Source organism: Pseudarthrobacter sp. TAF60_1, from assembly GCF_052113505.1.
Classification (GTDB): Bacteria; Actinomycetota; Actinomycetes; order Actinomycetales; family Micrococcaceae; genus Arthrobacter.
Genome location: NZ_JBFRDI010000003.1, coordinates 1 through 461373, shown reverse-complemented (window position 1 = coordinate 461373; position 461373 = coordinate 1). Strand labels below are relative to the sequence as shown.

The following is a 461373-nucleotide window of genomic DNA, read 5'->3' as shown; positions in this document are numbered from 1 at the left end:
CGTACCGCCCAGGGCAACGGCTGCTATAACACCGGCGAGTACCAGTTTCTTCGCGATCATGGCTTCGCCCAGGCCACCGCGGTAGTAACGCCCCAGACTTTCATGGGGTCAGTCTGCCAAGGGAACCCACATTGGGGAACCACAGAATCCGCAGACTTTCGTTTTCGGCCTACCAGCGCCCGTTCCGTGGACGCGGCTGGCATACCGGGCATGTGTAGGACGACCGGTTCATGAACTGTTCGCGGCGGATGAGGGAGTTAATTCCGACGGCGGCGCACCGGTTGCAGGGCTGTCCCTCCCTGCCGTACGCATTCAGCGAGCGGTCGAAGTAGCCGGAAGCGCCGTTGACGTTCACGTACAGGGAGTCGAAGCTGGTCCCACCGGCGTCGAGGGCGTCCAGCATGACCTCGCGGGCGCTGGTGATGACGCGTTGCGCCTCGGAGCGCCGCAGCTTGTCCGTGGGCCGGGCGTAATGCAGGCCGGCCCGCCAGAGCGACTCGTCTGCGTAGATGTTGCCGATGCCCGAGACCAGTCCCTGATCCAAAAGGGCGCGTTTGAGGCCGGTCCTGCGTTTCCTAAGCCGGCTATAGAAGAGCTCGAAGGAAAATGCCGGATCCAGCGGATCCCGGGCGATGTGCGCTGCCTCTTCGGCAATAAGTGGAAGCGGCGATTCGGCGAGGCCGCCAGGGCCGCCGTCGTCCGTGGGGACCATGCCCGTCACGAACAGCCCGCCAAAAATGCGCTGGTCCACAAACCGCAGTTCATCCGGCATGCCGTCACTGGGGCTCAGGTGGAGGCGGACCTTCAGGTGCTTTTCGTCCGGTACTGAGGGATCCTGCATCAGTAGCTGGCCGCTCATGCCAAGGTGTGCCATGAGGGCGACGGCAGGGCCGGCCTGTTCCGGTGAGCTTGCGGCAGGAGGCGACGAGGGGGCCTCGCGCAGTGGCATCCACAGGAACTTCCCGCGCCGCACCACATCCACCACCGTGGCGCCCTGGAGGTTGCCGACAAAGTCCTCCGGACCCAGGGCGTGGCGACGGAGGGAACGGGGGTCCAGGACGTCAACTGACACGATGGTCCGGCCGCGGAGCCAGCTCACCAGCCCGCGGCGGACCACTTCAACTTCAGGCAGTTCGGGCAAGGCTGGCCCTAGACGCCGGGTGCGGGCTCGGCTGATCCACCGGCAGCGGCTTCCTTGGGTGCGGAAAGAGCACGCCAAGCGTCCGCGGCAGCTTCCTGCTCGGCTTCCTTCTTGGAATGGCCCGAGCCACTACCGTACGGCTTGCCGCCGATGTTCAGAACAGCTTTGAAGGTACGGGCATGGTCCGGGCCTGCGCCGTCGACTGCATAAAAGATGGTGCCGAGCTGGCGGCTGGCGGCAAGTTCCTGGATGCTGGTTTTCCAGTCGGTTCCCGCGCCGAGGGCGGCCGCGTCCTTCAGGAGCGGGCCGATCAGCCGCATGACAAGCTGGCGTGCCGTCTCGATGTCGTTGGACACGTACGTGGCACCGATGAGTGCTTCCATGGTGTCCGCCAGGATGGAGGCCTTGTTCTTGCCCTCGGTGAGCTTTTCGCCCTGCCCAAGGTAGATGTAGTCCCCGATGCCCAGGCTTCGGCCGATACCCGCCAGCGCCCGCGTGCTGACGACCGCGGAGCGGCGTTTGGCGAGGTCACCTTCGGGCAGCGTCGGGTTATCCCGGTACAAGGCGTCCGTCACGGAGAAACCCAGGATGGAGTCGCCAAGGAACTCGAGACGCTCGTTCGTGGGGATGCCGCCGTTTTCGTAGGCGTAGGAACGGTGTGTCAGAGCAAGACGAAGCGTCCCGGCGTCAATGGAGACACCGAGACGCTTCAGAAGCTCTTCAGTTGAAGATATCATCTCAGCCTTGGGGGCCGATTAGACGTCTGCGACCTTGCGGCCCTTGTACTCAAGGAACAGCGCAGTGCCAGCCGAGTCGGTAACGACCTTTGCCTGGTGCGGCAGGCTGTATGTAACCTGGCCGTTCTCGACAGTCTTCACCAGGTGGGGGGCAGTTGCCTTCCACTGGGAGCGGCGGGCGCGGGTATTCGAGCGAGACATTTTCCGCTTCGGGACAGCCACGGCTAACTCATTTCTCTCTAGACAAACACGTACAAATCAGTTTTGCCGGTCAGGCTTAGCCAAGTCAGCCAGGGCGGCCCAGCGAGGATCTACATCCTCGTGGTGATGCCCCGGCTCGTCTTCCAGGCGTACTCCGCATTCGGAGCAAAGGCCCTGGCAGTCTTCCCGGCACACCGGCTGGAACGGCAGCATGGTTACAACTGCGTCCCGCAACACCGGCTCAAGATCGATTAGATCGTGCTCGACTCGACGTTGCTCTCCTTCGTCTTCTTCATCTGAAAGCAGGACGCCCTCATAGAAGAAAAGTTCTTGCACATTGACCTCAAGGTCATAAGCAAGGGGATCCAGGCATCGACCACATTCGCCCGTAACTTCGGCGACCGCGGTTCCTGATACCAGAATTCCTTCGTGTACGGCCTCAAGCCTCAGGTCCAGCCCGATATCCGAGCCTTCCTGAACGCCAATGAGTGCCACGCCAAAATCACTTGGCGCGGGTACATGCTCCTTCAGCGTCCGCATGCTTCCCGGGCTGCGCCCGAGATCCTTGACGTCGAACACCAAGGGCGAACTAGCATCTCGTTTAATGAGAACTCCTGTTGAACATATGACCGACGTACCATCTTAGCCTGAAGAGCCGCGGGGACTCAAACCGGGCGTAGGAAATCCGCCGAAGTACCGGACAAGCCTACCCCCTTGGCAGTGGGTCTTAGGCCGACTCGCCTGAGAGCAGCCTTTTTTGCACTGAACGCGGTACATAGTCGGAAACGTTGCCGCCCAGGCTTGCCACTTCCTTGATGAGTGTGGAGGACAAATGCAGGTAGTGTGCCTCGGCCGGCAAGAACACCGTCTCAACGCCGCTGAGTTGGCGGTTCATGGTGGCCATCGGGAGTTCGTAATCGAAATCCGACGACGACCGGAGGCCTTTCACGATCGTGGACACACCCCGCTGCCGGCAATACTCGGCCAGAAGGCCCTCCCCTACCGGCTCCACCACAATGCCCTGCAGGGACGCCAGTGTTTCGCGGGCCATGTCGATGCGGTCCCCCAGGCTGAACCTGTACTTCTTGGCATAGTTGGTGGAAACAGCAACAATCACTTCATCGAACAGGCCGGCCGCACGGGCAATGACCTCGAGGTGACCGTTGTGGATGGGGTCATAGGATCCGGGGCAGACAGCGCGTCTCATGCACCGAACCTACCTCATGGGAACGCCGGGATACCATGACTGGATGCATCCACCACGGGAACTTTCCATGCCCGCAGCACCTGCTCCGTGGCAGCGGACAGCGGCCGGCGCGAACCTCCTGGGACCCGCCGGCCAGCTCGGCGTCACCATCTTCGAAGAGATGACCACACTGGCGGTACTGACCGGCGCCATCAACCTGGGACAGGGCTTTCCGGACGAGGACGGGCCGGCTGAGATCAAGGCCGCTGCCATGGCAGCCATCGAGGCGGGGGCCAACCAGTACGCGCCGGGCAAAGGGATACCGGAACTGCGCGAGGCCGTCGCCGCCCACCAGGGCCGGTTCTATGACCTGGCCCCGGACCCGCAGACGGAGGTCATTGTCACCACCGGAGCTACCGAGGCCATCGCGGCCGCCCTGCTGGCGTTCGTGGGGCCGGCCGATGAGGTGCTGACTTTCGAGCCGTTCTACGACTCGTACGGCGCCGTCATTGGACTGGCCGGTGCCACCCACACCACGGCCCCGCTGCTTGCCCCCGGCTTCCTCCCGGACATGGCAGCCCTCGAAACGGCGTTCACCGACCGTACCCGGGTGGTCTTGCTGAACAACCCGCACAATCCCACCGGTGCAGTGTTCCCCCGCCAGGTCCTTGAGCGCGTCGTCGAGCTTGCCCGGAAGCATGACTGCCTGATCATCACCGATGAGGTATACGAGCACCTTACGTTCGGCGCCAAACACATTCCCGTCGCAACGCTGCCCGGCGCCGCCGAAAGGACCATCACCATCTCCTCGGCAGGAAAGACCTTCTCCTTCACCGGCTGGAAGATCGGCTGGCTGACCGGACCGGAACACCTGGTGGCGGCCGTCCGCACCGTCAAGCAGTTCCTGACCTACAGCTCCGGCACACCGTTCCAGGCAGCCATTGCCACCGGGCTGGCGCTGCCGGACGAGTTCTACCGCGGGATTTCAGCCACGCTGCAGCAGAAGCGGGACATCCTGAGCGAGGGCCTCCGCGCCGCAGGCTTCGATGTCTTCATCCCGCAGGGCACCTACTTCGTCAACGTGGACACGGCACCCCTCGGAATTGCCGACTCGGTGGAGCTTGCACGCCGCCTGCCCGCCTTGGTGGGAGTTGCCGCAATCCCCGTGCCTGTCTTTTGCCATCCGCAAGGAGCGGAACGGACCCGCAGCCTGCTCAGGTTCGCGTTCTGCAAGAAGGTGGCAGTCCTTGAGGAAGCTGCCGCACGGCTGGCCACGCTCAGCGGAAAGCTGTGATGGCAGAGCCGGACGGCACCCGGGCCGCCACCCGTTTCCTGCGGACCACCGGGCAGCACGCCGTGATCGAGCCCGATGCGTTCACCGCGGGCGGATTCGTACTCAGCATCGGCGGTGCTGAGCAGTCCCACGTCGATCTGACCGACCCCGCCGACATCTTCTATGAGTACCTGCGCCGGATCGGCCACGTAGTGGATCTCGCAGCTCCGTGGGGGGAGCCCATCACCGCTCTCCACCTTGGCGCCGGGGCCCTAACGCTCGCGCGCTACATCCAGGCCACCCGTCCGGGTTCCCTGCAGTACGCAGTGGAGCTGGAGCGGGAACTGCTGGACTTCGTGCTGCAGCAGCTGCCGATGCCGGACGGGACCCAGCTGCACACCGTGATCGGCGATGCCCGGGAGTCGCTGGCCACGCTGCCCGCGGAGCTGCGCTTCGACGTGGTCATTCTCGACATGTTTTCCGGACCGGAGGCCCCGGAGCACATCGCCTGCACGGAGTTTTACCAGGAGGCCGCGGCCCGGCTGGCCCCGCGGGGTGTGTTGATCGTCAACGTCGGCGACGAGTCGGGCCTCACGCTGGTGCGGAGCCAGGTGGCCGCGATGCGGCGGGCTATGACTGACGTTGCGGCGTTCGCGGAGACCGGGATGTTCGCGGGCCGCTACCCCGGCAACATCATCCTCGCCGGCACGCAGTTCGCGTGGCCCGACGCCTGGACAGCGGCGCTGACCGCCCGCGGCCCGCACCCGGCAAAGGTGCTCGCCGGAGTTGAGCTGGACGTACTCTCGGACTAAACCGCGGCTTAGCCCAGCGCCGCCGCCCGCCGTTCCAGAAACTATGGTGCGGAATCTAAATAGTTGAGAAAATTATCATTGACAGTTTCAACTATATGGGTTGTTATCTATGTAGCTTCGGTGCTGACCTTCGAGAAGTTTGACTGGAAGAGTGCCCCGATCGTTGATAACTCGCCCCAAGGAAGTGGACTGTTATGAAGAAACTCACCTTTGCTGTTGTCGGCCTTACCGCGGCGTTGCTGCTCACCGGCTGCGGCGGCGGATCCCCATCGGGCTCGACCCCCTCCTCGGCCGCCGCCGGAGGCGATGGTGTCCGCAACATCAGCGTCGGAGTAATCTCGATTGCGCCGTCCGCCGCCGTCCAGCTGGGCATCGACGAAGGCATCTTTGCGAAGCACAAGCTGAAGGTCGAATTGCAGAGCGGGCAGGGCGGGGCAGCCATGCTGCCGGCCGTCTCTACCGGAACGATGAACTTTTCCGTCGGAAACCCGCTGTCCGTACTCTTGGCCAAGAACAAGGGTCTGGACATGAAGATCGTCTCCGGATACTCCAATTCGCTCGCCACCGGCAACGACATCAATGGCGTCGTTACCAAGGCCACCTCCGGCATTACCACGGCCAAGGACCTCGTAGGCAAGAAAGTCGCAGTCAACACCATCAATGCGCAGGGAGACCTGACCATCAAGGAAGTCGTGTCCGAACAGGGTGGCGATCCGGGCGGGGTCCAGTTCCTCGAACTGCCGTTCCAGGACATGGGGGCCCAGCTGGCCCAAGGGAACGTGGACGCCGTCTGGGTTCCCGAACCATTCCTCTACGGTCTGCTGGCGGATGGCAACAAGCTGGTGACCTACAACAACCAGGAGGCAGTGCCGGGCCTGCCCACCATGGTTACCTTCACAAGCGGCAGCTACGCCCAACAGAATCCGCAGGTGGTGGCTGACTTCCAAGCGGCCATGACGGAGACTCTCGCCCTGGCGCAGGGCAACCCCGACAAAGTCCGGGCACTGTTGCCCGCGTTTATGAAGATGCCGGAGTCAGTAGCCAAGAATCTGCGCCTGGAAGCATTCGACGGCAAGGTAGATGAAGTAACCCTGGGCAAACTTGGCGAGCTGATGGCCAAGTACGGCATTGTGCCGTCAGCACCTGATGTTTCGGGCACGATCCTGAAATAGCGGTTGCCGGATGACCGGAAGGGGACGACGGCGGACGCTCCACCGTTGTCCCCTTCTCCAACTCGGAAGGAGGTGCATCCTCCGGTGGGACGCTCTACTCCGTGGCTTCCGTACCGGGCCCGATGGCGTCCGGCACGGAGGGTTCCGCGAACCAGAGCTTGGTTTCGCCGTACTTCCTTTCGGCAAAGCGCTCCAGGCCGGCCGGCCAGCCTGGTTCCGGCGAGCGTGAAGAACGTTCCACCACCACCACCGCAGCCGGGGCGAGATGGGCCGCGAGTTTGGCCAGAACCGCGGACAGGGCAACCTCATCCAACGGATAGGGCGGATCCAGGAAGACAAGGTCCCAGCGGGCATCCTCCGCAGTGCGCTCCAGGAACGGCTCTACCTTGCCGCGGTGGACCGTGACAACCTTGCTGGCAAGCACGCCGTTGATGAGATCAGCGTTGCGCTGGCAGACGGAACTGGCCTTGGCATCGAATTCCACCAGGTCAACGGAACTGGCTCCCCTGCTGCCGCTCTCCACCCCCAACGACCCGGACCCCGCGTAAAGATCCAGGACACGGGCACCGGCAATAATCCCGAAGGCGGCAAGGCGGGAGAACAGCGCCTCCTTGACACGGTCCGTGGTGGGCCGGGTCATGGACCCCGGGACGCTGGCCAGCGGGGTCCCGCCAGCGGCACCCGCAATGATGCGGCTCATGCCCGCCTACTAACCGCGCTCAAGGAACGCCTCCTTCTCAGGATTCAGGTATTCGTTAATGGCCTCAGCCAGGCGCGGATGCCCCGCCAGCGTCGGATCCGCGCCCACCACATCTTGGGCGTCCTGCCTTGCCCGGGCAATGACGTCCTCATGCTCCAGCACGCGCAACAGTTTTAGGGTGGAACGGCCACCGGACTGCGACGCGCCCAGGATGTCACCCTCGCGCCGCAGTTTGAGGTCCTCCTGGGAGAGGACGAAACCGTCGGTTGTGAAGGCCACCGCGTCGAGCCGGCGCCGGCTCGGGTGCCCCGGTTCCAGGCTGGTGACCAGCAGGCAGGTTCCGGGGAGGCCACCGCGGCCTACCCGCCCGCGCAACTGGTGAAGCTGCGAGATGCCGAAGCGGTCGGCGTCGAGGATCACCATCAGCGTGGCGTTGTGGACGTCCACGCCAACTTCGATCACGGTGGTGGCGACCAGGAGCTTGGTCCGGTTGGCCGTGAAATCGGCCATCGCGGCATTCTTCACCGCCGTGTCCAGACGGCCGTGCATCGGTCCCAGCGGCACGCCGGACAGGGCCGGCTCCTGGAGCAGCTGCTCGACGACGGCGGTCACGGACGCGAGTTCGCGTTCACCAGCATCGCCCGCCAAGGCAGCCGCGGAAGGTTCCGCTTCGCCTGGACTGAAATCGCCGTCGTCGTCTGTTCCGATCCTGGGGCACACCACATAGACCTGGTGGCCGGCGTCGATCTCCTCGCGCGAACGCGACCAGATACGCCCGGCCCAGCCGGGGTTTTCGGCCAGGCCCACCACATGGGTTGAGATCGGCGCACGGCCGGCGGGGAGCCCGTCCAGGATGGAGGTCTCGAGGTCGCCGAACACCGTCATGGCCACCGTCCGGGGAATAGGCGTGGCAGTCATGACCAGCAGGTGCGGCGGCTTCCTGGCTTTTGACCGAAGGACATCGCGCTGCTCCACGCCGAACCGGTGCTGTTCGTCCACCACAATCAGGCCCAGGTCATAGAACGCGACGTTGTCGCTCAGCAACGCGTGCGTGCCGATCACAATTCCGGCCGTACCGGATGCGGCGTCGAGCATGGCCCGTTTGCGGGCGGCAGCGGGCATGGAGCCGGTGAGCAGCGTGACCTGCACTGCACCTTGGGCAAGGCTGCCCAGCAGCCCGTCCGCCGACAGCATGGGATCGCGGGAGAGGGAACCCAGGGTACGGCGGATGGATTCGAAATGCTGGGCTGCGAGGACCTCGGTGGGCGCGAGCAGTGCCGCCTGGCCGCCGGCATCCACTACCTGCAACATGGCCCGCAGCGCCACGATGGTCTTGCCCGAGCCGACCTCCCCCTGCAGGAGCCGGTTCATGGGGCTGTCCTGCGCAAGTTCGGCGGCAAGGGTTTTTCCAACGGCAGCCTGGCCGGCAGTGAGCGTGAATGGCAACTGGCGGTCGAATGCCGTCAGCAGCCCATCGGCTGCCGGGCGCCGGGCGGTGGCTTCCTCGGCTGCAAGCTGGGCACGGCGCCGCGCCAGTGCGGCCTGCAGGACCAGGGCTTCCTGGTACCGGAGGCGGTCCTGGGCGCGCTTCCAGTCGGCCTGCGTTTCGGGCCTGTGGATGAGCCGGTAGGCCTCCGCCACCGGCAGGAACTTTTCCCGGCGGACAACGTCGTCCGGCAGCGGATCCGGCAGCGCCTCCAGATCGATTGTTTGGAGGAGTGTGGTGATCACTTTCTGGATCGACCAACTGGTGAGCTTTGCCGTGGCGGGGTACACCGGGACCGGCATGGCGGCCAGCTTCTCGGGGTCCATGCCGGGCATGTCCGGGTCTTCATCCAGGAGGTTGAAGTCCGGATTGGTCAGGCCCAGGGACGGGCCGTACCGGGTCACTTTGCCGGAGAACATCACGCGGCGGCCGGGCAGGAGTTCGGCCTGTGCCCGGTAGCCGCTGAAGAAGGTGACCTTGAGGGTGCAGTGCCCGCTGCCGGGGCCGACGGAGGCGAGTCGCGGACGGCCGTGCGAAGCGGCATCGTCGGTGATGATGACATCGGTAATGGACCCGCGGCGCGAGTGCATCTTGCGGGTGCTGTTGGAGAGGACCCGCGCAATGAGGGTGACTTCCTCGTCCACCGGCAACTCGCCGATGGGCGTCAGCTCCCCCCGGTGCAGGTAGCGGCGGGGGAAGTAGTTCAGCAGGGCGCCGACGGTGCTGATCCCCAAATGTTTCTCAATGGCCGAGGCTGACCGTTTTCCGATCAGGCGTTCCAGGCGCTGTCCGAGTTCAGCGCTCATGTCCATAGGAGCTCGCAGGAGCCGGTTCGGGGTCACGCGGCAGGGCGAGTTCGCTGACGGTGAGCTCCGCAGGGTGCCCCAGGGAGCGGATCAGGGTCACGGCGGGCTTGGCGTCCGGGACGTGGACGTGGACACGCCAGCGGTAGTTGCCGTCCGGATCCGCGGCGTTGACCACCTGGCTCATGATGACGGAGTCGCCGATCTCGTCCAGCCGTTGACGCAGGGTGGCCGCGTTCAGCGGGGAGAGGCTGATGGTGCACATGACCTCAACGCCGTCGTCATCCGGCATGCTGGCATGGATGTGCGGGTCCTGGACGTCGTAGCCGTGCAGGCCGTCAAGGAGTTCCCCCTGCAAGCCCTCACCCAGGACAGCCGAGCGAAGGCAATCGAGGATGAGCAGCATGCCAACGCCCCCGGCATCGACTACGTGTGCAGCTTCGAGGGCGGCCAACTGGCTCTCCGTACTGACCACCGCCTGCAGCGCCCCTTTGACGGCGGCGTCCAGGGTCTTAGCCAGTGCCAGGTTGCTGTCGTCGCCGTTGAGGCCGGCATCCATTTCAGCGGCCGCCCGGGCTGCGGCCTCCATCACCGAGAGCATGGTGCCCGGTACGGGATCACTGAGCGCGGACCACGCGCGGATCTGGGCGCGGTTGAGTGCGGCAGCCAGCAGGGCTGAGGTTAACCGGGTGTGCCCGGCCAGAGGCTCTGCGGCGGCGCAAAGAAACACCGCGAACAGGGTGCCGGAGTTACCACGCGCCTGCTCCATCGCCGCCCGGCCGGCATGCGCCAGCACTGCTCCCACATCCGTCTGGCCCGAATCTGCCGGGGCGGCTGAGTCCTGGCTTGCGGGGTCGCTGTGCAGCGCACGGGCAGCCGCCCGGACGGTGAGATAGAGGTTGGTGCCGGTATCGCCGTCCGCAACGGGAAATATGTTGATGGCGTTGATACGGTCGCTGTGGTTGCCGATGGCCGTTTCTGCCTGGTCCAACCACCGCTTCATCGCTAGGGCGTTCGCGGCAACCTTAGTCTGCAAAGTGATCCCATCCCCTGGCGCCAGCGACGCGGCCCGCAATTGTGACGCCCGGGCCAATGTGGGTTCCCGGGGCTTGTACTGAGCCTATCGCAGTGAATCCGACCGGAAGCTGAATGCCGGCAGGGAATGTGGCGAGTAGTCCGTGGTCCTCTCCCCCGCCCAGCACCCATGGCACTGGATCGACGGCGAGGACGTCCGACGCCGGGCTGAGTCCGTCCGCAAGCCGCTTCAGTTCCAGCGGGTCCAGGTCCAGCACCACCCCGCTGGCGGCGGCGAGCCGCCCGCCGTCGCGCACCAGCCCGTCAGAGATATCCATCATGGCGGTGGCCCCGGACAACCGGGCCAGGGGGCCCGCCGCCAGGGGAGGCCTCGGGCGGCACTGGGTTTCGACGAGTGCGCGCTGGAGTTCGTTCAGGGCCTGCATGGGGGTTCCGGATTCCAAGAGCGCCAGCCCGGCGGCGGCCCGGCCCACCGTGCCGGCCAACGCCAGGACGTCGCCCGCGCGGGCCCCGGAGCGCAGCACGGGCGTCCCGCCTTCCAGTGTGCCCAGCACCGCCACGGTCACGGAGATTTCCGTGCCGCGGCCCAGGTCCCCTCCCGCCACGGAACAGCCTGTGGCCCCAAGTTCCCTGATTCCCGCCGTGAGCCCATCGGCCAGGTCCTCGACCCAGCTGACCGGTGTCTCCGGCGGCAGGGTGAGGCTGACCACCATGGACGTCGCCTTGCCGCCCATCGCATTGATGTCACTCAGGTTCTGGGCTGCAGCTTTCCAGCCGACATCCACGCCGGTGGTCCGGTAGCCATTGGGCCATAGCAGCCGAAAGTCCTGATCCTGGACCTGAGTGTCGATGGAAATCAGCGTCCGGCCGTCCGGTGCCGCCACCAGCGCGGCGTCGTCCCCCGGACCCAGCAGCGTGGCCGAGCCGTGGGCACCGCCGCCCATTTCAAGGCGCGGAAAGATCCGGGCCAGCAGTCCGGATTCGGACATGGCAGAGACTGCGGGGGTTTCTTCGGTCAGCGGTTTTTCAGGCACGCCACTACGCTACAGCCCGGCACCGACAATGCAGATCCTGCACCAACGGCTGGCGTGCGGCGTGACTTCGCGGCGGCATTAGGCTTGAAGAATGCACCATCCGCGTTTGCCCCTCCCTGTCCGTGTGTCCGCGAGCCTGCTGACCGCTGCCCTGGCCGCGGCTGTTCTGTCCGGCTGTTCCCCCGCTGTGGATGTGGCCCCTGCCGCTGACGCCGCCAACCCGGCGTGCGCCCCCATGATGGTGGCCCTGCCGGATGCCATCGGCGACGCGAAACTGCGCAAAACCAACAGCCAGGCAACTGCGGCATGGGGGGACCCCTCCCAGGTGATCCTACGCTGCGGCGTGAACGTTCCGGGCCCGACGACGGACCGCTGCGTAAGCGTCAACGGGGTCGATTGGGTCATCAAGGAAGCGGACGCCGCCTGGACACTGACGACCTTTGGCCGCAAACCGGCCACCGAGATCCTCCTCACGAAAGATCAGGAGACCATCAGTTCCGCCACCGTCCTCGCTGATCTTTCCGGGGCCGCCGCAAAGATCCCCGCCACCGGCAACTGCGTGGGCCAGGAAGACCTGCAGAACCTGCCGACCACCAAGTAGGTGGTTACCGCAGCCCCGTCTTCCGGTTCAATGCCAGGTAGATCAGTTCGTCAATAAGGTCCGCGTAGTCCAGGCCTGATGCTGCCCACATCTGCGGATACATGCTCTTGGGCGTAAAACCCGGCATGGTGTTGATCTCGTTGATGATCAGCTCGCCCTCAGGGGTGTAGAAGAAATCAACGCGGCTCAGTCCTTCCGCTCCGACGGCGTCGAACGCGACAGCCGCCAGCTCCCGTACCCGTGCGATGGCTTCTTCGGGGATGTCGGCCGGGCAGCTGAGTGAAGCGGCATTGTCCTCAACGTACTTGGCGTTGAAGTCGTAGAAATCGTGGCCGCCCCCTGCCACGGAGATCTCGCCCGGCATGGACGTGCGGGGCGCTGACGTCCCGCGCCCTTCCAGGACCGCACACTCAATTTCCCGGCCCACGATGCCGGCCTCAATGACCAGCTTGCGGTCGTGGCGGCGGGCTTCCTCGACGGCGGCATCAAGTTCCTCCAGCGAATCCACTTTGGAGATGCCCATGGAGGATCCGGCCCGTGCCGGCTTGACGAACACGGGGAAGCCCAGGCGGTCCACCTGCTTGCGGACAGCCTCGGCGTCGTTGAGCCACTGACGGTCCGTGACGGCAACATAAGGTCCCACCCGCAGGCCGGCAGCCTCGAAAACGACCTTCATGTAGTGCTTGTCCATGCCCACCGCGGACGCGAGTACGCCAGCTCCCACATACCGGGTGTCAGAGAGTTCCAGCAGCCCTTGGATGGTTCCGTCCTCCCCGAACGGACCGTGGAGCAGCGGGAACACCACATCTACGGTGCCGAGTTCGCGGGGAACCGCGTCCGGTGAGGCCACAATCAGCTGGTGCTCGCCGCCGATTTCTGCAAGGGTAACCGTCTCGGACGACGCCGGAACTTCCGGCAGCGACGCCGCGGACAGCGACCACTGGGCAGTATCCGCCGCGGCCAGGACCCATTGCCCGGACTTCGCGATGCCGATGGGGATGACATCGTACTTGTCTTTGTTGATGGCGCCCAGCACGCCGGCAGCTGTCACGCAGCTGACCGCATGTTCGCTGGACCGGCCGCCAAAAAGCACCACCACGCGTGGTTTGGCAAGGGGGGCCGAGTTCGGTGCGGCCAGGTTTTGGTCAGACATTTTTAGAAATCGCCTTCAGGTTTCAGGTCCCGGGACAGCAGCAGGGGTCCCAGTTGGTCAACGGAAAGTTTGCCGGCGAGGACGGCTACAACGGCAGCGGTAATGGGCATTTCGACACCCAGCTTCCCCGCGAGTTCATGCACCGCCGGGCCCGATTTTATGCCTTCGGCGGTCTGCGTCATCTTCAAAGCCAGCTCCTCAAGGGTGAGGCCCTCGCCCAGCAGCCGGCCGGCTGTATGGTTTCGCGACAACGATGAAGAGCAGGTTGCCACCAGGTCCCCCAGGCCGGCAAGTCCGGCCATGGTCCGGGCCTGCCCGCCAAGGGCCAGGGCGAGCCTTGACGTTTCAGCCAGGCCCCTCGTAATGACGGAAGCTTTGGTGTTGTCCCCCATCTGCTTGCCCTCGCAAATGCCGACAGCAAGCGCGATGACGTTCTTGACGATGCCACCAATCTCCACGCCCACCACGTCGCCGGTGGTGTATGGGCGGAAGTAGGGAGCAGTGCAGCTCCTGGCGATCCAGCCCGCAGTCGCCTCATCGGTACACGCCACCACGGAGGCCGTAGGTTCTTCGCGGGCGATCTCCATGGCCAGGTTCGGGCCGGACACCACGGCGATCCGGCGGTCGGGAATCCCGAGCTCGCTGCTGATGACCTCGCTCATGCGGGCATCCGTACCGAGTTCCAGGCCCTTCATCAGGGACACCACCACCGCGTCCGGGGCCACCAGAGCTTTCCATTCCCGCAGCTGGAGGCGCAGTGACTGCGCCGGCACCGCCAAAACCACCAGGTCCGCTCCGGACAACACCTCACCCACGTCCAGGGAAGCGGTGATGCTGGCGGGCAGCACCGTGTCCTTCAGATACTGCACGTTGCGGTGGGAGGAGTTGATCTGCTCCACCACTTCGCTGCGCCGGCCCCAGACCCGGATGCTTCGCTCTACGCCAGCCGCCGTGGCCGCGTCTGCAAGGATCTTGGCGAACGTGGTCCCCCATGAACCTGCGCCCAGGACGGCAACAGACCGGGCCGAGCCGGGACGGCTTCCGTCAGCGGTCACGTGGCGTCCGCTGCGCCGTCAGGCCGTTCCCGGTCAACGAAGCGGCCATGCGTGGCCTGGTTGTGCTTGGCAGGATCCCAGCGCTCGGCCGGAGGCACCTCGCCCCGGATGCCGGCCAGCAATTCCGTCACGGCGTCCATGATGGCATCGGTGGCGGCAGTAAGGGTTGCCTTGTCCAGGTTGCCGCCCATAAAAGGACTGAGGTCCACGGGCTTGCCCACCACTACCCGGGAGGTCTTGCGCGGGAAAAGGTGGAAGCGCTTTGCATAACGGGGGAAAACCTCGTGGGCGCCCCAATGGGCGATCGGCACCACTGGTATGCCGCCCTCGAGCGCCAGGCGGGCTGCGCCCGTGTGGCCCTTCATCGGCCAGAGGTCGGGATCGCGGGTCAGGGTCCCCTCGGGGTAGATGATGATGGCCCCGCCGTCGGCAACGATCTCCTGGGCGAGCTGCAGCGAGCGGTTCGCTCCCGTCGTCGAACGTTCCACCGGGATCTGGCGCGTGGCCCGCAAAATGGCGCCCAGCACCGGAACCTTGAAGAGCCCGGCTTTGGCCAGGAAGTGGGGCGCGCGCTTCTGGTTGTAAAGCAGGTGGCCCACGATGAGCGGATCAATCTCGGTGCAGTGGTTGGGCGCGGCGATGAAGCCGCCGGCGGGCAAGTTTTCCAGGCCCTCCCACTTCTTGTTCATCATCAGATTGAGCGCAGAACGCACAATTCCTGCGACCACAACGAATGTGGCCTGGCTCTTGGCCGTTTCCTTCACGTGTCCCCCGCTACTTCGACGAGGTGATGTCGAAATCGGCGCCGAGGCCGGCCAGCTTTTCCGTAAAGCGCTCGTAGCCGCGGTTAATGATGTCGATCCCGGTCACACGGGACGTGCCGGTGGCAGCAAGCGCCGCGATGAGGTGGCTGAAGCCGCCACGGAGGTCCGGGACGTCGATGTCGGTGCCCTTGAGCTGGGTAGGACCGGAAATGACGGCTGAGTGGAGGAAGTTCCGCTGCCCGAAGCGGCACGGCACGCTGCCCAGGCATTCACGGTGCACCTGGATGCTGGCGCCCATCCGGATGAGGGCGTCAGTGAAACCGAACCTGTTCTCGTAGACGGTCTCATGAACGATCGATACGCCCTCCGCCTGGGTGAGGGCCACCACCAGGGGCTGCTGCCAGTCAGTCATGAACCCGGGGTGAACGTCGGTTTCGAGGACCAGCGGATTGAGCTTGCCGCCCTTGTGGTAGAAGCGGATGCCGTCCTCTCCGATGTCCATGCCGCCGCCCACCTTGCGGTAGGTGTTCAGGAACGTCATCATGTCCCGCTGCGAGGCACCTTCGACGAAGATGTCGCCCTTGGTTACCAGGGCTGCGGACGCCCACGACGCCGATTCGTTGCGGTCCGAGAGGGCGCGGTGGTTGTAACCGCCCAGGTCTTTGACGCCTTCGATGCGGATGGTGCGGTCCGTCTGGACGCTGATGATGGCGCCCATCTTCTGGAGCACGGCGATGAGGTCGATGATTTCCGGCTCGGTGGCCGCCCCGGAAAGCTCAGTAATGCCTTCGGCGCGGGTCGCGCTGAGCAACACCTGCTCCGTGGCGCCCACCGAGGGGTAAGGCAGGGAGATCTTGGCTCCCTGCAGGCCCCGCGGCGCGGAGATGTGGATGCCGCCGGGCCGCTTCTCGACGACAGCGCCGAACTGGCGCAGGACGTTGAGGTGGTAGTCGATGGGCCGGTCGCCGATCTTACAGCCACCCAGGTCCGGGATGAAGGCCTCACCAATCGCGTGGATGAGGGGGCCGCAGAGCAGGATGGGGATCCGTGAATCCCCGGCATGGGCGTCAATCGCGGTGCTCGGAGCTGTCTTGGCTGTCTTGGGATCCAGGGTGAGGTCTCCGCTGACAGGATCCTTCACCACCGTGACGCCGTGCAGCTGCAACAGGGACGTGACAACCTCGACGTCCTTGATCTCCGGAACGTTCCGCAACACCGACGGTTCGTTGCCCAGCAATGCTGCCACCATCGCTTTGGGAACAAGATTTTTGGCCCCACGGACGCTGACGCGGCCTGTAAGCGGGACTCCGCCGCGGATTGTCAGAACACTACTCATATACCGGTTTCCTTACGATTACTCGCCCCCAAATACTTGCAAAGGCTCCAGCTAAGCATAGGAGGTTGCGTTACCGAACCGAAATACGGCATGCCGGGCCGGGTCGCTGCCGGCGCTGTTCTGCCAGCCAAAACAGAAGCAACGCGAGGTCACTTAATGCCCCATGCGGGGCGATAATCGGGTGCTAAGTGACCCCGCGTTGCCTAAGGAGGCTTAGGAAAGCCGGGCCGGCAGCGTGGTCGGCTTGAAGGCAGGACGGGTAGCCTCGTAGGCTGTGATGTCCTCTTCGTGCTGGAGCGTGAGGCCGATGTCATCCAGGCCCTCGAGGAGCCGCCAGCGGGTGTAGTCGTCGATCTCAAAAGGGGCCACGATGTTGCCGCAGCTCACGGTTTTCGAGACGAGATCAACGGTCACCTCGGTACCCGGGGCGTTCTCGAGCTCTTTCCAGATCAGCTCGATATCATCCTGGGCAAGTTCGGCGGCCAGCAGGCCCTGCTTACCGGAGTTGCCGCGGAAAATGTCCGCGAAACGGGAGGACAGAACGGTCTTGAAGCCGTAGTCTTTCAGGGCCCAGACGGCGTGCTCGCGGGAGGACCCGGTGCCGAAGTCCGGCCCTGCAACCAGGACGGAGCCGGCGTTGTACGGGGCCTGGTTGAGGATGAAGGAGGGATCTTTGCGCCAGGCGGAGAAGAGCGCGTCTTCAAAGCCGGTCCGGGTGATCCGCTTGAGGTACACGGCAGGGATAATCTGGTCCGTGTCAACGTTGCTTTGGCGCAGCGGGACGCCGATGCCGGTGTGGGTGGTGAACTTTTCCATGGCGGTCTCCTAGGCGGCGCTGGTGCGGGTGGCGGCGGATTCGGGGGCCGGATCAAGGTCCGCCGGCGAGCTCAGCGTTCCGCGGATGGCTGTGGCGGCTGCCACGACCGGGGATACGAGGTGCGTGCGGCCCCCCTTGCCCTGCCGGCCTTCGAAGTTGCGGTTCGAGGTTGAGGCGCAGCGCTCCCCTACCTCGAGCTGGTCCGGGTTCATGCCCAGGCACATGGAGCAGCCGGCGAAACGCCACTCGGCACCGAAGTCCTTGAATACTTTGTCCAGGCCTTCGGCTTCGGCTTCGAGGCGCACCCGGGCCGAACCCGGAACCACCAGCATGCGGATGTTCGGGTCCTTCTGGCGGCCGCGGATGACGTCCGCAGCGGCCCGAAGATCCTCCATTCGCGAGTTGGTGCAGGATCCCAGGAAGACCGTGTCAACCCGAATGTCCTTCATGGCCGTGCCGGCCGTCAGGCCCATGTACTGCAGGGCACGCTCGGCGGCGGCTTTGGCGTTTTCGTCGCCAAAGTCCTCCGGGGACGGCACAGTTGCTGACAGCGAAACGCCCTGGCCGGGGTTGGTACCCCAGGTGACGAACGGCTCCAGCGTGTCGGCGTCCAGGTCCACCTCGACGTCGAAGGTGGCGTCGTCGTCGGTCCGCAGCGTGTTCCAGTACTCGACGGCGGCATCCCAGTCCGCTCCCTGCGGTGCGTGGGGGCGGCCGAACATGTAGTCGTACGTGGTTTGGTCCGGGGCTACCAGGCCGGCGCGGGCGCCGGCCTCGATGGACATGTTGCAGATCGTCATCCGCGCTTCCATGGACAGCGCGCGGATGGCGGACCCGCGGTATTCCAGGACGTAGCCCTGCCCACCGCCGGTGCCGATCTTGGCAATGACCGCGAGGATGATGTCCTTGGCGGTGACGCCCGGACGGAGGTTGCCTTCAACGTTGATGGCCATGGTCTTGAACGGCTTCAGGGACAGCGTCTGGGTGGCCATCACGTGTTCCACCTCGGACGTGCCGATGCCCATGGCCAACGCACCGAAAGCGCCGTGCGTGGACGTGTGCGAGTCGCCGCAGACCACCGTCATGCCGGGCTGGGTCAGGCCGAGCTGGGGGCCGACAACGTGCACGATGCCCTGCTCGGCATCTCCGAGGGAGTGCAGCCGGACGCCGAACTCCGCGCAGTTGTTGCGCAGGGTCTGGATCTGGGTGCGGCTGGTGAGATCGGCAATCGGTTTGTCGATGTCCAGCGTGGGCGTGTTGTGGTCCTCGGTGGCGATGGTGAGGTCCGGGCGGCGCAGCTTGCGGCCGGCCAAACGGAGCCCTTCGAACGCCTGCGGGGACGTCACTTCATGGACAAGGTGGAGATCGATGAAGAGAAGGTCGGGCTGGGCGTTGGCTCCCTCGCCGTCGCCTTTGCGCACCACATGTGCGTCCCAGACTTTCTCGGCCAGTGTTTTCGCCACGGCCAGCTCCCTTCACTGCATGTTTGGCTGTTAAGCTCCACTGAACCAGCAGCGGTGTGCAATATGCCACTCAAAAGATTTGCATCTCAGATAATGAGACGGCAATATCATTACATGGACAATTCTAGCGGCGTCGGTGTCATTGATAAAGCGGCCCATGTGCTTGATGCCTTAGAGGCCGGGCCCACCACCCTGGCACAGCTGGTGGCCGCCACAGGACTGGCACGGCCTACCGTCCATCGGCTGGCCTTGGCCCTGATCCACCACCGGCTGGTCGCCCGGGACATCCAGGGCCGGTTTGTCCTGGGCAGCCGTCTCGTGGAGCTGGCCTCTGCAGCTGGCGAGGACCGGCTCATTGCCTCTGCCGGTCCCATCCTGATGCAGCTCCGCGACGCCACCGGCGAAAGCTCCCAGATCTTCCGCCGGCAAGGCGAATGGCGCGTCTGCGTCGCCTCCGCCGAACGCCCCATTGGGCTCCGCGACACCATCCCCGTAGGCACCCAGTTGTCCATGAAGGCCGGCTCCGCAGCCCAGGTGCTGCTGGCTTGGGAAGACCACGACCGGCTCCTTGAAGGCCTGCAGGCCGCCCGCTTCACGCCCACCGTTTTGGCAGGCGTACGACGCCGGGGCTGGGGCCAGAGCCTCGGCGAACGCGAGCCGGGGGTTGCGTCAGTCTCCGCCCCCGTCCGGGGACCGTCCGGCCGCGTGATTGCCGCCGTATCCATCTCGGGGCCGATCGAACGCCTGACCCGCCAGCCCGGACGGCTCCACGCCGAGGTGGTCTGCAACGCCGGCCGGCTCCTGACCGAAGCGCTGCGCAAAAACAACGACTGACACGCTCCACACGCATCTGCCGCCGCCGGCGTCGCCACCGGCATGTCATGACTAAGCTGTCCGCATGAACAGCTACGCAGTCTTTCTTCGCGGAATCAACGTTGGCGGAATCAACATCAAGATGGCGGAGCTGAAAGACGCGCTTGCGTCCACGGGCTTCAAGGGCGTCAAAACCCTCCTGGCCAGCGGCAATGTAGTACTCACCAGCCCGGACGAGCCGGCGGCTGTCAAGCAGAAGTTCGAAAACTGCCTGCGCGATACTTTCGGCTACGACGCCTGGGTGGTTGTGCTCACCGCACAACGGGTGGCCGAACTGGTGGACGCCTGCCCCTACCCGGAGGACGACAAGGCCACCCACACGTACATCACGCTCTCCTCGGACACTGCCAGGCTCGATGAACTGGACGCGGCCGGGGCGGCACTGGACGGCGCAGAACAGAAGCGGCTCGGCCCGGAGGCCCTGGCTTGGCTCGCTCCGGCCGGCGGCACGCTCGACAGCCCTTTCAGCAAGATCTCCGCCAAGGCAAAGTTCAAGGCAAGCACCACTACCCGGAACCTACGGACCCTCATCAAGGTCCGGGACGCCGCGTCCGCCCTGACGCAATAGGCCTTACGCTCCGCGTGCGGCCTTAAGTGCGGTGTTGAAGGAACTGAGCCTGCTCACCTCGATTTCCACCGGCTCCACCACCAGGTCCCCGGCAACCTCGCCGACCGCCGCCCGGAGCCGTTTCCTTGCCCTGCCCGCCCGCGCCCTCGCCGTTCCCGCGCCAACGGCTTTCCCGGTGAGAGCCAGGAAGATTCCCAGAACCACGCCGCCGGCAATCATCAGGGTGGGAAGCGGCCAGCCCTCCGTCCGAGGCACTTCCGGCACGGGCAGTTGCAGGTACGCGAGCCCGGCAAGTACTCCGAGCCAGCCCAAACCACCGACCACGATGGCCAACGCAAGCCATTGGACCACATTGAACACGCCCCACCACCAGGATTTCCGGAACGTCATCAGGTCTGCCCCGGCGATGGCCTGGTCCAAGGCGTCCGGCAGCGCATCCCGCCCTTCCCGGGCAGCACCGCGGATGGCGGCCCGCCACGGGCCCGGCGCCCCCTCACTGGATGCGTCCGCGAACTCGCGGACTGCCGCATCCGTCCGGGCGCGTTCAGGAGCACCGGCGGGAGGGAGGGAGGTGCGGTTAAGGTGGGAAGGGGCTGAACTTTTCAGGTTGAGCCGCCGCAGCGGATCGGATCTGAAGCGCAGCAGCCACCGGGTGGCGGGCCACCCGGTGCGGCGTGTCGATTCCATCCGGTAGGACGTGGCGACGGCGTCCACCACCAAAGGAACATTGGCTGCCGTGGCCAGCTCATCTGTGAGCCGCGAAGTTGACGCCTTTCTGACGCCCGCAGCTTCTCCGACGCCTGAGACCTCAGTGAGTTGCCGGGTGGCGCGGGAAACGTCCGCAGCGAGCCTTTGTGAGAGAGCCTGGCGCTGCGTGACCACCGCACGGATGGCGCTCCGGACCTTGTCCACACCCGTTCCCAGCAGGGCAGACGCGCCCAGGACCTGGACTTTGCCCAGTCCGTCGCGTGCAAGAATCCCTTTGAGCGACTCCAGTACAGGCTCGACGTCACGTTCGGGCAGCCGGTCAATCTGGTTGAGCACCACCAGGGTCACGGCGCCGTGGGCGGCCATGGGCGCAAGGAAGTCGTTGTGCACGGCAGCGTCGGCGTATTTTTGCGGATCCAGCACCCAAACCAGGACATCGACCAGGCCCACCATGCGCTCCACGATCTCGCGGTTGGCCGCCCGGGTGGAATCGAAGTCCGGGAGGTCCAGCAGGATCAGCCCGGTGCCCTCGTCCGCAAAGCCCGCAACGGGATCGGCATGGTGCCGGTTGCGCACCTCCAGCCAGTCCAGCAGGGGCTCGCTGCCGTCAGCTCCCCAGACACCCGCCAAAGGTTCCGACGTGGTGGGCCGGCGGGCTGCCGCCGTCGCGATTTCAGCGCCACTGACTGCATTGAAGAGTGACGATTTTCCGCTGCCGGTGGCCCCGAAGAAGCCCACCACCGTGTGCTCGGCGGACAGAGACCGCCGCGAGCTGGCACGGTCAAGAAGCTGTCGCACTTCGTCCAGGGAAGCATCGGGCAGGACCCCCTCGGCCAATTCCCGCGCGTCGTTGAGGGCCGCCAGTCTGCGGTCCAGCTGCGACGCCTCCCGCGCCGCACCATGGCGGCTCATGTACGCTCCGCGAGCCGGGCGAGGTCGGCGGAATGGGCCGCGAGGGTGCGGGAGGTATCCGCTTCACCTGCCGGGAGCCGCTCGAGGAACTTCTGCTGCTCCGCCTGCAGCAGCCGCTGGCAGCGAGCCTGGAGGTCGTCCCTGGCCGTCTGCGCAAGCCTGCGGACGGCATCCTCACCGAATACCGCCTCGAGCAGCCTCTGGCCAACGACGGCGGTGCCGCCTGCCACGCCGATCTCCAGCCCGGTGAGGCCGGCCGTCATGGAAAAAACCACGATCATCAGGGCGGCGCCCAACCCGTTGATCCCGAACGAGAGCCACCGGGCCTGGGTGCGCTTCCCCTGACCCTCCGTGCGGATCAGTTCCATCAGGCTGGCCTGCCACGCCCTGATCTCGGCAGCAGTCACGTCGGCGAACCCGGGGCTGGTTCCGGACAGGTCCTCCGTACCCAACAACGCGCGGCCGGCCGGGTCCGAGCGCCAGCGCCGGTCTGTGTCTTCGCCTGCGTTGGCGGCCTCATCCAGGATGACGGCCTGCAGCCCTGTCTCGATGGCCACCTCCACCCGGACGGCCGGCGTGGGCTCGCCCCGGAAGAACGCCCCCACCCGGTCCCGCAGCCGTCCAACATTCTGCTCCAAGGTCCGGAAGAACTCGCCTGTCCCAACAAAGTCCTGCCAGCGCGCCAGCACTTCGCCGCGAAGCAGCAAACCGTCTTTCGTGGCATCCACGATCCTGGCAACCGCATCCCGGTAAGCGGCCTCCGCGTCGGCCCGGAGGGACGCCGCGGCGCGTTCCTGACCGTGGACCGCCTGAGCCACAGCACTGACCCTGCCGGCCAGCGCCTTTACCGTCCCGTTCAGGGTACGGCGGGCGATCTCCGCACGTCCCGCTGCATCGGCCGCAAGCTCCCGCAGCCAAACCTGCAGCGGCTGCACCGAACTGGGCGGCAGCATCCCCAGGCCATCCAGGTCCGTCTCGGGCACGACGAACAGCGTGGCCGAACCGAGTCCTTCCTTCTGCAGCAACCCGCGGAGGTCGGCACTGACTTCGGCCTCGGCCGCAGCAGGCACCCGGTCCAGCACCACGGCAACCATGATGTCCCTTGAGGACGCGTCCAGCAGCAGCTTCCAAGGAACCGCGTCCGCATAGCGGTTGGCCGTGGTGACGAAAACCCAGAGGTCAGCGGCGGCAAGCAGCTGGCCCGCCAGCCTGCGGTTGTCATCTGAGATGGAATCGACGTCGGGGGCATCCAACAGCGCGATCCCCTGCGGAACTGCCTGGTCTGCCACCAGCACCAGGGAGGAAATGGCCTCGGCGTCGGGAGTTGCACCAGCTTGGCTGGCTGGGAGTGGTTCAGACGATACCGTGCCCCGGATCCGGCTGAGCGTGGGCAACACGCGTTGACCTTCGAACCAGCCGGCATCCGCTGGATGGTGCAACAGGATGGGTTGCCGCGTGGTGGGCCTGATGGCCCCCGAACGGGTGACGGGGTGCCCCACCAGGGCGTTCACCAGTGTTGACTTGCCGGCGCCCGTGGAACCTCCGACGACGGCGAGCAGCGGGGCGTCCAGGCTGCGGTAACGCGGGAGGATGTAGTCATCCAGTTGGGCCACAGCGTTCCGGACCTCTGCGCGGGCCAGCCCCACGTCCGCCAGCGCCAGCGGCAGCGACACGGCGGCAAGGTCTTCCCGCACCGCCTCGAGCAGTTCCACTGCGTCCCGCGCAGTCTGGTCCGCCGGGCGGTCAAGCTGGCCGCGTGGCGCGCGCGGCGGGAGCGGTGGAGGCTGCGGTGGCGAACCGTCGGAGGAGGTCACCACATCATCATGCCAGTTCAGGAACCGGTTCGGGCCTGTGCCGCGGAATGGGCCTGCGCCGGGCCGGCCGCTCCCGCCACCGTCGAACGTAAGAAAAAACGGCCCCGGGCTGATGCCCGGGACCGTCAATTTGTGACCCCAGCGGGATTCGAACCCGCGTTACCGCCGTGAGAGGGCAGCGTACTAGGCCGCTATACGATGGGGCCGCGTACTTCCAGGAAGCGTGCGCTTCCAACCGGTTTTTGGCCGGTGCGCTGAGTGATTATTTCATACACTCAGCAAGTGTTTCAAATCGGAAAAATCGCTTTGAAACTCCTGGTCATAAGCAACATTTTCAGTGCCTGAACCAGAGCTGGGATACCAGGACTCGAACCTAGAATGACGGTACCAGAAACCGTAGTGTTGCCAATTACACCATATCCCAATGATACTTTCGGGCCGGAGTTTTAGGCTTCAACCTGCTCTCCGTGCGCCTCAGCACGAGAAATTACTCTACCCGAGACTTTTCGATGGCACAAATCGGCACTCGCGGCTCGCGCCCCCGCGCGGGTGTTTGCTGGGGCATCCCCGTGCCGGGCGGACCATAGCCCGCACCCTTGCCATCGGCACCAACCTAAGTTTACTCTCGGTAAGTTACTGACTGGTAACTAAATGTCGAGAGGATTCACCCGTGCCACAGAGTCGTGCCACAGCTTCCACCCGGACCCCCACCCGTACCCGGGCACAAAAAATAGCCATCGCAGTCCTGGCCCTCATGCTGATTGCACTGCTTGGGTTCTACACGCTGGTTACCGGACGGATAACGGACGGATCCGCGAAACTGCGAGACGGTGCGGGACAGGCGGCAGCGGGCGCGGAGCAACTCAAGGACGGAGCCGGTCAACTCGCAAACGGTGCCGGGAAGGCTGGCGACGGCGCCGGCAAGCTGTCCTCGGGCGCCAACAAAGTGTTTCTCGGAGTCACCGAAAAACTTGCCCCGGGCGCCGAACGGCTGGAAGCCGGTGCCAGTCAGCTCACCGCCGGGGCTGTCAAGATTGAGACCGACGTCAACAACAAACTGGCGCCAGGCGTCTATAAGGTGGACGACGGCGCGCGCAAGCTCGCCTCCGGAGCTACCCAGCTTGCCGCTGCCCTCACAGCTACTGCCGCGGGAAATGCGGAGAACAACCTGGCTGACGGCGCCAGCGCCTTGGACGCCGGCGCCGCCCGGCTGGCGTCCGGGGCCGGCGATCTGGCCGCCGGAACGGGTCAGCTGAAGGGGTTCCCGGGTGCGAACAATTCCCCTGAGGCAGGTACCGGCACCGCAGCTTTGGCACAGGCCCTCGAGCTTCTTGAGGCCGCCGCGTCGGATCCGTTGCAGGGTTTGGTTCCGCTTGCGGCCGTCAAGGACAAGATCGCCAAGATATCGGCGGGCGCCCACAGGCTCGACGCCGGTGCCTCTGCTTTGCAGGCAGGTGCCGGAAAGCTCAGCGACGGCTCGATGCAGCTGCATGCGGGAACGGGTCGCCTCACTGCGGGATTCGCCACGCTCGGCGAGAAGCTCAACAGCCGTGATCCTGCCAATCCGGGTGTTGTGCTGGGAACCGAACTGCTTGCCGCGGGAACGTCACAGATCAGGATTGGCATGGACGGCGTCCCCGGCAACCCTGAGCGTCCGGGCCTGATCAATGCGGTGGCCAGGATTACGGAGGGCAGCTCCCGGTTGGCCGAGGGAACGTCCGCGCTGACCGCTGGCATCAAAGGGGATCCCGCCGACCCTGGCAACCCTGGACTCCTGAAGGGTTCAGAGGCCCTCGCCGCCGGCGCTTCCGAGCTTGCCACCGGCAATACCAAACTGGCGTCGGGGTCCGTGGACTTGGCTTCGGGGGCGGCAAAGCTTTCTGACGGCAACGCCCGCATCGCTGAGGGCACCGCCACCCTGTACACGAGCGCAGCAGCCGTTTCGCCCGCCAATGTAGCGGGGAAGTCCGATACGGCCGTGGCACTTGGACTGGTCGCTGTGCTGGTGTTCGGATCTATCGGCACCTACATGGCCCTATGGAACCGGCGAAGGGGGCAACCCGTGCGTGGGACCGGAAGTCAGGCCAGCAGCTGAGCAAGCGAGGTGACTTTGTGACCCTCAAACGCGGGCGCAGTCTCCCCTGCCCTGTTGAGCCACACTCCCACCAGCCCCGCCGCCGTCGAGCCTTCCGCGTCCAGCAGCCTGTTGTCGCCAACGTAGAGGGTCTCCTGCGGGGCGGTCCCCAGGAGACGGACGCCTTCGAGATAGATAGCGGGCTCAGGCTTGGCCACCCCTACGGTATCCGTGCCAACGAGGCGGCCCACGCGTTCCAGCCCCGCACTGTCGAGCTTGGCGCGTTGGTAGTCGTGCACGTTGTTGCTGACGGCGCCATAGGGGATGCCGGCAGCATCCAACACGTCAAGGAGGGGAAGGACGTCTTCAAAAGCACGGACATACGCCGGCTGCAGCTCGCTGTAAGCGCTTAGCCAGCGGTGCGACTCTTCGCCGTCGGCGAGTTCCACCCCGAAGTGGCCCAAAGCGGCCCGGCCCCGCAGCAGACGCTGGTCATTAAACGTCAGCTCCCCTGCCAGGTATCTGTCGTAGTAGTGAGTGGTTTCATGGGTGAAGATCCTGCCGAAACGCTCCCACCCGGGCTGGTCCAGGCCGGGCAGGAGGTGTTCGCTGACCTCGCGCAGGGCGGTGGTCATGGCGTATTCGAGGTCAACCAGGGTGTCGTCGATGTCGAAGAGAACACCGCGGATGGTCCCGAAACGTGTCTTCAGGACGCTGCCAACTGCCGTGCCTGTCATGATCGTCAGCCGCGGAAGGTACGGAGCCGGCTCAGGGACGAGTCCTTGCCGAGGATCACCATGGATTCAAACAGGGGCGGCGAGATGCGGCGCCCGGAGATGGCAGTGCGCACCGGGCCAAAGGCCAGCCGGGGTTTAATGCCGAGGTCCTCTACGAGCGCCTGCTTCAACGCCGTTTGGATGTTCTCCGGGGTCCAGTCCTGAACGGGTTCAAGGGCCGCCAGGGCGGCGTCGAGAACTTCAGTCAGGTTGGCCGGCAGGCCCTTGCGGGCATCATCGGCGATGTCGATTGCGTCGTCGGCCTCGAACAGGAACCCTAGCATCTCCGGTGCTTCGCCCAGGAGGGTTACGCGTTCCTGGATCAGGGGTGCGGCTTCCGTGAGGATTTCATCCTGGCGTGCGGTGAGCTCGTCCCCCACGAAGCCGGCGGTGCGCAGGTACGGGAGGAGCCTGGCACGGAAGTCTTCCGGGTTGAGCATGCGGATGTGGGTGCCGTTGATGGCCTCCGCCTTTTTGATATCGAAACGCGCCGGGTTTGCGAGCACATCCTGGACATCAAAGTTTTCGATCAGCTGGTCCACCGTGAAGATGTCCTCGTCGGCGGAAAGGCTCCAGCCCAGCAGCGAGAGGTAGTTCAGCAGCCCCTCCGGGATGAACCCGCGGTCCCGCAGCAGGAAGAGGTTGGACTGCGGATCACGCTTGGAGAGTTTCTTGTTGCCCTCCCCCATGACGTACGGGAGGTGGCCGAAAAGCGGCAGGTAGCTGGCGACGCCGATTTCCATGAGGTAGCGGATCAGCACTACCTGGCGGGGCGTGGAGGAAAGCAGGTCCTCACCGCGCAGGACGTGGGTGATACCCATCAGGGCATCATCAACCGGGTTTACCAGCGTGTACAGCGGCGAACCGTCAGCGCGGACAATGACGTAGTCCGGAATGCTTCCGGCCTTGAAGGTGATGTCGCCGCGGACCAGGTCGGTGAAGACAACGTCCTCGTCAGGCATCCGAACGCGGAGGACGGGCTTGCGGCCCTCTGCCTTGAACGCAGCCAACTGCTCTTCGGTGAGTTCGCGGTCGAAGTTGTCGTAGCCGAGCTTGGGATCGCGGCCGGCGGCACGGTGGCGCGCCTCGACTTCTTCGGGCGAGGAATAGCATTCGTAGGCGTACCCGGCCTCAAGGAGCTTCGCGACGACGTCCTTGTACATGTCCAGCCGCTGCGACTGCCGGTACGGCTCATGCGGGCCGCCCACCTCTACGCCCTCTTCCCACGTGATTCCCAGCCACTTCAGGGCTTCCAGCAGCTGCTGGTAGCTCTCTTCCGAGTCACGGGCCGCGTCCGTATCCTCGATCCGGAACACAAACGTGCCCTTGGTGTGCTTGGCGTGGGCCCAGTTGAACAGGGCCGTCCGGATAAGCCCTACGTGCGGTGTCCCGGTAGGTGAGGGGCAGAACCGGACGCGCACCGGGGTCTCGGCAGTGACGGACGGGATTGAGGCAGCAGTCGACGCAGAAGCAGTAGTCATAGTGGCTTCAACTTTACCGCTTGCCGGGCATTACCCGGTCCGGCCGAGGCATGATCGGTCAGCGGCGGACCACAGGGTTGGAGAGTCGTCCGATGCCTTCGATCTCGACCTCATACCGGTCGCCGGCCTGGACCAGTCCCACACCCGCGGGGGTGCCGGTCATGATGACGTCTCCCGGGAGCAGGGTGAAGGCCTGCGACACGATGGAAACCAGCTCCCGGACGCCGCGGATCATCTGGCTGGTGCTGCCGTCCTGGCGCAGTTCGCCGTTCAGCCGGCCCTGGATCTGCAGGTCCTCGGTGTCCAGCTCGGTTTCGATCCACGGTCCAAGCGGCGCTGAGGTGTCGAACCCCTTGGCACGCGCCCACTGCAGATCCGTCTTCTGGACGTCGCGTGCCGTGAGGTCATTGCCGCAGGTGTAGCCGAAGATCACGTCGTCCACGCGCTCCTCCGGTACGTCCTTGCAGATTCGGCCGATCACCACGCACAGCTCAGCTTCGAAGGAAACTTCCTCCGAGAACTCCGGCAGCACGATGGGATCGTTGGGTCCCACGACGGCGGTGTTGGGCTTCAGGAACAACAGGGGCTGGGCGGGGACTTCGTTGCCGAGTTCTGCGGCGTGCTCCACGAAGTTGCGTCCGACGCCGATGACCTTGCTGCGCGGAATGATGGGGGCCAGGAGCCGGACGTCCTCGAGCTTGTGCTTGACGTGGGTCCGCTCCACACCGTTGAAGAAGGGGTCGCCGTTGATGACAGTGATCTCCTCACTGCCGGACTCGCCTTCAACAACGCCATAGAGGGGATCAGAATCGACTACAAACCGGGCAATACGCATGGTGAATAGCCTACAGTCTTGACCGGTTGTCCTCTGTTCGGGTCAGCCTTCGGACCGTCCGCGGAGGTAATTCAACTGGGCAGCCACAGACATCTCGGCGGCCCGCCTGACGGAAGGGTCGACGTCGGCGTATACCGCGTCCGTCACGGCCGCTACGGTGGCGTCCCGGCCAAGGTCATCCAGCGCTTCGCGGATCTGTACGAGCCTTTCAAGGCGATGCCTGCGGTAGGCGTTGGTGATCGCCGCCAGGGATGGAAGCACGGGACCGTGGGCCGGCAGGACAGTGGCCCGGCCGAGGGCTTCGAGCAGGTCCAGGGACTCAAGATAATCGCCTAGCGTGCCATCCGGGTAGTCCAGCATGGTGGTCCCGCGGCCAAGGATGGTGTCGCCGGTCAGCACCGAGCCGTGCGCGCCGTCGTCGGGAAGATGGAAGCACACCGAATCCGACGTGTGCCCCGGCGTGGCCAGCACCCGGACGGACACCCCTGCCACCCTGATGGTTTCACCGTCCACCAGCGGTTCGCCGCCGTGGCAGTGCCGGGGATCGGCGGCCCGTACCGGGGCGCCGGTAAGTTCGTGCAGCCGCGCCGATCCCGCAGTATGGTCAGCGTGGCGGTGCGTCACCAGGATCAGGTCCACCCGGCCACGATCCGCCAGCCGGCGGAGGTGACCCTCGTCCGCCGGGCCCGGGTCCACCACCAGCGAAGCGTTTAAATCGGACGCCGAGATCACGTAGGAGTTGGTGCCGTCGAGGCTCATCGGTCCGGGGTTGGGTGCCAGGATGAACTGCGTCAGGGCTGAGCTGCGCTGCACGGTTGGGCTGGAAGCTGAAGTCACCGTTCCATCCTTTCATCGACTCTTTGCATCGACGGCTACTTTGTCGCCGTTCCGCTGCCGGAATAGAACAATGCACGGGCGGGGTTGACCACCAGTGAAGACCACATGATCTCCAGCAGGAAGCCGATACCAGACACCATGAGCGCCACATCCACCACCCTTGCAGATCTCCTTGCCGAGGCTGACGCTGCCGGCCATGACCATGCCGCAACGGAGAAGAACAGCGGACTCCAGCACATCCACAACCACGCAACGGGCAGCATCGTCTGGTTCCCCACGTGGAAGAAGTTCCGCGAAACCACCGATTGGCGCGAGGAAGTCGATGCTTTCGCCGAGGACCTCAAGTCAGGTTCACAGCTGGTGGAAAAGGTGGCGTCCCGTACCCTGGCCAATGAGCTGGAGTCACTCTTGAAGCGCGCCTCTGGAGCAAGTGATGCGAATATCTTTGTCCAGGAGAACCTGACCAGGCACCTGACCCGGACCTGGGCTCTCGCTGACGCCGTCGCCGAGATAACAGGGAAGGATCTGCCTACCGGCAGCACCACGCCGTCCATCTTTGCTGACTACCCCTACGACGTCTACGCCCAGGACGGCGGCGTTTTTGCGACAACGCTGTGGAACGACATCATCGATGCCCGCCGCAACGAGGCCTTGGCCGAGGAAGCCGCCCGCAAGGCCCTGAAGCCTGTCTCCCGCAAGGCGCTCAAGAACGCTGCCCGGAAGGCCGCCCGCCGCTAAGCGCCCGGCAGCTGATCCGCCCGGAAACAGCAACGCGGGGTCACTTAATGCCTTCCCAGAGGGAAAAATCGGGCGATTAGTGACCCCGCGTTGGAGTGATCAGGACGAGGATGTAGTGCCTACGCGAGCCGGGTGAGCCAGCCGTGCCGGTCCGGCACGGTTCCGGTCTGGATGCCGAGGAGCTGCTCACGGATGGCCATGGTGGTCTCCCCCGCCTTAGCGTCCTCTGAGCCGATGAATTCCGTGTTGTCCTTCAGGACTCCAATCGGGGTGATCACGGCTGCGGTACCGCAGGCAAAGACCTCCGTGATCTCGCCGGAGGCCACGCCGTCGCGCCACTCGGAAAGGGTGATCTTGCGTTCGCTGACTTCACGGCCCATGTCCTTGGCAACCTGCATCACCGAGGACCGGGTGACGCCCTCCAGGATGGTTCCGGTCAGGGCCGGAGTCGCCAGGGAGCCGTCCTTCATGACGAAGAACACATTCATGCCGCCGAGTTCTTCCACGGCGTCGTCATTGAAGTGGTCCAGGAACAGAACCTGCTTGCAGCCGTTGGCTTCGGCTTCCTGCTGTGCGATCAGGGACGCGGCGTAGTTGCCGCCGCACTTCGCTGCGCCGGTACCGCCGCGGCCGGCCCGTGCGTATTCGCGGGAAATCCAGATGGACACCGGCTTCAGCTCGCCGCCAAAATAGTTGCCTGCGGGTGAGGCGATCACACGGAAGGAGACCTCGCGCGCGGCACGAACGCCGAGGAACGCCTCGGTGGCAATCATGAACGGACGCAGGTACAGCGCTTCGCCGTCGCCGGCAGGAACCCAGTCCTTGTCAACAGCGACAAGTTCCCGAACGGCGCCCAAGAAATACTCAACGGGGAGTTCGGGGAGCGCCAGCCGGCGGGCTGACTTGTTCAGGCGTGCCGCGTTCGCCTCGGGCCGGAACGTCCAGACCGAACCGTCGGCATGGCGGTATGCCTTGAGGCCTTCGAAGATTTCCTGGCCGTAGTGGAGCACCGCTGCCGACGGGTCAAGGGAAATGGGCCCGTACGCCTCAATGCGGGGGTTGTGCCAGCCTCCGGCGCCCTGTTCATCGACCGAGTAATCCACCACGGCCGTGTGGTCCGTGAAGTAGTTGCCGAATCCCGGGTTTGCCAGGATGGCTGCACGCTCGTCAGCTGACTTCGGGGTTGCCGAGAGTTGCTGGTTAAATTCGACGCCATGGGCAGTCTGAGTCATGGTTCCTCCACGATCGGCCGCCCCTTAACGCGGTTCAGCACTGAACCGCTGAGGCAGCATTTGGTGATTCGAAACAAGCTTACGCCCGTTGGCAGCGCCCCCGGTGCGTGCCTAGAGCGCTGCGGCGATGGCGTCGCCCACGGCACTGGTGGTGCGCGCGCCGCCGTCGCGGTTTTCGACGTCGGCGACTACTGCCGCCTCAATCTTCCGTGCCGCCCCGGCGTACCCGAGGTGGTCCAGCAGGAGCGCCGCCGACAGGATGGCCGCGGTGGGATCGGCCTTCTGCTGGCCGGCGATGTCCGGCGCTGAACCATGGACAGGCTCGAACATGGACGGAGCAGTGCGGTCCATGTTGATGTTGCCGGAAGCGGCCAACCCGATGCCGCCGGTGATGGCCGCGGCCAGATCCGTCAGGATGTCGCCGAAGAGGTTGTCCGTGACAATCACGTCAAAGCGGGACGGATCGGTGACCATGAAGATGGTTGCCGCATCAACGTGCAGGTAGTCATGCGTGACCTCGGGGAATTCCTGTGCCACAGCTTCGACGGTGCGCTTCCACAGGTGGCCTGCGTAAACCAGGACGTTGTGCTTGTGTACCAGGGTGACATGCTTGCGTTCCCGGGCGCTGGCGCGGCGGAAGGCATCGCGGACTACGCGCTCCACACCATGTGATGTGTTCAGGGAAACTTCAGTGGCGACCTCGTGCGGCGTGCCGGCGCGCAAAGTGCCGCCGTTACCCACGTAGGGACCTTCGGTACCCTCCCGGACCACGATGAAATCGATGATGCCCGGGTTGGCCAGGGGGCTGCCCACAGTGCCGTAGAGACGTGAGGGCCGCAGGTTGACGTAGTGGTCCAGGCTGAACCGGAGCTTTAAGAGCATCTCTCGCTCGATGATCCCCGACGGAATCCTGGTATCGCCGGGAGCGGCGCCCACCGCACCGAAGAGGATGGCGTCCCGGGTGCGCAGGTCTGCCAGGACCTCATCCGGGAGGGTCTCGCCGCTGGCCAGCCAGTGCTCGGCACCGAGCTTGTAGTGGGTCTGCTGGAGGTCCACGCCTTCCGCGGCCACAGCCTTCTCGAGGACCTTTAGTGCCTCAGCGATGACCTCGGGGCCAATGCCGTCACCGGGAATAACTGCGAGATTGATGGATGCGCTCATGGGTCAAGAATATTAACTGAATCCGCATGCCGGACAATCAGTCTCACTTACTGAGATGGCCGGGACGATCTGGGTGCGTCAGCGGAGGGGAACGTTTGGGTCCGGCGAAGCAACCACCACCACGTTGGTGCCCCAGGGGTCCTCCGCGTAGCAGGAAATGAGGACCAGGCGGTTGGGGGACCCCTGCCAGATGGGACTGTCCTTCAGGCCGGACTTGCTGTAAGTAGAGACAGAATCCATGCGGTAGGCCAGCTCGCCGGTGGCGGTGGCCAGGGTCAACTTGTCACCCCAGCGGCCCTCGTGCTCAGCCGGTTGAAAGGTGCATCCCGGTCTACCCAGTCGTGGCCGGCCCTGCCGGGACGGGAGCCGGCGGTACGGATGGTACGGCCGTTGGGGCTTGCGCTGGTGACGGCACGGACAGGGCCGTGGGCGTTGGCTGGACAATATGTGATTCCGGCGAAGTTGCGGGTCCGGTTACCGGGGGAAGGAATGAAACAGCGAGATAGGCAAGGAGCCCGCAAAGGACTATAAACAGGATGCTCCTGGCATGGAAGATCCGCCGCGGAGTATCGGGACCCGGCTCCGACGGACGGGTGGTTGTTGGTGGATCTGCAGCGGGCGCCTGGGGGTGGCTGTCCATGGTTTCCCTCGCATGTTCGGCGGGAATGTGCCTGGTTGGCGGCAGGCGCCGTGCCGTTGTGGGCACGGCGCCTGCCGTGGTGTTACCCAATGCCCTAGCGGGCGTTAGTTACCGGGATTAGTGCTTGCGGTTCCCGGAGGGGTCGCCTTCCGCCAGCACCTTGCGGGCGGCCACTCCTGCAGCTGCGAGCATCATCACCATCAGGCCAGCCGCCCAGGGAGCAAGCACCGGGCCTGAGGGTGCCACCGCGGTCTGGACGTTGAAACCGGGGTTGTTGACCACCACTGCGGGAGGGGCGGCCGGCACAACTACCGCCCCGACCGGAGCGGCGGCCGGCGCAACCACCGCCCCGACGGGCGTCTCCACTGGCGTCTCGACGGGTGTCTCGACAGGTGTCTCCACGGGCGTCTCCGGCGTAACTACCGGCGGTACCTCCGCGGAGCAGGTGCAGGGCTCGCAACCGTTGTTGAAGATCTCTTGGCCTGCCTCGTCCCAGTTCTGAACACCGGGGATGATGTCTTCGCCGTGCCGGGCATGCGCCCCCACCGCATGAGCGTCGACCGTAATGGACTCATACGGATTGCTTTGCGAGCCGGTGGCATGGCAGAGAGTGATCTTGTGGCCGTCGTCACCGTTTCCATGGCCGTCGTCGCCGTTTCCGTGGCTGTCGTCACCGTTTCCGTGGCCTGCGGGCACCGTGCAGCCGGCATTCCAGATGCTCATCTTGTCCAGGTTCTGGCCGCCCGGAAGCACCTTCCCGTCGTTGGCCGGAATGATGTCCTGATGGCCCATGTGGGCGTCGAGCGAATGCAGATCGATTGTCACTGGAACGTAGGGATTGCTGTCAGAACCGGTTGCGTGGCAGATAGTGATTCTGTGGTCAGTTGTTGCGTTGTCGTTGGCTTCCGCGGGAGTGGCGGCCCCCATCAATGCAAGGCCGATGACGCCTAAGGCGGCAAGGATCCGTTTCATTTTTCCGTCTCCATAACATTGTCTGGTCCAAACTGATCAGACACGAGGAGAAACGGCGCCCCGATGCCAGGGCGAAAAAGGCAAACAGATTGCACCGGAGCGACGGTTCTCCCAGATGCGAATCATCAGTTTGCTAACCCGATAAGGCTATGCAGCGCACTTGGGCATGTCTCGAGTACTCGTTACGCAATTTCCGGCACCCTACATACTGCTTTTGCGCGAACCCTACTCAGATCGGGTACAAACAAGTAGTCCGTCAGGACCGACCTAGGCTTCGGCGGGTTCCTCATACTTGGGAAATACCGGCGAAGGCGCGGGCAGCGGTGTTCCGGCGACGATCGGCGTGGAAAGTGCGGCGAACTGGCGCGCTTCACCCTCAGCCTGGCCAAGGGTATTCAGCAGAGCGGCCATGGCATTCGGCATCACCGGCTGCGCCAGGATGGACACAATCCGCAGCACTTCCAGCGTGACGTACAGGACGGTGTTCATGCGCTCGACGTCGGTCTTCCGCAGTACCCAGGGGGCCTGATCGGCGAAGTAGGCGTTGGTGTCCCCCAAGACACCCCAAATGGCCTCCAAAGCGCGGCTGAACTCCTGTTTTTCGAAGGCAGCCCTCGCCGTTTCCAGAAGTCCGTTGGCCTGCCCAAGTATCGCCCTATCTTCAGCAGAGTAGGCTCCCGGCACCGGCACTTGGCCTTCGCAGTTCTTCGCCACCATGGAGAGTGAACGCTGCGCGAGGTTGCCGAAGTTGTTGGCCAGGTCCGAGTTCATCCGTCCCACAATGGCCTCGTGGTTGTAGCTGCCGTCGGCACCGAACGGGACTTCGCGGAGGAAGAAGAAGCGCACCTGGTCCAGGCCGTACTGTGCCACGAAGTCCGCCGGGGCCACCACGTTGCCCAACGATTTGGACATCTTCACACCATTGTTGTGGAGGAAGCCATGGATCATGACCCGCTTGGGCAGCTCAATGCCCGCGCTCATGAGGAAGGCGGGCCAGTAGATGGCGTGGAACCGGGAGATGTCCTTGCCGATGATGTGCACGTCCGCCGGCCAGAACTTGCGGAACGACTCCGACTCAACGTCCGGGTAGCCAACTCCCGTCAGGTAGTTGGTGAGAGCGTCCACCCAGACGTACATCACGTGCTTGTCGTTGCCCGGCACCGGTACGCCCCAGTCAAAGGTGGTGCGGCTGATGGACAGGTCTTCCAAGCCGCGCCGGACGAAGCTGATGACCTCGTTGAACCTGGACTGCGGTGCACCGAATTCCGGCTGGGCATCGTAAAGCGCCAGGAGGCGGTCCTGGTAGGCGGATAACCGGAAAAAGTAGCTCTCTTCAGCCGTCCACGTGACTTCGGTGTCCGTCTCCTTCGAGTAGCGCACGCCGTCGTCCTTCACCACGGTGTCGTCTTCCACGTAGAACGCTTCGTCCCGAACCGAATACCAGCCCTCGTACTTGGACAAGTAGATGTCGCCGTTGGCTTCCATCTTTTTCCAGATGGCCTGCGATGCAGCGTAGTGGTCAGCGTCCGTGGTCCGGATGAAACGGTCGTACGTGATGCCCAGGGCGGCGTGCGCAGCTTTGTAGACCGCGGCGTTGCGGTCCACCAGTTCCTTGGGCGAGATGCCCTCCTTCTCGGCCGCCTGCGCGATCTTCATACCGTGCTCGTCGGTGCCCGTCAGGAACATCACCTCATGCCCGTCCAGCCGCTTGAAGCGGGCCATGGCATCGGTGGCAATGTACTCGTAGGCATGCCCGATGTGGGGCACGCCATTCGGGTACGTGATGGCCGTGGTGATGTAGAACGGGGATTTCTCTGAAGCAGTCACGTGCGGACGTTACCTTCGGTGCGGAGGGGCAGGCTAGATGAGTTCAGTCAGCGTATCGCTCAGGCGGACCAGTTCGTGGTCGTGCGAGGCCACCAGCACCGCGATTCCGTCCGAGGTGGTGTCCTTGAGGATGCTGATGATGCGGTTGGCGGATGCCCTGTCGAGGCTGGCGGTGGGCTCATCCACCACCAGCACACGGGTGCCCAGGATTAGTGCACGGGCAATGGCCACACGCTGGCGTTCACCGCCGGAAAGCTGTGCGGGGCGGTGACGCATGCGCCGGCCCAGGCCCACCAGGTCAAGGAGGTCCTTGGCCATGTCGCGGCGCTGGTCCACCTCGCCGTCGGGCACTGCGGGAAGCAGGACGTTCTCGAGCGCGCTCATACCGTCAATCAGGGCGCCGCCCTGGTCCACATAGCCGATCAGGGCACGACGGCGGTCGGCGATTTCGTCGTCGCCCATGCTTTCGAGCGAATCGCCTTCCCAGAAGACGCGTCCCGACGTCGGCAGCGTCAGTCCGGCGCCGACAGTCAGGATACTGGTCTTGCCCGAGCCGCTTCGGCCGGCGACACAGTGCATCTCACCGGCGTGCAGGGTGAGATCGAAGCCCTCGACGACGCTGACGGCTTCTGCACCGCCCTTGCCGCCGCCATAGCGGATAGTGATATCGCTCAGTTCCAGCGGGGTCTCGTGGTCCGCGGACTTGACGATGGTGTTGGCACGGGTCTGCAGGGGCGCGTCAGCAGCGCCGGACCTCCGGCTCCGGTGAACATTCGTCGGGTTTGTCATTGGACCACTTTCGTTGCAATCGGTATCCAGCAAAGTACAGCCAGGAGTCCGGCGACGCCGGCCCACAGCGCGGCATACGGGGCGAGAAGGAGCCCGATGCCCAGCGCGCCGAGGACACCCAGTGGCAGCGCCACGGTTCCCACCAGCGCATTTTCGAAGAGGCGGACTTGGCGGAGCATGTCCGGATTCCAGCCCATCGCTTCGAGGATCCCCAGGTATTGGCGTTTGGCATTGAGTTCAAACCTGCCGGTCACCAGGGTCAAGATCAGACCGACAGCGACGCCGGCGAGGGCCAGAAGCATGCTCGGCAGGGCCACGCTGGCCGCAGCCAGGCCGCTGAGGGCACTCGCTCCGGCAGCGCGTGGAATGTCGATCAGCAAAGCAACCAGACCACCCACTGCGGCTCCGAACACGCCAACTGCCACCGCCAGGGACAAGGTGTTGAACTTATTGGTGCTCAGTTGGCGGTTGGCGAACGTGAGGGGTGAATCCACCGGGATCAGCCGCTCGTCGTGCTGCGGTTCCTGGTCCACCTCATCGCGGTGCCGTAGTTGCTGTGCCGCGAAGAAGGCTGCTGCCGCGTAGAGGGCCAGGACGGCGGCGGACACCACTGCCGTGGTCAGGCTCCAGCTCACCAGGCTCAGCACGATGCCGGCGACCGCCAGCAGTGCCGCGCCGACTCCGAATTCCTCGAGTACCCAGGTACGGATCCGCCGCTGGGTCCAGCCCATGGCGCGCAGGGTACCGGCTTCGCGTTTGCGTTTCCGGATGTAGCTGACGGTGGAGGCCCCGGTCAGCAGCGCAGCTCCGCAGAGGGTGAGGAACAGCAGGGTGACGTTGGTGCCGGTCAGTGAGCCGGTGACGGCGTCAGCCGCGTTCTGCCGGACCCAGGACTGCTGGACGGTGCCCAGGGCCGACTCCTTGCCGGCGTCGTCCTTGGAGTATCCGGGCACAAAGATGCTCGCATCCTCTCGGGCTGAGCCAGCCACCACGGTGGCGTCCAGGCCCATCTCCCGGATTTCGCCGGCGAGCTTTTCCACCTCGGGCTGGGCTTCTTTCCAGCTGCCCGGCGCCTTGGCCCGGACGCGGACGGCGTCGATCACGGCGGCATTTTCCTTGTAGCCGCGGGCTGCGGCGAGGCCGTAGTAGTCCGTGATGGCGCCGGCGGACTGGCTGGCCAGGCCGGTGGCGCTGAGCGAAGGCTTGAGGTCGGCGGCGGCTACAGCTTTGCCGCTGGCATCCTTGGTGAGGGTCAGGGGCGTGGGATCGTAGCCGCCCAAGGGCAGCCGGTTGACGTCGCCGGCGGCTTGCTCAACGGCAGCGGGGTCGAACGTCCCGTAAACCATGGCCAGCGGAGGTGCGAGCTTCTGGCCCGTGGCAAGGTTCTCGCGGTAGGACCGTTCGTCGACGGGTTCACGCTGGGTTTGGTCCACGGGGGCACCGCTGGCGCTCTTCTCCGGCAAGCGGTTCACGGTGACCCAGTCCCCCGGCGTGGCCGTTTTTCCGACTGCCCCGTTGGCAGCTTTATCACCGTCGGTGTACTTCGGTGCGGCAGCAAAATTGGTGCTCCACGTGGCCGGAGTGTAGAGGCCCTGGTTGAAGTTCCCCTGTGCGCCCAGTAGCGACGAATGGTCGGTGGAACCGGGCCAGGACAGGGCGAACGGGTCCTTGGAAACGAAGGGCAGGTAATCCTTGCCCAGTGAACGCGATGCCGTGCCCACGTCCTTGACTACCTTGCCGGCGGCGTCGATCTCCTCGATTTTGACGTTGTACTTCAGGTCAAGGGAGGTCCCGGAGCGCACGATCAGCGGGATGCCCTGAGAGTCAGCGGTGAGCTGGCCGGCGCGTTTGGCCTGCTGGTACTGCGTCATGAGCGGCGCCCAGTATTTGAGCTTGACGCCCAGGAAGTCAGGGCCTTCCTTCAACTGTTCCATGCTGATGCCGTTGGTGAAGAGGCTTTCGAAGTGCCGGCCGATTGCCCCGGCGTTGCGTGCGTCAGCCGGGGGGGCCTTCTCCAGGGGTGCCAGGAAGTCGCCGGCGGTGCCAAGAAGCGCCCGCTCGGCAACAGGGTCGACGGCGACGACGGACTCGGTCACTTCGGGTGACAGTGGCAGGGACACCGAGAGGTTAAAGAGGTTGTGTTCGGAACCGCCGGCAGGGGCCGGGAATTTGATGCCCGTCTCGCCCGCCGGAGGTGCGATTCGGACGCTGGTGCCGCCGACTGTCTTTTCCTCGACGAGCTTGGCCTTACCCAGCGAGCCTTCGGCCGAGGATTTGAAGAGCACGTGCTCGGAAACGCCGTCGGAGCTGACTGCGCTGGCCGTGAGCCGGTACTTCTTGGGTGTGTCGCTCAGAACAGATTCGGCCGCGGGCCATTTGGCGGGATCGGTAGCGCCGGCCGCCTGGTCCGTGGTGGCCGTACCGGCAAGCCCGGAGTTGTAGCCCAGGAAGTCCATGGCATCGAGCCGGGGAGCTTCCAGGTTCTGCGTGACACGCGAGACCAGGCTGATCGGCGCGGCAACCGAGGTCCCGGAGAGCTTCCGGATCTGCGCGAGCTGGTCAAAGCTGACGCCTCCCCCGCCGTTGGCGATCTCCGGCTGCATCAGCGCCGAGGACCCGGCCTTGGCTTGTACCAGGACGTCGTAGAGTCCCCGTGAGTTCTCATCCACCGTCCTCTTCAACGCGGCCTGCGACTGGCCTTGGACGAGGACCGACAAGCACATGGCTGCGATCAAGATGGCCGCGGTCAACAGCAGCACTTTGCTTCTGATGAACCTCTGGACGGCGTTCATTGGGCTCCCTGAAACCTGGATTGCGTGCGCACACCACGGTCCGCGGGCGGCGGACATCATGGATTTTCTGCTGGGTGTGCAAAAAGTATTGGCCGGTCTGCCGGCGCTGTCCTGAAACAGGACCTAGCCATTGTAAGCAGACCGGCCAATCATACGTGGCCGGCGTAAGCTCCGGTCACGCGTTGTTCACCTTAGTGATGCTCTTAGTCTTCGAGATCGACTTCGCGGACCATCTCGGCGCCGATGCCTGCCTTGATGGCATCAAGCACCTGCTGCGGGACGGACGAGTCGATGGTCAGCAGGGCGAGAACCTGGCCGCCCTCGGCCTGGCGGGCCACCTGCATGCCTGCGATGTTGATGTTGTTCATGCCCAGGATGTGGCCGATGGTTCCGATCACACCGGGGCGGTCGGCGTAGGACACCACCACGAGGTGCTCACTGATGGGGATCTCGACGTCGTAGCCGTTGATGCCTACCAGTTTCTGGACCTGCTTGGGTCCGGTCAGCGTACCGGCGACAGAAATCTGGCTGCCGTCGCTGAGGGCTCCGCGAAGGGTCAGGACGTTGCGGTAGGACTCCGTGTCCGGAGTGGTGATCAGCCGGACATTGATGCCCCGCTGCTCGGCGATGACGGGGGCGTTGACGTAGGACACCTGTTCGGTCACGATATCCGCGAAGATGCCCTTCAGAGCGGCAAGTTCCAGGACCTTGACGTCCAGGGACGAAATTTCGCCCGCCACCTCGACGTCGAACTGGGTCAGGGACGCGTGGGTCAGCGCGGTGAAGATCCGGCCCAGCTTTTCGATGAGGGGAATGCCGGGCCGCACGTCCGGGGCGATGACGCCGCCGGCCACGTTCACGGCGTCGGGCACCAGTTCACCGGCAAGAGCCAAACGCACGGACTTGGCGACCGAGACGCCGGCTTTCTCCTGGGCTTCGTCGGTGGAGGCACCCAGATGGGGTGTGACCACCACGTTGTCCATTTCGAAGAACGGCAGGTCGGTGCTGGGTTCCTTGACGAAGACGTCCACGCCGGCGCCGGCGATCTCGCCGTCCTTCAGGGCAGCGTGGAGTGCTTCCTCGTCCACCAGGCCGCCGCGGGCGACGTTGATGACGTAGGCGGTCTTCTTCATCTTCTTGAACGCCTCGGCACCAAGCATGCCCACCGTTTCGGGTGTCTTGGGCATGTGGATGGTAATAAAGTCCGACTGCGCCAGCAGCTCGTCCAAGGTGACCAGCTGCACGCCCAACTGGGCGGCGCGGGCGGACGTGATGTAGGGATCGTACGCGAGGATCTTGGTATCAAAGCCCTTCAGCCGGGCCGCCACTAGGGCGCCGATCCGGCCCAGGCCGATGATGCCGATCTTCTTCTCGTAAAGCTCAATGCCGGTGTATTTGGACCGCTTCCATTCGCCCTCTTTCAGAGCAGCGCTTGCCTGCGGGATGTGGCGGGCAAGGCTCAGGATGTGGCCCACAGTCAGTTCGGCCGCGGACACAATGTTGGACGTGGGGGCGTTGACCACCATCACACCGGCCTGGGTGGCGGCCTTGATGTCCACGTTGTCCAGGCCTACGCCTGCACGGGCGATGACTTTGAGGTTCTTGGCCGCAGCGATGGCTTCGGCATCCACCTGTGTGGCCGAACGGACCAGGATGGCGTCCACATCCACGATGGCTGAAAGCAGCTGGGAGCGGTCGGAGCCGTCAGTCTGGCGGATCTCGAAGTCCGGGCCCAGGGCCTCGACTGTGGCGGGCGAAAGTTCTTCGGCGAGCAGTACTACGGGTTTTGACACGGCTGATCCTCTGCGTTGCAGTCCTTGGGATGGAACAAGTCTAGGCGGACGGAAAGGCCGGGCTCACATTGTTAAGTGAACCCGGCCTCAAGATGGCGCCCTCCAGGGCGCCGGGACAGCAGCCTTAGCGGGCTGCCGAGCCCTCTACGTAGTCCGCGTCCTGCTGCTGCCAAGCGAACAGGGAGCGCAGCTCGCGGCCGACTTCCTCGATCGGGTGCTGCTCAGCCTTGGCGCGCAGGGCCTTGAACTCTACGCCGCCATTGTCCTGGTCGTCGATGAAGCGCTTGGCGAAGGCACCGCTCTGGATGTCGGCGAGGACAGCCTTCATGTTTTCCTTCACCTCGGGAGTGATGACGCGCGGGCCGGAGACGTAGTCGCCGTACTCGGCCGTGTCCGAAACGCTCCAGCGCTGCTTGGCGATGCCGCCTTCCCACATGAGGTCAACAATGAGCTTGAGCTCGTGAAGCACCTCGAAGTAGGCGATCTGCGGCTGGTAGCCGGCCTCAGTCAGGGTTTCGAAGCCGTACTGGACGAGCTGGGACACGCCGCCGCAGAGGACGGACTGCTCGCCGAAGAGGTCGGTTTCGGTCTCTTCGGTGAAGGTGGTCTTGATGACTCCTGCACGGGTGCCGCCGATGGCCTTGGCGTAGGACTTAGCCAGGTCCCAGGCGGAACCGGTGGCGTCCTGCTCCACGGCGATGATGTCCGGGATGCCACGGCCGGCTTCGAATTCGCGGCGGACGGTGTGGCCCGGAGCCTTGGGCGCGATCAGGATGACGTCAACGCCTTCGGGCGCCTTGATGTAGCCGAAGCGGATGTTGAAGCCGTGGGCAAACGCCAGTGCCTTGCCGGCGGTCAGCTTGTCCTTGATGGAGTCGTTGAAGATCGCCCGCTGGTGCTGGTCCGGAGCCAGGATCATGATGACGTCGGCCCATTCGGCGGCGTCGGCGACAGTCTTGACCGTGAAGCCGGCATCCTGCGCCTTGGCGATCGAGGAAGAGCCTTCCTTGAGGGCGATGACAACTTCAACGCCGGAGTCGCGCAGGTTCAGCGCGTGGGCGTGGCCCTGTGAGCCATAGCCAACGATTGCGACTTTGCGGCCCTGGATGATGGACAGGTCGGCGTCGTCGTCGTAAAACATTTCAGTCACTTGCGTAACTCCTTTTGAGTGGATTCTTGGCGTAAATAGTCTGTGATGCTGCGGTACTGCACGGGCGTTGCGCAGCAGGCGGAGCCGGGCTCCGCCTGCCTGTTATGCGCTGCGCAAGGCCCTGTCACTCATGGAGCGGGATCCCCGTCCAACGGCCAGGGTGCCGGACTGCACAATTTCGCGGATGCCGAAGGGTTCGAGCACTGAAAGCAGTGCCGTGAGCTTTTCGGGATGGCCTGTTGCTTCAATGACCACGGAGTCTGTGGAGACGTCAACCACTGAAGCGCGGAACAGGTCTGCAGCCTGGGTCACCTGCAGACGAGTTGCGGCATCCGCACGTACCTTGACCAGGATGTGGTCGCGCTGTACGGAAGATTCGGGGGTGAGTTCAACAATCTTGATCACGTTGACCAGTTTATTGAGCTGCTTGGTGACCTGTTCAATCAGGTCGCCATCGGCGTCGACGACGACGGTCATCCGGGACATGCCCGGAACTTCCGTCGGGCCAACGGCCAGGGAGTTGATGTTAAAGGCGCGGCGGGCGAACAGGCTCGCGACGCGCGTCAATACACCGGGCTTGTCTTCAACCAGAACGGACAATGTGTGGCGGGTCATGTTCAGTCCTCCTCTTCCCAATCCGGGGTCATGTTGCGGGCAACCTGAATCTGATCGTTGCTAACGCCGGCAGGCACCATCGGCCACACCATGGAGTCGGGGCTCACCACAAAGTCGATGACCACGGGGCGGTCATTGATTTCGAGGGCCTTCTGGATGGTTGCATCGATGTCCTCGTCCCGTTCACAGCGGAATGAGGCACAGCCGTACGCGTCCGCCAGCTTGACGAAGTCCGGGATCCGGACGGTCTCATGGCCGGTGTTGAGGTCGGTGTTCGAGTAGCGGCCCTCGTAGAACAGCGTCTGCCACTGGCGGACCATGCCCAGCGAGGAGTTGTTGATGATGGCAACCTTGATGGGGATCTTGTTGATGGCACAGGTGGCCAGTTCCTGGTTGGTCATCTGGAAGCAGCCGTCGCCGTCGATTGCCCAGACCACGCGGTCGGGGGCCCCCACCTTGGCTCCCATGGCGGCCGGAACGGCATACCCCATAGTGCCGGCGCCGCCTGAGTTCAGCCAGGCGTGAGGACGCTCGTACTTGATGAACTGAGCGGCCCACATCTGGTGCTGGCCCACACCGGCAACGTAGATGCCTTCCGGTCCGGTCAGCGCACCGATGCGTTCGATGACGCGCTGCGGGGCGGTGAGTCCGTCCTCCGGCTCGGTCCAGCCCAGCGGGTAGGTTTCCTTGAGGTTGTTCAGGAAGGCCCACCAGGTGGTGAGGTCAGGGGTGCCGGACGCTTCGAACTGTGAACGGATGGCCTCGGAGAGTTCGGGGATGATTTCCTTGACCGATCCGACGATCGGCACGTCGGCCGCGCGGTTCTTCGAGATCTCCGCGGGGTCGATGTCGGCGTGGATCACCTTGGCATGCGGGGCGAACGTCTTCAGCACGCCGGTGACCCGGTCATCGAACCGGGCTCCGAGGGTGATCAGGAGGTCCGACTGCTGCAGCGCCGTCACAGCCGAAACCGTGCCGTGCATGCCAGGCATGCCCACGTGCTGCGGGTGGGAGTCCGGGAAGACTCCACGGGCCATCAGCGTCGTGACAACAGGGGCTCCGGTCAGTTCGGCCAGCTCGCGGAGTTCGGCGGAGGCGTGGGCTTTCACCACACCGCCGCCCACGTACAGGACAGGCTTGCTAGCGGCAGCGATCAGCTTGGCGGCCTCGCGGACCTGCTTGTTATGTCCACGGGTCACCGGCCGGTAGCCGGGGAGATCGATCTTCGGCGGCCAGGAGAAGGTCATTTTGCCCTGCTGGGCGTCCTTCGCGACATCAACCAGCACCGGACCGGGACGGCCGGTGGAGGCCAGGTGGAACGCTTCGGCCATGACATGCGGGATGTCGTTGGGGTCGGTGACCAGGAAGGAGTGTTTTGTGATCGGCATCGTGATGCCAACAATGTCGGCTTCCTGGAATGCGTCGGTGCCGATCACACCGCTGGATACCTGGCCGGTAATGGCCACCACCGGCACGGAGTCCATGTGGGCATCCATGATGGCGGTGACGAGGTTGGTGGCACCGGGGCCGGAGGTAGCGATGCAGACGCCCACCCGCCCGGTAACCATGGCGTAGCCTTGCGCGGCGTGGCCGGCTCCCTGTTCGTGACGGACCAGGATGTGATTCATTCTGGAGGCCATCAAGGGGTCATAGGTAGGCAGGATCGCGCCACCGGGCAAACCAAAAATATCGTCGACGCCGAGTTCTTCGAGCGAGCGGACAATAGCTTCTGAGCCGGTCATCACCGTTGGGGGTACAACGTTGTTCGGCCCAAGGACAGGAGAGACAGCAGCAAGATCAGTGACGACGGCGGCATGGTCAGCCGTTCGGTCGGCACGTTCCGGAGCCTTGGGGGCTCCAGCGGACTTAGTAGCCATCAGCGAGGGGCTGATCGGCGATCCTTTGCTCATCGGACTCTTCCTTGTGGATCATTGGTGTTTCTTGGAACTGCGGAAAATAAAAAAACCCCTCAGCCTGGCGGCTCTTCGAGGGGTTGCGCGTGACGGTACGTTACCAGTCGGGCTATGCTGCCACGCGCTTGGTAAGGACGACGGATACACCCAAAGCGGTGCCGACGGTAACGGTTGCGATCATGCAGTCAGTTTTCCCTCTGAGTGAGATGCATGTCAACGGGGGTGGTACACATCTCACTATATGGACTTCATTGTCCACCAATTGGCCATGTCCCCCAACTAGGTAGCAGTAAGTGTCGTTTTGAGCGCTCATAACGACACTTACTGCTACCTAGTTGGGCTCACCCGGTGGCCAGGGGTGAGCACAACGGAATTGCTACCCGCAGTAGGCGCCCGTGGAGGCGCTGTGGACGAGCTTGGCGTACTTGGCGAGCACACCCTTGGTGTACCTGGCCGGCAGCGGCTCCCAGCCAACCTTGCGGGCCTCGAGTTCCGCATCGTCCACCAGGAGGTCGAAGGAACGGGCGGCGATGTCCACGCGGATCCGGTCACCGTCCTTGACGAAGGCGATGGGGCCGCCGTCGGCCGCTTCCGGCGCAACGTGTCCGATGCACAGGCCGGTGGTGCCGCCGGAGAAGCGGCCGTCGGTCAGGAGCAGGACGTCCTTGCCCAGTCCGGCGCCCTTGATGGCGCCGGTGATGGCAAGCATTTCGCGCATCCCCGGGCCGCCCTTGGGGCCTTCGTAGCGGATGACGACGACGTCACCGGCCTTGATCGTGCCGTGGTCCAGCGCATCCAGGGCGCCCTGTTCGCGTTCGAAGACGCGTGCTGTGCCTTCGAAGACGTCGGCGTCGAAGCCTGCGCTCTTGACGACGGCGCCTTCCGGAGCCATGGAGCCGTGCAGGATGGTGATGCCGCCGGTCTTATGGATGGGGTTGTCCAGGGCCCGCAGGATCTTGCCGTCCAGGTCCGGCGGGTTAATTGCTGCCAGGTTTTCGGCAACTGTTTTGCCGGTGACGGTGAGGCAGTCCCCGTGCAGCAGGCCGGCGTCGAGCAGTGCGCGCATGATGACCGGCACGCCGCCGATCTTGTCGACGTCGGTCATGACGTAACGGCCGAAGGGCTTCAGGTCGCCAAGGTGCGGGATCCTGTCACCGATGCGGTTGAAGTCGTCGAGGGTCAGTTCGACCTCGGCCTCGCGGGCGATGGCGAGCAGGTGGAGGACGGCGTTGGTGGAGCCGCCGAAGGCCATGGTGACGGCAATGGCGTTCTCGAACGCCTTCTTGGTCATGATGTCGCGGGCGGTGATGCCCTTGCGCAGCAGGTTAACTACCGCTTCGCCGGACTTGCGGGCGAATTCATCACGACGGCGGTCTGCCGAGGGCGGAGCAGCGGAACCCGGCAGGGACATGCCCAGTGCCTCGCCGATGCAAGCCATGGTGTTGGCCGTGTACATGCCGCCGCAGGCGCCTTCGCCCGGGCAGATGGCCTTTTCGATCCGGGTGAGGTCTTCCATGCTCATCTTGCCGGCGGCGCAGGCACCGACCGCCTCGAAGGCATCGATGAGGGTGACTTCCTTTTCGGAGCCGTCCTCGAGCTTGACCCAGCCGGGCATGATGGAGCCGGCGTAAAGAAAAACGCTGGCCAGGTCCAGGCGCGCCGCTGCCATCAGCATGCCCGGCAGGGACTTGTCGCAGCCAGCCAGCAGAACGGAGCCGTCGATGCGCTCTGCCTGCATCACGGTTTCTACGGAATCGGCAATGACTTCGCGGGAGACCAGGGAGAAGTGCATGCCCTCGTGGCCCATGGAAATGCCGTCGGATACCGAGATGGTGCCGAACTGCATGGGGAACCCGCCGCCGGCGTGGACACCTTCTTTGGCGCCCTGGGCAAGACGGTTCAGTGACAGGTTGCACGGCGTGATTTCGTTCCAGGAACTTGCGACGCCGATCTGGGGCTTCGCGAAGTCGTCATCGCCCATGCCCACGGCACGGAACATGCCACGCGCGGGCGCGGCGTGGATCCCGTCGGTGACGACCCGGCTGCGGGGCTTAATGTCGGGCTTGTTCTCGGTTGTTGCTGGGGCGTCGGCACTCATGGCTCAAAGTCTATGGCTCCGCTGCTGATAAGGAAGACCAGGAGACGCCACTTTTGGCCTATTTCAAGAATATTTCGCTCAAATGCTGGACGCCTGTCTCAAATAATGAGAGGGCGGCGGTCCTCGGCTGCCGTTCCAGCGCCTGCCCACTCTTTGGGGAGCCCCGGCGCCCCGGCGAACCGCCCGTCCTATCCCTGCAGCGACCTAGACAGTCCCGTTCGCACCGACGTACCGTCGGTGAAACGGCAACCATGCCCTCCGGACTGAAAGGCCCCGCTATGGACATTGTCTTCTGGATCATTGTGATTGTGCTGATTGTGGGCATTGTGTGGTGGCTGCTGAACCGAAGCAACTCCACGAATAAGGGCAGCGCGGCGCCTCACCGGGCGGAGGGCGGCCTGTCCGGCGGCAGCGCGGCAGCCTCAGCAGAAGCCGCCGGTACGGCGGGCCTTCCCGGTGCTGCAGGTTTCGGCGCCCCGGCGGAGCCCACTCCCCCTACTACGGCCGAAGAGGACCTGGAGCGGTCTGGCGCGGACGGGCACCACGAGTCCGCCGTCGCCGCGGAGTCGGTCGTCGCACCGGAGTCGGTTGTTGCGGAACCCATGGCAGCCCAGGAACCGGCGTCCGGCCCCGAGCCCACAGGGCCGAGTGAGACGGTCTCACGCGAAGGCGCTACCCCGGGATCTACGGACCGCCAAGCCGAGGGCGAATGGGAAACACAGTGGTCGGAAACCGGCGGGGCGGCCCATTCGGCCAGGCACGGGCTTGCCGACGGTGCGGACGCCGGCACTATAGGTGCCAGCACTGCCGCCGCATCGGGGGCGGCCACACCGCTGGCCGGATCGGAGCCAGCTCCGGAGTCCGCCCCGCAGACAACCGCGGGCGCCCACCACGTCCATCACACCGAGTACACCGACCCGCATGCCCCCACCCTCCCCGGGGCCGAGACAGCGGCCGCGGACGACCTGATGGGCGATCTTTCAGACGGCCACGTGGGTGACGGCCCGGCAACCGGAGGGCGGGAATCGGCGCGGCCTGATGACGCACCGGCGCCACTAGCGGCATCGCCTGCGGGCTACGAGCGCGCATCTGAACCGATGGGCCACCTCGCAGCGGAGCAGCCCTACGGTGCCGGCTCAGCCTCGCCGGGCCCTGACGGCAGCGGCCCCGCTGATTACGCGGTCAAAGGCGACGCCGGCACGATGGTCTACTACGAGGAAGGGCACCCCGACTATGAGCAGACCACGGCCGGAGTCTGGTTTGAGTCGGCGGCCCATGCCGAGGCGGCAGGGTTCCGGGCTCCGCGGCGAACCCGCCTCTGACTGCGCCGTAGTGCCCGCCCTGGCCGCCCGGGCTGCCGGACGCCCCGCCGGTACAGTGGCGCTCTGCCTGGCGTTGTTTCTGGCAGGATGCACGGGGAATGGAAGCGATGCCCCCACAGGGAGTATTGCGGGAACGGGCGCCGCCCCCGGCGGGCCGAGCGATGGGAACGGAACCGCCACTGTCCCGGCTGCTGCCCCACAAATCCTGAAACGCCTTGACCTGCAGCTCGACATTCCGTGGGCGGCCGTATTCCTGCCGAACGGCACTGCCATTATCTCCGAGCGTGAATCTGCGCTTCTCAAGGCCGTGAAGGATGGCCACGCCACCACGATGGGCCAGGTCCCCGGCGTCAGCCCAGCAGGCGAAGGTGGCCTGCTGGGCCTCGCCCTCTCCCCCGCCTTTGCCACGGACAGCTACCTCTACCTGTACTACACCTCCCCTCAGGACAACCGAATCGCCCGGGTCAAGTTGGCAGAAGCAACCGGCGGGTCATTGACCTTTGACAGCCCGGAGGTGATTTTCACCGGCATCCCCAAAGCATCGACCCATAACGGCGGCAGAATCCGCTTTGGTCCGGATGGATTCCTCTATGTGGGCACGGGCGACTCCCAGCGCCGTGAGCAGCCACAGGACCCCAACGCGCTCGGCGGCAAGATCCTGCGGATCACTCCTGATGGCAAGCCTGCCCCGGGCAACCCCTTCGGCAACGCCGTGTATAGCCTCGGACACAGGAACGTCCAAGGACTTGCTTGGGACAATGACGGGCGACTGTGGGCCAGCGAATTCGGCCCGGACGTGAACGACGAGCTGAACCTCATCCTGCCGGGCGGCAATTATGGGTGGCCGGCGGTGACCGGTGCGCCACACCGCAAGGAGTACGTGGATGCCAAAGTCGTATGGCCTTCGACGGCGGATTCCTCACCCAGCGGGCTGGAAATTGCAGGCTCCACGGCTTACCTCGGAGCCCTGCGCGGTCAGCGCCTCTGGACCCTTGCCCTGAGTGGCGGGGAGGCGAGCGCGCCTGTGTCCCATTTCACACGGGAATACGGCAGGATCCGGGACGTCATCCGGACCCCCGACGGCGGGTTTTGGCTGCTTACCAACAACCAAAACCCTGATTTTGTGCTGGTTCTGGGCCCGCCGGCCTGAAAGCCCCCAGCCTCACCCCGTCGATTTCACATGGACCGGAAGTTCGTGTAGAGTTTCATGTCGTTGCGGAGATCAACGGGGAAAGAAAAAGCCCCGAAGGTCAGCGCAAAAAGATGCACCTCTAGCTCAATTGGCAGAGCAATTGACTCTTAATCAATGGGTTCCGGGTTCAAGTCCCGGGGGGTGCACCACAGAAACCCCGTCTTCATTGGCCACAAGCCTGAAGGCGGGGTTTCGCTTTGCCCGAAATTCGCGCCAGGGCATATCTGCAGACAATTGCTTCTCCAGCAATGCGGCTGAAATGGAGCTCCTGTCAGGCGCCAAGCTGCATGCGGCGGTGCCGGAGCTCCCGGACTGCACCGTTCAGGGGCGATCCGGTGAAGGGCAGGGCCTCCAGGTTGATGGCCAGAGCAGCGGTCAACGCGATCTTATTTGCGGCTGTGGCCGCCCGTTCGGGGAGCCCGATGCTGGCGGCGAACTCTTGCCAGTGTTTCGCCTTGAGGTTCTTCACCTTGCCGGTGACGGTTAGTGCCATAGTGTCGTCACCATAGACAAGCGTGCACGGAATGTCATAGACGGGGGCCACCGCCCAGCCCCCGTGGCGGCCTTCCAGCACTGCGGCGTTCTTGGCATGCAGGTCACCGTTGCCGGTCAGCCAGGCAAAGACGAACTGCAGGTAGAGGTTTCTGATGGCGACGGGCTTGGCTTTGCACAGCCCGGCCAGCGCCAGCACTACTTCTTCAGAGCTGACGGCATATTTTGATGCCGGTGGAAGGTCCACGACCTGGGCAGCATCCTCAAGTGCCAGACGAACGGGTCCATCTTCAGTGGGGCGGTCGAACCGTTCAACCAGCAGTCCTGGCAGGCCGTTCCTGTCAGTGACGACGCTGTGCCGGGCGATGGGGATTCTCAGCGCCTTCGCCCCTGTGAGGTGCGCCGCTTCGTTGACAACAAGGTGGGCATGCCGCGGCGGATCCAGCTTGAGCAGGTAGCGGCGGTTTGCCAGGGCAAGTGGAGTAGTCAACATAGAGGCGCTGGCTTTGGCCTGGACCCCTGGCAGGCCATGGGGATCCACAGCGTCGGCGAGGGCAGCAAAGTCAAGGTCCTCCGGCCGCGAGGTGTCCGCCAGTGGCAGGGGCTCCTCTGGTGTCTCGCCGGCGGGCACGATCTGGACATCGCCGGGTACGTCGGCGCCGACGGCCAGGAGAAGGCTGAGCTCGTCGCCAAGGCTGGTCTTCACGGCATCTTTGAGCACAGTGAGCCGGTGCCCTTCGGGCAGAAGTCCTGAAAAGAAGGATGGCAGCGCCCCGCTGGGCGCCTCAACCGGCTCCACGGCGAGGGGCAACGTGGTACTGACGGGACGGCTGCGAGAGTCCAGGTACTTGGATGTGTAGGAGAAAGCGACGCTTCCCCGTTCAGTTCTGTGCAGGTGACCAGCCAGCAGGCCGGCCTTGTAAACGTCGGCGCTGCGCACAAACTTAAGGCGGCGCAGGTCCTCAGTCATCGGCAACCTTGAGATGGAGGCCCACTGCGTTAGCCGCCGCGGCAACCGTAACCAGTGACGGATTACCCGTTCCCGTTTCGATGGCGTGAACCGTACGGGACGACGTGCCAATCAGATCGGCCAATGTATTTTGGGTGATGCCGGCTTCCTTCCGGGCCCGGCGGATGCTGGCACCAATGGCGGCGACATCTTCCATTCCGGTCCTTTCGGAAATATGTTGCAGAAACGGCGTGTTTACTGACAACTATGCCGGAGGAAGCGGCCTATCCGCAAGATATTTCAGAAATGGCTCATCCAGAGCCCGGTTCGCCCGCTGACGGGAAGACCCTGCAAGATACTGCTGCCGTGCGCTGCGGCAACACCGCGCGCCGTCCCGTTGACGGGTGCCTGCACGAATGCGCAGGTTCAACGAGAATTTCCTACGCCAGCGCTTCTAGCCGAGCGGGGCGCCGTCCACCAGGGCGCGGGCGGCGGGAGATGAGAACTGACTGGCCAGCTCACGGACGACAGCCTGAAGCTCACGCCGCAGGAGCTCAGGATCAATGGTTGCCGCGGCCAGCACGGAACGCTCCATTTCAACAGCTGCGACCGCCGCTTCCCTCCCGCTGTCGGTGAGGGAAACCACCTGGCTGCGCCGGTCCGACGTACTGCGTACGCGTGCGATGTGGCCGTGGGCCTCCAGCCGCGTAAGCGTCTTGCCCATGGTCTGGGCCTGCACCCGGACAAACTGGGCGAGCTGCGCCTGGGTCATGGGACCTTGGGCTGCGAGCACTTCAATGGCTATCACGCCGGCATGCGTCAGTCCGATGGCGCCGAGCTTTTCGTTCCAGGAGTGTTCCACGAGCCGCGCCGCGGTGGATAATAAGCGCCCTGTGGGCCAGCGATCCATGTCAGGCATACCTGCAAGTATAGCTAAGCCTGGTTAGCATCTATTCCGGATGCTTACTAGGGTGTTATGTCCCGCTTGCAACAAGGAGATCAACATTGGCTGAAAGACTTTTGACAGGTGCCGTAGCACCTGACTTCACTTTGAAGGATGCGTCGGGTCAGGACGTGAGCCTGGCTTCGGGCCGGGGCGCAAACACTATCGTCTATTTCTACCCGGCGGCCTCAACCCCCGGTTGCACCAAAGAGGCATGCGACTTCCGTGACAATCTAGCCTCCTTCACCGCGGCCGGCTACCGCGTCCTGGGCGTCTCCCCCGATCCCGTCGAAAAGCTCGCCGCGTTTGCCGCAAAGGAAGATCTCAGTTTCCCGCTGCTTTCAGACGAGGATCATGCTGTGGCGGAGGCCTACGGGGCATGGGGCGAAAAGAAGAACTACGGACGGACATACGAGGGACTGATCCGTTCCACCGTGGTGATCGATCCCGACGGCAACGTGGCACTGGCCCAATACAATGTCCGGGCCACCGGGCACGTGGCGAAACTACGGCGCGACCTCAAATTGGAGGCATAGCGAAGACTTTCGCAATGCCGCCGCGGCGCCGGGGCTGACAGGATGGGCACCCGGCCGAGGCTACAATGGAAACTGGCATCCGCCGTCGTACGTTTTGCTCCAGTCCGCTGGGCGGAGCAGGACCTACGTCAGCTGCCAAGCGCGAGTGGTGAAATTGGCAGACACGCAGGATTTAGGTTCCTGTGCCTTCGGGCGTGGGGGTTCAAGTCCCCCCTTGCGCACCCATATGCAGAGTTCCCGGGCCTCACGGCCCGGGAACTCTGCATTTAACCCAATGACTCCAATTTGGGGAGCGATTAAAGAAGTCTTTTCGATCCACCCATCCATCCCGGAACTCCGCCCGAATACCCCATGAGACACCAGCCAAGGGCAGGTGCCCGATAGTCGGAAAAGGTCACGCGGCAGGCACCACGTCTGCGGCAGGCAAGAAATCGGCAGAAACCAAAAAACAAGGAGAACCGAAATGCAGTCACTCAAGCGCACATCCTTCACCGTCGCAGGCGTAGCAGCTGCCGCCCTGCTGAGCCTTACCGCTTGCGGCGGATCCACCACGACGGCGCCGAGCTCCTCCGCTCCGTCCGCTGCACCGACGACGTCCAGCATGGCCCCGTCACCGTCGAAGACCGCCAGCGCCGCCGCCATGGATCCGGCAGCAAACCTGGTAGGCGCAGGCTGCGCCGGTTACGCCGAGAAGGTCCCCACCGGCGCAGGTTCCGTGGCCGGCATGGCCCTCGACCCGGTGGCTGTCGCCGCCTCAAACAACCCCATCCTGACCACGCTCACGGCCGCTGTGTCCGGCAAGCTGAACCCCAAAGTGAACCTGGTGGACACGCTCAACGGCGGCGAATTCACGGTCTTCGCGCCGGTGGACGATGCCTTCGCAAAGATCGACGCGGCAACCATCGGGACACTTAAGACCGACGACGCCCTGCTGAGCAAGATCCTGACCTACCACGTTGTCCCCGGCCAGATCACGCCGGACAAGATCGCCGGCACCCACGCCACGGTCCAGGGCGGTTCTGTCACCGTGACCGGCAGCGGCAACGCTCTTAAGGTCGACGGCGCCAACGTCATCTGCGGCGGCGTCAAAACCAAGAACGCCACCGTTTACCTGATCGACTCGGTACTGATGCCCAAGTAATCCGTCCGGACTGCTGCCGGCACGGCGGCACAAGGGATTCGCGGAGGCCCGTTCCTATGAGGAACGGGCCTCCGCTCTGCGAGGGTAACGCGGCTACCGGGAACACCAAGCCCCGTCAATTAGACTGTGTCCCTGGCCCGCAGATGGCGGCGCCGGCCAGAACAGCCCAGAGGTGATAGACGAGTGCCCAGCAGTACATCGCGGCGAACAGTCATCAAGACAAGCGCCGTTCTCATGGCGTTAGGCCTGACGGCCTGTACCGGCACCCCCACGCCGTCGCCGTCGTCCACGTCGCCCACAACGCCCGCCACGCGATCGGAACCCACCCAAACGTTCACGTTCGGCACGGCGTCCCAGCCGCTGGGACTGGACCCGGCCCTCTCGAGCGATGTGGAAAGCTACCGGATCACCCGGCAGATCCTGGAAGGCCTGGTGGGGGTTGACCAGACCACCGGAAAGCCCACCCCGCTGCTGGCGACGGAATGGACCGACTCGAACGAAGGCCGCAGTTACACCTTTAAACTCCGCACGGACGTTTTATTCCAGGACGGAACGCCGTTCAATGCCGATGCCGTCTGCTACAACTTCAACCGCTGGTTCGCTTTCTCCCCGGAACTGCGGGCGAAGGCACCGGGAATCACATTCAAGAGTGTGTTCAAGGCGCACTCCGACGACGCTGCCCTCTCCATCTTCAAAAGCTGTACCGCAGAGGCCCCTGACACGGTCCGGATCGACCTCACCCAGCCCTTCACAGCGTTCCTCCAAGCGCTTACCCTGCCTGCCTTCGCCATCGCTTCCCCTGCAGCCTTGGCCGCCGGTACAGCGGACGTGCTCAACCAGACGCGACACAGCAACCCCCTCTCGACCTTTGCCACGAATCCTGTGGGAACTGGTCCGTACAGCCTGGCCGCCTGGGACGAAACCAGTGTCCGTTTGGTCAGCCACAAGGACTACTGGGGTGACCGCGGCCAGATCGCCACCATTAACTTCGTCACGTACGACCACCCCCAGACACGCCTGCAGGCCCTGCTGGACGGCAAGATCGACGGTTACGACGCCGTGACAGTGGGGAACTTCGATCAACTCGTCAAACGGGGCATGCAAATTGTCCAGCGCGACCCCTTCTCCGTCATGTACCTCGGCATGAACCAGGAAATCCCGATCCTGCAGAACCTTAAGATCCGCCAAGCCATTGAGATGGCGATCGACAAAGACACCCTGATCCGCAAGTTCTTCATCGACAACACGGCCAAGGCCACACAATTCGTCCCGCCCAAGATCAGCGGCTTCAACAACGAAGCCCCGGAGTTGGGCCACGACCCGGCCAAGGCAAAGGCCAACCTTGCAGAAGCCGGCTACGCCGGAGAAGAGCTCCGGTTCTACTACCCGCTGAACGCCACCCGGCCCTACCTTCCCACGCCGGAGAAAATCTATGCGGAGCTCAGCAGGCAACTAACCGCCGTCGGGTTCAACATCAAGCCGGTCCCGGTGGACTGGTCCGACGGCTACCTCCAAAAGGTCCAGTCGCCCGGGGACCACGCCCTGCACCTGCTCGGCTGGAACGGCGCCTATTCAGACGCCGAAAACTTCGTGGGGCCCCTTTTCGGGGAAAAGAACGGCGAGTTCGGGTACCACGATCCACAGGTCTTCTCCAAGATCAACCGGGCCCGGGGCCTGCCCGCCGGCAAGGAACGTGATGAGCAGTACCACACCATCAATGCCCAAATTGCCGCCACTGTCCCGGCTGTTCCGATCGCCTTCCCGATTTCGGCGCTTGCTCTCTCGGACCGCGTCAGTAGCTACCCGGCGTCCCCGGTACTAAGTGAAGTTTTCACGAAGGTGCAGCTAAAGCCTTGACGGCCGGGCCCAATTTCAGTATGAGGCCCGGGCAGGGATATTCTGTGACAGCCAGAGCCGCTGCTATCGGAGACTGATTGTGACCTTCATATCCAAGACCCAACATGCCGACGTCGTACTGATTGGCGGCGGCATCATGAGCGCCACCCTCGGGGCGTTCATCAAGCAGCTCGAGCCGAACTGGACCATTTCCCTGTTTGAACGCCTGGACCAGCCGGGTCTGGAAAGCTCCGACCCCTGGAACAATGCCGGAACAGGCCACGCCGCACTGTGCGAGCTCAACTACTCCCCCGCAGCCAAGGACGGCTCGGTGAATCCTGCCAAGGCACTGCTGATCAACGAGCAGTTCCAGCTGTCACGGCAGTTCTGGTCCCACTTGGTGCAGGAACAGCTAATCGGCTCGCCGAAGGGCTTTATCAACACCGTCCCGCACATGAGTTTCGTCATCGGCGAGAACAACACCGACTTCCTCAAGACCCGCTACGAAGCGCTCAAGTCCCACACCCTGTTCCGCAGCATGGAGTACTCCGAGGACCACGCACAGATCGCCAAGTGGGCGCCGCTCATTGTCAAGGGCCGCGACCCCAAGCAGCGCATCGCCGCCACCCGCGCAGCCGAGGGCACCGACGTCGACTTCGGGGCACTGACCCGTGAGCTGACCACCTACCTGGGCAAGAACGGCGTCGAGGTCAACTACGGCCACGAGGTCACCGGCATTAGCAAAGCGGCCGACGGCGGCTGGGACCTTTCGCTGAAGTACCCGGCTTCCGGCGAGCACGGGAAAATTCACGCCAAGTTTGTGTTCGTCGGCGCGGGCGGCGGCGCGCTGCACCTCCTGCAGGCCTCCGGAATCCCGGAGAGCAAGGGTTACGGCGGATTCCCTGTGTCCGGCCAGTTCTTCCGCTGCACCGATGAGACCCTCGCCGCCCAGCACAGCGCCAAAGTTTACGGCCAGGCTTCTGTGGGCGCCCCGCCCATGTCCGTGCCGCACCTGGACACGCGCTACGTCAACGGCAAACGCTCACTCCTGTTTGGCCCGTACGCCGGGTTCTCCACCAACTTCCTGAAGAACGGCTCGTACCTGGACCTGCCGCTGTCCATCCGCCCCAGCAACATCATTCCGATGCTTGCCGTGGCCAAGGACAACATGGACCTCACGGCCTACCTCGTCAAGGAGGTGGCCAAGCGCCATGGCGACAAGGTGGAGGCGCTTCGCGAGTACTACCCCGAGGCCAAGGACGGCGACTGGGAACTGATCACCGCCGGCCAGCGTGTACAGATCATCAAGAAAGATCCGAAGAAGGGTGGCGTGCTGCAGTTCGGCACTGAGGTCATCGCCGGCCGCGATGGCTCAATCGGTGCGCTCCTGGGCGCGTCGCCCGGAGCGTCCACTGCGGTGCCCATCATGATCGAGCTGCTGCAGAAGGCCTTCCCGAAGAGCTTCAAGGGCTGGCAGGGCAAGCTGAAGGACATGATGCCCGGCTATGGCGTGAAGCTTGACGAGAACCCGGACCTTGCTGCCGAGCTCGAAGCGGCCACCGCGAAGGCACTCCAGCTGGAAAGCGTTCCCGCTCACCACTGACGCATCGCCGGCCTGGCGGGCAGGTCCGGTCCCAGCAGTCCGTCAATCCCACAGGAGACCAAGCGATGTTCCGGCTGGCACAACTTTCCCTGGCAAACCGGGCGCTGATCGCGCTGATCACAGTCTTCGCATCTGTGTTCGGCGTGATCACCATGTCGTCGCTGAAGCAGGAACTCATACCCTCCATTGAGTTCCCGCAGATCACCGTGCTGACCCCTATGCCGGGGGCGTCTCCTGAAGTGGTGGATAAGCAGGTCAGCACGCCGCTGGAAACAGCCCTGAACGGGGTGGAGGGCCTGGAGTCAACCTCCTCGACGTCGCGCAACGGCTCGTCGCAGATCACCATGGTCTTCACCTACGGGACAAATCTCGACCGGGCCCGGAACCAGATCGACCGGGCCATCTCCAACGCCAAGCGGTCCCTGCCGGCGGACGTGCAGCCGCAAGCCTTCGCCGGCAGCATCAGTGACTTCCCCATCGTGTTCCTGGCGGTGTCCTCCGACAAGCCACTGAGTCAGCTGAACGCCGACCTCCAGCGGCTGTCAGTCCCCCGGCTTCAGAAGATCGACGGCGTCCGCGGCGCTGACGTTACGGGCGGCGCGACCCAGCACATCGAGGTACTCCCGCGTCCCGAGGCGATGGCCGCCAGCGGCGCCACCATCGAGTCCATCCGGAACGCGCTGGGGAACAACGGATCACTCATCCCGGCGGGCACCATCGAGGAGCAGGGCAAGACCCTGTCCCTGCAGATCGGCAGCCCGGTGGACTCCCTGGACACCATCAGGGCGCTACCACTTGGCGGCGCCAAAAACGGGGCAACGATCGGCACAGTCGCGGACGTCAGCCTCAAGGACAACGAACGCACTTCCATTACCCGCACCAACGGCGAGGAAACGCTGGCGGTCTCCGTCACCAAGAAGCCTGAAGGCGACACTGTGGGCATTTCCCACGCCGTGAACGACTCGCTGGCCGCCCTTGAAGCGGAACTCGGATCCAACGCCAAGTTCACCGCGGTCTTCGATCAGGCCCCGTTCATCGAGAAGTCCATCAAGGACCTCACTACGGAAGGGCTGCTCGGGCTGGGCTTCGCGGTGGCCGTCATCCTGGTGTTCCTGATGTCCACGCGCTCCACTCTGGTGACAGCGGTGTCCATTCCCCTTTCGCTTCTGGTGACTTTCATCGGGCTCTCGGCGACGGGCTATTCGCTGAACATTCTGACTTTGGGCGGTCTCACCATCGCGATAGGTCGTGTGGTGGACGACTCCATTGTGGTGATCGAGAACATCAAGCGCCACCTCAGCTACGGCGAGGAAAAGGTTGCCGCCATCCTCACCGCGATCCGCGAAGTGGCCGGCGCCATCACTGCCTCGACGCTGACCACCGTAGCCGTTTTCCTGCCGATCGCTTTCGTGGGCGAGCTCGCGGGCGAACTGTTCCGGCCCTTCGCACTGACGGTCACCATGGCGCTCCTGGCGTCCCTGCTGGTCTCGTTGACCATCGTTCCGGTCCTCGCTTACTGGTTCCTCAAGAGCCCGGCCGTTGCCGCTCCGGGCTCCGCCGCCGCCGGTGAAGCTGCTGCCGCTGCCCGGGCCAGGGCACACGAGTCCGAACAGAAGAGCCGGCTACAGCGCGCGTACCTGCCGATCTTGAACAAGACGCAGAAGCATCCGGTGTGGACACTCGTTGCCGCCCTGCTGGTCCTTGGCGGAACAGGTGCCATGACGCCGCTACTGGCCACCAACCTCCTCGGCGATTCCGGCCAGAACAGTATGACGGTCCGCCAGGTGTTGCCGGCGGGCACAAGCCTCGCCGACACCAGTTCCGCGGCGGTAAGGCTCGAAGAAGTACTCCGCGGCATTGACGGCGTCAAGAACGTCCAGGTCACCTCCGGCAACGCGCAGGCGGGCTTCGCCGCGCTCACCTCCTCCGGCTCCTCCAACTCCACGTTCACCGTGGTGACGGACGAGAAAGTGAACCAGGCAAAACTCCAGGAAACGGTGCGCACGAAATTGGCCGAGGTGGCCGATTCCGGGAAGGTTACCGTGGGCTCCCAGCAGGGCGGCTTTGGCACGTCCTCCACAGTGGATATCACCATCAAGGCGGCGACCTCCGCGGATCTCCGCACGGCCAGCGATGCCATGGTGGAAGCCATGACCGGTGTCCCGGAGGCCAGCGAGGTGACCACCAACCTGGCTGCCAGCCAGCCCGTGGTCCAGGTCAAGGTGGACCGGGCCAAAACGGTCGCCGCCGGCCTCAACGAGCAGCAGGTGGCCGGCGTCCTGGCCGCCACGATCAGCCCCATCCCGGCCGGCACGGTCCGGATCGACACCAATGACTTCCCCGTACAGATCGGCAAAGGCACCCGGTTCACCAGCATTGACGCGGTGCGCCGCATCCCCTTGCCGGCCGCGGGCGGACCTGTGACGCTGGGCAGCATTGCCACCGTAGAGCAGGTGGACGTGCCGGTTTCGATCACCGCCAGCAACGGCCAGCGGACCGCGAAAGTGTCAGTCACGCCGTCGGGCTCCAACCTCGGTGCGGTGAACGCCGAGGTGCAGAAGCGCCTCGCGGAGGTCACCCTGCCGGCCGGGGTGACCGCGGAACTCGGCGGCGCCACCACACAGCAGGCAGAGTCCTTCCGGCAGTTGGGCCTGGCGCTCCTCGCGGCCATCGCCATTGTGTACGTCATCATGGTGGCCACCTTCAAGTCCCTGGTCCAGCCGCTGATCCTGCTGGTCTCGGTTCCCTTTGCGGCCACGGGAGCCGTTGCGCTACTCCTGGCGACAGGGGTTCCCCTGGGCCTGCCATCGCTGATCGGCATGCTGATGCTCGTGGGAATCGTGGTCACCAATGCGATCGTGCTCATCGACCTCATAAACCAGTACCGGAAGCCGCAGAACGGCGTGCCTGGAATGACCGTCGCAGATGCCATCACGCACGGCGCGCGGCAGCGCCTCCGCCCCATCCTGATGACCGCTCTCGCCACTGTTTTCGCCCTGACGCCCATGGCGCTGGGACTGACCGGAGGCGGCGGTTTCATCTCCCAGCCGCTGGCAGTGGTGGTGATCGGTGGCCTGGTCTCCTCCACCGCATTGACCCTGGTCCTGGTGCCGGTCCTGTACCGGCTCGTTGAGGGGCGGCGGGAACGCAAGTCGCTGCTCCGCGCCATGCAGGAGCGCCCAGAGTTTGCAGCGGCGGACGACGTCGACGCAGAGTTCAGCGACTGGACCACCGGCATGACCCCCAAGGTCAGCGGCCGCCGCGCCGCCGCCGGGGACCCCGAATAACTGGGAATATTCCCTTCCCTGCGGCGTTATACCCTGCGATACATGCAAATGCATGAAAATCTGGTATATTGGCACCAACCCCAGAGAAGTCCAGGAACGGAAGGCTAACCATGCAGATCGGCGTATTCAGCGTCAGCGACATCACCACTGACCCCACTACCGGCCGGACGCCCACGGAGAACGAACGCATCAAGGCGTCCGTTGCGATCGCCAAAAAAGTCGAAGAAATTGGCATGGATGTCTATGCCATCGGCGAACACCACAACCGCCCGTTCTTCTCCTCGTCGCCCACCACAACGCTGGCCTACATCGCCGCCCAGACTGAGCGGATCACCCTTTCGACGGCCACCACGCTGATCACCACCAACGATCCCGTCAAGATCGCGGAAGACTTCGCCATGCTCCAGCACCTGGCCGACGGCCGCGTGGACCTGGTCCTGGGCCGCGGCAACACCGCCCCTGTCTACCCCTGGTTCGGCAAGAACATCCAGGACGGCGTTGAACTGGCCATCGAGAACTACAGCCTGCTGCGCCGCCTCTGGGATGAGGACACTGTCAACTGGTCCGGCAAGTTCCGCACCCCGCTGCAGAACTTCACCTCTACGCCGCGGCCGCTCGACGGCGTCGCCCCCTTTGTGTGGCACGGTTCCATCCGCACGCCGCAGATCGCCGAAGTGGCCGCCTACTACGGCGACGGCTTCTTCGCGAACAACATCTTCTGGCCCAAGGAGCACTACCAGCAGCTGATCGGCCTCTACCGCGAGCGCTACGAGCACTACGGCCACGGCAAGGCGGACCAGGCAATCGTGGGGCTCGGCGGCCAGTTCTTTATGCGCAAGAACTCCCAGGACGCCGTCAAGGAATTCCGCCCCTACTTCGACAACGCACCCGTCTACGGCCACGGCCCGTCGATGGAGGACTTCACATCGCAGACTCCCCTCACCGTGGGCAGCCCGCAGGAAGTGATCGAGAAGACCCTCACGTTCCGTGAGTACTTCGGCGACTACCAGCGCCAGCTGTTCCTCATCGACCATGCCGGCCTGCCCCTGAAGACTGTCCTCGAACAGCTGGACCTCTTCGGCGAGGAAGTCCTCCCGGTCCTGCGTAAAGAGTATGCGGCCAAGAAGCCGGCACACGTGCCGGATCCCCCTACCCACGCCAGCCGCGTAGCTGCCCTCATGGCATCCCAGGCAACCGAAAAAGCATCCTCGGAGGCGTGATGGCTACCGAAGGTAAGGAAGCTCCGAGCCGGCTGGCAGCGGAAACCTGGGAATCCCTGTTCCGGGCTCAGGTTGCGGTCATGCGCAGACTCCAGGCAGGCAAGGCCTTCAAGAATGTGGCCATCAACGAGTACGACGTCCTGTTTACGCTCTCCCGGTGTCCGTCCGGATGGCTGCGCCTCAATGAGCTCAATGACCACGTCCTCCTCAGCCAGTCGAGCCTCAGCCGGTTGGTGGAGCGGCTGGAAAAGCGCGGCCTCGTGGACCGGATGCCCGCCCCCGACGACGGCCGGGGCGTGCTGTTGAAGCTCACCGAGGAAGGGGCAGCACTGCAGAAGGAGATCGGCCGCGAGCACGTGCGGGACATCTCCAACCTGGTGGGGACGGCCCTGACGGCTGCAGAGCAGAAGGAGCTTCAGCGGCTGACCGAAAAGCTCCGTGATTCCGTCGGCGCCAAACCGGTGAAGTAACGGCGGGCTGAGAGCCCTGCCCTGGCCCGCCTGGCGGGCCAGGGCAGAACCAGTCAGCCCAGAACCACCATTCCGGCGGGATCCTCGACGGGCAGCTGGCCGTTGACCACAGCGGTGACGCGCAGCTCGTTCAAGGTCAGGCGCCCGCCCACGGTGGACAGGAACGCAGTGTCGGATGAGTCCCGGCCGCCCGTGATCCGCAGCATCGACTCCCGCGGGGCCAGCCCCGTGGGGTCGATGACATGCCACGCGCCATTGACATGGGCCTCCGCCACGGCGTGGAAGTCCATCGGGGCCAGGCCCGGCGCATAGACGGCCGCGAGCCGCGCCGGGATATCCTTCGAGCGCAACAGTGCGATGGCCAGGTGTGCGAAGTCCCGGCACACGCCGCGGCGGTGCAGGAGCGTTTCCACTGCGCCGTCGGTCCCCCGGGAAGAGCCGCTGACATACCGCAACTCGCCGTAGACCCAGTTCCTGACGGCCTGGAGCAGTTCAGCACCGTGCAGGCCGCCAAATTCGGCGTAAGCGGTGGGCAGGAGCCGGTCAGACTCTGCATAGCGGCTCGGCCGGACATATCGGATGAGGTCGGCCAGGGTGGACTCCTCGGGCTCCGCCCGTCCTACAACTGTTGCAGAGTACTCAACGGTCACCTCGGCCGGATCAGCAAACTCCATGTAGTGGAGGCGGCCGCCGTGACAATCGGCCAACTCGCGGAACGGGACCATCGCCCCGTCAGCCGTAACGGTGAGGGACTCGTCGAACGAGGTGTAGCCGGGGTTTTTGGCTACGGCTACGGCCAAGGCTGCCTTGGTATCCGCCACGGTCTTAAAAACCATGCGTGCGGCAACGGTGCGTTCCATGTATCTCCGGGGTGTGAGGTAGTGGCAGAACAGCCGCTCTGGCCCGGCGCTGATGGCACCGGAGGCGGGACTAGTTTTTGATCTCCAGAGACATTAGCATCCGCTGCACATTCGCGAAGTCGGGGCCCTCATTGACATACTTGGCGGCCTGGTCCAGGGTGTCAAAGGCCTTGGCAGGGGCCACCTTTTCATCCGGCGCAAAAGCTTTCAGGGCAATGACGTCGCCGAACGAGTAGTCGCCCTTGCCCGCGGGACCGCGGACCACGTTGCGCAGTTCGCAAGCTTGGCCGCCCGCCCCGCCCACAATGTTCGTGATGCCATACGAGCCGAAGTACCGGTAGCCCTGGATCACGCGGTACACGGCGTGCGGCGCGATAATGCCTTCGCCCGTCAGGCCGGGAAGCGCCAAGGGAACGCTGCTGATGACCACATAGGGTTTCTTCCCGCCGTCCGGGCAAGCAGGCTCTGACGGCGGCAGTCCCGTCCGCAAGGCAGCCATGAAAGTGCCGTCGGGCTTTTTCACCTCGATCTTCAACGCGCCGGGCAGCGCCCCGTCATCAGGGGTGACGGACTGGGCAATCCATTCGTCGGGCAGGTCAAAACTGACGGTCCGGCCGGCGTCGGTGAAGGTTTTCCAGGAAGTTGCTGTGGCGGCCGGGCCGGGAGTCGTACTGGCCGACCCGCTCGGCGCGGCAGCAGACTCCGGCGCCGGCGAAGTGCTGCCCGTTCCTGTCGCGCCCGGGGCGGCGGAGGACGTGCCCGGCTGCGCGGTCCACGCAGGGCCATTGCCGCCAGACGCACTGCATCCGGCCGCCAGAGTCCCGGCCATTAGGAGCGCCGCGGTCCGTAGTCCCCAGGATGTCGCCCTGCTTGTCATTCAACCAGCCTATCGGCAGATGGGGGGGACCCGGGGGCACGGGCCTCGTGTCGCCGTCGGCCATTCCCCGCAGCCAAGGGGCTAGGCTGGGGAGCATGAGGGATGAGCATTTCGGCACAGAAGAAGAATTGGGCCAGGCGGACATCTCTGCCCTCGACATCGCGGATTGGCGGCTTAGGACGTTCGCACTGTATGAGACAGTGCGGAGAATCGCCGCCGATGACCCCGCCGAGGCCCATTCCCTGTGGCGCCATGAACGCGACCGCATGTTCGGGACCCACCCGGCGTCAGCCCTCACGCCTGAGGCCAAGGCGCAGTTTTCCGGCCTGAAGACGGCGGACTACGATCCTGTGTACCGGTTCTATGTGCCGCTGACTCTTGAAGGGGCGGGGCGGGAGATGACCGCCGAGACCACCACTGACGGCGTGATCCGGTTCATCCGGCTCGGCACGTTCGACCTCCCCGAACTGGGCCAGCTTGGCGTGTGGAAGCTACACGGGTACGGGGGCGGCATTTTCGTTCCGTTCCGCGATGCCACCGCCGGTAAGCCCGGGGGCACCTACGGCGCCGGACGGTACCTTCTGGACACCATCAAGGGCGCCTTCCATGGAGTCCACGGCTCCGGCCCTGGCGCCGAGTTCGTCCTGGACTTCAACTTCGCCTACAACCCGTCCTGCGCGTATAACGATGCCTGGGCCTGCCCGCTGCCCGGTCCGTCCAACCGCCTTGCGGTGGAGATCCCGGTGGGCGAGCTGTACTAAGCTGGCCCCCAGTGACCGGACCACCGCGCACACGTTACGGGCCGCCGTCGAACCCTACCCGGAGGACGTAGGATGTCTTCATGACTTCCAGCGTTCCACGCCGCCTCGCCCGCGTCCGCCCACTGTCCCCCGCTGCTGCCGACGAGCATTTCTTCGTGGCCAACGACGCCCCCGATTTCCGTTCGGAGGCCGGACGGTCCTGGACAGTTGTCGAGTCCCCCTTCGCGGCTTCCCGGGCCAACGCCAACAGCCCTGCACGCGCCGGCTGGGAGACCGGCGCTGTCGTGATGGAGGGCTCGTTTACCTTCCTGGCGCCCTCGGTGCCGGCCAATGTCCTGGGCATGGCGCACAACACCGGCCAGCCCGGCCGGGACCTTCCACCGCAGGCCTTCCACAAGGCCGCCACCAGTGTCATCGGCCCCGGCGACGCCATTGAACTGAGTTCCACGGTTGGCTACGTTGACCCGGAAGCCGAGCTCACCGTGGTCATAGGCCGGGCAGTCCGCGGCCTGACGCTGGAAACCGCCCGGAGCGCCGTCCTGGGCTTCACCATCGGCAACGACGTCTCCGCGCGGGACCTGCAGAAGTCGGATGAACTGTGGATCAGCGCCAAGAGCCAGGATACCTTCACCCCCATTGGCCCTTGGATTGTCACCGGGCTCGACGACGCCGACCTCTCCATTGGCATCGTCCACAACGGCACAGAACTCAAGGCCGCCAGCAGCGCCCGCCTTGGCTGGAAGGTGGACGAAATCCTGGTCTACCTCAGCTCCTTCATGACCCTGCATGCAGGCGATCTGATACTCACCGGCTTCCCGGCCGAATGCGCGCGCATCCTCCCCGGTGACACCGTGGTGTGCCGGGTGGAGGGCATCGGCGAACTCATCAACCCCGTCAAAGCTGCGTCCTGGGAGGAATCAGCCGCCTGATATGTCAGGCTTGACCCATGGAATCCCCTGTTGCGCCGAGCGCCCAGCTGACGCAGCAGCCCGCCCGGCGCGCGCCGGCCACCAGACATTACCCCGGAATTTTCAGGTTCCCGGCGGTACGGCAGCTCATCCGATTCACCGGTGTGGGCGTCATCTGCACCGCCTCCTCGCTGGCACTGTACGCGCTGTTGCGGCAGTGGGTTGATCCCCAGCTCGCCAATGCAGCGGCGCTCATCGTGACGTCGGTGATGAACACCGCCTTGAACCGCCGGCTGACCTTCAAGATCACGTCCAACCGGAAGCGGGCACAGGATCATCTGAACGGGCTGATCCTCATCGCCATCGCGTTGCTCATCACCGGCGGCAGCCTGGGGATACTGCACGCGGTGCATCCGGCCTCCACCGTCAGCGACGAGCTCTGGACCACAACCCTGTCCGGCTTTGTTGCCACAGCCTTGCGGTTCACGTTGCTGCGGCACTGGATCTTTCGCCGCGCCCGCCACATCTGAGCCGTTAGCTGCGGCCGAGGGTCCGGACGCTTCCGACGGCGGCGCCCACGGCTTCGGCGGCCGCTTCCAGTTCCGCTGCGGTCACCGTTGGGCTGAAGCTGAACCGCACCGCCGTCTGCGCGACTTCGGCGTCGATTCCCAGCGCGGTCAGGACCGGCGAGGGCGCATCCGAACCCGCAGCGCACGCTGAGCCGCTTGAGCAGACCACACCCTGCCGTTCCAGCTCCAGCAGGACCGATTCGCCGCTGGTCCCGGGAAAACAGAATGATGCAACGGACGGCAGCCGATCGGTGGGGTGGCCGGTCAGGACAGCGCCGGGAACGGCGGCCAGGACATCCCGGATGAAGCCGTCCCGCAACGCCGTCACGTGGTGAGCCGTCTGGAGCTGATCATCCTGCGCCAAGGTCAGTGCGGTGGCCAGCCCCACTGCCCCGGCCACGTTCTCCGTACCGGAACGCTTGCCGCGCTCCTGGCCGCCGCCGTGGAGCAATGGTTCGATACGGGTCCGGCCGCGGACGTACAGCACACCGCAGCCCTTGGGCGCCCCCAGTTTGTGCCCGGAAATACTCAACGCATCCACACCCAGTTCCCTGACATCCAGTGGGAGCCAGCCCGCGGCCTGGACGGCATCGGCGTGGAACGGGATGCCCCGGGCGTGTGCCAGTTTCGCCAGTTCAACAACCGGCTGGACGGTGCCCACCTCATTGTTGGCGTACATGATGCTGACCAGTGCCGTCTCAGGCCGGAGCGCTGCTGCGAGCGCTTGGGGGGTCACCAGCCCGGTGCTGTCGACCGGAACCACGTCCACAGTGAAGCCATGGAACCGCGCCAGGTACCGAGCGGATTCTTCCACCGCAGGATGTTCGACGGCGCTGATCACCACGCGGTTAAGGGCCGGATCCGCAGCCTGCCGGGCCAAGGCGATGCCCTTGACGGCCAGGTTGTCCGCCTCGGTGCCGCCCGAGGTGAAGGTCACCTCACCGGGCCGGCAGCCGAGCACCTTGGCGACCGCTGCGCGGGCGTCCGCGAGCGCTGATGCCGCGGCCTCGCCCAACGTGTGGTGGCTTGAGGGGTTGCCGAACTCGCCGCTGAGGTAAGGCCACATGGCCTGCAGGACCTCGCGGCGGACGGGCGTGGTGGCGGCGGCGTCGAGGAAGATCACGGCCGTATCAGCCGGCCCTCAGTTCGACGTCCAGGCCGAGGTCCAGGGCGGCAACGCTGTGGGTGAGCCCGCCGATCGAGATGACGTCCACCCCGGCGGCGGCAATCTCCGCGACGGTTCCCAGGTTCACGTTGCCACTGGCTTCCACGATGGCCCGCCCATCGACCTGCTTCACACCGGCACGGAGTTCGTCGATGGTGAAGTTGTCCAGCATGATGGTGTCCACACCGGCGGCGAGCACGGGTTCGATCTGCTCGGCGCTGTCCACCTCCACTTCAAAGTGCGTGGTGTGCCCCAGCTGGGCTTTCGCCGCGGCCAACAGGGTGGTGAGCTTCGCGGGGTCACCGCCGGTCATGACAGCGAGGTGGTTGTCCTTCGCCAGCACGGCGTCGGACAGGCTGTAGCGGTGGTTCGCTCCCCCGCCGCAGCGCACGGCATACCGCTCGAGGACGCGCAGTCCGGGGGTGGTCTTGCGGGTGTCTGTGATGCGCGCCTTGGTGCCGCCCACAAGTTCCACGAATTCGGCTGTCTTGGTGGCGATGGCACTCATGCGCTGGACCAGGTTGAGCGCGACGCGTTCGGCGAGCAGCACCGAGCGGGCGCTGCCGGTGACGCGGGCAAGGTGCGTGCCGGCGTCGAACGCTTCTCCGTCGGCGAGCAGCAGCTCCACCTCGGTGTCCGGGTCAACCAGCTTCATGGCGTCGCGGAACACTGTCCCCCCGCTGAAGACACCGGGGACCCGGGCGTTGAGCACCGCGGTGGCGCGGGCTTCGGCCGGGATGAGCAACTGGGAGGTGATGTCGCCGCTGGGCGCGTCCTCGGCAAACGCCCGTTCCAGGATGTCCCGGACGGGTGCTGCGGGGAGGGTCAGGCTGGTCATTGGACGAGGCTCGCTTTCCGGCTCATGGTGTAACGCTGGTCAAAAGGTTCGACGGCGGCGTCTGAGGCCACGCTGTCACTGCGGTAATGCGCGCCGAGGGACTCGCGCCGCTCCCGCGCAGCGTGCACCAACAGCTGGGCAGCCAACAAAAGATTGGCATCCTCATGCACCCGGACATCCACCGACTCCGGCGCCTGCAAGGGAACAACATCAGCAGCCCAGCCCCCCAACAGACCAGCCGCCTCCCGCAACAACCCCCCATCCCGAATTACCCCGGCATTGGCCGTCATAAGCCGCCGAAGACCATCCCGAGAAAACACCCCGGGAGCAGCGAACGACGTATCAACCGACCCGGGTGCCGGGACAGTTTCAAACCGCCGAGAAATGGGCGGGCAGGCCAAGGTGTCAGGTTCGCCGGATGCTGCTTTCGACGGGACTGGTGAATAATTGCCGACGGGCGCTTCAGAAGCGCCCACCGTACCTATGGAGTCGCGGGATAGCGGTGCGGAAGCGAGCGTCAAGGGGAGGCCGCCCGCGGCCGAGACAGCGAGCGGAGCATCGGTGTCCTGCGACGGACCAGCCGACAGAAAAGCCTCAACCGCCCGGCGCCCAAAGACGAGTCCTTCAAGCAGAGAGTTGCTGGCAAGACGATTAGCACCCTGGACCCCGGTGCAGGCAACCTCCCCAGCAGCCAACAACCCGGGCACCGACGTCCGGCCGTGAAGGTCGGTGACAACGCCGCCCATCCAGTAGTGTGCCGCCGGTGCTACGGGCAAGGGTTCGAGGGTCCAGTCGATGCCGGCCTCGCGGGTGCGGGCGCTGAGAGTGGGGAAACGCTGTGCGAGGAAGCCGTTGCCGCGGCTGGCCTCGATCACCCGTGCGTCGAGGAACACATGACCATTGGGGTCGCCGAGCGAGGCAAGGTGCAGGGCTATGCTCCGGGAGACCACGTCCCGGGGGGCGAGTTCGGCGTCGGGGTGGTAGGCGGGCATGAAGCGTTCGCCGTGGGCGTCCACCAGGATGGCGCCTTCGCCGCGGACAGCTTCGGAGATCAGCAGGGGGTCCGCGTTGGCTTCGGACCCGTTGCCTTCGGTTTCCCGCGCGTCGGCAGGCCGGACCATGCAGGTGGGGTGGAACTGGAAGAACTCGAGGTCGGCCACGGCGGCTCCGGCCCGCCAGGCGAGGGCCAGTCCGTCTGCAGTGGCGACGGCGGGGTTGGTGGTCTGGGCGAAGAGCCGGCCCGCTCCCCCGGTGGCGAGGAGGACGGCGTCACCGTGGACGCCCAACTCCCGCCCGTTGTGGAGGAAATTGACGCCCGTCACGCGCCCCTCACCCTGCAGCAGGGACGTCGCCTGGGCGTGCCCAATGACCTGTATTCTCCCGGCGGCGCTGGCGTCAAGTACGGCGCTGATGAGCGCCTGGGCCACGCGGGCTCCCGTGGCGTCGCCGCCGGCGTGCAGGATCCGGGGCGCGGAATGGGCAGCTTCGAGACCCAAGGCGGGATCGCCGTCGTCGTCCATATCAAAGCGCACGCCGAAGCGCTGCAGCCCCGCAATATCCATGCGCGCCTCAGTGCAGAGCACGCGGACAGCTTCCTCGTTGCAGTGGCCCGCCCCGGCTTTGAGCGTGTCTGCGATATGGGCCGCCACCGTGTCCCCCGGCGCCGGCTCGTCCAAGACGGCCGAGATGCCACCCTGGGCGTAGAAGGTGTTGCTGTCCGCGAGCGCACCCTTCGTCATCAGCACCACCTCCGCATTGGCGTCGGCAGCAAGCAGTGCGGCGTACAGTCCCGCGATGCCGCTCCCGACGACGATCAGCCGCTGCGGACGCGGCCGGGGGGCTGGGCTCTCTGCTGTCATGACAGGCTCGTTTCGGGTTTCCGGTACTGCAGCGGGACTACAGCGGGCGGGCGGCGAGCATACGCTCGAGGGCAGTCTTGGCGTTGTCCTGGACGGCGTCGTCCACGGTGATGCGGTTGACGATGCGTCCCGCGACGAGTTCCTCCAGGACCCAGGCGAGGTAGCCGGGGTGGATCCGGTACATCGTGGAGCAGGGGCAGATCACGGGGTCCAGGCAGAAGATGGTGTGCTGCGGGTACTCGGCGGCAAGCCGGTTGACCATGTTGATCTCGGTGCCGATCGCGAACGTGGTGGGTTCTGTGGCGGCTGCAATGGCTTTCCTGATGAAGTCGGTGGAACCGGCGGAATCGGCCGCGTCAACAACCTCCATGGGGCACTCGGGGTGCACGATCACATTGACGCCGGGGAAATCGGCGCGGGCCTTCTCGATCTGGGCCACGTTGAAGCGCTTGTGGACGGAGCAGAAGCCGTGCCACAGAATGACGCGCGAATCGAGCAGCGCCTGTTCGTCGTTGCCGCCGAGTTCCTTGCGGGGGTTCCACATGGGCATCTGCTCCAGCGGCACGCCCATGGCCTTGGCGGTGTTGCGGCCCAGGTGCTGGTCGGGGAAGAACAGGACGCGCTGGCCCCGCTCGAAGGCCCACTCCAGGACCAGCTTGGCGTTGGAGGACGTGCAGACGATGCCGCCGTTGCGGCCGCAGAAAGCCTTCAGGGCTGCGGAGGAATTCATGTAGGTGACCGGGATGACCGGCACGCGGCCGGCGTCGTCCTTCTCCGTACCAAATATCTCCTCAAGCTGTTCCCAGCATTCCTCTACAGAGTCCGTGTCGGCCATGTCCGCCATGGAGCAGCCGGCGGCGAGGTTCGGCAGGATGACTGCCTGGTCGGGTGTGGAGAGGATGTCCGCGGTCTCGGCCATAAAGTGAACGCCGCAGAAGATGATGGCTTCGGCGTCGGGCCGGGTGAGTGCGGCATTGGCGAGTTGGAAGGAGTCGCCCACGAAGTCCGCATACTGGATGACCTCGTCGCGCTGGTAGAAGTGGCCCAGCACCACGGCACGGTCGCCCAGCTTTTCCTTGGCAGCGCGGATACGCACATCCAGCTCGGCATCACTGGCGAGCTTGTACTCCTCCGGCAACTGGCCTTGACGCGGGGTTGCGGCGGGGGCAACGTCCGCACTGGACGCACCCGGGCCGTAAGCCGGGGCACCCGCGAGCGCCTCGGCAAGGTCGTACTCCCACGGGCCCTTCGCCAGGGCCGGGCTACAGGTGGAAGGTGCCTTGCCCGCGGCGGCGAGCCCGGTGGCAGCGCGGACCGTGCTCTCAGCCTGTTCGCGTGTGATCAGCTGGATTGCTGCGTTGACGCTGCTCATGGTGTGCTCCTGTTATCGGGGTCGAGGCCGGGGCGGCCGGTGAAGCGGTAGAGGCGTGGGGGGCGGTGTTTGCCGCCTTGGAGGTATTCGCCGGTTTCTTCGATCTCCGGCGTGGATTTGAGCTGGCGGCGGAAGTTGGCCGGATCCAGGCGCGTGTCCAGGACGGCTTCGTAGACTTCGCGCACCTGGGCCAGCGTGAAGTACTCGCCCAGGAAGTGGTAGGCCACCGAACCGTAGGCCAGCTTGTTCCTGAGCCGCCAGAGCGCGTAGTCGACGATCGCGTTGTGGTCGAAGGCCAGGTCACCAACTTTGTCCGCCCGGAACCATTTCACGTTTTCTGATTCGTCGGCCAAGGCTGCCTCGGTGGGTTGGACGAGCGCCCAGTAGACAATGGACACCACGCGCTGCGATGGCGAACGGTGCAGGCCGCCGAACGCGTAGAGCTGCTCCACGTAACTCGGGGCCAGGCCGGTGGTCTCCTGCAGGTTCCGCGAGGCCGCGTCCTGCAACGATTCGTTGTGGGCCAGGGGGCCGCCGGGGAGGGCCCACAACCCTTTGTACGGCTCGCGGATTCTGCGGACCAGCGGAATCCACAACGTGGGACGGCCCGAAGATTCGCTGGGGCGCAAGGCAAAGATGACGGTGGAGATGGCAAGCAGCGGCGCTGCCGTGGCCCGTTCGGAAACGTTGGCTGAACTTGTGTACATGCTTGCTCACCTACTCCCTATGCCGGCCGCCGGGCTACCGCATCATCGCTTAGTTAAAGTCATTCTGACTAGAACTGATTCTACGACCACTCCCCTGCGAATCAAAATGTTTCGCGGACCAACGGCGGAGGGGGTAAATTCAAGTGGTCCCTTTTCAGGGGGCCTCCATCCCCAAGAAGGTTCACAGGCATGACATCGAAGTCCACAGCAGCCCGTCCGGAATCCCACCTCGGCCACAACATGAAACCCCGGCAGCTCACCATGATGGCCCTCGGCAGCGCAATTGGTGCCGGGCTGTTCCTTGGTTCCGGGGCCGGGGTCCACGCAGCGGGACCGGCCGTTCTGGTCTCCTACCTGGTCGCCGGGACGCTGATCATTCTGGTGATGTGGGCCTTGGGCGAGATGGCTGCGGCGAACCCCAACAGCGGGGCTTTCTCCGTGTACGCAGAAAGGGCTTTGGGTAAAACGGCCGGCGCCACCGTGGGCTGGCTGTGGTGGCTCCAGCTGGTGGTGGTCATCGCCGCCGAGGCGCTGGGCGCGGCCGGGCTGCTGTTTACCGTCTGGCCTGTCATCCCGGTGTGGGCACTGGCGCTGATCTTTATGGTGGCGTTCACCGCCATCAACCTGACCGGCGTCCGGAACTTTGGCGAATTCGAATTCTGGTTCGCCATCCTCAAAGTTGCTGCCATCGTCCTGTTCCTGGCCGTCGGGGCTGCGCTGCTACTGGGCATCCTCCCCGACGTCGCCTCGCCGGGACTGGCAAACATCACTTCCGATTTTGCCCCTGCCGGCCTGGGCGGCATCGCCACGGCGCTGTTCGTGGTGATCTTCGCCTTTGGCGGGACCGAAATCGTGGCCGTGGCCGCAGCGGAAACCGAAGATCCGGAGCACAGCGTGGGCAGGGCTGTCCGGACCGTCCTGTGGCGCATCCTCATTTTCTACATCGGCTCCGTCTTCGTGATCGCCGCAGTCCTGCCGGTGACTTCCGGGGGCCTGGCCTCCCCCTTCGCGGGCGTGCTCGACGCAGCCCGGATTCCGGGTGCCGGTACGGCCATCACCCTTGTTGCCGTCGTCGCGCTTCTCTCCGCCCTGAACGCGAACCTTTACGGCGCCTCCCGCATGGCGTACTCGCTGGCGGACCGCGGCGAGGCGCCGCGGTTCCTGGCGCGACTGAGCGGTACCGGCGTGCCTGTGATTGCGGTGGCCGTTTCCGTGGCGTTCGGCTTCTTCGCCACCGTCCTTGAACTGCTGTTCCCGGACCGGATCCTGCCGGCCCTCTTCCAGCTTGTCGGGTCCACGTGCCTGGTGGTGTGGGGCACCGCCCTGGTGTCGCAGCTGGTCCTCCGGCGCCGGGCGGACCGGGACGGGACCAGACTGCCCCTGCGGATGAAGGGTTTCCCAGGCCTGACGGTGTTCGGACTGGTGTTGCTTGCCTTGATCTTCGCCGTCGGCTTCAGCGCCGAAAGCAGCCGGGTCCAACTGCTGAGCACGTTTGTCCTGGTTGCCTGCATTGCCGGAGCCTGCCGGCTCGGTGCCCGGCTCGCCGCGCGCGAACGCCAGCCCAAGTAGGTAGCACTAAGTGTCGTTATGAGCCCCCATAACGACACTTAGTGCTACACAGATGCGGCGTGTGGAACGACTAAAACCGCTGGTGAACCGCCCAGGCCGCAGGCAGGTAAAGTGGTGCGAGGATGACGCACCGAAGCGCCGGGTCCGCCTGAGCGCCGTACTTGACGAGGACTGACACTATGAGCGGCAGGCACACCGGCGAAATGCACTCGCACACCGTGGAGGGCACCGACCCCCAGCTGTACGTCGAGGTGCACGATCCGGCCAGCGATGCGGGGCTCCGGCCAGTCCTGCTGATCCACGGCTTTTCCTCGTCCAGCAAGCTGAACTGGGAGGACACGGGCTGGCTGGCTTCCTTCCTGGAAGCAGGACGTCGCGTGATCACCGTGGACCTGCCCGGGCATGGCCGCAGCGGCGCCCCGGAGGATCTTGACTCCTATTCTCCCAGCAGGATCCGCGCGGATCTGCTGCAGATAGTGTTCGACGCCGGTGTGCGGCCCGTGCACGAAGGTGACCCCGCCAGCGGGGTTGACGTCGTGGGCTATTCGCTGGGCTCCCGGCTGGCCTGGGAATTCGGTGCCACGCAACCCGAACTTGTTCACCGGATGGTCCTGGGCGGACCGAACATCGCTGATCCGCTGGCCGCCTTCGATCTCATCGGCGCCCAGCGCTACCTCGCTGACGGCACGCCGATCGCCGACGAGTCCACGGCCGGGCTGCTGAAGATGGCCATGCTCCTGCCCAGCAACAACATTTTCGCGCTACTTTCATTGGTGGAAGCCATCAAGGCCGAGCCCTTCGATCCGGCCGAAGCCGTGCCGCATATGCCCATGCTCCTGGTAGCCGGCGACAAGGACGAACGAGCCGCCACCATGGCGCAGCTTGCCGAACTCGGCCTCCGGGCAGGGTCGATGACCGAACGGCTGGTGCTGCCCGGCCGGAACCACACCAACGCCATCACCAGCCGGGCCTTCAAACAGGGTGCCATTTCCTTCCTGGGTGTCTAACCGCCTGAGCCGCTCTCTTCTGACTCCCGCCCCGCAAACCAGGACGGGCGATTCCCGCTGTGGCCGCAGAAGGTAGGCTGGAAGCAGGGCCGGAACAGCCGAAGAGGGGCCAATGAACACGCGTTTTGAAGACCGCACCGATGCCGGTGAGCGACTGGCGGCGGTGCTAACGCAGTTCCGCGAACGCCCGGATGCCATCGTGCTGGGGCTGGCCCGTGGCGGCATCCCGGTGGCGGCTGCTGCTGCCAAAGCCCTGTATCTTCCCCTCGGGGCCGTACTGGTCAGGAAACTCGGCATTCCGGGCCACGATGAAACAGCGTACGGTGCCCTGGCATGGTCCGAGGGGCGCGTAGTGCGGCTGCTCAACCGTCCACTGATTGCCCGGGTCCTTGAGCACGGCGGCCGCCAGGAGTGGCTGGACGAGGTAGAGGCCCGCGAGCGGGCCGAACTCCTCCGCCGGGCGGAAACGTACCCGGGGATCAGGCACGAGCTCACCGGCAAAACAGTCCTCCTGGTCGACGACGGCCTCGCCACCGGAGCCACGATGCGTGCCGCAGTGGAGGCAGTCCGCTCGGCTGGCGCCGGAACCGTAGTGGCCGCCGCCCCCGTGGGATCGGTGGAGGCCTACACCGCTGTGTCCCAGGTCTGCGATGCCGTCCTGTGCCTGCACCTGCCCGGTAAGTTCCGCGCCGTGGGAAGCTTTTACCGGCATTTCGAACAACTGACCGACGAGGACGCCATCAGCTTCCTGCGCGCTTAGTCCTTCATTCCCTTCTGCCGGCGGTTCCGGAACAGGGCGGCAGCTGCCATACCGAGCACAAAAAGCGAAGCCGCGGCAACAACAGGAACAAAAAAGGCGGCCTCGTAGCCATGTGCCTGGGCAAGCTGGCCTGCGAGGAACGCTCCCAGCGCCGTGCCGGCCACAATCCCGCTGGCCAGCGCAGTCATGACCGTTCCAAGCCGGTCCGCAGGGCCAACAATTCCACCGATGGTAAAGACAGTGACCATGACGGGCCCCACCGGCAGGCCCAGGACCAGCAGCACGCCGACCATCCCGCCCAACGAGTCCGGCACCACCAGCAGCAGCGCGAGGCCCGCCATCAGTGCCGCGCTGACTATCCAGCGGGCCACTGGCGCGAAGCTCCTGGGCCAGTAGGCCACAGACAGGGCAGCAGCGGCGGAGCTCAAGCCCATCACGGCATACAGCAGCCCGGCGAGTTCGGAGGTGGCGAAGCTGGCGGAAAAGGAACTCAGCGCCGTCTGCGTTGAGCCGAAGAAAGTGCCCATGGCCACCATGGCCAGGACGGGCAGCGCCACGGCAGCAGGGATTCTGCCGGCCCCGGCTGCCGCGGCCCGTTTCAACGGCACGGCTTGGTGGGTGGGATGCACGGCGAAAGCGGGCACCAGCGTAATCGTCATGACAACGGCCAGGGCCAGCGGCAGCCACGGGGCCACCAGGCTGGCGAGGATCCCCACCAGTGCCGGGCCGAGGACGAAGGTCAGTTCATCGGCCGTACCCTCGTAGGACAACGCTGTATCCAGGTCGCGGCCTGCGTCCTGGCCCGTGTTGCGGGAGGTCAGGGCCATCCAGCGGACGCGGGCCAGCGGTCCCACCTGCGGACACGTGGCACCGGCGAGGAAGCCTGCCACGACAAGCGCGGCAGGGAAAGACCCGCTGGCCGGAATCCAGGCCGTACCGATCAGGGCCATGACGGCCAGGGCGTTTAGCGCTGCGGCCACCAGGAGCACGGGCCGCTGCCCGTGGCGGTCTGCCAGGGCACCGAAAACCGGCGCCCCGACGGCAGCTCCGATCCCTACGGCTCCGGCTGCCATACCGCCCGCAGCGTAGGAGCCGCTGGCCGAGGTGACCAGGGTCAGGGCGCCCACGGTGAGCATGGCGACAGGCAGCCGGGCAAACAGGCCGAGCGGGATGAAACTGCGGCCGGCCAGGTGCGGAAGCCTGGCGAAGCGGCCGGCAGGCGGTGGGGTCACGGTGGTGGGGCTAGCCGAGGCTGCGGTGGCAACCGGGACCGTCGGAGAAACCGAGGTGACGGGGGAAACGGCTGATTCCGCTGGTGCTGACACAGAAGAAAGAGGTGTTGGGTTCAAGATTCCGGGCTCGTTCAGTCGTGCGCATCGTCCCTCCTCCCGATGCGCGCAACCCGGTAACCGTCCGATTATATCCGGATTACACCAGCACCTCGGCGGCGTCGGAGATCCGAAGGGTGGAGCCGTTTCTTCCCTTCAGGACCTGGAGCTGCGTTCCGATTCGCTGCTTCATCTCCCCCACATGGCTGACAAGGCCCACCACGCGTCCGCCGTCGCGAAGGCTCTCCAACGCATCCATGACTTGTTCCAGCGACTGCTCGTCCAGGCTGCCGAAGCCTTCATCCACAAAGAGCGTGTCGATCTGGATGCCACCGGATTCCTGCTGAACAACATCCGCCAGACCCAGCGCCAGGGACAGTGACGCCATGAAGGATTCACCGCCGGAAAGTGTGGACGTATCCCGGCGGTGCCCGGTCCACTGGTCCACCACTTCCAGGCCCAGCCCGGATTTCGCCCCGCGTGCGGCCCTGGCATCGGAATGCTGCAGCAGGTAACGTCCGTCGCTCATGGCCACGAGGCGTTCTGATGCCGCCTGCGCCACCTGTTCCAGCCGGGCCGCGAGGACATAGCTGTTGAGGCTCATGCGGTAGGTGTTTTCGCCGCGACCGGCGGCGGTATCGGCCAGAGCGGTGAGCAGCTGGGCGTGTTCCCTCGGCTCCCGTGCGGATCCGGCGAGCTGCCGATACTCACTGCCGATAGCGGCCAGCGACTCGACGCAGCGTGCCGCCATTCCGGCGGCGAGGTCGGCGTCGCGTGCCTCCTGGCTGGCCCCCGCAGCCGCGGCCTGAAGCTCAGCAACCATCTCCTCGCTAATTTCTGGATCTGAGGCAGCTTCCTTCAGTGCCAGCACCAGCTCCTCCGAGGCGAACAGCTCGGCAATCCGTGCCTGTTCGTCCTGGCCGGCCCGGACCTCAGCCTGCAGGGCCGCTGCCTCTGCCCCCGCCAGCAATTGCGCCCGGGCTTCCTCTGCACTGCCAAAGCCGGCCTCCGGCAACGCCCGCTCGAGCTCCAGGCGCGCTTCCTCGGCGCGGGCGTTTGCCTTCTCCAGCTGGGCCCGGGCCTCCACAGCTTTCTCAAGCGTGGCCGCGGCATCCTGCAACGAGCGGAGCCTGCGGGTCAGGCTGCGGTGGCTGCCGCGCAGGCCGGACAGTGCCTTGTCCAGGGAGGCCAGGTTCTCTGCCACCTCTGCCGCCGCAGCGGTAGCCTGGGCGAGCTCGGCGGCGCCGCTGTGCCTGGCCGCCTCCGCCCTTGCAATCCGGACATCCACGGCATCCATCCGTTGCCGAAGCTCTGCCAGCTCCTTCACGGCGTTCTGGGACCGGTCAGCTGCGTGACGTGCTGCTGCCACCGCCTGAACCGCTTCATCCTCCGGGGTGTCGCCGCCCTGCCCGGCCAGGACGGCGACCAACTGGTTTGCGTCGCCCAGCGCGGTGCTGTCCGCTGCCAGCTTGGCTTCCGCGTCCTCGTTGGCGTGTTGCGCGGCCTCCTCGGCCTGGCTGAGCCCCAAGGCTGACCCTGCAGCTCCTGCCGGGGCCGGATGGTCTTCGCCGCCGCAGACCGGGCACGGCTCCCCCTCGGCCAGTTGGGCCGCGAGTTCGGCGGCAGCGTTGGCAAGCCTTTCCTCGCGCAGGTCGAGCCAGCGGGCCTTCGTCTCCAGCTGGAACTCCCGGGACGCCGAGTGGCGCTGTGCAGCCTGCGCCTGCGCCTTAACTGCCGCTGTGTGCCTCCGGACGATGTCCAGGAGTTCTTCCGCGGAAGCTGCTTCCTTCGCATGCAGCACCGCGGCAGAGGCCAGCATTTCCAACGGCTGCAGTCCGACTGTGAGGTCAGACAGCTCCACCCGCAGGTTTCCAAGGAGCTCGCCCAACTCCGCATCGGCTTGGCTGAGTTGCTGCTGCTGCGTCGCGAGGGACTTGCGTCTTTCGGCCAGTGTGTGGAGTCGCTCTTCGTCGGGCAGCCGCGCCTCAACCACTGCCAACAGGGAACGGATCCGGCTGAGCTCGCCAGCAACGTCGAGGCCGACGACGGCGTCCACAGTGCCGTCCGCATCCAGAGCAGAAAGGTCCAGTTGGTCCAGTTCGGGGTCCTCGCCCGCTGCCAGCCGCAGGAGCGTGATGGCGGCTTCGAGAGCCCCTGCAGCGTGCCGGACCTGGGTTTCACCCGACTGCACTGCCTGCAGCTGCCCGCTGAGTACCTCGGCACCGCGGTGCCGCTCGAGCATCGCCGCCTTTATTTCCAGGCCGGGCAGCTTCGCTTCAACGGCGGCCTTCCTGGCCTGGGCTGCGACGAGCCGGCGCTGGCGTTCGCGCCGAGCCGCTTCCTTGTCGAGCCGGGCTGACGCGATCTTGTTCCTTGACGCCGCAGCCTCCGCTGCTGCAGCTAACCCCGCCGCCCGCCGGGCCACGGCTGCTTGCAGCCAGCCGATCCGGGCGTCTGGTTCCTCCGGGGCGGGGCCGGCCCCCGCGGCCTGGGCCCCGGTAGTAAAATCTTCTCCAGCCGCCGTACCCTCAGCCAGTGCTGAGGCTTCGGTCTCCGCACGGGCCGCGAGCAGCTCAAGGTCGCCGTTCAGCTTGGCGACATCGTTGCGCGCAGCCTGGGCCTGGGCGGACAGTTCCTGCTCCAGTGCTTCGAACCGTTGTGTGCCGAAAAGCTTCTGGAGCAGTTCCAGGCGATCGCTCGCCTTGGACCTCAGGAAGGCGGCAAAGTCGCCCTGGGGAAGCATGACCACCCTGGTGAACTGCTCCCGGTCCATGCCCAGCAGTCCCGTAATTTCAGCGCCGGCTTCGTCGTTGCGCCCGGACCTGTCCGTCCATGCCCCGGCGATGCGTTCCCGCAACAGCGTTTTGGCCTGTTGCGTGGTGAAGCCGTTCTTGCCGCGGGTGCTCGGCTTATCCCACGCCGGAGACCTGGTGACCTCGAAATGGCGCCCCTGCGCGGAAAATTCGCAGGTGACCGAGGGCTCGAGCGCCGGATCGGCGTGATCGCTGCGGAGGCGTTTGCCGTCCTGGCGGGCGCCCGGAACGGATCCGTACAGTGCAAAGCAGACCGCATCCAGCACACTGGTCTTGCCCGCCCCGGTGGGTCCATTCAGGAGGAACAGGCCATGGGCGCTGAGTCTGTCAAAGTCGATCTCTTCAGTGCCGGCAAACGGTCCGAAAGCGGAGATGGTCAGGCGGTGGATCCTCACAGGGACGCCTCCCGGAGGCGCACGTTGTCCAGGGCGGCAGTCAGTGCCGACCGCTCGGCGTCGTCCGCGTCACGGCCCCGTACGTGATCCAGGAAGCCGCAGCAGACCGCGAGGTCGTCCCGGGCCTCGGCAAGCCGGGTGCTGTAGCTTGGGGATGCCTTGGCGGAGCCGCCCTGAGGATCAAAACCCAGGACCAGAGTGTCCGGAAAGCGCGCCCGCAGCCGCTCCATCGCCTGCTGGGGGCGCTGCGCATCGGTCAGCGTGATCTGGCAGTAGGCGTCCTCCGCCCACGCATGATCGCCGGACTCAAGCAGTTCGGAGATCCCGCCGCGCAGCACCGCCAGCTTCCGCGGGGCCTCCCACGAGAGTTCCGAGACGCCGGTGACGCCCTCGGGGCCGACATCGACAAGCCAGCTTCCCTTTACGTGCTTGGCCTCCGAGAACGAGTAGGCCAGGGGCGAGCCGGAATACCTGACCGTCGGGGACAGTGTCTGCCGGCCGTGCAGGTGGCCCAGGGCCGTGTAGCTGAAGTCGTCGAACAGGTCCAGCGGGACCGCTCCCACTCCCCCGATGCTGAGGTCCCGCTCGCTGTCCGAGCTGATACCGCCGCTGGCAAACGTGTGGCCGAGGACCACTGAGTGGACGGTTCCCGCTGCCCTGCGCCGGGCCAGGTCCGCCCGGATCCGCTCAGTGGCGGCGCGGGTCACCGCGAAGTGGCTCGCCGGCTCCGCGCCCAGTTGCTCGGCGACGAGCCGAGGCTCCAGCCACGGAATGCCGTAGATCGCCAGGACGGCCCCTGAAGCATCATCGCCCGGTTCCAGGGGCAGGATCAGCGGCTGGTCCAGGTCCGCCAGCCTGGTCCGCAGGTGCACGCCGCCACGCTCCAGCAGTCGGGAAGCGAATCCCAGCCGAATGGCGGAGTCGTGGTTGCCGCTGGTCAACACCACGGTGGCGCCAGCCGCGGTCAGCCGGACAAGGGCGTCATCCAGCAGGCCCACGACGTCAACCCCTGGCAGGGCGCGGTCGTAGACATCACCGGCGATCAGGACGACATCAATCCCCTGCGAAGAGACGGCAGTGACGAGCTGATCGACGAATGACCGCTGGGCGTCCAGCATTCCGACGCCGTGGAAAGACCGGCCCAAATGCCAGTCCGATGTGTGCAATAACCGCATATTCCTACGCTAACGGCTGCCACCGACAGTTTAGGCAACCGCCGCAGCAGACTGTCTCTGATGGCTCCGCCGACGGGTCCGCGCCAGTGCTCCTAGCTGCGCTTTCCGTCGAAGAATTCCTGGGCCTCATCGCGGCGTGCCGGCACTTCTGCTGCCGCCGTCCGAGTGGCCCTTGGAGTGACAGCATCCGGAGTAACGGCGTCGGAAGTTGCAGTGTCCTCCAAGCCCTCGGCGTCGTCACCTTCGTCAACGCCGGCACTGTCAGCCGTCGGCACGGCAGGCGCGTCCGCGGTCGCGAAACCACGGAAGACCAGGCCCGCGATGCCGGCGCCGACGAGCGGCGCCACCCAGAACGGCCACAGCTGCTCAAGGGACCAGCTGGAGCTGAACACGGCGGAGGCGGTGGCGCGGGCCGGGTTGAACGGGGCGTTGCCCACGGCCAGGCCGAGCTGCAGCAACACCGCAAAGGCCAGGCCCACGGCAACGGCGGCTGCCGGCTTGTTCAGGTTGTTGCGGGCCGTAGTGCCGAGGAAGACCGCAACCAGGATGGCGGCTCCGAGCACTTCGAGCAGGAGCACGGCGGCCAGGGGCGCCTGAATGATGGAGTGCTCACCAAAGCCGGCGGTCACCGTGTCGAACGCGGTCCTGCTGTCCGGGATGCCCGGCAGGGTCCGGAGAATGCCGAACAGCGCCAGCGCGCCCAGCAATGCCCCCACCAACTGGGCGGCGACGTAGGCTGCCGCGTCACCGGGGCGGATCCGCCCGGCGACGGCGTGACCCACGGTCACGGCCGGGTTGAAGTGACCGCCGGAGACGTACCCAAAGGCGAGCATGGCTGCGGTCACGGCCAGGCCGGCTGCGAGCGCGGAGGGCAGCGGGCTCGACTGGGGAATGGAGAACAGCGGCACGCCCAGGCCAGCCACCACAATGAAGAGGCTGCCGAACGCCTCTGCGGACAGCCTGGACACCAGCCCGGGCCGGACATCGGCACCGTTGCCGGCTGCCGGCCCGGAGGCTGAATCGTGGTGGACGGGAACAGGCGTGGTCATGGCGGGGTAGTCCTTATCGTTGGGCGTCGCTGCGCGGCAAAGTATCGCTGCCAGCGGGAAGTTTCCGTTGCGGCCTCTGCATTGTGCCAAGGAATGCTGGGCATTGGCTGAGTCTGAGCTTAGTTGATGGGCCGCGGGGCACCGGGCGCGCTCCGCTGACGCGTCACGGTAAATTGGCTGTTATGAGCATTGACCCCGGGGCCGGCGCGCCCTCGCTGAAGTCCCGAATCCACGGCTGCCTGCTGGGCGGTGCGCTGGGAGACTCGCTGGGCTACGCGGTGGAGTTTGACTCCATCGAGGCGATCCGCGGCCGCTTCGGCACGGCCGGACTGAAGGACTTCTCAATGTTCGAGGGCGGCAGTCACTTTTCGGATGACACGCAAATGACGCTGTATACGGTGGACGGCCTGGTGGAGGCGCTGGAATGGGCCAATGACGGGGTGGGCGCAGACGTGAATGCCTGCGTGTGGCTGGCGTACCTCCGCTGGCTGGACACCCAGGGCGTCCCGGTGCCGCCGTCCGCCCCGGTCCAGCCGAAACGCTGGATCGACGGCAACGACGTGCTGCGGCACCGCAGGGCCCCGGGGAACACCTGCCTCAGCGGGCTGGCCACCGGCGAAATGGGTACCGTCTACCGGCCGGTCAACCCGGAGTCGAAGGGCTGCGGAACCGTGATGCGCTCAGCGCCCTTTGGCCTGATTCCCCATATAGCGTCCGACGCCGTCTATAAGTTGAGCGCCGATGCCGCCTCCCTGACACATGGCCATCCGTCCGCCCGGCAAAGTGCCGGCGGCTTCAGCCTGCTCATCCACCTCCTGGTGTGCGGCGCCGGCCTGCAGGAAGCGGCGACGGCGGTCCTGGAGGAGGTGCGCGGCCTGAAGGAAGTAGCTGCCGAGCTCCCGGCACGGCTTGAAGCAGCGATCCGCTGTGCGGAAGGTGGGGCTCTCGCGCCGGAGGAAATCGTGCGGGAACTGGGCGAGGGCTGGGTCGCGGAGGAAGCATTCGCCGTCGGGCTTTACGCTGTCCTGGCCACTGCACCCGGGACGGACTCCGCGGCCGCGCCCGCGGACCATTTCCGCGCAGCCATCGCGCTGGCGGTCAACCACAGCGGCGATAGCGACTCCACGGGTTCCATCGCGGGCAACATCCTGGGCGCCTACTACGGCGAGGAGGCCCTGCCGGCGGACTGGCTCGAGGCACTGGAGGCACCTGAAGTCATCCGTGGCATGGCCGATCGGCTGGTGGGTGTTACGACCGCCTGAGCGACACGTTGTTGCACGCCTCGCAAATGTCCTCCGGGATCACGCCGCGGCGCTGCAGGACGCCGAAGATCACGCAGCCCAGGCAGAACCCGGCGAATGCTTCGAGCGAGGCTGCGGCGATCAGGACCGCCAGCGCAATCCACGCAGCCGGGGCAGCGCCGGCAGCAAACAGGATCAGTGCTGTGCTGGACACGACGGTGCCCATGCCCTGCGCAAAACGCTTTGGCGGCCCGGGCACCAGACGGGCGCGGCCCAGCCGCGGCGCGAGGACTTTGACTGACAGCAGGGCCAGCGGCGAAAAACGCGGCCCGAAGAGCACCCGTAGCCAGAACCCGGCAGCAATCAGGACGAGCCCCCAACCGGAACCTGTCACCAGGGTGACACCTGCAAGGAGCACCACGAGGCCCGCGGTGATCCGGGCCGCGTACTCATTGACCGGATTAGGGAAGGCAAACACGGCGGACCAGTTGATACCGCTCCGTTGACCGCTCGTCAGTTTGCTCATCCTGCAAGGCTAGGAGCCGGCGCGGCGGCTGGAAAGATTTGTTGCGCCTTATGAACTAGACCGCCGCAACACCTGCATAGCCGCCCACCATCTGCAGGAACTCACCTTCGGAAATGACTTCGATGGGCTGGCCACGGTCATGAAGCTCCAGGACACGGCGTGCCTTACCGGTTAGCCTTCCGGACCTGAGGTCGGAGGCCACGAACCCGTCGCCCACCACCAGCACCGTAGTGCGGGCGGTCACGCGGCTTTCCGGACGGGCACCGAGCTCGGCCGAGCGCACTTTGGCCTCTGGCCGCGCCATGGCCAGTTGGCCCGTGAAGACCACCGTCTGGCCGTACAGCGGGTGGGAGGGCTCGGCGTCGATATTGGGGAGCGGGTTGGCACCCTCTTCGGGCCAGCCTGACATAAAAGGGCGCACGGGCGCTCCGCTGCGGCCGCCCGCAGCAGCGGACAGTGCGGCGAGGCTGGCTTTGGAAAGGTCATCGCGTGCGGGGTCGAACGCGTCCTGACGGGGCAGCTCCAGGCCGAGCGAGAGGTAAAGCTCGGCGATGCTGTTGGCGTTGTTCCGGGCAGCGATGTCGATCAGAATGCCGGCGCACGCACGGGCATCCTCCGCGGCGTCGTGGTGGTTGACCAGCGGAACACCGGCTTCCTCCGCGGCGAACGGCAGTGAATTGGAAACCAGGGAGTAGCAGCGTCTGGACAGCATCACTGTGCAGACATACTCGTAGGCCGGGCCCGCCAAGCCTGAGACTTCCAGGCCGGAACGGATCACACCGAGGTCAAACGCGGCGTTGTGGGCCGCCAGTATGTCACCGCCAATAAAGGCACCAATTTCCGGAAACAGCTCACCGAAGCGGGGAAGGCCGGCAACGTCCTCGGAGCGGATGCCGTGGATCCGGACATTGTGGTACTCAAAGTGGTCGTGGTTGGCCGGTGGCCGCATCAGCCACGACGCTTCATCCACAACACGCCCGCCCCGGACCTTCGTCAGTCCCACTGCACACGGCGAACCCCGGAAGCCGTTAGCCGTTTCGAAGTCGATCGCCGTAAAGTCCAGTCCCACGGCCCATACTTTACCGCCGGACCAAGCCGTTCCCTTGTCACCAGGGCGGCCCTGTCGTGGATATCACCTGACCGACGCCAGTGCTCCAGAACTGGTCAAGTACCCTAAGTAAGTGAACTTTCATGCGATCAGCGACTTTGCCGTGCCCATGCTGGGCGGTGCGGGACCCATCCAGCCTCAGCTGGCTTCGTTCCTGCCCGACTGGCTGAACCCCGACGTCTTCCTTCGGGACTCCCCGCTCGGACCGTGGGTAGTGCTGGTGGTCTGCGCCATCGTGTTCGCCGAAACCGGCCTGCTGGTGGGCTTTTTCCTGCCCGGCGACTCGATGCTGTTCACCGCCGGCCTGCTGGTATCCACCGGCGCCATCAAGTTCAACCTGTGGGGCATGTGCGGGCTGATCATTGTGGCCGCCATCCTGGGCAACCAGGCCGGATACCTCATTGGGTCCAAGGCCGGCCCGGCCATCTTCAACAAGCCGGACTCCAGGCTCTTCAAGCGCGAGAACGTGGAGAGCGCCCACGCGTTCTTCGAAAAGCACGGCGGAAAGGCCCTGATCCTGGCCCGCTTCGTCCCCATCATCAGGACCTTCGTGCCTGTCATTGTGGGCGTAGCCCAGATGGACAAGCGTAAATTCTTCCTCTACAACGTCATCGGAGCGGTGCTGTGGGGCGGCGGCGTTACCCTCCTGGGTGCCTGGCTTGGCCAGTTCAGCTGGGTGGGCAACAACATCGACATCATCTTCATCGCGATCGTGCTCGTCTCCGTGGTCCCGATCGGTATCGAAGTCCTCCGGGGAATGTCGGCGAAGCGCCAGGCAGCCCACTTCGGCACGGATCCCGTGGACGAATTCATCGAGGAGCATGAGCCCCACGAGGAACGCAAGACCAACCTGGACTGAGGACACCAGGCACAAACTCCGGGAGATGATTAAGGGAGCCACACAGGCGTGTGGCTCCCTTAATCGTCTGAGGTACGGCGAAACCTATTGGCGGCCCAGTGCCTCGACGATCGCCGGCAGGAGTGCCCGGAAAGCCTTGCCCCGGTGGCTGATGGCGTTCTTCTCTTCCGGAAGGAGCTGGGCGCAGCTGCGGTCCTCGCCAACAGGCTGCAGGACGGGGTCGTAACCGAAGCCGCCGTTGCCCCGCGGCTCGCGCAGCAGGATGCCTTCAAGCTGGCCGTACTCCACGACCTCCTGGCCAGTGCCGCCCAAGGAAGGAACGGCGAGCGCCGCGGCGCAAACGAATGCCGCACCGCGGTGCGCGTCCGGCACGTCCGAGAGCTGGTCCAGCAGGAGCCTGAGGTTGGCGGCGTCGTCGCCGTGCCGCCCGGCCCACCGGGCGGAAAAGATCCCCGGTGCCCCGCCCAGGACGTCCACGGCCAGGCCGGAATCGTCGGCGATGGCCACCAGCCCGGTGGCCTCCGCCACGGTCCTGGCCTTCAGGAGCGAATTTTCGGCGAACGTCACGCCGGTTTCGACGACGTCCGGGGCACCTGCCGCCGCCGCGTCCACCACTTGGGTGTCGACGTCGAGCCCGGGAACCTGCCCGCGCAGGAGTTCGCGGAGTTCCCGGAGCTTGCCCTTGTTGTGGGTGGCGAGCACAAGCCGGGGCGCCGCCCCGTGCTGTTCCACACCGTCTGGAGAAGAGGCGCCGGGGGCAGCCAAGCTCACAGGGAGTCCGCGAGGGTTTCGCGCTGAATCGCCGCCAGCTGGGTGGTGCCGAGGAGGGCCAGGTCCAGCAGCTGGTTCAACTCGTCACGGTCGAAGGGTGCGCCCTCGGCCGTGCCCTGGACTTCGACGAACTTCCCGGATCCGGTGACCACTACGTTCATGTCGGTTTCGGCGCGGACGTCCTCCACGTAGGGCAGGTCCAGCATGGGCACGCCGTCGATAATGCCTACGGAAACGGCTGCGATGGTGTCCACGAGGGGCTGGGCGTTCCGGGCGATCAGCTTGTTCTCGCGTGCAAAGCGGATGGCGTCGGCCAGGGCCACGTAGGCCCCGGTGATGGCGGCTGTTCGGGTTCCGCCATCGGCCTGGAGCACGTCACAGTCCAGCACGATGGTGTTCTCGCCCAGGGCCTTGGTGTCGATGATGGAGCGCAGCGAACGGCCGATCAGCCGTGAGATCTCGTGGGTCCGGCCGCCGATTTTGCCCTTGACCGATTCCCGGTCCGAGCGGGTGTTGGTTGCCCTCGGAAGCATGGCGTACTCGGCCGTCACCCAGCCGCGGCCTTCCCCCTTGAGCCAACGCGGCACACCGGCGGTCAGCGAAGCCGTGCACAGCACCCGGGTGTTGCCGAACTCGATGAGGGCCGAACCCTCTGCCTGCTTGGACCATCCGCGGGTGATGCTGATGGGGCGGAGCTGGTCGGGGGCGCGGCCATCGGCACGCACTACGGGCACTGCAGTTGCTTCAGAAGTCATGCCTTTAGCTTATCGACTCGCCGGATAGCGATCCGCCGCGCAGCGAACTGGAGCGCCAAGGGAGTCAGATTGTGTAATGCACGCCGGCCACGGCCACTGCCACGTGCTGCCCAAACACTTCTTTTGCTTCAGCCATAACCTTGCTCGGCGAGGTCCACACCGGGATGTGTGTGAGCAGGAGCCTGCGTGCCCCCGCAGCGGCTGCCGCCTCGCCCGCACGCTTGCCGGTCAGGTGCACATCCTTGATGGCGTCGTCGCGGCCTTCCTCAAAAGCGGCCTCACAGAGGAACAGGTCCGCGTCCTTCGCGGCCTCCTCCAGGCCGGTACAGGCGTCGGTGTCCCCCGAATACGTCAGGACGCGGCTGACAGGGTTGCCTTCCTTGTCCGGTTCCGTGACGTCCACACGGAGGGCGTAGGCCTCCTCCACCGGATGGTTGACCCCGAACGGCGTCACGGTGAACGGGCCCACCGTGACGGGCTTGCGTTCAGTCCAGTTGGTGAAGTCGAATTCCTCGTGCATCCCCGGATCCAGGTCCAGTCCGTATGCCGTGGCCATCCTGTCCGCCGTGGCGGCGGGACCCCACACCGGGATCCGCCCGCGCCCCCAACCGCCTGGCTTCCAGCGGACAGCCACATGCAGGCCGCAGAGGTCCATGCAATGGTCCGGGTGCAGGTGGCTGAGGAAGATGGCGTCGATGTCCTCGAGATCGGTGTAGCGCTGGATGGCACCAAGGGCTCCGCTGCCCAGATCCAGCACGATCTTCCACGTCCGCTCACCGTCATGGGCGGTCAGGAGATAGCACGACGCCGGCGAGCCGGGGCCGGGGAACGAACCTGTGCAGCCCACGATGGTCAGCTTCACTGGGCCGGACCTCCGGCACGGTGGGCGCCCACAAAGTTGGAAATCCGCTGGCCTGTGCCGCCGGAGCGGGCAGTGGCACGCTGGGCGGCCTCGATCATTTCCGGTGTGATGCGGGCCAGGCTTCCCGTGGGGTACTGGGCGGCCACATGGTCCACGTGCTGGACGGAGAGGACTTCCGGGCCCAGGAATCTGCGGGCCAGCGTCTCGAACTGGGCGGCGTCTCCGGTGGCAATGAAGTGATGCTCGGGCGGCGCCGCAGTGGTGCGCTGAAGGTCGTGGGTCACCAGCGCCCGGTACACGTCCTTGGCTGTTTCCTCGGCGCTGGACACCAGGGTCACGCCGTCTCCCATCACAAAGGAGATGACACCGGTCAGCAGCGGGTAGTGCGTGCAGCCCAGGACCACGGTGTCCACGCCTGCGGCCTTCAGCGGGGCCAGGTACTCCTCCGCGAGGGCGAGCAGTTCCGGACCGGTGGTGATGCCGGCTTCGACGTAACTGACGAACCGGGGACAGGCCACTGAGGTGATGGCGAGGTCCGGGGCGGCCGCGAAAGTGTCCTCGTAGGCGCGGGACCCCACGGTGGCTGAGGTTCCGATGACGCCGATCCGGCCGCTGCGGGTCGCCGCTACGGCGCGGCGGACCGCCGGCTGGATCACTTCGATGACGGGGATGCCGTACTTCGCGGTGTAGCGTTCGCGGGCGTCCCGCAAAACAGCGGCCGACGCCGAGTTGCAGGCGATGGTGAGCAGCTTGACACCGGAGTCCACCAGTTCGTCCATCACACCCAGGGCGTTCGCCCGAACTTCGGCGATGGGCAGCGGCCCGTACGGCCCGTTGGCAGTGTCGCCCACATAGAGGATGGACTCATTGGGAAGCTGGTCGATGATGGACCGCGCCACGGTCAAACCGCCGACGCCCGAATCAAAGACGCCGATGGGGCGGGATCCCACCAGGCCGGCGCTGTTGCTGGCTGCGGACTCCCGTGCTGCTGCGGCGGCCGGGTCCATGCTCGAGGCTGTTGTCATGATTATTCGAGGATAGGTCTTCCCTGCGGCCGCAGCCATCACATTGTGGCGCCCCACTCATGTCGAATATGTCACAGTGGGGCCGCGGCGGATGGATCGGCGGACGGCAGGCCAGCAGGTCAGGCGCGTGAATCCAGGGACTGAAGCATGGCCTGCACCAGGGACTCCTGCAGCCAGGTGGTGAAGTTGTACACCAGCGCGAGGTAGCTTTCCACGTCCTCCGCCTGGGACCAGTCCTGCATCAGGTGGACGTGCTCGGCGTCTTCTTCGTCCCGGATGTCCAGGCGCTCTGCCAGAACCAGTCGGACATCGTTCAGCGCCATGGACCAGTGCCTCGCCCCGTCCGCGGTCAGGACGATGTCGTCCTTGTCCAAATCAAGTGCCGCAGCCCGCAGCGCGCCGATCTTGGTTTCGCGCAGCGAGCGCTCGGTGAGCTGCCGGAATTCCAGGGACGCGCCGTCGTCGTCCTTCATCACGTTGGGCAGCAGCCGCTTAACCGCGCGGTCGGTCGGTTCCTGAACATCCATGTCCAGCCCGATCAAGGCCGCGAGCGGATCCTGGCTGGTGTCGTCGGCCGGCTGGAGCATGGAGATGACATCGCCGATCAGGCTGCGCAGCAGTTCACGTTCGGCCGGCTCCAGGAACCCGGTGATGCCTTTGAGTCCGTACTTGAATGCCTTAGCCACGTTTCCCCTTGCCCTGCCCGGACCCGCCGGATTTCCCCGAGTTCCTGGATTTTCCATCGTGTCCGCCAGTGGCCTTTTCCACGGTGGCCCACAGCCCGAAGCCGTGCATGGCCACGGCATGGCGCTCCACCTGTTCCTTGCTGCCGTGGGCAACGATGGACCGGCCCTTCTTGTGGACCTCCATCATGAGCTTGTTGGCCTTGCTCTCGGAGTAGCCGAAGTAACTCTGGAAGACGTAGCTGACATAGCTCATCAGGTTGACGGGATCATTCCAGATCACCAGGTTCCAGGGGATGTCCGGCGCGGTCAGGGAGTCTGTGGACGACTCTGTACCGGTCCGGGTGCCCTCCCGTGTAGCGGGGCCGGGCGCAACGCTTAAGCTCATCTGTCCATTCTATGGGGAGGAGGGGCCCACCCCGCGAAGCGAAGCGAGACGTGGGAGCCGGTGGGTGGGCCCACGCTGGCGAGGGCCCCGCGGCGAAGCGAAGCGAGACGTGGGAGCCGGTGGGTGGGCCCACGCCGGCGAGGGCCCCGCGGCGAAGCGAAGCGAGACGTGGGAGCCGGTGGGGACTAGAGTGAATTTTGTGAGTACCTCTGCCGGCTGGGACCATCCCCGCACGTCCCTGTACACAGACCACTACGAGCTGACCATGCTGCAGGCATCGCTCCATTCGGGCGCCGCGCACCGCCGGTCGGTTTTCGAGGCCTTCGCGCGGCGGCTGCCGGACGGCCGGCGGTACGGGATTGTGGGGGGCACGGGCAGGCTTCTGGAGGGCATCGCCGACTTCCGTTTCGGCGAGGCTGAACTCGATTTCCTGGACCGCACGGGCGTGGTCAACCAGGACACCCTGGACTACCTGGCGAATTACCGGTTCAGCGGTGATATCTGGGGCTATCCGGAGGGCGAGGCGTACTTCCCTAACTCCCCCATCCTCATTGTGGAGTCCACGTTCGCCGAGGCCTGCATGCTCGAGACCTATGTGCTGTCCGTGCTGAACCATGACTCCGCCATTGCTTCAGCCGCATCGCGGATGATCACCGCGGCCGGCAACCGGCCCTGCATCGAGATGGGCTCCCGGCGCACGCATGAGGAGTCGGCAGCGGCCGCCGCCCGGGCCGCCGTGATCGCCGGGTTCCACAGCACGTCCAACCTCGAGGCAGGCATGCGCTACGGCATTAAGACCGTGGGTACCGCCGCCCATTCCTTTACGTTGCTCCATGACACCGAGCGGGACGCCTTTGAAGCGCAGCTCGCGTCACTCGGGGTGGGCACGTCCCTCCTGGTTGATACGTACGACGTCGAAGCGGCCGTGCGTGCCGCCGTCGAGCTTGCCGGCCCCAAACTGGGCGGCGTCCGGCTGGACTCCGGCGACCTGGTGGCGCAGGCCTCCTGGGTCCGCCAACTGCTCGACCAGCTGGGCAACGAACACACCCGGATCATGGTCACCTCTGACCTGGACGAATTCGCCATCGCTGCACTGCAGTCCGCGCCCGTGGATTCGTACGGGGTGGGCACATCGCTGGTGACAGGTTCCGGTGCGCCCACCGCCAGCATGGTCTACAAGCTGGTGAGCCGCACGGATGACGACGGCAACTTCGTCCCGGTGGCCAAGGCGGCCAAGAACAAGACCAGCATGGGCGGCCGGAAGTATGCACTCCGCAAGCTCAATGAGCGCGGCATCGCTACCCAGGAAATTGTGGGCATCGGCCACCGGCCCGACGATGACGGGAACGACCGGCCGCTGCTCCAGCAGTTCGTGAAGAACGGTGAACTGCTGCCCGGCTGGACGGGGCCCGAAGGTGTGGTCCGGGCTCGGCAACGGCACGCCGACACCATGGCCGAACTGCCACCGGTGGTCAACCGCCTGCAGCGCGGGGAGCCTGCCATCCCTACTCTTTATGAGGAGAACTGATGTCCCGCGCCCTGATCATCGTTGACGTGCAGAACGACTTCTGCGAGGGCGGCTCCCTCCCTGTGGCCGGCGGCGCTGACGTGGCCGGGGCAATCAGCGAATATGTGGATGCCCACCACACTGAGTTCGACCACATCGTGGCCACCCAGGACTGGCACATCGATCCCGGCGCGCACTTCTCCGAGACGCCCGACTTCAAGGACAGCTGGCCGCCGCACTGCGTTGCCGGCACCCGTGGCGCGGAGCTCCACCCTGATCTGGACACCGAGTACATCCAGGCCTATTTCCAGAAGGGCCAGTTTACGGCGGCCTATTCCGGCTTCGAGGGCCTGCTGGCTCCCGAGGACGCTGTGCCTACCGGTGACCGCCAGCCGGGCTCCCTGCCCGCCGATGCAGACACTTTCGCGCCCGCAGAGGATGCGATCGGCCTGGATGACTGGCTGCAGAGCCATGATGTGGAGGACGTGGTGGTGGTGGGGATTGCCACTGACTACTGCGTCATGGCAACGGCCCTGGACGCGGTCCAGGCCGGCTACTCGGTGACGGTATTGCGGTCGCTGACCGCGGGGATCGCCGAGGACCTTGACGACGCCGTCGCCGAGATGGAGCTCGGCGGGGTGGACGTCGCCTGAGTCCGGCTTAACTAAAAGGGTGGCCCGGCGCTGTTGCGCCGGGCCAACCGCATTTAAGTCCACTGCTACTCCAGAAAGCTGCTACTTCCGGCCGATGAACCAGTCCTGGAGCTTCCGCAACCTCGACTGCAGCTGCTCCTCGTTGGCCTGGGCCACAGGCGGGCCGCCGCAGACGGTCCGCAGCTTGGTGTGCACCACACCGTGCGGGGTCCCGGTCCGGGCCGACCAAGCAGCCACGTTTTTCGCCAGTTCGTTGCGCAGGTCCATCAGCATCCGGTGGTCCGGGATGGCCGGAGCAGCGGGCGCCGCTTCAGCCGCCGGTGCGCGCCGGTTTTTCCGGTTGAGCTGATCGTGCTGGCGCTGGCGCAGCAATGTACCCACCTGTTCGGCGTCCAGGAGCCCCGGGATCCCCAGGAAATCAAGCTCATCTTCGGAACCCACCTCGCCCCCGGTGCCGAACTCGCCGCCGTCGAACAGCACCCGGTCAAAGGAAGCCTGCGAATCGAGGGCCTCGAACTTGCCCTTGGTGAGGCTGTCCGATGCTTTGTCCTCCCGGTTGGCCTCGGCCATCAGGGAATCCTCGGGATTGAAGAGGCCGTCGCTGTCTTCTTTTTCGGGGCGGTCCAGCGCGTGGTCGCGTTCCATTTCCATGGAGTTCGCCAGCGCCATCAGCTGCGGCACCGACGGCAGGAAGACCGACGCCGTCTCGCCACGCTTCCGGGCGCGCACAAAGCGTCCCACTGCCTGGGCGAAGAACAGCGGCGTGGAGGTGGACGTCGCGTAGACGCCCACGGAGAGCCGGGGTACGTCCACGCCTTCGGACACCATGCGGACGGCAACCATCCACCGCTTCTCGCTGGCGGTGAATTCCTCGATCTTCTCCGAGGCCTTGGCGTCGTCGGAAAGGATCACTGTGGGTGACTCGCCGGTGATCCGCTTCAGCTGCCCGGCGTAGGCCCTGGCGTCCTCGTGGTCCGTGGCGATGACCAGCCCGCCGGCATCCGGAACCGAACGCCTCACCTCACTCAGGCGCTTGTCTGCTCCGGCCAGGACCGCGGGGATCCATTCACCTGTCGGATTCAAAGCCGTCCGCCAGGCATGGGCGGTGATGTCCTTGGTCACCGCCGCTTCGCCGAGGGAGGCGGCCATTTCTTCACCGGCGCTGGTGCGCCACCGCATCTGGCCCGAGTAGGCCATGAACATGACCGGGCGCACCACATGGTCACGCAGGGCGTTTCCGTAGCCGTAGGTGTAATCCGCCTTGGAGCGGCGGATGCCGTCGCGGTCCTCCGCGTACTCCACAAAGGGGATGGGCGAGGTGTCGGAGCGGAACGGGGTACCCGTCAGGGACAGCCGCCGCGCCGCCGGGTCAAAGGCTTCACGCAGGCCGTCGCCCCAGGAGAGTGCCTCGCCGCCGTGGTGGATCTCATCGAGGATCACCAGTGTGCGGGCCGCCTCGGTCTTGGCGCGGTGCAGCATCGGCTTGCTGGCCACCTGGGCGTAGGTCACTGCCACGCCAATGAAGCCGCGGCCGTGCTGGCCGTCGGAATTCTTGAAGTTCGGGTCGATGGCGATGCCCACTTTGGCGGCAGCATCGGCCCACTGGCGCTTCAGGTGGTCCGTGGGTGCCACAATGGTGACCCGGTTGACGGTCCCGGATTCAATCAGCATGGACGCCACGCGCAGTGCGAAGGTGGTCTTACCGGCGCCGGGCGTTGCTACGGCCAGGAAGTCCCGGGGTGAGGCTGCGAAATAGAGGTCAAGGGCCTGCTGCTGCCAGGCACGGAGTTTCGGGGCGGTTCCCCAGGCTGCACGTTCCGGATAGGCCGGAGGCAGGGCGGGGCCGCCAAAGAGCGTCTCCGTCACTACTTGTTGTTGCCTGAGTCCCCTCCGGGACCCTTGCCGCCGTCGTTGCCCGGGCGGAGGCCATCATAAACCTCTTTGCACATGGGGCAGACCGGGAACTTCTGCGGATCCCGGCCCGGCGTCCACACCTTGCCGCAGAGCGCAATGACGGGCTCGCCCGTCAACGCGGACTCCATGATCTTTTCCTTGCGGACGTAGTGCGAGAAGCGTTCCCGGTCACCGGGCTCCACTTCCTGGCGCAGTTCTTCGCGCTCAATGGTGGCCGTGGACGTTCCAGCCCCGGAAAGCTCGCGCATCGGGTCGTTTTCGAGAGGGTCCGTCATGCTAGTCATGGCATCCATCTTAGCGTCCCGGGACGGTGGACGTTCGACGCCGGAGGTGCCGTTTTGCCCGCACCGCACCAGCCGCCGTCGGCCGTTACCGCTTAATCCGCGGGTGGGCGCCCACGGGAGTGTGGCAAGTGTTACAACCCCTGCCAGGAGGGCTTGTGATCGTAAGTGTGCCGGTAGAAGTCGGCGAGTTTCAGCGACGACGCCGCGGCCTCATCCACGAGGATGGTGGCGTGCGGGTGGAACTGCAGAACCGAGGCCGGGCAAATCGCGGAGACCGGCCCTTCCACGAAGTCGCGGACCGCCCGCGACTTCTGCGCCCCGGTCGCCACAAGCACAACATGGCGTGCCTCAAGGATGGTGCCGAGCCCTTGGGTCACCACGTGGTGGGGAACGTCGGCAAGGCCGGCGAAGAACCTGGCGTTGTCGCGGCGGGTCTGCTCGATCAGGGTCTTGATGCGAGTCCGGGAAGCGAGCGAGGAACCTGGCTCGTTGAAGCCGATGTGGCCGTCGGTCCCCACACCCAGGATCTGCAGGTCCACGCCTCCCGCCGCCTTCATCCTGTCCTCGTAAGCCTGGCATTCCGCCGGGAGATCGGCCGCGGAGCCGTCCGGGGTGTGCACGTTCTCCGGGCGGATGTTCACCCGGCTGGTGAACTCGCGCATGATGACCTCCCGGTACGACTCATGATGCCCGGGCGCCAGGCCCACATATTCATCCAGGGCAAAGGCGTGCGCGGCGCTGAAGTCCAGCCCGCGCTCGTGCCGGGCAGCCAGTGCGTCGTAGACCGGAAGCGGTGAGGACCCGGTAGCCAGCCCTAGGACGGCGTAGGGCTTGCGTCGGAGCAGGGCCTCGACGGCGTCTGCCGCCAACTTCCCGATCTGTTTGCTGCCTGGGAGGATGACAACTTCCACTGGTGGCCGCCTTTCTGGGGTTCTGTTGTCTCGTGTCCAGCCGGATCAGCGGTTCACGGTCAGCTGGGCCAGGAGTTCGGGGCCGCGGGCATCGAGCCACTTTCCACCCAGCCGGATGCCTGCCGCAAACAGCGCCAGTCCCAGCACCGGGCCGACGGCCAGGTTTGCCCACCCGAAGACGGCGTTGCCGGTGACCGTCTGGGCGATCAAGAGCCCCACCTCGGGCAGGACCAGCAGGGCAAGGATACCCATCCCGGCAAACTGCACCGCCATGGTCTGGCCCACGTTGCCCGGGGGTTTCTTGAACGGGCTGTCGCCGGGCAGGGGAACGACCACGGTGTAGCGGGCCGACACCACCGATGACAGGCCCAACCCCGTGAACAGGATGCCCAGGCTCAGGCCTACCTGGCCGGGCAGCGCTTCCCAATCGCCGGTAAAGAAGTACTGGCCCACCGCGAGGATCAGCACCACTGGCAGCCCAAAGGCCAGGCATGCCAGCGCCCGGCCCAGCCGGTCGTCAACGCCCCGGACGCCCGTGGCCAGATGCAGGGCAAACGCTGTGTTGTCATAGGAGACGTCGGCGGAGATGGACCAAGCCAGCAGGAAAGCGGCCATCGGTGCCGCGATAGCCAGCACTCCGAAATCACCGGACTGGCTGCCTTGGAAGGCGAGCAGGATGGGCAGCAGTGGGACCACCACGAGGGAGCCGGAATAGCGGGGATCGCGCAGCCAGTAGGTCAGCGCCCGCGCCGTGATGGCTCCGGCGGGGGTGGCCGGCAGGAGGCCGAACAAACCCAGCTTTCCGCCCTTGCGGCTCCCGCTGCCGGCGTAGGGCGGGTTGACCAGGGCCCGTTCAAGGAGCAGTTTCCAGCACCAGGCCAGGACTGCGAGGGTTGCGACGGCGATCAGGAGTTTCAGTGCTGCCGCTCCTGGGCGCCCCGCGGCCACGTCGCCGCCGAGGGACCAGGTGGCACCCAGAGGGGTCCAGGACAGGGTGGCGGCCAGGTCCGGCAGGAAGCCGGTGGAGGCGGAGATGCCTCTCCCTACGCCGGCCAGGATCGGTCCCATCAGGACCAGCGGGATCATGAACGCAATGGCGCTGACGTCCTTGAAGCGGCGCGACGACGCCAGGCTGGCGGTGGCGGTGGTGACCACCTTGGACAGGACAATGCATGTCAGAACGCCGACGGCGGCGCCCGCCAGCGCGGCGACCGCAGGGAGGGGGCCACGGGCCCAGGTCCATACGGTGGCTAGCGCCGTGAGCGCGGTGGCTGCCCCGGGGATGCCGATCAGTCCGCCGAGCGCAAGCCCCGTGAGGAGCTGGCGCATGGGGATGGCGGCAGTGGTGAAGCGGGCAGGGTCCAGGGTCAGGTCCGCGGCGGACGCGACCACCGGGATGAGGCCCCAGCCCAGGAGGGCCGCCGCGCCGCCCAGCACCACCACAGTGTGTGCCAGTTCCGGCTCGGCACCGCGCAGCAGGATCAGGGCCACCACCAACGTACCCACCAGCCCCAGGGCGTAGAGTCCGCCCAGGGCCATGCCCACCAGCTGCCACGGGCTCCGGCGGAGGCCATTGCGAAGCAGGATCAGCTTCAGCCTCAGAAGGTGCGCAACCATTCCAGGCCTTCCGTGTGGCTGCGTCCGCCCACGAGCTGGACGAACCTTTCCTCCAGGGAAGCGCCTGCGCGGACTTCGTCCACGGTCCCGGCAGCCAGCAGCCTGCCGGCAGCCACCACAGCAACGTGGTCGCACATGCGCTGGACAAGGTCCATCACGTGGCTGGAGACGATCACCGTGCCACCCGAGGAGACGTAGCTGTCCAGGATGGAGCGGATGTTGGCCGCCGAGACGGGGTCAACGGCTTCGAAAGGCTCATCCAGCACCAGCAGCCGCGGGGCGTGGATCAGCGCCGAAGCCAGGGCAATTTTCTTGGTCATGCCGGCCGAGTAGTCCACCACCAGCTTCCCGGCGTCCGGCGCCAGGTCAAGGGCTGACAACAACTCCCCCACTCGGGAGGCCACCACGTCCCTGTCCATGCCACGCAACAACCCGGCATAGGTGACCAGTTGCTCGCCCGTGAGCCGGTCAAAAAGCCGTACCCCGTCGGGGAGGATGCCCATGAGCTTCTTGGCTTCCAGCGGCCTGGCCCAGACATCAACGCCATGGACTACGGCCGTGCCGAAGTCGGGCCGCAGCAGTCCCGTGGCCATCGACAGCGTGGTGGTCTTACCGGCGCCGTTGGGTCCCACAATGCCGAAGAATGAGCCGGCCGGGACGTCGAGGCTGATCCCGTCCACGGCAATCTTTTCACCGAACCGCTTGGCAAGCCCGCGGATGGACAGAGCTGGGACCGGGCCGGCGGGTGGCACCGGGGCGGGTAGCGGAGCAGTCATACCGCCAGCCTAGTCCCGCAGCTTCCCTGACGGGGTCCTCCTGAAGGAGTAGTAAAGGAGGCGTAGGACTGCTTGGTCGGCGAACCGGGCCGAATGTTGCACGCGCAGCATCCGATGGGCAGATGGTGGACGTGGCGGCCCTGGCAGCCAGTAGTTCCAGGATGCTGGCTTCCAACTGCGTGTCCATCGTGTCCCCGGGCATGCCGTCAGGGGACTTCGCCGCTTTGCGCTGTGGATGGGCCATTACGCAGGCGGCAGTCAGAACGAATGCCGGGGCACGGCACGCTCATACTGCGGGGCCCACTTGATGTCGTGGCCCAGCTCGAAGGCCGCCCGAAGCCACCAGTGCGGGTCGCGGAGGGCTGCCCTGGCGATAAACACCCCGTCCGCCTGGGCGGTGGCCACAGCATGTTCGGCTTGCCCGGCGGAGGTCAGGAGCCCCACGGCGCCGGTGGGAACCCCGGTTTCCCGGCGGATGCGGGCCGAGAACCCGGTCTGGTAGCCGGGACCCGGCTTAATCTGCTGGTGGGCAACTGCTCCGCCGCTGGAGACGTCAATGAGGTCCACACCGTGTTCCTCCGCCTGCTTGGCCAGGCGCACCGACGCCCCGATGTCGATCCCGTTTTCTGCCCAGTCGGTGGCGGAAATCCGCAACAGCAGCGGCATGCCGTCCGGGATGACCGCGCGGACGGCATCAACGACGGCGAGCGTCAGGCGGTTGCGTCCGGTTTCGTCCCCGCCCCAGGAGTCGGTCCGGGTATTGATCAGGGGGCTCTGGAACTGGTGCAGCAGGTAGCCGTGCGCGCCGTGGATCTCCAGGGTGTCGAACCCGGCGCCGACTGCCCGCACGGCAGCCGCTGCAAAGTCGTTGATAACCTCCTGGATCTGGTCCTCGGTCATCGCGGCGGGCTCGGCATATCCGTCAAACGCCGACGCCGACGGCCCCACAGTGGTCCAGCCGCCGTCGGATTCCGGCACGCTCCCCCGCTGCCCGGAGAACGGCCAGTAGGTGGACGCTTTGCGGCCCGCGTGCGCCAGTTGGACCCCCATTTTCGTGTCCGCAACACCGTGGCGGTGCACAAAGGAGTTGATCCGTGCCCAGGCCTCGGCCTGCTCGTCGTTGTAGAGCCCGGCGTCCCGGGGACTGATTCGGCCTGCCGGGTTCACGGCTGCAGCCTCGGTGAGGATCAACGCAGCGCCGCCTACGGCGAAGGCGCCCAGATGCATCAGGTGCCAGTCGTTCGGGACCCCCGGGGCGGCGTCGGGATCGCAGCTGTACTGGCACATGGGAGAGACCCAGCCACGGTGGGTCAACTCCAGCGACCGGAGCTTGAGCGGCTGGAAGAGCGCGGACACCTAGAACAGCACCCTGGCCAGGCCCTGCCGTGCCTTGGCCACCCGATCGTCATGCGTGCCCACCACGTCGAAGAGTTCCAGGAGGCGGACGCGGGCGGTCTCCCGCTCGGGACCGAAGTTCCGCCCGATGAAGCTGACCACACGGTTTAGGGCGTCCTCCACATGACCGCCGGCCACGTCCAGGTCCGCCACGCTGAGCTGGGCATCAAGGTTGTCGGGTTCCTCCGCCGCCCGGGTGCGCAGGGCCTCGGTATCCTGAGCGGAAAGCGGCTGCAGGCGTGCCATCAGCTCCACCTGCGCCAGGCCCGCCTTGGCTTCGGCATCCGCGGGCATTTCCAGCAGGGCCTGGCGGTAGGCCACTGCGGCTGCCGCGTAGTCGCCCGCTTCGATGGCGTCGAAGGCGGCTTGGTGCAATGGCGGAAGCGGCGCCGGTTCGGCAACTGCGGGTCCGCCGGCCCCGAGGCTTCCCGTCACGCCGTTCGCGGCGGCCACTTTGAGCAGTTCATCCAGCAGTGGCCGGATCTGGGCTTCGTCGGCACCCCCCTGGAAGAGCGGCACTGGCTGGCCCTTGATCACTGCCACGGCGGTGGGGACGGCCTGGACCTGGAAGGCCTGCGCCAGTTGCGGGAACGCATCGATGTCCGCGGTGCCGAGCACCAGCCGGCCCCCGTAGCTGTTGATAACCCGCTCAAGCGAGTCAACCATCGATGCTGATTCCGGCGAATAGGCGGCCCAGAGTGCGAAAACCACCGGCACCTGGGCAGAAAGCTCCACGAGCTCCTGGAAGTTTCCTTCGGTGACGTTGACCCGCAGCGGCGCGGCCCCCGTATCAGCAGTTCCGTTGGTGGCGGTTGCGTTGGCGGCAGGGGCAGCGCCGGCGCCCCCCGGGACTGCCGGATTGCCGGCAGCAGCGCCCGGCGCCGGGCGTTGCTTAAGGGATGAAAGGTCGACGGCGCCACGCAGGTTAAGCAGGCTGGCAGCGGCTGGAGGGACTGGGCGGGAAGCTGGCGAACTCATGCTTTCCACTCTAGCCACTCCGGCCGCTGCCAGGAGTAATGAAGACTGCTTACGGGGCTACTTAAAGCTTGCCCCCACCAGGCCGCGGGTGGCGGCAACCAGCCGAATGGGATCGGTTGATCCGGCCGCCGGCACGTAGACGGCCATCGATTCAGCAAAGTTCAGCACCATGCCGGTGGTGGTTTCCTTGCCGCCCGCGAGCGCTGCGGCGTCGTCACCGATGGTGAGTTTGTCGCCGGATGCCTTGGGCGTGCCATCAAATCCGAAGTTGATCCGGCCCATCACCAGTGCTCCACCGTCGGCAGTGCGGAACACAACAGTGCTTTCCGGCACCACTTTATGGGTGAAAGAGAAGTTTCCGTTGGCGCCCGAGGCGACAACCTCTGCCTGATAGGAAAGGGTATCGGCGATGTACGGGGAGGATGCGCCCTCCACGAGCTTGTCCTTGAAGCTGGACTCGGGGTTGGTCAGGCGGTCGGCCAGCCCGGCGAGGGCTTCTTCGCCGCTGTACAGCAGGCCCTCTTTGTCTTTGGCGGCCAGGGTGTCCGTGCCGTTCCGGTCAATGGCAGGGAAGGTGGTTCCCGGCTGCAGCGGGGTGGTCTCCGTCAGCTTGTAGTTCTCCCTGGCCGAGGGCTGCACCAGCGTCAGCAACTGCGGGACCACGTTGCCGTCACCCTGCGTAACAGCCAGGACGGAGCGGGGCCAGCTGCGGTCACTGGTAACCACCGTGGTGAGGAGCTTGGTGGAGCGCACAGGCATCCGGGCCTCGTATGTGCCCACCTGGGAACGGATCTTGTAGTTCTGGGTGCGGACCTCAAGTTCGGTCCCGCCCACGCGCTCTGCGAGCTTGGCCGCATCCTTTGCCCCGTCGCCGGCGTCCGTGGCGCTGGAGACCTGCTCGAGGATGCGCCGGAACTGGGCGTCCAGGAGGACGGGCGATGCCGGCTGGGCGGGAGCGGCGGCCGGTTCCGTGGTGGGGGCCGGGGCGGGCGTGGTGGCAGCATTGGCGGCGAGGCCGGTTCCGGCCACCACTGCCGCCGTCACGGCGGCGGTGACCATGCTGCCGGACACCATGCCCAGCCGTGGGCCGGACTTAGTCTCAGTCTTCGCCCGGGCTCGCTGTGCAAACAGGCTGCCCCGGCCGTTGCCCTCGCCGTCGCGTTTGCGTGCAGAGAGGATCGCCAGGGCAATTCCGGCGAGGATCAGGAGTCCGCCGATGACCATCAGCGGTATGGCCCACGGCGTGGACGTGTCGTTCGGGAACGTCATGGAGATCGACGACGGCGCGGGCTGGGTGCCGTCTGTTGCCAGCAGCAGCGACCACTCGCCGTCCGCCGGAGGCGTCCACGAGTACTCCAGTTGACCGTTCGCGCTTTCAGCGGAAACCCAAAGATCAGATCCGGCCGGATTCGGGGCCGTTGCGTCCCCGGCGGCATGCTCCACCACGAGGGCATCCTTTTTCTCCGAAACCCCGGTGACGGTGTTGTGGGCGGTCTGGCCTACCCAGGCAGCCACATCGTCAGGCCGGCCGACCGCGAGCAGGAAGTTGGCGTCGCTCTCGACGTTGATCTTTACTGTTCCGCCCTGCTGGGTGCGCAGTTTCTGGTCAATGACGGTCAGGGGTGCCGCGGCGGCGTCCGAGGGGGCCGAGGCCGTGAAGGTCTCGGAGGGAGCCCAGATGGTTTTCTGGCCGATACCGGCCAAAAGTGTCAGGAGGCCGAGCAGCACGAGTGCGACTGCAGTCTTGAAACGCAAAGGAAACACCTATCATCAGCGGGGGTTTGCTTTCAATAGTAACCGTTTTGTTACCAGGACCCCGGATATTGCCCTCCGGACACCCTTCGGCGGCCATCGTTTGAGGGCCCCACCGGGCGTCCCCGCAACGGTTAGCAAGGCTGCTGATAGTGTTTGCGATGATCATCACACCCGCCCGCGAAAGCGGCGCCACGCACGGAACAGGCCCCAAAATTCAGTGACTGATAAGACTGAAGAGTCCCCCACAGGACACGAAAATCACTCGGCCGCCGGCACTGCTCCGTCCCCGGGCAAATCCCGGAAACCGGCGGCGCGGACAGCCGCGGCCGTGGGTTCCCTTGTGCGGCGCCTGCGCCAGCCGCTGCCCGGAGCCCAGCCCCGGCTCCGTTTCGAGATGCCCCCCGACCTGCCGCCGGAGTACCACGTTGCGGAAGAAGAAGCCGCCGCGGCAGGCGACGCCGCACCGCAGTTCGGCAAGCCCGGGCCCCGCATTTCCCCCCAGCATCCGCTGTACATGGGCTTTATGGGCACGGTGGGCGTGGGCCTTGCGCTCCTGGTCTACTGGATCGGCTCCAACACCACACAGTTGCTTCTGTGGATCGTAGCGGCGCTGTTCATCGCTTTAGGCCTGGAACCCGTGGTGGGGTGGATGGAGAGCCGGAAGATTCCCCGCCCGGCCGGCATCTTGGTTTCTGTCGCGGTCCTGATCGGAGCGGTGGCCGGTTTCTTCGCAACTTTGATACCCACCATCGTGGAACAGGTCACGCAAATTGTTGCCCAGGCTCCCACGTGGGTCCGGGACTTCCTCGACTCAGACTTCTTCAAGAGCGTTGACGACCAGTTCGGGATCCGTGACCGCATCACCGTGGAGCTGGAGAAATTCGTCAATGATCCGGCAGCCATGGGCGGAATATTCGGCGGAGTGGTGGGCTTCGGCTCTACCCTGGCCAATGGGCTCTTTGGCGCCCTGATCGTCCTGGTGCTGAGCCTCTACTTCCTGGCCGCCCTTCCCTCGATGAAGAAGTGGGGCTACCGGCTCGCGCCCCGCTCACGCAGGCCCCGCGTGGCCGCCCTCTCTGAGGAAATCACCCGTTCGGTGGGCAACTACGTCATCGGGCAGGCCTGCGTGGCCCTGTTGAATGCCACGTTCGCCTTCATTGTTATGTCCATCGTGGGGGTTCCGTTCGCCCTCCTGTTGGCTTTTGTGGTGGTGCTGCTCGCGTTTATTCCGTTGGTGGGCGGCATGATCGCAGGCATCGTGGTGATCCTGATCTCGCTGACCGAAGGCTGGCAGACGGCCGCCATCTTTGGGATCTGCTACTTCGCCTACCTCCAGTTCGAGGCGTACTTCATCTCCCCGCGCATCATGCAGAAAGCTGTTGCGGTCCCGGGCGCCGTGGCCGTCATTTCCGTCATTGCCGGCGGCAGCCTGCTCGGCGTGCTGGGCGCCCTGATCGCCATCCCCACCGCGGCCGCCATCCTGCTGCTGGTCAAGGAGATTTACATCGCCCGCCAGGACAAGCACTAAGACCAGGCGCGGGGCGTATGGTCTCGGCAGCGAGTCTCAGGACGCCGAGGAGGCTACGGGGCCGTTCCACTCGGTCGGCAGGCCGTGGGGACCCGATCCCGCTTCGGTCACCTCGTCAACGATCTCGTTAAGCACTCGGGACGCGTACTTCTCCCCCACCCACAGGTGTTTCGCACCGTCCACGCCTACCACGCGGGCCTGCGGCACCAGGCTAAAGCGTTCGGTCGCAGCCGGGGGCTGGAGGTAATCATCGTGTTCGGGCACCAGGACCGTCAGCGGCTTCCCGGCATCCGCCCACAGGCGCAGGTGCTCGTCCGTGGCCCGGTGCAGCGGCGGTGACAGCAGCACGGCGCCCTCGATCTGGCTTGCCACCGGTTCCACGGCACCGTACATAAGCGCCAGTTCGGTCCCGAAGGACCAGCCCACCAGCCAGCGCTTGGGCAGTTGGCGTTCGACGGCGAAACGCACCGCCGCCTCCACGTCCAGGCGTTCGCCGATCCCCTCTTCAAACGAACCTGCGCTGGTGCCCCGCGGCGATTCCGTGCCGCGGGTGTTGAACCGTAGCACCGCCACTCCGGCCAACGCGGGAAGCCGGTAGGACGCTTTGCGGTAGACATGGGAATCCATGAACCCGCCGTGGGTCGGGAGGGGATGCAGCGTGATCAGCGTCGCGGTGATGGGCCCGGTTTCCGGCACAGCCAGCTCGCCGACCAGCTTGTGGCCGTCCTCGGTGTGCAGTTCAATGTTCTCCCGCTTCGCCGGCAGGACCGTGGACGCGCGGATGGGTGCGGGGCCCGAGGGCTGGGTGAATTCGTACGACGCCGGATCAAAAGTCATGCCTGCCAGCTTAGCGAGTCCGGACACCGCCTTTGCCCGCGGCGGCGCAGCAGGGCGCGGGGTCAGCGGTAGCGGTACGTGCGGGAAAGCCAGCAGTTGGTGTGCCAGTGCCGGCGCTCGGCGAGGCCAGCGGCGGCGCCGAACAGGTGATCGTCCTTCCACACCACCAGGTGGGCCACGCCGGGAACCACCGCGGTGGAACAGCCGGGGCAGATGTAGGTTTTTTCAGCGTTCCTTGCGGTCATGGTCCTGACCATCCACTCGCCGTCGGGGGCACTTTCCCGCCGGGCTATGCCTGCACGTGCCCGCTCCAGATCCAGCTCCGGGACCTCGCCGCTGCCCTTCCTGCCTGCCACTTTGCCGGCAAAGCCACCCTTTGCAGCCGCACCTTTTCCGGAGGCAGGGCGGCGGGGACGGTTGGAACGCGGCATGCCTCCATTCTGCCCTAGCCCCGGTAGTGTGTACGGCGTGCGACTTGTGATAGCCCGATGTTCAGTTGATTATGTTGGCCGGCTCAAAGCCCATCTCCCGCTTGCCACCCGGCTCCTGCTGGTCAAGGCCGACGGTTCCGTGCTGGTCCATTCAGACGGCGGTTCGTATAAGCCCTTGAACTGGATGAGCCCGCCGGCAACCCTGCGTGTCTCGTCGCCGGAGGACGTTGACCTGGAGCTTGGCGTCAGAGAGCAGTGGACGGTCCAGTCCGCCAAGACCGATGACCGCCTGATCATCAACATCCACGAACATCTCCATGAGTCCTCCCACGACCTTGGAGTGGATCCCGGCCTGATCAAGGACGGTGTGGAGGCGGACCTGCAGCGCCTGCTCGCGGACCAGATCGAGACCCTGGGCACCGGCTTTTCGCTGATCCGCCGAGAGTATTTCACTGCCATCGGGCCCGTGGACATCCTGGCCCGGGACGCCAGCGGGGCCACCGTGGCCATCGAGCTGAAACGGCGCGGCGACATCGACGGAGTCGAGCAGCTGACCCGGTATCTGGAACTGCTGAACCGGGACCCGCTGCTGGCGCCAGTCCGTGGAATCTTCGCCGCCCAGCAGATCAAACCCCAGGCAAAGGTGCTCGCCAACGACCGCGGCATTGACTGCATCACCCTGGATTACGACGCCATGCGCGGTGTGGACGACACCGAATCCCGTCTTTTCTGATCTTGTGGCCTCCCCTCGGGTCCTGAAGTCGCTCCTGACAAGGGGATTCATTCCGTTTTTGGTCAAAGTTTCCCGGCGGGGCCGTTGACCGGACGGCGACGGCATGGAATTCTTAGAGCAGTCTTTGTGTAGGTGTTTTTCATGCTCGCAAGACATGTTGCGAGCGCGAAGCTCCTGCACAGCCCGTCCCCTCCCGGATGGCAGTGAAGGATTCTTCTCGCGGAGTGACCAAGTCCAGCACGAGGTGTGCCGGACTTAGACAAGTTCCATAATGAGGAGAAATAAATGGCACAGGGAACCGTCAAGTGGTTCAACGCTGAAAAGGGCTTCGGCTTCATCACCCCGGATGACTCCGATGGCGATGTCTTCGTTCACTACTCTGAAATCCAGACCGGTGGCTTCAAGACCCTCGACGAGAACCAGCGCGTTCAGTTCGAAATCGGTCAGGGCGCCAAGGGCCCCCAGGCTACCGGCGTAACGCTGGTCTAGTACCACCGCCCGGAGGCCGCCCCGCTGCGGCTTCCAGCGAATAAATCCCCGGCATTCGTGCCGGGGATTTTTTCTTTGCCCGCCTGGTCCTGTTTAACCCACCAGTTCGCGGACCATACGGGCGCCCTGCCGCAGGGAAAGACCTGGCAGATACGCCCGGGTAAGTGCACGGCCGATGGCAGGCAACTGCAACGGATCCTGATAGTACAAATACAGCGTCCGGTACTCCGGCTGGAAACGTGACTTGAAGGCAGCCAGCGAGCGGAAGCCGTAGACGGGTTCCAAGGCGTGGCCCACCACATCGAGGATGCGCAACAGGTTTTCGGCCGGCTCTTGGTCCGGGGACGTGTCGCCTTCGGGCAGGCTCGCGAGCGGTGACCCGGAGAGGGAGATGACTTCCACGGTTTCCCGCAACTCCACCACTGCCGCAGCTATCAGGAACTCCATAACCCCGGGAAATCCTCCGGCGCCCCGTCGCATCACGTCCAGGGTGCGGCTGACCAGCTTTCCGTCGTCGTAAACGGGCAGCCAGCTGGTGACCCCGTGCACGTTCCCGTCCGCATCCACTGCCAGGCAGCAAAGGACTTCCTCGTCCATCAGTTCATCGATGCCGCCCAGGGTGAAGCCCATTTCGGGTATGGTTTTGGCTGCGGCCCATTCCTCCGACACCTCATTGAGCCGGGCGCGCAGCGTGGACGGAAGGCCGTTGTACGTCCCCCAAACCGCGGTGACGCCCATCTTGGCGGCCCGGTTCCGCGCTGTGCGCACGTTCTGCCACTCCTTGCCCTTGAAATCGAGTTCGCGGACGGACAGCCTGGTCTCCTGCGCCACCGGGACGCGCTGGAATCCGCGCTCCTGCAGCAGCGGCCACAACGTACCGTCGCATGAGTAGAACGCCGGAACCAGCGCCCGGCTGCCGCAGAACTCGATGAAGCCTTCGGCCGTCGGTGCCCGGCCTTCCGGCGCTCCGAACGGGCCTGCCAGGGTAAGTGCCACGCTTCCGTGCTGCTGGTACGCGACGGCGCCACGGCCATCCGGGCTGAACCAGTACCGGTTGGGCTCCCAGAGCGCCATCCATGACAGTGACTCGCCGCCCTGATGCAGCAAGCGACGCGCCGCGGTCCTGTCGTTGTGCCCGGAATCGCTGCCATGGTGGCGTCCCACCAGCACTGACCAGACACCGGCCAGCGCCACCAGCCAGAAAATCGGCCCGGAATAGGCAAAGATGAGCGCCTCGACAGTGTCCCGCTCGGCGAAAACCCTGCGGTATAGATTGGGCAGCGGCACGGGGAGATATTGCCTCGCCAGCTCCGCGAGCAAACCCAGGGGACCGCCGTCGCGCATCATACCCCCCGCCGCCAGCCAGGCCACGGTGTAGCCGCCAGCCAGGACAAGCCAGACGCCGCCAACCACGAAAGCCAATCTGTGCCGGGCGGAAGGGACGGTCTCCACCCGGAACTGCCAACGGTTAACCCAAAGCAGCACAGCCAGCACCAGGGGCACCATCACGAGGGGCAGGATATGGGCAAAGCCAGAACCCATGGCCGCTGTCTGCGGCCGGGAGGGATAGTGCGGAATAAGGGCAAACAAGGCGAGGTACACGGCTGCCAAGGCCGTGATCGCCAACTGGATGACCAGCGTAATCCGAAGTGCCATACTTCGCCCCCGGCGCATACCGTCGGCGCAGATCAGGAGAAGAATCACCGGAACCACCGTGAGGGCGAGCCCGAAAGGACCGGCAAAGCCCGTACGCCCAATTTCCAGGCATGAGGCCTCCACCGTCGAGCCGCAATTGGCTTCGAGCTGGCCGAGGGTTGGGACCGGATTCAGGAGCACGTCCCGCAGCAGCGCCAGCGGGCCGGTCGGAGTCCGGGTGATCGTTGTGAGGATGGGTCCCACAGCGAACACCGCCACCGTGAGCGCGAGCAGGTTCCTGGTCTCACGTCCGGTCGAGCGGGGCGCGTGCAGGGGTCCGTGCTCACTCTCAGCCCACCATCCCGCGGCAAGGCCCACCAAGGCACCCACGAGCCCAATAACTGTCTCGGCATGGCCCACGTACAGGACCAGCAGCAGGGCGACCGAGAGCACTGCCGTCCGGAGCCGGCGTCGCCAGAGCACCGGGAGTTTGCGGCTGGACGCCATGGAAACGGCCAGGACGGCAGCGTACGGACCGATGAGCGCACTGTCCGTCATCAGCCCCAGCCAGCCGTCGCCGGCGTACCGCGCCAACTGGGTGAGCAGCAGGAACACTGTGACAGCGGCAAACTGTCCACCCAGCAGCAGGGCCGCAGTCCGGAGCTTGCCCAGCTTCCTTTCCGCCAGGCCCAGCAGGAGAAGAATCATCAGGGAAGCCACCACGTACGCCAGCGGATTGGTGGCGAAGAACAGGGAGGTCACCAGTGACCACCAGTGGCCCGCCCGCAAGCCGGGGGCGCTGACCCCCGCGACCGGTAGAAGTTCCTCCGGCGGCCCGCCAAGGAAGCTGTCAGTCAGAAGGCCCGCGGCCAGGAAGATGCCCAAGATGCACAGCGTCAGGGGCACTGAACGAAGGTAGCCGGCGAACCGCTGGACGGCGGGGCGCCCCACACTGGACCAGAACAGGGCCGGAGCGCTCTTTTCCCGGACGGCGTTCAGTGCTCCCACCCCCAATGCCTCGCCAGCAACTCCAGCCCATGATCCATGCCGGGTGTCAGCATGTCCCAGGAATGACCGGTCCGTTGAACCACGTCTGACTCCACAGTAAACCCTGCGCCGCGCGCCGCCGCCGCAAGCGTTTCCAGATTCGCCACAAATTCGGGGTCCGTGGCCCCGGCCGCGAAGTAGGCCACTTTGTCGTCGTAGTGGCGCTGCTTCAGCAGCGTCAGCGGCACTTGGGCATCAAAGGCTGCGGTGTCGCCATGGAACGCCGCGTCAACAGTCTTCTGGCGTTCCTTGGCGAGTGCGGGTTCCCGTTCGCTGGCGAAGGCCAGGAATCCTGTGTACACATCGGGGTGGCGTGTGACCAACTGGACAGCACAGGTGGCCCCAAAACTGAACCCGCCCACAGCCCATTGCCGGGGATCAGTATCCACGTCCAGCGTTGCAGCGATCCAGCGGGGAACATCCACGGAGAGGTAGGTGTCTGCTTTGGCGAGGTCGCTGTCCATGCAGAGGTTGTTGGCTGTCTGGCTTCCATTGGGATCAACCACCACCACGACGGGCGCCACTCCCCCGTGCTTCGCCGCGAAACTCGCCATGCGCGGCAACAATGCACCGCCCGAGAGCCAGTCAGCGGGACCACCCGGCTGGCCCGGAACGAGCACAAGGACCGGGAGGCTGGGGCGGTTCGAGGCGAAGTACGCGGGCGGAAGGTACACGTAGGAGGTGCGGGTCTGCAGCCCGGAGGCGGTGCCGGGAATCGACACGGTGCGTATGACGCCATCGGCGGGCAGGTCGCCAGCGGCTGTCCACCCTGCCAGCGGTTGGGCGGGCTGTCCCGGGTGGCGCTGGAGTTCGTGTTCCAGTGGCGGGATGCGGGTCAATGCCGTTCCCGTGAGGTCTGCAACCGTACGGTTGAGGCCGAAATAGGCGTTGACCTGCACGGTGGCCAGCAGCACCACGGCCAGCAGGGCAATCATATCGAGGGCTCGGCGCCGCCACGAGGCCCGACAGAGCCTGAGGAGAACGAGCAACAGTGCGGCCACTCCGGCAAATACCCATGCAAGGACAAGGGTGGGCAGGTCGTCAGGGAATACCGACGTGAGGTAAACCAGGATCCAGTGGATCAGGATCACCAGGCCGACGGCGACGCCCAGCGCGACGGCGACGCTGACCAACCAGCGGCGAAGTTTATGGGGGTTTGGGCGCCAGGCCAGATACACCGCTGCGGCGGCACCAAGAACCCAGGCGGACCAGTAAACTGGCCCGTCAGTTAAACGGATGTCCGCGATCCAGTCCACGCGGCTATCGCCAGGTGCCCACGCCGATGACCGGCCCGGCTTCCAACCAGGAGGACAATCCGGTGTAGGCATCAAACTTCATGGCCAGCCGGAGATCCTGGCCCTCATACCGCAGTTCGACGATCACAACGTCGGGCTGGACCTTGACTGCTTCGGCCTCGGTGGGCTTGCGCCTGCCCAAAAGCTCCAGGGAGCTTCGCTTGAACTTGTGCTTGGGACGCAGGCTCAATGACGCCAGGCGGAACCATTCAAGGTCGTTGTCCTGATAACGACAAACCCCCATCTGCCAGCTGGTTCCAGCCGTGCAAATGGAGGCGTCCACGGTGCCGAGGGCGCGCCGCAAATTGAAGCGGCGCACCCCCACGAGGCACAGTGCAAATATCAGCAATCCGAAAGTGATTGCCAAAGCGATGAACGAAAGAGTCTGGGCGTCCATCAGGTTGGTGCTAGCGGATCCCAGCAGTAGCCGCGTCGCCCAGCTGGGCGTTGTCAGCAACAATCACCACGCGGTTGTTGTCGACGGAAAAGAATCCGCCGTCAACAACAACGGCAATACGGTCCCCGGAAACCGGCTCGATGGCCAGTTCACCTTCGGCCAGGATCGCCAGCAGGGGCGAGTGGCCGGGCAGGATTCCGATTTCACCATCGCTGGTGCGGGCCTTGACCATCTTGGCCGCTCCGGACCACACGAAGTGATCCGCTGCGACAATCTCAACCTCAAGCTCAGCCATATTACTTGGTCTGTTCCTGGATCTTGGCCCACTGGCGCTCGACATCGTCCAGGCCGCCAACGTTGAAGAAGGCCTGCTCGGCAATGTGGTCGAGGTCGCCGTCGCAGATGGCGGTGAAGCCTTCAACCGTGTCCTTGATGGAAACAGTGGAGCCTTCGACGCCGGTGAACTGCTTGGCGGTGTAGGTGTTCTGGGACAGGAACTGCTGAATGCGGCGTGCACGCGACACGACGATCTTGTCCTCTTCCGAGAGCTCGTCAACGCCGAGGATGGCGATGATGTCCTGGAGCTCCTTGTTCTTCTGCAGGATCTGCTTGACGCGCACGGCCGTGTTGTAGTGGTCGTGGCCGATGTACTGCGGATCCAGGATGCGGGACGTCGACGACAGCGGGTCAACGGCCGGGTACAGACCACGGGAGGCGATTTCACGGGAAAGTTCCGTGGTCGCGTCGAGGTGTGCGAAGGTCGTGGCCGGAGCCGGGTCGGTGTAGTCATCTGCGGGAACGTAGATGGCCTGCATCGAGGTGATGGAGTGGCCCTTGGTGGACGTGATGCGCTCCTGGAGGAGACCCATCTCATCAGCCAGGTTGGGCTGGTAGCCCACAGCCGAAGGCATGCGGCCGAGGAGCGTGGAGACCTCGGAACCTGCCTGGGTGAAGCGGAAGATGTTGTCGATGAACAGCAGCACGTCCTGGTTCTGCACATCGCGGAAGTACTCCGCCATGGTCAGGGCGGACAGTGCCACGCGCAGACGCGTTCCCGGCGGCTCATCCATCTGGCCGAACACAAGGGCGGTGTCCTTCAGGACGCCTGCCTCTTCCATTTCAACCCAGAGGTCGTTACCTTCACGGGTACGCTCGCCAACACCGGCGAATACCGAAGTACCACCGAAGTTACGGGCAACACGGGTGATCATTTCCTGGATCAGAACCGTCTTGCCCACGCCGGCGCCACCGAAGAGGCCGATCTTTCCACCCTTGATGTACGGGGTAAGAAGGTCGATGACCTTGATACCCGTTTCCATCATCTCGGTGGAACCCTCGAGCGTCGCGAAGGCGGGAGCCTTGCGGTGGATGGGCCAGCGCTCGGTGATCTCGAGTTCCGACTCAGCCACGTCAAGCGGCTGTCCGAGGACGTTGAAGATGTGTCCCTTGACGACGTCGCCGACGGGCACGGAGATGGGGGCACCGGTGTCCACCACTGAGGTACCGCGGACGAGGCCGTCGGTTGCCTGCAGGGAGATGGCGCGAATGACGTTGTCGCCGAGGTGCAGGGCAACCTCGAACGTGATGGTCTTGGTCTCACCGTTGAGAGTAATCTCGGTGGTAAGTGCGTTGTAAATCGAGGGGATTGCGTCAGCCGGGAATTCGACGTCGACAACCGGGCCAATAACACGTGCAATACGGCCGGTAGCACCGGACGTTGCGGCTACGTGTTCGGTAGCAGTGGCAGTCATCTCTCTCACTTCACTCAGTAGATGGCGTGGAATCTAAGTTTGTTTTTGGTGCAGGTACAGCTGGACCGGACCGTGCAGGCTAGGACGCGCTCAAGGCGTCGGCACCGGCAACGATTTCGGAAAGCTCCTGCGTAATTTCAGCCTGGCGGGCAGTGTTGCGCAGACGCGTGTACTTCTTGATGAGGTCCGTTGCGTTGTCGCCGGCGGACTTCATCGCCCGCTGACGGGCTGCGAGCTCGGAAGCTGCGGCCTGCAACATGGCGGCGAAAATGCGTGACTCAATGTAGCGCGGCAGCAGAGCATCAAGAACCTGCTCCGTTTCCGGCTCGAACTCGTAGAGCGGCAGGAGGTCCGATTCGGACGCGGCCTGCTCTTCAACAACCTCGAGCGGCAGCAGACGGATAACCGTCGGCTCCTGGGTCACCATGGACTTGAAGCGGGTGTACACGACATGGATCTCGTCCACGCCGCCCTCTTCGTAGGCAGTCGCGAAGTCTTCGAGCAGGACTGTACCGACTTCACGTGCAACTTCGAACACCGGAGCGTCCGTGTTGCCGGTCCATGCGCGCTCGAAGGGACGGTTCCGGAAATCAAAGTACGCCTGCGCCTTGCGGCCCATCACGTAGGTCTTAACTTCCTTGCCCTCTTCGTGCAGCAGCTCGAACAGGCCTTCCGCCTGCTTAAGCACCGTTGCCGAGTATGAACCCGCGAGGCCACGGTCCGAGGTAATAACCAGGACGGCGGCCCGGCGGATCTGCTCCGGCTCGGTGACCAGGGGGTGGTCGATTTCGCTCTGGCTTGCGACAGCAGAAACGGCGCGCGTGATCGCGTTTGCGTAAGGCAGTGAAGCCGCTACGCGTGCGCGGGCCTTGCCAATGCGCGAGGTAGCGATCAGTTCCATCGCCTTGAAGATCTTGCGCATCGACGTGGTCGAGCTGATCTTCTGGCGGTAGACCCGAATCTGGGCTCCCATACTTATCCTTTCCTAAGATCCCGGTGGCCGGGACTGCCGGAACCGTTAAAGGTCCCGGCAGTCCCCGCCAGCGAAACTAGCGCTTCTGCTTGACGATTTTTTCCTGGTCGACTTCGGCTTCCGAGATAGCGTCATGCTCCTCGTGGCCGGCACCTACCAGGTAGTTGTCACCCTCGCCGAAGAAGCCCTTTTTGAAGTCCACAATCGCGGTCTTCAGTGCTTCAGCGGTGTCATCGTCCATAACGTTGGTCTGCGCCAGCGTGGTCAGGATGGAGGACTTGTGCTTCAGGTGCTCCAGGAACTCGGTCTCGAAGCGGTTGATGTCCTCCACCGGAACCTCGTCCAAGTGGCCGTTGGTACCTGCCCAGATGGAAACAACCTGGTTCTCGACCGGGAACGGCGAGTACTGGCCCTGCTTGAGCAGTTCCATCAGGCGTGCGCCACGGGTCAGCTGCTGGCGCGATGCGGCGTCGAGGTCCGAAGCGAACATTGCGAAAGCCTGCATATCGCGGTACTGAGCCAGTTCCAGCTTCAAAGTACCGGAGACCTTCTTCATGGACTTCACCTGTGCAGAACCACCAACGCGGGACACAGAAACACCCACGTCGACGGCCGGACGCTGGTTGGCGTTGAAGAGGTCCGACTGCAGGAAGATCTGGCCATCGGTAATGGAGATCACGTTGGTCGGGATGTAAGCCGAGACGTCGTTGGCCTTGGTTTCGATGAGCGGCAGGCCGGTCATCGAGCCTGCACCGAGCTCGTCGGAGAGCTTGGCACAACGCTCAAGCAGACGGGAGTGCAAGTAGAAGACGTCGCCCGGGTAGGCTTCGCGTCCCGGCGGGCGGCGCAGCAGCAGCGAAACGGCGCGGTAGGCCTCAGCCTGCTTGGAGAGGTCATCGAACACGATGAGAACGTGCTTGCCGCCGTACATCCAGTGCTGGCCAATTGCCGAACCGGCATAGGGTGCCAGGTACTTGAAGCCTGCGGGGTCAGACGCGGGGGAAGCCACGATGGTGGTGTACTCCAGTGCGCCGTTGTCCTCAAGGGTCTGACGGACGGCCGCGATGGTGGACGCCTTCTGGCCGATTGCCACGTAGATGCAGCGAACCTGCTTGTTCACATCGCCCGAAGCCCAGTTGGCCTTCTGGTTGATGATGGTGTCAATGGCGATAGCCGACTTACCGGTCTGGCGGTCACCAATGATCAGCTGGCGCTGGCCGCGGCCGATCGGAATCATGGCGTCGATCGCCTTGAGACCGGTCTGCATCGGCTCGTGGACCGACTTCCGCTGGGTGACGCCGGGTGCCTGGAGCTCCAGCGCACGGGTGGTCTCGGCCTTGATCTCGCCGAGGTCATCGATGGGCTGGCCCAGCGGGTCAACCACGCGGCCGAGGAAGGCGTCGCCAACCGGCACGGACAGAACCTGTCCGGTGCGGTGAACTTCCTGGCCTTCTTCGATTCCGGTGAAGTCACCGAGGACGATGACGCCGATCTCGCGGACGTCGAGGTTCTGGGCGAGGCCCAGGGTGCCGTCTTCGAAGCGAAGCAGCTCGTTCGCCATGACCGAGGGAAGGCCCTCAACACGGGCGATGCCGTCACCTGCGGTTGTTACACGGCCGACCTCTACGCGCTCAGCGTTTCCGGGTTCGTAGGACGCCGCGAACTCGTTCAACGCATTACGGACGTCGTCGGCGTTGATGGTCAATTCGGCCATCTGCAGTCCCTGCTCTCCTGTTTTCGTGATCATCGTTGCTCACGATGACCGGGGTTTCGTTTCGTTAAGTTGTGCTTGTCCGGCTAACCGGCCAGTTGGCGGTGGAGTTGGCCCAGCCGGGTGACTACCGAAGCGTCAAGCACTTCGTCACCCACCTGGACGCGGATTCCGCCGATCAGTTCAGGATCAACTGTGAGATTGACCTTGAGCTCGCGACCATACAGGGAGTTGAGCCCTGCCTGGAGGCGGGCAAACTGCGTCTCCGTCAAGGGACGCGTCACGCTGACCGTCGCAATCCAGCGCTGCTGCCGTTTTGCTGCCAGCTCGGCGAACCGGGCTACCAGGTTTGTCGGCTTGATGCCGCGCGGCGCAGACACTGCCTGGCCAATGAGGACTTTTGCTTCCTCGCTTGCGCCGGGAACCAACTTCTCAGCCAAGCTGATCTTCGCTGCGGCACTGGCCTGCGGCTCCGACAGAGCACGTTGTACCTCGTGGTTGGAGGCAACGGCCTGGTTGAAGGAGAACAGATCGTTCTCCAGTTCTTCCAGCCCGGAGACACCGGAGGCAGAAACGGCCGACTTGTTTTCAGCAACGGCGATTACCACCGTTGCGCCAAGCGTCTCGAGTGCATCGCCGATGTCTCGGGCCGATGCCCAGCGTGAACTGGCCAGTCCGCCCGCGACCTCCGCAGCGTCGGCGGAAACTTTCCCACCAACGAGCCGCTTGACCAGCGCCGACTTCTCGTCACCGCTGCGGGACGGGTCAGTCAGCGCACGGCGCAAACCAGCCGAGCTGTCCACCGTTCCCAGGATTCCGAAGAGTTCCTTAGCCAACTGCAGCGAGGCCAGCGGAAGCTTGGCTTCCAGCTTGGTCAGGGCTGTGGTCAGCGATTCGCTCGATACACCTGACATTACTTAGCTGCACCTGCGTTCTGGGTCTCCAGATCTGCCAGGAAGCGGTCAACAACGCGGGCGGAGCGCTCGTCATCGTTGAGCGCTTCGCCAACAATGCGGCCTGCCAGCGTGGTGGCCAGCGTGCCCACCTCGGAACGCAAGGACACAACTGCAGCCTGACGCTCCGATTCGATCTGCACGTGGGCCTGAGCCGTGATGCGGGCCGATTCGGCGGCTGCCTTTTCCTTCAGGTCAGCAAGGATCTGGGCGCCTTCTGCACGGGCTTCCTCGCGGATGCGGTTGGCTTCGGCGCGGGCGTCCGTGAGCTGCTGCTTGTACTCCTCGAGGGCGGCCGATGCTTCTGCCTGGGCCTTTTCAGCCTTGGCAATGCCGCCTTCGATTGCCTCTGCGCGCTCTGCAAACGTCTTCTCGAACATCGGGACAATGAACTTGACCACGATGAACATGAGGACAGCAAAGCCGACGAGGACAACGCCCATTTCCCAGACGTTGGGTACCAGTGGGTTAGTCTCGCCCTCTGTGGCGGCTGAGATGATCACCTGGTTCATAATTCACCCGTCCTTTTCTACTCGGTTCTGGATGTTCGCTAGGTTCTGAAGGGTTTACTTGAGAACGAAAGCGAAGACCAGGCCGAGGATGGCGAGGGCTTCGGTCAGCGCGAGGCCGAGGAACGCGATCGGCTGCAGGACGCGCTGGGCTTCCGGCTGACGTGCCACACCGTTGATGTAAGCAGCGAACACGAGACCCACACCGATACCACCGCCGATAGCGGAGAGGCCGTAGCCGATGAGGTTGAGGGAGCCGTTGATGGAGCCTTCCATTTTTCTTCCTTTCAAGATGCCACCTTTGTGGCAGGTTGTTTGGGTTGCTTCATCCCCGTGAGGGGAAGTTTGTGGGTGCCTAGTGGCTGTCCGCGTGCAGGGCGCCTTCAATGTAGATGGCTGCCAGCAGGGTGAAGACGTAGGCCTGGAGCGCCATGATCAGCGCTTCGAGCATGTACATGGCCAGGGAGCCGGCAAGTACCAGGACGGATGCGCCCTTCAGCAGCACGCTCTCCTGCATGACGAGGTATTCGATTCCGGAGCCGGCGATCATCACAATGAGGTGACCGGACAGCATCGTCGCGAACAGACGGAGGCTGTGGGTGACAGGACGGACCAGGAAGTTGGAGATGATCTCGATCGGGATGATGATCGGCAGAATGTACAGCGGGACTCCGCTGGGAACGGTGGCCAGCTTGAAGTACCGCAGGCCGTTCTTCTTGATGCCGATGCCGATCCAGGTAACGAAGACAATGCCTGCGAGAACATAGGCGCCGCCAACGTGGGAGAAGCTGGGAAGCTGGATCACGGGAATAGCGCCGTAAATGTTGTTTACCAGGATGAAGAAGAAAAGGCTGAACAACAGCGGCACATACTTCATAAAGTCTTTGCCGCCGATAATGTCCTTGGCAATGCCATTACGGACAAAGCCATAAGCCATTTCTCCAGCGAACTGGAGCTTACCGGGAACAAGCTGCTGCTTCCGCGCAGCTAGCAGAAAGAATGTGGCGATAATGACGACAGACATGATTACCAGCAGCATCTGCTTGGAGAATCCTTCTGCCGCCCCCCACGGCAGGATTGCCGGCAGGTGCATTTGTTCGATACCAGGAGGAGCGAAGTCCCCTGAATCCTGGGCCGGGAGCGCAAGCGCGATCAACGCGATTCCTCTCTGCAGTGTCCATCATTGGGCGTTGGTCGAGGATCAGCGGGTTGACGCTCCGCAGTTCCCCGTGTGAAATTATTTGGCATTAGTGTTTCCGTCCGCGGACGGGCCGCTGTCTGCGCCGCTCTTACCGGACATGTTTCTGGGACTGGTAAGGCCATGCATGTGGGAAAGATAGAATCCTCCGACAGCTCCAAGCAGAGCGCCTGCGAGCACGATCCAGCGGGTTCCCCACAGATTATCCAGACCCCACCCTATCAAACTCCAGACGATGATTCCGCCAATTATGTAGCTGAAGACGGCCATGCCGGCGTTGTATCCGCCGTCGCTGTTTTCCGCGGATACCCCCGGGGTGGAAGCAGGGGTCCTGGAGCTTCCGGCGTCCTCTCCGGGCGTGCGCTTGGACTCAGTCATCGTCAGCTTCCTTTACCGGGTCGTTGTAGATCTGCAGGCGTGCCTTGCTGAAGCCGTATAGTTCGGCGGCCTGCCACAGAACAACAGTGGCGACGGCGCCAATCAGGAACCAGCGGCCGTGCAGCCAGGCAGGAGCCCCGATCAGGAACAGGACAACCGCAAACCCGACCACTTTGACAAAGTAGGTGGCCACGAACATTCCGATGGCACCTGAGGGATTATTGCGTCCCACGAAATGGCCGACCAGCAGGCTGATCGCAAAGAACGCCATCACCAGGAGGCCGCCCAACGTACTGGACACGACGCCGTCGGGCCCGTTAAGCAGGAGGGCAGGAAGGCCGGCCAGAATGATCGCCGCCCCACCGGCAGCTGAGCTCAGTGCCAGGAGGCGGAGCCACAGGGATTGGGTGGGACCAGAGACACCAGCGGATCCGTTGCCGGACGATGGTCCGGGGTCGGCGTTGGAGGTCATGAGATCCCAATCGTCGGCGCCCTGGGGCTGGGTGGAGGGGCAGCTTTGGCTGCCCCTAAATTCTACACGAGATAGAAATGAATCCGAACACGCTACACAGCGGGCTCGTCGCTCCCCCGCCGCAGATACGGCCACGCCGTCACCAGGCCCATGACCAGCGTCGCGAAAAGGTCAACGGCGAGCACTGGCTGCCACGGGAACACGGCGAACGCCAGGCCGCCGAAGGAGACCACCGCGGTCCACAGGTACATCAGGATGACGGCGGTACGGTGCGAGTAGCCAATGTCCAGAAGCTTGTGGTGGAGGTGGCCGCGGTCCGCGGACCAGGGCGAGCGTCCTTTCGCCGTCCGACGGATGACGGCCAGCCCCAGGTCAAGCAACGGCAGGAAGAGCACGGCGAACGGCAGCAGGATGGGGATGACCGTGGAGATACCGTTGGCCCGGTCGTACAGTCCCGAAGTGATCTGGCCGGTGGAGACGATACCGGCCGCGGCGAACAGCAGCCCGATGAGCATGGCACCCGAATCGCCCATGAAGATCTTGGACGGGAACCAGTTGTGCGGCAGGAAGCCGATGCAACTGCCCACAAGGACTGCCGTGAGCAGTGTGGCGAGGTCCGAGTAGTCCAACAGCACGGCGTTGCGGTGCACCCAGTACGCCGTGAAGAAGAACGCGGTTCCGCCGATGATGGCCGCGCCGGCTGCCAGGCCGTCCAGGCCGTCGATGAAGTTGAAGGCGTTCATGGTCGTTACTATCAGCCCGGCGGTCAGCACGATACTCAAATGCTCGCTGTGGACAAAAATCGGCTCCGGCACCCACGGCACAATGGTCATCCGGACTCCCCAGATGGCCACCACCAGGGCCGCAGCGCTTTGGCCAATGAGTTTCACCCACCAACGGATATCCAGGAGGTCATCGGCGACACCCACCAGAACGATCAGTGTCGCACCGGCGAGGACGCCCCAGGGGGAGAAATTGTTCCGGTAGATGTCTTTAACGAAGAAGGACTGGCTGGCAAATATGAGTGCAACGAGCACGCCAAGGAAGATGGCCACACCGCCCAGCCGGGACACCGGCGTCGAGTGCATGTCGCGGCTGCGGATGGGCATATGGAGTTCGAGCCGGTTGCCCACGACGCGTGCCGCCCAGGTGGCCCCATAGGACACCACCGCCGCGGTGAGGCCCATCAGCAGGTACATGATCATGCGGTGGCGGCCGTTTCGTGTGTGTACGACGCGGCCGGGAGTGTTAACGCAGCGCCGGGCCGGGGCGTTAACCGCCGGTCCTGGATCAATGGGCTCACTTGCCGGGGATCTGTCGATCGATAAATGAAACTTCTCCGTCGCCGGGCGCGCAGCAGGCAGTACTAAGTGCCTTACAGGGCTGTATTACAGTGGACTCTAGTCAAGATACTAGCGCCAACGGCTCCATGGCTTCGCGCCACACGGCGCATCGCGAGCGGGGAAATCCCCTGAAGGCCGCCCTGAAAGGAACCCCCATGCCCGTCCGGGTCGCAGTTGCCGCCGTGACTTTCAACCGTCATAAAGAGCTGGCTGTCTTGCTGGATGCCATCAACTCCCAGTCCGCGGCGGTGGACACCATCTGCCTCGTGGACGGCGGCTCGGACCCTGCCCGTGAAGTAGCTGCACGCCACTCAAATGTGGACTATGTCCGCTCGGAAGCCAACCTTGGCGGGGCCGGCGGCTTCGCCCTGGCTGCCCTTAAAGCAGTGGCCAGCGGTGCCACCTGGATCTGGATGATGGATGACGATGCGGAGCCGGCAGATCCCGAGTGCCTGGCCACGCTGCTGCGGGAGGCCGAGGCGCGCGATCTCGAAGCGGTGGTCCCGCTGGTGGTGGCCCCCGGTGATCCGGACCGGCTGTCCTTTTTTTTCCGGCTGGACGGGAAAGTCACGCACAGCCGGGCCGACGTGGAAAAGGTAGGTTTCCTGGCGAACGACGGACACTTCTTTAATGGCGCGCTCATCCGGTCGGATGTCTTTTTCAAGGTTGGTCTCCCGGACATGCGTCTCTTCATCCGTGGCGACGAGGTGGACTTCACGATCAGGCTGCGAAAGGCAGGCATCAGGTTCGGCACGGTGACCACCACTGCGATCACGCACCCCCACGCCGTCTCCGAGACACAGCACGTCTTTGGTGCACGCTGGCATGTGATCGTCCCGGATTCGGCCTTTAAACGCTATTACTACTACCGCAACCGCGGCTATTTGATCCGTCGATACTTCCGGGTCAAGTCATTTGTGGCCGACGTCGGTGGCTACGCAGGCTATTTCGCGCAGCGCCGTGACTTTCGAGGCTTCCTGTCCTGGGCCAAGTCCTTCACGAAAGGGCTTCGCGGCAAGGGCTTCGGGCCGCTGGAGGACCAGAAGTTCTAGGACTGGCCCCGTAGGCGTCGCCGGGTGAGCAGCCAGAGGAGTACCCATGGCTCGCCGAAAACGCGGTAAGCCACCCGGCGCGGATGCAGCAGCAGGCGCCACGCCCACTCCAGCCCGAGCCGTCCCAGCCAGCGTGGTGACAGTTTTTGCACACCCGCCAACTGTTCGATGGCGCCGCCCACCGTGCAGTAGATAGCCGGCGGGAGTGAGTCGAGCCGGCGCTGGAGCACTGATTCCTGAAGCGGCATGCCCAGCCCGAGCAAGACCAGCTGGGGCTGCCGCTCCGCGAGCCAACCAACTGCAGCTGTTTCGACGTCGTCGTTCCAGCCTTCGCCGGGAAACCCTGTCACGGTGGCAGCCGGGACAATGCCCTGAAGCCGCTTGACCGCTTTGGCGTTGGCTTCCGCCCCGGCGCCTACCACGGCGATCCTTTCGAGGCCGGTCACCCGGCCCAGCGATGGCAGCCAGTCGGTGGAACCCAGACGGTACTCCATGAGGGGCCTGACGGCGTCGCCGATCCGGCCCCAAAGCCACAACACCGGCGCGCCATCCAGGAGCACCACGTCGCTGTTCTCATAAAGGGAACGGAACCCGGCATCGGAATGGGTCAGCGTGACGCTGTGCAGGTTATGTCCGACGACGGTGCGCCGGTTCCCGTCGTCGACAAACCCTGAGAGCACCTCAAGGAGGCCGTCCACCGTCAGCGGGGTGGCATCGACGCCCAGGATCGGAATGTGCTGCCGCGCCAGGCTCATCCTGCGTCCCGGGTGCCATCGGCCTGCGGGGTGTCCTCGGCCGCCTTCTCGCTCGTCATCACTGACTCGTCAGTAGCGTCTTCGGCAGGCACTGCGTCCCCAGTCTCAGGTGCCTCAGACTCGGCGGCCGGGCTCTCCCCCAGACCCAAGACGGCCGGGACATGTTCGCGAAGCTGGTCGAGGGAGACGGCGCCGTTGCGCACCACCCGCAGGACGGGGCCCGTGGCTTCCACGATGGTGGAAGGTACTGCCTCCGTTCCTTCCATGGGCCGGAAACCACCTTCGAGGTAGACCTCAACGGAATCGGCGAGCTGGGCGCGCGCTTCAGCAGCGGTCTGCGCCGGCGCCTGGCCGGTCCTGTTGGCGGAGGAAACAGCCAACGGGCCGGTCAGGGTGAGGAGTTCCAGGGCAACTTCATCGGCGGGCATACGGAGCGCCACAGTTCCCTGCGTCTCACCAAGGTCCCAGTCCAGCGACGGCTGGGCGTGCAGGATCAGCGTCAGGCCACCCGGCCAGAACGCCTCAGCCAGCTTGCGGGCATCCGCTGAAATGTCTGTGGCCAGCCCGTCCAGGGCGTTGATCCGCGGAATGAGGACGGGCGGGGGCATGGTGCGGCTGCGCCCCTTGGAGACCAACAGCATGGTGACGGCCTGCGGCGAGAAAGCGTCGGCCGCAATCCCGTAGACCGTATCGGTGGGCATGACAACGCACTTCTTTTCGCTGATGGCACGCTGCGCATGCTCCAGCCCCAAGGCGCGCTGGTCCTCTGACGTGCAGTTGTAGGTTGTGGTCACTGGCCTATTCTTTCATCAGTCGTGGCGCGGGCCGGCAAGCACGGCGCTGGTGGCGCGTTCCTTGCCGTTAAGGTCCAGGTGCGTGGTGATCTCCGCCCAGGCACCGGTGCGCTCCATCATGCGGGCAATCCAGGCAGCCTGGACTTCGGCGTGTTCCATCACAAAGTAGCCGCCGGGAACAAGCAGCCGGGCGGCCGAGGCGGCCGCCGCCGTCGGAAGTTCCATTCCGTCCGCTCCCCCGCCGTACAGGGCTTCGGGAGGATCGTGCAGGGCTACTTCGGGTTCATGGGGGATGGCTTCCGCGGGGATGTACGGCGGGTTGGAAACCACGACGTCGAAGGTTCCGTTGAGTTCCGGCAGCGCGTCCCGCAGGTCCCCCAGGGTGAGAGTGACACCCAGCGGCGCCAGGTTCCTGGCTGCCCAGGCGTGGGCGAACGGGCTGTATTCCACGGCGTGGACTTCAGCGCCGGGTACCTCGTGGGCGATGGCACCGGCGATGGCCCCGGATCCCGTGCCCAGATCCACAATCCGCGGGTGCGCCATGCCCTTGACATGGTCGATGACCAGTTGGACCACCGACTCCGTTTCGGGACGCGGGATAAAGACTCCCGGCCCGACGGCGAGTTCCAGGTACCTGAAGTGGGCCACCCCGGTGATGTGCTGCAGGGGGATGCGCCGTGCCCGCTCGGCGACGAGTTCTGCGTAGCCCTCAGGCGCAGGCGAGTCCCCCAGCATCATGGCCCGGAGCCGGCCGAGCCCAACGCCGAGCAGATGATCCGCGAGCAGCTCGGCGTCGACGCGGGGGCTCGGGACCCCGGCGTCCCGGAGGATCGCCGCGGCCTCGCTGACGGCAGCCGCCAGCGACTTTTCCGAGCTGGTTGTCATATCTGTGCAGTTCCCAACAACCGGTTAGTCGCCGATGGCGTCCAGGCGTGCCTGTTCGTCCATCTCGATGGCGGACTGGATGACCGGTTCCAGGTCGCCGTTCATGACCTGGTCCAGGTTGTATGCCTTGTAGCCGGTGCGGTGGTCCGCGATGCGGTTTTCCGGGTAGTTGTAGGTGCGGATGCGCTCCGAACGGTCCATAGTGCGGATCTGGGACTTCCGCTGGGCCGAGTTTTCGGCGTCGATGATCTCCTGCTGGTGCGCCAGGATGCGGGCGCGGAGCACGCGCATGCCGGCCTCGCGGTTCTGCAGCTGGGATTTCTCGTTCTGCATGGCCACCACAATGCCGGTGGGAAGGTGCGTGATACGGACAGCGGAGTCCGTGGTGTTCACGGACTGGCCACCCGGACCCGACGAACGGTAGACGTCGATCTTGAGGTCGTTCTGGTTGATGTCCAGCTCCTCGGGCTCGTCAACCTCGGGCAGCACCAGGACGCCTGCCGCGGAGGTGTGAATCCGGCCCTGCGATTCAGTGACGGGCACACGCTGGACGCGGTGGACGCCTCCCTCGAACTTGAGCCGGGCGTAAACACCCTCTGCGGGGTCGTTCGAGTTCCCCTTGACCGCCATCTGGACATCTTTGTAACCGCCCAGGTCAGACTCGGTGGCGGAAATAAGTTCGGTCTTCCAGCCACGGGATTCGGCGTACCGGGTGTACATCCGCAGAAGGTCACCGGCGAACAGGGCAGCTTCGTCGCCGCCTTCACCGCCTTTGACCTCAAGGATCACGTTGCGGGCGTCGTCAGGGTCGCGAGGAATGAGCAGCCGGCGAAGTTTCGCAGAGGCGTTCTCCAAGGCAGCCTCAAGTTCAGGCACCTCGGCAGCAAACTCAGGGTCCTCCCCCGCCATCTCCTTGGCGGCAGCCAGGTCATCCTGGATTGCTTCCCACTTGTGATACGCCTCAACAATGCCGTTCAGCTGGGCAGACCGCCGCCCCAGCTTCCGGGCCAGCCGCTGGTCAGCATAAACAGCAGGATCCCCCAGCTGCGCCTGGATAGCATCATGCTCATCAAGCAGGCCCTGTACGGACTCAAACATTTTCAAAACCTCTTTCGACTCTTACAAGTCTACTAATGCCACAAGTTTGGCGAGACGCGAGAAGGCGACTTAACGACGAAGCCGCACGGATTTTCCGCCCCGGGAGTGGCATCGGGCCTGCCGGAGCTGGGAGGCAAACGATCGAAGATCGTAAGCCTCCCAGCGTAGGGGCGGGGGCGGAAAATCCGTGCGGCGTCAGCGCGCGGGACCGCCATTACTAGCGGTGAGCTCAGCTACTTGTCGTTATCCGACTTCGCACCCAGCGTTGTCTTTTGCACCTGCATCAGGAACTCAACGTTGCTCTGGGTCTCCCGGATCTTGTTGGTCAGCAGCTCAAGGCTCTGCTGCGTTTCGAGTCCGGAGAGGACGCGGCGCAGCTTCCACATGATCTTGACTTCCTCGGGGGAAAGCAGGTTCTCTTCGCGGCGGGTACCGGACGCGTTGACGTCCACGGCCGGGAAGATGCGCTTGTCTGCCAGCTGGCGGGACAGGCGGAGCTCCATGTTGCCGGTGCCCTTGAACTCTTCGAAGATGACCTCGTCCATCTTGGAACCGGTCTCCACGAGGGCCGTCGCCAGGATGGTGAGCGAGCCGCCGTTTTCGATGTTTCGCGCTGCACCGAAGAAGCGCTTCGGCGGGTACAGCGCCGCGGAGTCGACACCACCGGACAGGATACGGCCGGAGGCCGGCGCTGCCAGGTTGTAGGCGCGGCCCAGGCGGGTCATGGAGTCGAGGAGAACCACAACGTCCATGCCCATTTCCACGAGGCGCTTGGCGCGTTCGATGGAGAGCTCGGCAACGGTGGTGTGGTCATCTGCGGGCCGGTCGAAGGTGGAGGCAATGACCTCGCCCTTGACCGTGCGCTGCATGTCCGTGACTTCTTCAGGACGTTCGTCAACGAGCACCATCATGAGGTGGACCTCAGGATTGTTGGTGGTGATGGCGTTGGCGATGGACTGCAGGATCAGCGTCTTGCCTGCCTTCGGCGGGGAGACGATCAGGCCGCGCTGGCCCTTGCCGATCGGGGCAACCAGGTCAATGACGCGGGGGCCGATCTTCTTGGGGTCCGTCTCGAGACGCAGGCGCTCGGACGGGTACAGCGGAACCAGCTTGGCGAATTCGACGCGGTCCTTGAGTTCTTCCGGCGTCTTTCCGTTCACGGAGGTGACACGGACCAGGGCGTTGAACTTCTGGCGGGCGGACTGCTGGCTGCGGTCCTCGCCGTCACGCGGTGCACGGATGGCGCCCACCACGGCGTCACCCTTGCGCAGGTTGTACTTCTTGACCTGGGCGAGGGAAACGTAAACGTCGTTCGGGCCCGGCAGGTAGCCGGATGTACGGATGAACGCGTAGTTCTCCAAGACGTCCAGGATGCCGGCTACGGGCAGCAGGACATCGTCCTCGGTCACCTCGACGTCGTCGACGTCCGGACCCTGGGCGCGTCCACGACGGCGGTCGTTGCGGTCGCGGAAACGATCGTTACGGGCGTTGTCCCGGTTGTCCTGGCCGCCGGAGCGGTCGTTGCGGTCGCGCCGGTTACGGCGGTTCCGGCGGCTGCCGCCGTCAGAATCGTCGTTGTCGCGGGAATTGTCGCGGCTGTCATCGCGGCGGGTGCCTTCACGCTGGCCGGCCTCGCGGCTGCCTGCATTGTCGCGGCCGCCATCTGCGTTGTCGCGGACGTTGTTGTCGCGGGCATTGGTGTCACGGCCAGCGCGGGTGCGGCCGCTTTCGCGACGGTCAGTGCGCAGGCCGTCCCCTGATTCAGCGCCCTGGGTTTCAGTGCGCTGGGTTTCGGTGCGCTGGGTTTCAGCACGGTCGGTCTGGCGCTGATCGTCGGCGGGCTTCTCGGCCGGCGCTTCGGTGACGTCGCCTGCGTGCTGAGCGGTTGCCTGTGCGGCTGCTTCACCGCGACGGCGGTTGCGGGTCCGCGGCTGGCGCCGTTCACCGGCAGCCTCAGCTGCCTCGCCGGACTCGGCCGGCGCGGCCACCGGAGCTTCGGCCGGCGCGGCCACCGGAGCTTCAGCGGCTGCAGCAGCGGGAGCTGCAACGACGCCGTCGCTGACGGCGCGGCGGCTGCGACCACGGCCACGGGCGCGGGTTGCATCAGCGGCCGGCGCTTCGGCTTCGCCGGCAGCCACGGGGGCTGCTGCTACCGGGGCCGCGGCAGCAACGTGGTTTTCAGTGGCTTTGTCAGCAACCTTGGCCGGAGCCTTGGTGGCCGAAGTGCCAGCACGGTGGGCGGAAATGGCCGTAACCAGGTCTCCCTTGCGCATGCGGGATCCGCCGGAGATCCCCAACTGGCTGGCAAGTGCCTGCAGCTGAGCGAGCTTCAGGCCGGCTAGCCCGCTGCTCTTGGCGGGTGCAGCCGGTCCGGCAGCAGAAGTTAGTGTGTCCACAGCTGGAGACAGCTCAGTGGTTTCGGTCACGAAGGATCCTTCCCCCTCGACGGCGTCCAGACTGGGAGCTGGACGCGATGATTTGATCTGGGCTGCAGTTCAGATCTGCAGCCGGGATTTTTCGGCCTTGCCGGTTGGATTTCGGCCAGCAGGGCCGGATACTGATTCACCTCACGCACCGATTAATGGCGGGGCGCCGGGCTGACGGTCCAGGGGCAGACAGGTGGAGGCTGCAGATTCCTGCGACAGACCAAGCAGGTGACACCGGAAAATATTGCGCAGTAGGAGATCAGGTACAACTGAAATGCAGTTGCGGATCAGATAGGCGGAATTACCGCCGGTGTAAGTCCACCTTAGCACCTTCAACGTCCACTGCCAGCTTCAGAACACGCCAGCCGATGCCTGGCGTGTTGGCCGCAGTGAAGGATTCGATCAGGGCGAGTATTTCCGCGGCTTCAGCTTCGCCGTTGGCGAGGACAAGCACGGTGGGCCCGGCACCGGAAACAACTGCTGCATGGCCTGCACTGCGCAATGCCCTGATGAGGGCGGCGCTGGGCCGCATGGCTTCTGCCCGGTAGCTCTGGTGGAGGTAGTCTTCGGTGCCGGCGAGCAGAAATTCCGGCTTGTGTGTCAGCGCATGGATGAGAAGGGCAGCCCGGCCGGAGTTCATCGCCGCGGCGTGGTGGCCTACGGATGCAGGCAGCAGCGCCCGGGCCGCTTCGGTGGACAGTTCAAAGTCCGGAACTGCCACGATGGGGATGACCGAGCCCACCACCGTGGCGCAGGTACTCCTGTACTGGTCACTGTCCTGCCATGACAGCGCCAGGCCGCCGAAAATCGCGGGCGCGACGTTGTCCGGGTGGCCCTCCATCTCGCTGGTGAGTTGCAGGATCCAGTCCCGCCCACGCTGCCCCGCAGCCGGCACCATGGCGTTGGCGGCGGACACTGCGGCCACCACCGCAGAGGCCGACGAGCCCAGGCCACGCCCATGGGGATTGACGTTCGTCGCCGTAATCCGGAGCCCGCCGTGCCGGTAGCCCAGACGTGCGAAAGCGGCCTCCATGGCCCGGACCACGAGGTGGGTGGCATCGCGCGGCAGGCTTTCCGCCCCCTCTCCGCTGAGCTCGAAGAGCAGCTCATCGGTTTCGAGGCTTTCCACCGTCAGGGTGTCATGCAGTGCCAGGGCAAGGCCCAGGCTGTCATATCCCGGACCGAGGTTGGCGCTGGTGGCGGGAACCCTGACGGTGACCCGTTGTCCCGCCTCGATCAGGGGCAGGACAACGGTGGTTGGCGCGGTGGTTTTCAAGGCTACTTTTCTTCCAGTCCCAGTTCAGCCGCAACGGTGACAACGTCGTTGGGGACCTTGACGGGCTGCACTTCGCTGCCATCCTCGGTCCGCAGGGCCCACTGGGGGTCTTTCAGGCCGTGGCCCGTAACGGTAATGACGATCGTCTTGCCGGCAGGAACTTGCCCGGCGGCGTGCTTCTTGAGCAGGCCCGCCACTCCGGCCGCGGAGCCAGGCTCCACAAAAACGCCTTCGCGGGCGGACAGCCAGCGGTGGGCCTCCAGGATCTGCTCGTCAGTCACGGCGTCGATGAAGCCGCCGGACTCGTCGCGGGCCGCGATGGCGCCGTCCCATGAGGCCGGGTTGCCAATCCGGATGGCGGTGGCGATGGTGTCCGGTTCCGTAATGGGGTGACCGGCCACGAACGGGGCAGCACCGGCGGCCTGGAAGCCCCACATCTGCGGCGTTTTCGTGGACACGGGCGCAAGGGTGCCCGCCGTTGCGGACTCGAACGGTTCAGAGTACTCCTTGTACCCCTTCCAGTACGCCGTGATGTTGCCGGCGTTTCCGACGGGCAGGACGTGGATGTCCGGCGCGTCACCGAGAGCGTCAACAATCTCGAACGCGCCCGTCTTCTGGCCCTGGATCCGGGCAGGATTCACGGAGTTGACCAGGAATACCGGGTAGGACTCTCCCAGCTTCCGGGCGATATCCAGGCAGTTATCGAAGTTGCCGTCCACCTGCAGCAGGGTGGCGCCGTGCGCGATGGCCTGGCTCAGCTTTCCCATGGAAATCTTGCCTTCGGGCACCAGCACGGCGCACGTCAGCCCGGCAGCGGTGGCGTAGGCGGCGGCGGAGGCCGACGTGTTGCCGGTGGAGGCGCACACAACGGCCTTCGCACCGGATTCCACGGCAGCGGTCATGGCCATGGTCATGCCGCGGTCCTTGAACGAGCCGGTGGGGTTCATCCCCTCCACCTTCAGGTACACGGTGGAGCCGGTCAGTTCAGACAGCTTCTGCGCGTGGACCAGCGGGGTGCCGCCTTCACCCAGGGTGATGACCCGGGTGGATTCCGTCACGGGCAGACGGTCAGCGTATTCGCGGATAACGCCGCGCCATTGGTGAGCCACTTAGACTCCTTCTACCCGCAGAACGGATGTAACTGAATTGATGACGTCCAGGCCCTTGACGGCCTCGACGGTGGCCGCGAGGGCGGCCTCTGATGCTCGGTGTGTGACGATCCGCAGTTCGGCAGATTGCGTGTTGGATTCGGCGTCGGTATGGATGGTCTGCCGCATGGTTTCGATGGATACACCGTGTTCGGCGAAGAGCTGGGCGATGCGTGCCAGGACGCCGGGCTGGTCCGCGACGTCCAGGCCGATGTAGTAGCTGGTGGTGGCCGCGTCGATGGGAAGTGCCGGAATGTGCCCGGTGGTGGTTTCGGTGCGCTGGGGTCCGCCCAGCACCAGGCGGCGGGCCGCGGAGACAAGGTCGCCAAGCACGGCCGACGCCGTCGGGGTGCCGCCGGCGCCCTGGCCGTAAAACATCAGTTCACCGGCGTTTTCAGCCTCGATGAACACCGCGTTGAAGGCGCCCCGGACAGCCGCCAGCGGGTGCTCCCGCGGCAGCAGCGTGGGGTGCACGCGCACCGAAACGCCTTCGCCGCCGTCGGGATCAGTCAGCTTTTCTGCAATCGCCAGCAGCTTGATGACAAAACCGGCGTCCTTGGCCGCTGCAATGTCATCAGCTGTGACGGAGGTGATGCCTTCGCAGTGGACGTTTTCCAGCGCGAACCGGGTGTGGAAGGACAGCGTGGCAAGGATCGCAGCCTTCGCGGCGGCGTCGTGGCCTTCGATGTCGGCGGTGGGGTCCGCTTCCGCGTAGCCGAGGCGCTGGGCCTCAGCGAGGGCATCGGCGAACTGTGCGCCGGTGGAATCCATCTGATCCAGGATGAAGTTGGTGGTGCCGTTGACGATGCCCAGCACCCGGGTGATCCGGTCGCCGGAAAGGCTGTCCCTGATGGGCCGCAGGATGGGGATGGCTCCGGCCACGGCTGCCTCATAGGACAGCTGGACGCCGGCCTTGTCAGCCTCTTCGTAGAGCGTGGGTCCGTCCTGGGCGAGCAGTGCCTTGTTGCCAGTAACGACGCAGGCGCCGTTGCTCAGCGCGGAGAGGATCAGCGTGCGGGCCGGCTCAATGCCGCCCATGAGTTCTATTACTAGGTCGGCGTCCTTGACCAGGGTTTCGGCGTCGGTGGTGAACAGTTCCTGCGGAAGCTCCACGTCGCGCTTGGCGTTCACGTTTCGCACCGCGATGCCGCTGAGCTGCAGTCGCGCTCCCGTGCGGGCGGCCAGGGTGTCGGCGTCCTCAATGAGAATCCGCGCAACCTGGGCCCCAACGTTGCCACAGCCCAGCAGGGCCACCTTCAGGGTTCGCATTTCAGTCATTCAGACTCCCATGTCGCGGTTGAGCAGATCTTCTTCGGTTTCCCCGCGGACAATCAGCCGGGCAGATCCGTCGCGCACCGCGACAACGCCCGGCCTCGCCAGATAGTTGTAGTTGCTTGACAAGGCCCAGCAGTAGGCGCCGGTCCCCGGTACAGCAAGCAGATCACCGGCTGCCACGTCCTCGGGCAGATATACATCTCTAACAACTATGTCGCCGCTCTCGCAATGTTTGCCCACCACTCGGGACAGTTCCGGTGCCGCAGCTGAGGTGCGCGAAGCCAGAATGGCCGAATAATCCGCGTCGTAGAGCACCGGGCGGGCGTTATCGCTCATGCCGCCATCAACTGACACATAGCGGCGCGGATACGTAACGTTTTCCGCCCCGGTTCCGGCTGTTTCCGCTGCTCCGGCGGCGGCAGCGTCCACCCGCACCGTCTTGAGGGTGCCCACCTCGTACAGCGTGAAGGTGGTGCTGCCCACGATCGCGCGGCCCGGTTCGATGGAAATCCGGGGTGACGTGATGCCAAGGTCCGCGCAGGTGGAACGCACGACGGCGGCCATGGCCTGTGCGATCTCGGCAGCGGGGCGGGGGGTATCGACGGGGGTGTAGGCAATCCCGTAGCCGCCGCCCAGGTCCAGTTCGGGCATCACGATGGAGTATTTTTCCTGCATGGCGGCAAGGAAGCGGAGGAGCTTTTCGGCAGCCACGGCAAAGCCCTCAGGCTCAAAGATCTGGGAACCGATGTGGCAGTGCAGCCCCAGCAGGTCGATGCCGGGATAGCTCGATGCCGCTGCCACTGCCTCTTCCGCTGCTGACAGACCAGCCTGCTCGGTGGTGTCCTCCGCCATGGAGAGGCCGAACTTCTGGTCCTCGTGGGCGGTGGCGATGAACTCGTGGGTGTGGGCATGCACGCCGGGAGTGAGCCGCAGCATGACCTTGGCCTGCTCGCCGCGGCCTTCTGCGATCTTCGCGACGCGCTGGAGTTCGTCGAGGCTGTCCACCACGATCCGGCCCAGTTTCATGTCCAGGGCGCGGTGGATTTCGGCGTCGGACTTGTTGTTTCCGTGCAAGGCCACATCCGCGCCGGGGATGCCGGCCCGGGCAGCGACTGCCAGTTCCCCGCCGGAGGCCGTGTCCAGCCGCAGGCCTTCCTCCTCAACCCACCGCACCACGGAAGTGCAGAGGAACGACTTCCCTGCGTAATAGACGTCCACTCCCCCGCAGATGTCAGCGAACGCATTGTTGAACGCGTCACTGAAGGCGCGGGCGCGCGCCCGGAAATCATTCTCGCTCATGACAAATAGCGGTGTTCCGTACTGCCTTTGCAGCTCGCTGACCGGGATGCCGTCAATGGCGAGTTCGCCGTCGTCGTTCCGGTCAACGCCCTGGGCCCACAGCGGCTGGTGCAAGGCATTCAGATCGGCCGGAACGGCAAGCCAGTCAGGGGCCAGCGGGGATGCGGCGCGGTTACTGGTGTTGGGCACTGCCATCACATCCGTTCCGGAGCAGAAACGCCAAGGAGGTCCAGGCCGTTGGCCAGCACCTGGCTGGTGGCATCGTTGAGCCACAAGCGGGTGCGGTTGACGTCTGTGACGGCTTCGTCGCCCATGGGAGCGATGCGGCAGGCGTCATACCAACGGTGATAGGCGCCGGCGATGACCTCAAGGTGGCGGGCGATGCGGTGCGGTTCGCGCAGTTCGGCGGCTTTGGCCACGATGGAGGGGTAGCTGCCCAGGCAGGAGAGCAGTTCGTTTTCGGTGGCATGGTCCAAGAGCGAGGCCTCGAAGGCGCTGCGGTCCACACCGGCCGCCACGGCGTTGCGTGCTGCGCCGCGGGTACGCGCGTGGGCGTACTGCACGTAGAAGACAGGGTTCTCGTTGCTGTGCTTCTTGAGCAGGTCGGGGTCCAGCGTCAGCGGCGAATCCGCAGGGAAGCGGGCCAGCGAGTAGCGCACCGCGTCCTTGCCGAGCCAGTCGATGAGGTCCTTGAGCTCGATGATGTTGCCGGCACGCTTGGACAACTTGGCACCGTTGACAGAGACCAGCTGGCCGATGAGCACCTCGATGTTGACCTCCGGATCATCGCCCGCCGCCGCCGCGATGGCCTTGAGACGGTTGATGTAACCGTGGTGGTCCGCACCAAGAAGGTAGATCTTCTCGGTAAAGCCGCGGTCCTTCTTGGAGAGGTAGTAAGCGGCGTCGGCGGCAAAATAGGTGGGCTCGCCGTTGGCCCGGACCATCACGCGGTCCTTGTCATCCCCAAAGTCCGTGGTGCGCAGCCAGACCGCACCGCCGTCGTCGAACACGTGGCCCTGCTCGCGAAGGCGGGCAACGGCACTTCCGATCGCGCCGGCGTCGTGCAGTTCCTGCTCGGAGAAGAACACATCGAATTCGACACCGAAATCCGCGAGCGTGGCCTGGATGTCCTTCATCTGGGCCTGGTAGGCCGCAGCGCGGATCACGGGAATCGCAGCGACTTCAGTCAGCTCACGGATGTCCGGGTGTTCGCTGAGCACCTCATGACCGAGGTCCGCGATGTACTGGCCGGGGTATCCGCCGTCAGGCACGGGGAGGCCGTGGAGCCGGTTGTAGACCGACTGGGCGAAGGTGTTCATCTGCGTGCCGGCGTCATTGATGTAGTACTCCGCGGTGACGTCGGCGCCGGAAGCCCGCAGGACACGGGCGATGGCGTCGCCCAGGGCTGCCCAACGGGTGTGGCCGATGTGCAGGGGGCCGGTGGGGTTCGCCGAAACAAACTCCATGTTGACGGTGTGGCCGGCGAGCGCGGTGTTGGTGCCGTAGTCGGGGCCGGCTTCCACGATGGCCTTCGCCAGGGCCCCCGCGGCGGCAGCGTCCACCGTGATGTTCAGGAAGCCGGGACCGGCAATGTCCACGGCAGCGACGCCGTCGATGGTCTTAAGCCGGGCGCTCAGGATGGTGGCAAACTCGCGCGGATTGGTGCCGGCCTGCTTGGACAGCTGCAGGGCGATGTTGGTGGCCCAGTCACCGTGTTCCCGGTTCTTCGGTCGCTCCACCCGCACCTCAGCAGGAACAGCTGAGGCGGAAAGTCCGATTTCGCCGGCGGCGACGGCATCTTTCAGGCAGGCGGATATGGCGAGGGAGAGTTCTTCGGGAGTCACCCCTCTAGCCTACCGGGGCCCGCCACGTGGAGGAATTTGAGCCCGCACGGTGACCGGGGCGGCCTGCCCGGGAAGACTCATGGCCTATCGCGGCCGCGCGGCTGCTTCACAGGGTGAACCATTACGCTGATTCCGACGTTGAGTACACCGTAAGCACCCAGCCCACGAAACGAGCCCCGTTATGAGACCGTCAGTCCGCAAGAGTGTTTTCGCCGGAATCGCCGGCCTGTCCCTCGCCGGAACGGTCGCCGGCTGCGCGCCGACGCCAACACAGGGAGCAACACCTCCCTCAGCCGGCAACAGTTCCGCAGGCGCAACCACAGCGACTGGCACGTCGTCATCCCTGGCTGGCAGCGGTTCCGTCTACAAGGACGGCACGTACAGCGCCGACGGCACCTACGTGTCCCCGAACGGCACTGAAACCGTGGGCGTGGAACTGACGCTCGCGTCCGGGACGGTCACCGCCGTCAACATCACCCAGCACCCCTCCAACCCGAACACCCGAAAGTTCCAGGGCGAGTTTGCCGGCGGGATCGCCTCGCAGGTGGTGGGGAAGAGCATTGACGCGCTGAAGGTCTCCAAGGTTGCAGGCTCCTCCCTGACCAGCGGCGGGTTCAACCAGGCGGTAGAAAAGATCAAGTCGGAGGCCCAGTAGGCCGTGCCGCAGCCCGACTGGTCGGAGTTCCGCTTTGACGGGATCGGTACCCGTTGGGAAATCAGCACGCCCCGGCCGCTTTCGGCCGGCGTCCGCGCACGGCTTCTGGCCGTGGTGGAAGCGTACGACGGCGAGTGGTCGCGGTTCCGTCCGGATTCCACCGTCAGTGTCATGGGCCGTAAGCCGGGGCGGCATGAGTTTCCCGCGGAGGCCGCGGCGCTTGGCGGGCTATACCGTTCGCTGTACCGCCTCTCAGCAGGGGCAATGACTCCGCTGATCGGCGGCAGCCTTGCGCAATTGGGCTACGACGCCGACTACTCGCTGCGGCCCGCGGGGCCGCCCAGGGCCGCACCCCGTTGGGAAGACGTCCTGGACTGGGATGGCACGGTCCTCACCAACCATGTGCCCGTTGTGCTGGACATCGGCGCCGCCGGGAAGGGCCAACTGGTGGATCTCCTGGCCGCCGAATTGCGTTCGCACGGTCATGGCAGCTTCCTCATCGATGCCAGCGGTGACCTGTTGTATGCAGGTCCGGACGTTATCACCGTCGCGCTGGAGCACCCGTACGATCCAACCAAGGCCATCGGCACCGTTCCGGTCTCCGGCGGTGCACTGTGCGCCTCTGCCTCCAACCGCCGGGTGTGGGGTGACGGCTTGCATCATGTCCTTGACGGCACCACGGGCCGGCCCGTCACCACTGCCGTGGCCACGTGGACCATGGCGGCGGACACCATGCTGGCTGACGCGCTGGCCACGGCCTTGTTCTTCGTCCCGGGCGCCGCGCTGGAGCGCACTTTCGATTTTTCCTGGCTGACAGTATTTTCGGATGGAAGTGCCGCCTTTTCGGCCGGATTTGAAGGGACACTGTTCACATGAGCCCCGTTGATACCCCCACGGCTGTTTCCCCGGCCGGCCGGCTGGACACCTTGCTGGGGAAGTACACGATGTACCGGCTGATCCTGCTGGTACTCGCCGCTCTTGCCGTGTACAGCCTGCTTCTTGACGCCCTGGGGTGGCTGACCTTCGGCATCCCCGAGATGCTGGTGCACCTGGCTTTGTGCCTTGGCCTGACTTATGCCTCCAACCGGGCCCTTGCCGCGCTGTTCCGTGTGCGGCCGCATTCAGAGTCGTCGCTGATCACCGGCCTGCTGCTGTACTTCCTTTTCTGGCCGTCGCTTTCGCCCATGGACGTAGCGGGTGTGGCCTTGGCCTGCGTGCTTGCTTCTGCCTCCAAATACGCGCTGGCCTGGCGGGGCCGGCACTTCTTCAACCCCGCCGTCACCGGTGCATTCGTGACCGGGCTGACGGGGCTGAACGTCGCCACCTGGTGGGCGGCAACCCCGGCCATGCTATGGCTCCTGGTACCGGGCGTTCTGCTGGTGCTGTACCGCACCCGGAAGTTCCTGATGGCAGCTGTCTTCCTCGTGGTGGCAACGTCCATAGTGACCTCGGAACTGCTGCAGGCCGGGATAACTTTGGGCGGTGCGCTCTGGCAGGCCCTGGCGCAGCGGCCCCTGTTCTTTTTCGTCGGCTTTATGCTGACCGAGCCGCTGACACTGCCACCGCGCCGCTGGCATCAGCTTGCGCTGGCGGCCGTTGTTGGCGGGGTATTCGCAGTGCCTTACAACTTCGGGTTCCTCGCCAATTCCCCCGAACTGGCCCTGCTTATCGGCAACCTACTGGCGTTTGCAGTGGGTCAGCGGGGCGGCCTGAGGCTGACGTTCACGGGCTCCCGGGCTTTGACGCCAAGCACCACAGAGTTTGCCTTTCACCCCTCCCGCCCGGTCCGCTTTGTGCCCGGGCAGTACATGGAACTGGACCTGCCGCACGCGAAGCCGGACGGCAAAGGCCGACGCCGGGTGTTCAGCCTGACCAGCTCCCCGGGTTCGGACACGGTGACGTTTGGCGTGCGGACCTCTGAGCCGTTTTCGGCCGCCAAGAAAGCACTCCTTGCCCTGAAGCCCGGTGACCAGGTGGCGGGGACATCCGTAGGCGGCGATTTTGTGCTGCCCCGCGACCCCCGGACGCCGGTACTGCTTATCGCAGCAGGCATCGGCATCACGCCGTACCTCGCGCAGTTGGCGTCAGGCGCCGCCCGGGACCGGGATGTGGTTCTCCTGCTCTTGGCACGGAACGCCGAGGAGATCGCCTACGCCAGGGAACTGGAAGCGTCGGGCGCACGGATCGTTGCCCGCCTCGCCGATGGCTCCGCCCCGCCGTCGTTCATTAGCGACGCCGGGACAGCGATGCCGGAGAGAACTGTCTCCGGGTCCCGGCTGGACGGGCCATCGCTGCTGGCTCTTGTGCCGGATATTGCGGATCGGACCGTCTACGTTTCGGGGTCCCCCGCGAGCGTCGCTTCGCTGCGCCGTGCGGCCAGGAACGCAGGTGCGCGCCGGGTGCAGGTGGACTCGTTTTCCGGCTACTGAGGTTTCGGCACGCTGGTGGATTGCGGACTATTCGCCCGCAGAGGCGGCTCACGGCACCACGTTTTTCATTGCGGGCCACCTTCCTGCTAAGCTCTAGGACGTCCCGCCAGCATCGGCAGGATCCCTGAATTGCCCTCGTAGCTCAGGGGATAGAGCGTCTGCCTCCGGAGCAGAAGGTCGTAGGTTCGAATCCTATCGAGGGCACAGAGAAGAACCCCGTCACTTCAACGAAGTGGCGGGGTTTTGCTGTTTCGGCACTGACGTTGGCTTGGTGCCTGCCATAAGACATTCCGGCCATGACCGAGTGGCCTCCCCCGGATTGTCAGCGCCCCCTCGTAGTCTGAATTCACCGATCGAGGGGGTACATCATTCAGCCGACAGACCAGCCTACGCCAGCACACCATCCGCCAGCGCGGGATCATTCAGAGGGCTGCTGTTTCATCATCCCGCCCTACATTCTGCGGCGGCTGGCCCGTCAGGATGCGCCGCAGTTTTCCGCTGCCGCACGGGCAGCAAAAGAAGCACTGAGCCATGTGCGGTCGGTCCAATCCGCCCGGACGGCGCCAAGGCCCGCTGTTCCGCCCGGCGTACGTGATGCCAAGCCCGGGCCGCCAAGCCGGAGCATTTACGATGCCGCCGGCTCCGAGACCCTGCCTGGAAAGTTGGTGCGCAAGGAAGGCGATCCGACATCCGGAGATGTCGCCGCCGATGAGGCCTACGAGGGCCTGGGGAACACCCACCGCCTCTTCGCTGACATCTTCGGCCGTAACTCCATCGATGGCGCCGGTCTACCCCTTGATGCGAGCGTGCATTTCGGGAAGCTCTACGACAATGCCTTCTGGGACGGCAAGCAGATGGTCTTCGGCGACGGCGACGGCCAGGTCTTCGAACGGTTTACGCGATCGCTGAGCGTTATCGGCCACGAACTCACCCACGGAGTCACTCAGTTCTCGGCGGGGCTGGCCTACCGGAACCAGGCCGGTGCCATCAACGAGTCCATGTCCGACGTCTTCGGCGTGCTCGTTGAGCAGTACGTAAAGAAGCAGTCCGTCCCGGAGGCGATTTGGCTGATCGGCGAAGGCCTGTTCACCGCGCAGGTGCAAGGATCAGCCCTGCGCTCGATGAAGGCGCCAGGCACCGCCTACGACGACGACGTGCTGGGCAAGGATCCGCAGCCGGACTCGATGGACTCCTACGTGCGCACCAGCGCTGATAACGGCGGCGTACACATCAACTCCGGCATCCCCAACCGGGCCTTTTACCTCACAGCGGAAGCCCTGGGCGGCAACGCCTGGGAAGCTCCGGGCCAGATCTGGTACGAGACCCTCACCGGCGGTTCGCTGCCGGCCACCGCCACGTTCAGCGTTTTTGCGCGCACGACGGCGGCGGCTGCGGTGGAGCTGTTCGGGTCCGGTTCAACCGAGCATGACGCCGTCCGCACGGCGTGGGAAACTGTAAAGGTCAAGCTCTAAGCCAACGCTTGGCTGCCGGTCAGCCGGCAGCCAAGCTGCAGGAAAGCCCAGGAACCACGCGATGAAAATAAGTGTGGAGCGCACCGGCGGGGTCGCCGCGCTGACCCGTGTGTGGACCGTTACGGCCGACACCGAAGTCGCCAGGAACCAGTGGCAGCCGATCGTCGAGGCATGCCCCTGGGACGCGGTACCCAAGACCGTCCGCGCAGCATCACAGGCAGCGGAGGGCAGCCAGCCGGACAGGTTCATCTACGCAATCCGGGCAGGGGAACGGCGAGCGGCCCTCCCCGAGAAGAGTGTCACCGGACCGTGGCGGGTGCTGGTAGACAGCACACGGGCCGCGTCAGAAGAATCCGGCTAAACCGCAGCGTCCACTACTTGCCAGGCGCCCCGCAGGGCTGGAATCACACGCGGCCCCAGTAGACTGGCTGCAGCCATGACATTTCATATCTCCTACCCTGCTGAGCTGCCCGTCTCCGAGCGCCGCGAGGACCTGATGGCTGCCATTGCAGCGAACCAGGTGACCATCATCGCCGGCGAGACCGGCTCCGGGAAGACCACCCAGATCCCCAAGATGTGCCTCGAACTGGGCCTGGGCGATAACGGCCTGATCGGGCACACCCAGCCCCGCCGGCTTGCAGCGCGCACGGTAGCGGAGCGCATCGCCGAGGAACTGGGCGTGGAGATTGGCCAGGAAGTCGGCTTCCAGGTGCGCTTCACGGGCGAAGTCGGCCGGTCCACCAAGGTCAAGCTGATGACGGACGGCATCTTGCTCGCAGAAATCCAGCGCGACAAGCTGCTGCGAAAATACAACGCCATCATCATTGACGAGGCCCACGAGCGCAGCCTCAACATCGACTTCATCCTCGGCTACCTCAAGCGCATCCTGCCCCAGCGCCCCGACCTGAAGATCATCATCACCTCCGCCACCATCGATCCGGAGCGTTTCGCCAAGCACTTCGGCAGCGAGGCGGAGCCCTCCCCCATCATCGAAGTCTCCGGCCGCACGTTCCCGGTGGAAATCCGCTACCGGCCGCTGTCCCAGCCCGCCGGCGGGGCCCGCTCCGCAGGTGATGACGCAGACGATGAAGACAACACGTCCGACGACGAACTCGAAGAGGACCGCGATCCCCTCGACGCCGTCTGCGACGCCGTGGACGAACTCGCGGATGAAGCACCGGGCGACATCCTGATCTTCTTCTCCGGCGAGCGCGAAATCCGCGACGCCGCTGACGCACTCCAAGCGAGGATCCAGTCCAACCGCCGTTTGGCCGGGACGGAGGTCCTGCCGCTTTTCGCCCGGCTCAGCCTGCAGGAACAGCACAAGGTCTTCCACCCGGGCAGCAAGCGCCGTATTGTGCTGGCCACCAACGTGGCCGAGACGTCCCTGACCGTTCCGGGGATCAAATACGTCATCGACACCGGCACCGCGCGCATCTCGCGCTACTCGCACCGCACCAAGGTGCAGCGCCTGCCCATTGAACGTGTCTCCCAGGCGTCCGCGAACCAGCGCTCCGGCCGGTGCGGACGCGTGTCCGACGGCATCGCTATCCGGCTGTACTCGGAGGAGGACTTCGAATCCCGTCCGCTGTTCACGGATCCGGAGATCCTCCGCACCAACCTCGCCGCCGTCATCCTGCAGATGACAGCCATGGGGGTGGCGCGGGGTCCTAAAGACGTCGAAAACTTCCCCTTTGTGGAGCCGCCGGATTCGCGGGCAATCAACGACGGCGTCACGCTCCTACGCGAACTCGGCGCGTTGAGCCCCGTCAGGCCAGGGGACGCTCAAAGCGGCGGCCTGACCGCCGTCGGGCAGAAACTTGCCCAACTGCCTGTCGATCCCCGGCTGGGCCGGATGATTGTTGAAGCCGGCAAGCGCGGTTGCGTCCGGGAAGTGATGATCCTGGCAGCGGCACTCACCATCCAGGACCCCCGCGAACGCCCGACGGACAAGCAGCAGCTCGCAGCGGAGAAGCATGCCCGTTTCCGTGACGAGAACTCAGACTTCACCGGCTTCCTGAATCTGTGGAACTACATCCAGGAAAAGCAGCAGGAACTCTCTTCCACCCAGTTCCGCCGGCTCTGCCGCAACGAGTTCATCAACTACCTCCGTGTCCGGGAATGGCAGGACCTGTTCGCGCAGCTCCGGCAGCTTGCCCGGCCGCTGGGCATCAGCCTGGACAATAAACGCCTCGCCGATCCTGTGGGCAACCACGAGGGCGTCCACATCAGCCTGCTGTCCGGCCTGCTCAGCCACATCGGCATCCTTGACGACCGCAAGCGCGAATACGCCGGCGCACGCGGCAGCCGGTTCGCGATTTTCCCGGGGTCGGCACTGTTCAAAAAGTCCCCCACTTTCGTGATGGCTGCCGAACTCGTCGAAACAAGCCGGCTGTGGGCCAGGGTCGCCGCCAAGTTCGATCCTGTGTGGGCCGAACAAGTGGCGCCGGACCTCGTTAAGCGCAGCTACAGCGAACCCCACTGGTCCACCAAAATGGGCGCGGTGATGGCGTATGAAAAGGTCACGCTCTATGGTGTCCCCATCATTCCCCAGCGCCGGGTCAACTACAGCCGCGTGGATCCGGTGCTGGCCCGTGAGCTGTTCATCCGGCATGCCCTGGTGGAGGGCGACTGGAAAACGCACCACAAGTTCTTCCACCGCAACCGCGCCCTGCTCCTCGAAGTGGAGGAGCTCGAGGCCAGGATGCGCCGGCGCGACCTCCTGGTGGACGACGAAACGCTGTTTGAGTTCTACGACGCCCGGATCGGCCCCGACGTGGTGTCTGAGCGCCACTTCGACAAATGGTGGAAGGACGCCCGGCAGAAGAACCCGGACCTTTTGGACTATGACAAGTCCCTGCTGCTCAATGAAGAAGCCGACAACCTGGACGAGGCTGCCTACCCCGGGACGCTCCTGCACAAGGGCTTCGAGCTGCCGCTGACCTATGAGTTCCACCCTGTAGCGCCTGGCTCGCCACCCAACCCGTCCGACGGCGTCACGGCCGAAGTGCCGGTGCTTTTCCTCAACCAGCTGGACGACAAGGCGTTCCGCTGGCTGATCCCGGGCCAGCGTGTGGAACTGGTGACTGCCCTGATCAAATCCCTGCCCAAGCAGATCCGGAAGAACTTCGTCCCGGCACCGGACGTGGCCCGCCAGGCCGTGGCCGCGCTTGAGGCGGACTTTGACCCGGCCAACGACGAACTCGAAGCCTCGCTGGAGCTGGCCCTGCGCCGGATCCGCGGCCAGGTCATCCCGCCGGGCTCCTGGAACTGGGATGCCGTGCCTTCACACTTGCGGGTGAGCTTCAAAGTGGTCGACAGCAAGGGCAAGGTACTTGACGAGGGTAAGAACCTCGCTGCCCTGCAGGAGCGCCTGGCACCGGCAACACGCCGCGCCATCGCCGAGTCCCTGGGGGCAACTCCCGGTACCACGGCGCCGCGGTCCTCCGCAAAGTCCGGGACCGGCAGCTCGGGGAGGACAGAATCGCCGTCCGGTGGCCCTGCGGCAGGCGCCGCAACTGGCAACGGTGCGGGTTTCAGGGAGCAGAGCGGCCTGACCGAGTGGAGCTTCGGCACCGTACAGCGCCAGGTCAGCAACACGGTCAACGGCCACACTGTCACTGGCTATCCTGCGCTTGTGGATGAAGGAACGTCGGTTGCGCTGCGTGTGTTCCAGACGTCTTCGGAACAGCTGGCGGCCATGCGTGGCGGCGTCATCCGGCTGCTGGCACTGCGTGTTCCAGCGCCCGACCGCTACGTGCTGGAGCACCTCAACAACACCGAAAAGCTCACCTTCAGCCAGAACCCGCACGGTTCAGTCTCGGCACTGATCGCCGACTGCGCCCTGGCCGCCGTGGACAAGCTGACCCCGGCCGAGGTCCCCTGGGACAAAGAGTCCTTCGACGCCCTCTACGAACAGGTCCGCGCCGAACTGATCGACACGGTATTCAGTGTGACGGCGGTGGTGGAGCGCATCCTCGCCAGCACCCGGCGGATCGAAAAGCAGCTCAAAGGAACAACCAGCCTGGCCTTGATTAGCGCACTCAACGACATCAAAAGCCAGCTCGAGCAGCTGGTGTTCCCAGGCTTCGTGGCCCGCACCGGGTTCGCCCAGCTGAGCCAGCTTCCGCGCTACCTCGCGGCCATCGAGAAGCGCCTCGAGCGCCTGCCCGGCAACGTCCAGCGGGATGCCCTGAACATGGCTGCGGTCCAGCGGCTGGAGGACGACTACGACGACGCCGTGTCGGCACTGCTGCCGGGGCGGCGGGTGGGCGCCGAGTTGGCCCAGGTGCGCTGGATGATCGAGGAACTCCGTGTGAGCCTGTTCGCGGTCGAGCTTGGAACCGCCTATTCGGTCTCCGAAAAGCGGATCAGGGCCGTCCTGAACAAGGCACTGGCACCCGCCTAGCTTTCCGGAACAAACTCCGTGTAACCCGCCGCCCGGAGCCCTGCACGCAGCTTCTCCGCATTCGCGTCCAGCACGGCCGGGTCCGGGTTGTGGTCCACCGAGGCGAAGTCGAAGTCAGCCATGCTTCGGGACGGCCACACATGGACGTGCATGTGGTTGATCTCGTACCCGGCCACGATCAGGCCGGCCCGTTCTGCGGGAAAAATGTCCAGCTGGACGGCGCCGATCCGCCGGGCCACCTCCATCACCTTCGCGAGGGTTTCCGGTGAAGCATCGGTCCAGCGGTCCACCTCCTCGGTGGGAACCACCAAAGTGTGCCCGTCGGCCAGCGGACCCGTGGTCAGGAATGCCGCGACGTCCGCCTCGCGCCAGACGAATCGTCCCGGGATCTCACCGTTGATGATCTTGGTGAACAGGGTGCTCATGCGTCTGCCTCCTCGGCCGGGGCCTGCAGGGTGCTGGTGTCCAGCACAAAACGGTATTTGACGTCGCCCGCCACCATCCGGCGGTAGGCCTCATTCAGCTGGTCTGCGGACACCAGTTCGATGTCTGCCACCACGTTATGTTCGGCGCAGAAGTCCAGCATCTCCTGCGTCTCGGCAATTCCGCCGATCATCGAGCCCGCGTACGCCAGCCGCCGGCGCATCAGCGACCTCGGGTTGACCGGAGGCATGGCATCAGCGGGCAGCCCCAGCTGGAACAGCGCACCATCCACGCGCAGGGTGCGGAAGTACGGGTTCAGGTCGTGCGGCGCGGCCACGGTGTCAATGATGAGGTCGATGCTGCGGTCCGCGGCGGCCATGGCATCCTCATCCCGGGACAGGATGACCTCGTCAGCTCCGAGCTCCAGGGCTGCCGGCACCTTAGCCTCGGAGGTGGTGAAAACCCTGACCACGGCCCCCATGGCCTTGGCGAGCTTCACCGCCATGTGCCCGAGCCCGCCCAGGCCCACCACGCCCACCACGTCGCCTTCCCCCACGTCGAAATGCCGCAACGGGGAGAAGGTGGTGACTCCGGCACAGAGCAAAGGCGCGACGGCGGCCGGGTCAAGATTCGCAGGCACCCGGACCACGTAGCGTCGGTCCACCACCACGGAGGACGAGTAGCCGCCCTGGGTGATCACGTCGCCGTTGCGCGAATCCTTGCCACCGTAGGTGCCGGTCATGCCGTTTTCGCAGTACTGCTCCAGGCCGTCCAGGCAGCTGTCGCATTCGCGGCAGGAATCAACCATGCACCCCACGCCCACGCGCTCTCCCGGGGCGAAGTCTTCCACTGCAGAGCCCACACGGCTGACGGTCCCCACGATTTCGTGGCCGGGCACCAAGGGATAATTCTGGGCACCCCATTCACCGCGGGTGGCATGTACGTCTGAATGGCACAGCCCGCAGAATTCGATGGCGATCTCCACGTCGTCCGCTTTGGGGGCGCGTCGGGCCAGCGTCAGGGGCACCAGTCCGCTGTCCTCGGAGACGGCGCCGTACGCCGCTGCCATCCGGCCGAGACCGGATCCGGGAACAGGGGTATCGGCGGGCAACACCGGGCGGGCAAGGGGCGGTGGTACAGGGCGTCCTGGGGTCATACCTGCGACGCTACCCCCGGAGGCCCGGGCTTTGCCACTTGGGGCCTGCCAGGCGGCCCGTCTTCGTTCCGTGCGTCATGTTCCTGCGGGCATGCCAGGAGCAGTTCCGGTTGCCACGGGGAGATCGGGATTGTTGGACCACTCAGAGAAGGAACCCGGATACAGGGCGGCCCGGAATCCTGCGATTTCCAGGGCGGCCACCTCGTGGGCCGCTGTCACACCGGAGCCACAATATACAGCCACCGGGATGGCTTCCCGGATTCCCAGGTCCTCGAACCGTCGCCTCAGCTCCGATGCCGGCAGGAAACGCCCGGCCCCGTCCAGGTTCTCCGTCGTCGGGGCTGACAGGGCGCCTGGAATGTGCCCCGCGCGCGGATCTACGGGTTCGAACTCGCCGCGGTACCTCTCGCCGGCCCTGGCATCCAGCAGGATGCCGCTGCCGGCCCAGCCCGCGGCCGCAGCGAGGTCTATGGCCGGCATACCCACCCCGCTGAAGGAAACATCGCCCGGCACGGCGTCAACGGCTCCGGATTCCAGCGGGAGCCCGGCGCCCTGCCACCCGGCCAGGCCGCCGTCGAGCAGGTATACGTCCGGGAAGCCGGCACTGCGCAGCATCCACCACGCGCGGGCCGCTGCCGTGTTGCCGCTGTTGTCGTACGCCACCACAACGTCGCCGTCGTTGATTCCCCAGCGCCTGGCGCTGGCCTGAAATTCCGAGGCCGGCGGCAACGGGTGCCGTCCGCGCGCCGGAACTGCGGGCGCGGCAAGCTCCGTGGCAAGATCCACAAATACTGCGCCGGGGAGGTGCCCCTCAAGATAATGCTCCCGGCCATGCGGGTCCCCGAGGGCCCACCGGACGTCGAGCAACACCGTGTGCCGGCCAGTGGCCAGCAAGGCCTGCAGGCCCGGAACATCCATCAATACCTCTGCCGTGTCCGTCATCCGGTCCTAGACCTCAACCGATTCGCGCGGGGCCAGGTGCGTGAAGGTGGTGCCGTATTTGCCGCCAAGCCGGGCAACATGGCCTTCCACCATCTTCAGCCCCGTCTCATTCAGGAGGCCGTCGTGGATCTGGAAAGCCTGCTGGGCCCGGACGCTGATCACGAAATCCACCACTTCGGCCGCCTTGCTCCAGGGTGCGTGGATGGGGACCAGGAGCGTCTGAACTTGGAGTCCGTCCGGAACAATGAAGGAATCCCCGGGGTGGTAGACGTTCCCCTCCACCAGATACCCGATATTGGCCACCAAGGGGATCTGTGGGTGGATCAGGGCGTGCTGGCCGCCGAAGCTGCGGACGTTGAACCCGGCAGCGTCAAACGTGGAGCCGGCTTCCACGGCGTGGATCCGTTCAGCTGCCTGCGGCGCTTCCTCCCGCAGGGCGGCAGCGACGCCGGCCGGTGCGAACACGGCCAGGGCCGCCGCGGTTTCGAGCGCCCGGGTCATGGCCGGGACGTCCACGTGATCAGGGTGCTCGTGGGTGATGAGCACGGCATGCGCTCCGTCCAGGGCTTCGGCGGTCTCGGAGAATGTGCCCGGATCAAGGACCAGGACCTTTCCATCTTTTTCGAGCCGGATACAGGCATGGGTGAATTTTGTCAGCTTCATAGCGCCAGCCTAGGTTCCGGCTGCGGGAGTTCCAAGGGGCCCGGCCGCGGGGCGCCGGCTGGTAATCTTGATGCTTGCCACCGTCCCTTAGGGAAGCGAGTCTGTCCATGCCGTTCGGCACCAAAGCTGACGCGACGCCGTCGAACGCTCCTCTCGGCGTCAGTTCCGGCGCCGTTAGCGGGGCCGGAACCACCACCGGCAAGGAGCAGCGCGTCACCAAGCAGCGCGTGGCCGTCGGCACCGCCCTGGACGAGCTGGACGACTTCGTCAGCACCCAGGAGCTTTACCGCATCCTGCAAAACAAGGGCGTCTCGGTATCCTTGGCAACTGCCTACCGGATCCTGCAGTCCCTCGCCGACGACGGCCTGGTTGACGTGCTGCGCAACGGTGAAGGCGAAGCGGTCTACCGGCGCTGCGCCGTGACAGGGCACCATCACCACCTGCTCTGCCGCAACTGCGGCAAGGCTGTGGAGGTCGAGGCCCCGGCAGTGGAAACCTGGGCTGCCAGGACCGCGGCCGAACACGGCTATACCGAGGTGGCGCACACCGTGGAGATCTTCGGCCTCTGCCCGGACTGCACTGCCCTCCGGTCCGCCGGAAAGCTCTGACGGGCTGTCCCCCGCCGCGTCAGCGGGCGTCTACCAGCCGGCCGTTGATGCCCTTTTTGGCACGGATGCCGCCGACGATGCGGCAGACCACGTAGATCAGGAATGACAGGGTTGTGACGTAGGGGCTGATAGGGATTCGGCCGCCCAGAGCAAGCAGGATTCCGCCCACGGTGGCCGTGACGGCGAAGATGACGCTGAGGACCACCAGGGCCACAGGCGAAGACGTCACGCGCAGGGCGGCAGCCGCGGGCGTGATGAGCAATGCCAGCACCAGCAGCGCCCCCACCACCTGGATGGACAATGCCACGCTCACACCCAGCAGCACCATAAAAACGATCGCCAGGGTCCGGACGGGCACGCCGCGGGCCTCGGCCAGTTCCGGATCCAAACTGGCGAAGTTCAGCGGCCGCCAAATGAGCGCCAGCACCGCGATGACCAGCACGGCAGCGCCGGCGAGGACCTGCAGCTGGACCGTATCAACGGAGACGATCTGTCCGGTCAGGAGGCCGAATTTGTTGGCGGCGCGGCCCTGATAGAGGGATAGAAACAGGATGCCCAGGCCCAGGCCGAAGGGCATGATCACCCCGATGATCGAGTTTTTGTCCCGTGCCCTGACACCCATCAGGCCCAGGAGCAGCGCAGCCGCCACCGAACCGATCAGGGAGCCGAACACAATGTCAGCGCCGATCAGCAGCGCGAAGGCCGCACCGGCAAAGGAGAGTTCGGAGATGCCGTGGACGGCGAAGGCCAAATCCCGCTTCATCACGAAGGTGCCCATCAGGCCTCCGAGCAGGCCAAGGACGGCGCCTGCCCAGATGGAGTTCTGGACGAGTGCCAGGAGCTCGCCGTAGTTTTCGAAGCTGAAGATCGCTGCGATGATGCTGTCCGCATCCATCAGGCCACCTCCCCCGCCGTCGCGTGGACATCGTCGTGGTGGTGAGTGGTGGCGTCGGGCAGGCCGACGACGACGATGCGCCCGTTCGCGTGGATGACTTCCACGTGGCTGCCATAGAGTTCCGAGAGGACCTCCGTGGTCATGACTTCGTCCGGGGTTCCCACCATGAAGCGGCCGCCGGCGAGGTACAGCACCCTGTCTACGTAATCGATGACCGGGTTGATTTCATGGGTGACGAACACCACGGCGCTGTTCTGCTCGTGGCATTGCTTGTTGATCAGGGCACTGACGGCCTGCTGGTGGTGCAGATCCAGGGACAACAGGGGTTCGTCGCACAGGAGGACCTTGGGGTCGGTGGCCAATGCCTGGGCGACACGAAGGCGCTGCTGCTCGCCCCCTGAGAGCTGCCCCACCGGGACCTTGGCGTAGTCAGTTGCGCCTACCAGCTCGAGGAGTTCGTCAATCCTGCGGTTCACCCGGGACATGCCCAGCCGCAGGCCCCAGCGGTGGCCGTCCACCCCGAGGCCCACCAGGTCGCGGGCCCGCATGGGTGCGTCCGGAGCGAACGACTTCTGCTGCGGGATGTAGCCGATCAGGCTGCTCCCCCGTTCCACCGGCCGGTCCCCCAGGGTTGCGGTGCCGGCTTGCAGGTCCTGCAGGCCCAGCAGGACCCTCAGGAAGCTGGTTTTTCCGCTGCCGTTGGGGCCAAGGACGGCGAAGAACTCGCCGGGCCTGATGTCGAGGTCGAGATCCTCCCAGAGCGTGCGTTTGCCGAACTGCAGGGACGCCCCGCGGAGGCTCACCACCGGTTTCACCTATTTTTCTCCAAAACTTTGCTGACGTTGTCCACATTGTCCGTCATCCACTGCAGGTACGTCTTGCCCTCGGGCAGGGTTTCGCTGAAATCAACCACGGGGATGCCGGCCGCCTGGGCGGCTTTCTTCAGCGCCTCCGTCTGGGGGCCCGCTGTCTGGTCGTTGTAGGCGAGGAACCTTATGTCCGCGGATCCCGCCAGTTCCGTGGCGGCCTTCAACACTGCAGGCGGCACGTCGGAGCCTTCTTCGATGGCGGCCGTATAGTCCTCCGGTGTCCGGTTTTCCAGCCCGGCGGCCTCGAGGAGATACACCGGTACCGGTTCCGTCACGGCCACGGGGGCGCCTGCCGTCTTTGCCTTGAGTGCGGCGAGCCTGGCACTCAGTCCGTCCACGCTGGATTTGAAGGCTGCGGCGTTGGCTGTGAACTGGGCGGCTGATCCGGGTTCCAGTTCGCCCATTTTGGCCGCCACTGAATCGGCCAGCTTGGCCATGGCGTCCAGGCTGTACCAGACGTGCTCATTGAATGCACCGTGCTGATGGCCGTGCGCGTCGGTAGCGGGGGCTGATTCGGTGTGGCCCTGCTCAGGCGCCAACCCGGCCACGTCCACCGCGGTCAGGATGCTGCCGTGGCCAATGTTGCTGTCATCGGCCATCTTATGGAGGAATCCGTCGTACCCGCCGCCGTTCTCGATCACCAGTTCCGCTTTGGAGATCGCCAGCCGGTCCTGCGCTGTGGCTTCATAGGAATGCGGATCCTGGCTGGTCTTGGTGATGATGGCGGTGACACTGACCTTGTCGCCGCCGATCGCGCGGGCAATGTCCCCGTAGACATTCGTGGACGCCACAACGTTGATGGTGCCGGGTGAGTCATCAGCTCCCCGCGAAGCCGACGGCGTGCCGCCACCGGTGCCACACGCGGTCAGCAGAAGACTGAAGCCCGCGAGGGCGGCAAGGGACATTCGGATGGCGGCGGGGTGGCGCACGGAAACCTCAGATCAACAGGGAAGGACGTTTGCGACTCTCCACATTCTAACGCTAAATGGGAATGATTCCTATTTAGATAAGCCGGGCCCGGCCCCCGTGTCCCGGCCCGGCCGTCCAAGCCGGCCGTCCATGCCCGGCGGTCACGCGCCGTTGGGCTGGCCGAGCCTCCTGATGCCGGTGGCCTGGGTGGCGTCCCGGATCTCCCCCACTAACTGTTCGATAACGTCTTCCAGGAACAGGATTCCGTGGGTCTGCCCGTCTGCACCAATGACACGGGCAAGGTGCGAACCGGTGCGCTGCATGACCGACATGGCCGTTTCAACCTCATCACCCAAGGCCAGGTTGGCGAGCGAGCGGATCCTGCTCTCCGCTATGGGGCGCTGGTAGTCCTCGTCCGGAATGGAGAGCACATCTTTCACGTGGAGATAGCCGGACAGAATGCCGTCCTCGTCCACCATCGGGAACCGTGAGAACCCCGTCCGGCTGACAGCCTTTTCGAACTCCACCGGAGTAGTGGCCTCCTTCAGCATGACCAGCTTCCCCACCGGCACCATGATGTCCGCCGCCGTATATTCGGAAAACTCCAGGGCACCGGTGATGAGCCCGGCATCGTCATCCACCAACCCGTGACGGGTGGATTCCTGGACGATCGACTGGACCTCTTCGAGCGTGAAGGACGAGTTCACCTCATCCTTGGGCTCAATCCGCAGGAGCTTGAGGATGTGGTTGGCGGACCAGTTGAGCGCGAAAATGACCGGGTTCACCAGGCGGGCCACGAACATCAGCGGCGGCGCGAGCAGCAATGCAGCCTTGTCCGCCACCGATACCGAGATGTTCTTCGGCACCATCTCCCCAAAGGTCACGTGCAGGAAAGTGACCACCATGAGCGCAATGGCAAAGGCCAGGACATCGGCCGCCTCGACCGGCAGTCCCACGGCTTCGAGGGGCGCAGCCATCAGGTGATGGATGGCCGGTTCTGCTACCTGCAGGATCAGCAGTGAACAAACGGTGATGCCCAACTGCGCGCAGGCCAGCATCAGCGAGACACTTTCCATGGCCCGCAGGGTGGTCTGAGCCCTCTTGGAGCCGGCGTCCGCGAGCGGTTCGATCTGGCTGCGCCTCGCCGACATCACCGCGAACTCGGCGCCGACGAAGAACGCGTTGCCCAGCAGGAGGACCACCAGCCAGGCTATGCCTGCCCAGTCACTCATGGCGTGCTCCTGTCGTCTGTGTCCCCGGGCTCAGGAGCAACCGGGTGGAAGCAGATCCGTTCGATCCGCCGGCCGTCCATCCGCGTCACGCTCAGCGTGCCACCACCAACCGGGACGGTGTCGCCGACGGCGGCGATGCGGCCCAGTTGGCTCATGACATACCCGCCAACGGTCTCGTAGGCGGCCTCATCCGGGACGGCGAGTCCGGGAATCTGTTCGAAAAGTTCGTCGGGCCTCAGCAGTCCGGGGAAATACCAGTCCCCGGAGGCGCTCTGAAGCAATCCCGGCCGCACCTTGTCATGCTCGTCGGCCACCTCGCCCACGATTTCCTCCACCAGGTCTTCGAGAGTGGTGATGCCGGCGGTTCCGCCGTATTCATCGAGCACGACGGCGAGTTGCAGGTTACCTTCCCGCAGTTCGGCCAGGAGCGCATCGAGGTGGATGGTCTCCGGCACCCTGAGGACGTCGGTCATGATGGCGCCCGCCTCCAGGTTGGCGCGCCGGTCCCACGGCACGGCCACTGCCTTCTTGACGTGGACCAGGCCCCTGATGTCGTCGGCGGAGTCGCCGATGACGGGAAAACGGGAGTACCCGGTGCGCCGTGCGGCGTCCAGGATGTCCGAAACCGGCTGGTCGGCGTCGATGGTTTCCACCCGGATGCGGGGGGTCATCACATCGGCGGCGGTCCGCGCCGAGAAGTTCAGGGTCCGCGCCACGAAGTTGGCCGTCCCGGCGTCGAGCGTCCCCATCGCGGCGGAGCGCCGCACCAGGGAGGCAAGCTCTGCCGGGGTCCGGGCACCGGAAATCTCTTCCTTGGCTTCGAGGCCGAAGACGTTGAGGACCTTGTTGGAAAAGCCGTTCAGCACCACGATGGCGGGCTTGAAAATGGCCGTAAAGATCAGCTGCGGCCTCGCCAGCGCCTTGCCGAGCGGGAACGACAGCGCGATGGCCATGTTCTTCGGCACCAGTTCACCGAGGAGCATGGACAGCAGGGTGGCCAGCACCATGGCGATGACCAGCGAAACGGAAGCCGCAGCTACGTCGGGAATTCCGACGGCGGCCAGCGGGCCTTCGAGGAGTCGCCCCACGGATGGTTCCATCACGTAGCCGGTAAGGAGCGTGGTGAGGGTGATACCGAGCTGGCAGCTGGATAGCTGCGTCGAGAGGGACTTCAGGCATTTGAGGAGCGGCACGGCACCGGTGTCGCCGTTATCGATGGCCTTCTGGACGGTGGCCTGGTCCAAGGCAATGAGGGAAAATTCGACGGCGACAAAGAAGCCGGTGCCGGCAATCAGCAGGAGGCCTGCCGCGAGGAGTAACCACTCCATTCAGCATCCCGCCTGAAAGCCAGGGGAAGCGGACTGGATCCGGGGGAAACTGCCCGGCGGAGGATGGTCGGCTGAAGCGGACCCTGTTTCCCTGAGGGCTCCGCCCGAGTGGACCGACGGAGAGTGATGGGCGCGTGTTCGGGGTTTGCCGGCTCTGCGGGTGGACTGCGCGAGGCTGTGGTTCATGCTCCGCTGACAGCCCCCAGGCCGGCACCTAGATTTACTGTCCATAAGAATTTCAGTCTACAGGAGCGGACCGCGCCTTCCGCGTGGCCCGAACTTTCGCCACATTCCGCGATCTCCCTGTCATTCCATGATTTGAGTCACCGTTATTGGCAGTTAACACAGAATGCTCATTAGACTGGCAAAGGTCCGGGTTCAGGACGCGGAAACTGGTTCGATTGTTGTGCTGAGGCACGTGGCGGCCAGAGGGACATCAAACTCATGGAAGAGGCGTATTTCAAGTGCCAGAGCAGCCTAGCCACCGTCTACCAGAGGAATTTGGCGGAAACGAGTGGCTCGTTGACGAACTGTACGAGCAATACCAAAAGGACAAGAACACCGTGGACGCCAAGTGGTGGCCCCTGTTCGAATCCTTCGACTCGGGCAGCGACTCGTCTTCCAACGGGAGCTCGGCAGCCGCCGCAGCCAACCCCCCCACTCGTGAAATGCCTGCCGTAGCACCTGCTGCGGCTCCTGCTGCATCTGCACCGGCGCCGGCGGCACAGCCTGCAGCGCCGGCCGCGGCCCCCGCAGCCGCAAAGAAAGCCCCTGCTACGGTCGCCCGCGACGGCGCGAAGAAGGCCGAGCCCGGCAGCGTCCAGCCCATCCCTGCGCAGCTGCCCAAGAACGTCAAGGCACCCACGGCCCCCGAAGAGGACGTAGTCTCAGTCCTCCGCGGGCCGGCCAAGGCAATTGCCACCAACATGATCACCAGCCTTGAGGTGCCCACGGCCACCAGCGTGCGCGCCATTCCGGCCAAACTGCTGATCGATAACCGCGTGGTCATCAACTCCAACCTGGCCCGCGCACGGGGCGGGAAGGTTTCCTTCACCCACCTCATTGGCTACGCCGTGATCCGGGCCCTGGCGCAGTTCCCGTCCATGAACGTCTACTACGACGAAATCGACGGCAAGCCGGTCGCTGTTCAGCCGGCTCACGTCAACTTCGGCATCGCCATTGACATGCCCAAGCCGGACGGGACGCGCCTGCTCATGGTGCCGAACATCAAGAAGGCGGAGACCCTCAACTTCTCCGAGTTCTGGCACACCTACGAGGACCTCATCAAGCGGGCCCGCGCGGGCAAACTGACCGCCGACGACCACTCGGGAACCACTGTGTCCCTGACCAACCCCGGCGGCATCGGCACCGTCCATTCCGTGCCGCGCCTGTCCAAGGGCCAGGCTGCCATCATCGGTGTGGGCGCGCTGGACTACCCGGCCGAGTTCCAGGGCGCGAGCGAGAAGATCATCGCGCAGAACGCCATCAGCAAGGTCCTCACGCTAACCTCCACGTATGACCACCGTGTCATCCAGGGTGCCGGCAGCGGCGAGTTCCTCAAGCTGGTCCACCAGCTGCTCCTCGGTGCGCAGAACTTCTACGACGAAATCTTCGAGTCGCTGCGCATCCCCTACGAGCCCGTGCGCTGGAGCCCCGACCTCCAGGTAGACCCCGCTGACGAAATCAACAAGGTTGCACGGATCCAGCAGCTGATCCACGCCTTCCGCGTGCGCGGCCACCTGATGGCAGACACCGATCCCCTGGAATACCGCCAGCGCAAGCACCCGGACCTCGATGTCCTCACCTACGGACTGACCCTCTGGGACCTGGACCGCGAGTGGCCCACCGGCGGTTTCGGCGGCTCCCCTATGCTCAAGTTCCGCGACATCCTCGGCGTGCTCCGCGACGCCTACTGCCGCACCACGGGCATCGAATACATGCACATCCAGGAGCCGGAAGAGCGCAAATGGTTCCAGGACCAGCTTGAGCACCCGTACTCGAAGCCCAGCCGCGAAGAGCAGCTGCGCATCGTGTCCCGGCTCAACGCTGCAGAAGCATTCGAAACCTTCCTGCAGACCAAGTTCGTGGGCCAGAAGCGCTTCTCCCTGGAAGGCGGCGAATCCCTGATCCCGCTGCTGGACGCCGTCATTTCCGAAGCCGCCGACGACGGCCTGGACGAGGTTGCCATCGGCATGGCCCACCGCGGCCGCCTGAACGTGCTGACCAACATCGCCGGCAAGACCTACGCCCAGGTGTTCCGCGAATTCGAGGGCACCCAGGATCCCCGCTCCGTCCAGGGCTCCGGCGACGTGAAGTACCACCTCGGCACCGAAGGCACGTTCACCTCCGAGAACGGCAACGAAACCAAGGTCTACCTTGCCGCGAACCCGTCCCACCTCGAGGCAGTGGATTCCGTCCTCGAAGGCATCGTCCGCGCCAAGCAGGACCGCCTGGACCAGGGCGAGGCCTTCCCGGTCCTGCCCATCATGGTCCATGGCGATGCCGCGTTTGCCGGCCAGGGCGTGGTTGCCGAAACGCTCAACCTGTCCCAGCTGCGCGGCTACCGCACCGGCGGCACCATCCACGTGGTGGTCAACAACCAGGTGGGCTTCACCACCGCGCCGTCCTCGTCCCGCTCGTCCACATACTCCACGGACGTCGCCAAGATGATCCAGGCACCGGTATTCCACGTGAACGGTGACGATCCCGAGGCCGTGGTCCGCATCGCCCAACTCGCCTACGAGTTCCGCCAGCGCTTCCACAAGGACGTTGTGATCGACATGGTGTGCTACCGCCGCCGTGGCCACAACGAGGGCGACGACCCCTCGATGACCCAGCCCATGATGTACAACCTGATCGAAGCCAAGCGCTCCGTCCGCAAGCTGTACACGGAAGCCCTGATCGGCCGTGGCGACATCACCGAGGAAGAAGCAGAGCAGCTGCTCCGCGACTACCAGGAGCGGCTGGAACGGGTCTTCGCCGAAACGCACGCAGCCCAGACCTCGCCGATCCCGATCATCACCGCGGATTCGGCCGCCGTCTCGGACATCGAGCGACCCATCGCCCAGCAGGCAGACTTCGGCACGAACGCTCCGGCGTCCACCGCCATCTCTCCGGAGACCCTGGCCCGGATCGGCCACGCACACATCGAAATACCCGAGGGCTTCACCGTCCACGCCAAGCTCAAGCAGCTGCTCGAGAAGCGTGAGCAGATGTCCCGTGAAGGCGGCATCGACTGGGGCTTCGGCGAGATTGCCGCGTTTGGCTCGCTGATCATGGAAGGCGTGCCCGTCCGGCTCGCCGGCCAGGATTCGCGCCGCGGCACGTTCGTACAGCGCCACGCCGTGTTCCACGACCGCGCCAACGGCAATGAGTGGCTGCCCCTGGGCAACCTTTCAGACGACCAGGCCAAGCTGTGGATCTACGACTCCCTGCTCTCCGAATACGCCGCCATGGGCTTCGAGTACGGCTACTCGGTGGAACGCCCGGATGCCCTGGTGCTGTGGGAGGCGCAGTTCGGCGACTTCGTCAACGGCGCGCAGACCATCATCGATGAGTTCATCTCCTCGGCCGAGCAGAAGTGGGGCCAGCGCTCCTCCCTGGTCCTGATGCTGCCGCACGGCTACGAAGGCCAGGGCCCGGACCACTCTTCGGCCCGGATCGAACGCTTCCTGCAGATGTGCGCCGAAGAGAACATGATCGTCGCCAACCCCACCACGGCGGCATCGCACTTCCACCTGCTGCGCCGCCAGGCGTACAGCCGCCCGCGCAAACCGCTGATCATCTTCACCCCGAAGCAGCTGCTGCGCCTCAAGGCTGCCGCATCGTCCGTGGAGGACTTCACCACGGGGACGTTCCGCCCCGTGATCGGTGACCATGAGCAGCTGGCGGCAAACGCCGTCGAACGTGTCCTGCTGGTCTCCGGGCGCCTCTACTACGATCTCCTGTCCACGCGGCAGAAGACCGATGACAAGACCACCGCAATTGTCCGCGTGGAGCAGCTGTACCCGCTGCCGCACGAGGAAATCGCCGCGGAGCTTGCCAAGTACCCGAACGCCGAAGTTGTCTGGGCCCAGGACGAGCCCGCCAACCAGGGGCCCTGGCCGTTCATGGGCCTGCACCTGCCGGAGGCGCTGGACCGGCGCGTCCGCTTGGTCTCGCGTCCCGCTTCCGCTTCAACGGCAGCCGGCTCCATGAAGCGCCACGCCAAGGAGCAGGACACGCTCCTGAAGCAGGCATTCGCACGTAAGTAATATCAGTGGCTGCCCGGCCGGACGTCGAAATACCAGACTCCGGCCGGGCAGTTCTGTTTAATGGGATGGACCATAGCCACGCCGGCTGGTGTCAGTCGGCACGGACGTAAAGAGGGACTTGTGGAAGACAGGAAGCTGCGGCTCGCAGCTGTTGGAGATGAACTGCTGGCCGGACTGGGCGATCCCAGGGCGCTTGGCTGGCTGGGCCGTGTGCTGGCCCGCACTCCCCATGACGGCGTGGCCATGGAAAGCTACGCCCTCCCCTGTCCCCAGGAAGGTACGGAGGGGCTCGCCGCCCGATGGCTGGAAGAAGCGGGGCGGCGTTTCAGCGACGCCCATGAGAACCGGCTGGTGATCGGCCTTTCGGGGCGGGACATCGAGTTCGGCCTTTCCACCGCCCGCAGCCGCCTGAACCTGGCCAACATCCTGGATACCGCGTCGCAAAACCGGATCGAGGTCTTTGTGGTGGGGCCGCCGCCCACCCTGGACCCTGCCCAGAACCGCCGCCTCGCCGAGTTGAACACCGCCTTCGCTGACGTGACCACGCGGCGCAAGCACCTCTATGTGGACACGTTCTCCCCGCTGCTGAACCACGAGCAGTGGCGCCAGGACCTCGCCGCCAACAGCGGGACCCCCGGCCAGGCAGGCTATGGCCTGATGGCCTGGCTCGTCCTGCACCGCGGCTGGTTTCAGTGGCTCAAGATCGACGCCCCTGAGTAGCCCCTCCCCCCAACGCTCTCTCACTTAATGTGGGTTTTTCGCGAACCCTCTCGCACTCCTGCATGCGTCGTTCTCCAGAATTCGCGATATATCTTGACCTGGGGTTGGCCGCGATATATCTTGAGTTAATCAATCACGATATATCGCGGCGTGGGAGGATTCATGGTAGAGAACAGCTGGACCGTCACCGGCCCGCAAGTCATAGATGTCGACGACGTAAAGTCCCTGAAGCTGGGCATGGTCCGCGGAAGGTTCGACATCGTCACCCACGAGGACTCCGTGGTCCGCGTGGAGATCAACGACGTCCAGGGCGACCCTGTTGCCGTGTCTCTGACAGACGGCAGGCTTGAGGTCCGCCATCAGCTCCATGGACCGCAGGGCTGGTTCAAGAACCTGATGGGCACGGTAAACCACAACAGCAACAATTCCGCCGTCATCAGCATCGCGGTACCCGCCGGGGTCGAAGTGGAGGCCGGCACCGTCAGCGGCGATGGCCTCGTGTCCGGCATCAGCGGGCACACGCGCCTCAACACCGTGTCGGGTTCGGTGATGGCGGACGGCACGTCCGGTCAGTTGCACGTCAACACTGTCAGCGGCGAAGTCATTGCGCGGAACCACGACGGCGTCCTGACCGCCAAGAGCGTCTCCGGCGAGGTTACGGCCTCCGGCCGGTTCACCAACATCCGGGCCAACACCGTCAGCGGTGACATGAGCTTCGATCTGCTCAGCTTCACGAACGATTTCGGCGCAAACTCCGTTTCGGGCGACGTCACCATCCGGTTGCCGCACGACGTCGGCGTGGACATCGTAGCGAAATCCGCCAGCGGTGTGGTGGTAATCGACGATCGTCAGTACTCCCAGCCGAGCGGCAAGGTGGAGACCATCGCGGGTCCCGACCGCAAACTGATGATTGTCCGCACCAACTCGGTGTCCGGCAAGACGTCCATTCTCCACGGGCAGCCGGCCCGCAACGACGCTGCGCAAGATCCGGAAGCTGGGCACTAATGCCTCCGGTATTCGCCCACGGTGCGCTGCGGCTGTACCTGCTGGCGCTGCTGGAATCGGGTCCGAAGCACGGCTATGAACTGATCAAGGCGCTCAGTGAAAGGTTCGGCGGCACCTACTCCCCCAGCGCGGGAACCATCTACCCGCGCTTGGGCAAGCTCGAGGAGGAAGGGCTGGTTGCCACCGAAACAGCAGGCCGCCGCACCAACTACCGCATCACAGCGGCGGGGCTTGAGGAACTGAACAAGCGCCGGGACGAACTCGCCGGCGTCGAAAATGACATTTCAGCCTCGGTCCGGCGGCTGGCGGACAACCTGCGCGCGGACATCCGCGCCAATATGCGCGGACTGCGGGCCGACCTGGCCGCCACCGCCGAGGCAGCGCGCTCGACTGCCCGCGCCGCCGACTTCCGGAATGTCAGCAGCCGGCAGACATCCGAAGGGATCCGCGAACTCAAGGAAGCCGAGATGCTGCTCCAGGCGTTCCGGGACGATCTCCGTGTGGAACTTCGGCTGCAGGCCAGCCGGCAGCCGCTCAGCCCCGTCACCTTGGAAACGGTCAGGACGGTGCTTGATCAGGCGCGCATCTCCATCCGCAACTCGCTGCCTGGGTGAACGGCAGGGTGCCATTCTTACGGGACGCGTTCCGCGTTTCGCGCCCTGTCCCATGGTGTGGGAGACTTGAGGGCAGCTCTTTTGAGTACCAACATTTAAGGAGGCCAGCTATGAGCAAGCGTGCACGTAAACGTCGTGACCGTAAGCGTGGCGGCGCGAACCACGGGAAGCGCCCCAACACCTAAGCCAATGCTTGGAGTAACGGTTTAAGCGAAGGACCCCGGTAGCCACCTGGCTTCCGGGGTCCTTCGTCTTTGTGTGTCTGCAAACGCGCCTCAGGCAGCCCGCACCCACGGCAGCGGCCGCCTCTGTGAGGGTGTTAGGCGTCCACGGGGCGGATGGCGTGGATCCGGTCCAGGATGGCGTTCTTCAGGTTGTCCGGCGCGGCCTCAGTGCAGGAGCGCTTGACCATGTTGCGGATGACGCACTCCAGGTCGTACTGCTCCGTGCATTCAGGGCAGTCATCAAGATGCTGCTTGATTTCGGTGATGTCCTCGCGGGTCAAAGCTCCGTCGAGGTACTCATAGATGCGTTGCATCCGCGTGTCATCGCAGTCGCCCAATCCTTGGCAGTCGCTCATTTCCTGTTCTCCTGTTGTGTACTTGCGGCCGTGTCCTGTGATTCGACGGCGCCTTTGAATCCTCGATCGGCGGCATAGTCCGCCAGCATGTCCCGCAACATTTTCCGGCCGCGGTGGAGCCGGGACATCACAGTGCCGATTGGCGTGTTCATGATGTCCGAGATTTCCTTGTACGCGAAGCCCTCGACGTCGGCAAAGTACACCGCGAGCCGGAACTCCTCGGGGATGGACTGCAGTGCCCGCTTCACGTCGGAGTCCGGCAGATGGTCAAGAGCCTCTGCTTCCGCCGACCGCAGGCCGCGGGAGGTGTGCGACTCTGCCCTGGCCAGTTGCCAGTCCTCGATGGTGTCCGAGTTGGACTGCAACGGTTCGCGCTGCCGTTTGCGGTACAGGTTGATGTACGTATTGGTCAGGATCCGGTACAGCCACGCCTTGAGGTTGGTACCGGGCTTGTACTGGTGAAACGCGGAGAACGCCTTGGTGTAGGCCTCCTGGACGAGGTCCTCCGCGTCGGCAGGGTTCCTGGCCATGCGCATGGCGGCCGAGTAGAGCTGATCCACGTACTGCATGGCGTCACGCTCGAAGCGGATGCGGCGTTCTTCGGTTGACTCGGTGGCGATGTCCACAGCCTGCTCGTCCGAATCGGATTCATCCGCTTCGGACCCGTCCGTCTCAGGATCGCCCGGCTGAGGTGCTGCCGCTTCAGGGACAGTCCCCTTTTCAGGCAGCGGCGCTGCCGTCCCAGCCACAGGCGTTTCCGCCCCGGCGGGGGAAGCGGTCTGGGCGTCGCCGCTGATTTTGGCGCCGCTTTGCGGGGCCCCATACATGGCCTCGACGGCCGGATCCACGGTACTCATTGCGCCCAAGTCTACTGTGACGGCCTTGGCGCGCGGCGTGCCGTACTCCGGGGGATCAGATTCCAGAGCCTGCCGCATGAGGGGGCCGGATGTCTCCAGCCCGTCTTTCAGCAACCGCAAGGGCCACTCCATTCTCTTTCAAGCCAACATGAACCAGGCCAGCGCATCGGGCAACATTTCTGGCCTGCTAAACCTACGGCCGCCGGTGTACGACGGACCTTCAATCGATAACCCCGGTTGGCGGGCAAATATTCCTCAAAAGTGCAAGACTAGAACCGACTTCGCCGCATCCGACGCGGTTCGTCCAGCCAGGAGGAAATTCATGTCCTTTGTCCGCACCCTCGCCCGGCCCATGCTGGCCTCCAGTTTCGTTGTCGCCGGACTGGACAAGCTAAAGAACGCCGATGACACCGCGCAGCAGCTCTCCCCACTCCTACAGAAGGCCGCCGCGTCCCTGCCGTTCCAGGCTGACGAGAAGATGCTGGCACGGGTAATCGGCGGAACCCAGGTGGGGGCCGGCGTACTGTTCGGCCTGGGCAAGTTCAGCCGCCTCTCGGCCACCCTGCTGACGGTTATATCGCTGCTGAACACTTTCGTAGAGTGGCGGAGCGCTGACATCAGCACCAAAGCAGGCCGCGAAGCCCGCCGCAACCAGCTGCTGAAGAACGTTTCCCTCAGCGGTGGCGCCCTGCTGGCCTCGGTGGACACGGCGGGCAAACCTGGCCTCGCTTGGCGTGCCGAGCATATCGCCGCTGACGCCCGGAAGACTGCTGCAGTAGCCCGGAAGACCACCGGCAAGAAGCTTCACGAGGCGGACAAGGCCGTTCGCCGCGCCGTGCACGTGACGGGGGCATAAGGCCGCATGACAGGTTCCACCCCGCCAGCATCCCTCGATTCCGATAAGTTCGTCCCGAACTGGCCTGCCCCGTTTGCCAGCCGCCCCATCAACGCCACCGTGACGGTGCCGGGATCGAAATCGCTGACCAACAGGTTCCTGGTGCTGGCCGCGCTGGCTGACGGCCCGTCCCGTCTGCGCGCACCCCTGCATTCCCGTGACTCAGCACTGATGATCGAGGCCCTCCGCCAGTTGGGAGCCACAGTCACGGAGGTGCCGGGGGACGGCGCGTATGGGCCCGACCTTGCGGTCACGCCGCTCAGCCAGGAGGCGGCGGCGTCCCGCACGCATATCGATTGCGGCCTGGCCGGGACCGTGATGCGGTTTGTGCCGCCGCTGGCGGCGCTCCGCAAGGGCGCCAGCGTTTTCGACGGCGATCCGCACGCCCGGAAACGCCCCATGGGTGCCATTATTGAGGCGCTGCAGGGGCTCGGCGTGGCTCTGACAACGGACGACGGCGGGACCCCCTCCGCGCTGCCGTTCACCGTCGAAGGCACCGGGGAAGTCCGCGGCGGCCACCTGGTCATCGATGCCAGCGGGTCATCCCAATTCGTTTCGGCCCTCCTGCTGGTGGGTGCGAGGTTCACCGAGGGACTTCACCTGGAGCACGTGGGCAAACCCGTGCCCAGCTTGGATCACATCAACATGACCGTGGCCGTGCTTCGCGGTGCCGGAGTGTCCGTGGACGATTCCACGCCGAACCATTGGGTGGTGGCGCCGGGTCCCATCCGTGCCTTTGACCAGCGCATCGAACAGGATCTCTCCAATGCCGGCCCCTTCCTGGCTGCGGCCCTTGCCTCCGGCGGGACCGTGAGGATACCGGACTGGCCCGCCGAAACCACCCAGGTGGGAGACCAGTGGCGCAGCATCCTCGCGGCGATGGGCGCGGAGGTTAGCTTGGCTGACGGCGTCCTGACCGTTACCGGCGGAGCCGAGATCAGGGGCGCCAAGTTCGATGAAACCAGCGAGCTCGCCCCCACAGTGGCGGCTCTGTGTGCGCTGGCCAGTGGTCCGTCGCAGCTCACTGGTATTGCCCACCTCCGCGGCCACGAGACTGACCGGCTGGCAGCGCTGGTCACTGAAATCAACCGCCTCGGCGGGGATGCCGAGGAAACGAGCGATGGCCTGGTGATCCGCCCGGCCAAGCTGCATGCCGGCGTGGTGCACAGCTACGCAGACCATAGGATGGCCACCGCCGGGGCGATCCTGGGCCTGGCGGTGCCGGGCATTGAAGTGCAGGACATCGGGACCACTGCCAAGACCATGCCGGAGTTCCCACAGATGTGGGCGGACATGGTGGCGCAGGGCGCAGTCCCCGCTGATGGGACGGAAGGTTCCAACGGTGGCCCGCAGCACTGATTCCTGGGATGAATCCGACGTCCGGATCCGGCCCAGCAAGAAAGGCTCACGGCCCCGCACCAAGGACCGTCCCAGCCACGACGACGCCGTCACCGGGCGCATCATCACGGTGGACCGGGGCCGCTACACCGCCGTCGTCGGTGAAGACTCGGGCGACGAGCGGGTCATCATCGCCGCGCGCGCCCGTGAACTGCGCCGCTCCCCCGTGGTGGCCGGCGACTTCGTGTCCCTCGTAGGGGACGTCTCCGGCGAACCGGACACGCTCGCGCGCCTTGTGCGGATCCAGGAGCGCCGAACCCTGCTGCGGCGCAGCGCCGATGACACGGACCCTATCGAGCGGGCGGTAGTGGCAAATGCCGATCAGCTGGTAGTGGTCGTAGCGGCCGCGAACCCGGAACCGCGCACCGGATTTATCGACCGCGCCTTGGTGGCCGCGTACGACGCCGGCATCGAACCGCTGCTGCTCGTCACCAAAGCGGACGTCAAGGATCCGGCGGAACTGTTGTCCAACTATGAGCACCTGGATTTTCCGGTCATCATCAGCCGGACGGCCGACTCCGAAGCCTCAGGAATCGATGCGCGCTCCGACGACGGCCTGTCGGCACGGCTCGACATAGACGCAGTTGCACAGCTCCGCGCCTATCTCGACGGCAAAGTCACGGTGATGCTGGGCCATTCCGGCGTGGGCAAGTCCACCATGGTCAACGCACTCACCGGCGCCGAACGGGCAACGGGCGGCGTGAACGCGGTGACGGGACGCGGCCGCCACACGTCGTCGTCGGCCCTTGCCTTGAAACTGGCGGGCGCACCGGCTGGCAGCTGGATCATTGACACCCCGGGTATCCGTTCGTTCGGCCTGGCGCACGTGGACCCGGACCGGATCCTGAGGTCCTTCCCGGACCTGGAGCCGGGCACCGATGCCTGCGAGCGCGGCTGCAAACACAACGCTGCCGCCGTGAACTGTGGGCTGGATTCGTGGGTGGCCGAAGGACAGGCCGGTCCCACCGGCCCGGCCCGGTTGGCTTCCCTACGGCGCCTGCTGGGCTCGGACCCGCGGCTGGAAGGCCAGGACAGCAAGGAACTCGGGACAGTCGGCTAGCGTCCGGAAGCCGACGTCCCCAACCCCGCGGCGGTTAGACGGTAGTTTGGAACCATGATCCAACCCGCTTCGAGCTACAACGATGACCTGCGCCTGGCCCACGTGCTGGCCGATTCCGTGGATGACCAGACCATGAGCCGCTTCAAGGCGCTGGACCTGCACATCGAGACCAAACCTGACCTGACGCCTGTCACGGATGCGGACAAGTCTGCCGAAGAGGCCATCCGCGGCCAGCTGTCCCGCTCACGCCCCCGGGACGCGGTCCTCGGTGAGGAATTCGGCAGCTCCGGCCACGGCTCCCGGCGCTGGATCATCGACCCGATCGACGGCACCAAGAACTTTGTCCGCGGTGTCCCCGTCTGGGCCACCCTGATAGCTCTCGTGGACGAGGGCGAACCCGTTGTAGGCGTGGTCAGCGCTCCGGCGCTCGGCAAACGCTGGTGGGCCGCCAAGGGGGCCGGCGCGTACATGGGCAGGTCCCTCGCCGCAGCAACCCGGCTCCGGGTCTCGAACGTTTCCAACCTTGCTGATGCCTCCTTGTCCTATTCGAGCCTCAGCGGCTGGAAGGAACGCGGGAACCTGGATGAGTTCCTGGGGCTGACCGAGGATGTGTGGCGCACCCGGGCGTACGGCGACTTTTGGTCCTACTGCATGGTCGCCGAAGGCTCCGTTGACATCGCCTGCGAGCCGGAGCTGAACCTCTACGACATGGCTGCCCTGGTCCCCATCGTGGTGGAAGCGGGCGGCCGTTTCACGTCGCTGGAGGGCCAGGACGGGCCGTTTGGCGGCAACGCGCTGGCCACGAATTCCATCCTGCACTCCGAGGTACTCAAGCGGCTGAACCCGGACCTGGACGATCTGCTGTAGACCATCTCTGCCGAATATTCGACTGCGGGCATCCCCTCAAAGGGGTGCCCGCCGTCGTTTCTTCGGAGAAACCCCCATTCCTCATACAGCCGTAACAAACGCCTTAACATTCCGCCGGGCTTTTCCACGGCCGCGGAGATGTCCTACGCTCTTTAACAGGTCACGAGTGCCAGCGCTAAACCCCGGTTTGCTGGCCGGCAACCCTCCATTCGCGGTGGGGTGCCCCGGGTGACGACCAGGCCGGCCCTCAATGGACCCGGCAAGCGCGGATTCCCGGTGCCGGGAGTCCTTTTGAAGTGAGGTCTCCGTGACAACTGCCACCGTCTCCCCCGCCGTTCAGAACATCGCCGCCGCAGCATTGACCGGCGAACTTGCCGCCATTGCCGGACGTCCCCTGTCCGCCGTCACCGGCGCTGAAATCCAGGCCCCGCTGATCCAGGGCGGGCACATCCGCTACGCCAACCTGGACTACGGCGCCTCAGCCCCGGCCCTCTCCGTGGTGTCGGCCTACCTGAACGAAATCCTGCCGTTCTATGCCAGCGTTCACCGTGGTGCCGGCTACGCGTCACAGATCAGCACCTCCGTGTACGAAAACGCCCGGAACATCGTGCGGGACTTCGTGGGCGGCCGGCCGGATGACTCCGTCATCTTCACCCGCAACACCACCGACTCGCTGAACCTGCTGGCTGGTTGCCTGCCGCATACGTCGGACAGCCGGCCCGTTGGCGATGTCCTGTACCTGGACATCGAGCACCACGCCAACCTGCTGCCGTGGCAGGGTGTTCCGCACCGCAGCGTGGTGGCCGCGCCCACCATCGCAGGAACCATTGACGCCCTCCGCACCGAACTTCAGGAGGGCAACGTCAGTCTGCTCGCCGTCACCGGCGCCTCCAACGTGACCGGTGAGATACTCCCCATCCGCGCCCTCGCGGCGCTGGCCCACGAGTTCGGGGCCCGCATCGTGGTGGACGCCGCGCAGCTCGCACCGCACCGGCGCATCAACATCACCGCCGACGACGTCGACTACCTCGCCTTCTCCGGCCACAAGCTCTACGCACCATTCGGCGCCGGCGTCCTGGTGGGCCGCACGGACTGGCTAGACGCCGGCACCCCGCACTTGGCGGGCGGCGGCGCCGTCAAGGAGGCAAAGCTCGACGGCGTCACCTGGGCAACCGGACCGGCCCGCCACGAGGGGGGCTCCCCCAATGTCCTGGGTGCAGCCACGCTGGCCCGCGCCACCCAAGTCATCGCATCATTGGACCAGGACCGCTGGCACGCCCATGAGGCTGCCATCAGGTCCTATCTGGTGGACGGGCTGCAGAGGATCGACGGCGTCACGGTCCACCAGATCTTCTCGGACACCGATCCGGGCACCGGCACCATCGGCGTTGTGAACTTCTCGGTGGCCGGTTACGACGCCGGATTGGTTGCCGCCTATCTGTCGGCCGAACATGGCGTGGGACTGCGGGACGGCCGATTCTGCGCCCACCCGCTGCTGAAACGCCTCGGCCTTCCTTCCGGTTCCCTGCGCGCCAGCTTCGGCGTAGGTTCCCGGCTGGAGGACGCCGAACGGCTGCTCGCCGGCCTCGACCAGCTGCGCCGCACGGGCCTGGGCTGGGACTACGTGGTGGATTCGGGCCGCTGGGTTCCGGCCAACGACGCCCGCACCTACCCGCACTGGGCACCGAACACGCCCGGCACTGCCGGCGCGGCTCCCTGCCTCGACGACTAAGCTGGCTAGGCCTGGGCGGTGGCGCTATCTGTGGGCTTCACGATCCGCGCCGGGTTCCTGATGCCCAACGCCGAGACCGTGCCGCCGATAACCAAGAGGATGCCGGTGGCGATCAGCACCCGATGGAATCCGTCCAGGTCAAGCTGGTTCCCGGCGATGAGCCCGACGAAAGCGATGCCAATCAGACCCGATACACGGGCAACCGCGTTGTTTACTGCCGAGCCAATGCCGGACTGCTGCTCAGAGATCGAGCCCAATATGGCCGCGGTAAGCGGTGCAACTGTTGCCGAGAGCCCCGCCCCAAAGAGGACGATTCCCGGCAGCAGTTGATTCCAGTAATGGACGGGTACCTGTGACGACACCATCAGGAAGTAGCCCAGGCCGGCTCCGGCCGGGCCCAAAGCCATGAACCAGCGCGGGCCGTATCGGCCGGCGAGTGAACCGAACCATGCGGAAAGGAAAATGCTCAGCAGGCTGACCGGCAACAGGGCGAGCGCGGCGAGTGTCGCCGAGTATCCGGCCACCTGCTGCAGGAAGAGCACGATGATGAATCCGCCGATGGACAGCGCGGCATAGATGAACATTGTGGCCAAGTTGCCTGCCGCAAAGTTCCTGACGGCGAAGAGACTTAGAGGCATGAGGGGCTGTTTCGCCGTTGCCTGCCGCCAGATGAACGCCGCGAAGCAGACGACCCCCAGGATCAAAGGCAACAGGATACCCGGGCTTCCCCACCCTTGTGTGGCCTGCTCGATCAGGGCATAGACCGGTCCGGCCAGCCCGAGCACGCACAGCACGGCCCCGGGATAATCAATGCCCACCCCTGCCTCGCGGACGTCGGAGGAACGAAGCACAGCCAGAAGATACAAGGTCACCGCAATCGGCACAACATTGATGCCAAACACCCACCTCCACCCGACGGAATCCACCAAGACGCCGCCCACGAGCGGTCCGGCGATGAAGGCCACCGTGGTACCTGCGGTCCACTGGCCAATGGCCTTGGCCCGGGCCGGCCCGTCAAAGTGCGAGGTGATGAGCGCCAGCGAACTGGGCACGAGCAGAGCCCCGGCGATTCCTTGCAAGCCCCGGGAAATGATCAGAATTTCAGCTGTGGGCGCGAACGCGCACATCAGTGACGTCACCCCAAACCCGAGCAGTCCGGCGCGGAGAATGAGGATCCGTCCGAGTACGTCAGAAAGAGAACCGGCAAGCAGGATGAGTGACCCGAGCGTGATCAGGTAGGCGTCCACGACCCACTGCTGGGTTGTCAGGCCGCCGCCCAGATCACGGGAAATGGCGGGTAATGCCACGTTGATGACGCTGCTGTCCAAAAAGGACACCAAAGAGGCGAGAATCGAGATCCACAGGACGAGTCTCTGAGCACGTGTCGTCGGAGGAAAGCCCACTCCTCCAGTAAACACCGCCCGCGCAACTGCGAGCGGTTCACTGGCATCAGGTAAATTCGAAGGATACTCACCGAAGTCAATTGAAGGAGGCCACACGTGGCACGGGGTGGCCCCAGGCTTGACAACGGACGCCGTCTGGAACTCGGGCAGAGCTTCCAGGACGGCGGCGAACACTACCAACGCGTACGCCCAGGCTACCCCGCTGACTCAGCGGACTGGCTGGTCCCGGCCGGTGCCCGTGATGCCGTGGATGTGGGTGCCGGCACAGGCAAATTCGCCGCGCTGCTGCTCGAGCGCGGCCTTGCCGTCTCCGCTGTTGACCCCTCCGATGACATGCTCGAACAGCTCCGGGCGCACTATCCGGAGGTGACGGCAACCCAAGGGACTGCCGAGGCGACCGGCCTGGCGGACTCCTCGTTCGACGTCGTAAGCGTTGCCCAGGCATGGCACTGGTGCGATGCGCTGCCGGCCAGCACCGAACTCGCGCGGATCCTGCGGCCCGGCGGAACGCTGGGGCTGATCTGGAACCAGCTGGACACGTCGGTTCCGTGGGTGCACAGGTTGTCGCGCATCATGCACGCCGGGGACGTCTATATGCCCGGCTTCCGGCCGGTTGTGGGGCCCGAGTTCGAGGGCCTCGAAAGCCATGTGACCCGTTGGGAGGACAGCCTCAGCACCGCGGACATCATGGAGCTGACGAAGTCGCGCAGTTATTATCTGCGTGCCGGTGAGGCCACCCGAAACAAAGTCCTGGCCAACCTCGACTGGTACCTCCACGAGCACCTTGGCCACGGCACCGGGGAGGACATCAGGTTGCCGTATCTGACCCTGACCTGGCGGGCGTTCAAGGCGTAAGTGCCAAGGACCACCGGGTAGGCTTGACGTTGTGAAGACCAGCGCCCCCTCTTCCTCGATCGAGGACTACGTCAAGGTCATCTACGGCTTCACGGAGTGGCAGGACAAGCCCATCACGTCTTCGCAGCTGGCCCAGCGCCTCGGCGTGGCCAACTCCTCGGTCTCTGAGATGGTCCGCAAACTCAAGGACCAGGGCCTGGTGGACCACAAACCATACAGCGCCATCACCCTCACTCCCGCGGGCATCCGGCTGGCGCTGTCCATGGTCCGGCGCCACCGCCTCATTGAGACCTACCTTGTACAGGAGCTCGACTACAGCTGGGACGAAGTCCACGACGAAGCCGAACTGCTCGAGCACGCAGTGTCGGACACCTTCATTGAGCGGATGGCAGCGAAATTGGGCGACCCTCAACGCGACCCGCACGGCGACCCGATTCCGACGGCGGACGGTGCCGTCCTGATGCCGGAGGCGCACCTGCTCGGCGAACTCGATCCGGGTCACATCGGCCGAATCACTCGGATCAGCGACGAGAACCCGGACCTGCTCCGCTATCTCGCGGCGGAAAATATCGACCTCGACGCCGATGTGGAGGTCATGGGCCGCAAGCCGTTCGGCGGGGCGCTGGTGGTGCGGATCAGTAACGCCGGCAGGACGCGGGACTACGATCTCGCGGACGAAATCACGGCCGCACTCTGGGTGCACACCGACCGGCCGCACGCCGGCTGCGCCTTGGGTGAGAGCTGAGTGAAGCACGCCGGGATGCCTGAGTGGCGGGCCTGGCTGGCCGTGGCCGCTGGAGGGCTTGCCGGGACGGAGCTTCGCTACGGCCTGGGACTCGCCTTTCCGGATCATGGCGGCGCCATGCCGTGGAACACGCTGGGTATTAACGTTGCCGGGAGCTTTGTTCTGGCCGCCCTCACCACCGTGTGGATGGCGCGCCCGCACACCGCGTTCTGGCTCCGTGCGGCCCTGGGCCCGGGGCTCCTTGGATCCTTCACCACCTTCTCGGCAGTGGTCTTCGGGATTGACCGGCTGGTGCGGGCCGGGGAACATCCGGTGTGGCTGGTCTATCTGGGACTGTCGCTGGTGCTCGGCTTGGGCGCTGCTGCCGCCGGCTGGCGGACGGGGCGGCTCGTGGTTGACCGGGTGGCATCGTGACAGGGGCACTCCGGTGACCGGGGCACTACTCGTGGGGGTATTTGGTGTGGCGGGCGCGCTGCTGCGGTTCGCCGTCGACAGCTGGTTCGCCCACCACAGCCGAGTGCGCGCCATCGGCAACACCGGCACGCCGCGGCACTGGCCCTGGGCCACGCTGGTAGTGAACGTCACGGGGTGCCTCATTATTGGGCTGTCGATCGGCATCACCGGAAGGCTCGGCCTGGCACCCGAGTGGCAGACCGCCGTCGCCACGGGCTTTGCCGGCGGGCTGACCACGTTCAGTTCCTGGACAACAGCCACCGTCCGGCTCCTGAGTGAATCGCGGTTCGGCGCCGCAGCCCTCAACGTCGGCGCCAACCTGGCCGCAGGCTTTGCCGCGGCCGCAATCGGTGTAGCCCTCGCGTCGTAGGCGGGCGCCCTCCCCGGCACAGCGGTGGTTTTGGTGCGGTCCCGTATCGTTGACTCTGATGATTAGCAGACGCGACGCGGCAATTGCCCTTGATGTACCGATGGAAATGGCCCAGCGCCACGGCATTCCCAAACGCCTCTCCGAGGCGGAACTGGGCGAAATCCTGGATAACCCGCCGGCCTGGCTGGTCCAGTCGCGGGCGAACCGCACCGGCAAGCGCCCGGTGTGGGTCCATTTGGAATGCGCCGTCTGCGGTTACGAGGAAGCGGCGCGGCCCAAAAAGTGGTGGCCGGAGTTCACGTACGTGGTGTGCGAACACCACTCCCCCGCTGAGGTGCCACGCCCCCAGACGGGCTTCATCAGGAGCGAGTTCGACGGCGTCGGGACCCGCTTTGTGGGCATTGCGGACGTCCCCGCGCCAGCCTGATTCGGGGCATTACATTCGGAGCAAATCAGGCGTATTTTACGAAGTGGGACCGACCCGGTCCCGCGTTGTAAGGAGCACGCCATGCCGGACAAGACACCACACCAGCAGCTGAGCAAAAAGCCTGTTAAGACCATCAAGGAAAAACGCGCCGAGAAAAAGGCGAAGAACCCGGTCGAAGGCGCACAGGATCCGGTGGCGCACCTGAAGAAGCGCCGGTAGCAGTTATCCGTTTGCTGCCATTTCTTCCGGCACGGCCACAAGATCCAGTTCTTTGCCGTCCCTCAGCACCTTGACGGGCAGCGGCTGGCCGATCGCATCGGCGAACAGCAGCTTCTGCAGGCTTTCAGCGTTGCTGACGGGGCGGCTTCCGGCTGTCAGGATGAAGTCACCCGCCTGCAGGCCGGCCCGGTCTGCGGGCGATCCGGCCAGCACCTCCACTACCCGGAGTCCGTCCCGCTGTCCGGTCCTGATCACGGCGCTGGCGCTCAGCCTGCTGGGAGTGCTGACCACGCCGAGGTAGGCACGCCTGACGCGGCCGTCCTTCAGCAGGGCCGAAATGATCCGCCGCGTGGTGGCGTTGATGGGTACTGCCAGGCCCAGCCCGGCGCCGGCCACTGCAGTATTGATACCCACGATCCTTCCGTGAGAATCGGCGAGGGCCCCGCCTGAGCTTCCGGAGTTGAGGGCCGCGTCTGTCTGGATGACGTCCTCGATCACCCGCCGGTTGCTGCCCTGCCATACAGGGATGGCCCGTCCCAGGCCGCTGACCACGCCCGCGGTCACTGAACCGGCGAGTCCCAAGGGGTTGCCGACGGCGATGACCAGTTGGCCTACCCGCAGGGTCTCTGCATCGCCGAACTGCGCCGGGGCTACTTTCGGCGCCCGTCCGCGGACCACCGCAAGATCGGACAACGGGTCCGCGCCCACCAGTTCAAGGTCGGTCCGGCTGCCGTCAGCAAAGGCGGCATGGCCCTGGTGGGTGCCTGCGACCACATGCGAATTCGTCAGCAGGTAGCCGTCTTCAGTGAACAGCACTGCCGAGCCTGCGCCCACGCGGAACCGGCCGTTCCGCCGGTTGCTGGTCATCTCAATGGCCGCAACGTGCGGCGTGACTGTCTCAGCCACGCGCATCACTGTTGCCGAATATGCATCCAGCGCATCGTCGTCGTACTCTTCGTCACGGGGTTCACGGACCGGTTCCATGGCGCACCTCCTGGCTGCCTATGTCGATTCCGGCCGCGGGATTTTCGTGCTGCCGGATCTTATTTGGGACAACCACGCTTGGGGTTTCCGTAGTCCCGCGGCGGCTACGCCGTCGGTGAACAGCACGCACGACGCGGAGGGCCGGTCGGATGGCGCGCGGGCCGGATGGCGCGCAGCGCAGGGCTGCCACGAACTGCCGTTAACGCCAAAAGACCCGGACGCAAGGTCCGGGTCTTTGGCATGCCTTGCGACATTTCAAAATGTGGAGATGGGGGGAATTGAACCCCCGTCCGATGTCGTGTTGTCAGGGCTTCTCCGGGCGCAGTTTGCGTCGGATTTTCTCGGCCCCAGCCCGCCTGCAAACAGGTGGCTGATCCGGGCCCAGTCATCTAAGAGTCCCGTTTACCCCGATGACGGAGGCAAACAGCAGTGGCTATCTAAATGACGCCAGATTCCGGGGCAATAGCAACCTCGGGCTGACGGACTGTCTTACTGCTTAGGCAGCGAGAGCGAAGTCAGTGCGGTTTGATTTGGCACTTATTGTTTTGCAGACAGCGTTTACGAGATAATTCTGCATCCTCGGCCCGCTTCACCTGTCGCGACTAACATCGTCGAAACCGATCATCCCCGTATTTTGTTATCAAACCGGCCGGGCTGTGCTGGCACAAATCCCTTCCGGACTACCAATCATAACGCATGCTCGCGGGGAAATTATTCCAGCCCCGCGGAGCCTACCGGCGGTTGCGTTCCCGGACCTCGCGGAGTGCCTCGCGGTTGTCCTGCTGCTCGCGGAGGGTCTGGCGTTTGTCGTACTCACGCTTACCGCGGGCAATCGCGATTTCCACCTTGGCCCGGCCGTCCAGGAAGTACAGCTGCAGCGGAACCACGGTGAAGCCGGACTCTCGGATCTTCACGGAAATCTTGTTGAGCTCTTCTCGGTGCAGCAACAGCTTTCGACGGCGGCGTGCCGAGTGGTTGGTCCAGCTGCCCTGGTTGTACTCAGGGATGTGGATGCCTTCCATCCACAGCTCGTCGTTGTAGAAGGTGCAGAACCCGTCCACCATGGACGCATGGCCTTCGCGCAGGGACTTTACTTCGGTCCCCATCAGGGCGATGCCGGCCTCGTACGTGTCGAGCACGAGGTAGTCATGCCGGGCCTTGCGGTTGGTGGCCACTACTTTACGGCCACTTTCTTTCGGCACGGTGGAACTCCTCAGTTCTTGGATCCTGGTTGGCTCCGACCGTTCCGGCGCGGAGTCATACCAGTGTACGGCAGGCGCGGACGGCCGTTACAGCAGGCGCATCGGGTCCACGGCCGCCCCGTTGAGCCAGGTTTCAAAGTGCGCATGGCAGCCTGTCGAGTTGCCGGTGTTGCCCGAGTAGGCGATCAACTGCCCCTGGGATACCTGCTGGCCATTGGACACCACGATGCTGCTGTTGTGGTAATAAATGGTGGTCAGTGAGTTCCCTTGCACCACGCCGTGGGAGAGCTTCACGCGCCAGCCGCCGCCGTCGGCTGAGTTCCAGCCTGAGGAGAACACCTCGCCAGCCGCCGCTGCGTAGACCGGGGTGCCGCAGGCGGCGCCAAAGTCGATGCCGGTGTGCATGTAGCCGCCCTGGCCGTAGAAGTCGATAGTGCCCGGCGGCGTGGCCCGCCAACCGAAGCCGGAAGTGATGGGCACATCACCGGCGAAGGGGTGCCGGAGTCCAAAGGCCGACGGCGATCCGGTCACCGGGACGTAGGGCACCTGCGGCGGCGGGGCCTGGTTCCTCGCCGCCGCCTGGGCGGCGGCTGCGGCTGCGGCGGCTTCTGCTTGGCGGCGCTGTTCGGCTTCCCAAGCCTCACGGAGCCGACGGTCACGTTCGGCAATTTCGTTTGCCACAGAGTTCTGGCTCGCCTCGACCGCCGCTATCTGGTTTTTGATTGCAGGCCTTGCCGCCTGGAGTTCGGCGTCAAGGCGGCTGGTATCGGCGATCAGCTGATCAACCTGGGCCTTCTTGGCCGCGGCCTCGTCACGGGCCGCCTTCTCACGTTCCAAGGCGGCGTCGGCCTTGGCTTTGAGGTCCTTGATCTCCGATTCGACGGCTTCGAGCCTCGCCTGGGAGTTCACGTTGGTGGCGCTCTGCTGGGAGAGCTTGTCCATGGCAGCGTTCTGGCTGCGCATGGCCTGGTCTGCCAGGTCCATCGTGTCGGTCAGGCTGCCGCCATTGTTTGCTCCGAAGAACAGCGTCAGGTTCGAGGGCACTCCGCCGGATTTGTAGGCTTGGGTGGCGATCTGGCCGATCAGCTTTTTGGTGTCCGCGATTTTTTGTTTGTCGGACTCAAGCTGCTGGGTGATCTTGGCCTTGTTCTGCTGCGCAAGGTCGACCCGTGCGGTCAGGGCTTCGACCTCTTTGACGGCGCTGGCTACGCGTCCCTGGGCTTCAAGAAGTGCCTGCTGGGCTCCGGGCAGCTGTCCCTGATAGATCACCAGGTCTCCGGCTGCCTTTGCGATGCGGGAATCCACGAACTCCAAGGACTGCTGGACTCTTGAGGCCTCTGCCTCGAGTGCTGCTTTCTTGTCATCCAGTTCGTCGGCGTGTGCCACGGGTGCTGACGCGCCCAGGCTTGCCGCGAGGAGCAGTGCCATGACGCCGCTGATCAGGCCTGTGCGGCGACGCGCCGGTGCCAGGCTTTCCGCCCGGTGGCGGGGCGCAGTTCGGTGCAATACGTTCATCAGGATTCCTTGGTCGGTTTGCACAGCCTAAACCTTCAAGTATCTGCGCAAGGTCAAGAGAGACGAAATTCCTGCCAAAGATCCGCCAAGGATCAGCAAGGCTGGCGCAAGAATGAGGGTCTGCCCGGGCGAGATGAACGCCGTGTCCGGATACTGCTTCGACAGGTACTCGCCCAAGAAGAAGTGCGCTACGGCCCACAGTGTTCCTGAGGCCAGCGCGGCGCCAATGACGGCAGCAATCACGCCCTCGAGGATGAAGGGCAGCTGGATGACCATCTTGGATGCGCCCACCAGGCGCATGATCCCGGTTTCGCGGCGCCGACTGAAGGCGGAGAGGCGGATGGTGGTGGCGATCAGGAGGATGGCGCACACGATCATGACGCCGGCGATGCTGACGGCCACGAGCGACGCGGCATTCATGGCCGAGAACAGCCGCTCCAGCAGCTGGCGCTGGTCAATGACAGTTTCGACGCCCGGCTGCGAGGAGAACGTCTCACTGATGATCTGGTACTTTTCCGGATCCTTCATGTTGATCCGGAAGGAAGCGGGAAGCTGGTCCGGCGTCACCGAATCGACGATGGGAGAGTTGGAGAACTGGTCCTTGAAGTGCTTGTACGCCTCTTCTTTGGACTCGAACTGGAAGTCGTTGACGTACTGTGCCACGGCGGGTGATTTAAGCAGCGTCTGCAGGTTGTCCTGCTGTTCCGGGGTGACCGGCCCTGTGGAGCAACCGGCAGCCGTCGAACCGTCACTGCAGAGGAAGATGGCCACCTGGACTTTGTCGTACCAGTAGCCCTTCATCTGGTTGATCTGAAGCTGCAGCATGCCGGCGGCACCTACGAACGTTAGGGAGACAAAGGTGACCAGGATCACTGAGACCACCATGGAAACGTTGCGGCGCAGGCCGCTGCCGATCTCACCGAGGATGAACGCGAGCCTCATCGCTGTCCCTCCCGTGCGCCGGGCTGGCGGTCCCCCGGTGCGGGCGGTTCCTCGTCCCGGCCGCTGGCGTCCTTGAGTCGTCGGGACTGGCCGACGACCGGAATCATGGAGGTGTACAGCGCCTTGGCTTCGTCACGGATGACGACGCCGTTCTTGAGCTCCACCACACGCTTGCGCATCTCGTTGACGATGTCGTCGTCGTGGGTGGCCATGACCACCGTGGTGCCGTTCTGGTTGATCTTGTCCAGCACGCCCATGATGCCCATCGAGGTGGTGGGATCGAGGTTACCGGTAGGTTCGTCGGCGAGGAGGATGCCGGGACGATTTACTACTGCGCGGGCGATGGCCACACGCTGCTGTTCGCCGCCGGAAAGTTCGTGCGGAAGGCGGTTTTCCTTGCCTTCGAGGCCAACGGTCTTCAGGACTTCGGGCACCGTGTCACGAATGACGCTGCGGCTCTTGCCGATGACCTGCATGGCAAAGGCAACGTTGGCGAACACGTTCTTCTGCGGCAGAAGACGGAAGTCCTGGAAGACCACCCCGATTCCGCGGCGCAGCCTGGGCACGCGCCAACTGGAGATCTTGGCGACGTTCTGGCCGGCCACGTAGACGGCACCCGAGGAGGCCCGGTCTTCCTTGAGGACCAGCCGGAGGAACGTGGACTTTCCGGATCCGGAAGCGCCCACGAGGAAGGCGAATTCACCACGGTCTATCTCAAGGCTGACATCGTCCAGCGCAGGCCGGGCCGTCTGGTCGTACACCTTGGTGACATTATCGAATCGGATCATGGCCCTAATTACCCTGCAGGGCACCGCTGATGCAGCCCAGATCTGCAGCCGGCGCGCGGGCATTCGTTTGGGGAATTAGAGGCCCCGGCCCCTTGACTATACGCAGTCTTTTTGCCGGATTTCGGGGGTTTCAGGGGTGTGTCGCGGGATCCGGCCGGCCAGGGCCTACAGGCGGTGGCCCGCCGGGCGGTGTTACTTCTCTGCGTTGCGGTTGTCGGTCCGCCAGCGGATCCCGGCGTCGATGAAGTCGTCAATCTCGCCGTCGAACACTGCGGAAGTGTTGCCGACCTCGTGTTCGGTGCGGAGGTCCTTGACCATTTGGTAGGGGTTCAGGACGTAGGACCGCATTTGGTCGCCCCAGGAGGCCTTGACGTCGCCAGCGAAGGCCTTCTTCTCGGCGTCCTCCTGCTCCTTCTTCAGTAGAAGGAGGCGGGACTGCAGCACGCGCATGGCGGCGGCCCGGTTCTGGAGCTGCGACTTTTCGTTCTGCATGGACACCACTGTGCCGGTGGGGATGTGCGTGAGGCGCACGGCAGAGTCGGTGGTGTTAACGGACTGTCCGCCGGGGCCGGATGACCGGAACACGTCCACGCGGATCTCGTTGTCCGGAATATCGATGGAGTCCGTGGACTCGATGAGCGGGATGACTTCGACAGCGGCGAAGGACGTCTGGCGGCGGCCCTGGTTGTCGAAAGGGCTGATCCGCACCAGCCGGTGCGTTCCGGCTTCAACGCTGAGGGTGCCGAACGCATACGGCGCCTTGACTTCGAAGGTGGCGGACTTGAGGCCCGCCTCTTCGGCGTATGACGTGTCCATCACCGTAGTGGGGTACCCGTGGCGTTCGGCCCAGCGGAGGTACATGCGCATCAGCATTTCGGCGAAGTCTGCAGCATCTACGCCGCCGGCTCCGGCCCGGATGGACACCACGGCTTCACGTTCGTCGTATTCGCCGGAAAGCAGCGTGACCACTTCCAGTTCCTTAAGGGACTTCCGGATCGACTCCAGTTCGGCGGCTGCCTCCCCCATGGAGTCTGCGTCGTCCTCGTCCTGGCCGAGTTCAACCAGGACTTCCAGATCGTCAATCCGCGAGACCAGCTTGTTCAGCCGCTCCAACTCGGACTGGCGGTGCGAGAGCCGGGAGGTAATTTTTTGGGCCGCAGCAGGGTCATCCCACAGGTCTGGTTCGCCTGCCCGTTCGCTCAGTTCGGCGATGTCTTCCTTCAGAGCCTCGACGTCGCTGACGCGCTCGATGGAGTTGTACGTGGCGCGAAGGGCGCGGATTTCTGCGGAAAAATCAATATTGGCCATGGTCGTTTAAGCCTACGCTATGCGGCCGGGGGCCCGGGCTCCCGGTCTAGGCGGAGGTCCGCCGGTCAGCGCGTGAGCCGGGAACGGGCCGTGGATGCTGCCTCAATCCGGATCCCGTCCGGCACCAGGAAGTTCACCACAGGCGGGTGGACCACCGAGCTAAGCACCACGACGGCGGTGGAGCCTTCGGGGCTGCCGGTCCCCTGCGTCACGGCCAGGCCGTCGAACCGGGCCGACGCCGGGCTCCGGGCCAAGAAGTCCGAGGCCACATTGCGGACGCGCTCGGAACCGAGGACGGCCGAAGGGCTTCCGCCCTCCCCCGCAACTTCACCCAGAGTGTAGCTGTCAGCGGCAGCGAGGGAGGCGCCGTCGGCCAAGGACAGCAGCCTCTTGTGTTCGAGGTAGACGCTAGAGATGCCGATGACCACAGTCACCACCAGCAGGGCGAGCAAGACGTAGCCGACAATCATCACAATCATCTGGCCGCCCTCTGCTGACTGGTCGGGGCTCGTCACGGGGACACTCACGGGCGCCGTTGCGGCACCGGGATGCCGGCTCAAGCTGCACTCACCTGAACCTGCCGACCAGCTGAGTGGATGATGCCTCAACTTCGCTGGCCTGGAGCCTGAAGTCATCATTGAAGGGGACGAAAGGCAACGGCACGGTGAGATTCACTGTGACGGTAACGGCCGCTCCGGCGGCCTGGCAGTCGGCGGGATCGCAGCGTGTGGAGACTTGGGCGGCGTCGGGGTCATGGCCGAAGTCCGCGAGGGCAATGACAACTGCCTGTTCGGCGGCCGCCTGCGCGGACTCGGCGTCCGGTTGGGCTACAAAGACCTTTGCGGCCTGGTCTGCAGCTCCCACCACCGCAAAAGATCCGCCCTGGATCTGGCCCACGGTGATGATGAAATACACGAGTGGGACCATCAGGAGCAATGCCAGGAACGTGAACTCAACGACGGCGCTCCCCTCTTCCTGGCGTTCCGCGGAGACGGCTTCCCGGAACCTGCCGTTGAGTCGGGCCCAAATCTTGGGGTGGGCACGAGAAGTGTTACGGCTGGATGGCAGCATGGCCCTTCACCTCCAGAACGTCCCGTGGCCCGATGAGCCCGATCACGGGCATGGGCGCCTTGATGGTGATTTCGAGCGTCCGCATGCCCTGATACGTCACTTCGGCGGTGCTGATGTCCTGAGCGAATTCGCCGTTCAGCGCAATTCCGATCAGGTTGGCAGCCCGTTCCTGCGCATCCGCGGCGCTACGGTCCGCGAGGGTTCCGTAGCGTGCACCCGAGGCGGCCGCATCAATAAGGGTATTGCGGACGTGGAGGACCAATGCGAGTTGGATGATGGCCAGGAAGAACATGGTGAGCAGCCCGCCCACCAAGACAAAGTCCACCACCGCGGACCCTCGTTCCTCCCTGCGCCAGTCCTGCATGCCCTATTTTCCGACCTTGTCCATAGCTTGGTTGAACATCGTTTCTAGGGCGGGGCCTGCCAGGGCGAGCAGTGCCGCCACCAGGACCGCAGACATCAAAGTGATCATGACCCAGCCAGGCACGTCGCCGCGTTCGGGGTGGTCTTGGTCTTGGTGCGGGGACCCGGCTTGCTGCCGGCTCTTGCCGCTTGACGTCGAAGCGTTCGTCCATGCCCACAAGCTCGCGACCAAGGTAAGCAGCCGGACGATGCTCGAGATTCCCAGTTTTTTCATTTCGGTCCCATTCGGTGAGAGATGCGGATCTTTAGAATTAGTGGTTGTTGATCTGACAAGTGCGTGGCGGCCGTGGCTACAGTCCAAGGGTTATGGCAGCGATGCCGGGGAACACCGCGAACACCACAGTTAAAGGCAGGACCCCGAAAACCAACGGCACCATCATGGCTATTTCCTTTTTGCCCGCCGATTCCATCAGGTCCCGTTTGGCCGTGTCCCGGACATCCTGCGCTTGGGCCCTCAAAACATCTGCCAGAGGTGTTCCGCGCTCCACTGCGACAATGATGCCGTCCACAAATCTGACCAGTGGGCCAAGGTCTGTCCGGGCCGAAAACTCCTGCAGCGCTTCCACCAAAGGTTTCCCCGCCCTGGTCTCAGCAAGGATCTTGGAAAATTCCTTGGCGAGTTCGCCGTTGGCGCTGCGGCATACCCTGTCCAGCGCCCCGGTGGCGCTTTCGCCCGCGCCAACAGCCAGTGCCATCAGTTCTGCGAGGCTCGGAAACTCGGCCATCATCCGGGTCTCACGCTTACTGATCTGGACGCCCAGCCAGAAGTCTCGGAAGAGGAATCCGCCCAGTGCGCTACCCAGAACCGCCACCACTGCCAAGAACGGAGTGAAGCGGCCGGCCACTGCACTCAACACCACCAGGGCCAGCGAAGTAACAAATCCGGCGACAGCCCAGAGCAGCTGCTCAGCGCGGAAATCCATGGCTGATTTGTTGATGCCGGCCTGCGCCAGCCGGCGGGTCAGTGCCTTCGAGCTAAGGTTGAGCCTGCCGAGGGCGGTGAGGCCGTCGTGAAGGAGTGGACGCACAATCCGTTCCAAGGGCCCGAAGGGCGTGGCGTTCTCTCCGCTGGCTCGCAGCAACCGGGATTCCAGGTTCTGCGACTTCAGCTGCGGCTCAATGCGTTCGACAAAAGTGAGTGGGCGCATGAAGGGCATCCTGACGAACAACAGCCACAGGCCCACGCCGAGGATGATGCCGCAGACAAGGGCGGCCGCTGAGATGCCACTCATCTGAGCACCCTTTCGTCCTGGGGAAGAGCGCCGAGGCGCAGCATGATCGAATAGCAGATAAGTGAGACCACCAGACCTCCCAGCAGAACGCCGGCACCCATGGGAGTGTTGTAAGCGTTCACGGCCTCGGGACGGGTGGCCAGGAGGAGCATCACAATCCAGGGCGCGGCAACTGCCAGCCGGGCGGCATTAACCGTCCAGGACTGCCGGGCTTCCAGTTCGCTGCGCGTGCGGGCGTTCTCGCGGAGGAATTCGGCCAGCGTTCCCAAGAGCTTCCCCAGGTCCGAGCCGCCCACTTCACGGGTCAGCCGGAGAGCCTCGATGATCCGGTCCGCGACGGGGTCGGCCAGCCGGTCCTTGAGTTTGTTTAGGGAGGCATCGAATTGGCCACCCGCGCGGTAATCGGCACCGAAGTCCCGGAACACGTGTCGGAGTTCGTCCGGCCCTTTCTCCCCCAACTGGATCAGAGCCTCCGGCAGGGAAAGGCCGGCGCGAATAGCCGACCGAAGGTGATCGACTACGTCCGGCCAGAGCTGTCGCAACACAGCCGTCCTCCTGTTGGCCCGCCAGCGCACAATGCTGACAGGAAGCCAAGCACCGAACAGCCCGAAGCAAACGGACATGGGCCAGGAACCAAAGATGACAAAGAAGACGAGCACCACGAATAGGCCGAGCCCCAGGCAGGACGCAACAAGCCCGGCGGCCGTGACTTTCTCGATCCCGGCGGTGGCCAGCAGGTCCTGAATGCGGCTGACCCTGCGGCGACGGTTCACTGGCGTCGGCTTTTCCCAGAACGACCACCAGATGAGAAAGAAACCGGTTCCGGCGAGCACCCCGAGCAGCGGCGCCATCAGCGCGGCTCCAGCAGCGCCGCGACGTCGTACCCTGCCCGGGCAAACTTCTCGGCAGCCGGCATACTGTTGGCCCGCGGCTGCAGCTGGCCGTCGGCCATCGCGAAGACCATGGAGGATTCGATGATGCCGTTCTCCACGCGTCGGCCGAGCGAGAGGATCTCGGTAACCTGACGGCGACCGTTGGCCTGCCGGCTGCAGTGGACCACCAGGTCTATACAGGACGCCACTGTGGGCACGACGAAGGCAGACGAGATGTTTTCGCCGGCAAGCAAAGGCAGCGTGCAGATCTTGGTTACGGCGTCGTGTGCCGAATTCGCATGGACGGTACACATCCCGGGCAAGCCGCTATTTAGGGCAATCAGCATGTCCAGGCTCTCGGCTTCCCGAACTTCACCAACCACCAATCGGTCTGGGCGCATCCGGAGAGCCTCCTTAACAAGCCTCCGCAGGGGAATTTCGCCCTCGCCCTCGAGGTTGGGCTGCCGGCATTGCAGTCCCACGACGTCCCGGAGCGGAAACTGGAGTTCGAAAATTTCCTCAACGGTGATGACCCGTTCGCGGCTGCCAATGCTCGCGGCCAGGCAGTTGAGCATGGTGGTCTTGCCCGCTTGGGTGGCCCCGGAGACCAGGATGTTCAGTCCGCTGGAGACGGCCGCACCGAGGAATCGGGCGGATTGCGGCGTGAGAGTGCCCAGCTCGACCAGGTGTTCCAGCCTGCTGGCCTTCACGACAAACTTGCGGATGTTCACTGCCCAGTGGTGGCGGGTGACGTCCGGGATGACGACGTGGAGCCTGGAGCCATCAGGCAGGGCAGCATCAACGAAGGGTGATGACATGTCCAGGCGTCGGCCGGAACTCTTCAACATGCGCTCCACGAGGTCGCGCACTTGCTGGTCTGTGAGACTCAGGGATGTCAGCTCCGACTCGCCGTTCCTCGCGACATAAATTTCGTTGGGCGCGTTTATCCAGACTTCCTCGATGGAGGGGTCGTCCAACAGCGGCTGGAGGACGCCAAAGCCGGCCACGGCATCGAAAACAATCCTGCGTGCGGTTTCGAGCGGACCAATCGGGGGCAGGGGCCCCATGAGGGCACGCTCGTCATAATCGCTGACGGCCGCCTCCACGAGGCGGCGAACCTCGCCGGCCTGACGGAGCGGATCCAGACCCCTACGGCGGATCAGCTCGCGGACTTCGTCTTCCACGATCCGCACGGCATCCATAAGTTCCCCAATACAACTGCCGCCCCCGGTGGAGGCAGTTCACTTGGGTACAGCCTAAGGAGCGTACAGCATCCAGCCAAGTCAAAAGCGGAGCTTGTGGATAACGGTGGGGCATCGTTCATCCGAGAAATGCTGAGGTGTCGGCGCCCGATTGGTGTTCTGCACGTCTAGGGCGTGTCTCCTAAATCGGGGGCGGCCCAGCTGGAATGCTTGAACGGTGTCGAGAACATCTGTTTTGAGTGACGATCAGTGGTCCCGGGTCGAGCCGTTGCTGCCGAGTTCTGACGGGCGGCGTGGACGCCCGTTCCGGGGCCACCGCCAAGTCGTAGAAGGCATCATCTACCGGTACCGCTGCGGCATCGCTTGGCGCGACCTTCCCGCGGAGTTCGGCCCCTGGCAGACGGTTTGGAAGCGGCACCGCCGTTTCGCGTCCGACGGGACGTGGGACCGGATCCACGCGCGGCTTCTGGCAGAAGCAAACTCGGCAGGTCAGATCGACTGGACAGTTTCAGTGGACTCGACCATCAACCGAGCCCACCAGCACGGGACGAACCTTCCCCGCGCCACAGGGGGAACTCCCGAATTACAAGAAACTGTTTGCTGAGCCTTCGGACCACGCCATCGGCCGCTCCAGGGGCGGTCTGAGCACCAAGATCCACCATGCCTGTGACGGTAAAGGCCGACCACTGGCAATGATTCTCGGCCCCGGACAGGGCGGCGACTCTCCCATGTTCCCCGTCGTCATGGACGCAGTACGGGTTCCCCGACTCAGCGGAGGCCGCGCCAGGACCCGGCCGGATGCCGTGATGGGCGACAAGGCCTATTCGTCCAAAGCGAACCGGTCATTGCTGCGCGGACGGGGCATCAAAGCAGTCATCCCCGAACCCTCGGACCAGATCGGACACCGCAAACGCCGTGGCTCACGCGGCGGACGCCCCGTGAACTTCGACGCCGAGACTTACAAAGGCCGCAACACTGTCGAGAGATCCTTCAGCCTTTTCAAACAGTGGCGTGGCGTCGCCACCCGCTACGACAAACTCGCACTGACCTACCGAGCCGGTGTCGTCCTCTACGCCGTCGTCATCTGGCTACGCCAATAAGGAGACACGCCCTAGGTGCCTTTCCCGTTCGCACAGGTAGCGACCAGCGATAAGACAGGTACCGGTTACTCTAGCCGGGCGGTTCGGGGGAAGGTTACGGTGACGGCATTGCGCGAGCGCGGACGTCGGAGCCTGTCAACGCCTCAGGCGAGGGTATCTATCGGGCCAGCTAGTTCCGTCCGGCAACATCAGGTTCCACAAGAAGCGAGGGCGACATGGAAATCATAAATCGATTCAGGGTATTCGGTTCCGCTGTTCGGCATGTGCCAGACGGTGTGCGTTCTTCGCGCCCTCCTGGGGTGGCCAGAAATTCAAGAAGAGGCGGAAAACGACCACCTGGGATGTGGTCTGCGATTCCGCTCGCCTTTGTTCTGGCGCTCGGCGGAACGTCTTTGGTGGCTGCCCCGGCCGCCAATGCCGCAGGCGGTGGCATGATAAGTGTGACCTTTGACGATGGTTGGACCAGCCAGTACAACAACGCACTGCCCATCCTGAACAAGTACGGGGTTCCGGCCACGATGTACATCATCTCCGGATCAGTCAACGCCGTTCCGGATTACATGACTCAAGCCCAGATCCAGGCATTCGCCAGCCGCGGCGATCAAATCGCAGCCCACACCGTCACGCACGCGGACCTGACTACACTCACCGCTGCTCAGGTCAATACCGAGCTATCGCAGAGCAAGGCAACGCTGCAGGGGATGTTTGGTGCTTCAGCCGCCGTGGATTTCGCCTCTCCCTACGGGGCATACAACGCGACGACGACGGCGGCGGTGAAGAGTTTATACTCCAGCCAGCGCAATACCGACGGTGGGTATAACGCCGCGGCCGGCTTCGATCCCTATAACATCCTCGTGCAGAACGTCGATTCCACTACGACCCCCGCGATAGTGCAGGGCTGGATAACCGAGGCGAAGGCCAGCGGTACCTGGCTGGTACTGGTCTACCACGAGGTGGGAGCGAACATCGGCGCAGATATTTATCACACGGATACGGCCGTGCTCGACGCTCATATGGCGGCTGTGAAGAACAGCGGACTGCCCATGGTCACAATCCGGCAGGGCGTCGAAGCGATGACCTCGACGACTACAGGGCCCCCGGCTGCCGCCACTTCCGCCATCAACGCGCTGGCGGCAGCCACTCCCCGGCTCGGAGCACCCTCCGGAAACATCACTTGCGGGCTGGTCAGCGGCGGCTGCTACCGGTTGTACCAAGGGGGCGCCATCAACTGGTCCCCGGCGACCGGGGCACACTACTCCCTCGGTGCAATACGCCAGACGTGGGCAGCCACCAACTACGAGCGGGGCCGCCTAGGATACCCCACAACGGATGAAGTTGGAGGACTCGTCAACGGCGGCGTCTATCAGCTGTATCAGGGAGGCGCCATCAACTGGTCTCCGGCTTCTGGGGCACACTACTCCCTCGGTGCAATACGCCAGACGTGGGCCGCGACAAACTTCGAGCGGGGCCGCCTTGGCTATCCGACGACGGATGAAATTGGCGGCCTCATCAATGGCGGCGTTTACCAGCTGTATCAGGGGGGCGCCATCAACTGGTCTCCGGCTTCCGGGGCACACTACTCTCTCGGTGCAATCCGCCAAGCTTGGGCCACTACCGGCTACGAGAGGGGACGTCTTGGATATCCAGTCACCGACGAATTCGCCTCAGGCAACGGTGTAGCCCAGGATTACCAAGGCGGCCGCATCAGCTGGGCCGCTACCGGCGGCGCTGTCGTCTCCTACAGGTAGGCCGCAGCACCAAAACCCTCCCGAATTGCACCGAGAATGACTCTGAAACCCACCTAGATCGATGAAGGCTCCGTCCCTGACAGGACGGAGCCTTCATAGCTTTGCGCCCCTAATTCGGCTCTTCAAGGTTCCCGGGGAATGGTCTGCTGAGATGATTGCTCATGCTGCCATCCGGGCCGCACTTCTCAAGAGAATACGCGATTTGTAGTTGTCTGGGTTTCGATAGCCGCGTGCGGTGCCTTTGATGTGTTTTATCGCTGTGTTGTTGGCTTCTACTTTTCCGGTTGGCGCCGGTGACGATGAGGACTTCGATCTCTGCCCACCAGCGGCACACGTTCCGGTATAGCCTGTTTTTCGGGCACCGCGGCCCGTTCCACGAGGTCGGCCAGGGCAGACTTCGCCGCAGCGGCTGCCTCGAGGGAGCTGGCGTTCAGCAGCGTGCGGAGTTGTTCCTTGACCTGCCACGCGGCCTGGAGGCTGCCGGTTGGGTCATCGGCGCTGGTGAGCATGTCCTTGGCCAGCATCGTCATGTGGAACAGATCCACCGAGACCGCCGTGCGCGGCAACCACATCCGCAGTGCCTTCCGGAACGCTGCGGACGGGTCGATCGCGACGACCTGCACCCCGAGCCTCCGGTCCAGCGGCCTGGCGAACAGCCAGTCCCCGACGCCCTTGTGGTCGCGTTCGTCCACGATGCCCAGGACCTGACCGGTGTCCAGATCCACGTGGGTTGTCATCCATGGCTCGTACCGGGTCCAGGCCTTCGTGCCGGGGTGTTGGAAGAACCGCACGGACCGGTACCGGTGCTCATCGAGGCCCAGCATCCTGGGCACGAGGAGGTCGACGTCCGGCAGGCGCGGGGCGGCATCACCGATGACCTGCTGGACCAGCCACCACGAGATCCCGAACGCCATGGCCGTCTCGGATACGGCCCGCCCCGAGGTGATGACCGCGTCCAGAACCGTTTCCCGCAGGTCCCGCGTCGACCGTGCCCGACGCGGGACCTGCGGCGTAGCCTCGCAGAACGATTTTCGCTCACACAAGTACTCGTCACAGAACCAGCGCCGCTTGTCCCAACGGAGTTGCACACGGCCGGCGACCGGTATGTCACGCAGCCGCTGGCAGCGGCCCTCCTTCGCCCGGGAAGAGATGACTCCGCAACTCGGGCAGCCGGGCGGGAAGGTGGTCTCCGCCGTGATGTGGCGTGCCCCGTCCGGGACCAGCCCGGTGCTGGTGACAGGGTAATCAGGCAGGTTGAAGATCATGCTGGTTGCATCATGGCCAGCCCCAGTAGGCTCTAACAAGGCTCGTGGTTCCTGTTCAGGTTGAATGCGTAGTAACACTCAGCCCAGCAGGACCACGGGTCCTCTGCTAGCTACAACACGAACCTATTTCCCCGGGAACCTCGAAGATCCCCTAACTCAGGTGGTATCGGGTCACCGTCGTGGCGGGGCCCCGGAGGTTCTCTTCGGGGACGTAGCCCAGCTTTTGAAGTTCCTCGGCCATCACCGATTCGCTGGACTTTTCTACCAGAATCACAGTTGGGTACTGGCGAATCCTCGCTGCGGACGACGCGACGTCGAACCGTTGATCGAATATCCGCTGCCATTCTGCTGCGGTAATCCCTCGCGTTGGATCAGCCAACCCCTCAAAGCTTTCTGAATAAGCCTGCTTAGCTAAACTTTGGGCCGGTCCAATGATGAATGCATCGGACGGGCGGGATAGTTTCTTCACAGAATCCGCGATGAAGCGAAAATCGTCTTGGGGATCGCGGCCGTATTGCGTCCTCTGTCCAAGGTAAGACGGAGTGCTCATCAGAAGCGCCACCGAGGCCGCCAATACAACTCCGGCTTTGGCTGGCGGCCATGACCCGTGCCAGTTTCTTGCCGGAGCGGCAGCAAGCAGGGCAAGCGCCGGCAATAGAAATGTCAAATAGCGGGGCAGGTAATAGTTTCCCCCCGTAATAATCGACCCCCCAATGACAACTGCCGCTGGGATGACCAGCCACGGCACCGCCAGCCGGACAATGAAATGGCGCCTGCAGATGACCGCCCCGAGGACCGCCGCCGTCCACATCACAATGGCTAGGACAACCATGGAAAAATCCTCACCGGGAGTCGGCAGGGGCGTGACGTCACCGTCAATGGCGAAGTAACCATCGGAAAAGAACTGCATGAATGCCAACTCAAACGCAAACGACGGCCCCACAGGCGGTACCCAGGCAATCTGGAATTGCTGACGGATCGCGGCGCTTCCAAAATACACGGCCGGAACCAACCATGACGCGGACGCGGAAACCAGGCCGCGCCAAGCAAGGCGCAGCTTTGGGTCCAGGAGCACGGTCAGAGCGTGCGCGGCCAGCAGGAGAACCGTATAGAAGGAGACAGCCACGGTGAGGGCGCCTGCTAACGAATAGACGGCCCACTTAGCCCAAGTGGCATTCTCACGGATAGAAACCAAAACGTATGTCGAGACCACAGCACCCAGGACAGTTAGGGCGTAAGACCGCCCGTCAGTCGCTGCGTATTGAGTTCTGGGCAATATCACCAGCAGGGCTGCCGCGATCAGGCCGAACTGGACCCCGGAGATTTTCCTGCCAAGCTCGACCATAACGGATGCCGAGATTGCGATGGCAATCAGGCTGGGAAAGCGGACCGCCAGCTCCGAGAATCCAAAGATGCTTGTCCAGCCGAACATCAGGAAGTAGTAGGCACCGTGCACGGCATCTATGTTGCCCAGCATTGACGTGAGGTCGGGCAGGCTGCGCCTGACGGCACTAAGCGTGGCGGCCTCGTCGGTCCAGAAACTCGGCACCCAAACCCTGAATCCGGAATACACGAATGTCAGCAGCGCGGCGACATAGGCCGACCTAGACACCTTGATCATCTGCCCCTCCTATTCGTGCGGTTGGGGTTTCTCTCCCATGCATGAAGTCCAAACATAGGCGTCCTCAAAGGAGGCTGCGCTTGTCGAGCATTTCCTTTAGTGCGTTCTGGATGTAATAGCCGTAGGGCAAGGTGAAGTGAGTATGGTCCTTCTTGACCGGAATAGTACCGACAAACGCCGGGCAGGCATCATCGGGAGTGCAAAAAAGTGCCCGAGTATCAAGATAGGCGCTGCCACTCGCGCCTGCCGCGGCTATATCGGCTCTAGCAACGTCATACCAAAGTGGGGTCACGGTGCCCAGGCAGTCCCCCGGGCCACCCACAGGTGTGTAGCATTCCCGCACGTCCTTATCAAAGGGCGGTGGGCTGAGGATCAGCCGCTGCTTGGCAGCCGAAACTTTCCCAAGAATCGACTCCATACCCATACGCCAGTCTTCTGCTGTTGCATCCTTGCCGGTCGTCGACATGCGCTCTGGAACCATCGTGTTACCTACGATCAAGATGTCTGGTTTTGTGCTTTGCACAAAGTCCAACGCCTGCTGCTTGCGCTCGACACAACTCGCCTGTTCATCGGGTGACTTCACCATCGGATAGTCGTTGAAGGGGCAACCTGGCCTTCCGAAGATGCGGATGTTCCAACCGTTTTCCGCGTATAGCTTGGTCAGGGGAAATGCCCACCTCTGCGAGATCGAGTCGCCTACGAGAACTGCGTGTTTGCTGGCATCAGCGGGACCGAAGGTGCAGTCCTCAGCACTATGGTTGCCAGGTTCGCCGCACTGCAGCACTCGGTCCGGGTGAGGATCTTTTGACATCAGTTCCTCCAACGACGGCGTGAAGTGGGGCCACGATGTTGCCGGGACAGCTTCCTGGAGCTGTAGTTGTAGCCCCTCGCCGGCAGGTCCATCGACCGGTGCTGCCGGAAAATCTGCGCGACCTGAAGATACCGGCGCCACCACGGACGCGGGTGACTGCGTGGCTGCTTTAAGTCCGACTGCACCGGCCGAGACGAGGACAAAAATTGTCAGCCCAGTCAGGGCGCGCAAAGGGTAGGCTCTAGCCGCCCGCTGGCGACGCCTGCCATCGGATTTGATTGGTGACGCTTTGGGACGCGAAGACAGCCATGAACTCTTTCGGATGGGATCCTCAACGAGGCGGTATGAGTACACGGAAAGTCCCAGTGTCATGAATAGCACCATTGCGAAGTAGAAAAGGCTACCAGGCTTCAGCAACACTCCGAGGAAGACAATAACGGGGAAGTGCCAGAGATAAAGGCTAAAGGAGATATCTCCGAGGTATCTGCTCACAGGGTTGGTTAGTGCTGGAAGGAACTTCTGCGATCCGCCGCAACCGGCTCCGATTACCAACGCCGTCGAAACTACCGGCAAGAGCGCCCCGGGCGCAGGGAAGGCGCTGGTTGGTGTGATGACGAAGGTCGAAACGATGATTCCGACCAACCCGGCGTTTGCCAGGACAGGCCGCAGCCTGTCCGGAATCCGCTCGCACAGCGGCACTGCAAAGGCCAGCATTGCGCCCAGTCCCAGCTCCCACGCTCGCGAGAAGGAGGAATAATATGCAGCCCCAGGGTTCGACGATGTCTCGACGACCGCCCAGCCAAAGGATCCGAGGCTTAGAACCGCGATTAAGGTCCCGGCGATCTTGAGGGAGCCCGACTTGGTAACGCCCCGACGGCTCAGCCAAACCAAGGCCGCCAGCATGACCCAGGGCCAAACGAAGTAGAACTGCTCCTCGACCGCCAGAGACCAATAATGGCGCAGGGGTGAGATGGGCCCGTCAGCCTGGAAATAGTCACTCCCTTGGAGAAGGAACCGCCAGTTGGCCGAGAAGAGAGTCGCCCAAAGCGAATCCACGGCCGTGCCGCTGAACCGAGGTGCAGCGAAGAGGAATTTGGCGGTTACCAACGTGGCTGCAATAACCAGCAACGATGCAGGCAGGATGCGCCGGATGCGTCGTTTGTAGAAGCTGATGAATGATATGGTCCCGGTGCGCTTCCATTCGCGGACCAGGAGACCAGTGATCAGGAAGCCTGAGACAACGAAGAAGACATCGACGCCCACGAAGCCGCCCTTGGGCCACCCAAACAAGTGGTCGGCGATGACGGCCAGCACTGCAACTGCGCGCAGTCCTTGGATGTCGCGGCGAACCCCCGAACCGGCCGCACTGCGGCGGCTCCCCCCAAGAGCCCCTCCTGGCGCGCCAGAGGTTGTCTTCTGCTCTTCGGTTGAACTCTTTATCGATGTCAACGACAAGGCTCCTAGCCTCCTGGGAATGTAGTCAGTTGCCATTCTGGGACGTTCCGAATCGATCGTCGAACAGGCAGTTTCAGCGGGGAAGGGCGATACACGTTCATCACCAATGGCCCGGGCTTCCGTTTCGGTCGTATGCGCCGCCAGCCATCGCTTCCGCCCGTCAATCCTACCTCTCTGGACATTCAGTCTCACATCCGGTGCTAGTCCTTCGGGCTTCTGAGTCGTCTAAGGTAGACGACACCCGCAACAAGGCCCACCACACAGGTGACAGCGGCGCTGCCGATTCCCCAGCCGACGCTGTCAGGCAGCAGCAGCATCAGAAGAGTGACGCAAACTGCGCCCGCCATCCCCCAAAGCATGAGACGCAAGTCGACCAGGTGCCGTCCGTATCGGCGCACCACACACGCGTACACCACACCGAGAAGCAGGTACGCGACCACTTTGATGACGCCTACCACCAAGAGATTGCCGGTCCCGGCCGGGACGAAAGCTAATCCTAGTCCACCGAGGGCAATTACCGGCGTCACCACGGCCATTGACCGAGTTCTCCCGATGGCAAACAGCTGTGATGTGGCAACAAGGAAAACTACGTATCCGTAGCTCAGCAAAGGCAGGATCCTGGCTAGCTGCAGAAGCACCGGTTCTGGATCGTTGACCAGCACGTGGGTTGCAAACACTGCCACTCCGCTTCCACCCAGAGTCAGCATGAACCCAATAAACACTGCTTCGCGTTGCACCTTGCGAACCTGTCCGGTTGAGTCGACACCCCGGTGGGAGAAAATCGTTGTCTGCCATACGTTGGAAAGTGCCATAATCACCGCCAGCGGGCCCAGTGCCAGCGGCATCACCGCGTTGTAGCGGCCGACGAGTTCTTCGCCGCGCTGAAGGGCAATCAAGATCGACTCCCCTTGCAGCATCAACACAAGGGCGATGCTGTGCGGCAGTACTGGCAGCGACGTCCTGACGGCAGCTTTAACTGATTCACGATATTTCAGGGGTGCACCAGGCTTGCTTAGCATCACGCCCGCGGCCGACGCGATGACGACACACACAGCAAAGCCGCCCATGTAGACCGTCGCCGTTGGAGCGATTACCAGGATCGCGGCAAGCCCGGCGACATGGCCCAGAACCGTTGCCGCGATTGTGATCAGTACGAACGCAAGAGCCCGGTGCTCGGACCTCAGATATGCGAGAGCCATCTGCGTGATTCCGTGGAGCCCGATGATGCCAATGGAGATAAGGTACGCCGCACCATCCGTCAACATGCCGGTAGCAGATGCAACAAGGGCGAAAATTATCGCTGCCAGACTAGCCCCGACAATGCTGAGACCCACTCCGAAACCGTTCAGGGAGCGGGCCCTGTCTGGTCCCCGGTCCGGGTCGAAGTACATAGTGCTGAGGACCATGGGCAGCCCGGCCGAGAGTGCTATGAGGCCAATCGAGATAAAGGACAAGGAAAAACTTACCTGTCCCCATTGTTGGGGGTCCAGCAGTCGAATTGCGAACGGCTGGACTGCTACTGCCCCGATACCCTGCGCCACGGCGGCCAGAAGGTAAAGCACACGGTGGTGGGACGGTACCGCGACCGGGGTGATCTCACCGGTCTGATACTTTCCAGCGCTCATTATTTGGACATGTCAAAGGTTCGCCGGACATGCCACAAATAGAGCTTGGCGTACAGGGCTGGGAAAACCTTGATGAGCATTCCAGATAACCCAAGGTGAGGCGCCGCAACTGTCACATCCGCAAGATCCCTAAAAGAGAGGTCCTCGCGAACGTATTGAACAATCCTGTCGACACTGCCTTTAGGGCTTCCCGCAAATAGGCCGCCCGAAATGGTAAGCACCCCCAGAAATGTGCGCAGGGTATTCCAGGATCGACTCTTGACCTGGGAAGACAGAGTTGGGTTCAGGCCATTGCGGACAAAGTTCAACGGACCTTCGACAAATTCCATCGATGGCTCCTGACTCCAGGTGAGTGACTGGGCTTGAACGTGGTACACGTAGACAGGCGTTGGCACGATACGCACGTGCCGGCTGTATGAATAAGCGATTGAATTCACCACCAGGTCCTCATACCTGACCAAGTCATTAGGAAACGAAAAATGCTCAAAAAGCGACCGGCGGTAGATCTTGGCATGGAGGAAGTTCCAAAGCTTTCCCTGCAACGCACGGTCCACGGTCTCAAGTCCCGTCAGTAGACCCTGCACCGAATCCGGTCGTGGATATCGTCTGCCGGCCGGGGTCTGCGCAACGTGGGCCGCCACAACGATATCGACACCCTCTGCCATGTTTGCTTCCATGGTGGCAAGATAATTCGGCAACAGTTCGTCGTCACAGTCCAGGAATGCGACGAATTCGCCCACGGATTCTGCAATGCCTGCATTCCGGGCGGCGCTTGGGCCCCCGTTATGCGCCTGCCGAATAAGCCGCACTCGCGAGTTCCCCTCTTTCGCGATGAGGGAGGCTACGACCCCAGTGCTGTTATCCGTGGAGCAGTCGTCCACCACCAGAAGCTCCCAGTCGTTCCGGTCCTGCGCCAGCACGCTCTTGATTGCTCGCTCCACAGTTTGGCGGCCGTTGTACAGCGGCATCACAAAACTGGTTCTGATGCGCATCGAGAATCCTTACTTTCGCTCACGGAACCGATCCTCCGGAGGATCTGGGGGCCTGCCTCGGCGACCGCGGCAGCACGTCCACTCTACCGGGCCGAGCTCCCTCAAAAGGCCGTGGTGTTGCCAATATGGTCACTCCAGCAACGCTGGTCTCACCGGCAACAGGAGTGTTATCTTAGATCAACATGCGGGGGCTGTTCACCTGGTCGACGCAACCGCCACCGCCCTACCCCCGCCCCAACGGTCGGTCCGAGTTCGCGCGGACCCCCAAGGGAACCGGGGAGCCCTCCGGAGATGCCTTATGAATAAGTCCAAGCGCAATCAGTTGAGCCTGCCGCGGCGCGAAGCAATTTGCCGAAAGAGCACGCAGAAGCCCCTGGCCGCCTGGATCGCAATGGTTTGTGTCGCCGCAGGGCTGTTGGGTGCTTCTCCCGCGGTTGCGACGACGCCCTCCCCTTCGCCCACACCTACAGCGCCCTTGGCTCCGGCCGCTGCGCCCACCAGTTTGGCAACCTCTCCGGCGGCAGTGGCACCCCAGCCAGAGACACCCCCAGCGGAAGCGGCCTCTCCAGCCACCGCATCCGTGCCCACGGCTCCTGTGGCCGCGGACGATGTCAACCCCAATCCGGGTCGTTCGGGCGTCATGCCGCTTTCACCTGCGGATAGTGCCGCCCTGAAAGCCGAGATGGGTAAGGCGGGCGGATTTATGGGGGTTGGGAACCGGTCAAACACCTCTTCACCGCAGGAATCCCAAGTAGTTACGAAGGGCAATCTGCTTTCTACAGAAGCTCTCAGCTCTTGGGCGCCGGCTGGCATCCAGGGCCTTGACGTAAGTGGCTGGCAGAGCAACGTTGACTGGGGGTCACAGTTCAATCAAGGGGCTCGCTTTGCATACGTGAAGGCTACTGAGAGTACGACGTACAGGAACGACGGGTTCGCAAGCCAGTATGGCGGATCACGCAACGCGGGGATGATCCGCGGCGCGTACCACTTCGCCACACCGAGCACTTCCTCGGGCGCTGAACAGGCGCGCTATTTTGTCGCAGGCGGTGGCGGGTGGTCCGCTGACGGAATGACCCTACCGCCCCTCCTGGATATCGAATATAACCCTTACAACACGCTGGGGAATCTTTGCTACAACATGTCTGCAGGGCAGATGGTTAGCTGGATCCGGGACTTCTCCAATACCATGGTGGCACTCACCGGACGCAAGCCAGCAATCTACACGACGACGGACTGGTGGAAAACGTGTACAGCGAATAACAGCGGGTTCTCGGACCACCCTCTGCATTTGGCCAGCTATGCAACATCGCCGGGTTCACTGCCGAATGGCTGGGACACCTATAGCATCTGGCAATATTCATCAACCGGTCCTTACACTGGCGATTCCAACGTTTGGAATGGCAACTATGCACAGCTCAAGGCGTTTGCCTACGGGCGGTCATTGAATGCCGGCGAATTCGCCATCTCGTCTCGCCTTGATTCAATGCCCGTTGGCGCACCAGTCTCCGACGTCGTCTGCGGCATCCGTAACGCCGGCTGCTACCAAGGCTTCAAATCGGGCGAGATTCTCTGGTCCGCGGCAACCGGCGCCCAGACCTCTGCTGTCGGCGCAATCCGCGCGCTCTACCGCAACATGGGCGCAGAAAACAGCTACCTCGGCTACCCGACCAGTTCCGAACAATGCGGGCTTAAGGACGGTGGTTGTTATCAGATATTCCAAGACGGCGCTATCATGTGGGGGCCATCCACCGGTGCCCAGGTCTCGCGGTACGGGGCGATTCGGAACACCTACGCGGCGAACGACTTTGAGAACGGCGTCCTGGGGTATCCGACCGCGGGGGAGCAATGCGGGCTAAAGGACGCCGGCTGCTATCAGCCGTACCAGGGTGGACAAATCTACTGGAGCGCAAAGACTGGCGCTCAAGTGATGCGTTATGGCGCAATTCGGAGCGAATGGGCCACGAATAACTTCGAGACTGGCGTTCTTGGCTACCCCACTTCCGCAGAGACTTGTGGTCTAAAGGACAGCGGATGCGTCCAGTCCTTCCAAAACGGTCAGATCCACTGGACGGCCAGGACAGGCGCCGTCATGACCCGCACAGGAGCCATCCGAAGCCTTTGGATGTCGACGAAATCCGAGAATGGCCCGCTGGGCTACCCCACGGGCCGGGAGACCTGCGGGCTCAGAGACGCAGGCTGCTACCAGTCCTTTCAGGGAGGCCAGATTCACTGGACCGGAAGTACCGGCGCGCAACTCACCCGAGCCGGAGCCATCAGAACTGAGTGGGCTTCCAGCGGATATGAGTCGGGAGTCCTCGGTTATCCCATGGGACCGGAAACCTGCGGGCTAAAGGACGGCGGCTGCTTCCAATCCTTCCAAGGCGGTCAGGTCCACTGGTCACCGGCTTCAGGAGCCCATCTGACGCGAGCCGGAGCAATCGCCACATACTGGGGCCAGTCAGGGTGGGAGAACGGGCCGTTGGGTTACCCGACGGACATCGAAACCTGCAACACGGCCGGTGCCTGCTATCAGCAATTCCAGAATGGCATACTCGACTGGTCCCCCGTAAACGGCACTAAGGTCCGCTAGGATTCAAGATCCGGTCAGACAGGACGGACATACCAACAAAAAGTAGCGGCTCGGATGGTGTGACATCCGAGCCTCTACTTTTGTATTTTGTTGTCTCCGCCTACGGGCGCAGGGCGTGTCGAACGAGCTTGCCCAGTCCCGGCCACATTCTTTTGCTCACTACCTTTGGAGTGAGGGAAACGGCGTTGAGGCGGGACGTCAAGTGTAGCTTGGCGGCGCGTTCGGCTTTCCTCCAGCCCAGCCTGGCGAAATCCCGTGCACACTCATCGAAGAAGGCACGCTCCTCAGCAAACCGACGGCCATCGAGGGCCCGCACTGATGAGTCAGATTCGCGGTGACGCCGGTACTGGAAGCAGACGGTGTCGGTGACGAGCATCTTGCCGCCGTCCATGATGATGTCAATCGCCAAGGCGATGTCCTGCACTACGTTGTACTGCTCCCTGAAATCATGCTTGAGAATCGCCTCAGCGCGCCAGGCAACGGACGGGAAGTACAGCCAGTCCCCGGTGATAAGGCTTTCCGCTATGGGCTCGCCGGCGATGAGGGCCTCAGACGACCCACCAACGGCTAAACGGCGAAGGCCTGCCTTGACCTTGTCGCCGAGGGGCAAGTAGACGGCGCCGTTCTCGTCAATGACTTCAACGCCCGGCTGAAAAATCTTGACCTCGGGGTTCTGAAACGCCTTGCGGACGGTTCCGACATAGTTGGGAAGCATAATGTCGTCGGCGCCCATGACCACCACGACATCGTGCTGAACCAGACCAAGACATTTCTTGTAATTGCCGTTGGCACCCAGGTTGGTTTCGTTCCGGAAATAACGCACACGTCCGTCAGAGTCCACCAAGTGCTGGAAATAGGCCGGCAGGTCGGCGTCGGGGTAACCATCGTCAACGATCGTTAGGACGAAGTCAGTGTCCTCTTGGCCAAGTACGGAGTCGACGGCGGCTTTCATCATCGCCACGTCGCCGTAGTACGGCAGCATTACATCAATGGTCAATTTCTACTCTTCTCTGGAGTTGCGGGTCTGGTCGGCTACTTGGTCAGCGGTTAGGGGCCGGACGGGGTCCTTTGAGCCTTCTGAAAGCAGGGCGACGGAGGAACGAAGAATTGCCACTTCTTCAGCAAGGATGCGGGTCTCGTCCTCAAGGATGGTCAGCTCCCGGGAGACATGAAGACCGACGCCCACGAGCAGCACAATCGACAGGGCAAACAACAGGTTCGCAGGAACCCGGACACCGACCATCGACGCGGCAAAGTCCAGCATGCTGGGAAACAGGCCCAGCACGATGGTCAGGCCTCCGACCACAAGCCAAAGGACGGCATACTTCTCGCGCAGCTTTCCCACGCGAAGCATCAGGAGCACGGCCAGGACCATCCCGATGGAGGTAACCAGGGAAAAAGCAACACTCACGCGGGAACACTTCCTTCTCCGGCGATGTCGCCCGGCCGGGGCGTAACTAAGTCGACCTGCACCCGCGGCCGGCGGCGGGCCAGCGCGAAGCACAGGACCAGGCCCGATCGGGCCAGGTAGATCATCGCTTTGAAGGGACTGTGGCTGGGTGTGCCGGCCTGCCGCACCTTCATCTCGACGGGAATCTGGACCACCCGGCACCCGGACTTGAGGGCGACGACCAGCGAATCGATGGTATCGCCCAAATACTCGGCAGGAAAATGGTCAATGTATTGATGCAGGGCGCGCTCGTTGGCGGCCCGGAATCCTGAGGTCACATCAGTGAGCTCGGTCCCGGCAACCTTGGAGATCACCTTCGCGAGCACGGACATGGCCCATCGCCGCGGCCCTCTCGCGTCGTACGCACCGCGTCCGGCAAATCGAGCTCCGATCGAGATGTCAGCTTCAGCCAGTCCGGCCAACACCCGATCAATGTCGTGGGGGTCGTGCTGGCCATCCGAGTCGACCTGAATGGCAGAGGTGTAGCCGTGCCGGATCGCGTATTTGAAACCGGTACGCATCGCGCCGCCAACCCCGAGGTTGAAGGGCAGCCTCAGGACTGCGGCACCGGCCTGCTCCGCGATGGACGCGGTATCGTCGTGGGAACCGTCGTCGACGACAAGGATGTCATGCTCGGGAACGACGCGCCTTACTTCCCGGACGGTATCGCCGATAGCCTCGGCCTCGTTCCAGGCAGGCATGATGATGAGCGTGCCTGATCGCGTCTTGTTACTCATGATTTGTAACTATAGCAAGGGGCATAGGGCCGCCCACGCCGGGTCCGGACACCAGCTGAACACGCTTCAAAGACGCAGCCTGCATAATTGTAAGGTTGACAACCCAGGATGAGGAGCCTTGTTCGATGACTTGGTGGCAGACCGTTCCGACTTTTGCGTCGGCGGTATTGATCTACTTCTTGCCGGGGCTGGCGATACTTGCCGCGGCAGGCGTCCGGCGCCTTAACCTGGTTGCCCTTGCGGCCCCCGTGTCGGCTTCGGTGGCAGCTTGCGCCGCCGTCGTCGCACCATATTTGCATCTGCCCTACGTGCCTGGCGTGTACTTCGCGATCAGCGCAATCCTGGCCGCAGGCACCTTTACTGCCCGCTGGTGGTTCACCCGCAAAGCCACCGGCGCAGGCCAGCTCGCAAACAACGGCCGGCTTAATCCGAACGACCTTGGCCGCTGGACTGCCATTCTTGCCGTTCCCTTGGGCGTTGCGTTCGCTGCCCTGATGATCGGCCGACGCTTCGTGACCGGTTTCGGCAGCCCGGAACACTTCTCGCAGACATTCGACAATGTCTACCATCTGAACGCCGTGCACCACATAGCCGAGACCCAGAACGGGTCATCGATGACGCTCGGAAACCTCACCGACGCGTCAAGCTACTTCTACCCCGCGGGCATGCACGACCTTATGGCCCTGCTCCAGATGCTGACCGGCAGTTCCGTTCCGGTCGTCGTCAACGTAGGGACGATTGTCATCGGCGCCTTGGTCTGGCCGCTGGGTTGTATGTTCCTTGTTTCCCGCCTCGTGGGATACCGCGCGGTCGCACTCATGGCGGCAGGTGTCCTGGCGGCGGGTTTCAGCGCCTTCCCGTACCTACTCGTCGGCTTCGGTGTCCTGTACCCCAACAATGCCGCTATCGCTCTCCTGCCGGTGCTGCTGGGCCTCGCAGTGGAGATGCTCGGGATGTCCCGCTCCCCTGCTTCCTCGTTCCTACCGCCCGCGTTGGCGTTCTGCGCCGCTTTGCCGGGGATGGTACTGACGCATCCCAGTGCCCTGGTTGCGTTGCTGGGGTTTGTGTCGCCGGTGATCCTGGGCCGTCTGGTCCGGGAGTACCTGAAGTGGAGGGCCAGCGAATCCACTAAGCGGGCTGTCGTTACATGGGCGATCGCCAGCGTGGCATATCTGGCCGCAGCGGCCACCGCCTGGATGGTTCTTCGCCCCGGTCTGGGCGCCGCGCCGTGGACGCCCTTCCAGTCCAACGCGCGGGCCATTGGAGAAATCCTCGGAAGCGCCCCGATGGGAACCACCACGGCGTGGGTCATGGCCATCTTGACCGTCATCGGACTATATGTGACTGCACGCACCCTGCGCCGGACCTGGTGGATCCTTGGCATGTTCCTGGTGGGTGCGCTGTTGTACATGGTCGTCTCGAGCTGGCCTCCCGGCACGTTCCGGACGCTGCTGACCGGTGTCTGGTACAATGACAGCTTCCGCTTGGCTGCGCTGCTGCCCCTGGTGACACTGCCGGTTGCCGTCTTCGGCGCTGAGTGGCTCATGTGGCGGCTCAGGGCACTGGTGGAGTACCTGTCCACCCTCAAGCCCGAACAGGCCGCCGGGCTTCCGGCTCCCCTTGCCGCAATCGCCAAAGTCCGGCTTCCGGCAGCCACCAGTGTCGTATCCGTGTGGGTCATCCTCGGCCTGATGGGAGTGGCCGCCCAGGGCGGCACGCTGGCCCAGGTGCAGGATCGCCTGCACTCGGTGTTCTCCGTCACTCCGACGTCAGATCTCGTGAACGACGACGAACTGAAGGTTCTTAAGGAAGTCGACGCCAAGGTGCCCGCCGACGCCGTCGTTGTAGCCAATCCACTCGTGGGCGGTTCCATGGTGTACGCCCTCGCGAACCGGCGGGCGCTTGCACCCCACATTTTTGGGGAACGCACCCCAACCGAACAGCTGTTGCTGGACCATTGGGATGAGGCCGCCTACAACAAGGACGTTTGCACTGCCATTCGGAAGCTCAATGCATACTGGGCGCTGGACTTCGGAACCAAAACCGTAATACCCACCGAGGATCCCTTCCCCGGACTCGCCGACCTGTCCGCTGGCACCGCACCGAAGATCGAGGTGCTGGCGAGCTCGGGCGACGCCCGGCTGGTCCGAACCACCGCCTGCGACTGACTGGGGGGCCGCCGCGCCGGCGGCCCCCGCGTCGTGCGGGCGCGGCCGTGCCGGCCGAAACTAGCGGCTCTTCTTCGCCTCGTAGGCAGCCCTGGCCAGTTCGGGCAGGACGGTCCACGTCGCCCATTTGACGCCCAAAGGCGATGCCTCCACCAGTGCAAGCGCATCGTCCGATGTCTTGAGCAGGACCAGCGAATTCCGCTGGGCCCCGGGGAGTCCGTCCAGGACACCGTCCTTGAGGATCGCTTTTTTCTCGGAGGAGACGGCCACGACGTCGATGTCGGCCTCGAGTTCCCGCGCCCGGCGGGATTCCCAGAGAAGCGGGCCCGTTCCGGCCTCAACGCGCTTCCGCCGGCCTTCGGCCGCTATCGTGGCCAACACTGGTGCGGGTACAACCCCGAAGTCTTTGAGGATCCGCACCTGGTTGGATTCCTGGTCGTACACTTCAAAGTCCGCCCCGGGAGCCTGGCTGGCTCCCAGATAAACGAACGTGGCGCTTTCCAGGTCGGTATAGCTGGATTTCGCCTTGGCGATGTCCGCTTCCACGCTTTTGATCAACTCCCGTGCGCCCCCCGGCTTACCGATCGCCTGCCCGACGGTCGTCGTCGTCGTCCGCCAGTCCGTGCCGAACGGTTTGCCCGGGTAGGCCACCACGGGCGCGATTTCGGTGAGCTTGTCGTATTGTTCTTTGGTGATCCCCGAATTGACCGCCAGAATCAGGTCCGGCTTAAGCGTTTCCAAGTCTTTGTAGGGCGGTTCTTCGCCGTCCCGGTACTGGGCAGGCGTGACGGCGTTCAACGACGTCACCGCCTTGTTGAACCACAGGCTGGTGCCAAAGCCCCGCAACTCATACTGAGGGACGCCCGCCGGGACGACGCCGAGTGCGATGCACACATCGTGGCTGGCATAACCCAGCGTGGCGATTCGCTGGGGAACGGCCGTTATGGTGGTGGACCCCAGCGCATGCGGAATTGTTACAGGGAAAGGGCCGGTTTCGGGATCTGACGCCTCGCCAGCTTTACTGAAGCACCCGGACAGAAGCAACGGTGAAGCAGCAGCGGCTATAAGGAATGACCGGCGTCCTACACGTTTTCCGGAGCCGGACATGTTTTCCTGCATACTGACTTTCTCCCGTTCTGCCCCGGCACTTTCTGGCCTTTTTAGACAACTTGCTCATTCTAGTGGGATTCCTCAGTAGCCGGCTGGCAACTCAGAGTGCCCGTGAACGCTTCCTCAGCTCGGCAACGACGTTGTGGACTTCGCCGTCCATCACCACATGGCCGTTCTGAAGCAGGACGCCGCGCTCACAGACTGTGGACACCAGGTCCAGGTCGTGGCTGACCACAAAGAGCGTCTTGCCATTGGCCGCCAGTTCCTTGATCTTCGCAATGCACTTCCGCTGGAACGGCTCGTCCCCCACGGCCAGGATTTCATCGATGAGGAAGACTTCCGGGTCCGTGTGGACGGCGATTGAGAAGGCGAGGCGGAGGTACATTCCGGACGAGTAGAACTTCACTTCCGTGTCTATGAATTCGCCGATCTCGGAAAACTCCACAATGGCATCGAACTTTTCATCGATCTCGGCTTCCGTCATTCCCAGGATGGCGCCGTTGAGGTAGACATTGTCCCGTCCGCTCAGGTCATGGTGGAAGCCTGCGCCGACCTCAATCAGGCCCGCGACGCGCCCGCGTGTCAGCACCGTCCCACTGTCCGGCTGGAGCACCCCAGAGATGAGCTTGAGCAGAGTGGACTTTCCGGAGCCGTTCAGGCCGAGGAGCGCCACGGTTTCGCCGTGCTGCACGTCGAGGGAAACGTCCTTAAGGGCATCGAATTTCTTGGACAGATCCCCCTTACGCCCCCGAATCAGCCAGACCAGGGCCTCCTTCAGGGACCGGGTGTGGCGCATCACGAATTGCTTGCGTAGGCCGTTGCAACTAATGGCCCGGTTGTCGGCTTCCGTCATTCTAGAGCTCCTGGGCGAAGTGGATAGCAAGCTTTCGGAACACCAGCTGGCCGAGGAAAAGCACCAGGAGCGAAATGCCAAAGGCGACAGGCAGCCAAAAGGTGACCAGATCCGGCGGCAACGGCGCGAGCGGAATCTGGTCCGGTTTCAAGGTCGGATACCAGAACACCCAATGGAAGATCTCCACACCCACAGTCAGCGGATTGAGCTGGTAGATCCAGTACCAGGGACCCATGACCCGTTCGACCATGGTCCACAGGTAGAGCACCGGCGACGCCCAGGTAACGATCATCAGAATCATGTCAACGATGTTTTCAGAGTCGCGGAAGTACACGTTGGCGGCCCCGAACATCAGGCCAAGGCCTGTCGCCAGGATTGCCACCATCACAAAGGCCAGGATGACGACCAAGAACTGAACGACGGAGGGCGCCCAGCCCGCAATCAGGCAGGCTCCCACCAGGACAGCCGCCTGGGGCAGGAAGTGCGCGGCGGAGACCCACACCGTGGCTACGGGGAACAGCTCGCGGGGCAGGTATATCTTCCGGATCAGGTCCCTGTTGTCCACGATCGAACGTGTGGCATTACCCAGCGCCTCGGTAAAGAAGTTGACGAACACGATGCCGGAGAACAGGTAAATGGCGTAGTTCGGCGTCCCGTGCTGCAGGTTCAGGAAGATTCCGAGAGCCACGAAGTAGATTAGGAACTGCATCAGGGGTTTCACATATGACCACAGCAGGCCAAGCGCGGATCCGCGGTAGCGGATCTTAATTTCCTTTCGAACCAACAGCTTCAGTAGGAAACGGTTGGCGTAGACGTCCAGCAGTCCGCGGCCGTGCCCGGGTTTTATGAGCTCCTCGGACGAAACCATCTACCTTCGTTCCTTAACGCGGAAACCGACCGGACCGCCAAATGAGGCTTCCCAGGACTCCAGTGACGTGATTTCAGGAAGCGCCTGGCGGTACTCCGCCGAGAGGCTTTCCCATTGGCGGAAAAGCTGGGCCTGCAGCCGGGAAGCTTCCACCATCTTGCTCTTGAGCAGTTTCGGGTCGCGCCTATACCAAGAAACCCCTGTGCCTTCGGCATTCGATACCAGAACGCTGTCGTAGTTGGACAGCCTCCACCACTTGTTCTCCCGGTGTGCCAGATGTGCCTGGGGTTGCTCAAGGCTCTGTGGATCGTGCTTCCTGAAGACTTGGCGCAGCACGGTCTTGGCGGCCCACTTCGCAAGGTCTTTCTTTGCCGGCATTCCCTGGACAGCGCTGCCCCTGCCACCGCGGGTCAGGCCAACTGCGGGGAAATCGTCCACGTCCGACCGGATCTGCGCCTCGGAGTGGCGTGCCCTCAGCTCGTTGACCTCCGCAAGTTTGGTGCCGAGTTCCGAGTGCAGCTTGGATGGTCCGGCGAGGACGTCACGGAGGGCCAGGATGCGCGCCTCCTGGGCGAAGTACTGCATCGAAATCAGATGCTTAACGTTGTTCTGGAACGACTCCCGCAGGACCCGTCCGCCTTTCGGGAACGGGCTGTGGATCAGCGCGGCAATCAAACGGTTGCGCTCGTGGAAATACGACTGCCAGCCGAGGGAGTCGTCCTTGTCGATCCACGACACGTGCCACAGTGCAGCACCGGGAAGTGAAACGGTGGAATACCCCGCTTCTTTGGCGCGCAGGCAGTATTCCGCGTCATCCCACTTGATGAACACCGGAAGCGACAGGCCGATTTCACGGATGATCGACGTCGGGATCAGGCACATCCACCAACCGTTGAAGTCGACGTCCACGCGCCGGTGCATCCACGGGGTCTGGCGCAGGTTCCGTTGCCTGAAATCATGACGGTATTCGACGTCATTGTCCGGGCTGATCCAGCTAAGCCTGAACGGATCCACCACTTCACCGAACGTGTGCAACGTGGTGCGGCTGTAAAGATCGAACATGTGGCCGCCAACGATGGTCGGCTTCTTGCTGAAGCGAGCAAACGCGATCAGCCGTTCGATGCTGTCCGGCTCAACTACCACGTCGTCGTCGAGCAGCACCACATATTCGCTGCCGTTACTGACCGCCTCTGCCATTCCGCGGGAGAACCCGCCGGAGCCGCCGAGGTTGGCCTGATCCACAACCCGTAGCTTGGCTCCCAGCAGCCGGCTGACTTCCACGAAGCCCTCAGCGGCTGAGACTTTGTTGGTGCCCTGGTCAACGATCAGGACTTCCCTGACGCTGTTCAAAGCGTGCGGGTTGCTGCCCAAGATCCTGGCATTGTCAATGCAGAAGTCCGGCTTGTTCATGGTGGTGATCTGGATCGTCGCCAGTTGGCCGGCGGCAATTGCCGGCTGGTCCTTGGTGCCCCAGGAGGCTCCCAGCAGCTTGAGTTCGGACTTGCCGGCCACCATCTCGAACCAATACCAGCCGCCATCCCCGAACGTCTCGAGCGGCAGCTCAAGAGTCAGTTCGTCGGTGCCCTCAACATGGATGGATTCCAGGCGCTGCGGCACGCCGCGGGCATTTGACCGGAAAACCAGGACGCTTCCGGTGCCTTCGGTCCGCACGGTCAGCCGCACCGAACGGACCGTGGTCCACCGCCGCCAGTAGCTGGCCGGGAAGGCGTTGAAGTACGTTCCGAAGGAGACGTGCTTCCCGGGCCGGATCTTCATCGACGTGCGGGAAAGGAAGTCCTCGTGATGGGCCTCGACCGGGCTGGAACCGACAACGTGGAGCTTGTCTTCGGGCAGCTTGGGTGTCCGGTAGAGGCCGTCGTCCTCCACAAGGTGAAGCCCGACAGCCCTGCCAGCGTCGACGTAGAGCTCGATGGCATCCAACTCGCCGGGGGGCGGAAAAACGACCCTCTGCAGTTCGGAGTCCGCGTCTACGCTCATGCGTCAACGCCTCCGCTTTCAATTTTGGCGCCACCCTCGAAGTGCGGGCGGATTTTGTTGTCGAACATGGTCAGGGCTGAGCCAATGGCCATGTGCATGTCGAGGTACTTGTACGTGCCGAGCCGGCCCCCGAACAGGACATCCTTCTCGGCCGCAGCGAGGTCACGGTACTTGAGCAGCCGTTCTCGGTCTGCGGCAGTGTTGATCGGGTAGTAGGGCTCGTCCCCCTTCTCGGCGGCACGGGAGAATTCGCGCATGATGACGGTCTTTTCCGTCTGGTACTCGCGCTCGGGGTGGAAATGACGCGGTTCGATGATGCGCGTGTAGGAGACGTCTTCGTCGTTGTAATTGACCACGGACGTTCCCTGGAAGTCGCCGACGTCGAGAACTTCTTCTTCGAAGTCGATGGTGCGCCAGGAGAGATCGCCTTCGGCGAAGTCGAAGTAACGGTCAACGGGGCCGGTGTAGATCACCGGGATGTTGCCGACGACCTTATTTTTGCTGTATTCGTGCGACTCGTCGAAGAAGTCCGTGTTCAGCCGCACTTCGATGTTTGGGTGTTCGGCCATCTTTTCGATCCACGCCGTGTAGCCGTTGGTCGGCAGGCCCTCGTACTTGTCGTTGAAGTACCGGTTGTCGTAGTTGTAGCGTACCGGGAGCCGCGAGATGATGCCTGCGGGCAGGTCCTTGGGGTCGGTCTGCCACTGTTTGCCGGTGTAGTGCTTAATGAACGCCTCGTAGAGCGGGCGGCCAATCAGCTGGATGCCCTTGTCGTTGAGGTTCTGCGGATCCGTTCCGGCGAGCTCGCCCGCCTGCTCCTGAATCAGTTCCTGCGCCTGTCCCGGAGTCAGGTTCGCGCGGAAGAACTGGTTGATCGTGGCCAGGTTGATGGGCAGGGAGTAGACCTCACCCTTATGCACGCCATAGACCTTGTGGACGTAGTTCGTGAAGGTAGTGAAGCGGTTCACGTATTCCCACACACGCTCGTTCGAGGTGTGGAACAGGTGTGCGCCGTAGCGGTGCACTTCGATCCCCGTCTGCTCTTCCTTCTCGCTGTAGGCGTTTCCACCGATGTGGTGCCGGCGGTCGAGGACAACCACCTTCAAGCCGAGCTCGGTGGCGGCCTGTTCTGCGATTGTCAGGCCGAAAAAGCCAGACCCTACGATGACGAGGTCAGCGGTCACAAAATCTCCTGGTTCGAAAGCGGGCAGCGCAATGGTGCGCATTGTCTGCTGAACCAGCCTACCCGAGACCCCATCGTGACCTACTAATCCGCCAGCTTCCCCTTTTCCACATACGGCAACTCATCCCGCGACTCTTGCCGGTCTCCTGGCTAGCTTGGAAGCAAGCTGACTGTTAGGACTTTCACATCATGCCGCTTCACTGCACACTCGTTCGGAGCCCGTGCGCAGCCCTGCGGGAACCACCTGTAGAGCTGACCATCGAGGGTCCGGACGGTGCTGCGGGCGCCGACTTGCAGGAGGAGCTGGCAGCCAAGTTCGGAACTGGCACAGTGTCTATCGATGGGCAAGCTATGAGTTCGCTTACGCTCGGACAGCCTCCGCTTGTCGACGGCGCCGTCCTCGTCGACGCGGCGGGAATGACTGGCCGCCGGCCCAGGCAGCGCATGCCCGAACCGCCCGCTTCCTTGGCTTTGGCCGTGCATAGCGGCGGCGGGGCTGGCCGTGTGGTTCCCCTCCGGCGGGGCACCTACACCATAGGCCGCAGCAATGCCGAGATCGTCATCCCCGACGCCGATCTGTCGCGGGTCCACGCACGCCTTCTGGTAACCGAGACCGCCATCTTGATTGAGGACCTGGCTAGCGCCAACGGCACTGAAGTGGACGGCGAGCGGCAGAGGAACGCCGTCCTCACGACCAACTCCACCGTCCGTTGCGGCAGCTCAACCATGTCGCTGGTCTTCCTGGAGCAGCCCGACAACCGGCTGGACGAAGCAGGCACGGATGTCCACGAGCCGATAGTCATCAGCCGGCGCGAGGACCCGGCGAACCGCGCGGCGCTCCTGCTGACGGCCATTCTGCCGGTAATCATCGGCGTGGGCCTCGCCGTCATCACCGGGATGTGGATGTTCCTGGCCTTCACCGCTGTCTCCGCGATCTCCATCCTGGTGCCCGTGGTCGGCGGGCGACGGCAGCGCCGCGAACTGGCTGCGGCCATCAGCGCCGCCGTCGCGAAAGATCAGAACCGCCGACGCCGGGCCGCGCCGCCGCTGTCCGCCCTTACCATCGGCGGAGGCACCGGAAGAAACCGGACCGCCCTTGGCACAGGCTGCGGTATCTGGCTACGACTGGGGCAGGGCACCCAACCGGCCAACCTCAAATTCGAGCCGCCCGATCCGGGCCGGGCCACGCTGTCAGGTGGAATGCTTCCGGTCACCCTCGACCCCGCACGTCCTCTCACCAGCATCCGGGGATCGCGCGAGGAAGTGGATGGACTGGTGCGTTCCTTCCTCATGCAATTCGCCGGCTATCCGCTGGGTAGCGACATCCGCGTCATAGTCCACGGAAATGTGGAGCACCTGCCCCTCGCCGCCCGTTTTCTGAAGGGCGTGACCTTGGCTAGCCGACCCGCCGCCGTCCAGACCCTGCTGAAGCGCGGATTCAGGCCCTTTCACGGGGATGGCGTGTTGATCCTTGTGGGCGCCGAGAACACGCCTGAGATCATTGAAAAGGCTCTGGAGCATGAGTGGCAGGTTCTCCATTTCCCCAGCGACGGCGAAACCCCGTTCACTGCTGATGTGCAACTCGACAAACGCCGCTCCATGTTCAACACGGGAACCGAACGCATCTCATTCCTGCCCGATCTGGCCCCGGCAGACGTCTTCGAGCGGTTTTGCCGCCGTTTGGCCGGGACTGCCGATAAGCCCGGCGAGAGCAGCAAAGGCATTCCGTTGTCCTGTCGGCTGAATGACCTCCTCCCAGCGTCCACACCCGAAGTAACGAGGCGCTGGACCACACTGAGCAGCCGGTCCGGTTTGGCTGTTCCCGTGGGGTTGGGCGCGGAGGGCGCACAGACGCTGGATCTCCAGTCCGACGGTCCGCATCTGTTGGTTGCCGGGACCACGGGCTCGGGAAAGTCTGAACTACTCCGTAGCCTGACCGTTGGCTTGGCTCTCAGCTACCCGCCGGACCGCATCAACTTCCTCTTTGTGGACTTCAAAGGGGGCTCGGGTTTGGGGCCCCTGACGGGGCTTCCGCACTGCGTAGGAATGCTCACCGACCTCAGCAGCCATGAACTGGAACGGTATCTGCAGTCGCTTCGCGCCGAAATCAGATTCCGGGAAGAAGTTCTGGCAGCAGTGCAGGCGCCGGACCTAGCGTCCTACCGGGCGACTCCGGCGGCCCTCGCGTCCCCACTCCCCCACCTCGTGATTGTCATCGACGAATTCCGCATGCTCGTAGAGGACGCCCCCGAGTCACTTCGTGAACTCATGAGGATCGCCGCCATCGGCCGTTCGCTGGGCATCCACCTCGTCATGGCCACGCAGAGGCCCCAGGGCGCTCTGACAGCTGACATTCGCGCCAACGTGACCACCAGCATCTCGTTGCGTGTCCAGTCGGAGATGGAATCGATGGACATCATCAATTCGAAAGCCGCCGCGGCAATCAGCGTGGACAACCCGGGGCGGGCCTACCTGGCGCGCGGCAGCGAAGTTCCGATCGAATTCCAGGCCGGTTCACTGACTGCCGAAGCCAATACGTCCAAACCGAGTGGGCTCTCCGTGCACTTTGCGGCTGACTACATCGACGCTCCTCCGGCCGGATCTGAACCCGCGGCCTCAGGCGCTGAACCGACCCCGGCCCAGGCAGTCACACCGTTGATCGCTTCACTGTCCAGGTTGTGGGAGGCCATGAGTGGCGTTCCTGTCCGGATGCCGGTTGCACCCCCACTCCCCTGCATCCTGCGCCTACCATCCGCGCCTCCAGATGTGGACCGTAGCAGCCCGAAAAGCTGGTCCGTCAGGCTCGGACTGCTGGACCTGCCCTCCGAACAGAGGACGGCGCCGCTCGTCTGGGAGCCCGCAGGGCATGGACACCTGGGCCTGGTGGGCGGAGCGGAATCGGGTGTGGGCGAGGCCATGGGGTTGGCAGTCTCGGGCCTGGCGTCACACCCGTGCGAATCGCACCTGTACATCCTGGATCACAGCAGCTCATACGCGGGGTTGGCCTCACACGGCCGGGTGGGTGCCCGGGCGGGGCTGCATGAGCTTCGCCGGGCTGTCCGTATTCTTGAGCGCCTGATAGAGGAGCAATTGCGTCGGCTAGCCGATCCCGCAGCCGTTGCTACGCCCCTCGTGCTGGTGATCGCCGGCTGGGGTTCCTGGGCGTCGGCCTTTCGCTCCGGACCGCTTGCCTGGGCGGAGGATCTGGTCCACGACCTGATCCGTGATGGTGGCAGCGCCGGTATTACGGTGATCATCTCCGGCCAGCGGGACCTCGTCACCGCACGGTTCTTCGCCGCTATTCCCAACCGTGTCTATTTCCCCACCGGTTCAAGCGAGGAGAGCCGGATTGCCTGGCCCAAACTCCCTCCGACCCCACCCGTGGCCGGTCGGGGCGTGGCGATGGGCGCAGTAGCCGCAGGGAAAACAGCAGCCTGCCAGTTCTACACCGCCATCCTTGAAACAGATGGGTCGATCTCCTGCCAGACGCAGAGAACTACCGCGGCCAACCGGCCGTTCCGCGTTGAGCCGCTGCCAGTCATGATTGACGCGGCCCATATCCTCGATAAAGCTAAGACACCACGCCTAGATAGCACTCCCCGCCCTATGGCAGATGGGGTGACCACCGGGGAGGGACAAACGTCCGCCCTCTTCCGGATAGGCGTGGGCGGCGACGAACCCGAACCGGTCTCCCTCCGGGTGCCACCAGGGGCAGTTCTCGCCGTGTTGGGCGCCCCGGCGTCGGGGAAATCAGCGTTGCTCCGGCTGCTGCCAATTCTCAACCCCGATGCAGGACCTTGGCTCAGGCCGGAACCGGAGACCGATCCCTCGGCCTACTGGCCCGAGGTCCTCAACCGGGCATCGACCGGCGGTCTCACCAAGGGATCCGTGGCCTTGGTGGACGATGCGGACTTCCTGCCGTACGAGGTGAACCGCCAACTCGCCGAACTGAATTCCCTCGGCCTCACAGTGGTCATGACGGCGGGCTTCAGTCCCATCCTGTCCCAACGGGTTCCCCTCGCGCTCCACGCGAGGAATCTGGGCACAGGCGTGCTGATCGCTCCCCGGACATTCTTGGACGGCGATCTCTTCGGGGTGCGGTTTGAGGCCGAACCAAACCCTCCACCGGGGCGGAGCGTCGTCATCAGGAACGGCCGCGCCCTGTCGGTCCAGTTGGGCTGGGTGCCCCCGGACAGGGCTCCGAACGGACCGGCCCCTAACGGCGCCCCATAATGCCGGCCAAGGGAACGAAGCCTGCGACAGGTCGGCGCAAGTAAACGTCCGTCCAGCTTCAGAGTGCCGGGGGCAGCCCGCCGGTCCGGGAGGCGTAGCTGATAACACGTTTATCGAAAAGCAGCACGATGGCCGTCAAAGCCGGCAGGAGCATGGCCACGCCGGCCAGCACCACGCCTGCCGTCAGCGTTGGAAAGCCGATGGTCAGGACAAACAGCTGTGCCACCAGCGCAGCAGCCCTGGTCCATCGGCGCCCCCGAAAGAGGAAGTGTCCCACCGAATACAGCCAGGCAGAGAAGGCCAGAAGCAGGCCCAGGGTGAAAATGGCGCCCCAGAACGAACGCACCGGCGCGCCCGTCACGAGCTCGTAACCGTACCAGCCTGCGGCAACCAAGAGGGCTGTGGCCTCTGCCGCGACAATCAACGCGATCACCAGGATTCCGCGCGGACGGTCCACGGTTTCGGGAGCAGGTTCGGGCATCGGATCGGAGGGGTTTTGGGGGGCTCTTGACACACTGGCACCATACCGGACATAGTCGGACAGTGGTGGGGGTCGGCAACACGGATGTGATGTATCGCTCAGGAATCCGGGGATTTCAAGCTCTATTACCCCTTGTTTACACAGCGTTAACATGACAATCTTGATGAAGAAGACCGACGGGGCCCCGCAGGGCCCTTTTCCTTTGTAGCCTCTAGTGAATAATTTCACAAATGGCTTTTCCCAGAATTGGAGCAACTGATCAGCATGGATTGGCGTAATCGCGCGGCGTGCCTCGACAAGGACCCGGAACTGTTTTTCCCCGTTGGAAATACAGGGCCAGCCCTCCTCCAGATCGAGGAAGCAAAAAGCGTTTGCCGCCGCTGCCCCGTGGTTGACACCTGCCTTCAGTGGGCCCTCGAATCCGGCCAGGACGCAGGTGTCTGGGGCGGCATGAGCGAAGACGAGCGGCGCGCCCTCAAACGCCGCGCCGCCAGGGCCCGCCGCGCCTCCTAGCACAAACCCACCGGTGCAGGCACAACGGCATGGACACAGAACCGCACCAACTGCTTGCAGAGAGCGATGGCCGCGACCCCTTCCGGGTCGCGGCCATCGCCGTTAATTCACAGCCTTACCTGGCGGCCAGGCTCAGGCGGATCTGGACAGCCGTCCCGCCACCTTCACGCGGTTGCCACTGAATGGTGCCGCCCAGCTCACTTGTCACCAGCGTCCGGACGATCTGCAAACCAAGGCCCTCCACGTGCGGGGTATCCGGCAGCCCCACGCCGTCGTCGGCAATGGTCACGGTGAGCAATTCCTCACCGTCTTCCTCCTCGGAACGGTCCGCGATGAGCCAGACAGTTCCGGTACGTCCCTCCAGGCCATGCTCGACGGCGTTGGTCACCAGCTCGTTGATCACCAGTGCCAGCGGGGTGGCGAAATCGCTGGGCAGTTCGCCAAAGAGCCCGGAGCGCTCGGTCTTGACCTGCTGGGAGGGTGACGCGACTTCCGCCGACAGCCTGAACTGCCGGCCGATGAGTTCGTCGAAGTCCACGCTCTGCGCCAGGCCTTGGGACAGGGTTTCGTGGACCAAGGCGATGGTTGCCACGCGGCGCATCGCTTGTTCCAGACCCTGTTTCGCCTCGTCGCTGACCATCCGCCGGGACTGCATCCGCAGCAGGGCAGCCACTGTCTGCAGGTTGTTCTTCACCCGGTGGTGGATCTCGCGGATGGTGGCATCCTTGGTAACGAGCTCCATCTCCCGGCGCCGCAGTTCCGAAACATCCCGGCACAGCACGAGCGCGCCGAAGCGCTGCTGCTCGTCGCGGAGGGGAATGGCCCGCAGGGACAGGCTCACGCCACGGGATTCAATCTCACTGCGCCACGGCATCCGCCCGGTGACCACCAGCGGAAGCGTCTCGTCCACGAGGCGCCGATCTTTCAGCAGGCTCGCGGTCACTTCGGCCAGCGACCTTCCTTCCAGCGACTCGCCGTCGCCGAGCCGCCGGAAAGCCGATACCCCGTTGGGGCTGGCGTACTGCACAATGCCCTCGGCATCAAGCCTGATGAGCCCGTCCCCCACACGCGGCGCACCGCGGCGCGAGCCCGTGGGTGATGCGAAGTCCGGCCACAGCCCCAGTGTTCCCATGCGGAGAAGATCGTAGGCACACTGCCGGTACGTGAGTTCCAGGCGCGACGGCATCCGGGAACTGGACAGGTCCATGTGAGTGGTCACCACGGCGAGGGTCCGGCCGTTGCGGACCATCGGCACAGCCTCAACCCGCAAGGCCATGTCCGAGCTCCAGTTGGTCTCGCTGGACCTTTCAATGGCCCGGCTCTCCCATGCCTTGTCCACCAGCGGCTGGAGATCGGCCCGAATAGGTTCCCCCACGAAGTCACCGTGGAAGACCGTGTGCGTGGTTGAGGGCCGCACATGGGCCAGGGCAACATACCCGTGGTCCGGGTGCGGGAACCACAACGCCAGGTCCGCGAACGCCAGATCCGCAACCATCTGCCAGTCACCCACCAGGAGGTGCAGCCATTCGGCATCGCCCGGCCCGAAATCAGCATGTTCCCTGATGGGGTCCGTAAAGATTGCCACTGCACCTCCAGTTGCGACGCGAGGATCCCTAGCGTCGGACGATTGACCTCAAGAGCCTCAATGCTACCGACAGTGAGGCCATGTCGTCGGCCTCAAGCGCGTTGACCTCATCGAACATGCTCTTCGCCCTGCCCAACTGCTCGGCATTCTGGCCTTCCCAAGCCTTCAGCCGGTTCTCAGCAGAATCCTCTGACCCTGTCGACTCAAGCACCGCCGTCGTCATGTCCGTAACCGTGGAATACAGGTCATCGCGCAGCGCTGCCCGCGCCAACGCCTGCCAGCGGTCCTGGCGCGGGAGGCTGGTGATCCGCTCCAAAAGCGCGTCCGCGTGGAACCGGTTGAACACCGTGTAATAAACCGATGCGATCTCCTCCACCGGTTCATTGCGGGCGTGCACGATCTTGGCGATGTCCAGCAGGACGAAGCTCTCGAAGAGCTCAGCCCACCGCATCGCGAGGTCTTCGGGAAGTTCCCATCCGAGCCCCTTCTCCAGCCAACCGGCGACCCGCTCACGGTCATCGCCGCGCAGGTAGTCCAGCAGCCGGCCACGCATCGGATCCAGAAGCGGCTTGAACTCGGCGACCGTCTCCGCGATGGGACGCGAGCTGTCACCCTGGGCCAGCAGCCACCTGACCGCCCGGTCCAGGATGCGGCGGATATCCAGATGGACGGCGCTCCAGTGTTCGGTGGGGAAGGACGCGGGGAGGCTGTTCAGCTGGCCCACCATGACGTTCAGTTCGAAGACTTCACGAAGCGCCACGAAAGCCTTGGCCACAGCAACTTCCGTGGCCGAAGTTTCCTCCATGGTGCGGAACGCGAAGGTAATCCCGCCCATGTTGATCATGTCGTTGGCCACCACCGTGGCAATGATCTCGCGCCGCAGCGGGTGGGTGTCCAGTTCGGCGTCGAACCGTTCCCGCAACTGCGCCGGGAAGTACGCGCGCAGCGTGGCCCGGAACCACGGATCATCTGCCAGGTTGCTGTCACGGAGCGCCGAAGCCAGCTCAATTTTCGCGTAGGCCGCCAGTACCGAAAGTTCCGGGGACGTCAGCCCCTGGCCCTGGCTGAGCCGTTCCTGCAGGGTTTCCGTGCTCGGCAACGCCTCAAGGTCGCGCTTCAGGTCTGCGGACTTCTCCAGCCAGTCCATCAGGCGCTCATAACTCGGACTCCACTCGGCCACCCGCTGCCGGTCATTCAGGAGCAGGATGTTCTGGTCCACGTTGTCTTCAAGGACCAGGCGCCCCACCTCGTCGGTCATGGACGCGAGGAAGCCTGCGCGTTCCTCCGCCGACAACTTGCCCGCAGCCACCATCCGGTCCACGAAGATCTTGATGTTGACCTCATGGTCCGAGCAGTCCACCCCGGCAGAGTTGTCGATCGCGTCCGTGTTTAGGATGACGCCCTGCAGTGCCGCCTCGATGCGGCCGCGCTGCGTCATGCCCAGGTTGCCGCCTTCACCCACGACTTTGACCCGCAGGTCCTTGCCGTCGACGCGGATGGCGTCATTGGCTTTGTCCCCCACCGCTGCGTTGGTCTCGGTGCTTGCCTTCACGTAGGTCCCGATACCGCCGTTGTACAGCAGGTCGGCGGGGGCCAGCAGGATGGCGCGGAGGAGTTCCGGCGGGCTCATTTCGGTGATTCCCTCGGGCAGGCCGATGGCAGCCCGGACCTGCGGCGAGACCGGGACGGACTTCACCTGGCGGGGATAGACGCCGCCGCCTTCGCTGATGAGGGACTTGTTGTAGTCGTCCCAGGAGGAACGCGGCAAGTCGAAGAGCCGTTGCCGTTCCACAAACGAGGCTGCCGCGTCCGGCGCCGGGTCAAGGAAAATGTGCCGGTGGTCGAACGCCGCGAGCAGCCGGATGTGCCGGGACAGCAGCATGCCGTTGCCGAACACGTCACCGGACATGTCACCCACGCCCACCACCGTGAAATCCTGGGTCTGGGTGTCCACGTCCAGCTCGCTGAAGTGGCGCTTCACCGACTCCCAGGCCCCGCGGGCGGTGATGCCCATGGCCTTGTGGTCGTAGCCCACCGAGCCGCCGGACGCGAAGGCGTCACCGAGCCAGAAGCCATACTCTGCGGCCAGCCCGTTGGCAATGTCCGAGAACGTGGCCGTCCCCTTGTCCGCCGCCACCACAAGGTAGGAATCGTCGTCGTCGTGCCTGACAACGTCCGACGGCGGCACAACAGTTTCCGCCCCGCCCTCGGCGACGAGGTTGTCCGTGAGGTCCAGCAGGCCACGAATGAACGTCTTGTAGCTTTCCGTCCCCTCTGCCAGCCAGGCTGCCCGGTCCACCGTGGGGTCGGGGAGCCGCTTGGCAAAGAAGCCGCCCTTGGCTCCGGTGGGAACAATCACCGCGTTCTTGACGGTCTGCGCCTTGACCAAACCGAGGATCTCCGTCCGGAAGTCCTCGCGCCGGTCGGACCAGCGCAGACCACCGCGGGCCACCTTGCCGAAACGCAGGTGCACGCCTTCAACCTGCGGGGAATAGACCCAGATTTCAAACATTGGCCGCGGAAACGGCAGCCCCTCAATCATGGCGGGGTCAAGCTTAAAGCTCAGGTGCGGCTTGTTCTGGTAGTAGTTCGTGCGGAGTGTGGCCTCGATCAGGTTGGCGAAGGTGCGCAGGACGCGGTCGGCGTCGAGCGTTGCAACCTCCTCGATGGCGGCCGAAAGTTCCGCACGGACCTTTCCCTGGGCGGCGGACCGGCTGTCCCCAGCCAGAGCTGGATCAAAGCGGGCCGCAAACAGGGCCACCAGGGCCTTGGTGACGTCTGGATTGGCGAGCAGGGTGTCCGCCACAAAGCCCATCGAGTTCGTGTTCCCCATTTGCCGCATGTACCGCGTGTAAGCCCTCAACACGGTAATCTGGCGCCAGTGCATCCCCTCGCGCAGCACCAGCCTGTCAAGGCTGTCCGACTCAACCGCTCCGGTGATGGCGGCCCCGAACGAGTCCCCGAGCAGTTCGCCGGTGGCGAGCGGATCGACTCCGGCCGGGTATTTGAGTCCGAGGTCGTACAGGAAGAAGTCGCGACCGTCCGCCGTCTCGATCTCGAAAGGCCGCTCGTCGAGTACCTCCAGGCCCAGGTTGTGGAAGTAGGGCAAGATCTGGCTCAAGCTTTTGGGTTCCAGCATGTACAGCTTGACGCGGGCGTCCTCCTCGAGATCTGCCCCTGCCCCGGCGGGCAGGTAGACATGGACTCCGGGCCGTTCCTGCCGGGCGCCTGCAACGCGCTCCGCCGCAGCGCCGTATTTCTCAAACCGTGCGATGTCCTCCAGCGCGTCCTCTACCTCGTAGTCCACGCGGTAGCTGACCGGAAAAGCCTCGGACCAGATGCCGGCGAGCTCCTTTGCCTCCTGACCGGCGCCGCCGCTGCGCAGGACCTCCGTGATGCCCTCACTCCATGACCGCCCTGCCCGGACCAGGCGCTGTTCAAGCTCGGCAGCGTTGACGTTGCTGGCGTCCGCACCCCGGGGCAGGCGGATTCGGAAGAAGAGGCGGGCGAGGGCCGATTCGGTCATCCTCGCCTCGTAGTCGATCGACTCAGCGTGGAATGTGGCCCGCAGCTCGTCCTCGATCCGGTGCCGGACACTGGTGGTGTAGCGGTCGCGCGGAATGTAGACCAGCGCGGACATGAAGCGGCCGTAGATATCCGGACGGAGGAACAGCCTGGTCCGGCGCCGTTCCTGGAGCTTTTGGATGCCGGTGGCGGTCGCCGCCAGGTCAGCGGTTTCGATCTGGAACAGCTCGTCCCGCGGGTAGGTCTCCAAAATTCCCAAGAGGTCCTTGCCGGAGTGGGAATCCGGCGGGAAACCGGCGCTGGCCAGCACTGCGGCAATCTTTTCCCGCACCACCGGAGTATCCCGCACCGAGCCGGCATACGCGCTCGTGGAGAACAGGCCGATGAACCGGCGTTCGCCATTGACATTGCCCGCCGTATCGAAACTCTTGACGCCGATGTAATCCAGGTAGGCCGGGCGATGGACGGTGGACCGGGAGTTCGCCTTGGTGATCACCAGGGCACGCTTTTCCCGGGCTTTCCTCCGCCCGGCCTCGGTCAGGTGCTGCAGATGCGGGGCGCCGGCCTTTTCACGAAGCAGGCCCAGCCCGCTATCCTCCCGCAACTCCAGTACGTCCTCGCCGTCGACGTTAATGAGGTCGTACTCGCGGTATCCCAGGAAGGTGAAGTTGCCGTTGTCGAGCCAGCGCAGCAGATCCTGCGCCTGCCGCAGTTCGGCAATCTGCGCCGGATTCGCCACCTTGTCCAGGCTCGCAGCTATCTGCATGGCCTTGTTCCGCATTTTGGGCCAATCTTCGACGGCGGCACGTACGTCCGCCAGGACGCGGTCCAGGCCCTCCAGCAACGACGACTGGGCTTCGTCGGAAACGCGGTTGATCTCCACCGCGATCCAGGACTCCATGTGGGACGCGTTTTCGCCTTGGGCGATGAGGTGGGACATCAGGGGCATCGCGGCGGTGTCACCGCTGGAGGTCCCGATGTTGGAAGGCACCCGGTCCACCTTGACCAGGTCCCCCGTTTCCCTGTTCCGGGTGACAACAAAGAGCGGGTGCAGGACCAAGCGGATGGCCGCCTTCTGGCGGACCAGTTCGGCATTGACCGAGTCCACGAGGAAAGGCATGTCGTCCGTGACAATGTAAACGACGCTGCTGTCTTCCTCATTGACGATGGAAACGTTCGCCTGGCCAGGCCGCCGGTTGGCTGCGACGTTCCGGTGGCTGTCCGCGCGGCTGGCCAACACGTCCTGCGGGTAGCTTCGGGCATCCTCTTCAGCCAAATGCTGGTAATAGTCCCCCAGGAATCCCTCCTGGTCTCCAATTGCTACGGACTGATCCTCCACGCTGGACCCAGACGACATCAACAAACGCCTCCATCACAAAGATTGACGCTGCACCGTTGCAGCTCCTACGGCGAGCTTAACCCTTTACCCGGCGGAGCGCGGTGGTAGAAAATACAGAGGATTTGGCAGATCGCTGGACAGGTGCACAAACCAAATCGGCCATCGCGCGTCTTAGCTTGGACTCGGGGGCCGTTTCGAGCAATAACGACCCGGCAAGGAGTGCGGCATCTGCCGCGGCGTTGTCAGCCGGCAGGAACGCAGTGATTGCCGAAGCCGGCCCGTACCGCTCCCACGCATCCTTCAACTGACGCTCCGGCGATCTTCCCACAGCCGCAGCCCGCACTTTGTTCAGCACCACAACGGGCGACACGTGCGGCACCGCCAGTTCGAGCTCGGCCAACCCGCGAACCAGCCGGGGAACACCCACCGGATCGGCGGCCCCGACGGCGAACACAGTGTCCGCCAGTTCCAGGCTGCGCAGAGTGGCAGCGTTCCGGCGCGGGGCCATCGTGTCGAAGCTAAGCTCCTCATCGGCCTCGAGGCAGAACCCCGTGTCAACCACCACGACGTCGGCGATTTCCTTAGCGCGCTCCAGAACCAGCGACAGGGCTGCTGCCCGGAGCTCAGTCCACCTGTCCGCCCTGGTGATCCCGGTCAGGACGCGGAAGGTCCCGAGTTTGGTGGTGACCGGCGTGGCCACCTTCAGAAGTGCCGCGGCGCCCAGCAGCCCCTGGTCCGCCAGCCGGCAGGCCTGTGCGAGGCCGGCAGCTTCATCCAGCAGCCCCAGAACCGCGGCGATGCTTGCGCCGTAGCTGTCCGCATCCACCAGCAGCACGGACTTTCCTTCCGCTGCCAGCTCCCCCGCAATATTGGCTGCAACGAAGGTACGCCCGGGTGAGCCGGCCGGGCCCCAGACAGCGATGATCCGTCCCGCCCCGGAGGCCGGCGGCACCTCAGCCACGTCAGCGGGCAGCTGGCGCAACGCAGCACTGGTGTTGCCCAGAGCGCTTCCTGACGCGGGACCCTGTGGAGGCCCCGTCAGGAGGGAAACAGCCTCCGCGATCCTGCCGGCCAAAGCTGCGGAATCAACCCCGGTCAGCGCGGACGCCACGCCGATCCCCCGCAGTCTCGCTGCTTCCTCGGCGTCGTCCGTAAGAGCGATGATTGCCACGCCCACTGCCCCGAGCCGGTCAACCAGGGATGCGGTGAGGCCCTCGGAGCCGTCGGCCACCACGGCTGCCCGCGCAAGCCCGCTTTGGCAGGCCGCCAACAATTCAGTGAGCTCGCCGCAGCGTCGGACCACCGTGACGGGTCCGTGGAGCCCCTCCAGGCCGCCCACCACATCCTCCTGGGCCTGCCCAACGGTCACCACGGGGATGCTCATGACCTGCCACCGCCCGGGTTCCAGACGACGGAAATCTTGGCCTGGTTGGCCTGCGCTCCGAGCAGGGCAGGCATTTGGCTGTCAGCGACCAGCACCATCAATACCGTGTTACGGGACGAGCCCAGGGTGCTGGAGGCCGCAGTCACCTGTGCAATTTCCGCGCCGGGCAACAGCAACTTTGGCTCGGTGAAGCCGTTCCGGGCATCGGGCAGGGCCACCCAGACGTCTACGCGGGTACCCGCCACCGCCTGCGGAGGCAGCGGCTCATCAATGGTCACCGCCACGGGCTTGCGGTCCAGGGAATCCACCGTTGCGAGGCTTTCTTTGGGGACCAACTGGCTCTTGCCGATTCTTTGCACGGCAACCAGCCCCTCAGGGAGTCCCGCTTCCACGGTGACGTAGTGCTCTTCGGTGTCCCCGAGGCGGACCTTGGCACGGACTACGTTCTCCGTTGTCAGCTTTTCTCCCACAGCGATGGAGTCCCGCGCCGCGTAGACCTCGGTGGTCTGGTCCGCGCTCCCCACGAGCGAGATGACGCCCACTACGGATGCCAGCACCAGCAGCACTCCCACGAGCAGCCGCGGGTCCTTCCACGACGGAGGCTTCAGCCTGCCGGCACCGGTGTTTCCTGCATCGTGGCTCATGCCTTTTCCCCCTAGCTCCGAGCCAGGCGGCACCGCCCGGACACCTCATTGTTGCGGCACAGGCCCTGGAACAAAAGTCAAAATACCAAACAACGTCAAACTGTGGATAACCACACCAGATGACGCCTTAAGTGGCAAACTGGTTGCATGCCCAGATTCCTCACCCTCGCCGATGTCGCGGAGCAGCTCCAGATCAATTCACCGGCGGCCTATGCGCTGGTCCGAAGCGGTGAACTCAAAGCCATCCAGGTTGGTGGTAGGGGCCAGTGGCGCGTTGAGGAAAAAATGCTGGAGCAGTACATCGAGGAGCGTTACGCGGAGGCAAGCCGCATGATCCAGGAAGCCAAGGCCAAGCAAGGCTGAGCCTGGTGCGGGCGGCCACCTTGACGGGCCGTCTGTTACATGTCGCCGGTATGCCACGACCGGACGGCACCTAAGGAGTCAAAAGGAACGGTGGCGACCTGCCGGACCTGTGACGCGCGCCGGGCCTCCCCCGGACCGACCAACGCCAGGTCCACGAAATCGGCGCCGACCCGGTCGATCACGCCGGTCAGCCCACTGCCGTGGGGCGGCCCGTGCCGCGGGATGAGCGCAAGCCCGGCCCGGTCCCGCGCCAGGCTCCGCAGGGCATGCGCCAACCCGATCCGCCGCCGTACCTGTGAGGGCTCTCCCAGGGAAATGCGCCCCAGTCCGGCATAGTGCGCCACCGCACCGTAGGGAATCAGGACCTGATGGCGCGCTTCGTCCAGGACCAGGGCGTCTGCCCCTGCATGGCTAAGAACACCCTCGAAGGTCCGCCCGCCGAGGAGATGAACGGCCAACTGACTGCCTAGCCCACCACGCAGCCTATCGGCGAGGACAACGGATGCGGCTTCCACCCTGGCCCGTTCGGAGATCTCGGTTTCGACCGCCAGTGTCGCGCCCTCGGCAAACTGTGCCTCCATGTCACCAAACAGTGCATCCCATCGCATGGGCCCAAGCGTAAGGGGCGCCTTATCGACGGTCAATTCATTCCAGTCTCTAGACAAATCCACTCAAGACGAGTCAAACTTATTTCAAACACATCAAACGGCATCAAAACACATCAAAAGGAAGGACTGTCATGACGGTTCGCACAGCACGTGTTCTTCACGCAGACGCCGTGATGGCCGTTTCCATCCTTCTGCTGGGGTCCTTCTTATGCCTCACCGGACAGGGTCTGTTCGACCGGTGGCACGCGTCGGCAGCCCGGCGGCAAGCGCCCGGCGTAGATGACCTGTTGGGGGCAACAGCGGTGGCCGTAGGGCTTGTGATCGTCGCTTGGTGGATTTTCGCCGTGGTGATGGCCCTGGCAGTTGCAGTACTAGCCCGCAACGGCAGACGGAGTGCCGCTGACCGCATAGGCAGGTTTAGCCCCGCCTTTATGCGAAGGCTCGCCGTGGCAGCGTTGTCCGCCCAGCTACTCGCCGCTCCCATTGCCCAAGCGGCTGAACCGCCTGCCGGACCCGCCTGGGCGCCCACACAGGAAACGGCGGTCCAAGCACAATGGGCCCCCACCGGCGAGACACAGCCGGCACCGGAGACGCAGGACGTGCCGTGGGCTCTGCAATCCACCCCGGCGGCGACTCCGGAACCCCACCTTCCCTTACCAGAAGTCCGGCCTGACTGGCGCCACAGCCCACCGGTCACCGACCCCGGCCTGCTGACGGCCCAGCCTGTCCGCGCCACTCAGGGCACCCCGCCAGCCGGGCGCGAAGTCACGGTGCTGGCCGGGGACACCCTGTGGGACATTGCTTCGCATCAGTTGGGACCGACTGCCTCGGATGTCGAGGTCGCCTTGCACTGGCCCCGCTGGTACGAGGCCAATAAGGCCCAGATCGGAGAAAACCCGCATGTCCTGCTGCCGGGGCAGATCCTGAAAGCACCCTCCACCTCTTAAGAGACGTTCCGACATTCATCAGCACACAAACCAAGGGGAATCAAATGAACGCAGTTACGCCACTCCGATCCGCCGGGGCCAACGGGGCCCCGACGGCAGTAGTCCGTCAGGTTCCCCTAAGGGCCGCCAACGCACCGGGACACCAATTGCGGGCAGCGGACAACGATGCGGAGGTTCTCGCCATTGCACGCAGTACGGTGCAGGCGGCCATGGAAGTCCTGGCCGGGATACGGCCAATCCATCAGTTGGCCCGGCGCCTTGATCCGCGCTGTCTCGCGGTGCTGCAGCACCGTGCCACGCTGATCCGTCGGGAACTGGCTCGCTCGACGTCCCCCACCTTGGCCCGGCTGCACAAGAATTCCGTGGTCCGTTCAGTCCGCGCATGTCAGGTCGCCCCCGGGATCTACGCCCGGAGCTAATGCTCCGGGCACTTCTTGTCTACCATCACGCCGCGATTAGCGGCGCTTCTTCTTTGTCTGGCGCTTGGCGGCATCCTGCGTCGCCGCCTTGGCGGGGTTGCCGGACCGCGACGATGCGCGTCCTTCAACCCGGGTTTCCGTGGCGCCGTCCTCGCCGGGCGCCGTGTACTGCAGCTGCGCCGGCTTCTCCGGCGCCTCCAGGCCCGCAGCGTGGATTTGCGGTTCAACATGCTCGGTGTGGCCACCGGCGGCGTCGGCCACAACCACGTCCTGCGCCGGGGTGACTTCAACTTCCAGGTTGTAGAGGAAGCCGACGCTCTCTTCGCGAATGGCCTCCATCATTGCCTGGAACATGGTGAAGCCCTCCCGCTGGTATTCCACCAGTGGATCGCGCTGGGCCATGGCCCGCAGGCCGATGCCTTCCTTGAGATAGTCCATCTCGTAGAGGTGTTCCTGCCATTTACGCCCGATAACTGAGAGCACCACGCGGCGTTCAAGCTCGCGCATGCTCTCCGAACCGATAGCCTCTTCGCGCGCCTGGTAGACCAGCCGCGCATCGGAGAGCAGTTCCTCCTTGAGCATCTCAACGGTAAGCCTGGATTTACCGCCGGCTTCCTCGATGATCTCCTCCGAGGTGACGCTCACGGGGTACAGCGTCTTCAGGTTGGTCCACAGCTGTGTGAAGTCCCAGTCGTCACCATTGCCCTCCGCGGTTGCCGCGTCAATCAGTGCCATGATGGTGTCTTCGATAAAGAACTGCACCTTCTCGTGCAGGTCGTCGCCTTCCAGGATCCGGCGCCGGTCACCGTAGATGGCTTCGCGCTGGCGGTTCAGCACGTCATCGTACTTCAGCACGTTCTTGCGCTGCTCGGCGTTGCGACCTTCCACCTGGCCCTGTGCGGATGCGATGGCCCGCGAAACGAGCTTTGACTCCAATGCCACATCATCCGGGACGGAGCTGTTCATCAGCCGCTCCGCAGCACCGGAGTTGAAGAGCCGCATGAGGTCATCGGTCAGCGAGAGGTAGAAGCGTGACTCGCCGGGGTCGCCCTGGCGGCCGGAGCGGCCGCGGAGCTGGTTGTCTATGCGCCGGGATTCGTGGCGTTCGGTTCCGAGGACGTAGAGCCCGCCGGTGTTCAGGACTTCCTCATGCTCGTCCTTGACGGCCTGCTTGGCCGCTTCCAAAGCATCAGGCCATGCGGCCTCGTACTCTTCGGAATTCTCTTCCGGATCCAGCCCGCGCTTGGCCAGTTCGGCCACGGCCGTGAACTCGGCGTTGCCGCCCAGCATGATGTCAGTGCCGCGGCCTGCCATGTTGGTGGCCACTGTGACAGCCCCCTTGCGACCGGCCTGCGCCACGATGGCTGCTTCACGCGCGTGGTTCTTGGCGTTCAGGACCTCGTGCCGGATGCCTTCCTTGGCCAGGAGCCGGGAGAGATATTCGCTCTTTTCGACGCTGGTGGTGCCCACCAGGACCGGCTGGCCCTTTTCGTGACGTTCGGCGATGTCCTGCACCACGGCGTCGAACTTGACGGTCTCGTTCTTGTAGACGAGGTCCGACTGGTCGATGCGCTGCATGTCCCGGTTGGTGGGGATGGCCACAACACCCAGCTTGTAGGTGCTCATGAACTCGGCGGCCTCGGTCTCGGCCGTGCCGGTCATGCCGGAAAGTTTGGCATACATGCGGAAGTAGTTCTGCAGGGTCACCGTGGCCAGAGTCTGGTTTTCGGCCTTGATCTCCACGGCTTCCTTGGCCTCAATGGCCTGGTGCATGCCCTCGTTGTAACGGCGGCCGGCGAGAATACGTCCAGTGTGCTCGTCAACGATGAGCACTTCGCCGTCGAGGATGACGTAGTCCTTGTCGCGCTTGAAAAGTTCCTTGGCCTTGATGGCGTTGTTGAGGAAGCCAATCAGCGGCGTGTTCGCGGATTCGTAGAGGTTCTGGATGCCCAGATAGTCCTCCACCTTTTCGATGCCGCTCTCCAGGACACCGACCGTTCGCTTCTTCTCGTCAGTCTCGTAATCTTCGCCCAGCTTCAGGCGCTGCACTACCTTGGCGAATTCGCTGTACCAGCGGTTCGTGTCGCCCTGGGCAGGACCGGAAATGATCAGCGGTGTGCGGGCTTCGTCGATGAGGATGGAGTCAACCTCATCCACGATCGCGAAGTTGTGGCCCCGCTGGACCAGCTCTGATTTGTCCCACGCCATGTTGTCGCGCAGGTAGTCAAAGCCGAATTCGTTATTGGTGCCGTAAGTGATGTCTGCGGCGTACATCTGCCGGCGCACGGCGGGATCCTGGTTGGACAGAATGCAGCCGCTGCTCAGGCCGAGGAAGCGGTAGACCCTGCCCATCAGGTCCGACTGGTATTCGGCAAGGTAGTCGTTCACGGTGATCACGTGGACGCCGTTGCCGGTGAGCGCGTTGAGGTAAGCGGGAGCTGTGGCCACGAGGGTCTTGCCTTCGCCGGTCTTCATTTCGGCAATGTTTCCCAGGTGGAGGGCAGCGCCGCCCATCAGCTGGACGTCGAAGTGGCGCATACCCAAAGTGCGTGACGACGCCTCACGTACGGCAGCGAAGGCCTCCGGCAGCAGATCGTCCAAGTGCTCGCCGTCCTGGTGGCGGGCGCGGAGACGGTCGGTCTCCTCGCGCAGTTCTGCGTCGGTGAAGGTTTGGAACGATTCTTCGAGAGCATTGATGGAGTCGGCATAGTTCCGAAGTTGCCGCAGGGTTTTTTTGTCACCCGTACGGAGAAGTTTTTCGATAAGTGATGCCACGTGAAGATACTCCCAGTCTGATGCTGCCGAATTCTGGCGTTTTTAGTCTACGGGAGAGACGCCGGCCACGTGGCCGCTGTTCCCTGAGAGCGGATCGGCCCTGCCCGGTGGTGGAGGGCTGCCGCGAGCGGTGCGGCAAGGTCCCCCACGGGGCTGACCACAACGTCCCCCAAACTGAGCCAGTCGGCCATGAGTTCCAGCTCTTGGGAAAGTTCGACGGCGGTGTCCGGCGGCGCGTCCGGCTCGCCGTACGCGGATCTGACCAGGAGTTTCCCTGCTGACCGGTCCGCCTTCAGGTCTACTCGCGCCACGAGGCTGTCCCTGAGGAGGAACGGCAGGACGTAGTACCCGTACCGCCGCCGGTTTTCGGGTGTGTAAATCTCGATCCGGTAGTGAAAGCCAAACAACTCCTCAAGCCTGCGCCGCTCGAACACCAGGGAATCGAAGGGGCTCAGCAGCGCCCGTCCCGCAGCCCGCCGCGGCAGCCGGGCATCGGTTTGCAGGAAGACCTTCCGGTCCCATCCGGCAACCGTGACCGGCTCCAGCCTCCCGGCGCCGACGAGATAGTCCACGGCGGTGGCCGCGGCCTTGACCGGCGTGCGGAAGTAGTCAGCGAAACAGCGCACGGTACCGATCCCGTGGGCCCGGGCGGCGGCGTCGATGAGCCTGCGCATGGCGTCTACGGGGTCGCGCTGGTCCTCCGTCAACGCCAGCCGGTCCGGCAGTACCCGTGCGGTGAGGGCGTATCTGCGTTCGAACTGCTCACTTCTGGACGCCGCCGAGATCAGGCCGTCCTCGAAGAGGTGCTCCAAGACTCTTTTGACGGCGTTCCAGTTCCATCCCCAGTTCTCGGTGGACCGGTCCTCAACATGCCCGATCTTCGCCGTCAGCTCCGCTGCCGTCAGAGGCTTTCCGGCGGCCAGGACGTCAAGAATCTTTCCGGTCACGGCTTCGCGGAGTGCTGGCTCCATGGCTGCGGCACCCACCCAGGTGCGCTTCTGCCACAGGAGGAGGTCCCGGAAGAGTTCGGGCCGGATGAAGCTGGCCTCGTGCGCCCAGTACTCCATCATCCGCCGGGGGTGCGTTCCGGACATCCGTTGCAGGATGGTGCGGTCGTAGTTCCCCAGCCTGGAAAAGAAGGGAAGGAAGTGACTGCGGGACAGCACATTAACGGAATCGATCTGGACCAGCTGGAGCCGGGCAAAGGTTCGGCCCACCGTCCGTGATGTCACCGGGCCGGTGGGCCGTCCTTTATCGAGTCCCTGTGCTGCCAGTGCGATCCGCCGGGCCTGATCAAGGCTCAGCGTAGCTGGCACAACAGTCCTTTCAATGACGGGCGGGAATCGCCCTAGACTTTGGCAGCCTGATCGTCGGAACGGTAAGCAATGATTTTCTCTTCGACCACGGTATCCCCGGGTTCGCATTCGTGGTCAAGGGTGATGACCCCGTACGTCCAGCCGCGGCGGCGGTATACGACCGAAGGCGTGTTGGTGGCTTTGTCCACAAAAAGGTAGAAATCGTGGCCCACGAGCTCCATGTTGTCCACGGCGTCGTCGAGGCTAAGGGAGGCAGCGGGGAAAACTTTGCGCCGGATCAGCACCGGGGAGTCCCCTGCCGGAATGTCATTCTCGAGGTCATAAGGCGATGATTCAGCAGTCGCTGCCTGCGTTTCATTTCGATGGCTTGCCTCGACATAGAGCGGTTCACTGGTACTCGCGGGTTCAAGGGAAGCAGTTGCTTCGCGTACAGCTTTAGGGGTGTGGCGGCCGTGGTGGACCTTCTTGCGGTCCTTGGCGCGGCGGAGCCGCTCAAGCAGTTTGGTGTAGGCGAGATCAAATGCCGCGAACTTGTCTGCGGCGCTGGCTTCTGCGCGGATCACGGGTCCTCGGCCCAGAACGGTTACCTCAACGGTGAGTTGGTCGCCGGTCTGGCGTGCGTTCGTCTCTTTGGACACCTTCGCATCCACCCGCTGGACCTTGTCGCCCAGTGACTCGATCTTCGAGATCTTCTCACCGGCGTATTCGCGGAATCGGTCCGAGACCGTCAGATTTCGTCCGCTGATCATAAACTCCATGGTGCCCTCCAAATGACTTCGGTGACACGACGACGGCACTTCCCAGAGGCCGATCTGTTTGACAGTCGAGCCCCTTTCCGAGCCGCCATCGAAAGGTACAACTTGTTCTTGGTACCCACCAACGACGTTAGTTCATAGCCACTGCTTATTCATCCTTTATTCGTTTATTTTTTTCTAAGACGGGCGGCTTTCCGCTGCCGGCCGGGGGCCCGGCTCCGCTCCCAGCTGAATCGGGCGGGCGTGTCGCCGCGAGGACCACTGCACCGGCAACAACGGCTCCGCTGAGGTGAAGTGCGCGGGCCGCTTCGGCAAGCGTTGCCCCGGTGGTGAGGACGTCGTCGACGATGATGCAACGCTGGCCGGAGACCTGCCTGCGCTTGTTTTCAGGTACCTTCATGGAGCCCCTGACCCTGGCGGCCCTGGCTCCCCGTCCAAGGCCTTTTTGGCCACCGGGAAGCTGCTGAAAGGCTGCCCGGCGCCGGGACTTCCTGAGCGCATCCGCAACCCGCGGCCCGGCGCCCGTGCGGCCCCGGAGCCACGCGGACAGCAGCAAGTGGATAGGGCTAAAGCCCCGCTTGATGAACGCGCCGGTGCTGCTGGGTACTGGCACCAGGCAAACGTCGTGGAGCCCGCCCGCTGCTGCGGCAATGCCGTGGCCCAGCCCCTTGGCAAGGACTGCCTTGAGCTGGTGCTGGCCATGTCGCTTAAAGGACAGCAGCGCCTGGGCCAACTCCTCGCGATACACCCCGGAGGCAACGACGGGGAGGATGATGCCGCCGTCCACGTTCATCAGGGCAGGCGCCTGCTCCTCGGCCCTGAACGGGTGCCTGGTCAGGAGCCGCACCTGGCGTTCACACGGCACGCAGAGCGCCAGATCCTCAGCACCGCAGCACACGCAGTCCACCGGAACCCCAAGCGCCAGCAGCTCGGCTGCAGCGCCAGCAACGTGGTCCGCAGCCCGTAACCACATGCGGGGCTGCCCGCCGCGGTGTTTGGCGGCCGGCAGGGCAGGCAGAAGGTCCGGATCCGCGGCCTTTACCGGCCAGGCAGGAGTTCCCGGTAACCGCCGCGGGGGGCGTTTATTTCGCACACCTCCATGCTCACCCGGTGGCGGGGGCAAAGGTATTGGACAAGGGCCCTATGTGGACAACTGCTAGCCGGGGAAGGACGGGTCGATGGGACCCTTGAGCTGGGGCGACCAGCCGTTCCCCAGCCGCTGGAAGATTCCTTCGGCAGACTGGCCGTAAATTTCCTCGGGACCGTTGCCTGCGCTGAGCCATACCAGGCCAGGCCAGGGAGCCAACTGCTGGGGTTGCCCGGACGTGAGGGACAGCAGTTCCGGGGTGACGTTTGCGCCGGCGGACCCCTTTATCACCGCAACGGTTGTGTCGCTGACCCAGACTCCCTGCTCCGGGTTGCTTTCCGTCGCAATGGTGATGGGGGCGGTCAGTTCCCTGGGCGTCCCGTCAACATTGCGGATGATCCCGGTCACCTGGACCTTTGTTTGGCCGTTCTGTTCCGAGATCACCAGTGCACGGACGCCCTCCCGCGAGATCCTGAAGTCCTTGACGGTTCGGCCGGCCAGCCAGGCCGGGGTTATCGTCACAGTGGGAACGGGCGCACCCTCGGCCACACCCACCGGCCGGTAAGCCACCACTTCAGTACTGCCGGTCCCGCCGGGGCCGGCCACCCATACCCAGTCGTGCAGGCTGAATGAGGGGTGCGTGATGGTGCTTCGGGTGGTCAGGGCTCGTGCCGGCTGGCCCGGCAGCATGCTGTAAAGCGTCGTCCGGCTTTCGTTGAGGAAGGCGACCGTCTGGGACACGGGTGACTCCGCGGGGTAGCGGGGGCCGAGCGAGGAGACAGGCTGCATGTCCGGGAGCGGGGACACCCTGTTGTTCTCGTAACGCACCAGTTCGTTGCCGCTGATGGCAATCTCCCGTGCCGGCACGTTCTTGTCGCGCACAGGGGGCAGCACGGAGCCGTTGTCCTCCACCCGCACCAGGTCCTGGTTGGCACGCAGTTCAACATTGACGACGTCGGGCTGGCTACGGAACGTGAGCGCCAGCTGGGTCTGCATCCGGAGGCGGTCCTCCGTGGACGCCTCGCTGAGCTCCTTCGCGGAGAGGTCCACCTGGGCCGCTCCGGACACCACCGGGACGGACTCGCGGGCCAGCTTCATGCCAGACGGGAAGGCGCTCACCACGGCTCCCCGGAGATACGGCGCGGGGCCGGCAAGCAGCGCGCTGGTCATGGCCTTGACCGTCTTGTTCTTGATAAACCAGCGGACGTCCGGAACAGCGTAAGTAAAGCTGGGATCATAGAAGTAGATGGGGTACGCGCCGTAGATGACCTTGAACGTCTCCTCCGGGATCGCCGTCCCGTTGGGGATGGCCGAAATCCGCCACTCACCGTCCACCTGGGTGAGCGTGACCGGTATGTTCTCGATGGTTCCTTCCGGAGACTGCGTGGCAAGGCCGTCAACGTCCACGGTGTAGGCCACGTCCAGCTGGTAGTTGTAGACGTTTTCCACGTCAGTCGCCACCACGGTCGCTGTGCGGTAGACCAGGGCCCGTTGGTCAGGTTTCCACGATACCGACGCTGCCTGGGTGAGGAACTGACGGGCCACGGCGTAGTCGCCCTCGTACCCGGTACCGGCACGGTAGAAATAGTCGATGATGTTCTCCGGAGTTGCCCCGGCCTGGGGTCCGGCCGGCAGGAAGACCGGGGCATTCACATTGCCGGCGCTGCCTTCCTCGCTCTTCCCCACCGGTCCGGAGGTGGGGATACGGGCACACGCCGCAAGCAGGAACAGAACCAGCACAAGAATGAACGCCTTGCGCAGCCCATGCGTCGCAGGACGGCTGGCCGTTCGTCTCATAATTGGTCCTTCGTTGAGGTGGCCCCGGCCGCGGTACCGGCACCTGTAGCGCTGGTCGCCGTCCTGGCGACCGTGCTGGCGGCCCCCGCGATGCTGTTGTCCGTCCCGGAAGACGGTCCAGTTCCAGGCCCGGGACCGGGCCCGGGTCCGAGCACCAGGATGTCCCTGTCGTTCTGTCCGCCCGGGAGGACAATGTCACCCGGCTCAAGCTGGACGGGCGACCGGTCGATCTCCTCGCCCTGGCGCAAGGGGATAGTCAGCCGGAAATTGGACCCGATGCCCTTGTTGCCCCATGCCTGCAGCCAGCCGTTGTGGAGTTTGGTGTCCTCCATGGCGATGGACAGGCCAAGGCCGCTGCCGCCGGTGGTCCGGGCGCGGGCAGGGTCTGCGCGCCAGAATCGGTCAAACACGCGGGCAGCTTCGGCGGGCGTCATGCCGATCCCTTGGTCCCGGACAGCAACTCCCACTGCCGTCTGGTTGGCCGCGACCGTCACGGTGACCGGTTTGCCGTCGCCGTGCTCCACCGCGTTCAGGATGAGGTTCCGCAAAATCCTGTCGATCCGCCTGGCGTCCATTTCCGCGACGATGCCGGCGGCGGGTGCGCGCAGGATGATTTCCGAGCCGTACTCCGCCGCCACCGGGGCCGCCCCCTCAATGACGTGGGCGATGACCTGCACAATGTCCTCGGGCTCGGCGTCGAGCATGGCCACGCCGGCGTCGAAACGGGAAATCTCCAGGAGGTCCGCGAGTAGGGACTGGAACCGTTCCACCTGGTTGTACAGGAGTTCAGCCGAGCGCTTGTTGATGGGGTCGAAGTCGTGGCGGGCGTCGTAAAGCACCTCGGCCGCCATCCGTACCGTGGTCAGCGGGGTCCGGAGTTCGTGGGAGACATCGGACACAAACCGCTGCTGCATCTGGGACAACGTGGCCAGTTGGGTGATCTGTTCCTGGAGGCTGGCCGCCATGTGGTTGAACGATGCGCCGAGGCGGGCAACTTCGTCCTCACCTTTGACCACCATGCGCTCCTGCAAGTGCCCGGCCGCGAGCTTCTCGGACACCAGGGCCGCGTGGCTGACCGGGCTGACTACGTTGCGGGTGACATACCAGGCAATGGCACCGATCATCAGCACCAGCACCGCCCCGCCGGCCAGGAGGACGCTCTGGATTTCATCGAGTGTCTGCTGGGCGGTGTTGAGGTCATAAATCAGGTACAGCTCGTACACAGTCCCGTTGAACGTCACCAGGTTGCCGACGGCGATGCCCGGCCTGTCCTCGGTACCCACGGGAATTACGGTGGACGCCCAGTACTGGTCCTTGCCGGAATCCTGCACGGCCTTGCGCAGGTCCGGCGGAATGACGCTGACGGTCAGCTGGTCCGATGCCCGCGACTCCACCCAGCGGTTCCTTGGTTTGGTCTGCTCGGGCTTGGCTTCGAAGACGTAGCGCCGCTGGATGACGGAGCCACGGCCCTCCACGGCGTTCAGCGTGTCGTAAACCAGCGTGATGACGCTGGACTGGTCGGTGACCTGGGCGCCGTCGAACGTCTCCTGCACCTGCTTGACGTTGTAGCGGGTCTCGGATTCGGCCTGTGTCAGCCGCTCCTGGAACAGGTTGTTTGCGATCTGATTGGAGAGGTACGCACCCACCACGCCGAAGGACGTCACGGCCAGGAAGAGGGTAGTGAGGACCGTACGGAACTGAAGGGACCGGCGCCACCGCTTTTGCAGGGACCGCCCCACAAAGCGCATTGCCGGAAAGAAACGGCTCAGCCCGATGCGGACAAGGCGCGCCACCCGGAGCCCAACAATGATTCCACGGCGCCGCCAGATCCGGGCACGGAAAGGCAACGCCGCCAACTCGGCGGGCAGCGCGTCCCTGTGTTCGGGCCCTTTGGCCGTGGCCGGGTCCGGGGCGTCAGCGCCTTCTGGTCCCGAGGACTCAGGAACCCGCTTTGTAGCCGACACCACGAACCGTCAATACAACTTCCGGGGCTTCCGGGTCCCGCTCAATCTTGGACCGGAGCCGCTGTACGTGGACGTTGACCAGCCGGGTGTCTGCCGCGTGGCGGTAGCCCCAGACCTGTTCCAGCAGTAGCTCGCGCGTGAACACCTGCCACGGCTTCCGCGCCAGCGCCACCAGGAGGTCGAACTCCAGGGGTGTTAGGGAAATGCGCTCATCTGCGCGCTTCACCGTGTGGCCGGCCACGTCGATGGTGATGTCGGCGATCCGCAACGTTTCGGGCGCCTTCTGGTCGCCGGGGCGCAGGCGCGCCCGGACCCGGGCCACCAACTCGGCGGGCTTAAACGGTTTGGGCACATAGTCGTCAGCCCCGGACTCGAGCCCGCGGACGACGTCGGACGTGTCTGATTTGGCGGTGAGCATCACGATGGGCACGTCCGACTCAGCGCGGATCTGCCGGCAGACCTCGATGCCGTCCACGCCGGGAAGCATCAGGTCAAGCAGCACGAGGTCCGGCTTCGATGAACGGAAAACGTCAAGGGCCTGACCGCCATCGGCACAAAAAACGGGGTCAAAGCCGTCATTGCGCAGAACAATTCCAATCATTTCGGCCAGCGCTTCGTCATCATCAACTACCAGAATGCGTGCCTTCATAGTTATATATTCCCCTATTGAACTAGGTTTGTCCTGTTCAACGCCTTCCGGCATGGCGCCACGATCGGGCGTGCGCTGTGGCCGGGCCGGTAGATTGGGAATCAACCCCGGCGCAGCCGGCGGCACCCGTCCAGGAGGTCATTGATGAACGTTCCCATCTACCAGCAGGCCCTGGGCAAGGATTTCACCCGGCTGCAGCCGGAGTTGCAGGAGTACTTTTCCCTCAAGCCCGGCTCCGGCCGGTATGGCATCGGCGAAGGCGTTTTCGACGTCGCCGGCTGCCGGCAGGCGTGGTTGAGGCCGTTGCTGAAGCTAACGTCAGGCGAAGAGGCGTTCTTCCCGGAATTCGGTGCCAGCGTCCCGTTCCGGATCGAAAACCACGCGCACCTTGATCCTTTCGGGCGTCCCAGCCTCACCGCGCGGCGCGAGATTCGCTTCCCGGGCCGCACCAGGATTTTCCAGGACACCACCAGCCTGGTAGAATCCGACGGCGCCCCGCGGCTGGTGGACTACCTGGGCAGGTTCCGGCGCATGGTCACGGACCTGAAACTCAGCGTCACGGACGAGGGCAGGCTGCGCGGGGTGTCAGAGGACTCACGGCTGTTCCTTGGCCACCTGCGCTTGCCGCTGCCGGCAGCCTTGGATGCCAAGGCCTACGCCGAGCAGTGGTGGGAGGAGGACGCCGACGGCAACGGCCGGCACCGGATCCAGGTCAAGGTCCTCCAGCCCCAGATCGGGGAGGTACTGGTCTATGCCGGCCACATGCAGTACCGGCTGCGCCCGTACATTGGCGGCAGTTCGGCTCAGAACTTCCTGCCCCGCTACGCCCAGCCGGAGCGCTGGGAAGAGCGCATGTAATTCCCAAGCCCAACGCAACGCGGGGTCACTTTTCGCCCGATAATCGGCGATTATCAGGCGAAAAGTGACCCCGCGTTGCCTGAGTGCTAACCGTGCGCGCGCTGGTTCACCCCGTCAGCCACTTGGGTCAGCCTGCCCAGGACCCCAGTGGCGGCCACCGGCGTGAGCCCTGCGAGTCCCCCGGCAGGGGTGACCCGGACGCTGCCCAGGGACGACGCCGGCAGTCCCATCTGGTGCCACGGCCGCCAAACGGACTCGACAGCCTCGGCCACCTTCGGCAACGTGCCGCCGTTGGCGTCCACCGCACCGGCCCAGATCCGTTTGTCCGCCTCCACAGCGGCGGCCAGCTGCTCCCACTGCCGCGAGGTCAGGGGCCGCAACGGAACGGCCACGCCATCCGCACCGGCCGTCACGATCCGTTCAATCGGGGCCTCAACCGCGGGCACTGCGATAACGATTTCGACGGCGCCGGCGGCCCTGAGCGCCTCGATGACCAGCTGCCAGGACTCGGTGGCCTCCTGTCCGGCCACGGCACGAAGCGTGCGGTAACCGCTCGACGTCGGAATGGTGCCGGCGAGCACGGCGGCGATGTCGGGTTCGTCGAGCTGGACCACCAGCTTCGCTCCGGGCACAGCGCTGGAGACCCGGGACAGGTAGCTGCCTACGCCGGCTGCCAGTGACGCGGCAATGTCCCGGCGTGCGCCGAAGTCGATCAGGGCACGTTCGCCGTTGTGCAGGTGCAAGCCCGCGGCAAGGCTGAGCGGACCCAAGAGCTGGATTTTGAGCTCACCGGTGGGAGTATCCTCCCCGCCTGCCACGTCCGCGAGGACATTGATGTCCGTGGACAGCGCCGAAACGGCCCGGCGGAGATCCTTGCCGGGCCGGTCCACCAGCCGCCAGCCATACGGCTGCACATCCACAGCCAGTTCCACCAACAGTGACGCAGTGCGGCCCAGGGCATCCGAACCGACCCCGCGGCCCGGAAGCTCCGCCAGGAACGGCAGGTGCGGGCTGCCCAGTTCGCCGCGAATGATCCGCGCGGCCTCCACCGGGTCCTCCCCCGGCCAAGGCCCCAGCGCGGTGGCTGTTACTTCCACTCTGCAGCGGCCTGGTGGTCCTCGGCGATGGCCTCGTGATGACGGATGACCTCACCGATGATGAAATTCAGGAACTTTTCGGCAAACGCGGGGTCAAGGTGGGCGTCCTCAGCCAGCCGCCGCAGCCGGGCGATCTGGGCCCTTTCGCGGCCCGGATCCCCTGCGGGAAGCCGGTGCGCAGCCTTGAGGAAGCCCACCTTTTGTGTCGCTTTGAACCGCTCAGCCAGGAGGTAGACCAGCGTGGCATCGATGTTGTCGATGCTGGACCGGATGGACAGCAGTTCCGCCATCACCGAATTGTCCACCTGGCCGGCCAGCGAACTCGCTGCGGCGTCGTAGGTTTCGGCGTCGGGAACATCATGGTTTTGCTGCGTCATGCTCCAAGTCTATGTGGCCAGCAGCGCCCGGTGTGCCGCCCTTCGCCGTGCCTGCTCGTCCGGATCCGGGACGGGCAGGGACGCGATCAGCCGCTTGGTGTAATCGTGCTGGGGCGCCCCCATCACTTGGCTGCCGATCCCCTGTTCCACCAGTTTGCCCTTGTAGAGCACGCCCACCCATTGGGAGAGGATGTCCACCACCGCGAGGTCGTGGCTGATGAACAGGGCAGCAAAGCCGAACTCCGCCTGGATGTCCTTGAAGAGCTCAAGCACTTTCGCCTGCACCGAAACGTCCAGCGCCGACGTCGGCTCGTCAGCGATCAGCAGCCTGGGGTTCAGGATGAGCGCGCGCGCCAAAGACGCCCGCTGGCGCTGCCCGCCGGAGAGTTCGTGCGGGTACCGGTCAGCGTACGACGCCGGCAGCTGCACTGATTCGAGCAGCTCACCCACGCGCTTGCGCGCCTGAGCCGGGCTGGGACTGGTGTGGATGATCATGGGTTCCGCCACGCACTCGCCGATAGTCAGTTGCGGGTTGAATGACGCGGCCGGGTCCTGGAAGACGAAGCCAATGTCCTTCCGGAGGGGTTTGAACGTCCGTTCCTTGAAGTTCAGCATTTCGTAGCCGAGCACCTTGAGGCTGCCACCTGTGGTCCGGTTCAGCCCGGCGATGGCCCGCCCGATGGTGGTCTTTCCCGAGCCGGATTCGCCCACCAGCCCAAAGACCTCCCCCTCGGAGACGGTGAAGCTGACGCCATCCACCGCTTTGAACGCCGGCGTCCCCAGCCGCCCGGGGTACTCGATGGTCAGGTCGGTAGCCTCCACCAGCACTTTGCCGTCCTGGTGGGCGCGTTCCCTCAGGCCTTCCGACGCCGAATTCCGGCCCAGGTGCGGAACCGCGGCCAGCAGCTTCCTGGTGTAGTCCTGCTTCGGTTCCGCGAACAGTACCCGCGCAGGCGCCTCCTCCACGACGTCGCCCTGGTACATCACCACCACCCGGTCCGCGAGGTCCGCCACCACTCCCATGTTGTGGGTGATCAGCACGATCGACGTGCCGTACTTGTCCCGCAGGTCCCGCAAGAGCTCCAGGATCTCCGCCTGGACGGTGACGTCCAGGGCGGTGGTGGGCTCATCCGCCACGATGAGGCCCGGGTTGAGGGCGAGGGCTGCCGCGATCACGACACGCTGCTTTTGACCCCCGGAGAACTGATGCGGATAGTAGTTGACCCGATGTTCCGGGTCCGGGATTCCCACTTTTCGCAGCGCCTCGATGGCCCGGGCTTTAGCTTCTTTGGCTGTGACACGCTTGCCGCCAGTGGCGTGGGCACGGATGCCCTCGGCAATCTGCCAGCCGACGGTGAACACCGGGTTCAGCGCGGTGGACGGTTCCTGGAACACCATGGCGACGTCGCGGCCGCGGATCTGCCTCAGCTTCGATGCGCTCACGCTGATCACGTTGTTGCCGTTGATCAGGACCGCTCCACCGCTGGTTGCGGTTTCGGGCAGGAGTCCGAGGATGGTCTTCGCCGTCACCGTTTTCCCCGAACCGGACTCGCCCACGATGGCCAGGACTTCGCCGGGGCTGACGTCCAGGCTCACGTCCTTGACCGCGTAGACGTCTCCGCCGTCGGTGGCGAAGGTGACTTTGAGATGGTCGATTTCCAGGACATGTCCCTGAGGTTGCCTGGCGCTGGTGCCGATGATCTCCGGACCGCTCATGCGGACACCTCCGTCTGGTTCTTTATGTCTTTGCCTTTGGTCTTGGAACCGGCCCTTCTGCGTCCACGCAGGCGCGGATCGTTCAGGTCATTCATGCTCTCCCCCACCAGGGTCAGGCCGAGGACTGTGAGCACGATCGCTGCACCCGGGAACACACCCGTCCACCAAATACCTGACGACGCATCAGACATCGCCTTGTTCAGGTCGAAGCCCCATTCCGCAGCTGAACTCGGTTCGATGCCGAACCCCAGGAAGCCCAGCCCGGCCAGGGTGAGGATAGCCTCCGACGCGTTCAGCGTGAAGATCAGCGGAAGTGTGCGGGTGGCGTTGCCGAAGATGTGCCTGCCGATGATCCGTGCACTCGAGGCGCCCACCACCTGGGCGGATTCCACGAACGGTTCGGCTTTGAGCCGGATGGCCTCGGCCCTGATCACCCGGAAATACTGGGGAACAAAGACGGCGGTGATGGCAAACCCGCAGGCGAGGATTCCGCCCCAGAAGCCGGACTGTCCCTTGTTGATGGCAATTGAGACCACGATGGCCAGGAGGAGGGTGGGGAACGCGTAGATCGCGTCGGCGACCACAACCAGCACCCGGTCCAGCCAGCCGCCAAAGTAGCCGCTGACCAGGCCCAGGAAGACTCCGAGGAAGATGGCCATGATGACGGCAACCACGATCACCGTGGCCGCTGTCTGCGATCCCCAGATCACCCGGGACAAGACGTCGTAGCCCCCCACGGTGGTGCCCCAGGGATGCTTGCCGCCCGGTGCAGCCTGCGCAGGGAACGTCCCGCCGTCGTCGGAAATCTGCGCGAATCCGTACGGCGCGAGCAGCGGCGCGAAAATGGCGGCCACCAGGAACACAGCGCACAATACGACGCCGATGAGCAGCATGGTGCGCTGCAGCCCAACGCTGCGCCGGATGTGGGACGAGACGGGCAGCCTGTCCAGCAAGGACTTTTTGGGTGGCCTGAATGCTTCGGCGCTCATCAGTACCTCACCCGCGGATCGATCAGGGCGGCCACGATATCCACCACGAAGTTAGTAACTGCGACGATGACTGCCAGTAGCATCACGATGCCCTGGACGGCCACAAAGTCACGTGCGGTCAGGTACTGCGCCAACTGGTAACCGAGGCCTTTCCACTCGAAGGTGGTCTCCGTCAGGACTGCGCCGCCAAGCAACAGCGCGATCTGGAGGCCCATGACGGTGATGATGGGGATCAATGCTGGCTTATAGGCGTGCTTGGTCACCAGCCGGTATTCGCTGACTCCGCGGGACCGGCCGGCCTCGACATAGTCTTTGCCGAGGGTTCCGATCACGTTGGTGCGGACCAGGCGCAGGAAGACACCTGCCGTCAAAAGTCCCAGCGCGACGGCTGGCAGGACTGCGTGGTGGACGATGTCGCCGAAGGCTGCCAGGTCGTTGCTCCGCAGGGCGTCCAGCCAGTAGATGCCGGTGGGCGCCGACAACCGGCTCATGGCCAGTTCGGTTGTGGTGGAAGCGCGGCCGGCAACGGGGAACCAGCCGAGGCCGACGGAGAACGTGAGCTTCAGGAGCAGGCCTGCAAAGAAGACGGGCGTGGCGTAGCAGAGAATGGCGAAGAAGCGCAGCAGGGCATCGGGAACCTTGTCCCGCTTGTGTGCTGCGAACATGCCGAGCGGAATGCCCACCAGGAGCGCCACAACAATTGCGTTAATGGCCAGTTCAAGGGTGGCGGCACCGAATTTGGTGAGCATCTCAATCACGGGCCTGCCATCGGAAATAGTTCGGCCGAAGTTGCCCGTGGCGATGTTGCCGAGGTACTCGATGTACTGAATAAAGAGGTTTCGGTCGTAACCGGCCTGGTGGACCAGGATGTCAATTTGCTCTTGCGGTAGGCGTCCGCCCTGGGCTGCGGTGATGGGATCGCCGGTGATCCGCATGAGGAAGAACACCAGGGTGACGAGGATGAAAATTGTGGGGAAGATCAGCAGGAAGCGGACCAGGATGTACTTCCCAAGGCCACCTCCCGCGGATTTGGATTTGGGGGCCGCGACTGTTGGTGGCGGCGCATCAATCAAGGTGGTCATGCTGTCCCTGCTTGGTTTGAAACTGGAAATTGGGGTCCCAAAACGCAGGAGGCGAGGCCGGCGGGCCCCACCTCCTGACGCGGGTTATGTGGCGTTACGAGAGCCTGCTGTTATTTGGAAACCTGGCCGAGCCGGAACTTGAAGGAAGCATCGAGTGTGGAATCCACGCCCTTCACGTCCTTCCCTGAAACAGCTACCTGGGCGCCCTGCAGCAGGGGCAGCGTTGAGATGTCCTTGGCAAGGAGGTTCTGGATATCCTGAACCTGCTTTTCACGTGCGGACTTGTCACCGTTGACGAGCTGCTTAGCGATCAAGGCCTCAACCTCCGGGTTGGAGTAGTGGTTCTTCATGAAACCGCCGCCAACAAAGAACGGCGTGAGGTAGTTGTCGGGATCGCTGAAGTCCGGGAACCAGCCCAGCTGGAAGACAGGGTAGCCGTCAGCCTTGGAGGTCTTGTTGTAGGTGACCCACTCTGTTGATTGAAGGTCTACCTTGAACAGTCCGCTCTTTTCCAGCTGATCCTTAACCGCGGCGTACTCGTCGCCGGAGGACTTGCCGTAATGGTCCGGGTTGTACTGGAGCTTGATGGTCACCGGGCCGGTTATGCCGGCGTCGGTCATGACCTTCTTTGCCTTGTCCGGGCTGGGCTTGCCGGAGCCGTCTCCGTAGGCCTGCTTGAAGGATTCGTTAGCACCGAGGAAGCCGGAGGGCACGTTGGACCACATCGGCAGGTAGGTCCCCTTGTAGACCTGGTCCGAGATGGCCTGCCGGTCCACGAGGTTGGCCACGGCCTGGCGGACAGCCAGTGCCTTCTTCGGGTCGGCCTCCGGGGTCTTGGCGCCAAAGGGCATGATGTCGAAGTTGAACACGATGTACCGCATCTCGCCGCCGGGACCAATGTTGACCTTGACGTTCGAGTCCTTCTTGAGGTCGTCGATGTCGGTGGCGCTGAGGCTGCGGTTGGCCACATCGATCTGGCCGCCCTTGATCTCCAGCTTCATGTTGGTCTGGTCGGTGTAGTACTTAACGGTGGCACCATCGTTGGCGGGAGCGCCCAGGACACCCTTGTAGTCCGGCCAGGACTTCAGGCTCACCAAGGTGTTCTTGTTATAGGAGTCGATGGTGTACGGGCCGTAGAAGGCGTTGGCCTTGACGATGTCCTCGTCACTGAGGAGCTTGTCCGCCGGGAAGACTTCGTCGTCAACGATCGGGCCGGCCGGGCTCTGCAGGATCTGGGCAAACGTCTGGTCGTTCGCCTGCTTCAGGGTGAAGACCACAGTGGTGGCGTCCGGCGTGGCAATCGATTCGATGTTGGCCAGCAGCGACGCCGGGCCGTTGGGATCGTTGATTTTGAGCTGGCGGTCAAAGGAGAACTTGACGTCCTTGGAGTCCAGCACGTGCCCGTTGGCCCACTTCAGTCCGCTCTTGAGCTTGACCGTAAATTCCGTGGGTTTGGTAAAGGACGACGATTCCGCCAGATCCGGTACGGGCTCCGCGCCGCCGGGCTTGGAGTTCAACAGGAAGGAAAAAACCTGGTTCATCAGCATGAATGAACCGTTGTCGTACGAACCGGCCGGGTCCAGGGCGGTGACCTTGTCCGTGGTGCCGTACGTTATGACGCTGCTGGCACCGCCCGATGCCGTGCCGCCGCCGCCACCACCTGAGGGGCCCGTGCAGGCAGTCAAGGCGAAGGCGGAAATGCCCGCGAGCGCGATGGCGCTCCGCAAGGCTTTGGTGCTCTTGGTCATCTTTGAACTTTCTGTCCGATGAGTGCGCGTTTGCTCCCCGCCCAGAGGTGTTACCCGGGCGGGCAGCGCGCTGTCCTGATGCCTAGATTCAATCAGACGCCGGGCTCATCAACCGGCAATTTTGTGAGTTGAGACACAAAATTTACCTGAGCGGTGCGAACATTCTGCTCAGGAGCATTCGAGCGGCCTAAAGTTCGGCGCGCTGCAGGGACCGGGCGGCATCGATAGTGGCCTGGCCGAGCACACGGCTTCCCTGGTAGAGGACCACCGTCTGGCCGGGAGCCACCCCGCGCAGGGGGTCGGTCAGGGTCACCAGCAACTGCGGGGCATCCTCTCCAGGCACCATGCGCGCGGTTGCCGGCACGGGATCGCCGTGCGCGCGGACCTGGGCGTGGCACTCAAACTCGGCGCCCGTTTCGATTTCGGCGATCGGCAGCCCGGCCCAGGAGACCTTGATGCCGCGGATCTCGTCGATGGCCAGCAGAGCCTGCGGCCCCACCACCACCTTGTTTTCCTTCGGGCGGATTTCCAGCACAAACCTCGGCTTGCCATCCGCTGCCGGCGTGCCCAGCTTCAGGCCGCGGCGCTGGCCCACCGTGAAGGCATTTGCCCCTGGGTGCTCGCCCACCTTGGATCCGGTCTCGTCCACGATGTCGCCGGTGGTCATCTCGATCTTTTCGGCGAGCCAGCCAGCGGTATCGCCGTCGGGGATAAAGCAGATGTCGTGGCTGTCGGGCTTGTTCGCCACGGAGAGCCCCCGGCGCTCGGCCTCTGCCCGGACTTCAGCTTTGGAGGGTGTATCGGCCAGGGGGAACATGGAGTGCTTGAGCTGTTCGTGGGTCAGCACGCCCAGGACATAGCTTTGGTCCTTGGCCCAGTCCGCTGCGCGGTGGAGTTCCGGGTTCCCGTCGGAGTCGGTGATGACCTTGGCATAGTGCCCGGTGCAGACGGCGTCGAAACCCAGCGCAATGGCCTTTTCCAGCAGGGCGGCGAACTTGATCCGCTCGTTACAGCGCATGCAGGGGTTGGGCGTCCGGCCGGCAGCGTATTCGTCGATGAAGTCCTGGACAACGTCTTCCTTGAAGCGCTCCGAGAAGTCCCAGACGTAATAGGGAATGCCGAGCACATCGCAGGCCCGCCAGGCATCGCGCGAGTCTTCGATGGTGCAGCAGCCGCGGCTGCCCGTCCGCAGGGTGCCGGGCATCCTGGACAGCGCAAGGTGAACGCCGACGACGTCGTGGCCGGCTTCAACGGCACGTGCTGCGGCTACGGCGGAATCGACTCCGCCGCTCATGGCTGCTAAGACTCGCATGCTTGCTTTCTTTTGGGTTCAGGGGGCCGCAGGCACCAGTGGCGGGCGGCTCATTTAGGTGGCGGCCGCACAAATAACACAATGCCTGCCGCCCTATTCTATCGGCACGCCGAATCCTGCCCAAAAAGACCTTGACTGCCATGCCCCCCCGATTCTAAAGTCAGGGTTAACAGTTTTAGAATCGGGTCAAGCAAGGGGAAGCGGGCGGACATGGCTGTTCAGGACATCGTCATTGCGGGCGGCGGGCTGGCTGGCGCCACCGCCGCCAAAACCCTGCGGGCCGAGGGCTTCACTGGCCGGGTGACCGTTGTCGGCGCCGAACACCATGACCCCTACCTGCGGCCGCCGCTGTCCAAGGAGTACCTGCTGGGCAAGGCCGCAGAGGACACCGTCCCGGTGGTGCCGCACGGCTGGTACGCAGAGAACGACGTCGTCCTCCGCCTCGGAGTCCGGGTCACCGCTGTCCGGGCGAAGGAGAGGACGGTACAACTGGACGACGGATCCTCGCTGGCCTACGGCTCCCTGCTCCTGGCCACCGGGGCATCGCCCCGCAGCCTGCGGCTTCCGGGCAGTGACCTGGCCGGTGTGTCCACGTTCCGCACCCTGGATGACAGCAGGCAACTCCGCGGCCGCCTCGCCGCCGGCGGCAAGAATGTGGTGATGGTCGGTTCGGGCTGGATCGGGATGGAATTGGCGGCTGCCGCAGCAACGTATGGCAACCATGTCACCCTGCTGGGGCTGGAGGACATTCCGCTTGCGGGCGCGATCGGCCCGGACCTGGGACGGTTCTTCCGGGGTCTGCACGAGGCGAACGGCGTCAGCTTCCGGCTTCCCGCCTCGGCGCGGGAGATCATCGGCAGCGATGGAGCCGTCACAGGCGTCATCACGGACACCGGCGAACTGCTCCCTGCAGACATCGTGATCATCGCCGTGGGAGTGGTACCTGACACTGCGCTAGCCCAGGCCGCCGGTTTGGCGCTGGACAACGGCATCCTCACGGATGCTTCGCTGCAAACCAGTGAGCCCGGTATCTACGCGGCCGGCGACGTCGCCAACGCCTTGCATCCCTTCACCGGCCAACACCATCGCAGCGAGCATTGGTCCAATGCCCTGAACGGGGGCAAGGTGGCAGCCAGGGCGATGCTGGGCCAGGACGCCACGCACAGCACCATCCCGTATTTCTATACAGACCAGTTCGACGTCAGCATGGAGTACTCGGGCTTCCCCACCCTGGCCGCGGGCGCTGAACCGGTGATCAGGGGGGCACTGGAGGCCAAAGAGTTCATCGCCTTCTGGCAGCAGGATTCCCGGGTGGTGGCCGGCATGAGCGTCAACTGGCCGCGGAAAATGCAGCCGGGAGCCCAGAAAACCATCAAAGCCCTCATCTCGGCCCGGACACCGGTTACCGCGGAGCGCCTGGCCGACAACGCCGCCGGACTCGATCAGCTCCTGCCGGAACTGGCCTGACGCGCCACGGTTCCTGCCGTCTGAATGGACGATTCATGGCCGGCCATTCCCGCCTGCCGCGCCCGCTCATAGGCGCCGGGAAGGGCTGCCAGCAGGGCGTCCACATCTGCCTCCGTTGAGGAATGGCCGAGCGTAAAGCGCTGGGCGCCGCGGGCGGTTTCCTCATCCAGGCCCATGGCCAGCAGCACGTGGGAGGGCCGCGGCACGCCGGCGGTACAGGCCGAACCAGTAGATGATTCCACGCCGGCAAGGTCCAGCAGGAACAGCAGCGAATCTCCTTCGCAGCCCGGGAAAGTGAAGTGGGCGTTGCCGGGCAGGCGCTCCTCCCCCGGCGCTCCGCGCAGCACGGCCTCGGGCACGCGTTCGAGGACGCCGTCGATCAGCCGGTCGCGGAGGGTCCCGATACGGGCGCCTTCCGATTCAAGGTGCGCAGCGGCGGCTTCCGCAGCCGCAGCGAAGGCAGCGATGGAAGCCGTGTCCAAGGTCCCGGAACGAACATCGCGTTCCTGGCCGCCGCCATGCTGTACCGGGGTCAGCTTGACTGCACGCCCCAGGAGCAGGGCCCCCACACCCACCGGGCCGCCGATCTTATGCCCGGAAACAGACATGGCGTCCAGCCCTGAAGCCTTGAAGTCCACCGGCAGGGATCCGAACGCCTGGACAGCATCCGAATGGACCGGGACACCGGCCGCGTGCGCCAACTCCACAATCCGGTGCACGGGCTGGATGGTCCCCACCTCGTTGTTCGCCCACATCACCGTCACCAGCGCGATGGAGGCGGGGTCGCGCGACAGCTCGGCTGTCAGAAACTCCAGGTCCACCACCCCCTCGCTGTCCACGGGCAGCCAAGTGACCTGGGCACCTTCATGGCGTTCCAGCCATTCCACCGTGTCCAGCACCGCATGATGCTCGACGGCGGAGCACAGGATGCGCCGCCGGGAGGGGTCTTCGCCGGAGCGGGACCAGAACAGGCCCTTGACCGCCAGGTTGTCCGACTCAGTGCCGCCGGACGTAAAAATGACCTCCGAGGGATGGGCGCCGGCCGCCGCCGCGATGGCTTCCCTCGCGTCCTCCACGGACCGCCGGGCACGGCGGCCGGAGCCATGCAGGGACGACGGGTTGCCGGTGCGGGAGAGTTCCCGGGTCAGGGCTGCCAGCGCCTCCGCCGAAAGTGGTGTGGTGGCTGCATGATCGAGGTAGACGGGCACGGATCAATTCTAGCCGCGTCGTCGCTCGAGGATTCAGGGCGGCGTGATACTACCGGCGATCCGGGCGCAGCACTGGCCCTGGACACCGCTCGGCATAATGCGCTCCTCGGGCTCCCCGCACGCCGCGGCGGCGCCCCGAAGGAAGGAACCGTTCATCGCGCAGACGACGTCCGGGTGCCCGTCGGAAAGCCGGTGGAACGGGCAGTTAGCCAGCACCAGGCCACCCTCCCCATCGGGCTGGGGGTCGTAGCCCTCCCCCGCCATGAACTCCGCTAGGCCCTCGGCTCCGGCGGCGAGCTCCCGGCCCTTGCGGTACGACGTCGTTCGCAGCGAGTCGCCCACCGCCTCGCCGGTGGCCGTGGAGTCCTCGATGGCAGCGGCGAGGAGTTCCCCGGCCAGGTCGTAGTTCCGGTCTGGCACCGAGGCGCTCACTTCGCTCGCCGCTGGCCGATACATCTTGGCGGGACGCCCGGAGCCGGGCCCGGCCTTTCCTGCTGCCTTGTGGAATTCCACTGCCAGCAGGCCATCCTGGACCAGCTTGTCGAGATGGAAGGAGGCCGTACTCCGTGGCAACCCCAAGGTGTCTGCGGCGTCGTCCCGTCCGACGGCACCGTCCCAGGAGGCAACCAGCTGGAAAAGCTGGCGGCGTTTTTCATCGCCGAGCGAGGCGATGGCCGCCACGCGGCGGCCCCACGGAAGTCTGCGCACTAGGAGCCTTTCATTCTAAAAACAACATCCATTGCTTAAATCGTCCGTTCTTTCTAAAATTATGATACCTACTTTTAGAAGGAGCGCACCATGAAAACATCCACAGAGCACATCCCGACCGGCCGCCTGCAAACAATGGCACCGGACCGCCCGGCGTTCTTCCTCCTCCGGACGGTGTTCACAGTGGCACCTATCATCTTCGGGCTGGACAAGTTCACCAACATCCTCACCGACTGGACCACCTACTTGGCACCCGTTGCCACGTCAGTTGTCCCCGTCACGCCGCAGACGTTCATGTACATCGTCGGCGTGGTGGAGGTCATTGCCGGCATCATGGTGGCTGTCCGTCCCCGGTTCGGTGCGCTGCTGGTGGCCGTCTGGCTGCTCGGAATTATCGTCAACCTGCTCGTCCTGGGCGAATACTACGACGTGGCCCTGCGCGACTTTGGCCTGCTGGTCGGTGCCCTCGCCCTGAACCGGCTCTCGCCTGCCGGGTCGTGGCGCCGCCACCGCTAGTACGTATCGCCGCTGGTTCGACGCCACCACTAATTCGACGGCGGAACCACCACGAGGCGCGTTGCCACCTCGGCCCGGGCTACAGCGAGGGTGGCAGGGTCGGGGCAGGAAACCGAGACATACACCGACGACGCGGCCGCACCGAAGACCCTCGCCATGACGGCCGTCGATTTGGCGCCCGGCTGACCGGGCTCCTCCAGGACCAACACCTCAACCACCGGACCCGGCTTGCCAGGCTCGCCGCCCCACGGCAGCGTTGCCGTCTTCAGGTAAGCGGGCAGGATGGTGGGGTCAAGATAGGTGAACAGGCCGGCGGTCGACTCCCTGTCATCCGCCAGGACCAGGGGGGACTGGTTGGCCCGCACCTTGGCTGCGACCAGGCAACCGTCGGCCTTCGCGTACTGGCTCTCACCGGCCACGTTTTCCTTAACCGGCGTCCAGCCTGGCGCAATCTTGAGGCCGTCGGAGATGCCCACCGGAACGTCCTTGGCCAACGAGGCGCCGGCCGAGAAGGGCATGTCTCTGGCGGCCACCGCAGCGGAGTCATGGCCAGGCGTGATGGTGGGGGTGGCAAGCGTGCTGGCCGTCGGCTGGACCTTCGGGGCTTCGGGGTCCGGGACGCCAACACTGCATCCTGCGAGCGCTAGCGTGCACAGGAGCGCCCGTGCTACGAGTCCGGCTGCAGCCTGTGCCTTCACATCCACCCCAATATGCTCACCCCGACAGCCGACCAGCCGCCCTCCAAGAGTCTAGACGGCGGGCCGGGTTCCGTTTGATGCGCAGTCCCGGGAACCACTGCCACCCACCAAGACGTTGTGTGGACAGGCGGCTAAACTGGGCCAGCCGGGCTGCCTGCCGTGGACTGGCCGGACGAACATAAGGATGAGTGCTTGACCGAGAGCAGCAGCTCCCACTACGAGGTGCTACACGTGGCGGTGACAGCCACCGACAAGGAAATCAAGGTGGCCTACCGCCGGGCAGCGCGGACGGCGCATCCGGACCACGGCGGGGACGCCGCTGCGTTCCGCCAGGTGACGGCAGCCTACGAAACCCTGATGGACCCCAATCGGCGTAAGGCCTACGACCGCTCCTATGCCGCGGGAAGAGCTAACGCCAGCACAGCTGCGGCGTCTGAAGCACACTTTGATGCCCCGGCCGCGGGAAGCCATGCCTCGGCCACCGTGCACAGGCCCGGCACGCCCCGCAACACCGCCGGCGACCCCGCGTTATACCTCCCGCCCTACGATGCCGCGGAGTTCCAGGCAACCGGGACGGTTCCCCTGATTCCTTTCAGCCAGGCCAGTCAGCAGGTTCATGGGATGCCGCGCAAACGGGGCATTTTTGGCGCCGAAGCCAGAATCCAGCGTGAGATGCGGACCGTGCAGCTCATCACCCGGCAGGTGCTGCCGGGGATTCCGGCGGCCCGGCTGGTCAACGGGCTGCAGTCCCCCGCGGACAACAGCCACATAGACCACGCAGTGCTGTCCGGCTACAGGCTCGCTCTTATCGGTTCCATGCTCCTGCCCAAGGGAGCGTACGCCTGGGACGGACAGGCCCTCAGGCACGGCGGCCGCTCCATTGCCCCGCCGCAGCTGGCCCACGTGGTCCGCGCCATGCAGGATATTTTTCCTGAACTGAATGTCACCGGCTGGACGGTCATCCACAGCCCTGACGGCAACCTCCACGAACCCGTGATCGATCGCCACCGGCGCACTGCCGGCGCCGGCGAAACGGTCCAGGTGGTCAACGCGGCAGGACTGGTCCGCGGCCTCAAACACTTCCTCTCGGCAGGACCAGCACCGAACACTGTCAACGTTCCCATCCTGGCCAGGCTGCTGCGCGGCATGCACACTGGCTAGGATTGGACCGTGTTCCGAATCCTCTTCCACTCCCCCGAAATCCCAGGCAATACCGGCAATGCCATCAGGCTGGCGGCCATCACCGGCGCCGAACTGCACTTGGTGGAACCCCTGGGCTTTGACTTCTCTGATGCGAAGCTCAGGCGCGCCGGTCTCGACTACCACGATCTCGCCGTAGTCACCGTCCACAAAACAATCGAGGATGCCTGGCGGGAGCTGCAGCCGGACCGCGTCTATGCCTTCACCTCCGACGGCACGTCCAGCTACGCAGACATCACCTATCAGCCCGGCGACGTGCTGATGTTCGGTCAGGAATCCGTGGGCCTGCCCGAACACGTCAAGCGAGACCCGCACGTTACGGCCACCGTGCGGCTTCCCATGCTGCCCTCGCTCCGTTCGTTAAACCTCGCCAATGCCGCCTCCATCGCGGTGTACGAGGCATGGCGCCAGCAAGGTTTCGCCGGCGCCCAAATCTGACCGGCGCATTGGAGCCCATCGGGGCCCATCCGCCAGCCTGCCTGCACCGAATCACTCCTGACAGCAATTCCGGGACGATGAAGGAGCGACGGGTGAGACTGTTACAGGCCCGGCCGGCATTTGAGCCAACTGCCTCGTCCGCTGCTTGGCGCAGCCCCGGCGTCGGTTCCCCGGATCCACCGCCCGGAGACCTATGCTTGATAGTGATGGAAACTCCCAACGCCCCAAACTTCGAGTCACCGGCCGCAGTCACAGACTCTCCGGCGGATCTAAGCCAGCGCCTGGGCGGCCTGCTTGCCCGGGTTGCCGAGGGCGATCAGGCAGCGTTTGCCGAGTTCTACCAGTTGACCTCGCGCAGGGTTTTCGGCATGGCACGCCGTGTCCTCATCGATCCCGAACTCAGCGAGGACACTACCCAGGAGGTTTTCCTCCAAGTTTGGCAGAATGCCGGGAAATTCAACCCCGAAGCAGGCAGTCCACTGTCCTGGCTGATGACCATTTCCCATCGCCGGGCAGTGGACAAGGTTCGTTCCTCCCAGTCGGCTACTGACCGCGAGGCAAAATACGGCGCCAGCAGCCAGGAGGTGGACCACGATTCGGTATCGGCCGAAGTGGACAGCAAACTTGAAGCCGAGGCGGTGGTCCGGTGCCTGGAAACGCTGACCGATACACAGCAGGAATCCGTGCGGCTCGCCTACTACGGCGGCCTCACGTACCGGGAAGTCGCGGAGAAGCTCAATGCGGCTGTTCCCACCATCAAGTCCCGCATCCGCGACGGACTGATCCGCTTGAAGACATGTCTGGGGGTGAGTTGAGATGACAGAAATGAACAGTCAGGGTGGCGCCCGTCGTCCCGGGTCCTTCGGCCTGGAAATTGCTGCTGACCTGGATTCCGGGCGGGCCGTGGACCTGGCCGAGCTCTATGCCTTGGACGCTGTCACTGATAGCGAACGCGCAGCCATCGACCGTTACATCTCCGCCGCCCCGGCGGAGGAGCGCAATTCCTTCCTGGAGCGTGTCCGCCAGGCGCGGGAAACCCTGGCCATCACGTTTACCGCGCAGGAGGAACCCCCCGCGGATCTCTTCGACCGCATCGTGGCGCAGCTGCCCTCGCTCGCCCAGTTGCCCGTCGCAGGGTCTGTTACACCGGCGGCCGTTCCGCCGGCAGGTCATCCTCAGGCAGAAGTCACGGATGAGCTTTTTGAGGCCAGGGCAAGGCGGGAATCACGACGCCGGCCCGGCAGCGCCCGCAGATGGTTCGCCGCTGCGGCAGCCGCCGCGGTAATCGCCCTCGGTGGCGTCGCGGTAGGCAGCTACGTCGCCGACCAAAACGATCCACTGAACCAGGTGGTCCGCGCCCAGGATGTCCGCGAGGCTTCGGTGCCGGTGGCCGCAGGCGGAACGGCAACGGTCCTGATCTCGTCCTCGGAGGACGCCTTGGTGGTCAAGATGAAAGACGTGCCCGCACCGCCGGCCGGCAAGGTCTACCAAATGTGGCTGATCCCCAAGGACGGTTCCGCACCGGTGTCACAGGGCCTGATGGACAAGGAAGCACTGTCCAAGCCTGCCGTGGTGAAGGGCATCGCCTCGGCGGCATCCCTGGGCATCACCGTGGAACCGGTGGGCGGCTCAGCTGCCCCGACCTTCCCCACCGTGGCAGCCGCACCGCTGGGGGCCTGACAGCCCCGACCACGGGAGTTTTTGTCCAGATAATGCGGTCCAGACGACGTTCAGGGCGCATTATCTGGACAAAAACTCCTCAGAAGCCAGCGATGGTCCCCGGGCCGTTGACGGCCACCACGTGGAACGCTTCGGCGCTGCGGCCATCCGCGAGGCCGCCCCGCCGGGCGTTGGCGAGCAGTCCGCTCCGGACCACCAGTTCCATGGCGGCAACGTCGGGATGCTGGCTGACGTGCACATGGATGGCGTCCAGCTTGGTAGCCACGTGGTCCGTGACGTCCACGAAATGGTTCTCTCGCTCATCCGGCCCGGCGTACAGCCACAGCCACGGAAGTTTGTAGGCCGCCAGCCCGGCCTCGGCCAGTTCCGGGTAGGCGAAGGGGTTCTCTACGGCGGGATAGATGGCCCTGGTGACGGCCTCCCCCACGGCGAGGTGGTCCGGGTGGCTCTTCTGGAGGCGGTTCCAGTTCCGTTCCGGATGCATGGCAAGCACGACGTCGGGGCGGACTTCGCGGATCAGCTTCACCACACCTTTGATCACCTCGTGCGTCGGCTCCAGGTAGCCGTCGCGCTGGTGCAGGTAAAAAATATCGGTGACGCCCACAAGTTTGGCCGCCCGGGCTTGCTCGGCGGCCCTGAGCGAGATGATCTCGGCCCGGTGAGCCGGATCGAACCCGCCGGCGTCGCCGTCGGTCATAATGCAGTAGCTGACGTGGACTCCGGCCGCTGTCCAGGCGGCGATGGTGCCCGCGGCAGCGAAGTCGATGTCGTCCGGGTGGGCTGCGAAACAGAGCACCCGCTCGACCCGGTGTTTGGCCGGGTCGAACGGGCTCTGTGCCGGGGCAGCGGGTTCAGCCACCATCAGCCTTTGCGTTTCTTGATTTCTTCCGTGGCCTGGGGCAGGACGTCGAAGAGATCCCCGATGATGCCGAAGTCGGCGATCTCGAAAACGGGCGATTCAGCGTCCTTGTTGATGGCCACGATGACCTTGGCCGTCTGCATACCGGCCTTCTGCTGGATGGCCCCGGAGATGCCCGCGGAGATGTAGAGCTGCGGGGACACGGTTTTCCCGGTCTGGCCTACCTGGGCGTCATGGCTGATCCAGCCGGCGTCGGTGGCCGCGCGGGAGGCACCCACCGCTGCACCCAGCGCATCCGCAAGTTCCTCGACAGGGCCGAAGTCGCCGTCGAGGCCGCGTCCGCCGGCAACAACAATCCGCGCGTCGGTGAGGTCGGGACGGCCGCTGGCCACCTTCTGCTCGCGGGCGGTGATACGGGCAGCCGCTGCAGTGCCGTCTCCGGGCACCTCCACGATGGAAGACTCCGGGGCAGTGGGAGCCGAGGCCGGCTCCGGGGTAATGCTGTTGGCCTTCAACGTCAGCACGGAGATCGCGGTGGTGGCTTTGGCAGCCGTGTTGTAGGACCCGGCGAGGACAGACTTGTGCGCGGTGCCATCGGCGTCGACCGCTACGACGTCGGTGATCACGCCGGCGTTGAGCCTGATGCCAAGCCGCGCCGCGATTTCCTTGCCTTCGGGTGAGTTGTCAAGGAGTACTGTGCTGGCGCCCGCTGCTGAGGCGGCGGCCGCAAGGTAGGCCGCCTTGGGCGCCACGAGGTAGTCGTCCAGGTCTGCGGCGGAGGGCTGGAAGACCGCGGTGACGCCATACTCGGCGAATGCGGCCGCTACTGCCGGCTGCACGTCACCGTTGACGGCGACCGCGGTTTCACCCAGGGCACGGCCCACGGTCAGCAGTTCCAGGCTGCTCTTTTTCAGGGCGTCTCCGGGGTTGTCAATAAATACAAGTACGTTAGCCATGTCTGTGATCCCTCTTAGAGCAGCTTCTGGGCGGCCAGGAAGTCGACGAGCTTGATGCCGGCGTCGCCTTCGTCGGTGATGATGGTGCCTGCGGTGCGCGGCGGCCGTTCCGCGGCGGTGGTCACGTTGGTCCAGGATCCCGAGCGGCCCACCTGTGCCGGGTCCACGCCGATATCCGCCAGTGAGAGCGTGGTGATGCTCTTGCGTTTGGCGGCGATGATGCCCTTGAAGTTGGGGTAGCGAGGCTCGTTGATCTGGTCCGTCACGGAGACGACGGCGGGCAGCGGGGCCTCGACCGTCTCAGAGTAGGTGTCGGCGTCGCGGCGGGCGGTGAGCCGGCCGCCGTCGACCGTCAGCGAGGACGCGAAGGTGACCTGCGGAAGGCCGAGGCGTTCGGCCAGCTGGGCCGGCACCAGGGATGTTTCGCCATCGGTGGAGGCCATGCCGGTGAGGACAAGGTCCACCCCGCCGATGTGGCGGATGGCGGCCGCCAGCGCGAGCGAGGTGGCTGCGGCGTCCGAACCCGCCAGGGCGTCGTCCGTCAGGTGCACACCTTCGGTGGCACCTATCTGGAGCGATTTCTTGACGGCGTTGACCGCGCCGGCCGGGCCCATGCTCAGCGCGATGACCTGGTTCCCTGCTTTGGCGCCGCCGCGGGCCTCGGCCAGCTGGAGGGCAGCCTCCAGCGCATATTCATCCAGCTCCGAAAGGATGCTTTCGTCGCGGTCCGTGGTGTAGCCCTCCCCGTTGAGGTGGCGGTCGAATTGGGCGTCCGGTACATGCTTGACCAGGACGATGATCTTCAATGTCTCTTCCACTGTGTTTACAGCAGCCTTCCATGCTTGTGGACAGCCAGCCGGGTGGGGTCATGGCCTCGGAACGCCCGGGGTACGGGTAGATCCTAGCTAACCATATAGTCGTGTTCCGTTGCCGTCCCGTTAACGCCTGTGTCAGCGCCCGGTGGCGTTTGCTGGAGACGGACGACGGCGGCGATCACCGTGGTGACCGCCGCCGTCGTTTGCTCCTGGTTCAGCGCCTTTTGCTTCCGTTCCTACTGCTCCGCGGCCGTTCCCAGGGTCACGTCAAATGTCTGCTCCTGGCCGTTGCGCTGGACGGTGACCTTGACCGTGGATCCGCCAGCCTGTTCGCGGACTGCGGCCGTCAGCTGGTTAGGCTCGCTGACGGTCAGGTCGTTGAACTTGGTGATCACGTCCCCTACCTTGATGCCAGCCTTGGCGGCTGCTGAATTTGGTTCAACCGTAGCCACGTCCGCTCCAACCGAGAAGCTGGATGAACTGCCCGAGGACTTGTCCCGCACGCTGACGCCCAGCTGGCCATGGGATACCTTGCCGGTATCGATGATCTCCTGCGCCACCCGCTTTGCGTGGTTGATGGGGATGCTGAAGCCCACACCGATGTTTCCGCTCGAGGACGAGGACGTGGAATCGGAGCCGGCGGAGGCGATGGCCACGTTCACGCCGATGATTTCGCCCTTCGAGTTGACCAGCGCACCGCCGGAGTTGCCCGGGTTGATGGCGGCGTCAGTCTGGATGACGTTGATGGCTATTGATCCCTGGTTGGCCGTGCTCTTACCCTGGCCGCCACCCGGAGGCGCGAACTGGAAGCCCTGGTCGCCGCCTTGCGAGCTGTCCCCGTTCTTGGGCGCGGCAGAGGACGCCACGCTGATGGTCCGGTTCAAGGTGGAGACGATACCGTCCGTGACAGTGCCGGTGAGACCCAACGGGGAGCCGATCGCGATTGCGGTGTCACCGACATTCAGCTTGCCGGAATCCCCAAGGGTTGCCGGGGTGAGCCCGGAGGTGTCGTCCACCTTGATCACTGCAAGGTCAGACAGCGGATCCGTGCCCACCAGCGTGGCTTTGAGGACCTTTCCAGTGCTGGTCCGGACCTCCAGGGCCGCGTTGGCTGTCTGGCCGTCCAAGGTCACGACGTGGGTGTTGGTGAGGATGTGCCCTTTGTCGTCCAGGACGATGCCCGAGCCGGTCCCGCCAGCGTTGCCACTGGAGGCGCTGATGGTCACCACGCTGGGGGTGGCTTTCAGTGCGGCAGCCGTAATGGCGTTGACATCATCCTTGTTGTTGACGATGACCGTCCCGGGCTGGCTGCTGGTGCTGCCCACCGCTGAGGGTGAACTGTTAACCAGGGCACCCGAACCGACGGTGGCCACGCCGCCGCCAACGAGTCCGGCGGCGAGGATGCTCGCCACCAGGGTTCCGACGCCGAAGGAGGCCTTCCGACGGGGAGCGTCAGCGGGGTTGGGGTTGTATTGGCCCGGGTTGTACTGGCCCGTGTAGCCGCCTGGCAGCCCTGACTGTGCGCCATGCGGAGCCTGCTGGTTGTGCTGCTGGTGGTTCTGGGACTGCTGGCTGTATGCGGGCTGGCCGTAGAACGGCTCGCGGGGAGGATAAACCGGACGGGGCGCACCGGGCAGTTGCTGCGTGGCGTTGTCCTGCGCCCCGGAGCGGTCCAGCCGCTCAGTCGGATTGGAGTGACCGCCAGTGCCGCTGCGGGCCTCCGCAGGGGTCTGGGCCGGATTTCGGGTCCCGTCCGGCTGCCGGTCATCAGGCGCTGCACCCGGGATTGGGTTCTCAGTCATTGGACTTCCTTTCATCCTCGTCTGCATTAACTATGTACCGTCTGACTGGAACTGGGGCGAACGTTGGCTGGGAGGTTCCTGAAAGGCCGCCTTTGCGGGCGCTCAGCCCCTTTCGGGGTTTCGCTGGTGGCATATTCGCCGCGGTGGACGCCCCCAAAGGTGCACCATAGAATCAAAAGGAATTGCCACAGCGACCTGCGGCTTTACACTACGCGTGGGGGCGCTGCTGCTTTCTGAGACGTTGATTCGTCCTGAATCGGTGTCAGGCGTGCTGAAGGGTTGCACATGCGGTCAAAGTTCAAACGTATCCTCGCCGTGATCGGCCTGACAGGGCTGCTCGCGGTTCCCGCCGGCGCGGCGTGGGCCGAACCGCCGGTTACCCTTGACCCAGTGACCAAAATCGTGGATCCCAATGGCGTCCTCGGCTCCAAAGCAGCGGATGTTCAGGCTGCTATCAAGAAGCTTGGGACAGACCATGCCACCGTCCTGCACGTCGTGATCGTGAAAAAGTTCGAGAACCCTGCTGATCGCTTTGCATGGGCAGACGAGGTTGCCAAGAAAGCTTCGCTTGGACCCAATGCACTGGTCTTCGCTGTCGCCACAGACACACGACAGTACAACCTGGCCAAACCATCCAACAGCAAGATCACCGCGGCACAAATCGAGAACATCAAAAACAAGGCTATTGGCCCGCAGCTCGCCAACGACAACTACGCCCAAGCAGCCATTAATACCGCAGCGGCCCTCGGCGACGCTGCGGGCGGCGGCAGCGGCAACGTCCCTGGTGACGGCGCAGGTGCAGGTGTCCTGGTAGGAACTGGGGTCGTTGTTGCCGGGGGCGCCGGCGCGTACCTCTACTTCCGCAACAGGCGCAAGAAGGCAGCCCAGGCATCCAGCGCCAGTTACGGACCCCAGGGCGCCGAACTCGATCCCCTGGCTTCGCTCAGCATCGAGGAACTTCGGCTCAAGAGCGGCCCCCTGATCATCGAAGCCGACGACGCCATCAAGTCCAGCGAGCAGGAGCTCGGGTTCGCCCAGGCACAGTACGGCGACGCCGCGGTAGGCAACTTTACGAAAGCGCTGGCCGAAGCCAAAGCCCACATGTCCGAGTCCTTCAAGCTCCAGCAGCAGCTGGACGATCACATCCCGGACACTGAGGAACAGCAGCGCAGCTGGTACGGCGAGATCATCCGCCGTTCAGAAGCAGCCCTCGCGTCGCTCCAGGAGCAAAAGGCGGACTTCGATTCGCTGCGCGAACTGGAGAAGAACGCTCCCCAGGCACTGGCAGCCGTGAGCGCAGGCGCCCAGGAGGCCGACGCCAAGATCGCCACTGCGGAACAGTCACTGACAGCCTTGCGTGCCAAATATGCCGACAGCGCGCTGGTGCAGGTCGCGGACAACATCACGCAGGCAAAGGAACGCCTCGCCTTCGTACAGAATGCCACCGCCACCGCCCAGGAGAAGCTCACGGCCGGTGAAGGCAGCCTGGCCGCTGTGGCTGTGCGTGCCTCCGAAGAAAGCCTGCATCAGACCAACGTCCTGCTGGACGCCATTGCCAAGGTGTCGGCCAGCCTGGACGAGGCCCGGAACGGGTTGGAGGCGGCCGTCGTCGAAACCTCCCAGGACCTTGCCCAGGCTAAAGCCATGATCCAGTCCGGTGAACACCCTGAACTGGCCGGCCCGGTGGCGGGCGTTGAAGCGGCCCTGGGACAGGTGAAGACCGAAATCCAGGGTGGAAAGATCGATCCCATTGCTACCCTGCAGCGCGTTGAGACAGCACATCAGGCCCTCGACCAGTCCCTCACCGGCATCCGGAACCAGCAGGACCAGGCTCGCCGCGCCCAGGCCTCACTCCAGCAGACCATCATGTCGGCACAGGCCCAGATCAGCGCGACGTCCGATTACATCACCGCCCGGCGCGGTGGCGTAGGCACAGAAGCCCGTACCCGGCTTGCCGAATCGCAGCGCAACCTTGACTACGCACTCTCCATTTCACGCAACGACCCCGTCACCGCGCTCACGTACGCCCAGCAGGCGCACGCCCTCGCAGCGCAGGCAGCGCAACTGGCACAGTCCGACGTCGACAACTTCGGCGGATACGCCAACCAAGGCTTCGGCGGCGGTATGTTTGGCGGTCGCGGCGGAGGCGGCGGCGGGCTCGGCGGCGCCATCCTGGGCGGCATCCTCATCAACTCCATCCTCAACGGCGGTGGAGGAGGCGGCTGGGGCGGAGGCCACAGCGACGGGGGCGGCTGGGGAGATGGCGGCGGTTTCGGCGGCGGCGACATGGGCGGCTGGGGCGGCGACTCCGGTGGAGGCGGGGATTTCTAGTCCGAAGTTTCTAGTCCAACAAGGCTTGTCGTCGCCGGGGCATCCCCGGCGTCGAACTCTAGCGGTACAACAACTGTTCACTGATTCCAGTGGCCACCATTGAGCAGGACGAAAGGTAACACCATGGTTAAGCAGTCCATTTTCGGCCGCATCGCGCAGCTTGCAAAGGCAAACATCAACTCTTTGCTGGACAACGCTGAGGATCCGCAGAAGATGCTGGACCAGATGGTCCGGGACTACACGAACAACATCGCCGAGGCTGAGTCCGCTGTTGCCCAGACCATCGGAAACCTCCGGATGCTCGAGGACGACTACCGCGAGGACGTCAAGAATGCTCAGGACTGGGGCAACAAGGCCCTGGCGGCCTCGCGCAAGGCCGACGAATACCGGGCCGGCGGCGACACCGTCGATGCCGAGAAATTCGACAACCTCGCCAAGGTGGCCCTGCAGCGCCAGATGTCCGCCGAGAGTGAGGCCAAGGGAGCAGAGCCCAGCATCGCCTCGCAGCGCGAAGTGGTGGACAAGCTCAAGACCGGCCTCGACCAGATGAAGGGCAAGCTCAACGAGCTGACCAGCAAGCGCAACGAACTGGTTGCCCGCTCCAAGACGGCCGCAGCGCAGTCCCAGGTACACGATGCCATCAAGAGCATCGACTTCATGGATCCCACCAGCGAGGTTGGCCGTTTCGAAGAGAAGATCCGCCGCGAGGAGGCGAAGGTCCGCGGCCAGCAGGAACTTGCTGCGTCGAGCCTGGACGCCCAGTTCAACCAGCTTGAGGACCTCGGCGAGCAGACCGAGATCGAGGCCCGCTTGGCCGCACTGAAGTCGGGCGGTGCCAAGCCGGCCCTCGGCGCCTCGGGCTCGTCAGTCCCGTCAGGGTCCACCGTGGACGAAGCTGATTTTGACAAGTTGTAGCCAGTAGCGGCCCGCCGATGTGCCGGGTCCAGCAGGGGCCGGAGTTCACGCTGAACTCCGGCCCCTGCTGTGTCACCCGCCCTGCGGCACCCTCCGCGGCGGCCGGTGTAAGTGTGTAGCGTGGAGGCCATGGCCTCCCCCGTCGCATCCACCATCGTCTGGCTCCGTGATGACCTCCGGCTGGACGACAATCCCGCCCTTGCCCACGCCGTCGACATCGGCATGCCGCTCACCGTGGTCTACATTCTCGACGAGGAATCCCCGGGAGTCCGGCCGCTGGGTGCTGCAGTCAAATGGTGGCTGCACCACTCCCTGGCGGCCCTTGCGGCGGCCCTGAATGATGCCGGCTCGGCGCTGGTCCTTCGGCGGGGACCGGCCGGACCGGTGATCCGCGAGCTTGCAGAGGAAACCGGCGCCAAGCACCTGCTGTGGAATCGACGCTACGGCGGGCCTGAACGGGCCGTGGACGCAGAAATCAAAACCTGGGCGGCGGAGAACGGCATCGAGGCCGCAAGCTTCCAAGCCAACCTGCTCTACGAGCCATGGACCATCACTACCGGCAGCGGAGGCCCCTACAAGGTCTTCACGCCGTTTTGGCGGGCCTGCAGGGCGTCAGGCGAACCCCGCAAGCCTCTGGATGCGCCCGTACACCTCCCATCCCCCGGCAGCCTGACCAGCACCGGCACCGGCGCAGGGCGCGTGGGCAGTGACGACCTCGCAGACTGGTCCTTGCTGCCCGTGGCCCCCGACTGGAGCGGCGGCCTGGCGCGGACGTGGCAACCCGGGGAGGCCGGGGCTCACCGCCGCCTGGACGATTTCCTGGACGGACCGGTGGAGGAGTACGGCACCGGCCGGGATGTGCCCGGGGTGGAAGGCACCAGCCGGCTTTCTCCGCACCTGCGCTTCGGCGAAATCAGTCCGTTCCGGGTCTGGCACGAGATCCGCCTCCGCTTTCCCCGCGAGGCAACGCCCGACGTCGGGATCTTCCGGTCCGAGCTCGGCTGGCGGGAGTTCTGCTGGCAGCTGCTCTACGTCAACCCGCAGCTGGCGACGCGCAACTACCGCCCGGAGTTTGACCGCTTCGACTGGCAGGATCCCACCGCAGCGGAACTGGAGGCATGGCAACAGGGGCGGACCGGCTATCCGCTGGTGGATGCCGGGATGCGGCAGCTGTGGCAGACGGGCTGGATGCACAACCGGGTGCGGATGGCAGCGGCGTCGTTTCTGGTCAAGAACCTCCTTGCCGACTGGCGGCTGGGCGAGGCGTGGTTCTGGGATACCCTGGTGGACGCCGATGCCGCCAGCAATCCGGCGAACTGGCAGTGGGTGGCGGGCTCAGGCGCCGACGCGTCGCCCTATTTCCGGATCTTCAACCCGGTGACCCAGAGCAAGAAATTCGATGCGGAGGGAAGGTACCTTCGCGAGTTCGTCCCCGAGCTTGCCCCATTGGACGGCAAGGCCATCCACGAGCCGTGGAAAGCGCCCGGTCTCCAGGGCTACCCCGCTCCGGTGGTGGGGCTCCCCGAGTCCCGGGAGCGAGCGTTGGCCACCTATCAAAGGCTTAAGGACACTCAAGGCTGAGGCACATTCCGCCGAGCAGCGTCAGCGGCTGACTTTGCCCATCAGGGAGGCAATGGGCCGCAGGAAGAGGGGACGCGCCAGGAACCAGGCTGCGACCATTGCGGCGACCGACGCCAAGAATACCCAGAATCCGAACCAGCCGGCGTCGTCGCTGCCGCCGTACATGTGGTTCAGGTTACGCAACGCGCCGGTGGCCAGCACCAGGAAGACGTGCACCACGACGAAGGCCACGAAGTAGACCATCACCGGGAAGTGGATGGCGCGTGCCAGTTCCATGGGGTAGGCCTTGTTGAGGCCCGCTGCCTTCTTGGGCCAGGCAGGAGATGTCCGGATACCGGAAATGAACGCGAGTGGCGCGGCAATAAACACAGTGACGAAGTAGGTCAGCAGCTGCAGGGCGTTGTAGTTGACCCAGCCGTTCTCAGTGGGCCAGTTCAGCGAGGCGTACTGCAGTGCCGCCGAAAGTGCGTTGGGGATGACATCCCAACTGGTGGGCACAATCCGCATCCACTGGCCGGTAGCGAACAGGAGGATCACGAACACCAGGCCGTTAAGGATCCAGAGGGCGTCCAGAGTGAGGTGCAGCCACAGCTCCAGGGTGATCTTGGTGGGTGCGTTTTTGGTTTTGATCAGGCCTTTGTTGTTACGTGTCCAGTGTCCGCTGGGACGGGTGGTGGTCCGCACCTGCCAGCCGGTCCTGATGATCAGAAGCAGGAAGAAACCGTTGAGGAAGTGCTGCCAACCCAGCCAGGCCGGGAAGCCCACGGGCGCACCGTCGGGAAGTTCCGAGTGGCCCGGATAGTCGGTGAGGAACGAGGCCACCGCCGGCAGCTCTGTCATCCACTTGGCGAGCAACACCACCAGCACCAGCACCACAAGAACGGCCGGGATACCCCAGTAGAGCCTGGACCGCTTGCCCGCCGCAGAGGCGGGCTTCTTCGTGGGTGTGGACATCGAAAACATTCCTCTCGAGAATGACTGGCCAGTGCTCAAACGGCTCTGAACGAGAATACTAGGAACCACCAGCATTCGGGCAAAAAAAGACCCCGGCCGGCGTAACTCCCGGTCGGGGTCTTTCATATGGTTGCGGGGACAGGATTTGAACCTGTGACCTCTGGGTTATGAGCCCAGCGAGCTACCGAACTGCTCCACCCCGCGTCGCTTGATCAACAATACCCTAGTTCGGCGGAGGCAATTACCACTCCGCCGTTGGCCGGCTTAAACCAGAAAGTCCGGACCCTGTTTCCAGGATCCGGACCTTCCGCCAGTTGCGGGGACAGGATTTGAACCTGTGACCTCTGGGTTATGAGCCCAGCGAGCTACCGAACTGCTCCACCCCGCGTCGCAAGATCAACTCTACCGTCCGGTGAACGGGAGGCCAAATCCTGGTGGCGTGATGTGTATCTCGCTGGGCCGCCGTCAGTTAGCTGCTGAAGGCGAGGGGGTGGCTGATGGTGTGGCTTCCGGGGCCGGGGTGGCGCCCGGGGCCGGCGCCGGGATCTTCCCCTCGGCGTCAAGGGCCTTCTGCAGGGCGGCAGCCAGCTTCTTCTGTTCTTCCCCGTAGGCAGCGAAGTCACCGCCGGCCAAAGCCGTCTGGCCCGCCTTGATGGCGGCGTTCGCCGCCTCCAGGGCTGCCTTGAGGTCAGCCTGGGCGCCCGCACTGACAGGCGGAGTCTCCCCCGGCGTGGCAGGCGTCCGGCCGGTGTTGGCAGAGTCGCCGGCAGCTGCACCGGAATCACCGCCGAAGAGTTGCTTCAGCGCGCCGTCGAGCGTCGGGGCGAAGCCCACCTTGTCACCGAATGCGACCAACACGCGCTGCAGCGTCGGGTACGACGTCTCGCCGGTGGACTTCAGGTAAACTGGCTGGACGTAAAGAATGCCGCCGCCAACCGGCAGCGTCAGCAGGTTGCCGTTAAGCACCTCCGACGCGCCCTGACGCAAAAGGTTCAGGGCTTGGGACACGGTGGGGTCCGAGTTGAACTTGTTCTGGGCCTGGCCCGGTCCGGGAACCTGGATCTCCGGTGGAATCTGGAGCAGCCTGAGTTTGCCGTAGTTGTCAGACTTCACGCCTTTCTGGTTACCGGCGTCCGAGTCAGCGGCGAGGAACCCGTAGAGGACGTTTCGCGCGGTGCCGTTGACAATCTGCGGAATGTAGGAGGACGTCAGCTGGAATGCTGGCGCCTTCTGGTCAGGCATCTGCAGTGACATGTAGAAGGGCGGCTGCTTAACGTCGGTGGACACGGTGGGATCGTTGGGAACGCTCCAGACGTCCTTCGCCTGGTAGAAGCTGCCCGGCTCCGTCACGTGGTAGCGGCCCAGGAGTTCGCGCTGGACCTTGAAGAGGTCCTCCGGGTAACGGACGTGGCTCATCACATCCCCGGACATCTCCGAGTAGGGCTTCAGGGACGTGGGATAGACCTTCTGCCATGCCTTCAGGATGGGGTCCTGGTCATCCCAGGCGTACAAAGTCACCGCACCGTCGTACGCATCGACCGTGGCTTTGACGGAGTTCCTGATGTAGTTCACTGAGCTATTGGGCAGCGCCACCGTCCGCCCGGCGGAGGTCTGCGAGTCTGCAGTGGCCGCCGAGAGTTGCGCCTGCTGCGAGTACGGGTAGTACTGGCTGGTGGTGTAGCCGTCCACGATCCATTTGACCCTGCCGTCCACAACGGCCGGGTACGCGTTGCCGTCCACGGTTAAGTACGGCGCAACCTTCTCGACGCGCTCCCGCGGATTGCGGTCGTACAGGATCTGGGACTCCGGATTGACGCCATCGGACAGCAGCAGGTCCGAGGACTGGAACTTGATGGAGTAGAGGATCTTGTTGAAGAAGGTGCCCACGTTCGGGCCGCCGTTGCCTTCGAAGGTGTACTGGTTGTCTGCCTCGCCCTCTTTACCGGAGGGCCTGTCCTGCTCACGAGGGGTTGCGCCAGCGGGAGCACCAACAATGGAGTACTCCGGAGAATTCTCGCCGAAGTAGATCCTTGGCTGGTACGTTGAGTCGTTGCCGAGGACGCCGGTGGAAGGAATTCCGGACTGGAGAAACTCCGGCTTGCCGTCAACGGTGAACTTGTTTCCCTTGGCCGCGACCACGCCGTAACCGTGGGTATAGACAACGTGCTGGTTCAGCCAGCCCTGCTGGTTCGTGGCAACGTTGACCGGGTTCAGCTCGCGCACGGCGATGACGGTGTCCTGGATCTTGCCGTCAATCTCGTAGCGGTCAACATTTAGCGACTTGGGGAACTGGTAGTACGGCCGGTACTGTTCCAGCTGGGCAAACGCATCAGAGATCAGGTTGGGATCAAGGAGCCTGATGTTGGCTGTGGTCTGGGCGTCCGGGGCGAGCGCCCCGGTGTTGGCCGTGTTCGTCGCGTTATACCGGTCCACCTGGATCTGGTCCAGGCCGTATGCCGCCCGGGTGCTCTGGATGTTCCGCTCAATGTAGTCCTTCTCAAGCGTCTGCTCGGAAGGCCGCACCTGGAACTGCTGGATGACCCACGGGTACACGCCACCGGCGAGGATCGAGGTGATGACCAGCATGGCCGTACCGATGACCGGCAGCCGCCAGCGGCCGATGACGGCCGCGACGATGAAGAGGATGGCCACCAGGACGGCCGCGACCGCGAGGATCGCCTTGGTGGGGATAACGGCGTTAACGTCGGTGTACAGGGCGCCAGCCCAGCGGCCGCCGTTGCTCTGAAGCGCCGAATAGCGGTCCAGCCAGAAGCTGACGCCCAGCAGGATGAGGAATGTCGCGCCAGTTACGGCGAGGTGGATCTGCGCGGCCCGACTGGTGAACACGCCGCGTTCCATCAGGCGGATACTGCCATAGAGGTAGTGGGTGAGGATGCCGGCGATGCCGGCCACCACCACCACGCTGATGAGGAACCCGGTGATAAATCCCAGGAACGGCAGGGTCATCACGTAGAAACTGATGTCCAGTTTAAAAAGCGGGTCTTCCTTGCCGAACGGCTGTTGGTTGATGAACAGCAGAACTTTCTGCCACTGGCTAGCCGCCGCACTGCCGGCGAACAGGCCGAACAGGATGGGCAGGCCCACCATCACGACGCGGCGGACCGGTTCAAGCTGGGCCTGGTACCGGTTGAGGTTGTCACGCATTTCGGAGTCGGGCGCGTAGACGGGCCTGGCCCGGTAGGCGATCCGGATGGCAAAAAAGACGGCCGCGAACATCAGCGCGAAGCCAGCGAGGAAGATCAGGATCCGGGAGAGGTTCTCGGTGAGGAACACTTCGAAGTAACCGAGCTGCTGGTACCACAGGACATCAGTCCACACATTGGCGAAGAAGATGAAGCCCACAACTACCAGGGCAACGACTATCAGGGTGGGTGTCAGGGCCCCGCGTCGTGATGGGGGTCTTCCGGGCGGGATGGGGCTGGTGGGACGGGACAAACTCGGTACCTCATAGCTGATCGTCAGATTTACATTAGGAGCGTGCGTGCGGTTGACGTCCGGCACCGGTCAAGCGTGTGGCAACGTCCGTCATATCTGCCACGAGTGGCGGTAAAGCTTAGTTCCTGGGCTCAGTCTAGTTGCTGGTGCACGACGGCAAACCGGCCGTGTCCTGACCTGATCCGGCGAGTTCGACGGCGGATCGCGCCTGGTCGAGGTTCCCCACCTTAACCACCTGCATTCCGTCCGGCACGTTGCCCGCCACCTCATCACAGTTATCTGCGGGGGCGAGGAACAGCGTGGCTCCCCCGGCGCGCGCACCCAGCATCTTCTGCCGGATCCCGCCGATAGAGCCCACGGTGCCGTCGGGACTGATGGTTCCGGTACCGGCAATGTGCTTGCCCCCGGTCAGGTCTCCCGGCGTGACAGTGTCCACGATCCCCAGCGCGAACATCAGACCGGCGCTGGGGCCGCCCACCTTGTCCAGGGAAATCTTCACATCGAAGGGAAATGTAAACAGATACTTCAGCATGATTCCCAGGATGTAACGGCCGGCACCGTTGTCCTTTGGGGTGATGGTTTGGGTGACGGACTCCCCTGCCCGCTGCACCACGAGGGTGACAGGCGCGCCCTTGCCGGCAGCCAGTTCCTCCTGCACCACGGCGAGGGACGTGATGGGCTTCCCGTTGATGGTCTCGAAGATGTCACCGTTCTCGACTTTGCCGGCCGACGGCGATCCGGTCGAGAGCCCCGCGGCCTGCAGTTGCTGGCCAAAGGGAATCTCGAGCTCCCTCAGTGCCGACGCGACGGCGTTCTCCTGGGATGTGGTCATGGCCACGGAGCTCTGTTCTTCCGCCTGCTCCTTGGTGGTGCCTGTGGGGTAAATCAGTTCCTGCGGGTACACGGACTTGGACCTGTCCAGCCACGCGCCGAAGGCTCCCAGAATGCTGACGGGGCCATTGGGTCCGCCCTCGACGTAAACCGTGGTCAGGTCCAGGTTGCCTTTGGCCGGGTAGGTCTCGTGCCCCGTGACACCGATGACAGGGGTCTCTCCGGACCTGTCGAGCGTATTGAACGTGGGCCCGGCGCGTTCCACTACATACGGGACCGGAATGGTGGCAGCCGCTATCCCCAGCCCCGCGGCGAGTACTCCCGAGAGCATCATGACGGACACCCGCCTGTCCCCGGGCCGGGTGGTCCGGGGGGCAGGATGCCCGGCAGGGGCAACGCCGGCCGCAGGCCCTTCGGGAGGTCCGGCAGGCGCGTTTGCGCCGTCGTCGAACTCTGGAGTGTGGTCCTCGTGTGGGTGTTCGCCACGGGTTGTAGTCACTGCACCAACACTACGCGGTGGCGCTGTCAGCCGGCTCTTTGCCTAGAGCGAACGTCCGCCCTGTCCGGCAGACAGCCGCCGCCGCCCGGGGTACCGTGAAGTGAACGCTCAAACTGACGATCGGCGGGACCATGACCTCCAACCCACTCAATCCGTCCGACGGCGATGACACGCCCAAGGATCCGTTGACCGAGATGCTGCAGAACCTGATGGGCGGCAAGGGTATGGAAAACTTCGACCCCGCCGAACTGGCTAAGGCGGCCGGCCTGCCGGATGACCCCAACCTGCTGGCCCAGATGTTCTCCCAAGTCCAGGCCATGATGAGCGCCCCCTCGGAGGGGCCCGTGAACTGGCAGCTCGCCCACGAAAACGCCCGACGCGTCGCAGCCAGCAGCGCGGACCCGTCCGTCACGTCCCAGCAGAGCCGGGAAGTGGACGAAGCCCTGCGCCTTGCCGAACTCTGGCTCGATCCTGTGACCGACCTCCCCGCCACCGGCCTGATCGGCCGGGCCTGGTCCCGCGCCGAATGGGTGGAAGCCACCCTTGGAACATGGAAGCGGCTCACCGAACCCGTCGCCAACAGCATCGCCAATGCTCTCTCCAGCGCCATGACCGAACAGATGCCTGAAGAGATGAAGTCCATGATGGGCGGGGCATCGTCCATGCTGCAGAACATGGGTGGAGCAATCTTCGGCATGCAGCTGGGCCAGGCCATCGGTGCACTCTCCGCAGACGTCGTCAGCTCAACTGATATCGGAGTGCCCCTGGCCGACCTGGAAATGGCCCTGCTGCCGTCAAACGTCGCGTCCTTCGGCGAAGGGCTGAGCCTGCCGGAAAACGACATCCGCCTGTTCCTCGCCGTCCGCGAGGCGGCGCATGCACGCCTGTTCGTCCAGGTCCCGTGGCTTCGCGGGCACCTCCTGGGCGCCATTGAGGCATACGCCCGCGGCATCCACATCGACACCTCCCGCATCGAGGAGCTGGCCCGGGACCTTGATCCCGGTAATCCTGAAGGCATTCAGGAGGCGCTGTCCAAGGGCGTCTTTATGCCGCAGCGGACACCCGCCCAGGAGCAGGCACTGGAAAAGCTCGAGACAGCCTTGGCGCTCGTTGAAGGCTGGGTGGATGAGCTCACGGCTTCGGCCACGGAGAAGATGCTGCCCTCCGCGGCCGCCCTCCGTGAGACGGTCCGGCGGCGGCGCGCCACCGGCGGCCCCGCTGAACACGCTTTTGCCTCCCTCGTGGGGCTTGAGCTGCGTCCCCGCCGACTCCGTGAGGCAGCCACCCTGTGGGCCGTCCTCAAGGAAGAACGCGGCATTGCCGGACGCGACGCCATCTGGCAGCACCCGGACCTGCTGCCCACAGCCGAGGATCTTGACGACCCCCAGGGCTTCAGCGGCCGCCGCAAGCTGGCGGAGGCCAGCGACAGCGAAGTGGATGACGCCCTGCAGAAGCTCCTCAGCGGCGGCTTTGATGACGCCCCCCAGGACTCCGGTGATCCCGGCGCAGACTCCCCCGACGCAGGCACCGGCACGGCGGACTCCGGCACGGATAGCACCGGCGCTGCTGAATCCGGCAGGGAAGACTCAGGCGGGGACGAATCGGGCAGGGACGCCGACGACGGCGACACGGACCAGCCCAAGGGCTAGCGGGAGTGCCTAGTCGGCGTCGCCGTGGCTGTGCCCGGCGCCGCCGGCGGGCCTGAAGTTGTCGCCTGACCCGGAGCCTTCGCCTGCCCCGACGCCTGCGGCGCCAAGGCCCCGGGAGGTCGCGTAGGAGACGCCCTCCAGGAACGCCTTGGCGCGCATGGTGTCGGGATAGGCTTCCAACAGTTTCCAGAACGCTGCATTGTGCCCGGCCACGAGCAGGTGGGCGAGCTCGTGCAGCAGCACGTAGTCGATGACCCACTGCGGCATTGCGCGGAGCTTGTCGGAGAGCCGGATAGTGCCTTCGGACGGCGTCGCGGAGCCCCACCGTGAGTTCTGGTTACTGACCCAGCGGACCGACGTCGGGACTGCCCGGCCGCCGAAGTACTGGGCGGACAGGGCGGCGGCGTGGGACGCCAGCGCGGCATCCGTGGCAGGCTGCTTCCGTCCTTTGTCTGCACGCCGCTCCCCTTGCCGGTGAAGTTTGTCCAGCATCCGGTGGACCCATTCGGACTCCTGGGCGGCCGTGAAACGGGCCGGGATGGCCACCACCGCCGTCCCGTTTTCCCAGAAGGCGGCTACGGTCCGGGTGCGCCGGGCCGACCGCCGCACTTCCACCGGCGCTCCGTCGGCAGTTGTCAGACCTGCCGGCCTGCTGCGCTTCCCCGGGGTCACAGGACACTGCTTTCAGCGAGTACCCGCAGCACGTCTTCGCCATAACGCTCCAGCTTGGACGGACCAACTCCGGCCAGCGCGGCGAGTTCCTCCAGTGAGGACGGCTTCGCCTCGGCGATGGCCGTCAGCGTGGCGTCTGTAAAGACCACGAAGGCCGGGACCTCGGCGGTCAGCGCGATCTCCTTCCGCCACTGCCGGAGGGCGTCAAAGGTCTGTTCCTCGTAGCTGGGCGGACAGTCGTTGCAGCGCCCCACCTTGCGTTCGGCTCCGCTGGCCAGCATGCTCCCGCAAACCCTGCAGGTAGCGGGGGCTGCAGCCTTGCGGCGCGGGGCCGGCCCTTTGCCGCGGGCGCTGGAGCTGGCCACCGAGTTGGGCCGGAGCCCGTCAAGGAACCGTGAAGGCTTCCGGTTGGCCCTGCCGCCCGGCGTCCGCGCCGTGGACCATGACAAGGCGAGGTGTTCGCGGGCCCGGGTGATACCCACATACAGGAGGCGCCGCTCCTCATCGACGGCCTCGGGAGTGTCCGCGAACGAGATGGGCATCAGGCCTTCGCTGAGCCCCACAAGGAAGACGGCGTCCCACTCCAGGCCCTTCGCGGCGTGCAGCGAGGCAAGCGTTACGCCTTGGACCGTGGGGGCATGCTGCGCCAGGGACCGCTCCTGGAGTTCATTGACGAAGTCGGCCAGGCCGAACTGCGCTCCCCGGACCTGGACCAGTTCGTCCGCGAGCGCAACAAGCGCCGCCAGCGACTCCCAGCGTTCACGGAGGGCACCGCCGTTGTGGGGCGGGGCTTCGGTGTAGCCGAGGGACGCCACGATGTCGCGGACCAGCTGGCCCAGGGGTTCCGGCACGGCTGTTTCGGCCACAGCCCGGGTGGCTGCCCGCAGCTGAAGGATGGCATCGCGCACTTCCTTGCGGGCAAAGAATCGCTCGCCGCCCCGGAGCTGATAGCCGATTCCGGCCGCTGCGAGGGCCTGCTCGTAGGCTTCGGACTGCCCGTTCGTGCGGAAAAGGACGGCTATTTGGCTGGCGGGAGTGCCGGCGTCGAGCAGTTCCCGGATCTTGACGGCCGCTGTGGCGGCTTCGGCTTCGTCGTCCGAGCATTCGGTGAACTGCGGGACCGGACCGGCCGGCCGCTGGGCCACCAGCTGGAGCGGGGCTGCCCACGCCGAATCGGCGACGGGGCCGCCGCTGCGCCGCGCAGCCAGCAGGTCGTTGGCCAGCTTCACTACCTGCGGCGTGGAACGGTAATCACGGATCAGCTTCACCACGTTGGCCTGAGGGTATTGCGCCTTGAAACCCAACAGGTGCTTGGGGGACGCACCGGTGAAGGAGTAGATGGTCTGGCTGGCATCGCCCACCACGCACAACTCATCCCGGCCGCCGAGCCACAGTTCAAGGAGCCGCTGCTGTAGCGGGGAGACGTCCTGGTATTCATCCACCACGAAGTGCCGGTACTGCTCACGGACTGTGGCCGCAACCTTCTGGTCCTCCTGCAGGATGCCGACCGTGATCAGCAGGACGTCCTCGAAGTCGATGACGTTGCGGTCTGTCTTGACGTCCTCGTAGGACTGGAAGACCCGGGCGACGGCGGTCAGGTCAAACCCGCCGGGGGTTCCGCGGCCCTGGGCGTTCTCCAGGTAGTTGGCCGGGGTCAGCATGGAAACCTTGGCCCACTCGATCTCGGAGGCGAGGTCCCGGATGGACGCACGGTCCGTGCTGAGCCTGAGGCGGCGGGACGCCTCCGCGATCATCTGGGCTTTGTGGTCCAGCAGGTTCGGCAACGTGCCGCCCACCGCTTGCGGCCAGAAGAACTGCAGCTGCCTTAACGCGGCGGCGTGGAACGTGCGGGCCTGCACATTGCCCACGCCCAGGTCCCGCAGCCGGCTGCGCATTTCAGCCGCAGCCCGGGCCGTGAAGGTGACGGCGAGGAGCCGCTGCGGACTATAGACACCGGAGTGCACCCCATACGCAACCCGGTGCGTAATGGCCCGGGTCTTTCCGGTGCCGGCGCCAGCCAGGACGCACAACGGTCCGTTCAGGGTGCTGGCGACCTCCCGCTGCTCAGCATCGAGTCCCCCGAGGATGCGTTCCTCGAGGGACTGTGCACTGTCAAAATTCTCTGTGGTCACTTCTGCTGCTCTGTGGTTGGGACTGCATTAATGGGACTGCCGGTGTTGGGACTGCCGAGCGCTTGCCGGCGCCTCGCCAGGCATGCCACGAGGTCACGTGTCAGCGCGGTCCATGATCCGGCCGCCATACCAATGCTCAATCAGGGAGCGTGCGATGGACAAGCGGCTGGAGATGGTGATCTCGCCGGCGAGCACGGCGTCCTGCAATTCATCCCGGCTGAACCAGCGCGCCCTGGTGACCTCCACGCCGTCGGGCGTTGCCTCGGTGTCCTCCGTAATAGCGGAAAACCCAAGCATGAGGGAGGCCGGGAACGGCCATGACTGCGAGCCCAGGTACTGGCAGCGGGTGATCCTAACGCCCACTTCCTCATGGATTTCCCTGATCACTGCCTGCTCGAGGGATTCGCCGGGCTCAACGAACCCCGCAAGCGTGGAGTAGTTCTTCGCATCCAGCGGTCCCCCGCCGCCCAGCAGGAGCCGGCCGTCCGGTCCCGCCACCGTCACGATGATGGCAGGGTCTGTCCGGGGGTAGTGTTCAGAGTTGTCCTGGGGGCAGCGGCGTACCCAGCCGCCGGACTCCACCACCGTGGGGACACCGCAGCGGGGGCAGTGGGTATGCGTGGCGTGCCAGTTGGCAATGGCGCTGGCCTCAACAAACAACGCCGTATCGGTGGGGTTCAGGACGGCGGCGATGTCCCGGAATCCGGCCCACTCGGCGTCGGACGGGATTCCCGCTGCCCCCGGCGTCACCGTTTCGGGCAAAATGATCAGCACAATTTCCGTGCCCGCAGGCAGACCCGTGTCCGGCAGAGCCGCGCCCAGGTAAATGACCTGCTCGGGGACGGTATCGAGATCCTGGAGCTGCGCCATTACCGCGCGCGACGCCGGCATGAGCAGCCGGTTGGCCCGGATGAGGGCCTGCCGGCCGGCCAGGACCACTGCGAGGGTTCCGTCTCTGGCCAGCAGGTCTTCAACCATGCCCGGCCGGGCGCGTTTCACGGAGCCGCGGTCCACCGCGGCCGGACGAACCGGCAGTACCGTATCGAACAAATGGTTGGCCGGCAGTTGGACTGCCTGCGCCTGGTAGGCCGATGAAGCAGACTCCGCATAACTCATGTGTCCACCGTACTGACTCGGACCGACAATTTACATTTGGCGGGATGAATCGGAGGCACATGTGGCCAGGACCTCAAGCTTGGCAAAACTGCCGATATTTGCGCCGTATCTGGAGACTCGCCGCCGCACATCGTTGAGTTGGACGCCAGCCAATCTACCGTGGAACGGTGAGAAGTAAACCGATCGAACTGGCAGCCGTTGCAACCGCGGCAGTCCCCGGGCTGACCCCCACCGCCGTCAGCTCCGCCGCGGACGATCCCGCCGATTTCGACTCCGCCCTGCTCCTTGACTCCGAAGGCAAACGCTGGCGGGTCAGGTCGCCGCGGCACGCCGAGGCCAGCGCCAGGCTCGAAACCGAATTCCTGGTCCTGCGGGCTTTCGCCCCGGCTATCCGGGCGGAACTCCCCTTCCTGATGCCTACTGTTGCCGGCAGCGTCCGCCTCGGCAGCCTGAGCACTTTTGTTTACTCGCACCTCGGCGGCAGTACCCGCAGCGTGGAGGAACTGACGGCAGGCCCCGAAGCACTCGCCCGGGAAATCGGAACAGCACTGGCAGCAATTCACGATCTTCCGCACTCCCTGGTCAGCAACGCCGACCTTCCCAGCTACACCCCCAACGAGTTCCGTCAGCGGCGGCTCAACGAGCTCGATCAGGCCGCCACCACCGGCAAGATCCCCGCTTCGCTCCTGCGCCGCTGGGAACACGCTTTGGAAGACGTCTCGCTCTGGCGGTTCAACCCCAGCGTTGTCCACGGCGACCTGCACGAGGACAACCTGCTGGTGGAGGGCAGCCGCGTCACGGCAGTGACGGGGTGGACCGACCTGCGGATCGGCGATCCCGCCGATGACTTCGCCTGGCTGGTTGCGTCGAACGAGCAGGACTTCATCGAAGCAGTGCTGGCCAGCTACACGGGCAGCCGCCGGGACGCCCCGGACCAGCACCTGCTGCGGCGGGCCGCCCTCTCTGCTGAGTTCGCTCTGGCGCAATACCTTGTCAAAGGCATCGCGGCTGGTGACTCAGGCATGGTCCATGAGGCTGAAGGCATGCTGGAAACCCTGGCGGTTGACGTGGAAGAGCACGGCGGACAGGCGATCAGCGTCGAGCCGTTGCCCGGCCAGGCCCCTGCTGGAGCCGTCCCTGCCGGAGCCGTCCCCGCTGAGTCCGATGTACCAGCCGACGGCGTCAAGTCCCCTGCGGTGCAGGGGTTGACCGCCCCCGCCGTTACCGTCGCCCCGGTCCCCTCCGTCAGTGCCGTTCCGGTCCCCGCAGTTACCGTCGTCCCCGTTCCGGCGGTATCGGTCATCCCGGTTCCCGTGGGCGAAGCACCGGCAGGCGACGCATCCGCGGATGAGGCAGCTGACCACAACGCCGCAGACGTCGGGGCACCGGCCGGCGAGGCCAGAGCGGACGATACAACGGGGGCCCGGGCCCCCGAAGACACCTCCACTGCTGCAATCAGCATCGTTGACGTCAGGAAGCACTAGCTCCCAGGGCGGCCGCCACAATCTGCTCGAGTTCCTCAGCGGAACCCAGATCGTGCGGACGTACCACCTGATTGTCGGCCACATAGAAGAACGCGGCCCGGACTTCATCCACGGGGACCCCTTTCAGCCGTGCCCAGGCGAGCCGGTAGGCTGCGAGCTGGACGGACTTTGCCCGGAGCTGAGATGCGGAGGGCCGGCGGCCGGTCTTCCAGTCCACCAGGTCCCAGCGGCCGTCGGCATCCAGGAAAACGGCGTCAATGCGTCCGCGGACCACCACTTCCCCTACGCGGGTTTCGACCGGGACTTCAACAAACGCGGGCGACCGGTCACTCCACTCCGAGGCCTTGAACGTGGCCACCATGGCGTCCAAGTCATAAGCGGCGTCAACGTGATCATCGGAACCGGGTGCCTCGCCAAGATCCAGCATTCCGGCAGCGCCGAAGTACTCCTCCACCCAGGCGTGGAACGCGGTGCCTTTCCGCGCCGACATGCCCGGCTCGCGCGGAACCGGACGCCGGAGCCGGCCGACGACCCCTTCTGGGTCCTCGCCGAGGTCCACCAACGTGGACGCGGAGATGTGGCCAGGTAGGTGCACGTCCTGTCCGCCCGCCCGCCTGGACCGGCGTTCCAGCAGCAACGCAGCTTCGCGGGCCCACTCGGCAGCATTGCCCCGGAGCCTCCCGCCCTGCTCTCCGGCAGGCCCGGGATCGTCAAGAGCCACACCCTTGCCATAAAGCGCGCCTTGCGCACCGGTTGCATTCAGTGCGCTGGACGCATCAAGTGCAGCCCGGACACGTGCCGCGGCACTGTCCATGGCCAGCCGCCTGCCGGCAACCACGCGCCGTCGTTCGCCTGTACGGGGGTCCACCGGACCCTCGAGAGGGTCATACGGCCAGGTGGCCAGCTCAGTGTCGGTGGTTAGCGGGCTCTTCTCCGGCAGGGACGCTTCCGCCACCGATGACGGGTGCACCACCGCGCCGACAGTTGGCGGCTTCTCCCCTGCCCCGGTGGCGAGTTGCTCCAGCTCAGCCAGGAAAGGTGACATCTCAGCGCGGCCGGCCCGGGATCCGACCCAGGCTGCACTGGACACCCAAAGGACGTGCTTCGCCCTGGTGTAGGCCACGTACGCCAGCCGGCGCTCTTCGCCCTCACCGTGAACCTGGACTGCCGACTTGAAGTCCTTCTCGGCGTCCAGCCAGCCTTTTTGGTCGGGCTGGTCGGTGTCCCATTGCGGCAGATCCGACCGGTCACCCCGCAACGGCCAGGGCAATGCGGCCGCCCCACTGCTCCAGCGGGAGTCCTTATTGCTCGGAAAGGCGCCCGCATTCAGGCCCGGGACAAAAACAACGTCCCATTCCAGGCCCTTTGATGCGTGGACGGTCAACAGCTGCACCGCCTCGCGGTTAATATCCGGCGGCGGTGCTTCCAGCCCGTTCTCTTCAGCCGAGGCGGCTTCCAGCCAGGCAAGGAACGCAAGGATGTCCACCCGGTGGGAAGTCCGCAGGAATCCCGCGGCCGCGTCCTGGAACGCATCCAGGTTTCGGCGCGCCTGATGGATGCTGATACCCGGGCGAGCCGCTACTTCGATATCGAGCAGCATGGCGCGTTCCACCTCGCCGAGCAACGTTGTGAGGTCGTCGCCTAGGTATCCGCGCAGCTGCCTGAGCTCAGCCGAGAGCCTGCCGAGCCGCTCGCGTGCCTCCGCGGTCAGCGCCCGGCCATGGGCGGAGACCCAGCCTTCGCGGGGCAGCCAGTCCAGCGCCTCAACGAGGCTGGCGCCGTCCGTCAGGTCGCTTTCAATGACGGCCTCGTCCGATGCTTCCCCGGCGTCGGCGTCAAGAGGTGACGCCTCCGCCCGGTGCCCGCGGCGTCGTGCGAGCTGGCTGGACCAGTCACGAAATGCCATGAGGTCCGCCGGGCCGAGCCGCCACCGTGCCCCGGCGAGGAGGCGCATCAAAGAGTCAGAGCGTCCCGGATCCGCCAGTACCCGCAGGGTTGCCACGAGGTCGACAATTTCGGGGGTGTCAAGCAATCCGCCGAGTCCGACGATCTCGTAGGGGATCCCCCGCGACTCGAACTCCCGGCGGATGGTCTCCATTTGGGCCCGGCGCCGGCAGAGAACGGCCAGAGCTGGGGGAACCGGACTGCCATCGGCTTCGCGCTCGAAGTCCGTGACCCGGTACTTCTGGACGTCGCCGGCCAGAGCCGAGGCTTCCTCGACGTCAGTGCCGAAGCGGCCCAGTACCACCTGCCCTTCAACCGCAAACGGGCTCGGCTGCAGCGGAGGGACCGCCACTGCCTCCGGGGTGGTGCCGGCCGGAGCCTTGTGCCCCCCAGCCCGGCCCAGGGCCTCGGACATGATGTTCGCTGCTGCAAGAATGGCCCGGCCGTTGCGCCACGCGGTGGTGAGATAGGACGTTGGGGCAGGCTGGTACGCGGGGTGGCCGTCGTCGCCGTCGCTTTCCCCGTCGCGGTCCAAACGGACGGGGAACTCGCGGACAAAATGGAAAAGCTGCCCGGCGGAGGCGCCCCGGAAACCGTAAATGGACTGGTTGGGATCCCCGACGGCTGTGACGGCGTGCCCCTCCCCGAAAAGCCGGGAGAACAGCACCAGCTGGGCGTAGGAGGTGTCCTGGAACTCATCGAGGAGCACCACTTTGTAGCGCTGGCGTTCCAGCTCAGCAGCCAGCGGAACCTCCCTGGACACGCGGGCAGCGAGCGCCACGAGGTCGCCGAAGTCCAATGCCCCCCGTGCCCGCTTGGCCGCGGTGTAGCGGCCCACCATGTCGGCGACGCTTGCGCGGGTGCGCAACATGGCGGTGAGGTCAGCGGCGGCCTGCGGAGCGTTCTTCGCGGCCCCGGCGAGGTAAGGGAGCGCTTCGAATTCGCCCAGGCGGGCCATCAGCCAGGCTTCGACGTCGGCCGGTTCCTGCAGGTGCTCAGCGCACTCCCCTGCCAGTTGGATGACTGCCTTGACCAAGGTGGACTTGGCCGCCTTGAAGTGGCGGTAGTCGCCGTCGAACGCTTCCACCACTTCGCTGGCCAGCTGCCAGTCCTGGGCACCGCCGAGCAGGACGACATCCCTCTCCACCCCGAGCCGCAGCCCGTAGTCGGACACGATCCCGCTCGCGAACGAATGGTAAGTGGAGACCTTGGGTTCAAGAGCGTCGCTGCTGAGCAGGCCTTCCGGGAACACGGCATGCCCGGAATCCTGGGCCGCAATCCTCTGCAGTGCTGCCAGCTTGGCCCGGATCCTGGTGGCCAGCTCACCGGCCGCCTTCCGGGTGAACGTGACGCCCAGGACCTCCTCGGGCCGCACCCAGCCGTTGGCTACAAGCCAGACCACGCGGTCGGCCATGGTGGCGGTTTTGCCGGATCCTGCACCGGCGATCACCAGCCGTGGGGCCAGCGGCGACGAGATAATGGCGGACTGTTCAGGCGTGGGGGTGTTTTTTTCACCCAGAAGCGCGGACAGCCGTTCGGGGCTGAAGAGGGGCTCGGCAGGCCTGTGCCGGTTCATTCCGTGACCTGCTTTCCGCGGACACAGAGGGGACAGACCTCAGGGAGCCGGCAGCCGTGGCCGCCATGGCTGCCTTTAGCGGGATCGTGCCTCGCTTCGAAGGTGCTGCCTGCCATCAGCGCGGCCGCATCGTTGACCATGTCCAGTGCCCAGTTTTCCTGCGGATCCAGCGGTTCCTGCTGCTGGATTCCGGGGCTCTTGGTGGTGGTGCCCAACTGTGCCAGCACAGCACCCCCGGGCTCGGCCGCTCCCGAACCTGCGGCACCGGCCGTACCGGGGGCGTCCACGAAACCACCGGCAAGAACGGCGGCCTGGTAGGCCCCCAATTGCGGATGCCGAGACAACTCTGTCTTGCCGGGCTGCCGCTTTCCGGTCTTGAGGTCCACAACCACCAGCCTTCCCTCTTGGTCGATCTCCAGACGGTCAACCTGGCCGCGGAGGATGGCGGCCCGCGGCTCGCTTTCACGGGGCCCTGCGTCCAGGCCGGCTAAGTCCAAACCGCCGGCCTCCGGGCCGCCTGCTTCCGGGCCGCCCAGACTGTCCGACTGCAGCGGCGGCAGGTCGGGCAGGCGCACCTCGAAGTCCTGCTCGACTCCCAGGAGGCTCCTGCCCTCGCTCCGCATCACCAGGACGTACTGGGCGAGCTTGCGCACCATGGTTTCGGCCCGTTGGAAGTCGAGTTTGCCCTCCCAGTTGTCCTTCATGCCCAGCGTGGGCCACCGGCGCACAAGTTCTTGGACGTACTCGCCCCCCGAAGCGTCCGGCATGTCCTGCGCGATGGCGTGGACCAGGGTTCCCAGGCTGCGGGCGAAATCGGTGGCGGCTTCGCCTCCGGCGGCCTGGACAAACCAGTCGAGCGGGGACTTCTGCACGGACTCCACCTTCGAGGGCGAAACGTAGACGGTCCCGCCGGGCGGCACCACCGGCTCCGATGTGCTCAGGGGCAACAATCCCCACCAGCTGTCCGGGTGGGCCCCGGGCACAGGCGGTTCCGCTGTTGCCAGTGCGGCAAGAACCCTGGCCGCTTCGGCGGCTTCGGGCTCAAACTTGCCTTCCAGCTGGGCATACTGGCGCAACTCGGCGACGAGTGCCCGGAGCGTCATGGGCCGTTCCACTTGCGTGAATCCCCTGCCCTCCCTGCCCGGTTCGAGGGGCGCCACGTAGTCAAGGAAGGACGAGGGCTGGTCATCCTCCGACGAGACCGCCGTGCAGATCAGGAGCTGCTCGGCCCGCGAAACCGCAGTGGAAAAGCTGCGTAGTTCGTCGTAGCGGATTTCCCGCAGCCGGCTCAGGGGGTCGAGCTGCAAGGCGTAGCTGACCCCGTGCTCCACTGCGTCAGCGAAGAGGCTGCTGCCCAGCAGTTCGCCGCGAAGACGGGTGTTGGGCCATACGCCCTCCTGCAGCCCCGCCACGATGACCACGGGCCACTGGCGGCCTGCGGCACTGGCAGGTGTCATCAGCTCGACGGCGTCGTCCACCTGCGCCCGCGCGGCAAGCGTGTCCATGGGAAGTTCCTGGTTCAGGAGGTATTCGAGGAACTGCTCAGGGCCCGCGCCGGGCATCTGGTCCACATAGCGCTCTGCGGTATGGAAGAGGGCCATCATGGCGTCGAGGTCGCGGTCTGCCCGCGCACCGTGGGTGCCGCCGGACAGGGCGGATTCGGTCCAGGCGTTGGCCAGCCCGGTGGAGTGCCAGAGTGCCCAGAGAACTGTCTCGGCGTTGGCTCCTGGCTGGGATGCGGCTTTCTGCCCGGCCTGGATCATCCGGGCGGTCCGGCGCGCGGACCTGCCCTCCACGCCCAGGGTCAGCAGCGCTCCCGGTTCCAGGAGTGCCTCCACGAGCAGGGCGTCACTGGTCCGCCCGCCGCCGCCCTGCAACTCCTCGCGCCGGAGGGATTGCCGGAGCCGCCGCAGTTCAATCGACGTTGCGCCGCCGATCCGGGATGTCAGCAGCGCGACGGCCGCTTCGGGGGTTAGAAGTGAGGGGTCCAGGGCAATTGCATAAGCGTCCAGCAACGGGCGCACTGCCACTTCGTCGCGGACCGCAGACTCGGCCACCGGCACGCGGACCGGGATCCCCTGGCCTGAAAGGTAGCGCTGCAGCTCGCTGAGCTGGCCGCCGTTTCGGACAATCACCGCGATCTCGGCGAGGTCCCGGCCGTGGTTGACATGCTGGTCCAGGATGCGCTGGGCGACGTACCGCAACTCGTGCACCGGGGACGGGACGAGGTGCGCTTCCACTGTTCCCGTGAGCGTTGCGCGGGGGTCGACGACGGCGGTCCCGGGGTTCGCAGACTCTGGCTTGTGCTCGGGCTGCTCGAGCCGCCGCGCCAACTGCCCTCCGGCCCGTTGTGAGATCCGGGCGGCTACGCCGAGCCAGGCCTGGGCGATTGCGGGCGTGTGCCGGTGGGTGTGCCAGAGCGGCCGTTCGAGGACGCCCGACTCGGCTGCCAGCAGCCCCGGGAGGTCGGCGACGAGATCCGGCCGGGCCCCGCGGAAGCCCTGCACCACCGTGTCCGGGGAGAACGCGACGTAGCAGTCCTTGCCCGCCGCGATATCAGCCAAGAGTTCAAAAACGGCGGGGTTTGCCTCCTGCACGTCATCCACCAGCACCAGCTGCAGCCGTTCGCGCTCGGCCGCCAGGAAGCCGGGCTCGTCCTGGAAGATCTGGCGGGCAGTGGTGATGATGCCTGCGGGGTCGAAGGCCTCAGGCATCCGCAGGTCCAGGACGTCCCGGTATTCCGAGTACAGAGCTGCTGCGGCGATCCAGTCCGGCCTGCCGCACTGGCGCCCCAGCTCTTCAAGGTCTGTTGCTGTCCGGCCGGATTCGATGATGCGGTCAAAAAGGAGGCGCACTTCGTGCCGGAAGCCCCGGGTCTCCAAGGCCGCTTCCAGATCCGGTGGCCAGGGCAGGTCCAGGCCGGGCAGACGGTGGCCCTCCAGCAGCTCCCGGATGATCAGGTCCTGTTCGGGGCCGGACAGGAGGCGGGGTGCCCGTGGGAGCGGAAGGATCCCCTCAGCTTTCGCCCGGCGGATGAGGTCAAATGCATAGGAGGCCCAGGTCCGGGCGGGGGTGGTGCTCAGGCTCCTGTCCAGCCGCGCAGTAAACCGGTCCCGGAGCGAGTCAGCCGCCAGGCGTCCCGGTGCCAGGATGAGGATCCGTTCCGGATCCACGCCGTCCTGCAGGGCACGGCGGACGGCAGCTTCGATCAGGACGGTGGACTTCCCCGTTCCGGGTGCGCCGGGTACCAGCACGGGTCCCGAACCATGCGGCACCTCCACAGCTTCCCACTGGTCCAATGACAGCACCGGAACCTCTGCGTGGAGCTGCCGCGGCGGGAGCAGCCGGAGGCCCGTGCCGCCGGGTTGTCCTGTCGCGGAAGCAGGGCTGTCTGCGGCACCGGAGTAGTCGCCGGGCTCGAGATCGGGAATTGTTAGGGTCACACAGACATTCCATCATCAGCCACTGACAATCTGTGAAGCCGCAGCTCCAGGTGCTCGGCAACGGCATCTATCCGGTCGAAATCGTCCTCGCCCGGCGACCAGCGTGCCGCCATCAGGTCAACCCGCCAGCGGCCTTCGCCGGTGCGAAGATAGTCTTCGGGATGGCCCAGCAGGGGTGTCCCCTCCAGCAGGTAATGGCGTAGGGCTTCGGCTTCATGCCCGTGGGGACCATGCCCGCTGGACTTCAGGATCCGCCACCATGCCACGGGGCTGCCGTAGTGGCTCATCACGCGGCCAATCTGGCGGGGGCCGCCGGATCCCAGCAACTCGGCCACATCGCCGTACGCCAGTGCGGTCCCGGGCGGGACCAGCTCCACCACCGCCAGCACCGCCTCAACGTACTCGATCCGCATGAACCCAGACTAGCCGCAGTGGCGCTGCCGGATCCTGTCGGTGCCGGCCGGTAGCGTTGAAGCATGACCACCTGGAACACCCTCCCCCGCGCAGCCTTCGACCTCGAAACCACCGGCCGGAATTCGCGTGCCGCGCGCATTGTCACAGCTTCAGTCACGGTGGTCGACCACAAGGGCGACGTGATCAAGGAGCACGAGTGGCTGGCCGATCCGGGGGTTGAGATTCCCACGGAGGCGAGTGACGTCCATGGCGTGACCACCGAGCAGGCTCGCCGTGAAGGGCGGCCGGCCCACGAAGTCACCGGTGAGCTCGCAACCGTCCTGCAGGAACTGTTCGACGCCGGCATTCCGGTCATCGCGTTCAACGCCAGCTATGACTTCACGGTCCTGGCTGCGGAATCCGCCCGCTACGGTGTCCGGCAACTCACCCGGTTCCCCGTCCTGGACCCTTACATCATGAACAAGCAGGTGGACCGCTACCGCAAGGGCAAGCGGACCCTGACCGCGCTGTGCGAGGAGTATGGCATCAATCTGGACAATGCGCACACCTCGGCAGCGGACGCCTTGGCGACGCTCCGGATGCTGGACGCCATGACCATCAAATTCCCCAAGCTGAAGATGCCGGCAAGCCAGCTTCATGAACTGCAGAAGGACTGGGCCGTCAGCCAGGCGGCAGACTTTCAGAATTACCTGCGCAAGACCAAACCCACCGCCGTTATCGAAGGTGAATGGCCTGTCCTGCCGCCGGAAGATGGCGGCCGCGGCGACTTCTAGCTGAGAGCTAACTCACAAACGCCCAAGACTCGCCCATCTGCCTAGCTGGAGCTCCACGATTCGGCGTCACGCGATACGTCCGTTCACCTAAAGTTCATGAGCAAATCAAACCCGGCATAAATTCGGTCGTCCCTACTTTATCCCGGCCCTAATTCGTCTGAATGGATGGAAACCGGGAAATGAGATGATTATGTTCCGCGGTAATCCCGTCCCGGCCGGCCGGCATTCTGGGAGCAAGGCTCCAGACGCCACACGCGCAGCCTTTTCGGCCCGGTTGAACGAATGACTCAGATGAAAGTGACTACCTCATGAAGACTAAAGCCATGAAGTGGCTGACCACGGCTCCGGTAGCAGTGGCACTGGCTGTCTCGCTGGCCGCGTGCGGGTCCGGCTCGGCCCAGCCCAGCGGTACCCCCACGGACGCCCTGAAGGGCAGCGACCAGCAGACGCTGGACAAGTACACCACCGCCGTCGTCACCCCGGTCGACAAGATCGATAAGACCAAACTTGGCCTCATCACGGACGGCACCCTGCGTGTTGGTACCCTCTCTGACGCCCCGCCGAATATCTTCATTGACCCCTCCGGCAAATTCACGGGCTACGACAACGAGCTCCTGCGGGCCGTTGGCGACAAGCTGGGGCTCAAGGTCGAGTTCGCGTCCACCGACTTCTCCGCCCTGCTCTCGCAGGTCAAGAACAAGCAGTTCGACGTCGGATCCTCCTCGATCTCCACCACGGACAAGCGCCGCGAGACTGTCGGCTTCACCAATGGTTACGACTTCGGCTACATGGCCGTCGTAACCAAGAGCGACGCCAAGGTCAAGGGCTTTGCCGACCTCAAGGAAGGCGTCCGCATCGGCGTTGTCCAGGGCACCGTCCAGGACGACTATGTGACCAACACCCTCAAGCTCGAGCCGGTCCGTTTCCCGGATTACAACACGGTTTACGCCAACGTGAAGAGCGGCCAGGTGGACGCCTGGGTGGCTCCGTCCCAGCAGGCCACCGGCCAGGTCAAGGAGGGCGACAACACCAAGATCGCCGAAAAGGTCGTCAACACCCAGAACTTCACCGCCTGGGCAGTGAACAAGGACAACCAGCCGCTGATCGATGCCCTCAATTCCGGCCTCGACGCCGTGATCGCCGATGGCACATGGACCAAGCTCACGGCCCAGTGGTACACGGACCGCCCGACGGCTGCCGAGCAGACCCCGCAGGGCTGGAAGCCGGGCAGCAAGGCCGTCCAGGTTCCGGCGAAGTAGGCCGGCGCGTTCCGTGGATATCTTCAAACTGCTCTCTGATACCTTCCTGGATTGGAAGGCGATAGGCGAAGTCCTGCCCAAGATGTTTGCCGTCGGGCTGCCGAACACCCTAGTTTTGGCCGTCACGTCGGGGGTCATCGGCACGGTTCTTGGCATGCTGCTCGCCCTGATGGGGATCTCCCGGAACGCCGCCGCCCGCTGGATTGCGCGCATCTACACCGATGTCCTGCGCGGGCTGCCGCCCATCCTGACCATCCTGGTGATCGGGCTGGGCTTCGGACCGATTTTCCGGCAGATGACTGGTTCCAGCAGCCCTTATCCGATGGCCATCGTGGCGCTGTCCCTGATGTCGGCCGCTTACATCGGTGAGATCTTCCGCTCCGGGATCCAGAGTGTCGATAAGGGGCAGCTCGAGGCCACGCGCGCCCTGGGCTTCGGCTACGGGCCGGCCATGCGCCTGGTCGTCGTGCCCCAGGGGGTCCGGCGGGTCCTGCCGGCGCTGGTCAACCAGTTCATTGCCCTGATCAAGGAATCGTCCCTTGTCTTCATGCTCGGACTCCTGGCTTCGGAACGCGAAATCTTCCAGATCGGCAAGGATGCGGCGTCCAACAGCGGAAATCTTTCCCCCTACGTTGCGGCTGCGGTGTTCTATCTGGCGCTCACCGTTCCGTTGACGCATTTTGTGAACTGGATTGACCGCCGGCTGCGCTCCGGACGGCCGGAGAAGAAAGAACCTGACGAGGCAGCCGCCGTCGTAGGAAAGGGAGCCCAGGCATGAGCGAGTTCGTTTCCGGAACGCTGACAGCCCAGAACATCCACCTGGCTTTCGGGTCAAACCGCGTCCTGCGCGGCATCGATCTGCACGTCGAGAAGGGCACCACGGCTTCCGTGATCGGGCCTTCCGGCTCGGGCAAATCCACGCTTCTTCGCGTCATGAATCGGCTCATTGAGCCCGACGAGGGTGATATTTTGTTGGACGGCCGGTCGGTGCTCAAAGACAACCCGGATGAACTACGGCGGAGGATCGGCATGGTCTTCCAGCAGTTCAATCTGTTTCCGCACAAAACCGTGGTGGAGAACGTCTCCCTGGCGCTGCGGAAGCTGCGCGGGATGTCCAAGGACCAGGCGCGGGAAGAAGCGCTCGGCCAACTGGACCTCGTGGGCCTGAAGCACAAGGCGGATGTCCGTCCGGCGAACCTTTCAGGTGGCCAGATGCAGCGCGTCGCAATCGCCCGTGCACTGGCCATGAAGCCTGAAGTGATGTTCTTTGACGAGGCCACTTCCGCGCTGGACCCTGAGCTGGTCAAGGGCGTCCTGGCCCTCATGACCGACCTCGCGAAGGGCGGCATGACCATGGTGGTGGTGACCCACGAGATGGGCTTCTCCCGCAACGTCTCAGACACCGTGACGTTCATGGATGCAGGCGTGGTGGTCGAATCGGGTCCGCCCGAGCAGATCTTCACGGCGCCCGCGACAGACCGCCTGAAGGGTTTCCTCTCGGACGTGCTCTAGACGCACCAACAGAAAATCCCCGGCTCCCGGACATTTCCCCCTCGCATGCGGCGGGGTTTTGTCCGGGAGCCGGGGATTTCCGGCTTAACCGCAGAAACAGCGTCCGACGGCGGCGCTAGGCTTTAGCGGCCGCGGCAGCCTTCGCGGCGGCGGGCAGGGCATCGAAGATCCGGTTCATGGCGGCGTCGTCGTGGGCCGCCGAGAGGAACCAAGCTTCGAAGACAGACGGCGGCAGGTAGACGCCGGAGTCCAGCATGGAGTGGAAGAACGGCGCATAGCGGAAGGTTTCCTGCGCCTGGGCATCCGCGTAGTTGTGGACACCGTTGGCCGACGTGCCGAACGCCACCGAGAAGAGGTTCCCGGCGAACTGGATGGAGTGGTCCACGCCGGCGTCGTCCAGAGCCGAGGACACCGCCGAGGACAGCTCCAGCGAGCGGACGTCCACAAACGAGTACACATCCCGCGTGGCATGGGTCAGGGTGGCCACCCCGGCGGCCATGGCCACGGGGTTACCGGAGAGTGTCCCGGCCTGGTAGACCGGGCCCAGTGGCGCCAGGTAGTCCATCACCTCCGCGCGCCCGGCGAGGGCCGCCGCCGGCATGCCACCGCCGATGACCTTGCCGAAGGTGAGCAGGTCCGGGGTCCACGGGTCAGCCGCATCCGGCGCACCGCCGGTCAAGCCCCAGTAACCCGAGTAGCCGGTGCGGAAGCCGGTCAGGACCTCGTCCACGATCAGTAGGGCGCCGTGTTCGCGGGTGATGCGGGACAGCCCCAGGTTGAAGCCCTCCCGCGGGGTGACCACGCCCATGTTGGCGGGCGCGGCTTCCGTAATCACGGCGGCGATGTTGGGCCCGTGCGCGGCGAACGCGGCCGCGACGGCGGCGAGGTCGTTGTAGGGCAACACCAATGTTTCGGCGGCGGTGGCTTCGGTGACGCCCGCCGAGCCCGGGAGCGCCAGGGTGGCCACACCGGATCCGGCAGCTGCTAGCAGTCCGTCGAGGTGGCCGTGGTAGCAGCCGGCGAACTTGATGATGAGGTTGCGGCCCGTGAAACCGCGGGCCAGGCGGACGGCCGTCATGGTGGCCTCGGTCCCCGTGGACACCATGCGGACGCGCTCGGCAGCCGGCACACGCTCCTGCACGATGGCGGCCAGGTTGGCCTCGTCGGGGGTGGACGCGCCAAACGAGAGCCCCCTGTCCACGGCAGCGTGCACCGCCTCCAGCACGGCGGGGTGGGCATGGCCGAGGAGGGCCGGGCCCCAGGAGCAGACCAGGTCCACGTACTCGGTGCCGTCCGCGTCCGTGAGGTACGGCCCCTTGGCGGAAACCATGAATCTGGGCGTCCCGCCCACTGAGCCAAAGGCGCGGACGGGCGAGTTGACGCCACCGGGCATCAGGGTCTGGGCACGGGCGAACAGGTCATCAGAACGGGTCATGCCCCTATTCTCCCATCCCCCACGGTGGCCGGAGCCCACGCCATGCGCGGGCTCCGGCCACGGAAACGGGCGTCAGCTACCGGCGAGCATGTCCGCCACGAGGGGCGCCACCTCAGTGCCAAACAACTCGATGGAACGCAGCATGTTCCCGTGGGGCAGCGTGGAGCCGCTGAACTTCATTTCGAAGCGGTCAGCGCCCAGAGTCTGCTTGAGCCGGACAATCTTCTCGGCGACGGTTTTCGGGGAGCCGATAAAGAGGGCGCCGTCCTCGTCCGCAGCGGCCTCAAATTCACCACGGCCGGCCGGACCCCAACCGCGTTCGGCGCCGATCTTGTTCCTGCCCACCAGCCAGTGCGAGTAGTACTCCTCGAGTGCCTGTTCGTCGGTGTCGGCCACGTAGCCGGGAGAGTGAACGGACAAAGCCTGCGGATCGTGGCCCTTCTCGGCCAGGGTCCGCTTGTACAGGTCAACATAGGGCCGGAACCGCTCCGGTTCGCCGCCAATGATGGCCAGGACCATCGGGTAGCCGTAGGTGGCGGTGCGGACGACGGACTGGGGCGAGCCGCCCACTCCGATCCAGGTGGGAAGCAGGCGGCCTTCCACATGCGGATAGACCATCTGACCCCGAAGCGACGCCCGGGTCCGGCCATCCCAGTTCACCGGCTTCTGGGAGCGCACCCGGTCGTAGAGGTCCAGCTTTTCCTCGAACAGGACCTCGTAGTCGGCAAGATCGTGGCCGAACAGCGGGAAGGACTCCGTGAACGAGCCCCGGCCCAGGATGACTTCGGCCCGGCCGTTGGAGAGGGCGTCGAGGGTGGCGAAGCGCTGGAAGACCCGGATGGGGTCGTCCGAGCTCAGCACCGTTACGGCACTGCCGAGCCGGATGTTTTCCGTGGCGGTGGCAATGGCCGCCAGGACCACCTCCGGAGCGCTGACGGCGAAGTCCTTGCGGTGGTGCTCCCCCACGCCAAAGGAGTGGAGGCCGACGGCGTCAGCCACCTTGGCCTGCTCCACCACCTGGCGCAGCACCTGGGCATGGTGTTTGGGTGCCCCGTCGGCCGCCAGGTCAACGTCGCCGAATGTACTGACGCCAAGCAGGATGGTGTCCGAGGGGACGGGGGCGGTGGGGTTGACCGCGGTTGAAGGAGAGGTTCCGGAAAGCTCGCTGTTTTCATGCATACGCATACAAACGACCGGGCGTCGGGAAACATTCCCTCGGCATCAGCAATCCCGGCTTGTCAGGATTCCTTAAGCCAGCCGGCGAGCTCGGAGGCCCAGTAGGTCAGCACCGTATTGGCGCCCGCCCGCTTGATGCCAAGGACGGATTCCGTGATGGCACCGCGCCGGTCGATCCAGCCGTTCGCGGCGGCAGCCTCGATCATCGCGTACTCACCTGAGATTTGGTAGGCCGAGACGGGGACGGGGCTCATCGCGGCCACATCCGCGAGGATGTCCAAGTAGCTCATGGCCGGTTTCACCATGACCATGTCGGCGCCTTCTTCAAGGTCCAGCTCCACCTCAAGGATCGCTTCGCGGCGGTTGGCGGCATCCATCTGGTAGGTGCGGCGGTCCCCTTTGAGCTGGGAGTCCACGGCTTCACGGAAGGGGCCGTAGAAAGCGGACGCGTACTTGGCTGCGTAGGCCATGATGGCCGTGTTCTTGTGGCCGGATTCCTCGAGGGCCTGGCGGATGACGGCGATCTGGCCGTCCATCATGCCGGAGGGGCCGAGGACGTGTGCCCCGGCGTCAGCCTGGGCCACCGCCATCTGGCCGTAGATTTCCAGGGTGGCGTCGTTGTCCACGTAACCCTCTGCATCCAGGACGCCGCAGTGCCCGTGGTCGGTGAATTCATCCAGGCACAGATCACCCATGACCACCAGGTCATCGCCCACCTCGGCACGGACGTCGCGGATGGCCTGGTTGAGGACGCCGTCCGGGTCCAGGGAAGCGGTGCCGCGCGCATCGCGCACCTCGGGGACGCCAAACAGCATGATGCCGCCCACACCCAGCTCCACGGCCTCGGCCGCGGCGCGTTTGAGGGACTCGGTGGTGTGCTGCACCACGCCCGGCATGGACGTGATGGGTGCCGGCTCGCTGATGCCTTCGCGGATGAACGCGGGCAGTATCAGGTCCGCCGGGGCCAGGCGGTACTCGGCGGTGAGACGGCGCATGGCCGGCGTGGTGCGGAGGCGGCGCGGGCGGTGGTTCGGAAAGCTCATCAGATGGTCCCTTCGTTGGCGAAAACGGTCTCCAGGGCGGCCACAATGCCGTCCGGGGTAGGCACTTTGGCGGTGGCAGCCACCGGGATCCCCAGCGCGGCAGCTTCTGCCGCCGTCGGACGCCCAATGGCAATCAACCGGCACCGGCCCAGCGGCAGCAGAGTGCGGGCGATCCGCCGCGCGGCGCTGGGCGAGGCAGCGACGACGGCGTCGATAGTTCCGGCGTCGAGCTCCCCGCGCGCCTCCTGCGGGCTGAGCTCCCGCGGTGCCGCGTGGGCGGAACCGCCGACGGCGGTTGGAAGCTCCGCCGCCACGCGGAGTTCCGCCCGGGCCGGGAAATCCACGGTGTGGTAGGCCACGAGGGAGGTCACGTCGGCCCCCTTCGCGGCAAGGCCTTCGCGCAACCCGGGCGCAGCGATGTCTGCCTGCGGCAGCAGCACGCGTTCCGGGGCTGCGGTCCACAGGCCGACCAGCCCGTCGGCAGACTGGTTGTCCTCCGGGGCAAGCGCCACGGGAATGCCCAGGGCTTGCAGGACCTGCCGGGAGGACGGCCCGATCGTGGCTACGCGCGTTCCGGACGGGACGAGGGCGGCCGGTGTGGTGCCACGCTGGGCCGCTTTTTCTACGAGAACCCGCACTGTGGTGATGCTGCTGACCACCAGCCAGTCAAAGTCACCGGCAGCAAGGCCATCCAGGGCGGCGTCGAGGGCCGGCTGGTCAATGGCCCGTTCGAAATCGATGAGCGGCAGGACCAGGGGTTGGGCGCCCAGGCTGCTGAGCAGCGACGCCAACGGCCGCGCGCGGTCGGCGCTCCGGGTGATCAGGACGCGCTTGCCACGCACGGCGCCAGCCTGGTCATCAGCAAGGCCGCAGGCCAGGTCATCAGGACGCGGCAAGGTCCGCGATCTCCGCGGCGCCGGCCGCAAGCAGGAGCTCGGCCACTTCGATGCCGAGCAGGGTTGCGCCAACTTCGGTCAGCCCGTCTGTCGCCTTCTTTTCACGCACAATTTTCGTGCCGTCCACGGCGCACACCGCCGCTTCGAGGTACAGCATGCTGCCCTTACGGGAAGCGAAGGCACCCACAGGGGCGGCGCAGCCAGCTTCGAGGCGGGCCAGCACGGCCCGTTCGGCGGTCACGGCGAGGCGGGTGTCCTCATCATTGAGTGCGGCCAGTGCCTGGGCGAGGACACCCTGGGACCCTTCGGTGGAACCGGCCTTGCGCGGGGCGTCAGCTGTCCTGCATTCAATGGCCAGCGAACCCTGCCCGGGCGCAGGCAGCATAACGTCCGCCTCGAAGAATTCGCTGACGGTGTCCAGGCGGCCGATGCGCTCCAGGCCTGCGGCCGCCAGCACGACGGCGTCGAGGTCACCCGGTGCGGTGTCAGCGTTGCCGGGCAGGCCGGGCACGCGGCCCAGGCGCGTATCCACGTTGCCTCGGATGTCCTGCACGTCAAGGTCCGGGCGGGCGGCACGAAGCTGGGCGGCACGGCGCGGTGAGCCCGTGCCCACCTTGGCCCCCTGTGGCAGGTCGGCGAGCTTCAGTCCGTCGCGCGCACACAGCACGTCCCGGACATCCACGCGCTTGGGCGTCGCCGCGATAGTCAGGCCAAGTGCCGCGCCCGTGGGAAGGTCCTTGAGCGAGTGCACGGCAACATCGCAGGTTTCCTGCAGCAGCGCATCACGCAGGGCGGCGACAAACACGCCGGTGCCGCCCATCTGGGAGAGTGATCCGGTTTTGACGTCGCCTTCGGTGGTGATGTGGACAAGTTCCACCGGGAAGCCTCCGACGGCGGACAGCTGGTCAGCCGTCTGCTGGGTCTGGGTCAGAGCGAGTTTGCTGGCCCGTGTTCCGATCCGTACGGTCACAGTGCGCCTTCTCCCCGGGCAGCGCCTGTTCCGCCTGCCGGGTACTCGTCATGCCCGGTGCCAACGGTGGTGTCCGCTCCGGCGATGGTCGGCTTTTCGCCGCGGAAATTGGCGCAGCAGCCGGGCCGGCAGACGTCGTACCAAGGGCCCAGGGCCGTCATGGCAGGCCGCTCGCTGACGTTGTTGGCACGGGTCCGTTCCGAAATGAGTTCCACGAGGCCGTTCACGAACTTCCGGTGGGTGCCCGGCGTCGGAACGCGCGTGGCAGCGAGTCCCAGGTTGCGGCAGGTCTCCATGGCTTCGGTGTCCAGGTCCCACACAACTTCCATGTGATCGCTGACGAAGCCCAGCGGGACGATGACGATGCCCTTGATGCCCTGGCCCGCCAACTCCTCGATCGCATCGTTGATGTCCGGCTCCAGCCACGGCACGTGCGGGGCGCCGGAGCGGGACTGGTAGACCAAGGACCACGGCGCAGTCAGGCCGGACTCGGCTTTGACCCTGTCGATGACCGCTGCGGCCGTTGCCAGGTGCTGGGCCACGTAGGCCGAGCCTTCCTCAAACTCGCGCGGCTCAGCCTCGGACCGTCCGGCAGCTTCAGCATCGCGGGTAGGGATGGAGTGCGTCGCGAACAGGATGTGGATGGGCGCGTCCGGTGTACCGGCAGCGGCGAGCTGGGCACGAACATCCGCAAGCCCCGCTGTTGTTCCTTCAATGAACGGTTCCACGAAGCCGGGGTGGTCGAAGTACTGGCGTACCTTGTCCACCTCCAGCCGGCCATCCAACCCGGTCTCCGTCAGGGCCACGCCGATGTCCTCGCGGTACTGGCGGCAGCTGGAGTAACAGGAGTACGCACTGGTGGTGACCATGAGCAATTTGCGGTGGCCGGAGTCGTACGCGTCCTGCAGGGTCTGAGGAAGGTAGGGGTCCCAGTTGCGGTTGCCCCACAGCACCGGAAGGCTGATTCCGCGCGCCGTGAGCTCCGCTTCGAGGGCGGCCTTGAGTTCGCGGTTCTGCTGGTTGATGGGGCTGATGCCGCCGTTGGCCCGGTAGTGGTGGGATACCTCTTCAAGCCGCTCGTCCGGGATGCCGCGGCCGCGGGTGACGTTGCGCAGGAAAGGAAGGACGTCGTCCTGGCCTTCGGGTCCGCCGAAGGAGGCGAGGAGGACCGCGTCATATTCCTTGGGTGCCATCCGGCCGGCTTCGGTGACCGGGTTGATGGCGGTTACCGAGGCGCCCGCCTGGGGCTCAGGCCCGGTCACGCCAGAACCTCTGCGACCTCGGCCGAGGTGACGCGGCGGCCCGTGTAGAACGGAATTTCCTCGCGCACATGGTTGCGCGCCTCCGTGGAGCGCAGGTGGCGCATCAGGTCCACGAGGTCAACGAGCTCCGGAGCCTCGAGGCCCAGGATCCACTCCCAGTCACCAAGCGCGAAGGAGGAAACGGTGTTGGAGATGACCTGCGGGAAGTCCCTGCCCAGGAGGCCGTGGTCGCGGAGCATCTTGCCGCGTTCCGCCTCGGGGAGGATGTACCACTCGTAGGAGCGCACGAAGGGGTAGACGCACAGCCACTCGGCCGGTGCCACGCCACGGGAGTAGGCCGGGGTGTGGTTCTTCGCGAATTCGGCTTCGCGGTGCACGCCCATGGCCGACCAGACGATCTCCGTGCCGGCGAAGAGCTTGCTGCGGCGGATGTCTCGGATGGCCTTCTGGAGGTCTTCGGGTTTGGGGCCGTGGAGCCACACCATGACGTCGGCATCGGCGCGCATGGCCGAGACGTCGTAGCTGCCGCGGTGGGTCACGCCGGCATCGGCGAGCCGTGACAGCAGTGCGTCAAAGTCGGCGGCAGCGTCGGCGCTGCGCACGAGCTGCTCGGAGCGTTTGAAAACCGTCCAGAGGGTGAAGAACTGCTCGGCTGATTCTTCGGTTTTAGTGACAGATTCGGCAGAAGTGTGGCTCATGGTTACCAGTTTGCATCTTCCTTACCTCCAAGTCGAAACCGGCGAGTTCTACACGGCGTAGAAGTGCGCAATTTCACACTGACGAAGGATTAAAACTTGCGGATCCTGGCAAACAGGAGCCCGGCAGCTCCGGCCGAACCCACCAGGCCGACGCCGAGCCAGACCTTCGCGGTTTCCGCTGCGGGTCCGGCGGAAGTCATCTCGTGGCGGGCCGAGGGCGCCCCGGCACCAGTCGGGTGTCCGGCGGTTTCCGTCGAGCCGGTGCCGTGGGCGCCGGCTGTGGTTTGCGTCGCCGTGGGTGCCGCACCATTTGCGGCGTCGGACTGACGGGAGCCTTGTCCCTCCGGCCCCGGCTGCGCCGTGCCTGGTGCGGCAGGCTGGGCTGAGGTGCCCGGGCCGATCCCGCCAGCCGCTGAACCGTTTCGCGGATCCTCTGACGATGAGGACGGCGACGGCGGCGCAGCGGTGCCCTGGGCAGGAGCGCCTTGAGTGGGGACGTCCTGGGGAACCGCTGCCGGCGAGGTGGGAGAGTCCGGTGCGGGAGCCATGGGCGTGGGAGTCGGAGACTGGGTGGCCGGATCCGATGGCCGGGCCGGGCCAGCGGAGGCTGTGCCGGTCGGCGCTGGGCCGGTCGGCGCTGGGCCGGTCGGCGCGGTGCCGGTGGGGACCGGGCCGGGGGAAGCCGGGCTGGGGGAAGCCGGGGCTGGTTCGGCTGGTGCTGTGTGGGCATTGGAACGGCCCGGCGAGCCGGCCTGAAGGCCCTTAAGCACGCCGCCGATCACGGAATCAGCTTTGGGGCTCTTTGTTTGGGCTTGCTTGCCGGCATCATTCTTTCCGTCGGCGGCCTGGGAGGCAGGGACACCTGCAGAAAACACCAGTACCGCTCCGAGGGCGGCTGCCGCCGCGCCACGCCGAAGCCCCCCAGGGATACTGGTCCTGGAACGGGAAGGCTCGGACCTGTAAATAACCATAGTTATCGACCCTAGCCACAGGACCGGACGGATTGAAAACCGGAAATCCCGGCCCGTGAGGGGCCGCCTCCGGGCCGGGATTCCGCTGAACAGGGGCGATGATCAGCCGGCCAGAGCGCGGATCTCTTTCTGTGTGTCGAACACAACAGCAGCCAGTCCGTTGCCGGCAACCCAGCCGCCCACAACGCTGAGTCCGTCTTCCGCTGAGCAGATATTGCGGATCTCGGCGACGCGCGCTTTGTGGCCAACGGCTGCGAACGGCAGCGCGCCTTGCCACCTGACCACGTCCCAACCCACTACGTCCTTATCCTGCACAGGCACGTCCAGCAGGGTGGAAGCGTCCCGCAGTGCTGCGGCCAGGAGATCCGGGTCCGTGACGGGCGCGGAACCCGCCGCTGGAGAGCCTTCTCGTGCAGTGTCCTCGAGCCGCCCGTACGAGAGTCGAAGCACGTGGGTGCCAGGTCCGGCTGCGGCGGCTAGCCAGTCCCACTTCGCGGTGGCGTGGGTCAGTGCTTTCGCCTCGATGCCGGGCGTCTGCGGCGCAACCAGGACGCCGGTGCCGCGTGGCCTGCGGTCGAGTTCGGGCAGGTCCACCACCAGCGTGACGAGGCGGACGTCGGGCCCATGCCCGGGGCTCCTGCCCGCAAGGGCGGGGACAGCCTGCTGAAGCAGCCCGACGGCGGCCGGGCCCGGAAGCGCCACTACCAGCAGGCCGCCGTCGTACGCTGCCTCACCCGCGGTGACGCGCCAGCCATCCGTGGTCCGCTCCACTGAACTCGCGGCGGAGCCGCTCAGCAGGGTAACCCCTCGCCCCCGGAGATCGTTGAGGAGCGCCGTGACGAGGGTGTGCATGCCGTTTTCGAGACCGGCGACGGCGGAACCTGCCTTCGCCGCGGATGGTCCCCCCGCACTGCGGCGCTGGGCAGCCACGGCGGCCGCCAGCGAACCGTGCGCCTTGATCCCGGCGCGCAGTCCGGGCGCCACCATATCTACATCGAGAAGGCCCGGATCGGCGGAGTGCACGCCGCCCACTACGGGGGCAACGAGCCGCTGCAGCACACGGCGGCCCATCCGTGCCCGCACCAGGGCCGAGACACTGGCGACCTCCGCGGCGGCACCTATGCGCGCCGGCAGGTACTTGTCCAAAGACGCCCGCAGGGAGCCCACGAGTCCGAGCGAACGCCGGACCTCCGGATCCCACGGGTTGGCGGGAATGCCCAGGACACCGGTCTTGGGCAGTTCGCGGGGGCCGTCCGGAAGCTGCACCCAGGCGCCGCCGGGGCGAGGGGCAACGATCTTGCCGGCAAGCCCAAGCTCAGCGGCGAGGTCGGCCACCGCTGTGGAGCGGGTGGCGAAGGACTCCGCGCCGCTGTCCAGGGTGAGGCCGGCCACCACATGACTGCCTACGCAGCCGCCCCAGGTGGCCGTCGCCTCCAAGACCGTCACAGCGTGGCCTGCAGCAGCCAACTCCCGCGCTGCCAACAGACCGGAGATGCCGCCCCCCAGAACGATCGCTGTCCTGGCCGGCGTGATGGAGCTGCCCATGCCCTTACTCCGGGGAGATGGAGTGGATAAGTTCGACGACCCTTGTCAGGACCGTGGGGTCCGTCTCGGGCGGCACTCCGTGGCCCAGGTTGAGTACGTGTCCCGGGGCTGAGGAGCCCGCCGCAATGACCTCGCGCACGTGGGCCTCGAGGACGTCCCACGGGGCGGACAGCAAAGCCGGATCAATGTTTCCCTGCAGCGGCACGGTCCCGCCCAGGCGTCGGTTCGCCTCGTCGAGCGGCAGGCGGTAATCAACGCCCACCACGTCCACCCCGACGTCGCGCATGGCCACCAGGAGTTCGGAGGTACCGGTGCCGAAGTGGATCAGCGGCGCGCCGAGGTGGCGGACGTGGTCCAGGGCCCTGGCGGAGGCCGGTGCAACGTACTTGGTGTAGTCGGCCAGGCCCAGGGACCCTGCCCAGGAGTCGAACAGCTGGCCGGCGGACGCTCCGGCCTCGAGCTGCGCCCGGAGGAACAGTCCCGAAGCGTCGGCGGCCCAGTTAGCCAGCGCAGCCCAGGTCTCAGGGTCCGCGTGCATCATGGTTCGCGGGCCCAGGTGGTCACGGGAGGGCTTGCCCTCAACCATGTAGGCGGCGAGAGTGAACGGCGCACCGGCGAACCCGATCAGCGGGGTATTGCCCAGTTCCGCCACGGTCAGGCGGACTGCTTCGCGGATGGGCTCCAGAGCTTCCCAGGTTAGCTGCGGCAGGGCAGCGACGTCCGCCGCGGTGCGGACCGGCTTGTCCAGCACGGGGCCCACGCCGGGAACAATGTCCACGCCGATGCCTGCGAGCTTCAGCGGGATCACAATGTCGGAGAAGAAGATCGCAGCGTCCACGTCGTGACGACGCACGGGCTGCAGGGTGATCTCGGAGGCAAGCTCCGGCCGCAGGCACGAATCGAGCATTGCCACGCCTTCGCGAACCTTCAGGTACTCCGGAAGGGAGCGGCCGGCCTGGCGCATGAACCACACCGGGCGCCGTGACGGCTTGCCGCCACGGTAGGCGGTGATCAGCGGGGAATCGGCGGTGCGGCCGTCCATCAGCGGGTGGCTGGCGGCAAGTGCGCCGTCATGAGACGGGGCATGAGACACGGCGTTGGACGCGGCGGGGCTGGAAGTCATGACTCTGATTGTGCCCAAAAACGGACCTAAAAGATAACGCACAGCCTGTCATGTGCAGCGTGCTTCGACGCAGGGTGGCGCGAATCACGGGCTTCCCGTCCGGCAACTGCGCCCCGGGGTTGTTCTACGGCGCTACGAAAAAGCTATGATGGATCTGCTGTGGTTCTTTTCTCATTGGTGGCGACACACGCTGACATCGATCTTGAGACCGTTGCTCAATTGAGCAGCGGTGCTTCAGAGATCGCCACATCCGCACTCTCCGGATCGCCGGCAGTGACGGGTGCGGTGGTGCTTGCCACCTGCAACCGGTACGAGATCTATGGTGAGGCGCCCAACGCCGATGACGTGGAGGCTGCCAGGGCAGCCTTGGTGTCAGAGATCAGCGGCCTGAGCGGACTTAACGAACAGCTCGTCTCCCGCGCCTTCAGCACGCGCACCGGCCCGGAAGTCAGCCAGCACCTGTTCGCCGTCAGTTCCGGCCTCGATTCCGCTGTGGTGGGCGAGCGTGAAATTGCCGGGCAGGTCCGCCGGGCTCTTATTAACGCTCAGCACGAGGGCACTGCCAGTGCAGGCCTAGTCCGGCTGTTCCAGGCTGCATCCAAAACCGCGAAGGATGTTGGCGCGCAGACCGCACTGGGTTCGCGTGGCCTGTCGATCGTCTCGGTGGCCTTGGATCTCGCGACCGATTTGTCCGAGAACCCCGACTGGTCCGGCAAAAAGGTCGTGCTGTTCGGCACCGGCGCTTACGCCGGCGCCACCATGGCGTTGCTGCGCGAACGCGGCTGCACAGACATCTCGGTCTTCTCCTCATCGGGCCGCGCCGAAGCCTTCGTAGCTACCCGCGGCGGAACAGCGCTGGACGCTGAGACCCTCTCCCCCGCGGTGGCCGCGGCCGATGTGATGATCGGTTGCAGTGGATCGGACACCCGCGTTGAAGCCGGTGAACTGGCCCAGGTCCGCGCCGGGTCTCGCCAGCCGCTGGTCGCAATCGACCTGGCCCTGACCCATGACTTCGACCCGGAAGTGGGCCAACTCGACGGCGTCGAACTGCTCACATTGGAATCAGTCCGCTTGGCCGCTCCGCAGGAACAGGCCGAGTCCCTCAGCCAGGCCAGCGACATCGTGTCCGGCGCTGCCCGGGCTTTCGAACAGGAGCGCGAATCACGCTCGGTGGACTCCGCCATTGTTGCACTGCGCCGCCACACCATGAACGTCCTTGACGCCGAGATGGAGCGGGTCCGCGCCCGCCACGGCTGCACCGCCGCAGCCGAGGAAGTGGAGTTCGCGCTCCGCCGCATGGTCAAGCAACTCCTGCACGTACCTACGGTCCGCGCCCGCCAGCTGGCAGCGAACGGCCAGCAGGACGACTACGTTTCAGCACTCGAAACCCTCTATGGAATCACGGTGGAGCAGCCCGCCGCCGCGTCCCAGGCCGAATGCCCCGTCGACCACGCGGTCACCGACCAGCGCGGCACCGCAACCGCCTAACCCTCCCGCGACCCGCGACCGGCGACGCTCTCTCACTTAATGCGGCTTTTTTGATGGCGCTCTCTCACTTTCTTGAAAGTGAGAGAGCGTCATTGTTTTAGCCGCATTAAGTGAGAGAGGGTTGGGACGAGAGACCGCTTAGTAGACAGGCTTTTCCGGCTCGACATCGCGCACCCAGGCCAGGATCCCGCCGTCGAGATGGCTGACCCGCTGGTACCCGGCCTTTCGCGCAGCTTCCAGGACGTTCGCTGACCGGGTTCCCGCCTTGCAGTGGAACACGATGTCCTTGTCCTGAGGCAGTTCCGCCCACGCTTCGCCCGCAAGGATCCTGCCCTGCGGAATCAGGACCGAACCGTCGATACTGACGATGTCGTGTTCGCCGGTCTCCCTGACGTCCACCAGCGCAAAGTCCTTCAGGCCGGCCTTTCGCGAGGCCAGCATGGTGGCCAGCTGGGTCGCCGTGACCGTGTGCTCCGTGTCTGCGGACACCGCGGGGGTGATTCCGCAGAAGGCCTCGTAGTCGGTCAGCTCCGTGATGGGCGCGGCGGCGGGATCCTTGGACACCCGGATCTCGCGCCAGCTGCCGCCCAGCGCGTCGAAGAGTGCCACCCGGCCAAGCAATGAACGCCCGACGCCGGTGATCAGCTTGACTGCCTCGGTCACCATGAGTGATCCCACGGCAGCGCAGAGCATGCCAAAGACGCCGCCCTCACCGCAGGAGGGAACGGATCCGGCCGGCGGCGCCTCAGGATAAAGGTCGCGGTACGTGGGGCCATGCTTTTCCCAGAAGACGCTCACTTGGCCGTCGAAGCGGAAGATCGACCCCCAGACATACGGTTTGCCTAGAATCGCGGCGGCGTCGTTGACCAGGTAGCGGGTGGCGAAGTTGTCGGCGCCGTCCAGGATCAGGTCGTAGTCCGCGAAGAGTTCCAGTGCGTTGGATGCGTCGAGCCGGACATTGTGGAGCCGGACGTCCACCAGCGGGTTCAGCGCTGCGATGGCGTCCCGGGCGGATTCGATCTTCGGCCGGCCTACATCGGCCACGCCGTGGATCACTTGCCGCTGCAGGTTGCTCAGGTCAACGGCGTCGTCGTCGATGATTCCCAGGGTCCCCACCCCGGCGGCCGCCAGGTACAGCAGGGCGGGCGAGCCCAGGCCACCGGCGCCGATAACCAGCACTTTGGCGTTCTTTAGCCGCCGCTGCCCCACGGCACCGATTTCCGGGATGATGAGGTGCCGAGAGTACCGTTCCACCTCGGCCGGCGTCAGATCGGAGGCGGGCTCCACCAGCGGCTTAAGCGATACAGAGGAATCATTTACGGTCAAAGTCGAAGCCATACTTCAATGTATGCCCGAAGATACCGCCCGGTCATATTACCGCGCAGTATTGTGGAAGTATCGGCAAGGGAAAGTAGGGGAACTGTGGCGCATGAAGCACAGGCTGACCGGGCGTCTGGCGGGGAACCGCCGGCACCTCAACGCACTGCGGGGCAGCGGTCCGCGCGGCTTCCCCGGGATGAGCGCCGGGCGCAGCTCCTGGCGGCGGCCCAGGAGGTCTTTGTTGCCAACGGCTACCATGGCGCTGCCATGGATGAGATCGCCGAAACAGCCCACGTCAGTAAGCCCGTGCTGTATCAGCACTTTCCGTCCAAACGCGAGCTGTATCTTGCCTTGCTGGATACCCACCTGACCTCCCTGACTGACCTGATGCTGGGCGCCCTGAACTCCACCACGGACAACGACGAACGTGTGCAGGCAGTGATGCGGGCCTACTACCGCTTTATCGCCAGCGACGACCAGGCCCACCGCCTGGTTTTCGAATCGGACCTCATCAATGACCCCGACGTCAGCTCCCGGCTGGAAACTTTCAACAAAACCTTCGCGGACGCCGTCGCCCGCGTTATTGCAGAAGACACCAAACTTCCCCACCTCGAGGCGCAGCTGCTGGGACGCGGACTGGCCGGAATGGCGCAGGTCAGCGCGCGTTACTGGCTCGAAACGGACGGCAACCTGGACCTCGATGTGGCCAGCGACCTCATTTACCGTTTAGCTTGGCGCGGAATCTCGCGCTTCCCCAAAGAGTCCTAGACTACAAATAAGAGAACCGAAGAACTTTGATTGGCTGGGAGGCCCCCTTTTGGAAATTAAGATCGGCATTCAGAACATTGGCCGCGAAATCGTGCTGGAATCGGCAGAGGACGCTGACGCTATAGCTACGGTCGTGGAAGAAGCCATCACCAAGGGCACCGAGCTCCGCCTCAAGGATGACAAGGGACGTATCATCATCGTTCCGGGCAATGCGCTGGGCTACGTGGAGATCGGCGCCGAAGAAGCCCGCAAGGTTGGCTTCGGCCAGTTCTAAGACACGAGCTTTAGCACCCAAGCGGGCCACTGCCTGTCGGCGGTGGCCCGCTGCATTCCGAGGGAGATTCCATGCTTTCGCTGACCATCGTTGTCCTGGTCACCGCCGCTGCGGGCTTCATTGTCTGGGCCAATGACAGGCGCCATACCCGGTACGGCATGATACTGCCCGCCGGTGTAGCCGTCGCCGTGGGTGCGCTCAGCTGGATCATCTTCATGGCGGCGGGCTTCGGCTACATGCCGGGCCTCACCTGGATCCCCTGGATCCTGCCGATGGCCCTGGGCGCGGCGGCTGCCCTCGGGGCCGTCATCTACCTGGGAAGGAGCCGCGAACACCATGACCTCCAGCGGCTCACCAGGGCCCTGAAGCTGTAGCAACCAGGGCCGCCAGCCCGCTCAGGGGCCCGACGTCGCCTCAGGCCGGTGCCCTACCTCCGTGCACAGGCACAGCCGGTTCCCTTGCGCGTCGGTGACCACCACCCAGTCGGGTGCGTGGTCATGGTTCATTAGGGCCCCGGCGGCCGCTGTCTTCTCCAGGACGGGCCCCGATTCGGCCAGGCTCCAGTGGACATCAAGGTGGAGCCTGCTGCTATTGGGCGTCCCTGTTTCCTGGAACCAGATGCTCGGGCCCCGGCCGTAAGGATCCACCAGGTCGCCGCCCGCACCTTTCTTGTAGCCCAGCGCTACCCGCCACACCTCCGCGATTTCCGCCGGGTCCGCGGTGTCGATGCCCAGCTCCACCGTCCTGAACAGCCCCGGCTGGGCAGTTGCCCCCGCCTGGGCGGCCGCTTCGCTGGCGGCCACCGCGGCCGCGGTGTCCCGCTCGGTGACCTGGCCGCCTGCGTCGTGCGAGGTGTACCGGATGAACACCCTGTTGTACCGCCAGTCCAGATCGGGATGATGGTTCTGTTCTTCCGCGAGACGCCCGACGGCGGCTATCAGCTCAAGCGCGGCGGCCGCCGTCGGCGCTTTATAGACCGTGACGAGCCCGCCCAGGCGGTACCGCCAGTCGGGCAGCACTGCCAGGGCAGCGTCGAGCCGTTCGCGGGTGAGGACGTCTTGGTTGCCGGCCACAGCTGACTCCTGGGTCTTGTTCCGTGAGCGTGCCGACGGGCGGCCAGCGGTTGCCGGACTAGAGGAACTCGGCCCGGTTTTCCATCGCCGATGACGCCAGGGCGTGCTCGCGGCGCGGTATTCTGCCGGCCGCTTTCGCCAGCCTACCGGCGATCACGGCGTGTTTGAAGGCCTCCCCCATGAGCGCGGGATTTTGGGCCCGGGTCACGGCGGTGGCCAGTAGTACGGCGTCACAGCCCAGTTCCATGGCCAGCGCCGCGTCGGATGCCGTGCCGATGCCGGCGTCGAGGACAACGGGAACCGAGGCGCGCGAAACGATCAGTTCAATGTTGTGCGGATTAAGGATCCCCAGGCCCGTGCCGATCGGCGCCCCGAGCGGCATCACCGCGGTGGCGCCCAGGTTCTCCAGCCGCAGGGCCAGGACGGGGTCATCGTTGGTGTAGGCGAACACCTTGAAGCCTCGGTTCACGAGCTGTTCAGTGGCGTCAACGAGCTCGACGGCGTCCGGCAGCAGGGTCTGTTCGTCGGCGATGACCTCGAGCTTGACCCAATCCGTTTCCAGGGCTTCGCGGGCCAGTTCGGCCGTCATGACGGCGTCCCTTGCCGTGAAGCAGCCGGCCGTGTTGGGCAGGACCCGGATTCCGTGGTCCACCAGGAGCTGAAAGAGGGACCCGGACTCGGTGGGCGAATAGCGCCTCATGGCCACGGTGGTGAGCTCCGTTCCCGACGCCAGCAGGGCGGCCCCAAGCCCGTCCAGGCTGGGGGCGCCCCCGGTGCCCATGATGAGGCGGGAGCCGAGTTCGACGCCGTCGATGACGAGCCGGTCCGTGTCCGGCGACGTGGTGGCGGTGCTGATGTTGTTTGTGACTGTCATGGTGTCAGCCTCCCTGAACTGCGGTGACCAGTTCGACGTTGTCCCCGTCGGCGAGCGCGGTGACGAACCACTGGCTGCGGGGTACCACTTCTGAGTTGTGGGCAACGGCGACGCCGAGTTTCTGCCCGTCCGCGGCCTGGCCGTTGGCGGCGAGGGGGCGGCCCGTGATCTGGGTGACCAGGGTGGTGATGGACGCGTCCCGGGGGACGGCATGCGGCGCGCCGTTGAGGGTGATGTTCATGCTTTTTCCTTTGTGGGTTGAAGGGCGGCTTGTGGCTGGCTGGAAAACCTGTCCGGCGAGTGAACCTGCCAGCGCGGATCGTTCCGGCCATCCAGCAGGTCGCGGCAGATGGCTGCTGCTGCGGGAGCCAGCAGCACTCCGTGACGGTAGAAACCGGTGGCAATAATCAGCCCCGGAATGTGTCCTGAGCTGGGAGCAGGGACGCGGCCCAGCAGCGGCGCGTTGTCCGGCGTCGCAGGACGCGCCCGCGTGGTGCATTCGAGAAGCTCCAGCTCGGCGACGGCGGGCAGCAGGACCTGCCCGTCACGCAGCAACTGGTACACGCCGCCCGCAGAGACGGCACGGCCAGCTGTGACGGCACGGCGGGCTGCACCGGTGTCCTCCGCGCCGGGAAGTGCGTCCTCGCGCTGGGTTGCCCCGATCACCACCGTGCCGTCCTGCCGGGGGACAATGTAGACCGGCACGCCGTGGACCAGGCCCCGGACGGTGGACGTCACCAACGGGCGCAAGTGCTGGGGAACGCGGAGGCGCAGGATGTCGCCGTAAACGGGCCTCAGAGGCAGCTGCAGCCAATCCGGCAAGCCACCCAAGGCCGCCGCCTGAAGGCCGTTGGCCACGATGGTCTCCCCCGCCAGGACTGTGCCGCCACCGGCCAGCTTCACACCGCTGACGCGCTTTCCCTCCCAGAGAAGTGCCGTGGCGCGGTCATCAACGGCGAACCCGTTACGGGCGCCATCGACGGCGGTCCCTGCGCCCGGTTCGTGGCCGGCCAGGACTTCCCGCAGCGATGCAATCAGCCTGCGCGGGTCCACCTGGTGGTCCGCCAGAATGGCCAGGGCACAGGAAATGGCCGGACTGAGCAGCGGTTCCCTGCCCCTCGCTTCCCTGACCGTCAGCGGCTCCACCTGCAGTCCATTGGCCTCTTGGACGGCCCTGAGGTCCATCAGCGCGCGGCGGTCCGCGGCGTCGGCACCGACGGCGAGGGTCGGCGTCGTCAGGTAGCCAAAATCCCCTGCCCCTGCCCGGCCGAGGTTTGCCGCGAAGGCCGGCCAAAGGAACGAGGACTCGAGCATCAGCTCCAGGAGGCCTTCCTCCTGGTAGTGCAGTTCGCTGACAGGGGCGAGCATGCCGGCGGCCGCCCAGCTCGCCCCTGAACCCGGTTCGTCATCGATCAGCACCACGGAGCGGCCGGAGCGCCGCGCCTCCCAGGCGATGCAGTGGCCAATAACTCCGCCACCGATCACCGCCACGTCGGCGCGCAGGATGGGGGGACTGCTCTCGTCAAGGCCGGGTGGGCTGGCGGCCGGGCCGCCGGATGGGGGGACCATGTGTTTCCTTCCCTACGCCGGTACTAGCCGGATCAGGTCAAGCGGTCGGCTCTGACGCCCTCTCAGCCCGGCCGCTTTGTGACGGCTGCAACGGGCTCCCGCAGTACACGCCCAGTTTAGGGGAACTAGGGTGGTTTCCATGAACGTGTCTTCCACCCCCAGCTTCCTCCCCAACCCCACCGTCCAGGAGTCCGGCGCCGGCCTGCCCCCCAGCGCCAGGTTGTACCTGTGCACCGACGCACGCCGCGACCGCGGGGACTTTGCCGAGTTTGTGGACGCGGCGTTCGCCGGCGGCGTGGACATCATCCAACTCCGCGACAAGGACATCGAGGCCGCCGAGGAACTGGAACTGCTCGCCGTCCTCCAAGCGGCCGCTGCCCGGCACGGACGGCTCTGGGCGGTGAATGACCGTGCTGACATTGCCATGCTGTCCGGTGCGCCGGTCTTCCACATCGGCCAGAAAGACCTGCCCGTGGCCTCCGCACGCACGCTGCTGGGGGCAGGGCCCGTGGTGGGGCTTTCCACCCACACCACCGAACAGGTGGAAGGCGCCATCCGCTTGTCCTCCTCGGTGACTGCCGACGGCGGCCTGGACTACTTCTGCGTGGGCCCGGTATGGGCCACCCCAACCAAACCCGGCCGGACCGCCGTCGGCCTTGACCTGGTGCGTTATGCAGCGGACGCCGTTGCTGCCACCGGCACCCAGGCCGCTTTGCCTTGGTTCGCTATTGGCGGGATTGACTTGGACAACGTCGAGCAGGTGGTGGAAGCCGGTGCCAGCCGGATCGTTGTGGTCCGCGCAATTACGGAAGCCTCTGACCCCGCCGCCGCAGCCAGGGCCCTGCTGGCCGCCTTGGATGCCGGTGCCGCCTAACAATCAGGCGTCCGGCTCCTGAGAATCCCCCGCGCAGCGGAGCGGGACGTGCGCGATCAAGGGAAATCGGGCTAACCTGACTTTTGTGTCCCATCATCGGTTGGCCCCGAACGTCCACGAGAAGACCAACGCTCTCGAGGCAGCCCTGAGTGCCCTGCGGACCGAGCTGGAACTGCCCGGCCCTTACCCGGCCGAGGCGGTCCGCGACGCCGAGGAAGCCGTCGCCGCGCATCAGCTGCCGCCCGCTGACCTGACGGATGTTGAGTTCCTGACCATCGATCCGGCGTCGTCCACGGACCTTGACCAGGCGCTGTTCATCGAGCGTTCCGCCGCGGGCTACCGGGTGCTGTACGCCATCGCGGACGTGCCGTCCTTTGTCCGTCCCGGCGGGAGCCTGGACGCCGAGACCCGCCGCCGCGGCCAGACGTTCTATGCCCCGGACGGCCGGATTCCGCTGCATCCCGAGGTCATCAGCGAGGAGGCAGGCAGCCTGCTGGCCCACCAGCTGTGTGCCGCGTTTGTCTGGGAATTCGGGCTCGACGACGACGCCCACGTTGGCAGCGTGTCCGTCCAGCGGGCCACTATCCGCAGCCGGGCCAAGTTGGACTATAAGGGTGTCCAGGCCGAGATCGACGCCGGAACGGCCAACCCCGTGCTGCAGCTCCTGAAGGAAGTAGGGCTCAAGCGCGTTGAACTGGAGCGTCAGCGTGGCGGCGCCAGCCTGAACATGCCGGAGCAGGAAATCCTACAACTGCCCGACGGCGGCTACCGGATTGCCGCGGCGCCCCAGCTTCCGGTGGAGGACTGGAATGCCCAGATTTCGCTGATGACCGGAATGGCTGCAGCCGACATGATGCTGGCGGGGAAGGTTGGCGTCCTGCGTACCATGCCCGCCCCTGACGAGCGCTCGCTCCGGCATTTCCGGCTCCAGACGGTGGCCCTCGGCAAGCCGTGGGACGGGAAGACCAGCTACGGCGAGTACCTCCGCAGCCTCGATCCCACCGAGCCCAGGCAACTGGCCATCATGCATTCCGCAGGCATGCTTTTCCGCGGTGCGAGCTACACCGCTTTTGACGGCACTGTTCCTGAGGACGCCATCCAGTCGGCCATCGGCGCCGCCTATGCCCACACCACGGCGCCGCTCCGGCGGCTCATCGACAGGTTCGTCCTGGTGATCTGCGAAGCCCTGAGCAACGGCAGGCCGGTCCCCGACTGGGCGCGGGAAGCCCTGCCCACCCTCCCGGAAATCATGGCGGCATCCGACCAGCTGGCAAGCCGGATGGAACGCATGGCCCTGGACACCGTGGAAGCCGCCCTCCTGGTCAACCACATTGGCCAGGAGTTTGATGCCATTGTCATTTCCGGGTCGAAGCCGCAAAAAGACAATGGCAACGTTGCTAAGAACGGCAACAACGGCGGCAAGAGCGGGAACGGGAAGAACGGCAATGGCCCCTCGGGGATCGTCCAGATCGCCGAACCGGCCGTGACAGCCCGATGCGCCGGCGACCTCGAATCAGGCACCAAGGTCCGGGTGCGCCTGATCTCCTCCGATATCACCGCCCGTGCGGTCCACTTCGAGCTCCTGGCCTGAGCAGCCCGCCCTTGTTTCCACGGCCAAAAGCCGGGATTCGGGGTCCGTACGGCTAGACTGAAGAAGTAGAAATGGATGCCCGGTCGTTGATTTCCTTTATTTTGAATTCAACAAGCCCGCCCCTACGCGATCTTGAGACAGACCCGCTGGTCACCAGTGCCAGCATTTAGATAGCCCGCGATCGGCTTCCACTGGATTTGCTTGCGCGCCCGAGCGTGCTCCGGAGCGGCCACATCGGCCGGCCCGTTGAGCAGGCAGCGCCAATGCCCAAATGAATAAGGAAACTCACCTGTGAGTGAATTGCATACCCACCAGCTCCTGACGGACGACTCCGGCATCGAAACGATCGAACCCGAAGAGACCATCATCTCCGACGAGACGCCGCACGAAATCGCGGAGAAGTCATTCGCCGATTACAACGTGCGCGCCGACATCGTCGAGTCCCTGGCAGACGCCGGGATCACCCACCCGTTCCCCATCCAGTCCATGACCCTGCCGGTGGCGCTCGCGGGCCACGACATCATCGGCCAGGCCAAGACCGGCACGGGCAAGACCCTCGGCTTCGGCATCCCTGCGCTGCAGCGCGTGGTGGGTCCGGACGATGCCGGTTTCGACAAGCTCGCCGTTCCCGGCGCACCGCAGGCCCTGGTCATCGTGCCCACCCGCGAGCTGGCCGTCCAGGTGGCCAACGACCTCCAGACCGCCTCCGTTAAGCGCAATGCCCGTATCACCACCATTTACGGCGGCCGTGCCTACGAGCCCCAGGTGGAAGCCCTGCAGAAGGGCGTCGAGATCGTGGTGGGAACCCCCGGCCGCCTGATTGACCTGTACAAGCAGAAGCACCTGAGCCTCAAGAACGTCAAGATCGTCATCCTCGACGAAGCCGACGAAATGCTGGACCTTGGCTTCCTGCCGGACGTCGAGACTCTGATCGCAGGCACCCCCGCCGTCCGCCAGACGCTCCTGTTCTCCGCCACCATGCCCGGCCCGGTCATTGCCATGGCGCGCCGCTACATGACGCAGCCCACCCACATCCGCGCGGCCGATCCCGAAGACGAGGGCCTCACCAAGCGCGACATCCGCCAGCTCATCTACCGTGCCCACAGCATGGACAAGGTTGAAGTCGTTGCCCGCATCCTGCAGGCACGGGGCCGCGGCCGCACCATCATCTTCACCAAGACCAAACGCACTGCCGCGAAGGTGGCCGAGGAACTGGTGGACCGCGGTTTCGCCGCCGCCGCCATCCACGGCGACCTCGGCCAGGGCGCCCGCGAGCAGGCGTTGCGGGCCTTCCGCAACAACAAGGTGGACGTTTTGGTAGCCACCGACGTCGCCGCCCGAGGCATCGATGTGGACGACGTCACGCACGTGATCAACTACCAGTGCGTTGAGGACGAGAAGATCTACCTGCACCGCGTGGGCCGCACCGGCCGCGCCGGAAACAAGGGCACAGCCGTGACCTTCGTTGACTGGGATGACATGCCGCGCTGGGGCCTGATCAACAAGGCCCTGGGCCTGAGCGTTCCGGAGCCGGTGGAGACGTACTCCTCGTCACCGCACCTGTTCGAAGAGCTGGACATCCCGGCAGGAACCAAGGGCCGGCTCCCGCGCAACAAGCGCACCCTCGCCGGTGTTGACGCCGAGGTGCTGGAGGACCTGGGCGAAACCGGCAAGAAGAACTCCCGCGCCAGCGGACAAAACAGCGGACGCGACGGCGGGCGTGAGAGCGGACGCGACGCCGGCCGTTCAGGCGGGCGCGAAGGCAGCCGCCGTAGCGGCTCCGATGGTGGCCGCTCAGGTGAGGGCAGCCGTTCAGGCGAGCGCCGCCGTCGTACGTCTGATGCGGCGAGCGCCGGCTCCGGGCCTGCCGCCGAACCTGCCACTGCGGCTATGGCCGCCGGCGAAGTGGACCCCCGCGCCCGCCGCAGCCGGACGCGCACCCGCCGCCGCAACGGCGAAGTAGTGGCCGGTGCCGACAAAGCCACACAGCCCGGCAGCGCAGAGGCCTAACAGCCTCGATGACTGACACCGTCTGGGCGCCGGACGGCAGCAACCTGGTGGTTCACGCGGATAACGCGGAGTTCCTCCCGTCGCTGCCGGACGGCGCCTTCACACTCATTTACGTGGACCCGCCGTTCAACACGGGCAGGGCCCAGACCCGCCAGGAAACCCGGATGGTGCTCAACACTGACGGTGTGGGCGACCGCGTGGGCTTCAAAGGCCGCTCCTACGACACCATCAAGGGGGCCCTGCACCGGTACGATGACGCCTTCAGCGATTACTGGGCCTTTTTGGAACCCCGGCTCGTGGAGGCCTGGCGGCTGCTGGCCGATGACGGCACGCTCTACCTCCACCTGGATTACCGGGAGGTCCATTACGCCAAGGTGATGCTGGATGCCATCTTCGGACGCGAGTGCTTCCTGAACGAGATCATCTGGGCCTACGACTACGGTGCGCGCGCCAAATACCGCTGGCCGACGAAGCACGACAACATCCTCGTGTACGTCAAGAACCCGGCCAAGTACCACTTCAACAGCGCCGAGGTTGACCGGGAGCCTTACATGGCGCCCGGGCTGGTCACACCTGCCAAGCGGGAACTCGGGAAGCTCCCCACTGATGTGTGGTGGCATACCATCGTCTCCCCCACCGGCAAGGAGAAGACCGGCTACCCCACGCAGAAGCCCGAGGGCCTTATCCGGCGGGTGGTGGCTGCCTCCAGCCGGCCCGGCGACTGGTGCCTGGACTTCTTCGCCGGTTCGGGAACGCTGGGCGCCGTCGCGGCCAAGCTGGACCGGAAGTTTGTGTGCGTGGACCAGAACCAGCCCGCCATCGACGTCATGGCCAAGCGGTTGGGTGCGCACGCCGAGTTCACCTCGTTCCCACCCAACTAACCCGCATTTAACGTCGTCATTCGCGCGTTTGAGTGCGTTAAGTGCCAGCCAGTTGGGGCGGGTCCGGGACTAGGGGCGGACGACGGCGGTGCCCGTGCCGAGCTCCTCGATCCGGGCCAGCACCTCCGGCGTCGTGGTGTTCTCGCCCAGCAGGTTGGGTTTGCCCGTGCCGTGGTAATCCGAGGAACCCGTGATCAGCAGTCCGTGCCTTGCTGCAAGACTCCGCAGGAACTCACGGCCTTCCTCCGGGTTGTCACGGTGGTCGATCTCCAGGCCCACCAGGCCGGCGTCGATCATGTCCCGGTAGGTGCGCTCCCCCACGATCCGTCCACGCGAGGAAGCCACGGGGTGGGCGAACACGGGGACGCCACCTGCCGCACGGACAAGTTCGACGGCGGCTGCCGGGTCGGGTGCGTAGTGCTGGACAAAGTAGCGCGAACGGGAGGTGAGGATGGACGTGAAGGCTTCCGAACGGTCCGCAACCACTCCCGCCGCCACCAGGGCATCGGCGATGTGCGGCCGCCCCAACGTGGCCCCGGGGGCGACATGGTGGATGACGTCGTCCCAGCTCAGCGGGTAGTCCTCGGCGAGGAGGGACACCATTCGCTCGGCCCGGGTCAGGCGTGCGTCCTTGGACTTGGTGATTTCCTCAAGCAGTCCGGGATGGGCAGGATCGTGCAGGTAGCTCAGCAGATGCACGCTGATGCCCTGTTCCGTGCGGCAGGAAACTTCCATTCCCGGGACCAGTGCCACCCCGTGAGCCAACGCCGCCCGTGACGCTTCAGCCCAGCCGTCCGTGGAGTCATGGTCGGTCAGGGCCACGACGTCAAGGCCCGCCCGGGCTGCCGAGGCCATCACGTCAGCGGGGGCTTCCGTGCCATCGGAAACGTTGGAGTGGGCATGCAGGTCAATCTTCACCTGCCCAGCCTAGTTGACCGCGCCTGCCCGGGTATTGGCTCCTTTGTCGCGCATGCCGGGCCGCTGGTGAGACGATGGTGCCGTGAACGATGCCGAAAACACCCCAAACTCTGCTTCCCAGCCCCTCGATGAGCGCGTCAACAACCGCTCGCAGCGGCCCAGTTCCGATGCCTTCAAGTCTTTTATGGCCAGCAACTGGGCGCCGACCGGCCAGGAGTTGCCGGCCCGCGACACCGTTGCGGACTACGCCGCGGCCAGGCGCAAGGCCATTTCCGACCAGTTCAAAGGCGAACGTCTGGTCATCCCCGCGGGCCCGCTGAAAGTCCGGTCCAACGACTGCGATTACCGGTTCCGCCCCCACTCGGGCTTCGCCCACCTCACCGGCCTCGGCCTGGACCATGAGCCGGACGCCGTCCTCATCCTGGAGCCGGCCGGGGAAGGAAAGGGCGACGACGGCGGGCACCACCGTGCCACCCTTTACTTCCGTCCGCTGGCGGGAAGGGATACAGAACAGTTCTACGCAGACTCACGGTCGGGTGAATTCTGGATCGGTACCCGCCCAACGCTCGCCGAGTTCGAAGCCCGCCTGGGCCTGCCCACTGCGCACATTGATGGACTCGAAACTGCGATCACCAAGAACGTGGGCGCTCCTGAGATCGGGGGCACCTCCATCCGGCTGGTCCGCAAGGTCGATGAGAACATCGACGCGCTCGTGGATACGGCCCGCTACAACACTGCCAAGGATCCGGACAACCTGGACCTCGCCGTGCTTGATGCGTTGGATGAAAAACTCTCCGAAGCCCTGTCCGAACTCCGGCTCCTCAAGGATGACTGGGAAGTTGAGCAGATGAAGACGGCCGTGGCAGCCACGGTTGAGGGTTTTGTGGAAGTGGTCAAGTCACTTCCACGGGCGCTGACGCACGCCCGGGGCGAACGCGTGGTGGAAGGTGCCTTCTTTGCGCGGGCCCGCGAAGTGGGCAACGAACTGGGGTACGACACCATCGCCGCCGCAGGCAACAACGCCACTGTGTTGCACTGGAACCGCAACACGGGCAGGATCAACGCGGGCGACCTGCTTCTCCTGGATGCCGGCGTTGAAGCCGACTCGCTGTACACGGCCGACGTCACCCGGACCCTGCCTGCCAACGGGACGTTCAGCGATATCCAGCGCAAGGTCTATGAAGCCGTCCTAGACGCCGCCGACGCCGGGTTCGCCGCCGCCCAGCCAGGCACCAAATTCCGGGACATCCACACTGCCGCCACCACGGTACTGGCCGAACGGCTCGCCGAGTGGGGGCTGTTGCCGGTCAGTGTTGAGGAAGCCATCAGCGTTGAAGGCCAGCAGCACCGCCGCTGGATGCCGCACGGCACCAGCCACCATCTGGGTCTCGACGTCCATGACTGTGCCCAGGCCAAGCGCGAGCTTTACCTCGATGGCGTGCTCACTGCGGGCATGGTCTTCACTATCGAGCCGGGCCTGTACTTCAAGAACGAAGACCTGGCCATCCCTGCCGAGTACCGCGGCATCGGGGTGCGGATCGAGGACGACATCCTGATGACGCCCGACGGTCCGGTCAACCTCAGCGCCGAACTCCCCCGAAAGGCTGCCGACGTCGAATCCTGGATGGCAGGCATCTACGGCGAGGCCGGGCATGGCGCTCACGGAGGCACTGTCTGACGGGATGTGACAGCCCTTGCTGGGGCTGAACAAGGCAGCACTACCCATGGTGAAGCTCTGATAACAGTTCTTGGCAATCGCTTGCCAAACTTTGACTTCGGTGAATACGCTGGCCGCGGAGAAACAAAATCGTAGACTGTGATCTGAGTCTCGGATCTCTGCCGCAACGTATGTCTTCAAAGGAGAAGTCTCATGGGTATGTCCAAACCACGTCGCCTGGGTGCTGTTGCCGCCGCGACAATTTCGGTCCTGATGCTTGCCGCGTGCGGCGGCTCGGGCGGGTCAGGCGGCACCAGCACCGGCGGCACGGGCGGCAAGGTGGATGGCACCGGGAAGACGCTCAACGTCCTGATGAACGTGACTGCGCAGTACCCCCAGGAGCAGCAGGCGTGGTTCAAGGAAATGAGCACCAAGTTCAAGGCGGAAACCGGAGCCGACATCCAATGGGAGACGTTCGCTACCGCCAATGATGAGATGACCCGGATCCAGACCTCCGTGGTGTCCGGCCAGGGCCCCGACGTCTACGGGCTGGGCACCACGTTCACCCCCACGGCGTACTCCACGGGGGCATTCGTGAAGCTGGGTGACAACGAATGGAACCAGCTCGGCGGCAAGGACAAGTTCGTTCCCGCCGCCTTGGGTATTTCCGGCCCCGACAAGGACAACCAGATCGGCATTCCGTTCGTGAGCCGGCCGTTCGTCATGGCCTACAACACCGAACTGCTGGCCGCTGCCGGCATTGAGAAGCCGGCCACGACGTGGGACGAATTCACCGAGCAGGCTAAGAAGCTCACAAAAGGTGACCAGTACGGCGTCGCCGTGGCCTACAAGGACAACTTCGATCCCTGGAAGTACATCTGGGGAATGTCCATCCAGGCAGGCAACCCCCTTATTGATGGAGGCAAGGTCCGCCTTGACGACCCAATCACCAAAAAGGCCTACGAGACCTACTTCGGTTGGGTGACCAAGGACAAGGTGGTTGACCCTGCCTCGGTTGGCTGGGCCAACCCTCAGGCCCTGGCTGCGTTCGCGGCAGGCAAGGCAGCCTACTTCCCCATGACTTCGCCGCTGTCCATCCCCGCATTGGACGCCTCTTCGGTCAAGGGCAAGTACAAGTACGCGCTGATGCCTACAGTCCCGCCCGGCGCGACCTCCAACCCTTCCGGTGGCAAGCCCGCATCAAGCATCCTTTCCGGTGACAACCTCGTGGTTGCGGACTATTCCAAGCAGAAGGACCTCGCTTTCGCCTTCATCAAGATGATCACCGAAAAGGATGTCCAGCTCAACTACTTCAAGGTCTTCGGCCAGCTGCCTGCCAACGCCGAGGCTGCCAAGGAACTCTCCAGCAACCCAATGATCGCGCCCGCCCTCGATTCGGGTGCCAAATCCGTCGCAACGCCGTTCAGCGGGGCCTGGGGAGATGTCCAGTTGTCGCTGACGAACGTGGTGGTTCAGTCCATTCCGGATCTTTCCGCCGGTGCCGTCAGCGATGCCAACCTCGCCCAGCGGCTCAAGGACGAACAAGCCAAGTCGCAGACTGCCTTGGACCGGGCCAAGAAGTAAGACCGACCGGACGACCGCGGAAGGTTACGGAACATGGCTAGCAGCGTTACCGAGCCCCGGCCGTCGGACAGCAGTCCGCCGGCCGGGGCGGCCGCCGGACCCGGCGGGCCTAAGCCCAGTGATAAGCGCCGGAAGGGGCTGAGCGAAAAGAACCGGCCGCTGTGGCTGCTGATTCCTGGCGGCTTCCTGATGACGGTGGTCATCCTCATCCCGCTGGCCATGGGCATCTGGATGTCCGTGATCGACCTGGACCAGTACAGCCTGCGCCGGTGGGTCAGCGCCGAATTCATCGGCATCCACAACTACATCGAAGCGGCCACCAGCAGTGACCTGCTCCGCTCGATCTGGCTGTCCGTGTCCTTCGCGGTGATCTCGACCCTGGTGACCATCCCGCTGGGCGTGGCTGCCGCCGTCGTCACCCAGAACGCCTACCGTGGCCGCGCCTTGGTGCGTTCAGTCTTCCTGATCCCCTACGTCCTGCCATCATTCGTGGTGGCCAGCGTATGGCGGACCATGCTCCAGCCGGACGGCATCGTCAACGTGACGCTGACCAATATGGGCATGGGCGGCGGCCTTTGGCTGAATGGCCCCAACTCGTACTGGACGCTGGTGTGGGTTGAGATCTGGGCGGCGTGGCCGTTCATCTACCTGCTCGCCCTCTCCGGCCTGCAGGCCGTTGACCACGAAGTTCACGAGGCATCAGCCCTTGACGGTGCACTCTGGTGGACCAAGCTGCGGTACGTGATCTTTCCCTACTTAAAGGGCCCGGTCTCGCTCGCTTTCCTGCTTGCCACGTTGAACCACATCAACAACTTCACCCTTCCTTACGTACTCTTTGGCGCGCCGGCCCCATCGGACGTGAACGTATTGCCGATCCTCGTTTACGTCACCAGCTTCCAGAGCTTCCGGTTCGGCCTGAGCGCGGCGATGGCTGTCGTTTCACTGGTGCTGATCGCCATTCCGCTCTTCATCTACCTGCGCGCAGTCAGGCTTGACGTGCACGAGGGAGGAAAGAAATGACCATCGACGCAGCGAACCCGATCGAGCGGCAGGCGAAGCAGCCGATCCGGCGTGATGCCGCCCTCGAAGTCACGCGCCTGATGCCGAAGCCCCTGCTGATCATCATCACGGTCCTGCTGTGCGCCCTGGTGCTGATCCCCATCCTGTATATTTTCCTGGCCTCGTTGAACACGGACGTGGGTGTGGCCAGCGGCGAGTTCTGGCCGAGCAGCTTCTCCTTGGACAGCTATAACAAGATCTGGGATTCTGTGGGCCTGGCGAAGGCCATCGGGAACAGCCTGATCGTTTCCGGTGCCACGGCGGTGGTCTCGGCGTTGATGGCTATCGGGACAGCCTACGTGCTGGTCAGGTTCGAATTCCGGGGCCGCCTGACGGTATTGCGCGGCCTGCTGGGACTCCAATCCATCCCCGGAACCCTCATGCTCCTGCCCGTGTTTGTGCTGTTCTCCTCGGCGGGAACCTACCTGGGCGTGACGGTTATTGGAACCCTCTGGGGCCTTTTCATCGCCTACCTGACATTCGCCCTCCCGTTCTCCACATGGGTGATGGTCACGTACCTCCGGGGACTTCCGCGTGAGCTGGAGGAGGCGGCACGCATTGACGGTGCTTCCAACCTAGGAATTCTGTTCAGGATCATCATTCCGCTCAGCTGGCCAGGAATCATCGTTTCCGCGATCTTTGCCTTCCTGCTCGGCTGGAACGATGTCCTGTTCGCATCGGTCTTCACCCGTCCGGACACCCACACCGCGGCCGTAGCGCTGCAGGTCTTCGCGTCAGCGGTTGAAGGCGGAGCGATCCCCGTGTATTCGCAGATGATGGCGGCATCGCTGGTGTGCGCCGTCCCTGTGGTGGTGCTGTACTTCATGTTCCAGAAGTACCTTGTGGGCGGCCTGACAGCCGGCAGCGTCAAATAGGCGGCGTCAAATAGCCGGCAGGGGCGCCACCTAGCAATCACCCACCAAAAAAGAACTCCGTCCCGACCGGCGTTAGCCAGGTTTGGACGGAGTTCTTTATTGGCCCTGAGGCGGCACGGACCGTGAAGCTAACCCGGCGCCTGAGCTCACCGGCCTACGGTGTAGGTTCTCCTGAATCCTTCGAGAAGTCCTTCGAGGAGTCGTTCGTGGCCTGGGGCTCGCCGGACTCATGTTCGCCGGCAGCAGACGGCCGCGAGCCTGCAGCTGGCTGATCGCTGACACGGACCCCGTACTGGGGCCGGCCGTCCGGAAGATCTGGGTAACGTACTGCCGCAACGGGGGCCTGGGCCGGTTCCTGTGCTCCCTCTGGCTGCAGGCCCTGCCCTGGTTCTGCGGTGTGGCCGGTGCCCTGCTGGCCATAGGGGTCGTTCCACCCCGAGGGGCGGGCGGGTGCCTGCCCCGGCTGGTGTGCCTGCCCCGGCTGGCCGTGTTGTTGAGGGTGCTGCTGCCCCGGCTGACCGTACTGCGGGCTCTGGTAGCCCGGCCCGCTGTAGGAAGTGGCTGCCGCGTCCGACCGGGTCATGGGCAACTGCTGGAGGAGCCGGCGTGCCTCATGGGCGGCTTCCACGGCAACGATGACGTCATAGCTGGTGGCCACCACCTGGCTGGTGGACGTGAAGTCCCGCTTACCGCGCTGCATGGCGTACGTCACGATGCCGAACAGCATAAAAAAGGCAGCACCCATCAGGACGGACGCGAGAATGGAGAAGTACCCCGGCGAGGGTGCGAAGAAGGACAGCATCACGCCGACGAACAAACCGAACCACATGCCGCTGAGGGCGCCGGAGAGCGCCACGCGCGGATAGCTGAGGCGGCCGGTCACGCGCTCCACCATCTTGAGTTCGTTGCCCACGATGGAAACCATCTGGACCGGGAATTGCTGGTCCGCGAGGTAGTCCACCGCCTTCTGGGCGTCCAAGTAGGAGGTGTACGAGCCGACCGAGTCACCAGTCGGAACCATACGGGCGTCGTCCGGCCCGGTGGGACCGCCGGCCTTGGGAGCACCAAAAATGTTTGACATACACCCATTGTTGCCTATCCGCATGTGTGCCGCCTGTAGATTCCGCTAAAAGAGAGCAGACTCGGTAGCCTGTAAACGTGAGCACAAATCTTTCGCGCGTCTTTGTGGCCCGCCTACTGGGCCTTGACGTCTTCGACCCCTTGGGCGACCGTCTGGGGCGCCTGCGCGATGTTGTGGTGCTCTCCCGCGGCAGCCGGGGCGCCCCGCACGTGGTGGGCATCGTCGTCGAAGTTCCCGGCAAGAAACGCGTCTTTGTGCCGATGACCCGCATTACCTCGATCGATCAGACGCAGATCATCTCCACGGGACTGGTCAACCTTCGCCGCTTTGAGCAGCGCGGTGCCGAGACCCTGGTAGTCGCGGAAATGTTCGATCGCCGGGTCACCTTGCGGGACGGCAGTGGAGACGCCACCATCGAAGACATCGCTATCGACCAGCACCGCTCCCGCGACTGGTTTGTCAGCAAACTTTTCGTCCGCCGGGGCCACTCGCTTTCCCCGCTCAGCCGTTTGCGGCGCAACGAGACCATGATCATCGATTGGGCCGACGCCCTGCAGGGTGCCCGCACCGAGCCGCAGGCGGCCACCCAGTTCGTGGCCAACCACGAGGACCTCAAGCCTGCAGACTTTGCCGACGCATTGCAGGAGATGAGCGACAAACGCCGTTTCGAGGTTGCCAGCGAACTCCAGGACGAACGGCTCGCCGACGTCCTGCAGGAGCTCCCGGAGGATGACCAGGTGGAGATCCTTTCCGCCCTCGATCTCCAGCGTGCAGCCGATGTCCTGGAGGAAATGGATCCGGACGACGCCGCCGACCTCCTGGGCGAGTTGCCTCACGCGCAGGCCGAAGAACTGCTGCAGCTGATGGAACCTGAAGGGGCCGAGGACGTGCGCCGGCTGCTGGAATATGACGAGGACACAGCCGGCGGCCTGATGACTCCGGTTCCGGTGATCCTGCCGCCCGAGGCAACAGTCGCGGAAGCCTTGGCCCACGTCCGCCGTGAGGAGCTGTCCCCGGCACTGGCCTCATCCATCTTCGTCGCCCGGCCGCCCCTGGAAACCCCAACCGGCCGTTTCCTGGGGGTGGTCCACATCCAGCAACTGCTGAGGTTCCCGCCGTTCGAGCCACTGGGCAACCTTGTGGATAAGAACCTGGAGCCGCTGTCAGACCAAGCCCACATCAGTGAAGTTGCCAGGACCCTGGCAACCTACAACCTGAACTCCCTCCCCGTGGTCAATGATGACGGCCGGCTTGTGGGGGCGGTGACTGTTGATGACGTTTTGGATCATATGTTGCCCGACGATTGGCGAGCCAACGATGGCGAAGTCCCGATAAGAAAACTGGGAGGCCGCATTGGCTGACACCGGCACCCACAAGAATCCCGGCCAGCGCCCGACGGCCAAGCCGCCGATCACGGGCGGGCTGGACACACCCATGAGCGGCCGTCAGCGCATGCTGCCGAAGTTTTCCCCCAACCCTGACGCGTTTGGCCACGCCACCGAGGGCTTTGCCCGGTTTATGGGCACGCCCCAGTTCCTGGTTTACATGACCGTGTTCTGCGTTTTCTGGCTGGTCTGGAACACCTTTGCGCCGGAGCAGTGGCAGTTCGACTCTCAGGCGCTGGGCTACACGCTGCTCACACTCATGCTGTCCCTCCAGGCCTCGTATGCGGCCCCGTTGCTGCTGCTCGCCCAGAACCGGCAGGATGACCGGGACCGCGTCTCGCTCCAGCAGGACCGCCAGCGCGCCGAGCGCAACCTGTCCGACACCGAGTACCTGACCCGGGAGCTGGCTTCCCTGCGGATCGCGCTGCGCGAGGTGGCCACCCGAGACTACGTCCGAGCGGAACTACGGAGCCTTCTTGAGGACATCTTGGAGGCCCAGGAAGAACTGCGCACACACGATCCTGCCGGGGCCGGCAGCCACGAGTCGCCTCGGGAAAAAATCAAGGAAAAACTGAAGGAAAAGCGTGACAAACAGCGGGGCCCGCGCACGCAGCAGATGCCGAAGGTCAAACCCAGCCACGTCGCCACGAGGCCCGCTGACGGCGGGGCCACAGATCTAGGCGCCACCGCCCCGAAGCACACCCCTACCCCCGAAAGCTGAGCCCTGCCCGAATGAGCGCCACCCTGGAGCAGTCAGTCCACGCTGCGCTGGCCACCGTCATTGATCCTGAACTCCGCCGTCCCATTACGGAGCTGGGAATGGTGGATTCGCTGGATATCTCCAGCGATGGGACGGTCAGGCTGGCAGTCCTGCTCACTATCGCCGGTTGCCCCCTGCGGGGCACCATCACGGCGGACTCCGAGCGGGCGCTGTCCGCCGTTCCCGGGGTCACCGCCGTCGAGGTTGAACTGCGGGTGATGAACCGGGCCCAGCGGGACGCCCTTAAGGAGCAGTTACGCGGGGCAGGGCCCCAGCGCGGCATTCCGTTCAACGAGCCGGGGTCGCTGACGAAGGTGTTCGCTGTTGCCAGCGGAAAGGGCGGCGTGGGCAAGTCCTCCCTCACGGTCAACTTGGCCTGCGCCCTGGCTTCGCAAGGGCTCCGCGTTGGCATCGTGGACGCCGACGTCTATGGCTTCTCAGTTCCGGCCCTGATGGGCATCACGCAGGCGCCCACACGGGTGGACGACATGATCCTGCCGCCGGTGGCATACGGCGTCAAGGTCATCTCCATCGGCATGTTTGTCACCGGCAACCAGCCCGTCGCCTGGCGCGGCCCGATGCTCCACCGCGCCCTCGAGCAGTTCCTGACCGACGTCTACTTCGGTGACCTTGACGCCCTGTTCCTGGACCTTCCACCCGGCACCGGCGACATCGCGATTTCCGTGGCCCAACTGCTGCCGAAGGCAGAGATCCTGGTGGTGACCACCCCGCAGGCCGCGGCAGCGGACGTCGCAGAGCGCGCCGGTGCCATCGCCACCCAGACGGGGCAGAAAGTGGCTGGCGTCATCGAGAACATGTCCTACTTGGAAATGCCCGACGGCGGGCGGATGGAACTGTTCGGAAGCGGCGGCGGGGCGATCCTCGCCGAACGGCTCAGTGCGACGGTGGGCGCCGATGTTCCGCTACTGGGGCAGATCCCGCTGGACATCCTGTTGCGCGAGGGCGGCGACACTGGAGCGCCCATTGTGCTGAGCCGGCCGGAGACTCCGGCGGCCATGGCCCTGAACGGGATTGCTGGAAAACTCGCTGCCAAACCGCGGGGCCTGACGGGACTGAGGCTCGGGCTCCAGCCGCGCTGAAGCAACGCCGCCAAGAACCGGGGCTACGTAGCCTCGGAGTCGAACGGGGCGGGCGCGCCCGGCGGCAACGCCTGGACCACGCGTTCGGGCCGTGCCGGCGCTCCGGACCCACTGCCGGAAGCAGTGACTGCGGCCCCGGAGACGGCCGCCACAGCGGCGGGCGCTCCTGCGCTGACGGGCTTGGTGTCATCATCCAGGAGGGCTTCCTTGATGATGCGGCGCGGATCGTACTGCCGGGGATCGTATTTCTTCCAGTCGACATCGTCGATGTCGATCCCGACCTCTTCCTTGATCTGCTCGCGGGCGCCTGAGGCCATGCGGCGGACTTCTTTGACCAGGTTCGCCAACTTTTGGGTGTATTCGGGCAGCCGTTGGGGACCGATCACCAGGATGCCGATGATCAGGAGCACGAAGAACTCAGGGCCGTTGATTCCAAACACGTTAGGAAGATTACCCTCTCAGGAGTCGCTCTGACGATTCGTGCCCGCCTGTACGGGAACCTGCCAACTTCACTGCGACAGTATCTCCCCGATTTTGACAATTCCGCGTTCCAGCCGGGCGGCCGGTGATTCGTCACCGTCATCTGTGGAGCCGGTGCCCGACGCGGTGCTGGCGCCTGCGTCAATACCTTCCGCAGCAACGGAACTGAGCCGCTGGAGCACTGGAAGCGTGTTGTCGGCCCGGTCGGCAGGGAGGTCCGACTCCACGGTGAACGTACCTGCGGGCGTGGCATAACTGGCCGTCCAGGGAGCGAGGCTGCTGACCTCCGGTTGGCCGGTTCCTGCCGGCGCCTCGGCGGGGTGCTGTTCCACCACGGTTGCGTAGTGCTGCCCGTCGGAGAGGTGCAGCTCCACAGCCAGCCTGCCGTTAAGGGTGACGGCGTTGGCGCTCCGGATCTGAAATCCCAGCGACTCGAACCCCGGGCACACCCATCCCTCCGCGCGAAGCGCGGACAGTTGCGTGGCCGTGAGCGCCCTGCCGTCGGCGGGCAGTTGGGCCGCGTGCTGCATCAGGTTAGCGTTCATGGCCGCGCCCGACGCAGGAAGGGTGTCCCCGGCCATCGCGAAGGCACTGACGGCAAGAATTCCGGCTGCGGCAGCCGTGCCGCCAGCCGTGAGGGCAAGTGCCCGCACCCCAGGGTTCTGGTTCTGGACGGGCTCCGGCGTAGCCGCCAGCAACTGGGTCCTGGACAGCAGCCGGGCCGTCAGATCGTCGCTGGCTGGTGGCACGGGCGCTTCGCGGAGCCGCTCTATGTATTGGCGTTCGCGCTTGAGGGCAGCTGTGCACTCGTTGCAGCCCTGAAGGTGCTCGGCGCCGCGGTGATGCCTGCGGCCAAAGGGGTTCTGGAGCGTCATGGTGCCGATCAGAGGATGCTGGCGATGCGCGGCAGCGAAAGCTTTGGCTTCCGGCCCGGCTGCGGGCGGGGGTCACGGTGTGCCAGCTTCTCGCGCAACATGGTCCGGCCCCGGTGGATCCGCGAACGCACTGTCCCAAGCTTTACTCCCAGCGCGGCAGCCACTTCATCGTAGGAAAGGCCTTCCAGATCGCACAGGACGACGGCGGCGCGGAAGTCCGGCGGCAATTCCTCCAGGGCGGCCTGGACGTCGAGGTCAAGGTTGTTCAGCTCGAAGCTTTGCTCCGGACCGGGCTCGCGCCCCGGGATCCGGGACTCTGCGTCTTCACCCAGCGCGTCGAAGCGGATCCGGCTCTTCCGGCGTGCCTGATCCAGGAACAGGTTGGTGGTGATCCGGTGCAGCCAGCCATCGAGTGTTCCCGGCTTGAAGTTCTCCAGGGACCGGAAGACGCGCACGAACACTTCCTGGGTGAGGTCCTCGGCGTCGAACTTATTCCCCGTCAGCCGGTATGCGAGCCGGTACACCTTGGCAGAGTGGTTTGCCACCACCTCGTCCCAGGTCGGCCTGACCCAGGCCGCGGAAAGTTCTGTTGCAGGGACAGGTGCCACATCTGATGCTGACATCGTCCACTCCCATCGTGGATTGCTATCGCCCGGATACTGTTGACATCTCTGATTCGGCGCCGACCACCTCGCGGATGAGCGGATCTTCATCATTTCAAAGTTGACTGGGAATTTCCTGACCGGCGGGGCCCTTCAGCCCACGGCGCAACGGATTCCTTCCGCGGCTGACACCAACGGACACAGTAGGCTGTAGTAGACAATCCCCCTGCCGCCCAGAAAGCGAATCCCCCATGAGCGCCGACAAGTCCACGAGCTGGTCCTATGCTGAAGATCTGCCCGCCGAGGACGAGGTCATGGTACGTGCCAGGGAGCGTTCCTTCGAGTTAGGGGTGACCCCTATCGGGACTGGCGTCGGCGCGGTCCTCACGGTGTTGGCCGCCGGGTCCAAGGCCCAGACCGCCGTCGAAATCGGGACGGGGGCGGGCGTCTCGGGTGTCTGCATCCTTCGCGGCCTCGGTCCCCATGCCGTGCTCACCACCATCGACGTTGACGTGGAGCACCTAAAGGCTGCACGCGAGGCGTTTGCGGAGGCCGGGAGCCCGGCGAACCGCACCCGGACCATCTCCGGCCGGGCGGGCGACGTCCTGCCGCGCCTTACCGATGCCGCCTATGACCTGGTGTTCATCGACGCGGACAAGCCCGGCCTACCAGGCTACGTCGAACAGGCCGTCCGTCTCCTGAAGTCCGGCGGGCTGCTGATCATCAATGACGCCCTGGATAAGGACCGCGTCGCCAACCCTGCCGCCCGTGATGCCAACACAGTGGTTTTGCGTCAGGTGGGCAAGTCGATCCGCGACGACGACCGGCTCGCCTCCGCGATGCTGCCTACGGGCGACGGTCTGCTGGTAGCGGTCAAGAAATAGGACAGGGCCCGCAGCCTGTAGCTGCGGGCCCTCGCCCCACGGGATCAACCGGTCCCGAAATTATTCGGTAACGCCCACGAGGCATTCCTTAAGGTTGGCCGCCTCCGCAGCGTTAAGTTCCACCACAAGCCGTCCGCCGCCTTCGAGCGGTACGCGCATGATCAGGCTGCGGCCCTCCTTGGTGACTTCCATAGGGCCGTCGCCCGTGCGTGGTTTCATAGCCGCCATGAGGAATTTCCCCTCCATTTAGTCCCAGGACATAGCAGCCCGGGCGGGCTGTGTCCGCGTGGTCAAATCAAGCCGCTATGGCAGCCCATACTGATGCCGCCATTGCTGAACATTCTGAATCCTGTTGTCCCTGCTTACTCCCTATTATCCTGTAATTACCCGCACGTAGCTAATCGATGGACATTTACGGCCGCGTCGGATTCCCTGATCCGATTGCGTGGTGCCGCAGACCATCACGGCGGGTAATCGCCGCCGCCGGGAAGCTGCGCCCACGCCCACAGCCAGACAATCCAAACGATCTGGAGCAGCACAAACATGGTCAGGACGGTGCCGCGGTAGGCCTTGGACCGGGACAGCAATGCGGCCCCGAGCGCCAGCGGAAAGAGCGGAAGAAGCATGCGGAAAGTGCTGGTCTGGGGGTGCAGGAACAGCAGGAGGTACCCCATGTAGCATCCGCACCACAGACGAAGCTCCGTGCCGAGGCGCACCACCGGCTTGGTGAACAGCAGCAGCGCAAAAAGTACGGCAAAAACGAACGGCGCCAACACTCCCAGGACGGGGCCGAAAAGGTCCACGCCGGTATCAAACCAAGGTTTGAAGGGCACCAGGTCGTGGCCACGCCACACCGTTTCCGTCTTGGTATAGGCCGCGATGTCGCCGGTGGCAACCCAGGCCGCTGCCGGCCAGGAAAGCGCAGCAGCGCCGCACAAGGCGGTGAGCCCGGCAAGGGACGCCAGCTCGCGCACACTATGGGATCCCGCCTGTCCCGTCCGGTACCGTTCCACAGCCCTGGCGATCAGGAGAAGTCCCAACATGGCCGCAAACGGGACACCCACGGGGCGGGAAAGGCACAGCAGCACTACTGCCGGCATGGCCCAGAGATAGTGCCGCCGGACCACCAACAACAGCGTGGTTGCCAGAAGGAAAATGGTGAGGGGTTCCGCATAGGGAACCTGAAGGATGGCCGAGGCGGGAAAAGTTGCGAAGAACGCCGTTCCCCACAGTGCCGTACCGGGCGATGCCTTATGCCTGAACAGGCAGTACACGGCAAGGGCTGCGCCCAGCCCGGAGAGCATGGCCACTACCGTCAGCGCCGCGGCCGGACTGGCCCCCGTCAGGCCCGCCAGCGCCCGGCCCAGCGCAGGAAAGAGCGGATAAAAGGCCCATTCATTTTCCTGCACGTTGCCCGCGGCGTCCGTGGGCAGCGTGGAGGGGTACCCGTCAGTGATGATCCGGCTGTACCACCGCGCATCCCAGATGTTGATGAAATTCCAGTAGTCAGGCGCGGGGGGAAACCAGGGATTGGGCCCCTGGTGCCGGGCAGCGGCGATAAAGATGCAGGCGCTGACCACACGGGCTGCGACATAAAGGGCGGCTACCTGCAGCCACCACGGCCAACGCCGGATGGCAGCTGTGGCGCGGGCACCGAGGGCGGTGATGGACGTCGTCGGGCCCGTTCTGTCACCCGTGTCTGCGCTCAAGCGCCGGCCTCGGGCGCGGCCGCCCGTTCGGCGTCGAGCAGCCGGATCCTTAACTCAGCCAGTTCGGCGTCCTTGGCAGCCAGTTGGTCGCGCAGTTCGTCAAGAACCTGGTCCACCTGGTCCATTCGGTAGCCACGGAGGCCAAGGGAGAACCGGACATCATCGATGTCGGCCGGCACCGCATCCGCGGGCAGCAGCACCGGGGGCAGGTTGGCCGGGGGTTGCGCGAATCCGGCATAGAGCAGCCCTGCGCCCGGAGGGTCGGCTGCAGGGGCGGCGGGGCTATCACCCCGGCGCAGTTTGCGCCGCACACCGGCTACGATGCTGCTGGAGCCACCGGCACCCGCCCAAATGGTGGCACCGATCAGCAGAACGGCGAGGAAGACCAGGAAAAAACTCACACCACCCATCGTGCCAGATGTGGACGGTCCGGCTATTCGGGCCGTTGTTCCCCGTTGGTGGAGGGAGCCTGGACAGTGCCGTGCAGCACGCGCTCCACAGCTTCGGCGGGATCGTCCACTACCTGGATCAGGTCCAGGTCCTTTTCGGAGACCATCCCTTCGGCCACCAGAGTCCCGCGGATCCATTCGATCATCGGGCCCCAGAAGTCGACGCCGAGCAGCACGATGGGGAAGGACGTCACTTTGCGGGTCTGGACCAGGACCATAGCCTCAAAAAGTTCATCCAGGGTCCCCAGTCCACCCGGGAGAACGATGAAGCCTTGGGCGTATTTGACGAACATCGTCTTCCGCGCAAAGAAGTAGCGGAAGTTGATGCCGAGGTCCACCCACTGGTTCAGACCCTGCTCGAACGGCAGCTCGATGCCCAGGCCAACAGAGACGCCATTGCCTTCCACGGTGCCGCGGTTGGCCGCCTCCATGGAGCCCGGCCCCCCGCCGGTAATGACCGCCACGCCGGCGGCCGCCAAGTGCCGGCCCACCGCCATGCCCATTTCATAGAACGGGCTCCCCGGTTTGGTGCGCGCCGAACCGAACACACTGACCGCCGGCCCCAGATCAGCGAGCGCTCCGAACCCCTCGACGAATTCGCTTTGGATCCGCAGGACCCGCCACGGATCAGAATGAACGAACTGCCCGGCGCCCTTGGTATCAAGCAGATGCTGATCGGACATTTCCACAGCTGCCTGTTTGCGTCGTAGTTCGAGGGGACCCTTACGGCGCGGCTGCGTGGATTTTGCCGGATCTGCGTTGATGCTCATCCCCCTAGGCTAATGCCCCGGTGCCGCGCCGGTGGGAGGTATCTCTTGAATCACGATTCCGCGGGAACATGGCGTGATTCCCGTCATAGGCGGTCTTTGTTCGCTAGATTCTTCTTATGACTACTCATGTGCCCGGCGACGCGCTCGTCTCCCTGAATGGTGTGAATAAGCATTACGGTCAGCTGCACGTCCTAAAGGACATCAATCTTCAGGTCAAGAAGGGCGAAGTGGTTGTTGTCATCGGGCCCTCTGGCTCGGGCAAGTCCACGTTGTGCCGCGCCATCAACCGACTGGAAACGATTGAGGGCGGCACCATCAGCATTGATGGCAAGGTGCTGCCTGAGGAAGGCAAGGAGCTGGCTCAGTTGCGCGCCGACGTCGGCATGGTTTTCCAGTCCTTCAACCTCTTCGCGCACAAAACCATTCTTGAGAACGTGACCCTGGGCCCCATCAAGGTCAAAGGCATGGCCAAGGCGCAGGCGGATAAAGAAGCCATGGCTTTGTTGGAACGTGTGGGCGTGGGTCACCAGGCTCCTAAGCTCCCTGCCCAGCTCTCCGGCGGCCAGCAACAGCGTGTGGCCATTGCCCGTGCCCTGGCCATGAAGCCGAAGGTCATGCTCTTCGATGAGCCCACCTCGGCATTGGACCCCGAAATGATCAACGAGGTCCTCGATGTCATGATCCAGTTGGCGAAGGAAGGCATGACCATGGTGGTGGTCACGCACGAAATGGGCTTCGCCCGGAAGGCCGCTGACCGGGTGGTCTTTATGGCCGATGGCCAGATCGTCGAAGACGCCACGCCGGAGGAATTCTTTACCAACCCCAAGAGCGACCGCGCCAAGGACTTCCTGTCCAAGCTGCTCACCCACTGATTTTCCATTACCGAAAACACACTCCAGTTCGCACCCTGGCCGTGACCTACGGCCGATCAATGAAAGGAATGTCATGAAGGCATTTATGACCCGCCGGAAGTCGTTCTTCGTAGCGGCTACCGCTGCCCTCGCACTTTCGCTCAGCGCCTGTGGCGGAGGAGACTCCGGCGGCTCCAGCAACCCGAGCCCGGTTGAGAAGCCGACGTTCGCTGCTGGAACCACCATGGCGAAGCTGGCCTCGGCGGGGACCATCAAGATCGGCACCAAGTACGACCAGCCCCTCTTTGGCCAGGTTGGCCTGGACGGCAAGCCCGTCGGGTTCGACGTCGAAATGGGCAAGCTCATCGCTGCCAAGCTGGGTATCTCCGCGGACAAGATCGAATGGTCCGAGACGGTATCGGCAAACCGTGAGCCCTTCATTGAACAAGGCAAGGTGGACCTCGTTATCGCCACCTACACCATCAACGACAAGCGCAAGCAGGTTGTCAGCTTTGCGGGCCCGTATTACGAGGCTGGCCAGGCGCTGATGGTGAACAAGGACAACACCTCTATCACCAAGCCCGAAGACGTCAAGGGCAAGAAAGTCTGCTCCGTGACCGGATCCACTCCGGCCGCCACCATCGTGGACAAATACGGAGCGGAACTCGTACCGGCAGCGACCTACTCAGCGTGCCTCGAGCCGCTGCGCAACAAGCAGGTTGAGGCCATCACCACGGACAACGTGATCCTGGCCGGTTTTGTGGACAAGGAGCCGGACGCCTTCAAGTTGGCCTCGGACCAGACCTTCACCAAGGAGCCTTACGGCATCGGTCTGAAGAAGGACGACACCGAATTCCGCAACTGGATCAACGACCAGCTTGAATCATTCGACAAGGACGGGTCCTACAAGAAGGCCTGGGAGGCCACCGCCGGTTCGGTCATCAAGACCGCTCCCAAGCTTCCTGCCATCGTCCGCTACTAGGTAGCACCGCTACCAAGTAACCCCCGGGCAGTTTCCGGGGCGTCCGCACCCCAGCGGACTCCCCGGAAACTGCCAGCCTGCCTTTACGACCCCCTACGCCCAGAGCCGAAGGATCCTATGGACGTCATCATTCACAATCTCCCCCTCTACTGGGAAGGCCTTCTGCGCACCCTCTTCCTGTCCGTCGTCTCCGGGATCATCGCCCTCATCGTGGGTACCCTCCTCGCCGCAGCCAGGGTTTCGCCCATTGCTGCCCTTCGAGGCTTCAGTACGGTGTATGTGGAAGTTCTCCGGAACACACCGCTGACCATCGCCTTCTTCTTCGCGGCGATTGTGCTGCCCCGCCTTGGCGTTAAGTTTGAACAGTTTGAAGTGGCCGCCATCATCGCCCTCAGCGCCTACACCGCGGCATTCATCGCAGAAGCTGTCCGCTCAGGCGTTAACAGTGTCCCGATCGGCCAGGCGGAGGCCGCACGCAGCATCGGCATGAAGTTCGGCCAGGTGCTCTCGCTCATCATCCTGCCGCAGGCACTGCGGACCGTGATCCCGCCGCTGATCAACATCCTGATTGCCCTCGTCAAGAACTCCTCTGTAGCCGGTGCGTTCTTCGTGCTTGAACTGTTCGGCTACGGCCGCCAGCTGGCCAATTCCAACGGCGACCAGGTCATGGCCGTGCTGCTCGGCGTGGCGTTCTTCTATCTGCTCCTCACCGTTCCGCTGGGCATCCTGGCCAGCACGGTGGAACGAAAGGTGGCGATTGCCCGATGACTTCCGTCCTTTACGACGTCCCCGGCCCCAAAGCACGCCGGGTATCGCTGATCGGTTCCGTGATCGGAAGCGTGCTGATCCTTGGTCTGCTCGCATTCATCATCATGACGCTCGCCCAGCAGGGCATCTTTGAAGGGCGCCGCTGGGCCATCTTCACTCGGGCGGACGTCTGGACACTGCTCGGCAACGGCATCGGGGCCACCCTCAGTGCTGCCGCCATCGCCGCAGTCATAGCCTTTCCCCTCGGCCTGGGGCTGTGCCTGCTGCGGATCTCCCTGGTCGCCTGGATCCGGATCCCCACCCGCGTGGTCCTGGAGTTCCTCCGTGGCATGCCGGTTGTCCTCATGATGCTGTTCGTCCTGCTCGTATTTGGGACGAGTTCCTTCATCGCCGTGATCGCCGGGCTTGTCCTATACAACGCCGCAATCTTCGCCGAGATCATCCGCGCAGGCATCCAATCGCTGCCCAAGGGGCAGCGGGAAGCTGGCCTGACCATCGGCCTGACCAGCTTCCAGTCCCGGATGCTGATCGAGCTGCCCCAGGCTGTCCGCCGGATGATGCCGTCGCTGGTTGCCCAGCTGGTGGTGCTCCTGAAGGACACCTCGCTGGGCTACATCGTGGCCTACGGCGAACTGCTCCGGGCTGTACAAGTCATGGCGGACTTCCTTGGCAACGCGTTCCTGTTCCCCATCTTCTTCGTCGCCGCGGCCATCTACATCGCGATCAACATCACGGTTTCCCGGATCGCCGTCTGGATCGAGCGCCGCGGTTCAAACAAGGCCGCCGGTGGCGTGGCGAAGGCACCCACCGCCGTCATTGCACCGGAACTTAAGTAACCGATCACGCACATATGCAGAAGGGGTCCGCAGCCATCCGGCTGCGGACCCCTTCTCTATGCGCCGGAGCGGCTGCTAGTCCGCCAGCCAGCTCCGCAGCGCCCGCAGGCACTCACGGATGGCATCGGCGTCGACGTGCTCTTCATCCTTGTGGGCCAGCAGCGGATCGCCGGGGCCGAAGTTCACCGCCGGGATGCCCAGTTCGCTGAAGCGTGCGACGTCGGTCCAACCGTATTTCGGTTTGGGCTCGGCACCGACCGCCGCCACAAAGGACGCCGCAGCAGGGTGGTTCAGTCCCGGCCGGGCGCCGGCGGCAGCGTCGGTGCGCACCACCTCGAAGCCGGCCAGCAGTTCGCGGACTACAGCCTCAGCCTGGTCCGGGGATTTGTCCGGAGCGAAGCGGTAATTGATTTCCACCACGCACCGGTCCGGGATGACGTTACCAGCGGTGCCGCCGTTGATCTTCACGGCGTTGAGGCTTTCCCGGTAGTCGAGGCCGTCCACGTTGATGGTCTGCGGTGTGTATGCTGCCAGCCTGGCGAGGATCGGCGCGGCGGCATGGATGGCATTGCTGCCCATCCAGGCCCGGGCGGAATGGGCCGCCTCCCCCACCGTGGTGGCTTCGAAACGGCTCGTGCCGTTGCAGCCACCTTCCACGGTGCCGTGCGTCGGTTCCAGGAGAATGGCAAAGTCGCCGTCCAGGAGGTCGCCGTGGTTGCGGACCAAGCGGCCCAGGCCGCTCTTCACCGCCTCCACTTCCTCATGGTCATAAAACACAAAGGTGACGTCCCGCTGGGGCGACGCCCCGCCGTCGAACATTGTGGCCGCAAGCGCGAGCTGCACCGCAACCCCGCCTTTCATGTCGGTGGCTCCGCGCCCGTAGAGGACGCCCTTTCCCGGAATGCCGGATTCCCACGTCGACGGGACAGTGCCCCGGGCGCCTTCGGTGGTGGGCAACGGCACGGTGTCCAGGTGCCCGGCCAGGATGACGCGTTCCGGCAGCCCCAGTTCTGTGCGGGCAATAATAGAATCACCGTCGCGGACAACGCGGAGCTGGGGAATGGCACGGAGAGCAAGGTCCACGGCGTCAGCCAGCACCTTCTCGTTACCGGACACACTGTTGATGTCCATCAGGGCGGCGGTCAGCACCGCGACGTCCTGGCGGAGGTCCAAAGGAACGGGGGTCGGTTCAGGGGCGGTTTCGGCAGTCACGTTGCCAGTCTAGTTCGAACCGTATGCCCGGCCCTCGCTAGACTGGGGGCATGACTGAGACTGCTACTTCCGCCGTGCCCGAAGACCAGAACACGACCTCCGAAGACCGCTCCGCTTACGGCTTCGGCCTGGCCACCATCGCCACGTCCGCCGGACACGCCACTGTCCTGGACGTCTGGTTCCCGGCACCGGCCCTGGGCATCGCAGCCGACAGCCTGCGTGCCGTGGAGAATGCGGACGCAACCCTTCTCCAGCTCGCCCAGGACGGCACCGACGCGGACCGCGGCACCGCACAGAAGGTGGTCTTCGTCCAGATTAACCTTGATGAAGCCCCGGCCGACACCGCCGACGCCTACCTTCGCCTCCACCTCCTCTCCCACCGGCTGGCCCGGCCCAACACCATCAACCTGGATGGCATCTTCGGTAAGCTCCCCAACGTTGTCTGGACCAACTTCGGCCCCGCCGCCGTGGATGGCTTCGAACTGACCCGCGCCAAACTTCGCCGCCGCGGCGCCGTGACCGTCTACGGGATCGACAAGTTCCCGCGCATGGTGGACTACGTCGTGCCCTCCGGTGTCCGGATCGCCGACGCCGACCGCGTCCGCCTCGGCGCCCACCTCGCCGAAGGCACCACAGTGATGCACGAAGGCTTCGTGAACTTCAACGCCGGCACCCTGGGCGCGTCCATGGTCGAAGGCCGCATCTCCGCCGGTGTGGTCACCGGGGACGGCAGCGACGTGGGCGGCGGCGCCTCCATCATGGGCACCCTCTCAGGGGGTGGCAAGGAGCGGATCGCCGTCGGTGATCGCGTCCTGCTGGGCGCCAATTCCGGCGTCGGCATCAGCATTGGCGATGACTCCGTCGTGGAAGCAGGCCTCTACGTGACCGCCGGCACGCGCGTTCGCGTTCCCGGACCCAAGGACGAAGTGGGCGAAGACACCACCAAGATCGTGAAGGCGGCAGAGCTCTCCGGCGTCCCCAACCTGCTCTTCCGGCGCAACTCCACCACAGGCGCCGTCGAAGCCTTGCCGCGCAAGGGGCAGACTGTGGAACTGAACGACGCACTCCACGCCAACTGACGCGGTGCTAGCCAGGGGTAGTGGCTTCCGGCGTGCCACGGTGCTCCTGCTCGCCCTGGCGCTCTTGGCCGGCGGTATCTACACGGTGGTGGCATTCGTGCAGCGTTCCGAGAAACTGGTTACGGAACGCTGCACGGCCGACGTCGGCACTCAGTCAGCGGAACTCGCAACCGACCAGACGGCCAATGCCTCGCTAATTGCCGCAGTGGCCGTCCGGCGGGGACTGCCGGCACGGGCAGCCAGCATCGCATTGGCAACCGCCATGCAGGAATCCAAATTGCGCAACATTGAACACGGCGACCTCGCCGGCCCTGATTCCCGCGGACTGTTCCAGCAACGCCCGTCGCAGGGATGGGGCAGTCAGGAACAGATCATGGATCCGTACTATGCGGCCAACGCTTTTTACGACGCCCTGGTCAAAATACCTGGCTATGAGTCCCTCGATATTACCGACGCCGCCCAGCGCGTCCAGCGCTCGGCATTTCCAACCGCCTATGCCCAGCACGAGGTGATGGGCCGGTCCTTCGCGTCCGCATTAACCGGCCAGACTCCGGAGGCGCTTCAATGCACGCTGCGGGCACCCCTGGGAGCGGGCCAACCGGAAACGGTGGACTCGGAGCTGGCCCAGGCCTATGGAGCGCTGGCGACCGCTGTCGAAGGCGAGTCGCTGGTTGTTGAAGCCAGTAACGGCCAGGCTTGGTCCGTTGCGCAGTGGGCCGTGGCCAACGCCAAGGATCTGGCCGTGACCCAGGTGGATGTAGCCGGCCACAGCTGGCTCCGCAAGGACCAGTCAGGTTGGGAAGTATCGGACGCCCCGGATGGGCAGGTCAGGATCACCGTGGCGCCTGCGGCGTAGCGGATCTCCCGGACCGTTTCGAGGGGCTAGGCGGCCGGGATGAGGGAGTCGATGAGCCCTTCGATGCGGGTCTTGATCTCGTCGCGGATGGGGCGGACGGCGTCCACACCCTGCCCGGCCGGATCTTCCAGAACCCAGTCTTCGTAGCGCTTGCCGGGGAAGTACGGGCATTCATCACCGCAGCCCATGGTGATTACCACGTCGGACTCCTTTACGGCCGCCGTGGTAAGGACCTTCGGGATCTCGGCGGACATGTCGATGCCGAGCTCGGCCATGGCCTCGACGGCGGCCGGGTTGACCTTGTCGGCAGGCTGGGATCCGGCGGAGCGGACCTCGATGTTGCCCTTGGCCAGAGTGGTGAGAAAGGCTGCGGCCATCTGGGAGCGGCCTGCGTTGTGGACGCAGACGAACAGGACAGATGGCTTCTTGGCGGTCTCGGTGCTCACGTGGTTTTCTCCTGTAGGGGTTTAGGCGGCGTGCAGGCGGGGTGCGAGGTCATTGACGCGGCTGGCGATCTCGGCGTAGGCGGTTTCGAAGGCGAGTTCAGTGTTCAGCCGAAGCGGATCCGGGACGGACCAGTGTATTCCACCCAGGTTGGGGATTCCCTCGTGGGCGTTATCGCACACGCTCACCACAAAGTCATCGTCATGGGCCACTTCATCGAGCCGGCGAGGCCGGACGTCCGCAAGAGCGACGCCGTGGCGGCTCGCCACACTAATGGCACCTGAGGCGATGCCGTCCGCAGGATGGGTTCCCGCTGACGTTGCCGGAATGTCGCTCACCTGTTGCCAAAGCGCAGTGGCGAGTTGGGACCGGGCACTGTTGCGGGTGCAGACAAAGAGAACGCGGCGGGCTGAGTGTTCGCCGCCGGGGGCCAGCCCATCCAGCGCGCCCGCGGCGAGCCGGATGTAACTGCGGCGCTTGTCCGCCTCTGAACGGTGACGTACTGCGAGGCCCGAGCCTTCCAGCGTGCGCAGATGATGGGACAGCAGGTTTGAGGGCATCCCCAGCTCGGCCTGCAGTTCCGTCGGGGAAAGGTCTCCCAGGGTCAGCAGGTCCACGATGCGCAGCCGCGCGGGATCCGCCAGGGCCGCGTGCTTGGCGACGCGCGCACGGAAGACATCAGCTTGGTCAGTATCCATTGGTCCAATTTTGACTGAGCTAATTCTTTCCGTCAAGCTGTTGCCATGACTTCTCAAGAACCACCGCTGTGGCGCCGCGCCTCCGCCGAACTGATTGGCACCAGTCTGCTCGTGATGATCGTCGTCGGTTCCGGGATCGCCGCCCAGCAGCTCTCCCCCCATGACGTGGGCCTGCAGCTACTCCAGAACAGCACCGCCACTGTCTTGGGTTTGACGGTGCTCATTCTCGTGTTGGGGCCTGTCAGTGGCGCGCACTTCAATCCTGCGGTGTCCCTTGTGGACTGGGTCCTGGGCCGGCGCAGCGGAACCGGGCTGACCCTGCCGGAGCTCGGCACATACGTCATTGCCCAGACCGTTGGCGGGATGAGCGGCAGTGTCATGGCGAACGCCATGTTCGAAGTGGGCACGTCCATCTCAGTCAAGGAGCGGGCCACGCCCGGGCATCTCCTCGGCGAGGTGGTCGCCACCGCAGGGCTCGTCCTGCTGATCTTCGCCCTGGCTGCCACCAAGCGGGGCGCTCTCGCAGCTCCTGCCGTGGGCGCCTACATCGGCGCCGCATACTGGTTCACCTCCTCGACGTCGTTCGCCAACCCCGCGGTGACAGTTGGGCGCATCTTCACTGACACCTTCGCCGGCATCGCACCGGCCTCGGTTCCCGGCTTTGTGATTGCGCAACTGGTAGGGGCGGCCGCAGGGCTCGGGCTGCTGCTGGCGCTGTTCCCGTCCGCGGCCCGGGCCGCGGACGACGCGGTCCTGCCGCACACTTCCGTCTCGAGCAGCTCCTAGCCTGGCCGCAACGGCAACCGCCGTTTACTCGCGGATTCCTCAGGCGAGGATTTCCACGACCGGCTGCACGTAGCTGCGGAAAAGTTCCGGCTGTGACATGAGGTTGTGACTCATGATGATCTTGTCCGGCTCCAGGTACCAGGCGCGCTGTTCATTCAGCGGCAATTCGATGATGGTCAGCTCGAAGTCACGCGCCTCCCGGCCTACCTCCATCAGCCGGTCATCCACCATGTCGCCCAAAAGCTGGTCCGAACCGCTGGCTACCCGCTCCGCCTCCAATCGGGCGTATTCGCTGCGGCGTTCCCGTGCCCAGGTCAGGGCGGCACCGAAATGCGCCTGCAAGACTCGTTGGAGCGCCGGGGAGTTGCCGAAGGCCTCAAAGTCCGGCGGCGCGAGTTCCGGCGAAGTCTGTGGATGCGCCTTGAGCAGTTGCTCCCACCAGGCTTCCCACTCGGTTTTGAGCGCCTTCACACCGCCCACCTCGGCAGTGAGGTGTGAATGGTCGGCATGGCGGACCTTCGGTGCGGCGTGTGAGACTGCCGGATGGCCCGCGCCGTCCAGGCCTGCCGCGTCACGGACAAACAGCGCGATCATCAGGGGTCCGGACGTGTCCGTCGTGATCTGCCAGCCGGAACCGCCTGTTTGATGCATCCCAATTCCTCCTCTGGCCTGCCCTTACAGGGCTTCCGGCCGCTCCGCTTCCCCCGACTCCCAGTCTATTCCCGATGCAGGCGGACGGTAGTGTCAGCCGGCCAAGCTCCTCACGTGCCGGTCCAGCACGTCATGGCACATCTGCGCCGTCATCCATGCGGGCTGGAGGAGAGCGTGCATGCAGAGCCCGTCGAGCGTTGCGAGGAGCCTCTCCGCCTCGACCGTGAGCGAGTGGTGCCCGTCGCCGTCGTCGCTCACCAGGGCAGTAATCACTTGCCCGACGACGGCGGCCACCTCGCGGTGGCTGCGGTCGGCTTCGGCCGCGAGAAACGGCCGGATCCTGGCCGCATTCTTGAAGGCCATCCAGGCACAGGCATCCACGGCACGGTCTTCGTCCAAGGGCAGGAATTCACCCAGCAGGGTTAATACAGCCGCGCGCTGGGCGTCAGAGCCGGGTTCGCTGGCCAGCATCTTGGGCAGGGCTGTCCTGAGCCTTCCCAAAATCCGGTCCACCACGGCGGCGAAGGAAAACCTGAGCAGTTCGTCGCTACCGGCGAAGTAGTGCCGGACGGACCCGACCGCCAGTCCTGCTTCGTCGGCTACCTCACGCAGGGAAGCCCGTTCCAGGCCGTCCACGGCAACGATCCTGCAGACCGCTTCGACGATTTCCGCGCGCCGGGCTTCGGCATCAACAATTTTCGGCACCCCTATTATTTAGCACACCCGTGCTGGAATCCGTCCATCGGCGGATTTGGGATAGCGTTGGGGCATGAAAATACTGGTCACAGGTGGCACCGGGTATATCGGCTCGCACACCGTCTTGTCCCTTCAGGAAGCCGGTCACGACGTGGTGGTGATTGACAACCTGGTGAACTCCAGCGAGGAATCGCTGCGGCGTGTTGCTGAACTCAGCGGCAAGACCGCAGACTTCCATAACGTCGACCTCGTTGATGAGGGTGCGGTGGACCGCGTCTTCGCCGGGAACCGGATCGACGCCGTCATCCACTTCGCCGGCCTCAAGGCCGTGGGCGAGTCCGTCCGTGAACCGCTCAAGTACTACTACAACAACCTTGTGGGCACGCTGAACCTGATCCGGGTGATGGACCGCCACAACGTCCGTTCCATCGTCTTCAGCTCCTCCGCGACGGTCTATGGCGAGCACAACCCCATTCCCTACGTGGAAAAGATGGAGATCGGCGCCAACAACCCCTACGGCCGCACCAAGGAGCAGATCGAGGACATCCTGTCGGACCTCGGCGCCGCGGACAGCCGCTGGCACATCGCCCTGCTGCGCTACTTCAACCCGGTGGGCGCCCACCCGTCCGGCCGCATCGGCGAGGACCCCCAGGGCATCCCCAACAATCTGGTGCCGTTCATCGCCCAGGTTGCCGTCGGCCGCCGCGAGAAGCTGATGGTGTTCGGCGGCGATTACGACACCCCGGACGGCACCTGCCTCCGCGACTACATCCACGTCGTCGACCTCGCCGAAGGCCACGTCGCAGCCCTCAACCACGTCGCGGATCGCGAAGGTGTGTTCCGCTGGAACCTCGGCTCGGGCAAGGGCTCCTCGGTGCTGGAGGTCCTGCGGTCCTTCGAGAAGGCCGTGGGGAAGCCCATCCCCTATGAGATCACCGAGCGCCGGGCGGGTGACCTTCCCGCATTCTGGGCGGACGGTCACCTTCGCGAAGAAGGTGACCGGCCGCCGTCGTACTTGAACCGGTGGGGATTAGCGGACCGGGTAGTCACGCTCCGGCTCGCCGATGTACAGCTGGCGCGGGCGGCCGATCTTAGTGTTCGGGTCGGTGATCATTTCACGCCACTGGGCGATCCAGCCCGGCAGGCGTCCGATGGCGAACAGCACGGTGAACATCTTCTCCGGGAAGCCCATGGCCTTGTAGATCAGGCCGGTGTAGAAGTCCACGTTCGGGTAGAGCTTGCGCTGGATGAAGTAGTCGTCATTCAGCGCCTTCTCCTCCAGGCGGAGGGCGATCTCGAGAAGTTCGTCGTTGCCGCCGAGCTTGCTGAGGATCTCGTGGGCCGTGGCCTTGACGATCTTCGCGCGGGGATCGTAGTTCTTGTAGACGCGGTGTCCGAAGCCCATGAGGCGGACGCCGTCTTCCTTGTTCTTGACCTTCTCCATGTAGTCCTCGGGCTTGGTGCCGTCGGCCTGGATCTGGCGGAGCATTTTGAGCACAGCCTCGTTGGCGCCGCCGTGGGCGGGACCAAAGAGGGCGTTGATGCCTGCAGACACCGAAGCGAAGAGGTTGGCGTTGGAGGAGCCAACCAGGCGCACCGTGGAGGTGGAGCAGTTCTGTTCGTGGTCGGCGTGCAGGATCAGGAGGAGATCCAGGGCCTTGGCGATGACCGGGTCCACTTCGTACTGCTCGGCGGGAAGGCCGAAGCTCAGCCGCATGAAGTTTTCCACGAGGTTGTGGGAGTTGTCCGGGTAGAGCATCGGCTGGCCGATGGACTTCTTGTGCGCGTACGCGGCGATGACCGGCATCTTGGCCATCAGGCGGATGGTGGAGAGCTCCACTTGCTCGGCGTTGAACGGATCCAGGGAGTCCTGGTAGAAGGTGGACAGCGCCGACACGGCAGATGACAGCACGGGCATCGGGTGGGCGTCGCGGGGGAAGCCGCTGAAGAAACCCTTGAGCTCTTCGTGGAGCAGGGTGTGGCGGCGGATCTTCTGGTCAAATGCTTCCAGCTCCGTGGGGCTGGGCAGGTTGCCGTAGATCAGCAGGTAGGAAACCTCGAGGAAGCTGGAGTGCTGCGCCAGCTGCTCGATGGGGTATCCGCGGTAACGCAGGATGCCGGCATCGCCATCGATGTAGGTGATAGCGGAGGTGGTTGCTGCGGTGTTCATGAAGCCGGGGTCAAAGGTGACTGCGCCCGTCTGCTTGAGCAGCTTGGAAACGTCGTAGCCTTCGTTCCCTTCAACAACCTTGATGCGCGGGAGCTTGAGCTCGCCTCCTGCATGGTGCAGGGTTGCGCTGTTGGTCTCAGTCATGGAGTCCCCTTCATGAGGCGCTTGGGCCTCTGTCGAAAGCTTGATCCAACCGGTGAGCCGTGGCACTGTCCCTGTTCATCCAGGAAATCCAACACCCGGGCTGCCTTCTTGTAGAAAGCCACCATTGATAGTCACTTAAAAAATACCGCCCGATGGACTGGTGGCACTAATCGGCGGCCGTCGAAATCCCCCCAAAACGACTTCTTTGTGACGCGAGTCACATGATTGTTACCGACTCGCGGTCAACCTGGCCACCGCCGCGTCGATGCGCTCATCCGTTCCAGTGAGCGCCACCCGAACAAAACCGTTGCCGGCGTCGCCATAAAACACGCCCGGGCCCACCACAATGCCCAAGTCTGCGAGGCGCGCCACGGTTACCCAGGTGTCCTCCCCCGCGGCGGACCAAAGGTACAGCCCGGCGTCGGAATCCTTGATCTCCAGTCCAAAGCGCTGCAGTGCGGGCACCAGGCGTTCCCGCCGTCCGCGGTAGAGCTCCTTCTGGGCCAGCACGTGCGAGTCGTCCCCCAGTGCCACCCGCATCGCCTCCTGGACCGGGTAGGGCACGATCATGCCGGCATGCTTTCGGCTGTTGATGAGGTTGGCCATGATGGCCGGATCGCCTGCCACGAATGCCGCTCGGTAGCCTGCCACGTTGGACTGTTTGCTCAGCGAATACACGGCCAGGACTCCCTCGTGGGACCCTCCGGCAACACGGGGATCCAGGACGCTGGGAACCTTTTCGCCGCCCCGCTGGGCGTCCCAGGAGCCCCAGCCGAGCTCTGCGTAGCACTCATCCGAGGCCACCACGGCGCCCAGTTCGCGCGCCTGAGCCACCAAGGCCTTCAGCGACTCGACGTCCCGCACGCTTCCGGTGGGATTCCCCGGGGAGTTGACCCAGATGAGGCGCACCCTTGCGAGGGTGGCGGCATCGAGCTCGTCCAAATGGTCCGTGGCTACGGAAGTGACCCCTGCCAGCGTGGCACCGATGTCGTAAGTGGGGTAAGCCACCTTGGGGCGGACGACGACGTCGCCCGGCTTAAGTCCGAGCAGGAGCGGCAGCCACGCCACCAGTTCCTTGGACCCAACCGTGGGCATGACGTTTTTGGGGTCGAGTCCCGCAACGCCGCGGCGGCGGCCAAACCACGCCGCGATCGCTTCACGCAGCCCCGGTGTGCCGTGCACGGTGGGGTACCCGGGGGCGTCCGCGGCGGCTCTGAGGGCTTCCTGAATCAGGACCGGCGTGGGGTCCACAGGGGTGCCGATGGAGAGGTTGACGGCCCCGCCGGGATGCTCTGAAGCCTTCGCCAAGTACGGCGCCATGGCCTCCCACGGGTAATCGGGCAGGCTCAGGCCAAAAGTGTTCACCGCTGATGTCACCGGGGCGGCCCGGCTCAGTTGTCTTGGTTCTGCGGCGGCAGCGCGGCAATCATCGGGTGGTCCTTGCCCGTGTTGCCGATCTTCGCGGCACCGCCGGGCGAGCCCAGGTCATCGAAGAATTCGACGTTGGCCTTGTAGTAGTCGGCCCATTCCTCGGGAGTGTCATCCTCGTAGTAAATGGCCTCAACCGGGCACACAGGCTCGCAGGCACCACAGTCGACGCACTCATCGGGATGGATGTACAGCGAACGCTCACCTTCGTAGATGCAGTCGACCGGGCACTCCTCAATACATGCCTTGTCCTTGACATCTACACACGGCTGCGCGATTACGTACGTCACGTCCCTTGCCTCTCCACGTTGTTTCCGGCGACCGCCGGCACTTGTATCCGGCGCAATATCCGGACTGTTGACTTCTGAGCTTATTATCTCCCAGCCCGTTCCCGCGAACCTAGCGGGCCGACCTAGTATGAACTGGTGAGTCCCGTCCAGCCTACGCCCCAAAAATTCCTGGCCGCTGCCGCGCCCGGAACCAGGGTGGTGGTCCGGTACCGGATCGAGGGCGGTCTGACGGACGCGCTAGGCCTCTTGGTGGCCACGGCCGACGGCGAGTGCACCGTCCGGACGCGGCAGGCCGACGTCGTGATCGCCTTGGATCTGGTGGTTGCCGCCAAGGAAGTGCCCCCTGCTCAGTCGCGGCGCCGCGCCCGCCTCCGCGACTGAGCCCGCGGCCTCCTCCCACGCATAAAAAGAAACTGCCAGTACGACGGCGGTCTCCCGCCTGCCGTACCGGCAGCTTCAGTGGTGAGCTAATTCAGGCTTAGACCTTGGCGCGGGCGCGGTTTGCCTTCGCGCGCTCGCCGGCGTCCAGGATGACCTTTCGGATGCGGATGGATTCCGGGGTGACCTCGACGCACTCATCTTCGCGGGCGAATTCGAGGGACTCTTCGAGGGTCAGGTCGCGAGGCGGCGTCATGTTTTCGAAGGTGTCCGAGGAAGCTGCGCGCATGTTGGTGAGCTGCTTCTCGCGAGTGATGTTTACGTCCATGTCATCGGCGCGGGAGTTCTCGCCAACGATCATGCCCTCGTAAACCTCAGAGGTGGGCTGCACGAAGAAGGTCATGCGTTCCTGGAGCTTGATCATCGCGAACGGGGTGACAACGCCTGAGCGGTCAGCCACGATCGAACCGTTGGTGCGGTATTCGATGGGGCCGGCCCACGGCTCGTAGCCTTCGGCCAGCGAGGAAGCGATACCGGCACCGCGGGTGTCGGTCAAGAAGCGCGTGCGGAAACCGATCAGGCCACGGGCCGGAACGATGAATTCCATACGGCACCAGCCGGTACCGTGGTTGGCCATGTTGGTCATGCGGCCCTTGCGGGAGGCCATCAGCTGAGTCACGGCGCCCAAGTATTCTTCGGGAACGTCGATGGTCATGTGTTCCATCGGCTCGTGAACCTTGCCCTCAACGGTCTTGGTCACTACCTGCGGCTTACCAACGGTGAGCTCGAAGCCTTCACGGCGCATCTGCTCAACGAGGATGGACAGAGCCAATTCGCCACGGCCCTGAACTTCCCAAGCGTCGGGACGCTCGGTGGGCAGAACGTTCAGGGAAACGTTACCGATCAGTTCCTTGTCCAGACGGTCCTTCACCTGGCGTGCAGTGACCTTGTGGCCCTTGACCTTACCGGCGATCGGGGAGGTGTTGATACCGATGGTCATGGAGATTGCCGGCGGGTCAACCGTGATCAGTGGCAACGGCTGCGGGTTGTCGACGTCGGTGAGGGTCTCACCGATGGTGATCTCCTCGATGCCGGCGACGGCGACGATTTCGCCCGGCCCTGCAGACTCGGCCGGAACGCGGTCCAGCGCCTTGGTGGCCAGCAGTTCGGTGATCTTGACAGTCTTCATTTCGCCGTTGGCGCGGGCCCAGGCAACGGTCTGACCCTTGCGGAGGGTGCCGTTGTAAATACGGAGCAGCGCGAGACGGCCCAGGAACGGCGAAGCGTCCAGGTTGGTCACGTGTGCCTGGAGGACGCCGTTCGGGTTGTAGGTCGGGGCCGGGATGTGCTCAATGATGGTCTTGAACAGCGGCTCAAGGTCTTCGTTGTCCGGAGCTGAGCCGTCGGCGGGTTGGTCCAAAGAGGCGCGGCCAACCTTGGCTGCTGCGTAGACGACCGGGACGTTGAGGATCTTGTCCAGATCCAGGTCCGGAACTTCGTCGGCGAGGTCCGAGGCGAGGCCCAGGAGCAGGTCCATGGACTCGTGGACAACTTCCTCGATACGCGCGTCGGGGCGGTCAGTCTTGTTAACCAGCAGGATAACCGGCTTGTGCGCGGCGAGTGCCTTACGCAGCACGAAGCGGGTCTGCGGCAACGGGCCCTCGGAAGCGTCAACAAGCAGAACAACGCCGTCAACCATGGACAGGCCGCGCTCCACCTCGCCACCGAAGTCGGCGTGGCCCGGGGTGTCGATCACGTTGATGGTGATGGTTTCACCGTTGGAGGAAGGTCCGTTGTAGGCCACCGTGGTGTTCTTGGCCAGGATGGTGATGCCCTTTTCGCGCTCCAGGTCACCGGAGTCCATGACACGGTCTTCGAGGTGGTTGTGTTCGGCAAAAGAGTTGGTCTGCTTGAGCATGGCATCGACCAGTGTGGTCTTGCCGTGGTCAACGTGGGCCACGATCGCGACGTTACGCAGGTCACTGCGTGATGCAGTGGCTACCGCAGTGTTGGTGGTGGTTTCAGACATGCGTTATTGCTCGATTCAGTGTGAGTCAGCTGTTGTTTCGCCGCATTTCCAACCGGAGTCCACGACGGATTGGCCCATTAACACAGGGCGCCTTCCATTATTCTAAACGCTGCGGCCTAAGGCGCCTAAAAATCCACCGAGGCCCCACTACCGGCAGACTCGGCAAATCTTTGCCGGATGCAGCTATGGAGTGGGCAAAGTCACTGGATTTTCGTGACTTGATGCTTCATTATTGCTGTGATACTTCAAGCCCGGAGAACCACTGATGCAAAAAGCCTCGGCTCTGTCCCGCTTAGTCGCATCGGGAATCGCTGCCGGCGTCCTCCTCTGCAGCTGCGGGCTGCCACCTTCACCCCCTGCTTCGTCCGCCACGCAGCCGCCCGCGGCAACGGCCGGTGCGCCTGCTGCCGCTGGGCCGGGCGCCGCGGGCGGGACTGCCAGTGGCTACATAGCTCGCGGGGCTGATCCGGATGCCCTCCCGCCCGGTTCGGTTGTCCGTAATCGCGCCAGCGGCCGCGACGAAGTGGTGGTCCCGGACATGAGGCACACCGCCCTGCTCATTGGCGACTCACAATCCGAACCCGCCGACGGCTGGCCGCGGCTTGGCCTGGCCGCCGTTGGCTACAAGGTCCAATTCTGCGGCCTGGGCGGAACCGGCTTTGTGGCGGCAAATGGAAAGACAGGCAACTACATCGATGCCCTGGAACGGGGCGACTGGAAGCTTCCTTACGGAACCCCGGCCCTGATTGTGATCCAAGGGGGCGGCAACGATGCAGCCCAAGGCGCTACGGACGCGCAGATAGTGGCCAATGCGGACCGTCTGATCGGCGCCCTTAGGGACCGCTACCCTGACAGCCGGCTCGCCATGATCGGAACGTTGGCCCGCGGAACAAACTACGGGGGCGGACGCAGGGCACAGGTGGATGCACTCCTGGGAAGCCTGGCAGCCAAGCACGGCATACCGTTTGTAGGCGTGGGTGACTGGTTGACCAAGTACAACCTCACCAAGAATATGGCAGACGCCGTACACGTGAACGCCTCCGGCCGAAAGACACTGGGCTCCCTGCTCGGCGACAGCCTCCGGAAACTCGATCTCCAGTTATAGACGGAACAGGAGCCGGCGCCCTTCCGGGCACCGGCTCCTACTTTCCCTGACAGGCCCTACTATTTAGGCCACTTCCGGCGGAAGCATAAGCTTCGCCCCGGGAATGGCGTTGAGCAGTGCCTTGGTGTAGTCCTGCCGGGGCGATTCGAAAACGTCGTCCGTGGAGCCCGTTTCCACCAGCTTCCCCTTTTCCATCACACACACGTGGTCAGCTATTTGCCGGACCACCGCAAGGTCATGGGTAATAAAGAGGTAGGTCAGCCCCAGATTGGCCTGGAGATCGGCCAGGAGATTCAGGACCTGTGCCTGGACCAGCACGTCCAAAGCGGATACGGCCTCATCGCAAATGATCACTTCCGGGTCCAGTGCAAGGGCCCGGGCAATGGCAATACGCTGACGTTGGCCGCCCGAAAGTTCATTCGGGTACCGCTGCATGGTCGACTGAGGCAAAGCCACCTGGTCCAGGAGTTCGCGGACCTTCTTTTCGCGGCTTGCAGCGTCACCAATTTTGTGGACCCGCAACGGCTCCTCGATGGTCCGGAAGATGTTGTACATCGGGTCCAGCGAACCGTACGGGTCCTGGAAGATCGGCTGCACCCGGCGCCGGAACTTGAAGAGTTCCTTGGGCTTGAGCAGTGACGTGTCGACGCCGTCGAAAAGAATCCTGCCTTCGGTAGGCTTTTCGAGTTGCAGGACCATTCTGGCCACAGTGGACTTGCCCGAACCGGACTCCCCCACAATGGCGGTGGTGGTTCCCCGCTTGACGTCGAAGCTCACGCCGTCGACGGCTGCAAAGTCCGTCGATTTCCCCAAGCCGCTACGCAGTTTGTAGACCCTCCGCAGGTCCTGGATCTGCAGGATGTTATCCGCGGCAGTTGCCTCGGCCGCGGGGGCCAACAGGTCTGACGCTTCCACACCCTGTTCCTTGGCGACCTGAATACGCCGGCTTGCCAGCGAAGGGGCGGATTCGACCAGTCGCTTGGTATAGGGGTGCTGCGGGTTCCGGAGCAACTCCAGGGAAGGACCGGCTTCCACAACCTGGCCCCGGTACATCACCACCACCTTGTCTGCCCGCTCAGCGGCCAGACCCAGGTCGTGGGTGATGAGCAGGACGGCCGTGCCGAGCTCAGTGGTCATGGTTTCCAGGTGATCCAGGATCTGCCGCTGGACGGTGACGTCCAGGGCCGACGTCGGCTCATCCGCGATGAGCAGTCGCGGCTGGCAGGACAGCCCGATAGCGATCAGCGCACGTTGGCGCATACCGCCGGAAAACTCGTGCGGGTACTGGTTGGCGCGCCGGTGGGCGTCCGGGAGGCCCGCCTCGGACAGCACCTTGGCGATGTCGTCCGGGCCGCTGGGCTGCCCGTTGGCCCTTAGTGTCTCCTTGACCTGGTAGCCGATCTTCCAGACCGGGTTCAGGTTGGACATGGGATCCTGCGGGACCATGCCAATCGTGTTGCCGCGCAGTTCGATCATCCGCTTTTCGGAGGCATGGGCTATGTCCTCCCCGTCAAGGAGGATCTGCCCGCCCGACACCGCGCCGTTGGTGGGCAGGAGCCCGATGGCGGCAAGCGCGGTGGTGGATTTGCCGGAGCCTGATTCGCCCACAATGGCCACGGTCTCACCGGGCATCATGGTCAGGTGCGCATTACGTACTGCCTGGACGTCACCGCCGCCGGTCTTGAACGTAATGGCCAGGTCGCGGATTTCCAGCAAAGGCTTTAGGCCCGCGGGGCCGGCCTCGTCGATGTTGATTTCGGGAGTAGTCATCTCTTTGTCTCTCATCGCTGACGGCTCTTCGGATCAAGCGCGTCCCGGACAGCATCACCGAGCATGATGAAGCTCAGCACGGTGATGGACAGCGCCGCTGCCGGGTAGAGCATGATCTGTGGATGGGTGCGGATGGATGCCTGGGCACCCGCGATGTCATTGCCCCAGGACATGATGCCCTGCGGGAGGCCAATGCCCAGGAAGGACAGGGTGGCTTCGGCCACGATAAACACACCCAGTTCCAAGGTGGCCAGGACGATGATCGGTGCCAGCGCGTTCGGCAGGACGTGCCGGACAAGCGCGCCGAACCTCGAAACGCCCAACGAGCGGGCCGCGGTCACGAAGTCTGCGTTGCGGACCTCGATCACGGCTCCGCGGGTGATGCGCGCCATTTGAGGCCAGGCCAGCAGGGCAATCACGAAAACAACGGACCAGACGCTTCTGTTTTCCCGGAAGACCGGCAGCTGCGTGATGATCAGCGCGCCCAATATCAGGGGGAGAGCGAAAAAGATGTCACCGAGTCGGGCCAGGACTGAGTCAACCCACCCGCCGTAGTAGCCTGCGATGGCGCCGATGGTGACACCGATAACAAGCACGCACAGGACGGAAAGCACACCCACCGATAGGGAGGCCTGCGTGCCGTGGACAACGCGGGAGTAGATGTCACAGCCCTGGAACGTGAAGCCGAACGGGTGGCCCGCCGTGGGTCCCCCTTCCGAGTTGGCCAGTTCGCACCCATCGTTAGGTGCAACGGAGGAAAAGAGGCCGGGGAAGAGCGCCACGACCACCAGCAGCAGGATCAGGAGCGAGGAAATGATGAACAGCGGCCGGCGGCGGAGCTTACGCCATGCGTCCGACCATAGGCTCAGTGGTGCCTGGTCGGTTTTGACGGCGTCCGTTGCAAGCAGCGGAGTCTCGTCGATGGGCGCCACGAAGTGGCTGTTATTACTGGTCATAACGGATCCTCGGGTCTAGCCATGCATACAGGAGATCAACGAGCAGGTTGGCCACCACAAAGATCAACACCAGCACGCTGACAATGGAAACGATTGTCGGTCCCTCTGTGCGCAAAATGGCCTGATAGAGCTTGTTGCCTACGCCGGGAACGTTGAAGATACCTTCCGTCACGATGGCCCCGCCCATCAGGCCGCCGAGGTTGGCGCCGAGGTAAGTTACCACCGGTATCAAGGAGTTGCGCAAGATATGTGCAATCACAACCCGCGGCCGGGACAGGCCCTTTGCGGTGGCGGTCCGTACATAGTCGGCGTTCATGTTTTCGCTCACCGAGGCCCGGGTCAGGCGAAGCACATAGGCAAATGACACCAAGCCCAGGACCACGGCGGGTAGCAGCAGGCTGCCCCAGTCCGCGTTCGCACCGACCGTGGGTTTGGCCCAACCAAGTTGGACACCGAAAACCAATTGGAAAACGAAGCCGAGGACGAACGTGGGAACTGCAATGACCACGAGGGAGGCCACCAGGACGGTGGAGTCGAACCAGCCGCCTCGGCGAAGGCCGGCGAAAACGCCGAAGGCAACGCCGAAAACTGCCTGAATGAGCAGCGCCTCAGTGGCAAGCATCGCCGTCACCGGGAAGGCTCGGGCAAGGCTCGCTGCAATGGGCTGACCGGTGAAGTCATTGCCCAGATTGAAGGTGAAGAGGTTCTGCAGGAACAGTCCGTACTGGACCCAGAACGGCTGGTCGAGGTGGTACTGGCTGCGGAGGATATCGATAACCGCCTGCGGGGGCTGGCGGTCCCCGAAGAGTGCCGCGATGGGGTCGCCGGGGAGGGCAAAGACCATGTAGTAGACCAAAAGCGTGGTGCCGATGAAAACTGGGATCACTTGCAGAAGTCGTTTCAGGATGAAGCTGACCACAGGATCACCGGCTTTCCTGATGCGAAGAAAACGGGTTCATTTGTGCCTTCCTGCCATGCAGGCAAATGGGGGCCGGTCGCGAAGACCGGACCCCCATTCGCCTGTCGGCAAGTTAGATGCTGGACTACTTGGCCGTGATGTTGTAGTAGAGGATTTCGCCGTTCCAGCCGGTCTCCGCCTTCACAACGTGGTTGCTCCACACAATCGGCTTTGCGTAATCCCAGAGAGGCAGGCCGGGAAGGTCCTGGAAGAGGATCTCCTGTGCCTGGTTGAACTTGTCGTTCGCCTCCGTCGTGGACTTGGCAGCCAGGCCCTCCTTGAGCAGCTTGTCGAACTCAGGGTTCGAGTACTTCTCGTAGTTAGAGGATGCGCCCGTGGCCCAAACCGGTCCGAGGAAGTTGTACAGGGACGGGTAGTCGCCCTGCCAGCCGGCGCGGGTCAGGCCAGGGAGAGACTGTGACTTGCGCAAGTTGAGGACCTCAGCGAACTTGGCGAACGGCTGGATCTCAGCCTGGATGCCGAGGTTGTTCTTGAAGCCATTGGCAACGGCGTCGATCCATTCCTTGTGCCCACCGTCGGTGTTGGAGGCAATCTGGAGCGGCTTGGAGCCGTCGTACGGCTTGATCTTTTCAGCCTGGGCCCACAGGTCCTTTGCCTTGGCGGCATCGAACTTGAGGACTTCGCTGCCCTTGAGGTCAGCCTTGAAACCATCGATCACCGGTGGGGCGAAGGCCTTGGCCGGAGTACGCGTCCCGTTGAACACAACCTTGGTGATCTCTTCACGGTTGATGGCGTAGGAAAGGGCCTGGCGGCGCAGCTTTCCGGCTTCACCCTGGAAGTTCGGGTTGTAGGGCGGGATATTAAGCGTGCCGTTAGTGGCGACGGGCTTGGTGGCGCTTCGATCCGGGAAATCTGCAGCGTAAGTCTTGGTCGCGTTTGAAGGCAGGACGTCGGTGATGTCGAGGTTGTCAGCCTGCAGGTCCGTGTATGCGGGGCTCGGATCGGTGTAGAACTTGAAGGTCACACCGCCGTTCTTAGCTGAGCGGGGACCGCTGTAGTCGGGGTTCTTCACCAGAGAGATTGACTGGTCATGGACCCAGGCGCCGGTTTTTTCGAACTTGTACGGGCCGTTGCCGACCGGGTTCTCACCGTACGTCTTCGGGTCGGCCAGCGCTGCGGAGGGCAACGGGTAGAAGGCCGAGTAACCCAACCGCAGCGACCAGTCAGCTTCAGGCTGCGCCAGCTTGACCGTAAGTGTGGAATCGTCGGTGGCCTTCAGGCCAGACATTGTTTGGGCCTTGGGAGCCGGGGTGGTGGTGGTCTTGCCGTCCGCGGCTTTTTCAGTGGTCACCGCGGAAACATCGTCGTAACCGGCGATGGATTCGAAGAAGAAGCTGTTGTTCTGCAGGTTCTTGGAGTTGGCAGCGAAGTTCCAGGTGTCAACGAACGTCTTGGCAGTAATTGCTTCGCCGTTGGTGAACTTTTGGCCCTGTTTGACCTTGATGGTCCAGTTCTGGGCATCCGGTGACTCAATGGACTCGGCAAGGGCATTGACCGCTTTGCCGTCCGGATCGTAACTGCGGAGGCCTTCGAAAAGCAGGTTGATGACGCGGCCACCATTGGTTTCATTGGTGTTCGCCGGCAGCAAGGGGTTCTGCGGTTCGCTGTTGTATGCGGTGATGACCTTGTTGGGGTCACCGGCAGATTGGCTGGCACCGTCATTGCTGCCGCCTCCAGCGCCGCAGCCGGTCAGGGCTAGGGCGGCGATCGCCACCATGCCGAGTGCTTTGGAAGTGCGCGTGAAACGCATTCCGCCTCCTATGAGTTGTGGGAGATGTTCAGGGAATCTTTTGCTCCCCGGCAGGCCTGTCACGGATTTACCCTGTGACGCAGCCCATGTACGAGTAGCCTAACCGCACAAAGTCCAAATACTGGTACACCGTTGCCAAACCGTAATCAGTTAACCGCTGATAACCAGCCTGCCCCGGAAAGTTGCGCAAGTCACATGCTACTCGTTGGTAGGACTAGGGCGAAATCGGCCCCGGCGCTGGTGCGGAGGGCGTTCGGAAAGGCCCCTCCCGGCCTATTTCAGGCGCCACTCCCACACGTTCCACCACACGCCCAGGGGGCCGGAGCTGGGTTTAATGCCGGTCACTCGGCTGCTGTACGCAACTGTTCCGGTGGTTTGGTAGAGCGGCAGGCCGTAAGCGTCTTGCCATATCCGTTTGTCGACGTTGGCCAACAGTTCGTCCTGTTTTCCCAGGTCCGTGGTGCTGGCCAGTTCCTCCATGGTCTTATCGGCTTCGGCGTCGGAGAACCCGGTGAAGTTGCTGCCTCCGCCGGTCTTGAAGATTTGAGGGACGCGGCTGACACCTACCCCGGGACCTATCCAGCCCAGGATGGCAGCGTCGTAGGCGCCCCTGCTGAGCGCTGCTACCCAATCAGAACTGCCGAGGCCTGCATCTTCAACGGTGAAGCCTGCGGCCCGGGCGGACTCACGGATCAGGGAAAAGGCCCGTACGCGGTTGGGATTGTCTTTGTTATACAGGATCCGGATTGTCGGGGCAGCACCACGGAGTTGCGAGGCAGCGCCCTGGATATCCACCTTGGAATATTCAGCGGATCCGTTGTTCCTGACGGCATCGGCGTACTTGGGATGGGACGGAAGGAATACGTGCGAGTCCAGCGGTTTTGCGTCATCCACCAGGCCGCCCACCACGTCCTTGACAATCTCCTCCCGCGGAACCGTCTTGAGGAACGCCGCACGGACGTCCTTCTCGGCGAACGGGCCGGAGAACTTCAAATCCAGATGGTCGTAGCCCGTCTGGTTGTACCGCTCCACGGTGTTTCCCTGTGCAGCCAGCCCATCGAAAAGCCCCTCGGTACCGGCAGAGGGCTGCGGGGCAACGATGTCAGCCTGCCCCGTGCGGAGGGCCGCAGCAGCGGCGCCGGCAGCCCCGGTGAAACGCACGGTGATCTCATCCAGATAGGGCTCAGCACCCCAAACGTAATCCTTGTTCCGGACCAGCGTCAGAGAGGCGCCCGGATTCATGTCCCGGACAATGTACGGGCCGCTGGAGAGATACATCGCGGGGTCCGGCGGCAGCGTCTTGGTATCGAAACCAGTGTTCCAAAAATCGCTGACGCGCTTCAGCGGGGCATTAACCGCGGGGCGCTTGGCATCACCGCGCGGCGAGTCCCTGAGCAATTCGATGAGGTCGCCTTCGTCGTTCAGGCCGCTTTTCGCGGCGACAACATGGGCCGGAAGGCCGACGTCGAACGCCACCTCCCAGTCCGCGTACGGTGACAGGTATTCGAGGGTGATCGACCGGCCGTCGCTACCAATTTCCGGGAAAGCAGTGGCCGCCAGGCCGGTCCTGTCCGAAGCGGCGGAAAAGTAGGTGGTGCCGGTCCCGGACTTGGCGTCGGCGTCGTCGAAATAGCCCGAACCCGCCGCCCACGCCAAGAGGAGGTCCCCGGCGTCTATTGGGGCGCCGTCGGACCATTTCACACCCTCGTTGACGGTGTATTTCACCTTCAGCGGCCTGTCGGACACCTTTTCAATGCGCCCGAACTTCTCGTTGCGGACCACCTTTTCGGTGTTATCCACGTAGTAGAACCCGGAATGGGTGATGTTGCCGATCTTGGCGTTGATATCCGTGTTGCCCGTGGCGCTGAACGGGTTGAAGGAAGTAAAGGCATTCACCTCAGCCACAGTGACGCTGCCGCCGCGTTTGGTCTCGCCCACCACCACGGGCGCGGCTCCCCCGGAACCGGAACATCCTGAAATGACCAGCGCCGCAGCCACGGCCGCGGTTATGACCTGAATCAGACGCCTCAGCGGCATGCCGTCTCCTTTGCCAGTTCCGGAATCAGACGTTGAAGCGGAACGTACTTTTAGCCACACGCCGTTGAGTCACTTTGTTTTCATAGAATTCTAACGGTCCAGGAGTAGGCCCAGGAGCAAGGTCCGCCTGCCGCATATCATGAGGATCAGCCCTCTGCCGATCCTGAAGGAAGCACATGCCCCAGTCTTCACAACCGTTACGCAAGCTTGGATTCCTCACTATTGGCCTGTTCGATCCGGCGGATCCGGCCGTGGGTCACGAATCGACCCTGCAGGTCATCGAACTGGGCGAGCAGCTTGGATTCGACAGCGCCTGGCTGCGCCACCGCCACCTGCAGTTCGGCATCTCCTCTCCGATAGCGATCATGGCCGCTGCCAGCCAACGCACCTCCCGGATCGAACTTGGAACCGCCGTAACCCCGATGGGCTGGGAAAACCCCTTGCGACTGGCGGAGGATCTGGCCACCGTCGATCTGCTCGCCGGCGGGCGAATCAATCCGGGCCTGAGCGTGGGTGAACCAATGCACTTCGACACGGTGAAGCACGAGCTGTACCCGGACACCGCCGAACTGGAGGACTTCAGCTATGCACGGGTGGAGCGGCTTGCGCGTTTGATTGCGGGGGAACCGGTCCGGGAGTTTTCCGGCAAGCAGGGTGTCGTCGAGGAATTCTCCAACCGCGTCGAGCCGCACTCTACCGGGCTGCGTGAACGACTTTGGTATGGGGCGGCAAGCAAGAAATCGACCGAGTGGGCCGGGGCGAACGGATTCAACCTGCTCTCCAGCAGTGTGATTTTTCCGGAAACGCATGAGGAACCGGACTTTGCCGACATCCAGCAATCACAGATCCGCGCCTACCGTGAAGCTGCCGCAACATCAACCCAATCGCACGGACCAGCCCGGGTCTCGCAAGGCCTGGTAGTGATCCCGACCGATTCGGCTTCAGCGAAGCAGCGGGAAAAGTACCAGCGATACGTCGACGAACGCACGCCCCGGACCCGGATGCCGCAGGGGCCGCGACGGATGCTGTTCGCCGCCGATCTCATTGGCACCAGTGATCAGATTGCCGAACAGCTGTATGCCCACGCGGGGTTCCAGGAGGTCGACGAGGTGGCGTTCGCGCTCCCCTTCAGCTTCGACCATGAGGACTATGTCCAGATCCTCACCGACATCGCCACCAGATTGGGTCCGGCACTGGGATGGAGCCCGGCGCGGGCCGGGCAGTAGCTGGTCCTGAACGCGAAAATCGCGCCCCGGCTGTGCCGGGACGCGATTTTCGTGGGCGTGGCTAGACGTTGAAGCGGAACTCCACCACGTCGCCGTCGGCCATCACGTATTCTTTGCCTTCGATCCGGACCTTGCCTCGGGACTTAGCCTCGGCCATCGATCCAGCCTCAATCAGGTCATCGAACGAGACTACTTCGGCCTTGATGAAACCGCGCTGGAAGTCGGAGTGGATCACGCCGGCTGCCTGCGGGGCCGTATCGCCCTGGTGAATGGTCCACGCCCGGGTCTCTTTCGGACCGGCCGTCAGGTAGGTCTGCAGTCCGAGTGTGTGGAAACCGACGCGGGCCAGCTGGTCAAGGCCGGACTCATCCTGCCCGTTCATCTCCAGCATTTCGCGGGCTTCTTCCTCGTCCAGCTCCACGAGGTCGGACTCGAGCTTGGCGTCGAGGAAAATAGCGTCGGCAGGCGCCACCAGGGCACGGAGCTCTTCCTGCTTCTCCGGGCTGCCGAGGATGCCTTCGTCCGCATTGAAAACGTAGATGAAGGGCTTGGCGGTCAGGAGGCTGAGCTCTTTGAGGTGCTCCATCTCAAGCTTGTCGCTCTTGATCGAGGAGAAGATGGTGTCGCCGCGTTCCAGGACCGTCTGCGCCGCCTTGATGGCTGCGAGCTCGGCTGCATCCCGCTTCTTGATCTTGACTTCTTTTTCGATCCGCGGAATCGCGTTTTCGATGGTCTGAAGGTCTGCCAGGATCAGCTCAGTGTTGATGGTCTCCATGTCCGAGCGAGGATCCACCTTGCCATCAACGTGGATGACATCGGGGTCATCGAACACGCGGACAACCTGGGCGATGGCTTCGGCTTCGCGAATGTTGGCCAGGAACTTGTTGCCCAGGCCTTCGCCCTCGGACGCGCCCTTGACGATACCGGCGATGTCCACGAACGACACCGGCGCAGGCAACAGGCGCTGCGAGCCGAAGATCTCCGCAAGCTGCTTGAGCCGGGGATCCGGCAGGTTCACGACGCCCACGTTCGGTTCAATGGTGGCGAACGGATAGTTCGCCGCCAACACCTGGTTGCGGGTCAGTGCGTTGAAAAGAGTTGATTTGCCGACGTTGGGCAGTCCGACGATGCCAATAGTAAGAGCCACGAGCACTGATTCTACCGGTTGCGGCACATGCTGGCCCCAGCGGGTCCAACGGCGGCCGCGCACCGGTGCCGGCAGCGCCGGGAAAGACTGACGGAATATGTCGCTTCCGGAAAATGTCGGAGGGCCGTGCCACAGTGAGCCTATGGATGCTTTAGCCCTGATTCTCGCCCTGTTAATGCTGCTGCTCGGTGCCCTCGCCGGCGCCGCCGCCACCTATCTGCTCCTGCGTCGCCGCACCGTCGCCGTGGAGGAGGACTTCGACGCCGTTTCCGCGCGCCTTTCCGAGGTCAACGCGCAGTTCGCAGCGGCCGACGCCGAGCGGCGCCTTCTCAGCGCACAGAACCGGGAACTCGGAGAGTCGCGCAACCAGGACGGCAACGTCCTGCGCGCGCTGGCGCCGGTGGCGGAAAAGCTAACGGCCGTGCAGCAGCAGGTGGCACTGCTTGAGCGGGACCGCCTGGAACAGTACGGCCAGCTGGCGCAGCAGCTGCAGGAAGCCCGGCTATCCGATGCCCAGCTGATCCGTTCCACACATGCCCTCGAGTCCGCCCTCCGCTCCAACAGTGCCCGCGGCCAATGGGGCGAGGTGCAGTTGCGCCGGGTAGTGGAAGCATCGGGAATGTTGAAGCACGTCGATTTCCTGGAACAGGTTCACAGCGCTGGCGGCGACTCTACAATCAGGCCGGACCTGGTGGTCCAGCTTCCGGGCCAGAAGCAGCTCGTGGTAGATGCCAAGGTTCCGCTGTCCTCATATCTTGAAGCGCAGGAACTTGGCTCCGGGTCCGGTTTGGAACAATCCAACGCCATTGGTCAGGGCGCGAAGGCCCACGCATCCCAGCAAACGCTGCTCGCGGCGCATGCAAAAGCCCTGCGCGCGCACGTGGACGCGCTCAGCAATAAAAAATACTGGGACATCCCCGGCAACTCCCCCGAGCTGGTGATCTGCTTCCTGCCGGCGGAATCCATTCTGGCAGCGGCACTCATGGCGGACGCGACGCTCCTGGACCACGCCCTGTCACGGAACGTAGTCCTCGCCTCACCGAGCACGTTGTTGGCCGTGCTCAAATCCGTGGCCTTCACCTGGCGCCAGGATGTGCTGACGGACAATGCGCGCGAACTGTTCGACCTCGCCCGCCAGCTTTACGAACGCATGGGAACACTGGGCGAGAACGTGGGAAAGCTGGGTTCGTCCCTGAAATCGTCGGTGGACCGTTACAACTCCCTGATCGGCACCCTTGAGGCGCGGATCCTGCCCACCGCACGGAAGCTCAATGCGATGGACGAGTCAGGACTGCTGACCCCAGCAGCTCTGGAAGTCACTCCGCGGTCGCTGGCCGCCCCTGAACTTCAGCAGGATGACGCGGCAGCCTAAACCCGGGAGACCAACCGCGGCACGTCAGTTGCGGCACGTCAGTTGCGGGACCGGCGTCCGCCGAGGGCGCGGCTGACGTCGCCTGCTTCCTTCAGGGTTGCGCGGAGTTCCTTGGGCAGGGAGAACAGCAGATCTTCTTCAGCCGTGATAACTTCCTCCACCGAGCCGTACCCGTAATCCGCAAGCAGGCGCAGGACATCGGTGACCAGCACTTCGGGAACGGAAGCACCGGAAGTGACGCCCACTGTCGCGACGCCCTCAAACCAGGCCTCATCCACTTCGTTGGCGAAGTCCACACGGTAGGAAGCCTTGGCACCATACTCCAAAGCAACCTCAACCAGCCGGACCGAGTTCGACGAGTTCGCTGATCCCACCACGATCACCAGGTCAGCCTGCGGCGAGATCTTCTTGATGGCCACCTGACGGTTGGTGGTGGCGTAGCAGATATCATCGCTGGGCGGATCCTGCAGCGTAGGGAACCGCTCTTTGAGTAGCCGGACGGTCTCCATCGTTTCGTCGACACTCAGTGTGGTCTGGGAGAGCCAGATGACCTTTTCAGGATCCCGGACCGTGACATTGTCCACTTCATGCGGGCCGTTGATGATCTGGATATGTTCCGGGGCTTCGCCCGCAGTGCCCTCAACTTCCTCGTGACCATCGTGGCCGATCAGGAGGATATCGAAGTCGTCCTTGGCGAACCTGACGGCTTCCTTGTGGACTTTCGTCACCAGCGGGCAGGTGGCGTCGATAGTGCGCAGGCCGCGGTCCTCGGCGGATTGGACGACAGCCGGCGACACGCCATGGGCCGAGAAGATCACAAGGGCGCCTTCCGGCACCTCGTCCGTTTCATCCACAAAGATGGCACCCTGCGCCTCGAGCGAGCTCACCACGTGGACGTTGTGCACAATCTGCTTGCGGACATACACGGGCGGACCATAATGCTCCAAGGCCTTTTCCACCGCGATAACGGCCCGGTCCACACCCGCGCAATAGCCGCGGGGAGCTGCGAGCAGGACCTTCTTGGGCCCCGACACCGGCGCTGCGGCAAACACTTCCTCCGGCGAGCGCCGCCTTCGCGGGACAGTTGGCATCGAAAGGGAAACTGAGGAGGTCATGCCTCCATGCTACCGGGTGGGTCGTCGCCGCCCCGGCGAAGCGATCCTGATCACAAGGCCGGCAACGAGAAGCACACCGCCCGCAATGAGTGCTCCCGTGACCCACGATCCGAAGCTGCTGGCAGCCGCCGCCACAAACTCGTTCTTGAACATGTCAGCAACCCCGTTTCCGCTGGCCGTCCGCAGGACCGCGGCGCGCGCCATGGTGGAGCCCAGGGTCCATAGACCGGCCAGCACCAGGGCCCCGAAGCCCACGCAGAAGAGCACCGACCATTTCCGGCGGGCGGCAACCAAGGCCAGAACAAACGCGATTCCGGCCCCAACGGCCAGTGGATAGCCCAGCGGAGCATAGGCGGTCAAGCCCGCGATGATCTGGCGCTGGCCCGACTGTCCAACGTTGATCAACGTTTGCTCCGGCGCTTTCAGCGGCAGCCCGGTTGCGCGCGAGATCTCCCCCGTCGCCAGTGCCACGAGGGGTGCGACGTCCAGGGTGAGGGACGACGACGAATCCGCTTCGGGAGGCAGTGTGGCCGGATCCGCGAAGCTCAGCCGGTGACTTTTGCGCAGCGTTTCCTCCCAGGCCGCAGGGTAACCGGGCAGCCCTGTCAGGGATCCTGCCGCCGCTTCCAGCACAGGCTTGACGAGACGGGCCAGCGCGTCCGGTACGGCGCCGGTGTCGATGGTGCCCACGGTCGCGGCCGCGAGCCTTTGCTGGAATGCGGCGTCCTGGCCAAGCGGTGCAGCCAGCGCCACGAAGCCATCCTCCTGGACGATGTTGCGGTCAGCCCAGATCGCGGGAATTGCCACGGCGGACAGCAGGAGGCCCAGAACGGCAGCGACGGCTGAGACGAAGGTGCGCAAAACAGGTCCTCACTGGTTGGCGGCGGCAAAGCCATCATAGGGCTGGTTCCTGGACGGCGGATGTCAGTCCCGGGTGCTACAGCTTATGGATAAGGTTGAATGACAGCCGCCAACAACCTTATCCATACCTGCTTTCGCCGAACAAAGGACCGCCATGCCTCCAGCTACACCTTCCGGGGGCAGCGCGCATGTCTGAACAGGCTGCCCTCCCAGGCACCGGGGCTTCGACTCTTCCTGCCACGGCCGCTGAGACCACCCCGGATAATCCCTGGCCATTGCAACTGCTGTCCCAGAAACTCAAGGTCCATATCGACCGTGCGCCGGCGGCCTGGGTGGAGGGCCAGGTCATCGAAATGAACCGCCGCGGCGGCAACGCCTACCTGACGCTGCGGGACGTGGACGCCGAAGTCTCGCTGCCGGCGTCCGTCTGGACGAAAGTCCTTGACCGCCAGAACATGCCGCTGGAACGCGGTTCCCGCGTGGTGGCCCTGCTCAAACCGGAGTTCTGGCTGAAAACCGGGCGCCTGAACATGCAGGTACGGGACATCCGGCCGGTTGGCCTGGGCGACCTCCTGGCCCGCATCGAACGCCTGCGCCAGGCCCTCGCCGCAGAAGGACTCTTTGCCGATTCCCGGAAGAAGCCGCTTCCGATGCTCCCCCACAGGATCGGGCTGATCACCGGGCGCGACTCGGACGCCAAAAAGGACGTACTGCAAAATGCGGCACTACGCTGGCCCGCTGTTGAATTCGAAATCCGCGAAGTCGCCGTCCAGGGCAACACCGCGGTGTCCCAGATCGTCCGCGCCCTTCGGGAGCTGGACGGCCGTGAGGACGTGGACGTCATTGTTATCGCCCGCGGCGGCGGCGCACTGGAGGACCTGCTCCCGTTCAACAGCGAGGAACTGATCCGCGCCGTGGCGGCAGCGGCCACCCCGATTGTCAGTGCCATCGGCCACGAGGCCGACCGGCCCCTTCTTGATGACGTTGCTGACCTCCGCGCGTCAACACCCACCGATGCTGCCAAACGGATCGTGCCTGACGTTGCCGAAGAGCTGGCGAGCGTGCGCCAGGCGCGGGAATACCTGCGCCGGTGCATCGGCAGGCTGGTGGAACGCGAGACGGACCGGCTCGCCTCACTCCATTCCCGGCCGGTCCTTGCCAGCCCCGAGGGGATGGTCACCGTCCGCGCGGAAGAGCTCGAACGGCTCCTGCGGCGCTCATCGGCGGCCGTCAGCTCCACTGTGGTCCGGGCAGCTGACCAGCTGGTGCACCTGCAGGCCCAGGTGCGCTCACTGTCCCCACAAAAGACCCTCGACCGCGGCTACGCAGTGGTCGAACTCGCCGACGGCCGGCCCGCCCGGGCCACGGAAACCGCCGGCCACGCAGTAGTCCGCAACCCTTCCGAGGCGCCGGGCGGAACCGCGTTGTCCGTGCGGGTCGCCGAGGGCCAATTCGGCGCCACATCCACCGGCGAACTTTAACGGCGAACTTTAACAAGGAGAAGTACATGCCCGAGACAAAGCATGATCCCGAAATCGACGCCCTGAGCTATGAGGAAGCCCGCGAGCAACTGGTCCTGGTGGTGGGCAAGTTGGAGGCCGGCGGCGCGAGCCTCGAGGAATCCCTGGCCCTGTGGGAGCGGGGGGAAGCCCTGGCCAAGCGCTGCGAGGAGTGGCTGGAGGGCGCCCGCAAGCGGCTCGCCGCCGCCCGCGACCAGCCTCTCTAGGAGCGCTCCACCAACTGACGCTCAACCCCAACGTCGAACTCCGCTTTGGGCCAATCGAGCTTCATCTCAGTCAGCGCACCCAACACGAGCTGCTGCACGGCGATCCGGGCATACCATTTCTTGTTGGCCGGAACAACGTACCAAGGAGCATGGTCCTTGCTGGTCTCGTCGAACGCGGCCTGGTAGGCGTCCATGTAGTCCTGCCAGAACGCCCGCTCCTTCAGATCTCCGCTGCTGTATTTCCAGTGCTTGTCAGGGTTATCCAGCCTGGCCAGAAGCCGCGCCTTTTGCTCGTCCTTGCTGATGTTGAGCATCACCTTGATGATCTTGGTGCCTGCATCCGTCTGCCGCCGCTCAAACTCGTTGATGGCGCGGTACCTACGCTTGATTTCCTCAGGAGTCGCCCAGTTGTGGACCTTGTGGATGAGGACGTCCTCGTAGTGCGAACGGTCGAAAATGCCCACCATGCCCGCAGCGGGGACGGCCTTCTCAATGCGCCAGAGAAAGTCGTAGGACTTCTCCTCCTCCGTGGGCGCCTTGAACGCCTTGAACTGGACACCCTGCGGGTCCATGGTTGCCATGACGTGGTTGACGATCCCGCCTTTGCCGGCCGTGTCCATGGCCTGCAGCACCAGGAGGATCCGTTTCCTGCCGCCGAACCGGGACTCTGCGAACAGTGTTTCCTGCAAAGCTGAGAGCTTCCCGTCCAGATCAGCCAGAAGCGCTTCACCATCGGCTTTATTGCCGCTGTAGCCGGGAGTCGCCTCAGGATCAGCTTTGGCAAGGGAAAAGCCCTTCCCCACCTTAAGCGTGTCCGCAGGATGCTTCTCAAATTCGACAATTCCGGCCACGGCAGTCCCTCCCCGATCGTTCTGCGCGCCAAGAAGCGCGTCACCACAGGCTAGTTCCCTTTGTACCGGCTCAGGAAGTCCGCCATGCGGTTAATGGCCTCTTCGAGGTCCTTCACCAGCGGCAAGGTAACCATCCGGAAATGGTCCGGGCGGACCCAGTTGAAGGCGCGGCCGTGGGAGACCAGGATTTTTTGCTCGCGCAGCAGGTCCAGGACGAATTTCTCGTCGTCGCGGATGTGGTAGACCTCGGGATCGAGCTTCGGGAAGAGGTACATGGCACCCCTGGCCTGCTGTGTACTGACCCCCGGAATGGCGTTGAGCATGTCGTAGGCCTTGTTGCGCTGCTCGAGCAGGCGGCCTCCCGGCAGGATCAGGTCGTTAATGCTCTGGTAGCCGCCGAGCGCCGTCTGGATGGCGTGCTGGGCCGGAACGTTCGCGCACAGGCGCATGTTCGCCAGCAGGCTGATGCCCTCGAGGTAGTCTGCGGCATCCTTCTTGGGCCCGGAAATGGCCATCCAGCCGGCCCGGTAGCCGCACACCCGGTAGGCCTTGGAGAGTCCGCTGAAGGTGAGGCAGAGGACGTCGTCCCCCGTCAGGCCGGCCAGGTTGATGTGCACGGCGTCTTCGTACAGGATCTTCTCGTAGATCTCGTCAGCAAAGATCACCAGGCCGTGCTTTTCGGCCAGCGCCACGATCTTCTTCAGCGTCTCTTCCGGGTAGACGGCACCCGTGGGGTTGTTCGGGTTGATCACCACAATGCCCTTGGTCCGGGGCGTGATCTTGGCTTCCATGTCCTCGAGGTCGGGCTGCCAGCCGGATTCCTCATCGCAGAGGTAGTGCACGGGCTTGCCGCCGGCGAGGGCAACGGAGGCGGTCCATAGCGGGTAGTCGGGCGTGGGGATCAGGACCTCGTCGCCGGCGTCGAGCAGCGCCATCAGGGACATGGTGATCAGCTCGCTGACGCCGTTGCCCAGGTAGATGTCGTCCACGTGAATGTTCTGGATGCCGCGGGTCTGGTAGTACTGCGAGACGGCGGTGCGGGCCGAGAAGATGCCGCGTGAGTCGCTGTATCCCTGGGCATGCGGCAGGTGGCGGATCATGTCCACCAGGATGGCGTCCGGCGCTTCGAATCCAAATGGTGCAGGGTTTCCGATGTTCAGTTTGAGGATCCTATGACCCTCCGCCTCCATCTGCTGGGCGGCCTGAAGAATCGGTCCACGGATGTCATAAAGGACGTTGTGAAGCTTGGTGGACTGCTTGAATTCTGCCATTCATCAAATATGCCATAGGACGGATGTACTTCCGTTGAGACCTCGGACACACGAGGGGAGGCAGCGTACGACGGCGGCGGCCGGCCCGCGTGAATCCTCCCGTGGGTCCGGCAGCCGCCGTCGTGGTTTACCGCAAAAGGTGAGGTGCTACTTGACGATGCCCTTGTCCTTCAGCCAGGAGGCTGCTGCGTCTTTGGGGTTTTGCTTCTGGCTGCCGCTGACGGCGCGGTTGAGGTTGATCAGGTCATCCGTGGTGAGGATCCGCGAAACATTGTTAAGCGCCTCTTTGGCCTTGTCAGTCATTTTTGCCTTGTTGTAGAGGGGCAGGACCTGCTGGGCCTTGAAGTTGTTCTTGGGATCCGCCAGGACTACCAGGTCGTTATCCGCGATGGACGGCGTGGTGGTGTAGATGTCCGCCACCTGGACGTCGTCGGTCAGCAGCGCCTGCAGGGTCAGGTTGCCACCGCCGTCGCTGAATGGCTTCAGCGCCTTCATTTCGCAGCCGTAGTTTTGCTTCAGGCCGGGGAAGCCGTAGGGACGGGTCTCGAAGGTGGCGGGTGCCCCCATGGTCAGGTCCTTGCAGACCTTGGCAAGGTCCTCAATGGACTTCAGCTGGTACTTCTCGGCCGTGGCCTTTGTAACAACCATGGCGTCCTTGTCTTCAGCCTTTGCCGCGTCCAGGACCGCCAATCCGTCAGGGAGTTTGCCGGGGAGGGCTTTGTAGACATCGTCGGCTGAGACTTGCGGGGCAGCAGCGTCGAAGTAGGAGAGCAGGTTGCCGGTGTAGTCCGGCACGAGGTCCACCGAGCCGTCCTGGACAGCCTTGACGTATATTTCCCGGGAGCCGATGTTCGGCTTGGTGGTGGCGGTCACGCCGGCAGCGTTGAGCGCGCCTGCATAGATTTCCGCGATGACCTGGCTCTCGGGGAAGTCGGCGGAACCGACAGTCAAGGACCCGCCCCCGCCGCCGCTGGCGGCGCTGGTGCTGGGCGTGGCCAGCGGGTTGCTGCCACCGCAGGCCGTCAGAGCTACGGCAAGGCCGACTCCGGCGGCCAGGCCGGCCAGGCCCCGGCGGGTGACGGTTGTCCGGACGTTATCTTTCATAGGTACCTCCTTGAACAGCAGCTGGCGCAGGCGCGGCAGCTGGGAGATCAACGGTGGCCGTCCGGCCACCGCGGGGATCGGCTTTGAGGCCCGGCGAAAGAATGGTTCTTTGCACGGCGGCCAGGATCAGGTCAATGACAATTGCCAGCACTGCAATGAGCAGCGAGCCGGCAAGCATCCGGGGGAAGTCCTGCAGGACCAGCCCGTCAAAGAGGTAACGGCCCAGGCCGCCCAGCGGGAGGTACGCCACCACGGAGACCGTGGCGATGATCTGCAGGACGGCGGTACGGATGCCCCCGAACATCACCTGCAGCCCGTTGGGAACCTCAACCCGGAACAGGATCTGCAGTTCGGTCATGCCCATGGCCCGCGCCGCATCCACCACGGCTCTGTCCACGCTGGCGATCCCCGCGTAGGTCCCGGCAAGAAGCGGCGGGACCGTCAGGATGACCAGGGCCCAGACCGGGGGCATCAGGCTGCTTCCGGCAAGGAGGGCGAAGAGCACCAGCAGGCCCAAGGTGGGCAGGGCGCGCAGCGCACCGGCCACCGCAACTGCCACGACGCGCCCGCGGCCGGTGTGCCCGATGTATAGCCCGGTGGGAACCGCCAGGACGGCAGCAATCACGAGCACCAGTGCGCTGTACTGGAGGTGCTCGGTAAGCCGCACGGGGATGCCGGAACTGCCGGTCCAGTGCGCCGGGGCAGCGAGCCAGGCAAAAGTGTCAGTGAAGATGTTGCTCATGGTCCGGCCCCCGCATGGACGCTGGCGTCGGCCACGTACTGTGCGCTGACCGGAACCGACGGACCCGGCGTTGTGACGGCGCGGGTCCACGGAGTCAGCAGCCTCTCGAGCAGGACCAGCACCGCGTCCATCAGCAGTGCGAGCACCAGTATGGCCAGGATGCCCACCACCACTTCGGTGACGAAGTTCCGCTGCAGTCCGTCGGTGAACAGCATCCCGAGGTTGCCCACCCCCAGGAGGGCCGCGACGCTCACCAGCGAAATATTGCTGACAGAGACCACGCGCAGCCCGGCAAACATCACCGGGAGGGATAGCGGCAAATCGATCTGGACGAAGCGGAGCCAAGGTTTATAGCCCATGGCGGTAGCCGCCTGCCGGAGGTCCTCTTCGACGGAGTCAAATGCGTCAAGGGCCGCCCGGACCAGCAGCGCCACGGCGTAGAGGGTCAGCGCGACAATGACGTTGAGGGGGTCCAGTATCCGCGTTGCGAGGATGGAGGGAAGGATGATGAACAGTGCCAGTGACGGGATGGTGTACAGCAACGAACTGGCCGTCACCACGACGGACCTGAGCGCGGGACGGATCCGGGCCAGCTGGGCCAAGGGAATGGAAATAACCAGCCCCAGAACCATCGGGATCAGCGCCAGGACAAGGTGCTGCCCCGCCCTCTCGAGGACCATTCCGCTGTTCGCCAGGAACCACTCCATCAGAGTGCAGCCTGCCTTACCTGCCGGGCGGCCTCGATGACGGCCAGGACTTCCTGTGCCCTGATGGCTCCCAGGACCCGCCCCTCGCCGTCCACGGCCACGCCTTGCCCGGACGGAGAGGACAGCGCTGAGTCCAGCGCGCGCCGCAGGGATTCTCCTGGATGGAACAGGGAACCTCCCGGGATCAGGTCAGTATCGGTCCCCGGCCGCGCCCAGCCCAGGGGCCGCATGTCCTCATCCACCACAAGCTGCCAGTCGGTCACGGCCGCGGGGTCGCCGTCGAACTGTTCGCCGCGAACCACCAGCGTAGGCACCCGGTGGATGGCAACGGCGTCGGAAGTGGTAAAGCCGAGGTGGCGGAAGCCGCGGTCCCGCCCAACAAAGGAGGCAACAAAATCATTCGCCGGAGCCCGCAGGATCTCCTCGGGAGTGGAGTACTGGGCCAGCTTCCCGCCAACGGCGAACACGGCCACCTTGTCACCAAGAATGGTTGCTTCGTCAATATCGTGGGTCACAAAGACGATGGTCTTGGCGAGGTCCTGCTGCAGCCTCAGGAGCTCCTGCTGCAGTTCGTCCCGTACTACAGGGTCCACGGCGCTGAACGGCTCATCCATCAACAGGATGGGCGGATCGGCTGCGAGCGCCCGGGCCACGCCGACGCGCTGCTGCTGGCCGCCGGACAACTGGGACGGGTACCGCTTGCCGAGCGACGACGCCAGCCCGACGACGTCGAGCAGTTCCGTGGCGCGCTTACGGGCCTCCGTCTTGGAGACTCCGTTGAGCCGGGGCACGGTGGCGATGTTGTCCAGCACGGAGCGGTGCGGCATGAGGCCGGACGACTGCATCACGTAGCCCATGGACCTGCGCAATTCTGCGGCGGGAACCGTGGTGACGTCACGCCCGTCCACAGTGATGACGCCGGCTGTCGGCTCCACCATGCGGTTGATCATCCGCAGGGACGTTGTCTTTCCGCAGCCCGACGGTCCCACGAAGACGGTGATGGATCCCTTGTCGATGGACATGGTGAGGCTGTCCACGGCCGGACTACCGCCCTGATACTGCTTGGTGACGCTCTTGAACTCGATCATGGCTGGGTCCATTCCCGGACATACCCGTTCTGTTGGACGGCATCGGACGGTGGAGCGGTGGGCCGTAAGGTCGCTGATAATTACCGTAGCGCAATCAGTCCTTAGCGTAACCAGATCCGCGGGCAATCCGGGCAAGCGAATCCCTACTGTAACCATTCATTCGTCGCCCTGCCGCTTCCGGATGGGTCGGGGCGAACGGGTGGGGGTGCTGTCGCCGCAGCCAGCTCCCCTGACATGGAGCCCGTCCGGACTTACAGTGGGACTGTGACGAACCTGGAAGTGGCACCCGTAGAGGAACTCTGTCCGCCCGCCGGCCCAGGCGGTACGTCCGGTCCCTGCCTCCAGCTCTGGCCCGAGCGTGAGGTCCCCTTAGGTGGCGTGCGGGCCATGAATGTCCAGCGCACCCTCCCCCAGCGCGGCCTGCCCACCATCGGCGCCTGGTGCTTCCTTGACAGTTTCGGCCCGGACCGCACCGCCATGTCAGTGCTCCCGCACCCGCACACCGGACTGCAGACGGTCACGTGGCCGCTCGCCGGGAACATCCGGCACCGGGACAGCGTGGGCAGCGATGTGGTGGTCCGGCCCGGGGAGCTGAACATCATGACCGCGGGGCGGGGCGTATCCCACTCCGAGTTTGCGGTCCTGCCCGTTCCCGACGCCGGCGAACTGCTGCCGCTGCAGCGCGGACTTCAGCTCTGGGTTGCCCTTCCTGACGGCGACCGCCACCGTGAGCCGGCGTTCGAGCAGCACCGCGATCTGCCCTCCGCAACCGGGCCGGGTTTCACCGCCACTGTCATGGTGGGCGAGTTCGCCGGCGCGGTCTCACCAGCCACCATGTACTCTCCCATTGTCGGGGCGGACATCTCCTGCGAAGGCAAGGCTGTCCTGCCGCTGAACGCCGGTTTCGAGCATGCTGTCCTGGTGCTCGACGGCGGGCTGGCGCTCGATGGCCAGGAGGTCCCGCCGGGTCCGCTGGGCTACCTGGGCGCGGGCCGCTCGGTGCTGGACGTCGAGGCGCTCCCCGGCACACGGTTCCTGCTCATTGGCGGCGAACCGTTCCAGGAGGAACTGCTGATGTGGTGGAACTTCGTGGGCCGCACGCATGACGAGGTGGAACAAGCCCGCGAGGACTGGGAAGCCCAAGCGGGCCTGCCCGACGGAGAGGCCCGCGTGGCACGCTACGGACTGGTCGAGGGGCACGGCCCCGACGCCGGCGCCGAAGCCGGCCGCATCCCGGCTCCCCCGATGCCGGCCGTCAGGCTCGCCCCGCGGCGGCGCTCACTCGGTTCCTGAGGGTTCCCTCACCAGTTGCAGGACCCCGAACACGGGATCCTGGTCCAGCACGCGGACCTCGGTGATGCCGTCAGCGGCAAGATACTTCCGGAAGGCGTCCTGGAGCGGGACGACGTTCATGCCGAGTCCGCTCCCCAGGATGACAGGGCCCTGGATTCCCAGTTTCCGGAGTGCCTGCGCGGCCAGATCCGCAAGATCCTTGCCCGCCTGGTCCAGCAGCTCTTGACTGGCCTCGTGGCCTGCCGCTGCCGCATCCACTACCAGGCGTGCCTGCTGGGCCCAGAACCGGCGGCCGGTCTCCGGGGAGTGGAACAGCGCAATCAGCCTGTTCGGGTGGTCCACTCCGCAGGCTGCAAGCAGGGCCGCAGTGAGCTGGTCGGTTGGGAGCCCCTGGTTCATGCGGCGCAGGCTGTGCCGGACAGCCTCACGGCCCAGCCAGTAGCCGCTGCCTTCATCGCCCAGCAGGTAGCCCCACCCGCCGGCCCGGGCCTCCTCCCCTGCTGCGTTCCGGCCCCAGGCCGCGGAGCCGGTTCCCGCAATCACGGCCACGCCGGTGCTCGCGCCACCGGCGGCGAGCAGCAGCCTGGAATCGTGGACCACCGTGACTTTAGCGCCGGGAGCATGCGGCGCGATGAGCGCGGCGAGGGCGGCAGCGTCGTCGTCGGTATCGATCCCGCCGGCCCCCGCATAGACCTGGGCCACCGGGCCGCCTCCGATCCGGGCAAAAAGGTTCGCAAGGTTCAGCGCTGCCTGCTCGGGGGTGACGTTCTGCACGTTGGCGCTGCCGGCCGACTGGTCCGCCACGGCCGCGCCGTCCTCGAAGCGGACACCGCGGGTCTTTGTCCCGCCGATGTCCAGGCCGATAATGGCTCCTGCCGGGGTGCGCGGAGCAGTTCCGGGCCCGCCGCCGGTTTCGGGCTGGTTTCCGGACGGTTCGGCCTGGGGGCGCTCGGTGTCAGTCACGTCATCAGCCTACTGAAAGGCCGCCGTCGTGTCTCAGGCGGCGGTCCTCAGCTGCCCTGCGAGCGCGCGGCCACCAGACCCGCCAGCAGTTCCGGACCTTCCTGCAGGACCAGTTCGCGGAAGTATCTGACGGAATCCGGTTCCGCGTCCGGCCCGGGCTTCCGACGGCGCCAGCCGAGCCCGATCTCCCGGAACGCGAGCCCCGACTCCAGTGGCAGCTCAACCCAGCCCAGGGTGCCCGTCTCCGGGCTGACGTGACGCCCCGGCCCGTTGCCGCCGGGTGGCAGGATGCTGACCCCAAGGCCCGCAGACACGAGGCCGCGGGCGGTGTGCGTGTCCTGACTTTCGAAAGCGATCCGTGGGCGGAACCCTGCTTCCCGGAACAGCGCGTCGGTGAGCGAGCGCATGCCATACCCCGGCTCCAGCGCCACGAACGGGTCCCGGCGGATGTCCTGCAGCCCTACGCTTCCGCCGCCTGCCAGCGGGTGGCTGTGATGCACCACGAGACGCAGCGGCTCGCGGTACAGGGCAGCCGAGGCGATGCTGCTGCTTGCGGCAGGCACAGGGGCCGTCAACGCAAGATCCGCCTGTCCGGAAGCAAGTTCCGCGAGGCAGGCGTCCCGCGACCCCTGCCGCAGGATGAATCCCGCCTCCGGGTGCCGGCTGCGGAAGGCACTGATGAGCAGCGGCAGCGTGGCCTCACCGAACGTGTGCTGGAAGGACAGTGAGACCTTTCCCCGAACCACATCCGACTCGTGCCGGACCAGATCCAGCCCGGCCTGGAATTCAGTCAGGGCAGCGTCGATATAGGGCAGCAGGGTCCTGGCGGCCGCCGTGAGGCGCACTCCTCTTCCGTCGCGGATCAGCAGTTCAGTTCCGACGACGGCGCTGGCACGGGACAGTGCCCGGCTCACCGTTGACTGCGGTACTCCGAGCAGCTCCGCCGTTTCCGTGACGTGCTGGGTGCGGCCGAGCTCCGCAAGGATGGGGAGCAGCGGCAGGAGCTTTGCCAGTTGCTGATGATCGGTGAGCATGGTTCCTCCTTCGCTGCGCGGGCGTAAGTGTTCCATTTCTGCTATGTATCATAGCCAAAGCATGCATTGGAAGCATGAATCTGGGAAGCCTACCCTTGAACTCATGCCAGACACTGCCAGCGCCTCAAAATCGTCCGCACCGACAGGAACCTCCGCGCCCCAAGGGAATGAGTGGGCGGGCCACCCCAAAGGCTCTGCCGCCTACGGCAAGATCCTCGCGGGGCTGGCCTTCGCGGGTGTGGCGACCTTTGCGCAGCTCTACTCCACCCAGGCGGTGCTGCCGATCATGGCAACGGATCTACAGGTCACGGCGGCCGAGGCGGCGCTGACTATCTCGCTGGCAACGGTGGGCCTGGCCATCGCCGTTATTCCCTGGTCCTTCCTTGCGGACAGGATAGGCCGGGTCAACGCCATGGCCTGGGGCATTTCGGCAGCAACCGCTTTTGGACTCCTGGTGCCGCTGGCCCCCAACTTCGGAATGCTTCTCGCTTTCCGCCTACTCGAAGGCATGGCCCTGGGTGGAATCCCGGCGATCGCCATCGCCTACCTGAACGAAGAAGTGAACCGGGCCCATGCGGCAATGGCGGCCGGAAGCTATGTTGCCGGCACCACCCTGGGCGGGCTCGCCGGCCGGCTGGTGGCCGGCCCGGTGGGTGACGTGTGGGGCTGGCGGACGGCGGCCCTGGCGGTGTCCCTGCTGGCAACCGTGGCTGCTGTCCTCTTCCTGATCCTCATACCCAGGGCGAAGGGGTTCACCGCCACCAAGGCTGCCGGGCTCCGCGGCGCCTTTGCAACCCTCTCCGGCCATCTCCGGAACCCCCGGCTGGTGGCGCTCTACGTCCAGGCGTTCCTGATGATGGGAGGCTTTGTAGCGGTCTACAACTACCTGGGCTTTCGCCTGTCCGCGGAGCCTTTCGCGCTGCCTGCCACCCTGATCAGCTTCATCTTCCTGGCCTACCTCTCAGGTACCGTGACCTCCCGCTGGGCCGGGGGGCTGACGGCCCGCTTCGGCCGCCGGACCGTCCTGCTGGCCGGCCTCGTCCTGATGGCGGCGGGCCTCGCGCTGACGCTCACGCAGGTACTCGCCCTCATCCTGGCCGGCCTGGTGATCTTTACCGGAGGCTTCTTCGCGGCCCACAGCATTGGCTCCGGCTGGACCGGCATAGCTACAACCGGCCGCGCCCAGGCAGCGTCGCTCTACAACCTGGCCTACTATCTTGGCTCGAGCATCATCGGCTGGTCCGGCGGCCTGCTCTTCCAGTCCCTCGGCTGGACGGCACTTGCCCTCGTCATCGTGGTGCTGACGTTCATCACGGCGGTGGCAGTCGTCGTCGTGCATCCACCGCGGAGTGCCGCGGCACGTGGGCTGAGTTGAAGGGGAGCGGCGCCAAACAGGGCGCTGCAAAACTATACGCCACCAAACGGCGGCTACCTCTGGTGATTATTCGGGCAGGCGTGCCGTGACCGGAGATGATGGGGCGGAAACTGGCGTCTAGGATGAACTCAGACAGTTGAGGAGATCCCATGAGCAGCACCCCAAAAAACATTAGGCCGGCCAGCCACTTCGAACCGCTGGATGCCATCGATGAGCGGCTCCTCGCCGCCCTGGTGGACGATGCGAGGATCTCCAACAAGCAACTGGCCGAGCTGGTGGGCATCGCCCCCTCGACGGCGCTCATGCGGACCCGCGCGCTGTCCGAGCGGGGTATCGTCCAGGGCTTTGAGGCCAAACTCAGCCTGTCCGCGATCGGCCGGTCGGTCCAGGCCCTGGTGGCGGTCCGGCTCCGGGCCCACGACCGGGACCAGATCGACCGCTTTACGGCCCGGGTGCCCCACCTGCCCGCCGTCCTTTCAACGTTCCACACCTCAGGGTCCGTGGATTATCTGCTGCACATCGCCGTCGGAACCACCGAGGACCTGCGGGACTGGGTCCTGGACAACCTGGCCACCGACCCCGTGGTTGGCCACACCGAAACCACCCTGGTCTTCGAGCACATCCAGGGCAACCACGGTCCCCTGCCGGCGTAGTCGTCTTCGCGGCTAAGGTCGCTGCCCTTCTACAGCCGTCCGGAAAGTCAGGGCGGCGAGTGCCAGCGCGGCAGCACTGCACACCGCCACAAACGCCGTCACGGCGGCCTGCAACCCAAACGCAGCCGTGGCCCACCCCAGACCGATAACCGGCACGGCGCTGCCCAGGTACGTGATGACGTAGACGGTGCTGACCACTTGGGCGTGGTGGGAAACCTCCACTTTGGCGGCCACATCGTTAAAGACGGTCCGGAAAGCAACGCCCTGGCCAAGTCCGGCGCACACGCTGGCCGCCACCAGCAGCCCCAGGCTGTGCCAGGCCGCGGCCGATGCCACCAGCAGCACAGAGATCCCCAGGACCGCCAGGCCGGCCGGAACCACAAAGCGGCCGCGCACTGCCAGCAACTGGCTCAGGGCCGAGGCGCCAAGCGTTATCCCGGCCAACGCACCGATCAGCGGGCGGGAGTCGGTGCCTACGATCTGCGCGAAGTAGCCAGGGGCCAAGGAGAGGCAAAAGCCAAACACTGAGAAGCTGAGGAATCCGACGGCGGCCGCCAGCCAGAAGGCGCCCCTCGCCTCAGTGGACACGGACGGTCGGCGTGGAGCCAGGACCAGGATGGGCCGCGGTCCGGCCGGAGGCTTGATGGCCGGCCGGGCGTTCAGCAGGAACAAAGGCACGAGCATCCCGGCCAGCACCACTGAGTGAACGTAGTACGGGGCCGTGGTGGGTCCGGGCAGCATGGACAGCAGCCCGCCGATGACGGGGCCGGCAGCCACGCCGCCGGCCGTTGCCAGCAGGGTGAAGCGGGAGGCCCACTCCGGGCGGGATGGGAGCAGTTCCCGCAGGGCGGCGGCGCTGGCACCGGTGGCCAGGGCAACAGCCACACCCTGCAGCGCCCGGCCAGCCGAGAGTGCCAGCAGGTTCCCGGCCTGTGAGAAAACCCACCCGCCGGCCAGGCCTGCCAGAACGGCCAGAATGAGTGCAGCCCGCCGGCCGATATGGTCCGACCAGTGGCCGGCGAGCATCAGCGTGGTAACCAGGGCCAGGACGTAGCTGGCGAAGGCCGTGGTGACGCCGAGTGGCGAGAGGCCCAGATTCGCCTGCAGCAGCGGGTAGAGGGGCGTGGCCAGGTTCGCGCCGACCAGCAGCAGGGAGATGACGGCACCCGCCATCACCAGACGGGCGGTGGTGGAGGCATTCCAGCCCCGGTTCGCGGCTGTGGCCGGGCGCATTCGGAGTTCACTGAAGACTGTCATTGGCGTTGCCTTGGCATCTGCCGGGGCTGGTGGTCCTTGTGGGACGCGCCCCGGGGTGTGGGTGGATAGCTAAATCCTGCGGCACTCCTGCTTTATTTAGCTACTCCTCGTGGTTGAATTGAGCAAAATACTCAATTCCTTGGTCGAATAACTACCGAAAGTGACAGTTTGAACACTCTGGACCCCACCGATTTGAAGATACTCCTGGAGCTCATCCGCGATCCTCGTATCCAAATCGGGGAGCTCAGCGAATTGCTGGGGATTGCACGCAACACCGCTCAGTCCCGCGTCCGGCGCCTGCTCCGCGCGGGTGTGCTGCACGACGGCGGACGCGAGATTGACCTCGCGGCAGTGGGCTACGACGTCGTCGCTTTCGTCACGATCGAAGTGACCCACCGGGAACTGGACGGAGTGGTGGGCGCCCTTCGGCTCCTACCCCAGGTTTTGGAGGTCCATGAGATTTCCGGCCGGGGCGATGTGTGGTGCCGCGTGGTGGCCACAGACACGCACAATCTGCAGTCCGCCCTCCGCCAGATCCTCCGCATCAAGGGAGTCATCCGGACCGAAACGGTCCTGGCTCTCCACACCCATATCCCCTACCGCACCGAGCCTCTGATCAGCCGCCTCGCGCAGGCTGCATCGAGCAAAGGCTAGGATTTCCCGAATGGATGACCTGACGTGACCATTATCGATAACGCCGTCTACGTTGACGGCCTCCGCAGCGCAGAGCCCGAAAGCCTGGAGCAGACGTTCGAAACCCTTACCCTTCATGGCGGCATGGCCTGGATCGGGCTGTACCGGCCCACCGCCGAAGAAATGGATGCAGTGGCCAACGAGTTCGGGCTGCATGCTTTGGCGGTGGAGGACGCCATTTCCGCGCACCAGCGGCCCAAGCTGGAACGCTATGAGGACAACCTGTTCACGGTGCTCCGGCCGGCACGCTACCTGGACTCGACCGAGACCGTGGAGTTCGGCGAGCTGCACGTCTTCACCGGCCGGAACTTCGTGGTGACCGTCCGCCATGCCGAAATGGCCGGGGTTAGCCGGGTAAGGCGGCGCCTGGAGGGCCGTCCCGACCTGCTCCGGCACGGCCCGGAGTCGGTCCTGTATGCCTTGCTGGACATGGTGGTGGACGATTATGCGCCCGTAGTGGCCGGCCTGGAAAACGATATCGACGAGATCGAGGACCAGCTGTTCAGCGGGGACAACAGCGTGTCCCGCCGGATCTATGAGCTCGCCCGCGAAGTCATCCAGTTCCAGCGGGCCATCCATCCCCTGCCCGAGATGATGCAGCAGCTCAGGCGGGGCTTCGAAAAGTACGGCGTGAACACCGAACTGCAGCACAGCCTGCGTGACGTGGAGGACCACGTGGAACGGGTAATCTCCCGCGCGGATTCGTTCCGTGACCTGCTGCAGAACGCCCTCACCCTGGACGGAACCCTGACCGCCAACCGGCAGAACGAGGCCAGCGCGGAACAGAACGAACAGGTCAAGAAGATCTCCTCGTGGGCGGCGATCTTCTTCGCACCGTCGTTCGTCGCGGGGGTTTACGGGATGAACTTCGACAACATGCCCGAACTCCACTGGGCCGCGGGCTACCCCATGGCTATTGTGCTGATGGCGGCTACCGCGACCCTGATGTACACCATCTTCAAGAGGAAGGGCTGGCTCTAGCCCCTCCAGTTCTTAGCTGGCCTGCAGCTGAACTGCCCCGTGGCCCGAGTCAGCCGTGCTGAACACCAGCCGCCGGTTGGCGATCTTGTCCATGAAGAAACGGTCGTGGCTGACCACCACCACTGCCCCCGGAAAGTGCAGCAGCGCGCGTTCCATGACCTGTGTGCTGGACAGGTCAAGGTGGTTGGTGGGTTCGTCGAGGAGCAGTACCGAGGCGCCGGAGAGCAGGCACTGGGCCATGGCCACCCGGGCCCGCTGGCCACCCGAGAGGTTGCCGATTCTCTGCTTGAGGTCTGCTTCGGAAAACTGGAACATCGCCAGGAACCTGTTGACCGACTTCTTCGTCGCGGTCAGGGCGAGGCTGTCCGGCATCGCGTTCACCGCATGGGTGACGGTGTCGTCGTCGTCCAGTTCTTCAAGTACCTGGTTGTACGAAACCATCCCCGCACCCTTGGCCCAGGCCACGGTCCCGGCATCAGCCGGCTCTTCACCCGTGAGCGCCCGCAGCAGCGTGGTCTTGCCGCTGCCGTTGGCGCCGATGACCGCGATCCGGTGGCCGCGACCGATCTCGAAACTCCGATCGCTGAAGAGAGTCCTGCCGCCGTAGGCCTTGCCAAGCGACTCCACCCGGCACAAGACGTCCTTGACGTAGAGGCCGCCATAGATCTCCGTGATGATCTGGTCCACGGGCCGGGGCGCCCGGGACTTCTTGATCCTGGCCAGCTGGTTTGCCAGGCCCTTGCCTGCCGCTTTGGCAGCCTCCCGGCGGTCGGAGATGCCCTCGGCCTCGAAGGCCAGCAGCTCCGACTCGTGGACAAACTGGCTTTCCAGGCTTTTGAGCCGGAACTGTTTGGCCACCACGTACTCGGCGAAGTTCCCCGGGTACTCGTGGAGGTGGTAGTTCTCCACCTCGATGATCCGGGTGACAACGGAGTCCAGGAACTTCCGGTCATGCGAGACGATAATCGCGGCGCACTTGAACGTCCTGAACCAGCCTTCGAGCCATTCGACGCCGGCAACGTCCAGGTAGTTGGTGGGTTCATCCAACAGCAGGACGTCCGGCGCCTCGAGCAGGATCTTCGCCAGTGCTGCCCGGTTCCGCCAGCCGCCGGAGAGCTCGTCGATGGCGCACGTGCGGTGGTGTTCACTGAAGCCAAGTGTCGTGAGCACCTTGTCGATGCCGCGCTGGTAGTCCCAGCCGTCCAGCCGGTCCATGTCCTCAAACAGCTCGGACTGGCGGCGGATCAGCTCTTCCAATCGCGCGCTATCGGAGGAATCGGCGGCGATGGCCGCATCGATTCCGGCGAGCTCGGCCTCGATCTCCTTAACGTGGGCGAACAGGCCGTCCAGGACCTCGGAAATCGTGGACTCACCGTTCAGCTCGGAGAACTGGGAGAAGTAGGCCAGCTTGGTTCCCAGCTCCACAGCGACCGCTCCGGTGTCCGGGGCAATTTGGCCCTGGACCAGTTTGAGGATGGTTGACTTGCCGGATCCGTTCTTGCCGATCAGGCCCACCCGGTCTCCGGCCTCCAGCTTGAAGAAGGCCTCGCGGAGAACCTGGGTCTTTTCAAAACTGACGTTGACGTCGTTCAGCCGGATCAAACTCATTGTTGGTGTCCTATTCAGGTGCTGGCTGATGGGCAGGGAACGCCCGGCCGGTTCGGGATCGCGGCCAACTCAGTAGATATGCGGGGGGTGGCTCAAACCGATCAAGGCGGCCTGTCTGATCTTAGCTGTCTCCCCGTTCGCGGTTGCGAAAGCCCCAGTTGACAGCCGGTGCCGCAGCCGAAGTCCGGGTCATCACCACCTGCTGATGACCCGGGACCAGGCTTTGGATAAGATCAAGGTTCAACGCTCAGTCGACCGAGGCCCGGCGTTTGCCAGGCCGATAGAGCCTCAGGCGAGCAGAGAGGCCAGCCATGGACTCCACCCAGTCCGCTGAACATCAGCTCAACCCTTTTCCCCGGTACGAACAAATGCGGGAATCCGCCCCGGTCTTTTACGACGAACAATCGGGGAGTTGGCACGTCTTCCGGTACGACGACGTTCAGCGGGCACTGTCTGAATATGCGGTATTCTCGTCGCGCATGGGCCGTGACGACGGATCCGGAACCGGCCACCTGTTCGCCTCGAGCCTGATCGCCACCGATCCCCCAAGGCACCGGCAGCTGCGCTCCCTGGTCACCCAGACGTTCACGCCCAAAGCTGTGGACGCCCTGGCTCCCCGCATCGCCGGGCTCACGGACGAACTGCTGGATGGGATCGCAGCCACTGGTAGCGCAGACCTGATTAAGGAATTGGCGTACCCGTTGCCGGTCATCGTGATCTCCGAGCTCATGGGCATCCCCGCCCGGGACCGTGAACGCTTCAAACAGTGGTCCGATGTGATTGTCAGCCAAACGCGGGCCAGTTCGGCCAGTGCGGATCAGTCCGCCACGATCACGGAGATGACGGAGTACTTCCTGGCCCTGATCGACCAACGCCGGAGCCGGCCCGGCAACGACCTGATCAGTACCCTGCTGTCCGCCGAGATTGACGGCCAAAAACTCACGGTGCCTGAACTGCTCGGGTTTTGTGCTTTATTGCTCGTCGCCGGCAACGAGACCACCACCAATCTGATCGGCAACGCCGTTTGGTGCTTGGCTGAGTCGCCCGGCACCCTGGACCGTCTCCTGAGGGACCCCGCCCTGCTTCCCCAGACCATCGAAGAAGTGCTGCGCTTCCGGTCGCCGGTCCAGTCCATGTACAGAATGACGGTCGCGGACACGACTCTGGGAGGCGAACTGGTTCCCGCCGGCGCACCGATCGTGGCTTGGATCGGTTCCGCCAACCGCGACGAGCGGCACTTCCAGCGGCCAAAGGAGTTCGACGTCGACCGCGGCCAGAACCGGCATCTGGCGTTCGGCCACGGCATTCACTTTTGCCTCGGTGCGCCGCTGGCCCGGCTCGAGGCCAGGATCGCACTGGAGGCCCTGCTGTCCCGCTTGCCCGGGCTTTCCATGGTTCAGGGAGCTCACTTGGAACCGATGGAGAGCACCATCGTTTATGGGCTGAAGGCACTACCGGCAACTTGGCAGCCGGCCTGACCACAACGGACGGCAGGGTTTTGAAGGGCAATCGCGCTGTGGCGCAAGACCTTGAAATTTGTGGAGCTAAGGAGATTCGAACTCCTGACCTCTTCTCAGAGGACGGCGTATTTCATTGCTTACCAGGGGTTTGTGCTGTGTTGGCAATCCGCGGGATCTAGGCGTTTTTGGCGTGACGGACAACCTTTGACATGCCAGCGTTTTTCATCATTTCCGTGGGGTAAACGTGTGGCGGACCGTGACGCCGATCGTGTCAGCGGACGAGTTCGGTTCGATACCCCTCCCGTATCCGGTCAGCTTCGTCAGGGAACTACCAGGTGTCACGTAACTAACGGCCAGTGCCGGCTAGTACTACAATCGCGTTCATGGGGTATGTCTGAGCTGCCGGAGCAGAAATTAGAGTTTTGCACTCCAGGGTTTCTTTGAGAAATGGTTGTTTAGTCCCTACCAATTCAAAGTGACCCTAACGTCTCTCTCCTGCCGCCACGCCGGGTGCCGCCCCAAACCCCGAAACTCATGTGGACCTAACCACGCTTAGAGACGGAGGGCCGCAAAACGGAGACTCACCCCCCGATCCGGATGGGTGGACAGAGGTTAGTTGTTCCTTTCTCTTGCGGCGCTTCCTAACGATTCTTGGATTTTCTGTGCCGTTTCTTCAGCCCCGTAGCAACGGAATTTTATTGCATGAGACGGGGTCCTCACGACGATAATTTTGGTGAGGACCCCTGGAAGTATCTCCACAGAGACAACTTGGGAGAGGCTCACTTGCAGCCCAGCTAACCCTTTATGGGCCATTTTATTTACAAAATTTGGTTGAAATTTAAGCTCATGAGTCGTAAGAATGATCTTCCCTCCGACCCACAGACCGCCGTAATAAGCGGCGAATTCAGCCATTGTGGCATTGAATAGAGGGGCTGCAATTTCCTTCAATTCGGGCATTATCAGATCTGTCAATTCGGTAATGATTAGATCTGTATTTGGCTCAGCGTCCTCAATCAGGGCGTTGGCAACCTTTGTTGCAACGACACGACTTTCCATATCGCAAAGGTACTCCGTGACGACTCCTGTGGCCACACCCCCCACATCGCCGAACGGCGTGGACCTTTGCCCGTTAGGTGTGACTGTTGGTTCGGAATGGCGGTTTTTTCACAGCTCGGTTTGGCGGTTTTAACGTTCCATTCGAGGATCCTTTGCCGGGCGCCGAGGAGATCCCCACGGGCATGGGCTAGGCGATGGCTCCGTCGTTGAGCTGTAGGCGCCTGGAGCGGCGCGGGAGCCCGCGGGCCCAGAATGCGATCATGAGCCCGGCTGTCGCGGCCCCTCCAGCGTCAATCCAGGACGACGACCAAGATCCGTCCGGGGTTGGAATCGCAAAGGCAAGCACCACCACCGCGAACCCCAGCAGAACCTCCACCGCGGCCTGTAACGGTCGCGCGCGGTACTCGGGGTAGGCCAGCCGGACCAAGGGGATGATCGGCAGCAGGAATAGTCCAGGGGTGAAGACCACGAAGACCATGTTGAATGTGAAGATGAGCAGGCCCAGCATCAGCAGGCCCAAGAACTTCAGGACCTGCAGCACGCGGGGACGGTTCTCCGGTGTCCATCGGCTCAGCAGCAGCCCCCAGGCCGGCAGTCCAAGCAGCCAGCCGCCGACCCAAGGGCCCAGGTTCAGCAGCGCCAGGACCACGAGCAGGGCACCGGGCAGCAGGAACGCCGCGGCCTGTCGCAGCGACGGAAGCCTTCCGGTCGGGACGAAGATGCACGCCCCAATCAGGAGATATGCGACCACATACCAGGGCAGGAGCTGGATCACCGGCACTTGGGACAGTCCGAACACCAGCAGCGTCAGCGAGTCGATCATCACGCACACCGCAGCGAACGCCCACGGCCGGCGAGCAAGGTTTGGTACGGCATCCCCCAATGTCATGACCCGCACTTTACCGGCTCTCGGCGTTAATGAGCACGTCTGGTCACACGCCGGCCCGCCGGGATCCGGCATGGTCACCCGGATCGTGGACCACACCCGCGACGCCCACGGCGTGGTGCACGCCCGGCTGCTTGACCTGGTTCCGGGCCGGTCCGGGAAGGCCTACGCCGACGGGCTCAAAGACCGCGGTCCCGGCTTCACTGCGGGGATCAAGACCGCGGCGCTGGATCCCTTCCGCGGGTACGCGAACGCGATCCGCGATGAACTGCCCGAAGCCATCAGGGTCCTGGACGCTTTCCATGTCGTCAAACTCGGATCGGCCGCTATGGTCGATGAGGTCCCCCGCCGGGTCCAGCAGGCACCGTGGCCGCAAGGGCGATCCGCTCTTCGGGATCCGCCGGACCCTGCAGATCGGCGCCGAACACCTCAGCGACAAGCAGTCCGCCCGGCTCGACGCCAAACTCATAGCCGGAGACCCCGACCACGAAGTCACCCTAGCGTGGAAGTGCTATCAAAAGCTCCGCAACATCTATCACGCCCGGCCGGGGCGCGGCCGGGAACTCGTCAATGAGGTCATTGCATCATTCTCGTCCTGCCCGATCCCGGAAGTCGCCCGCCTCGGCCGGACACTGAAACAATGGAAGACCGCGATCCTGGCCTACTCTGATACGAACAGCGCCTCGATCGGCCCCACCGAGGCGATCAACGGCGTCATCGAAACCACGCGCAGAATAGCGCGAGACTTCCGAAACTTCACCAACTACCGACTCAGGTGCCTACTCGCGGCCGGCGGCCACCGACACTACCGGATCAAACACGCCAACCATGCATAAATGCGAAGGGCCCGTAATGTCGCACTTTCGGGATGAACCTGACAAGATGCCTGATTGCCCTGCTCATTCCTTAGACTTCGTCCTGTCCGCCAAGAGTTCGTCGTACTTTCGTTGCTCTATCCAGTCCTCCCGTAACCCCAATTCGGTGGCCGTCCGTGAAATCAAAATATGAGCCTGAGAGACTTCCTGTTCATTAGTGACGAGGCGCTCTAGTTCCACGAACCAGCCCAGTCCTCGTACTTCGTCGACACAAACTTCCACATCTGAGATCCGCCCGCTCGTTCGAGTCTTCACGACGTCTGTGACCAATGTTAGGCCGAGGTTCGAGAAGATTTCCTCAGCTGCGGCGGCGTTCCCGACGGTTGTCTCGATCTCAGTCATTTCTCCAGTTGGCATAAGTTTTCTCTTGAGAGTAACGGTGGAAATTCCCCCAGAGGTGCGTACTCGTAAAACCGGGCTACCGGGCACAAACTCGTCAAACGATGTCGAACCCAACAGAAAAACCGTGTCGCGCTGCGGTACAGACTCACGGAAAATTTCGCGATGCTTCATGACCAAGGAAGACGCAAATTTTCCCTCTACCCTGTATTTAACTTCTACTTCTATCATACTCAACCCAATGTTCACTGTATTCCTCGAACAAGAGCGACCGGCCGTCGCTCCCTGGCTGTCAATGGCCAACTGTCACCGTATTTTATCTTCGGAACATCAAATTCCGCCCAACTCTGTGGAATTTCCACCATGCCAAGGTGTTCTATGGCAATTCGCCCCAAAAAGCTTTGAAATCGCGACAAACTTCGCGTCTCAACACTCGGGAAGGACCACACCTCGTCGGCATAGCGCAAGAGCCCTAACCACAAGAACAAAACTAAATCCGTGGGACCATCGCCGAGCTCTATAGCTTTTGAAGGCACTAAGGGGACGTACCCCTTCAGATGTGCCCCTGCCCCGAGCCAGTCAGCGTATTTGCTGTCTAGCGGGTCATGGAGGCAGAAAGCAACCCGAGGCAGGGCTTGCGAACCCCCCAGTATTCGATCCACAAAAGAGACGACCTCAGGGTTATCTTTGGAGAGAACACGACGAACGAGGTCAACTGGAAAATTTAACTTCGCAAGGGCAGGAGTTACCGAGTCTGCTACCAAGTGATTCACATCGACCCAGTAGACCGCGCTTTCGTTGCCTTGTCGACGCCTGTTTTCCAGGTAGAAGAGCAACTCAACAGCAACCCCCTCGGCAAGCGAACCAACTGATTCGAGTGCAGGAAGCGCCGTTGAGAAAATCCACATTTCATCACACCGGGACAACGCCGCAATGTCCGCCAAGAGCACTCCGGATTTGCTTTGATAAGCCAAAACGGAGTCGCGGTAGCCCACTATGCTTTCGGGGTTTAGTGGTAACCGGCCTTGACTTATAGCATACTTTCGCATCAGTGGCACTAGGGCAAAATGGTCCCCATTGAAAGCTGTATATGCAGACGGGATAGACCAAGCCAATTCACCCTTCAAGGGCAACGGGGGTTGGTACACCTCATTGTTCGGGTTTCTTTCCACTAAGATTAGGTCAGCAAGAAAGTAACCCAACAAAGAATCCTTTAGCTCGCTGCGATTTTGCTTAGTATCTTCCATTGCTACCGCCAGTTGCTCTTTCTTTCATAACTCTTTCTTTTTGCGTATCGATTACTGCAAGCATTTTATTCTCGTCATGCCAGGTTTCAGGCATCAAGGAGATTCGCTTGACAACTTCTCGCAAATAGCCGACGGTAAATTCGTGCGTGTGAATGATGCTTTGGTTGGATAGAAGGAATAGTTTGACTTCCGGCGGAGTGTCGAAATCATCGGCAAAAGCGGATAACATTCCTTTTCGTTCATCCGTCTCCGGCGGCTTCACCTCGAAAATGAAGTCAATTCGACCTGGCCTTGTAGCAGCGGTGTCGAGTTTGTCCGGATAGTTGGTGGCGATGGCGAACACCACATTGCGGGCGTCTCGCAAGCGGTGGAGCCGCGGAAGCATTGCCGATGTGAGAAACCGGGACTCCCTTTCGCTGCCGAGCGCATCTCGACGAAGGACAACCTCTTCAATTTCATCAAACAGCACCACCACGTCATTCAACTCGAGAAGAAGATTGAAGATCCTTTCAGCTTCGGCTTCAAGCTGCGTTAAACCGTTTCGTAGAAAGGAACCAAGATCGAGAGTGAGAAGAGGCCACCCGAGTTTGTAGGCGATTGTAGCTGCAATGGTTGTTTTAGAGGTTCCAGGCGGACCGCCAAGCACAAACGACATGGACGCCCGGTTCCGGTCCCCGCCCTTCAGCGGCCCGATCACGTATCTTTCAATCTCTTCGCTGACACTCGACGGTAGCTCAAATATCTTCTTGCTCTCGTCTAGCGCCTTGACGCCCAGTTCGAGGGCCGCGGTCTCCGAGATTATCCGGGTGGCGGTCGCGTGATAGCCAATCAGGAAACCGAGCGAGGCGACCGTTACAAAGGATAGGACCTTTGTCTCATGTCCCTTCGCCCGTAGCCCCCAGCCTCTGTGCCCGGAGCTGCGTCGATGTACACCATTCAGGATTGGATCGAGAGCTTTTAACTCATCAGCATCCAAGTAGCTCGAAACTCCGTGAATCAAGAGCAAGGCCAGTTCTGCAGACGAAATATTGATGCTCAGTCCAGTGCGCGTCTGAAAAACCGCCGACTTTGGAGCGAAACTCCCGTCCAGTAGGAGAAAGTCTGAAGTAACGATCTTCAGGGCCTGATGGATTAGGGCCCGGCTCAGATCATCCGCGAGGTTCAACTGTCTTGTAAGAAGGCCCATGGTGGCAAGCGGGCAGACTAGGTCGACACCATCGAACAGGCTTTGCACGCCAGAATGATAGGCAGCCACGAGTCTGCATACCTCTGCTTGAGCAGCCGCAAGGGACAAACGAAGTGCCTTTGTCACGCGCGGTGGAGCATCTAGGCCGGTGCCTTGGAGAGCGGCATAGTATTCGCTCATAGCTCTGACTGTCAGGTGTGTGAGGTAAGGGTTGCCACTCGATTGAGTGTACGGGTCTCGGGCTTCATCCACCCGAGAGGGTATCAGGTCGTGAACGTAGCCCTGCCAGTCCTGGAGCCAACTGCTCAGTTGTTCTGCGACCGAGGATCCGATTCGCAGCCTCTCGGGAGTTACTCTCTCTGGCTGATTCTGGATGATCCTCGCAAGCGACCAAAGGTGTATGGACGAGTTGTAAGTGTTCGGCAGTTTCTCGGCATCTTTATTCGCATCCTGGGCGGACTGGTCTAGCGAGTACATCCTTTCGTAGTCTCCAAGTGCAGTCTCAATAAGTAATGGCCCTTCCGGGAGAAGATCGTCATAGGCCTCAGCCGCGAAACTCTTTGGATTGGGAGCCAAGAGGTTCGCCAGAGCAAAAGCCGACGAAGTGGCTTCATTCGTGAGGTCTCCGTCCTGCCGGCGTCGATCCTCCTGGGTACCGCGCCACGTCCTGTAGTCGCGTCGCCGATGTCTTATTACCCGTCTGGAGTCCTCCGAATTATCTGAGAAGGGCTCGAGAGCCTTAGCTTCGGCAATCAACGTGGCTGCTACGCGATCACGGCGCGCGCGCAGGTCCCAAAAAAGCCCATTGCTCACTTGAGCATCTTCCGGCATCCAACTCTCCTGCCTGTAAGCACTACATACTGAACTGCAAGCTATCGGCTATCTGCGGCAGTTGGAATAGGCACGGCCAGCAGGAGCGATTGTTCCGACGCCAGAAGTGGAGTTTGCAGCTACGCCGACTGCTTTCCCTACGGCTAAACGTCATCTCAGAATGCATGATCGGGCGGGATATACGGGGACGAAAAAGAACTCCGTCCGGACGACAGGACGCTGTGCCCCTTGAAGCTGCGGCAGTCCGGCGGACTACGACGGCGGGGCGCTCTGGCGCGCTCAGGATTACGTCGCCAGGAAGCGTCCAATCGAAGTCACGCGGGAGGAGTTGTCCGTCGTTGGAATTGAAGGGAAGGATCCTGAAGGTTCCCGCATCAGGATCCACTACCCCGTCCGTGATCCGCATCCCGGGCCACACACCCATCCAGCACAGCCCCGGATGCTGACGGGCCTGATCGACCTCATTGCGCGTGACCATGACAGAGTTCCCCCCATTACGTCAGTAGTACTTCCCCGGTCCCGGAGATAGTTCAACATGCTTGCTACACAAGTACTCACGGTCTACGCGCCTAGCATGGCTCGCTTCAACGCCGGATTCCTTCTAGTTCTCACATCAAGAGGATACCGTCGCACGTGCCGCGGGATCGATATCGCCCGCGTTAGCCGCAGTATCGCTCCGAACATGGATGCGCCTACTCCTTGTCGGGTCTCACATTGATCGCGACTCGCCAAACGATCCAGCTAGCTCATCTCCCTGTCCGGGCACCTGACGCAACTTCACCGGCGCCTCGTAGAACCCGCCGTACTTGCCCTAGAAACGCACTCCGACGCCCTGCGGACACCATAGGATTCTCCCGGATCAATAGGACTCCCCAGCGTCATGCCGTGCCGCAGCAACATACCCATGAAGGATCAGAAGCATCTTCGCTGTTTGTCATTCTGATCCCCATCATCGCTGGGCGGGTCCTCCGCGCAACCAGGGCGCGACGCGCCGGGAACGGGCCAAACTTTCGTTCGGCGCTCCTCCGTCGCTTATTTCCTCGCGAAATTTTGGCTCGCCCCCGGTTCCCCAAGTTGCACTCCGGCCCCTCATACCCAGCGGTGACTCCTCTATCAGAACGACGCACACATCTGACTGACACACTCTGTGCCGGCCGGCCGCTGAAGGAGAAGGAACATGGAACCGCTCACCATCAAAACCCCCGCCGACGTCCTCAGTTTCATCGGCCACACCCTGGGGTTTTGGCCCCACGAAAGCTTGGTCTGCATCACCCTCGCCGACAACCACGTCGGAGCAACCCTCCGCGTCGACCTCCCGAAGCCAAGCACCGAAAACAGCTACGCAAAGATGGTTGCCGGATACCTTGGCCACGACACCAGCGCCAAAGGTGTGCTATTCGCCGTCTACACCTCCGAGTCCACGAACGGCGACCACAAGCCACACGCAGCAACCATCGCCGCGCTCACGGGCGCCCTAGCCGAGCGAGGACTCACCATCAGAGAAGGACTCCTCGTCGGAGACCAGACGGTGTCCCAGTACGACGGCGACCCCCAGAAGGGCGTCCGGCTCCCCTTGAGTGCCACCCAATCCAGCCAAATCAACGCCGAACTCGTCTACCGCGGCAGCACCATCGAACCCACCAACCGCATCACGCTGCCGGCATCGACCAAAGAATCCCAGACCCTGCATGCCGTGGAGAACCGAGTCGCAGAAATCCAAGGTCTGCGCCACTGGGACGCCATGAAGCAGGCCAGGACGCTCTGGACAGAAATGCTCGAAGCCAAGACATACCCGGACGACGAGCAGACCATCCGCCTAATCGCGAACCTCCAGTTCCCCGGCATCCGCGACCAACTCATGGCCGACATCCCCGGAATTGACGAACCCATGGACCGGATCCTCCTGGCCCAAACACACGGCAAGCCGCAGTGGTCCCGCGTCGAATGGGCCGAGCAACTCCTCGTCCACGCCTACACGCACAGCGCCACAATTCACTCGGCTCCGTCCCTGACTGCCATCGCCTTCATCAACTGGTGGGAAGGCCGAGGCAGCAAGGCCCACCAGTTCCTTGAACTCGCCCTCGACGCCGACCCCAACTATCGCCTCGCCAGGCTCAGCGACCAAATGATCGGAACCGGAATGGTCGCCGGCTGGAGCATGGACAGAGGCACTGCCTACCGGGATCGGGGACTCGAAGCCTCATAAGCCCCGCAGTTATAGGGATACGGCCGACGACGGCGGGGCGTTCCGGAGCCAGTTCTCCACCGCCGTGTCCCAACCGTCCGGGTCGGCATTCCACTCCTGCGCGTGCTCTGCGGAAGGGAAAGTGAGCAGCGTTGCCAGCTCGGGGCGCCGGGTGACGAACTCGCGAGAAATGGCAAAGGGTGTCGAACGGTCCCCTTCGCTGTGGATAACAAGGATGGGAACACTGAGTTCGTCCGCCCGTGCCAAGAAGTCCAGGGCAGGAAAGTTCAAGGGAGCATCCAAGCCTGTGATCCAGCGCGTTCCGGAGGACCCAAGCATCTGCAGTCCAAGCCGTGCAACCCAACCAGGAAGCATACTGGACCGGGCATTGGCCACCAGGGTGCTGCGCCAATCGATAACGGGAGCGTTGAGAACGAGCCGGCAGATGAGGTCCCGAAACTCAGAAAATGCCGCCAACTGGAGAGCGATTGAGGCGCCGAGGGACCACCCGAAAAGAACTATCTGGCGGGCTCCCTGCCCCACGGCATACAACACAGCAGCTTCAACGTCGTACCATTCGGTCTGCCCCAAGTGATACCGGGCGTCCTTGGATGCAGGAGCATCCCGGTCGTTCCGGAGTGAAACAACCAAGGATGTATATCCGAGCCTGTCCGCAACCCGCACGCCGCGGAGAGCGCCGGCTTTCGATCCGCCCAAGCCATGGATGTGGATTGCCCAAGTGGACGAATGTCCGGACGCCTGCCCCGGTGCGAACTTCCAGGCGGGCGCCACGCCGTTCTCGACTGGAATCTGAACGTCCGAGTAGGGCAGCCCTAACTGCTCTGGCGTCGGATAGACGTATCCGCTCCATATGCCAGCCTTGGCGGCCTGCAGGTCCCCGGAGTCAACCCGTTCAACGCGGCGGGTTACCGTTCCGGCGCCAGCGTCCGTGGAGACGACCCCTCCAATGCAGGCATGCCCTGTGCCGTTGGCAAACCAGATGCTGTAGCGGCCGGGAGCCGTCGTCCGGACCGATGCAGGTAACTCCACCATGAGCGGTCCGTCAGCGTTCTGTAACACACGACGGATTTGCAGGTCTTCCCTCCTAAGAGTCTTGGGCACCACAACTTGCCGGGCAAAATAGGCCGCACCGACGAAGACGGCAGCGCCAGCGATGCCACAACCTATGGCCACGGCGGCAGCGGCCCTACGCATCGGCGTCGTCCTCGGGAGTCTTCAGGTGTTCGCCGATGGCTTTGCTTAGGCGCAGCAGCGTCTCCGGCGAGATCCCTTCCAGTTGTCGTGCAGCAAAGTTTCTCACGCGGTTTTCCCGCAGTGTCCGCAGCAGCTGAAGCTGCGCATCCACCAAGTCGGGCACGTCGCCGTCGTCGTCCAAAAGGTATCTGGGGTCAACGCCGAAGAATTCGGCGAGGTTCTGCAAAAGCTGCGGGTCCGTCGCCATGGAACTGTCGCCGGCACGCATGTAGGCCCAGCGGGAGCGAGATAACGGCGTTCCGCGGTCTGACATGTGCTTGCTTATCTGCGGATACGTCAGGGGCGATGATCCCTGGGCCTCAAAAAGATCCAGGAGGAGATTTAGCTTCCGCGCGAGTTTCGCCTGCGGCTGTTCGTCGATCCCACCGTCGCTGTCGGTCACGGAGTCGTGTCCCCTTTCCGTGACAGCTTCGGTCGTCGATGTCCGGATGCTGCTGCCAACCGGGCTCCGAGATGTTGCTCCGCTTCTCGGAGAACATCCAGATCATTTTGACTCAGCAATTGGGCAAGGTTCGGGTCCACGAACAGCGCGTCCTGAATCTCCACCAACATCCTATGCAGCCGGCGCTTTGGTGCACCATGGCGGTCGGTCTGAGGTTGAGCCAAATCGAGGCGGACCTCGGATCGCTCCGACGTGATTCTGTCCCAGACCCCAAACAGTCGCTCGACGAGGACAGCCGCGGCCCGGGTATCCGCTCTCCGCTGCAGCCGACGTGCGACGGGCGGCAAGGCCAGGCCCACGCAAAGGAGAACCATGGCGCCCACCAGCGCGGCGTCGTAGACGTAGGAGAGACGCGTCATGACCTCAAGCTCCCCTGTGAGATGGAGAACGTTCATCCCCAGCACGGCAAGGACCACCACCACGGCCAAAGCGCAGCCGAGGCCGATGAACACAAAAGCGACACGGAAGTATGGCCTCGCCATCTCGCCGCGGAACCTGAAACAGGTAAGGCCGGTGACGGCCACCACCACTCCGATGTAGAGGAACTGGACACTCGAGTAAACGGCCGCCGGCCCCTGGCTTCCATAATCCTTCATGAAGGAGGTGGAAGTCCGCGGAGCATCAACAAGGCCGAAGCTGACAACGAGGGTCCCAACCACAATCCCGAGCACCATGAGCCCTGCCCTGTTGTGAATGTCCACCGTCTCGCTGACATCGGCGGCGCGAAGGACCGCACGGGACAGGAAGTAGATACCGACAACCATGAAAATATTGGCTATGAGGTCCAGGAGATTGCGGCTACCGAGTAGGTGGTCTCCGGCGATATAGATCCGGTCAACATTGAGCGTGAGTGCAGTGGCGATGGTCAGGGCTGCCACCAGGATGCTCTTGTCTTTGCGCCGCTTCAGATCCGGCAGGAGGCAAAGAGCCAGACACCAGATCACGGCTGCGGCAATGTCCTGAATCATCCGAAGATCCGTTCAAACGACCGCGGCTCGAGGTTGCTGTCCCGTATGGCAGCAGCGAAGAGATCTGCCAGGGTTTCGGCAGCGGCCTCGATATGGTCCAGGAAGTCACTTCGGCCCAGGATCCGAGACACCTGCTCGCCGGACAGGTTGGGAAACAACGTCTCCGCATAGTTTGGGGACACCACCAGCTCATCGTGTCGGAGCACCATATGGCCCAGTTCGTGAAGGATGAACTGCTGCCGGTGTAGCGCAGACGGCGTCGGTGCGTGCAGGATGATCTCCGTGCTGTCCGTGGACAGCCACAACCCGCAGACCGATCCCCCGCTCAAGGACTCGGAAACGTCGATCTCAATCCGCCGGTGCCTGAGGTTCTCCACGATCGATATCAGCCGTTCCAACGAAAGGCGGCTGGGCAGATTGAGTGCTAGAAAACCTTCTGCAGCGGATCGCGCCGGCGAATATTTGGCGGAAGGTGTACCGTCCATCGGAACCCCATCAATCAGCCCGGCCCCTGGAAAGGCAGTAGTTGCTTACTGTCTTATTGAACGCTTGCGCTCTGGACATGTCCAGAGCGCAAGCGTTCAATTCCTAGAACTCGCCTCGAAGCCGACCTCGCCAACCGCATCGCCAGGCTTGGTGACTTGATCGGTGCCGGAATGGTGGCCGGTTGAAGCATGGGAGCACGGCAGACCGACCATTCCAGGGGTCTCATCCAGTCTGGCCCCGTGGAGGGGTGTTGTATACGGCTGCGTAGACCCACGCGCAAATGGGGATTGGCGGGCGCCCCAAGCCCGGGTCCGGGGAGTCACCGCCTAAGGTCTGAGAGATCTGCGCATAACACGCAATGGAAGCTGGCCACACACAACATGGTTTGGCAGAGGCGGCCAGTATCGTTAGGCACAGTAATCAGTCAACGACGACATCAACCGGTATCGCTCGGATCAGTGGGGGCGGTAGCTGTGGAATTGCAGCCTGAGAAAGAAATCTGGACCGTACATTCCCTCAGACGGTGTTCCATATCGACTTCTACCAGCGCAGCTACAAATGGAGCGAGATACCCGTCCAACGCCTACTGGATGGCTGTTCCCGGAGATCCCCGCTGGTGGCCGCGATCGCCCTGGGCGCGGTGGTGGCCCCGCCGGATGCTGTGGCGGCCACGGCGATTGCCCGGAAGGTGCGGATGCCGCGCCGGATCGTCACCATTCAGGAGGGTGAATCGCTGCTCAACGACGCCACGGCCCTGATCTGCCTCCGCGCCGCCATCGCCGGGTCAGTGCCCGTGGCGGGGATCGCCGGCGACTTCCTGATTGTCGCCGGCGGCGGAGTGGTGGTGCGCGTGGCCGCCGCCTATGTCCTGACCGCACTTCGCAAACGTATCCGTAACGTTGCGATCAACACCTCAACGTCCCTCGTTGCCCCCTTGGTGGCATATTGGCCGGCCGAAGCGATCCACGCATCCGGTGTCCTCGCCGTCGTCGTGACCGGACTGGTGATGGGCACCAAGGCGCCGTCCAGGCTCGACGGCGCCGCCCGGCTGAGCCAACGCAGCAACTGGAACACGGTGCAGTTCCTGCTGGAAAACTCGGTTTTCCTCCTGATCGGACTGCAGGTGCGGTCCATCATCGACGGCGTCCAGAACGACTCCCTCGGCGCCGGCCGGATCTGGGCCGGCTGCGCAATCATCCTGCTGGCAGTGCTGCTGCTCCGGCCGGTGTGGGTATTCCCGGCCACCTACCTGCCCCGCCTGAATCCGGCTGTGCAGCGGAACGATCCTGCGCCGCCGTGGCAGTTCGCGGCGATTGTCACCTGGGCCGGGATGCGGGGCGTGGTCACCCTGGCGGCGGTGTTGGTGCTGCCCGCGGACCTCGAACACCGTTCGGTGCTGATCCTGGCCGCCTTGGTGGTGGTGGGCGGCACCCTGACGCTGCAGGGTTTCACCCTTCCGCCGCTGGTCGGGATGTTCCGCATCCAGGAGCGCGGGTTGGCTGCCTGGGAACGGCTGGGCCGGCCGTCGGCGGAGACCGCGACGCCCAGCGAGCGCTACGCCCGGCTGCGGCTTGCCATGCTGGAGGCGGAACGGGCCAATGGGCTGGAGCTGCGGCGCGGGGGTGAGTACGCGCAGGAGGTCCTCAGCGATGTGCTGGAGCGCCTCGACATTGAGGAATCCATGCTGGGGCGCTCGACGAGGCGGACACGTCCGGCGAGGGCGGCGCCGAAGGGATCGCCAGGCCAAGCGGGGTGTGCGGCCACCTGGAGTCGGCCCGGTCCTGGGAGGTGCCCAGCGACGACTACCGCGCGGACTGCCGCCAGGAAGGTGGACGACGGTGCACCTGCGGATGTGCCTGCGGTGCGGGAAGGTGGGGTGTTGCGATTCGTCCCCCGGCACCCATGCCTCCAGGCATTCTGAGACGACCGGGCACCCGGTCATGCGTAGCATCGAGCCGGGGGAAGACTGGCGCTGGTGCTATCAGGACGACCTGCTGGGATGAAATCTCGAGGTTAATTATTGGCCTTATAGGAGATTGAAGATGGGCACCCTCACGCCCGAGCTCGTACAAGCCCGTTCTGGCTGCTGATGCGACACAAACCCAATCCAATGATCGTCCGCATTGGATGTCAGTGGACTGGGCACCAGCGGAGCTTTCCGTTGCCGTTCTTGAAGACGATGGCACCGCCGGCAACGTCCTTGACCCACATGGAAGGCCGCCAAAACAGCGGCTCGTCCCTAGACATGCACCAGGTCACGCAAGACATCCTGGCACTGATCTCCATCGGCGACTCTCCTCAAGGATTCACCGGTGAACTCACAATCGAGAACGTCATGTCTGCTGCCAGGGCCCAGGTTCGGCAGATACTCACCAGCCGCATGGACACCCTCAACGACCTTGCCGGGCAACTCGAATCAGAAGGCTAAGCGGCCCAGCCAGGTCCTTATTCGCGAAGCGGGCATGGATGGCTGCGGTCCCCAACGCGTGATCGATTTCGGGCTCCCCGGCGATCTTCGCCAGGGCGACCGGCCATCTTCACGTTCATCCGCGCCGTGCCCGGCGCGCCAGCCCCAAGCAGCCAGGTGCGGGCGCCGTCCCCGATCGCGAGGAACTGCGCCTCCGCGGTCGTCCTGGCTTTCGCTATGTAGTCACCCGGGATCCTGGGCCGGTGCTCCGGGAAGTACGCGTTTTGGTCAGTTCATCCACTCAGGATCCAGCCGCTCCTGACTGATTGCTTGCCCCTCGGCCTTCTCGATGTGTTGACGAAGGGGACAGGCCAACCCCAGCCCCACCGAAAGGACAAGTCATGAAAAGGAAACCGGAACCGGGTCAGAGTCAACGCGACCCTTTGACAAATACCGGGCTAGGCGCCTAAGTTCGCCGCTAGGTGCTGTTTGTGATATTGAGGGTCACTTAGTGGTCGGGTGCGTGCGGTCCTGGGTGTGAGTCAGCGAAACATTCGGCATCCCTTTCGCGACCAGGGGGCCAGTCATGTCAATGCTGCTGATCAAGGGCTCGTTGCAGATGAAGGTGTCCAGCCGGAGGTGGATTCTGTCAACTCCGGACAACCCTGGAGAGTGGAACCTGGTCGAAGGAGCGCAGCGGGTCGAGGGCGCAGCCAGTTGCGGCTACTGCTGTCGTCCGACCCATCCAAGGGGAGACCACGTAACGGACTTAGCGTCCAGAGCGGCGAGGGAAATGGAATTCCAGTCTGTTATCGCAGCCACAGTCGGTCTTGTCGCAGGCATAATTGGCGCTTTCGTCAAGGACTATTTCAGCCTACGGGTCAAGTCAGACGAATCGCTGCGTCAGCAACGACTCAAGTCGTACCAGGACCTGTGGTCACTGACCCGCGTAACACCAAACAATCCCAAAGACCCCTCCATCACCTACGCCATGCTCGGACACGCGGCTGAGCAGCTCCTGGACTGGTATTACACCAAAGGCGGCCTCGTGCTGAGCCGACGGTCCCAGGAGGCATACCAAAACTTTCAGAAGACGTTGGGCAAGATCGCATCTGAAGGCGCGACCAGTCACCTGCATTCCTCGGTCCTGAACTCCGATTTGAAGTTCAAGACTACTCATTATCAATCTGTCCATGCGGCAGCCAGCACCTTGCGGACAGCCCTGACCGACGATCTACAGTCTCGAAACCGCCATCCTTGGTCCCGGCCGTTCAACAAAGCCGAGGACTATTTCGCCCGCCGCTGGGTGCTTGGGAATACAAAACAAGTTCGGAATTCCCCAGAGACCGACGACCCAAGCAAAGGCTGCCGGTAACGCCGCAGTAACGCCGCAGTAATGCCGAATGGTGCATGCTTCAGTTTCAAACGCTCCAAAAATCTCTCGCTGGTTGAGCCCAAATCGCTTCGACTCATCTCGCGCATCCTCATAGCCTTGCATGCGAGCTCAGGGAGGGCTCATGTCCATCATCGTTATCCGGCTGCATCCGGAGAAGCCGACCAGCGGCACGAACTTCACCAACTACCTCGAGGGGTTGAAGATCAAGGTCGGGGACCGTTCGTTCGCCGACCCTGACGCCAAGGAGACCGCAGCCGTGCTCGGCACGGCGTTCTACGACGTCACGGACCCGAACTCCAACATCGTCCAGCACAACGACACTGCGCCTGGGGTCGGACTCGGTTCGGTCGCCACCGCGGCCATCGAGGTGCCGACCCCCGGGGCGGGTGAGTACCTCAGCCGGGACGTGGTACTTACCGTCACTCGGACGGTAGGGGGTCAGACCACTCCGGTGACGGTGAAAGACTTCAACTTCAACGTCCAACTCGACCCGGTACCGCTGCCCATCCAGGATCCCGTCGCGTACGCTGCACTCACACCCGTGGCTGCCTACGTGGCGCTGCCCGCTCCACTGATCGGGCTGCCCGCCGGCACCACGTTTCTTGAGGTGCCTACAGACGGAACCCCCCCGCCCTTCGACGCCGTGCTCAAAGCGATGCAGACCGTCGTTGCCAAGGATCCCGGTCCCGGCAGCCCGCCGGACCTGAGCGCACTGACCCCGGCCCAATCCCGCCACATCGCCCGGGAGATCGTCTACAACCGAATCTTGGAGCCACTGCCCGAACCTACCAAACCGCTGGAAGCGCTCTACCGTGACACGAGCTCGGACGAAACCGCACGCCGCCAATTCGAAGCGGATCTCGTAACCTACTACGCCGTCCATGGAACCCGCGCCGATGTGCTCGCCAAATTCGTCTACGGGGTGTCCGCGGCGCTGGCCTGTGAACAAAAATCCAAGGCAGCCACCCAGGTCGGTCTGACCATCCCGGTCTTCCCCGGCCTGACGCTGCCGTCCGGCAACGTGCCTACCGTGTCCGTGGTGGTGTCCCAATGATTCCCAAGTTCGATATCCCGCCTCAGTACTTCTACGCTCTGGCGGCCAGCCTGCCCCCGGACGTCTCGGCCGATGTGCGCTACCGGCTCGCCACACTGGCCGACGAAGCCACGATCCTCGACGTACTGCGAAAGGCAGTCGAAACCGGCATCCTCACTGAGAACTCCACAGTCACGCTCGAAATCGCCGCCCGGCGGCTGCACTCACTCGGGGCTGTGCAAGGGGTCAGACCGGTGTGCGCGCCAGGGGTCGGCCTGGCGTTGACGACCGGTTACGCAAAGTACAAGACCACGCCGGACCCGAACCCTGAGCCGGACAGGGACATCGCGCCATTCTGGAACTCCATGATGGGGAACGCGGCGCTCGCGAAGGCCCACCTCGAGTTGGTGTTGGGCGCGGCGCTGCAGGAGGGCGACCCGCGGCCGCTCATCGCGGCTGTCGTCGCACAAGGGTTTGCTCTCGACAGCGTCAAGAACCTCGACGTCGATCCCTGGCCGCTTCCGCCTCCGCATCCGCCGGAGATCACCTACGCGAATTGGCTTACTGTGTTCACCGCCCATCCGGACAAGCTGCCGGACAGCGTCGGGCCGGGCTCGCTGGAGGAGCGCGTCGGCGCGTTCGTGCGCATGCTGCAGGCTTTTTTCAGCGTCTCTACCGGCGCCCTCGGACCGGGAGCCGTCAGCCCCGGCGCGCCCGAGTCGTTGCCGCGTCCGGTCACCGATCTGATCCAAAGATTCTTCGACGCTTACCGCGCGGCCGGCCATGGGACCTGGGAATGGGGACAGGGCTACACCGACGCCGACCGGGACAGCGCAATCGCCACGCTGAACCTCGATCCGGATGCCGAGGCCTGGGTCGCCCAAGCGGTCGACTCGTTGAATAACATCTACTCGTTCACCGCGGTTACCGGCATCGACGACAGGCTGCACTTCACCCTGGCCGAGTCGTTGTACGCTCGGGGGTTCTCCACCCGCGACTCCATTAGCGCCTTGACGGAGTCCGAGTTCACGGACGCGCTGATCGGCACTCCTGCCCACGAGCATGCGCACGCCATTTTCCTTGCCGGTGGAGGCGACCCGAAGAAGACGGCGGGTGGCGGAGCCGTCGGCCCTTTCCAGCCGATCAATCCCGGTGACCTGGTCAACTGTGAACCCGACTGTGCGCTGTCGCCGACGGGAAATATCGCTTACCTGCAAGGTCTTCTGGGCGTCGAGTTGGACGGACGGTCACTCGGCTACCTCCTGACGGACCGCACCGGCCCGCTCGGTGACCTCGCCGCCACGGCTGCGAACTCCGAAATCGGGATACCTCTGATCGACCTGGTGAACGAGTCACTCGAATCCATGGTCGCGACAGGCGCGGACCACGGCGCGATTTACGACACCGATCCGGCCGAGGCGGGGACGCACCCGGATACGTGGTTCGGCGCGGTGCCCTCGCACTCCTCCCCCGCTGTACCGGTTGCCGAGCCAGCTGCGTACGACACCCTGGCAAACGACTTCTCCGCGCCGACCCTGCCCTACGACCAGCGCCTCGATGTCAATCGCCGTTACCTCGAGGCGATGGGCACGACCCGATTCGACGTGCTGCGCGGATTCCGGCGCGACATCACCGAATTCGTGCTGGACCGTGCCGGCGAGCCGTCGAGCTTTCCCAAGCACTTGTGGCGTTACCCGGTGCGGCTTGACGTGGCGCTGGAGTACCTGTGCATCTCGCCAGTGGAGTACCAGACGCTGTTCAGCGACACGCCCTCCGGCGGGTCGGTCCCAGTGCTGTACGGGTTCGACAGTGAGGCGGTGCGCTGGAAGACTACCGCCGCTTCGTTGCCCGAACTGCTGAACCGGTTGGGCCTGGAGTATTGCGAGCTGGTGGAGTTGATGGTCACCGGATACGTGCCCGGAAAGCTCTATCCGGTGCCGCAATCGGTGCGGGTCGCCTTGCCTGGTCGCCCCGCGGACACCGGCGTCACTGGTGGCCTCCGTCAGCCAGCAGACCGCGGGACAGAGGGCCGTGGCACGGGGGGCGGGGACGGGGGCAGCGGGACCGATGGCAGTTCGACCGAGCCGACGCCCATTCCGTTCCCGGCCTGCGAGCCCTGCTGCCCATCGGACTATCTGTTGATACTGGACGGCGCCGAGGGCGACACACCGTGGGTGAAGCTCGCCATCATCACGCGGCTGTGGCGCAAGCTTCGGTGCACGTTCGCACCGTCGTTCGCCGAACTTGCCGAGATCTGCACCGTGCTGGGTCTTTTCGACAGTGCAGGAAAGGTGAATCCCGACTTCACTCCGCAGCTGGTCGCCTTGCAGATGCTTCGCGAGCGTTTCCGATTGTCCACACTTGAGCTGAGCACACTGTTGGATCTGTGGCGCGAGCCGCACCTGCCACCGCCGGATGAGGTCGTCGATGAACTGATCGAGCACATCTCCTGGCGTGCGCACCACAAGCATCACTCCGGCGACCGCGGCGCCGAGTTCCAGAAACTGTTGCGCAGCAACCTGGATCCGATGTCGGTACTGGGCGGCTTCGACCCGACGGTGCAGACTCGCAACTGGTACGGTCGCCCCACGCACACGCTACGGTTCGCCGAGCAGCTGGCCAAGGTGTATGCGTCGGGCTTCGGAATTGGCGAGCTGCTCTACCTGTGCACGGCCGATTCGCACCTGGGTGGCGACGATCCCTATCCGCTCGCCTCCGACATTGAGGCCGAGGTTGACCCGTTGTTTGATCCGGACAACGAAGAGGAGCACTCGCTCTGGGCCCTTCGGCGTAAACTGCTCGACGTCATCGTCGATGAGGACACCGCGCAGTCCTACACGTGGGAGCGCATCGCCGATGTGGTGCGCAACGAGATCGGCTGGGACCCGGTCGGTGACCGGCTCACCTCGCTTGGTGCACACCTGTTCCCGAGCGTGGTGCAGGCAGCGGGCATAGTGGTGAGTCCCGCGCAACGCAGCTACACCGCGTCGCTTTCCGGGAGCACCGCGGCCATATGGAACTCCCCCGGCACTCCGTTCCGCTACGATGACGCGACGGACGAACTGTCGGCGACCGTGCCGCTTGACAAAAGCGTCGTCCTGACGAAATTGAGCCGCATCCGGCCGCTCCAAGGGCAGGAACCGCAAGCGGTGCGCAACCTGTTCGCGGCCCCGCGCTTGGAGCTCGCCCAGTTCGGCTTCCTGTTCTCGAACCTCGACATTGCGTGGAAGCACCTGATCGCCGAGCCGGAGGAGCAGGCGCGCTGGCACTGGTTCCGTGAGCGGTTCGCGGTGTTCCACGCGCGCTGCCGCGTCATCGCTCGGCATCTGGCCGAGCATGTGCTCTGGCTCGACGGCGGCGATCCGGACGACGCCCCGGACGGGACCATCACCCAGGGCGAGGCCACCGAGCAGGTAGCCAGCCGGCTGCTGAAGTCGTTGCTCGCGGACGAGAACTTCGCGAACCCGCTGTCGTGGGAGAACGACAACGGCCACCGGCCGGACGTCACCTGGGACGCAATCCCGGTCGGCAGTGCGTTCGCCACGCTGACCGGGCTGGTGGGCACCGGGCTGCTCGCCGAACACACTTCCGCCGGATCTCCGCTGTGGCGGGAGATGCAGGCGACCACTTCGCTGTTCGACGCGGCGCGGGACTCGTGGAACGCACCTGTGCCGACCTTGATCCCGTCGCTGGGCGCCGTCCTTCCGGCGGCGCAGCAGCGCTGGGCAGGGGTGCGGAACGGCATCGGCATCGGTGGTCGCGGTGCCCAGGTCCTCGGCGGCATCGAGGCGTTCCGCAGCTCGTGGTCCGGCCTGCTGCTGGTCGAGCAGGACGGCAGCTACTCGTTCTGGGGCCAAGGCGCCGAACGCATCGGCGAGGAAGGCGACGAGCTGGACGGCCAGCATTGGCAGGTGCGGCTGAACCGAGGCCAGAAGCACTGGATCCTGCTCAGCCACGCCTGGGCGGACGAGCCGGACTGTTTCTCCGCCTCGGGCCTTGCACTGCGGCGTGGTATGTACGACCTGAGCATCGAGCTGGTGCGGGATGCGCCCGGAGACGACGAACTCGAGGACGCCGAAGCGCTCAGATGCGGACTCATCGTGGAATACCAGGGCCCGGACACCGCGGATGAGCGGACCGTCATACCGACCGAGCGGCTGTACCAGGCATACAAGGATGCGCCGCTGGACGCGGGCATCAACAAGAAGGTGATCGACGGTGTCCCGGAGAAGCTGCTTCAGGCGCAGTACGTCAGCACCTTGCGCGACGTCCGGCGTACTTACCAGCGGGCCTTCAAATCGCTCTTGCTGGCCTACCGGTTCGGGCTGTCGGCGCAGACCTTCTCGGACTACGCACAGTCGGAGCTGGGCTACCTGCTCGAGCACGGTGACACGATGGCGGGCCTGGCGTTCTACGAAACGGCCGGCTGGCATGCGCATGCCGTCGACTTCGATCCCAATCTGCTTCCGCTTCGGGACAGCTACTTCCCACCCGCGGCGGACGATCGGGCCGCACCGTCCAAGAAGCGGCGGCAGGGCTGGTTCGACGTCTGGGAGCGGTTGTTCGATCACGTCGACCTGGGCCGGAATGCCGAGCCCGCCTCGGAAGATCCGGTGTGGTTGCTGTATGACGAGGCCGCCGAGAATCAGCCGGACAATCCAGCACAGCTGTTGCGCCACCTCGGCATCGACCTCTCGCATGCCGAGCTGGTCCTCACCTACGACCCCGGGACGACGATCGAAGCCCCTGCGCTCACCGACGAGCGGTGGTCAACGCGCGTGTGGCACGCCGACCAGGTGGTGCGTCGGATCGTGCACTGTTTCGCGATTGCGGACCTCTCCGAGGCGCGACCGGACCTGTGGGCCGCGGCCAACCTGCTAGGTTCGGGCGGCAACCTGAATCTGGTGTCGCTGGTCCGCTCAGGCTTCGTGGACAACGGCGCACCGCGCCGGTACAAGGATTTACGGCACCTCGACGATTGTCTGCGGGTGCATGCGCGGGACGCGCTGGTCACATACCTGACCCGGCTCGGCCGAGTGACGCTACCGGGCACGGGTGGCGGCGTGGTGACTTCCGCCGACCAGCTCAGCGATCTGCTGCTGATCGACGTCGAAACCGGAACAGAGGCGCGGACCACCCGCATCGATGCGGCCATCGCCGCGGCACAGTCCTTCGTCGCACGATCCCGGCTCGGTTTGGAGTTCTGGCGTCCGGACGCGGCGTTCATCCGTCAGTGGAACTGCCGCTATGCCAGCTGCGAGGTGTGGGGCAACTGGCGGCGAAGCGAGCTCTACCGGGAGAACCACGCCCGCCCGCGGGAATTGAAGCGAGCCCGGCGCACCGAAGCCTTCCGGTTTCTCGAGGAGGAACTACATCGCGCCACGTTGACCGCGCCCATCCCGGGCGGACTCGAGCACTGGAACGCGGTCACCGGGCCGCCACGGCATCCCGGCCTGCTCTTGCTCCAGCAGCGCGATGCCTCCGCGCTCACGCAACTGGCGCCCGCGCGCGAGGGCCTGGGCCTGATGGGCACGCCGGAACTCGCCGGTTCCCGCTCCTGGCTCGCACCGTTGCGTCAGATCACGACCGGCCGAGGCGACGACGGGCGGCAGCCCACCGGCGGGAACGATAATCCGCCGGCCCCGGGCGGGTTCGAACCGCGCGCAACAGGAGCGCTTCCACGTACCCCGGAAGGAAAGCTGCCGCTGTGGACAGAGGCGGCGATCCGGCTGGGTGCCCGCTTCCTCCGCGTGCCGGCCGCGGCCGTGCCACCAGCCGGTCAACCGTTCAGCCCGCGCGAAGACGGCGAGGAGTGCACGTGCTGCCCTGGTGGATACCACCACGGCGCCGTACTGGACGAGTACTACTTCTGGCTGGTCGATTCGGCGACGTTCGACGAGATCCAGCAGGTGGCCGACTGGCCCGGCTGGCACAACGCCACCACCGCGTCGCCGATGCTGGAGTGGCCGGCCAAGGGGTCGGTGCACCTGATGTGGGCACATGTACGCGACGGAGAGATCCGGCAGCCCCGCAAATCCTTTACCGGCGTGAAGATTCCGGAGGGGGCAAGCGCAGCAAGTACGACGCTCACACTGGTGGGACGTCAGCGTGACTCACTGCTGCTGCGAGTGGGCGGCGCCTCCCTGACTCCGGGTGCGGCTCCGCCTCCAGATCCCGGCTTCCGCTACGACATGGCCTCCGACCAAGCGATCGTCGTGCCACAGGTCACTCCGGACAAGGTGATCAAGCCCAAAGACAACCCCGGCATGGGGAAGATCTCTGCGTACCCGTACTTCCTGTACTTCGATCCGGGCGCGCCGCTCTTCCCCTCGGATCCCTTCGCCGAGGCGGTCACCGTTGCCTGCACCCTGCGCGCGCGTTGCGGCCACGAGGCAGCAACCGCTTGGTACACGACCTCGTACGACCCGATGCTGGGCGACAACCGGTGGTGTCCGCCTGGGAGGCGCACGACGCCCCACGACACCGGCGACATGGGCGACAGCACCGGGGACAACACCGAGGGAACCACTGGAACCGGTACCAACGCCGGCGTCGTCGTTCTGGCCGAACCGTCCGGAGAAGGTGACGAGGCAAGGCCGGCAACGGGTCGCGGTAGACGAACCGTTGCCGCAGCCGGTGGCCGGCGACGCGGCACCCGAACGGACACGCCGAGCGACACACCGCCGGAGTTGCCGGTTCTGGCCATGCGCTCGCAATACCAGTTGGACCGTTGCTGCGACGGCACGGGTGCTGACGACGCAACCGCCCGACAGCGCCATCTCACCCTTGAATACCTAGAGACGTTGCTGGAGTGGGCGCACTGCGCGGAACTGGAGCGCACGGCCGCCGGGCGTATCCGCGCGCGGCTCATCCTGGACGGCGCAGCCAAGGTGCTGGGGCCAACGCCCCCGACCACGCACGGCTGCGGCACCCCGCATACCCCCGGTGACGTACGGCATCCGGAGGGCAGCGGCCGCGACAAGCCTTCCCCCCGCAGCACCTCTACGGAGGGACGCGGTATCGTCGGAGCGACGGAAGGTGGCGAGAAGCCGGGCAGCGTTGCCACGTTCACCCCGTGCGGCGCGCCACTGAACCCGTGGCTGATGTCGCTGTTCGAGCGGGTGGCCGACCGCCGCGCGGTGCTGCAGGCCGAGGCGGGTGACACCGACAACTGCTGCTGCATGTGCGGCGATGAACATTGCGGCTGCGACGCGGGCGGTTCCTGCAACTGCGGCGGCTTGGGTTGTTGCTGTCCGGCGAGCCCGTACCGTTTCAACTACGTGCTGAGCCGAGCGGCTGACTTCGCCTCACAGGTAACCAGTTTCGGCTCCGAGTTCCAGAGTGCGCTGGAGAAGGGCGACGCCGAACTGCTGACCGCGGTGCGGACCAAGCACGAGCAACAGGTGCTCAACCTGAATCGCACGATCCGCAAGGAGCAGTGGCGCGATTCCGACTGGCAGGTGCAAGGCCTGCGCCTGGCCAAGCAGATCGCGCAGACCCGATACGAGTACTACAACTGGCTCATCACCCGCGGTCTGGTCGCCGGCGAGATCGACTACCGGGAACTGAGCAACGGATCCTTTGCGGCCACCGGGGCCTCGAGTGTGTCCGAGGCGATCGGTGTGGTGATGGGCGTCATCCCCGATGTTTTCGTCGGAACGACCGCATTCACCCAGCTGCCGCTCGGCACCAAACTGGCGAACGTGTTCGCCGGCATCTCGCGGATCTCCGGTCAGGTGGCGACGATCCTTTCCGGCACCGCAGGGCTGCGCACCACCGAGGCGACCTGGGACCGTCGGCTCACCGAATGGAACTTCCAACGCGACGTAGCGGGGCTAGAGATCGCGCAGGCCGAGCGGAACATCCTGGCTGCAGAGCGGCGGCGAGCGGCAGCGCTGGCGGAACTCAACAGCAGCCAGCGGCAGCTGGAGAACTCGCGAGAGATGGTAGAGCTGCTGCGGGACAAGACCACCTCGCACGCGCACTTCCTGTGGCTAAGCAAAGAGGTGGCTACGCTCTATCGTCAGATGTACGAGATCGCCGAATGTGCGGCCCGGCAGGCCGAACGGGCGTTCAACATCGAACGGGGCTTCACCGACCGTCGGTTCGTGCCGAGTCACACCTGGAACGACCTACACCACGGTCTGACCTCGGGCGAGCACCTGACACTGGCAGTACGCCGGATGGATGCGGCCTACACCAGCGAGAACGTGCGCGACTACGAGCTGACCAAGCACGTCTCGTTGCGCAAGTTCTTCGGGTCAGCCTTCCTGGACCTGAAAGTGAACGGCGAGTGCACCGTCGAACTGCCCGAGTGGCTGTTCGACCTGGACTACCCCGGTCACTACCTGCGCCGGCTCAAGAGCGTCTCTCTGACGATACCTGCGGTCGTCGGGCCGTACACCGGTGTGCACGCCCGATTGACGCTGCTGTCCAGCACCACACGCATCGAGCCACGCCTGCTCGGTCGTACCTCGTGCTGCTGCGGCGATGCGACTGCCGGACCGTGCGGCTGCGGCTGCGGATGTGGCGGTGGCTGCGGGGGAACCTGCGGCTGCAGCACCCACTGCGAAGGGGACTGCGCCAGCTGTGGAAACGAATGCTGCGAGGACTGCCGCAGTTCCGCGGGCTACGCCTTGGAATGCGGCGACTGCCGAGCAGTGCGCGACTTCGGCAACCGCCAGGCCATCGCTACATCCACCGGACAGAACGACTCCGGCCTGTTCGAGCTGTTGTTCCGCGACGAGCGCTACCTGCCCTTCGAGTACGCCGGGGCCGTCAGCACCTGGAAACTGGAGATTCCACTGGAGAACAACGATTTCGACCTGGACCAGCTGGCCGATGCGGTGATGCACATCAACTACACCGCGCGTGAGGGTGGTCCGGTGCTGCGCAAGGCGGCCTCGGCTTATGCCCGCGAGTGCCTGCCTGATGCGGGCGAGCGGCTCATCGACCTCTCCCGTGAGATGCCGGAGGAGTGGGCTCGCTTCACCGGCGAGGGCGGTTACCGCCGACTGGACCTGCGGCTCTCCCGGGATTACTTCGCGGGAGTGACGAGTGGCCGCGGCGCGACGGTGCGCAAGGTCGAGATCTTTATGGAGTCCGAGCACGCGGCGCCGAGTTCACACGTCGACGTCGAGTTCGAGGCGGAGAACTGGGCGCGCTGCGAACCGGACGTAGAGTACCTGTTTCACGTGGTCGCCGGTTCCGATTGGTGCGGCTTTTACCACGGTGAGGTGGACGCCGAGGTCGGTCCGATCACCAGCTTCGAGCCGAAGCTCGTGGGCAGCTTCGAATTCGAGGAGCCTGTACGGGACACCACGCGGGTGTTCCTGCTCGTGCACTACGAGCTCACCGACCGGGCGCCGTGTTTGACCTGCGGCGGCCTGACCAGTGGCTGCGGGTCTGACCATGGCGCCGATCAGCATGACCACCCCTGAGGCGGAACCGGGGGCGGGCGGCGCATCAGCACCCTCGCCGTCAGGTCCGCAACAACCAGCCGCTCCCGGTGGACCGTCGTCCGAAAAGGGGGGTGGGCCACCCCCGATGCTGCCGAGCGTCTCGTTGCCCACCGGAGGCGGGGCGATCCGCGGCATCGGGGAGAAATTCGGTGTCAACGCCGTCACCGGAACCGGATCTTTCACGGTTCCGCTGCCGCTGACCCCGGGGCGCGACGGCTTCGGACCGGCGATGCAGCTTTCGTACGACTCGGGCTCGGGCAATGGGGCGTTCGGATTCGGCTGGAGCCTGGAACTTCCCTCCATTACCCGCAAGACCGACAAGGGCATCCCCCGGTACGACGACGCGCACGAGTCCGACATCTTCCTGCTGTCCTCGGCCGAAGACCTAATCGCTGCCGGCCCTTCACGTCAGGTTGACGGATACGACGTCCGCCCGTACCGCCCGCGGATCGAGACGGTTTTCGCGCGCATCGAACGCTGGACCCGGATCGACGATTCCAGTGACGTGCACTGGCGGACCCTCTCACCCGAGAATGTGCTGACCTTATACGGCGCCGGTCCGGAGTCGAGGATCACCGATCCCGCCAACGAGCGGCACATCTTCAGCTGGCTGGTGTGCGAGACGCGGGACACCAAGGGCAATGTCGCGTGGTACGAGTACGCCGCCGAGGACGACGGACGCAGCGCAGCCCAGCGCTACCTCAAGCGGATCCGGTACGGCAACGCGGTGCCTCTGCTCGACTCCGACGGCGATCGGCCGCGTTTTGTCAGTACGACGACACTGCGTGACACGCTCTGGCACTTCCAGGTGGTGTTCGACTATGGCGACCATGACGACGAGGTCCCGCTGATCGAACCGGACCGGCAACGGGCCATCCGGGATGACCCGTTTTCGTCCTACCGATCCGGCTTCGAGGTGCGCACGTCCGGACTGTGTCATCGGGTGCTGATGTTCCACTCCTTTCCCGATGAGCCGTCCCTGGGCGTGGACGCACTGGTGGGCGCCGCGGAACTGACCTACTCGCCTCGCACCGACCCCACAGCAGTGAACCGGCCGGTGTACTCGAAGTTGGTCGCGGTCACGCAGGCAAAATTTCGCAAGGACGGCAAGGGGTACCGGCGCCGCACACTGCCGCCGGTGGAGATGAAGTACTCCGAGGCGATCGTGCAGCACACGGTGCGAACCATCGCGCTGGATCAGCTCGGATCACTGCCACAAGGCCTGGACGGCCGGACGTTCCGCTGGCTGGACCTCAACGGCGACGGGATTCCCGGCGCGTTCAGCGAGCAGGGCAACGGCTGGTACTACCTCCCGAACGTCAGCGGCGCAGCGGAGGGCGAGGTGCGGTTCGGTCCCCTTGAGACGGTGCCCGTGCGCCCGAACCGGACCCTGGCCAGCGGCGCCCAGCTGATGGACCTCGGCGGAGACGGCCGGCTGGACGTCGCCGTCCTCAACGGCCCCGACGCCGGACTGTACCAGCACGACGAGGACAACGGGTGGCACCCGTTCCGCGCGTTTCCCTTCCGGCTCAACCGCAATATGAACGACCCGAATCTGCGCCTGGTAGACCTCGACGGTGACGGACTGCCGGACGTACTCATCACCGAGGGCGACGAGCTCGTCTGGCATCGGGGCTTGGGCCGGGACGGCTTCGGTCCGGCCTACCGGATTCCGGTGCCCGGTGACGAACGACAGGGGCCACGGGTCGTCTTCGCCGACGGCACCGAGAGCGTGCAGCTCGCAGACATGACCGGCGACGGACTCTCCGACCTGGTGCGGATCCGCAACGGCGACATCGCGTACTGGCCGAACCTGGGCTACGGCCGGTTCGGGCGCCGCGTCACCATGCGCAACGTTCCGCGATTCGACGATGAGTGGCAGTTCTCCGCTGCCAAGCTTCGCCTCGGTGATCTCGACGGTTCCGGTACGACTGACGTCATCTACCTTCACGGGTCGGGTCCACGGCTGTACTTCAACCAGTCCGGGAACGCCCTGAGCAAGCCGAACCACCTGACCGGATTCCCGTTGACGGACAACGTGGTCGGCGTCGATGTGCTCGACCTGCTCGGTAACGGAACGGCGTGCCTGGTCTGGTCGTCACCGCTTCCCGGCGATCTGCGCCGGCAGGTCAAGTACATCGACCTGATGGGCACCAAGCCACACCTGCTGATCAGCATGTCGAATAATCTGGGCGCCGAGACGCGCGTGCACTACAAGCCGTCGACGTACTTCTACCTGGCAGACCGGGCCGCCGGGCGTCCGTGGATCACCCGTTCACCGTTCCCCGTGCATGTGGTCCAACGTTCCGAAGTGTTAGACCACATCAACCGACACCGGTTCGCCTCTCGCTATGCCTACCACCACCAGTACTTCGACGCGGTGGAACGTGAACCCCACGGATTCGGTCTGGTAGAGCAGTGGGACACCGAGGAGTTCGCCAACCTGGCCGAGCCCACCGGGTACCGCGGCACGAACGTCGACGCCGTCACGCACGTGCCTCCCGTCTACACGAAGTCGTGGTTCCACACCGGGGTGTACCTCGGACACGAACACGTCAGCGACTACTTCGCCGGGCTGCTGGGGCCACACGACCGCGGCGAGTACTACCGCGAACCCGCCTGGGCGGACGACGATAGTGAGGCGCGCCGCCGGCTACTTCCGGACACCGTGCTGCCCGAGGGGTTGACCCTCGACGAGGAACGCGAAGCCTGCCGCGCACTCAAGGGATCGTTGCTGCGCCAAGAGGTCTACGGCCTGGACGGCAGCGAGGCAGAGCAGCACCCCTACACGGTGCTTGAGCAGAACTTCACCATCCGGACCTTGCAGCGGCGTGGCCGCAACCGCTACGCCGCCTTTCTGGCTCACCCCCGCGAACGCATCACCTACACCTATGAGCGCAACCCGGACGACCCCCGGGTCGATCACTCGCTGACCCTGAAGGTCGACGGCGCGGGACACGTGCTGGACGAGGTGGCGGTCGCCTACGGGCGCCGAAACCCGGATGCGTCCCTGCCCTCGGACGAGGACCGCGTTGTGCAGGCCCGGACCCTGGTGACCGCCACGCACAACACCATGACGCACTTCATCGACTCGGTGGACCACTATCGGACGCCTTTGCCGGCCGATGTGCAGTCCTACGAGATCACCGGGGCGGTTCCGCAGGACGGGCTGCGCTTCGCATTCGAGGAGTGGACCGGCCCGCTGGACCCGATGTCGGCACCGCTCATCACTGTTCCGGTGAACGTGGACGAGCCGGGCCGGCGTCGCCGCCTGATCGACCACTCCCGCGTACTGTACCGCCCGGACGACCTAGGCGCATCGGTGGACGACGCGCAGGCGATCTTGCCCTTGGGGGTCCTCGAGCCCCGCGCGATGCTGGGACGCACCTTCCGGCTGTGCTTCAACGAGCGGCTGCTGTACCTAACGTTTCGCCAGGACGGGAAGGACCTGCTCGACGATCCGGATGCGGTGCTGCGTGAAGGTGGCTACTTGCCCGGGCCGGACCTGACGGCGACCGGCTCTTTTCCGGCGGACGATCCGCAGGGTCAATGGTGGCAGCCCACCGACCTCGCTTTCCTCTCCCCCGCGGACCAGGACGGCGCCCGAGCCGAATTCGCCTTTGCCCGCAAACACTTCTTTCTCCCCCGCCGCGCCCGAGACCCGTTCCAGAACGGCGTGACCAGCCGCGACCGTGAGGTCGTCTACGACTCCTACGACATGGTGGTGGTGGACACCATCGACCAGATGGGCAACCGGATCACGGTCGGCGAGCGCAACGCCGACGGCAGCCGGGTTCCCAATGGGCCAGGCGTGGACTACCGCGTCATGAAGGCTCTGTTCGTCACTGACCCTAACGGCAACCGGGCCCAGGCGGGGTTGGACACCTTGGGCATGCTGGTAGCCACGGCATCGATGGGCAAGCCTGGGGAATCCCTCGGGGACTCGTTGGAGGGATTCGACCCCGAGGCCCTTGACGCTCCTGGGCCGGTGGGCTCACCAGCGCAGACCGCACCCGGCCTGATCCGCAAGGCCAGCCGTCGGCTCTGCTACGACCTCTTCGCCTACCACAGCACCAAGCACAGCGCGAACCCGCAGCCACCGTCGGTGCGGACGATCGTGCGGGAGACCCACGAGTCAGATCTCGCACAAGGGCAGAAACCCGTACTGCAGAACACCTTCTCCTACTCCGACGGTTTCGGCCACGACGTACAGAGCAAGCTGGAGGCCGACCCTGACCCTGCGCATCCGGACCGCGCACGTTGGATCTCCACCGGCTGGAGGGTCCTGAACAACAAGGGCAACCCGGTCCGCACCTACGAACCCTTCTTCACCTTCGAGCACGCATTCGAGTTCGCCGCGGTACACGGCGTCAGCACCATCAAGTTCTATGACCCGGCACAGCGCGTCATAGCGACGCTAAGTCCCGACCACAGCTACGAGAAGGTGACATTCAGCGCCTGGCACAAGACCAGTTGGGACCGCAACGACACCGTGCTCGAGGATCCGCGTACCGACCAGGATGTGGGTGGGGTGATGGCGGGCTATTTCGCGACGGTGGATACCGGTTGGCAGACCTGGTATGGCCAGCGAATTGGTGGCGGCCTCGGCCCCCGTAATCGCGAGGCAGCCGCTAAGGCGGAGCCGCACGCCCGGACGCCGAGCACTACGCACATCGATCCGCTGCAACGAGCCTTCTTGGTCCAGGCGCACAACGGCTTTCGTCTGGATAATGACGCCAAGCGCGCGCCGATACTGCTGAACAGCCGTAGTCAGTATGACGTCGAGGGCAATCTCGTGGCGGTGCGGGACTCGATGGAGTCTCTTGCCCGGCGCGGCCGTGTCGTCGCCCGTAGTGTCTTCGACTTCACCGGCCGGGAAGTGCGTCGCGAGGGCATGGATTCGGGCACCCGCTGGATCTTGCACGACGTAGATGACAAGCCACTGCGGCAATGGGACAGCCGGGGGCACCGCACCCGGCCTGTCTACGACGCCCTCCGTCGAACGGTGCAGATCCTGGTGCGTGGTGCTGATCCCCAGCATCGCAACCGGGAGGTCGTGACCGAGCGGACCGTCTACGGTGAGACCGTACCCGACGCCGGTCGGCACAACACGCGCACGCGCGTCTACCTGCATCTGGATCAGTCTGGTTCATCGCTGTGCCCGGAGTACGATTTCAAGGGAAATCCGCTGCGGTCCACGCGGCGTATCGCCGCGGCGTACCGCACCGTGGTCGATTGGACCCTTCCGGGTGTGGCGGAGCCTGACCTAATCTCGGCCGCCGAATCCGCCTTGCTGCCTGATGAGTTCAAGACAGCTAGTGCGTTCGATGCCTTGAACCGGGCCCGGACCCTGTCGAATCCGGCTGTCGATGGCTTCGACACCAGCATTGTCCGCTACCGGTACAACCGCTCGAACCTGCTGGTGGGCTTGGACGTCCAGATCGAGGGGGACACTTCCGACGGGAAACCGCATTGGACGCCGCTGATCCGGCACACCGTGTTCGATGCCAAAGGCAATCGCCAACGCATGGAGCGCGGCAACGGCCTAATCACCAGCTTCGAATACGACCCGCTCACCTTCCGACTCACCCAGCTTGTAACCACACGACAACGAAGCGCGAAGTCTGGACAGCATTACTCGGGGCGGGACTTCCAGCATCTGAGCTATACCTACGACGCAACCGGTAACATCACCTCGATCGATGACGACGCCCACCAACCGGTCTTCTTCCGCAACCACCGGGTGGACGCCGGTGCGGACTACATCTACGACCCGCTGTACCGCTTGGTTTATGCAACCGGACGGGAGCATCTGAGCCACGCCGGTGCGGCCCCGAGACCCACGGGGCTGGAGCTTCCCCCGGCCGTGCATCCTCACGACAAAGGGGCGCTGGCGCGGTACACCGAGCGCTACGACTATGACGATGCGGGGAATCTGACCAGGCTTCGGCATCGTTGCCACGATGCAGCGCATTCCGGATGGAGCCGCACGTTCGACTACGAGCAACACGGACCTCGGATTCTTCCGCCAGAAGATGAAAACCCCGAGGTCTGCTGGGAGGTGGGAAACCGCCTGAGCAGCACATCACTGCACTCAGCGCATTCATCCGTCGAGCGCTACGCATACGACAGGCACGGCAACCTAACGCACCTCCCGCATTTGGAGGCGATAACGTGGAACCACCTCGACCAGCTGCACTACTCTCTACGGCAACGTTCCTCCAATGACCGGACCGAGCGCACGTACTACGTCTACGACACCTCCGGTGCCCGCACGCGCAAAGTCACCCAGTTGCCGGGGGGCGGCCTCAAAACGGACCGGATCTATGTCGGCAGCACCAAAATCGAACGCCAGCATTCCGGGGCACACAAGGGACTGGTCCGCAACACCCTGGACGTGACCGACAGCAAGCACTGCATCGCCCGCATCGAGAGCCGCAATGCCGTCGACGACGGTTCCTCGGCGCGCCAGATCCGGCACCAGTTCCCCAACCATCTCGGGTCGGTCACAGTTGAGGTCGACGGTGAAGGGAAGCTGCTCAGCTACGAGGACTACACGCCTTACGGCAGCACCGCCTACCAGGCGGTGCGCTCCGAATCCGAAGCCCGCAAACGAGACCGGTTCATCGGCAGAGAGCACGACAACGAAACCGGCCTGTACTACGTGGGGGCGCGGTACTACGCGCCGTGGCTGGCGCGATGGACATCCACGGATCCGGCAGGGCTCCGCGACGGCACCAACCTCTATGTCTATGCTGGCTGCGATCCGGTGAACCAGCTTGACCGCAACGGGGCATGGAAAGTCAAGTGGAAAGAAGTGGCGATCGGGTTCGCCGTCGCGGCGGTGACCGTTGCCGCGGTGGTCGTGGTCGTCGGCAGCGCCGGCACTGCCGCGGCCCCGCTGTTGGCGGCCGCGGCGACCTACGCCGGCGTCAGCGAAGGAGCCATAGTCACCACTCTTGTGGTCGGAGGCACCCTCGCGGGCACAGCCAATGTACTAAAGTCTTCTGCCGAACTAACGACAGGCAGGGACCTTAAGGGCGAACCGCTCTCGGACGAGGCGCTCTCGCGCAAACTGGGTGCGCTTCCCGTTGATGTGGCCGCGACCATTTTCGGCCTCAAGGGCATCACCTTCGGCGGAGGAGGGGGTACGGGAGCCTCGAATATCGCCAACATTTCCGAAGGAGGCGTGGGGGTATTGCGCAGCGCGCCCGCTTTCAGCTTCCCAAGCGTGGTCGCAAACACCAAAGCCATCGCGCCGGCACTCAGCGCCGCTGCCATACCCGTTGCGATGGCCATGATAGGCAGCGGCGGGGGAGGTGGCAGCAACGAAGCCCCGCCCGAGCAGAAATCTTCACAGAAGCCCCCACCCGAAGAGAACGCATCGCAGAGCTCTTCACCCAACTCCAACGCGACGACGACGGAGCCGCTCAGCTCCCAACTCCCGCCCAAGGTGAGCGTTGCCAATCCCGGCGGCAAGAACGGCCCCACTTTCGGAGCCTCCACCACGAAGGAATACCGCTCGACGTTCTTCAAGATCTTTCCCTGGCTGAAAGGAAAGGTCTGGGTACACCACGCTGTTCCGCAGCGTGTCGCCAAACTCTACCCCGGGCGTTTCACTGAGTCTGAGCTGCACTCTGTCGAAAACCTGCGCGGCATCCCCAACGAGATCAACCGCACCGTCCACCTGAAACAGATCAGCAAGATCTGGAATCAGTTCTTCAGGGCCAACCCGAACGCCACCCGTGAAGCACTGATCGCTGAGGCGAAGAGTGTCGACGAAATGTTCGGAGGCCAGTTCAACCCGCCCATCAGACCGCCCGTGTCGGTCAATCCAACTCCCACACCGGTGTCGTCTGGGCCGTGAGAGCCTTCTCGAAGCGTATGGATGGCGCGCGTGGGATAATGTCGCGACGGATTCCAGCGTCCGGCCGTTCCGTAACGACGAAAGGAAGTCCGATGCATTTTTACATCGTCCGCCCTGAAGTGGCGGGCGGCATCGGCGACAACACCGTGATGGACTACAGCGGCGACCGCGTCGGCGTCTCCCACTTGCATTACGAATTCGAGAGCTGGCTCGGAGACGAGCTCATCACCGGGCACCCCGCCTTCGCCGCCACCACCGTACTCGCGGACAAGTTCAAGCAGGCCGGACTCACCGGCTTTCACACGCGCGACATGGACGTGACCCGCACCGAGGACTTCGAGGAGTTCTATCCCGGCCGCGAGATTCCGCCCTTCACCGAACTGGTGATCGATGGCAAAGTCGGTCTCGACGACTTCGCAATCAACAACGACAGCGATCTCGTGCTCTCGCAAAAGGCCCTGGACATCTTGAACACTACGAACCCAGTAGACACCGAAATTCTGCCAATCGACGAACACGGACGTCCAACCGGTTCCGGATAGGCCGGTCTCGCGGCCTCCTCGGACTCGGACGACACCGGGTTGCCGACGGTGTCTGGCAACCCGTTAGGGCGCCCCAGTCGCTGCCGGGCGCGGCGCATCACGTCAAACCCGTTGCAGCCGCTGGTCAACACCACTGCCGCCTATAACGACGAGAACCGCTCCCTATATGGTGATGATGAGGAACGATCCGACGCGGAACGAGGCCGTTGGGGGGATCCTTCTCCTACGCGGCCGCGACAACGTCTCCAGCAATAACGAGCCGTAGGCGGCCAAGCGTCGTACCTATGCCGACAGCCTGTACTGAAATGAAACGTCGCGTACCGACACACATATAAGAGCAAAAGGACTTCGCCGACTTCATCAGGGAAGAGAGCCTCAATCTCCGGCCTCTGGAATCCTTCGGCCCGCAAGTTGCTGGGCGAGATCGTCCAGCGCATTTGGCCGGTTTCGGCTACCACTACCTCCGGGGCATCTCCCACGCAGACACCCGAACTCGCAATCGACGAAGCGGCGGAAGTTCTGGCGTAGGCAATTCACTTGGCCACGGCTGGCTCTGTAGCTCCCGGATAGGGCTACCTCAACCTTTAGCCCGCTTCATCCAGTTCCATCAAGCGGCTCTGCTATGCGCATCTGGGCGCCCACCCATAGCATCACACCTCTGGCATCCAAGGCAGTCGCCGTGAGCGCCGACTCACGTCCAGTCATGTCTTCAGTTGCGTCCAGGCTGATGAACGGTCGTGAGCGGGAAAACTTGCGAGGCATGTCGAGGTCGTTTCCTGCCGTCGCGTGCGTCGCAACGGTTCTGCTCGACGCGGTGCGCCAACAGGCAGCGTGATCGACGACGGCGGCGCCATGCTTCGCCGCGACGCCCAACACTTCGCGGCCAGGTCCCCCTAAAAAACACGGCTCCAGATTCTCCGAAGGCGACGCCTGCCCCGGCTCTCCTTGGCAACCAGGCACTGGATTCCGTTCACAACCAGCTCCGTACCCAAGCAACGGACATCGACCGCCTCGAGGCCCAGAACTCGGAGCAACGAGCTCTCGTCCGGAACCTCCGCGTCGAGCTCGACCGCCTCCAGACAATCCAAAGAACTGACGCCCATGACCTGATCCACCTCGCCGGCAAGCTCCTGGCTCTCACCCAAGCCGTGGGCGTCGAACTCGACGACACCACCAAATCAATCTTCCGCCGTCGCGGTTGGACGTCCGCCAGAATCCCGGAAGCCCCAAGCAAATGACGATGTCCATCGCCCGGCTGTCCGCCCAGTCGGGCCTGAAGTACTTGTTCAAGACCACCATGATGGACGATCTGACCGTAACCCCCGCTGACGCCACCACCTACTACTTGAAGGCCGGAACGCCGCAGGGCCGCTGGCTCGGCCAAGGCCTGCCAGGCATCAACCGCACCACCGAGCAAAAAGTCACCGAATCAGACGCCAAAGCAATATTCGACCAAGCCACCCACCCAGACACCGGCGCTCCCCTGGGCCGTCCGCACGGCCAACCCGCTGTCGTCGAAAGCAGCCGAGGACAAGCAAACACACGGCACGCCGTCGTCGGCTTCGATCTCACCTTCAGCGTCCCCAAATCGGTGTCAGTCCTCTGGGCCCTCAGCACAAGGAACATCCAAGACCAAATCCTCGAGACACACCACGAAGCAGTCAACGCCACCCTGGAGTGGCTAGAAGAGAATGTCATCCACACCCGGGCTGGGCGAAACGGCGTCGCCCATATCGGCGCCCATGGGGCAATGGCCGCAGCGTTCGACCATTGGGAGTCCCGCGCCGGCGATCCGCAGCTCCACACCCATATGGTCATCGCCAACCGCGTCCAGCGCATCACCGACGGCGCCTGGGTCACATTGGACTCGCGCACGCTCTATAAGGCTGCGGTCGCCGCCAGCGAACACTACAACGGCCTCCTCTTCGATGCCCTCCGCCGGAATCTCGGCACGGACACGGATATCCGTGAACCTGCCGCCAACACGCACAACCCCAGCCAGCAACTCACCGGCGTCGACGACATCCTGATCCGCGAATTCTCCAACCGCTCCCGCCTCATCGATCTGGAAACCGACCGCCTCGTCGCCGAATGGACGGCAAGCCACGGCACGCCCCCACCCGCCACGACAACCATCAAGCTCGGCCAGCAAGCAACCCTTTCCACCCGGACAGCGAAAACGGAAACATCCGTCCCGCTGCACCAGCTCTCCGCCCAATGGAAAGCACGCGCGGCCGCCAAAGGCTTCGAACCCCGCGACGTACTCGCCAACACCATCCGCCGCTCCCGCACAGCCCCCCTTCCGCACCGGTGACTTCACCGCCAACTGGTTCGACGCCGTCGGCTCGCTGACCCGCGAGCGCGTCGCCGCCAAACGCGCCACCTGGAACCGGTGGAACCTCCTCGCCGAAGCAGAGCGCGTCTGCGCCGACGTCCGTTGCCACACACCGCAGGACCGCAAAGTCATGATCGACGCGGTAGCCACCGCTGCCGAAAGCCAGTCCGTCCCCCTCAACGAGTACCGCTATACCGTCCCCGCTGGCGCCCAGCCCGACGTCGCCTTCGCGGATCGCAGCGTCTTCGACTTCCACGGGGCCCGCCTCTACACTGACGCGGCGACCCTCGCCAACGAGGACATCGTGATGGAGGCAAGGAACGACGACGGCGGTCCGGCCGTGAGCGCTACCGTCGCCATGGACTCCTTCGCCGCTTACAAACACGGTGGTCGCCTCGCGCTTCACGGTGACCAGCGTGCCGCGGCAGCCGAAGTCCTGCTGAGCGGCAACCGTCTTGACGCCATCGTCGGCCCTGCAGGAACCGGCAAGACAACCACGCTCGGCGCGGTCAAAGCCGCCTGGGAAACGGAGTTCGGCGTCGGCACCGTCGTCGGTCTTGCGCCGGCGGCGGTGAGCGCCGAGGTGCTGGGCCGGGAGCTGGCGATGTCCACGGAGAACGTGGCCAAGTGGTTGTACGAGTCGGTCGGCCTGGGCGCCGGCAACCGGGCCGCACGGTTCTTCGCCACCGGGCAGCAGCTCAGCGGGCAGTCCGCTGGCAGAAGTCCACACTCCACCCGCCTCGTCCAGGAAGCCACACGCCTGGCCGCCGAGCAGAACAGGTGGCGCTTCCATCCGAACCAGCTCGTCGTCGTCGACGAAGCATCCATGGTGTCCACGCTCCAGTTGTCTGCGTTGGTGCAGCAGGCCAGGGATTCCGGGGCCAAGGTCCTCTTGGTGGGAGATCCTGCGCAGCTGGACGCCCTCGACGCCGGTGGCATCCTCGGATGGCTGGACCGGGAGAACAAATCCGTGCGGTTGCGCACCATCTGGCGCTTCGAATCATCTAGCGCGCCATGGCCGGACCAGATTCTGAGGCCAGCGTTCTGGCTCCCTACTCTAAGCGAGCTTCCGGGCCAGGACAGCGATCGCACAGTCGTCCTTCGTTGCGACCCGGATCTTAGTATCCATGAGACGGCGGAGTTGTTTCTTGTGCTTAGGATTCTTAGCCTGACGAGTGGGGGCAGACGCGAGCAACTCCACGATTTTTGCACAGGCCGGGGCTAGCCCCTTAGTGCGAGAGTTGTACAGGCTGTTGGCCGTCCCGTCACTCATGAGGATGAAGCCCGTAATACCGTCCAGGCCCCCACGGATGATCCTCATCCCAACGGCCGACCGTTCCGAAGTGAGGAACGTTGTTTGGTTGGCGAATTCAGAATTATCGGGTCCTGAAGCTACCCGTGCAATTCCGTCCTTCACGTACCCGACGACGCCGTCACCCACATGAAGGACAAGGAACTGGTCACCGGCTGTCGCGACAGCCAGGAATGTGCTGGCCAAGTCGCGAATTCCGACCGCACGGCGTTCCGCGACATCATGCAGACGATCGAGTAGGTAATTCACGATCTCAAGCTTTAAAGCGACCCCATCATCGCTCGACACAAAATCTCCGAAACGCTCCGAGAGAAGTTTGCAGCCAGTATCCACGAGCGCTTGCGCACCAAACTCAGACTGCGGTGCCGAGCCGGCACCGTCGGAAAGACAAACCACTTGCACCCCACTGCGAGCAAGGTAGGCGGTTCGATCTTGACCGCGGCTGCCATCGAGAACGTGCCCTCGTCCCCGAACCTGATAGTGGAATTCTCGAAACAATTAGAGGTCCTCGATGCCTCGGATTGAGCCGAAGTCGATCGGCGGCTCGCACCCAGGCATCGACTGCGAGACTTTTGAAACGGACTTCGAGAGCCACTCGAAGAACTCCTTGAAGTCGATTCCCTTCAAGCGAAGAGGAGGCTTCTCCGGAGTGAATCGACCCAATACATCAAGATCTGCGTCGCTTCCGATCCCGATAGGGAAGACCGTGAGCTTCTTGCTGGCGACCATGCGCGTCACGCGCTGGATCGCCCGCTCCAACTCGCTCTTGTCACCGTTTGGCTGTCCGTCTGTCATAAGTACAAGCCAAGGCTGGAAGTATAGGACGCCGGTGTCGGAGTACAGTGACTTGCGCTTCTCCAGCGTATCGAGGGCGAGGTTCACGCCCTCGCCAAGATGGGTAAGACCGCTCGGCGCAATCGTGATGTCCCGCTCAAGGCCCTCGACACTCGCAAAATCCTGAACGAGGTTGGCTCCAGTGTTGAAAGCGACGACGCTAACCTCTGCGGAGTCGTGAGCATCCTCGTCCTCATCGATGGCGTCATAGAAGAGGCCGATGCCCCCAACAAGTTCGCGGATCTTGTCGCCAGCCATTGAGCCACTTGTGTCGATGCAGAGAGAGACCGGGACTCGGGGAGTTGGGTTCTCGACTAGGTCGGCGGCTCGGATATCAAATGCCATTTGTTCAAAGTTCCTTTCGGGATGAGTTTAGGGATTTCAGCCGTTCCACCACTTCGTCAAGCGCTCCCAGAAGGTCGGCTGCGGCCGAGCACTTGACTTCGATGCCGCCTGCTTGGTGGTCGTGGTGGCTGCGCGTGGAACATTTGGGTAGCGCTGCGATGGCGCAGGTTGGGCACTCGTAGTCCTCGGTGGGCACTGTTTCTTAATCGCCACGTGAGATTTCGCGACATCAAGTCCTTTGCCCTTAAACCACTCAATGTGGTCGAAGTCAATGAATGATTGACGACAATCTGTGCATAGCCTCAACGGATCGAGTTCCTTACCTCGCCTCTCGCACGCGGTGCAACGACCGTAGGAGAGATCCGACTTCAGAACTGACTTCTTGCAGCTCTTGCAGGTTCCCAGCTGACACTGGGAGCAGCGGCCACCGACGAGGTAGCGATGGGGCGTCTCCGTTCCGCATCTCTCACACGTACCGAAGTCACGCTTGCGATTGCAATCTCGGCACCTGCCGTCCTTGAGAGCGCCGGCCGGTCGTGGGGTGCCGCAATCAGAACACCTCGGCCGATTCTGCTGACTACAGTCAAAACACATTCCGGGGACGACGTGATCTTGAGTCGCCTCATTCCACTCCCCCACCAGGGCATTGCGGCGGTTGCACTGTGGACATTCGAGAATCGGAGTTTCAGGTTTGAACGCCTTGAACCTGAAGGGGTAGACATCGTTGGACATTGGGTCGAAGTTCTTGTCGCTTCCGAGCCACCAGCGGTATTTACGAAATGCTCGGAGCCACTCCTCGGCAGACGGTGGAGAGGTGTACCGCTGGCCTTCCCGATGGAAGGTATTCCAAAACATCTCCTTGAGGTCGCGTGGCATGTGGCTCCACATGTACTTCCAGTTGCCCTCGGGTTGGTCACGATTTGAGCGCTCTCCGACCTGAAACGCAAAATTGCCGTCTTTGATGAGGCGAGCGATGTCACCATCGGACCCCGTACGCGCATAGGGGAACTGGCCCGTGATCAGAACCATGAAGAGCATCGTTGCGACAGCGAAAAGTTCTTCTTCACTCGTCCGCAGTGATTCGGCATACGGGCGGCCAAGTGCAGATGCTGCAGTGAACATTGGAGTCCCGACCGGGCACGGGTATCCATCGACCTGCCAAGAATCTGCATCAATCATCCAGACGTTCTTGCTGGCATCAACGATGACGTTCTTGGGATTGATGTCGCCGACGATCACGTTGAGTGAGTGCAAGTACGACACCTTCTCCAGGAAAGAGATGCAGACATCGACGAGGTCGGCCTTGGTCCACCCGGGGAACGCCTTGAGGAACCGCCGCGGGTTCATAATCACGCGGAACTCATTGCCACGAGCCCTTGGCATCATGTACCCGACGAACTCGCCCGCATTGTTTGTGACAACTGCTTCGGGAAAGCAGATGCCTTGTGAGTACAGACTCCGGGACGCAAACCGTTCGACCTTCGCTTGGCGGTGGCGCGTCACATGGTCTCGGTCGAAGATCTTGACGACTCGATCCCCATGGACTGCATAGGCAGCGCCCTCTCCGCCCTCTCCCAGGAGTTCATCGAGGACCACCGACCCACTGCCCGAAGGGGAGCTGAAGTGGACCTTGTCTCCGACACTTGGAATGGTGGCAACCTCAAGTAATGAGTCGGCCCCCTTAAATGCCGGCTCTCTATCAAAAGGCTCGGCGCGGTAGCTAACCCCTGATTCCGCGCTTGGCAACCCGAGTACCGGTGATCCAGTCCGGCGATCCGCCGGCTCCGAGGTTCCGAAATGCCCCTTGAAGTCAGCGAGGAGTGGGCTGAGCTCGGCCACTTCTCGCGCATCTCCCTCGTCTTGCTTGCGACGAAGTTTCCGCACCCCACGCACGTACAGAATTTGGTCGCTCTCGATTCTGACGCGGCCATCGCTGGTCAGAGACCCAGCTACGAGCTTCTTGCTGCTCGTGTGCGACAGCAAGCGGACATGAAGAAGCGGCGTAATATCGTTGCACAGGAGGCACATGTCGTACTGGTTTGCATAGCGTGTGAAGATGGCCTTGAAGACAGAGTCGGCGTAGTGCTTCGAGTCGCGGCCTATGTCGGTACGTACCAGCCCGAGCGCCGCAGCGTCCCCGATGAACCCAAGCGAAACCCCAGCCCGGCGAATCGCCTCTGCTCGCGCCGGGTCAACCTTGCGGCTCTGCTTCGTCAGTTCCGCAACCACGTCGGTCGGGATCACGATCGGGTTGTCGTTCAGCCGAATCGTCTGACCACACCGTTGAAGCAGCGCCTTCAGACCACCTCGCCTTTCCGGTAGGTCGTCCATAAATACGCTTGTGTCAATTAAGAGACGTCCGCTAGGACCAACGAAATCAATCGGGTCCAGCAGTTCCTGAACCGCCGTCAACTTTGCTTCCCAAACGTCACGTTGTTCTGGAAAGCTTCCTTCGCATCGTGTGCAAACTCCTCGAGTGCCTTTGCGGTGCGGTGTTGGCTTTCTGTTCTAGCCTTCTCGTATCGCAGGATTGCTGGCGCAGGAATCCGGTGATGACTGGCGACCTTGACGCTGTCGATTTCTCCCGAGTCGATCAACTTCATGAGGGTTGAGCGTGAGATACCGAGCATCCTCGCGGCCTCAGTGGTAGTGAACTGCTCCTTGACTGGAACTACAACGGCACCAGCTCTACCTTCTGCTTCCAATAGTTCAAGGATCTTCTCAGCGCTGTTGCGAGGCAACGAGAACGCAACCTCGATAGGGTCGCCCGGCTCCATCAGAGCGGCTCGAACTGCCTCAATGGCGCTCTCAACATGACCGACCATCACACCTCGAAACTGTCACAAATCCACCTAACTGATGCATCTAAACGGTAACTGTTGCAAGTGTAACGCCAAGTCGACTTTGTCCACCACCCTTTCTGGCTAAGCGGCTACTGTGTCGGATCGTCCGTGAGGCACGCCGGCGGGCAAACCGGCCCTGACCGCACTTGTTGTACACACTAGCGACGGGATGGTTAGGAAGGGATACGCCGCGGTTGTCATCGAGGCGGGCGAACCTCCCGCAGAGGACGAGAACGCCCGGAACAACATGCTGCTGCAGCGCGCTTCGAGCGCGACCGCCATTTTTGGGCCGGTCCTGGTGCCGGTCGTCAGCCGGCGGCTGAATCGCACCGGGTGGGTGTTAAACCCTTGGTGTGAACAATGAAACCAACACCCTCCTGACCACACTCTACGTCTTCCTCACCGACCGGGTCCTGCCGGACCTGGGCTACACCCGGACCGGTCGTCCCGGCCGGAAGGTCCAACTCGATGACGCGGAACTCCTGTGCCTGGTCGTGGCCCAACAACTGCTGCACGGATCGTCCTCGGAATCCCGGTGGATCCGCTACGCCCGGGCGCATCTGCGCGGACACTTGCCGCAGATCCCGTGCCAGTCCGGCTACAACAAACGCGTCCGCGCGGCAGGTCCACTCATCGCCGCGGCGATTACCGCACTGGCCCGGGACACACCGTCCTGGCACGAAATTCTGCGGCTTCTGGACTCCACCCCGGTCCCGTGCGGGATGTCCCGGGAAACCGTCAAGCGATCCGAGCTGTCCGGTCACGCAGGCTACGGGTACTGCGCCTCCCATTCCCGGTTCTTCTGGGGCTTCCGGCTCTACCTGATCAGCACCCCCGAGGGCATGCCCGTGATCTGGGGACTGGCCAACCCGAAGCTCGGCGAACGCGAAGTCACCCAGGCGCTGCTCACCAACGACCACCGCCTCATCCGCGCCGGGCAGGTCATCCTCGGCGACAAGGGCTTCGCCGGCCGCGACTTCGAACGGTTCATCACCGAGGACCTCGGCGCGCACCTGATCCGCCCTGACCGCAAGGACGAGAAACCCCGTTTCGGCAAACTCGGCGGCATCCGGCAATGGATCGAATCCGTCTTCGACACCCTCAAAGGCCAACTCGGCCTCGAACACCACGGCGGACGCACCCTCGAAGGCGTCTACGCAAGAGTCGCCTCAAAGCTCCTCGCCCTCGCCGCTGGCATCTGGCAAACCAACACCCGCCGCAAACGCTCACTCACCGCCTACGACCACTAACACCCCAGAATCAATGGGAATTAATCATCTAGGGCCAATCTTCCCTCCAATACCCGCTTCTAGCCGCAAAAAGTCGGGTAATCGTCGACTTGGCTCGAAAACGGGAATGTGGAGCTAAGGAGATTCGAACTCCTGACCTCTTCGATGCGAACGAAGCGCTCTACCAACTGAGCTATAGCCCCGGAGTAGTCCGCCTCCCCGAGGAAGTGCGGTACCGGTGAACTTAGGCTACAAATTTTCCTCTCGCATTGCCAATTGAGGTCAGGCGCGGCGGCGCTGCAGGACGTCGTCGAGGTTGCTGAGGGCGCTTTGCGCCTTGGTGAGTGGCTTGGCTGACGGCACGGGCGGCACAGCGGAGGTTCCCTGTTTCAGGGACGGCTTGCCCGCAGCTTTGGGCGCTTCCGGCAAATCAAGCGGCTCGGGCGCCGGACGCTCAGCCTTGGCGGCCTCTACATACACGGGCTTGGGGACGTCCACGGGTTCCCACGTGGTTTCGACCGGCACAGACTTCGTTGCCTCGCTGGCGCTGGAGTCTCCAGCGGCGACAGCGACAGCCAGTGCGGCTTCCCTGAGTTCCATGGCCGTGAGCGGCTTCGGCGCAGGCGTGTGGGCCTCAGCGTCAAAGAGCCGGCTTTCCGGCCGGGTGGCAGGGCGGTGCTTCTCCGGAACGTCGGATACTGTTTCCTGGCGCCGCACCGGGGCGCTCATGGCAGAGCGGAAGGCAGCCTGCACTTTGGCTTTTCGGTCCCGCACAGCCAGGAAGCGCAACAGCACCACGGCGAAGACAGTGGTCGCCAAACCCGCAACCGGCAGCAACGCCGTTCCCAGCCCAAACAGCAGCAGGACGGTGGAAACAAAAGCGGTCAACAGTCCTGCCACCCCGGCGAGGGCAATGGCTGTCCGGCCGTATCGGATTCGGAACGCGCCCGTCGTCGCACTGCCGGAAGGCGCGGCTACGGTTTCGGGGCTCTTCCTGATATCCATGGCTTTCTCCTGCGGGGCGGCGATATTCATGACCACCCCGGCTCTCGGGTCCGATGATTCAATAGCTGGAACATCCGCGAAAAACTCGGCAGCGGCCTGGGCCTGGTGCCGTCGGTTCCGTAGGACGTAAGGGGCAACCCATACGATCCAGAGCACAACGGCAACCACAAGGATCACTGAGCTGCTTAGAGGGAAGTCCACAATCAAAACCGTATGAGTATTCCGTCAACGGCTCCCGCATTAGCCTCGGTGTGTCGCGGGCAACGTGGCAAATCAATGGATTTATGCCCCGGGAAGAGCCTTTGCAGGTCAGGCCCGGGATGCCAGCCACCGGTTGAGGAGTCCTTCGGGTACTTCTTCCGCCGTCAACGCGAACGTCCGGTGGTCAGCCCATTCCCCGTTGATGTGCAGGAAACGGGGCCGGTAACCCTCATCGCGGAAGCCGAGCTTTTCCACTACCCGCAGGCTGGGGCCATTTTCGGGGCGGATGTTGATCTCCATCCGGTGCAGCCCGAGGACCTGGAAACAATGGTCAGTGGCAAGGGCAACAGAGGTGGGCGCGATGCCATGCCCGGCCCGTGCCTGGTCAACCCAATATCCGAGGGTGGCCATCATGGCCGAACCCCACACAATGGAGGACACGGTCAGCTGGCCAACGATTGCCGGAGCGGCGGACCTTGGCGTGCGTTCGGTGATCAGGAATGGCAAGGCGGTGCCCTGTGCTGCCTGGATCTTCAAGGAGCGCACCATTTGCCGGTAGTCCGGGAGCAGGCCACCAGGCGCCGGATTGGAGGCCTCCCACGGCTCCAGCCACTCCCGGTTGCGTGACCGGACTTCGGTCCATTCCCGCTTGTCCCGGTACCTGATGGGGCGCAGGACCAGGTCACCGCACTCCAAGGTGGTGGGCCAGATTGGTCCTGGACGCACGGCAGTTATTTAGCGAGGCCGGCGGTGAATCCCGGCAGCCACTCCCGAAGGCCGGGGCCGAGGTCCTCGCTGTCAATGGCCAGCTGGACGCAGGCCTTGAGGTAGCTGAGCTTGTCACCGGTATCGTAACGGCGGCCGCGGAAGACGACCCCGTAAACGCCGTAGCCTTCGCCATCACCGGCAGCCAGTTCCTGCAGCGCGTCCGTCAGCTGGATTTCCCCGCCGCGGCCCGGGCCAGTGCGCTCAAGCACGTCGAAAACTGCAGGGTGGAGGACGTAGCGGCCAATGACGGCCAGGTTTGAGGGGGCCTCGTCCACGTCCGGCTTTTCGACGAGCTTGTTGATCCTGACGTAGCCTTCGCCCTCGATGGCCTGGACGTCGGCGCACCCGTAGGCGCTGATCTGGGAGGGCTCCACTTCAATGAGGGCCACCACGGATCCGCCGGTCTTGGCCTGCACTTCAATCATGGTGCTGAGCAGCTCGTCCCGGGCATCGATCAGGTCGTCGCCAAGGAGGACGGCAAACGGCTCGTAGCCGACGTGCTGCTTTGCACGCAGCACCGCATGGCCGAGGCCGTTGGGGTCACCCTGGCGGACGTAGTGGATATCGCCGAGGTTGCTAGCCTTCTGGATCGACTCGAGCTTGGCCGTATCGCCCTTGGCTTCAAGGGTGTCCTCCAGCGAAGGAACCCTGTCGAAGTGGTCCTCCAGGGCGCGCTTGTTGCGTCCCGTGATCATCAGGATGTCGTTCAGACCAACGTTGACAGCCTCTTCAACGACGTACTGGATGGCAGGCTTGTCCACCACCGGAAGCATTTCCTTGGGCATCGCCTTGGTGGCCGGCAGGAACCTGGTGCCGAGCCCGGCTGCGGGGATTACGGCCTTGCGTACAGTCTGCTGAGAGGTAGTCACTGGACTAATGTAACGGAGGGGCTGACCATTCAATAATTTCTGGTTGCCCGTGCCCTGCACACCGCAGGGGGCAGATCTGCAACCCAGCATCTGGAAGAGGTAGACGGTATGTCCGAGCGCAACAGGGCGGCCAAGGAAGGCATCCGGGCACGCCACCGGGCGCAGCGCATGGCCACTGTGCCCGGCCAGCGCGATGCCGCAGGTGCGGCCATCGCCGTCCACGGGGCAACGTGGGCCGAACAACTGACAGGCGCCACGCCATCGACGTTTTGCGCCTATTTAGGCGTGACGCCTGAGCCGCCCACACTGCCGCTGATCAGCGAACTCCACCGCCGCGGCCACACAGTCCTGCTCCCCGTGTGCGAGCCGGATCGCCAACTGAGCTGGACCCGCTGGACACCCGAGGCCGAGTTTGTCCGCAGCCGCTTTGCCCCCGTGCTGGAACCTGCCGGACCCCGCCTTGACCTCTCCGTCATGGCCTCCGTGTCCGGCCTCCTGATCCCCGCCACGGCCCTGGATCTCAGCGGGAACCGGATCGGCCAGGGCGGCGGCTATTACGACGTCCTGCTGGGCTCATTGGCCGGCAAAGGGCTGGACATCCCCTTGGCTGCCATCGTGTTCGACGCCGAAGTGCTGCCGGCGCGAACCATTCCGGCCGAAGCGTTTGACCGGAAAGTCCCTGCAGCCCTGACGCCTTCCGGGCTGATTCAGTTATCGGCTCCTTCCTGACCGGGCCCGGGCACACTAAAGAGCCGCTCGTCTGGGGTGATAGAATTGGCACTCAGGCCCTGAGACTGCTAAGAGGCAACCCAGGACCTCTCGTTTGCCCAAGAGGAGGATCATCAGTGCCCACTTATGCCTACGCCTGCAAGGATTGCGGCCACGCCTTCGACGTTTTCCAGTCGTTTACCGACAGCACCCTGACGTCCTGCCCGGAGTGCCAGGGAGCCTTGCGCAAGAAGTTCAACAGCGTTGGTGTGGTGTTCAAGGGCTCCGGTTTCTACCGGACCGACTCCCGCGATGCCAAGGGCAGCACTGTTTCTGCCGCACCCGCCGCGGCTCCTGCCCCGGCAGCTGCACCGGCGCCGGCCGCCGCAACTGCAGCCAGCTGAGCATATTCACCGTCTTCAATAACCGGACTTGTCAGCGCTGGGCTGATCGGCTCACCCTGAGTCCTGTGCCCCGGCGCTGTTGGGCGCCGCGTCCGACGCCGGTAGCACCGTTGTCCACATAGGCACCTTCGCTGCTGTGCCGCGCGGTCTCCGGAACATAGCGTGGGTGCCATGCCAGCCACCCTCTTTCGCCCCAGACGCGCAGCCGCCCCCGCCGTCCGCCCGGTCCGCCGCCAACTGGCGGCCAGAGGCACCCGTCGCCCCGGCCGCCGCAGAGTTGTGTCGTGGCTGAGCCGGAACCGTCGCCTCGTCATCGCACTCCTGCTCTGCGTTGCTGCCGGGATCACCGTCCATCAGCTCACTCCCCCGCCCGCGGACACCGCGACGACGCTGGCCGCCGCGCGTGACCTGCCCGCCGGCACGGCGTTGACCGCCACCGATCTGGCGCCCGTGAAGATTCCCCCGCAGCTCGTGAGTGACGGGTCCATCGCCGACCTAAGCCACGCCACGGGAAAGCAGCTGGCAGCACCGCTGCGGAAAGGGCAGCTGCTGACGGATTCCCAGCTGTTGGGTCCCGGCCTCCTGACCGGAACGCCGCCAGGCTCCGCGGCCGTGCCCGTGAGGATGGCGGATCCTTCCTCCATCCAGCTGGTGTCCCCCGGGCAACTGGTCAACGTGGTGCTGACGGGAGCCAACGGCTACGACCAGAACTCCCCGTCCGAAGTACTCGCTTCCTCCGTACCGGTCCTCTGGACATCGGGGCAGGGCGGGAAGTCGGGGCAGTGGCTCGGCACGGGCGAGACTGACGGGCTGATCGTCGTAGCAGCGGCCCCGGAACAGGCCGCCCGCCTGGCTGGCGCGTCCACGCAGGGCAAACTGTTCTTTGTTCTGGTGGGACCTCCCAGCGCTGCACGGTGACTCAGCACGGCAGGGTGACGCGGCGTGGTAGGTGATTCAGCGCCGCGCCGGGCGCGCAGCTTGGCTGTCAGCCCCAGTGCGGCGGCTTGTTCTCCTTGAGCCACGCGTCGTGCTCGTCGGGGCCGTCGCCCCAGTTCCGCGGATCATCCTCACCCGCCTTGTTCGGCAGGATTCCCGCAGTACCGGACTGCCCGGCTTCGGGTGCAGGCGCCTGGCTGTTACCCGCCGTGTCTGGTTGATCATCGCCTTCGGCATCGGCCGGCCCGGGGTTCTGTGGGTTCACAACAACCTCCCTCTCCAGGCGTTCGGCCTGGTATTCGTTCCTGTCGTCGCCAGCCGTTCCCAGGCGTTGGGAGACCAGATCCTCGTCAAAGAATCCACCCGAGGAGGTACCCCGCCCGGCTGGCAGGACATTTTCAAGCCCCAGGTAGCCTGCGATCCGGTCGGCGCAGGTGGACGGGTCGGTAAAGACCTCGATGGTCCACAGCGGCATATACCGCCAGCCCATCCGTTCGAGCAGCTGCGGGCGGAGGCGGCTCCGCTCGCGGACGCTCATGGTGCGGTACTGTTCCGTGCCGTCGGATTCGATCGCCACTGGCCACGGGATATCTGCGTCGTCCTGACCCATGGTGCTCAGCGGATCTGCTGCCGCCACCACGTCGATGACGCCGTCGTACTGGTGCCAGACGCGTGCGCCACGGGCGCGCAGCCGGTCGCCGAGATCGGCCACGAGGGGGTCGGCGCCGAGTGCCTGTTCGCTGGCGGCGGCCCGGGACGCAGGCGTGCCGAGGTCCGTCTTTCCAGCGATCTCTCGGTTCAGGAGCTCGTAGAGTTCCACGGCGCCGTACGAAAGCCGGGTGTGGTCGAGGTCTTCGGGCTGGAAGCAAGTCAGCACGTGGATCGACCGCCGGGCGCGCGTCATGGCCAGCGCGAATTTTTCGCGGCCACCCTCAGCGGAAAGCGGACCGAAGTTGTGCAGCGCCCGCCCGTGGGGGGTACGGCCGAAACCGGGAGAGAAGATGATGTGATCGCGGACCAGGCCCTGCGCCCGCTCAAGGTCAACAACTCGGAAGGACTCGGCCCCGCCGCCAAAGAAGCCGGCAAGCGTGGGGTGGTTGGGAAGTTGCAGCCTGATGGCCTCGCCAATCCGGGCCGCATGCCGGAGGCTGGCAGTCACCACGGCCAGGGACGTGCGGGAACGCAGCCTTGCGTGTTCGAAGACCAGCTGCACGACCCGGTTGACCTCGGCCACCACGGACTCAACGCCCTCATGGTCGGCGCTGGGCAGCCCGGTCCCGTCCGGCAGGTATTCAACCGTCAGCGCCCGGTCCAGGCCGGTGGCAGCCTGTCCCTCGGGGAGCCGGCGGAGGCCGTCATCATAGAAATTCTTGCTCAGCTGCAGGACGAGGTCCTCGTCCACCGCGCGGTAGACAAAATTCAGGCGCCACACTGGCAGCACGGCAGACAGTGCCGAGTAGGCACTTTCCACGCGCTGATGGGCGGCTTCGCCAGCTGCCAGGCGCTCCACACCCACCGTAAAGGTCCGGGGACTGGCGATCTTGGCGTCGCCGAAGGCAATCACCTGCTTGGCACGGGCAATGGACGGCAGGACGGCCTGCAGGGATGTCGCTTCAGCGTCCAGTATGACCACGGCATCAAAGCGCTGCTCCGCCGGCAGGAGCCCGGTCATCAGGTACGGGCTCACCGACCAGACCGGAACCAGCATCGGAACAAGGTCCGGCGCCTGGGCCGTCAGCGCAGCAAGCGTCACCCTGCCGTCCTTGAGGAGGCTGCGGAGCAGTTGGGCCTGGCGCGGGTGTTCCGCCAGTGCAGCCCGCCACCGCTCGGAAAGATCCCAGCGCAGGCGGGCGGCCCCGCTGGCAATGTGGGCGTTATCTGCAAGCCGGTATTCGGCCTCAAGCTGCCGGAGCGCGTCGCCGTCAGACATGGCCAGGTAATCGTCGCCGCTGATCATGGCTTCCAGGGCGGACTGCCACCAGGCGAGCTCAAGCTCGGCGGCCACGGACTCCGCCGGAACCTCCCGGTCGGCCAGGTCGGCAAGGAGTTCACCCAAGCCGTGTTCGCGCATGTTTTCCACAAGCAAGGTGCGTTCAGGGAGTGTCTTCAGCGTGTCGGTGTCAGCGACCAGCCGCTCAAGCCGTTCCATGAGTTCCTCATAGCGGGCAGTGGCCAGCGAGCCGCCGGCCGCCGTGTGCCGGAGGGCTTCCCCCAGTTCCATCAGCTCCCGGTCCAGCGACCGGTACAGCGCGTTCATTTCGGCGAGCCCGGAGGGGACAGCCGGGTGGCGCTGCGAGGTGGCGTAGCCGGACCAGAGTGCCCGCTGCTCCTGCACCAGCACAAGAGAACTGTGGAGGTCAGCGATGTGAACTCCTGGCCGGACATACTCCTTGGCGACGCGGCGCAGGCGGGACCGCTGCATGGACGCCATGTCGATGTTCCGCTCCCGGCGCCAGGCCGAGGTGGCGGTGGCGGAGATCAGGTCATGGACCGGCCGGTCGAAGATGTCGGGCGTGAACTTGTCCAAGCTTCCGCGGACCGCCACCAGCAGTTCGAGCTGCTCTCCCCATTCGGCAAACGAGGCGCCCAGCCGGATCTCTGCGTGCTCGGCCACACTGTGCATCCGGTCGCGGAGGATGGGAAGGTTCGTTGCCACGGAGCGGGCCAGTTCCTGGGCTTCCTCAGTCTCTTTGCGGGTGAGAAGTCTGGCACCGTGCCATGGGCTGGTGGTGGACGCCCGGCTGAAGCTGCCAAGCTCGGCTGCACGGCGCAGCCTGCCGGCGAGCTCGTTGCGGTCGCGGATGCTGTCCAGCACACTCCGCTTGAGCCGCACCGTGGTGGCCGGGGCCGGGTGAATGGACGTCAGCTCGGCGAGTGACTGCATGGCCTGGTACGGCGAGCAGCCCCAGCGTTGGCGCACGTTATGGAGGGAGGCCACGTGGTCCATCAGGGCGTGGCGGTGTTCGGTGAGGGTTTTGTGCAAATTTCCCAGCTGCGGTTCGAGCGACTTCTCGTTGCGCACGATGGCCCGCACCAGCTGGGCTTTGAGCTGCTGTGGCGTGGCGGTGCCGGCGAGCTGGAAGAGGATGGACTCCAGGCCCAGTGCCTCCAACTGGCCGGACACTTCGTTGAGGCTGGCTCGGCGGTCTCCGACCACCAGAACAGACCGTCCCGCGTCCACCAGCGCGCCGATGGTGTTGATGGCGGTTTGAGTCTGGCCCGTGCCGGGCGGGGTGCTGACCACCAGGGAGTCCCCGGCGCGCGCAGCGTCGATGACGTACTGCTGGTCCGGGTCAGCATCAAGCAGGAGGAGTTCATCGCTGGGGTGGCGCTCGTCCACGCTCGGAAAGCGCGAGGTGTCCGGCTGGTCAACATCAACCACTTCGCCGCCGCCTGCTTTGGCCAGTGCGGTGATGAGCGGGTTGCCGTCGTTGATCCAGGGGTCGTCAAGGTTGCCGGAGAGATCGGCAAAGGTGGACACCAGCAGGTTGTGCTGGGCTTCCGCGCCGTGGATGGGCCTGATCAGGGTGGCAAGGCGGTCCAGGACCGGCTGCGGATCAAAGCGCGCGGTGCTGTATGCCAGGCGGGTGACGGCGTTGACGTCGAAAACGATGCCGTGGATGTTCTTCAGGTGCCGGACCAGGGCCGGGTTGATGTGGGCCTGTTCGGTGAGCTGCAGTTCGTAATCGTCCTCACCGGGACGCACCGTGAGCGAAATCGCGGTGAGCATGACCGGGGCGGAAACCCGCTGGGGTTTGCCGCCGACGGCGGACGTCCACACCACGGTGCCGGCGGAGAAATACCCGGCGTCAATGCCGCGGTCGTTTGCGAGCTCAAAGATCTTTGAGCGGATATTGCGGGAGGCGCGCGCCGCCACTAAGTACTGCTGCTGGTCCCGGATGAGGGTGGACAGCCGGGTTCGGCGGCCCGCCATCAGCTGCGCCAGCCCTGATGGGTGGGCGTGGGTCAGGTCAATGGAGCCTTCGGGGGTCTTGGTAAAACGCAGCATGGTGTCTGCCCCGGTGACGGGTTTGAGCCCGGACAGCCATTTCCTAAGCTCCTCAGAACCCTCCGGGTGGCCTTGACCAACTGACACTACTGCCTTCTTTTCTGCGTTTGCACGTGACGCCCTGGACCATACCGGCATGCTTTCGAGCGTAGCCGCAAAAGCGGCCGGGATGAGAGACCGCAACACTGGGTCAGGCCAAATTAGGGGATTTGAACGGACTAGAGCAATGGCCGGCCTCCGTTGACGGAGACCGGCCACTCACACTGCTATTCCCACTCGATGGTTCCCGGCGGCTTGCTGGTAACGTCCAGCACCACCCGGTTGACACCCTCCACCTCGTTGGTGATCCGGTTGGAAATCCGGGCCAGGAGATCGTACGGGAGGCGGGACCAGTCGGCCGTCATCGCATCCTCGGAGGACACGGGACGAAGGACAATCGGGTGGCCGTAAGTGCGGCCGTCGCCCATAACGCCGACGCTGCGGACGTCGGCGAGCAGGACAACCGGCATCTGCCAAACTTCGTTATCCAGCCCGGCTGCGGTCAGTTCCGCGCGGGCAATGGCGTCCGCCTTCCGCAGCAGATCCAGGCGTTCCTTGGTGACCTCGCCAACGATGCGAATGCCGAGGCCCGGCCCGGGGAACGGCTGCCGGCCGACGATTTCCTGCGGCAGCCCCAGCTGGGCGCCAACGGCACGGACTTCGTCCTTGAACAGTGCACGGAGCGGTTCCACGAGCTCGAACTGGAGGTCCTCGGGAAGTCCGCCCACGTTGTGGTGGCTCTTGATGTTGGCTGCACCTTCGCCGCCGCCGGATTCGACGACGTCCGGGTACAGGGTGCCCTGGACCAGGAACTTGATCTTCTCGCCGTGAGCCGCAGCCTCCGCGATGATGGCCAGTTCAGCCTCTTCGAACGCGCGGATGAACTCGCGGCCGATGATCTTGCGCTTCGTTTCCGGATCGCTCACGCCGGCCAGGGCCGCCTGGAACCGCTCCTGCTCGTTGGCGACGTAGAGCTTGACGCCGGTAGCGGCCACGAAGTCGCGTTCCACCTGTTCGGCTTCGCCTTCGCGCAGCAGTCCGTGGTCCACGAAGACGCACGTGAGCTGGTCGCCCACTGCCCGCTGCACGAGTGCGGCTGCAACGGCGGAGTCAACGCCGCCGGAGAGGCCGCAGATTACCCGGGCATCGCCGACCTGCTGGCGGATCCGGTCCACCTGCTCCTCGAGGATGTTCCCTGTGGTCCAGTTGGGCTCGAGCTTCGCGCCCTTGAACAGGAAGTTTTCCAGCACCTGCTGGCCATAGGCTGAGTGCTTCACCTCCGGATGCCACTGCACGCCGTACAGGCACTTTTCCTCGTTGGCGAAGGCGGCAACTTCGGCGCCCGCCGTCGTCGCCAACACCTCGAAGCCTTCAGGGGCGGTGTGCACGGAGTCGCCGTGGCTCATCCAGGTGTTCTGGTGCTGCGGCATCCCCTCGAGCACCGAGCGGCCCTCGCCGAGGATGGTGGTCTGGGTGGAGCCGTACTCGCGCAGGCCCGTCTTGTCGACTTTTCCGCCCAGCGCGTTGGCCATGGCCTGGAAGCCGTAGCAGATGCCGAACACGGGAATCCCGGCCTCAAACAGGTCGGCGCCGACCGACGGTGCGCCATCCGCGTACACGCTGGACGGCCCACCCGACAAAATGATGGCAGCGGGGTTTTTGGCCAGGAGCTGCTCGGTGCTGTAGGTATGCGGAACCACTTCCGAATACACATTCGCTTCCCGGACGCGGCGGGCAATCAGCTGCGCGTACTGGGCACCGTAATCAACAACCAGCACCGGCTTCTGGTAAGTCTGGGATGCAGAGGGAGTAGTCACCGTACTAGCCTACTTTGCGCGGTACACCCGCCGCACGTTCGCGGCCGCGGGTGTGACGGAGGAAACGTCCGACGGCGGGCCCCTCCGCCGTCGCAACGCGTCAGTACCGCTGAGCCGCCTGCGGGTGCGAGGCGAGTTCCGCTTCAACCTCGGCGTGGAACTTCTTCTCCACGAAGAAGGACAGGAACGGCACCACGCCGCCCAGAGCCAGCAGGATGAGCTTCAGGAACGGCCAGCGCATCAGCGTCCACAGCCGGAAGTTGGAGATCAGGTACACCACGTACATCCAGCCGTGCACGATCAGCACAGCTACGGAAAGGTTGAATCCCCCCAACACGCCCTGCGGTTCGGCGTCGGCAAAGCCCAGGCCGAAGGGCTGGCCGGTGACGGCATTCGTTCCGCCCGCGAACAGATACTGGCCAAACACGTAACGCACTACCAGTTCAGCGCACAGCAGGAGCAGCATCCCACCGGTCAGGTAGGCCATCACCTTGTAGAATTTCAGCGCTGAACGGATCTGCGCCTCGGTACCGCCGAAGCGGCGCTTCTTGGTTTTTCCCTGGGCAGAGCCCGGCTGGACGGCCGGTTTCGGTTCGATCATGGCTTTACCTTTTGTTGGAGCTGTTCAGAAGTTGGCGAGCCGGGCGGGGTGTCATGCCCGGCGTCGTCGTCGAGGTCCTCTTCGAGGCCCCGGCGGTAGTCGTCCTTCACCAGCCGCCACCAGATAAACAGGGCGAACCCGGCGAAAACCACCCACTCCAGGGAGTAGAAGAGGTTGAGCCAGTTGACCTTTTGGGCGGGCGGCTGCGGACCGATGTTCAGAGGCTTCAGATCCCCGCTGATCGCCGCTGCGCTCATATCGGTGCCGTCCGCCACTTCGGCGGTTGCGGCGACAAATCCCGGGTAGCTGCTGACGTCCCAGTAGTTGATGAGTTCAGCGACCGAGACGGCGGAGGCCTGTCCTGCTTCCGGCGCGGTCTTCGGGAGCGGCGCTTCGGACGGGATCAGCCGTCCGGTCAGGTGGACAACTCCCGACGGCGGGGCACCGGCGTCCGCAGGATCGGCTACCCAGCCGCGGGCTACGGGAATCCATGTTTGGGGGGAGGCTGCGACGCCGCTGAGGACAGGGGCGCCCTCGACGGCAAAGGCGGAAACCACCCAGTAGCCAGTGTTACCGTCCTTCAGGCGTCCGGGAACGAGGACCTGTTTTGCGGGGTCATACGTGCCTTCTGCTGAAACCATCTGGTCGGACACCGACCCAGGGAAGAAGCTTCCTGGCTCAAGTGTCTCCGTGAGCGCCCGGGTCTCTTCAGTGGCCGGACTGACCGGAGCTTCGGGTTGCACGGATCGCCCGAACTGCCACTGGCTGAGCAGGACAAACACCCCGGAGACGACGATCGCAAAGACCAGGCCTGCGATCCATCGGGGCTTAAGGGCTGTTTTCCACACCCCTTAACGTTACTTCGTTCCGCTGTAGAACAACTAAACGAGCCGGTCCCCGCCCCTAGTGGTCGAAGAACACCAGGCTCGAGTTGATCAGCTCGGCGATCACCTCGGCGTCGTAGGCCCGGCGCAGGGATTCCCGGAAGGACTCCTTGGATAGTGAACGTGCCAAGGTGGCCAGCACTTCGAGGTGATCGGAGAACGAACTGGCCGGGGTGGCGATCAGCAGGATGACGGTGGCGGGACCGTCGGCGGCGCCGAAGTCCAAGGCGTGCCCGTACTTGGTGATTCCGACGGCGATGGACGTCCGCGAGACGAACTCACTGCGGGCGTGCGGCAGCCCGATTCCGCCCGGCAGGCCGGTGGCGAGCTGGTGTTCCCGGGCGTTGACCTGCTTAAGAAAGCCCGGCAGGTCCGTGACCCGGCCGGCCGCGAAGAGCCGTTCCGCGAGCTGCGCCGCAGCGTCCACCTTGTCCGTTGCCTCCAACTCCAAGATCACCAGTTCGGGGGTGGTCAGATCGGCATCGTACCGGTCAAGTGGTTCGGCCAAGGCGTGTTCCTTCGGTCAGGTCATAAGAGGGCTCAGGTCATTCAGCGCAACGGGACGATGTCCTCCACACCTAAACGGGCGGCGTCGGCTGATTCATCGTCCGGCTGCTGCTGGCTCAGCCGTTCAGCCTCAACCCGAGCGATATAGTGCTTTATTTCGCTTTCGCGCTGCACATCGCTCCAGCCAAGGACTTCGCCCATCAGTTTAGCGACCACCGGCACCGCGGACACGCCACGGTCCCACGCCTCAATGGAGATGCGGGTCCGCCGGGTCAGGACATCATGAACGTGCCGGGCGCCCTCGTGGGTTGCGGCGTAGACGGCTTCCGCCTGCAGGTAATCGTCGGCGCCGGGCAGCGGCTCTGCGAGTTCGGGCCGCTCCTTGATGATGGCGAGCACTTCAGGCGTCATGGATCCGTAGCGGTTGAGCAGGTGTTCCACCCTGGCCACGTGGACGCCGTATTCCTCGGCGGTCCTGCTCCGCCGGTTCCAGGCTGCCTTGAAACCGCTGGCACCGAGCAACGGGATGGTTTCGGTGCAGCTCGGCGGCACCCGCTCATCCATGGTGCGGGTGGCTTCGTCCACTGCGTCCTTGGCCATCACGCGGTACGTGGTCCATTTACCGCCGGCCACCACCACCAGGCCTGGTACGGGGTGCGCCACCACATGTTCACGGGACAGCTTGGCGGTGGAGTCGTTTTCACCGGCCAGCAGCGGACGCAGCCCGGCGTAGACCCCTTCGACGTCTTCCCGCGTCAGGGGCCGTTTGAGCACCTTGTTGACGTGCTCGAGGATGTAGTCGATGTCCTTGCTGGACGCTGCCGGATGGGCCTTGTCCAGATGCCAGTCGGTATCGGTGGTGCCGATGATCCAGTGCCGGCCCCAGGGGATCACGAACAGCACCGACTTTTCGGTGCGGAGGATCAGGCCAACGGTGGACTGGAACCGGTCACGGGGCACCACAAGGTGAATGCCCTTCGACGCCCGGACCTTCAGCTGGCCACGGTCGGTGACCATGGCCTGGGTTTCGTCAGTCCACACCCCGGTGGCGTTGATGACCTGCTTCGCCCGGATGCTGAACTGTGAGCCGTCCTCGTGGTTGACCACCTTGGCCCCCACCACGCGTTCGCCTTCACGGAGGAAATCCACCACGGCCATCTGGTTCACCGCATGGGCACCGTAGTGTGCCGCCGTCCGGATGAGGTTGGCGCAGTATTTGGCGTCGTCCACCTGGCCGTCGTAGTAGCGGATTGACCCCACAAAGGCATCCTTCTTGAGGCTGGGCGCGGCCCGCAGCGTGCCGCGCCTGCTGAGGTGCTTGTGGAACGGCACGCCCCGCCGGTGCCCGTTGGACACAGACATCAGGTCATACAAGGCGATGCCGGCCCCCACATAGGGACGCTCAAAGAAGGGCTTGGTCAGCGGATACAGGAATGGCACCGGCCGGGCCAGGTGCGGGGCTAGTTCCGAGAGGAGCAGTCCACGTTCCTGCAGCGCCTCCTTCACGAGTCCGAAATCCAGCATTTCGAGGTAGCGCAGGCCGCCGTGGATCAGCTTGGATGACCGTGACGACGTGCCGGCAGCCCAGTCGCTGGCCTCCACTATTCCCACGCTGAGTCCCCGGGTCACCGCGTCCAGGGCCGAACCGGTCCCGACGATCCCGCCGCCAACAATGAGGATGTCCAGTTCGTTGCCTGGCTCGGATGTGGCCCTTAGCCGGGCAATCGATGCTTCCCGGGCTGCGGGCCCCAGGACACCGCCTTCGTTTGGAACACTGTTCATGGAACGCCTCCCCTTGCCGCTGCTGCCGGTAGTAAACCCACACTACTTCGTTGCCGCGCAGTTGGGCAGGCGTCCGTGGACTCTTAGTTACCGGCGTACGGGGACACCACGACGTCGACGCGCTGGAATTCCTTCAGGTCCGAGTAACCTGTGGTGGCCATCGACCGGCGAAGCGCTCCAATCAGGTTCGACGTGCCGTTGGTGTGGTGTCCCGGTCCGAAGAGCACCTCTTCGAGGGGCCCCACAGTGCCCACGTTGGCCCGGTCCCCGCGGGGCAGTTCCAAGTGGTGGGCCTCCTGGCCCCAGTGCCAGCCCTTGCCCGGAGCCTCCTCGGCCCTCGCGAGCGCACTGCCGAGCATTACGGCGTCGGCGCCCATGGCGATTGCCTTGACGATGTCACCCGAGGTACCCATGCCGCCGTCGGCGATTACATGGACGTAGCGGCCGCCCGATTCGTCCATGTAGTCACGGCGGGCGGCCGCGACGTCGGAAATCGCGGAAGCCATGGGCGAATGGATGCCCAGCGCACGGCGGGTGGTGGCGGTGGCTCCCCCACCGAAGCCGACCAGGACGCCGGCAGCGCCGGTCCGCATCAGGTGCAGGGCGGGCGTGTAGCCGGCCGCGCCGCCCACAATCACCGGAACGTCGAGTTCGTAAATGAACTGCTTAAGGTTCAGCGGTTCGTCTTCTTTCGAGACGTGCTCGGCCGAGACGGTGGTCCCGCGGATGACAAAAATGTCGACGCCGGCGGCCACCACGGTTTTGTAGTGTTCCTGGGTGCGCTGCGGCGTCAGCGATCCGGCCACGGTCACTCCGGCAGCGCGGATCTCGGCGAGGCGGGACGTGATCAGTTCCGGCTGGATGGGCGCCCGGTAGAGCTCCTGCATGCGGCCGGTCACCGCCGGGCTGTTGACCTCATCTTCGAGGCCGGCGATCTCTTCCAGAATGGGCTGCGGGTCCTCGTAGCGGGTCCAGAGGCCCTCGAGGTCCAGGACACCCAGACCGCCCAGGCGGCCCAGGGCGATGACCGTCTCCGGGGACATGGCCGAATCCATCGGTGCCGCGATCACGGGCATCTCGAACTTGTAGGCATCAATCTGCCACGAGACAGACACGTCCTTGGGGTCGCGGGTACGACGGTTAGGGACGATCGCAATGTCATCCAGGGAGTAGGCACGACGCCCACGCTTGCCACGGCCGATCTCGATCTCGTAAGTCACTGCTCTAGGTTATCCCAGCCCCGGCGTTCTCCTCGGCCGGACTAAGATTTCGGGAATGGGCGAACGTTGGATCTTCGACGGGCATATAGCCGGCATCGGCACCGCGTCAGGGCTGCGGGCTGTGGTGGGTGTCTGGCAGCTGTCCCCGTTCGGGTCCTTTGCCGACGTCATGGTCCAGCAGGCGTCCGGGCACCGGCTGCTGCTCGCCCCCACCCAGGAAGTGGCCGCCTTTATCTCTGCCACGTACAGCTTCGATTCGGTGAAGGTCGTGGAGGTGAATGCGCGGTTCGAAGACCGGCTTCTGACGGTCGACGCCGGCCCGCTGCAGCTGCGTGCCAGCGTGGGCAGCAGGCCCCTCCTCGGCAAGGCGCTGCGCATAGTGCCGCGGGCACTCGCCGTGCACACGGCGTGGTTGCAGGCCATCAGTCCCCTGGCCGGGCTGCTCAGCCCAGGGTCCCGGACCTCGGGGACTGCCGGAAGCGGCAGACTGGAGTATTACGGGGTGAGCGACCTGCACCGCATCAGCTCCGCCGTCGTCAGTTGGAACGGTGCGCACGCCGGGGACTTGGCCCCCATCCGACCCGGCGTCACCTTCGGCTTCAGCAGCGTCCCCGCCCGGCCCAGCATGGCGCGGGTCCGCACCACAGTGGTGGAAGCCTAGGGTCCTGCGGCTGCTGGGCCCACATCAGCAGGGTTCCCTGGCCGAGCTTGCGAGGTTAGGGGGATGATGGGGACCGTCAGCTGGGACTCGAACATCCTGAAGTAGCGGCCACGCAGCGCAACCAGTTCCTTGTGGGTGCCCTGTTCCACGATTTGCCCGTCCTCGAGCATGTAGACGATGTCCGCCTTCTCAATGGTGGCAAGCCGGTGGCTGATGGCAATGATGGTGCTGCTGCGGTCAGAGAAAAGCCGGGTGAAGATCCGGTGCTCCGCCAGCGCGTCGATGGCTGAGGTGGGCTCGTCCATCACCATGAACGACGCATCGCGGTAGAAGTTCCTGGCCATCGCGAGCCGCTGCCACTGTCCGCCGGAGAGTCCGCTGCCCTTCCGGCCGCGTGGATCCTCCATCCAGTTGCTGACGTGGTTGTCCAGGCCGTTGGGCAGCTTGTTGATGAATTCGAGGGCCTCCGCGTCGCCCGCCGCCCGCCGGATGCGGTCATCATCCCGTGGCGAGTCGACGTCGCCGAAGCGAATGTTGTCCGCGGCCGTCGCAAACTCGTACTTCAGGAATTCCTGGCTCAGCACCGCCAGGTGGCGGTGCCAGGAGGTGACATCGACGGCGGCGAGGTCCACGTCGTCGAGCATTACCTGTCCGGAGTCCGGGGCGTAGAGCCCGGCCAGGATCCTGATCAGGGTGGACTTTCCTGCTCCGTTCTCCCCCACGATGGCGATGTGCTGCCCTTCCCGGATGGTCATACTGATGCCGCGGATCACCTCGAGGTCGCTGCCTGTGTAGGTAAAGCGGATGTCCCGCAGCTCCACAGTTTTGGGTGACTGCAGCAGCGGCGGGGCGTGGCGGGAGTGGATCGGCAGTGCCATGAACAGTTCATAGTCCGTGAGGTTCGCCAGGTCCTCATCAATGGAACTCAGGGACGACACCAGGTTGTTGGCCGTGGACAGGGCACGGCTGACGATCTGCTGGACATACAGGAACTGGCCCACCGGCTGTGCCCGGGCGATGATCTGCCCCACCACCCAGATCAGCGAGACCACCTCCGCGCCGTATTGCAGAGCATCGGCGGCAAGCTGCTTCGGGATGTAACGCTTCTGGAAGTCAAGGCGCCGGCGCTCGTCCGCGTCGCGCAGCCTGGACCGGAAGTCCATCAGGTAGCGCACGATCCCGTACAGCCGCATCTCCGCGATGTGCTGCGGACGGAGCAGGTTCGTTTCGATCATCCGGCGCTGGCGGCGCGAATCCACCTGCGTGTTCCAGTGCGCGATCTGCTCCCGCGAAAGCTTGAACTGAAGGTAGACGCTGGGCACGATTGCGATGAGCACAATCACGGCGATCCACCAGCTGACCAGGAGCAGGGCACCGATCGCCAGGATCACCGAGACAAGCTGGGTGAAGATCGCGGCGATCCGGTCCAGGACCCGGGCGTAGGAGTCGGAGAACCGTTTGGCGCGGTCGTACAGGTCCACGGTCTCTTTGTCGTCATAGCGCCAGAACTCCAGCGCCAGGAAGCGCTCATACATCTGGTCGCCCACGATAGCGCCCACTTTGAAGCTCATCAGCTGCTGGATGTACCGGTCCACGCTGCCGAAGGCGCCCCAGAACAGTCCCAGGGCCGCAGTGATGATCACGTACACAATGGCCTGCTGGCCCGCCGCGGCATTGCCCGCGTAAGCCGCCGCCAGGGCGGTGGTGGTCAGCGCGGCGAAGTAGGTGGTGACCAGCGGCAGGGTGGCCGAGATCAGCGACCCCACAACCTTCATCACGACGGCGGCGGGCGAGGCCCGGAAGCTGACGCGCAGAACCTGCGCAACGGCCCGGGCATAGGGCCTCACGGCAAGTTTCCGGCTGGGCGTCCGGGCGGGCCGCAGCTCAGACACGTGCGTTAGCGCGAACCGTAGTTCGGAGCCTCCACGGTCATCTGGATGTCGTGGGGGTGGGATTCCTTCAAACCCGCCGCGGTGATGCGGACGAACTTGCCGCGGGCCTTGAGCTCCGGGATGGTGGGTGCGCCGGTGTAGAACATGGTCTGGCGGAGGCCGCCCACCAGCTGGTAGGCCACCGAGGCGAGCGGGCCGCGATAAGCGACGCGCCCTTCGATGCCCTCGGGAATGAGCTTGTCGTCACCGGAGACGTCCGCCTGGAAGTAGCGGTCCTTGGAGTAGGACGTGTTCTTGCCGCGCGTCTGCATGGCGCCGAGGGAGCCCATGCCGCGGTAGAGCTTGAACTGCTTGCCGTTGACGAAGATCAGGTCACCCGGGGACTCATCGCAGCCGGCGAGGAGGGAGCCCAGCATAACGGTGTCGGCGCCGGCGACCAGCGCCTTGCCGATGTCGCCCGAGTACTGCAGGCCGCCGTCGGCGATGAGAGGCACACCGGCGGGGATCGCTGCCTTGGCGGACTCGTAGATGGCAGTGATCTGCGGGACACCCACGCCGGCCACCACGCGGGTGGTGCAGATGGAACCGGGGCCCACGCCAACCTTGATGCCGTCCGCACCGGCGTCGATCAGCGCCTGGGCGCCTTCCCGGGTGGCTGCCTGGCCGCCGATGATGTCCACGTGGGCTGCCACGGGATCAGACTTGAGGCGGCGGATCATGTCCAGGACGCCCTGCGAATGGCCGTTGGCCGTGTCAACGAACAGTGCGTCAACGCCGGCGTCGATCAGGGCCATGGCACGTTCCCAGCCGTCACCGAAGAAACCGATGGCGGCACCAACACGGAGCCGGCCCTCGTCATCCTTGGTGGCCAGCGGGTACTGCTCAGCCTTGGTGAAGTCCTTGGTGGTGATAAGCCCCTTGAGCCGGCCCTGCTCATCAACGAGCGGCAGCTTTTCGATCTTGTTGGTGGCCAGCTTGTGGGAGGCTTCCTCACGGCTGATGCCCACATGGCCGGTGATCAGGGGCATCTTGGTCATCACGTCGCTGACCAGCCGCAGCGGGAAGTCGGCTTCCGGAACAAAACGGGTGTCGCGGTTGGTGACGATGCCGAGCAGCCGCATGCCCTCGTCCACCACGGGGAGGCCGGACACGCGGTATTGCGAGCAGATCTCATCCAGTTCCGCCAGGGTGGCTTCCGGGCCGATGGTCAGCGGGTTGGTGATCATCCCGGACTCGCTGCGCTTGACGCGGTCAACCTGGTCGGCCTGGTCCTGGATGGAGAGGTTGCGGTGGATGACGCCCAAGCCGCCCTGGCGTGCCATGGCGATGGCCATCCGCGATTCGGTGACGGTGTCCATGGCGGCGGACAGCAGCGGCGTGTGAACAGAGATCCGCTTGGAAATCCGCGACGTCGTGTCAGCTTCGGACGGGATGACGTCCGTGTGGCCCGGGAGGAGCAGGACGTCGTCGTAGGTCAGGCCGATGAAGCCGAAGGGGTTGTGCTCGGGCTGGGTCATGAGTGCGCCTCTTACCTTGGTATTGGGTTCTCGGGTAGGGGTTGCAGCTGATGACCAGCCCGTCATTACGGGACTGGTCGGTGCAGGGGCCTAATAAGTTTGTGCCTCGCGCGCGGAAGCCATGCGCAAAGCTTTGAGTAAATATTAGAACCTCGCAGCCGATCCCCCTATTCCGGGAACGCATTGTGAGCAAGGGCACCCCCCGCCCGCTCGCCGAAGAGGGTCACGTCCAGCCGGTGGCCGCCAGCAACCGCTGTTCAAACATGGGGATCATGCTTTCGACGTACGTCCGGCTCAGGTGGTTGTCGTCCTTGTACACGTAGACGTTTCCCACCACGGCCGGGCAGATGCCCTCGGCGCAGATGAAATCGCTCAGGTCCATCAGGTGCAGGCCGGCGACTTTGCCGCGGTAGCTCTCCAGCGGCGAAGGATCCACCAAGGATTCGTTCAAGGGCGGGTTGCAGGCTGGGGCGTCCGGTGCGTAGCGCTGGACGCACTCCGGCATGTTGAAGGTGAACCGGGGGTTGTCCCGGATCCCGACGATTTCGATCCCGGCATCTGCGATCGGCTGGATTCCCTCAAGGTACGCGGGGACCTCGGTCTCGAACGGGGCCTCCTCATGGGTCAGCGTGGCTACCGTGAAGACGGCATCCGGCCTGTGTTCGAGCACGTACGCCGTGCTGGCGCGGTTGTAGGTGTTGCATTCGGCGTTCCGGGTCTCGGAGTAGGCCCCGAAGCGGCAGGCGGGCATCAGCAGCGTGACGAGTTCCCAGCCACGGGCTTCCGCGACGGGGGCCAGGGCTGCCAGGTACTGCTGGGCGTGCGAGTCCCCCAGCACCACGATCCGCTTGGTGATTTCGCCGGAGGGGACCTCCTGCCGGCAGCCTTCCAGCACCGGGTCCTGCGGTGCATTCCTGCCGAGACAGGGCGCCTGGATCCCTGCCCAGTCGCTGTCGAGGGCCGCGGGGGCCGGAATGATCCGCGCCGCCGGCGCGGGCGTTCCGCCGTTCCCCTGGGTGAGTTGGGCCGCCCCCGGCGTCAGTTCCCGGGGTTGCGCTGCGGTGGCAGCCTCCACCTCGGTGAGGCTCGTCTGCCACACCGCGACAGGGCCGGCCAGGACGGCGCAACAAGCGGCAACGACGACGGCGGTGCGCCAGCTGCGCACCTGCGGCCAGTGCCACTCGCGGAGCGGCTTTTCAACAAAGCGGGTGGTCAGGACCGCGAGGACCACCGAGGCGGCGATGATTGCCCCGCCCTGGCTGAGGTTGGGTGACTCGACGCCGGTTGCGGCCAGCGCCAGCACCAGGACGGGCCAGTGCCACAGGTAGAGGGCATAGGAGTTATCGCCCAGCGAGACCAGCGGCTTCCAGCTCAGGAAGCGGTCCACGCCGAAACGGCTGCCGCTTTGGCCGGCCACAATAATCGCTGCCGCGGCGAGGGTGGGCCACAAAGCCACGAACCCCGGGAAAGCCCGGTCCACAGTCAGTACCAGCCCGCAGGAGACCATGGCCGCCAGGCCTGCCCAGCCGAGCACCAGGCGGAGCACTCTGCCAGGGTTCAGCAGGGGCAGTCCCAGTGCGAGGAGGGAGCCCAGTGCAAATTCCCACAGCCGGGTCCTCGTGTCGAAGTAGGCGTAGGCCTGGTTTGTTGCCGTCTGGTCAATCGAGAACGCGAGCGATGCGGCGAGGATGACTGCGAAGCCGGCAGCCAGCACCGCGCGGTAACTGATGCTGTACCGCCGGCGGAGGAGCTTCCACACCACCGCGGAGCCGGCGAAGACGAGCGGCCACAGGATAAAGACCTGTCCTTGGATGGACAGGGACCAGAAGTGCTGCAGCGGACTCGCACTGGCGTGGTCCTGGGCGTAGTAGTCCACGGCGGTGTCCGCCAGCAGCCAGTTCTGCCTGTACAAGAGCGACGCCCAGGCCTGCTCGAGCACCATGGGCCAGCGGCTTTGCGGGAGGATGAGCCAAGTGCCGGCGAGCACTCCGAGGATCACCACGACGGCGGCTGGCAGCAAGCGCTTGAACAGGTGCAGCCAGTGCCGGACCAGGTTGAGGGAGGTCCCGGACTCCACCTTCCGGACGAACGAGAGAGTCAGGAGGAAGGCCGAGATGAGGAGGAAGATATCCACACCACCGGACACCCGGCCAAGCCACACGTGGTAGGTCACCACCATCAGGACTGCGAGCGCACGGAGCCCTTGGACTTCGGGGCGGAAGGTGGGTTTCCGGCGGGCGCTGGTGGCGCCTGAAGTACCGTCCGGGGCAGCCTCTGTTCTCGCAATCAACACAAGTGACCCCTCAAGACCGGCTGGCAAAAACATCAAGCCTACGGACACGCGACGTCCAAGGCCAATCAGGTCCTCCCAAGGCCGTGCGCGGCACGAACTAAGCTGGCCACTACCAGGGAAGGGAGCGGACGTGATTGTCCAGCTGCGGATTTGTGTGCCCGAAGAGCTGTCGGCGGTGGCGCTGCAGGCTTGCCAGGATCAGGTTGGAACGGCCGAGACGGCGTTCTTCCCGGGCGCGTCCGTAGCTCCGAAGGGCGATGTCATCGAGGTGCAGGCTGCCAGGGAGGCGGTGGAGGAACTGCTCGAGAAGCTCCACGTCCTCAAGGTGCAGGAGGTGGGCTCGATCGTAATTGCCATGCCGGAGCTGGTGTTGTCACGGCGTGCAGAGGAGGCGGAATCTTCGGCGCCCGGAGACGGCGCGGACGCGATGATCTGGGACGAAGTCAGCCACCAGACGGGCGAGGACTCCCGGCTCACATGGAGCTATCTCGCCTTCCTGGTACTGGCCACACAGCTCGCCGCGATCGGCATCGTGACGAATTCCACCATCGCGATCGTCGGGGCGATGGCCGTAGGGCCGGAGTTCGGACCGTTGGCTGCCTTGGCAGTGGCGCTGGCGAGACGGCAGTGGACGCTGGGGCGCCGGGCTGCCGTGGCGCTGGCCGTTGGTTTTCCTGTGGCCATGCTGCTGGCGGCCCTGACAGCGTGGCTGTCTGTCCCCTTGGGCCTCTTTCCCGCCGATGCACTGGATACCGGGTCCGCCGTCGAATTCATCTACCACCCGGGGCCCTACTCCCTCATTGTCGCGGTCCTGGCCGGAGCCGCCGGTATGCTTTCGGTCATTAGCCGCCGTTCGGCGGCCCTGATTGGCGTCTTTATCTCTGTTACCACAGTGCCAGCGGCGGGATTCGTTGCGGTGGCGCTGGTCCTTGGCGAGTACCAGAAGGCGGCCGGCTCGGCCCTGCAGCTGCTGGTCAACCTCGTGGGTATCGTGGCGGCGGCCCTGGCCGTCCTCCTCTTTTACCGTGTGGTCTCCAGGCGCCTGCCCGAAGCAGCGGCCCGGCAGCTCAGCCGGCAGCTGCGGCGGACCCGCGGTTGACCGTTTACTAACGCAGCAAACCGCGCAGCGTCTGGATGGTGTCGGCCTCCGCCGCCGTCTTGTCGTCGCGGTAACGCTTTACCCGGGCGAACCGCAGGGCGATTCCGCCCGGATAGCGCGAGGATTGCTGCACTCCGTCGATTGCGATCTCGACGACGGTGACTGGGTCAACCCAGACGGTGCCCGCTGTGCGCCGCACTTCGAGCTCCTGGAACCGCTGAGTCTGCCAGCGCAGCAGGTCGTCGGTGAGTCCCTTGAACGTTTTCCCCACCATCACGTAACCACCGCTCGGGCCGAACTCGCCGGTCGGGTCCAAGGCTCCAAGGTGCACATTCGACAGCAACCCCGTGCGCCGGCCTGAGCCCCACTCGCAGGCGAGGACCACCAGGTCGTAGGTCAGCACCGGCTTCACCTTGATCCAGTTCGACCCGCGCCGACCGGCCGCGTACGCCGATCCCACCGCTTTCACCACCACACCTTCATGCCCCGCCGCGAGCGCATCGCGGGACACTCTCTCGGCGATGGCCGCATCCGCTGTGATCTCCCCCGGAATCCGGTGCTCAGGGGCGATGCGCTCAAGCACCCCGATGCGCGTGGACAGCGGCTCGTCGAGCAGGTCCTGCCCGTCGATGTGCAGCACGTCGAAGAACCAGGGATGGAGCACCGCGGCCCGCGCCGCGTCCGCCCCGAAACGCGACATGGTCTCCTGGAACGGCCGCGGGCCGCCGTCCTCATCTAGGGTGAGTGTCTCGCCGTCGAGAATCACATCGCGGACCGGCAGCCCGCGCACCACCTCCACCACCTCGGGCAGCCGGTGGGTCACGTCGGCCAGGGTGCGCGTGAAGATGCGGACATCCTCGCCGCGGCGATGCACCTGGATGCGGGCGCCGTCGAGCTTGTACTCCACGGATGCTTCCCCCGTGACCTGCAACGCCGCGCTGGGGCTGGCCGCCGTCGTGGCGAGCATGGGCTGCACGGGCCGGCCGATGACAAGGCCGACGGCGTCAAGCTGGGCTGCCGTGCCCGTGATCGCCAGGAGTGCCGTCCCGCCGAGGTCCCCGGAAAGCATGGCGGCGCGGCGGACTGAGTCCACCGGCCTGTCGGCGGCGCGGGCCACGGCGTCTGTCAGCACCCCCTCCAGGGCACCGGTCCGCAGTTCCCCGAGCAGCACGCCGGCAATGAAGGCCTGCTCGCGTTCGGTGGCCGCCGCCGTGAGCGTCCGGAGTGTCGCGGCACGCTCCGCGGCCGACCCCGATCCGCCGGTGGCGAGCAGCCGATCCAGTGCGGCGTCAAGAGCGGACACGGTGAGGCTCGGTTCGGCGGCCGGTTCACCCATGGCCGCTGACATGCCGCGCCAACCGACCCCAACCCGGCCCTGGCGCGGCCGGGCGGTCAGCAGCCCGACTACGGTGGCGATGTCGCCGGGCTCGAGGCGGCGCAGCAGGCCGGCTAGGGCCTCGACCTTCACGAGCCGCGAGCGCGTGGACGTGACGGCCTGAGTTGTTTGCACAAGCTCATCGAGCAGCATGGCAACAGTCTGCCACGGCAACTGGCTCTGGACAGGTCCGGAACACCGTTCCAGACTTGGTGCATGGGTATCATCGTCGCGAACCTGTTCATCACCCTCGACGGCGTCTACCAGGCGCCCGGCGGACGTGAAGAAGACCCTGAAGGCGGCTTCGCCTACGGCGGCTGGCAGGCCCCGGTGTCCGATGACGAGGCCGGCGCTGCCATCGGGGAGGAGATCGGCCGGATCGACGCCCTGCTCCTCGGCCGGAAAACCTACGACATCTTCGCGGCCTACTGGCCCCACCAGACCGATGAGATCGGCAACACGCTCAACCGCGTACCCAAGTTCGTCGTCTCGGACACCCTGACGGCTCCGGGCTGGGAGGGCACAACGGTCCTGCCGGATGCCGAGGCCGCAGGACGGCTGCGCGAGGAGCATGGCGAGGTGCACATGTTCGGCAGCGGCGTCCTCATCCGTTCACTGCTCGAGGCCGATCTCCTGGACCGCCTCCACCTCTGGCTGTATCCGCTCACCCTCGGCCAGGGCAAGCGTCTCTTCGACGCCTGGCCCATCGCAACTACCTTCCGCCTTGCGGAACCGGCCCGCTCCTTCCCGAAGGGTGCGGTGTCGCTGGTCTACGAGCGCGCGGGCGGCGTCGAGACACGAGACATGGCGGCCAGCTAGATCCCGGCCGTCCCAGGGCACAAAAAACCGGCCCAGCCGAAGCTGGACCGGTTTTTAGGTGTAACTGTCAGTGGCTGTGGCCTGCGTGCTCGTCTTCTTCAGCGGGCTTCTCCACCACGAGGGTCTCGGTGGTGAGAACCAGCGCGGCGATGGAAGCGGCGTTGCGGAGGGCTGCGCGGGTGACCTTGACGGGGTCGATGACGCCGGCGGCGATCAGGTCTTCGTACTCGCCCGACTTGGCGTTGAAGCCGTTGTTGGTTTCGAGTTCGGCAACCTTGGCGGTGACAACGTAGCCGTCGAAGCCGGCGTTCTGGGCGATCCAGCGCAGCGGCTGGACCAGCGCGCGGCGGACGATGCCCACAGCTGCGGCGGCGTCGCCGTCGAGGGCCTTGACTGCGGGGTCCTCGTCGAGGGCCTTCAGCGCGTGGATGAGGGCGGAGCCGCCACCGGCCACGATGCCTTCTTCGAGGGCGGCGCGGGTGGAGGACACTGCATCTTCGATGCGGTGCTTCTTTTCCTTCAGCTCAACCTCGGTGGCTGCGCCAACCCTGATCACGCCGATGCCGCCGGCCAGCTTGGCCAGGCGCTCCTGGAGCTTTTCCCGGTCCCAGTCGGAGTCGGTGCGGGTCAGCTCGGCGCGCAGCTGGGAAACCCGGGCTGCGACGTCTTCTGCGGAACCGGCGCCGTCCACGATGGTGGTGTTGTCCTTGGTGACCGTGATGCGGCGGGCGGTACCCAGCACCTCAAGGCCGACCGTGTCCAGGCTGAGGCCCAGTTCCGGCGAGACAACCTGCGCACCGGTGAGGGTGGCGATGTCCTGCAGCATGGCCTTGCGGCGGTCGCCGAAGCCCGGAGCCTTGACGGCAACCACGTTCAGGGTGCCGCGGATGCGGTTGACGATCAGCGTGGACAGGGCCTCGCCTTCGACGTCTTCAGCAATGATGAAGAGCGGCTTGGAGCTCTGCAGCGCCTTTTCCAGCAGCGGCAGGAAGTCCTGGACAGAGGAGATCTTGCCCTGGTTGATCAGGATGAGGGCGTCCTCGAGGACGGCTTCCTGACGCTCGGAATCGGTCACGAAGTACGGGGACAGGTAGCCCTTGTCGAACTGCATGCCTTCGGTGAGGACCAGCTCGGTCTGCGTGGTGGAGGATTCCTCGATGGTGATCACACCATCCTTGCCGACCTTGCCGAAGGCCTCCGCGAGGAGCTCGCCGATTTCGTCGCTCTGGGCGGAGATGGCGGCCACGTTGGCAACCTGGGTGCCCTCAACGGGGCGTGCGTTCTCCAGCAGGCGGGCTGCAACGGCTTCAACGGAAACCTCGATGCCGCGCTTGATCTGGCCCGGAGCGGCGCCGGCTGCAACGTTGCGCAGGCCTTCCTTGACCAGGGCCTGGGCCAGAACGGTGGCCGTGGTGGTGCCGTCGCCGGCCACATCGTTGGTCTTGGTGGCTACTTCCTTGGCCAGCTGGGCGCCGAGGTTTTCGTACGGGTCATCAAGCTCAACTTCGCGGGCGATGGTGACGCCGTCGTTGGTGATGGTGGGTGCCCCCCACTTTTTGTCGAGGACAACGTTGCGGCCGCGGGGGCCGAGCGTCACCTTGACAGTGTTGGCGAGCTTATCGATGCCGGCTTCAAGCGACCGGCGGGCAGCGTCATTAAACGCAAGCTGCTTTGCCATGGTTTTGTCCTTTCAAGACAGAACCCCGCGCAGCTGACCAGCGGAATGCATGGTCAGCGGCACGGGGATCCAAAACTTACTTTACGACGATCGCCAGAACGTCGCGGGCGGACAGCACGAGGTACTCGGTGCCGCCGGTCTTGACTTCGGTTCCACCGTACTTGGAGTAGATCACAACGTCGCCAACGGCTACGTCGACCGGAACGCGGTTGCCGTCTTCGAAGCGGCCGGGGCCTACTGCAACAACTTCACCCTCCTGCGGCTTCTCCTGTGCGGAGTCCGGGATGACCAGGCCGGAAGCCGTGGTCTGCTCGGCTTCGAGCGGGCGGACAACAATACGATCCTCAAGAGGCTTAATAGAGACCGACACTCGGACCTCTCCTTCTACGTCAGCAAAATTCATGGACAGTTGAGATGCTTCGCCGTGGCTGGCAAACCGTCGTCGCGGTGCCGGCAGCAGCCTGGCGGGCAGCTCTTCATGTATTAGCACCCTCCTAGGGAGAGTGCTAATGACGACTCTATGTATTCGTTAGCACTCGGTCAAGGCGAGTGCCAGAATTACGTTCCTGGTGGACAAATTTAGTCCCCTGAAACCCGGTGACAAGGCCACACCACCCGATGCACGCGGCGGGGCGCCCTATTTGATGCCTGCTCAGGTTCGGATAATGGCCTGATGGACAGTAACGAATCCCCCAGCGCATCCAACGGCATTCCCTCACCGCAGCCGCCACCATCCTTTTCGTCCAGAATGGCCCCGCTGTGGACAGACGGCCTTGGCAAGGCAGCGGTCCGGTCAGTCCAGGTGCTCGCCGTCGGCGCCGTCGCCTGGGTGGCGGTCGTGGCCGCCACCCGGGTCCCGCTGGTCACCACTCCTGTTTTGATAGCCCTCATCCTGGCGTCGGCAATGGCTCCCGTGGTCCGGTGGCTGGCAGGCCATGGCTGGCCGCGCGCCCTGGCCGTGCTCTCCTCGTTCCTGGTGATCCTCGCCGCCGCAGCCGGAGTCATCGGCGGGATCGTGACGCTGGTCCGGCAGCAGTCCAACGCTCTTGCGGTTCGTGCCGAAGCCGGCATCGCTGAACTCCAGAAGTCCATCACCACCGGACCGCTGCCCTTCTCCAGGGAACAGATCAGTGCGGCCCAGGGCGAATTCCAGAAGTTTCTCTCCGGCGGGAGCCTGGGAGCCGACGCCCTCACTGGCCTGAGGACGGCCGGGGAGATAGCCGCCGGCACTGTCCTCACGGCCGTGATCCTGTTCTTCTTCCTCAAGGACGGAGAGCGGATCCGGAACTTCCTCATTGGGTTCCTCCCGGCCCGCCGCCGCGGGAATGCGCACCTTGCCGCCGAGCGCAGCATCCTGGTGTTGGGCGGTTACGTGCGTGGAACATTGATCATTGCCGCCATCGACGCCCTGATTGTGCTGGCGGGCCTGCTGATCCTGAGGATTCCGCTGGCGGTGCCCCTGGCAGCGGTGGTCTTCCTGGGCGGCTTTGTGCCCATCATCGGGGCGACCGCCGCCGGCAGCCTGGCGGTCCTGGTGGCGTTGGTGGAAAACGGCCCCGTGCCTGCTCTGCTGGTTCTGATCATCCTGGTGGTCGCCAACCAGTTCGAACATCACATACTGCAGCCGTTCTTCATGGGCAGAGTCCTGCGAATCCACGGTCTGGTGATCATTCTGGCCCTGGCGGCAGGGGCAACCCTGGCCGGCGTCATCGGCGCCTTGCTCGCGGTCCCGCTCACCGCCGTCGGCTGGACCATCTACCGGACGCTGGCCGGGAACCGGACCACAAGCTAGCGCACGGCTAGAACTCGTTGGTGCCGCGAAGGCGGCGGGGACGGCCGTCTGGGTCAACGATGAGACGGCTGATCGGGAGCGCCCAGCGACGTTGGCGGGGCGATACTGGTTCTACAGTGTGCTGGCGCACCTGTCCGGCCGGTCGGGGCGGACGGCGGCCGGTTTCGTGCCACTGGTCAAGGGCATCGGCGGCGGCGTCCCAAAGCCTGAGGCCGGCCGACGGGTCCTGGAGTTCCGGGTCGTCCTGGTCCCGGCCCAGGTGTTCAGCCCAGAGTTGGAGCCGGAGCGCCTGGGCCAGGGGCCGGGAGGCCTGGTGGTCGGCTCTAATGCCGGGAAGCTCGCCGTTACCCGCCGTCGTGTCGAGTGTTGTGTCGAGTGTTGTGTCGAGTACGGCGCACGTGAGTTCGCTGTCTGTGGTCCAGGATCGGCGGTTGAAGTTGTCCGATCCGCAGGTGAACCAGACGTCATCGATGATGCAGATCTTGGCATGGACGTAAATCGGCGTGCCGGCACTGTTCTCCAGGTCGAACACCCCGACCCTGTCCGGCGCAACCCGGCGCAGCATCCCGATGGCATTCAGTTGCCCGACGCGCCTCGGCGGCCCTCCGAGAAGCCCGTCGGCATCCGGGACCTTAGGCACAACTATGATCACGTTCAGGCCGGGATTCCGTTCCAGGGCATCCGCGATTCCGGCAGCGACCTCCGTCGACCACAGGTACTGGTCCTCGATGTAAATCAGCGAACGGGCGCGGGCGAAGGCTTTGGCGCAGGCGCGCGCAATGCTCCGCTCTCCGTGCGGTGCGAAGGGGAACGGAGGGCGCTTCACCCCGTAGGTCCGCAGCAGCTGCACGGCATGCGGGCCCGCCGGCGGTGGGGGCGGCGCAGCGGGCGGGAGCGGCTCCGGATGCCGTGGCATCCGGGCGAGGCGTTGCAGCAGCATCCGGTAGGGAGTGCGCCGGTCGAGGGGATGGGGATCGTTCCAACGTTCAGCGAACACGTCCAGCACATCAGCCACCACGGGCCCGCGCAGTTCGAGGGTGGCATCGTGCCACGGGGGCCGTTTCCCGTATCGGGAATCCATGTCTACCGCTTGGGGATCTCCCGTGTGGCGGGCGTCGTCCCTGCGGCTGTGGGAAAGGTCGAGGCCGCCCACGAATGCGACGTCCCGCGACGGATTGTCACGGTGGCGGATGACGAAGAGCTTTTGGTGATGGGACCCGAACATGCGTACCCGCTGATCCAGCAGCACCTCTCCGCCGGCCTCGTTGATTTCACGGCCGTGGAGCTCGTTTGATCGGCCGCACGAGATTGCCCTCCGACCAGGACGGCGATGCTGCTCCGCCCGCCTGCACGCCCGCGGCAGGGTTCCCCCGCTCTTCTCGGCTCAGGAACCAGGTACCGGAATCACTGTCCATAAACGCTCCTTCGGGCCACGCAATGCGCCAGTGCGCGGTCTCCAAAGTAGCCTATGCGCCGCCCACCAATCTGTGCCGCGGCCCCGTGGGTGACCGGTCCGGGCCTTAGCGGCCGGCGAGGTCGTCGAAGTCCACGTCCTCGTCGCCGTCGTCACCTTCATCAGCGGCGCCGCGATTGAGGTACAACACAACCGCCCCGCCCGCTGCGGCCAGCAGCGAAATCACCAGCAGGATAATGCCGCCCACCCGGGCCCCGGTGTACAGGTCCCGGATCTGCCGGGCTTCGTCGGTGGCGTCCTGGATGTCGTTGCCGCCCACGGAATAGACGGTGGCGTTGAAGGTGTCCAGGAAGAAGATGATCACCAGCAGGGCGATGCAGACAACGGCGATTGCGGCTCCGGCGATCAGGGCGGGGCGGGCAATCTTCACCAGGTCCGTGCGGTTGTTTCGGGGCGGTCCGGACGGCTGGGGGCCTGCACTGTCTTCCATATCTTCAACCCTAGCCGGAACCGTGGCTTGGCCACCTCCACTAGGCTTGAACCCATGTCTCAAGCACCGCAGGAACAGATCGCCCCACTGCTGACGAGCGAGGGGTGGGAGCTGCTGGCATCCCTGGGGCCGTACCGGGAGGACGAGGCATTCGAGCTCAACTCGAGGCTCCGTAAGGCCGGGCACTCCCCCGAACTCGTCTCAGCCGTCCTCACCCAGTCCAGGCTGCGCACCAAGGCTGAACTGAAGTTCGGGGAGTTCGCCCGGAGCATGCTGTTCACCCAGGCAGGCCTTGAACAGGCCACCCGACTCAACGTCGCCGCCCGGCATGCGGAGCGCTTCGCACAGGCGGGCATCCGCCACGTGGCGGACCTCGGCTGCGGACTGGCAGCCGACTCCCTGGCCCTGGCATCGATGGACATCACGGTCACGGCAGTGGAGCTGGACGAAACCACCGCGGCCTGCGCCACCGTCAACCTCATCCCGTTCCCCAACGCCACGGTGGTGCATTCCGACGCCACGGCTGTTTCCTTGGAAGGGGTCGACGGCGTGTGGCTGGATCCCGCCCGCCGGGTCACCTCCACCTCGGGCACCACACGGATCTGGGATCCTGAGGCGTTCTCGCCGCCGCTGTCCTTTGTGGAATCGCTCGCGGCCACCGGACGGGCGGTGGGCGTCAAAATGGGACCGGGCATGCCGCACGAATCAGTGCCGGCCGGCTGCGAGGCGCAGTGGGTCTCCGTGGGCGGCGACGTCACCGAGGTGACCCTCTGGTTCAACTCCGTTAGCCGCCCCGGCGTCCGCCGTGCCGCCCTGCTTCTCGGGCCGCAGGGTGCCGCCGAGATCACCAGTGCCCAGGATTTCGACGGCGGTCCCGCCGCCCCGGTAGGCCCGGCAGAGGGCTACCTGTACGAACCCGACGGTGCGGTGATCCGCGCAGGCTTGGTGGCCGACGTCGCGCTTCAACTGGGCGGGCACCTGCTGGACGAACACATCGCCTACATCTGCGCGCCGGACCTGCTGGACACGCCCTTCGCCCGCGCCTACAAGGTCCTGGAGGTGATGCCGTACAACGTCAAGGCGCTCAAGGCCTGGGTCAAGGACCACGGAATCACGGTGCTGGACATCAAAAAGCGCGGCATGTCAGTTACTCCGGAAGAGCTGCGGAAGCAGCTGCTCCCAGCCGGCAAGGCCGGATACAAAAACAAGAAGGCCGGAACCAAGACGGCCACCCTGGTCCTGACCCGCATTGGGGAGGACCGGGTGGCCATCTCGGTGGAACCCGTCTAGACCGTTCCTGCCGGGTGAGCCCTGCCGGCGCGTCCTACTGGGCGCGCATGAAGTCCTCAGCAGCCCGGACCTGCTCGTCGGTGGGACGCACCCCGGTGTAAAGCACAAACTGCTCGAGCGCCTGGATGGTGGCCACCTCGGCACCTGTGATGACCTGTTTCCCGGCAGCCCGCGCAGCCTTGATCAGGGGCGTTTCGGCAGGCAGCGCCACCACGTCGAACACCACTTTGGCCGCCCCAATGGCATCCTCGGGGAAGGACAGTGAGTCGGCGTCGGGGCCTCCGGCCATACCGCCTTCCATACCAATAGGCGTGACGTTGATGATCATGTCGACCGTGCCGCCGTCGAGCGCTTTCCGCCACCGGAAGCCGTACTGTTCCGCGAGCGCGCGGCCGGTTTTCTCGTTCCGGGCGATGACGGTGACGTCGGTGAAGCCGGCGTCGCGCAGTGCGGCGACCGTGGCTTTGGCCATCCCGCCGGCGCCCTGGACCAGCACGGAGTAGTCCGTGGGCACGGCGTTGCCCTGGAGGAGCTGTTCGATGGCCGTGTAGTCGGTGTTGTAGGCCTTGAGGTGACCGTTGCTGTTGACGATGGTGTTGACCGAATCGATGGCTTTGGCGGAAGGGTCCAGCTCATCCACGAGGGCCATCACGTCCTCCTTGTACGGCATGGACACCGCACAGCCGCGGATCCCCAGGCCCCGGACGCCGGCAATCGCCTGGGCCAGGTCCGTCGGGGCAAACGCCTTGTAGATCCAGTTCAGGTCCAGCTGCTCGTAAAGGTGGTTGTGGAACCGGGTCCCGTTGTTACTGGGCCGGGCCGACAGCGAGATGCAGAGGGTCATGTCTTTATTCAGAATGGGCACCTCACCATTAAACCTGTCTCCCCCAACTAGGTAGCAGTAGATGTCGTTTTGAGGGCTCATAACGACATGTGCTGCTACCTAGTTGGGGTTAGGAGCAGCCGGTGCCGGCCGGGAAGCTTCCGACGGCGGCGGGCAGCTTTCCGGGGGCGGCCGCCTTCCCGGTGAGCACGGCAACCAGCGCATCGAAGGCGCCCGGGGTCCGGCCGTAGAGGGCAATCTTCACGGGCGCGCTGGAGCCCGCCAGCGGCCAGGGCGCATCGAGCGTCACGGCAATGTCGCCTTCTGCAGGACGTCCCGCGTAGCCGACGAGCGTGACCAGGGGACCCTGGCCGATGCTGAGCCCGGCCTTGGCAGCGGCGGCGGCGAACCGTGCCCTGTCCTGGTCCGAACCCCCGGCAATCCGGACACCTGACGGGGCGATCGGCCCGGAACACTGCCCGGACAGGACGGTGATGGCTGCGGCGGACGCCCGCGCTGACGTGTCGCCGCTGCCGCCGGGGACGGTTCCCTGCGGGGCACCCGGGGATGAGGCGGTCCGGCCGCGCCAGGTCATCATGGTGGCCACCCGCGTTGCAGCCTCGTCCAGCCGGGCCGCCGGCACCGCTCCGGCGGCCACGGCAGCCACAATGGCGGCATGCGCCTGCCCCACGTCGGCGGGCATCAGCAGCAGGTCCGCGCCGGCGGCGAGCGCAGCCGGGGCAGCGGAACCGCCGGGGTATCTCTTGTTCACGGCGCCCATGTTCAGGGCGTCGGTCACTGCTACACCCTTGAAGCCCATGCCGCGCAGGGTCGCGTAGGTCGGTGCTGATAACGACGCCGGCACGCCGGGTTCGAGCGCGGGCACGGCGATGTGGCCCGTCATGATGATCGGGACACCGGCGGCGACGGCGGCCCGGAACGGCTTCCAGTCGCGGGCCTCGAGCTCGGCGATGCCGGCGGGCTGCACCGGAAGGTCCTGGTGCGAGTCCACGGTGACGGAGCCGTGGCCCGGGAAATGTTTGATGACGGGCAGGACGCCAGCTTCCTGCATCCCTTGGGAGGACGCCACGGCCAGCTGCCCGGCCTGGTCCGGGTTCCCTGACATGGACCGTGCGCCGATGGTGGGATCCGCCGGGCCGATGGTGACGTCGGAGTCCGGCGCGAAGTCGAGGTTGAACCCCAGGGGCGCGAGCTCGGAGGCCATGGCCCGGCCGGCGTCCCTGGCCAGGGCCACGTTGCCCGCGGCACCGTAGCTCTGGGGTGTGGGCCATTCCGTCAGCGGTGCGCCCAGCCTGGTCACGGTCCCGCCTTCCTGGTCCACCCCGATCAGCCCGGGCCACGGCCTGCCGTCGGCGCGGGTGGCCTGCGAGAGGCGTTTGTTCACCGCCGTCATGGCTGAAGGGTTGGCCTGGCCGTTGGCATCCGGCGGGATGTTGTCGCCCATGATGATGGAACCGGCGAGGTGAAGGCGTTCAATGGTGGCCGCCTGCGCTGCAGGATCGGTCCCCTTGTACACGGGCATCAGCACCTGTCCCGCCTTCTCCTCCACAGACATTGCCGACACGGCAGCGGCGGCTACATCGTGATCCCGCTGTTCCGGGCCCCACCCCAGCGGCCTCAGCCCGGGATCGGGTGAGGGCGACGCCGAAGGAGGTGCCGCCGTCGGCCGTTCTGATTCTGATGGTGACGGCGAGGCGGATGCGGGCTCGGAGGCCGGCGCGGAACCAGTAACCCCCGGCGCCGGGGCCGGGATAGCGGTGCAGGCGGTCAGCACGGCTGCGAGGGCAGCAGCGGCAAGAGGGAGGGTAATTTTGTGAATACTGTCACGGGTCCGGTCGAACAAAGCCATTAGGACGATGCTACCCCTGCACTAGACTTGAACGCGGCGCACAGCCCCGGACAGCCGAACAGTGAGGAACGCATTTGAAGATTGATTTCGCTTCATCGAAGCAATCAACTCTCGGTGTGGAATGGGAGCTGGCCCTGGTCAACGGCCAGACCGGCGAACTGGCGTCCGTGGCCAATGAGGTGCTGCGCGGTGTTATGGCCAAGCACCCTGAACTCAACGAAGATGACGAGCATCCCCACATCAAGCAGGAACTTCTGCTGAACACGGTGGAACTTGTCACGGGAATCTGCACCACCGTGGCGGAAGCCAAGGCGGACCTGGGCAGCTCCCTGGCAGCCGTCCGCGAAATCACCGATCCCATGGGCGTGGAGGTCTTCTGCGCCGGCAGCCACCCGTTCAGCCCGCCGCAGCTGCAGCCGGTGACGGACAAGGCACGCTACGCCAAACTGATCGACCGCACCCAGTGGTGGGGCCGGCAGATGGTCATTTACGGAGTGCACGTCCATGTGGGCCTGGACCGGCGTGAGAAGGTCCTGCCGGTTCTCGACGGGCTGGTCAACTACTTCCCGCATTTCCAGGCGCTTTCGGCCTCGAGCCCGTTCTGGGGCGGCGAAGACACCGGCTACGCCTCACAGCGGGCCCTCATGTTCCAGCAGTTGCCCACCGCCGGCCTGCCGTTCCAGTTTTCCCGGTGGGAGGACTTCGAATCCTATGCGCAGGACATGTTCACCACCGGGGTGATCGATTCCCTCTCCGAAATCCGCTGGGACATCCGGCCCGTCCCGCATTTCGGCACCATCGAGATGCGCATCTGCGACGGCCTGGCCACGCTGGAGGAAGTGGGCGCCATCGCCGCCCTCACCCAGTGCCTTGTGGACGAATTCTCCACCACGCTGGACAATGGCGGCACCATCCCCACCATGCCGCCGTGGCATGTGCAGGAGAACAAGTGGCGGGCCGCCCGCTACGGCATGGACGCGATCATCATCCTCGATGCCGCCGGCAACGAGCAGCTGGTCACCGACCACCTGATGGAAACCCTGAACCGGCTGGAGCCGGTCGCCGCCAAGCTCGGTTGCAGTGACGAGCTGGCCGACGTCGACAAGATCATCCGCCGGGGCGCCGGGTATCAGCGCCAGCGCCGCGTCGCTGCCGAGCACGGCGGGGACCTGCGGGCCGTGGTGCTTGACCTCGTGAAGCAGATGCGGAACGGCCCGACGGGCTGATCCGGGTCAGGCGGGGAGGGACACTGCGGTCACGGGCATTGAGGAGTCGGGGGCGAAGCGAATGCCGCTCGGTCCGATCCCTGCCATCACCAGCTGCGCGCCCAGGGCCGCCACCATGGCCCCGTTATCGGTGCACAGGTCCAGCGGCGGCACGTGGAGTTTGATTCCGGCCGAGGCACAGCGCTGGCCGGTGAGCTCCCGCAGCCTCGAGTTGGCCGCCACTCCCCCGCCCAGCAGGACATCCTTGATGCCGTGCTCGCGGCAGGCCAGCACGGCCTTGGACGTGATCACATCCACTACTGCCTCCTGGAAGGCCGCGGCGATGTCGGCCACCGGGACCTCCTCGCCGCGGGCTTCGAGCTGTTCCACGCAGCGCGCGACGGCGGTCTTGAGTCCGCTGAAGGACCAGTCGTAACGGTGCGGGCCGGGTTCCTCGGCGGTGCCCATGTACTTGGGCTGGCTGAGCCCGCGCGGGAACCGGATGGCTTTGGGGTTGCCGGTGCGGGCCAGCTTGTCGATGGCCGGGCCGCCCGGGTAGCCGAGGCCGAGGATGCGGGCCACTTTGTCGTAGGCTTCGCCGGCGGCGTCGTCGATGGTTGACCCCAGAAGCTGGACATCATCGGTGATGCTGTTGATCTTCAGGATCTCGGTGTGGCCGCCCGAAACCAGCAGGGCACCGAGGTTCCCGGGAAGGCGGGGGGCACCCGCGGCGACGTTCGGCGACGAAGCCGGCGCCCCGCCGTCGGCCTTCACGCTTTCATTGGGGCTGCCATCGAGGAGCCCGACACCAACGTGCGCCACCAGGTGGTTGATCGCATACAGCGGCTTGCCGGTGGCCACTGCCAGCGCCTTCGCCGCGCACACTCCCACCATCAGTGCTCCGGCGAGCCCGGGTCCGGAGGTGACCGCGATGGCGTCCACCTCCTCCAGTTTCACGTCGGCATCGGCCAGCGCCTGGCGCAAAGTGGGGACAAAGGCGTCGAGGTGCGCGCGGGAGGCGATCTCCGGGATCACCCCGCCAAAGCGCACGTGTTCGTCCATCGAGGAGGACACGGTGTTGGTGAGCAGCGTGGTGCCGCGGACGATGCCCACGCCGGTTTCGTCGCAGGAGGATTCGATGCCCAGCACCAGGGGCTGCGAGCGGTTCATGCCTGTCCTGCTTCTGTTGTTGTCGGGTTGGCTTCTGTCTGGTTGGCTTCTGCCGGGTCGGCCTCTGCCGGGCGGTGGGGCGGGATCCCGCCGTCCGGCACCAGCTGCAGCCGCATGATGAGGGCGTCGACGCCGTCGCGGTAGTACTTGCGGCGCACGTGGATCTGCTCGAAACCGAACCGCACGTAGAGTTGCTGCGCCCGCGGGTTGTCCTCGCGGACCTCCAGCAGGACGTCCGCGGCCCGGCGGCGCCGTGCCTCGTCGATCAGCCGGGTCAGGAGGGCCGATCCGATCCCGCGCCCTTCAAATTCGGGCACGACGGCGATGGTCTGGACATCCGCGATCGGCTCGATGCACATCAGGCCGGCGTAGCCCACAATGTCCCCGCCGCTTTCGGCCACCACGTAGCGGCGCGTTTCCGGCTGGGACAGTTCCGCCAGGAACATCTCCAGCGGCCAGGCGTCCGCGGGGAACAGCCGCTGTTCCAGGGCGTTGACGGCGGGTACGTCCTCGAGGGCCATATCGCGGAAGGCCACTCCGTCAGCGCCGGCAGGGTCGGCGCCGGGACGGTCCGCACCGGCGGGTGTGCTCACAGCGCCCGCTTCCGCGGCCCGGGGACCTGGGCGTCGGATTCCCGCAGGTACAGCGGCGTGGAGTCGAGCAGGTGAGCGCCGGAAGCCAGCCGGGCCAGGGCGAACTGGCCCAGATACAACGCGTCCGGCTGTTCCTTGCTGAAGCCGGGGTCAGCGCGGAGCACGTCGCTGTAGAGTCCGGCGCCGGCCCCGTAGGCCGGGAGGTCCGGGAGGTCTGCGGCGAAGCTGACTTGGGGGCCGTCCTCCAACCGCGGCAACTGACCTTCCGAGAGGCTGTACCGGGCCCAATAGACCTCTTTGCGCCGGGCATCGGTGACCACGAGGAACTCGGCCGCGGCATCGGTGGACTCGGCCACTTCCAGTGCGACGGCGTCGAGGCTCATCACCCCGTGCAGCGGCTTGTCCCAAACGAAAGCAAGCGTGCGGGCTGTGGCGATCCCGGAACGCAGGCCGGTGAACGGGCCCGGCCCCACCCCTACAACGATCGCGTCAATGTCCTGCCCGGTGACGCCGGCGGAAGCAAGCAGGGCCTCGATCCCGGGGGCCAGGACTTCGGCGTGACTGCGGGTGTCCTCCGTGGCGAAGCTCGCCACTTCGCCTTCGATGGCGTCGTCGGAGACCAGGGCGGCGCTGGCCACGGCGGAGGTGTCGATCGCAAGAATGAGCATCAGGGTGTCCCTTCGAAGGCGCCGCCGAGGACAGGCCTGGTGCTCCAGCGCGGACCAAAGCCTCGCATCATGATGGTGCGGGGCTCGTCGTCGTCCTCGGTGTCAAAGTCCAGGATGTCTGTGTGGCCGGGGATGGGTTCCGAGGCGCCCACGGCATCCAGCCCGATGGCGCGGTGCAGGTCCACTTCCAGACGGCTTTCGCTCAGATGCTCCACCCGGCCGCGGCCCCACTCCACTACCGTCACGGAAGAGTCCAGCGTGTTTTCGAGGTCAATGTCGTCAATTTCCGACGCCGATCCCAGCCGGTACGCGTCCACGTGCACCAAATCCGGGCCGCCGGGCCGCGGGCCGTCAGGCAAGTTGGGATGGATACGCACCAGAACAAAAGTGGGCGAGATGATGCCCGCGCGCACGCCCAGGCCCTCGCCGAGCCCCTGCGTGAACGTGGTCTTCCCGGCACCCAGCTCGCCGGTCAGCACCAGCAGGTCCCCCGCCTGCAGCACCTGACCCAAAGCCGCGCCGAGCGCGTGGGTCTGGTCCGCCGTCGTGACCCTGAGCTTCTGTTCCCAGCTGGGCAAGTCGGCCTGGGCGGGCTGGCTCACGGGGTCACCTTTTCGGCGGCTCCCGGAGCGGGAGAATGCCCGACGGCGGGGCTTTCGTTAATGAACCGGCGCGGCACCCGGGGGCTGATCCGGGTGACGATCTCGTAGTTGTTGGTCCCGGCGGCGGCCGCCCAGTCGTCTGCCGTGGGCCCGTCGTCGTCTCCGTTGCCGAACAGCACTGCCTCGGCGCCGAAGAGGTCTGCGCCGGCGGGGCCGATGTTGCCGACGTCGATGACCATCTGGTCCATGGCGATCCGGCCCACCACGGGATAGGTCCGGCCGGCCACCCGGACCGGGCCGCCGGTGGCCACGCGCGGCACGCCGTCCGCGTAGCCGAGCGGGATCAGCGCGAGGCTGCTGGGTCCATTAGTGCGGTAGCGCAGGCCGTAGGAGACGCCCTGCCCCTCGGGGACGTCCTTGCACTGGGAGACGAGGGTACGCAGCGTCATGGCGGGCCGGAGTCCCAGCTCGGCGGAGGTCTGGCCTTCAAAGGGGGAGAGTCCGTAGATGCCGAGGCCCACGCGCACCAGGTCGAAGTGCGTGTCGGGGCGGGACAGCGTGGCCGGGGTGTTGGCCAGGTGCCGGACCTCGGGGTCAACGCCGGCGTCCTCCGCCACGGCGAGCACGTCGCGGAAGACGGCCAGCTGCTCGTCGGTTTCGGGCCGTTCGGGCTCATCGGCCACGGAGAGGTGCGAGAAGATGCCCACCACGCGCAGGAGGCCCTGGTCCTGGTATTCCATGGCCTCACCCACCAGCTGGTCCCAGGATTCGAGGGTGGCGCCGTTGCGGCCAAGGCCCGTGTCCACTTTCAGGTGAATCCGTGCGGGGCGTTCCTGGTCCCGCGCGGCGGCCACAATGCGCTCCAGTTCCCAGCCGGAGCAGCCAATGTCGACGCCGGCAGCCACCGCCGCGGCGAAGTTGCTTTCGGTGGTGTGCAGCCAGGCCAGCAGCGGCGCGTCGATGCCCGCCGCACGCAATGCCAGCGCCTCGGAGATGTGCGCAACGCCCAGCCAGGAGGCGCCGGCTTCCAGGGCGGCCCGGGCCACCGGGACCGCGCCGTGCCCGTAGGCGTCGGCCTTCACCACGGCCATGACCTTCGCGGGTGAGGCCGCGCCGGCGAGCCGGCGGACGTTGTGGCGGATGGCATCCAGATCGATCACGGCGGACCGCTCGTACAGGGGATCCGTTCCTGGGGACGCGCTGAAGTTACCGGTTGCTGCGGGGTAAGTCACCCTAGTGATTCTAGTGCGAGCGGCCCAGCCGCAAATCACAGCCGGATAATCCCAGGGCCGCAGCACCGCAAAAGCACCGCCCCTCCGCGCCGCCGCCGGGGCACACGGGGTGGCGCACCGCCGTCGGACGTTACGCGTCCGAGAGGTGCGCGATGGTGGCAGCGGCCCGTCGCTGGGCAGCCTGCGGAACGTCGCTGACAATGTCGGCGAGGAAGCCGAAGCGGCGAAGCCACTGGCTGCTCTGGCGTTCCGGCCGGGCGTTGGCGCGCTTCCACCAGTCGGCGATGTCGCCCCAGCCCGGCGCGGCCAACGAACCGCCTACCTCCTGGACGGCGAGGGAGGCGCAGAGGTTGGCGAAGCGGAGCCGGTTTCCCAGCGGCCAGCCGGCGAGGCTGCCCACAATGAAGGCGGCATCGAAGCAGTCGCCGGCGCCGGTGGGATCGAAGGCCGTGACCGGCAGCGACGGCACCCACTCCTCCTCCCCAGTCTCCGAGTCCACAGCCATGGCCCCTTGCGCACCGAGTGTCACCACGGCCACCGGCACCCGATCGGCCAAGGCGTACAGGGCAGACCACGGGTTGTCCTTGCCGGTGAAGGCCATCGCCTCGCGCTGGTTGGGCAGGAACGCGTGGAAGTACTGCAGGTTCTCGAGCCGGACCGGCGCCCACTCCCCGCTGGGATCCCAGCCCACGTCCCCGAACAGTTTGACCCCCGCCTGGTGCGCGGCCTTGGCCCACGGTTCAATCTCAACGTCCAGTTCGGCAATGCCGGCGAGCGCCTGCGGCGGCGTCCCGATCAGTTCTGACGAGGTCACGGGCGCCGCGTGGCCGTGCGTCACCAGGGACCGGTCCTTGTCCACACTGAGCGAAACGGTGACCGGCGAGTGCCAACCCGGCACCCGGCGCGACAAGCTGAGGTCCACGTGCTCCTGCCCCGCCAGGATCTTCCAGTTGTAGTCGCCGTAACCATCGTCTCCGAAGGCGGCTGCGAGTCCGGTTTTCAGGCCCAGCCTCGCAGCAGCAATGGCCTGGTTCGCCACACCGCCGGGGCAGCTGCCCATTCCTTCGCTCCAGATTTCGGTGCCGGGCTCGGGGGCGTGCGGCAGGCCGGTGAAGATGATGTCCTGGAAAACGGTGCCTGCCAGGATGAGGTCGAAGCCGCCGTCGGACTGTGTGCGGACTGACGAAAGCGGATCGAAACGGCGGTCCGGGATGGCGTCCATGTCCCGCAGACTACGCCCTGCCGCCGCACTGCGGTAGGGGTGTGCCCGCCGGCGGCCTACACTGCTGACTATGCGGCTCATGATTGCCGGCGGCGGCGGATTCCGCGTGCCCCTTGTCTACCGGGCGCTGGCTTCGGGCCCCTTCGCCGGGCTGGTCAGCGAACTGGTGCTGTTCGACGTCGACCCCGGCCGGCTGAGTGCCATCGCCGCGGTCCTGCGGGCCATGCCAACGTCCGACGGCGGCAGTCGCAGCAGTGCGCGGCCGCCCGCCGTCCGCACCACCACGTCCCTGCCGGACGCGCTCCGCGGGGCGGACCTGGTGTTTGCGGCCATCCGCCCCGGAGGCACGGCGGGCAGGATCGCCGACGAACGCGTGGCCCAGGACCTCGGCCTGCTGGGCCAGGAAACCACCGGCGCGGGCGGGATCTCCTACGCCCTGCGGACCATCCCGGAAATGCTGCACCTGGCACGGCAGATGCGGGAGCTCAGCCCGCACGCCTGGCTGATCAACTTCACCAACCCGGCCGGCATGGTCACGGAAGCGCTCGTGCCTGTCCTCGGCCGCAAGGTCATCGGGATCTGCGATTCCGCAGGTGGGCTGGTGCATCGGGCGGCCCATGCTGCCGGGCTTTCGTTGGCGGACGGGAGGCTCGACGGTGTGGGCTACTACGGGCTGAACCACCTGGGCTGGCTGTACCGGCTGGAGTCCGGCGGCCGGGATCTGCTGCCGGGGCTGCTCGCCGACCCGGCTGCCCTCGCGTCCTTTGAGGAAGGCCGGCTCTTCCCCCAGCCGTTCCTCGCGGAGCTCGGCGCCTTGCCCAATGAATACCTTTATTACTACTACCAGCGGGACGGTGCGGCCGCGGCCATGCGGGCCATGGCCGTCACCCGCGGCGAGTCCATCCATCAGCAGCAGTCGGACCTTTACCCGCGGCTCGCTTCCTCCGGAGCGGACGCCTACCGGTTGTGGGACGCCGCCCGCCGCTCCCGTGAGGAAGGCTATCTGGCCGAGGCCCGGACCCACGGTGAGCAGCGCGACGAGGCCGACCTCGCCGGCGGCGGTTACGAACGGGTGGCCCTGGCCGTGATGCGCGCGCTGGCCGGCGGCCCCGGCGCCTCATCCGGGGAGCGCGCTACCCAACTGATCCTTAACACCCCCAACACCCTTCCCACTCCTCCTGCCCAGGCGACCACCCCTGCATCAGCCCCTCCGACCCGGGCCATCCCGGGACTGCCGGCGGACGCCGTCGTCGAAGTCCCCTGCACGGTCACGCCCGACGGCGCGGTGCCGCTTCCCCAGTCGGAGCCTGGCCCGCAGCAACTGGCCCTGCTGCGCCGGGTCAAGGAGGTGGAGCAGCTCACTGTCCGTGCAGCGACTCTCGGCGACCGGGCTGCCGCCGTCGACGCCTTCAGCCGGCATCCGCTGGTGGATTCAGCCCAGCTCGGGGCGGCGCTACTGGCCGGCTACGAGCGCGCCTTCCCCGCACTGGGTGCACTTTGGCGGCAGGAGTAGTGTTTTACCGAGTGGACAAAAGCCGGGCCGGGAGCCGCGCCGGGATGGGGAAGGAGGGGCCATGACACCGATCCGCAGGGTCGCGCTACTTTCCCTCCACACCTCCCCCATGGAGCAGCCGGGCTCCGGCGACGCCGGCGGAATGAACGTTTACATCCGCGAACTGGCGTCGGCGCTGGCCGAAGCCGGCGTCGAAGTGGAGATCTTCACACGCTCCACCTCAGCCAATCAGCCCGCCGTCGAACACCCGGACCCCGGCGTGTGCGTCCACAACGTGTTTGCCGGGCCGCCGCGAAAAATCCCCAAGGAGGAACTGCCGGCCCTGCTGCACAGCATGGTGGCCGAGATCGAGCAGATCCGCCTGCGCCAGCCGCACGGCCGTTACGACGTGATCCATTCGCACTACTGGGTGTCCGGGATCGCCGGCCTGGAACTTGCCGAGCTCTGGGGCGTGCCGCTGGTCCACACGATGCACACCATGGCCAAGGTCAAGAATCTCCTGCTGCAGTCGGGCGAACAGCCCGAGCCGCGGCGGCGCGAAGAGGGCGAACACCGGATCGTCGACGGCGCAACACGCCTGATTGCCAACACCAGCGCTGAAGCCACGGAGCTGGTCTCGCACTATGGGGCCGATTCCGACCGGATCGATGTGGCGCCGCCGGGCGTGGACCTCAGCACTTTCACGCCTGCCTTCCGGGCGCGGTCCCGGGCGGAGCGTGGCATCCCGCCGGAGACCTTCCATCTGGTCTTCGCCGGCCGCATCCAGCGGCTCAAGGGTCCGCAGGTTTTGCTGAAGGCTGCGGCCCTGCTGCGGAAGCGGCGGCCTGGAATCGACCTCCGGGTCACCATCCTCGGGGCCCTGAGCGGCAACAAGGACTTCAACCTGCGGCAGCTGATCGCCGAGTCCGGAATGGACGACGTCGTGACGCACCTACCGCCTGTCGGTGCGGCCGAACTGGCGTCCTGGTTCCGGTCTGCCGACGTTGTGGTGATGCCTTCCTACAGTGAGTCGTTCGGGCTGGTGGCCATCGAAGCGCAGGCGTGCGGGACCCCCGTGGTGGGGACCCGGGTGGGCGGCCTGTCGCGGGCCATCCACCATGGCCGGACCGGGCTGCTGGTGGACGGGCACCATGCCAAGGACTGGGCTGACGCGCTCGAAGCCATGTATGACGATCCGGACACCCGGGCCGACATGGGGCGGGCGGCCTCCATCGGGGCGGAAAACCTGGGGTGGAACCGCACTGCCGCCATCACGCTGGAGACCTACCACGCCGCCGTCGACGAGAAGTCGGCGGGCCGGCCTGTCCAGGCCGCGCCCACAATGGCGGCCGCGGCCGTCGCGGCGCCCTAAGGAGGGCTTGAAATGACTGGCCTGCATCCCCTGAGCGACCTCGAGATCGCGAGGCAGGCCATCATCCGGCCGATCGAGGACATTGCCGCCGAGGCCGGCATCAACGCTGAGGCGTTGGAACTGTATGGCCGGTACAAAGCCAAGGTCAATCCATCCCTCCTGACGGCACCGGCGCCGTCCGGGCGGGTTGTGCTCGTGTCCGCCATGTCGCCCACTCCGGCCGGGGAGGGGAAGTCGACCACCACGGTGGGGCTTGCCGATTCGCTGGCACGGGCGGGGCACAAAGTGATGATCGCGCTGCGGGAGCCCTCGCTCGGCCCGGTGCTGGGGATGAAGGGCGGGGCTACCGGTGGCGGCTACTCCCAGGTACTGCCGATGGACGAGATCAACCTGCACTTCACAGGTGATTTCCACGCCGTGACCTCGGCCAACAACGCCTTGATGGCCCTCGTGGACAACCATATCTTCCAGGGAAACGAGCTGAACATCGACCCCCGGCGGATGACCTTCAAGCGCGTCCTGGACATGAACGACCGTTCCCTCCGCGAAGTGATCATTGGGCTCGGCGGGCCGACGCAGGGTGTGCCGCGCCAGGACGGGTTCGATATTACGGTGGCTTCCGAGATCATGGCCGTTTTCTGCCTGGCGACGGACCTGGCCGACCTCCGCGAGCGCCTGGGCCGGATCACGTTCGGCTACACCTACTCCCGGGTTCCGGTCACGGTGGCGGACCTCGGCGTCCAGGGGGCGCTGACCCTGCTCCTCAAGGAAGCCATCAAGCCGAACCTGGTGCAGACCATCGCCGGCACTCCCGCGCTGGTTCACGGCGGCCCGTTCGCCAACATCGCGCACGGCTGCAATTCGCTGATCGCCACCCAGACGGCCCGGCGGCTCGCGGAGATCGTGGTCACGGAAGCCGGCTTCGGCGCAGACCTGGGCGCGGAGAAGTTCATGGACATCAAAGCGCGGATTGCTGACGTGGCGCCCTCCGCCGTCGTGGTGGTGGCAACGGTCCGCGCGCTCAAGATGCACGGCGGCGTGCCCAAGGACCGGCTCACGGTACCCGGCCTCGAGGCGCTGGAGGCCGGCGTCGCCAATCTCCGGCGGCACATCCACAACGTGGAGAAGTTCGGGGTGACGCCGGTGGTGGCCATTAACCGGTTCTCCTCTGATACGGATGAGGAACTGAACTGGCTCCTGGAGTGGTGTGCCGCGGAAGGTGTGCAGGCCGCCGTCGCCGATGTGTGGGGTCGTGGCGGGGGCGGCGACGGCGGTGACGAGCTCGCCGCGAAGGTGGCGGCGGTGGTTGCTGCGCCGAACAAATTCCGGCACCTGTATCCGCTGGAGCTGCCTGTGGAGGAGAAGATCAGGACCATCGCCCAGGAGATCTACGGTGCCGACGGCGTGGACTTCTCCGTGCCGGCCCTGAAGCGGCTGGCGGACATCGAGAAGAACGGCTGGTCCGGGCTGCCCGTCTGCATGGCCAAGACCCAGTACTCCTTCACCGACGACGCCTCCCGGCTCGGCGCGCCGAAAGGTTTTACCATCCACGTCCGCGACCTCATCCCGAAAACCGGCGCCGGCTTCATCGTGGCGTTGACGGGAGCGGTCATGACCATGCCAGGCCTGCCCGCCGACCCCGCCGCCATGCGCATGGACGTGGACGACGCCGGCAACCCCGTAGGCCTCACCTAACCCCGGGCCGCCCCCACCCCCACCCCGCCCCGCCCCCACTGCCCACCGGACGCTCTCTCACTTAATGTGCGTTTTTCACGGACGCTCTCTCGTTTAATGTGCGTTTTTCACGGACGCTCTCTCACTTAATGTGGGTTTTCGGTCAACGCTCTCTCACTTAACGACGCATCGAGTACTCGTACGCGCCGGCCGCTTCTACCGCGGCAACAGCGGCTAAGGTCGGGCTCCCTCGTGAAAATGGCCGACGACGGCGTCCCCCGCCTTGTTCTCCTCGCAACAGTAAAGCGGGCGGTACTGAACCTTGAAACCATGCCGCGGCGATCGGCGGGGAGGCCGCAGGGGCGAGTGACGCCGTCGTGCGTCTCCGCGGTTTCACGGTTAACGCCGCGACGCTCCCCCACCGGTTGGTGAGAGAGCGTCGCGTCAAAACCCACATTAAGTGAGAGAGGATCGCCCGAAAACCCACATTAAGCTTGTATGCCCCTTGCGGGGCGCCCGTTCCGGGCTGAAAATGTGCCTGTGGTCGCCTGTCGACGCCGTAGTCACTATGTTTCTTCTTAGTCCGTCATTAAGCCGGGTGCCGGGGATCACGCCGTGGGCCCTTCACTGTTT

The 461373-nt window shown here is 64.7% G+C and carries 396 protein-coding genes, 8 tRNA genes, 1 other RNA gene, 3 pseudogenes and 2 riboswitches (1 of these 410 only partly in view); of the genes and pseudogenes, 145 read left to right on the top strand and 263 right to left on the bottom strand.

Going from position 1 to position 461373, the window contains the following annotated elements; translation table 11 throughout:
• The 6 genes from AB4Y73_RS05690 to coaD all read right to left on the bottom strand — a co-directional run.
• Window positions 1-60, bottom strand: the 5' portion of a protein-coding gene (locus AB4Y73_RS05690) for a hypothetical protein (RefSeq protein WP_441869669.1). Its footprint begins 543 nt before the window's first position; the window shows 60 of its 603 coding nt (coding positions 1-60); the start codon lies at window positions 58-60; the stop codon falls past the left edge of the window.
• A 109-nt stretch (window positions 61-169) separates the two neighbouring features.
• Entirely contained in the window at window positions 170-1141 is a 972-nt protein-coding gene (gene mutM / locus AB4Y73_RS05685) for a bifunctional DNA-formamidopyrimidine glycosylase/DNA-(apurinic or apyrimidinic site) lyase (protein WP_441869666.1), read from the bottom strand.
• A gap of 8 nt (window positions 1142-1149) precedes the next feature.
• Window positions 1150-1875, bottom strand: a complete 726-nt coding sequence (rnc, locus tag AB4Y73_RS05680; protein WP_441869823.1) for a ribonuclease III — start codon at window positions 1873-1875, stop codon at window positions 1150-1152.
• Between the two features lie 21 nt (window positions 1876-1896).
• The gene (gene rpmF, locus AB4Y73_RS05675) at window positions 1897-2100 is read right to left on the bottom strand and encodes a 50S ribosomal protein L32 (protein ID WP_009356569.1); all 204 of its coding nucleotides are present in this window, start codon (window positions 2098-2100) and stop codon (window positions 1897-1899) included.
• A gap of 36 nt (window positions 2101-2136) precedes the next feature.
• Window positions 2137-2661: a YceD family protein gene (locus AB4Y73_RS05670; protein ID WP_441869663.1), complete on the bottom strand. Its 525-nt coding sequence runs from the start codon at window positions 2659-2661 to the stop codon at window positions 2137-2139.
• Window positions 2662-2806: 145 nt separating this feature from the next.
• Window positions 2807-3286 (bottom strand): pantetheine-phosphate adenylyltransferase, encoded by a 480-nt coding sequence (gene coaD / locus AB4Y73_RS05665; RefSeq protein WP_441869660.1) that lies wholly within the window; start codon window positions 3284-3286, stop codon window positions 2807-2809.
• 43 nt (window positions 3287-3329) lie between these two features.
• Here coaD and AB4Y73_RS05660 point away from each other — a divergent pair, with 43 nt between their 5' ends.
• From AB4Y73_RS05660 to AB4Y73_RS05650, 3 genes are all read left to right on the top strand, one after another.
• Complete coding sequence (locus AB4Y73_RS05660) at window positions 3330-4559, top strand: aminotransferase class I/II-fold pyridoxal phosphate-dependent enzyme (protein WP_441869658.1); 1230 nt, start codon at window positions 3330-3332, stop codon at window positions 4557-4559.
• Window positions 4559-5350 carry a spermidine synthase gene (locus AB4Y73_RS05655; protein WP_441869655.1) on the top strand — a complete coding sequence of 264 codons (792 nt, stop codon included), beginning with the start codon at window positions 4559-4561 and terminating at the stop codon, window positions 5348-5350. Before AB4Y73_RS05660 ends, AB4Y73_RS05655 begins: the two co-directional genes overlap by 1 nt.
• A 194-nt stretch (window positions 5351-5544) precedes the next feature.
• On the top strand, window positions 5545-6522 hold the full coding sequence (locus AB4Y73_RS05650; RefSeq protein WP_441869652.1) for an ABC transporter substrate-binding protein: 978 nt from the start codon (window positions 5545-5547) through the stop codon (window positions 6520-6522).
• A 94-nt stretch (window positions 6523-6616) separates the two neighbouring features.
• Here AB4Y73_RS05650 and rsmD read toward each other — a convergent pair whose 3' ends face one another.
• The 4 genes from rsmD to thiL are packed head-to-tail and all read right to left on the bottom strand — an operon-like array spanning window position 6617 to window position 11535.
• Window positions 6617-7222 (bottom strand): 16S rRNA (guanine(966)-N(2))-methyltransferase RsmD, encoded by a 606-nt coding sequence (gene rsmD, locus AB4Y73_RS05645; RefSeq protein ID WP_441869649.1) that lies wholly within the window; start codon window positions 7220-7222, stop codon window positions 6617-6619.
• Between the two features lie 9 nt (window positions 7223-7231).
• A complete protein-coding gene (locus tag AB4Y73_RS05640; RefSeq protein WP_441869646.1) occupies window positions 7232-9514 on the bottom strand; it encodes an ATP-dependent DNA helicase RecG in 2283 nt (760 codons plus the stop codon).
• Window positions 9504-10514 (bottom strand): DAK2 domain-containing protein, encoded by a 1011-nt coding sequence (locus AB4Y73_RS05635; protein ID WP_441869643.1) that lies wholly within the window; start codon window positions 10512-10514, stop codon window positions 9504-9506. The genes AB4Y73_RS05640 and AB4Y73_RS05635 overlap by 11 nt, the downstream gene beginning before the upstream one ends.
• A gap of 22 nt (window positions 10515-10536) precedes the next feature.
• Window positions 10537-11535, bottom strand: coding sequence for a thiamine-phosphate kinase (gene thiL / locus AB4Y73_RS05630; RefSeq protein ID WP_441869820.1), 999 nt, complete (start codon window positions 11533-11535; stop codon window positions 10537-10539).
• A 136-nt stretch (window positions 11536-11671) separates the two neighbouring features.
• Here thiL and AB4Y73_RS05625 point away from each other — a divergent pair, with 136 nt between their 5' ends.
• The gene (locus tag AB4Y73_RS05625; protein WP_441869640.1) at window positions 11672-12181 is read left to right on the top strand and encodes a DUF3515 family protein; all 510 of its coding nucleotides are present in this window, start codon (window positions 11672-11674) and stop codon (window positions 12179-12181) included.
• A 4-nt stretch (window positions 12182-12185) separates the two neighbouring features.
• On the opposite strand, the gene AB4Y73_RS05620 is transcribed toward AB4Y73_RS05625, so the two are convergent.
• The 6 genes from AB4Y73_RS05620 to leuC all read right to left on the bottom strand — a co-directional run bounded on the left by AB4Y73_RS05620 (window position 12186) and on the right by leuC (window position 18769).
• Window positions 12186-13334: a D-alanine--D-alanine ligase family protein gene (locus AB4Y73_RS05620; protein WP_441869637.1), complete on the bottom strand. Its 1149-nt coding sequence runs from the start codon at window positions 13332-13334 to the stop codon at window positions 12186-12188.
• Between the two features lie 2 nt (window positions 13335-13336).
• Window positions 13337-14389 carry an NAD(P)H-dependent glycerol-3-phosphate dehydrogenase gene (locus AB4Y73_RS05615; protein ID WP_441869634.1) on the bottom strand — a complete coding sequence of 351 codons (1053 nt, stop codon included), beginning with the start codon at window positions 14387-14389 and terminating at the stop codon, window positions 13337-13339.
• Complete coding sequence (locus tag AB4Y73_RS05610; protein WP_441869631.1) at window positions 14386-15153, bottom strand: lysophospholipid acyltransferase family protein; 768 nt, start codon at window positions 15151-15153, stop codon at window positions 14386-14388. Before AB4Y73_RS05610 ends, AB4Y73_RS05615 begins: the two co-directional genes overlap by 4 nt.
• A 10-nt stretch (window positions 15154-15163) precedes the next feature.
• Window positions 15164-16489: a UDP-N-acetylglucosamine 1-carboxyvinyltransferase gene (gene murA / locus AB4Y73_RS05605; protein ID WP_441869628.1), complete on the bottom strand. Its 1326-nt coding sequence runs from the start codon at window positions 16487-16489 to the stop codon at window positions 15164-15166.
• Window positions 16490-16702: 213 nt separating this feature from the next.
• Window positions 16703-17305, bottom strand: a complete 603-nt coding sequence (leuD, locus tag AB4Y73_RS05600) for a 3-isopropylmalate dehydratase small subunit (protein ID WP_441869625.1) — start codon at window positions 17303-17305, stop codon at window positions 16703-16705.
• Between the two features lie 9 nt (window positions 17306-17314).
• Window positions 17315-18769, bottom strand: a complete 1455-nt coding sequence (gene leuC / locus AB4Y73_RS05595) for a 3-isopropylmalate dehydratase large subunit (protein ID WP_441869622.1) — start codon at window positions 18767-18769, stop codon at window positions 17315-17317.
• Window positions 18770-18883: 114 nt separating this feature from the next.
• On the opposite strand from leuC, the gene AB4Y73_RS05590 reads away from it, so the two are divergent.
• Both AB4Y73_RS05590 and AB4Y73_RS05585 read left to right on the top strand, forming a co-directional pair.
• Window positions 18884-19603, top strand: coding sequence for an IclR family transcriptional regulator (locus AB4Y73_RS05590; RefSeq protein ID WP_441869620.1), 720 nt, complete (start codon window positions 18884-18886; stop codon window positions 19601-19603).
• Window positions 19604-19667: 64 nt separating this feature from the next.
• Window positions 19668-20210, top strand: a complete 543-nt coding sequence (locus AB4Y73_RS05585) for a DUF1697 domain-containing protein (RefSeq protein WP_441869617.1) — start codon at window positions 19668-19670, stop codon at window positions 20208-20210.
• Between the two features lie 3 nt (window positions 20211-20213).
• Here AB4Y73_RS05585 and AB4Y73_RS05580 read toward each other — a convergent pair whose 3' ends face one another.
• The 4 genes from AB4Y73_RS05580 to AB4Y73_RS05565 all read right to left on the bottom strand — a co-directional run bounded on the left by AB4Y73_RS05580 (window position 20214) and on the right by AB4Y73_RS05565 (window position 24068).
• Window positions 20214-21830, bottom strand: coding sequence for a GTPase (locus AB4Y73_RS05580; RefSeq protein WP_441869615.1), 1617 nt, complete (start codon window positions 21828-21830; stop codon window positions 20214-20216).
• A complete protein-coding gene (locus AB4Y73_RS05575; protein ID WP_441869817.1) occupies window positions 21827-23542 on the bottom strand; it encodes a dynamin family protein in 1716 nt (571 codons plus the stop codon). The genes AB4Y73_RS05580 and AB4Y73_RS05575 overlap by 4 nt, the downstream gene beginning before the upstream one ends.
• Window positions 23543-23777: 235 nt before the next feature.
• Window positions 23778-23850 (bottom strand) — tRNA-Glu (locus AB4Y73_RS05570).
• A 146-nt stretch (window positions 23851-23996) separates the two neighbouring features.
• Window positions 23997-24068 (bottom strand) — tRNA-Gln (locus AB4Y73_RS05565).
• Between the two features lie 246 nt (window positions 24069-24314).
• Between AB4Y73_RS05565 and AB4Y73_RS05560 the strand changes: the two genes are divergently transcribed.
• Complete coding sequence (locus AB4Y73_RS05560) at window positions 24315-25739, top strand: hypothetical protein (protein ID WP_441869612.1); 1425 nt, start codon at window positions 24315-24317, stop codon at window positions 25737-25739.
• Here AB4Y73_RS05560 and AB4Y73_RS05555 read toward each other — a convergent pair.
• From AB4Y73_RS05555 to AB4Y73_RS05540, 4 genes are read right to left on the bottom strand one after another with little or no spacing between them, the layout of a single operon-like run.
• Window positions 25724-26455 (bottom strand): HAD family hydrolase, encoded by a 732-nt coding sequence (locus AB4Y73_RS05555; protein WP_441869609.1) that lies wholly within the window; start codon window positions 26453-26455, stop codon window positions 25724-25726. The two genes, AB4Y73_RS05560 and AB4Y73_RS05555, sit on opposite strands and share 16 nt — an antisense overlap.
• Window positions 26456-26460: 5 nt before the next feature.
• Window positions 26461-27975 carry a glutamate--tRNA ligase gene (gltX, locus tag AB4Y73_RS05550; RefSeq protein ID WP_441869606.1) on the bottom strand — a complete coding sequence of 505 codons (1515 nt, stop codon included), beginning with the start codon at window positions 27973-27975 and terminating at the stop codon, window positions 26461-26463.
• 58 nt (window positions 27976-28033) lie between these two features.
• Window positions 28034-28810, bottom strand: coding sequence for a fumarylacetoacetate hydrolase family protein (locus AB4Y73_RS05545; protein ID WP_441869603.1), 777 nt, complete (start codon window positions 28808-28810; stop codon window positions 28034-28036).
• Between the two features lie 42 nt (window positions 28811-28852).
• Complete coding sequence (locus AB4Y73_RS05540) at window positions 28853-29647, bottom strand: MBL fold metallo-hydrolase (RefSeq protein ID WP_441869600.1); 795 nt, start codon at window positions 29645-29647, stop codon at window positions 28853-28855.
• Window positions 29648-29785: 138 nt separating this feature from the next.
• Between AB4Y73_RS05540 and AB4Y73_RS05535 the strand changes: the two genes are divergently transcribed.
• On the top strand, window positions 29786-30385 hold the full coding sequence (locus tag AB4Y73_RS05535; RefSeq protein ID WP_441869597.1) for a hypothetical protein: 600 nt from the start codon (window positions 29786-29788) through the stop codon (window positions 30383-30385).
• A gap of 119 nt (window positions 30386-30504) precedes the next feature.
• Here the strand turns inward: AB4Y73_RS05535 and AB4Y73_RS05530 are convergent, their stop codons facing one another.
• From AB4Y73_RS05530 to AB4Y73_RS05500, 7 genes are all read right to left on the bottom strand, one after another.
• Entirely contained in the window at window positions 30505-31617 is a 1113-nt protein-coding gene (locus AB4Y73_RS05530) for a branched-chain amino acid aminotransferase (protein ID WP_441869594.1), read from the bottom strand.
• A 111-nt stretch (window positions 31618-31728) separates the two neighbouring features.
• A complete protein-coding gene (locus AB4Y73_RS05525) occupies window positions 31729-32778 on the bottom strand; it encodes a 3-isopropylmalate dehydrogenase (protein WP_441869591.1) in 1050 nt (349 codons plus the stop codon).
• 78 nt (window positions 32779-32856) lie between these two features.
• Window positions 32857-33057 (bottom strand): hypothetical protein, encoded by a 201-nt coding sequence (locus AB4Y73_RS05520; protein WP_441869588.1) that lies wholly within the window; start codon window positions 33055-33057, stop codon window positions 32857-32859.
• A 478-nt stretch (window positions 33058-33535) separates the two neighbouring features.
• On the bottom strand, window positions 33536-34390 hold the full coding sequence (locus AB4Y73_RS05515) for a hypothetical protein (protein ID WP_441869585.1): 855 nt from the start codon (window positions 34388-34390) through the stop codon (window positions 33536-33538).
• A 267-nt stretch (window positions 34391-34657) separates the two neighbouring features.
• Entirely contained in the window at window positions 34658-36217 is a 1560-nt protein-coding gene (gene metG / locus AB4Y73_RS05510; protein WP_441869582.1) for a methionine--tRNA ligase, read from the bottom strand.
• A 33-nt stretch (window positions 36218-36250) separates the two neighbouring features.
• Window positions 36251-37006, bottom strand: a complete 756-nt coding sequence (locus tag AB4Y73_RS05505) for an ABC transporter ATP-binding protein (RefSeq protein WP_441869579.1) — start codon at window positions 37004-37006, stop codon at window positions 36251-36253.
• On the bottom strand, window positions 37003-39798 hold the full coding sequence (locus AB4Y73_RS05500) for an ABC transporter permease (protein WP_441869576.1): 2796 nt from the start codon (window positions 39796-39798) through the stop codon (window positions 37003-37005). Before AB4Y73_RS05500 ends, AB4Y73_RS05505 begins: the two co-directional genes overlap by 4 nt.
• Here AB4Y73_RS05500 and AB4Y73_RS05495 point away from each other — a divergent pair.
• Window positions 39728-39913, top strand: a complete 186-nt coding sequence (locus AB4Y73_RS05495) for a hypothetical protein (RefSeq protein ID WP_441869833.1) — start codon at window positions 39728-39730, stop codon at window positions 39911-39913. The two genes, AB4Y73_RS05500 and AB4Y73_RS05495, sit on opposite strands and share 71 nt — an antisense overlap.
• 88 nt (window positions 39914-40001) lie before the next feature.
• Here AB4Y73_RS05495 and serA read toward each other — a convergent pair whose 3' ends face one another.
• From serA to ilvD, 5 genes are all read right to left on the bottom strand, one after another.
• A complete protein-coding gene (serA, locus tag AB4Y73_RS05490; protein ID WP_441869573.1) occupies window positions 40002-41591 on the bottom strand; it encodes a phosphoglycerate dehydrogenase in 1590 nt (529 codons plus the stop codon).
• Window positions 41592-41715: 124 nt separating this feature from the next.
• Complete coding sequence (ilvC, locus tag AB4Y73_RS05485; protein ID WP_441869570.1) at window positions 41716-42741, bottom strand: ketol-acid reductoisomerase; 1026 nt, start codon at window positions 42739-42741, stop codon at window positions 41716-41718.
• A 102-nt stretch (window positions 42742-42843) separates the two neighbouring features.
• Entirely contained in the window at window positions 42844-43356 is a 513-nt protein-coding gene (ilvN, locus tag AB4Y73_RS05480) for an acetolactate synthase small subunit (protein WP_160671864.1), read from the bottom strand.
• A gap of 2 nt (window positions 43357-43358) precedes the next feature.
• Window positions 43359-45266, bottom strand: a complete 1908-nt coding sequence (locus tag AB4Y73_RS05475) for an acetolactate synthase large subunit (RefSeq protein ID WP_441869566.1) — start codon at window positions 45264-45266, stop codon at window positions 43359-43361.
• A 379-nt stretch (window positions 45267-45645) separates the two neighbouring features.
• Complete coding sequence (gene ilvD / locus AB4Y73_RS05470; RefSeq protein WP_441869563.1) at window positions 45646-47367, bottom strand: dihydroxy-acid dehydratase; 1722 nt, start codon at window positions 47365-47367, stop codon at window positions 45646-45648.
• A 278-nt stretch (window positions 47368-47645) separates the two neighbouring features.
• On the opposite strand from ilvD, the gene AB4Y73_RS05465 reads away from it, so the two are divergent.
• From AB4Y73_RS05465 to AB4Y73_RS05455, 3 genes are all read left to right on the top strand, one after another.
• Complete coding sequence (locus AB4Y73_RS05465) at window positions 47646-48689, top strand: sunset domain-containing protein (protein ID WP_441869560.1); 1044 nt, start codon at window positions 47646-47648, stop codon at window positions 48687-48689.
• Window positions 48643-49839: a PQQ-dependent sugar dehydrogenase gene (locus tag AB4Y73_RS05460; RefSeq protein ID WP_441869557.1), complete on the top strand. Its 1197-nt coding sequence runs from the start codon at window positions 48643-48645 to the stop codon at window positions 49837-49839. Before AB4Y73_RS05465 ends, AB4Y73_RS05460 begins: the two co-directional genes overlap by 47 nt.
• A 115-nt stretch (window positions 49840-49954) precedes the next feature.
• A tRNA-Lys gene (locus tag AB4Y73_RS05455) sits at window positions 49955-50030 on the top strand.
• A gap of 122 nt (window positions 50031-50152) precedes the next feature.
• Here AB4Y73_RS05455 and AB4Y73_RS05450 read toward each other — a convergent pair.
• The 3 genes from AB4Y73_RS05450 to AB4Y73_RS05440 form a co-directional block, all read right to left on the bottom strand.
• A complete protein-coding gene (locus AB4Y73_RS05450; protein ID WP_441869554.1) occupies window positions 50153-51343 on the bottom strand; it encodes a type II toxin-antitoxin system HipA family toxin in 1191 nt (396 codons plus the stop codon).
• The gene (locus AB4Y73_RS05445) at window positions 51336-51539 is read right to left on the bottom strand and encodes a helix-turn-helix transcriptional regulator (protein ID WP_441869551.1); all 204 of its coding nucleotides are present in this window, start codon (window positions 51537-51539) and stop codon (window positions 51336-51338) included. Before AB4Y73_RS05445 ends, AB4Y73_RS05450 begins: the two co-directional genes overlap by 8 nt.
• A gap of 237 nt (window positions 51540-51776) precedes the next feature.
• Complete coding sequence (locus AB4Y73_RS05440; RefSeq protein ID WP_441869814.1) at window positions 51777-52232, bottom strand: MarR family winged helix-turn-helix transcriptional regulator; 456 nt, start codon at window positions 52230-52232, stop codon at window positions 51777-51779.
• Between the two features lie 95 nt (window positions 52233-52327).
• Between AB4Y73_RS05440 and bcp the strand changes: the two genes are divergently transcribed.
• The 8 genes from bcp to AB4Y73_RS05400 all read left to right on the top strand — a co-directional run bounded on the left by bcp (window position 52328) and on the right by AB4Y73_RS05400 (window position 62358).
• The gene (bcp, locus tag AB4Y73_RS05435) at window positions 52328-52801 is read left to right on the top strand and encodes a thioredoxin-dependent thiol peroxidase (RefSeq protein ID WP_441869548.1); all 474 of its coding nucleotides are present in this window, start codon (window positions 52328-52330) and stop codon (window positions 52799-52801) included.
• 139 nt (window positions 52802-52940) lie between these two features.
• Window positions 52941-53022, top strand: a tRNA-Leu gene (locus AB4Y73_RS05430).
• Between the two features lie 242 nt (window positions 53023-53264).
• Entirely contained in the window at window positions 53265-53942 is a 678-nt protein-coding gene (locus AB4Y73_RS05425) for a fasciclin domain-containing protein (RefSeq protein WP_441869545.1), read from the top strand.
• 234 nt (window positions 53943-54176) lie between these two features.
• Window positions 54177-55799: an ABC transporter substrate-binding protein gene (locus AB4Y73_RS05420; RefSeq protein ID WP_441869810.1), complete on the top strand. Its 1623-nt coding sequence runs from the start codon at window positions 54177-54179 to the stop codon at window positions 55797-55799.
• A gap of 79 nt (window positions 55800-55878) precedes the next feature.
• Complete coding sequence (locus AB4Y73_RS05415) at window positions 55879-57381, top strand: malate:quinone oxidoreductase (RefSeq protein WP_441869542.1); 1503 nt, start codon at window positions 55879-55881, stop codon at window positions 57379-57381.
• Between the two features lie 65 nt (window positions 57382-57446).
• Window positions 57447-60668, top strand: coding sequence for an efflux RND transporter permease subunit (locus tag AB4Y73_RS05410; RefSeq protein ID WP_441869539.1), 3222 nt, complete (start codon window positions 57447-57449; stop codon window positions 60666-60668).
• 110 nt (window positions 60669-60778) lie between these two features.
• On the top strand, window positions 60779-61888 hold the full coding sequence (locus AB4Y73_RS05405) for an LLM class flavin-dependent oxidoreductase (RefSeq protein WP_441869536.1): 1110 nt from the start codon (window positions 60779-60781) through the stop codon (window positions 61886-61888).
• Entirely contained in the window at window positions 61888-62358 is a 471-nt protein-coding gene (locus AB4Y73_RS05400; protein WP_441869533.1) for a MarR family winged helix-turn-helix transcriptional regulator, read from the top strand. Before AB4Y73_RS05405 ends, AB4Y73_RS05400 begins: the two co-directional genes overlap by 1 nt.
• Window positions 62359-62411: 53 nt before the next feature.
• Here the strand turns inward: AB4Y73_RS05400 and AB4Y73_RS05395 are convergent, their stop codons facing one another.
• Together AB4Y73_RS05395 and AB4Y73_RS05390 are read right to left on the bottom strand one after the other, a co-directional pair.
• On the bottom strand, window positions 62412-63218 hold the full coding sequence (locus AB4Y73_RS05395; RefSeq protein WP_441869530.1) for a transglutaminase-like domain-containing protein: 807 nt from the start codon (window positions 63216-63218) through the stop codon (window positions 62412-62414).
• A gap of 70 nt (window positions 63219-63288) precedes the next feature.
• Window positions 63289-64095, bottom strand: a complete 807-nt coding sequence (locus AB4Y73_RS05390; RefSeq protein WP_441869527.1) for a hypothetical protein — start codon at window positions 64093-64095, stop codon at window positions 63289-63291.
• Between the two features lie 95 nt (window positions 64096-64190).
• On the opposite strand from AB4Y73_RS05390, the gene AB4Y73_RS05385 reads away from it, so the two are divergent.
• From AB4Y73_RS05385 to AB4Y73_RS05375, 3 genes are all read left to right on the top strand, one after another.
• Window positions 64191-64856: a DUF1684 domain-containing protein gene (locus tag AB4Y73_RS05385; RefSeq protein ID WP_441869524.1), complete on the top strand. Its 666-nt coding sequence runs from the start codon at window positions 64191-64193 to the stop codon at window positions 64854-64856.
• Between the two features lie 80 nt (window positions 64857-64936).
• Window positions 64937-65785 carry a fumarylacetoacetate hydrolase family protein gene (locus AB4Y73_RS05380; RefSeq protein ID WP_441869522.1) on the top strand — a complete coding sequence of 283 codons (849 nt, stop codon included), beginning with the start codon at window positions 64937-64939 and terminating at the stop codon, window positions 65783-65785.
• Window positions 65786-65802: 17 nt separating this feature from the next.
• On the top strand, window positions 65803-66294 hold the full coding sequence (locus AB4Y73_RS05375) for a GtrA family protein (RefSeq protein WP_441869519.1): 492 nt from the start codon (window positions 65803-65805) through the stop codon (window positions 66292-66294).
• 4 nt (window positions 66295-66298) lie between these two features.
• Here the strand turns inward: AB4Y73_RS05375 and AB4Y73_RS05370 are convergent, their stop codons facing one another.
• Genes AB4Y73_RS05370 through AB4Y73_RS05350 form a run of 5 tightly spaced genes read right to left on the bottom strand, consistent with a single transcriptional unit; the run spans window position 66299 to window position 72274 of the window.
• Window positions 66299-67456, bottom strand: coding sequence for a cysteine desulfurase family protein (locus AB4Y73_RS05370; RefSeq protein WP_441869516.1), 1158 nt, complete (start codon window positions 67454-67456; stop codon window positions 66299-66301).
• A 7-nt stretch (window positions 67457-67463) separates the two neighbouring features.
• Window positions 67464-68336 (bottom strand): carboxylating nicotinate-nucleotide diphosphorylase, encoded by an 873-nt coding sequence (nadC, locus tag AB4Y73_RS05365; RefSeq protein ID WP_441869513.1) that lies wholly within the window; start codon window positions 68334-68336, stop codon window positions 67464-67466.
• Window positions 68333-70195 carry an L-aspartate oxidase gene (nadB, locus tag AB4Y73_RS05360; RefSeq protein WP_441869510.1) on the bottom strand — a complete coding sequence of 621 codons (1863 nt, stop codon included), beginning with the start codon at window positions 70193-70195 and terminating at the stop codon, window positions 68333-68335. The genes nadC and nadB overlap by 4 nt, the downstream gene beginning before the upstream one ends.
• A 37-nt stretch (window positions 70196-70232) precedes the next feature.
• Entirely contained in the window at window positions 70233-71567 is a 1335-nt protein-coding gene (gene nadA, locus AB4Y73_RS05355) for a quinolinate synthase NadA (RefSeq protein WP_441869507.1), read from the bottom strand.
• Complete coding sequence (locus AB4Y73_RS05350; protein WP_441869504.1) at window positions 71564-72274, bottom strand: NUDIX hydrolase; 711 nt, start codon at window positions 72272-72274, stop codon at window positions 71564-71566. Before AB4Y73_RS05350 ends, nadA begins: the two co-directional genes overlap by 4 nt.
• Before the next feature lie 189 nt (window positions 72275-72463).
• On the opposite strand from AB4Y73_RS05350, the gene AB4Y73_RS05345 reads away from it, so the two are divergent.
• From AB4Y73_RS05345 to AB4Y73_RS05335, 3 genes are all read left to right on the top strand, one after another.
• Complete coding sequence (locus AB4Y73_RS05345) at window positions 72464-73843, top strand: amino acid permease (RefSeq protein WP_441869501.1); 1380 nt, start codon at window positions 72464-72466, stop codon at window positions 73841-73843.
• A 179-nt stretch (window positions 73844-74022) separates the two neighbouring features.
• A complete protein-coding gene (locus AB4Y73_RS05340; RefSeq protein WP_441869498.1) occupies window positions 74023-74850 on the top strand; it encodes an alpha/beta fold hydrolase in 828 nt (275 codons plus the stop codon).
• A gap of 112 nt (window positions 74851-74962) precedes the next feature.
• Window positions 74963-75610: a phosphoribosyltransferase gene (locus AB4Y73_RS05335; protein WP_441869495.1), complete on the top strand. Its 648-nt coding sequence runs from the start codon at window positions 74963-74965 to the stop codon at window positions 75608-75610.
• Here the strand turns inward: AB4Y73_RS05335 and AB4Y73_RS05330 are convergent.
• From AB4Y73_RS05330 to AB4Y73_RS05315, 4 genes are all read right to left on the bottom strand, one after another.
• Window positions 75607-76842, bottom strand: a complete 1236-nt coding sequence (locus AB4Y73_RS05330) for an MFS transporter (RefSeq protein ID WP_441869492.1) — start codon at window positions 76840-76842, stop codon at window positions 75607-75609. The two genes, AB4Y73_RS05335 and AB4Y73_RS05330, sit on opposite strands and share 4 nt — an antisense overlap.
• A gap of 196 nt (window positions 76843-77038) precedes the next feature.
• The gene (locus AB4Y73_RS05325; protein WP_441869489.1) at window positions 77039-80146 is read right to left on the bottom strand and encodes an AAA family ATPase; all 3108 of its coding nucleotides are present in this window, start codon (window positions 80144-80146) and stop codon (window positions 77039-77041) included.
• Window positions 80143-81321, bottom strand: coding sequence for an exonuclease SbcCD subunit D (locus AB4Y73_RS05320; RefSeq protein ID WP_441869486.1), 1179 nt, complete (start codon window positions 81319-81321; stop codon window positions 80143-80145). The genes AB4Y73_RS05325 and AB4Y73_RS05320 overlap by 4 nt, the downstream gene beginning before the upstream one ends.
• 92 nt (window positions 81322-81413) lie before the next feature.
• Complete coding sequence (locus AB4Y73_RS05315; RefSeq protein WP_441869483.1) at window positions 81414-82370, bottom strand: MIP/aquaporin family protein; 957 nt, start codon at window positions 82368-82370, stop codon at window positions 81414-81416.
• 182 nt (window positions 82371-82552) lie between these two features.
• Between AB4Y73_RS05315 and AB4Y73_RS05310 the strand changes: the two genes are divergently transcribed.
• On the top strand, window positions 82553-83632 hold the full coding sequence (locus AB4Y73_RS05310) for an ADP-ribosylglycohydrolase family protein (RefSeq protein ID WP_441869481.1): 1080 nt from the start codon (window positions 82553-82555) through the stop codon (window positions 83630-83632).
• On the opposite strand, the gene AB4Y73_RS05305 is transcribed toward AB4Y73_RS05310, so the two are convergent.
• Window positions 83619-84137 (bottom strand): DUF4395 domain-containing protein, encoded by a 519-nt coding sequence (locus tag AB4Y73_RS05305; RefSeq protein ID WP_441869478.1) that lies wholly within the window; start codon window positions 84135-84137, stop codon window positions 83619-83621. The genes AB4Y73_RS05310 and AB4Y73_RS05305 overlap by 14 nt on opposite strands.
• 55 nt (window positions 84138-84192) lie before the next feature.
• The gene (locus tag AB4Y73_RS05300) at window positions 84193-85206 is read right to left on the bottom strand and encodes an exonuclease domain-containing protein (protein ID WP_441869475.1); all 1014 of its coding nucleotides are present in this window, start codon (window positions 85204-85206) and stop codon (window positions 84193-84195) included.
• Between the two features lie 127 nt (window positions 85207-85333).
• Between AB4Y73_RS05300 and AB4Y73_RS05295 the strand changes: the two genes are divergently transcribed.
• A complete protein-coding gene (locus tag AB4Y73_RS05295) occupies window positions 85334-86104 on the top strand; it encodes a DedA family protein (RefSeq protein ID WP_441869807.1) in 771 nt (256 codons plus the stop codon).
• Window positions 86105-86188: 84 nt separating this feature from the next.
• On the opposite strand, the gene rdgB is transcribed toward AB4Y73_RS05295, so the two are convergent.
• The 6 genes from rdgB to clpS form a co-directional block, all read right to left on the bottom strand.
• Complete coding sequence (gene rdgB / locus AB4Y73_RS05290) at window positions 86189-86875, bottom strand: RdgB/HAM1 family non-canonical purine NTP pyrophosphatase (protein ID WP_441869472.1); 687 nt, start codon at window positions 86873-86875, stop codon at window positions 86189-86191.
• A complete protein-coding gene (gene rph / locus AB4Y73_RS05285) occupies window positions 86872-87630 on the bottom strand; it encodes a ribonuclease PH (protein ID WP_441869469.1) in 759 nt (252 codons plus the stop codon). Before rph ends, rdgB begins: the two co-directional genes overlap by 4 nt.
• A gap of 64 nt (window positions 87631-87694) precedes the next feature.
• Entirely contained in the window at window positions 87695-88492 is a 798-nt protein-coding gene (locus AB4Y73_RS05280; protein WP_441869467.1) for an MBL fold metallo-hydrolase, read from the bottom strand.
• Window positions 88489-89556, bottom strand: coding sequence for a glutamate racemase (gene murI, locus AB4Y73_RS05275; RefSeq protein WP_441869804.1), 1068 nt, complete (start codon window positions 89554-89556; stop codon window positions 88489-88491). The genes AB4Y73_RS05280 and murI overlap by 4 nt, the downstream gene beginning before the upstream one ends.
• Window positions 89557-89636: 80 nt before the next feature.
• Window positions 89637-90203, bottom strand: a complete 567-nt coding sequence (locus tag AB4Y73_RS05270) for a DUF2017 domain-containing protein (protein ID WP_441869464.1) — start codon at window positions 90201-90203, stop codon at window positions 89637-89639.
• Window positions 90196-90588 (bottom strand): ATP-dependent Clp protease adapter ClpS, encoded by a 393-nt coding sequence (clpS, locus tag AB4Y73_RS05265; RefSeq protein WP_441869461.1) that lies wholly within the window; start codon window positions 90586-90588, stop codon window positions 90196-90198. Before clpS ends, AB4Y73_RS05270 begins: the two co-directional genes overlap by 8 nt.
• Window positions 90589-90787: 199 nt before the next feature.
• On the opposite strand from clpS, the gene AB4Y73_RS05260 reads away from it, so the two are divergent.
• Window positions 90788-92116 carry a nicotinate phosphoribosyltransferase gene (locus tag AB4Y73_RS05260; RefSeq protein WP_441869459.1) on the top strand — a complete coding sequence of 443 codons (1329 nt, stop codon included), beginning with the start codon at window positions 90788-90790 and terminating at the stop codon, window positions 92114-92116.
• Window positions 92116-92748, top strand: coding sequence for an isochorismatase family protein (locus AB4Y73_RS05255; RefSeq protein WP_441869457.1), 633 nt, complete (start codon window positions 92116-92118; stop codon window positions 92746-92748). Before AB4Y73_RS05260 ends, AB4Y73_RS05255 begins: the two co-directional genes overlap by 1 nt.
• Window positions 92749-92829: 81 nt before the next feature.
• On the opposite strand, the gene AB4Y73_RS05250 is transcribed toward AB4Y73_RS05255, so the two are convergent.
• The 9 genes from AB4Y73_RS05250 to AB4Y73_RS05210 form a co-directional block, all read right to left on the bottom strand.
• Window positions 92830-94614, bottom strand: a complete 1785-nt coding sequence (locus AB4Y73_RS05250; protein WP_441869454.1) for a DEAD/DEAH box helicase — start codon at window positions 94612-94614, stop codon at window positions 92830-92832.
• Window positions 94614-94955: a DUF3039 domain-containing protein gene (locus AB4Y73_RS05245; protein ID WP_441869451.1), complete on the bottom strand. Its 342-nt coding sequence runs from the start codon at window positions 94953-94955 to the stop codon at window positions 94614-94616. Before AB4Y73_RS05245 ends, AB4Y73_RS05250 begins: the two co-directional genes overlap by 1 nt.
• Window positions 94956-95077: 122 nt before the next feature.
• Entirely contained in the window at window positions 95078-95857 is a 780-nt protein-coding gene (gene nagB / locus AB4Y73_RS05240; protein ID WP_441869448.1) for a glucosamine-6-phosphate deaminase, read from the bottom strand.
• Window positions 95858-95902: 45 nt separating this feature from the next.
• On the bottom strand, window positions 95903-97474 hold the full coding sequence (locus AB4Y73_RS05235; protein WP_441869445.1) for a transporter: 1572 nt from the start codon (window positions 97472-97474) through the stop codon (window positions 95903-95905).
• Window positions 97456-98250 carry an ABC transporter ATP-binding protein gene (locus AB4Y73_RS05230; protein WP_441869442.1) on the bottom strand — a complete coding sequence of 265 codons (795 nt, stop codon included), beginning with the start codon at window positions 98248-98250 and terminating at the stop codon, window positions 97456-97458. The genes AB4Y73_RS05235 and AB4Y73_RS05230 overlap by 19 nt, the downstream gene beginning before the upstream one ends.
• Entirely contained in the window at window positions 98165-98437 is a 273-nt protein-coding gene (locus AB4Y73_RS05225) for a DUF3253 domain-containing protein (protein WP_441869801.1), read from the bottom strand. The genes AB4Y73_RS05230 and AB4Y73_RS05225 overlap by 86 nt, the downstream gene beginning before the upstream one ends.
• A gap of 71 nt (window positions 98438-98508) precedes the next feature.
• Window positions 98509-99606, bottom strand: a complete 1098-nt coding sequence (locus AB4Y73_RS05220; RefSeq protein WP_441869439.1) for an NADH:flavin oxidoreductase/NADH oxidase — start codon at window positions 99604-99606, stop codon at window positions 98509-98511.
• Window positions 99607-100623, bottom strand: coding sequence for a co-chaperone YbbN (locus AB4Y73_RS05215; protein WP_441869436.1), 1017 nt, complete (start codon window positions 100621-100623; stop codon window positions 99607-99609).
• A gap of 57 nt (window positions 100624-100680) precedes the next feature.
• Window positions 100681-102378 (bottom strand): hypothetical protein, encoded by a 1698-nt coding sequence (locus AB4Y73_RS05210; protein ID WP_441869433.1) that lies wholly within the window; start codon window positions 102376-102378, stop codon window positions 100681-100683.
• A 217-nt stretch (window positions 102379-102595) separates the two neighbouring features.
• Between AB4Y73_RS05210 and AB4Y73_RS05205 the strand changes: the two genes are divergently transcribed.
• On the top strand, window positions 102596-103906 hold the full coding sequence (locus tag AB4Y73_RS05205; protein ID WP_441869430.1) for an AI-2E family transporter: 1311 nt from the start codon (window positions 102596-102598) through the stop codon (window positions 103904-103906).
• 36 nt (window positions 103907-103942) lie between these two features.
• Here AB4Y73_RS05205 and AB4Y73_RS05200 read toward each other — a convergent pair whose 3' ends face one another.
• Together AB4Y73_RS05200 and AB4Y73_RS05195 are read right to left on the bottom strand one after the other, a co-directional pair.
• Window positions 103943-104743 carry an alpha/beta hydrolase gene (locus AB4Y73_RS05200; RefSeq protein WP_441869428.1) on the bottom strand — a complete coding sequence of 267 codons (801 nt, stop codon included), beginning with the start codon at window positions 104741-104743 and terminating at the stop codon, window positions 103943-103945.
• A gap of 62 nt (window positions 104744-104805) precedes the next feature.
• Entirely contained in the window at window positions 104806-105174 is a 369-nt protein-coding gene (locus AB4Y73_RS05195; RefSeq protein ID WP_441869425.1) for an ATP/GTP-binding protein, read from the bottom strand.
• A gap of 37 nt (window positions 105175-105211) precedes the next feature.
• Here AB4Y73_RS05195 and nucS point away from each other — a divergent pair, with 37 nt between their 5' ends.
• Both nucS and AB4Y73_RS05185 read left to right on the top strand, forming a co-directional pair.
• Window positions 105212-105907, top strand: a complete 696-nt coding sequence (gene nucS / locus AB4Y73_RS05190; RefSeq protein WP_441869423.1) for an endonuclease NucS — start codon at window positions 105212-105214, stop codon at window positions 105905-105907.
• A gap of 285 nt (window positions 105908-106192) precedes the next feature.
• Complete coding sequence (locus tag AB4Y73_RS05185) at window positions 106193-106396, top strand: cold-shock protein (RefSeq protein ID WP_011692441.1); 204 nt, start codon at window positions 106193-106195, stop codon at window positions 106394-106396.
• Window positions 106397-106489: 93 nt separating this feature from the next.
• Here AB4Y73_RS05185 and AB4Y73_RS05180 read toward each other — a convergent pair whose 3' ends face one another.
• The 14 genes from AB4Y73_RS05180 to AB4Y73_RS05115 all read right to left on the bottom strand — a co-directional run bounded on the left by AB4Y73_RS05180 (window position 106490) and on the right by AB4Y73_RS05115 (window position 119920).
• Entirely contained in the window at window positions 106490-109030 is a 2541-nt protein-coding gene (locus tag AB4Y73_RS05180; RefSeq protein ID WP_441869799.1) for a bifunctional lysylphosphatidylglycerol flippase/synthetase MprF, read from the bottom strand.
• Window positions 109027-110334 carry an alpha/beta hydrolase gene (locus AB4Y73_RS05175; RefSeq protein WP_441869420.1) on the bottom strand — a complete coding sequence of 436 codons (1308 nt, stop codon included), beginning with the start codon at window positions 110332-110334 and terminating at the stop codon, window positions 109027-109029. Before AB4Y73_RS05175 ends, AB4Y73_RS05180 begins: the two co-directional genes overlap by 4 nt.
• A 4-nt stretch (window positions 110335-110338) precedes the next feature.
• Window positions 110339-110770, bottom strand: coding sequence for a DUF2550 domain-containing protein (locus AB4Y73_RS05170; RefSeq protein WP_441869417.1), 432 nt, complete (start codon window positions 110768-110770; stop codon window positions 110339-110341).
• Between the two features lie 10 nt (window positions 110771-110780).
• Window positions 110781-111065, bottom strand: coding sequence for a F0F1 ATP synthase subunit epsilon (locus tag AB4Y73_RS05165; RefSeq protein WP_190989724.1), 285 nt, complete (start codon window positions 111063-111065; stop codon window positions 110781-110783).
• A gap of 1 nt (window position 111066) precedes the next feature.
• The gene (atpD, locus tag AB4Y73_RS05160; protein WP_441869414.1) at window positions 111067-112521 is read right to left on the bottom strand and encodes a F0F1 ATP synthase subunit beta; all 1455 of its coding nucleotides are present in this window, start codon (window positions 112519-112521) and stop codon (window positions 111067-111069) included.
• Window positions 112522-112600: 79 nt separating this feature from the next.
• Window positions 112601-113494, bottom strand: coding sequence for a F0F1 ATP synthase subunit gamma (locus tag AB4Y73_RS05155; protein WP_441869411.1), 894 nt, complete (start codon window positions 113492-113494; stop codon window positions 112601-112603).
• A gap of 76 nt (window positions 113495-113570) precedes the next feature.
• Complete coding sequence (atpA, locus tag AB4Y73_RS05150) at window positions 113571-115208, bottom strand: F0F1 ATP synthase subunit alpha (protein WP_441869797.1); 1638 nt, start codon at window positions 115206-115208, stop codon at window positions 113571-113573.
• A gap of 83 nt (window positions 115209-115291) precedes the next feature.
• Window positions 115292-116119: a F0F1 ATP synthase subunit delta gene (locus tag AB4Y73_RS05145; RefSeq protein WP_441869408.1), complete on the bottom strand. Its 828-nt coding sequence runs from the start codon at window positions 116117-116119 to the stop codon at window positions 115292-115294.
• Entirely contained in the window at window positions 116119-116670 is a 552-nt protein-coding gene (locus AB4Y73_RS05140; RefSeq protein WP_441869405.1) for a F0F1 ATP synthase subunit B, read from the bottom strand. The genes AB4Y73_RS05145 and AB4Y73_RS05140 overlap by 1 nt, the downstream gene beginning before the upstream one ends.
• A 54-nt stretch (window positions 116671-116724) precedes the next feature.
• A complete protein-coding gene (gene atpE / locus AB4Y73_RS05135; RefSeq protein ID WP_003804776.1) occupies window positions 116725-116943 on the bottom strand; it encodes an ATP synthase F0 subunit C in 219 nt (72 codons plus the stop codon).
• Window positions 116944-117022: 79 nt separating this feature from the next.
• Window positions 117023-117823 carry a F0F1 ATP synthase subunit A gene (gene atpB, locus AB4Y73_RS05130; RefSeq protein ID WP_441869402.1) on the bottom strand — a complete coding sequence of 267 codons (801 nt, stop codon included), beginning with the start codon at window positions 117821-117823 and terminating at the stop codon, window positions 117023-117025.
• 81 nt (window positions 117824-117904) lie between these two features.
• Window positions 117905-118243 (bottom strand): AtpZ/AtpI family protein, encoded by a 339-nt coding sequence (locus tag AB4Y73_RS05125; RefSeq protein ID WP_441869399.1) that lies wholly within the window; start codon window positions 118241-118243, stop codon window positions 117905-117907.
• Entirely contained in the window at window positions 118236-118715 is a 480-nt protein-coding gene (locus AB4Y73_RS05120; RefSeq protein ID WP_441869396.1) for a hypothetical protein, read from the bottom strand. Before AB4Y73_RS05120 ends, AB4Y73_RS05125 begins: the two co-directional genes overlap by 8 nt.
• A 92-nt stretch (window positions 118716-118807) precedes the next feature.
• On the bottom strand, window positions 118808-119920 hold the full coding sequence (locus tag AB4Y73_RS05115) for an MraY family glycosyltransferase (protein ID WP_441869393.1): 1113 nt from the start codon (window positions 119918-119920) through the stop codon (window positions 118808-118810).
• Between the two features lie 293 nt (window positions 119921-120213).
• Here AB4Y73_RS05115 and AB4Y73_RS05110 point away from each other — a divergent pair, with 293 nt between their 5' ends.
• A complete protein-coding gene (locus AB4Y73_RS05110) occupies window positions 120214-121110 on the top strand; it encodes a glycosyltransferase (protein ID WP_441869390.1) in 897 nt (298 codons plus the stop codon).
• Here the strand turns inward: AB4Y73_RS05110 and AB4Y73_RS05105 are convergent.
• The 10 genes from AB4Y73_RS05105 to argS all read right to left on the bottom strand — a co-directional run bounded on the left by AB4Y73_RS05105 (window position 121107) and on the right by argS (window position 133910).
• Entirely contained in the window at window positions 121107-121865 is a 759-nt protein-coding gene (locus AB4Y73_RS05105) for a WecB/TagA/CpsF family glycosyltransferase (protein ID WP_441869387.1), read from the bottom strand. The two genes, AB4Y73_RS05110 and AB4Y73_RS05105, sit on opposite strands and share 4 nt — an antisense overlap.
• Window positions 121862-122659 (bottom strand): L-threonylcarbamoyladenylate synthase, encoded by a 798-nt coding sequence (locus tag AB4Y73_RS05100; RefSeq protein WP_441869384.1) that lies wholly within the window; start codon window positions 122657-122659, stop codon window positions 121862-121864. The genes AB4Y73_RS05105 and AB4Y73_RS05100 overlap by 4 nt, the downstream gene beginning before the upstream one ends.
• A 15-nt stretch (window positions 122660-122674) precedes the next feature.
• A complete protein-coding gene (gene prmC / locus AB4Y73_RS05095) occupies window positions 122675-123544 on the bottom strand; it encodes a peptide chain release factor N(5)-glutamine methyltransferase (RefSeq protein WP_441869381.1) in 870 nt (289 codons plus the stop codon).
• 24 nt (window positions 123545-123568) lie between these two features.
• On the bottom strand, window positions 123569-124642 hold the full coding sequence (gene prfA / locus AB4Y73_RS05090; protein ID WP_441869378.1) for a peptide chain release factor 1: 1074 nt from the start codon (window positions 124640-124642) through the stop codon (window positions 123569-123571).
• 233 nt (window positions 124643-124875) lie between these two features.
• Window positions 124876-127068 (bottom strand): transcription termination factor Rho, encoded by a 2193-nt coding sequence (rho, locus tag AB4Y73_RS05085; RefSeq protein ID WP_441869375.1) that lies wholly within the window; start codon window positions 127066-127068, stop codon window positions 124876-124878.
• A 301-nt stretch (window positions 127069-127369) separates the two neighbouring features.
• Entirely contained in the window at window positions 127370-128344 is a 975-nt protein-coding gene (thrB, locus tag AB4Y73_RS05080; RefSeq protein WP_441869372.1) for a homoserine kinase, read from the bottom strand.
• A 2-nt stretch (window positions 128345-128346) separates the two neighbouring features.
• Complete coding sequence (thrC, locus tag AB4Y73_RS05075; RefSeq protein ID WP_441869369.1) at window positions 128347-129453, bottom strand: threonine synthase; 1107 nt, start codon at window positions 129451-129453, stop codon at window positions 128347-128349.
• A complete protein-coding gene (locus AB4Y73_RS05070; RefSeq protein ID WP_441869367.1) occupies window positions 129454-130770 on the bottom strand; it encodes a homoserine dehydrogenase in 1317 nt (438 codons plus the stop codon).
• Window positions 130771-132255, bottom strand: a complete 1485-nt coding sequence (gene lysA, locus AB4Y73_RS05065) for a diaminopimelate decarboxylase (protein ID WP_441869364.1) — start codon at window positions 132253-132255, stop codon at window positions 130771-130773. It lies immediately after the preceding gene.
• A 5-nt stretch (window positions 132256-132260) separates the two neighbouring features.
• Entirely contained in the window at window positions 132261-133910 is a 1650-nt protein-coding gene (gene argS, locus AB4Y73_RS05060) for an arginine--tRNA ligase (RefSeq protein ID WP_441869361.1), read from the bottom strand.
• 181 nt (window positions 133911-134091) lie between these two features.
• Between argS and AB4Y73_RS05055 the strand changes: the two genes are divergently transcribed.
• From AB4Y73_RS05055 to hrpA, 7 genes are all read left to right on the top strand, one after another.
• Window positions 134092-134565 carry an FMN-binding protein gene (locus tag AB4Y73_RS05055; RefSeq protein ID WP_441869358.1) on the top strand — a complete coding sequence of 158 codons (474 nt, stop codon included), beginning with the start codon at window positions 134092-134094 and terminating at the stop codon, window positions 134563-134565.
• A gap of 3 nt (window positions 134566-134568) precedes the next feature.
• Window positions 134569-135441 carry an FAD:protein FMN transferase gene (locus AB4Y73_RS05050; RefSeq protein WP_441869355.1) on the top strand — a complete coding sequence of 291 codons (873 nt, stop codon included), beginning with the start codon at window positions 134569-134571 and terminating at the stop codon, window positions 135439-135441.
• Window positions 135438-136994: an FAD-dependent oxidoreductase gene (locus AB4Y73_RS05045; protein WP_441869352.1), complete on the top strand. Its 1557-nt coding sequence runs from the start codon at window positions 135438-135440 to the stop codon at window positions 136992-136994. The genes AB4Y73_RS05050 and AB4Y73_RS05045 overlap by 4 nt, the downstream gene beginning before the upstream one ends.
• Window positions 136995-137125: 131 nt before the next feature.
• Window positions 137126-137198 (top strand) — tRNA-Arg (locus AB4Y73_RS05040).
• A 236-nt stretch (window positions 137199-137434) separates the two neighbouring features.
• The gene (locus AB4Y73_RS05035; RefSeq protein ID WP_441869794.1) at window positions 137435-138466 is read left to right on the top strand and encodes a M4 family metallopeptidase; all 1032 of its coding nucleotides are present in this window, start codon (window positions 137435-137437) and stop codon (window positions 138464-138466) included.
• Between the two features lie 61 nt (window positions 138467-138527).
• A complete protein-coding gene (locus AB4Y73_RS05030) occupies window positions 138528-138827 on the top strand; it encodes a protealysin inhibitor emfourin (protein ID WP_441869349.1) in 300 nt (99 codons plus the stop codon).
• A 75-nt stretch (window positions 138828-138902) separates the two neighbouring features.
• Window positions 138903-142874 (top strand): ATP-dependent RNA helicase HrpA, encoded by a 3972-nt coding sequence (hrpA, locus tag AB4Y73_RS05025; RefSeq protein WP_441869346.1) that lies wholly within the window; start codon window positions 138903-138905, stop codon window positions 142872-142874.
• Here hrpA and AB4Y73_RS05020 read toward each other — a convergent pair.
• The 4 genes from AB4Y73_RS05020 to AB4Y73_RS05005 form a co-directional block, all read right to left on the bottom strand.
• Entirely contained in the window at window positions 142871-143299 is a 429-nt protein-coding gene (locus tag AB4Y73_RS05020) for an HIT family protein (RefSeq protein ID WP_441869343.1), read from the bottom strand. The two genes, hrpA and AB4Y73_RS05020, sit on opposite strands and share 4 nt — an antisense overlap.
• Window positions 143296-144453, bottom strand: coding sequence for an NAD(P)-dependent alcohol dehydrogenase (locus tag AB4Y73_RS05015; protein WP_441869340.1), 1158 nt, complete (start codon window positions 144451-144453; stop codon window positions 143296-143298). The genes AB4Y73_RS05020 and AB4Y73_RS05015 overlap by 4 nt, the downstream gene beginning before the upstream one ends.
• 75 nt (window positions 144454-144528) lie before the next feature.
• On the bottom strand, window positions 144529-145395 hold the full coding sequence (locus AB4Y73_RS05010; RefSeq protein WP_441869337.1) for a sulfurtransferase: 867 nt from the start codon (window positions 145393-145395) through the stop codon (window positions 144529-144531).
• A gap of 6 nt (window positions 145396-145401) precedes the next feature.
• Window positions 145402-146058: an MBL fold metallo-hydrolase gene (locus tag AB4Y73_RS05005; protein WP_441869334.1), complete on the bottom strand. Its 657-nt coding sequence runs from the start codon at window positions 146056-146058 to the stop codon at window positions 145402-145404.
• Window positions 146059-146165: 107 nt separating this feature from the next.
• Here AB4Y73_RS05005 and AB4Y73_RS05000 point away from each other — a divergent pair, with 107 nt between their 5' ends.
• Window positions 146166-146666 carry a Fur family transcriptional regulator gene (locus AB4Y73_RS05000; RefSeq protein WP_441869792.1) on the top strand — a complete coding sequence of 167 codons (501 nt, stop codon included), beginning with the start codon at window positions 146166-146168 and terminating at the stop codon, window positions 146664-146666.
• Between the two features lie 19 nt (window positions 146667-146685).
• Here AB4Y73_RS05000 and AB4Y73_RS04995 read toward each other — a convergent pair whose 3' ends face one another.
• The 5 genes from AB4Y73_RS04995 to AB4Y73_RS04975 form a co-directional block, all read right to left on the bottom strand.
• On the bottom strand, window positions 146686-147561 hold the full coding sequence (locus AB4Y73_RS04995; RefSeq protein WP_441869331.1) for a metal ABC transporter permease: 876 nt from the start codon (window positions 147559-147561) through the stop codon (window positions 146686-146688).
• Complete coding sequence (locus AB4Y73_RS04990) at window positions 147561-148376, bottom strand: metal ABC transporter ATP-binding protein (RefSeq protein ID WP_441869328.1); 816 nt, start codon at window positions 148374-148376, stop codon at window positions 147561-147563. Before AB4Y73_RS04990 ends, AB4Y73_RS04995 begins: the two co-directional genes overlap by 1 nt.
• Entirely contained in the window at window positions 148373-149359 is a 987-nt protein-coding gene (locus AB4Y73_RS04985; protein ID WP_441869325.1) for a metal ABC transporter solute-binding protein, Zn/Mn family, read from the bottom strand. The genes AB4Y73_RS04990 and AB4Y73_RS04985 overlap by 4 nt, the downstream gene beginning before the upstream one ends.
• Before the next feature lie 141 nt (window positions 149360-149500).
• Window positions 149501-150571 carry a hemolysin family protein gene (locus AB4Y73_RS04980; protein WP_441869322.1) on the bottom strand — a complete coding sequence of 357 codons (1071 nt, stop codon included), beginning with the start codon at window positions 150569-150571 and terminating at the stop codon, window positions 149501-149503.
• Window positions 150568-151899, bottom strand: coding sequence for a hemolysin family protein (locus AB4Y73_RS04975; RefSeq protein ID WP_441869319.1), 1332 nt, complete (start codon window positions 151897-151899; stop codon window positions 150568-150570). Before AB4Y73_RS04975 ends, AB4Y73_RS04980 begins: the two co-directional genes overlap by 4 nt.
• Window positions 151900-152363: 464 nt before the next feature.
• On the opposite strand from AB4Y73_RS04975, the gene AB4Y73_RS04970 reads away from it, so the two are divergent.
• From AB4Y73_RS04970 to AB4Y73_RS04950, 5 genes are all read left to right on the top strand, one after another.
• Window positions 152364-156152, top strand: coding sequence for a multifunctional oxoglutarate decarboxylase/oxoglutarate dehydrogenase thiamine pyrophosphate-binding subunit/dihydrolipoyllysine-residue succinyltransferase subunit (locus AB4Y73_RS04970; RefSeq protein WP_441869316.1), 3789 nt, complete (start codon window positions 152364-152366; stop codon window positions 156150-156152).
• Window positions 156153-156272: 120 nt separating this feature from the next.
• Window positions 156273-156872, top strand: a complete 600-nt coding sequence (locus AB4Y73_RS04965) for a GDSL-type esterase/lipase family protein (protein WP_441869313.1) — start codon at window positions 156273-156275, stop codon at window positions 156870-156872.
• 162 nt (window positions 156873-157034) lie between these two features.
• A complete protein-coding gene (locus tag AB4Y73_RS04960; RefSeq protein WP_441869310.1) occupies window positions 157035-157877 on the top strand; it encodes a DUF4097 family beta strand repeat-containing protein in 843 nt (280 codons plus the stop codon).
• Entirely contained in the window at window positions 157877-158491 is a 615-nt protein-coding gene (locus AB4Y73_RS04955; RefSeq protein WP_441869307.1) for a PadR family transcriptional regulator, read from the top strand. Before AB4Y73_RS04960 ends, AB4Y73_RS04955 begins: the two co-directional genes overlap by 1 nt.
• Window positions 158492-158601: 110 nt before the next feature.
• The gene (locus AB4Y73_RS04950) at window positions 158602-158676 is read left to right on the top strand and encodes a 50S ribosomal protein bL37 (RefSeq protein ID WP_369299106.1); all 75 of its coding nucleotides are present in this window, start codon (window positions 158602-158604) and stop codon (window positions 158674-158676) included.
• Window positions 158677-158810: 134 nt separating this feature from the next.
• On the opposite strand, the gene rsrA is transcribed toward AB4Y73_RS04950, so the two are convergent.
• Complete coding sequence (rsrA, locus tag AB4Y73_RS04945; RefSeq protein ID WP_441869304.1) at window positions 158811-159071, bottom strand: mycothiol system anti-sigma-R factor; 261 nt, start codon at window positions 159069-159071, stop codon at window positions 158811-158813.
• Window positions 159068-159928, bottom strand: a complete 861-nt coding sequence (locus AB4Y73_RS04940) for a sigma-70 family RNA polymerase sigma factor (RefSeq protein WP_441869301.1) — start codon at window positions 159926-159928, stop codon at window positions 159068-159070. Before AB4Y73_RS04940 ends, rsrA begins: the two co-directional genes overlap by 4 nt.
• Window positions 159929-160250: 322 nt before the next feature.
• Here AB4Y73_RS04940 and AB4Y73_RS04935 point away from each other — a divergent pair, with 322 nt between their 5' ends.
• From AB4Y73_RS04935 to AB4Y73_RS04915, 5 genes are all read left to right on the top strand, one after another.
• Window positions 160251-160784, top strand: coding sequence for a DoxX family protein (locus AB4Y73_RS04935; protein ID WP_441869298.1), 534 nt, complete (start codon window positions 160251-160253; stop codon window positions 160782-160784).
• Window positions 160785-160790: 6 nt separating this feature from the next.
• Window positions 160791-162182, top strand: coding sequence for a 3-phosphoshikimate 1-carboxyvinyltransferase (gene aroA / locus AB4Y73_RS04930; RefSeq protein ID WP_441869295.1), 1392 nt, complete (start codon window positions 160791-160793; stop codon window positions 162180-162182).
• A complete protein-coding gene (gene rsgA / locus AB4Y73_RS04925) occupies window positions 162166-163281 on the top strand; it encodes a ribosome small subunit-dependent GTPase A (RefSeq protein WP_441869292.1) in 1116 nt (371 codons plus the stop codon). The genes aroA and rsgA overlap by 17 nt, the downstream gene beginning before the upstream one ends.
• A 54-nt stretch (window positions 163282-163335) precedes the next feature.
• Window positions 163336-164148, top strand: coding sequence for a histidinol-phosphatase (hisN, locus tag AB4Y73_RS04920; RefSeq protein WP_441869289.1), 813 nt, complete (start codon window positions 163336-163338; stop codon window positions 164146-164148).
• A 158-nt stretch (window positions 164149-164306) separates the two neighbouring features.
• Window positions 164307-164420, top strand: a riboswitch (SAM riboswitch).
• A gap of 35 nt (window positions 164421-164455) precedes the next feature.
• On the top strand, window positions 164456-165880 hold the full coding sequence (locus tag AB4Y73_RS04915; RefSeq protein WP_441869286.1) for an aminotransferase class V-fold PLP-dependent enzyme: 1425 nt from the start codon (window positions 164456-164458) through the stop codon (window positions 165878-165880).
• A gap of 5 nt (window positions 165881-165885) precedes the next feature.
• Here AB4Y73_RS04915 and AB4Y73_RS04910 read toward each other — a convergent pair whose 3' ends face one another.
• On the bottom strand, window positions 165886-167283 hold the full coding sequence (locus AB4Y73_RS04910; protein ID WP_441869283.1) for an MFS transporter: 1398 nt from the start codon (window positions 167281-167283) through the stop codon (window positions 165886-165888).
• A gap of 96 nt (window positions 167284-167379) precedes the next feature.
• Here AB4Y73_RS04910 and AB4Y73_RS04905 point away from each other — a divergent pair, with 96 nt between their 5' ends.
• The 6 genes from AB4Y73_RS04905 (at window position 167380) to AB4Y73_RS04880 (ending at window position 170352) form a co-directional block, all read left to right on the top strand.
• The gene (locus AB4Y73_RS04905) at window positions 167380-168138 is read left to right on the top strand and encodes a class I SAM-dependent methyltransferase (RefSeq protein ID WP_441869280.1); all 759 of its coding nucleotides are present in this window, start codon (window positions 167380-167382) and stop codon (window positions 168136-168138) included.
• Between the two features lie 31 nt (window positions 168139-168169).
• Window positions 168170-168883, top strand: coding sequence for a metal-dependent transcriptional regulator (locus AB4Y73_RS04900; protein WP_441869277.1), 714 nt, complete (start codon window positions 168170-168172; stop codon window positions 168881-168883).
• 15 nt (window positions 168884-168898) lie between these two features.
• Window positions 168899-169297, top strand: a complete 399-nt coding sequence (locus tag AB4Y73_RS04895; RefSeq protein ID WP_441869274.1) for a fluoride efflux transporter FluC — start codon at window positions 168899-168901, stop codon at window positions 169295-169297.
• A 13-nt stretch (window positions 169298-169310) separates the two neighbouring features.
• Window positions 169311-169706: a fluoride efflux transporter FluC gene (locus AB4Y73_RS04890; protein WP_441869271.1), complete on the top strand. Its 396-nt coding sequence runs from the start codon at window positions 169311-169313 to the stop codon at window positions 169704-169706.
• Window positions 169707-169764: 58 nt separating this feature from the next.
• Window positions 169765-170133, top strand: coding sequence for a hypothetical protein (locus AB4Y73_RS04885; protein WP_441869268.1), 369 nt, complete (start codon window positions 169765-169767; stop codon window positions 170131-170133).
• 81 nt (window positions 170134-170214) lie between these two features.
• Window positions 170215-170352, top strand: a complete 138-nt coding sequence (locus AB4Y73_RS04880) for a hypothetical protein (protein WP_441869265.1) — start codon at window positions 170215-170217, stop codon at window positions 170350-170352.
• Window positions 170353-170355: 3 nt separating this feature from the next.
• On the opposite strand, the gene AB4Y73_RS04875 is transcribed toward AB4Y73_RS04880, so the two are convergent.
• The 14 genes from AB4Y73_RS04875 to AB4Y73_RS04810 form a co-directional block, all read right to left on the bottom strand.
• Window positions 170356-171336 (bottom strand): S1C family serine protease, encoded by a 981-nt coding sequence (locus AB4Y73_RS04875; RefSeq protein ID WP_441869262.1) that lies wholly within the window; start codon window positions 171334-171336, stop codon window positions 170356-170358.
• 260 nt (window positions 171337-171596) lie between these two features.
• Window positions 171597-171965, bottom strand: a transfer-messenger RNA (tmRNA) gene (ssrA, locus tag AB4Y73_RS04870).
• A 102-nt stretch (window positions 171966-172067) separates the two neighbouring features.
• The gene (gene smpB, locus AB4Y73_RS04865) at window positions 172068-172538 is read right to left on the bottom strand and encodes an SsrA-binding protein SmpB (RefSeq protein ID WP_160672161.1); all 471 of its coding nucleotides are present in this window, start codon (window positions 172536-172538) and stop codon (window positions 172068-172070) included.
• An 87-nt stretch (window positions 172539-172625) separates the two neighbouring features.
• Complete coding sequence (locus tag AB4Y73_RS04860; RefSeq protein WP_441869259.1) at window positions 172626-174053, bottom strand: peptidoglycan DD-metalloendopeptidase family protein; 1428 nt, start codon at window positions 174051-174053, stop codon at window positions 172626-172628.
• 27 nt (window positions 174054-174080) lie between these two features.
• Complete coding sequence (gene ftsX / locus AB4Y73_RS04855) at window positions 174081-174995, bottom strand: permease-like cell division protein FtsX (RefSeq protein ID WP_441869256.1); 915 nt, start codon at window positions 174993-174995, stop codon at window positions 174081-174083.
• Window positions 174992-175783: a cell division ATP-binding protein FtsE gene (gene ftsE, locus AB4Y73_RS04850; protein WP_441869253.1), complete on the bottom strand. Its 792-nt coding sequence runs from the start codon at window positions 175781-175783 to the stop codon at window positions 174992-174994. Before ftsE ends, ftsX begins: the two co-directional genes overlap by 4 nt.
• A 192-nt stretch (window positions 175784-175975) precedes the next feature.
• Window positions 175976-177091 carry a peptide chain release factor 2 gene (gene prfB / locus AB4Y73_RS04845; protein WP_441869250.1) on the bottom strand — a complete coding sequence of 372 codons (1116 nt, stop codon included), beginning with the start codon at window positions 177089-177091 and terminating at the stop codon, window positions 175976-175978.
• 65 nt (window positions 177092-177156) lie between these two features.
• Entirely contained in the window at window positions 177157-177570 is a 414-nt protein-coding gene (locus tag AB4Y73_RS04840; protein WP_441869790.1) for a pilus assembly protein TadG-related protein, read from the bottom strand.
• An 88-nt stretch (window positions 177571-177658) separates the two neighbouring features.
• On the bottom strand, window positions 177659-178162 hold the full coding sequence (locus AB4Y73_RS04835) for a hypothetical protein (RefSeq protein ID WP_441869247.1): 504 nt from the start codon (window positions 178160-178162) through the stop codon (window positions 177659-177661).
• Window positions 178143-178526, bottom strand: a complete 384-nt coding sequence (locus AB4Y73_RS04830) for a TadE/TadG family type IV pilus assembly protein (protein ID WP_441869244.1) — start codon at window positions 178524-178526, stop codon at window positions 178143-178145. The genes AB4Y73_RS04835 and AB4Y73_RS04830 overlap by 20 nt, the downstream gene beginning before the upstream one ends.
• Window positions 178527-178529: 3 nt before the next feature.
• Window positions 178530-178799 (bottom strand): hypothetical protein, encoded by a 270-nt coding sequence (locus AB4Y73_RS04825; RefSeq protein WP_441869242.1) that lies wholly within the window; start codon window positions 178797-178799, stop codon window positions 178530-178532.
• 76 nt (window positions 178800-178875) lie between these two features.
• Window positions 178876-179817, bottom strand: coding sequence for a type II secretion system F family protein (locus AB4Y73_RS04820; RefSeq protein ID WP_441869239.1), 942 nt, complete (start codon window positions 179815-179817; stop codon window positions 178876-178878).
• Window positions 179814-180668: a type II secretion system F family protein gene (locus AB4Y73_RS04815; protein ID WP_441869236.1), complete on the bottom strand. Its 855-nt coding sequence runs from the start codon at window positions 180666-180668 to the stop codon at window positions 179814-179816. The genes AB4Y73_RS04820 and AB4Y73_RS04815 overlap by 4 nt, the downstream gene beginning before the upstream one ends.
• Complete coding sequence (locus tag AB4Y73_RS04810) at window positions 180668-181891, bottom strand: CpaF family protein (protein ID WP_441869233.1); 1224 nt, start codon at window positions 181889-181891, stop codon at window positions 180668-180670. The genes AB4Y73_RS04815 and AB4Y73_RS04810 overlap by 1 nt, the downstream gene beginning before the upstream one ends.
• Before the next feature lie 217 nt (window positions 181892-182108).
• Between AB4Y73_RS04810 and AB4Y73_RS04805 the strand changes: the two genes are divergently transcribed.
• Together AB4Y73_RS04805 and AB4Y73_RS04800 are read left to right on the top strand one after the other, a co-directional pair.
• Window positions 182109-182991, top strand: a protein-coding gene (locus AB4Y73_RS04805) for an IS5 family transposase (RefSeq protein ID WP_441869230.1) whose coding sequence is annotated in 2 segments (ribosomal slippage) — window positions 182109-182468 and window positions 182470-182991 — 882 coding nt in all. Because the reading frame shifts where the segments join, the coding sequence is not laid out codon by codon here.
• A gap of 341 nt (window positions 182992-183332) precedes the next feature.
• Complete coding sequence (locus tag AB4Y73_RS04800) at window positions 183333-184739, top strand: polysaccharide deacetylase family protein (protein WP_441869227.1); 1407 nt, start codon at window positions 183333-183335, stop codon at window positions 184737-184739.
• Window positions 184740-184898: 159 nt separating this feature from the next.
• On the opposite strand, the gene AB4Y73_RS04795 is transcribed toward AB4Y73_RS04800, so the two are convergent.
• The 7 genes from AB4Y73_RS04795 to AB4Y73_RS04765 form a co-directional block, all read right to left on the bottom strand.
• Window positions 184899-184985 (bottom strand): hypothetical protein, encoded by an 87-nt coding sequence (locus AB4Y73_RS04795; protein ID WP_441869787.1) that lies wholly within the window; start codon window positions 184983-184985, stop codon window positions 184899-184901.
• A 26-nt stretch (window positions 184986-185011) separates the two neighbouring features.
• Entirely contained in the window at window positions 185012-186004 is a 993-nt protein-coding gene (locus AB4Y73_RS04790) for a transposase (protein WP_441869225.1), read from the bottom strand.
• Between the two features lie 151 nt (window positions 186005-186155).
• The gene (locus AB4Y73_RS04785) at window positions 186156-187625 is read right to left on the bottom strand and encodes a glycosyltransferase family 39 protein (RefSeq protein ID WP_441869222.1); all 1470 of its coding nucleotides are present in this window, start codon (window positions 187623-187625) and stop codon (window positions 186156-186158) included.
• Window positions 187626-187689: 64 nt separating this feature from the next.
• Window positions 187690-189927, bottom strand: coding sequence for an acyltransferase family protein (locus AB4Y73_RS04780; protein WP_441869219.1), 2238 nt, complete (start codon window positions 189925-189927; stop codon window positions 187690-187692).
• A 164-nt stretch (window positions 189928-190091) separates the two neighbouring features.
• Window positions 190092-191516, bottom strand: a complete 1425-nt coding sequence (locus AB4Y73_RS04775; RefSeq protein WP_441869216.1) for a lipopolysaccharide biosynthesis protein — start codon at window positions 191514-191516, stop codon at window positions 190092-190094.
• Window positions 191516-192508 (bottom strand): glycosyltransferase family 2 protein, encoded by a 993-nt coding sequence (locus AB4Y73_RS04770; protein WP_441869213.1) that lies wholly within the window; start codon window positions 192506-192508, stop codon window positions 191516-191518. The genes AB4Y73_RS04775 and AB4Y73_RS04770 overlap by 1 nt, the downstream gene beginning before the upstream one ends.
• Window positions 192509-192826: 318 nt before the next feature.
• Complete coding sequence (locus AB4Y73_RS04765; protein ID WP_441869210.1) at window positions 192827-193150, bottom strand: hypothetical protein; 324 nt, start codon at window positions 193148-193150, stop codon at window positions 192827-192829.
• Between AB4Y73_RS04765 and AB4Y73_RS04760 the strand changes: the two genes are divergently transcribed.
• Window positions 193149-195098 (top strand): GH25 family lysozyme, encoded by a 1950-nt coding sequence (locus AB4Y73_RS04760; protein WP_441869207.1) that lies wholly within the window; start codon window positions 193149-193151, stop codon window positions 195096-195098. The genes AB4Y73_RS04765 and AB4Y73_RS04760 overlap by 2 nt on opposite strands.
• Before the next feature lie 100 nt (window positions 195099-195198).
• Here AB4Y73_RS04760 and AB4Y73_RS04755 read toward each other — a convergent pair whose 3' ends face one another.
• The 3 genes from AB4Y73_RS04755 to AB4Y73_RS04745 are packed head-to-tail and all read right to left on the bottom strand — an operon-like array spanning window position 195199 to window position 197285.
• Window positions 195199-196095 (bottom strand): glycosyltransferase family 2 protein, encoded by an 897-nt coding sequence (locus tag AB4Y73_RS04755; RefSeq protein WP_441869204.1) that lies wholly within the window; start codon window positions 196093-196095, stop codon window positions 195199-195201.
• A 3-nt stretch (window positions 196096-196098) separates the two neighbouring features.
• Window positions 196099-196509: a DUF2304 domain-containing protein gene (locus AB4Y73_RS04750; RefSeq protein WP_441869201.1), complete on the bottom strand. Its 411-nt coding sequence runs from the start codon at window positions 196507-196509 to the stop codon at window positions 196099-196101.
• Window positions 196506-197285, bottom strand: a complete 780-nt coding sequence (locus tag AB4Y73_RS04745) for a glycosyltransferase family 2 protein (protein ID WP_441869198.1) — start codon at window positions 197283-197285, stop codon at window positions 196506-196508. The genes AB4Y73_RS04750 and AB4Y73_RS04745 overlap by 4 nt, the downstream gene beginning before the upstream one ends.
• A 125-nt stretch (window positions 197286-197410) precedes the next feature.
• On the opposite strand from AB4Y73_RS04745, the gene AB4Y73_RS04740 reads away from it, so the two are divergent.
• A complete protein-coding gene (locus AB4Y73_RS04740) occupies window positions 197411-199453 on the top strand; it encodes a DUF6541 family protein (protein WP_441869195.1) in 2043 nt (680 codons plus the stop codon).
• A gap of 60 nt (window positions 199454-199513) precedes the next feature.
• Here AB4Y73_RS04740 and AB4Y73_RS04735 read toward each other — a convergent pair whose 3' ends face one another.
• The 5 genes from AB4Y73_RS04735 to glf all read right to left on the bottom strand — a co-directional run bounded on the left by AB4Y73_RS04735 (window position 199514) and on the right by glf (window position 205466).
• Window positions 199514-200560, bottom strand: a complete 1047-nt coding sequence (locus tag AB4Y73_RS04735) for an ABC transporter substrate-binding protein (RefSeq protein WP_441869784.1) — start codon at window positions 200558-200560, stop codon at window positions 199514-199516.
• Between the two features lie 103 nt (window positions 200561-200663).
• The gene (locus AB4Y73_RS04730) at window positions 200664-201416 is read right to left on the bottom strand and encodes an ABC transporter ATP-binding protein (RefSeq protein WP_441869192.1); all 753 of its coding nucleotides are present in this window, start codon (window positions 201414-201416) and stop codon (window positions 200664-200666) included.
• 1 nt (window position 201417) lies between these two features.
• Window positions 201418-202284, bottom strand: a complete 867-nt coding sequence (locus tag AB4Y73_RS04725) for an ABC transporter permease (RefSeq protein ID WP_441869189.1) — start codon at window positions 202282-202284, stop codon at window positions 201418-201420.
• A complete protein-coding gene (locus AB4Y73_RS04720; protein ID WP_441869186.1) occupies window positions 202285-204282 on the bottom strand; it encodes a glycosyltransferase in 1998 nt (665 codons plus the stop codon).
• Window positions 204279-205466 (bottom strand): UDP-galactopyranose mutase, encoded by a 1188-nt coding sequence (gene glf / locus AB4Y73_RS04715; RefSeq protein ID WP_441869183.1) that lies wholly within the window; start codon window positions 205464-205466, stop codon window positions 204279-204281. Before glf ends, AB4Y73_RS04720 begins: the two co-directional genes overlap by 4 nt.
• Window positions 205467-205816: 350 nt before the next feature.
• Here glf and AB4Y73_RS04710 point away from each other — a divergent pair, with 350 nt between their 5' ends.
• Complete coding sequence (locus AB4Y73_RS04710; RefSeq protein ID WP_441869180.1) at window positions 205817-209698, top strand: FtsK/SpoIIIE domain-containing protein; 3882 nt, start codon at window positions 205817-205819, stop codon at window positions 209696-209698.
• Window positions 209699-209756: 58 nt separating this feature from the next.
• On the opposite strand, the gene AB4Y73_RS04705 is transcribed toward AB4Y73_RS04710, so the two are convergent.
• Window positions 209757-210179, bottom strand: a complete 423-nt coding sequence (locus AB4Y73_RS04705; RefSeq protein WP_441869781.1) for a hypothetical protein — start codon at window positions 210177-210179, stop codon at window positions 209757-209759.
• Window positions 210180-210443: 264 nt separating this feature from the next.
• On the opposite strand from AB4Y73_RS04705, the gene AB4Y73_RS04700 reads away from it, so the two are divergent.
• Entirely contained in the window at window positions 210444-210692 is a 249-nt protein-coding gene (locus AB4Y73_RS04700) for a WhiB family transcriptional regulator (RefSeq protein ID WP_003804966.1), read from the top strand.
• 115 nt (window positions 210693-210807) lie between these two features.
• On the opposite strand, the gene AB4Y73_RS04695 is transcribed toward AB4Y73_RS04700, so the two are convergent.
• The 4 genes from AB4Y73_RS04695 to AB4Y73_RS04680 are packed head-to-tail and all read right to left on the bottom strand — an operon-like array spanning window position 210808 to window position 219169.
• Window positions 210808-212277: a sensor histidine kinase gene (locus tag AB4Y73_RS04695; RefSeq protein WP_441869177.1), complete on the bottom strand. Its 1470-nt coding sequence runs from the start codon at window positions 212275-212277 to the stop codon at window positions 210808-210810.
• Between the two features lie 28 nt (window positions 212278-212305).
• Entirely contained in the window at window positions 212306-217159 is a 4854-nt protein-coding gene (locus AB4Y73_RS04690; RefSeq protein ID WP_441869174.1) for an NAD-glutamate dehydrogenase, read from the bottom strand.
• Window positions 217160-217217: 58 nt separating this feature from the next.
• Entirely contained in the window at window positions 217218-218525 is a 1308-nt protein-coding gene (locus AB4Y73_RS04685; protein WP_441869171.1) for an AAA family ATPase, read from the bottom strand.
• A complete protein-coding gene (locus tag AB4Y73_RS04680) occupies window positions 218522-219169 on the bottom strand; it encodes a hypothetical protein (RefSeq protein WP_441869168.1) in 648 nt (215 codons plus the stop codon). The genes AB4Y73_RS04685 and AB4Y73_RS04680 overlap by 4 nt, the downstream gene beginning before the upstream one ends.
• Window positions 219170-219316: 147 nt before the next feature.
• Here AB4Y73_RS04680 and AB4Y73_RS04675 point away from each other — a divergent pair, with 147 nt between their 5' ends.
• On the top strand, window positions 219317-219532 hold the full coding sequence (locus tag AB4Y73_RS04675; RefSeq protein WP_104062208.1) for a helix-turn-helix domain-containing protein: 216 nt from the start codon (window positions 219317-219319) through the stop codon (window positions 219530-219532).
• 35 nt (window positions 219533-219567) lie between these two features.
• On the opposite strand, the gene AB4Y73_RS04670 is transcribed toward AB4Y73_RS04675, so the two are convergent.
• Window positions 219568-220140, bottom strand: a complete 573-nt coding sequence (locus AB4Y73_RS04670; RefSeq protein ID WP_441869163.1) for a hypothetical protein — start codon at window positions 220138-220140, stop codon at window positions 219568-219570.
• A 131-nt stretch (window positions 220141-220271) separates the two neighbouring features.
• Here AB4Y73_RS04670 and AB4Y73_RS04665 point away from each other — a divergent pair, with 131 nt between their 5' ends.
• Together AB4Y73_RS04665 and AB4Y73_RS04660 are read left to right on the top strand one after the other, a co-directional pair.
• Window positions 220272-221087: a LysM peptidoglycan-binding domain-containing protein gene (locus AB4Y73_RS04665; protein WP_441869160.1), complete on the top strand. Its 816-nt coding sequence runs from the start codon at window positions 220272-220274 to the stop codon at window positions 221085-221087.
• Between the two features lie 44 nt (window positions 221088-221131).
• Window positions 221132-221506: an Rv3235 family protein gene (locus AB4Y73_RS04660; protein ID WP_441869157.1), complete on the top strand. Its 375-nt coding sequence runs from the start codon at window positions 221132-221134 to the stop codon at window positions 221504-221506.
• Between the two features lie 36 nt (window positions 221507-221542).
• Here the strand turns inward: AB4Y73_RS04660 and secA are convergent, their stop codons facing one another.
• From secA to mtrA, 7 genes are all read right to left on the bottom strand, one after another.
• A complete protein-coding gene (gene secA / locus AB4Y73_RS04655) occupies window positions 221543-224281 on the bottom strand; it encodes a preprotein translocase subunit SecA (protein WP_441869154.1) in 2739 nt (912 codons plus the stop codon).
• Window positions 224282-224328: 47 nt separating this feature from the next.
• Complete coding sequence (locus AB4Y73_RS04650) at window positions 224329-225597, bottom strand: winged helix-turn-helix domain-containing protein (protein ID WP_441869151.1); 1269 nt, start codon at window positions 225595-225597, stop codon at window positions 224329-224331.
• A gap of 32 nt (window positions 225598-225629) precedes the next feature.
• Window positions 225630-226355 carry a ribosome hibernation-promoting factor, HPF/YfiA family gene (hpf, locus tag AB4Y73_RS04645; RefSeq protein WP_441869148.1) on the bottom strand — a complete coding sequence of 242 codons (726 nt, stop codon included), beginning with the start codon at window positions 226353-226355 and terminating at the stop codon, window positions 225630-225632.
• Between the two features lie 145 nt (window positions 226356-226500).
• Window positions 226501-227445 carry a ComF family protein gene (locus AB4Y73_RS04640; protein ID WP_441869146.1) on the bottom strand — a complete coding sequence of 315 codons (945 nt, stop codon included), beginning with the start codon at window positions 227443-227445 and terminating at the stop codon, window positions 226501-226503.
• A 63-nt stretch (window positions 227446-227508) separates the two neighbouring features.
• On the bottom strand, window positions 227509-229236 hold the full coding sequence (locus AB4Y73_RS04635; RefSeq protein WP_441869143.1) for an LpqB family beta-propeller domain-containing protein: 1728 nt from the start codon (window positions 229234-229236) through the stop codon (window positions 227509-227511).
• Window positions 229233-231203: an MtrAB system histidine kinase MtrB gene (mtrB, locus tag AB4Y73_RS04630; protein ID WP_441869140.1), complete on the bottom strand. Its 1971-nt coding sequence runs from the start codon at window positions 231201-231203 to the stop codon at window positions 229233-229235. Before mtrB ends, AB4Y73_RS04635 begins: the two co-directional genes overlap by 4 nt.
• Window positions 231175-231849, bottom strand: a complete 675-nt coding sequence (gene mtrA / locus AB4Y73_RS04625; protein ID WP_164198828.1) for an MtrAB system response regulator MtrA — start codon at window positions 231847-231849, stop codon at window positions 231175-231177. The genes mtrB and mtrA overlap by 29 nt, the downstream gene beginning before the upstream one ends.
• 144 nt (window positions 231850-231993) lie before the next feature.
• Here mtrA and AB4Y73_RS04620 point away from each other — a divergent pair, with 144 nt between their 5' ends.
• Window positions 231994-232707, top strand: coding sequence for a DUF4166 domain-containing protein (locus tag AB4Y73_RS04620; RefSeq protein WP_441869136.1), 714 nt, complete (start codon window positions 231994-231996; stop codon window positions 232705-232707).
• Between the two features lie 86 nt (window positions 232708-232793).
• On the opposite strand, the gene AB4Y73_RS04615 is transcribed toward AB4Y73_RS04620, so the two are convergent.
• The 7 genes from AB4Y73_RS04615 to mnmA all read right to left on the bottom strand — a co-directional run bounded on the left by AB4Y73_RS04615 (window position 232794) and on the right by mnmA (window position 241028).
• Complete coding sequence (locus tag AB4Y73_RS04615) at window positions 232794-233804, bottom strand: hypothetical protein (RefSeq protein ID WP_441869134.1); 1011 nt, start codon at window positions 233802-233804, stop codon at window positions 232794-232796.
• Window positions 233795-234181: a chorismate mutase gene (locus AB4Y73_RS04610; RefSeq protein ID WP_441869131.1), complete on the bottom strand. Its 387-nt coding sequence runs from the start codon at window positions 234179-234181 to the stop codon at window positions 233795-233797. Before AB4Y73_RS04610 ends, AB4Y73_RS04615 begins: the two co-directional genes overlap by 10 nt.
• Window positions 234182-234190: 9 nt before the next feature.
• Entirely contained in the window at window positions 234191-235897 is a 1707-nt protein-coding gene (locus AB4Y73_RS04605; protein WP_441869128.1) for an ABC transporter ATP-binding protein, read from the bottom strand.
• The gene (locus AB4Y73_RS04600) at window positions 235894-236886 is read right to left on the bottom strand and encodes an ABC transporter permease (protein WP_441869125.1); all 993 of its coding nucleotides are present in this window, start codon (window positions 236884-236886) and stop codon (window positions 235894-235896) included. Before AB4Y73_RS04600 ends, AB4Y73_RS04605 begins: the two co-directional genes overlap by 4 nt.
• Complete coding sequence (locus tag AB4Y73_RS04595; protein WP_441869122.1) at window positions 236886-237968, bottom strand: ABC transporter permease; 1083 nt, start codon at window positions 237966-237968, stop codon at window positions 236886-236888. The genes AB4Y73_RS04600 and AB4Y73_RS04595 overlap by 1 nt, the downstream gene beginning before the upstream one ends.
• A 110-nt stretch (window positions 237969-238078) precedes the next feature.
• Window positions 238079-239716, bottom strand: coding sequence for an ABC transporter substrate-binding protein (locus AB4Y73_RS04590; protein ID WP_441869119.1), 1638 nt, complete (start codon window positions 239714-239716; stop codon window positions 238079-238081).
• Between the two features lie 187 nt (window positions 239717-239903).
• On the bottom strand, window positions 239904-241028 hold the full coding sequence (mnmA, locus tag AB4Y73_RS04585) for a tRNA 2-thiouridine(34) synthase MnmA (RefSeq protein ID WP_441869116.1): 1125 nt from the start codon (window positions 241026-241028) through the stop codon (window positions 239904-239906).
• Between the two features lie 210 nt (window positions 241029-241238).
• Between mnmA and AB4Y73_RS04580 the strand changes: the two genes are divergently transcribed.
• On the top strand, window positions 241239-242495 hold the full coding sequence (locus tag AB4Y73_RS04580; protein WP_441869113.1) for an NAD(P)/FAD-dependent oxidoreductase: 1257 nt from the start codon (window positions 241239-241241) through the stop codon (window positions 242493-242495).
• Here the strand turns inward: AB4Y73_RS04580 and AB4Y73_RS04575 are convergent.
• Window positions 242471-243703 carry a cysteine desulfurase family protein gene (locus tag AB4Y73_RS04575; protein WP_441869110.1) on the bottom strand — a complete coding sequence of 411 codons (1233 nt, stop codon included), beginning with the start codon at window positions 243701-243703 and terminating at the stop codon, window positions 242471-242473. The genes AB4Y73_RS04580 and AB4Y73_RS04575 overlap by 25 nt on opposite strands.
• 33 nt (window positions 243704-243736) lie before the next feature.
• On the bottom strand, window positions 243737-244411 hold the full coding sequence (locus AB4Y73_RS04570) for a helix-turn-helix transcriptional regulator (RefSeq protein ID WP_441869107.1): 675 nt from the start codon (window positions 244409-244411) through the stop codon (window positions 243737-243739).
• A gap of 90 nt (window positions 244412-244501) precedes the next feature.
• Here AB4Y73_RS04570 and AB4Y73_RS04565 point away from each other — a divergent pair, with 90 nt between their 5' ends.
• On the top strand, window positions 244502-244927 hold the full coding sequence (locus tag AB4Y73_RS04565) for a hypothetical protein (protein WP_441869104.1): 426 nt from the start codon (window positions 244502-244504) through the stop codon (window positions 244925-244927).
• A 29-nt stretch (window positions 244928-244956) separates the two neighbouring features.
• On the opposite strand, the gene AB4Y73_RS04560 is transcribed toward AB4Y73_RS04565, so the two are convergent.
• A complete protein-coding gene (locus tag AB4Y73_RS04560; RefSeq protein WP_441869101.1) occupies window positions 244957-245631 on the bottom strand; it encodes a hypothetical protein in 675 nt (224 codons plus the stop codon).
• A gap of 186 nt (window positions 245632-245817) precedes the next feature.
• Here AB4Y73_RS04560 and AB4Y73_RS04555 point away from each other — a divergent pair, with 186 nt between their 5' ends.
• The 4 genes from AB4Y73_RS04555 to AB4Y73_RS04540 all read left to right on the top strand — a co-directional run bounded on the left by AB4Y73_RS04555 (window position 245818) and on the right by AB4Y73_RS04540 (window position 248943).
• Window positions 245818-246786 carry a J domain-containing protein gene (locus AB4Y73_RS04555; RefSeq protein WP_441869098.1) on the top strand — a complete coding sequence of 323 codons (969 nt, stop codon included), beginning with the start codon at window positions 245818-245820 and terminating at the stop codon, window positions 246784-246786.
• A 9-nt stretch (window positions 246787-246795) separates the two neighbouring features.
• Window positions 246796-247263, top strand: a complete 468-nt coding sequence (locus tag AB4Y73_RS04550; RefSeq protein ID WP_441869095.1) for a tRNA (cytidine(34)-2'-O)-methyltransferase — start codon at window positions 246796-246798, stop codon at window positions 247261-247263.
• Between the two features lie 206 nt (window positions 247264-247469).
• On the top strand, window positions 247470-248078 hold the full coding sequence (gene sigK, locus AB4Y73_RS04545) for an ECF RNA polymerase sigma factor SigK (RefSeq protein ID WP_441869092.1): 609 nt from the start codon (window positions 247470-247472) through the stop codon (window positions 248076-248078).
• 1 nt (window position 248079) lies between these two features.
• Window positions 248080-248943 carry an anti-sigma factor gene (locus AB4Y73_RS04540; protein WP_441869089.1) on the top strand — a complete coding sequence of 288 codons (864 nt, stop codon included), beginning with the start codon at window positions 248080-248082 and terminating at the stop codon, window positions 248941-248943.
• A 79-nt stretch (window positions 248944-249022) separates the two neighbouring features.
• Here the strand turns inward: AB4Y73_RS04540 and AB4Y73_RS04535 are convergent, their stop codons facing one another.
• The 4 genes from AB4Y73_RS04535 to AB4Y73_RS04520 form a co-directional block, all read right to left on the bottom strand.
• A complete protein-coding gene (locus AB4Y73_RS04535) occupies window positions 249023-249805 on the bottom strand; it encodes a PIG-L deacetylase family protein (RefSeq protein ID WP_441869086.1) in 783 nt (260 codons plus the stop codon).
• The gene (locus AB4Y73_RS04530) at window positions 249805-250758 is read right to left on the bottom strand and encodes an electron transfer flavoprotein subunit alpha/FixB family protein (protein WP_441869083.1); all 954 of its coding nucleotides are present in this window, start codon (window positions 250756-250758) and stop codon (window positions 249805-249807) included. The genes AB4Y73_RS04535 and AB4Y73_RS04530 overlap by 1 nt, the downstream gene beginning before the upstream one ends.
• 14 nt (window positions 250759-250772) lie before the next feature.
• Window positions 250773-251564, bottom strand: a complete 792-nt coding sequence (locus AB4Y73_RS04525) for an electron transfer flavoprotein subunit beta/FixA family protein (RefSeq protein ID WP_441869778.1) — start codon at window positions 251562-251564, stop codon at window positions 250773-250775.
• A 245-nt stretch (window positions 251565-251809) separates the two neighbouring features.
• Window positions 251810-253375: a S1C family serine protease gene (locus AB4Y73_RS04520; RefSeq protein ID WP_441869081.1), complete on the bottom strand. Its 1566-nt coding sequence runs from the start codon at window positions 253373-253375 to the stop codon at window positions 251810-251812.
• 285 nt (window positions 253376-253660) lie between these two features.
• Between AB4Y73_RS04520 and AB4Y73_RS04515 the strand changes: the two genes are divergently transcribed.
• From AB4Y73_RS04515 to AB4Y73_RS04505, 3 genes are all read left to right on the top strand, one after another.
• Window positions 253661-255706, top strand: coding sequence for a TPM domain-containing protein (locus AB4Y73_RS04515; protein ID WP_441869078.1), 2046 nt, complete (start codon window positions 253661-253663; stop codon window positions 255704-255706).
• A 123-nt stretch (window positions 255707-255829) separates the two neighbouring features.
• Entirely contained in the window at window positions 255830-256621 is a 792-nt protein-coding gene (locus AB4Y73_RS04510) for a PspA/IM30 family protein (protein WP_441869075.1), read from the top strand.
• A 129-nt stretch (window positions 256622-256750) separates the two neighbouring features.
• Window positions 256751-258202, top strand: coding sequence for a cryptochrome/photolyase family protein (locus tag AB4Y73_RS04505; protein ID WP_441869072.1), 1452 nt, complete (start codon window positions 256751-256753; stop codon window positions 258200-258202).
• Window positions 258203-258223: 21 nt separating this feature from the next.
• Here AB4Y73_RS04505 and AB4Y73_RS04500 read toward each other — a convergent pair whose 3' ends face one another.
• The 5 genes from AB4Y73_RS04500 to AB4Y73_RS04480 form a co-directional block, all read right to left on the bottom strand.
• Window positions 258224-259156 (bottom strand): cytochrome b/b6 domain-containing protein, encoded by a 933-nt coding sequence (locus AB4Y73_RS04500; RefSeq protein WP_441869069.1) that lies wholly within the window; start codon window positions 259154-259156, stop codon window positions 258224-258226.
• A gap of 127 nt (window positions 259157-259283) precedes the next feature.
• Window positions 259284-259360, bottom strand: a tRNA-Met gene (locus AB4Y73_RS04495).
• Between the two features lie 110 nt (window positions 259361-259470).
• Window positions 259471-259544: transfer RNA gene (locus tag AB4Y73_RS04490), tRNA-Met, on the bottom strand.
• A gap of 77 nt (window positions 259545-259621) precedes the next feature.
• Window positions 259622-262612 (bottom strand): UPF0182 family membrane protein, encoded by a 2991-nt coding sequence (locus AB4Y73_RS04485; protein ID WP_441869066.1) that lies wholly within the window; start codon window positions 262610-262612, stop codon window positions 259622-259624.
• A 136-nt stretch (window positions 262613-262748) separates the two neighbouring features.
• Window positions 262749-263942: a YlbL family protein gene (locus AB4Y73_RS04480; protein ID WP_441869063.1), complete on the bottom strand. Its 1194-nt coding sequence runs from the start codon at window positions 263940-263942 to the stop codon at window positions 262749-262751.
• A 131-nt stretch (window positions 263943-264073) separates the two neighbouring features.
• On the opposite strand from AB4Y73_RS04480, the gene AB4Y73_RS04475 reads away from it, so the two are divergent.
• The gene (locus AB4Y73_RS04475) at window positions 264074-265591 is read left to right on the top strand and encodes a zinc-dependent metalloprotease (protein WP_441869060.1); all 1518 of its coding nucleotides are present in this window, start codon (window positions 264074-264076) and stop codon (window positions 265589-265591) included.
• A gap of 9 nt (window positions 265592-265600) precedes the next feature.
• On the opposite strand, the gene AB4Y73_RS04470 is transcribed toward AB4Y73_RS04475, so the two are convergent.
• The 3 genes from AB4Y73_RS04470 to nudC all read right to left on the bottom strand — a co-directional run bounded on the left by AB4Y73_RS04470 (window position 265601) and on the right by nudC (window position 269511).
• The gene (locus AB4Y73_RS04470; protein WP_441869057.1) at window positions 265601-266263 is read right to left on the bottom strand and encodes a M48 metallopeptidase family protein; all 663 of its coding nucleotides are present in this window, start codon (window positions 266261-266263) and stop codon (window positions 265601-265603) included.
• A complete protein-coding gene (locus AB4Y73_RS04465; protein ID WP_441869054.1) occupies window positions 266260-268395 on the bottom strand; it encodes an ATP-dependent DNA helicase UvrD2 in 2136 nt (711 codons plus the stop codon). Before AB4Y73_RS04465 ends, AB4Y73_RS04470 begins: the two co-directional genes overlap by 4 nt.
• Window positions 268396-268488: 93 nt before the next feature.
• The gene (gene nudC / locus AB4Y73_RS04460) at window positions 268489-269511 is read right to left on the bottom strand and encodes an NAD(+) diphosphatase (RefSeq protein WP_441869051.1); all 1023 of its coding nucleotides are present in this window, start codon (window positions 269509-269511) and stop codon (window positions 268489-268491) included.
• Window positions 269512-269678: 167 nt separating this feature from the next.
• On the opposite strand from nudC, the gene AB4Y73_RS04455 reads away from it, so the two are divergent.
• Window positions 269679-270995, top strand: a complete 1317-nt coding sequence (locus tag AB4Y73_RS04455) for a macrolide 2'-phosphotransferase (RefSeq protein WP_441869048.1) — start codon at window positions 269679-269681, stop codon at window positions 270993-270995.
• On the opposite strand, the gene AB4Y73_RS04450 is transcribed toward AB4Y73_RS04455, so the two are convergent.
• The 3 genes from AB4Y73_RS04450 to AB4Y73_RS04440 form a co-directional block, all read right to left on the bottom strand.
• Window positions 270982-274515: an ATP-dependent helicase gene (locus tag AB4Y73_RS04450; protein WP_441869045.1), complete on the bottom strand. Its 3534-nt coding sequence runs from the start codon at window positions 274513-274515 to the stop codon at window positions 270982-270984. The genes AB4Y73_RS04455 and AB4Y73_RS04450 overlap by 14 nt on opposite strands.
• Window positions 274512-277859, bottom strand: a complete 3348-nt coding sequence (locus tag AB4Y73_RS04445; protein WP_441869775.1) for an ATP-dependent helicase — start codon at window positions 277857-277859, stop codon at window positions 274512-274514. The genes AB4Y73_RS04450 and AB4Y73_RS04445 overlap by 4 nt, the downstream gene beginning before the upstream one ends.
• Window positions 277860-277954: 95 nt before the next feature.
• Entirely contained in the window at window positions 277955-278371 is a 417-nt protein-coding gene (locus tag AB4Y73_RS04440) for an MGMT family protein (RefSeq protein ID WP_441869042.1), read from the bottom strand.
• A 63-nt stretch (window positions 278372-278434) separates the two neighbouring features.
• Here AB4Y73_RS04440 and AB4Y73_RS04435 point away from each other — a divergent pair, with 63 nt between their 5' ends.
• From AB4Y73_RS04435 to AB4Y73_RS04420, 4 genes are all read left to right on the top strand, one after another.
• Entirely contained in the window at window positions 278435-279145 is a 711-nt protein-coding gene (locus tag AB4Y73_RS04435) for a 3'-5' exonuclease (RefSeq protein ID WP_441869039.1), read from the top strand.
• A 308-nt stretch (window positions 279146-279453) separates the two neighbouring features.
• Window positions 279454-280404: an ABC transporter substrate-binding protein gene (locus AB4Y73_RS04430; protein WP_441869036.1), complete on the top strand. Its 951-nt coding sequence runs from the start codon at window positions 279454-279456 to the stop codon at window positions 280402-280404.
• Window positions 280405-280417: 13 nt separating this feature from the next.
• Entirely contained in the window at window positions 280418-281182 is a 765-nt protein-coding gene (locus AB4Y73_RS04425) for an amino acid ABC transporter permease (RefSeq protein ID WP_441869034.1), read from the top strand.
• Window positions 281179-281916 carry an amino acid ABC transporter ATP-binding protein gene (locus AB4Y73_RS04420; RefSeq protein WP_441869031.1) on the top strand — a complete coding sequence of 246 codons (738 nt, stop codon included), beginning with the start codon at window positions 281179-281181 and terminating at the stop codon, window positions 281914-281916. Before AB4Y73_RS04425 ends, AB4Y73_RS04420 begins: the two co-directional genes overlap by 4 nt.
• Window positions 281917-282031: 115 nt before the next feature.
• Here AB4Y73_RS04420 and hemL read toward each other — a convergent pair whose 3' ends face one another.
• From hemL to hemE, 10 genes are all read right to left on the bottom strand, one after another.
• Window positions 282032-283351: a glutamate-1-semialdehyde 2,1-aminomutase gene (hemL, locus tag AB4Y73_RS04415; RefSeq protein ID WP_441869029.1), complete on the bottom strand. Its 1320-nt coding sequence runs from the start codon at window positions 283349-283351 to the stop codon at window positions 282032-282034.
• A gap of 72 nt (window positions 283352-283423) precedes the next feature.
• Window positions 283424-284530 (bottom strand): LLM class flavin-dependent oxidoreductase, encoded by a 1107-nt coding sequence (locus AB4Y73_RS04410; protein ID WP_441869026.1) that lies wholly within the window; start codon window positions 284528-284530, stop codon window positions 283424-283426.
• Window positions 284531-284589: 59 nt separating this feature from the next.
• Window positions 284590-285570 carry a porphobilinogen synthase gene (gene hemB, locus AB4Y73_RS04405; protein ID WP_441869023.1) on the bottom strand — a complete coding sequence of 327 codons (981 nt, stop codon included), beginning with the start codon at window positions 285568-285570 and terminating at the stop codon, window positions 284590-284592.
• Window positions 285570-286466 (bottom strand): uroporphyrinogen-III synthase, encoded by an 897-nt coding sequence (locus AB4Y73_RS04400; RefSeq protein WP_441869020.1) that lies wholly within the window; start codon window positions 286464-286466, stop codon window positions 285570-285572. The genes hemB and AB4Y73_RS04400 overlap by 1 nt, the downstream gene beginning before the upstream one ends.
• Complete coding sequence (hemC, locus tag AB4Y73_RS04395; RefSeq protein ID WP_441869017.1) at window positions 286453-287436, bottom strand: hydroxymethylbilane synthase; 984 nt, start codon at window positions 287434-287436, stop codon at window positions 286453-286455. The genes AB4Y73_RS04400 and hemC overlap by 14 nt, the downstream gene beginning before the upstream one ends.
• Window positions 287433-288629 carry a ferrochelatase gene (locus tag AB4Y73_RS04390; RefSeq protein ID WP_441869772.1) on the bottom strand — a complete coding sequence of 399 codons (1197 nt, stop codon included), beginning with the start codon at window positions 288627-288629 and terminating at the stop codon, window positions 287433-287435. The genes hemC and AB4Y73_RS04390 overlap by 4 nt, the downstream gene beginning before the upstream one ends.
• Window positions 288630-288694: 65 nt before the next feature.
• The gene (gene hemQ / locus AB4Y73_RS04385; protein WP_441869014.1) at window positions 288695-289396 is read right to left on the bottom strand and encodes a hydrogen peroxide-dependent heme synthase; all 702 of its coding nucleotides are present in this window, start codon (window positions 289394-289396) and stop codon (window positions 288695-288697) included.
• A gap of 89 nt (window positions 289397-289485) precedes the next feature.
• On the bottom strand, window positions 289486-290271 hold the full coding sequence (locus AB4Y73_RS04380; RefSeq protein ID WP_441869011.1) for a hypothetical protein: 786 nt from the start codon (window positions 290269-290271) through the stop codon (window positions 289486-289488).
• Window positions 290272-290469: 198 nt separating this feature from the next.
• Complete coding sequence (gene hemG / locus AB4Y73_RS04375; RefSeq protein WP_441869008.1) at window positions 290470-291912, bottom strand: protoporphyrinogen oxidase; 1443 nt, start codon at window positions 291910-291912, stop codon at window positions 290470-290472.
• Between the two features lie 4 nt (window positions 291913-291916).
• A complete protein-coding gene (gene hemE, locus AB4Y73_RS04370; RefSeq protein WP_441869005.1) occupies window positions 291917-293035 on the bottom strand; it encodes a uroporphyrinogen decarboxylase in 1119 nt (372 codons plus the stop codon).
• 159 nt (window positions 293036-293194) lie between these two features.
• Here hemE and AB4Y73_RS04365 point away from each other — a divergent pair, with 159 nt between their 5' ends.
• Complete coding sequence (locus tag AB4Y73_RS04365) at window positions 293195-294523, top strand: glutamyl-tRNA reductase (protein WP_441869002.1); 1329 nt, start codon at window positions 293195-293197, stop codon at window positions 294521-294523.
• Between the two features lie 138 nt (window positions 294524-294661).
• Here AB4Y73_RS04365 and moeB read toward each other — a convergent pair whose 3' ends face one another.
• Window positions 294662-295861: a molybdopterin-synthase adenylyltransferase MoeB gene (gene moeB / locus AB4Y73_RS04360; protein WP_441868999.1), complete on the bottom strand. Its 1200-nt coding sequence runs from the start codon at window positions 295859-295861 to the stop codon at window positions 294662-294664.
• Between the two features lie 84 nt (window positions 295862-295945).
• On the opposite strand from moeB, the gene AB4Y73_RS04355 reads away from it, so the two are divergent.
• From AB4Y73_RS04355 to AB4Y73_RS04345, 3 genes are all read left to right on the top strand, one after another.
• On the top strand, window positions 295946-296611 hold the full coding sequence (locus tag AB4Y73_RS04355; protein WP_441868996.1) for a TetR/AcrR family transcriptional regulator: 666 nt from the start codon (window positions 295946-295948) through the stop codon (window positions 296609-296611).
• Between the two features lie 49 nt (window positions 296612-296660).
• Window positions 296661-296885, top strand: a complete 225-nt coding sequence (locus AB4Y73_RS04350; RefSeq protein ID WP_441868993.1) for a DUF3107 domain-containing protein — start codon at window positions 296661-296663, stop codon at window positions 296883-296885.
• 71 nt (window positions 296886-296956) lie between these two features.
• Window positions 296957-297259, top strand: coding sequence for a hypothetical protein (locus AB4Y73_RS04345; RefSeq protein WP_441868990.1), 303 nt, complete (start codon window positions 296957-296959; stop codon window positions 297257-297259).
• Window positions 297260-297280: 21 nt separating this feature from the next.
• Here the strand turns inward: AB4Y73_RS04345 and AB4Y73_RS04340 are convergent, their stop codons facing one another.
• The 4 genes from AB4Y73_RS04340 to thiO form a co-directional block, all read right to left on the bottom strand.
• Window positions 297281-297958 (bottom strand): 4a-hydroxytetrahydrobiopterin dehydratase, encoded by a 678-nt coding sequence (locus AB4Y73_RS04340; RefSeq protein ID WP_441868987.1) that lies wholly within the window; start codon window positions 297956-297958, stop codon window positions 297281-297283.
• A 58-nt stretch (window positions 297959-298016) separates the two neighbouring features.
• On the bottom strand, window positions 298017-298832 hold the full coding sequence (locus AB4Y73_RS04335; protein WP_441868985.1) for a thiazole synthase: 816 nt from the start codon (window positions 298830-298832) through the stop codon (window positions 298017-298019).
• Between the two features lie 4 nt (window positions 298833-298836).
• Entirely contained in the window at window positions 298837-299073 is a 237-nt protein-coding gene (gene thiS / locus AB4Y73_RS04330) for a sulfur carrier protein ThiS (protein ID WP_441868982.1), read from the bottom strand.
• On the bottom strand, window positions 299070-300401 hold the full coding sequence (gene thiO / locus AB4Y73_RS04325) for a glycine oxidase ThiO (RefSeq protein WP_441868980.1): 1332 nt from the start codon (window positions 300399-300401) through the stop codon (window positions 299070-299072). Before thiO ends, thiS begins: the two co-directional genes overlap by 4 nt.
• Window positions 300394-300513, bottom strand: a riboswitch (TPP riboswitch). It overlaps the preceding gene by 8 nt.
• A 27-nt stretch (window positions 300514-300540) precedes the next feature.
• Here thiO and thiE point away from each other — a divergent pair.
• From thiE to AB4Y73_RS04305, 4 genes are all read left to right on the top strand, one after another.
• Window positions 300541-301275: a thiamine phosphate synthase gene (gene thiE, locus AB4Y73_RS04320; protein WP_441868977.1), complete on the top strand. Its 735-nt coding sequence runs from the start codon at window positions 300541-300543 to the stop codon at window positions 301273-301275.
• An 85-nt stretch (window positions 301276-301360) separates the two neighbouring features.
• The gene (locus AB4Y73_RS04315; RefSeq protein WP_441868974.1) at window positions 301361-302866 is read left to right on the top strand and encodes an RNB domain-containing ribonuclease; all 1506 of its coding nucleotides are present in this window, start codon (window positions 301361-301363) and stop codon (window positions 302864-302866) included.
• 291 nt (window positions 302867-303157) lie between these two features.
• Window positions 303158-304876, top strand: a complete 1719-nt coding sequence (locus tag AB4Y73_RS04310; RefSeq protein ID WP_441868971.1) for a DEAD/DEAH box helicase — start codon at window positions 303158-303160, stop codon at window positions 304874-304876.
• Window positions 304877-304884: 8 nt separating this feature from the next.
• Entirely contained in the window at window positions 304885-305757 is an 873-nt protein-coding gene (locus tag AB4Y73_RS04305; RefSeq protein WP_441868968.1) for a DNA-methyltransferase, read from the top strand.
• Between the two features lie 69 nt (window positions 305758-305826).
• Here AB4Y73_RS04305 and AB4Y73_RS04300 read toward each other — a convergent pair whose 3' ends face one another.
• Window positions 305827-306675 carry a PHP domain-containing protein gene (locus AB4Y73_RS04300; protein ID WP_441868965.1) on the bottom strand — a complete coding sequence of 283 codons (849 nt, stop codon included), beginning with the start codon at window positions 306673-306675 and terminating at the stop codon, window positions 305827-305829.
• 82 nt (window positions 306676-306757) lie between these two features.
• On the opposite strand from AB4Y73_RS04300, the gene AB4Y73_RS04295 reads away from it, so the two are divergent.
• The 4 genes from AB4Y73_RS04295 (at window position 306758) to AB4Y73_RS04280 (ending at window position 311850) form a co-directional block, all read left to right on the top strand.
• On the top strand, window positions 306758-308353 hold the full coding sequence (locus AB4Y73_RS04295; RefSeq protein WP_441868962.1) for an aminopeptidase P family protein: 1596 nt from the start codon (window positions 306758-306760) through the stop codon (window positions 308351-308353).
• A gap of 192 nt (window positions 308354-308545) precedes the next feature.
• Window positions 308546-309916 carry an ABC transporter substrate-binding protein gene (locus AB4Y73_RS04290; RefSeq protein WP_441868959.1) on the top strand — a complete coding sequence of 457 codons (1371 nt, stop codon included), beginning with the start codon at window positions 308546-308548 and terminating at the stop codon, window positions 309914-309916.
• A 33-nt stretch (window positions 309917-309949) separates the two neighbouring features.
• A complete protein-coding gene (locus AB4Y73_RS04285) occupies window positions 309950-310936 on the top strand; it encodes a carbohydrate ABC transporter permease (RefSeq protein ID WP_441868956.1) in 987 nt (328 codons plus the stop codon).
• Window positions 310937-311016: 80 nt separating this feature from the next.
• Entirely contained in the window at window positions 311017-311850 is an 834-nt protein-coding gene (locus tag AB4Y73_RS04280) for a carbohydrate ABC transporter permease (RefSeq protein WP_441869769.1), read from the top strand.
• Between the two features lie 154 nt (window positions 311851-312004).
• Here the strand turns inward: AB4Y73_RS04280 and AB4Y73_RS04275 are convergent, their stop codons facing one another.
• Window positions 312005-312931: a general stress protein gene (locus AB4Y73_RS04275; RefSeq protein ID WP_441868953.1), complete on the bottom strand. Its 927-nt coding sequence runs from the start codon at window positions 312929-312931 to the stop codon at window positions 312005-312007.
• Window positions 312932-313008: 77 nt separating this feature from the next.
• Between AB4Y73_RS04275 and AB4Y73_RS04270 the strand changes: the two genes are divergently transcribed.
• From AB4Y73_RS04270 to AB4Y73_RS04260, 3 genes are read left to right on the top strand one after another with little or no spacing between them, the layout of a single operon-like run.
• The gene (locus AB4Y73_RS04270) at window positions 313009-314292 is read left to right on the top strand and encodes a magnesium transporter MgtE N-terminal domain-containing protein (RefSeq protein WP_441868950.1); all 1284 of its coding nucleotides are present in this window, start codon (window positions 313009-313011) and stop codon (window positions 314290-314292) included.
• Window positions 314285-315037, top strand: coding sequence for a DUF1003 domain-containing protein (locus AB4Y73_RS04265; RefSeq protein ID WP_441868947.1), 753 nt, complete (start codon window positions 314285-314287; stop codon window positions 315035-315037). Before AB4Y73_RS04270 ends, AB4Y73_RS04265 begins: the two co-directional genes overlap by 8 nt.
• Window positions 315038-315048: 11 nt before the next feature.
• On the top strand, window positions 315049-316176 hold the full coding sequence (locus AB4Y73_RS04260; protein ID WP_441868944.1) for an Mrp/NBP35 family ATP-binding protein: 1128 nt from the start codon (window positions 315049-315051) through the stop codon (window positions 316174-316176).
• A gap of 23 nt (window positions 316177-316199) precedes the next feature.
• Here the strand turns inward: AB4Y73_RS04260 and AB4Y73_RS04255 are convergent, their stop codons facing one another.
• The 3 genes from AB4Y73_RS04255 to sigE all read right to left on the bottom strand — a co-directional run bounded on the left by AB4Y73_RS04255 (window position 316200) and on the right by sigE (window position 318154).
• On the bottom strand, window positions 316200-316616 hold the full coding sequence (locus tag AB4Y73_RS04255; RefSeq protein WP_441868941.1) for a Sec-independent protein translocase TatB: 417 nt from the start codon (window positions 316614-316616) through the stop codon (window positions 316200-316202).
• Between the two features lie 69 nt (window positions 316617-316685).
• On the bottom strand, window positions 316686-317531 hold the full coding sequence (locus tag AB4Y73_RS04250; RefSeq protein WP_441868938.1) for an anti-sigma factor: 846 nt from the start codon (window positions 317529-317531) through the stop codon (window positions 316686-316688).
• Window positions 317532-317539: 8 nt separating this feature from the next.
• Complete coding sequence (gene sigE, locus AB4Y73_RS04245) at window positions 317540-318154, bottom strand: RNA polymerase sigma factor SigE (protein ID WP_441868935.1); 615 nt, start codon at window positions 318152-318154, stop codon at window positions 317540-317542.
• Between the two features lie 230 nt (window positions 318155-318384).
• On the opposite strand from sigE, the gene AB4Y73_RS04240 reads away from it, so the two are divergent.
• A complete protein-coding gene (locus AB4Y73_RS04240) occupies window positions 318385-319017 on the top strand; it encodes an O-methyltransferase (protein WP_441868932.1) in 633 nt (210 codons plus the stop codon).
• 60 nt (window positions 319018-319077) lie between these two features.
• Here AB4Y73_RS04240 and AB4Y73_RS04235 read toward each other — a convergent pair whose 3' ends face one another.
• From AB4Y73_RS04235 to AB4Y73_RS04220, 4 genes are all read right to left on the bottom strand, one after another.
• Window positions 319078-319245: a DUF3117 domain-containing protein gene (locus tag AB4Y73_RS04235; protein WP_009357720.1), complete on the bottom strand. Its 168-nt coding sequence runs from the start codon at window positions 319243-319245 to the stop codon at window positions 319078-319080.
• 233 nt (window positions 319246-319478) lie between these two features.
• Window positions 319479-320684 carry a hypothetical protein gene (locus AB4Y73_RS04230; protein WP_441869766.1) on the bottom strand — a complete coding sequence of 402 codons (1206 nt, stop codon included), beginning with the start codon at window positions 320682-320684 and terminating at the stop codon, window positions 319479-319481.
• A gap of 38 nt (window positions 320685-320722) precedes the next feature.
• Window positions 320723-321136 (bottom strand): DivIVA domain-containing protein, encoded by a 414-nt coding sequence (locus tag AB4Y73_RS04225; protein WP_441868929.1) that lies wholly within the window; start codon window positions 321134-321136, stop codon window positions 320723-320725.
• Window positions 321137-321159: 23 nt separating this feature from the next.
• Complete coding sequence (locus tag AB4Y73_RS04220) at window positions 321160-321945, bottom strand: TIGR00730 family Rossman fold protein (protein WP_441868926.1); 786 nt, start codon at window positions 321943-321945, stop codon at window positions 321160-321162.
• A 116-nt stretch (window positions 321946-322061) separates the two neighbouring features.
• On the opposite strand from AB4Y73_RS04220, the gene AB4Y73_RS04215 reads away from it, so the two are divergent.
• The 4 genes from AB4Y73_RS04215 (at window position 322062) to AB4Y73_RS04200 (ending at window position 325382) form a co-directional block, all read left to right on the top strand.
• Window positions 322062-322817, top strand: a complete 756-nt coding sequence (locus AB4Y73_RS04215) for an amino acid ABC transporter ATP-binding protein (RefSeq protein WP_441868923.1) — start codon at window positions 322062-322064, stop codon at window positions 322815-322817.
• Window positions 322818-322890: 73 nt separating this feature from the next.
• The gene (locus AB4Y73_RS04210; protein WP_441868920.1) at window positions 322891-323778 is read left to right on the top strand and encodes a glutamate ABC transporter substrate-binding protein; all 888 of its coding nucleotides are present in this window, start codon (window positions 322891-322893) and stop codon (window positions 323776-323778) included.
• 117 nt (window positions 323779-323895) lie between these two features.
• Window positions 323896-324546, top strand: a complete 651-nt coding sequence (locus AB4Y73_RS04205) for an amino acid ABC transporter permease (protein WP_441868917.1) — start codon at window positions 323896-323898, stop codon at window positions 324544-324546.
• A complete protein-coding gene (locus AB4Y73_RS04200) occupies window positions 324543-325382 on the top strand; it encodes an amino acid ABC transporter permease (protein ID WP_441868914.1) in 840 nt (279 codons plus the stop codon). The genes AB4Y73_RS04205 and AB4Y73_RS04200 overlap by 4 nt, the downstream gene beginning before the upstream one ends.
• Before the next feature lie 75 nt (window positions 325383-325457).
• Here the strand turns inward: AB4Y73_RS04200 and dapE are convergent, their stop codons facing one another.
• Window positions 325458-326594, bottom strand: a complete 1137-nt coding sequence (gene dapE, locus AB4Y73_RS04195) for a succinyl-diaminopimelate desuccinylase (RefSeq protein WP_441868911.1) — start codon at window positions 326592-326594, stop codon at window positions 325458-325460.
• Window positions 326595-326644: 50 nt separating this feature from the next.
• Between dapE and dapD the strand changes: the two genes are divergently transcribed.
• Both dapD and AB4Y73_RS04185 read left to right on the top strand, forming a co-directional pair.
• Complete coding sequence (dapD, locus tag AB4Y73_RS04190; protein ID WP_441868908.1) at window positions 326645-327673, top strand: 2,3,4,5-tetrahydropyridine-2,6-dicarboxylate N-succinyltransferase; 1029 nt, start codon at window positions 326645-326647, stop codon at window positions 327671-327673.
• 4 nt (window positions 327674-327677) lie between these two features.
• Window positions 327678-328529, top strand: coding sequence for a hypothetical protein (locus AB4Y73_RS04185; RefSeq protein ID WP_441868905.1), 852 nt, complete (start codon window positions 327678-327680; stop codon window positions 328527-328529).
• A gap of 26 nt (window positions 328530-328555) precedes the next feature.
• Here AB4Y73_RS04185 and AB4Y73_RS04180 read toward each other — a convergent pair whose 3' ends face one another.
• Together AB4Y73_RS04180 and AB4Y73_RS04175 are read right to left on the bottom strand one after the other, a co-directional pair.
• Complete coding sequence (locus AB4Y73_RS04180; protein ID WP_441868902.1) at window positions 328556-328975, bottom strand: arsenate reductase ArsC; 420 nt, start codon at window positions 328973-328975, stop codon at window positions 328556-328558.
• 21 nt (window positions 328976-328996) lie between these two features.
• Window positions 328997-329671 carry an arsenate reductase/protein-tyrosine-phosphatase family protein gene (locus tag AB4Y73_RS04175; protein ID WP_441868899.1) on the bottom strand — a complete coding sequence of 225 codons (675 nt, stop codon included), beginning with the start codon at window positions 329669-329671 and terminating at the stop codon, window positions 328997-328999.
• Between the two features lie 45 nt (window positions 329672-329716).
• Here AB4Y73_RS04175 and AB4Y73_RS04170 point away from each other — a divergent pair, with 45 nt between their 5' ends.
• Window positions 329717-330457 (top strand): aquaporin, encoded by a 741-nt coding sequence (locus AB4Y73_RS04170; protein WP_441868896.1) that lies wholly within the window; start codon window positions 329717-329719, stop codon window positions 330455-330457.
• A 39-nt stretch (window positions 330458-330496) separates the two neighbouring features.
• On the opposite strand, the gene AB4Y73_RS04165 is transcribed toward AB4Y73_RS04170, so the two are convergent.
• Complete coding sequence (locus AB4Y73_RS04165; RefSeq protein WP_441868893.1) at window positions 330497-331108, bottom strand: hypothetical protein; 612 nt, start codon at window positions 331106-331108, stop codon at window positions 330497-330499.
• 93 nt (window positions 331109-331201) lie between these two features.
• Window positions 331202-331813, bottom strand: a complete 612-nt coding sequence (locus tag AB4Y73_RS04160) for a TetR/AcrR family transcriptional regulator (RefSeq protein WP_441868890.1) — start codon at window positions 331811-331813, stop codon at window positions 331202-331204.
• 64 nt (window positions 331814-331877) lie between these two features.
• Here AB4Y73_RS04160 and galE point away from each other — a divergent pair.
• Window positions 331878-332780, top strand: a pseudogene (gene galE / locus AB4Y73_RS04155) (UDP-glucose 4-epimerase GalE); the annotation flags it as partial.
• A gap of 54 nt (window positions 332781-332834) precedes the next feature.
• On the opposite strand, the gene AB4Y73_RS04150 reads toward galE, so the two are convergent.
• The 3 genes from AB4Y73_RS04150 to fdxA all read right to left on the bottom strand — a co-directional run bounded on the left by AB4Y73_RS04150 (window position 332835) and on the right by fdxA (window position 335836).
• On the bottom strand, window positions 332835-334118 hold the full coding sequence (locus tag AB4Y73_RS04150; RefSeq protein ID WP_441868887.1) for a citrate synthase: 1284 nt from the start codon (window positions 334116-334118) through the stop codon (window positions 332835-332837).
• A gap of 228 nt (window positions 334119-334346) precedes the next feature.
• A complete protein-coding gene (gene dapC / locus AB4Y73_RS04145) occupies window positions 334347-335495 on the bottom strand; it encodes a succinyldiaminopimelate transaminase (RefSeq protein WP_441868884.1) in 1149 nt (382 codons plus the stop codon).
• Between the two features lie 14 nt (window positions 335496-335509).
• Window positions 335510-335836, bottom strand: a complete 327-nt coding sequence (gene fdxA, locus AB4Y73_RS04140; RefSeq protein ID WP_441868881.1) for a ferredoxin — start codon at window positions 335834-335836, stop codon at window positions 335510-335512.
• A 135-nt stretch (window positions 335837-335971) separates the two neighbouring features.
• Here fdxA and AB4Y73_RS04135 point away from each other — a divergent pair, with 135 nt between their 5' ends.
• Complete coding sequence (locus tag AB4Y73_RS04135) at window positions 335972-336217, top strand: putative acetyltransferase (protein WP_441868878.1); 246 nt, start codon at window positions 335972-335974, stop codon at window positions 336215-336217.
• Between the two features lie 97 nt (window positions 336218-336314).
• Here AB4Y73_RS04135 and typA read toward each other — a convergent pair whose 3' ends face one another.
• Window positions 336315-338243 carry a translational GTPase TypA gene (typA, locus tag AB4Y73_RS04130; RefSeq protein WP_441868875.1) on the bottom strand — a complete coding sequence of 643 codons (1929 nt, stop codon included), beginning with the start codon at window positions 338241-338243 and terminating at the stop codon, window positions 336315-336317.
• A 538-nt stretch (window positions 338244-338781) separates the two neighbouring features.
• Here typA and AB4Y73_RS04125 point away from each other — a divergent pair.
• Complete coding sequence (locus AB4Y73_RS04125) at window positions 338782-339348, top strand: SGNH/GDSL hydrolase family protein (RefSeq protein ID WP_441868872.1); 567 nt, start codon at window positions 338782-338784, stop codon at window positions 339346-339348.
• 63 nt (window positions 339349-339411) lie between these two features.
• Here AB4Y73_RS04125 and AB4Y73_RS04120 read toward each other — a convergent pair whose 3' ends face one another.
• From AB4Y73_RS04120 to AB4Y73_RS04100, 5 genes are all read right to left on the bottom strand, one after another.
• Window positions 339412-341118, bottom strand: a complete 1707-nt coding sequence (locus AB4Y73_RS04120) for a dipeptide ABC transporter ATP-binding protein (RefSeq protein WP_441868869.1) — start codon at window positions 341116-341118, stop codon at window positions 339412-339414.
• Window positions 341119-341129: 11 nt separating this feature from the next.
• Window positions 341130-342074 carry an ABC transporter permease gene (locus AB4Y73_RS04115; protein WP_441868866.1) on the bottom strand — a complete coding sequence of 315 codons (945 nt, stop codon included), beginning with the start codon at window positions 342072-342074 and terminating at the stop codon, window positions 341130-341132.
• Window positions 342064-342993 (bottom strand): ABC transporter permease, encoded by a 930-nt coding sequence (locus AB4Y73_RS04110; protein ID WP_441868863.1) that lies wholly within the window; start codon window positions 342991-342993, stop codon window positions 342064-342066. The genes AB4Y73_RS04115 and AB4Y73_RS04110 overlap by 11 nt, the downstream gene beginning before the upstream one ends.
• 124 nt (window positions 342994-343117) lie before the next feature.
• Window positions 343118-344803: a peptide ABC transporter substrate-binding protein gene (locus AB4Y73_RS04105; RefSeq protein WP_441868860.1), complete on the bottom strand. Its 1686-nt coding sequence runs from the start codon at window positions 344801-344803 to the stop codon at window positions 343118-343120.
• A 273-nt stretch (window positions 344804-345076) separates the two neighbouring features.
• The gene (locus AB4Y73_RS04100; RefSeq protein ID WP_441868857.1) at window positions 345077-346840 is read right to left on the bottom strand and encodes an ABC transporter family substrate-binding protein; all 1764 of its coding nucleotides are present in this window, start codon (window positions 346838-346840) and stop codon (window positions 345077-345079) included.
• A 176-nt stretch (window positions 346841-347016) separates the two neighbouring features.
• Here AB4Y73_RS04100 and AB4Y73_RS04095 point away from each other — a divergent pair, with 176 nt between their 5' ends.
• Window positions 347017-348066 (top strand): LLM class flavin-dependent oxidoreductase, encoded by a 1050-nt coding sequence (locus AB4Y73_RS04095; RefSeq protein ID WP_441868854.1) that lies wholly within the window; start codon window positions 347017-347019, stop codon window positions 348064-348066.
• Window positions 348067-348127: 61 nt separating this feature from the next.
• Here AB4Y73_RS04095 and ychF read toward each other — a convergent pair whose 3' ends face one another.
• Window positions 348128-349213, bottom strand: coding sequence for a redox-regulated ATPase YchF (ychF, locus tag AB4Y73_RS04090; RefSeq protein ID WP_441868851.1), 1086 nt, complete (start codon window positions 349211-349213; stop codon window positions 348128-348130).
• 142 nt (window positions 349214-349355) lie between these two features.
• On the opposite strand from ychF, the gene AB4Y73_RS04085 reads away from it, so the two are divergent.
• Window positions 349356-350585, top strand: a complete 1230-nt coding sequence (locus AB4Y73_RS04085) for a DNA recombination protein RmuC (protein ID WP_441868848.1) — start codon at window positions 349356-349358, stop codon at window positions 350583-350585.
• A 38-nt stretch (window positions 350586-350623) separates the two neighbouring features.
• On the opposite strand, the gene AB4Y73_RS04080 is transcribed toward AB4Y73_RS04085, so the two are convergent.
• Together AB4Y73_RS04080 and AB4Y73_RS04075 are read right to left on the bottom strand one after the other, a co-directional pair.
• Window positions 350624-351700, bottom strand: a complete 1077-nt coding sequence (locus AB4Y73_RS04080) for a 4-hydroxy-3-methylbut-2-enyl diphosphate reductase (protein ID WP_441868845.1) — start codon at window positions 351698-351700, stop codon at window positions 350624-350626.
• A 9-nt stretch (window positions 351701-351709) separates the two neighbouring features.
• Complete coding sequence (locus AB4Y73_RS04075) at window positions 351710-352561, bottom strand: hypothetical protein (RefSeq protein ID WP_441868842.1); 852 nt, start codon at window positions 352559-352561, stop codon at window positions 351710-351712.
• A gap of 188 nt (window positions 352562-352749) precedes the next feature.
• Between AB4Y73_RS04075 and xseA the strand changes: the two genes are divergently transcribed.
• Together xseA and AB4Y73_RS04065 are read left to right on the top strand one after the other, a co-directional pair.
• The gene (gene xseA / locus AB4Y73_RS04070; protein ID WP_441868839.1) at window positions 352750-354042 is read left to right on the top strand and encodes an exodeoxyribonuclease VII large subunit; all 1293 of its coding nucleotides are present in this window, start codon (window positions 352750-352752) and stop codon (window positions 354040-354042) included.
• Between the two features lie 26 nt (window positions 354043-354068).
• The gene (locus AB4Y73_RS04065; RefSeq protein WP_441868836.1) at window positions 354069-354287 is read left to right on the top strand and encodes an exodeoxyribonuclease VII small subunit; all 219 of its coding nucleotides are present in this window, start codon (window positions 354069-354071) and stop codon (window positions 354285-354287) included.
• On the opposite strand, the gene AB4Y73_RS04060 is transcribed toward AB4Y73_RS04065, so the two are convergent.
• The 6 genes from AB4Y73_RS04060 to AB4Y73_RS04035 form a co-directional block, all read right to left on the bottom strand.
• Window positions 354284-355138 carry a polyphosphate kinase 2 family protein gene (locus tag AB4Y73_RS04060; protein WP_441868833.1) on the bottom strand — a complete coding sequence of 285 codons (855 nt, stop codon included), beginning with the start codon at window positions 355136-355138 and terminating at the stop codon, window positions 354284-354286. The genes AB4Y73_RS04065 and AB4Y73_RS04060 overlap by 4 nt on opposite strands.
• Before the next feature lie 50 nt (window positions 355139-355188).
• Window positions 355189-356409 (bottom strand): pyridoxal phosphate-dependent aminotransferase, encoded by a 1221-nt coding sequence (locus AB4Y73_RS04055; RefSeq protein ID WP_441868830.1) that lies wholly within the window; start codon window positions 356407-356409, stop codon window positions 355189-355191.
• A 147-nt stretch (window positions 356410-356556) separates the two neighbouring features.
• A complete protein-coding gene (locus AB4Y73_RS04050; protein WP_441868827.1) occupies window positions 356557-357513 on the bottom strand; it encodes an ABC transporter substrate-binding protein in 957 nt (318 codons plus the stop codon).
• Window positions 357503-358255: an ABC transporter permease gene (locus AB4Y73_RS04045; RefSeq protein WP_441868824.1), complete on the bottom strand. Its 753-nt coding sequence runs from the start codon at window positions 358253-358255 to the stop codon at window positions 357503-357505. The genes AB4Y73_RS04050 and AB4Y73_RS04045 overlap by 11 nt, the downstream gene beginning before the upstream one ends.
• Window positions 358252-358962 (bottom strand): ABC transporter permease, encoded by a 711-nt coding sequence (locus AB4Y73_RS04040; protein ID WP_441868821.1) that lies wholly within the window; start codon window positions 358960-358962, stop codon window positions 358252-358254. The genes AB4Y73_RS04045 and AB4Y73_RS04040 overlap by 4 nt, the downstream gene beginning before the upstream one ends.
• Complete coding sequence (locus AB4Y73_RS04035) at window positions 358962-360062, bottom strand: ABC transporter ATP-binding protein (RefSeq protein ID WP_441868818.1); 1101 nt, start codon at window positions 360060-360062, stop codon at window positions 358962-358964. Before AB4Y73_RS04035 ends, AB4Y73_RS04040 begins: the two co-directional genes overlap by 1 nt.
• A gap of 252 nt (window positions 360063-360314) precedes the next feature.
• Here AB4Y73_RS04035 and AB4Y73_RS04030 point away from each other — a divergent pair, with 252 nt between their 5' ends.
• Window positions 360315-361343, top strand: a complete 1029-nt coding sequence (locus AB4Y73_RS04030; protein WP_441868815.1) for a pirin family protein — start codon at window positions 360315-360317, stop codon at window positions 361341-361343.
• On the opposite strand, the gene AB4Y73_RS04025 is transcribed toward AB4Y73_RS04030, so the two are convergent.
• Entirely contained in the window at window positions 361329-362306 is a 978-nt protein-coding gene (locus AB4Y73_RS04025; RefSeq protein ID WP_441868812.1) for an N-acetylglucosamine kinase, read from the bottom strand. The two genes, AB4Y73_RS04030 and AB4Y73_RS04025, sit on opposite strands and share 15 nt — an antisense overlap.
• Before the next feature lie 47 nt (window positions 362307-362353).
• Window positions 362354-363340, bottom strand: coding sequence for a LysR substrate-binding domain-containing protein (locus AB4Y73_RS04020; RefSeq protein WP_441868809.1), 987 nt, complete (start codon window positions 363338-363340; stop codon window positions 362354-362356).
• Between the two features lie 103 nt (window positions 363341-363443).
• Between AB4Y73_RS04020 and AB4Y73_RS04015 the strand changes: the two genes are divergently transcribed.
• Window positions 363444-364715 (top strand): MFS transporter, encoded by a 1272-nt coding sequence (locus tag AB4Y73_RS04015; protein WP_441868806.1) that lies wholly within the window; start codon window positions 363444-363446, stop codon window positions 364713-364715.
• Window positions 364716-364864: 149 nt separating this feature from the next.
• The gene (locus tag AB4Y73_RS04010; protein WP_441868803.1) at window positions 364865-365368 is read left to right on the top strand and encodes an Lrp/AsnC family transcriptional regulator; all 504 of its coding nucleotides are present in this window, start codon (window positions 364865-364867) and stop codon (window positions 365366-365368) included.
• Window positions 365369-365380: 12 nt separating this feature from the next.
• On the opposite strand, the gene AB4Y73_RS04005 is transcribed toward AB4Y73_RS04010, so the two are convergent.
• Window positions 365381-366625, bottom strand: coding sequence for an MFS transporter (locus AB4Y73_RS04005; RefSeq protein ID WP_441868800.1), 1245 nt, complete (start codon window positions 366623-366625; stop codon window positions 365381-365383).
• A 168-nt stretch (window positions 366626-366793) separates the two neighbouring features.
• Here AB4Y73_RS04005 and AB4Y73_RS04000 point away from each other — a divergent pair, with 168 nt between their 5' ends.
• Together AB4Y73_RS04000 and corA are read left to right on the top strand one after the other, a co-directional pair.
• Window positions 366794-367279, top strand: a complete 486-nt coding sequence (locus AB4Y73_RS04000; protein WP_441868797.1) for an Lrp/AsnC family transcriptional regulator — start codon at window positions 366794-366796, stop codon at window positions 367277-367279.
• 24 nt (window positions 367280-367303) lie between these two features.
• Window positions 367304-368299 carry a magnesium/cobalt transporter CorA gene (gene corA / locus AB4Y73_RS03995; protein WP_441868794.1) on the top strand — a complete coding sequence of 332 codons (996 nt, stop codon included), beginning with the start codon at window positions 367304-367306 and terminating at the stop codon, window positions 368297-368299.
• A gap of 12 nt (window positions 368300-368311) precedes the next feature.
• Here corA and AB4Y73_RS03990 read toward each other — a convergent pair whose 3' ends face one another.
• Window positions 368312-369907, bottom strand: a complete 1596-nt coding sequence (locus tag AB4Y73_RS03990; protein ID WP_441868791.1) for an ABC-F family ATP-binding cassette domain-containing protein — start codon at window positions 369905-369907, stop codon at window positions 368312-368314.
• A 311-nt stretch (window positions 369908-370218) separates the two neighbouring features.
• On the opposite strand from AB4Y73_RS03990, the gene AB4Y73_RS03985 reads away from it, so the two are divergent.
• Window positions 370219-371385: a cytochrome P450 gene (locus tag AB4Y73_RS03985; RefSeq protein ID WP_441868788.1), complete on the top strand. Its 1167-nt coding sequence runs from the start codon at window positions 370219-370221 to the stop codon at window positions 371383-371385.
• A 594-nt stretch (window positions 371386-371979) separates the two neighbouring features.
• Here AB4Y73_RS03985 and AB4Y73_RS03980 read toward each other — a convergent pair.
• Both AB4Y73_RS03980 and AB4Y73_RS03975 read right to left on the bottom strand, forming a co-directional pair.
• A complete protein-coding gene (locus AB4Y73_RS03980; protein ID WP_441868785.1) occupies window positions 371980-372423 on the bottom strand; it encodes a hypothetical protein in 444 nt (147 codons plus the stop codon).
• A gap of 187 nt (window positions 372424-372610) precedes the next feature.
• A complete protein-coding gene (locus tag AB4Y73_RS03975) occupies window positions 372611-373312 on the bottom strand; it encodes a hypothetical protein (protein ID WP_441868782.1) in 702 nt (233 codons plus the stop codon).
• Between AB4Y73_RS03975 and AB4Y73_RS03970 the strand changes: the two are divergent.
• Window positions 373311-374145, top strand: a pseudogene (locus AB4Y73_RS03970) (ISL3 family transposase). The gene AB4Y73_RS03975 and the pseudogene AB4Y73_RS03970 sit on opposite strands and share 2 nt — an antisense overlap.
• A gap of 63 nt (window positions 374146-374208) precedes the next feature.
• On the opposite strand, the gene cyaB reads toward AB4Y73_RS03970, so the two are convergent.
• Genes cyaB through AB4Y73_RS03955 form a run of 3 tightly spaced genes read right to left on the bottom strand, consistent with a single transcriptional unit; the run spans window position 374209 to window position 377787 of the window.
• Complete coding sequence (gene cyaB, locus AB4Y73_RS03965) at window positions 374209-374772, bottom strand: class IV adenylate cyclase (protein WP_441868779.1); 564 nt, start codon at window positions 374770-374772, stop codon at window positions 374209-374211.
• Complete coding sequence (locus AB4Y73_RS03960) at window positions 374769-375770, bottom strand: hypothetical protein (RefSeq protein ID WP_441868776.1); 1002 nt, start codon at window positions 375768-375770, stop codon at window positions 374769-374771. The genes cyaB and AB4Y73_RS03960 overlap by 4 nt, the downstream gene beginning before the upstream one ends.
• Entirely contained in the window at window positions 375757-377787 is a 2031-nt protein-coding gene (locus AB4Y73_RS03955) for an AAA family ATPase (protein ID WP_441868773.1), read from the bottom strand. Before AB4Y73_RS03955 ends, AB4Y73_RS03960 begins: the two co-directional genes overlap by 14 nt.
• A gap of 1177 nt (window positions 377788-378964) precedes the next feature.
• Between AB4Y73_RS03955 and AB4Y73_RS03950 the strand changes: the two genes are divergently transcribed.
• Entirely contained in the window at window positions 378965-379993 is a 1029-nt protein-coding gene (locus tag AB4Y73_RS03950) for a DUF4192 domain-containing protein (RefSeq protein WP_441868770.1), read from the top strand.
• A 9-nt stretch (window positions 379994-380002) separates the two neighbouring features.
• Here AB4Y73_RS03950 and AB4Y73_RS03945 read toward each other — a convergent pair whose 3' ends face one another.
• From AB4Y73_RS03945 to AB4Y73_RS03930, 4 genes are all read right to left on the bottom strand, one after another.
• Window positions 380003-381025: an alpha/beta hydrolase gene (locus AB4Y73_RS03945; protein WP_441868767.1), complete on the bottom strand. Its 1023-nt coding sequence runs from the start codon at window positions 381023-381025 to the stop codon at window positions 380003-380005.
• Window positions 381026-381179: 154 nt separating this feature from the next.
• Window positions 381180-381629, bottom strand: coding sequence for a hypothetical protein (locus AB4Y73_RS03940; RefSeq protein ID WP_441868764.1), 450 nt, complete (start codon window positions 381627-381629; stop codon window positions 381180-381182).
• Entirely contained in the window at window positions 381626-382657 is a 1032-nt protein-coding gene (locus AB4Y73_RS03935; RefSeq protein ID WP_441868762.1) for a hypothetical protein, read from the bottom strand. Before AB4Y73_RS03935 ends, AB4Y73_RS03940 begins: the two co-directional genes overlap by 4 nt.
• A complete protein-coding gene (locus AB4Y73_RS03930; protein WP_441868759.1) occupies window positions 382654-383142 on the bottom strand; it encodes a hypothetical protein in 489 nt (162 codons plus the stop codon). The genes AB4Y73_RS03935 and AB4Y73_RS03930 overlap by 4 nt, the downstream gene beginning before the upstream one ends.
• A gap of 524 nt (window positions 383143-383666) precedes the next feature.
• On the opposite strand from AB4Y73_RS03930, the gene AB4Y73_RS03925 reads away from it, so the two are divergent.
• The 10 genes from AB4Y73_RS03925 to AB4Y73_RS03880 all read left to right on the top strand — a co-directional run bounded on the left by AB4Y73_RS03925 (window position 383667) and on the right by AB4Y73_RS03880 (window position 409409).
• Complete coding sequence (locus tag AB4Y73_RS03925; protein WP_441868756.1) at window positions 383667-385064, top strand: cation:proton antiporter; 1398 nt, start codon at window positions 383667-383669, stop codon at window positions 385062-385064.
• Complete coding sequence (locus tag AB4Y73_RS03920; RefSeq protein ID WP_441868753.1) at window positions 384994-385146, top strand: UBP-type zinc finger domain-containing protein; 153 nt, start codon at window positions 384994-384996, stop codon at window positions 385144-385146. The genes AB4Y73_RS03925 and AB4Y73_RS03920 overlap by 71 nt, the downstream gene beginning before the upstream one ends.
• 242 nt (window positions 385147-385388) lie before the next feature.
• Entirely contained in the window at window positions 385389-385571 is a 183-nt protein-coding gene (locus AB4Y73_RS03915; protein ID WP_441868750.1) for a hypothetical protein, read from the top strand.
• A gap of 565 nt (window positions 385572-386136) precedes the next feature.
• The gene (locus tag AB4Y73_RS03910) at window positions 386137-386925 is read left to right on the top strand and encodes a hypothetical protein (RefSeq protein ID WP_441868747.1); all 789 of its coding nucleotides are present in this window, start codon (window positions 386137-386139) and stop codon (window positions 386923-386925) included.
• 142 nt (window positions 386926-387067) lie between these two features.
• Window positions 387068-388000, top strand: coding sequence for a hypothetical protein (locus AB4Y73_RS03905; protein WP_441868744.1), 933 nt, complete (start codon window positions 387068-387070; stop codon window positions 387998-388000).
• Window positions 387997-397419, top strand: coding sequence for a neuraminidase-like domain-containing protein (locus AB4Y73_RS03900; protein ID WP_441868741.1), 9423 nt, complete (start codon window positions 387997-387999; stop codon window positions 397417-397419). Before AB4Y73_RS03905 ends, AB4Y73_RS03900 begins: the two co-directional genes overlap by 4 nt.
• A gap of 106 nt (window positions 397420-397525) precedes the next feature.
• Entirely contained in the window at window positions 397526-405307 is a 7782-nt protein-coding gene (locus tag AB4Y73_RS03895) for a SpvB/TcaC N-terminal domain-containing protein (protein ID WP_441868738.1), read from the top strand.
• A gap of 92 nt (window positions 405308-405399) precedes the next feature.
• Window positions 405400-405849 (top strand): hypothetical protein, encoded by a 450-nt coding sequence (locus tag AB4Y73_RS03890; protein ID WP_441868735.1) that lies wholly within the window; start codon window positions 405400-405402, stop codon window positions 405847-405849.
• A gap of 1234 nt (window positions 405850-407083) precedes the next feature.
• Complete coding sequence (mobF, locus tag AB4Y73_RS03885) at window positions 407084-408163, top strand: MobF family relaxase (RefSeq protein ID WP_441868732.1); 1080 nt, start codon at window positions 407084-407086, stop codon at window positions 408161-408163.
• Window positions 408164-408314: 151 nt separating this feature from the next.
• Window positions 408315-409409, top strand: a complete 1095-nt coding sequence (locus AB4Y73_RS03880; protein ID WP_441868729.1) for an AAA family ATPase — start codon at window positions 408315-408317, stop codon at window positions 409407-409409.
• Between the two features lie 12 nt (window positions 409410-409421).
• Here AB4Y73_RS03880 and AB4Y73_RS03875 read toward each other — a convergent pair.
• From AB4Y73_RS03875 to AB4Y73_RS03860, 4 genes and pseudogenes are all read right to left on the bottom strand, one after another.
• Window positions 409422-409994: pseudogene (locus tag AB4Y73_RS03875) on the bottom strand (PP2C family serine/threonine-protein phosphatase); the annotation flags it as partial.
• Complete coding sequence (locus AB4Y73_RS03870) at window positions 409995-410675, bottom strand: vWA domain-containing protein (RefSeq protein ID WP_441868726.1); 681 nt, start codon at window positions 410673-410675, stop codon at window positions 409995-409997.
• Window positions 410676-410711: 36 nt separating this feature from the next.
• Window positions 410712-413087: a hypothetical protein gene (locus tag AB4Y73_RS03865; protein ID WP_441868723.1), complete on the bottom strand. Its 2376-nt coding sequence runs from the start codon at window positions 413085-413087 to the stop codon at window positions 410712-410714.
• Window positions 413084-413500 (bottom strand): helix-turn-helix domain-containing protein, encoded by a 417-nt coding sequence (locus AB4Y73_RS03860; protein ID WP_166183089.1) that lies wholly within the window; start codon window positions 413498-413500, stop codon window positions 413084-413086. The genes AB4Y73_RS03865 and AB4Y73_RS03860 overlap by 4 nt, the downstream gene beginning before the upstream one ends.
• Before the next feature lie 371 nt (window positions 413501-413871).
• Here AB4Y73_RS03860 and AB4Y73_RS03855 point away from each other — a divergent pair, with 371 nt between their 5' ends.
• Window positions 413872-414768 (top strand): IS982 family transposase, encoded by an 897-nt coding sequence (locus AB4Y73_RS03855; protein ID WP_441868718.1) that lies wholly within the window; start codon window positions 413872-413874, stop codon window positions 414766-414768.
• Between the two features lie 109 nt (window positions 414769-414877).
• Here AB4Y73_RS03855 and AB4Y73_RS03850 read toward each other — a convergent pair.
• The 4 genes from AB4Y73_RS03850 to galU all read right to left on the bottom strand — a co-directional run bounded on the left by AB4Y73_RS03850 (window position 414878) and on the right by galU (window position 417590).
• Window positions 414878-414950, bottom strand: a tRNA-Ala gene (locus tag AB4Y73_RS03850).
• Window positions 414951-415029: 79 nt separating this feature from the next.
• Complete coding sequence (locus AB4Y73_RS03845; RefSeq protein WP_441868715.1) at window positions 415030-415953, bottom strand: hypothetical protein; 924 nt, start codon at window positions 415951-415953, stop codon at window positions 415030-415032.
• A gap of 108 nt (window positions 415954-416061) precedes the next feature.
• Window positions 416062-416679 carry a GNAT family N-acetyltransferase gene (locus tag AB4Y73_RS03840; RefSeq protein WP_441868712.1) on the bottom strand — a complete coding sequence of 206 codons (618 nt, stop codon included), beginning with the start codon at window positions 416677-416679 and terminating at the stop codon, window positions 416062-416064.
• 5 nt (window positions 416680-416684) lie between these two features.
• Window positions 416685-417590 (bottom strand): UTP--glucose-1-phosphate uridylyltransferase GalU, encoded by a 906-nt coding sequence (gene galU, locus AB4Y73_RS03835; RefSeq protein WP_441868709.1) that lies wholly within the window; start codon window positions 417588-417590, stop codon window positions 416685-416687.
• Between the two features lie 108 nt (window positions 417591-417698).
• On the opposite strand from galU, the gene AB4Y73_RS03830 reads away from it, so the two are divergent.
• The 3 genes from AB4Y73_RS03830 (at window position 417699) to cpaB (ending at window position 419620) form a co-directional block, all read left to right on the top strand.
• The gene (locus AB4Y73_RS03830) at window positions 417699-418319 is read left to right on the top strand and encodes a 5-formyltetrahydrofolate cyclo-ligase (RefSeq protein WP_441868706.1); all 621 of its coding nucleotides are present in this window, start codon (window positions 417699-417701) and stop codon (window positions 418317-418319) included.
• A gap of 116 nt (window positions 418320-418435) precedes the next feature.
• Window positions 418436-418702, top strand: a complete 267-nt coding sequence (locus tag AB4Y73_RS03825) for an FmdB family zinc ribbon protein (RefSeq protein WP_441868703.1) — start codon at window positions 418436-418438, stop codon at window positions 418700-418702.
• A gap of 171 nt (window positions 418703-418873) precedes the next feature.
• Complete coding sequence (cpaB, locus tag AB4Y73_RS03820) at window positions 418874-419620, top strand: Flp pilus assembly protein CpaB (RefSeq protein WP_441868700.1); 747 nt, start codon at window positions 418874-418876, stop codon at window positions 419618-419620.
• 67 nt (window positions 419621-419687) lie between these two features.
• Here the strand turns inward: cpaB and AB4Y73_RS03815 are convergent, their stop codons facing one another.
• From AB4Y73_RS03815 to AB4Y73_RS03785, 7 genes are all read right to left on the bottom strand, one after another.
• Window positions 419688-423785 carry an AAA family ATPase gene (locus AB4Y73_RS03815; RefSeq protein ID WP_441868697.1) on the bottom strand — a complete coding sequence of 1366 codons (4098 nt, stop codon included), beginning with the start codon at window positions 423783-423785 and terminating at the stop codon, window positions 419688-419690.
• A 128-nt stretch (window positions 423786-423913) separates the two neighbouring features.
• Entirely contained in the window at window positions 423914-425503 is a 1590-nt protein-coding gene (gene guaA / locus AB4Y73_RS03810; protein WP_441868694.1) for a glutamine-hydrolyzing GMP synthase, read from the bottom strand.
• Between the two features lie 100 nt (window positions 425504-425603).
• Complete coding sequence (locus AB4Y73_RS03805; RefSeq protein WP_441868691.1) at window positions 425604-426104, bottom strand: DUF3817 domain-containing protein; 501 nt, start codon at window positions 426102-426104, stop codon at window positions 425604-425606.
• On the bottom strand, window positions 426101-426952 hold the full coding sequence (locus AB4Y73_RS03800; protein WP_441868688.1) for an SURF1 family protein: 852 nt from the start codon (window positions 426950-426952) through the stop codon (window positions 426101-426103). Before AB4Y73_RS03800 ends, AB4Y73_RS03805 begins: the two co-directional genes overlap by 4 nt.
• A gap of 55 nt (window positions 426953-427007) precedes the next feature.
• Window positions 427008-427496, bottom strand: coding sequence for a PTS sugar transporter subunit IIA (locus tag AB4Y73_RS03795; protein ID WP_441868685.1), 489 nt, complete (start codon window positions 427494-427496; stop codon window positions 427008-427010).
• Window positions 427497-427537: 41 nt separating this feature from the next.
• Window positions 427538-429277: a glycerol-3-phosphate dehydrogenase/oxidase gene (locus AB4Y73_RS03790; protein ID WP_441868682.1), complete on the bottom strand. Its 1740-nt coding sequence runs from the start codon at window positions 429275-429277 to the stop codon at window positions 427538-427540.
• An 83-nt stretch (window positions 429278-429360) separates the two neighbouring features.
• Window positions 429361-430497, bottom strand: a complete 1137-nt coding sequence (locus AB4Y73_RS03785) for a GuaB3 family IMP dehydrogenase-related protein (RefSeq protein ID WP_441868679.1) — start codon at window positions 430495-430497, stop codon at window positions 429361-429363.
• A 55-nt stretch (window positions 430498-430552) separates the two neighbouring features.
• Between AB4Y73_RS03785 and AB4Y73_RS03780 the strand changes: the two genes are divergently transcribed.
• Window positions 430553-431158, top strand: a complete 606-nt coding sequence (locus tag AB4Y73_RS03780) for a hypothetical protein (RefSeq protein ID WP_441868677.1) — start codon at window positions 430553-430555, stop codon at window positions 431156-431158.
• Here the strand turns inward: AB4Y73_RS03780 and AB4Y73_RS03775 are convergent.
• From AB4Y73_RS03775 to AB4Y73_RS03765, 3 genes are all read right to left on the bottom strand, one after another.
• Entirely contained in the window at window positions 431155-433113 is a 1959-nt protein-coding gene (locus AB4Y73_RS03775; RefSeq protein WP_441869763.1) for an ABC transporter ATP-binding protein, read from the bottom strand. The genes AB4Y73_RS03780 and AB4Y73_RS03775 overlap by 4 nt on opposite strands.
• Entirely contained in the window at window positions 433056-434567 is a 1512-nt protein-coding gene (guaB, locus tag AB4Y73_RS03770) for an IMP dehydrogenase (protein ID WP_441868674.1), read from the bottom strand. The genes AB4Y73_RS03775 and guaB overlap by 58 nt, the downstream gene beginning before the upstream one ends.
• Before the next feature lie 223 nt (window positions 434568-434790).
• Entirely contained in the window at window positions 434791-436860 is a 2070-nt protein-coding gene (locus tag AB4Y73_RS03765; protein WP_441868671.1) for an acyltransferase family protein, read from the bottom strand.
• A gap of 130 nt (window positions 436861-436990) precedes the next feature.
• On the opposite strand from AB4Y73_RS03765, the gene AB4Y73_RS03760 reads away from it, so the two are divergent.
• Window positions 436991-437959, top strand: coding sequence for a DUF389 domain-containing protein (locus tag AB4Y73_RS03760; RefSeq protein WP_441868668.1), 969 nt, complete (start codon window positions 436991-436993; stop codon window positions 437957-437959).
• 7 nt (window positions 437960-437966) lie between these two features.
• Here AB4Y73_RS03760 and AB4Y73_RS03755 read toward each other — a convergent pair whose 3' ends face one another.
• On the bottom strand, window positions 437967-439487 hold the full coding sequence (locus AB4Y73_RS03755) for an ATP-dependent DNA ligase (RefSeq protein ID WP_441869760.1): 1521 nt from the start codon (window positions 439485-439487) through the stop codon (window positions 437967-437969).
• Window positions 439488-439550: 63 nt separating this feature from the next.
• Between AB4Y73_RS03755 and AB4Y73_RS03750 the strand changes: the two genes are divergently transcribed.
• Window positions 439551-440153, top strand: coding sequence for a dihydrofolate reductase family protein (locus AB4Y73_RS03750; protein WP_441868665.1), 603 nt, complete (start codon window positions 439551-439553; stop codon window positions 440151-440153).
• 67 nt (window positions 440154-440220) lie between these two features.
• On the opposite strand, the gene groL is transcribed toward AB4Y73_RS03750, so the two are convergent.
• Entirely contained in the window at window positions 440221-441831 is a 1611-nt protein-coding gene (gene groL, locus AB4Y73_RS03745) for a chaperonin GroEL (protein ID WP_441868662.1), read from the bottom strand.
• A 76-nt stretch (window positions 441832-441907) separates the two neighbouring features.
• Complete coding sequence (gene groES, locus AB4Y73_RS03740; protein WP_003805290.1) at window positions 441908-442201, bottom strand: co-chaperone GroES; 294 nt, start codon at window positions 442199-442201, stop codon at window positions 441908-441910.
• A 303-nt stretch (window positions 442202-442504) separates the two neighbouring features.
• Here groES and AB4Y73_RS03735 point away from each other — a divergent pair, with 303 nt between their 5' ends.
• Complete coding sequence (locus AB4Y73_RS03735; protein ID WP_441868659.1) at window positions 442505-443623, top strand: AI-2E family transporter; 1119 nt, start codon at window positions 442505-442507, stop codon at window positions 443621-443623.
• Window positions 443624-443630: 7 nt separating this feature from the next.
• Here the strand turns inward: AB4Y73_RS03735 and AB4Y73_RS03730 are convergent, their stop codons facing one another.
• On the bottom strand, window positions 443631-444704 hold the full coding sequence (locus tag AB4Y73_RS03730; RefSeq protein WP_441868656.1) for a phospholipase D-like domain-containing protein: 1074 nt from the start codon (window positions 444702-444704) through the stop codon (window positions 443631-443633).
• A gap of 24 nt (window positions 444705-444728) precedes the next feature.
• Here AB4Y73_RS03730 and AB4Y73_RS03725 point away from each other — a divergent pair, with 24 nt between their 5' ends.
• Window positions 444729-444917, top strand: coding sequence for a hypothetical protein (locus tag AB4Y73_RS03725; protein ID WP_441868653.1), 189 nt, complete (start codon window positions 444729-444731; stop codon window positions 444915-444917).
• Between the two features lie 226 nt (window positions 444918-445143).
• Here AB4Y73_RS03725 and AB4Y73_RS03720 read toward each other — a convergent pair whose 3' ends face one another.
• Window positions 445144-445527 carry a hypothetical protein gene (locus tag AB4Y73_RS03720; RefSeq protein WP_441868650.1) on the bottom strand — a complete coding sequence of 128 codons (384 nt, stop codon included), beginning with the start codon at window positions 445525-445527 and terminating at the stop codon, window positions 445144-445146.
• A gap of 54 nt (window positions 445528-445581) precedes the next feature.
• Here AB4Y73_RS03720 and AB4Y73_RS03715 point away from each other — a divergent pair, with 54 nt between their 5' ends.
• Window positions 445582-446817 carry a THUMP-like domain-containing protein gene (locus AB4Y73_RS03715; RefSeq protein ID WP_441868647.1) on the top strand — a complete coding sequence of 412 codons (1236 nt, stop codon included), beginning with the start codon at window positions 445582-445584 and terminating at the stop codon, window positions 446815-446817.
• A 34-nt stretch (window positions 446818-446851) separates the two neighbouring features.
• Here AB4Y73_RS03715 and AB4Y73_RS03710 read toward each other — a convergent pair whose 3' ends face one another.
• Complete coding sequence (locus AB4Y73_RS03710; RefSeq protein WP_441868644.1) at window positions 446852-447682, bottom strand: shikimate 5-dehydrogenase; 831 nt, start codon at window positions 447680-447682, stop codon at window positions 446852-446854.
• 88 nt (window positions 447683-447770) lie between these two features.
• Window positions 447771-449510: a glycoside hydrolase family 3 N-terminal domain-containing protein gene (locus tag AB4Y73_RS03705; protein WP_441868641.1), complete on the bottom strand. Its 1740-nt coding sequence runs from the start codon at window positions 449508-449510 to the stop codon at window positions 447771-447773.
• A 74-nt stretch (window positions 449511-449584) separates the two neighbouring features.
• Between AB4Y73_RS03705 and AB4Y73_RS03700 the strand changes: the two genes are divergently transcribed.
• Window positions 449585-450736: a glutamate--cysteine ligase gene (locus AB4Y73_RS03700; RefSeq protein WP_441868638.1), complete on the top strand. Its 1152-nt coding sequence runs from the start codon at window positions 449585-449587 to the stop codon at window positions 450734-450736.
• A gap of 6 nt (window positions 450737-450742) precedes the next feature.
• On the opposite strand, the gene tsaD is transcribed toward AB4Y73_RS03700, so the two are convergent.
• The 6 genes from tsaD to AB4Y73_RS03670 form a co-directional block, all read right to left on the bottom strand.
• Window positions 450743-451885: a tRNA (adenosine(37)-N6)-threonylcarbamoyltransferase complex transferase subunit TsaD gene (tsaD, locus tag AB4Y73_RS03695; protein WP_441868635.1), complete on the bottom strand. Its 1143-nt coding sequence runs from the start codon at window positions 451883-451885 to the stop codon at window positions 450743-450745.
• Window positions 451882-452406: a ribosomal protein S18-alanine N-acetyltransferase gene (rimI, locus tag AB4Y73_RS03690; protein ID WP_441869757.1), complete on the bottom strand. Its 525-nt coding sequence runs from the start codon at window positions 452404-452406 to the stop codon at window positions 451882-451884. The genes tsaD and rimI overlap by 4 nt, the downstream gene beginning before the upstream one ends.
• A gap of 68 nt (window positions 452407-452474) precedes the next feature.
• Window positions 452475-453146: a tRNA (adenosine(37)-N6)-threonylcarbamoyltransferase complex dimerization subunit type 1 TsaB gene (tsaB, locus tag AB4Y73_RS03685; RefSeq protein ID WP_441868633.1), complete on the bottom strand. Its 672-nt coding sequence runs from the start codon at window positions 453144-453146 to the stop codon at window positions 452475-452477.
• Window positions 453146-453748 (bottom strand): tRNA (adenosine(37)-N6)-threonylcarbamoyltransferase complex ATPase subunit type 1 TsaE, encoded by a 603-nt coding sequence (gene tsaE / locus AB4Y73_RS03680; protein WP_441868630.1) that lies wholly within the window; start codon window positions 453746-453748, stop codon window positions 453146-453148. Before tsaE ends, tsaB begins: the two co-directional genes overlap by 1 nt.
• On the bottom strand, window positions 453745-454980 hold the full coding sequence (gene alr, locus AB4Y73_RS03675) for an alanine racemase (protein WP_441868627.1): 1236 nt from the start codon (window positions 454978-454980) through the stop codon (window positions 453745-453747). Before alr ends, tsaE begins: the two co-directional genes overlap by 4 nt.
• 130 nt (window positions 454981-455110) lie before the next feature.
• A complete protein-coding gene (locus AB4Y73_RS03670; RefSeq protein WP_441868624.1) occupies window positions 455111-456202 on the bottom strand; it encodes a carbohydrate kinase family protein in 1092 nt (363 codons plus the stop codon).
• Window positions 456203-456272: 70 nt separating this feature from the next.
• Between AB4Y73_RS03670 and AB4Y73_RS03665 the strand changes: the two genes are divergently transcribed.
• The 3 genes from AB4Y73_RS03665 to AB4Y73_RS03655 all read left to right on the top strand — a co-directional run bounded on the left by AB4Y73_RS03665 (window position 456273) and on the right by AB4Y73_RS03655 (window position 460761).
• Window positions 456273-457715 (top strand): family 4 glycosyl hydrolase, encoded by a 1443-nt coding sequence (locus tag AB4Y73_RS03665; RefSeq protein WP_441868621.1) that lies wholly within the window; start codon window positions 456273-456275, stop codon window positions 457713-457715.
• A 61-nt stretch (window positions 457716-457776) separates the two neighbouring features.
• Window positions 457777-459066, top strand: coding sequence for a D-inositol-3-phosphate glycosyltransferase (gene mshA / locus AB4Y73_RS03660; protein WP_441868618.1), 1290 nt, complete (start codon window positions 457777-457779; stop codon window positions 459064-459066).
• A 12-nt stretch (window positions 459067-459078) separates the two neighbouring features.
• The gene (locus AB4Y73_RS03655; protein ID WP_441868615.1) at window positions 459079-460761 is read left to right on the top strand and encodes a formate--tetrahydrofolate ligase; all 1683 of its coding nucleotides are present in this window, start codon (window positions 459079-459081) and stop codon (window positions 460759-460761) included.
• The last annotated feature ends 612 nt before the right edge of the window (window positions 460762-461373 follow it).

Coding starts and splice junctions, on each gene's coding strand:
- AB4Y73_RS04735 (WP_441869784.1), bottom strand. CDS start 200,560: ATGTCCGGCTCCGGAAAACGTGTAGGACGCCGGTCATTCCTTATAGCC.
- AB4Y73_RS05185 (WP_011692441.1), top strand. CDS start 106,193: ATGGCACAGGGAACCGTCAAGTGGTTCAACGCTGAAAAGGGCTTCGGC.
- AB4Y73_RS04390 (WP_441869772.1), bottom strand. CDS start 288,629: ATGGCACCCAAGGAATATGACGCGGTCCTCCTCGCCTCCTTCGGCGGA.
- nadC (WP_441869513.1), bottom strand. CDS start 68,336: ATGACCAGCCTGACCCTCCCCGCAGCACCCGTCCGGGACATCCTGGAA.
- AB4Y73_RS05385 (WP_441869524.1), top strand. CDS start 64,191: ATGAGGGATGAGCATTTCGGCACAGAAGAAGAATTGGGCCAGGCGGAC.
- AB4Y73_RS04725 (WP_441869189.1), bottom strand. CDS start 202,284: ATGGTTTCGTCCGAGGAGCTCATAAAACCCGGGCACGGCCGCGGACTG.
- AB4Y73_RS04175 (WP_441868899.1), bottom strand. CDS start 329,671: ATGGATACTGACCAAGCTGATGTCTTCCGTGCGCGCGTCGCCAAGCAC.
- AB4Y73_RS03975 (WP_441868782.1), bottom strand. CDS start 373,312: ATGACATTGGGGGATGCCGTACCAAACCTTGCTCGCCGGCCGTGGGCG.
- AB4Y73_RS04975 (WP_441869319.1), bottom strand. CDS start 151,899: ATGGAGTGGTTACTCCTCGCGGCAGGCCTCCTGCTGATTGCCGGCACC.
- AB4Y73_RS03730 (WP_441868656.1), bottom strand. CDS start 444,704: ATGGATTCCCGATACGGGAAACGGCCCCCGTGGCACGATGCCACCCTC.
- AB4Y73_RS05195 (WP_441869425.1), bottom strand. CDS start 105,174: ATGCCGCGTTCCAACCGTCCCCGCCGCCCTGCCTCCGGAAAAGGTGCG.
- AB4Y73_RS05450 (WP_441869554.1), bottom strand. CDS start 51,343: ATGACTGAGGACCTGCGCCGCCTTAAGTTTGTGCGCAGCGCCGACGTT.
- AB4Y73_RS04430 (WP_441869036.1), top strand. CDS start 279,454: ATGAAGACTAAAGCCATGAAGTGGCTGACCACGGCTCCGGTAGCAGTG.
- AB4Y73_RS03755 (WP_441869760.1), bottom strand. CDS start 439,487: ATGCTGCTCGATGAGCTTGTGCAAACAACTCAGGCCGTCACGTCCACG.
- AB4Y73_RS05460 (WP_441869557.1), top strand. CDS start 48,643: ATGCCGAGGCGGCAGGGTTCCGGGCTCCGCGGCGAACCCGCCTCTGAC.
- AB4Y73_RS04685 (WP_441869171.1), bottom strand. CDS start 218,525: ATGAGCATCCCCGTGGTGACCGTTGGGCAGGCCCAGGAGGATGTGGTG.
- prfA (WP_441869378.1), bottom strand. CDS start 124,642: ATGTTTGAGTCCGTACAGGGCCTGCTTGATGAGCATGATGCTATCCAG.
- AB4Y73_RS03935 (WP_441868762.1), bottom strand. CDS start 382,657: ATGATTCAGGACATTGCCGCAGCCGTGATCTGGTGTCTGGCTCTTTGC.
- clpS (WP_441869461.1), bottom strand. CDS start 90,588: ATGAGCTTAAGCGTTGCGCCCGGCCCCGCTACACGGGAGGGCACCCGG.
- atpA (WP_441869797.1), bottom strand. CDS start 115,208: ATGGCCGAATTGACCATCAACGCCGACGACGTCCGTAATGCGTTGAAC.
- AB4Y73_RS05425 (WP_441869545.1), top strand. CDS start 53,265: ATGCAGTCACTCAAGCGCACATCCTTCACCGTCGCAGGCGTAGCAGCT.
- AB4Y73_RS05310 (WP_441869481.1), top strand. CDS start 82,553: ATGAGCATTGACCCCGGGGCCGGCGCGCCCTCGCTGAAGTCCCGAATC.
- prfB (WP_441869250.1), bottom strand. CDS start 177,091: ATGGCCAATATTGATTTTTCCGCAGAAATCCGCGCCCTTCGCGCCACG.
- AB4Y73_RS04745 (WP_441869198.1), bottom strand. CDS start 197,285: ATGAGTAACAAGACGCGATCAGGCACGCTCATCATCATGCCTGCCTGG.
- AB4Y73_RS04050 (WP_441868827.1), bottom strand. CDS start 357,513: ATGAAAGATAACGTCCGGACAACCGTCACCCGCCGGGGCCTGGCCGGC.
- AB4Y73_RS04250 (WP_441868938.1), bottom strand. CDS start 317,531: ATGACGCTCCAGAACCCCTTTGGCCGCAGGCATCACCGCGGCGCCGAG.
- AB4Y73_RS04995 (WP_441869331.1), bottom strand. CDS start 147,561: ATGGATGCGGACAGCATCATCGCAGCGATCTTCAGCTTCGAAAACTAC.
- AB4Y73_RS04475 (WP_441869060.1), top strand. CDS start 264,074: ATGACCTCCAACCCACTCAATCCGTCCGACGGCGATGACACGCCCAAG.
- AB4Y73_RS04765 (WP_441869210.1), bottom strand. CDS start 193,150: ATGACGCCCGAACGACCCGGATTGGGGTTGACATCGTCCGCGGCCACA.
- AB4Y73_RS04595 (WP_441869122.1), bottom strand. CDS start 237,968: ATGACCACCTTGATTGATGCGCCGCCACCAACAGTCGCGGCCCCCAAA.
- mshA (WP_441868618.1), top strand. CDS start 457,777: ATGACACCGATCCGCAGGGTCGCGCTACTTTCCCTCCACACCTCCCCC.
- dapD (WP_441868908.1), top strand. CDS start 326,645: ATGACTGAGACTGCTACTTCCGCCGTGCCCGAAGACCAGAACACGACC.
- AB4Y73_RS04620 (WP_441869136.1), top strand. CDS start 231,994: ATGAACGTTCCCATCTACCAGCAGGCCCTGGGCAAGGATTTCACCCGG.
- AB4Y73_RS04065 (WP_441868836.1), top strand. CDS start 354,069: ATGCCCGAGACAAAGCATGATCCCGAAATCGACGCCCTGAGCTATGAG.
- groL (WP_441868662.1), bottom strand. CDS start 441,831: ATGGCAAAGCAGCTTGCGTTTAATGACGCTGCCCGCCGGTCGCTTGAA.
- AB4Y73_RS05590 (WP_441869620.1), top strand. CDS start 18,884: ATGGACAATTCTAGCGGCGTCGGTGTCATTGATAAAGCGGCCCATGTG.
- hrpA (WP_441869346.1), top strand. CDS start 138,903: ATGACATTTCATATCTCCTACCCTGCTGAGCTGCCCGTCTCCGAGCGC.
- AB4Y73_RS04035 (WP_441868818.1), bottom strand. CDS start 360,062: ATGGACCCAGCCATGATCGAGTTCAAGAGCGTCACCAAGCAGTATCAG.
- AB4Y73_RS04705 (WP_441869781.1), bottom strand. CDS start 210,179: ATGCCCGAACCTGCTCCCGAAACCGTGGACCGTCCGCGCGGAATCCTG.
- AB4Y73_RS03655 (WP_441868615.1), top strand. CDS start 459,079: ATGACTGGCCTGCATCCCCTGAGCGACCTCGAGATCGCGAGGCAGGCC.
- AB4Y73_RS04275 (WP_441868953.1), bottom strand. CDS start 312,931: ATGTCAAACATTTTTGGTGCTCCCAAGGCCGGCGGTCCCACCGGGCCG.
- AB4Y73_RS05495 (WP_441869833.1), top strand. CDS start 39,728: ATGGCTGCGATCAAGATGGCCGCGGTCAACAGCAGCACTTTGCTTCTG.
- mobF (WP_441868732.1), top strand. CDS start 407,084: ATGACGATGTCCATCGCCCGGCTGTCCGCCCAGTCGGGCCTGAAGTAC.
- AB4Y73_RS05105 (WP_441869387.1), bottom strand. CDS start 121,865: ATGAGCCTGGCGCGGCAGCACATTCCGATCCTGGGCGTCGATGCCACC.
- AB4Y73_RS05110 (WP_441869390.1), top strand. CDS start 120,214: ATGCCCGTCCGGGTCGCAGTTGCCGCCGTGACTTTCAACCGTCATAAA.
- AB4Y73_RS04825 (WP_441869242.1), bottom strand. CDS start 178,799: ATGAAAAAACTGGGAATCTCGAGCATCGTCCGGCTGCTTACCTTGGTC.
- AB4Y73_RS04860 (WP_441869259.1), bottom strand. CDS start 174,053: ATGAACGTATTGCACCGAACTGCGCCCCGCCACCGGGCGGAAAGCCTG.
- AB4Y73_RS04085 (WP_441868848.1), top strand. CDS start 349,356: ATGGATGCTTTAGCCCTGATTCTCGCCCTGTTAATGCTGCTGCTCGGT.
- AB4Y73_RS03720 (WP_441868650.1), bottom strand. CDS start 445,527: ATGGAAGACAGTGCAGGCCCCCAGCCGTCCGGACCGCCCCGAAACAAC.
- AB4Y73_RS05530 (WP_441869594.1), bottom strand. CDS start 31,617: ATGACTCAGACTGCCCATGGCGTCGAATTTAACCAGCAACTCTCGGCA.
- AB4Y73_RS04600 (WP_441869125.1), bottom strand. CDS start 236,886: ATGAGCGCCGAAGCATTCAGGCCACCCAAAAAGTCCTTGCTGGACAGG.
- AB4Y73_RS05375 (WP_441869519.1), top strand. CDS start 65,803: ATGGAATCCCCTGTTGCGCCGAGCGCCCAGCTGACGCAGCAGCCCGCC.
- AB4Y73_RS05345 (WP_441869501.1), top strand. CDS start 72,464: ATGACATCGAAGTCCACAGCAGCCCGTCCGGAATCCCACCTCGGCCAC.
- murA (WP_441869628.1), bottom strand. CDS start 16,489: ATGAGTAGTGTTCTGACAATCCGCGGCGGAGTCCCGCTTACAGGCCGC.
- ilvD (WP_441869563.1), bottom strand. CDS start 47,367: ATGAGTGCCGACGCCCCAGCAACAACCGAGAACAAGCCCGACATTAAG.
- AB4Y73_RS04420 (WP_441869031.1), top strand. CDS start 281,179: ATGAGCGAGTTCGTTTCCGGAACGCTGACAGCCCAGAACATCCACCTG.
- guaB (WP_441868674.1), bottom strand. CDS start 434,567: ATGACCCAGCCCGAGCACAACCCCTTCGGCTTCATCGGCCTGACCTAC.
- AB4Y73_RS04010 (WP_441868803.1), top strand. CDS start 364,865: ATGAGCAGCACCCCAAAAAACATTAGGCCGGCCAGCCACTTCGAACCG.
- AB4Y73_RS04500 (WP_441869069.1), bottom strand. CDS start 259,156: ATGTCCACACCCACGAAGAAGCCCGCCTCTGCGGCGGGCAAGCGGTCC.
- AB4Y73_RS04530 (WP_441869083.1), bottom strand. CDS start 250,758: ATGGCTAACGTACTTGTATTTATTGACAACCCCGGAGACGCCCTGAAA.
- rsrA (WP_441869304.1), bottom strand. CDS start 159,071: ATGAGCGACTGCCAAGGATTGGGCGACTGCGATGACACGCGGATGCAA.
- AB4Y73_RS04290 (WP_441868959.1), top strand. CDS start 308,546: ATGGGTATGTCCAAACCACGTCGCCTGGGTGCTGTTGCCGCCGCGACA.
- AB4Y73_RS04005 (WP_441868800.1), bottom strand. CDS start 366,625: ATGACAGTCTTCAGTGAACTCCGAATGCGCCCGGCCACAGCCGCGAAC.
- AB4Y73_RS05340 (WP_441869498.1), top strand. CDS start 74,023: ATGAGCGGCAGGCACACCGGCGAAATGCACTCGCACACCGTGGAGGGC.
- AB4Y73_RS04345 (WP_441868990.1), top strand. CDS start 296,957: ATGCTTTCGCTGACCATCGTTGTCCTGGTCACCGCCGCTGCGGGCTTC.
- AB4Y73_RS04675 (WP_104062208.1), top strand. CDS start 219,317: ATGCCCAGATTCCTCACCCTCGCCGATGTCGCGGAGCAGCTCCAGATC.
- AB4Y73_RS04700 (WP_003804966.1), top strand. CDS start 210,444: ATGGATTGGCGTAATCGCGCGGCGTGCCTCGACAAGGACCCGGAACTG.
- tsaB (WP_441868633.1), bottom strand. CDS start 453,146: ATGCTCATTCTTGCGATCGACACCTCCGCCGTGGCCAGCGCCGCCCTG.
- AB4Y73_RS04260 (WP_441868944.1), top strand. CDS start 315,049: ATGAGCGCCACCCTGGAGCAGTCAGTCCACGCTGCGCTGGCCACCGTC.
- AB4Y73_RS05420 (WP_441869810.1), top strand. CDS start 54,177: ATGGCGTTAGGCCTGACGGCCTGTACCGGCACCCCCACGCCGTCGCCG.
- AB4Y73_RS03890 (WP_441868735.1), top strand. CDS start 405,400: ATGCATTTTTACATCGTCCGCCCTGAAGTGGCGGGCGGCATCGGCGAC.
- AB4Y73_RS03895 (WP_441868738.1), top strand. CDS start 397,526: ATGCTGCCGAGCGTCTCGTTGCCCACCGGAGGCGGGGCGATCCGCGGC.
- AB4Y73_RS05580 (WP_441869615.1), bottom strand. CDS start 21,830: ATGAGCCGCCATGGTGCGGCGCGGGAGGCGTCGCAGCTGGACCGCAGA.
- AB4Y73_RS05635 (WP_441869643.1), bottom strand. CDS start 10,514: ATGAAGCGGTGGTTGGACCAGGCAGAAACGGCCATCGGCAACCACAGC.
- AB4Y73_RS04775 (WP_441869216.1), bottom strand. CDS start 191,516: ATGAGCGCTGGAAAGTATCAGACCGGTGAGATCACCCCGGTCGCGGTA.
- AB4Y73_RS04830 (WP_441869244.1), bottom strand. CDS start 178,526: ATGCAGGACTGGCGCAGGGAGGAACGAGGGTCCGCGGTGGTGGACTTT.
- AB4Y73_RS03780 (WP_441868677.1), top strand. CDS start 430,553: ATGGGCGAACGTTGGATCTTCGACGGGCATATAGCCGGCATCGGCACC.
- AB4Y73_RS04840 (WP_441869790.1), bottom strand. CDS start 177,570: ATGATTGTGATGATTGTCGGCTACGTCTTGCTCGCCCTGCTGGTGGTG.
- AB4Y73_RS05655 (WP_441869655.1), top strand. CDS start 4,559: ATGGCAGAGCCGGACGGCACCCGGGCCGCCACCCGTTTCCTGCGGACC.
- AB4Y73_RS05350 (WP_441869504.1), bottom strand. CDS start 72,274: ATGTACACAAGTTCAGCCAACGTTTCCGAACGGGCCACGGCAGCGCCG.
- AB4Y73_RS05165 (WP_190989724.1), bottom strand. CDS start 111,065: ATGGCTGAGCTTGAGGTTGAGATTGTCGCAGCGGATCACTTCGTGTGG.
- AB4Y73_RS05320 (WP_441869486.1), bottom strand. CDS start 81,321: ATGCGGTTATTGCACACATCGGACTGGCATTTGGGCCGGTCTTTCCAC.
- AB4Y73_RS05500 (WP_441869576.1), bottom strand. CDS start 39,798: ATGAACGCCGTCCAGAGGTTCATCAGAAGCAAAGTGCTGCTGTTGACC.
- AB4Y73_RS04770 (WP_441869213.1), bottom strand. CDS start 192,508: ATGCGCATCAGAACCAGTTTTGTGATGCCGCTGTACAACGGCCGCCAA.
- AB4Y73_RS04820 (WP_441869239.1), bottom strand. CDS start 179,817: ATGAGTGGCATCTCAGCGGCCGCCCTTGTCTGCGGCATCATCCTCGGC.
- AB4Y73_RS04580 (WP_441869113.1), top strand. CDS start 241,239: ATGGCTGTTCAGGACATCGTCATTGCGGGCGGCGGGCTGGCTGGCGCC.
- atpD (WP_441869414.1), bottom strand. CDS start 112,521: ATGACTGCCACTGCTACCGAACACGTAGCCGCAACGTCCGGTGCTACC.
- AB4Y73_RS03915 (WP_441868750.1), top strand. CDS start 385,389: ATGCACCAGGTCACGCAAGACATCCTGGCACTGATCTCCATCGGCGAC.
- AB4Y73_RS03665 (WP_441868621.1), top strand. CDS start 456,273: ATGCGGCTCATGATTGCCGGCGGCGGCGGATTCCGCGTGCCCCTTGTC.
- AB4Y73_RS05390 (WP_441869527.1), bottom strand. CDS start 64,095: ATGACAAGCAGGGCGACATCCTGGGGACTACGGACCGCGGCGCTCCTA.
- AB4Y73_RS05515 (WP_441869585.1), bottom strand. CDS start 34,390: ATGAAACGGATCCTTGCCGCCTTAGGCGTCATCGGCCTTGCATTGATG.
- AB4Y73_RS05585 (WP_441869617.1), top strand. CDS start 19,668: ATGAACAGCTACGCAGTCTTTCTTCGCGGAATCAACGTTGGCGGAATC.
- ftsE (WP_441869253.1), bottom strand. CDS start 175,783: ATGATCCGATTCGATAATGTCACCAAGGTGTACGACCAGACGGCCCGG.
- AB4Y73_RS04220 (WP_441868926.1), bottom strand. CDS start 321,945: ATGAGCATCAACGCAGATCCGGCAAAATCCACGCAGCCGCGCCGTAAG.
- AB4Y73_RS03990 (WP_441868791.1), bottom strand. CDS start 369,907: ATGAGTTTGATCCGGCTGAACGACGTCAACGTCAGTTTTGAAAAGACC.
- AB4Y73_RS04880 (WP_441869265.1), top strand. CDS start 170,215: ATGCCGGACAAGACACCACACCAGCAGCTGAGCAAAAAGCCTGTTAAG.
- AB4Y73_RS04200 (WP_441868914.1), top strand. CDS start 324,543: ATGACTTCCGTCCTTTACGACGTCCCCGGCCCCAAAGCACGCCGGGTA.
- AB4Y73_RS04440 (WP_441869042.1), bottom strand. CDS start 278,371: ATGCGGATCGAGTACGTTGAGGCGGTGCTGGCGGTGGTGGAGCTGGTC.
- AB4Y73_RS04505 (WP_441869072.1), top strand. CDS start 256,751: ATGGCCTCCCCCGTCGCATCCACCATCGTCTGGCTCCGTGATGACCTC.
- AB4Y73_RS05115 (WP_441869393.1), bottom strand. CDS start 119,920: ATGATCATGTACCTGCTGATGGGCCTCACCGCGGCGGTGGTGTCCTAT.
- AB4Y73_RS05200 (WP_441869428.1), bottom strand. CDS start 104,743: ATGACTTTTGATCCGGCGTCGTACGAATTCACCCAGCCCTCGGGCCCC.
- AB4Y73_RS05505 (WP_441869579.1), bottom strand. CDS start 37,006: ATGACAAACCCGACGAATGTTCACCGGAGCCGGAGGTCCGGCGCTGCT.
- AB4Y73_RS04660 (WP_441869157.1), top strand. CDS start 221,132: ATGAACGCAGTTACGCCACTCCGATCCGCCGGGGCCAACGGGGCCCCG.
- AB4Y73_RS05405 (WP_441869536.1), top strand. CDS start 60,779: ATGCAGATCGGCGTATTCAGCGTCAGCGACATCACCACTGACCCCACT.
- hisN (WP_441869289.1), top strand. CDS start 163,336: ATGATCCAACCCGCTTCGAGCTACAACGATGACCTGCGCCTGGCCCAC.
- AB4Y73_RS03985 (WP_441868788.1), top strand. CDS start 370,219: ATGGACTCCACCCAGTCCGCTGAACATCAGCTCAACCCTTTTCCCCGG.
- AB4Y73_RS04875 (WP_441869262.1), bottom strand. CDS start 171,336: ATGGAACCGGTCCGTGAACCCCGTGACGAAGAGTACGACGACGATGCG.
- AB4Y73_RS04040 (WP_441868821.1), bottom strand. CDS start 358,962: ATGGAGTGGTTCCTGGCGAACAGCGGAATGGTCCTCGAGAGGGCGGGG.
- AB4Y73_RS03955 (WP_441868773.1), bottom strand. CDS start 377,787: ATGCCGGAAGATGCTCAAGTGAGCAATGGGCTTTTTTGGGACCTGCGC.
- AB4Y73_RS04605 (WP_441869128.1), bottom strand. CDS start 235,897: ATGAGCGGTCCGGAGATCATCGGCACCAGCGCCAGGCAACCTCAGGGA.
- AB4Y73_RS03805 (WP_441868691.1), bottom strand. CDS start 426,104: ATGATCGAACCGAAACCGGCCGTCCAGCCGGGCTCTGCCCAGGGAAAA.
- AB4Y73_RS04740 (WP_441869195.1), top strand. CDS start 197,411: ATGACTTGGTGGCAGACCGTTCCGACTTTTGCGTCGGCGGTATTGATC.
- AB4Y73_RS04810 (WP_441869233.1), bottom strand. CDS start 181,891: ATGGATGCCGTGCGGATCGTGGAAGACGAAGTCCGCGAGCTGATCCGC.
- AB4Y73_RS03705 (WP_441868641.1), bottom strand. CDS start 449,510: ATGGCTTTGTTCGACCGGACCCGTGACAGTATTCACAAAATTACCCTC.
- AB4Y73_RS05170 (WP_441869417.1), bottom strand. CDS start 110,770: ATGGACGCCCAGACTCTTTCGTTCATCGCTTTGGCAATCACTTTCGGA.
- AB4Y73_RS04020 (WP_441868809.1), bottom strand. CDS start 363,340: ATGCTCACCGATCATCAGCAACTGGCAAAGCTCCTGCCGCTGCTCCCC.
- AB4Y73_RS05140 (WP_441869405.1), bottom strand. CDS start 116,670: ATGAACCAGGTGATCATCTCAGCCGCCACAGAGGGCGAGACTAACCCA.
- AB4Y73_RS04780 (WP_441869219.1), bottom strand. CDS start 189,927: ATGGCAACTGACTACATTCCCAGGAGGCTAGGAGCCTTGTCGTTGACA.
- AB4Y73_RS04960 (WP_441869310.1), top strand. CDS start 157,035: ATGGTAGAGAACAGCTGGACCGTCACCGGCCCGCAAGTCATAGATGTC.
- AB4Y73_RS05660 (WP_441869658.1), top strand. CDS start 3,330: ATGCATCCACCACGGGAACTTTCCATGCCCGCAGCACCTGCTCCGTGG.
- AB4Y73_RS04610 (WP_441869131.1), bottom strand. CDS start 234,181: ATGACGCAGCAAAACCATGATGTTCCCGACGCCGAAACCTACGACGCC.
- AB4Y73_RS04980 (WP_441869322.1), bottom strand. CDS start 150,571: ATGAGTGACTGGGCAGGCATAGCCTGGCTGGTGGTCCTCCTGCTGGGC.
- AB4Y73_RS04730 (WP_441869192.1), bottom strand. CDS start 201,416: ATGACGGAAGCCGACAACCGGGCCATTAGTTGCAACGGCCTACGCAAG.
- AB4Y73_RS04790 (WP_441869225.1), bottom strand. CDS start 186,004: ATGATCTTCAACCTGCCTGATTACCCTGTCACCAGCACCGGGCTGGTC.
- AB4Y73_RS04095 (WP_441868854.1), top strand. CDS start 347,017: ATGCCCCAGTCTTCACAACCGTTACGCAAGCTTGGATTCCTCACTATT.
- AB4Y73_RS05030 (WP_441869349.1), top strand. CDS start 138,528: ATGAAAATAAGTGTGGAGCGCACCGGCGGGGTCGCCGCGCTGACCCGT.
- AB4Y73_RS04150 (WP_441868887.1), bottom strand. CDS start 334,118: ATGACTGAGACCAACAGCGCAACCCTGCACCATGCAGGAGGCGAGCTC.
- AB4Y73_RS05525 (WP_441869591.1), bottom strand. CDS start 32,778: ATGAGCGCATCCATCAATCTCGCAGTTATTCCCGGTGACGGCATTGGC.
- AB4Y73_RS04210 (WP_441868920.1), top strand. CDS start 322,891: ATGAAGGCATTTATGACCCGCCGGAAGTCGTTCTTCGTAGCGGCTACC.
- AB4Y73_RS04305 (WP_441868968.1), top strand. CDS start 304,885: ATGACTGACACCGTCTGGGCGCCGGACGGCAGCAACCTGGTGGTTCAC.
- AB4Y73_RS05650 (WP_441869652.1), top strand. CDS start 5,545: ATGAAGAAACTCACCTTTGCTGTTGTCGGCCTTACCGCGGCGTTGCTG.
- atpE (WP_003804776.1), bottom strand. CDS start 116,943: ATGGAAGGCTCCATCAACGGCTCCCTCAACCTCATCGGCTACGGCCTC.
- xseA (WP_441868839.1), top strand. CDS start 352,750: ATGTCTGAACAGGCTGCCCTCCCAGGCACCGGGGCTTCGACTCTTCCT.
- coaD (WP_441869660.1), bottom strand. CDS start 3,286: ATGAGACGCGCTGTCTGCCCCGGATCCTATGACCCCATCCACAACGGT.
- AB4Y73_RS04635 (WP_441869143.1), bottom strand. CDS start 229,236: ATGAGACGAACGGCCAGCCGTCCTGCGACGCATGGGCTGCGCAAGGCG.
- AB4Y73_RS04235 (WP_009357720.1), bottom strand. CDS start 319,245: ATGGCGGCTATGAAACCACGCACGGGCGACGGCCCTATGGAAGTCACC.
- AB4Y73_RS03670 (WP_441868624.1), bottom strand. CDS start 456,202: ATGGACGCCATCCCGGACCGCCGTTTCGATCCGCTTTCGTCAGTCCGC.
- typA (WP_441868875.1), bottom strand. CDS start 338,243: ATGTCTGAAACCACCACCAACACTGCGGTAGCCACTGCATCACGCAGT.
- AB4Y73_RS05335 (WP_441869495.1), top strand. CDS start 74,963: ATGAACACGCGTTTTGAAGACCGCACCGATGCCGGTGAGCGACTGGCG.
- AB4Y73_RS04885 (WP_441869268.1), top strand. CDS start 169,765: ATGATTAGCAGACGCGACGCGGCAATTGCCCTTGATGTACCGATGGAA.
- hemG (WP_441869008.1), bottom strand. CDS start 291,912: ATGGGCAGCTCCATCACGCCGGCCAGGACAGCGATCGTTCTGGGGGGC.
- AB4Y73_RS04540 (WP_441869089.1), top strand. CDS start 248,080: ATGACAGAAATGAACAGTCAGGGTGGCGCCCGTCGTCCCGGGTCCTTC.
- AB4Y73_RS04170 (WP_441868896.1), top strand. CDS start 329,717: ATGACTTCTCAAGAACCACCGCTGTGGCGCCGCGCCTCCGCCGAACTG.
- AB4Y73_RS03830 (WP_441868706.1), top strand. CDS start 417,699: ATGTCCGAGCGCAACAGGGCGGCCAAGGAAGGCATCCGGGCACGCCAC.
- hemB (WP_441869023.1), bottom strand. CDS start 285,570: ATGAGCTTTCCGAACCACCGCCCGCGCCGCCTCCGCACCACGCCGGCC.
- AB4Y73_RS05010 (WP_441869337.1), bottom strand. CDS start 145,395: ATGACGGACACGGCAGAGGTATTGATGGATGTTCCGGGCCTGCAGGCC.
- AB4Y73_RS05020 (WP_441869343.1), bottom strand. CDS start 143,299: ATGAGCACCCTGTTCACCAAGATCATCAACGGTGAGATCCCGGGACGA.
- thiE (WP_441868977.1), top strand. CDS start 300,541: ATGAACGTGTCTTCCACCCCCAGCTTCCTCCCCAACCCCACCGTCCAG.
- AB4Y73_RS04015 (WP_441868806.1), top strand. CDS start 363,444: ATGCCAGACACTGCCAGCGCCTCAAAATCGTCCGCACCGACAGGAACC.
- AB4Y73_RS05315 (WP_441869483.1), bottom strand. CDS start 82,370: ATGACCACGCCTGTTCCCGTCCACCACGATTCAGCCTCCGGGCCGGCA.
- AB4Y73_RS04535 (WP_441869086.1), bottom strand. CDS start 249,805: ATGGTGGCTGAACCCGCTGCCCCGGCACAGAGCCCGTTCGACCCGGCC.
- nadB (WP_441869510.1), bottom strand. CDS start 70,195: ATGACAGCAGAGAGCCCAGCCCCCCGGCCGCGTCCGCAGCGGCTGATC.
- mtrA (WP_164198828.1), bottom strand. CDS start 231,849: ATGAAGGCACGCATTCTGGTAGTTGATGATGACGAAGCGCTGGCCGAA.
- AB4Y73_RS05640 (WP_441869646.1), bottom strand. CDS start 9,514: ATGAGCGCTGAACTCGGACAGCGCCTGGAACGCCTGATCGGAAAACGG.
- AB4Y73_RS05545 (WP_441869603.1), bottom strand. CDS start 28,810: ATGCGTATTGCCCGGTTTGTAGTCGATTCTGATCCCCTCTATGGCGTT.
- rph (WP_441869469.1), bottom strand. CDS start 87,630: ATGACTTCTGAAGCAACTGCAGTGCCCGTAGTGCGTGCCGATGGCCGC.
- AB4Y73_RS05225 (WP_441869801.1), bottom strand. CDS start 98,437: ATGGACACGCAGTTGGAAGCCAGCATCCTGGAACTACTGGCTGCCAGG.
- AB4Y73_RS05555 (WP_441869609.1), bottom strand. CDS start 26,455: ATGACAGGCACGGCAGTTGGCAGCGTCCTGAAGACACGTTTCGGGACC.
- AB4Y73_RS05055 (WP_441869358.1), top strand. CDS start 134,092: ATGAGACCGTCAGTCCGCAAGAGTGTTTTCGCCGGAATCGCCGGCCTG.
- gltX (WP_441869606.1), bottom strand. CDS start 27,975: ATGACTACTGCTTCTGCGTCGACTGCTGCCTCAATCCCGTCCGTCACT.
- AB4Y73_RS04760 (WP_441869207.1), top strand. CDS start 193,149: ATGCCGCTTTCACCTGCGGATAGTGCCGCCCTGAAAGCCGAGATGGGT.
- AB4Y73_RS04955 (WP_441869307.1), top strand. CDS start 157,877: ATGCCTCCGGTATTCGCCCACGGTGCGCTGCGGCTGTACCTGCTGGCG.
- AB4Y73_RS04410 (WP_441869026.1), bottom strand. CDS start 284,530: ATGCATGAAAACAGCGAGCTTTCCGGAACCTCTCCTTCAACCGCGGTC.
- AB4Y73_RS04215 (WP_441868923.1), top strand. CDS start 322,062: ATGACTACTCATGTGCCCGGCGACGCGCTCGTCTCCCTGAATGGTGTG.
- prmC (WP_441869381.1), bottom strand. CDS start 123,544: ATGACAACCAGCTCGGAAAAGTCGCTGGCGGCTGCCGTCAGCGAGGCC.
- AB4Y73_RS05625 (WP_441869640.1), top strand. CDS start 11,672: ATGCACCATCCGCGTTTGCCCCTCCCTGTCCGTGTGTCCGCGAGCCTG.
- AB4Y73_RS04590 (WP_441869119.1), bottom strand. CDS start 239,716: ATGACCAAGAGCACCAAAGCCTTGCGGAGCGCCATCGCGCTCGCGGGC.
- AB4Y73_RS04720 (WP_441869186.1), bottom strand. CDS start 204,282: ATGAGCGTAGACGCGGACTCCGAACTGCAGAGGGTCGTTTTTCCGCCC.
- AB4Y73_RS04680 (WP_441869168.1), bottom strand. CDS start 219,169: ATGAGCCACGATGCAGGAAACACCGGTGCCGGCAGGCTGAAGCCTCCG.
- AB4Y73_RS03790 (WP_441868682.1), bottom strand. CDS start 429,277: ATGAACAGTGTTCCAAACGAAGGCGGTGTCCTGGGGCCCGCAGCCCGG.
- AB4Y73_RS04515 (WP_441869078.1), top strand. CDS start 253,661: ATGCGGTCAAAGTTCAAACGTATCCTCGCCGTGATCGGCCTGACAGGG.
- nadA (WP_441869507.1), bottom strand. CDS start 71,567: ATGAGCAGCGTCAACGCAGCAATCCAGCTGATCACACGCGAACAGGCT.
- AB4Y73_RS03905 (WP_441868744.1), top strand. CDS start 387,068: ATGTCCATCATCGTTATCCGGCTGCATCCGGAGAAGCCGACCAGCGGC.
- AB4Y73_RS05235 (WP_441869445.1), bottom strand. CDS start 97,474: ATGGTTGCGCACCTTCTGAGGCTGAAGCTGATCCTGCTTCGCAATGGC.
- AB4Y73_RS03910 (WP_441868747.1), top strand. CDS start 386,137: ATGTCAATGCTGCTGATCAAGGGCTCGTTGCAGATGAAGGTGTCCAGC.
- hemE (WP_441869005.1), bottom strand. CDS start 293,035: ATGACTTCCAGCCCCGCCGCGTCCAACGCCGTGTCTCATGCCCCGTCT.
- thiS (WP_441868982.1), bottom strand. CDS start 299,073: ATGAACATCACCCTCAACGGCGCGCCGCATGCCGTCCCCCGGGACGCG.
- AB4Y73_RS05120 (WP_441869396.1), bottom strand. CDS start 118,715: ATGACCTCCAACGCCGACCCCGGACCATCGTCCGGCAACGGATCCGCT.
- AB4Y73_RS04080 (WP_441868845.1), bottom strand. CDS start 351,700: ATGACCTCCTCAGTTTCCCTTTCGATGCCAACTGTCCCGCGAAGGCGG.
- aroA (WP_441869295.1), top strand. CDS start 160,791: ATGACAGGTTCCACCCCGCCAGCATCCCTCGATTCCGATAAGTTCGTC.
- AB4Y73_RS03860 (WP_166183089.1), bottom strand. CDS start 413,500: ATGGTCGGTCATGTTGAGAGCGCCATTGAGGCAGTTCGAGCCGCTCTG.
- AB4Y73_RS05380 (WP_441869522.1), top strand. CDS start 64,937: ATGACTTCCAGCGTTCCACGCCGCCTCGCCCGCGTCCGCCCACTGTCC.
- AB4Y73_RS04800 (WP_441869227.1), top strand. CDS start 183,333: ATGTGGTCTGCGATTCCGCTCGCCTTTGTTCTGGCGCTCGGCGGAACG.
- AB4Y73_RS04940 (WP_441869301.1), bottom strand. CDS start 159,928: ATGAGTACCGTGGATCCGGCCGTCGAGGCCATGTATGGGGCCCCGCAA.
- AB4Y73_RS05245 (WP_441869451.1), bottom strand. CDS start 94,955: ATGGATGCCATGACTAGCATGACGGACCCTCTCGAAAACGACCCGATG.
- AB4Y73_RS05215 (WP_441869436.1), bottom strand. CDS start 100,623: ATGAGTTCGCCAGCTTCCCGCCCAGTCCCTCCAGCCGCTGCCAGCCTG.
- AB4Y73_RS04895 (WP_441869274.1), top strand. CDS start 168,899: ATGCCTGAGTGGCGGGCCTGGCTGGCCGTGGCCGCTGGAGGGCTTGCC.
- AB4Y73_RS03880 (WP_441868729.1), top strand. CDS start 408,315: ATGATCGACGCGGTAGCCACCGCTGCCGAAAGCCAGTCCGTCCCCCTC.
- AB4Y73_RS04520 (WP_441869081.1), bottom strand. CDS start 253,375: ATGACTGAGAACCCAATCCCGGGTGCAGCGCCTGATGACCGGCAGCCG.
- AB4Y73_RS03930 (WP_441868759.1), bottom strand. CDS start 383,142: ATGGACGGTACACCTTCCGCCAAATATTCGCCGGCGCGATCCGCTGCA.
- AB4Y73_RS05475 (WP_441869566.1), bottom strand. CDS start 45,266: ATGAGCAAAGGATCGCCGATCAGCCCCTCGCTGATGGCTACTAAGTCC.
- ftsX (WP_441869256.1), bottom strand. CDS start 174,995: ATGAGGCTCGCGTTCATCCTCGGTGAGATCGGCAGCGGCCTGCGCCGC.
- AB4Y73_RS05465 (WP_441869560.1), top strand. CDS start 47,646: ATGGACATTGTCTTCTGGATCATTGTGATTGTGCTGATTGTGGGCATT.
- AB4Y73_RS03715 (WP_441868647.1), top strand. CDS start 445,582: ATGTCTCAAGCACCGCAGGAACAGATCGCCCCACTGCTGACGAGCGAG.
- AB4Y73_RS03950 (WP_441868770.1), top strand. CDS start 378,965: ATGGAACCGCTCACCATCAAAACCCCCGCCGACGTCCTCAGTTTCATC.
- AB4Y73_RS05015 (WP_441869340.1), bottom strand. CDS start 144,453: ATGACCCCAGGACGCCCTGTACCACCGCCCCTTGCCCGCCCGGTGTTG.
- AB4Y73_RS04125 (WP_441868872.1), top strand. CDS start 338,782: ATGAGGCACACCGCCCTGCTCATTGGCGACTCACAATCCGAACCCGCC.
- AB4Y73_RS03945 (WP_441868767.1), bottom strand. CDS start 381,025: ATGGTGGAGTTACCTGCATCGGTCCGGACGACGGCTCCCGGCCGCTAC.
- thiL (WP_441869820.1), bottom strand. CDS start 11,535: ATGTCCGAATCCGGACTGCTGGCCCGGATCTTTCCGCGCCTTGAAATG.
- AB4Y73_RS04450 (WP_441869045.1), bottom strand. CDS start 274,515: ATGAACCGGCACAGGCCTGCCGAGCCCCTCTTCAGCCCCGAACGGCTG.
- rsmD (WP_441869649.1), bottom strand. CDS start 7,222: ATGAGCCGCATCATTGCGGGTGCCGCTGGCGGGACCCCGCTGGCCAGC.
- AB4Y73_RS05445 (WP_441869551.1), bottom strand. CDS start 51,539: ATGGAAGATGTCGCCGCCATTGGTGCCAGCATCCGCCGGGCCCGGAAG.
- AB4Y73_RS04710 (WP_441869180.1), top strand. CDS start 205,817: ATGAGTTCGCTTACGCTCGGACAGCCTCCGCTTGTCGACGGCGCCGTC.
- AB4Y73_RS05045 (WP_441869352.1), top strand. CDS start 135,438: ATGAGCCCCGTTGATACCCCCACGGCTGTTTCCCCGGCCGGCCGGCTG.
- AB4Y73_RS04335 (WP_441868985.1), bottom strand. CDS start 298,832: ATGACAGTCACAAACAACATCAGCACCGCCACCACGTCGCCGGACACG.
- hemL (WP_441869029.1), bottom strand. CDS start 283,351: ATGACCCGTTCTGATGACCTGTTCGCCCGTGCCCAGACCCTGATGCCC.
- AB4Y73_RS05305 (WP_441869478.1), bottom strand. CDS start 84,137: ATGAGCAAACTGACGAGCGGTCAACGGAGCGGTATCAACTGGTCCGCC.
- AB4Y73_RS04435 (WP_441869039.1), top strand. CDS start 278,435: ATGACCACCTGGAACACCCTCCCCCGCGCAGCCTTCGACCTCGAAACC.
- AB4Y73_RS05230 (WP_441869442.1), bottom strand. CDS start 98,250: ATGACTGCTCCGCTACCCGCCCCGGTGCCACCCGCCGGCCCGGTCCCA.
- AB4Y73_RS04835 (WP_441869247.1), bottom strand. CDS start 178,162: ATGCTGCCATCCAGCCGTAACACTTCTCGTGCCCACCCCAAGATTTGG.
- AB4Y73_RS05005 (WP_441869334.1), bottom strand. CDS start 146,058: ATGAAGCTGACAAAATTCACCCATGCCTGTATCCGGCTCGAAAAAGAT.
- AB4Y73_RS03735 (WP_441868659.1), top strand. CDS start 442,505: ATGGACAGTAACGAATCCCCCAGCGCATCCAACGGCATTCCCTCACCG.
- AB4Y73_RS03900 (WP_441868741.1), top strand. CDS start 387,997: ATGATTCCCAAGTTCGATATCCCGCCTCAGTACTTCTACGCTCTGGCG.
- AB4Y73_RS03980 (WP_441868785.1), bottom strand. CDS start 372,423: ATGGAAAGTCGTGTCGTTGCAACAAAGGTTGCCAACGCCCTGATTGAG.
- leuD (WP_441869625.1), bottom strand. CDS start 17,305: ATGGAAAAGTTCACCACCCACACCGGCATCGGCGTCCCGCTGCGCCAA.
- AB4Y73_RS05000 (WP_441869792.1), top strand. CDS start 146,166: ATGCCGTTCGGCACCAAAGCTGACGCGACGCCGTCGAACGCTCCTCTC.
- sigE (WP_441868935.1), bottom strand. CDS start 318,154: ATGTCAGCATCAGATGTGGCACCTGTCCCTGCAACAGAACTTTCCGCG.
- AB4Y73_RS05155 (WP_441869411.1), bottom strand. CDS start 113,494: ATGGGAGCCCAGATTCGGGTCTACCGCCAGAAGATCAGCTCGACCACG.
- AB4Y73_RS04120 (WP_441868869.1), bottom strand. CDS start 341,118: ATGACTACTCCCGAAATCAACATCGACGAGGCCGGCCCCGCGGGCCTA.
- AB4Y73_RS03815 (WP_441868697.1), bottom strand. CDS start 423,785: ATGCCGGTATGGTCCAGGGCGTCACGTGCAAACGCAGAAAAGAAGGCA.
- tsaD (WP_441868635.1), bottom strand. CDS start 451,885: ATGAACCGCTCGCAGCCCCTGGTGCTGGGCATCGAATCCTCCTGCGAC.
- hemQ (WP_441869014.1), bottom strand. CDS start 289,396: ATGAGCCACACTTCTGCCGAATCTGTCACTAAAACCGAAGAATCAGCC.
- AB4Y73_RS04100 (WP_441868857.1), bottom strand. CDS start 346,840: ATGCCGCTGAGGCGTCTGATTCAGGTCATAACCGCGGCCGTGGCTGCG.
- AB4Y73_RS05395 (WP_441869530.1), bottom strand. CDS start 63,218: ATGGAACGCACCGTTGCCGCACGCATGGTTTTTAAGACCGTGGCGGAT.
- ilvN (WP_160671864.1), bottom strand. CDS start 43,356: ATGACCCGCCACACATTGTCCGTTCTGGTTGAAGACAAGCCCGGTGTA.
- AB4Y73_RS05255 (WP_441869457.1), top strand. CDS start 92,116: ATGTCCCGCGCCCTGATCATCGTTGACGTGCAGAACGACTTCTGCGAG.
- AB4Y73_RS04565 (WP_441869104.1), top strand. CDS start 244,502: ATGAAAACATCCACAGAGCACATCCCGACCGGCCGCCTGCAAACAATG.
- murI (WP_441869804.1), bottom strand. CDS start 89,556: ATGGCTGCGGCCGCAGGGAAGACCTATCCTCGAATAATCATGACAACA.
- cpaB (WP_441868700.1), top strand. CDS start 418,874: ATGCCAGCCACCCTCTTTCGCCCCAGACGCGCAGCCGCCCCCGCCGTC.
- AB4Y73_RS04510 (WP_441869075.1), top strand. CDS start 255,830: ATGGTTAAGCAGTCCATTTTCGGCCGCATCGCGCAGCTTGCAAAGGCA.
- AB4Y73_RS04205 (WP_441868917.1), top strand. CDS start 323,896: ATGGACGTCATCATTCACAATCTCCCCCTCTACTGGGAAGGCCTTCTG.
- AB4Y73_RS04115 (WP_441868866.1), bottom strand. CDS start 342,074: ATGACCAGTAATAACAGCCACTTCGTGGCGCCCATCGACGAGACTCCG.
- AB4Y73_RS03870 (WP_441868726.1), bottom strand. CDS start 410,675: ATGGCATTTGATATCCGAGCCGCCGACCTAGTCGAGAACCCAACTCCC.
- AB4Y73_RS04665 (WP_441869160.1), top strand. CDS start 220,272: ATGACGGTTCGCACAGCACGTGTTCTTCACGCAGACGCCGTGATGGCC.
- AB4Y73_RS05125 (WP_441869399.1), bottom strand. CDS start 118,243: ATGACTGAGTCCAAGCGCACGCCCGGAGAGGACGCCGGAAGCTCCAGG.
- AB4Y73_RS04225 (WP_441868929.1), bottom strand. CDS start 321,136: ATGGGTGGTGTGAGTTTTTTCCTGGTCTTCCTCGCCGTTCTGCTGATC.
- AB4Y73_RS04935 (WP_441869298.1), top strand. CDS start 160,251: ATGTCCTTTGTCCGCACCCTCGCCCGGCCCATGCTGGCCTCCAGTTTC.
- AB4Y73_RS05410 (WP_441869539.1), top strand. CDS start 57,447: ATGTTCCGGCTGGCACAACTTTCCCTGGCAAACCGGGCGCTGATCGCG.
- AB4Y73_RS04785 (WP_441869222.1), bottom strand. CDS start 187,625: ATGATCAAGGTGTCTAGGTCGGCCTATGTCGCCGCGCTGCTGACATTC.
- AB4Y73_RS05535 (WP_441869597.1), top strand. CDS start 29,786: ATGAGCGCCACATCCACCACCCTTGCAGATCTCCTTGCCGAGGCTGAC.
- rimI (WP_441869757.1), bottom strand. CDS start 452,406: ATGGCCCTCGAGGACGTACCCGCCGTCAACGCCCTGGAACAGCGGCTG.
- AB4Y73_RS03960 (WP_441868776.1), bottom strand. CDS start 375,770: ATGGAAGATACTAAGCAAAATCGCAGCGAGCTAAAGGATTCTTTGTTG.
- AB4Y73_RS04055 (WP_441868830.1), bottom strand. CDS start 356,409: ATGGCAGAATTCAAGCAGTCCACCAAGCTTCACAACGTCCTTTATGAC.
- thiO (WP_441868980.1), bottom strand. CDS start 300,401: ATGGTCCCCCCATCCGGCGGCCCGGCCGCCAGCCCACCCGGCCTTGAC.
- AB4Y73_RS05145 (WP_441869408.1), bottom strand. CDS start 116,119: ATGTCAGGTGTATCGAGCGAATCGCTGACCACAGCCCTGACCAAGCTG.
- AB4Y73_RS03920 (WP_441868753.1), top strand. CDS start 384,994: ATGTGCCTGCGGTGCGGGAAGGTGGGGTGTTGCGATTCGTCCCCCGGC.
- AB4Y73_RS04815 (WP_441869236.1), bottom strand. CDS start 180,668: ATGGCGCCGCTGCTCGGGGTGCTCGCCGGAACCGGTTTCTTTCTCATC.
- AB4Y73_RS05070 (WP_441869367.1), bottom strand. CDS start 130,770: ATGACTGAAATGCGAACCCTGAAGGTGGCCCTGCTGGGCTGTGGCAAC.
- AB4Y73_RS04280 (WP_441869769.1), top strand. CDS start 311,017: ATGCCGAAGCCCCTGCTGATCATCATCACGGTCCTGCTGTGCGCCCTG.
- moeB (WP_441868999.1), bottom strand. CDS start 295,861: ATGGCTTCGACTTTGACCGTAAATGATTCCTCTGTATCGCTTAAGCCG.
- AB4Y73_RS05400 (WP_441869533.1), top strand. CDS start 61,888: ATGGCTACCGAAGGTAAGGAAGCTCCGAGCCGGCTGGCAGCGGAAACC.
- AB4Y73_RS05440 (WP_441869814.1), bottom strand. CDS start 52,232: ATGGATCGCTGGCCCACAGGGCGCTTATTATCCACCGCGGCGCGGCTC.
- sigK (WP_441869092.1), top strand. CDS start 247,470: ATGGAAACTCCCAACGCCCCAAACTTCGAGTCACCGGCCGCAGTCACA.
- AB4Y73_RS04165 (WP_441868893.1), bottom strand. CDS start 331,108: ATGCATCAAACAGGCGGTTCCGGCTGGCAGATCACGACGGACACGTCC.
- AB4Y73_RS04045 (WP_441868824.1), bottom strand. CDS start 358,255: ATGAGCAACATCTTCACTGACACTTTTGCCTGGCTCGCTGCCCCGGCG.
- AB4Y73_RS04105 (WP_441868860.1), bottom strand. CDS start 344,803: ATGCGTTTCACGCGCACTTCCAAAGCACTCGGCATGGTGGCGATCGCC.
- nudC (WP_441869051.1), bottom strand. CDS start 269,511: ATGAGTTATGCGGAGTCTGCTTCATCGGCCTACCAGGCGCAGGCAGTC.
- AB4Y73_RS03750 (WP_441868665.1), top strand. CDS start 439,551: ATGGGTATCATCGTCGCGAACCTGTTCATCACCCTCGACGGCGTCTAC.
- AB4Y73_RS04285 (WP_441868956.1), top strand. CDS start 309,950: ATGGCTAGCAGCGTTACCGAGCCCCGGCCGTCGGACAGCAGTCCGCCG.
- AB4Y73_RS05620 (WP_441869637.1), bottom strand. CDS start 13,334: ATGTCTGACCAAAACCTGGCCGCACCGAACTCGGCCCCCCTTGCCAAA.
- AB4Y73_RS04240 (WP_441868932.1), top strand. CDS start 318,385: ATGAGCGCCGACAAGTCCACGAGCTGGTCCTATGCTGAAGATCTGCCC.
- hpf (WP_441869148.1), bottom strand. CDS start 226,355: ATGGAGTTTATGATCAGCGGACGAAATCTGACGGTCTCGGACCGATTC.
- AB4Y73_RS04670 (WP_441869163.1), bottom strand. CDS start 220,140: ATGCGATGGGATGCACTGTTTGGTGACATGGAGGCACAGTTTGCCGAG.
- AB4Y73_RS04690 (WP_441869174.1), bottom strand. CDS start 217,159: ATGTCGTCTGGGTCCAGCGTGGAGGATCAGTCCGTAGCAATTGGAGAC.
- mnmA (WP_441869116.1), bottom strand. CDS start 241,028: ATGCGAGTCTTAGCAGCCATGAGCGGCGGAGTCGATTCCGCCGTAGCC.